This window comes from Afipia sp. GW822-FHT04G07 (assembly GCF_058800765.1).
The window spans coordinates 2,251,726-2,702,634 of sequence record NZ_JBXAMP010000001.1 but is presented as its reverse complement, the minus strand read 5'-3'; the positions used below and the strand labels follow the sequence as shown (position 1 = coordinate 2,702,634).

Sequence of the window (450,909 nt, the reverse complement as noted above, 5' to 3'; positions counted from 1 at the left end):
GGCTTCGATGCGTTTGGCGCGGTCTCCCTTAGGCGTGCCGCGTTCGCCGAACGACATCGCGTGCATCGGCGTGAGTTGATGAATGACGCCCTGCGGATCGAGCATCGCCGCGACCTGACATTGTCCGCCCATCACACGATCGATGCCGAACTTCGAATCGAGCACGTCGAGATGCTTCATGCCATTGAGAAAGGGAATGATCGCGGTGTCGGGCCCGACGGCGGGCGCGAAGGATGCGATCGCGTCGTCGAGGTCGTAAGCCTTGCAGCTCAGAATGATGACATCGAACGGCGTCGTGATCTTGTCGGCCAGAAGAGTCGGCGGATTCTTCAGCGTGACATCGCCGAGAGGGCTCTTGATGACGAGGCCGTTCTTCGCGAGCAGTTCGGCGCGCTTCGGGCGCACCAGAAATGTCACGTCGCGTCCGGCTTGCAGAAGCCGGCCGCCGAAATAGCCGCCGGTGGCGCCGGCCCCGATGACGAGAATGCGCATGGTCGAATCCACTTCTTGGCGAGGGTGAGGGCGCGATTGCGCCCGGGGCAATCGTGAGAGCGCGCGATCCTTGCCTAAACGGCGATGCCGATGCAAGACGAGGCTGGAGACGCGGTACGCCCGGCTGTCATGCGCGGCACGCTTACCATTTCTCGCCGAAGGGGCGAATCTCCAGCTCGAATGTCCATGCGCTACGCGGCTGCTGGTAAAGCAGCCAATAGGACTCCGCGACGGACGACGGCGGCATCAGCAGATCGGGATTATCCAGCGCGTTCGCACCGAGCGCCTCGACGCGGCGCTGACGCACCCACTCGGTATCGACGCCTGAGTCGATAATCAGATGCGCGACATGAATGTTCTGCGGGCCGAGTTCACGCGCGGTCGCCTGCGCCACGGCGCGCAAGCCGAATTTCGCGCTGGCGAAGGCCGCGTAACCCGAGCCGCCGCGCAGACTGGCTGTGGCGCCGGTGAAGAAGATATTGCCCTTGCCGCGCGGCAGCATCAGGCGAGCGGCTTCGCGTCCGGCCAGGAAGCCCGAATAGCAAGCCATTTCCCAGACCTTGCGAAACACGCGCTCGGTGGTGTCGAGGATCGGGAAGTTGACGTTGGCGCCGATGTTGAAAATGCAGACCTCGAGCGGCGCATGCTTGTCGGCGTCGCCGAGAAAGGAAATGATTTCGTCTTCCTTGCGCGCATCCAGCGAGCGCGCGTGAATCTCGCCGCCCGCGGCCTCGATTTCCTTGACCAGCGGCGCGAGCTTGTCGCCGTTGCGGCGTCCGGCAAACACCGTGAAGCCTTCGGAGGCGAATTTCTTGGCGATCTCGCCGCCGATGTAGTCGCCGGCGCCGATCACCGCCACGGTCGCATTTCTTTTGGCCAAGGTCGCCTCCTGATAAAATCGGGGGTCCGGTGCGCGGCGGATTGTTTCCGCCGCGCGAGGGTTGAGTCAATTCACTTCCTGACGCGTCTTACTTCGCGTCGCCTTATTTGGCGTCGTCGTCGATCAGTCCGCCAACCAGATCCCACGCCTTGCCGTTCCAGCGTTGCAGGTTGAGCTGCGTGTACATCTTGTTGTTGGCCGGGCCGGTGTTGACGATGATGCCGGGGAGCGACATCGGGAGCGCGAGGCCCTTGATGTTGCGCGTCTGCTTGAGAATGTTCGCCCGCGACAGGTCGTTGCCTGCCTGCCTGAGCACCGCCTCGAGGATGACGCCCTGGTGGATACCGGTGAAGTAGTTGCTGTCGGCGAGATCGGCGCCCGGCATGTATTTCTCCATGAAGGATCGATACAGCTTCACGCCCTTGTCGTCGGCCCACTTCGGATCGTCGGGATCTTTGCGGTAGGTCGCCGTCATCACGCCGGTGGAAATATCGAGCCCTGCGGGCGCGAGAACCGCCGCGATTGAGCTTGAGATCAGATTGGTGATGAACAGCGGCTTCCAGCCGGATTCATGGGTCTTGCGGATCGCCTGCGCCGCGAATTTCGGCGTGCCGGCAAACAGCATCACGGTCGCGCCGGTGCTCTTCAGGGACACGATCTGCGAATCGATGGTGGGCTGGCTGACCTCGTAGCTGCTGGTCACGACTTTCGAGTCGTAGGCCTCCTTCAGCTCGGACTTGAAGCCGGCGATGAAATCCTTACCCAGATCGTCGTTCTGATAGAGGATCGCGATCTTGGCGGTGGGCATTTCCCTGGCGAGATAGCGTGCATAGGCGCGCGACTCGGTGTCGTAGCTCGGCAACCCGGTGGTGATCATCGGGTATTCCTTGAAATCCGTGAAGCGTGTCGCGCCGGTCACGATGAACGCCTGCGGGACTTTCTTTGCCGCGAGATACTTCGAGATCGCGAGATTGCTCGGCGTGCCGAGCGTCGAGAACATGAAGGACACTTCGTCGGACTCGACCAGCTTGCGCGCGTGTTCGACCGCCTTCGGCGGGCTGTAGGAATCGTCCATCGCGATCAGGTTGATCTTGCGCCCGTTCACGCCGCCCTGTTCGTTGATGTAAGTGACGTAGGCGATCAGCGATTTTCCGACCGCGCCCAGCGCCGAAGCAGGGCCGCTGAACGGGAAGATCGCGCCGACCTTGATTTCGGTTGCGGTGATGCCGGGCATGTCCTCGGCCATCGCGGGCGCGGACAATCCGGCCAGCACCAGAGCTGCCGCCGCTGCGCGGACTGCGGTTCTCCTCAACATCGTTTGTCTCCCTTGGAATTATTGGCGTTGCGGCCACGGGGAACGGGCGTCCCCGGCGGCTCTTGCCGACGACCAATAGGGTTCTAATATAGAACTGTCAATCCAGCCGGGAGGACGATGAGCTTATGCCGCTATGCAGCATGCCGGACTTCACGATGCGGCGCGTTCAAGATATGGTGGATACCAAATCGGAATGTAGATCGTGGCTGCTCCGGCGGGCCGGGCGGCGACGGCACGGAGATGCGATATGAAATGGGATACCCTTGAAGAAGAGGCGTGTTCGGTGGCGCGAACGGTCTCCGTCATCGGCGACCGCTGGACGTTGCTCATTCTGCGCGACTGTTTTCGCCGCATTCGCCGTTTCGATGAATTTCAGTCACGCCTCGGCATCACGCGGCACCTGCTGGCCGAGCGGCTGAAGAAACTTGTGCGTCAGGGCGTGCTTCGCCGCGTCGCCTATCAGGAGCGTCCGAAGCGCTACGAATACATCCTGACCCAGAAGGGCCTCGACCTGCATCCGATCATGATGTCGATCGTGCACTGGGGCGATGTTCACATGGCGGATGCGCGCGGGCGGCCGGTGCTTCATCAGCACAAGACCTGCGGTCACCACTTCGATCCGGTGATGACCTGCTCGGTGTGCAACGAACCGCTGGCCGCGAAGGAGGTTCATGTCCATCCGGGGCCGGGCGCGGACCGCTCGAAAGCCGTGTTGCCGTCGCTCGAACAGCAGGCTCTCGACTGAGAGTTTATGCGGCCTCGAACGCGGACGTCGCCAGACGCGTGACGTGATCGCGCACATCGGCAGGCCATTTTGCAATCGATGCCGTGAAGCGCGGTCGGTCGCCGGCATAAAGCGCGCGCAGCGCGTCCTCGTAATTCGGAGAATCGCCCGCCATCGCCGTCATGAAGCGATGCAGCGATTCCTGCGCCTGCCGCACGCGATCCTTGCCTGAGCCTGCCCGCCGCGCGTCCTCGACAAGTTTGCGAATTGCGACCGATGCGCCGCCCGGCTGTTGCGACAGCCATTCCCAATGCCGCGGCAGCAATGTGATCTCGCGGGCGACCACGCCGAGTTTCGGCCGGCCGGGTCCGCGCGGTGGTGAAACCGCCGCCTCCTGATTCTGTGGCGTGTGAGACGCCAACCGTTTTTGCACGTCGGCTAGCGTTCCGCGCAGATCGATTTCGACGGGCCGGCTGGTGACGGCGTCGAAAATCAGGAGCGTGGCTTCGCTATTTTCATCAAGCGCCGCTCGCGCCTTGGTCGCGACCTCATGGAGATCGCCCAAAGCGACGCGGCGAGCTCCCTCGAAGGCGATGATTTGGGCGGGAAGGCCGGTCATTGAATATCCTTGAGAATTCCAGTTCGCTTGCGGATATTTATCCGGGTAAAATAGGCCTGTCAATATCATCCGGGTAATATCCTCGAGGAGGGTCGTCGCTACGCTGCACCCAACCCCGGGAAACCGGCATCTCGACTTTGGCCCATCGCGCAGGCACGACTGACGTCCCGCAACGTTGCACATGATCGGGCTCACCATGCTCACGGTTCATCACCTCAACAACTCCCGCTCGCAGCGGGTGCTCTGGCTGCTGGAAGAACTCGGCGTGCCATATGAAATCGTGCGCTATCAGCGCCAGCCGTCGATGCTCGCGCCGAAAGAGCTGCGCGCGATTCATCCGCTCGGAAAATCGCCGGTCATCACCGACAACGGCAACACCATCGCGGAGTCCGGCGCCATCGTCGACTACATCGTCGATACCTACGGTAACGGCCGCCTGATCCCGTCGCCGAAAACACCGGAGCGGCTGCGTTACACCTACTGGCTGCATTACGCCGAAGGCTCGGCGATGCCGCTCCTAGTGCAGAAGCTGCTGTTCACCGTGATCCCGAAGCGCGCGCCGTTCCTGATGCGGCCGCTGATGAAAACCGCATTCGGCCAGATGCTGACCAAGCTGATCGATCCGCAGCTGAAGCAGCACATCGCGTTCTGGGAAGGCGAGTTGTCGAAGAGCGAATGGTTCGCGGGCAATGAATTCACCGCCGCCGACATCCAGATGAGTTTTGCGCTGGAGGCGGCGTCAGCGCGCGCCGGCCTCGATGAGAGTTCACCGAAGGCGTGGACCTGGTTGCAGAAGATTCACGCGCGTCCCGCCTACAAACTCGCGCTGGAAAAGGGTGGGCCGTACAAGGTCGGGCGGTAAATCACGCGACCGCCGGAAAGCCGAACAGCCGCTGCGGATTGTCGACCAGAATCCGGTTGCGGAGCTTATCGTCCGGCACCCAGTCGGCCAGCAGATCGAGCAGATCCGCGACGCCCATCATCACGCCCCAGTTGGCCACATGCGGCCAGTCCGATCCCCACACGCAACGATCCGGTGCGGCTTCGACCACCTTGTGCGCGAAGGGGATCGTGTCGCGATAGGGAGGGCCTTCGACGGTGTTGCGATACGCGCCGGACAATCTCACCCACGCGCCGTCGCGCACCAATGAGACGAGCGTCTTGAAGCCTTCATTGTCCACACCGGCAGAGGTCGGAAAGTGTCCGATGTGATCGACCAGAAACGGCACCGGCAGTTTTGCCAGGCGGGGCGCGAGTGCGGGCAGTTCGCGCGCATCGAGCAGAAATTGCAAATGCCAGCCCATGTCGCGGCACAGCGCGCCGTAATTTTCGATCTGCGAGAAATCGACTCCGCCGCCGCCGTAAAGAACATTCATGCGCAGACCGGCGACGCCCGCGTCTTTCAGCGCGATCTTCTCGCGCTCGGAGCAATCCAGCGGGATCACCGCGATGCCGCGCAGGCGCTGACGATGCGCGCGCAGGGTCTCCACCATCAGGCGATTATCGGTGCCGTGAACGCTGACTTGCGTGAGTACGCCGTAGGTCATGCCGGTCGCGTCCAGCATGGCGATGTAATCGCGCGCGCTCGCTGCGGGCGGTGTGTAGCTGCGCCCCGGCATGAACGGGTAATCCGGCGGCAGCCCGATGACATGGCAGTGAGTGTCGACCGCGCCGCGCGGCACTTTGAACCGCGTGGGCAGGCGTTGAGACGGCAGAGGCCCCGGACATGCCGGAGCCTCTGTCTGGTTTGGATGTGACTCAGGCATCAGCGTGAAGAATCCTGCCGCGGGTTTCGGGCAGCGCGAATGCCGCCAGGAAGAACAGCCCATAAGCCAGCACGGCGAAAATGCAGATTGCATTTCCGAGCGACGTCGAGGTCGAGAGCCAGCCGACCAGGAACGGGAACAGCGCACCGATGCCGCGCCCGAAGTTGTAGCAGAAGCCCTGTCCCGATCCGCGCAACCGCGTTGGATAAAGCTCGGTCAGGAACGCGCCCATGCCGGAGAAATATCCCGATGCGAAGAAACCGAGCGGGAAGCCGAGCAGCCACAGCACTTCGTTGGTCAGCGGCACTTGCGTGTAGACCAGGATGAGCGCGATGGCTCCGAGCGAGAAGGTCAGGAACAGGTTGCGCCGCCCGATGCGGTCGGCAAGCCATGCGCCGACCAGATAACCGATGAACGAGCCGATGATGAGCGTGGCGAGATAGCCGGTCGAACCCACGATCGACAACTTGCGTTCGGTGGTGAGAAAACGCGGCACCCAGAAGGTGATCGCGTAGTAGCCGCCCTGACATCCGGTCGCCGCCAGCGAGGCGAGGATCGTGGTCTTGGCGATGGGGCCGGAGAAGATTTCCCAGAGCGCAGGCCTGTCGCCGGAGACTTTCTGTTTCGCCAGCGTTTCTGCGGCGATCTTCGGCTCCTCCACATAGCGGCGGAGGAAGAACACCAGAATGGCCGGCAGCGCGCCGATGGCGAACATCCAGCGCCATGCTTCTTCCGGCGGCAACAGCGTGAACATGATGGCCTGCGACAGCACGGCGAGGCCCCAGCCGATCGCCCATCCGGATTGCACCGAACCCACCGCGCGCCCGCGATATTGCGGCCGGATGACTTCGCCCATCAGCACCGCGCCGGCAGCCCACTCGCCGCCGAACCCGAGACCCAGCAGGGCGCGCGCCACCAGAAGCTGATCGAAATTCTGCACAAAGGCGCAGACCAGCGAGAAAAACGAAAACCAGATGATGGTGATTTGCAGCGTCTTCACGCGGCCGATGCGGTCGCAGAGATAACCGGCGAGCCAGCCGCCGACGGCGGAGGCGAGCAACGTCACCGTGCCGGCAAGGCCCGCGGTCCCGGGATCGACCTTCCACATCGTGATGATGGTGCCGATCACCAGCGGATAGATCATGAAATCCATGCCGTCGAGCGTCCAGCCCGCGGTGCAGGCCCAGAACGTACGCCGTTCGGGCACATTCATGTCGCGATAGAAGGCAAGAAGGCTGGTGTCTTCGATGGGCGCGGCTTCAATCGCCCCGGATCGCTGAACGTTCGTCATGGATGCTCCCAAATCCGCGGCCTTGTTTGACGCTCCGCGCTCGCCGCATCGCACAGAGCTTCAGGCTCTTTATGGCGCGACAAATTGTACGCGGATCATTTTACCTGTCATCAGGCAAATGAGGGAATGCACGGTCGAATGACTCTAATATCCCGCCGCCTCCGCGCCGCGCGTGCGGGGATCGGGCGCGCCGAGCAGGCCATCGGATGTCACCGCGATGGAATTGGCCGAAGTCTGTCCGAGCGGCGCGATGACGCGGTGGCCCTTGGCGCGCAACGCGGCGAGCGTGGCGTCCGGAAAGCCTTGTTCGACGCGCACTTCATCGGGCAGCCATTGATGATGCAGCCGGGGCGCGGACACAGCAGCCGCAACGTTCATGTCGAAGTCGATGGCGTTGACGATGACCTGAAGCACCGCCGAGATGATGCGGCTGCCGCCGGGCGAGCCCGTTACCAGAACCGGCTTGCCGTCCTTGAGGACGATCGTGGGCGACATCGACGACAGCGGGCGCTTGCCGGGGCCGGGCAGGTTCGCTTCAAAGCCCACAAGACCATAGGCGTTCGAAGCGCCAGGCGCCGCGGTGAAATCGTCGAGCTCGTTGTTGAGCAACACACCCGTGCCGTCCGCGACAAGGCCGACGCCGTAACTGAAGTTCAGCGTGTAGGTGTTGCTGACTGCGTTGCCGGATTTGTCGACCACCGAGAAATGCGTGGTGTTGCTGCCTTCACGTGGCGGCACCGCCGACAGCGCGTCGGTCCAGGGCGTGGCCTTCGCCATGTCGATGGAGGCGCGCTGCTTCGCGGCGTAATCCTTCGAGATCAGTTGCAGCATGGGCGCGCTGACGAAAGCGGGGTCGCCGAGATAGCGCGCGCGGTCGGCATAGGCGCGCTTCATCGCTTCAATCGAGGCGTGCAGCGCGTCCACCGAACCTGCGCCCATCTCGCGCAGTTTGTAGCCTTCGAGAATGTTCAGCGTCTCGATCAGCACCGTGCCGCCCGAGGACGGCAACGGCATCGACACAATATCGTAGCCGCGATAGGTGCCGCGCATCGGCGCGCGGATCACCGGCTGGTAGGATTTCAGGTCTTCATGCGTGATGATGCCGCCGGCGCCGCGAATGCCCGCCACCAGTTTCTCGGCCACCGGGCCATCGTAGAATCCGCCTGTGCCATGCGCGGCGATGGCTTCGAGTGTCAAGGCAAGATCGCTCTGCACCAGCCGGTCGCCCGGCTGCAACGACGTGCCGTCGGCGCGCGAGAAAATTTTCGCGCTGGCCGGCCATTTCGCCAGCCGGCGGTGCCAGTCTGGCAGCGTGTCGGCGGTGTCGTCGGCAATCACGAAGCCGTTGCGCGCAAGCTTGATGGCAGGCGCGAGCAGATCGGCAAGCTTGAGCTGGCCGGAGCCGTACTTCTCCAGCGCCAGCGACAATCCCGCGACGGTGCCGGGCACGCCGATGCCGAGCGCCTGATCGCGGGACTTTTTCGTATCGGGCTTGCCGTCCTCGCCGAGAAACATGTCGCGGGTGGCGGCCGCGGGCGCGCTCTCCCGATAATCGATAGCGACGCTCTGATTGCTGTTCGCCAGATGAATCATCATGAAGCCGCCGCCGCCGAGATTTCCGGCGCGTGGATAAGTGACGGCCATCGCGAATCCGGTCGCGACCGCGGCATCCACCGCATTGCCGCCGCGAGCCAGAACGTCGCGGCCGATTTCCGCCGCGATCCGCTCCTGCGCGACCACCATGCCGTTTTTTGCGGCAACCGGGCGCACGGCATCGAGCGCGGGCGGTGTGTAATAGCCGTGCCTTGAATCCTGCGCGATGGCGGGCGCGATCAGAAGGCCGATCGCGACAAAAACAGAGACGCGAGCGCAGTGCTTGGTAAACGAGGTCATAAACTTCTCCGGCAAACCGCACCCTAAGCTAAAACGCCATGGCAATTGGATCGCCGCACTATAAGGTTTTGCAGCGATCACGGGTATCTTCAGGGCTGATTCGGCAGGAATTTCGATCATGGCTCAAGCAATTCCAGCGCATGACAGTCACGCGAACGCGATGCACGCGAACGAGGTGCAGGCGGACGCGCCACCGCAGACCTATCCGCCGCGCTCGGCGATTGTCGGCTGGGTCATGTTCGACTGGGCGGCCCAGCCGTATTTCAGTCTGATCACAACATTCGTGTTCGCGCCTTATTTCGCGACCCATGTCGCGTCGTCGCCCGCCAGCGGACAGTCAATGTGGGGATTCGCAACCGCCGCCGCCGGACTGGTGATTGCGCTGATGTCACCCGTGCTCGGCGCGATTGCCGACGCCGGAGGCCGCCGCAAACCGTGGATCGCCGCGTTCGGCGCGGTGTTCGTCATCGGCGCATCGGTCATGTGGATCGGCAAGCCCGGTGATCAGACGGTAATCCTGCCGCTGCTGATCGCATTCGGCATCGCCACCATCGGAATTGAATTCGCCACCGTGTTCAACAATGCGATGATGCCGACGCTGGTGCCGCCGGATCGCATCGGGCGCTTGTCGGGCACAGGCTGGGCCACCGGATATGTCGGCGGCATTCTAAGCCTTGTGCTGGTGCTCGGATTTCTCGCCGCGAGCGGCGCGACCGGCCGCACGCTGTTCGGCTTCACACCGCTATTCGGACTCGATCCGGCGACGCATGAGGGCGACCGCATCACCGGACCTCTGAGCGGACTATGGTTTATCGTGTTCGTGCTGCCGATGTTTCTGTTCACACCGGATCGCGCGCCGAAAAAGCCCGCACTCGGCGCGGTGCGTGAAGGTCTTCGCGAATTGCGCGAAACGCTCTCGACGCTGCCGCAGCGGCCGGTGATGCTGACATTCCTGATCGCCAACATGGTCTACACAGACGCGCTGGTGGCGCTGTTCGCATTCGGTGGCATCTACGCCGCGGGCACCTTCGGCTGGCAGACATTGCAGATCGGCACGTTCGGAATCCTGCTGGCGTTTTCCGGCACCATCGGCGCGTGGCTCGGCGGCAAGCTCGACGACTGGTTCGGCCCGAAGCGCGTCATCATGGGCAGCATGCTGATTCTGGTGAGCGCGATCATCGCGATCCTGTCGATCGACCGCGACACGCTGTTCTTCGTGTTCAAGGTGGCGCCGCCGGTGCCGGGCGGCAAACTGTTCGCTGCGCCCGCCGAGCAGGCCTATATGGCGCTGGGTTTCCTGATCGGCATGGCGGCTGGCCCGCTGCAGGCCGCGTCGCGCACGCTGCTGATCCGTCTCGCGCCGCCGGATCGCATCACGCAGCACTTCGGGCTGTTCGCACTGTCCGGCAAGGTCACGTCGTTCATGGCGCCGCTCGTGGTCAGCATCGTGACCGCGGTGACCATGAGCCAGAAGGCCGGCATGGCCGTGCTGGTGGTGTTCTTCGCAGCCGGACTTGTGCTGCTGTCGCGCGTGCGGGCTTAGCCAGCAGTCAATCAGTGCTTGAAGTGGCGCACGCCGGTGAGAACCATGGCGATGCCATGTGCGTCGGCGGCCTCGATCACTTCATTGTCGCGCATCGAACCGCCGGGCTGAACCACCGCAGTCGCGCCGGCTTCGATCGCCACCAGCAATCCATCGGCGAACGGGAAGAATGCATCGGACGCCACCACCGAGCCCTTGGTCATCGGTGCGGCCAGTCCCAGTTCCTTCGCGGCGTCCTCGGCCTTGCGTGCGGCGATGCGCGCGGAATCCACGCGGCTCATCTGGCCTGCGCCGATGCCGACGGTTGCGAGGTCTTTCGCGTAGATGATGGTGTTGGACTTCACATGCTTGGCGACGCGGAACGCGAAGCGCAGATCGTTCAGCTCGGCGTCGGTGGGCGCGCGCTTGGTCACGGTCCTGAACGTCATGTCATCGACCACCGCGTTGTCGCGGCTCTGGATCAGGAGACCGCCGGCGACGGTCTTCGCCGTCAATCCAGCGGCGCGCGGATCCGGCAGGCCGCCGGCCAGCAGCAGGCGCAAATTCTTCCGCTTGCCGATGATGGCGATGGCTTCGTCCGTCGCATCCGGTGCGATAATGACCTCGGTGAAGATGCCGGCCACCGCATTGGCGGCTTCCGCATCGAGCGTGCGATTGAACGCGATGATTCCGCCGTAAGCTGACGTTGAATCACAAGCGAGCGCCTTGCGATAGGCGCTGGCGAGATCGGCGCCCTCCGCGACGCCGCAGGGATTGGCGTGCTTGACGATGACGCAGGCTGCGGTTCGTTTCGCATCGAACTCCGCGATGCACTCGTAGGCGGCATCGGTGTCGTTGATGTTGTTGTAGGACAGCTCCTTGCCTTGCAGCTGCCGTGCGGTCGCGACGCCGGGCCGGCGGTCGGGCGTCTTGTAAAATGACGCATGCTGATGCGGATTCTCGCCGTAGCGCAGCGCCTGAATCAATCGCCCGCCGATGGCGCGATAATCCGGCGCATCGGTCTTGAGTTGAACCGCGAACCAGTTCGAGATCGCTGCGTCATAGGCCGCAGTGCGCGCATAGGCCTTGGCCGCCAGCCGCTTGCGCAAGGCGAGCGTGGTCGCGCCGTTATGGGCGGCCAGTTCGTCCAGCACGGTCTGGTAATCCGACGGCTCGACGACGACGGCGACGTCATGATGGTTCTTCGCCGCGGCGCGGATCATTGCCGGCCCGCCGATGTCGATGTTCTCGATGCAATCGTCCTCGGATGCGCCTTTGTCGACGGTCGCCTCGAACGGATAGAGATTGACCACCAGGAGATCGATCGGCGCGATGCCGTGATCCTTCATGCTGCGGGCGTGATCGGCATTGTCCCGAATCGCCAGCAGCCCGCCATGCACGTTCGGATGCAGTGTCTTGACCCGGCCGTCCATCATCTCGGGGAAGCCCGTCAGGTCCGAGACGTCCCGCACCTTCAAACCGGCGTCGGCGATGGCCCGCGCGGTGCCGCCGGTGGAGACGAGTTCGACGCCGCTGCCGGCCAGCGCGCGGGCGAATTCGATCAGCCCGGATTTGTCGGACACGGAAAGCAGGGCGCGCGCGACGCGGCGCGGATGGTCAGCCATAATCAAGTCCTGGTTTGGGTCGGTGTTGACCGCCGGGTAGCATGGTTTGGAGCCCGGCAAAACCTCCAATCCACGGACATTTTGCAACGGACGAGGCAATGCCTACAGCGGCAGTTCCGGCTCGCGGCGGGCGTCGCGGCGGGCATTGGTCACGGTGGCCGACGCCGAGGAGCGGGTGAAGCTCCAGCGGATGCTCGGCGAATCCTTCCGGTTCTGGCGGATCACGATCTGGGCGGTGCGGCGGGGTCCGTCGGATCCGGCCAGAAATACGCTGTCCTCGAGGTCGACCTTGTCGTTCAGCGCCTCGAACGTCCATGCATCGCGATTGGGCAGGACCAGCATCACGCCGCGGGCGTCGCTGAGGCGGCTGGCCTTGACGGACGGATGCAGATGAAACCGCAGCACGTAATCGTCAGGCTTGCTGCGCGTCGAGAAGCCGGACGCATTCAGCAGCGTGTCTTCGCCTTCGAGCCGCCCGCCGTCGGCGGACAGCATCAAGGTGCGCTGATGCACGACGCCGAATTGTTTTGCGTAGGCGTCGTGGGATGTCGTCAGCGTAATGCCGTCATTGGCCGCCTCGCGAAACGCGCCGACGTTCGAGGGGCCGCCGACGATGGGTGAGCCTTGCAGCATTCGTTTCATCGCGGGAAGTTCGATGAACTGGCACGACGAGGTGTCGTGACAGATCAGCGTCGAATGCGCCGCGGTGCTGCGCGCAAACGTGCGCCAGTTATCGCGCCCGGTGGCGGGGATGCCGCAGTTGACGACGATGCGGCTGGTGCCGGACGACAATTCGAAGGACAGACAGCCCGCATGGGCGTCCCGGCTCACCGCTGCCGGTGGCGGCGCGCCGGTGTCGACAATCACGGCGGTGGCGCCGGCATCGAGACGCTGGAAGCCGCTGTGCGGCATGTTCGACATCGGCGTGCCGTGGGTGTCGTCATAGGCAAGCAGTGTCGCCAGCAGTCCCGACGGCGCGCTGCTCATGCCGTTGAACAGCGCGAAGGAGCCGTCGCCGTGCCGGAAGAAGCGCAGCATCGGCATCATGCGGTCGATGGCGTTCAGAAGCGCCGGCGGCGGCGCGATATTTCGCGCGGCATAAGTCTGACGCAACGGCAACAGATCGGGCAGCAGTTCGATCAGTGCGCCCGGATTGCGCGAGATGTGTCCGCCGTCCGGCAGCAGTTGCCGCTGCAATTCCTCGGAGAGTTTGCGCGACGAGGTGCGGATGTGCTTGGCCTGATTGGCGAGGCACAGCGAGGCGTAACACAGCGCGATCAGCACCTGGAGGCGCGGCACGCCGTCCGGAATGTCCACCATCGTGTAGCGCAGATAGCGAATCTCGCGCGTGAGACTGCGCAGGAAGCGCCGGTAGAATTTTCCGTCCGCATCGTTCAGCACCAGAGGCGCCTGCGACAGCAGTGAGATCACGCGCCGCGCCAGCACGTCGGCGCGCCAGCCGACGCCGCGCTTGCGGATCGGGCGAGAAATCCAGTCGTCAATCAGCGAGCGGGCGTTGGCGCGGGTGATGGCGGAATCCGCGGCGCGCAGATGGCGCAGCCAGCCGAAGCCGAGCAGGTTCGCTTCCCAGTCTTCCGATGGCGGATCGAGTTCAAAAATGGATCGCCCGTGCGAGGTGACGATCTTGCCCGCGAAGACGAAACGTCCGGCGTAGATTTCGGAGGCGCGGGTGGCGTCGACGGTGCGCAGGTCGTTCGGTGCGATCAGCAGCCGGTCGGTGCGGCCGGGCCAGAACCGTGACAGCGCAACCGATTTGCCGCTGGCGCGCGCGAGCACGGACCGGGCCGCGCGGCCAAGCAGAAGGGACGAAATACGTCTTCGATAAGCGACCGCCACGAGCGCCCTGTCCTGATCCCGCTGGTCGAATCGGAAATTGCCCGCCGCCGAACGTGATCGTTCCCCATGAACCGGAGGATTCCTTCCCGAAAGCCGTGCATGCGCGTAACGCGCCGCGCCGCAAAGGAATCTCCGCGCTCTCTTGTAATCCGGAAACGCCGATAAAACACCCCATTGACGCAGGGGAAGGTGCTGCAAACCTTTTCACGGCTTGCCGCGAATCACCCGCACGGGTGATGGGGGGCGAAGATCAGGATTCCGGATCAGGATTTGACCAGGCGCGCCGCGTAGAAGCCGTCGAGCCCGCCAAGGCGCGGATCGTCGTGGGCGAGATGGGAGGGCAATGTGCGGATATCGCCCTCTGCCGTCAGAATTTCATCGAGTCCCGCGACTTCATCCCGGCCGACCGGGACGCGGCGCATTCCCGATTCGGCAGCGAGCAGGCTTGCGACCGCCTGTTCGCCTTCCTCCGGCTCCAGCGAACAGGTGCAGTACACCAAGGTCCCGCCGGGTTTCAGCAGCGCGACGGCTTTTTGCAGCAGGCGCTTTTGCAGCGCCGAAAGCGTGCCGATGTCCGCTTCCTGCTTCAGCCAGGCCACATCGGGGTGCCGCCGGATGGTTCCGGTCGCAGCGCAGGGGGCGTCGATCAGAATGCCGTCGAACAATTCGCCCTCAGGTTGCCACTCGGTCGCGTCGGCGACAGCAGTCTCGGCCGTCAGGCCAAGGCGCGACAGATTGTCCTTCAGCCGCGCGACGCGATTGGGCGAACGGTCGACCGCCGTCACCCGCGCGCCGGCGTGAACAAGTTGCGCGGTCTTGCCGCCGGGCGCGGCGCAGAGATCGGCAATGGACTTGTCTTTGATATCACCGAACAGCCGGGCCGGCATGGCGGCGGCGGCATCCTGCACCCACCATTCGCCGTCGCTGAATCCGGGGAGCATGGTGACCGATCCGTGCAGCAGCGTCCGCACCGAGCCCGTCACCAGTGTCTCGCCGTGCAGGCGCGTGGCCCAGCCGCCGGAATCCGATTTCACCGTGAGATCGAGCGCCGGCTCGACGCTGATCGCGGCGGCCATGGCGCGGGTGGCGTCTTCGCCGTAAGCCGCGATCCATCGCGCCACCAGCCACGGCGGCAGGTCGAGCATCTGGGATTTCACTTCGTCGATCAGCGGCTGGCCTTCGCGCGCGCAGCGCCGCAGCACCGCGTTGACGAGGCCTGCATATTTCGCGGCGCGCCGGTCTGCCTGCACGAGGCGCACCGACAGATCGACGGCCGCATGGTCCGGAACATCCATCCACAGGATTTGCGCGGCGCCGATCAGCAATGCGCTCTGCGCGCGCGGCGCGTCGCTGGGAATGCCGCGATCGAGCAGCCGCGACAGGACGTGGCCGAGCGTGCCGAGCCGGCGCAAAATGGTTGCAACCAGCCGACGCATCAGCGCGCGGTCGCGATCGGAGAGTGTTTTCAGACCGGGATGCGCGCCCGCGCCATCGAGCTGGTCGTCGAGCATCCGGTGTTTCTGCAACACGCCGTCGAGAATATCGGCCGCGATCCTGCGCGCTGCGAGGCCGGGCACCTCGGTGGGCGGGACAAATCTCGATGGCTTCATGCGTGAAAAACAATCGCTGGCAGGACAACACGGGCGACAAATACGGCGGCGTCACCGTCAGGGCGAGAGATGGCACGCGAATATGCCAAATGTAAGAATTGTGTCGTCTCTGAATCGCCCTGTCTAAAACATCCCGGAAAATGTAAGCCACTTCACATACAACCCGCTCGCCGCGTGATACGGCGTGTCCACGGGTCTTGATCGAAGGCCCGGTCTATCTAGATTGGAATTTCGGCTCTGACCATCCGGGAGTGTCAGCCATGAATGATAACCCGTCTCATTCCAATTCTGTCGATGCCGACCTGGTCGCCGTGCGCAAGCCGCTGTCGCCACAAGCGCAACGTGCGCTTGCCGAGGCCGAGGAACGGCGAGCCAAAACGCAAGCCAGCCAAAGCCCGGCCGAAGTGCAGGGTCCGAAGGGACTGGAACCGACCCGCTACGGCGATTGGGAAAACAAGGGAATCGCGTCGGATTTCTAGAATTCCGGTTTCGGGATCTACGCAGGAATACGGATCAGCCACATCTCCGCTTGCGGGATCAGGAACATTTGCCTTAATCTAGGCATATGTTCCTAGATCGGCCCCTTCATCGCCCGGCGCGGCATATGGCGTCCGCTTCTCCAGCGTGGCTGTTCGGCGTGGTTTTCGTTCTGGGTCTCGCGGCGGGAACCCTGATCCCGGCACGGGGTCATTTTCCCTGGAATTCGTCCCCGGTCAGGCCTGCCATGACGCCCGTGGACGTCGCAGTCTCGCAATCACCGCCGCCCGTTTTGCCGGCGACATGGAGCCGTGACGGCAATCCCGGCGTGCGCCATTTCGTCGAGGTGGTGCGTGTGGTCGACGGCGACACCTTCGAGGCGCGGGTGCATCTGTGGCCAGGACTGGAGATGGTGACGCGGGTGCGCCTGCGCGGCATCGACGCGCCGGAAATGAAAGGCGCGTGCGCGGAAGAACTGCGGATGGCGGAAACTGCAAGCGAAGCGTTGCGCGCGTTGCTTGCCGACGGCGATGTCGCGATCTTCAATATCGGTCCCGATAAATACAATGGCCGCGTGGTGGCCGATGCTGCGACGCGCCGCACGCCAAGCATATCAGCGGCGCTGCTCGCGTCGGGTCATGCGCGACATTATCAAGGCGGCAAACGCGGCGGCTGGTGTGCGACGGCGGCGCGGTGATAAAACAAAAAAGCCGCGCTCAGGCGCGGCTTTTCGCATTCAGAAAGTTGATTACCGCGAGGTGACGACCACCGGCGTGCCGACATTGACGCGCTCGAACAAGTCAGTGATGTCCTGATTGTACATCCGCACGCAGCCGTAGGAGACATAGCCGCCGACCGAGTTCGGGCGATTGGTGCCGTGAATGGCGTATTCGCCGCCTTCGAGTGTCATCGCAGCGACGCCCATCGGGTTCGACGGCGAGCCGCCGGGGATCACATCGGGAATGCTCGGGTTGTCGCGCTTCACGTCCGCGGGCGGCGACCATGCAGGCTGCCGATACTTGCCGTCGATGCGGGTTGTGCCGGCCCATTGCTTCCCGGCCTTGCCGACGCCGACCGGATAGCGCACGGCGCGACCTTCGCCGAGCACGAGATACAGTTTGCGCTCGTTGGTTTTCACCACGATGGTTCCGGGCGAATAGCCGGCGGGCGACGCTACCAGATCGGGGCGCGCCTGCGCCGCTGTGCCGGAAAAACCAACCGCCATCGTGACTGCGAGAGCCGTCGCCAATTGACGCAACATCACAACCTCCAAACCAAAATGTCTGAGCGCCGCAGGTCTCCGGAGCGTGGAACCTTTGGCCGAATTCGTCACGCCGCCTTGAGGGCAGCGCTTTAGGCGCAGCACCGCGAAGGCAAGACCTTGAAGGAAAGGCCTCAACAGCACCTTTCCGTCTCGTCCAAAGCGCGGATCACGTGCTGATAAAAAGAAAATTCCGGCGGCAAAGTAAATGCCCGGGAAACAACACCCCGGCCCAAACAGGCCGTGGCAGGTGACATTTGCGTGAGCGCCCGGTGCCGGCAAAAGTCCGGAATGAGATCACGGGCATCGTCGGCACACTCGTCATACCGGGCATAGCGGTTCGAAGAACGGCGTCGCTTGCACTTGCCAGTGTCGCGGCTCCCACGTCGCAAAGTCGTCGGAAGGAAAGACGGAGTTGGCCGGAACGGACATGGCCGGGACAAGCCCGGCCATGACGCAGAGTATCAGGGGCCGGCATAGCCTCAGGCAGTGGCCTTCTTGTTCTGCCGGTTATGGACCAGATCATCGACCACGGCGGGATCGGCCAGCGTCGAGGTGTCGCCGAGCGAGCCGGATTCGTCTTCCGCGATCTTGCGCAGGATACGGCGCATGATCTTGCCCGAGCGCGTTTTCGGCAGACCGGGCGCAAACTGAATGAGATCCGGCGAGGCGATCGGACCGATGTCCTTGCGCACCCATGCCACCAGTTCCTTGCGCAGCGTCTCCGTCGGTTCGACGCCTTTCATCAAGGTCACATAGGCGTAAATGCCCTGGCCCTTGATGTCGTGCGGATAGCCGACCACAGCGGCTTCCGACACCGCGTCATGCGCCACCAGCGAGCTTTCGACTTCCGCCGTGCCCATGCGATGACCCGATACGTTGATGACGTCGTCGACTCGGCCGGTGATCCAGTAATAGCCGTCCGCATCGCGGCGGCAGCCGTCGCCGGTAAAGTATTTGTTCTTGTAGGTCGAGAAGTAGGTCTGCTCGAACCGCGCGTGGTCGCCATAGACCGTGCGCATCTGGCCCGGCCACGATTTGGCGATGCAGAGATTGCCGCTGCATTCGCCGTCGAGCACCTTGCCGTCGGCGTCGACGATCTCGGGCGCCACGCCGAAGAACGGCTTGGTCGCCGATCCCGGCTTCTGTGCGATCGCGCCGGGCAGCGGCGTAATCAGAATGCCGCCGGTCTCGGTTTGCCACCAGGTATCGACAATCGGGCAGCGGTCGTCGCCGACCACGCGATGGTACCATTCCCACGCTTCGGGATTGATCGGCTCGCCGACCGAACCCAGCAGGCGCAACGACGCGCGCGAGGTCTTCTTCACCGGCTCATCGCCACCCTGCATCAGCGCGCGGATCGCGGTCGGCGCGGTGTAGAAGATGTTGACCTTGTGCTTGTCGATGACGTTCCAGAACCGCGAGTTGTCCGGGTAATTCGGAACACCTTCGAACATCAGCGTGGTCGCGCCGTTGGCGAGCGGTCCGTAGAGAATGTAGCTGTGGCCGGTGACCCAGCCGACGTCCGCCGTGCACCAGTAGATGTCGCCCTCGTGATAATCGAACACGTATTGGTGTGTCATCGACGCGAACAGCAGATAGCCGCCGGTGGTGTGCAGCACGCCCTTCGGCTGGCCGGTCGAGCCCGAAGTGTAGAGAATGAATAGCGGATCTTCCGCGTTCATGTGCTCCACCGGACATTCGCTCGTCACCATGTCGGCGGCTTCGTGATACCAGACGTCGCGCACCGGGTTCATGTCGATCTTGCCGCCGGTCCGCTTCACGACGATGACGTGATCGACGTTGCCGGTCTTGGCAATGGCCGCATCCACGTTGGCCTTCAGCGGGACCTTCTTGCCGCCGCGCAGGCCTTCGTCGGCGGTGATGATCACCCGCGATTTACAATCGGTGATGCGTTGCGCGAGAGAGTCGGGCGAGAAACCGCCGAACACCACGGAGTGAATCGCGCCGATGCGCGCGCAGGCCAGCATCGCGTAGGCGGCTTCCGGAATCATCGGCATGTAGATGGTGACGCGGTCGCCCTTGGCGACGTTGCGAAGCCGCAGGATGTTCGCCATCTTGCAGACTTCGTCGTGCAATTCGCGATATGTGATCTTTTTCGATTCCGATGGATCGTCGCCTTCCCAGATGATCGCGACCTGATCGCCGCGCTTGTCGAGATGGCGATCGATGCAATTCCAGGCGGCGTTCAGTTCGCCATCCTCGAACCATTTGATCGAAATGTTGCCCGGCGCGAAGGAGACGTTTTCGACCTTGGTGAAAGGCTTGATCCAGCCGAGCCGCTTCCGGGCCTCGTCGCCCCAGAACCCGTTGGGGTCCTTCACTGATCGCGCATACATGTCGCGATACTTGGCCTCATCGATAAAGGCGCGTTTCGCCCACTCAGCGGATACGTTGTAAATCTTGTCGGACATGACTTCTCACTTCCTCCAGCGCCGGCGTTCGCGTCGCGTCATGCGAGCGGGTTTGTTCTTGTTTTTGCTATTATGCGCTTTTGCATACAGCGTGGACAAGCTCAGGTAATTAGGACTTTTGTCGGACTTCGCACTGCAAGATTCCAACCGGCTGAATTTTTGACGTGCGAATCCGGCATGTCTGGATCTTGGTATTCCAGATCACAGCAATTGCCAGACCGCGGTCTGCTTGATTTCAGTATCTTCGAGGTCGCGGGTCACCGGCACGCTGTAGTCGGCGATCCGGCGCAATTTGTCGCGGGGCAAATAGCTGCGGCCGGGGTCGCCGATCAGGACCGCCACGCCGCGTGCCGCATGGGCGGACAAGAAATCGAACGCGCGCTGCGCGGTGTCGCGCTCGTAGAAAATATCGCCCGCCAGAATCACGTCCCATGTTTCGTGGCTCTGGCCTGCGAGCAGGTAGTCCTGGCAGGCCGACAGCGTCACGCCGTTCGCCGCGGCATTGAGCGCCGCCGCCGCACAAGCAAATCCGTCGATGTCGGCGACCGTCACGGATGAAGCGCCCGCCCTCATGGCCGCGATTCCCACAAGACCAGAGCCCGAGGCGAGGTCGAGCACCGATTTGCCGCGCACCAGACTTGCATTGTCGAGCACATAACGCGCCAGCGCCTGGCCGCCGGCCCATGCGAAGGCCCAGAATGGCGGCGGCAACCCGGCCTCGCCGATCTCCTCTTCGGTCTTGTGCCAGAGCGGCACGGCCTCGTCGGCCAGATACAAAACAATGTCCGGCGTCAGCGGCACGGCAAGCAGCCGCGTGTTGGCGCGGATGAAAGCGTCCTTGTCGGGGATCGTGGGCGTGTCGGGTTTCAAACCCCGCCCATCTTGCAGATCAGTTTCCATTCATCCGGCTTCACGCTCTGCACCGACAGCCGCGAGTATTTCACAAGGTCCATCCCGGCCAGCTTCTTGTCGGTCTTGATGGTGTCGAGCGTGACCGGTTTTTTCAGCGGCTTGTCGGCGGCGATGTCGACGCAGACGAATTTTTCCGTCTTGTCGGTCGGGTCGGGATAGTGCTCGCGCACGATCTCGACAATGCCGACGATCTCCTTGCCTTCGTTGGAATGGTAGAAGAAGGCGCGGTCGCCTTTCTTCATCTTCATCATGTTGAGCTTGGCGGTGTGGTTGCGCACGCCGGTCCAGGCTTCGCCCTTGGCGCCTTTGGCGACCTGCTGATCCCAAGACCAGGTGGACGGTTCGGATTTCACGAGCCAGTAATTCATTGTCGCTTCCTGTTTATCCTTCGGACCGGAACGGCCGCGTCAGCAGCATCTCGATCGCTTCATCGACGGTCAGCGCGCCGCCGAGCACGGCCGCCACCGCATTCGCCACCGGCATTTCGATATGCTTCTCGGCTGCAAGTTCAATGAGCACGGGTGCGGTGAATTCGCCTTCGACCAGCTTGCCGCGCGGCGGCGTCTCGCCTCTTCCAAGTGCGATGCCATGGGAAAAGTTGCGCGACTGCGTGCTCGAGCACGATAGCAGCAGGTCACCAAGGCCTGACAATCCGGCGATGGTTTCGGCGCGTGCGCCGCAGGCGAGGCCGAGCCGCATCAATTCGGCAAACCCGCGTGTGGTCAGCGCCGCCAGCGCCGATGCACCGAGCTTCTTGCCCGCAACAATACCCGCTGCGATCGCCAGCACGTTCTTGGCCGCGCCGCCGATCTCGACGCCGCGCACATCGGTCGAGTGATAGGGCCGGAACGTCGCGGACCCAAGCGCCTGCACCAGCGCTTTCGCCAACGCCTCGTTGCCGGTTGCGAGCGTGACCGCGGTCGGCAGTCCGCGCGCGACATCCACGTCGAAACTCGGTCCCGACAGAATCGCGGGCACCGAGCGCAGTGCGACCTCGGCGACGATCTCGGTCATGAATTTGTGGGTGCCGCGCTCGATGCCCTTGGCGCAGACGATAACAGGCGTATCCGGCGCAAGATGCGGCGCGAGCGAAATTGCGGCCTGCCGGAGACTCTGCGCGGGCGTGACCAGCAGCACGGCGCTCGCCTTGCCGGCCTGCGCGAGATCGCTGGTGACGGTGATCGCCTTCGCAAGCTGGATGCCCGGCAGTTTCGGATTTTCGCGCGTCCGCGAAATCGTGTCCGCGATGGCCGGGTCACGCGCGCAGAGAACGACGTCGCGTCCGGCGCGCGCGGCGGCGTTGGCCAAAGCGGTGCCCCATGCGCCCGCGCCGACAATGGAAATGGTTTGATGAGTCATCATATTAGTGTCGCGCCCGTGTGTTGGCGAACTTTGCAGGCGTCGTCGCCGTCTCGTCGAGACGCCAGCGGGCGCGCGGCGCGTACTCCATAGTGTCGGTCATCTTCAGCGCAAGCCGTTCCGCGCCGGCCCATGCGATCATCGCGCCATTGTCCGTGCACAGCGCAGGCGGCGGTATGATCAGCATGGTCTGCGCGCGGGCCGCGATATCATGCAACGCATTGCGGATCGCGAGGTTGGATGCGACTCCGCCCGCGGCGACCAGCGCGCGGGGCGGTCCGAACTGTTCGTGAAACAGCCGCAAGCCGACGCTGATGCGGTCGGCGGTGAGATCCAGCACGGCGGCCTGAAATCCCGCGCACAGGTCGCTGACATCCTGCGGCTCCAGCGGCACCAGCCGCGAGGCTTCGTTGCGCACCGCGGTCTTCAATCCGGACAGCGAGAAATTCGCGTCGGGGCGTCCCATCATCGGGCGCGGAAATGCAAAGCGCGTGGGATCTCCGTGCGCTGCGGCGCGTTCGACCTGCGGCCCGCCGGGATAAGGCAGGTCCAGCATTTTCGCGACCTTGTCGAATGCCTCGCCCATCGCGTCATCGACCGTGGTGCCGAGCCGGACGTATTGTCCGACGCCCAGCACGGCAACGATCTGGGTGTGGCCGCCCGAAGCGAGAAACAGGCAGTAGGGAAATGCCAGCGCCACGGTGAGGCGTGGCGTCAGCGCGTGCGCTTCCAGATGATTGACCGCGATCAGCGGCGTGTTGTGCACCAGCGCGATCGCCTTCGCGGTCGTCAATCCGACAATGACGCCGCCGATCAGGCCAGGGCCCGCTGCTGCGGCGACGCCGCTCAGGTCACTGAAGCCGACGCCGGCTTCCTTCATCGCGGCGCGAATGATGCCGTCCAGCATGTCGACATGGGCGCGCGCGGCAATCTCGGGCACGACGCCGCCGAACGGCGCGTGCTCGTCGATCTGCGAACGCACAATATTGGACAAAATCCGTCCCGATCCGTCGGGCTGCCGTTCGATCACGGCGGCCGCGGTCTCGTCGCAGGTGGTTTCGATTCCCAGCACCAGTGTCGGCTTGCCGATTGCCAATGTCAGTCCTTGCCGTGTTTCAGTTTTCGCCGCGCTTCAGGCCTTGCATTGGCCGCCGATCCGGCGTTTCCCTTTGGGGCGTATTTCCAAAGTTTGCGCGACCAGAACGTCATCTGCCAACCGGGCGTCATTCAAGGGGTTCATAACGTGAAATCGCGAGATGGGCTATGGTTAGCTGACATTTGTGGAGCGCTGTAAATGGCCATTCTTGTGACGCGTCCGGCCCCCGACAACGAGAAGACGGCGGCGGCCCTGCGCGCACGCGGATATGACGCGCTGCTGTCGCCGATGCTGCGCTATGAGGCGATCGCGTTTCACGGAGAGGACGACGCGGCCTATGACGCTGTCGTGATCACCAGCGCCAACGCGATCCGCGCCATCGAAAGCCATCCGTCCCGGATGCGGCTGTTGGGATTGCGGGCCTTCACGGTCGGCGAACATTCGGCGGAGGCTGCGCGGGGCGCGGGCTTTGGCGAGGTGATCAGCGCGAAGGCCGGCGCCCATGCGCTGAGCGCGCTCATCGCAAAGAACGTGACATCCGGAAAACTGAAGAAGGGCGCCACGCTGTGTTATCTCGCGGGCGCGGATCTGGCGCACGATCTTGCCGCCGATCTCGGCGCGCGCGGGTTTACGGTGGTGACGCATACGACCTACCGGATGGTTCCGGTGGCAGGTTTCCCCGCCGGAATCAGCGAGGCCTTCCGCGCAGACGGCGTGGAAGCGGTGCTGCATTATTCCCGGCGCAGTGCACGCGCCTTTCTCGATGCGGCCCGCGCGGACGGCGTCGAGATTTCGGCCTTGGCTTTGCCGCAATGCTGCATCTCCGATGCGGTGGCGGGCATTTTGCGCGAGGCCGGTGCGATGCAGGTGGCGGCGGCGCGCACGCCGGACGAATCAGCCGTTTTCGACGCGCTGGACAGGATCGTGAAAGCGCCGTCCAGAGCGTCGTCGACTTAAGCAGCGTCTGCAGAATCTGCTAGTGTGCCGCGACAGGAAATGAGTTCCGATGGATAGTTTCAATGGATGAAGACAAGCAGGACAAGGCTGGCGCATTGCCGGGGGGCGATAGCGGCAAGCGGAAACCGCCGACCATCGATCTCGCGGCGACGGATGTGACCGAGAGCCCCCGCGCGTCCGATGCGCCCGGGACACCCGGCGCAACCGCGTCGGCTGCGGCGGATTCCGAAAGCGCTGCCGGGACCTCCGGTGAACCGGCGCTCGATCCGGCTTCTGAATCCTCTGCGGAGTCATCGCGCTCCCCATCGCGCGCATCGTCCGTGGTGTTCTCGGCGATCATGTCCGCAATCCTGGGCGGCGTGGTGGCGTTGCTTGTTCTCGGCGGCGCGAAATTCGCAGGCCTGCTCGATCCGCCACCGCCGGCGATGGCGACCGCAACCAAGTCCGATGTCGATGCGCTCGGCACACGGATCGCGAAAATCGAAGCGGATGTGGCGAAGCCTGTGCCCGCGCCCCGGCCGGTTGCAGATCCCGCAATCACCGCGCGTCTCGATTCAGTCGAGAAATCTCTGGCCTCGCTGCGCGGCGAGGTCGCGGCTGTGCGCGGCCAGGGCGAAAAGGTTGCCGCTGCGATCAGCGAGATCAAATCCGCGCCGCCGCAAGGCGTCATGACGGGCGCGCCGCAAGCCGCGCCTGCGATCGACACGTCGGCCATCGAGGAGCGCCTCGGCAAGATCGAACGCGCCACCGCGGCGCTGAGTGCGGCGGCCGCAGCGCCAGTTCCGCAACCGCCTGCTGAAGATCCGAAGGTGCGCAGGCTGGACGCATTGCTGCAACTCGACAAGGCCATGCGTTACGGAGGGCCTTATGCGTCCGAGCTTGCAGCCGCGCGGTCTATCGCCGGCGATTCCGATGCGCTTCGGTCGCTCGCTCCCTTCGCAAATACCGGCATTCCCGATGCGGATACACTGAGCAAGGAATTGCTTGCGCTGCTGCCGCAACTCGCACCGAAGCCCGAAGTGCAGCCCGCGCCGTCCGGCATTATCGAGCGCCTTCAGCAAAGCCTCGCAAAATTGGTGCGCATTCAGCGCACCGATGCGGCGGCCAGCGGCGCTGCGGGTATTATCGCGCGAGCAACAGCCGCGGCGCAACGCAGCGATCCGAACGAGGCGAAGCGGGAGCTCCTGCTGCTGCCGGCGCCCGATCGCGTCGTGGTGCGGCCGTGGATCGCGAAGGTCGAGGGGCGCGACAAGGCGCTGGCGGCATCCGAGCAGTTTACGATGGACACACTGACCGCGATCTCGAAATAGGCGCGATAGGCAGCTTCATGATCCGTATCATTCTGTTTCTGTTTCTGGTCGGCGTTGTCGCGCTCGGCGCTGCCGTGATTGCCGATCAGACCGGCGATGTGACGCTGTCATGGAGCGTATGGCGCGTCGACACGTCGCTGCCGGTGCTGGTGCTGGCGGTGCTGCTGCTGGTGCTGGCGGCGATGCTGGTCTGGGCGATCATCCGCAGCTTTCTCAACGCGCCCGAGCGCGTGCGCCGGTTGCGCCGCGAGCGCCGTCAGGCCAAAGGCCGCAATGCGATTACGCAAGGTCTGATCGCGATCGGCACCGGCGATCATCTCGCCGCGCGCCGCCACGCAGACGTCGCCAAACGTCTCGCGCATCAGGACCCGCTGGCGATGCTGCTGCATGCGCAGACAGCCCAGCTTCACGGTGACCGCGATGGCGCGCAGCGCGCCTTTCACGCGATGGCGGAACGCAAGGACACGCGGCTGCTTGGCCTGCGTGGTTTGTTCGTCGAGGCGCAGCGCCGTGACGATGCATATGCCGCGGTAGCGCTGGCCGAAGAAGCATTGAAGACCGCGCCCGCCGCCGCATGGGCGTCGCAGGCAGTGCTTGGTTTCCGTTGCAGTCAGGGCGACTGGGACGGCGCGCTGGCAATTCTTGAAAACAACCTCGCTGCGGGGCTGATCGATCCCGCGCCGTACAAGCGCCAGCGCGGCGTGCTGCTGACCGCGCGCGCGCTCGATCTTGAGACGAGCGACCGCGACAAGTCTCGCGCCAGCGCGATGGAAGCGCTGAAGTTCGCACCGACGCTGGTGCCCGCCGCGACGCTCGCCGCAAAGTTTCTCAGCGAGAACAACCAGACCCGCCGCGCGATGCAGGCGATCGAGGCTGCGTGGACCGCGCAGCCGCATCCGGATCTGGCGGATGCTTACGCCCATGTGCGCCTCGGCGATTCCGCGCTCAATCGGCTAGGTCGCGTCGAGAAACTCGCGGCGAAAGCACCGGGACATATCGAAGGCGCGCTCGCGGTGGCGCGCGCGGCCATCGACGCAGGTGAATTTGCGCGCGCGCGCGAGGCGCTCGCACCCTTCATCGATGCGCCGACCCAGCGGGTTGCGATTTTGATGGCCGAGCTTGAACGCGCCGAGCATGGCGACGGCGGCAGCGCGCGAAGCTGGATGCTGCGCGCGGTGCGCGCCGCGCTCGATCCGGCATGGACCGCCGATGGTTATGTGTCCGAGCGCTGGCGGCCGGTGTCGCCGGTGACCGGCCGTCTCGATGCGTTCCAGTGGCTGACGCCGGTTGCAGCCTTGCCACCCGAGAAGACGCCGGTGCTCGATGCGCATATTGCGGATGAGCCTGCGCTGCCCGCGCCCATCGAGGCAAATCTGGTTGAAACGCCACCGGCCGAAACACCGCCCGCTGCGGCGCTGCCGCCCGCGCCATCTGCATCGCAGGACAACCAACCTGTGGTGGTATCCACCGTCTCATCGCCCGTTGTCCCGGCTGCGGATGTGCGGCCGGCCGAGGCACCGGCGGCTTCATCCGCCACGAATGATGTGCCGCCGCCGGTGTTCCGTCCGCGGCGCGACATCGAGAAGCCCGATGGGCTGCGGATTCCGGCTGTGATTCCGATTGTGCGGGCGCCGGACGATCCGGGCGTCGCCGACGAGGTTCTGGACCCGGAATTTGACGATCCGGTGAAGCCGGAACAGGCGCAGGCCGGCGGCTGGAAGGGCTTTTTGTCCCGTCTTGTCAGTTGATTAGGAGTTGGCTGGTAGTTTCAATGCAAGGCCTGATTGCAGGCCAGAAAAGCGCCTCGCGGTCGCTGCCGATGTTGCAAAGCGGGGCCGTGGCCAGTATCAGGTGCGGACACCGGTATCTCGCGTTTCGCCGCCTTAGCTCAGCTGGTAGAGCACCTCATTCGTAATGAGGGGGTCGTAGGTTCGAATCCTATAGGCGGCACCACTTGCTCAGCACCTCGAAATAGCCACGGCGGTACGCGACGGAATTCCGGGTCGTCCATCCATGTTCAATGGACGCTGCGAGACAGGACGCTGTCTTGCGCGGAATTTCACCACACGCAGCGCCGGCGACAAGGATTCAAGGACACCACAAATGCAGACCGATCGGGAAAAGATACTGGCCGCCCTTCGCGAAAAACCGCTGAAGATCTTCGATGTCATGAAGCGCGTGAACATCAAGAATCAAGAAGACTGCCAGTCGCTCCTGCTGAAGATGCGCGACGACGGCCTTGTGAAGTTCGATATCCATAAGGGCGTTTGGCGGATCGGCTGATTGCCTTCGTCCATCGCGGATGGAATTTCCCCGCTTTGCCTGCAAGGGGATTTGCGATTTGATCGATGGCCGGTCAAAATTCTTGTCCCCATACCAGCGGGTCCTTTGATGAAGCTCCTTCAAGCATCGGTCTTGGTGGTCGCGCTAAGCGGCGCAACGCAGAGCTTTGCGGCGGTCGAGCAATGTCGCTTCATTAATTCAAAGCCGGATCGGGAAGCCTGCTACGACCGGCAGGCCAAGGCGCTTGCAGCCAGGAAGGCAGCCGCGAAACCAGCGCCTGCTGGGCCGATGGAACGCAGAAGCCCGGAAGACGAGGCGCTGTCACGCCGGCTCAAGAGCATCTGCCGCGGCTGCTAAAGGCTGGCTAGCCGCTTACGAGAAGCTCGTTCGTTCTCTTTTCACTGCATCATGAATTTCGGTCTGCAGCATTTGATATCGGGTCAGCAACCCGGCTGCGTTTTGAAATGACCATCGACCACAGGTGTAAAACCCTCGGCGGGTAGGTTCAAATCAGCTCCAGGCAGCGCGGAACGTGCTGAACTGAAAACTCTGCTGGCTACCCCACGGAGTTGTGTGGAGATGAGAGATCGTCCCGAGGAGCTGGAAGTCCGCGCCAAGCGTGTCAGCCAAAGTCTCTCCGCTGTAGCGAACCACAGCCAGCCCGCTGCAGCGTTCCGGGCCGTCAAGCGCGAATGTCCCGAGGATGACATGCCCGCCGGATCTCATCGCGCGGCGTAGCTTGTCCACGTAAGCGGTGCGGTCGGTATCCTCTGTAAGAAAATGAAAGGCGGCGCGGTCGTGCCAGACGTCGAACGTTTGCGCGGGCTCCCATCGCGTCACATCGGCGGCGATCCATTGCACGGTCTCGGCGCGGGCTCCCAGTCTTGCGCGCGCGATCGACAGGGCCGCCTCCGACAAGTCCAGAACGGTCACGTGCCGAAAACCGCCGTGCACCAAAGTATCGACGAGGCGGGACGCACCGCCTCCGATGTCGACGATGCGGGACTCGGCGCTCGCGCCCGCCGCGCGAAGCAGTTCCATCGACGGCTCCGCGCTCTCCTGAAACCAGCTGACCTCGCGCTCGCCCTTGGTGGTGTAGACCTGCTCCCAATGGGTGTGACGGCTGGTTTCGTTCATCGCGTTGTCTTCCTCAGCAAGGCTGTACAGATGGCATTCGTTCCCGCCGGGGACAACAGCGGAAGAAGAAGCCCGGCTGTTTGAATTGTGGCTTGCCGCGGCTGGTTGCCGGCTAAGGACCGGGTCATGCGGCACCGGCGCCATTGCGCTCTCCCCCGGCCTGTGCCGAAATGGCTGACCTAAAAACAAGCGCGGTCAGGCAGCCGGTGTCGTTCGGCGTCATGAGCGCGCACTCAGGGAGGACGACCATGCGTTCCGTTTTCGCGGCGCTCGCCGCGCTCTGCCTCGTGTTTCAGACTGTCTCGCCCGGCTACGCCCAGGACGCCTGGCCATCGCGCAATGTCACCATCATCGTGCCGTTCACCGCGGGCGGCACCGCCGACCTGTTCGCGCGGCTGCTGGCCAGCCACATGCAGCAGACCTTCGGTCAATCGTTCGTCGTTGAAAATCGCGGCGGCGCGGGTGGCAACATCGGCGCGGCGGCGGTGGCGAAAGCGCCGAACGACGGCTACACGCTGCTGCTCGGCACCGTCAGCACCCACGCCATCAACCCGACGCTCTACTCGAACCTGACCTTCGACGCGGCCAAGGATTTTCAGCCGGTCTCGCTGATCGCGCGGCTGCCGAACATGCTGGTGGTCAAGAATTCGATGCCGGTGAAGAACGTCGCGGAGTTCGTCGCCTATGCGAAGGCCAACCCCGACAAGCTGAACTACGGCTCGTCCGGCGTCGGCACCTCGATCCATCTCGCGGCGGAATTGTTCAAGATCGCAACCGGCACCAAAATGACCCATGTGCCGTATCGTTCGTCCAACGAGATCATGCAGAACCTCACCGGCGGACACATCGATCTCGCCTTCGACAACATCACGCTGGCGTGGCCGCAGGCGAAGGCGGGCACGGTGCGTGCGCTTGGTGTCACCAGTCCGCAGCGTTCGCCGACCGCGCCCGAAGTGCCGCCGATCGCCGACACGCTGAAGGGCTTTGACGCCACCTCGTGGCACGGGCTGTTCGCGCCGGCCGGCACGCCGCGCCCAGCGGTCGACAAGATGGCGGCGGAGGTGAAGCGCATTCTCGAAATGCCGGACACCGTCACCAAGCTCACCGACATTGGCGCCGTGCCGTCCCCGATGACGCCGGACCAGTTCACAACCTTCATCGCAGCGGAACGTGCGAAGTGGGCTGAGGTTGTGAAGGCGTCGGGCGCGACGGCGAACTGATCGCGCGCAGTTGAACAACCGGTCCGCAGGTGGACGCCGGTTGACCATCGGGCTGCCGCAGTTAGATGTTGAATGAGGCGAATGCCTCGGCCGCAAGGTCGCTGAAGAGGTCGCGCATGAGCATCGCCGAAATCATCGACGCGCCGGTCGTGCGCCCCGCGCTGATCCCGCCGCGGCCGCCGTTGGCTCCGGAGCATTTGTCCGCGCTCGGCCGCCTCGCCCTGATCCGCCAGAACGCCATCGCGACCTGGGGCCAGCGCGCCTATGAGGAGGATATCGTCCGGGGCAAGTTCTTCGGGCGTAGCAGCTTCATTCTCAACACGCCGGAGGCGATCCGGCATGTGCTCGTGGAGAACTACGAGAACTACACCCGCACGCCGGCCGGCATCCGCGTGCTGCGGCCGATTCTCGGCGAAGGGCTTTTGCTGGCGGAAGGTAAGGCCTGGAAAAATCAGCGCCGCACGCTCGCGCCCGCCTTCGCGCCGCGCGCGATTCCCCTTCTTGTCCCGCATATGCTGGCGGCGACCGACGATGCGATCGGCGAGTTGCGCAAACTGACCGGTGTGCCGGTCGATCTGCGCGAAGCCATGCAGCGGCTCGCGCTCGATATTGCCGGGCGCACCATGTTCTCGTTTGAGCTTGAAAAGCACGGCGCGGCGTTGCGCGGCTTCGTCAATGACTACGGCGAGCGGCTGGCGCAGCCTCGCTTCTTCGATCTCCTGTTGCCGCTGGGCTGGCCGAGCCCGAGCGATCTGTCCCGCGCCCTGTTCCGGCGGCGCTGGACAAGGTTCATGCGCAATCTGATTGCGGAGCGCCGTGCGAAAGGCGAAGGCGATGCCGCCCCGCACGACCTGTTCGGCCTGATGGTGGCGGCGCGCGATCCTGAAACCAATGAGGCTTTCTCCGACGAGCAGCTCGGCGATCAGGTCTCCACCATGATCCTGGCGGGCCACGAGACCACGGCGACCGCGTTGTTCTGGTCGCTCTATCTGCTGGCGCTCGATCCCGTGACCCAGGACAGGCTGGCCGGGGAGGCGATGGCCGCGCGCGCCTCCGGCGCATTCGACATGGCGAAGCTGACGTTTACCCGCGCGGTGCTCGATGAGACCATGCGCCTCTATCCGCCCGCCTTCCTGATCGTGCGGGCCGCCGCCGGTCCCGATGCGGTGCCCGGCGCGGACATTGCCGCCAAAGACATCGTGCTGATCTCGCCGTGGCTGCTGCACCGGCATGAGAAGCTCTGGGATCAGCCGAACGCCTTCAGGCCGGATCGCTTCCTGCCGGGCCAGCCGCCGCCGGATCGGTTTGCCTATCTCCCCTTCGGGGTCGGGCCGCGGGTCTGTATCGGCGCGCAGTTTGCACTCACCGAGGCCACGCTGGCGCTGGCGAAGCTGATCGCCGCGTTCGAGGTGGAGTTGCTCGACCGGGAGCCGGTGACGCCGGTCGGCGTGGTGACGACCCAGCCGGATCGGTCGCCGGCATTCAGAATCACCGCGCGCGGTCCTTGACCGGGGGCGTCACTGCTGCGCGGCGACGCCTCGCAAACGGTATTGCGACGCGGTGAAAACCGGCGTCGCATAAACACCGGATCGTCAGTCTTATTCCAAAGTCTTATGCGAAGCGGCTTCGTGCCGCGTCGAAGAGTCGCATTCATCGGATCATTCTTGCCAAATCTCGCCGCAGGCCGTTGTGTTGCGCCCAATCAATAATGCCAGGCTCAGCAAGGGCCGGTTCATCAGGGGAGAACGCAATGACGAAACGACACAAAGACAAAATTTCCAGCGAGAAGACCTCCAGCCGCCGCAGCTTTCTGAAAGTCGCCGCCGCTGGAGCCGCCGCGACGGTCGCGGCCCCGGCCCTTGCGCAGAGCGGCCCGGTCAACATGCGCTTCCAGAGCACATGGCCGGCCAAGGACATTTTCCACGAATACGCGCAGGACTACGCCAAGAAGGTCAACGACATGACCGGCGGCGACCTCAAGATCGAAGTGCTGCCGGCGGGCGCCGTGGTGCCGGCCTTCCAGCTGCTCGAAGCCGTGTCGAAGGGCACGCTCGACGGCGGCCACGGCGTGCTGGCCTATCACTACGGCAAGAGCAACGCGCTCGCGCTGTGGGGTTCGGGTCCGGCGTACGCGATGGACGCCAACATGCTGCTCGCCTGGCACAAGTACGGCGGCGGCAAGCAGCTGCTCGAAAAGCTCTACAAGTCGATCGGCGCCAACGTCGTCTCGTTCCCTTACGGACCGATGCCGTCGCAGCCACTCGGCTGGTTCAAGAAGCCGGTGCAGAAGGTCGATGACCTCAAGGGCGTCAAATTCCGCACCGTCGGCATCTCGATCGACGTGTTCACCGGCATGGGCGCCGCCGTCAACGCGCTGCCTGGCGGCGAAATCGTCTCGGCGATGGATCGCGGCCTGCTCGACGCGGCGGAATTCAACAACGCCTCTTCGGACCGCGTGCTCGGCTTCCCGGATGTGTCCAAGGTCTGCATGTTGCAGAGCTACCATCAGAACGCCGAACAGTTCGAAATCATGTTCAACAAGAACAAGTACGATGCATTGCCCGAGAAGATGCGGGCGATCCTCGACAACGCGGCGGAAGCCGCGGGTCAGGACATGGCCTGGAAGGCGATCGACCGCTATTCGCAGGACTACGCGGAGATGCAGTCCAAGGACAAGGTGAAGTTCTACAAGACCCCGGACGCGGTGCTGCAGAAGCAGCTCGATATCTATGACGAGGTCGTCACCAAGAAGTCCTCCGATCCGCTGTTCAAGGAGATCGTGGAGTCCCAGATGGCCTTCGCCAAGCGCGCGACCCAGTGGGAGCAGGACACGATCACCAATCGGCGCATGGCCTACAACCATTACTTCGGGCCGAACGCCAAGAAGAAGACCTGACGCAATAATCAGCACGAACCAGGCATCATCCGGGATGGAAATCCCGGATGATGCTTTGTATCGTTTCGACAATTGCTCTGACGTTTTTTTCAAAAACCAGTGACGGCCCCCATGAAAACTGAGCGTGCTCTGCACACTATCGATGGTATCAGTACCTGGACCGGCAAGGCCTCGGCGTGGCTGATCGTCGGACTGATGCTTCTCGTCTGCGCCGAAGTCTTCAAGCGCTACATCCTGAACATGCCAACGGCGTGGATTTTCGACGCCTCGAACATGCTTTACGGCACGCTGTTCATGATCGCCGGCGCCTATACGCTGGCGCAGAACGGTCATGTGCGCGGCGACTTTCTCTACAGCTCGATGCTCCCGCGCAGGCAGGCGACGCTCGATCTGATCCTTTATCTTGTATTTTTCCTGCCCGGCATCTTGGCGCTGGTTTACGCCGGCTGGGGCTATGCGGTGGACTCCTGGCGTATCAACGAACATTCCAACGTCACGGCCGACGGGCCGCCGGTGTGGCAATTCAAGTTCATGATTCCGCTGGCTGGCGCGCTGCTGCTGCTGCAAGGCGCCGCCGAAATCATGCGTTGCGTCATCTGTTTGCGAACCGGCGAGTGGCCGAGCCGTCTCCAGGACGTGTCCGAAATCGATGTCGTCGGCGAACAGCTTGCGAACAGCGAATACGTCGACGAGGAGTCGCGCAAGATCGCGATCGAGAAGGCGCAGCAAATTGAGGAAAGCGCGCGTCAGCGCGGCATGGGTGGAGACCTGTTGAAATGAGCGATCCCGCACTCGGTCTCCTGATGCTCGGCCTGATTGTGGTCGTCATCATCATGGGCTTTCCCACGGCCTTCACGCTGATGGGCCTTGGCATGTTCTTCGGGCTGTTCGCCTATCACCGCGCGGGCGAATCGTGGGCCGACAATCACATCTTCGACCTGATGGTCCAGCGCACCTACGGCGCGATGACCAACGACGTGCTGATCTCCATCCCGCTGTTCGTTCTCATGGGTTACGTCATGGAACGCGGCGCGCTGGTGGACAAGATGTTCTATTCGATCCAGCTCGCGTTCCGGCGCGTGCCTGCGTCGCTCGCCGTGGCGACGCTGATCGTCTGCACGTTCTGGGGCATCGCTTCGGGTCTGGTCGGCGCCGTCGTCGTGCTGATGGGCGTGATCGCGTTCAACCCGATGCTGAAGGCGGGCTACGACGTCAAGCTTGCAGCCGGCGTCATCACCGCCGGCGGCACGCTCGGCATCCTGATTCCGCCATCGGTCATGATCATCGTCTATGCGGCGGTCGCCGGGCAATCGGTGGTCAAGCTCTACGCTGCGGCGATGTTTCCGGGTTTCTTTCTGGCGTTCCTCTATCTCGTCTACATCATCGGCTGGGCGATCCTGAATCCGAAGATTGCGCCGAAGCTGCCCGAGAGTGCCACGCGCATTCCGGTGCGGCCATGGATTGCGCAATTGCAGCAGGCCTATTCGCAGAAGATGCTGCCGACGCTGCTTGCAGCCACCGTCGCGCCGTCCAAGGCGCTGGCGATTACGGTGGACGACGCGCGCGTCAGCTACAGGATGGTCCTGCAAAGCCTCGGCTATGCGCTGGTGCCGCTCGTTCTCACCGTCGCGACCCTGTGGACAGCGTGGTGGTACGTGGTGATCCACCCGCAGCCCGACGCGCCGTCTCCGGCAGCGATCACCGAGCGCGTCGAGCAGCCGCAGGCACTGGGCAGCGGTTCGGCCGACACGCCCGCTGAAGAAAAACTCGAGGAGCTTGGCGGCGGTGCCGCAAGCTCCGAATCCTCCAGCGCCAGCAAGCCGGAAGTTCTCCAGCAAATGGGGAATGCCGATTTGCAGAACCAGACGTCGTCGGCCCCGGTCGATGCCGGTCCGCCGCAGGCGTTCTACACCTACTTCGCATTCACCTGCGCAATCTTCGGATTGCTGCTGCTCTATTACTACTGGACCATGGGGCCGGAGCAGTTCGAGGTGCTTCGCTTGCTGACGTCCTCGGTGATGCCGCTCGGCATCCTGACGGCGGTGGTGCTGGCGGTCATCCTGCTCGGCATCACGACGGCGACGGAATCCGCGGCGGTTGGTGCGGCGGGCGCGTTCCTGCTGGCGTTCCAGGCGCGCACGCTCGACTGGAAGCGCACCAAGGAAGCGGTGTTCCTGACGGCGAAGACCACCTCGATGGTGTGCTGGCTGTTCGTCGGCTCGGCCCTGTTCTCGGCGGTGTTCGCGATTCTCGGCGGGCAGGCGCTGCTGGAGAGCTGGGTGTTGTCGCTGAACCTGACGCCGGTTCAGTTCATGATCCTGTCGCAGGCGATCATCTTCGTTCTCGGCTGGCCGCTGGAATGGACCGAGATCATCGTGATCTTCGTGCCGATCTTCCTGCCGATGCTGAAACACTTCGGCATCGATCCGATTCTCTGGGGCGTGCTGGTGTTCGTCAATTTGCAGGCGGCGTTCCTGTCGCCGCCGGTGGCGATGTCGGCGTTCTATCTGAAGGGCGTCGCGCCGTCGCATGTCACGCTCAACCAGATTTTCGGCGGCATGATGCCTTACATGCTGATCGTGATCGTATGCATGATCTTCATGTATATCTGGCCGGGCCTGACGCTGTGGCTGCCGAACTATCTTTACGGCGGCTAGCGCCGGAAAACCGCCGGAACTTGAGGCACGGCCCCGCATGAATCATGCGGGGCCGTTCTTGTGAGGCGTGAAGGCGGCTCCTAGATTGGGTGCATGAGCGACGCCCAATCCCTGTTTTCGGTTCTCAGGCAGACCGCCGATCCGCGTGTGTCGGACGCCATCGCGGATCTGGTCGCGCACGGCGAGGACCATGAACTGAACCGCATCAATCTCGTCGATTTCTCCGCCAGACGCGGTCTCGACGAGGAGCGCGTGATCTCGGGCTTCCTCCACGCCTCGCGGCTGGGCATCTTCGATCTCACCTGGAACGTGCTGTGTCCCGGATGCAGCGGCGTGCTCGGCGCGCATGACACGCTCAAGCAGCTTCGTCCCGAGGATTATCATTGCGGCCTGTGCGCGGCCGGCTATCAGGCCTCGGTCGACGATCAGGTCGAGGTCGCCTTCACCGTCAGCCCGCGGGTGCGGCGCATCGCGGCGCACGATCCGCAGACATTGCCGAGCTGGGATTACTGGCGGCAGATTTTCTGGAGCTCGGGCATCGATATTTCCGAAGGCTCGTTCGAGCGGCTGGTGAGCGAAGCCACGCTCGAAGCGATCGAACTGGCCTCCGGCGAGAAAGCCGTCGTGTCCCTGCAACTGCCCGCGCAATTCGTGATCGTGTTCGAGCCGGTGACGCACTCGGCGCTGTTTCTCGACGTCAAGGGCGAGCCGACCAAGGAGAAGCAGAACGCCTCGATGGTGTTCGACGGCGTCCACGCGCCGACCGGCACTATCGAAATGCGCCCCGGCCCGCTGCGCCTCGCGCTGGACAATCAGGCGGGAACGCGCGTACTCCCGTCGGTCTGGATCGCAGGTGACGCGCTCCATGATCTGCTCGGCAAGCGCAAGCCGATCGTCACCGCAAAACGGATCCTGGCGAACCAGACCTTCCGCGATGTCTACAAGGCGGACAATCTCAGCATCGACCAGCGGCTCAAAATCACGTCGCTGACGTTTCTGTTCACCGACCTCAAGGGCTCCACCGCGCTTTACGAGCGGGTCGGCGATCTCGCGGCGTTCGATCTGGTCCGTGCGCATTTTCGGGCGCTGCTGGAGATCATCGCGTCGGAAGCCGGCGCCGTGGTGAAGACCATCGGCGACGCGGTGATGGCGACATTCGTGCGGCCGGAACAGGCGGTCGCGGCGGGTCTTCGGATGCGCGAGGCGATGGATGTGCTGAACAATCAGCGCGGAACCAGGGATCTGCTGGTCAAGATCGGCATCCACGAGGGCGCGTGCCTCGCGGTGATGCTGAACGACCGGCAGGACTACTTCGGCCAGACCGTCAACATCGCGGCGAGGGTGCAGGGGCAGGCCACGGAGCGGGCGATCAGCGCCACCGGGGCGGTGGTCAAATCCCCGGCGGTGGTGGAGCTTTTGAGCAAGGCGGGACTGACGCCGGCGGAAAAGAGCGTCGAATTGCGCGGCATCGCCGATAAGGTCGTGATCTACGAGATTCCGTGACGGCCGTATGAAGGCTCCGGCAGGCGGCTTTTTCGCCCACGGCAAGCGTCCCGGGAACCGGCCCAGATTGCCAGACTTTCATTTTCAGGCCATAGAACCAAATGACTTTGTGCCCTAGAGTCCGGTGCTGGGTTCCGGTTCTGATTGCAGAGATTGATGCTCGATAAATTACGCCACTTCATTACGGACATTGTTTCCCCCGCCGGGACCGAGACTCGCACATTTGCTGATGGTGACTATCGGCTCGCGGCGACGGCTCTTCTGATCCATGTCATTTCGCTCGATGGCGAACCGTCGGAAACCGAAAAAAGCAAGCTGCACGCGCTGCTCGAATACCGCTTTGAACTCGACCCGGGCACGGCCGACAAGCTGATTGCGGACGCAACGCTGGTGGAAGGCGAGGCGGTCGATCTCTACCACTTTACAAGCATCATCATGCGCACCCTCAACGAGGAGGGCCGGCTGCGCATCATCGAGATGATGTGGGAACTCGTTTTTGCCGATGGCCATGTCACGGAGTTCGAGGACAACATCGTCTGGCGCGCCGCGGACCTGCTTGGCATTTCATCGCGCGACCGCATTAATCTCAAACACCGCGTGGCCGATGGCCGGCTTGCGCGCGATACGGCGACATAATTTGCTTGTTTTTTGATGGATTTTTCAGCGTCATTCAATTTCCTGGGCGAAGCGCAAAACAACTGAAATGCAATCATGACTGAACGGGTCACGTTGATCACGGGTGCTTCCTCGGGCATCGGCGCGGAGCTCGCGCGGATTTTCGCGGCGAATGGCTACAAGACTGTTTTGGTCGCGCGCCGCGAAGATCGCCTCAACCAGCTTGCGGACGAGATCGCCGCCACCGGAAAAACGCGCCCCGCCGTCATCGCCTACGATCTGAACGAGGAGGGTGCCTGCGACCGCATCGCGGCGGCGCTCGAGGCGATGGGTGCTGAGGTCGAGATCGTCGTCAACAACGCGGGCTACGGCCTGTTCGGCGATGCCGTCGACCTCAACCGTGCGCAGCAATTGGCCATGGTCAATCTCAACGTCCGGGTGCTCACCGATCTCACGCTGCGGTTCTCCGAAAGCATCATCCGTCATCGCGGAGGCATTCTGAACGTCGCCTCCATCGCGTCGTTCCTGCCGGGTCCGCGCATGGCGGTCTATTACGCCACCAAGGCCTACGTGCTGTCCTTCACTGAGGCGATGCGCGGCGAACTGGGAGCAAAGGGCGTGCGCGTCACGGCCTTGTGTCCGGGGACGGTACCGACCGAGTTTCAGGGCGTCGCTGGCTTCAAGCCGGGCCTCGATTCGGCGGTCCTGAACCTGTCGGCGGCCGCCGTCGCGCGGGCGGGCTATCGCGGGCTGATGTCGAACAAGCGGCTTGTGCTGCCCGGAGTCGGCGTGCGGATGATCCCGTTCATGCTGCGCTTTGCCCCGCGCAGTCTGGTGCTGGCGTCGGTCGCCCGGGTGCAGCAGAAGCGCTAGGGGGCATGGCCCCGAAAAGTGGGCACCGGTTTTCGGACAGGGCCATGCCGTTAAACCAAACCTGGTCCACAGGCGCAGATCACATCCGCGAAATCCCGGCTCGACGCCGCCTTGGCAACACAATATTTTCAATTTCGGCGTCCAATAGAGATGCTTGTCCTCCGCCGGGGATTGAAGACGAAAATCGATGCTGTGGCCTGATGCCGATCGACCCTCAGAGTCCTGCCCGACACCTTTCGGCCCGCCGACTTATGGCCTGACCACCTGCGGTCGGTTCACCGCGCTTCCGGTACTCATCATCCTGCATGGGCCGATGTCCACTCCGGGACGGGTCGGCAATGCGCTGCGCGCCATGGGTCATCCCCTCGACATTCGCCGCCCGGTGTTCGGCGATCCGCTGCCGGAAACGCTCGAAAACCATGCCGGCGCGATCATGTTCGGTGGCCCGATGAGCGCCAACGACAGCGAGGATTTTATTTCGCGCGAGATCGACTGGCTCGCGGTGCCTCTGAAAGAGCAGCGGCCGTTCCTCGGGATTTGTCTTGGTGCGCAGATTTTCGCGAAGCATCTCGGAGCCCGGGTGGGACCTCATCCCGAGGGTCGCGCCGAGGTCGGCTACTATCCGATCCGCCCGACCGAAGCTGGCCGCAGGATCTGCACCGACTGGCCCGATCACGTTTATCACTGGCATCGCGAGGGCTTTGAGCTTCCGGTGGGCACCGAGCTTTTGGCGGAGGGTGACGATTTCCCGGTGCAGGCGTTCCGCAGCGGGCGCTGTTTCGGCATTCAGTTTCATCCCGACGTGACCCACGCGATGCTGCATCGCTGGACCACGCGCGGGCACGAGCGCATGGCGCTGCCGGGCGCCCGCGCGCGCGCCGATCATTTCACCGGACGCATGATTCACGATCTCGCCGAGCGGGCGTGGCTGACCGCGTTTCTCGACGGCTGGCTGCATCGGCCGCCGCCGCCAACCGGTGCGGTCGCATCGCTCGCGGCGGAGTAACGCCCGCTAGCCGGCGGCCTTCGTCACGATGCTGATCTCCGATGTCAGCGTGCGATGGACCGGGCACTTGTCGGCGATTTCCATCAGCTTCTGGCGTTGCTCGGCGTCAAGATTGCCGTCGAGCGCGATCGTGCGTTCGATCCTGGAGATCATGCCTTCCTTGGTTTCGCACTCTTCGCAGTCCTTGGCATAAACGCGGCTGTGCTTCAGCGTCACCGTGGCGCGGTCGAGCGGGATCGTTTTTCTGTCGGCGTACAGCCGCATCGTCATCGACGTGCAGGCGCCAAGCGCCGCCAGCAGAAGATCGTAAGGCCCGGCGCCGGAATCGCGGCCGCCGACATCCACAGGTTCGTCGGCAATGATCCGGTGCTTGCCGGCCGAGATCAGATTCTGAAGTTTGCTCGCGCGCGTCTCGCTGACGACAACGACGCCCGCGGGCGTGTCCGAAGCAGCGCCTGCCTCTGCCGCAGGGGGTGCATCGAGATAGCGCATCGCCCAGGTCGAGATCATGTCGGCGACATAGTGCGCATCGCGCTTCTGCGTCAGCAGATGGTCAGCGCCGGTCAGCGAAATAAAGCTTTTGGGATGTTTCGCCGCGATGAAGATGCGTGTCGCATTGTCGATGCCGACATAATCGTCGGTCGGCGAATGGAAGATCAGCAGCGGCTTGTGAAGTTTCGCGATGGTCTCGGTCAGCTTGTGCTCGGCGATGTCGTCGAGGAATTCGCGCTTGATGCGGAACGGCCGCCCGGCCAGGGAGACCTCAAGCTCGCCCTGTTCGCGGATCGCCGGGATATGATCCTTGAACAGATGCGTGACATGCGCGGGATCGGACGGAGCAGCGATGGTGGCGACGCATTTCGCTTCCGGAATCAGCGAGGCCGCGGCGAGAATCGCCGCGCCGCCGAGACTGTGGCCGATCAAAATGGAAGGTGCGCGCTTCGTCTTGCGCAGGTGATCCGCGGCCAGCACCAGATCGCCGATGTTGGAGGAGAACGTGGTGTTGGCGAACTCGCCCTCGCTGGCGCCGATGCCGGTGAAATCGAACCGCAGCGTGGCGATGCCGTGTTTTGCGAGACCCTCCGCGATCCGCTTCGCTGCCAGCACATCCTTGCCGCAGGTGAAGCAATGCGCCAGCAGCGCGGTGGCCGTGGGCTCGCCGTCCGGCAGGTCCAGCGAGGCAGCCAGCATCAGCCCGTCGGAGCCGGGAAACTGGAATTTTTCGGTCGTCATGATAGGCCCCATTGCTTGATGATCGCGTCGCACATGACGCGCATCCTAGCGCAGGACGCGGAGACTTTGGGGTAACGATGCTTTGGGCAGGATTTTTGCAGCAACTCCGGAGGAGTTGGTGGAGCCAGGCGGGATCGAACCGCCGACCTCGTCATTGCGAACGACGCGCTCTCCCAGCTGAGCTATGGCCCCTTGATCGGCCGGGCCTTTGCAGGCTGCGGCGGACAAGCGGGGCCATTTACAATCCCGATCATGGCCAAGTCAAGAACGCCAAAAAGTGGGATTCCCAGCAGTTTTAGGCCGGGAACCTCCCTTGTTTGCAGCGCCGCGAACCGGTATTGAGGCGGACGTCCACAGAAGCGAGCCAGCAACGCCATGCGCGCCATTCTCGACATCATCAACGTCATCCTCGATCTGTACGTCTGGCTGCTGATCGCCTCGGCGATCCTGTCCTGGCTGATCGCTTTCAACGTGGTGAACACCCGCAACCAGTTCGTCGCGGCGGTGGCCGAGTTTCTCTACAAGATCACCGAGCCGGTGTTGCGGCCGATCCGGAACGTCATGCCGAATTTCGGCGGCCTCGATATTTCGCCGATCATCGTGATCCTGATCATCATGTTCATCCAGCGCGTGATTGCCTATTACATCTATCCGAACGTGATCTGATCGCGCCGGGTACGCTGCTGCCGTGACTCTTCCGTGGCGCTTCTCTACGCAGGGTATCAGCGTCGCGTTGCGCGTCACGCCGCGTGGCGGACGCGATGCGATCGACGGCATTGAAACACTGGCCAATGGCCGCAGTGTCGTCAAAGTCCGCGTTCGCGTCATCGCCGAAGGCGGCGAAGCCAATCGCGCGGTGACCGAACTGCTTGCCAGCGCGCTTCATGTGCCGAAAAGCCATGTGCGCGTGTTGTCCGGCGTGACCTCGCGGCTGAAGCAGGTGGCAGTGGACGGCGATCCGAAAAAACTCGGCGAGGCGCTGGCCGCACTCACGGCAACAACGTCCTGACGTGACGCGCGACCATCGCGCATCCGGAATCCGCCGCGCGATGCGAGGAATATCCTGCTGCGTGCCGCCTGCTGCAAAGAACGTCGCGCGTGTGAAGCACGGTGTCGTCATGTGTTTTATTGCCTGATTTGACAGGGTTTTTCGGGCCAATAGGTTTTCCGTCCCGCACTCAGTTGAAACGGATGGAATCATGTCCACAAAATTCAAAGAGATCTTCGAGGCGACACAAGCGGCGCTCAGGCAAACGCCGGCTCAGTCGGAAGTCTGGTATGAAACGCAAACCAGGTTAGGCGCCGGCGTCGACAGCACTGCATCGGTTCGCCAGTTCTCCGTGCGTGTGGATGAGCCCGACGGGCTGGGCGGATTGGACACCGCGCCCAGTCCGGTCGAATACATTCTCGTGGCGCTGGGATCATGTCAGGAAATCACCTACCGGCTTTATGCGGACGCGCTCGGCATTCCGCTGAATGGTGTATCGGTGAAGCTGAAGGCGTTGCTTGATCTTCGCGGTTTCTTCGCCGTCGATGAAACGGTCAAGCCGGGATTCCAGTATATCGAGGCCACGGTGACGTTCGACAGCCCCGCCTCGGAAGACGATCTGCGCCGGCTGAAGGACACGGTCGATCAGCATTGTCCGGTTCTCGACATTCTCCGCAATCCGCTGCCGGTGTCCATCGTTGTCGGGAAGCATCAGGCCGCCGCACACGCCGCAGCCTGACCCGCAAGGCGCGAGGCGGGTCCCGCCGCGCATCAGGTGCGAGCGCCCTTTTTACGACACAGACCGCTTCCTGACCGGAAACACCGCTGCCAGAACTGGCAGCGGTGTTGCATGGCTGTGGGCCTTTGCTATATCGCAGCGTCAATCCGGGGAGATCGAATGACGGCCCAAATCATCGACGGAAAAATCATTGCGGCGGACCTGCGCGCGCGTGTCGCCGCGGAGGTTGCGCGGGTGAAGCGCGATCACGGCCTCACACCGGGGCTGGCGGTGGTTCTGGTCGGTCACGATCCTGCCTCCGAGGTCTATGTCCGCAACAAGGGCAAGCAGACCGAAGCCGCCGGCATGGCGTCGTTCGAGTACAAACTGCCGGCGGACACATCGCAAAAGGATTTGCTGGCGCTGGTCGCGAAGCTCAACGCCGACGCGAATGTCCACGGCATTCTGGTACAGCTGCCGCTACCCGCCGGGCTCGATACGCAGACCGTCATCAACGCGATCGATCCGGCCAAGGATGTCGATGGCCTGCATCCGGTCAATGCCGGGCGTCTCGCCAACGGTCTGCCCGCGCTGACGCCTTGCACGCCGCTCGGCTGCATTATCCTGGCGAAAACCGTTCACGCCTCGCTGGAAGGCCTGAACGCCGTCATCATCGGCCGCTCCAATCTGGTGGGCCGTCCGCTGGTGCAACTGCTGCTCAACGAGAACGCCACGGTCACCATCGCGCATTCGCGCACGCGCGATCTTTCGGACATCTGCAAGCGCGCCGATCTGCTGCTGGCCGCGGTGGGCAAGCCCGAGATGGTCAAGGCCTCATGGATCAAGCCGGGCGCGACCGTGATCGATATCGGCATCAATCGCATTCCGGGCGCGGACGGGAAAAACAAGCTGGTCGGCGATGTCGCCTATCAGGAGGCGCTTGGCGTCGCCGGCGCGATCACCCCGGTGCCCGGCGGCGTCGGGCAGATGACGGTGGCGTGCTTGCTGGTCAACACGCTGCGCGCGGCATGTGCCATCAAGGGGCTTGCGGTGCCAGCGGTGTAAGAATTGTCATTGCGAGGAGCGCTTGCGACGAAGCAATCCAGCTTTTCCAACGTCATTATGGATTGCTTCGCTTCGCTCGCAATGACGAAGAAGCGGCTCGCGCTTAATTCGCCGTGTTCTGCACCAGCCGCCGGTAAAACCGGATCATGTCCGCGTAGTTCGCGACGCTGAGGCGCTCGTTGGTGCCGTGAAAGCGTGTGAGGTCCTCGGCCGTCGCGCGCACCGGCGAGAAGCGGAAGATGTTGTCGGTGACATCCGCCAGATGCCGCGAGTCGGTGGCGGCGACCATCAGGCCGGGTGCAACCACGACATCGGGAAAGATCTCGCGGATCGTCGTGTTCAGCGCGCGGTAGGAGGAGCTTGCGGTCGAGGTGACCGGCGGCGGGGACGTGTTGCCCGGGCGCGGTTCGATCTCGATCCTGTCGTTGGCGGCGGCGCGCTTGACGTGATCGATCACGCTGGCCTCGGTCTCGCCGGGCAGCAGCCGGAAATTCACCGTGGCATCGACCCGTCCCGGAAGCACGTTGTCCTGATTGCCGGCGTTGAAGATCGTCAGCGCGGTCGTGGTGCGGATCATCGCGTTGGTGGACTGGGCTTTCTCAAGCTCGCGTTGCAGCAGCGGCTTCAGCAGCCACAGGTTGGACAGCACGACGCGGTTGGTCATGTTCATTTCCGGCGCGAGCGTGTCGAACATTTCGCGCGCGGTGCCGCGAATCTCCGCCGGGAATTGCTTGTCTTCGAGCCGCGCCAGCGCTGCGCTCATCATCCCGATGGCCGACTGGCGCGGCGGCATCGATGAATGGCCGGGGGCGGCATTGAGGTTCAGCGTCAGCGTGACGTAGCCTTTTTCGGCGACGCCGATCAGCGCCACCGGCTTGTCGATGCCTTTGAGGATTCCGTCGGTGATCAGCAGGCCTTCGTCGAGAATGAAGTCGAGCCTGATGCCCCGGCTCTTGAACAGCGCCGCGATCTGTTTCGCGCCGCGCTGGCCGCCAACCTCCTCGTCCTGGCCGAACACGAAATACAGCGTGCGCTTCGGCTTGAAGCCTTCTTTCGCCAATTGTTCGGCAGCCTCGAGGATCGAGAACAGGTTTCCCTTGTCGTCCCACGAGCCGCGGCCCCAGATGAAGCCGTCGCGGATCACGCCGTCGAACGGCGGCGCCAGCCAGTTGCCTTCGGTGCCGGGCGCGATCGGAACCACGTCCTGATGCGCCAGCAGCGCCGCGGGCGCGGCTTTCGGATCGGAGCCTTGCCACGTGTAGAGCAGGCCGTAATTGCCGACGACCTCACGCTTCGTGGCCGCGTGGAACGCCGGATAGTTCGCCTGCATGAAGGTGTGCAGCCCGCGAAATGCATCGGCGCCTTGTTCGGGATCGAGAAAACTGGAAACGGTCCGGAACCGGATCGCTTCCGCCAGCCGCTTCGCCACCGCGTCGATATCCACCGCGACTTGCGGTAGCGCTGCGACATGGATCTGGCGGGATTTCGTCAACAGCGCGTTGGCGACGAGCACGCCGGCGAGAATGACAACGGCCGCGATCAACAGCAGCGCGAGTTTGCGGATCAGCCGGATCATGCGGGCATTCCTTGGAGCGCGGTCAGGTTATCGCGCCGCTGCGCATCACATGCGATGTGCATGACGATGTCTGGTGGACTGTGCGGTGACAGCGCCGAAGATGACGGCGCGGAATCGGAGCGGCGGCCGGAGTTGCGAAGGTCGCGGAGACTCACGCCGTCCAGGCGAACGCGACCTTGTCGAGCGACTTGACGCCGAATCGTTCCGAGGAGCGCGCGACCATGCGTCCACCGAGGTTGCGGTAAAACTCGACCGCAGGCTCGTTGTCCGACAGCGCCCAGATCACCATGCTCTTCAGCCCGCTCTGGATCAGGTCGCGCTTGGCGGCGGTGAACAGGCGGCGGCCGAAACCGAGGCCCTGGAATTCCGGACGCAGATAAAGCTCGTAGATCTCGCCTTCGAAATGCAGGCTGCGGGCGCGGTTGCGGCCGTAGTTGGCGTAACCCGCGACCTTGTCGCCGAACGACAGCACGCTGACGCGGCTGCCTTTGCGAATCGCGCTGTCCCACCAGTTGGGGCCGCGGCGGCTGATCAGTTTCTCGAGTTCGGCCCCGGGGATGATTCCCTGATAGGCGGCGCGCCACGCTTCATCATGCGTTGCAGCAACTGCTGACGCATCGGAAGCCTTGGCCGGTCGAACTTCGATAAGGATCGTGCTCATGGTGCAATCAAAGCAACTCGCGGCCCCGCCTTCAAGGTCCATCCTTAATTATCGGTTAATATGTGCGCTTTTTGCATCAGCTGAAGAGGCCCGTTGTGCCGAAAAAGGACACGGCAAGGCCGTAAACGCTTGGCTTGGCGGCCGGCCGCGGGTCATGATCGCCGCATATGACCGGAATGGAATCACTCAAAGCGGCGGCCGTGCTTGTCACGATTGGCCTTTCGTCGATCGCGCCGGCTTCGGGTGAACAGCGGCTGGGCGCGCAGGGCGGCGAAGGGTCGCCGAACCGGCGTCAGGAATGGCTGGTGCCGACCCAGGACCAGATCACACCTTCGCGAGCGGTTCTGTTCCGGCCCGCCGGGAAGGGACCGTTCCGGCTGGCGGTGATCGCCCACGCATCGACCCAGAACCGGTTGCAGCGCGCGCAGATGCCGCAGCCCGAATATCCCGCGCTCGCGGCAGCATTGGTGGCGCGCGGTTTCGCCGTGCTGGTGCCGCAGCGGCTCGGCCACGGCAAGACAGGCGGGCCATACCTGGAAGATCAGGAAGGCTGCGACAACGCCGAGTATGCGATGTCGGCGCGCAGCACCGCGGAGGCGATCACGACGGCGATGACTTTCATGCGCGCGCAGGCTTTCGTGCGGAAAGAGGCCTCCGTGATCGTTGGGCATTCAGCGGGCGGCTGGGGCGCGCTGGCGCTGGCGGATCAAAGTCCGAAAAGCATTTCCGCGATCATCGTGTTTGCGCCGGGGCGCGGCGGGCGCGCCGGCGATCGCGCGGGCAACATCTGCGCGCCGGATAAACTGATCGCGGCGGCGACCGAGTTCGGCGAAGGCGCGCGCATTCCGGTGACATGGTTGGTGGCGGAGAACGATTCGTACTTCCCGCCGGAGTTCTCCAAAAAAATGGCCGACGCCTTCATCGAGGCTGGCGATGACAAGGTGGATTTTCTCGTGCTTCCTCCGTTCGGCAAGGAAGGCCACTGGCTCGCGGAGGCGGGGGAGGGCGCGGAGATGGAGCAGTTGCTGGCGACTGCTTCCGGGCTGACTGTTCAGGCACCGGTGGCGCAGGGAGCGAGCGCTAAGAAAAAATGATTGTTAGATTAAAAATTGGAGGTTGGTGATGGCGCTAATTCGAAGATTTGAGCGGAGTCAGATGGAGCGCAACTCCGTTCACGATGCAATCGATGCAAAGTACGCGATCTTTGAAAAGGATGGTCGAAGCTTTGTTCAGATTGACAGCTTTGGTCGCGACTCTAGGGAAATTCCAGGAAAGAAAAGTCAGACTCTTCAACTAAGTCGAGAATCCGGGCTTCAACTTATAAAGATTCTGAAGGGAGCATTTCACGTCGACTGACGGAGTGCTCCTTCCCCCACCACCTCCCCCGCAGCCCTCACCCCACTCTCCTGCGCGCCATGGGCCGTTGAGAAGAAATTCGGCGATGTCGCCTCGCCCGCGAAGAACAAACGCCCATCGACGGGGGCTGCCAGCACGGCGCGGGCGCCGGCGTGGCCGGGCAGCGCGTGAGAATACGAACCGCGCGCGAGCGGATCGTGCGCCCAGCGCGATTCGCCAAGCGGTTTGAGCTTGCGGCGAAAATCCGAACCGAGCAGCGCCACGATTTCGGAGATAGCTTGCGCGGCCAGCGCGCCGTCACCGGCGTCTTCCAGTTCACGCGCAAAACGGCCGCCGAAAAATCCCTCGATGCAGGATTGGCCGAACGGCCGCAGGTGATAGGTGCCCATCGCCGTGCGCATGGTCGCGGCGCGCAGGCTGCCGTCCTTCGGAAAATCGTTGGGCCCGTCGAGCGCCAGCATCACCTTGTCGGCGAGGCCGAGCGGCAGCCCGGCGGCCGCACTCACCTTCGCCGGCAGCGCGGGATGAAAACGGATTGTTTCATTGGCCAGAAGATTGGTCGGTGCGGTGACGATGACCTTGCCCGCTGTCAGCGTGCCGCGCGATGTCTCGATCCGGATACGCGCGCCGGAATGATCGATCAGCGTCACCTGCGTGCTCAATGAGACAGGACATGGCGCGCCGTAAGCCGCGATCAGCGCGCCATAGCCGCGCCGCACCCGCCAGTTGACCTCGGTGTCCTCGTAGGCGTCCATGTCGTAGATCGACACCTGATCGAGTTCGCAGCCGTTCACATAGGTCGAGATCGCATCGATCATCGGATTCCAGCGGTTGCCGGGCTCCAGATAATCGCTTGCGGCGCTGTCGCTGTCGTTCTCGGAAGCCTGTTCGGCGCGATCATAGAAGGCATCGAGTGCTGCGATGAATTCTGCGCGTTCACGCGCGGGAAAACCCCTGTCGTCGTTCTGCTCGCGCCATGGCGGCCGATTCCGGTCGACCTCGAAGTTCAACTGTTCCGCGATTGCAACGAACGGATTCTTGTCGGCGGAATGCAGCCAGCCGCAGCCGACGTCGAACGGAATGTCGCCCGGCAGGATGATGGTGTGGCCGCGCCCGCCGATGCGGTCGCGCGCTTCAAGCACCAGCACCGAAAGTCCCGAACTCTCGAGCGTGCGCGCGGCGGCAAGGCCGGCGGCGCCCGCGCCAATGATCGCGACATCGATGTTGGAGGGAAGGGACATGGCGGCGCTCGGCTCGTCTCAAAGGTCGCGAGCTTGCCGGAACGGCCTCGCCCTCACGGACCTATAAGACGACGATGCCCGGCACAAGGCCGGGCATGCGCGATTTATGATGCGGACGGTGTCGGCCGGTGACGGCGGAACATCCCGGCCAGCCGCTCCCATTTCGATCCGCGCGCAGGCGTGGCCTCGCCGTCGCGCTCGTTCTTGGTGAAGAACTGCGTGATCGCGACAAAGAACACCGGCACCATCAGCAGCGCCAGCACGACGACGGCGATCATGCCGCCCATCACGCTGGTGCCGAGCGCGTTCTGGCTTCTGCCGCCGGCCCCGGAAGCAATCGCCATCGGCAGCACGCCGCAGACGAATGCCAGGCCCGTCATGAGGATCGGCCGGAAGCGCAGATGGCAGGCCTCCATCGTCGCCTGCAACAATGGCGTGCCCTTGGCGCGCAGATCCTTGGCGAACTCGATGATCAGGATGGCGTCCTTCGCCGCCAGACCGATGATCGTGATCAGCGCGACCGTGAAGTAGACGTCATTGGCGAGGCCGCGTGACATCGCCGCCAGCACCGCGCCGCAGATGCCGAGCGGCACCGTCATCAGCACGGCGAGCGGAATGGTCCAGCTTTCATACAGCGCGGCCAGACACAGGAACACGATCAGCGCCGAGAGGCCGAGCAGGAACGGCGCCTGCGAGCCCGACAGCTTTTCCTGCAACGACTGGCCGGTCCATTCGAAGCCGAAGCCGCGCGGCAGCCGCGCAGTGAGTCGCTCCATCTCGGCGATGGCATCGCCGGAGGTGTAGCCGGGCTTGGCTTCGCCGGAGATACGCACCGATGGATAGTAGTTGAAGCCCACGATCTGCGTCGGGCCGACCGCCCACTTGATGGTCGCGAACGACGACAGCGGCACCAGATGGCCTTGGGCATTCTTGACGTTGTAGGCGAGAATGTCCTGCGCGTTCATGCGGCCGACGCTGTCGGCCTGCACGATCACACGCTGCATCCGGCCGCGGTTCGGGAAGTCGTTGACATAGGCCGAACCGAGATTGGTCGAGATCGTGCTGTTGATGTCGGCGAAGGTGACACCCTGCGCCGCCGCCTGTTCGCGGTCGATGATCAACTGCACCTGCGGCGCTTCGGGCAGGCCTTCGGCGTAGACGTTCTGCAGCACGGCGCTTTGTTTGGCCGCCGCCAGCAGATCGTCCTTGGCCTTCATCAGCGCGACGTAACCCTTCTGGCCGCGATCCTGAAGACGGAAGGAGAAGCCCGACGAGTTGCCGAGGTTATCGATCGGCGGCGGCTGCAAGGCCGAGACCTTGGCGTCCTTGATCGACTTCAGCGAGTTGTTGATGTCCGCGACGATGGCTGCGGCGGAATCGTTCGGCCCGCGCTCCGACCAGTCCTTCAGGGTGACGAAGGCCTGCGCGGTGTTCTGGCCTTGGCCCAAGAAGCTGAAACCGGTGAGGAACGTGACCTCGTCGATTCCCGAGCGGGTCTTGAGGAACTGCTCCACCTTTTCGACGGCGGCCTGGGTGCGGTTGAACGACGAGTCCGACGGCGTCTGCACGTCGACGGTGATGAAGCCCTGATCGTCCACCGGCAGGAAGCCGCCGGGAAGCCGGACGAACGCGAAGCCGAGACCGACCAGCAGCGCCACGTAAACCAGCATCAACCGGCCGGTGCGCTTGACCGACCAGCCGACCACGCGGCCATAGCCGGCCCGCGTGTTGTCAAGCCGGGTGTTGAACCAGCCGAACAGGCCGGTCTTCGCGTGGCCGTGCCCCGCCTTCACCGGCTTGAGCAGCGTCGCGCACAAAGCCGGCGTCAGCGACAGCGCCATCAGCGCGGAGAACGAGATCGCGGCGACCATGGTCACGGAGAACTGGCGATAGATGATGCCGACCGAGCCGGGGAAGAACGCCATCGGCACGAACACCGCGATCAGCACCAGCGTGATACCGACAATGGCGCTGGTGATCTGCGTCATGGCCTTGCGCGTGGCTTCCTTTGGCGAAAGCCCTTCCTCCGACATGATGCGTTCGACGTTTTCCACCACCACGATGGCGTCGTCGACCAGAATGCCGATTGCCAGCACCATGCCGAACATGGTCAGCATGTTGATGGAGTAGCCGAACAGATACAGCGCGGTACATGTGCCGAGCAGCGCGATCGGCACCACGATGGTGGGGATCAGCGTGTAGCGGAAATTCTGCAGGAACAGGAACATCACGATGAAGACGAGGACGATGGCCTCGATCAGCGTCTGCACCACCTTCGTGATCGAGGCTTCGACCACCGGCGTGATGTTGTACGGAATGTCGTAGGTGATGTTGGCCGGGAAATACTTCGCCAGCTCCTTCATCTTGGCTTCGACGGCGCTGGCGGTGGCGAGCGCGTTGCCGGTCGGCGACAGCAGCACGGAAAGGCCCGCGCTCGGCTTGCCGTTCAGCCGCGTGGTGAACTGATAGCCCATGCCGCCGATCTCGATGCGTCCGACGTCGCGCAGGCGAACCGTCGATCCGTCCGGATTGGCTTTCAGCACGATGGCGCCGAACTCGTCGGCGGAGGTGAGCTGGCCCTTCACCAGAATCAGCGCGGAAATCGTCTGGTCTTTCTTGCTCGGCTCCGCGCCGACGCTGCCGGACGCGACCTGTGCGTTCTGCGCGGTAATTGCCTTCGTCACGTCGTCGGCGGTGAGGTTGTAGGAGACGAGCTTGACCGGATCGATCCAGATTCGCAGCGAGCGTTCGGTCGAATACAGCGTGGCACGCCCGACGCCGGGAATGCGGCGGATTTCGCCGAGCACGTTGCGGATCATGAAGTCGCCGAGGCCGACTTCGTCGAGGCTGCCGTCGGTGGAATTCAGCGTGACGATCTGCAGCACCGCGCTGGACGCTTCCTCGACCAGGATGCCCTGCTGGATGACCGGGCGCGGCAACCGCGCCTCGACGCGCTTGATGCGGTTCTGCACTTCGACCGAGGCGAGATTCGAATCGGTGCCGGGCACGAAGTTGGCGATGATCTCGACCTGACCCAGCGAGTCGCTGGTGGATTCGAAATTGAGAATGCCGGAGGCGCCGTTCAGTTCCTCCTCGATCAGCCGCGTCGTGGAGTTGTAAAGCTCCTCCGGCGACGAGCCGGGATAGCTCGTGGAAATCGAGATCGAGGGCGGCGCGATGATCGGATACTGCGCGATCGCCAGATACGGAATCGCGATGATTCCGAGCAAACAAATAAAGAGCGCAACCACCCAAGCGAAAATCGGGCGGTCGATAAAAAAGGCGGGCATGGACGTTGCTTTCTCGAATCTGGCTCTAAGACGCTGCGTCGGACCGGCGCAGACGCGTCAGAGTTTGTTGTTTTCACTTCTCCAAATGGGAGAAGGCAGCGAGCACAGCTCGCGGTGAGGGGGATCCGATCTTCGATCCGGGTCTTCCACGCCCCTCGCACCAACCCTCTCCCGGCAGGGAGAGGGGTCTATTTCTCAAGTCGCGCTCACCGCACCTGCGACTGTTCGGCAGACGTTGCGGCCGCAGATCGCTGCAAGCCGCTGTTCCGGTCGGCGGCCTGCGCTTCGGTCCAGGCGCTGGTCTTGACGGAATCGCCAACGACGAACTTCTGGAAGCCTTCGACGACGACGCGCTGGCCGGGCTTGAGCCCGTCGGTGATGAGCCACTGGCCATCGACAAGGCCGCCGGTGCGGACCGGCTGGGCCACGATGCGGTTGTCGTCCTTCACCAGATAGACTTCGCTGGCGCCGGACGAATTGCGCTGGATCGCCTGCGGCGGCACGGTGATGGCGTCGGGATCGCGGCCCTGTTCGATCAGGACGCGCACGAACATGCCGGGCAGCAATTCGCGCTTCGGATTCTTGAACTCGCCGCGCAGCGTGACTTGTCCGGTGCCGGCGTCGACCCGGGCGTCGGAGAACAGCAGCTTGCCGTCCTGCGGATAGGTTGAGCCATCGTCGACAACCAGACGAACCTTGGCGGCGTCAGCGGAGATCTGATCGAGATCGCCGCGGTCGAAGTCGCGGCGCAGGCGGTTGAGTTCGTTCACCGACTGGGTGAAGTCGGCATAGACCGAATTCAGCTGCTGGATCGTCGCCAGCGCGTGGGTTTCGTTCTGCACCACGAGGACGCCCTCGCTGAGCAGCGCGGCGCCGATGATGCCGCTGATCGGGGCGCGGATCGTGGCATAGCCGAGGTTGAGGCGCGCGCGGGCGACATCCGCAGTGCGCGCGGCGACTTCCGCCTTGGCCTGCGCGAGGGTTGCGATGGCGACCTCGTTGGAGGCCTGCGACGCGGCGTTGCTCTTGGTCAGGGTTTCGATGCGCACGGCGTGCTGGGACGCCTGATGCAGCGCCGCCTCGGCCTTGGCGAGCGCGGCTTCAGACGCCTGCAATTCGACTTCAAACGGTTTCGGATCGATCTGGTACAGCGGATCGCCCGCCTTCACTTCGCTGCCTTGCTCGAACATGCGCTCGACGATGATGCCCGACACGCGCGGACGGACATCGGCGACCCGCAGCGGCGCGATGCGGCCGGGGAGTTCCTTGACGATCGCGCGGGGCGACGCCTTCAAGGTCACGACGCTCACTTCAGGGGGCTCGGGCGGGGCCGACGAGGCGACGCTCTGGTCGTTGCAGCCCGAGAGGAGAACGGCAGCCCCAAAAAGCAGGGCCAGTGAGGTGATCGCGTGGGGACGCGCGTGCATTTCGTATCCTTCTTATTTTCGCATAGCCGAAAATCAGAACGACCGGGACCAGCCCGCTTGCGCGCGACCCGATTCACGATCCTTGCTGATAGGTCACAGCATGAATCGTGCCGGTGTGCATTGCAACAATGCCACAGGGCGACCGGATGTCGCGTGCTTCATAAGGCTTTGTTATTAAAGAAATTAATGAGCGTTAAGATTGCTCACAATTGCGTCAACCGGAATGATGGTACCGGACTGCGGAGCAGAAAAACTGTGCAAATGCAGCAATTGCCTGCTTTCGCGGCAGCGGCCCGGTCTGGCGCGAGTCGGAGGAAAATGGTGCGAGGTCGCCCCATAAGCCCTGCGTCGGCCGCATGGTTCAATGGCCCGGCGAGGGGATTCGCCAGTCCTGTCGCCTGTTTAGCTGCCGCTGAACGAGTTGTAGCCTTGGTCTTCCCAGTAGCCGCCCTTGTAGTCGTTGGTGACCTCCATCGAGATCACGTATTTCGGGTTCTTGAACCCGAGCTTGGTCGGGACCCGGATCTTCATCGGGTAGCCATAGGCGCGCGGCAGGATCTCGTCGCCGAACTTGAAGGTCATCTGGGTCTGCGGATGCAGCGCGGTCGCCATATCCAATGGCGAGTTGTAGCCGTCCATGTCCGCGCACTGGAACCAGCAATACTTCGCCTTGGTGTCCGCGCCGATCAGTTGCAGGAAGTGACTGAGCCGCACGCCGGTCCAGCTTCCGATCGCGCTCCAGCCCTCCACGCAGATGTGGCGCGTGATCTGTTTTTCCTGCGGCAGCTTGTAAAGCTCATCCAGCGTCCAGGATTTCTTGTTCTCGACCAGGCCGCGGACTTCGAGCTTCCACGCCTTGCCGTCGACATCGGGCGCATCCTCGACCGCGTAATAGCCGTTGAACGGAAACGGCCGGGTGATCGCGCTTTCCGGAAACGTCGGCGCCAGTGCGTTGGGATTGAAGATCGCCGCCTGTACCGCATCGTTGAACTTCGAGATCTGCGTCAGCATGGATTCAGCCGAGAAGCTGTCGGTGACGTCGCAGCCGGTCAGCAGCGTCAGCGCGCCGAGGCTGGCGCCGCTCGCGATAAAGCGCCGCCGCGACAGGTCCGGCATCAGCCTGGCCGCGTCCTTGACCAGCAGTTGCTTGTCGACGCCGGGGATCAGCAGTTTGCGGATACGGCCCATAACTATCTCCCAATGATCATGGCGCGCAGGCTCTTCGGAACCAGCAGCGCCAGCGCGACATGGATCACCAGAAATCCGACGATCGCCGCCATGCAGAAGAAGTGAACGTAACGCGCCACGTCGTAGCCGCCGAACAGCGCGGTCAGCCATTGCAACTGAACCGGCTTCCAGATCGACAGTCCCGACAGCACGATCAGGATGCCGACCACGATGATGCCGGCGTACAGCAGTTTCTGAACATAGTTGTAAACGGTGAGATCGGCGTGGGAGAGCTTGCCGGTCAGCGCCGCCCTGGTGTCGTCGATCACGCCGCTTGCGGTGATCGGCAGCAGCTTCTTGCGGAAGCGCCCGGTCACAAGGCCGAGCGTGAGATACACAAGGCCGTTGACCATCAGCAGCCACATCGCCGCGAAATGCCATTGCAGCGCGCCGCCGAGCCAGCCGCCCAGCGTAATCGAACTCGAGAATTTGAAATTGAACAGCGGCGAGGCGTTGTAGATCTGCCAGCCCGACATGATCATCAGGATCGTTGCCACGGCATTGATCCAGTGCACCACACGAACCCAGCCGGGCTGAATGGTCCTGCGGGCTGTAGCGGCCGGCGTGGCCGGGGAGCGATCTGTGACGATGCTGGACATGAGCTGTTCCGTTTCCACGATGTCATCAACACCTTACGTTGGCATATTAGTCCCTGTTACGGCCCGCGCGGCAAATTTCGCTTCCGGAACAAGCGATCAAACGCCGCAAGAGTTCACGAAAAAGCGAGCCGGGTTGCCCCGACTCGCTCATCGCCTGCCACCCGCATTCAGCGGGACACAGAATGCGACTGGATTGCGATTATTTCGCTAGCCAGCTTACGACTTCGGCATCAACACGGTGTCGACAACGTGGATCACGCCGTTCGACTGGTTGACGTCGGCGATGGTGACAGCCGATTTGCCGCCCTTGGCATCGATCAGCCAAACCTTCTTGCCGTCGAGCTTCACGGTAAGAGGCTCGCCTTCGACGGTCGTAAGCTTCTTGCCATCGGTCAGGTCTGAAGCATTCATTTTACCCGCGACGACGTGATAGGTCAGGATCTTGGTCAGCGTCGCCTTGTTCTCAGGCTTCACCAGCGTGTCGACGGTGCCGGCCGGCAGCTTGCCGAACGCAGCATTGGTCGGCGCGAACACGGTGAACGGGCCCTTGCTGGAGAGGGTATCGACCAGACCGGCGGCCTTCACGGCGGCGACCAGCGTGGTGTGATCCTTGGAGTTGACGGCGTTCTCGACGATGTTCTTCGACGGATACATCGGCGCGCCGCCGACCATCACGGTCTTTTCGCCGGACATTTCGCTTTTGCCCATCTTGTCCTGGGCCTGCACAGGCGCAGTGATGGAAGCCGTCAGGGTCAGTGCGCCGAAGGCGGCGGCGGACAGAAATGCAATACGCGTTGAAGAGTGCTTGGACATTGTTCGTCTCCCGATGAATTTGAATCCCGGCAGACATCCGCCGGACATTGGCGGCGGCGCTGCCTTATGGAGGATCGACCGCGCCGCCGTTACCCGAGCTACGGGAGCCGGTTCGGGGCGTTTCAGAATATAAATTTTGAAATTTTTGAAACTTTTTGCCGACATGCGGAATCAGAACGCCGTGCTTATGCGACATCAAAGTGTGACGCGCTCCCTCTCCCCGCTTGCGGGGAGAGGGTTGGGGTGAGGGGCCATTCTGAATTTCGCCCAAAAAGCCCCTCACCCGGATCGCTTCGCAATCCGACCTCTCCCCGTAAACGGGGAGAGGTGAAAGAACGAATATCCCCCCTTACAACATCGTCGGCGTCACGAAGCTGCGGTTGTGCGTCGGTGAAATCAGGATCTCGTTGACGCAGGCGCGCGGCGGCATGTTCGCAACGAACGCGATGGTGCGGCCGAGATCTTCCGGCTGCAGCATCTTCGCCTGTTCCTCGGCGCTCGGCACCACCGGGCGCAGCTTGAGGATCGGTGTTGCGACCTCGCCGGGCGAAAGACAGCAGGCGCGCAACCCGTTCTTGAATTCATCCATGTTGAACGAATGCGTCAGCGCCAGCACCGCGTGCTTGGTGGTGGTGTAGGCCGGTCCCGTCATCTTCGAGACATGACGCCCCGCCCATGACGCGACGTTGATGATGACGCCGTCCTTCTGCGCACGCATCGCCGGCAGCACCGCACGCATGCAATACATCACGCCGCTGAGATTAATGTCGACCAGCTTGTCCCAGCCTTCGGTGGTGATGTCGTCCCAGCTGCGCTTCGGCACGTTGACGCCCGCGCTGTTGACCAGGAGATCGATGCGGCCATGTTTGGCGACGATGGCGTTCGCGACTTTCTCGGCATCCGCCGCGCTGCTGACGTCGAGCACCATGGCTTCGCACGTGCCGCCCGCCTTTGCGATGCTGGCGACGGCTTCGTCGAGCACATCCTTGCGGCGGCCCGAGATCACGACCGTCCATCCCTCCTCTGCGAGCGACTGCGCCCCCGCCAGACCGATGCCGCTTCCGCCGCCCGTGATCCAGGCCACACGTTTCTTGTTATTGCTCATGCCGGTTGTCTCCGTTGCTGCGAGTGTTGGTTTTGGTGTACTCAAAATCGGAAAAATCCGACTTGCCACTGGAATGTTGCATGAACGCCGCCGCCAACGCCAATCTGTTTTCCCGCCTGTTCGACGGGCTCTCCGACACCGGCAGGCTTGCCATCGAGACCGCTGACGGGGCGCGCATCAGCTATGCCGACCTGATCGCGCAGGCGGGCCGTGTCGCGAATGTGATCGTGGCGCGCGGCGTGAAGCCGGGTGATCGTGTTGCAGCGCAAACCGAAAAGTCGGTCGAGGCGCTGGTGCTGTATCTGGCGACGGTGCGCGCGGGCGCGGTGTTCCTGCCGCTCAACACCGCCTATACGCTCAACGAGCTTGATTACTTCATCGGCGACGCCGAGCCGTCATTGATCGTGTGCGATCCGTCGAAGGCCGACGGCATCCGCACGCTGGCCGCAAAAGTCGGCGCGCAGGTCGAGACGCTCGATGCCGACGGCAAGGGATCGCTGACGATGGCAGCGTCAGGCGCAAGCGCGGAGTTCAAAACCGTTGCGCGCGCGGGCGACGATCTCGCCGCCATTCTCTACACGTCGGGCACCACGGGCCGCTCGAAAGGCGCGATGCTGACCCACGACAACCTGGCGTCGAATTCGCTGTCGCTGGTGGAGTACTGGCGCTTCACCAAAGACGACGTGCTGATCCACGCGCTGCCGATCTATCACACGCATGGATTATTCGTGGCGAGCAACGTCACGCTGTTCGCGCGCGCGGCGATGATCTTCCTGCCGAAGCTCGATCCCGAACTGATCATCAAGCTGATGGCGCGCGCCACCGTGCTGATGGGCGTGCCGACCTTCTACACGCGCCTCCTGCAAAGCCCGAACCTCTCCAAAGATTCCACGTCGCACATGCGGCTGTTTATTTCGGGCTCCGCGCCGCTGCTGGCGGAGACCCATCGCGAATGGTCGGCGCGCACGGGTCACGCGGTGCTCGAGCGCTACGGCATGACCGAAACCAACATGAATACATCGAACCCTTACGACGGCGACCGCGTCCCGGGCGCGGTGGGCTTTCCGCTGCCGGGCGTGACGGTGCGTGTCACCGATCCGGAAACCGGCAAGGAGCTTGCGCGCGATTCCATCGGCATGATCGAGGTCAAGGGCCCGAACGTATTCAAGGGCTATTGGCGGATGCCGGAGAAAACCAAGGAGGAGCTGCGCGCCGATGGTTTCTTCATCACCGGCGACCTCGGCAAGATCGACCCGCGCGGCTATGTCCACATCATCGGGCGCGGCAAGGACCTCGTGATCTCCGGCGGCTTCAATGTCTATCCGAAGGAAGTCGAGAACGAGATCGACGCCATTCCCGGCGTCACCGAGTCCGCCGTGATCGGCGTGCCGCATGCGGACTTTGGCGAAGGCGTCACCGCCGTCGTGGTCGGTGACAAGAAAACCCCGCTTGACGAGGCCAAAGTGCTGCACGCGCTCGACGGGCGGCTGGCGAAATTCAAGATGCCGAAGCGCGTGATCTTCGTTGACGATCTGCCGCGCAACACCATGGGCAAGGTGCAGAAGAACGTGCTGCGCGATGCCTATGCGGGGATTTACAAGAAGTAGCGGCGTTGCCGCTCAATACCCCGTCGCGAGACTGACGACGAACCGCGACGACACGATCAGCAGATAAATCCCGAACGCCATTTCGAGTTTGCGCTTGGTCATCAGATGCGCGACGCGCACGCCGAGCGGCGCGACCAGCAGGCTTGTCGGCATTACCAGCAACGCGCCGATGATCGAGATGTATCCGATCGCGAATGGCAGTTGCAGCGCGGTCACTTCCGGAAAGCGCGACGCCGCGGGCCAGCCCGCGTAGATGTAGCCGAGCGCGCCGGGAATCGAGATCAGCACCGCAAGGCCCGCCGAGGTGCCGATCGCCTGATGGATCGGGCGGCCGTAAAACGTCATCAGCAAATTCGAAAACAGCCCGCCGCCGATTCCCATCAGCGTCGAGAGCAGGCCGATGAAGAAGCCATAGGCGCGCATGAAAATGCCTTTCGGCATTTCATCGCCCAGCCGCCAGCTCTCCTTGCCGAGCAGCAGCCGCGCGGCCGCCGTCCAGGCGACGCAGACGAACACCACCTTGAACAGCTTCTCCGGCGCGTAGCGCGCGATCACGCTGCCGAGAATGACGCCGAGCAGCACCGGCAGTGCCCATTTCAGCAGGATGTCCATGTCGACGCTGCCGCGTTTACGGTGGGCCTGCCATGAGTGGATCGACGTCGGGATGATGATGGCGAGCGAAGTGCCGATGCAAAGCGGCATCCGGGCGTCGAGCGGAACGCCGGCGATACGGAAACATTCGTAGAGCACCGGAACCAGCACCGCGCCGCCGCCGATGCCGAAAATGCCGGCAAGAAATCCCGCCAGCGCGCCGGTCGCGATCAACAGGACCGCAAGCTCGAGCAGTTCCGAGACATTCAGGCCGGATATCATCATCGAGCGCCCCCAAATCGACGCAGCCAGTTGGGCTCAAAGCGCCTGCAAGACAAGGTGAAAGACAAGCTGAATCCGGCTTCAGAAACGATGAGCTGCGTCGCGTCCGTGGCATACATAAACTGCGTATACCAGAAGCGCCAGAAGCGAAAAACAAATGAATGATTTATGGTTCATTTGTTGTTCAGTTCTGCGTTGCGCTCATTCCTGCGACTCCGTAAATAGAAAACCTCTAACCAACGATCCCGCATAAAAAGTCGGCAACGCCTGCTTGCCGCAAACCGTTAAAGTCGCCCATGGCTCCCAGGATCGACCGCCCGCTTTCGCCTTTCATGACCTACCGCTGGACGCTGACGATGGCGATGTCCATCGTTCATCGCATCACCGGCATCGCGCTTTACGCCGGCACGTTGCTGATGGCGTGGTGGCTGATCGCAACGGCATCAGGGCCCGGCGCCTACGCCAATATTCAAGGTTTCACGTCGAGTTGGATCGGGCGCGTCATCGTGTTCGGATACACTTGGGCGCTGCTGCATCACATGCTGAGCGGCATCCGTCATTTCGTCTGGGATCTCGGCTACGGCTTCGGCCCGAACGAGCGCGAGTGGCTCACCCGCGCCGCCCTGATCGGATCCATCACCCTGACCATCCTCGTCTGGATCGTGGCCTACATGGTGGGAGGCGGACGATGAGCGCCGACATGTCGAAGTCCTCACCTTCCGTCCGCACGGCGCTCAAGCGCGTCCGCGGTCTCGGCGCGGCCCATCACGGCACCTCGGATTTTTTCCGCCAGCGCGTCACGGCGGTGGCGATGGTGCTGCTGTTCGTGCCGGTGATCGTCGTGATCCTGTCGCTGCTCGGCCGCAACCAGGCGGGTGCTGCGCAGATTCTCGGGTCGCCGCTGGTCGCCATCATCATGATCCTCTTCATCATCGCCAGCGTCTGGCACATGAAGATCGGCATGCAGGTGGTGCTGGAAGATTACGTCACCGACGAGAAGATCAAGCTGGCCGCGATCATCGCCAACAATTTCTTCTCCGCTGCGGTCGGCCTCGCGTCGATCTACGCGATTATCAAACTGTCATCTGGAGTTTAGCCCATGGCGTCGAACGGCCAGAGCGCGCCCGCCACCAACGGCAAGGTCAATGGGTCGGCCTATCCCATCGAAGACCATACCTATGACGTGATCGTCGTCGGCGCCGGCGGCGCAGGGCTGCGCGCGGTGGTTGGTTGCTCGGAAGCGGGCCTGCGCACGGCGTGCATTACCAAGGTTTTCCCGACGCGTTCTCACACCGTCGCCGCACAGGGCGGCATCTCCGCCTCGCTCGGCAACATGCACAAGGACGACTGGCGCTGGCACATGTACGACACCGTGAAGGGGTCGGACTGGCTCGGCGATCAGGACTCCATCGAATACATGGTGCGCAACGCGCCGGAAGCCGTCTACGAACTCGAGCACTGGGGCGTGCCGTTCTCGCGCACCGAAGACGGCAAGATCTATCAGCGCCCGTTCGGCGGCATGACGCTGGACTACGGCAAGGGCCAGGCGCAGCGCACCTGCGCCGCCGCCGACCGCACCGGCCACGCCATGCTGCACACCATGTACGGCCAGGCGCTGCGCCACGCGGCGGAATTCTTCATCGAGTTCTTCGCCATCGATCTCATCATGGACGACCAGGGCGTCTGCCGCGGCGTGATCGCGCTCAAGCTCGACGACGGCACGATCCACCGTTTCCGCGCCCAGACGACTATTTTGGCCACTGGCGGCTATGGCCGCGCCTATGCGTCGTGCACCTCGGCGCACACCTGCACCGGCGACGGCGGCGCGATGGTGCTGCGTTCGGGCCTGCCGTTGCAGGACATGGAGTTCGTGCAATTCCATCCGACCGGCATCTACGGTTCGGGCTGTCTGGTCACCGAAGGCGCGCGCGGCGAGGGCGGCTATCTCGTCAACTCCGAGGGCGAGCGCTTCATGGAGCGCTATGCGCCCTCCGCCAAGGATCTGGCGTCGCGCGACGTCGTCTCGCGGGCGATGACCATTGAAATCCGCGAAGGCCGCGGCGTCGGCAAGAAGAAGGATCACATCTACCTTCATCTCGACCATCTCGATCCGAAGATTTTGCACGAACGCCTGCCCGGCATTTCGGAATCGGCGAAGATCTTCGCGGGCGTCGATGTGACGCGCGAGCCGATCCCGATGATCCCGACCGTGCATTACAACATGGGCGGCATTCCCACGAACTATCACGCCGAAGTCCTGACCAAGAAGGACGGCGACGACAACGCGGTGGTGCCGGGCCTGATGGCGATCGGCGAAGCCGCTTGCGTCTCGGTGCACGGCGCGAATCGTCTCGGCTCCAACTCGCTGATCGATCTCGTGGTGTTCGGCCGCGCCGCGGCCTTGCGCTGCGCCGACAAGCTGACGCCGAACGCCTCGCAGCCGGATCTGCCCGCGAACTCCGCGGACCTCGCGCTCGGCCGGCTTGACCATTATCGCCATGCGTCCGGCGGCACGCCGACCGCGAAGCTGCGCGATAACATGCAGCATGTGATGCAGAACAACTGCGCGGTGTTCCGCACCGGCGACGTGCTGCGCGAAGGCTCCGACCTGATCCACAAGGTGCATGGCGGCATCGGCGACATTTCCGTCGCTGACCGCTCGCTGGTGTGGAATTCGGACCTGATGGAAACGCTCGAGTTCGACAACCTGATCGTGCAGGCCGTGGTGACGATGGATTCCGCCGCCAACCGCACCGAAAGCCGCGGCGCGCACGCCCGCGAGGATTTCGCCGACCGCGACGACGTCAACTGGATGAAGCACACGCTGTCGTGGATCGACGACAAGGGCAATTCCAAGATCGATTATCGCCCGGTGCATGACTACACGATGACCAACGACGTTCAGTACATTCCGCCGAAAGCGCGCGTGTACTGATCGCTGCCGAGAACGAATTAGCGAAGGCTTGAAAGCATGGTTCAGTTCACACTGCCGAAGAATTCCACGATCAGCGGCGGCAAGGAATGGCCGAAGCCGGCCGGCGCCGCGCCCGCGCAGTTGCGCGAGTACAAGATCTATCGCTGGAATCCGGACGACGGCAAGAACCCGAGCACCGACACCTATTACGTCGACACCGCCGATTGCGGGCCGATGGTTCTCGATGGCCTGATCTGGATCAAGAACAACATCGATCCCACGCTGACCTTCCGCCGCTCCTGCCGCGAAGGCGTCTGCGGCTCCTGCGCCATGAACATCGACGGCGCGAACACGCTGGCCTGCACCAAGTCGATGCACGACGTCGATAACGGCTCCGTCAATATCAAGCCGCTGCCGCATCAGCCGGTGGTGAAGGATCTGGTTCCGGATCTCACCAATTTCTATGCGCAGTACGCCTCCATCGAACCGTGGCTGCACACCACATCGCCGACCCCGCAGAAGGAATGGAAGCAGTCGCCGGAAGACCGCGCCAAGCTCGACGGTCTCTACGAGTGCATTCTCTGCGCCTGCTGCTCGACCTCGTGCCCGAGCTACTGGTGGAACAGCGATCGCTTTTTGGGACCGGCAGCGCTGCTGGCCGCCGACCGCTGGGTCAAGGATTCGCGCGACGAAGCCACCGGCGAACGCCTCGACAATCTGGAAGATCCGTTCCGGCTTTATCGCTGCCACACCATCATGAATTGCGCCAAGGCCTGCCCGAAGGGACTGAACCCGTCGGAAGCCATCGCCGATCTCAAGCTGAAGATGGTCGAACGGCAGGTCTGATCAACTTAAAGTCTGATCTGCGGCATGATCGCTATTCAGGAAATGGCCTGTCCGGAAGTCCGGGCGGGCCATTTTCTTATCTGGCGCGCCTCTCACAAGACCTGTGAGATTTTGTAGGCCACGGCACCCTCGACCAGATAGCCGGTGCCGATGCAGACGATGTCGTTCAGCCACGCATATTGTTTTGCGCCGGTCTCGAACAGCGGGTTGGTTCTGAAGTAGTAGCGCGCGGGATCGATCTGCAACCGCTTGACCGGATCGGCCATGTCCGCGCGCAACTCCGGTGGCGTGATCCAGCGTCCGCCATAGGTCATGTGGATTAGCGCATCGTCATGGGTGCGCAGCGTCAGCCGCACATCCAGTGCCATCCCGCCATCGGGACGAAACAATGCCCAGTCGCCGCCGCCTGCGATCACGTCGCCGTGCAGCCTGTCGCCCGAGAACGATCCGCCTGCTGCGCCGTAAAGAATCCGGCGGCCGAACGGGCCTTCGCCGATGTTCAGGCGTGGATTGAGATCGATGACGATGTCGAACAGCGGCGCGGTCTTGATGTCGCCGACGATTTTCACGCGCGGGTCGGAAGCCATGGTCTGCGGTCCTTATGGAATTGAAAACGATGTCGCCCTGACATGACCGGAATCGCTATTTAGTCGTATCCGATCCAATCGGAAGCGCCGTAAAAAGGCGAACATGGCTGCCGCGCGTTTGATCTTCGCGCGGATTCTCGATGGATTGCCGCAGGATGGACGTCACCACACGCATCGACATCATGAACTGGCTCGCGTCCGCCGGCCTCTCGGGTCTGGCGGAGGCGGATCTCGTTCGCGGATTCCATCAGGGCCAAGGGACAGGTCGCCTCCGCCTCCGAGCGGTATCTGCAAAAACCCGTTCCAAAAACACCGCCCAAAAACCCGCCCAAAAACCCGCCCGAGAACTCTTGAATGAGTTCTTGAAACCGGCGGTTACTCGCGCGATGACTGCCGCATGAGCAACACCCAGGACACAGACCAGAAGCCGTTCGGCGCCTACGCCCCCAACGCGATGCAGCGCGCGGTGATCGCCGCCGCGCACGGGTCGGGCCTGAAGCGCGGCGCGTTCCGGCCTTGGCTGTCGCGGCTGGTCAGTCTGCTTGGCGACGGACCGATCGACGCCACCTATCAGGGCGCGTCGTTCCGGCTGCATCATCTGGCCAGCGGCACCGAACGCGGCGCGCTGTTCAATCCCGATTACAATCTGCCAGAGCTGGATTTCCTGCGCGAGTATGCGCCGCCGGGCGGCGTGTTCGTTGATGTCGGCGCCAATGTCGGCACCTATGCGGTGGCGCTGGCGAAGCATGTGGGCGCGAACGGCCGCGTCATTGCCATCGAGCCGCTGCCGAGCGCGAGTGCGCGGCTTGCCTTCAACGCGCAGGCCTCGCAATTGACGAACCTCACGCTGGTGAGAGCGGCGGCGGGCGATACCGAGGGCGTTTTGAAAATCGAGACCGACGGCGGCAATCTCGGCGCGAGCCATGTCTCGATCACCGGCGACGTCGAGGTGCCCGCGCACCGGCTGCTGACGGTTTTGACCGATGCCGGCATCGATCATGTCGATGCGCTCAAGATCGATGTTGAAGGCTATGAGGATCGCGTGCTGACGCCGTTCTTCCGCGACGCGCCGCAATCGCTGTGGCCGCGCGCTGTCGCCATCGAACATCTGGAACGGAAAGACTGGCAGACCGATTGCATTAGAGACATGGAAGCGCGCGGCTATGCCATTGCCGGCAAGACCCGCAGCAACACGCTGCTGGTGCGGAGATAGCACGGACTCCTGCCTCGTCATTGCGAGGAGCACTTGCGACGAAGCAATCCAGCTTTCGTTATTTCCAAACGTGGATTGCTTCGCTTCGCTCGCAATGACGTAACGGGCAGCCGGGTTTCGTTGCCAGGTTACTTGAACGCCGGCAGAACGAAGATCGCGACATTGACCGCCATCGCGGCGGCGAACACCAGCGACCGCGCGGTCGGCTGGTTGAAGATGTACAAGAGCGCGTGCGCGATCCGCAGCAGCACGTAAATCACCGCAAGCACATTCACCGCGTAAATCTGCGCGCCCATGGTGAGTGCGATCACCACCGCGACGGCGAAAAACGGAAAGCTCTCAAGGCCGTTCTGGTGCGCGGCATAGGCGCGCCGGTGTTTCGGCGGAAGGTTGTCGTAGTCCTCGCGCGGATATCGGTTGTCGCTGGGGGCGCCGAGCTTGGCGTATTTGCCCAGCGCATAAGGCAGCAGCGCCGCGATCAGGACGCACCAGTAAGCGAGCGGCATCGGATATTTCCCCAAAGTCGTATTTCGCCACTTTCCGTGGCTTTTCGTCACGCTGTCAATATGCGGCAAACCCGCACCGATCATCCTGCCCGCGACGGAACATAGCTTTCCTTGATCCGTTGTCTCATTCAATCGATGAGAGGTCGCGATGTGATGCAGGTGCCTGAAAACCCAGGCGTGGGCGATCCGCCGGAAATTCAGCCGCCGACGCCGGGTATTCCCGACGAGCCTCCGGTGGAAAATCCGCCCGGCAACCCTCGGCCGGAAATTCCGCCGGTCATCGACGATCCGGCCGATCCCAAGTCACCGCGCGAGCTTCCGCCGAACTCGCCTGACGAAGTACCGGTTCATGGTCCCGACGGTCCGCGCACGCCTTATCCCGCCAACGATCCCGGGATCGTCGATTTACCCGGCTCCGATCCCGACGTGAATCCTGGTGCACCGCAACTGCCGCCGGGACGATGTAGATTTTTCGCGTCTTCGATTAACGTGCATTCATTCTCGCGTGCCGATTCGCGTGCGAAATCAAAATAGTTGGCGCGTTGACGCGCTTCGCCACATTGCTGCCGCCTAATCACTATCGGCTGACTGCGACCACATTCACGCGACGGAGAACAGCCGCACCGGCTGCCCGGTTTCTTCTCATCTCGACTCTCACTCATCTCGACTCTCGCCTATCTCGATTTTCTTCTTACCCCGAAGGTCTCCATGAAGAACATTCGACTCATTCTGCTGACGACGACTGCCATCGCCGCCATTCAGGTTTCGCAGCTTCCGGCTCACGCCGAGACGTCGTCATTCGTCGTCGCGCAAGCCGCCGCTCCGGCGGATCCGAACGCACCGAAGGCACCGCCGAAAGCCGCACCGCCCGCGCCTCCGAAGGCTGCGCCAGCGCCACCGCCTGCTGCTCCGAAAGCAGCTCCGCCGCCGCCGCCACCGCCGAGGGCTGCACCTCCACCTCCGCCGCCGGCTGCACCGCGCGCAGCGCCCCCACCTCCGCCCGCACCGCCGAAGGCAGCACCTCCACCGCCGCCCGCGCCGCCGAGGGCTGCGCCACCGCCGCCGCCTGCTGCGCCAAAGGCCGCACCTCCTCCACCTCCTGCGCCACCGAAGGCTGCTCCGCCTCCGCCGCCGGCTGCACCGAAGGCAGCACCTCCGCCGCCTCCAGCCGCTGCGCCCAAGGCAGCGCCACCGCCGCCGCCACCACCACCTGCGGCCGCTCCGAAAGCAGCACCAGCGCCCACACCTGCGCCGACGCCACCGGCTGCCGCACCCAGGGAAGCTCCGAAGGAAGCGCCTAAGGCTGCGCCGAACGGCGCGCCCGCGCCATCGACTGCGACTCCGCCAGCCGCAACTCCGCCGGCCGGTGCGCCTTCGACAGCACCTGGAGCGCCGCGTCCGCCGAATGCACCTCCGGTCGCGCCGGGCGTGCGTGACGTGACGCCGCCGCGCCCCACCGATGGCGCGCGTCCAGCGGCACCGGGAACGCCTCCTGCTGCGACGACAACACCGCCTGCTACGCCGGGCGCAACACCTGCGCCGGGAACGCCTCCTGCCGCGGCCATACCTCCTGCGACGCCGGGCGCTGCTCCCGCCGCGCCGGGCCAGCCGCCCGCAATGGGAACGGATGGACGCCGCGGCCAGCGTCAGGGACCGCCGCCGGGAATGCCCGCGGGCACACCGGCCGCACCGGCGGTCGCGCCTGTCGCCGCACCGTTGCCCGCCGCGCCTGCGGTTCAGGCGACGCCAATCCCGGTGCAGCAGCCGGGTGCGCGTCCAGCCGGACGCGTGGATGATCTCCGCGGCCAGCGTCAGCAGACCACGGAAGGCGGACGCACGGTCATCCGCGAACCCGGACGTGTGATCATCCAGGATCCGAACGGACAGTCGTTCGTGCGTCACAATGACGTCGATCGTTTCCGTTACGGCGCGCGCGACGTGCGCGTCACTCGCGACGGCAACGACACGCGAACCGTCGTGGTGCGTCCGGACGGTTCGCAGATCATCACCATCAATGACGAGCGTGGTGGTCTGCTCCGGCGTATCCGCCGCGGTCCGGATGGACGCGAGATCATCATCATAGACAACCGTTCCCGCGGACCCGGCTTCGGTGCCGGTCTCGCCGCCGGTGTGGTTGCCGGCGCCATCGGCGGCTACTTCGTCTCGCTGCCGCCGCCGGTGCTGCGCATTCCGCAGAACCGCTACATCGTCGATGCCGACGATGCGCCGCCGGATCTGATCTACGACACGATGATCGCGCCTCCGGTGGAGCGGATCGAACGGCCTTACTCGCTCGACGAAATCCGCTACAGCCCGTCGGTGCGTCAGCGCATGCCGAGTATCGATCTCGACAGCATCAACTTCGAAACCGGGTCGTGGGAGATTCCGCCGGATCAGGCCGCGAAGCTGCAGGTCATCGCCGACGGCATCAACCGCGCCATCCAGCGCAATCCGCAGACGGTGTTCCTGATCGAGGGTCACACCGACGCGGTCGGCAACGACGTCGACAACCTGTCGCTGTCGGATCGCCGCGCCGAGTCGGCCGCAACGCTGCTGACTCAGCAGTTCGGCGTGCCCGCGGAAAACCTCACGTCGCAGGGTTACGGCGAGCAGTACCTGAAGATCCCGACCGACGGACCGGAACGCCGCAACCGCCGCGTCACGGTGCGCAACATCACGCCGCTGCTCAACGGCGGTCAGGCGTCGCTGCCGGCACCGCCTCCGGGCACCGCGCCGCCGCGTCGCTAAGGCGAGGTGTACACATCAATGCAAACGGCCGGGAAATTTCCCGGCCGTTTTTATTTTGCGATGCTTGCTTGTTGTGACTGCGTCTGCACCCACGATGTCGTCCCCGCTTTCGCGGGGACGACGCAGAAGACAGGGCGGCCATCACTCAAAAAATTCAGATGCGCAGAGGTTCAGACGCGCTTGATTTCCGACGGCGCGATCAGATTCACTTTTCCCGCCACATCGCCCTTCATGCGCAGCCAGAAACCGCGTTGCAGATAGCCCTCGATCTGATCCTCGCGGGCCGACAGCTGGTTCTTCGCATGATGCTTCACGTCGCCCAGCGCAGGGTCCGCCACGCGGTAGAGTCCATTGGGATAGCGGTGAGGGGAGAATATCTCCCCGTCCGGCGCGATGTGCTCCCAGCCCATGTTCTACCAGCCTATGTGCAATCCCGTTTCCGCGCGTTTCAGCTTTTGTCGCTGTCGAGCCTGGGGATGTGAGAGCCTTCGCCGGCCGACAGCAAGCCGGTCTTTGTGTAGAGATTCAGTTTGCCGCGCGTATCGGAAATATCGAGGTTGCGCATGGTCAACTGGCCGATGCGGTCGCCCGGCGTGAACGGCGCGTCCTCGACCTTCTCCATGCTCAGCCGCTCCGGCGCATAGGTCAGGTTGGGACTCTCGGTGTTCATGATCGAGTAGTCGTTGCCGCGGCGCAGTTCGAGCGTCACCTCGCCGGTGATCGCGCGCGCCACCCAGCGCTGCGCCGTCTCGCGCAGCATCAGGGCCTGCGAATCGAACCACCGCCCCTGATAGAGCAAGCGGCCAAGCCGCATGCCGCTGATCCGGTATTGCTCGATGGTGTCTTCGTTGTGGATGCCGGTGACGAGACGTTCGTAGGCGATGTGCAGCAACGCCATGCCCGGCGCCTCGTAGATACCGCGGCTCTTCGCTTCGATGATCCGGTTCTCGATCTGGTCGCTCATGCCGAGGCCATGCCGACCGCCGATGGCATTGGCTTCAAGAAACAGATCGACGGAATTTGCGAAAGCCTCACCGTTCAGCGCAACAGGCTGACCTTCCACAAAACTTATGGAGACCTTCTCGGCCTTGACGGCGCAGTCGTCACGCCAGAACGGAACGCCCATGATCGGATTGACGATCTTGATGCCGCTGTCGAGGTGTTCGAGATCCTTGGCCTCATGCGTCGCGCCGAGAAGATTGCTGTCGGTCGAGTACGCTTTTTCGGCGCTCATCTTGTAGGCGAAACCATGCTTGGTCATGAACGCCGACATTTCCGCGCGGCCGCCCAGCTCGTCGATGAATTGATCGTCGAGCCACGGTTTGTAGATCTTCAGGTCCGGATTGGTCAGCAGTCCGTAGCGATAGAACCGCTCGATATCGTTGCCCTTGTAAGTCGAGCCGTCGCCCCAGATGTTGACGCCGTCTTCCTTCATGGCCGAGACCAGCATCGTGCCGGTCACGGCGCGGCCGAGCGGCGTGGTGTTGAAGTAGGCGATGCCGCCGGTCGAGACGTGGAAGGCGCCCGATTGAATCGCGGCAATGCCTTCGTGAACCAGTTGCGTCCGGCAATCCACGAGGCGCGCTTTCTCCGCGCCGAACTCCATGGCCTTGCGTGGAATCTCGTCGTAGTCGGCCTCGTCGGGCTGGCCCAGATTGGCGGTATAGGCAAAGACGCGGGCGCCTTTCTGCTTCATCCAAAGCAGCGCCGCGCTGGTGTCGAGCCCGCCCGAAAAAGCGATGCCGACATTTTCTCCCTTGGGGAGGCTCTTCAGAATCGTACTCATGGAACGTCCATTCAATGGGCCGCGGCCGGGATCGGCTTTCTATAGAAAGATTGGGGGGCGATGGGAAGGCCGCCGATATTGGCTGCTTTCGCTCTGCCGGTTAAGGCCGCAGCACCGAGGGCGCGTCCTGAGCCGGCGTTTCCGCGCCCGGCCGCAATCGCGGCGCGTCGCCCACATCGCGGCCGAGGCGCTTTTGCATCCAGCGGTAGCCCGGCCACGCAAACCGGGTGAGCCACGCATCGACGCCGTAGTCGGACAGCCGCGTCGAGGGCCAGCGATAGATCAGGGCGTAGGCCAGCCAGACCACGAGAAACGCAACGCTGCCTGAGAACAGCACGTCGGTCAGGAAGTGTCCGCCGAACGCCATCCGCAATCCGCCCGTGGCAAGGCCGAATGCGGTCGCCGCGACGTAAGCTGCGGGACGCCAGGCCGGTGGCGTCAGCGCTGCGGGCGCATAGGTCCAGAACGCAGTCACGCCTTCGCCGGAAAAGAACGAGCAGTTTTTCGGACACGCGCCGCGCGGGTCCCACCACGGCACGAAGTCGAGCTTGCCCGCGAACTCCGTCACGGTGACGGGACGCGGACGGCCCCAGTATCCCTTGAACACGATGTTCGACAGCACGATCGCCGACAGCAGCATCGTCACCAGCAGGAACGTCATCGCGCGGCCGGACATCATCAGCGGCTTCACCGGCCGCACCAGCTTGACGACGAGGGCGACAATGGACGGGATGACGAACGCCCATGCGATCCACATCGCGCCGTCGCGCGCGATCATCGCCCACGTCACCGTCTTCAATGGAAAGGTCTTGGCCGTCGCGTCGTAGAAATACGCCGCGGCTTTCAGATCGAGTTCGGGATAGAGCCCGAACAGCAATCCGAAAACGAGCGACAATCCAAGCGCGATAAAGAGGCCGGTACGGTTCATGGCCGGTGTTTAGCCGAGGCGATCAATGATGAAAAGCGGTGCATTCGCCGCAATCGCGCAGACCCTAACGTCAGCGCGGGATCGGCGGCAGGGACGGCGGTGGCGCTGACGGCAGCGAACGGCACGCGCCCGCGTTGCGGCCTGCGATCATCCAGTAGATCACTCCGCCGAGAATGCCCGCGCCGACCATGACTTCGAGATGCCGGCGCACGATGCCGTTGAACGTCATGTTCACGGTGTCGAACGGAATGAAGCCGAGATAGCACAGCAGGCCCGCGATGCCGCCCGCGACCGCGTAGGCGAGGATGTGCCGGATCGAAAACGCCTCGGTGACCAGCGCGATCACGAGCGCCGGCAGCAGCGCGAAACCGCTGACCAGCATGAAGCCGAACCCGAGCACCAGATTGATCGCGCCCTGATCGACATCGAGCGAGACGTCGTTCATCTCCGGAAAGAAGATCGCGTACAGCACGACCGCGCCGGCCACGAAGCAGGCGAGGAGAAAGCCGAAGAAGATTGCGAACAGTCGTCCGATCACGGCCATGGAATTAATCCGTCATCGCCATCGCGCGCAGCGCCTGACGTTCGCGCGCCGAGAGTTTTTCTGTCTCAGACTTCAACTGCCCGCAGGCGGCGAGAATATCGCGTCCGCGCGGCGTGCGCACCGGCGACGAATAGCCGGCGTTGAAAACATACTCGGAGAACTTCTCGATCTGGTCCCAGTCCGAGCACTCATATTTGGTGCCGGGCCACGGATTGAACGGAATGAGATTGATCTTGGCCGGGATGCCCTTGAGCAGCTTCACCAGCAGCTTCGCGTCATCCAGCGAATCGTTGACGCCCTTCAGCATCACATACTCGAAGGTGATGCGGCGCGAATTGGACGAGCCGGGATAGGCACGGCAGGCGTCCAGCAATTCCTTGATGTTGTACTTCTTGTTCAGCGGCACCAGCTCGTCGCGCAATTCGTCGCGCACCGCATGCAGCGAGATCGCGAGCATCACGCCGATCTCATCGCCCGTGCGCGCGATGTTCGGCACCACGCCCGATGTGGAGAGCGTGATGCGGCGGCGGGAAATGCCGATGCCTTCGTTGTCGGAAACAATCAGCAGCGCGTCGCGCACCGCTTCGAAATTGTACAGCGGCTCGCCCATGCCCATCATCACCACGTTGGTGACGAGGCGGTTGCCGTTCGGCGTCTCGCGGTCGATCCAGTCGTTGAGACGATCCCGCGCCACCATCACCTGTCCGGCGATTTCGCCCGCGGTGAGATTGCGCACCAGCCGCTGCGTGCCGGTGTGACAGAACGTGCAGTTCAGCGTGCAGCCGACCTGCGACGACACACAAAGAGTTCCGCGATCGGTTTCGGGAATGTAGACGCACTCGACCTCATGCGGGCGCTCGGAGGCGTGACCGCTCGGCAGCCGCAGCAGCCACTTGCGCGTGCCGTCGTTCGAGATCTGTTCGGCGACGACCTCGGGCCGGTCCACGGTGTAATGCTGTTCGAGTTGCGCGCGCATGTCTTTCGACACGTTGGTCATGTCGGCGAAGGTCTGCGCGCCGCGCACATACATCCAGTGCCAGAGTTGCTGCACGCGCATCTTGCGCTGACCCGGTGCCACGCCGATGTCGCCGAGACGTTCCGCCAGTTCCTCGCGCGACAGCCCGACCAGCGACGGCTTGGCCGGTGGCACGTAGGTTTCAAGGGCGGTCTTTTCGAGGACGCCCAACTCCGGGACGCCTGAGGCTTCGGTGATCGTCATATCGATACGTGTCTCGGGAAAATTGCAGCGGCAAGGCCGGGCGCGACGGAACCCAAAGCCCCGTGACCCGCTATATAGAGCCTCTATCCGGCAATTGCGACCGTCTTTAGCGCTTGCACTCCTGCGCCAGCTTGTCCAGCGCCTGCGACAGGCCCTTCAGCGGGAACGTGTCGGTGGTCTCGGTGCCCTTGGCGGAGGTGCCCTTGACCACCGCGTCGGCACCCTTGCGCAGCGCCTCCACCAGACGGTCTTCCTCGGCGGCGTTCTTGATCCAGAGCCCGTCGCCCTGGGTGTACATCGCATAACGCGCGCCGCCGACCTCAACCGATCCTTCGGAGCCCGGCTTCAGCGTGTAGCCGATCATGATCGAGACTTCGTTCGACACCTTCTCGCCGGGGCGCGTCGAAATGAAAGCATAGGACGGATCGCGCGGCCGGTTCGGCGGATTGGTTTTCGATGACGCGGGCTTGGCGAGCGCGAAGCAGACTTTCTTGCCGTTCGGTGTCGCGGTGTAGGCGCCCCAGGTGCCGAACTGGCCGATCAGCGAAGGCTCGGCATTGCCGGCGGCCGCGGGTGCAGGCTTCGCGGGCGCGCTCTTCGCAGAGGATTTTGCGGGCGCAGGCGCTGCCTTCGGCGCGGGTTTCGCGGACTTGCTCTGCGGGGTTTGTGCGGAGGCGGCAAATGCAAAGCCGAAAACCGGCAGGGCCGCCACGAAAACAATCAACGTTCGCTGCAAGGACATCACCGGAACTGGTTCCTTCAATATTGTGACTGGAAGATGGCTCGCCATTCCGTGGGGATGTGCAATAGACCCCAAACCGCTTGTTGGAAAGTTAACCTTCGCCGCAACGCTTTGTCGCAACCGCGACTTTGCATCCATGCGGACGGAGCGGTCCCGCTCAGGACAACAGCTTTTCAAACATAGTTCGGTGCCGCAAGTGTCCCGTATCCGACGTTCGCTTCACGTTGCAGCGCATTCCGGGCGAACGTCGGATACGAAAGGACACTTGCAAAATATAATTCTAATGATCCTTCGGTTCTGACATTCGTAAAGTGCCCGCAAAGATGCGATACGAATGTCAGAACCGGATCATTAGCGATTGTCCGGTCGTGCCAAATCCGGCAAGAAGACCGCCTGTGTCCGTTTCCTTGAACTCTTCAGGTGTCTCGATGAAAGCCATTCTCTGCTCGCAGTATTGCGGTCCCGACGATCTGGTGTTGAGCGATATTCCCGATCCGATCCCGGGGCCGGGCGAAGTCGTCATCGCGATCAAGGCGGCGGCGCTGAATTTTTTCGACCTGCTGATGATCCAGGGAAAATATCAGGTGAAGCCGCCGTTTCCGTTTTCACCGGCCGCTGAAATCGCGGGCGTGGTCGAAAGCGTCGGCGCGGGCGTGACCGATCTCAAGCCGGGCGATCGGGTCGCTGCGTCCTGCGGGCACAACGGCGCGCGGCAGAAGATCGCGCTGCCCGCGAGTGCGGCTGTGAAGATCCCGGACAATCTCGACTTCGACCGCGCCGCCGGCGTCATCGTGATCTACGGCACCGCACTTCATGCGCTGGAGGATCGCGCCGATCCGAAACCGGGCGAGACGCTCGCGGTGTTCGGCGCGGCGGGCGGCGTCGGCCTTGCCGCCTGCGAACTCGGCAAGGTGCTCGGACTGAAGGTGATCGCCTGCGCGTCGAGCGACGAGAAACTTGAATTCGCCAAGAAGCACGGCGCGGATCTCACCATCAACTACGCCAAGGAAGATCTGAGGGAAGCGCTCAAGAAGGCCGGCGGCGAAAAGGGCATCGACATCGTGTTCGATCCGGTCGGCGGCGCTTATGCTGAAACCGGCGTGCGCTCGCTCGGATGGAAGGGACGCTTCCTGGTGATCGGGTTCGCCGCCGGAGAAATTCCGAAGATCCCGCTCAATCTCGCATTGCTCAAGGGCTGCGACATTCGCGGCGTGTTCTGGGGCGCGCACATGAAGCGCGAGCCGAAGCAGGGCCGCGCCGCGCTCGAAAAGCTGATGAAGTGGGCGGCGGAGGGAAAGATTTCATCCCACGTCGACAGCACTTTCCCGCTGGAGAAAACCACCGACGCCCTCAAGGTGCTTGCCGAGCGCAAGGCCATGGGCAAGGTGATCCTGCATCCGTGAGATGAAGCAAAGTATTGAATTCTCGACGTCATGGCCGGGCTTGTCCCGGCCATCCACGTCTTGCGAAAGTTAAATCAAGGAAGGCGTGGTTGCCGGCACAAGGCCGGGCATGACGAGTTGAGACATCTTACCAAACTCAGCCTTCCGCCTCATCCAGCCCACGCGTCATTGCGGTGTGCGCAGCCGCGCGATGCTCCGGGGTGATATGGCTCGACACCATCCGGATCGCGGTGGCGAGCACCGCCGCGTCATCGGTGAAGCCGAGGATCGGCAGCACGTCGGGAACGAAGTCGAACGGCAGCACGAAATACGCGATGGCGCCGAGCAGCGCCGCCTGCACATGGCGCGGCGTCTCGCGGTCGAACGCGCAATAATACGCGGCGAGCAGATCCTCGGCGAAAGGCAGCCTGGTCGCGACGCGCTTCAGCTTGATCCAGAATCCCTTGCGCACGCGCTCGGGATCTTTCGCAAGCTTCTCGGCCGGACCGAAATGCACCGTGTCGTCGGACGTCATGGTCGGGTTCCCTCAGGCGGTTGCTCGCGGCAACGCGCTTCCATCAGATAAGAACCGCACAACCCGCTACAAGACGGCGATCTCAGCCCGCGATCCTGTTCATGGCCTCGGCCAGCGCGATGTCGCGGCTGGTGACCCCGCCGGCGTCGTGGGTGGAGAGCACCACCTCGACGGTCTTGTAGACGTTGCGCCACTCCGGATGATGGTCGCTTTTCTCGGCGACCAGCGCCGCGCGGGTCATGAACCCGAACGCCTCGTTGAAATCCTTGAACGTGAACGCCCGGGCGATGGCGTCGCGGCCGGGCACATCCGACCAGCCGTTCAGTTTTGCCAGCGCCGCCGCGCGCGCCTCGGCAGAGAGCCGTTCAACCATTGCTGTCTCCTTCGTTCACCTGAACTTTACAGCCAGTGTCCTGAATCCGAAGTTCGCCTCATCTTGCGGCATCTCCATAGCGAACTTCGGATTCAAAAGGACACTGGAAATCATGGATTCTAGTGTGGTTTTGGCTCGCAAGTCCGCAAAAGGCCGTGCTGTAGAAATGATGCGGACTTGCGAGCCACCACACTAGGCCTTGTCATCCCAAACAAATACCGACAGCAATGGGTCCGTTCACCACGGAAAAGCCTTCCGGCTGGCGCTAACCATGACCCATATGGAACCTGCAAGTATCCCATTCCTCTGGTATGATGCGGCCGAACGCCGGACGCGTGGTGAACCATGAGCTTGAGCGACATGTTTTCCAGATCGACGGCAGCCGAGCTTCCGCGACAGCCCGGTGCCCCCCGGCCGCACAAGATGAAGGCCATGCTGGTGGTGGTCGCCGCCGTGCTGGCGACCGTGGCCGCCGTGGTCGGCGCGACCTATTACCTGAACCGTCCGGTCCATTTGCGGATTGCGGTCGGACCTCCCTACAGCGATGACGTCAAGGTCATCCAGTCGATCGCGCAGACCCTGTCGCGCGAGCGCAAGTATGTGCGGCTTCGCCCGATCGTCACCGACGGCACCAGCGCCAGCGCGGCGAGCCTCAACGCCGGCACTGCCGATCTCGCGGTGGTCCGCGGCGACGTCGAACTGCCGAAGGATGCGCAGGCCATCGCCAGCATCCGGAAGAATTTCGCCGTGCTGTGGGCCATTGGCACCGGAAAGAAAAAAGGCGGCATCACCAAGATCGAGCAGCTCGCCGGAAAACGCATCGGCGTGATCGGCCGCACCCAGGCCAACGTCAATCTGCTGAAGGTGATCCTGACGCAATCCGGCGTGAAGCCCGAGAGCGTTCACGTGGTGCAGTTCACCACCACCGGCTTCGCCGAGGCGGTCAAGAATGAAAAGCTCGACGCCTTCCTCGCGGTCGGGCCGCTCAACAGCAAGATCACCGCGGACGCTATCGCGGCCACCACCCGCGACGGGAAGGAAGCCACGTTCCTGACGCTGGATACCGCCGACGCCATCGCGCAAAAATTTCCGGTCTATGAGTCCGGCGAAATTCCCGCCGGCACGTTCGGCGCAAAGCCGGTCCGGCCCGACGACAAGATCGACACCATCGCGTTCGCGCATCACATCGTCGCGCGGAAATCGCTGTCGGAAACCACCGCCGGCGCGCTGACCCGCGAACTGTTCTCGATCCGGCAGGCGGTTCAGAACGAATTCCCGCAGACCGCGAAGCTCGAGACGCCGGACACCGACAAGGACGCCGCGATTCCGGCGCATCCGGGTGCTGCGGCCTATGTCGACGGGGAGGAAAAAAGCTTCCTCGACAAGTACAGCGATTACATCTGGGGCAGCCTGATGGCGCTGTCCGCGCTCGGCTCGGCCGGCGCGTGGTTTGCGAGCTATCTGCGCAAGGACGAGCGCGTCACCAATTCAGGCCTGCGCGAACGCCTGCTGGAAATGCTGACCGCCGCGCGAAAAACCACCTCGATCGACGAACTCGACGCCATGCAGGCGGAGGCCGACGAGATCATGCGCGAGACGCTGCATTGCTTCGAGGACGGCGCCATCGAGGAGGGTTCGCTGACCGCTTTCAGCATCGCGCTGGAGCAGTTCCACAACGCGGTGGCCGACCGGAAGGCGTTTTTGATCGATATGCCCGACAATTCGCCCCGGGTGGCCCGGAGTCAGGTGGCCTGAGGCCTGTTTTGAGGTCTTTTTTGGCGGTTTAAGCAAACCCGCGAAAAGGCCAAAAACAGCCGCTTTGCCGATTGTTTTTGAGCGATTTCTGACTATATTGCGCCGCAACGGTATCGAGTGCCCGGTTCATCATGGACCGGGCAAGCTCTTTTTTGGGCAGACTCTTTTTGAAGAGTTCTCTCCCGTGCAACCGCCACCTTTTGCGGACCGCGCTGACAGCGGCCAGAACGAAACGAACATGAATCTGCGAAACATCGCCATCATCGCCCACGTCGACCATGGCAAGACGACCCTCGTCGACAAGCTGCTCCAGCAATCCGGCACCTACCGCGACAACCAGCGGCAGGTCGAGCGCGCGATGGACTCCAACGACATCGAACGCGAGCGCGGCATCACCATTCTGGCCAAGTGCACCTCGGTCGAGTGGGAAGACACCCGCATCAACATCGTCGACACGCCGGGCCACGCCGATTTCGGCGGCGAGGTCGAGCGCATCCTGTCGATGGTCGACGGCGTGATCGTTCTCGTCGACGCCGCCGAAGGCCCGATGCCGCAGACCAAGTTCGTGGTCGGCAAGGCGCTCAAGCTCGGCCTCAAGCCGATCGTCGCCATCAACAAGGTCGATCGTCCCGACGCGCGCGTCATCGAAGTCGTCAATGAAGTGTTCGACCTGTTCGCGGCGCTCGACGCCACCGACGATCAGCTCGATTTCCCGATTCTCTACGGCTCCGGCAAGAACGGCTGGATGGGCACCACTGCCGAGGACAACGGCAACGGTATGCGGCCGCTGTTTGATCTCGTCATCAAGCATGTCGCGCCGCCGGTGGTCGAAGAAGGTCCGTTCCGTCTCCTCGGCACCATTCTCGAAGCCAACCCCTATCTCGGCCGCATCATCACCGGCCGCATCGCGTCCGGATCGGTGAAGCCGAACCAGGCGGTGAAGGTGCTGTCGCGCGACGGCAAGACGGTCGAAACCGGCCGCATCACCAAGATCCTCGCGTTCCGCGGCCTCGAGCGCCAGCCGGTCGAGCTCGCAGAAGCCGGCGACATCGTCGCCATCGCGGGCCTCACCAAGGGCACCGTCGCCGACACGTTCTGCGATCCCACCGTCGACACGCCGATCCAGGCGCAGCCGATCGATCCGCCGACCGTGTCGATGTCGTTCATCGTCAACAACTCGCCGCTCGCCGGCACCGAAGGCGACAAGGTCACCAGCCGCCTGATCCGCGACCGCCTGCTGCGCGAAGCCGAAGGCAACGTCGCGCTGCGCGTGGTTGAAGCCGCCGACAAGGACTCGATGGAAGTGTCGGGCCGCGGCGAATTGCAGCTCGCGATCCTGATCGAGAACATGCGCCGCGAAGGCTTCGAACTGTCCGTGTCGCGTCCGCGCGTCGTTCTGACCAAGGACGACAACGGCCAGCTGCTTGAGCCGATCGAGGAAGTCGTGGTCGACGTCGACGAGGAATTCTCCGGCGTGGTCGTGCAGAAGATGAGCGAGCGCAAGGCCGAGATGATCGAGATGCGCCCCTCCGGCGGCAACCGTCTGCGTCTGGTGTTCTACGCGCCGACGCGCGGCCTGATCGGCTATCAGGGCGAACTGATGACCGACACCCGCGGCACGGCGATCATGAACCGCCTGTTCCACGACTACCTGCCCTACAAGGGCGACATCCAGGGCCGCCGCAACGGCGTGCTGATTTCCAACGATCAGGGCGAAGCCGTCGCTTACGCCATGTTCAAGCTGGAAGACCGCGGCCCGATGATGATCGAGCCGGGCTGGAAGGTCTACAAGGGCATGATCGTCGGCGAGCACACCCGCGAGAACGATCTCGAGATCAACGTGCTCAAGGGCAAGCAGCTCACCAACATCCGCACGACGTCGAAGGATGAAGCGGTGCGTCTGACGCCGCCGATCCGCATGACGCTGGAAAAGGCGCTGGCCTACATCGAGAACGACGAGCTGGTGGAAATCACCCCGAAGTCGATCCGCCTGCGCAAGCGTCACCTCGACGCCAACGACCGCAAGCGCGCCGAGAAGACCAAGGAAGCGCTGGTCGCGGGCTAACACGCCCTCGGCCGTCTTCCTCTTCGTCGCACGCGCTTTTCGCATATCCCAACATGTCGTCCCGGCGAACGCCGGGGCGACGTTTTTTTGTAGTGACGAGTTCGCGAGGTTACGGCTGCACCGGCCGCTGAAGCGCAACCAGCGCCGCGCTCAGCACCAGCGCTGCCGTCGAGACGGCGAGTGCGGAGGACAGACTGCCCGTGGCGTCGGTGATCGCGCCGGTGACGAACGGGCCGAGCGTCTGCCCGAGGCCGAAGTCGATGGTCAGAATGCTGATGATTTTGGGCCAGGCTGCCGGCGGGTAACTGAGGCGCGCAAAAGCCGTGGTGGCGGCAACCACCGGAAAGAACGCCAGCCCGAACACGAAAGCCGAGGCGATCAGCAGCAACGGCGATGTTCCGAGCAATGCGATGAAGGTGCCCACGCACGTGACGGCGATCATGATCGCGGTGGTGAGGCCGCCATTGTTCCGTCCCATCAGGCCGCGCCATAGCCATGGCCCGACAAACGACATCACGCCGATCAGGCACCAGAAGCCGCTCTGCGCGAGGGCATCGCCGCCGCCGTCGCGCACATAGGCGATCATGAAGGTCATGTAGGCGATGTAGCCCGCGCCGAAAAAGAAATAGCCGATGAGATAAAGGGCGATCGGCCGCAGCTGAATGGACGCCGGCGTTGACGCCTCTTCGTTCGCGGGGATGTCGATGCGATTGAACAGCAGCGGAATCATCATCGCTGCGGAAATGATCGTTAGCGCCGTCCAGACGATCCACCACGAACCGGGACCGAAATATTGCAGCAGGAAGGGTGCTGCCAGTCCCGATGCGATCAGGCCTGTGCCCGGTCCGGTATAGAACAGGCTGAGCAGCAAGGCCGATTGCGCCGGCCGCGATTGCGCGATGGTGGCCGCGAGCGCGCCGCCGCCGACGAAGGCCGCCGCGGCGCCAAGACCCGAGAGCAGACGCCCGAAACTGAAGATGACGACGTTGCCGGACAGCGCGCAAATCATTAGCGATATGACGCAGGCCAGCGCGCCGATCCATGTCGCGCGGAACAGGCCGACGCGGCGGATAAAGGAAGCCGCGCCCAGCGCGCCGGCGAGATAGCCGATGGCGTTGACCGTGTTCATGAAGCCCGCGGTCGAATAGGACCAGCCGAGCGCGTCGCGCATGTCCGGCAGCACCAGCGAATAGGCGAAGCGGCCGATGCCGAGCCCGATGGCGGGCGCCAGCGACAGGATCAGGATCATGCGCAGGGGGCGCGCGAACGGGGTGGAATCGGGGAGTGTCACGGGAAATGCTCCGGCAGGACGGCCACTTTGGCAGCTTCGGCTGGTCTTGACCAATCGTGTAAGGGCAATGGTGTCTTGCCAATTCTGCAAGGGCGCTTTAGCAAGTCCGCGCGAATTGCGGACAATCCTCAATTCCTGAAAATGCAGACAATCCAAGATTCCAAAGGCATATCGATCATGGCGACGCACAAGCTGCTGCTTCTTCCCGGCGACGGTATCGGCACCGAAGTGATGGCGGAGGTGACGCGTGTCATCGACTGGTTCGGCAAGCGCGGCATTGCGAAATTCGAGACCGAGCAGGGTCTGGTCGGCGGATCGAGCTACGATGCCGACAAGGTTGCGATCACCGACGCCACCATGGCGCGCGCGCAGGCGGCGGACGCGGTGATCTTCGGCGCGGTCGGCGGCCCGAAGTGGGCGGACGTTCCTTATGAAGCGCGCCCCGAAGCGGGCCTCTTGCGCCTGCGCAAGGACATGGCGCTGTTCGCCAATCTGCGTCCGGCGATCTGCTATCCGGCGCTGGCGGAATCCTCGAGCCTCAAGAAAGAAGTTGTCGAGGGGCTCGACATCATGATCGTGCGCGAACTCACCGGCGGTGTTTACTTCGGCGAGCCGAAGACCATCACCGATCTTGGCAACGGCCAGAAGCGCGCCGTCGATACGCAGGTCTACGACACCTACGAGATCGAGCGCATCACGCGCGTCGCGTTCGAACTGGCGCGCAAGCGCCGCAACAAGATGACGTCGATGGAAAAGCACAACGTCATGAAGAGCGGCGTGTTGTGGAAGGAAGTCGTGACGCAAGTGCATGCGCGCGAATACAAGGACGTCCAGCTTGAGCATCAGCTCGCCGATTCCGGCGCGATGCAGCTCGTGCGTCAGCCCAAGCAGTTCGACGTCATCGTCACCGACAATCTGTTCGGCGACATTCTCTCGGATATCGCGGCGATGCTGACCGGTTCGCTCGGCATGCTGCCGTCGGCATCATTGGGCGAGGTCGATCCGAAAACCAAAAAGCGCAAGGCGCTGTACGAGCCGGTGCATGGTTCGGCGCCGGACATCGCGGGCAAGGGATTGGCCAATCCGGTCGCGATGCTGACCTCGTTCGGCATGGCGCTGCGTTATTCGTTCGACATGCCGAAGGAAGCGGACCTGATCGATCAAGCCATCGCATCGACGCTGGCGAAGGGGCTGCGCACCGGCGATATCAAGTCCGAGGGCTCGACCGTGGTCAGCACATCGCAGATGGGCGAGGCGATTGTTGCCGAACTGGACGCTCTGACCGCGTGACACCATTTCGCCTTATGGGGCGAAGTTCGTCACCGGATCGCCTTATGAAAAATGCCCGGCTCGCGCCGGGCATTTTTGTTGGGGCATGACCCCAAAACCGGAGATCAGTACAGCGGGAACGGGAACGGCGTGCCGGTGTCCCACTGATCGCCGAGCGGACGGCGGCTGGTGTACAGCCGGTCGATCTGCTGGCCGTAGGAGTAGCCGGGCGGGAAGGCGTAATCGGTGAACTTGCGCTCGCCGGGACGCACTTCGGTGCCGGCGTCGAGCCAGGAGCGGCGCGTCACGTAAACGCGGGTCCGGCCTCTCTGGTAGGACGAGTTGACTGCTTTGCGCGGCGGACCGTCATAGGTCGGGTCGTCCTGAATGACGCGTTTCCGGGTCTGGGCATCGGCGGCGGTAACCCCGAATCCGGCGGTCGCAATCGCGGCCGTTGCCAGCAATATCGCCAGTGTTTTCGCGCCCGGGTACTTCAAAGCCATTGAATCCTCGTCACATTCTCAATTGCGCCGCACCATACCCGTTTCCGGTAGCCTCCCACAAGGACCAATGGGCCACACTTGCCAGAGGATCGTTCCGCCCGTGCTCAAGATAGGGCGGGAAGGTGCGATTCCAGTCTTCAGAGGCGGCGAGGCGGTCGCGGCGGCCGTGTGTCCGTGGTCTGCGACACGGGCTCAGCGCTGCAACGCGCGGAGCGCTTTATTCGTTCCTCGAAGAAGGATTGCGCCGCCGCCGTCGGCAGCACGCCCTTCAGCGTGATGCGGTCGATCATGCAGGCCAGCGTATGGAAGTTCGGGCGCGCGCCGCTGGCTTCGCAATACCAGCCCTTGATGTAGACGGCGGTGGTGTCGAAGCGGCTGAGATACGAGACGCAGAGCTTGGTCTGGCCGTCGGAGTTGATCTGGAAATTCGCGGCGCGGACCGGCCCGAAGCGGGTTTGAAGATCGTAGTAGTTGCTCACCCCTCCCATATAGGCCGTGCGCAGCAGCGGACGCAGGCTGGACATCTCCGACGAATAGTCACGGACGACCGGCGTATCCGGATTGGACGGCATGTTGACCACGAGGGTGAAGTCGGTGTTGCGGTCGTAAACCTGGCCGTATTGCACGGTTTCCTGCCATCCCGCGTTGAATTTCGCCGAGTTGCGCGTGGATGACAGCCGCGCGATGTCAGGCGACGTGATCTCGAAAGAGGCCTTGGTGCTGACGCGGGTCGGCTGATCGAAGAAATTCGAGACACGTATGATCGTCGTGCCGATGAGGGCGAGTACAATCGTTCCTACAGCGTAGAAGGAATAGCGTACCGCCTTGCCGGCGTAATTGCCGGCGGTTTCGATATGGCCTCGCTCGAAAGACATTGTCCGATTCCTGAATTCCAGAATTTCAGTTTGCAGAATTTCAATCTTGTGTGAGTCCGCCGCGAAGCGGCGGCGCGTCGCGGGTGGTGATCCAGTTGGCCGAAGCCCATTTCGCGGAAGCCGTGGTCATGGTGCTGCAAGTGTCGCGTTTCAATTCGGCTCGCGCGAACAGTTCGGCCATCCTGGGATCGTTGCCCGCCGACAGCAGCGTCAGCCGGTTCAGCGTGCAGCCGAGAAATGCCCTCTGGCCGCTCAGCGTGTCGGCCTGACAGGCCCACCCGCTGATCCTGAGGTTGGGCGCGGTGAAGGTTTTGACGAACCCAAGGCAGGCCTGCTTGCCGGGAAGGGCAGCCCCGCTCAAACGCAGCAGCGTGACCCGTCCGAATTTGGTGTCGATGACGCCCGCGGGCTCGATGTCGCCGGTCAGGTCCCTGGTCGGATGACCGGCCATCCGGGCCGCGACGTCGGCGTCGGCGGCGGCAAAGCCGTCGAGTTCGCCGCCGGGACGGTAGATTTCGACCTCGGCGGTCGGCGGCTCACTCGCCGTAAGCGCCCAGCGCAGGGTGTCCTTGCGGCCCCCTTCCGGGTGCCGCAGGATTTCGTAAGCATCTGTTCTGTCGGATAAATCCAGCTTGCTGATCGCGAATGCCGGATGCGGCCGGCTGGCCGGTGTCCAGCCGCGCAGAGCCGGCATCTGGGTGTTGGCGGCAACCGGGGCTGCCGAGAACAGATCAACGGCGAGAACCGCGAGGACCGTGAGGCCGCAGATATAGGCCAGGATGCGCACCGCGACCGCGCCGCATTCGTCGGCGAAGCTGCGCAGCGCCGGATGGATACCGGAGGTGTTCAGGACAGGCTGGTCGAGCGCGGTCGGGTTCATGGGCGACTCTGGGCGGACGTTCTGTTCCGGTCTTTGAAAACGGGAACGAGCCACCGCCGTAGCCACGGATCGCGAACTTCCGCCGCTTGACGCCAGACCTGCCCCCGCAGTTGCTTCTGCGTTGTATTTGGGCGGTTTTTCGCATAGAAGCGCTGCCTCTTCCCTTTCCGCGGACGGTCAGGGCGAGGCTTTTTTCTTCGGAGAGTCAACGATGGGTTACAAGGTTGCGCTAGTTGGAGCGACCGGCAACGTGGGCCGGGAAATGCTCAACATTCTGGACGAACGCAAGTTTCCTGCTGATGAGGTGGTGGCACTCGCCTCGCGCCGCAGCATGGGCGTCGAGGTGTCCTATGGCGACCGCACCCTGAAATGCAAAGCGCTCGAGCATTACGATTTCAGCGATGTCGACATCTGCTTGATGTCGGCGGGCGGAGCCGTGTCCAAGGAGTGGTCGCCGAAGATCGCTGCTGCCGGCGCTGTCGTGATCGACAATTCCTCGACCTGGCGCATGGACCCGGATGTTCCACTGATCGTGCCTGAAGTGAACGCCGATGCTGTCGCGGGCTTCACGAAGAAGGGCATCATCGCCAATCCGAATTGCTCGACCGCGCAACTCGTGGTCGCGCTGAAGCCGCTGCACGACAAGGCGGTGATCAAGCGCGTGGTGGTGTCGACCTATCAGTCGGTGTCCGGCGCGGGCAAGGATGCGATGGACGAGTTGTTCACGCAGACCAAGGCCGTCTATACCAACAGCGAACTCATCAATAAGAAATTCCCGAAGCGGATCGCGTTCAACGTGATTCCGGAAATCGACGTGTTCATGGAGGACGGCTACACCAAGGAAGAGTGGAAGATGATGATGGAGACCAAGAAAATTCTTGATCCCAAAATCAAGATGTCCGCGACCTGCGTGCGCGTCCCGGTGTTTGTCGGCCATTCGGAATCGGTGAACATCGAATTCGAGAATCCGATTTCGGCCGATGAAGCCCGCGACATCCTGCGCAATGCGCCGGGCTGTCTCGTGATCGACAAGCGCGAACCGGGCGGCTACGTCACGCCGTATGAAGCTGCGGGCGAGGACGCCACCTACATCAGCCGTATCCGCGAGGATGCCACGGTGGAGAACGGCCTCGTGCTGTGGTGCGTGTCGGACAACCTGCGCAAGGGCGCCGCGCTGAACGCGGTCCAGATCGCAGAATGTCTCGTCAACCGCAAGCTGATCAGCGCGAAGAAAAAAGCGGCTTAAGCAAACCGGCACGGGTGGGGGGATGTCAGAGAAACCTTCGGAGCATCCCACACCCGCTGCCTACCAGCCGAATCCTTCGCTGAAGCGGGCCGAATACGGTTTCGAAACGGTTTTGTTCAACAGCCGGTGGCTGATGGCGCCGTTCTATCTCGGCCTCGTCGTCAGCCTTGTGGTGCTGCTCTACAAATTCGTGCTGCTGCTGATCGAGTTTGTGCTTCACGCGCCGGCGGCGAAGGAATCCGACATCATTCTCGGCGTGCTGTCGCTGATCGACGTGTCGCTGACGGGCAACCTGATCCTGATCGTGGTGTTCTCGGGCTACGAGAATTTCGTGTCACGGATCGATCCGCGCGGCCATCCGGACTGGCCGGAATGGATGACCAAGGTCGACTTCGCGGGGTTGAAGCAAAAATTGCTGGCGTCGATCGTCGCGATTTCGGCGATCCAGGTGCTCAAGGCTTTCATGAATATCGACGTGGCGTTCGATGCGCAGAAGATGGGCTGGCTGGCCGGCATCCATCTCGTGTTCGTGGTTTCGACGCTGCTGATCGTGTGGTCGGACCGGCTCGGCGGCCACGGCGCGTCCGACAAGGCCGGACATTAAACCACTAGTTGCTCAACACGCTGTGATAGACGCGGCTGAACTCGTTCGTGGTCTGATCGACGATCGACAATGAACCTTCGGCGACGCCGAAATAAGCGCCGTGCAGTCGCAGTTTGCCGCTCTCGACGGGACTTTTCACGAACGGAAATGTCATCAGGTTTTCGAGGCTGCGCAGCACCGCTGCCTTCTCGATTCGCGTGACGAATTGCTGCATCGTTTCGTGGTCGCGCTGCTCGACGATTTCACCCGGCTTGACGAACATCGACATCCATTTGCCGATAAAGTCGCCGGGCGTCAGCGGCGCGCTCTTGTCGACGAACGCGCGGATGCCGCCGCACTGCGCATGGCCAAGTACGACGATATGCTTCACCTGCAGGACCTGAACCGCATATTCCAGCGCCGCCGATACGCCATGCGCATTGCCGTCAGGCTGATAGACCGGGACCAGATTGGCGACGTTGCGCGCCACGAACAGTTCGCCGGGACCAGCATCGAAAATCACTTCCGGAGAGACGCGGGAGTCGCAGCACCCGATCACCATGGATTCAGGTGACTGGCCGCCCTGGGACAGTTCGCGATAACGGGACTGTTCGGTGGGCAGGCGCTCGGTGACGAAGGCCTGATAGCCGGCAAGCAGGCGTTCAGGAAAGGGCGACATGGGAAGCCTCGCAAATTTTCCCCCGTTGGCTAACCTAGCTGGCAGCCCGGGACAAGTCTTTCGGGCCGTGATCCGAAGTGCTAACGCAGGCAATCCGAATTCAGGAACAAAACGATGAACCGTCCGCGCCGCAGTGTCTTGTTCATGCCGGGCTCCAATGCACGGGCGCTCGACAAGGCGCGCAACCTTCCGGCCGACGGCGTGATCCTGGATCTTGAGGATTCCGTCGCGCCCGACGCCAAGCCTGTGGCGCGGGACCAGATCGCGGAAGCAGTCGCGGCCAGGGGTTTCGGCAGGCGCGAAATCATCATTCGCATCAACAATCTGGAATCGCCGTGGTGGCAAGACGATCTGGCCATGGCTGCGGCCGCGCGGCCGGACGGAATTCTGGTGCCGAAAATCTCAAGTCCGGATGACGTGAAAAAGCTTGAGGAGCGTCTGCGCGTGCTCAAGGCCGATCCGGCGATCGGCCTCTGGGCGATGATCGAGACGCCGATCGGCGTTCTGTCTGCGGAACAGATTGCGGCCACGGCGCGCGAAGGCGACAAACGGCTTGTGGGCTTCATCATGGGGCCGAACGACATCGCGCGCGAGACGCGGATGCGGATGCTGCCGGGGCGCACGGCGATGCTGCCGCTGTTCGCGCATTGCATCCTGGCCGCGCGGGCTTACGGCCTCGAAATTCTCGACGGCCCCTATAACGACATCAGCGACGTCGCCGGCTTCGCGAAAGAATGCGCGCAGGGCCGCGATATGGGCTTCGACGGCAAGACGCTGATCCATCCGGGCCAGATTGACGCGGCGAACGCGGCCTATACGCCACCGGCGGATGAGATCGCCCGAGCGCGCAAGATCATGGGTGTGTTCGATCTGCCGGAAAACGCCAGCAAGGGTGTGGTTCAGCTCGACGGACAAATGGTCGAACGGCTGCATGTCGAGATGGCGAAGCGCACTATCGCGATTGCTGACGCGATCACGGCTTTGAAGACGAACTAAATTACAACCACGGCCGCGAGGCTTTTTCCTTCGCCTCGAACACGTCGATGGACTGGCCCTTCTCCATCGTGAGGCCGATGTCGTCGAGGCCGTTGAACAGGCAATGCTTGCGGAACGGATCGATCTCGAACTTGATCGTGCCGCCGTCGGGCCCGCGGATTTCCTGCTTTTCGAGATCGACTGTCAGCGTGGCGTTGGCACCGCGGTCGGCGTCGTCGAACAGCTTGTCGAGTTCGTCCTGCGACACCCGGATCGGCAGGATCCCGTTCTTGAAGCAGTTGTTGTAGAAAATATCGCCGAACGACGTCGAGATGACGCAGCGGATGCCGAAGTCGGCCAGCGCCCAGGGCGCGTGTTCGCGGCTCGATCCGCAACCGAAATTGTCGCCGGCCACAAGAATCTTGGCCTTGCGATAGGAAGGCTTGTTGAGCACGAAATCCGGGTTCTCGCTGCCGTCGTCCTTGTAGCGCTGTTCGGAGAACAGGCCCTTGCCGAGGCCAGTGCGCTTGATGGTCTTGAGGTACTGCTTCGGGATGATCATGTCGGTGTCGACATTGATGATCTTCAAGGGTGCCGCCACGCCTTCGAGTGTCGTAAACTTGTCCATGATGTTCCCGTGAACCGGATGCAATTTGAGCTGTTCTAAATACATCATCGTGGCCGTCAAGGCTATGCGCTGAGGGAGGACACATCATGAACGCCATGCGCAGACGTGCGGCGTGCGCTGCGTGAAGGGGCAGATCTTGTCCGAAAACCGGATCCCGCTTTTCGGGATCACGCCTTAGATCACGCTCGCCTCGATGGCCTCCATGTCGTCGTCCGACAGGCCGAAATGGTGGCCGATCTCGTGCACCAGAACGTGCGTGACGATATGGCCGAGCGTCTCGTCATGCTCGGCCCAGTAATCGAGGATGGGGCGACGATAGAGCCAGATCATGTTCGGCATCGGCGCGATATCGCCGCTCGAGCGGAACGGCAGGCCGACGCCCTGGAAGAGCCCGAGCAGATCGAACTCGCTCTGCGCTTTCATCTCCTCGAGAACCTCATCCGAGGGGAAGTCGTCGGTCTGGATGATCAGTCCTTCGCACAGGTCCCGGAAATGTTTGGGCAGGCGCGCGTAGGCGTCATGCGCGATGGATTCGATGTCCTCAAGGGTGGGGGATTTTGCTGTCGGCCACATCGGCCTTGTTTAGAGGGCTTGGCGGGCGGGGCCAAGAGTGCATCGGACGCTGGATTGCCGCAGCAGGGCTTCGACCGGCGGCTTCTTGATGTTGACGCGCCCGTCTCAATCGGAGACGTTGCCGCTCACGGAACGCGAATTGAAAGCACGGGACGCCACCATGATGCGGACTTCGGCAATTCTTTTTGGTCTTTGCGCGGGCGCGATTGCGCTGGCGATGCCAGGCAGTGCACGGGCAGAGACGCCGGCGGTCGCGGCGACGCCACAGGCGCGGACTTCAGGGCCGATGGTGCAGGACTTTTCCGCGCAGAGCCGCAGGGTCATTCGGCGCGCACCGCGCCGCGTCCCGGTCTATCGCGGTTCAAATTATCCGGGGCCGAATTCGGTGCGGGTCTGCAACGCGTATTACGAGCAGGAATACCGTCCGAGCGGAACGGTGATCGTGCCGCGCATGAACTGCCATTGGCGCGGGTAACCCGCACTCCGCGCGATTGTTTTCATAGTCTCATTTTTTCCTGAACGTGCCGATTGCGCCCGCGGCAATCGCCGCCGCGCATAATCCATAAACAGCGATGGCCATCGCCACCTGCGTGAACGTGCCGGCTGTTCCCGGCGTAGTGCCCGGTCCTTGCGACGCGTGGGCATGACCTGCGAGCAACATCATCAATGCATTGCTTGCGAGCATCAATCGTGAGACGTGCGCCATCACAACTCTCCTCTGGTTCCTTTCAGAGATACGCGCCGGTCTTGTTTCAGGTTCACGAACGGCAACGCTGAAAGTGCGTTCATGAATACGGCGCGGACATTCAGGACGCATTCACCTCGCTCTTTTTAGCCTGCTGCCACGTCGTCCGGCGTGGACATGCATCGGCATCGATGGAACGCGATGCGCCGGGGTTCGTTTCAACTCGCAGACCAAGGGAGAGAATTCATGAAGATGAACGTCAGAACAATTTTCGGGCTTGCGGCCGTTGCCGGCCTGCTGGCGGTCGCAGCGCCAGTTGACCGTGCGCAGGCGGTGTCGCTTCTCAACCCGGCCGCTTCGACTTCTACGAAGCTGGCAACCGAGGATGTCACGACGCAGGTCCATTGGCGCGGCCATCACCGCTGGCACCGGCATCGCGGCTGGCATCGGCACCATGGCTGGCACCACCGCCGCCATTGGCACCACCGTCATCACTGGCATCGCCGCCATCACTGGTACTGATGTCGCGTCGGCCGACAACGGCGCCTTTACCAAAACGGTGAAATGCCCGCGTCATGATCTTGCTGCAAATCCGAAGTCATCCTAATGCCGGACGGGGCAGATTGTTTATTCCGCTTGAAGCGGAAGGCGGTCCCGCCCGGGCCCAAGATTCAACGCTGGCTAGTTGGCGGAGTGGTGAACGGAAATCGGTGGTGCGCGTTATCTTAAACGTGTGGAGCAACGATCTGAGGAGAACTGCAATGAGAAAGTTCGTGGGAGCCGCGGCTGTCGCTGCCGCTCTTTCAATTGCCGGCTGGATGTCACTTGCGCCTGCGAGCGCCGCACAGCCGACGCCTGCGGTGTCGCATGATGCGCGTCTGGCCGATGCCAAGCCGACGGATGTCAGTGCGCGCCGCCGCCACTATCGGCGTTACGGATATTATTATGGCCCGCGTTATTACCGGCCCTATTATCGTCCCTACTACCGGCCTTACTACTATCGTCCGCGGCCTTACTATTATCGGCCGTACGGCTACTACCGCCCTTATGGCTACGGCTATCGTCCATATGGCTACGGCTATCGGCCTTATGGTTACGGTTATGGCTTCGGACCGGCGATCGGTTTCGGCTTTGGCTTCTAAATTCGCCCCGAACCACCAAACAAAAACAGGCGCTCGAAAGAGCGCCTGTTTTTATGTCATCGGCGATGAGACGGGGGTTGGCCTGCTCAGGTTGTATGCCACTCGCGGATATCGACGAAGTGTCCGGCGATCGCTGCGGCTGCGGCCATGGCAGGCGACACCAGGTGGGTGCGGCCTTTGAAGCCCTGACGGCCTTCAAAGTTGCGGTTCGAGGTCGACGCGCAACGCTCTTCTGGCGACAGCTTGTCGGGATTCATCGCGAGGCACATCGAGCAACCCGGCTCGCGCCACTCGAAGCCGGCCTTGATGAAAATCTTGTCGAGCCCTTCGGCCTCGGCCTGCTCCTTCACGAGACCTGAACCCGGCACGATCATCGCATTGAGATTGCCGTTGACGGTGTGGCCGGCGACAACCTTCGCGGCGGCGCGCAAGTCTTCGATGCGGCCATTGGTGCAGGAGCCGATGAAGACGCGATCGAGCTTGATGTCGGTGATCTTCGTCCCGGCGACGAGGCCCATATACTCAAGCGCGCGCTGCTTGGAGAGGCGCTTGGCTTCATCCTCGATTTTCGCCGGGTCCGGCACCATGCCTGAAATCGACACCACGTCTTCCGGCGACGTGCCCCATGTCACGATCGGCGGCAGCTTCGCGGCATCGAGACGAATCTCCGCATCGAAATGCGCGCCGTCGTCGGTGCGCAGCGTTTCCCAGTAGCGCATGGCGGCATCCCAGTCGGCGCCTTTCGGCGACATCGGGCGGCCCTTCAGGAATTCGTAGGCCTTCTCGTCGGGGGCAATCAGGCCTGCGCGCGCGCCGCCTTCGATCGACATGTTGCAGACAGTCATGCGGCCTTCGACCGACAGCGCGCGAATAGCCTCACCGGCGTACTCGAGCACGAAGCCAGTGCCGCCTGCGGTGCCGATCTCGCCGATGATCGCCAGAATGATGTCCTTCGCGGTGACACCGTCGGGCAATGCGCCATCGACGGTCGCGCGCATGTTCTTTGCTTTCTTCTGGATCAACGTTTGCGTGGCGAGCACGTGTTCGACTTCCGACGTGCCGATGCCGTGCGCAAGCGCGCCGAACGCGCCATGCGTCGAGGTGTGGCTGTCGCCGCAGACGATCGTCGTGCCCGGCAGCGTGAAGCCCTGCTCGGGGCCGATGACATGCACGATGCCCTGACGCTTGTCGAACTCGTTGAAGTACTCGACGCCGAACTCGCGCGCATTCTCCGCGAGCGCTGCGATCTGTTCGGCGCTTTCCGGATCGGGATTCGGTTTCGAACGATCGGTGGTCGGGACGTTGTGATCAACCACGGCGAGCGTCTTCTTCGGCGCACGGACCTTGCGGCCGGTCGTGCGCAGTCCTTCGAAGGCCTGCGGCGAGGTCACCTCATGGACAAGATGCCGGTCGATATAGAGCAGGCAGGTGCCGTCCTCGGCCTCGTGGACCAGATGGTCGTTCCAGATCTTGTCGTAGAGTGTGGTCGCTTTGGCCATTGGGTGTCCGATTAACCTGTCCGGATGGGTGTTGCGGCCTCCGGGCCGCGGGTTTTCAGTTCCGCCCCTTTTTACTCGCTTAACGGGAGGGGGGAAAGTATCCTGACGACATAATAGCTTACGCAGGATCGCACAATGACCGCACGCCCGCCGGTTGCGCCCTATTTGACCGTTACCCCTGCTGCGGGCGCGATCGCCTTCTACACCGCCGCTTTCGACGCCAAGCAGAAGGCGCTGATGCCGGCACTCGACGGCCTGCGCATCCTGCATTGCGAACTCGAGATCAACGGCGGTGCGTTGTTCCTGTCGGATGCGTTTCCAGAATTCGGCACGGCGCGGACGCCATTGCCGGGAGAGCCGGTGACCATGTCGGTCAGTCTGGAATTCTCGAGTGCGGAACAGGTGGACGACGTGTTCGCGCGCGCCACGAAGCTTGGTGCTAAAGGCGAGGTGACGCCGACCCATTCGTTCTGGGGTACGCGAACCGCCATTGTGCGCGACCCGTTCGGCCATCGCTGGATCATGAACGGGCCGCTCAAGCAGAAATAGCGCTACGGGCTATGCTAAGCTGGCCAAAGAAAAAAGCGCGGCCATGAGCCGCGCTTTGATTTCAAATCATCAAGCGTTGCTTGATTATGCGCCGGAAGCCGCCTTCGGCGCTTCGCGGTTGTCCTGCTTCTCGACGATACGCGCCGACTTGCCGCGCAGACCGCGCAGATAATACAGCTTGGCGCGACGTACCTTGCCGCGGCGCACGAGCTTGATCGAGTCGATCATCGGCGAATAAACCGGAAACACGCGCTCGACACCTTCGCCGTATGAAATCTTGCGAACGGTGAAGCTCTCATGGATGCCGCCGCCGTGACGGCCGATGCAGACGCCTTCATAGGCCTGCACGCGCGAACGCTCGCCTTCGACAACCTTCACGTTGACGATCACGGTATCGCCCGGTCCGAAATCGGGAATGGTCTTCCCGGCGGAGAGCTTTTCGAGCTGCTCCTTGTCGATTTCTTGAATGAGGTCCATCGCAAAACTCCATCGGCGGCGCGCCCGGAAGGGGCTGCGCGGAAATTCGTATCCAGCACGTGCACGGATTGGCCGGTCGTATACGCCATCACCGGCGGGTTGTCACCCTTTCGTCGTGTTTTTTGGCGGCTTCGGGAAGGTGTTTTGGGCTTTTTTGGCCGCCCAGAGGTCCGGCCGCCGGGCTTTTGTCAGGGCCTCGGCCTCGGCCCGCCGCCAGGCCTCGATCCGGGCGTGGTCGCCGGACACCAGAATATCCGGAATCGGACGGTCCTCGAACATCTGGGGCCGGGTGTATTGGGGGTATTCCAGCAATCCATCCGAGAAACTCTCGTCGGTTCCGGAACTTAGCTTACCCATGACCCCCGGCAGAAGCCGCACGCAGGCGTCTATCAGGGCCAGGGCGGCGATTTCGCCCCCCGACAGGACATAGTCCCCCACGGAGATTTCCTCGAGCCCACGGGCCTCGATGACCCGCTGATCGACCCCCTCGAACCGGCCGCAGACGATCATGGGGCCCGGGCCGGCGGCGAGTTCCGCGACCCTGTTCTGGGTCAGCGGTGCGCCGCGCGGGCTCATCAGCAGGCGCGGGCGGGCGGGATCGGTATTTGCGCTATCGATGGCCGCCGCCAGCACGTCCGCGCGCAGCACCATGCCGGGTCCGCCGCCGGCCGGGGTGTCATCGACGCTGCGGTGCTTGTCAGTGGCGGCATCGCGAATGTCGCGCGCCTCCAGCGCCCACAATCCCGATGCGAGCGCCTTGCCCGCGAGGCTGATGCCGAGCGGGCCGGGAAACATCTCCGGAAACAGCGTGAGCACGGTGGCGCGCCACATGTCGGTGGTCCTGATTTCAGATGTCCGCGGTGTCCGGTGTGTCGCCTTCGATCTCGCCTGGCATGACGATCACCACATGACCGTCCGCGAGATCGACGGTAGGCACCACCGCATCTGTGAACGGCAGCAGCAGTGTCGGCCCCTGCGGCGGAGCGATTTCGATGATGTCGCCGGCGCCGAAATTATGCACCGCGAGAACCTTGCCAATGGCCGCGCCCGCCACATCGACGGCGCGCAGTCCGATCAGGTCGGCATGATAGTATTCGCCCGTCTCGGTCGGCGGCAGCCTGTCGCGCGCGATATAGAGTTCGATACCGTTGACGCGCTCGGCGTCTTCGCGCGTGGCGATGCCCTTCAGCACCGCGACCAGATGATCTTTCGCGATCCGGGCGCGCACCACTTCAAACTGACGCGCGCCGTCTTTGGTCGACAACGGGCCGTAGTCGATGACCGCCATGGGGTCTTCGGTGAAGGGCCACAACTTCACCTCGCCGCGCACACCATGCGCGGCGCCGATTCGTGCAACGCAGATTTGCGCTGCTTTTGTCACGAGATTCCTTACGCCTTGGCGGCGGCTTCAGCGTTGGCCTTGCGCTCCTTGCGCGGCACGGCCTTTTCCGGGTTCTTGCGCGGCTCGCGCTTCTTCACGCCGGCTGCATCAAGGAAGCGCATCACGCGGTCCGACGGCTGCGCGCCCTTGGCGAGCCAGGCCTTGACCTTCTCCATGTCGAGCTTGAGGCGAGTCTCGTTGTCCTTCGGCAGCAGCGGGTTGAAGTGGCCGAGACGCTCGATGAAGCGGCCGTCGCGCGGGAAGCGCGAATCGGCGACGACGACGTGATAAACCGGGCGCTTCTTGGTGCCTGCGCGTGCGAGGCGGATAACGACTGACATTTATTTCTCCGTTGGTGTGTTCGAATGGTGTGAAAACTGTTCGTGTTATTTCTTCTTGCCGATCCCCGGAAATCCGCCGAGGCCCGGCAATGTCGGTTTTCCCAGCCCCGGAAGGCCTGGAAAGTCTTTCGGCAGCGAGGGCGCGCCTTGCGGAATTCCGCCGGGCATCTTCGCCGCCAATTCCTTCATGGCGTCGGCTGACGGCATTCCGCCTCCGCCGAAGCCCATCGCCTGCGCCATGCCCGCCAGCGGGCCGCGCTTGCCCTGACCCATAGCCTTCATCATGTCGGCCATGTTCCGGTGCATCTTGAGCAGTTTGTTGACCTCCTCGACCTTCAAACCAGCGCCTGCGGCGATGCGCTTTTTGCGGCTGGCCTTGAGGATGTCGGGATTCTTGCGCTCCTCGCGCGTCATCGAATCGATCACCGCCATCTGGCGCTTCACGACCTTGTCGTCGAGATTCGCCGCGTTGATCTGGTTCTTCATTTTCGCAATGCCGGGCATCATGCCCATCAGGCCGCCGAGGCCGCCCATGGTCTGCATCTGCGTCAGCTGATCGCGCAGATCGGCAAGATCGAACTTGCCCTTGCGCATCTTCTCGGCGACGCGCGCGGCTTTTTCGGCGTCGATATGCGCGGCAGCCTTTTCGACCAGCGACACCACGTCGCCCATGCCGAGAATGCGGCCCGCGATGCGCGACGGATGAAAATCTTCCAGCGCGTCGGCTTTTTCGCCGGTACCGATCAGCTTGATAGGCTTGCCGGTGACGGCTCGCATCGAGAGCGCAGCGCCGCCGCGGCCATCGCCGTCCACGCGCGTCAGCACGATGCCTGTGAGGCCGACGCGTTCGTCGAACGCACGCGCGAGATTGACCGCGTCCTGACCGGTCAGCGAATCCGCCACCAGCAGCACTTCATGAGGGTGCGCGGCGGTTTTCACCTCCGCCGCTTCCGTCATCATCTCTTCGTCGAGGGTGGTGCGGCCCGCGGTATCGAGCAGCACGATGTCGTAGCCGCCAAGCTTGCCCGCCTGCAGCGCGCGCTGCGCGATCTGTACCGGCTTCTGTCCCGCAACGATGGGCAGAGTCTCAATGGAGAGATCGCGGCCGAGCACAGCAAGTTGCTCCTGCGCGGCCGGGCGATAGACGTCGAGCGACGCCATCAGAACTTTTTTCTTGTCGCGCTGGGTCAGGCGGCGCGCCAGCTTCGCAGTGGTGGTGGTTTTGCCGGAGCCCTGAAGGCCGACCATCATGATCGCGACCGGCGCGGGCGAGTTGAGATCAATCTGCTGGCCGTCGGCACCGAGCATGGCGACAAGCTCGTCGTGGACGATCTTCACCACCATCTGGCCGGGCGTCACCGACTTGACGACAGTGGCGCCGATAGCCTGCTCGCGGACCTTCTCCGTGAAGGAGCGAACCACGTCGAGCGCGACGTCGGCCTCGAGCAGCGCACGGCGCACCTCGCGCATGGCGGCATCGACATCGGCTTCCGACAGCGCACCGCGCCGCGTCAGCCGATCGAGAATGCCTCCAAGCTTTTCCGACAGATTGTCGAACATCGCCGCGTTGTATCCCGTTGCTCATGTCCCGGCAGGGACAGGAAATTCCAAACACCTTTACGCCCGAGGGCGCACAGCGCTGTCGGGCGTTGACCTCCGGTCTCTTGGACCGGGCGGCGGGTCGAAAAGAACGTCTTTTCGAGAAGTGCGGGGGTTAAACCGCCCATAGCCCGAAAAGTCAAGAAAAGACCGAAAAATGCTGATTTTGGGGCGGGTTGCGGTGGGCCTTCGCGGAACCTAACTGTTGCTCCGACAGGCCATTTCCGGCCTCCTGGACCTCATGAACCTCACCCGCCGCCGTGTTTTTGGTCTGCTCGCCGGCGCTGCGGTCGCCGTGGGCCTGCCGTCCTTCTGGATTTTCCGTATGAAAACCTATGCTGGTCCGCCGTCCGATCATTTCGACGGAACCACTTTTTTTGATCCCGACGGCTCGCCGCCCAAGAAACTCTGGGAGGTCCTGCGCTGGCAGGCCACCAAGACGGCGGCCAAATGGCCGGACCGTGCGCCGAGCCCTTATGCCGATACGCCGCCGGCGCAAGTCACCGGCGACAAGGTGCGGCTGTCGTTCGTGGGACACGTGAGTTGGCTGATCCAGACTGCGGGCCTCAACATCCTGGTCGATCCGGTGTGGTCGGAGCGCGCGTCGCCGGTGTCCTTCGCCGGACCGAAGCGCGCCAACGATCCCGGCATCGCCTTGGGTGCCCTGCCGCCGATCGATGTGGTTCTGGTCTCGCACGGACATTACGACCATCTCGATGCCCGGACTCTCTCGCGACTCGCTGCAAAATTTTCACCGCGCGTCATCACGCCGCTCGGCAACGATGTCACCATGGCTGCCAACGATGCCGCGATCCGCGCCGAAGCGTTCGACTGGAACGATCGCGTCGAGATCGGCAACGGCGTCGCGGTCACACTGGTGGCGACGCGCCACTGGACCGCGCGCGGCCTGTTCGATCGCAACAAGGCTTTATGGGCGAGCTTCGTGCTGGAAACACCCGCAGGCAAGATCTACATCGTCTGCGATTCGGGCTACGGCACCGGCACGCATTTCCGCCGCGTGAAGGACGCGCATGGTCCGTTGCGCGCGGCGATCCTCCCGATTGGTGCGTATGAGCCGCGCTGGTTCATGCGCGATCAGCACATGAACCCCGAGGATGCGGTGAAGGCGCTGGCCGACTGCGGAGCCGAGATGGCGCTGGCGCATCATCACGGCACGTTTCAACTGACCGACGAGGCCATTGACGCGCCGGTCAACGATCTGGCGACCGCGCTCGATGCCGCCGGCGTCGCGCGGGAAAAGTTCGTCGCGCTGAAGCCGGGGCAGGTGTTCGAGATCTAGCCGATTTTACTGCGCTTTCGGTTTTATCTCGTAGGACACGCTCACCGTCACCCGCAGCGTTTCCTCGCCTTGTGCAACAGGCGCGGAGGCCGCCATTCCTGCCACCATCTTGCGATAGGGCACCGGACCCGGCGTGGTTTCTTCCGAAATGCTTAGCGGCGCGCCGAGCGAGATGCTCGCGGCCTTTGCGTAGATTTCCGCCTTGCGCCGCGCATCGGCGATCGCCTCGGAACGCGCGTCATCCAGCAGCTTCGATGCCTTTGAGACCGAGAAGCTGATGCCGCTGATCTCGTTGGCGCCGGCGCCGACCAGCACGTCGATGGTGTCGGCGACCTTGGTGATGTCGCGAATGGTGACGGTGACGCGGTTGCTCGCGCGATAGCCCGTGATCTGGAACGGCGCGTTGGGATTGCGCCCCGGCGCGCTCTGCGGCGACAGCGACAACCGCGAGGTCTGGAAATCCTTTTCCGCGATGCCGCCATTTTTCAGCGCGAGCAACACGATGCCCATGGCCTTGTTGTTGGCCTCGGAAGCCTCGCGCGCCGTCTTTGCCTCGGTGGTCACGCCGCTGTCGATCTGCGCGAGATCCGGCGGCACCGAAATCGTCGCCTCGCCGTTCACTGTAATGGTTGGCGGCGTTGTCTGTCCAAACGCCGACGATGCCGTGGCGGCAAGGGCCATCGCAGTAATGAGGGTGCGGACGCGCATTGATAACTCCAAGTTCTATGTGAGCGGCTATTCTGGTTAAACGGCAGTTCTATTTCAGCGGCACGAACACGTTGATGACGAGCTTGTCCTCGGTCGTCGTCAATGGATCGGTGATGTACTCTTCGATGAACGTGTCCTTGGCTTCGAGTTTCTTTTCATCGAGATGGTTGGTGATCGCCTCATACGTGTTGTCCATGTTGTCGTATGAGCCGCGATGGATGAATTTCAACGTCGGTCCTTCGGGTGAATTGCCGACGCTCATGCCTTTGGCGAGATTTTTCGGATCCTGATCGACCGGAATTTCGGCCTGATAGGTAAAGCCCGCATCGTCGGTCGAGGTGTAGACGATCAGTGACGAGCCGGCAGGCTTGATGCCCTGCTTGTCGAGAAATTCCGACAGCGTTTTCAGCGATCCCACCAGTGTCTCGAACGCGGCATCCCAGGACGCGGAGCCCTTCAGGATCACGACTTTTTTCGCGGTCAGGGTCTGCTCCGCGCCGAATGCGTCGCCGGTCTGGATGCTGGGCGCGGCTGGCGCCGCCGACGGGGCTTCGGCGGCGGGGCTTTGAGGTGCCGCAGGTGGGGTTGCGGGCGCATCCGCCGTTGGCGCTGCCGGGGTCGCAGGCGTCGTCGTCGAAGCTGCCGGGGGAGGCGTGGCCGGCGGCGCGTCCTTCGAAGCTGCGGGTGCCGGGGCAGGCGGCGGCGCGGTGGCCGTGGGAACGGCCGGGGGCTGCACCGGCCCCATCGGGATTTTGGTCCAGACCGCCGCGGCGACGACCAGCGCCAGAACGACCAGGACGGCAACACGGGCATTACTCATTCGATGGTCTCCGAAGGCGTCAGCAGGGTCATTTGTCCGGCAGCGAAGCGAATTCAGTTTACCACGAACCGCTTCCGACTGACATGCGGTGCAAACTGGGCGATCGCGAGGCACCCCACTGGCCTGTCAGGCGCACTGGTCAAGTCGGCCTGCATTCGCCATATAGACCGGATCATGAGCACGCTCGCCAACCACAGCTTCGCCAAGATGAACGGTATCGGCAACGAGATCGTCGTTGTTGATCTGCGCGATTCGGCGGCGACCGTCACCCCCGATGAGGCACGTGCGATCGCGGCTCCTGCCGGGGTGCCTTATGACCAGTTGATGGTGCTGCAACCGCCGCGCGTTCAGGGTACGGCCGCCTTCATCCGCATTTTCAACAATGATGGTTCCGAAGCCGCCGCCTGCGGCAACGGGATGCGCTGCGTGGCGCGTCAGGTGTTTGAAGAAACCGGCAAGTCGGCGCTGACCTTCGAGACTCGTGCGGGACTTCTGAACTGCTGGCAAGGACCGTCGCCCGATCTCTATACGGTGGACATGGGCGCGCCGAAGTTCGGCTGGCAGGACATTCCGCTTGCCGAGGAATTTCGCGATACGCGCTCGATCGAATTGCAGATCGGGCCGATCGACGCGCCGGTTCTGCATACGCCGTCGGTCGTGAGCATGGGCAACCCGCACGCGATCTTCTGGGTCGATGACATCGAGGCCTACGATCTCGGCCGCTTCGGGCCGCTGCTGGAAAATCATCCGATTTTTCCGGATCGCGCCAACATCACGCTCGCGCATATCGTGGACCGCGAGCACATCGTCATGCGGACATGGGAGCGCGGCGCGGGGCTGACGAGAGCGTGCGGCTCGGCGGCATGCGCCACGGCAGTGGCATCGGCGCGGCTGCGGCGCACCGAGCGCACGGTCCACATGACGCTGCCGGGCGGCGACCTCACCATCGAGTGGCGCGCGCAGGACGATCATGTTTTGATGACGGGACCCGCAGCGTTCGAATTCGAAGGCCGCTTCGATCCGGCGCTCTTCACCAACGTCGCCTGAGATGACCGTCGATGTCGTCACCTTCGGATGCCGGCTGAACACCTTCGAATCGGAGGTGATCCGGCGCGAGGCGGAAAGCGCCGGCATTCGCAACACCATCGTCGTCAACACCTGCGCCGTCACCAACGAAGCCGTCGCGCAGGCGCGGCAAACCATCCGCAAGCTGAAGCGTGACAAGCCCGATGCGCGCATCGTGGTCACCGGCTGCGCGGCGCAGACCCAGACGCAGATGTTCGCGCAGATGAGCGAAGTCGATCGCGTGCTCGGCAATGACGACAAGATGCACGGCGGCGCGTGGCGTGAAACGCACAGAGCGTTCGAGATAGACCCGGGCGTGTCGCGCGAAAAGATCGCCGTCTCCGACATCATGGCGGTGACCGAGATGGCCCCGCATCTGGCAGCGGGATTCCAGAGCGGGATGCCGCGTGTGTTCGTGCAGGTGCAGAACGGCTGCGATCATCGCTGCACCTTCTGCATCATTCCCTACGGTCGAGGCAATTCGCGCTCGGTGGCGATGGGCGCGGTGGTCGATCAGGTGCGGGCACTCGTTGAGGCCGGGCACGCCGAGATCGTTCTGACCGGCGTCGATCTCACGAGTTACGGCGCGGACCTGCCGGGCGCGCCAAAGCTGGGCGCGCTGACGAAGCAGATATTGAAGCATGTGCCGGACCTGAAGCGATTGCGCATCTCCTCGATCGATTCCATCGAGGCGGATCGCGATCTGCTCGATGTTATCGCCACTGACGAACGGCTGATGCCGCATTTGCATCTGTCGCTGCAGGCCGGCGACGATCTCGTTCTCAAGCGCATGAAGCGGCGGCACACCCGCGCCGATGCGATTGATTTCTGCAAGCAGGTGCGGCGGCTGCGGCCGGACATGGCGTTCGGCGCGGACATCATCGCGGGCTTCCCGACCGAAACCGAAGAGATGTTCGCGCGCTCGCAGGATCTCGTGGACGAGTGCGATCTCACCTTCCTCCATGTGTTTCCGTATTCGCCGCGTCCCGGCACGCCGGCGGCGCGCATGCCGCAGGTCGACGGCCGCATCATCAAGGAGCGCGCCAGGCGATTGCGCGCGATCGGTGAAGCGGCGTTGCGTCGCCGGTTGGCGTCGGAGGTGGGCGCCACGCGCCATGTACTGATCGAAAGCGCGACGCAGGGACGCACCGAGCATTTCGTTCCGGTTGCGATTGCGGGTGGCGAACAGAACACGGTCCGCAGCATTGTGATCGCCGGCCACGACGGTGAGCGATTGCTCACATAAAGACACGTATGTGCCGTGCCTGTCTTGTTGCCTTCAATTTGCGTCGCAATTGATGTAATGAAGTTACCATGTATCAAGGCTGCACCCGCAAAAGCGCGGGATAACTTTCAGAGCGGCGGCCTTCGTGGTCTTTGCAAATTGTCTGAGTCCCGAGGAGAAAATCCATGTCACTCGATTCCGATGTGCTCGTTGATCGCCGCCGGATCCGCCGCAAGCTGACGTTCTGGCGCGTGGTGGCGGCGCTGGGCGTCATCGCCGCCGTCGTCGCTGTCGCCGTACTGGTTTCGCCGGCAGGCCGCAGCGCGATCTCCGGATCGAACGCGATCGCGAGGGTCAAGATCGATGGCCTGATCCGCAGTGACCAGACGCGCGTCGAGGCGCTGGAGCGGCTTGAGAAGTCGTCTGCGGCAGCCGTCATCGTGCACATCAATTCGCCGGGCGGCACCACCGCCGGTTCCGAGCAGCTTTACGATGCTCTGGTGCGCCTGAAGGCGAAGAAGCCGCTGGTCGTGGTGGTGGAAGGTCTCGCCGCGTCGGGCGGATACATCGCTGCGCTCGCGTCGGACCAGATCATCGCCCAGCAAACATCGCTGGTCGGATCGATCGGCGTGTTGTTCCAGATTCCGAATGTGTCGGATCTGCTCAAGACCGTCGGCGTCAAGGTCGAGGAAGTGAAGTCATCGCCGCTGAAGGCCGCGCCCAACGGCTATGAGCCGACCAGTCCCGAGGCGCGCGCCGCGCTCGATTCGCTGGTGAAGGATTCCTACGCATGGTTCCGCGGCCTGGTGAAGGATCGTCGCGGCATGGATGACGCGACGCTGCAAACCGTAGCTGATGGCCGCGTGTTCACCGGCCGTCAGGCGGTCGGTCTTAAGCTGATCGATCAGCTCGGCGACGAGAAAACCGCCGTCGCATGGCTGGTTGCACAAAAAAAGATCGGTTCGGACCTGCCCGTGAAAGACTTCAAGCTTGCTCCGCGCTTTGGCGACATGACTTTCCTGCGCGCGACGGCGGCTGTCGCCCTCGATGCGGTCGGTTTGGGCGCGATCTCACGTCAACTTGAGCAGTCCGGCGTGGTGCAGGCCGTTGACCGCTTCGGTCTCGATGGGATGCTTGCGCTGTGGCAGCCGGCATCGTCGAATTGATTGGAATGGTCGCCCTGAATCGGGTTTCAACCGTTCCTCGCCGCATTGCGGTCGCGGGGGCAACAACGAATCCCGGCGTTTGTCACGCGATTTAGCCGCGTCTCGTTTTGAATTAGCGACTTGACAGTCCACGGCTTTTTCACAGAAATGTCCATCGCACGCTACGGGCCCAACACTCAATGATCAAATCCGAACTCGTTCAACGCATCGCCGAGCATAACCCGCATCTCTATCAGCGGGATGTCGAGAACATCGTGAACGCAATTCTCGACGAAATCGTTGCCGCGCTCGCCCGGGGCGATCGCGTAGAACTGCGTGGTTTTGGGGCTTTCTCGGTCAAGCATCGCCCCGCTCGCGCAGGGCGTAATCCACGCACCGGCGCGCATGTGCCCGTCGAGCAGAAGAGCGTGCCGTTCTTCAAGACCGGCAAGGAAATGCGTGAGCGGCTGAACCGCGACGAGGCGGCGGATCCAGCGGCGGCGACCTGATCCGGCCGGCTAAAATAATTCCAAAGTGCGGCCGCGCGCATTTTTGCGAACCGCCTTCAGAATTGCCAGCTCCAGGAACGCACGATGCTCCGCAAGATTTTCAACGCCTTGGTGATCCTGCCGCTTGCGATCCTGTTTGTCGTGTTCGCGGTCGCCAATCGCCACATCGTCACGCTATCGTTCGATCCCTTCAATTCCAGCGATCCCGCACTCGGCGTCTCGCTGCCGCTGTTCGTTGTCATCATCGCGGTGGCGATCTTTGGCGTGGTCGCCGGTGGCGTGGCCACCTGGTTCGGCCAGCGCCGCTGGCGGCGGGCTGCCCGGCAGCATGAGGCTGACGCGCGGCACGCCCGCGCGGAACTGGCGGATTTTCGGGAGAAGGCGCAGATCGCGTCGCGCACTGGCGAAAATCAGGTTCTGGCCTCGGGATCGGGCCCCGGCCTGACCCCGTCCTATCTGGCCATCGGGCGAGACAAGCACGGCGCGGCGTTGTAGAACCCGCCCTTCTGTTCCACAGCCTGTTTTCGGTTATCGGCCCCCGGCCCAACCACGCCTTGAGACCATGTCACTTGCAGTCAAAATTTGCGGCCTGTCCACGCGCGAGACCCTTGAGGTCGCGCTGGATGCGGGTGCCGACATGGTGGGCTTCGTGTTCTTCGAGGCGTCGCCGCGCCACATCGGTCTCGGTGTTGCGCGCGAACTCGGGCGGCAGGTCAACGGCCGTGCGCTCAAGGTGGCGCTGACCGTTGACGCCGACGATGCCTCCCTTGAGAACTGCATCGAGGCCTTGAAGCCCGGACTGCTCCAGCTTCACGGCGATGAGAGCGTGGCGCGCGTCCGCGACATCAAGCAGAAATTCGGACTGCCGGTGATGAAGGTGCTGTCGGTCGCAACCGCGGCCGATCTCGCAAGCCTTCCGGGTTATGCGGCGGTGGCCGACCGCATCCTGTTCGATGCCCGCGCTCCGAAGGACGCCACCCGTCCCGGCGGGCTTGGCGTGCCGTTCGACTGGCATCTGCTGGAGTACATCCATCTGTCGATTCCCTTCATGGTTGGCGGTGGGCTGAACGCAGCCAACGTCGCCGAAGCCATCACGGTTACCCGCGCGGGCGGCGTCGATGTGTCGTCGGGCGTTGAAAGCGCGCCGGGCGTGAAAGACGCCGACATGATCCGTGCCTTTATCCGCGTCGCGCGCGAAGCCGACCGCGCAACAACATCTTCGAAGATTGCGAGCAGCGTATGAGCGTCCAACGTCCCAATTCCTTCCGCTCCGGTCCTGACGAACGCGGGCATTTCGGCATTTTCGGCGGGCGCTATGTCGCCGAAACGCTGATGCCGTTGATCCTGGATCTGGAAAAGGCCTATGCCGACGCCAAGGCCGATCCGTCGTTTCAGAAGGAAATGAACGGCTACCTCAAGGACTATGTCGGCCGCCCGTCGCCGCTGTATTTCGCCGAGCGTCTCACCGATCATCTCGGCGGCGCGAAAATCTATTTCAAGCGCGAGGAGCTGAACCACACCGGCTCGCACAAGGTCAACAACGTGCTCGGCCAGATCATGGTCGCGCGCCGCATGGGCAAGAAGCGCATCATCGCTGAAACCGGCGCTGGCCAGCACGGTGTCGCCACGGCGACGCTGTGCGCGCGCTTCGGCCTCGAATGCATCGTCTACATGGGCGCGGTGGACGTGGAGCGGCAGCAGCCCAACGTGATCCGCATGGAAATGCTGGGCGCCAAGGTGGTGCCGGTGCAGTCCGGATCGCGCACGCTGAAGGACGCGATGAACGATGCGCTGCGCGACTGGGTCACCAACGTCGCCGACACGTTCTATTGCATCGGCACCGTGGCAGGCCCGCATCCGTATCCCGCGATGGTGCGCGACTTCCAGTCGATCATCGGCACCGAAACTCGCGCGCAGATGCAGGAGACGGAAGGCCGCCTGCCGGATTCGCTGATCGCCTGCATCGGCGGCGGCTCCAATGCGATGGGTCTGTTTCATCCGTTTCTCGACGATTCCGGCATCGAGATCTTCGGGGTCGAGGCGGCGGGGCATGGCTTGACCAACCTGCACGCGGCGTCGATCGCAGGCGGCCGCCCCGGCGTGCTGCACGGCAATCGCACCTATCTGCTGATGGACGACGACGGCCAGATTCAGGACGCACATTCGATTTCAGCAGGCCTCGATTATCCCGGCATCGGTCCCGAGCATTCCTGGCTGCACGAAACCGGCCGCGTGACGTATCTGTCGGCCACCGACGATGAGGCGCTGGCGGCATTCCAATTGCTATCGCGCCTTGAAGGTATCATTCCAGCGCTGGAGCCCGCGCATGCCATTGCGAAAGTGATGGACCTCGCGCCGAAGCGGCCGAAGGATCACCTGATGGTGGTCAATCTGTCCGGTCGCGGCGACAAGGACGTGCCGCAGGTCGGCGACATTCTGAAGGGTAAAAAGAAGTGACCACGCGCATCGACACACGTTTCGCCGAACTCAAGGCAGAAGGCCGCGCGGCGTTCGTCACCTTCGTGATGGCGGGCGACCCGGATCTTGCGACCTCGCTCGAGATTATTAAGGCGCTGCCGAAGGCGGGCGCGGACATCATCGAAATCGGCATGCCGTTCACCGATCCGATGGCCGACGGCCCCGCGATCCAGGCGGCGGGCCTGCGCGCGTTGAAATCTGGCACGACGCTGAAGAAGACGCTTCAGGTGGTGCGCGACTTCCGCAAGGACGACGCGACGACGCCGATCGTTCTGATGGGGTATTACAATCCGATCTACATCTACGGCGTGGACACGTTTCTGGTCGATGCGAAATCCGCCGGCGTCGATGGTTTGATCATTGTCGATCTGCCGCCGGAAGAAGATACCGAACTGTGCATTCCGGCGATGAAGGCCGGATTGAACTTCATCCGGCTCGCAACGCCGACCACGGACGACAAGCGTCTGCCGGCTGTGCTCGCGAATACCTCGGGCTTCGTCTATTATGTGTCGATCACCGGCATCACCGGGTCGGCCAGCGCCGATACCACTCAGGTGTCCGCCGCCGTCGCCCGCATCAAGCGTCACACCCAGTTGCCGGTCTGTGTCGGCTTCGGCATCCGTACGCCGGAAGCCGCCGCCGGTATCGCACAGGCCGCTAACGGTGCCGTGGTGGGTTCGGCGCTGATCGATGCGTTGCGCGCGTCGCTCGATTCTGAAGGCCGCGCGACCGCGAAAACGGTTCCCGCTGTGGCCGATCTGGCGGCAGCACTGGCGCAGGGCGTGCATGGCGCCAAACAGGCCGCAGAATAGCTTTACGCAAGCTTTTTATTGCAATTCCGGAGGGTTGCCCGGGCTCGCCCCGGCGTCCATATATCCATCTCCCAAAGACGGAGCCCGACATGAACTGGTTGACCAACGTTGTCCGGCCGAAGATTCGCAGCATCCTCAAGCGCGAGACGCCGGAGAATTTGTGGATCAAGTGCCCGGATTCCGGGCAGCTCGTGTTCTACAAGGATGTCGAACAGAACCAGTTCGTCATTCCCGGTTCAAACTATCACATGCGCATGGGCGCGGTGGCGCGGCTGAAGTCGATCTTCGACAACGAGACCTGGTATGACGTGGCGCTTCCCGAAGTGACCGCCGATCCGCTGAAGTTTCGTGATGAGCGCAAATATGTCGACCGCATCAAGGACGCGCGCTCCAAGACGGGCCTCCATGACGCTGTAAAGGTCGGCTACGGCAAGCTGGAAGGCAACGCCGTCGTTGTCGCCGTGCAGGACTTCGACTTCATGGGCGGCTCGCTCGGCATGGCGGCGGGTGAAGCCGTAGTCAAAGGCCTCGAACTTGCGATCGAGAAAAAATCACCTTTCATCATTTTCGCGGCGTCCGGCGGCGCGCGGATGCAGGAAGGCATTCTGTCGCTGATGCAGATGCCGCGCACCACGGTAGCGATCCAGATGCTGCGTGAAGTGCATCAGCCCTACATCGTGGTTCTGACCAATCCGACCACCGGCGGCGTGACCGCATCCTACGCAATGCTGGGTGACGTGCAGATCGCCGAGCCGGGCGCACTCATTGGGTTTGCCGGCGCGCGCGTCATCGAGCAGACCATTCGCGAGAAATTGCCGGAAGGTTTCCAGCGCGCCGAGTATCTCAGGGAACACGGCATGGTGGACATGGTGGTGCATCGCCATGAGTTGCGCGGGACATTGGCGCGGCTTTGCCGGCTGCTGACCAAGGCGCCGGCAGCTTCCGAAAGTTTCGCGTCGGTCGCGCCGTTGCCGGTTGATCTGCCTGCGGTCGCGTCGCCGGCGTGACGTCGCCTGCGGCCAAAGATCCATCCAGGAATTCGTCGGCGTCCTACGACGACATCCTCGCGCGCCTCGCCTCGCTGCACCCCAAGCGCATCGACCTCACGCTCGATCGCATGTGGCGCATCCTGGAGCGCCTTGGTCATCCCGAAAAGAAAATTCCGCCCGTCATCCATATCGCCGGCACCAACGGCAAGGGATCGACGGTGGCGTTCCTGCGCGCCATTCTAGAGGCTGCGGGGCTGCGTGTGCACGTCTACACATCGCCGCATCTGGTGCGCTTCAACGAACGCTTTCGTTTGGGGCAGGTCGGCGGCGGTGTGCTCGTCACCGACGATCAGCTGCGCGCGGCGCTGGATCATTGCGAGCAGGTCAATGACGGCGAGCCGATCACGATATTCGAGATTGAGACCGCCGCGGCATTTCAGTTGTTCGCCGAGCACCCGGCGGATGTCGTGTTGCTTGAAGTAGGCCTCGGCGGCAGGCTCGATGCGACCAACGTCATCGATGCGCCGCTGGCCAGCGTCATCACGCCCATCGGCATGGATCACATCGAATTTCTCGGCGATACGCTAATTAAGATCGCCACTGAAAAGGCCGGGATTATCAAGAAGGGCGTTCCGGTGGTTTGCGCCGAACAATCGGCGGAGGCGATTGCTGTGATCGGGCAGGCGGCCAGGCGCGCCCATGCGACGCTTCACGCGGCGACGGAAGGCTGGCATGTCAATGTGGAGCACGGACGGCTGGTTTATTCGGACGAGCGCGGCCTGCTGGACCTGTCCGCGCCGCGGTTGTTCGGGCGGCACCAGTTCGACAATGCAGGATTGGCGATCGCGACCCTGCGCGCCATCGAGACCTTGAAGATCGATCCGGCCGCATTCGAGCAAGGCATCGCGCGCGCGGAGTGGCCGGCACGGATGCAGCGGCTGACGTCGGGCAAGCTGGTTGAGGCTGCGCCTCACGATTCGGAGATATGGCTCGACGGCGGCCACAATCCCGACGGCGGTCGCGTTGTCGCCGATGCGCTGGGCGATCTGGAAGAGCGCGTTTCGCGCCCGTTGGTGGTGATCGTCGGCATGATGGGCAACAAGGATGCCGGCGGCTTCCTCGCGAACTTCGCGGGACAGACACGCCACATCGTCGCGGTGAAAATTCTAGATCAAGACAACGCGATGTCGCCGGACGTACTGGCCGATGCCGCGCGACAGCTGGGGATGCGGGTCGAGACTGCGGTGAGCGTCGAAGCGGCACTGCGCGCGATCGCAAAATTGGCCTACGAAGTGCCGCCGCGCATTCTCATCACCGGCTCGCTCTATCTCGCGGGGCATGTGCTGGCTGAAAACGGCACGCTACCGCAATAACCAACGTCGCAAACGAAAACGGCCAGCTTGCGCCGGCCGTTTGCAAAATCTCAAATCTAAAAACGATCAGACAGCGGCGGTGATCCACTGCTGCAGCTTGGCCTTCGGCGCAGCGCCGACCTGCCGCGAGGCCATCTCGCCCCCCTTGAAGATCATCAGCGTCGGGATCGACATCACGCCGTACTTCGAGGCGGTCTTCGGACTTTCGTCGACATTGAGCTTCACGATCTTGACCTTGTCGCCCATGGCGCCGGCGATCTCGTCGAGCGCGGGGGCGATCATGCGGCACGGACCGCACCATTCCGCCCAGAAATCGACGACCACGGGGCCGTCCGCCTTGAGAACTTCCGCTTCGAAATCGGTGTCCGAAACCTTACCCACACTCATGTGATCTGCCTCGTTGGATGAAAGGCGCGGGAATTTTTGAGAGAATCGCGCGCAAGAAACGTAGGCCCAACCTATGAACGCGCCCCTGCGGGGTCAAGGCTGGTCACCGCGACGTGTTCCGTCGGCCAGGCGGCGCCAGCTTCGGGAATCGGCCTCGATTCAACGGGTTAGGGTTGCGCGGTCGATCCAGTTGGTTGAGGGCGCCTCAGGAGATGATCGATTGCAGCTCTGCGTCCAGCGCGGAGGCCGGAATTTCCATCATGGCCGCGGTCTCGGTCCACAGCAGGATGCAGCGCACCGGCCGGCCGGGGTAAAGCCGCCGCAACACGTCGCGATAGAGCGCCAGCTGATGCACGTAAGCCCGCGGCGCGTCGGCCGCTGCGTGCGGCGGGGCGTGGTTGGTCTTGTAGTCGACGATCAGGACCTCATGCGGCGTCACCACCAGCCGGTCGATCTGGCCAGACACCAGTGCAGGCGGTTTGCCGCGCCGCGCGACCCGTCCGGCAATCGAGACCTCGGCGCGGCTGCCGTCCGCGAACAGCGGCGCGAGCGTTGGTGTGGCGATCAGCGCCACGACTTGTTGCGCCAACGCCTCGCGCTCTTCGGCGGGCCAGCCTTGCGCATTGCGCTGAAGATAGTCGCGCGCGGCGCTGTCGCGGCGTTCGGTCGCCACATCCGGCAGCGACTGCAGAAGACGATGGATCAGTGTTCCGCGCTTCAAGGCGCGCTCGCGGGCGTGTCGCGATTCGTCGCTCAGAACGCGATGATCGTTGTTGTCATCCTCGGCTGCGTCGGAGGGACGCAACACCACATCCACGGGCTCGTCGCGCGGCGCGAGATCGCGCAGCCACGCAGGCAATTCAATATCCGGCGATGCTTGCGCGGCAATAACCGGCACGGGCAGCTCGACATCCCCGGCGCGTGAATAGCGCTTCACCGGGCCCTGCGCGGTCTCAAGTTCTTCCAGTTGCAGCCCCGACGCGACGAGCCCCTTTCCGATCAGATCGTACCAGGACTTGTCGCGCACCGCCTTGACGTTGCCCGGCAGCACGCCGCCGACGATCAGGCGATCCGCTGCGCGCGTCATCGCCACGTAGAGCAGGCGGCGATATTCGTCCTCGGTCTCATCTTTCATGGCGGCGCGGGCGGCCGCCACATTCGGCAGATCGTCCGCCTTCTTGCCGGCCCAAAGCACCACGCCGGGCACGTTGGGTGCGGCGTTGCCCTGTGGCATGTGGATCAGGTTCACGCGCTGCGAATCCGCAGGCGATGTCGTGGTGTCGACGAGAAATACGACGGAGGCTTCGAGGCCTTTCGCGCCGTGCACGGTCATGACGCGGACTTCGTCGCGCTCGATTTCCATGTCGCGTTTGACTTCGGTGTCGGCGGCACGCAGCCACGCCATGAAGCCTTGCAACGACGCCGGTGCTTTCCGCTCATAGGTCAGCGCGAGTTCGAGAAACTCGTCGATCGCGTCATTGGCCTCGAGGCCGAGCCGCGACAGGATGCGCGCGCGGCCCGTTGGGCCGTCACTTTGGCCGCCGAGCAGCCAGGCGTAGAATGTGAAAGGCGTGACGCTGGCGAATTTTTCCTCGCACTCTTCAAGGCGTGCCAGCGCGGATTCCAGCCTGTTATTGCCAGCTGCGTGTTGCGCCAGCGCCGCGCGCAGCGTGCCTTTGCGCTCCGGTGCTATTGCCAAAAGATCGTCGTCGTCGAGTCCGAACAGCGGGCTCTTGAGCGCCACCGCCAGCGCCAGATCGTCGCGCGGCAGCAGCAGCGCGTCGGCGAGATTCATCAGGTCGATGACCGCGATGTGTTCTGTCAGTTTCAGCCGGTCCGCTCCGGCGACGGGAATGCCGGCATGTTTCAGGGCCTGAATAATGGTGTCGAACGCCCTGCCGCGCCGCCGCACCAGAATGAGAACATCGCCGTAGCGCAACGGACGCCTGCGGCCAACGGAGCCTGTCATGATCCCGGCGTCGATCAGCGCCGCGATCTCGTCTCGCACGCGCCGCGCCAGCCGCGCTTCCGGGCTCTTCTCCGGCACAGCGTCGAGTGCCGCGCGCCATCCCGTCACATCGTCGCGTGCGGTCGGGGTTTCAAGGTCCCACAGGTCGACCAGCGCGGGGGCAGCGTCGCCCAGCGCGTTGTGAACCGGATAGCCGTTCGCGACGGCATGAATGCTGCTGAAAATCTCGGTGTCGCGAAAAACATGGTCGACCGAATTGAGGATCGTCCAGCCCGAACGAAACGAATGCTTGAACTCGACGGACTCGAAATGGAGTCTTGCATTTTTGAACCGCGTTTCCATCTCGCGGCGGCGACTGTCGAACTCGCGCGGAGCGGCTCCCTGAAACGAGAAGATCGATTGCTTTTCGTCGCCGACCGCGAAGATCGTGCGTTTGACGCCGTCGCGCGCGCCCGCGCCGGACGTGAATTCCGATGTCAGCTTTTCGATGATGTCCCATTGCCGGGGACTGGTATCCTGCGCCTCGTCGATCAGGACATGATCGATACCGCGGTCGAGCTTGTAATGCACCCAGCCCGCCGAGACGCTATGGAGCAGGTTATGGGTCTTCGCGATCAGGTCATCGTAGTCGAGCAGGCCGCGCTCGCGTTTCTCGCGCTTGTAGTTTTCGGTCACCGCGCTCGCGATGACCAGAAGAGCCTCGGTGCGGTCACGCTGCATGACGGCGCGACGCTTTTCGATCAAGGCGAGGACACGTTCGTTTTCACGTAACAGACGCTGCGCCAATTCGGGGTACAGATCGTTGATCTTCTTGGTGACAAGCGTCTTGCGCGGTTCAAGCTCCTTGGTCAGGAACACCTGAAGATACTTGTCGATTTGCGCGCTACCGGTAGTGCTCAGCGCATCACGGAATCGCGCTGCCTGAGCGGTATCTGTTTTGTTCCCGCCTTCGAGCGCAGCAGCGACGGCCTGCCACTCGCTGCGCGGCACGTTGGGGCCATCGACGATCTCGCGTTCGACATCCTCGATGCGCTCGCTGACGCCGATGCCGAGCGTGAGTGCGACCTGCGCCATGGCACGGTCGATGTTACCTGCGCTGTCGGACCACGCCATGAAACGATCGCGGCTCAGGCAGGCATCGCGCACCACATCCTTGAAGGTCACATCGGCGGCCGTCGCCATCGCGACGTCAAGTCCGCGTCCCATGCGGCTTGCGGGATTGGCTGATGCCTCCAGCAGCACCTTGAGGTTGGCGCGCTCCATCATGTCGGTCTGGTCGCGATCGTCCAGCACCGCGAAGTGCGCGGGCACGTTGGCCTCGAACGGGAATTGTTGCAGCAGCCGCGTGCAGAGCGCGTGAATGGTCTGCACCTTGAGCCCGCCCGGCGTTTCCAGCGCGCCGGCGAACAGTTTCCGGGCGCGCCTCCGGGTTTCGGCGTTCGGCTCCGGCGCGCCGATCAGGCGGATCGCCGCGTCGAGTTCGTCGTCCGGCATCCGGACCCACTTGCCGAGCGTCGCGAATACGCGCTGCGCCATGTTGGCTGCCGCGGCCTTGGTGAAGGTGATGCAAAGAATTTTTTCCGGCTGCACGCCGCTGAGCAGCAGCCGGATCACGCGGCTGACCAGCACGTGAGTTTTGCCGGACCCGGCATTGGCTGCGACGAAGGCCGACGCATCCGGGTCCGACGCGCGGGCCTGCAACGCGGTCACGTCGATAGGGATGTCTTTGCGAGGTGCGCTCATTCGATCTCCTCGCGTCCGTCGCCGATGACCGACCACTCCTTGATGCGCGCTAGATCGTCGTAGGTGCCGTAGCGGTTCTCCCACATCGGCAGCACCACCGAGCGATAGGCCTCGTCCTGATTGGCGTAACGATGGATCAACGCGGTCAGTTCGCGCAGCGCCTCGTCCGCCGCGTCGTCCGGCAGTTGCGGTGGATCGCTCTTGTTGAGCCTCAACTCCAGAACGGTCGCCTTGCCCGGAGGATTGTTGCCGCTGAGCCGGACATAGACCAGTTCGCTGACCGACGCGCCTGCCGGAATGTCTCCGAAGCCGCCGCCGCGCAGGATCGCCGCTTCCAGCGTGAGCTGCGGCGACAGGCCGAGAGTGACCTGCTTGGCGCTGGGCGGCTGGCCAGTCTTGTAGTCGAGCAATGCGAAAGTCTGGTCGGTGCGATGCTCGATGCGATCGGCGCGCGCGGTCAGCGTGAATTTTTGCCCGTTGTCGAGAAGGATCGGAATGCTGCCGGAAATTTCCGCAGCGATGCGCGCGACATTGAGCCGCCGGTCGCGTTCCCACCCGGCGAACCATGACGCGATGCGCAGGAAGCGCGGCCACCACAGCGCGCGCGCTTCAGGCCGTTCCATCAATGGCGCGAAATGTTTTTCGCCGATGACGCGCAGCGCGCCCGCCGGATCGTCCGGCAACGCGGTTGCAAATCTGGTGGTGAATTCGCCGAGCGCTTCGTGGATCGCCGAGCCGCGATCCGCCGCAGTCAGCGGCATATCCACCGGATCGAGCGGAAGCAGCCTGAGAATACGCTTTGCGTAGATGGTGTAGGGGTCGCGCAGCCAGTCCTCGATCTCGGTGACCGACATTCGCGCCGGCCGCAGGGCGACAGCAGGCTTCGGCATCGGCTGCGGCGCAGGCGTGACAATCGCGGGTCGATCGAGCGCGTCGGCCCAGTGCGTGTAGCGCTCGCCCTGGCGCTTCGCGTCAGTCCAGAGTTTCTCGCCGGCGACGGCTTCAAGCCGGTGCAGGAAGCGTGAGGCGACGGCGGGCGCGCCGCCGACTTTCGCGGCGCGCGACAGGATGACGTCTTTCGCCCCTAACAGTTGCGCGAAATCATGCGCCGACAGTCCGATGCGCCGCTCGGGCAGATCGAGGCCGAGTTGGTGCCGCATCGGACGGCTCAGCCACGGATCGACGCGCGCCGCGGGCGGCCACACGCCCTCGACCAGGCCGCCGAGAATGACGCGGTCGCTTTCGGTGAGGCGTGCTTCGAGCGGACCGTAGATGCGAAGGTGCGCGCCTGCGGCTTGCGGCCGCCGAACGATGCGATCGCCGAATGCGGTCTGGAACACATCGGGATAATCGCCGAGGTCGAGCATAAGCCCGCTTGGCGGTGGCGGCTTGCCGGGATCCGTTGCCGCACCGCCGACCTGAAACAGGTCATCGAAGGCCTTCGACAGCGCGTTGCCGTCCGGCGCTTCGAACGCGAGCGTCCTTTGTCTGTCGTCGGCCGCGAGCGCGATGAGAGCATTGCGATGCAGGGCCGCCAGTTCGGAAAAATCGTGCGGCTTGCTGCGCTTGATGTCTTCTAGCGGCTTGAGTGCAAGCGTCAGTTCGCCGATCAGCGTCTGCACGCCGTCGAGCGCTGCATCGCTCAGTTGCGCGCGTGGCTCGGAGTGGTGGATGGCGGAGATCTCCTGCCGTCGGAGCTTGCCGAGTTCGTCGCGGAAACGGGAAAAATCGCGCGCCAGCCCGGCGCTGCCTGCCGCTGGTCGTGTTCCGCGCAGCAACGCCAGTTCGAGATCGGAGATTGCGATCGACCAGAAGCCTTGCCTCCGTCCGAGCCGGAACAGGGGATGCTTCAGGAGCGCCAGCAACGCTGGCGGCGCCAAGTCATCCGCGACGGTTTGCGCGGCTAGCCGCGCAAAAATCCCCGCCGGAGTGTCCATCAGGGAGTCGCCGCCGGAATCGTCGAACACGAGATTCCATCGATCGAGCGACGCCATCACACGGCGCGCCAGCGCACGGTCGGGGGTTACCAGCGCTGCGCTCATGTTTTTTTCGCGCGCCTCGCGCATGGCCACCGCGATGGCCAGCGCTTCCATCTCCGGATTGGCGGCTTCGACCACGGACAGGTTCGCCATGCCGCCGGCGATTTTTGCGGCGATGTCCGGTACCTCAAGCCGCGTATGCCAGTCGGCACTGACGTTAGCGGGGCGCATCGCTTCCGATGCGAGCACTTCGCGGCCATGGGTTGCGGGCCCGGTGAGTGCGGTCACATCGCGGCGTTCGATTTTGAACACGCGCGACAGCAGGTGATGCAGCGCGAATTGCGGATGGCTCCAGGTCGGCGGCGGGGTCGATGGATCAACATCGTTCTCGACGTCGCCGATGGAATTCCAGGCCGCGTCATCGAGAATGGTGTCGAGGCCGGGCAGCACCACCGCGCCTTGCGGCAGCATGGCAATGGCGCGCAGCAGTTTCGCTGTCGTCGGCATCGATCCTGTCGAGCCTGCCGCGATCACCGGGCCTTTGGGATGGGCTTTGAGGCGTGAGACTTCTGCATCGATCAGCCTGTCGCGCCGTGCGGCAGGCTCGATGCGGTCAATCTCCTTGAGATGATCCGGCCATGTCTCTTTCGCGATCTTCAGGAATTTCAGCGTGCGCTGCCAGTAATCGTCGAGTTCGTCCGGTACGATGCCGTCGAGCGCATTCCAGCCGACACCGCGTGTCACCATGTCGTCCATCAGCCGCGCCAGATCGCCGGCCAGCGCCAGTGTCGATGCCGGACCGCCAACCACGAGTGAATCGGGCTGGCTCTTCGCCCATGCGGCGACGAGTTTCGCCAGCGTCAATCGCCGCTCGAGGTCGTCAAGTTTCGGCGGCAGCATGGCCGCTTCAGCGCCACTGATTTGCGCGTCCGAGAATTCCAGTTCGTCCTCGTCGACGCTGCCGAGCGCGACGATACGCGGCAGCACCACCGCATCGGACTTCAGCACATCGAGAAACACCTCGCGCGCCATGCGGCCGGCACGGCGCGTGGGCAGATAAAGCGTGACGTCGGCCAGAAGCTCGGGATTGGCGCGTGCGTCAAACCCTTTGACCAGCCGGCCGTCGACAAGGGCCTCGATCACCGTATGAAGAAATGGTGCCGATGAGGGGACGTTGAAAACGCGCATGAAAATTCCGATTCGCGACCGGCGTCATCATGGCATGTGGAGGGTGGCGGAGGGGAGTCTTGTGCGGGGTTACGCGACGCTGGCCAGCAGCGCTTCTTCCGCGGCGTGGACCGCATCCGGTGTGCCGACATGCATCCACAGACCATCGAGCCGCAGTCCGAACAGCCGTTCCTGCTCATTGGCCACGTCGAACATCTTCGTTAGCGAGAATTCGCCGGCGGGAGCGTTCTTGAAGATCGAGGGCGACATGATGGCGGCGCCGGCATAGACGAACGGCACCACCTGATGTTCCTTGCGCCTGAGCAGCGCGCCGTCGGTCAGCATCGTGTAGTCGCCGGAGCCGGCGTAGCCGATGCTGTGGGCCGTAGGCGCCATCAGCAGCAGAATGTCCATTCGCGCCGGATCGAACGCTTCCGCCAGACGGAGCAGGTTGGGCTGCACGCCGTCGATCCACATCGTGTCGGCGTTGAGATGATAGAATGGCGCATCGCCGAGCAGAGGCAGCGCCTTGACCACGCCGCCACCGGTGCCGAGCACGACATCGCGCTCATCAGAAATGATGACGCGCGGTTTCGTCCGGCCTTTGACGTGCTGCACGATCTGGTCGGGCAGGTAATGCACATTGACCACCGCCGTGGTGACATCCGTTTCCGCAAGGCGGTCGAGCACATGGTCGAGCAGAGGCTTTCCGGCGACCGGAACCAGCGGCTTGGGCATCATGTCGGTCAGCGGTCGCATCCGCGTGCCGAGGCCTGCGGCGAGAATCATGGCTGTGACGGGCTTGGTCGGCATCGTCGGGTGGTTCTCACTTGGTTCGCGGACATATCCGGCGAACGTGAAAGGCCGCCGAGCATAGCATCCGAATCGCTGAAATGCGCCGGTGGCTCAGGCTGTAGTGGGACTTTGTGACAGCGGTGCGACTCAAGACCGGTGGGTCCCGGGGTGTCAGACCTCGACGATCTGCGCGTTGCCCGGGTTGCGGCGAGCAGGCTTCTTCTTGACGTCGGATGGCTTCAGGAAGCCTGCCCCGATCTGCTCGCCGTTGACCCAGGCGAGTTCGCAGCGGCGATAGGCAAGGCCGGTGGAGGAGAGCAGCAGAAAGAATTCCTTGAGGTTCAGGCCTTCAACCGATCCTTCGACAGTCAGTTTCGCGCCGGTCTCGGAAATATCCTCGACCAGGCAGTTGCGCCGCCATGTCCCGTCGATGCCCATCAGGTGGGCTGCAAAACCGCGTTCGAACACTACGCGGTCGCCCCGTTGCCGTTCCGCAGCCATGAATCACTCCGCTCGTTATGCGTCCGGTGTGCGTCACAGCGCCGGGCTGTGCTCCGCACGGTCGTTAAAAATGCAAATTAGGCGCTGGCTGGCTAACAAGCGGTAAAGCGGCTCCCTCAAACTGGCGGATTTGGTCAGGGTCCGGGCGGCGGAACGTGGGCTATGCACCATTCGCGGAACGTCTCGAGGGACGGATGGGCAAGGGCGCGGTTGAGGTACGTCCACACCCGTGGCTGATGCCGCAGATAGTGCGGTTTGCCGTCCCGGCGGTTCAGGCGGGCAAAGGTGCCCAGCAGACGGGTATTCCGCTGCGCCGACATGATGGCGTATTGCTGCACGAAGGCGGCCGGATCGAACGCCGGATCTGCGGTCCGCCGTTCTTTAGCGTACCGCGTGAGCATCGATATCTCGACGCTCTCCGGTACATCGATCCGGGCGTCCTGCAACAGCGACACCAGGTCGTAGGCGGCCGGGCCCATCACCGCGTCCTGAAAGTCCAGCAGGCCGACGCGGCCGGTGTCCCGGCGGTGATCGAGCCAGATCAGGTTGGGCGAATGGAAGTCGCGCAGCATCCAGGTGCGTGGTGCGGCGGCGAGTTTGGCGAACAGATCCTGCCAGATCAGCACGAAGTCCGCCTGCATGTTGCTGGTCAGCGTCACGCCCTTGTCGGCCAGATACCATTCCGGCATCAACACGACCTCGACCATCATCGCGTCGTTGTCGAACAGCGGCACGGTGTAGTCGAGGTGCGGCGCGAGCGGCAGCACATCCGGCAATTCCTCATTGTGAAGCGCCGCCAGCATGTCGACCGCGATCTGGTAGCGGTCCACGATCGGCCGGGGCGGATCGCCCTCGATGAAAAGATCCCGGCCGAAATCCTCGGTGATGAGGAAGCCGTCCTCCAGATCCGCGTGATGGATCGCGGGCGCGGAATAGCCGCGTTCGCGCAGCCCGTTGGCGATGGCGACGAACGGCCTCACGTCCTCGGCGAGATGAACCGCCTCGCTGTAGGACTTGCCGTCATACAGCGACGGGCCGTCGGGACGGCGCGGCGAATTCATCAGGATGGTGGATTGCTCGCCCTTTATCAGCCGGGCGTAGGATCGCGTCGAGGCGTCGCCCGGCATGCGCTGGCGCTTCGCGTCGACGCTGCCCGCGAGTTCGAGGAACCGGCGCAAGGCCGCGAGCCGCTCGACTTTCGCGGCCGCCTTGCCGTATCCGGTGATTTCAGCGGCGCGCGCGCCGCTGCCCAGTGACGGCCGATGGCTGAACGCGATGTCGATGCGGTCGGAGGGCAGCAGACCCGGCGCGCGCTCCGGCCATTCGATCAGTGCGACTGTGCCGTCGGGCAGCGGCACAAGACCGATTTCTTCCAGTTCGTCCGGATCGTTGACGCGATAAAGATCGGCGTGGAGCACCGGGAATGGCGGCAGGTCATAGGTTTGCGCCAGCGTGAAAGTGGGGCTCGGCACTTCAAGGTCGTCATCCTGCGCGAGATAGCGGATCAGCGCGCGGGCGGCGGCGGTCTTTCCCGCACCGAGATCGCCGGTCAATGTGATGACATCACCAGCGCTCAAGAGCAGCGCGAGATCGGCCATCAGATGCGCGGTCGCGGTCTCATTCGCTAGGGCGACCTGGAATGTCGAGAGATCGCTCATTCAGCGGCATTGCGATAGGACTGATCGACGGGAAATTCGCAGGTCACAGTGGTGCCGTGTCCGACCACCGAGTCCACATGGACCTTGCCGCCATGCAGTTCGACGAAAGATCTGACCAGCGACAGGCCGAGCCCCGCGCCGCGATGGCGCGAGCCGTTGGCGTGGCTCTCGAACCAGTCGAACACCTTGTCCTTGACCTCTTCCGGGATGCCGGGGCCGCTGTCGGACACAGAGAACACCACGTTGCTGTCGTTGCGCCGTGCGCGCAACATCACCGTGCTGTTCTGCGGCGAGAAGCCGACAGCGTTGGCGAGCAGATTGTACAGCACCTGAACGATGCGCCGCTCGTCGGCCACGAAATCGCCGATGGCAGGGTCGATGTCGATGTCGAGCCGGATCTGCTCGCGTGCCAAGCGGTCCTGAATGCCGGCGGTGGCGTCATCGACAGTCTTCTGCACATCCACTGGCCCGAGGTTAAGCGTCATGGCGCCGGCGTCGATGGTGGCGAGATCGAGGATGTTGTTGATGATGGCGAGCAGCGCGTTGGTCGATGTCGTGATGTAGCTGAGATATTCGCTCTGTTTCAGCGTCATCGGTCCGGTCGAGGGATCGCTGAGGAAATGCGCGAAGCCGATGATGGTCGTCAGCGGAGAGCGCAGTTCGTAGGAGACGTGATGAACGAAATCGACCTTCATCTGGTCGGCGGCTTCCAGCGCCTCGTTGCGTTCGCGCAGCGCGCGTTCGACGTTGACGGTGTCGGTGACGTCCTGGAAGGTCAGCATGGTCGCGCCGTCGGGCAGCGGCATGGTGGTGCAGTCCAGCACGCTGCCGTCCTTGCGCTCAAGCTTGAGCGGGACGGAAATGCGGTCGTCGATGCCGGTGATTGCGGCGCGCAGCGTCTGCCATGTGGCGTCGTCGTCGAACAACGGCCTGCACCACTGTTCGATGGCTTCGATGTGCGGCCGCTGCGCCAGCGCATCGGGTGACAGTTTCCACATCCGCGCGAACGGCGGATTGAACAATTGCGCGCGGCCGTTGCTGCCGAACACGGCGACGGCTTCCGCCAGATTATCCAGCGTCTCGCGCTGGACGCGAATCAGGCCGTCGTTTTGCCGCGCGAGTTTCAGGCTCTCGGTCACGTCGTCGAACAGGTAGGTGACGCCGCCTTCAGGATTGGGCGTGGTGACGACGCTCAGCGCGCGCCCGTCTGGCAGATACCAGGTGTCCTTCGCGGGTTCGATGGCGCGGTAAGCCTCGAACAGCTTGTTCTTCCAGGCGCGAAAATCCGGCTGTTCGGGGATCTTGCGCGCGACGCGCAGCTTGTCGAGTACGCTGGAATCGTCGGGATTGTCGTCGAGGAACGCGCGATCGAAGTCCCAAAGCCTGCGATAGGAATCGTTGTAGAAGGTCAATCGGCGCGAGGCATCGAACACTGCCACGCCCGACGAGAGCTGATCGAGCATACGCCGGTGCGCCTCGGCCATTCGCTCCAGTGCGGCGCGCAGGTTGGCGGCTTCGGTTGCATCGACGGCGATGCCGGCGCTGCCTCCTGCCACCGTGAGGGCGTGAATGTCGAAGATGCGGCGCTGGCCGCCGGCGACGACGGGGACGCGCGCCTGGAAGGCATTCCCCTCCGCGAGCGCGCGCGCCATGTTGCCGCGATCGTCATGGTCGAGCAGTTCGAGATTGCGTTCGACGGTGTCGGCCACTGAGCCGGCATCGACGGCCTGTGCATAGGCGGCGTTGGCGAAACTGAGCGTGCCGTTGCCGCGCCGGACCCAGACCGGCAGCGGGACGGCGGCGGCGAACGCGCGCAGCGCGCCGGTTTCTTCCAGCATCTGATTGTGCCGGATGCTGAGTTCGGCGAACTCCATCCGGATTCCGGAGAGTTCGCGAATCCGGACGATGGCCTGTCCGCCGATGGCGCGTCCCATCGCCTCGATGGAGCGCCCGGTCGCTGTCGAGAGAGTGAGCAGGAAGCCTTCGCCCGCCTCGCGCAATTTATCCACGGCGTGATCCATGGCGAGCGCCTGTTCGGGCAGCAGCCAGCTTCCGAAGGCCAGTACGCGCTGCGGACTGTACTGGTCCGAGCCGTGCGGCATCAGCAGCGAGACGTCGCCGCTGATATCAGGACGGTCGTCGCCAGCTGCCCATGCAATCAGAACCTGAGGTTCCGCGAACAGCAGCGCGCGAAACCGGTCGGCCTCGAGCTGAAGCGCCTGATTGTCCGACAGAAGGCGCGATTCGATGCGGGCCGCACGCAGCCGTGTTCGCATCAGGAGAATGGCCGCGACCACTGAGAAGCCGAGCACGGCCGCAGCGACGCTCAGCGCCGCAATTTCCTGCCGGTCGATGCTGGCGAAAAACGACAATGCGCCGTTGAGGACATCATCGCGCGCAAAAGCGGGCGCGCTGCCGAACAGGGCCGCCACAAGGCCGATCGCGCCTCCGCGCACAATCGAAGTGCACGACAGCAACGTCCGCCGCATCCCCTCGATCACGCCTGACATGATCTATCCCGACCGCCGCTCACGAATCGAACGACAATATCCTCAACAGGAGTCGCCGGGTAAGAGTCCAGACCGTGAACGTGAATCGTGCTGCAAAATAATGACAGCGTTCGCGATTGTGCGGTGCGATTCGATCCAGAGTCGGGATCGATCTACCGCCCGGTGGAACCAAACCCGCCGCTGCCGCGATCCGTGGACGACAGCGATGCGACAGCCACCAGATTTGCCTGTGTCACGGCGGCGATGACAAGTTGGGCGATGCGCTCGCCGCGCCGGATCGTGAACGGTTCCTCGCCGTGATTGATCAAAAGCACCGAAACTTCGCCGCGATAGTCAGCATCCACCGTGCCCGGCGAGTTGAGGACTGTGACGCCGTGCTTGAGCGCCAGCCCGGAACGTGGCCGCACCTGCGCTTCATGGCCCGGTGGCACCGCGATCATCAACCCGGTGGGCACCAGCGCGCGTTGTCCCGGCTGCATGGTCAGCGGCTTGTCCTCGGGAACCGCCGCCTGCAGATCGAGACCTGCGGCGTGAGCGCTCTGATAAGCCGGCAGCGCGAGGCCGTTGGCGTGGGGCAGGCGCTGAATCTCGACGGTGATGTTCAAGGTCATGCAGGCTGTTGTCCTATCGTGCTGGCGATTTTCGCGACAAGAGCGTCGGCGACTTGCTCTTTGGTCATCACCGGCCAGGAATCGACATGCGTCTGCTTGTCGATGCGCGTGATCAGATGAACGGTGTTGCGGTCGCCGCCCATCACGCCGGTGGCGGGTGACACATCGTTGGCGACGATCCAGTCGCAGCCCTTGCGCGCGAGCTTCAGCGTGGCATTGACGATCAAGTTTTCGGTTTCCGCAGCGAAGCCGATGACCAGTTTAGGCCTGTCCTGCTTGCGTTTCGCGACGGTGGCGAGAATGTCCGGATTCTCCACCAGTGCGAGAGAGGGAATGCCCGAGGCGGTCTTCTTGATCTTCTGCTCGCCCGCATTGGCGACGCGCCAGTCGGCGACGGCAGCGGCGAAGATCGCAATGTCCACCGGCAGCGCCTGTTCGACATGCGCCAGCATGTCGCGTGCAGACTCGACGCGGGTGACGCGGACGCCATGCGGATCGTCGAGGTCCACCGGCCCTGAAATCAGCGTCACCTCGGCGCCGGCCTCCGCCGCGGACGCGGCGATGGCAAAGCCCTGTTTGCCGGATGAGCGGTTGGCGATGTAGCGCACCGGATCGATCAGCTCGTGGGTGGGGCCTGCGGTAATGAGAATTTTTTTGCCCGCGAGCGGCCCCACCTGCGGGGGGCGCAACATGGCGTCGGCGGCGGCGGCGATTTCCAGAGGCTCGGACATGCGGCCGACTCCGGCCTCGTTGGCCTCGGCCATCTCGCCAGAATTCGGACCGATGAAGGCGACGCCGTCGCGTGCAAGCTGCGCGACATTGCGTCTTGTCGCGACGTTCGTCCACATCAGGGGGTTCATGGCGGGTGCGAGCAGCACGGGACGGTTGGTGGCAAGCAGGATCGCGGTGGCAAGATCGTCGGCGTGGCCCTGCGCCATCTTCGCCATCAGGTCGGCGGTGGCGGGCGCAACGACAATGAGGTCGGTGTCGCGCGCAAGGCGGATGTGTCCGGCGTCGAATTCGCTCTGGGGGTCGAACAGGTCGGTGTAGCAACGCTCGTCAGCGAGGGCTCCGGCGGTGAGCGGGGTGACGAATTGCTGCGCGGCGCGTGTCATCACGCAACGGACATGTATGCCGCGGTCCTTGAGGCGGCGGATCAGGTCAAGCGCTTTGTAGGCCGCGATGCCGCCGCCGATGATGAGCGTCACCCGGGGCTGGCCGGTCGCGGCATGACCGTCGGTCCGGTGCGGCCGGGTGGAGGGCTGACGCGCCGGGCTGGATGACATTTTGACCGCTGCCTGCGCCTCGGCGGCCTCGCGCAGGATCACCCGCACCTCGTCCTCGACCGAGCGGCCGTTTTTGGCCGCGCGCAGCCGCAGGCTGGTCTTCAGCGTTTCGTCGAGTTTCCGGACGGTTAGGCTGGCCATGAGGCGCTCCTTGTGGGCGCTTCATAGCAAATGATTACATTGCAATCAAATCATGATGGCAATGCAATCAAATCAGGAGATTTTCCAGAGGATTCCCAAAAAGGTCAGGGCGATCACCCACAGCGCTGCAGTCTGCCAGTGGCTGCGCCGGGCTTCCGCCTTCCCGATGGCGGCCACCGTTTCAGGGGCCAGCACCAGTCCATTACGAGTTATTTCCTCGAACTGGTTCAGTACGGCGACGGAACGCGCGGCGATAGCCGGCAGGCCCGACAGCACCCGGCCGAGTTCGCCTGCACCCGCCATCGCGCCCTCGATCTTGCCGCGCGGGCCGAGGTTGCGTTCGATCCATTCGCGCACGACCGGATCGGCTGTGGTCCAGATATCGAGCTTGGGATCGAATCCGCGCGCGACGCCTTCGACCACCACCATGGTCTTTTGCAGCAGGATGAGTTCGGGACGCGTGCGCATGTCGAACAGGCCGGTCACCTCAAGCAGCAGAGACAGCAATTTCGCCATCGAGATTTCGTCGGCGGCGCGATTATGGATCGGCTCGCCGATGGCGCGGATCGCCTGCGCAAAATTCTCGACCGAGTGATGCGCGGGCACATAGCCCGCCTCGAAGTGCACCTCGGCGACGCGGCGATAGTCGCGGGTGATGAAGCCCAGCAGAATTTCCGCGAGAAAGCGCCGTTCCTTGAGGCCGAGCCGGCCCATGATGCCGAAGTCGACCGCGACCAGCCGCCCCGTTTCGTCGACGAACAGATTGCCGGGATGCATGTCGGCGTGGAAGAAGCCGTCCCTCAAGGCGTGACGCAGGAAATTCTGGATCACCTTGCGGCCGAGATCCGGCAGGTCGATCTGTGCGGCCTCCAACTTCGCGCGGTCGTTCAGCGCGATGCCTTCGATCCATTCCATGGTGAGGACGTGATGGCTGGTGCGATCCCAGTCCACCGCCGGAATGCGGAACTCGTGGTCGTCCTTGGTGTTCTCCGCCATCTCGGAGAGTGCGGCTGCTTCCAGCCGCAGATCCATTTCCATCGCCACCGAACGCGCGAGCGTGTCGACGATCTCGACCGGCCGCAGCCGCCGCGCCTCGGCGGATACGCCCTCCATCTTGCGCGCGACGAACATGAAATCGCTGAGATCGCGGCGAAATCGTCCGCCGACGTGGGGCCGCAGCACTTTCACAGCGACGGTGGTGCGGACGCCGTCCTTGTCGATTTCCGCGCGATGCACCTGCGCGATCGAGGCTGCGGCGACCGATTCGCCGAAGCTGGCAAAGACCTGCGGCAGAGGCTTGTCGAACGCCGCCGCGACAACGGCTTCGGCCTCTGCCTGCGGGAACGGCGGCAGCCGGTCCTGCAGATTTTCCAGATCGCGCGCCATCGCCACGCCGACCACGTCGGGCCGCGTTGCGAGAAACTGGCCGAGCTTCACATAGGTGGGACCAAGCCGCGTCAGCGCGCGGGACAGCCGGCCGCTCGATGCCGCGCCACGCCGCTCGATCAGCCGTGCGATCCGGACCGGCAGCAGCGCCTGCGGCGGCAGGGCGGACGGATCGGCGAAGCCGAACACGCCTTCGCGCGCGAACACGTAAGCGGCGCGCATCAGTCTGGCGGTATGAGTGAATGCTGCGATCACAAACGCCAGCCTGAATGCAGCGCGACAATGCCGCCGGACATGACGTCGTGTTTGACCCGGCTGAAGCCCGCAGCGCGGATCATGTCGGAGAATGCATTGGGTTTCGGAAACTGCCGGATGGATTCGACCAGATAGCGATAGGATTCGGCGTCGCCGGTCACCGCTTTCCCAAGCTGAGGAATCACGTTGAACGAGAACAGGTCGTAGATTTTGTCGAGTCCCGGCACATCGACAAATGAGAATTCCAGGCACAGGAAGCGCGAGCCGGGCTTCAACACGCGGTAGGCTTCGCTGAGCGCCAGCGGAATTCGCGGCACATTGCGAATTCCAAATGCGATGGTGTAGGCGTCGAAACTCTTGTCGGCGAACGCGAGTGCCTCGGCATTGCCTTCGACGAACGACACCTGATGATCGAGGTGCCGCGCCACCGCGCGCTCGCGGCCGCCGGCCAGCATTTCGGTGTTGATGTCGCAGACGGTAGCTTGAAACCCGTGGCCTGCCGCCTTTGCCGCGCGGAAGGAAATGTCGCCGGTGCCGCCGGCCACGTCGAGCAGTGCGAACGGCGCGTCGCCGCGCGGCGGATTAAGCGCGGTAATCATCGCGTCTTTCCAGAGCCGGTGCATCCCGACCGACATCAGGTCATTCATCAGGTCGTAGCGCTTCGCCACGCTGTGAAACACGTCGTTCACCAGCGTCTGCTTCTCGCCAAGCTCCACGTCGCGGAAGCCGAAATGTGTCGTTCCGTCAGGCCGTTCCATACTCTGTCAATCCAAGCGGCTTTTTGCGGCGGGACCATAGCCTGCCGCGCGGCATCGCGCTACATACCCTGTCGCAACACGCGTCAAGGTTAATGCGCATATAGCCTGCGGGATCGCCGATGCCGATCGAATTCAGCCGAGTTATTCCCACCCTGCGGATGTTCGATACCCGCAAGGCGCGGGAGTTCTATATCGGATATCTCGGCTTCAAGGTCGATTTCGAGCATCGTTTCGAGCCGGCGCTGCCGCTGTTTATGGGAATATCGCGCGGCGGAATACAACTTTACCTGAGTGAGCATCATGGCGACGGCTCACCGGGCGTGCACATCACCGTCGATACGGTGGGACTTGCGGAGTACCACGCCGAACTGGCGGCCAAGGGTTACAACTACATGCGCCCGGGTCTCGAGAAGCAGCCCTGGGGCGTCACCACGATGACCGTGTACGATCCGTTCTCCAATCACATCATCTTCAGCGAAACTGACAAGGCCTCGGCATGAGCGTGACAGATGCCTGAACTGCCCGAGGTCGAAACCGTCCGCCGCGGCCTGCAGCCGGTGATGGAAGGCCAGCGCATCGCGCGCCTCGAGGCGCGGCGCGGCGATCTGCGTTTCCCTTTTCAGAAGGATTTCGTGTCGCGGCTTGAAGGCAAGGTGGTAACCGGCCTCGGGCGGCGCGCGAAATATCTGATGGCCGATCTCGATACCGGCGATGTGCTGCTGATGCATCTCGGCATGTCGGGCTCATTTCGTGTCGAACTTCCCGAGGGTCAGAGCACACCCGGCGAGTTTCATTATCCGCGCAGCGAAAATCGCACCCACGATCACGTGGTGTTTCACATGGCGTCGGGCGCGATGATCTCGTTCAACGACCCGCGGCGTTTTGGCTACATGAAGATCGTGCGCCGGTCCGAGATGGATGCCGAGCCGCTGTTGAGCGGACTTGGCCCCGAACCGCTCGGCAATGAATTCGATGCCGCGATGCTGGCGCGCGCATGTGTGGGCAAGAAGACGTCGTTAAAAGCCGCGCTGCTCGATCAGCGCGTGGTGGCGGGGCTGGGCAATATCTATGTCTGCGAGGCGCTGTTTCGCTCGCACCTGTCGCCGAAGCGGCAGGCTTCCACGCTGGCCGACCGCAAAGGTGGACCGGCGGATCGCGCCAAACATCTGGTCGGTTCGATCCACACCGTCTTGAATGCTGCGATCAAGGCCGGCGGATCGTCGTTGCGCGATCATCGCCAGACCGACGGCGAGCTAGGCTATTTCCAGCATTCGTTTCTGGTCTATGACCGCGAAGGGCAGCCCTGCAAGACGCCGAAGTGCAAGGGCACGGTGAAGCGATTCACGCAGAACGGGCGTTCGACGTTCTGGTGCCCGACCTGTCAGAGGTGAAATTCCGAACTCGTCCTCCGGCGCCCAAATCGCCGCGCAAACGAAACGGCAAAATGGTGACGGGCTTCGGCGCATAAGGCGAGACGGTGACGAACCTGTGCGCGCTCTTCCCCTCGCTGAAAATGCGATTGATGGCAGTGCAATCACCGCCCGTCCTGCCGACAATGACCAGCGGGTCGCGATTACTTCCGCACGCACACCAGCCGCAGCACCGATGTCTTCGGGTCGGATGCGCCGGACGCAACCGTGACGCCCTTCGCCTTCAGGAATTCGCGCACCGAATCCGCAGGGACCAGCAACGCCTGCGACGGCAGCGGCGTCCCGGCAGGACCTGCGACGACTGCCGGCTTCAGCCGGGCGAGGCCTGCGAACTTTCCGTCGCCATCGATCGCCGCCGCGCCGGAGAAGCCGACCGGCGGCTCCGGCGTCAAGGTCATGTCGGTGCCCGCGAGCGCCGCAGCGGCGGCCACAGCGGTCACGGTGTTGCGCCCGCCCTGATTCTGCGGATCGGCGACGCCGGTGAGGCTGACACTGGATTTTGTCACGCCGTTGCCAGACATGGCCAGCGGTTTCAATCCGCTCGCGCCGTAGATGCGCAGCAGCGCGAGTTCGCGCGCTTCATCGTCGGCGATGCGGGTGGCGTTGCCATAGCCCGGCACCGCGATGGTCATGCAGCCGTCGGTGGCCTGACGGTCCGCGACAATGGCGCCGTCGGCGCTGGCAATGATGCCCGTGGAGTATTCCACCTTCTTGCGCGGCGGCGGACCGGCCTGTGCCACGCCGCTGCCGGGGAAGGGATTGAAGGCGCTCGACATCGCCACCGTGACCGGGATCATGGTGCCTTCGGTGGCCTGATCGTATAGGATGGTGAGAATGCGGACTTCGTCGTTTCGTGTCTGGCCGCGGATGTAGAATTTCTTCAGGCCCTGAACGCCCGACAGCACGAAGAAATCCGGCTTCACCACGGTGTAGTCGGTCTTGCGGGCGTTCAGTTTCTTTTCGTTGGCGGCGATGCTGGCCGTGGTGGCCCCGGCTTCCTTGCGGCGCGCGAATTCAACCTGGATCGTGCCGGTGGCGGACGACCATTTGGTGCCGGACACGTCGGTGATTACCTGCGGCACCAGCTTCGACGGCAGGCCGATGCGTGCGCCGCTGAAGGTTTCGCTGATGACTTTCCAGCCGACATTGTCCTGAAGTTTTTTCGCTGCGGCGCTGAGCGTGCCACGCTCCTGCGGATTGAGCACGCCGGTTTCCTTGGCCCCGTGGTCTTTCTGGAAGGCCTTGATGGCGGACACCATCCGGTCGCTGACCTCGCCGTTGATCGCGCCGTTGTAGAGGCTGACCCATGCGAGGTCCGACTGGATCGCGAGGCGCTCGGCCTGCTCCATCGCCTTGGCCGTATCGACCGGGGTCTGGGTGGCCGGGCGGACCGGCACGGTCGCAACCGGCTTCGGCTTGATCTGCGGCGCTTGCTTGGCCTGTGGCGCTTGCTTTGCTTGCGGCGCCTGCTTGGCCGGCGGGGTCTGCGCGCCGGCGCAGCCGAGCGTCGCGGCCATCATCAGCGCTGTTGCGAACGGCAATTTCATGATTGGTCTCGTAGCTGGTAATGATGCCATTAGAGCATAGATTTGTCCGAGACAGCGACGCATTGGTTCGATATGCGGGGACAAAATCAGCGAAAAATCGACGAGAGCGCTGTCGCGAAACAGCGTGTGAACGGTGAGTGATGAGAGCCTGATGCTGACCTCCGAAGAACTGGAGCGCTATGCGCGCCATATCGTGCTGCGCGAGGTCGGCGGCCCCGGCCAGGCCGCGCTGAAAGCAGCGTCCGTGCTGGCCATCGGCGCAGGCGGCCTCGGCGCGCCGGCGCTGATGTATCTGGCGGCGGCCGGCATCGGCACGCTGGGCGTGGTCGATGACGACACGGTGTCGCTGTCGAATTTGCAGCGCCAGATCATCCACGCCACCCCGGATGTCGGGCGTCCGAAAGTGGACAGCGCCGCCGACAAAATTCTCGCGCTCAACCCGCATGTCACGATGCGCACCCATGCGGTGCGATTGAATGCGGCGAACGCGCTGGAGATCATCGGCGGCTACGACGTGGTCGTCGACGGCTCGGATAATTTCGTGACGCGCTATCTGGTCTCGGACGCATGTTTTCTCGCGAGGAAAACGCTGATCGCCGGTGCGCTCGGCGTGTTCGATGCCTCCCTGACCACGATCCGCGCCCACGGCATTGATGCGAACGGAAACAGGAATCCGACCTATCGCTGCCTGTTTCCGGAAGCGCCGCCGCCCGGCACCACGCCGACCTGTGAGGAAGCGGGCGTGCTCGGCGCGCTGGCCGGCGTGCTCGGTTCGATGATGGCGCTGGAGGCGATCCGCGACATCGTCGGCTTTGGCGAGAGTCTGGTGGGACGGCTGGTGATGATCGACGCGCGCGCGATGCGCTTCGAGACGTTGCGCTACGCGCGCGACCCGTCAAATCCGCTCAACGGCGATGCGCCGACGATTACGGATCTGTCGGCGCATAAATGAATAAGAACTTTCATAGTTAGGTTTGGCTGTGCCCCAAGGTTTTGTCTATATTTTAGTCTCGCCTAATAGCAATTACGTCAAGATCGGTGGCACAGAGCGACCGATCAGCGAGCGACTTCGTGGTATTAATGGCACGACTTCCTATGGCGATCATGGGCCATGGGAATTGTCGGACTTTCTGCATGTAACAGATTGGCGGCTTGTCGAGGGCGCTCTCCACAGGCACTTCAAAAAAAGACAGGTGCAGGATGTGCGCGGTACGCAGGAGTTGTTCAGTTTGCCGCCGCACGAAGCAAGAGAGCGACTAAGACTTACGGATACCGAGCTTCGAGTTGACTACGAAAAGACCGAGAAGATTTTTAGTAACCGAGACGTTCGGCTCTTTCTTTTCAAATTATTTCAGTTCGCGGGATTGTTCGGAAGTCTCGACATCCAAGGTGCTTGGACTCTGAGCGTGCTGCCAAAAACAAACGGCGGGCGGTGGTTTACGTTGAATATTGGTCCGCACGAGGTTGCATTCAGCACGCAAAAAGCGATCGACGGCAAGTTTACTCATCACATCGTTCTTGATCGTCTAATCCTTGAATATCCCGAGACGATCATATGGATCGGGCGGCATGATGGTGAAGTGCATGAAGCCGGGTATGTCTCCGCTGAGCGGGCTGTACTAATCAGCTTTCGGGGAGATTTTGCAGATGCAGAAAGGTTTTTTGGTCTTCCTGGGGTTCGTCGCGCTCTGATTGCATATTGGTTCGAGGCGCTCGCTGACCTGCGGCAAAGGAATGCAAAGAGTGTTTATGCGCGATATCATTCATATGACGCAGTGTCGCAACTTCTCGAATACAAACGGGTTCACGATAAGAATCTGTATGTGCAAAACGACGCGCTTTGAGACGCTGCGTTACGCGCGCGCCCCCTCAAATCTGCTCAACGGCGACGCGCCGACGATTAAGGATCTGTCGGCGCATAAATAATTGTCTCAGATAATTTGGCTGAACTCTACGCCACGCCCGGCAGCACGCGGTCCGGCGGCCGGTGGCCGTCGAGGAAGGTGCGGATGTTGATCATCACCTTCTCGCCCATCTCGACGCGGCCCTCGATGGTGGCCGATCCCATATGCGGCAGCAGCACGACCTTGCCGGCCTTGGCCAGCCGCACGAGTTTCGGATTCACGGCGGGCTCGTTCTCGAACACGTCGAGGGCAGCGCCCGCGATCTCGCCGTCTTCAAGCAATTTCGTCAGCGTCGTTTCGTCGATGATCTCGCCGCGTGCGGTGTTGATGATGTAGGCGTCCTTGCGGATCAGCTTCAGCCGCCGCGCCGACAGCAGATGGAACGTCGCCGGCGTGTGCGGACAGTTCACCGAGATGAAGTCCATGCGCGCCAGCATCTGGTCGAGGCTGTCCCAGTAGGTTGCGCGCAACTCTTCCTCGATCTGCGGCGCGACCGGACGGCGGTTGTGGTAATGGATCTGCAAGCCGAACGCGTGGGCGCGGCGCGCCAGCGCCTGACCGATGCGGCCCATGCCGATGATGCCGAGGCGCTTGCCGCCGATGCGATGACCCAGCATCCAGGTCGGCGACCAGCCGGGCCAGTCGCGGCCTTCGGTCAGAATGGCGGCGCCCTCGATCAGCCGGCGCGGCACCGCGAGCAGCAGCGCCATGGTCATGTCGGCGGTATCTTCGGTCAGGACCTTCGGCGTGTTGGTGACGGTGATGCCGCGCGCAATCGCCGCAGCGACGTCGATGTTGTCGACACCGTTGCCGAAGTTGGCGATCAGCTTCAGCCTTGTGTCCGGCTGGTTGAGAATATCGGCGGTGATTTCGTCGGAGACCGTCGGCACCAGAATATCGGCGGAGCGGACCGCTTCGGCGAGCTGGTCCGGCGTCATCGGCGTATCGTCGAGATTGAGCCGGGTGTCGAAAAGCTCGCGCATACGCGTCTCGGTGCTGTCGGGCAGCTTGCGCGTGACCACCACCAGAGGCTTTTTCTTGCCCAAAATCATTCTTGCCGAGGCCCTCTTAGAGCGTTTTCGCGCGCTGAAACCGCATCAAAATATACGTCAGCAGGTGACCGTTTCCGGACGCTTTTGCTCTGCCGTTCAGCCCACATTAACCGGCCTGTTCGAAGGTAGAAATTCGTTGCCGGTCGGGTGAGCTTTCCGCAGTTTCTCAGGCGCTTGGCCCTTGGTCCCTCTCTAGCAGAAGGCCGCGCCAAGACAAGAACCCCAAGGTTCTGAAGGTCTGGGTCTGCGAAGGCTCCGGTTCCCGAAAACCTGGTCGGCGGTATCCGGAATGCCGCGGACATTCGGGACGGCAGAGGCGGCGTTGGGGGCCGCACGAAGGACAGTGTGATGGGGTTTGTACGAGTTTTTGCTTCGCTTGCGGCCGGTTGCGCCATCTGGATCGCATCGTGTGCCGGCGGGCTCGCGGCGAAGGATACGGTGGTGACAACGAGCGGCCTGCCGGTGCCGCGTTATGTCAGCCTGAAGTCCGATCACGTCAATGTCCGGGCCGGCCCCACCAAGGACCACGATGTGGCTTGGGTCTACACCCGCTCGGGCCTGCCGGTGGAAATCACCGCCGAGTTCGAGAACTGGCGGCGCGTCCGCGATTCGGAAGGCGCGGAAGGCTGGGTTTATCACTCGCTGCTCTCGGGGCGCCGGACTGCCGTCGTGACCATGAAAAAGAAGGATGAGCTGGCGCCGATCTACGACAGCGCCGATCCCAAGAGCGCGGTCGCGGCCAAGCTTCAGGCCGGCGTCGTCGCCACCGTCAGGCGCTGCAACGAGGGCTGGTGCCGCGTCAGCGGCAACGGCTTCGACGGCTGGATCGAGCAGCAGCGGCTCTGGGGCGTTTATGCCGACGAGAAGGTGAACTGACACCGGTGGCTGCGTTCGCGCGGCCTGCGGTGCAAAATACAAACGGCCGGGACAAGCCCGGCCGTCAAAATCCAGAACTCATAGAACCTGTGGTCTTCAGCGCTTCTTGCGCAGGCGCACGACCATGTCGATGCGGCTGATTTCGTAGCCTTCCGGCACCTCCGGCATCTTTTGCAGCACGAGATTGGGATCTGGAATGTCGACCAGCTCGTGGTTGCCTTCCATGTAGAAGTGATGATGCGCGCTGGTGTTGGTGTCGAAATAGGTCTTGGTGCCGTCGACGCTGACCTGACGCAGCAGGCCCGCTTCGGTGAGCTGGTTGAGCGTGTTGTAAACGGTGGCGAGCGACACCGGCACCTTGGCGTGGGTCGCTTCCTCGTAGAGCATTTCCGCGGTCAGATGGCGGCCGCCCTTGCCGAACAGCAGCCAGCCCAGCGCCATGCGCTGACGGGTCGGGCGCAGGCCGACGGATTGCAGCATTTCATTGACGTCGTGCCACGGACATCCCGTCAGCGTGGGCGCATGGCTGTGGTGGCCGTGCGGCTCATCGCGCTTGGTCTCGTTGGTCACAACATCAGTCATCAGATCACTCATACTCGTGGGGCAGATCGTGTGACAGCACCATAAAACACATATGACGCACACGCAGCCCTCGCAAAGGCTTGTAGGCGGCACTATAGGAAAGGATGCAGTTACATGCAAGTTTTTCGCAACTGGCGCTAAGCGATTTAGGTTAAAAACGGCGTCGAATCGGGGTGTTACGGCCGCTTTGACCCTTGGCCCCCCTATGTTAGAGGTCCCGCAGGGCTGCCGCAGGACCGGCATGTCAAATTGAGGGATCCCGATGAAAGACCGCCAAAACAGCTATACCTACGAGGAGCTGCTGGCCTGTGGCCGGGGCGAGCTGTTTGGGCCGGGTAATGCCCAGCTGCCGCTGCCGCCGATGCTGATGTTCGACCGGATTACCGAAATCACGGAGACCGGCGGCGAATACGGCAAGGGGCTGATTCGCGCGGAGCTTGATGTGAAGCCGGACCTCTGGTTTTTCGGCTGCCATTTCAAGGGCGATCCGGTGATGCCGGGCTGTCTGGGGCTTGATGCGCTGTGGCAGATGGTCGGGTTTTTTCTCGGCTGGTCCGGCGGTCTTGGCCGCGGGCGTGCGCTGGGCTTGAGCGAACTCAAGTTCGCCGGCCAGGTTCTGCCGAATGTCACCAAGGTCGTGTACACTATCGATGTGAAGCGTGTGATGCGCTCGAAGCTCTGGCTCGGCATTGCCGACGGTACGCTTTCGGCCGATGGCGAGATTTTCTATCGCGCCAAGGATTTGAAAGTTGGCTTGCTTCCGCAAGGTGCCGCATTGCAGCCGGGAACGTAATGCAGGATGAAACGAAGCCCGTGCATATCGGGCTTTGAGAAGTGCCGGCCTTGAGGTTCGGCATCGGGCAGTCGAAGGCGCAGACTTCACAGCGCAAAACAAAGGCGAGGGATCATGAGGCGAGTTGTGGTCACGGGGATGGGGATTGTCTCGTCCATCGGAAACAACACTCAGGAAGTGCTTGCGAGTCTCTACGAGGCCAAGCCGGGAATTTCGAGGGCAGAGGATTACGTCAAGCTCGGCTTCCGCTCGCAGGTTCACGGCGCGCCGACGCTCAATCCCGCCGACGTTGTCGATCGCCGCGCGATGCGGTTCCTGGGCGAGGGCGCCGCATGGAATCACGTTGCGATGGAGCAGGCGATCCGCGACTCAGGCCTCGAGCCATCGGATGTCGTCAACGAACGCACCGGCATCATCATGGGCTCGGGCGGTCCCTCCGCGCGCGCCATCGTTGAAGCCGCCGACATCACCCGCACCAAGGGCCCGAAGCGCGTCGGCCCGTTCGCCGTTCCCAAGGCGATGTCCTCGACAGCCTCCGCGACACTGGCGACCTGGTTCAAGATCAAGGGCGTCAACTATTCGATTTCCTCGGCCTGCGCGACGTCGAATCATTGCATCGGCAACGCCTACGAGACCATTCAGGTCGGCAAGCAGGACATCATCTTCGCCGGCGGCTGCGAGGATCTCGACTGGACCATGTCGGTGCTGTTCGACGCGATGGGCGCGATGTCGTCGAAATACAACGATACGCCCACGACCGCGTCGCGGGCCTACGATGTCAGCCGCGACGGCTTTGTCATCGCGGGCGGCGCCGGTGTCATCGTGCTTGAAGAACTTGAACACGCCAAGGCGCGCGGCGCGCGGATTTACGGCGAGATCGTCGGTTACGGTGCGACCTCCGACGGCTATGACATGGTCGCGCCCTCCGGCGAGGGCGCCGAGCGCTGCATGAAGATGGCGATGTCCACGGTGAAAGTGCCCATCGACTACATCAATCCGCACGCGACCTCGACGCCGGCCGGCGATCCGCCGGAAATCAACGCCATCCGCAATGTCTTCGGCTCGGGCGACAAGTGCCCGCCGATCTCGGCGACCAAGTCGCTGACCGGGCACTCGCTGGGCGCGACCGGCGTGCAGGAAGCGATCTATTCGCTGCTGATGATGAACAACGGCTTCATTTGCGAAAGCGCGAACATCACCGAGCTCGATCCGGCATTCGCCGACATGCCGATCACGCGCAAGCGTATCGACGGGGCGAAAATCGGGGCGGTGCTGTCCAACTCCTTCGGTTTCGGCGGCACCAACGCGACACTCGTTTTCAAGCGGTTGGAAGCGTAATTGTTCTTTTAAGCCTCACCGAAAATTTTGAGTGGGCGCAGCAGGATTTGATATGTCTGGAATGATGCAAGGCAAGCGCGGGCTCATCATGGGCGTCGCCAACGATCATTCGATCGCATGGGGCATCGCGAAAGCGCTTCACGCACAGGGCGCGGAGCTTGCATTCACCTATCAGGGTGACGCGCTCGGCAAGCGCGTCAAGCCGCTGGCGGAATCCCTGAACGCCGCGCTGATCCTGCCCTGCGACGTCGAGGACATCGCAAGCGTCGATGCGACCTTCGCGGCGATGAAGGAAAAGTGGGGCTCGATCGATTTTCTGGTCCACGCCATCGGCTTCTCCGACAAGAACGAACTGAAAGGCCGCTACGCCGACACCACCCGCGCGAACTTCTCGCGCACCATGGTGATCTCGTGCTTCTCGTTCACCGAAGTCGCCAAGCGCGCGTCGGAGATGATGCCGAACGGCGGCTCGATCGTGACGCTGACCTTCGGCGGCTCGACCCGCGTGATGCCGAACTACAATGTCATGGGCGTCGCCAAGGCGGCGCTCGAAGCCTCGACGCGCTACCTTGCTGCTGATTTCGGCCGCAACGGCATTCGCGTCAACGCGATTTCCGCAGGCCCCGTGCGCACGCTGGCCGGCGCCGGCATCGGCGACTCGCGCGCCATGTTCGCCTTTCAGCAGAAGCATTCGCCGCTGGGGCGCGGCGTCACGCTCGACGAACTCGGCGGCACCGCGCTTTATTTGCTGTCGGATATGTCCGGCGGCGTGACCGGCGAAATCCACTTCGTCGATTCCGGTTACAACATCATCTCGATGCCGCATCCGGATGCGCTGAAGGCGGACGCCGACAAACCGTCGGATTAATCGCAGTTACCCCGCCGCGATCACCGTCGCGCGCTGGAATGCGGGACGCGCGGAGCAGGCGTCGATATAGCGGTCGAATGACGGCCGCGTCGGCACCATCTTGAACAGCCGGATCGCGAAATTCAGCCCCGAGCCGACCATGATGTCGGCGGCCGAGAACGTATCGCCCAGCAGGAACGGGCCCTTTTCAAGCGCGGCGTCGAGGACATCGAACACCTGCGTGGCGCTGCCCCAGGCTGCGGTCGAGGCCGGCACCTCGATCTTGGTGAAGATCTGGATCAGCGCGGGTTCGATGCAGCTTGGCGCGAAGAACAGCCATTGCAGATATTTTCCGCGGCGCGGATCGCCGAGCGGCGGCGCCAGCTTCGCGTCCGGATAACGCTCCGCGACATAGGCGGCGATCGCTGATGCTTCCGCGATAGAGACATCGCCGTCCTTCAGCGCCGGCACCTTGCCCATCGGATTGACCGCGAGAAACTCCGGCGTCTTCTGCGCGCCGGTGGAAATATCCGTCAGCACACGCTCGTAGGGCTGGCCGGTCTCTTCCATCAGCCAGATCGCGGAAAACGAGCGCGAGCGCGGCGACCAGTAGAGCTTCATCATGCGATCCTCCCTGATTTTTGTGACGTTATAGCCAATTCGTGCCGGAATTGTCTCCCGGTGACGATCAAATAAAAAAGCCCCCGCGATGCGATCGCGGGGGCTTTTCGTTTTGCCGTCAAGCGGGACGGATTATTCCGCGGCTTGCAGCGTGGGCCGGTCCGCGAGGTCGAAGCGGTCGGCGTTCATCACCTTGGTCCACGCCTTGACGAAGTCCTTCACGAACTTCTCTTTTGCATCCGCGCTTCCATAAACTTCAGCGAGGGCGCGAAGCTGGGAGTGCGAGCCGAACACCAGATCGGCACGGGTGCCGGTCCACTTGAGATCGCCGCTCTTGCGATCGCGTCCTTCATAGACCTCGTCGCCCTCGACCGCCTTCCACTTCGTCCTCATGTCGAGCAGATTGACGAAGAAGTCGTTGGTCAACACCTCCGGCCGCTGGGTGAAGACGCCATGCTTGGAATTGCCGGCATTGGCACCAAGGACGCGCAGGCCGCCGACAAGAACCGTCATTTCCGGAGCGGTCAGCGTCAGCAACTGTGCGCGGTCTACCAGAAGCACCTCGGCCGGCGCGGCCGGTTTGCCCTTGATGTAGTTGCGGAAGCCATCCGCGATCGGCTCCATCACGGCAAAAGCGTCCACGTCGGTTTGCTTCTGCGAAGCGTCCGCGCGTCCCGCAGAGAAGGGAACGGTCACATTGACGCCGGCATCCTTCGCGGCCTTTTCGATTGCCGCATCGCCGCCAAGAACGATCAGGTCGGCAAGCGACACTTCCTTGTCATCCGATTGAGCGGCGTTGAACTGCTTTCGGATTCCATCGAGTGTCTGCAACACCTTGGCGAGTTGGGCCGGCTGGTTAACCTCCCAATCCTTCTGTGGCGCGAGGCGGACGCGCGCACCGTTGGCGCCGCCGCGCTTGTCGCCGCCACGGAAGGTGGAGGCCGAAGCCCATGCCGCGCTGACCAGTTCAGACACGGTGAGGCCGGACGCAAGAATCGTCGCCTTCAGGGCCGTGACGTCCTGCTCACCGATCAGTTTGTGATCGACCGCGGGAATCGGGTCCTGCCAGATCAATTCTTCCTTGGGTATTTCGGGGCCCAGATAACGCGAGTGCGGTCCCAGGTCGCGATGGGTCAGCTTGAACCACGCGCGGGCGAAGGCCTCGGCAAACGCCTGCGGATTCTCCAGGAAACGTCGCGAGATTTTCTCGTAGATCGGGTCCAGACGCAGCGACAGGTCGGTGGTCAGCATGGTCGGCTTATGCTTCTTCGACGGATCGTGCGCATCGGGAATGACGTCCTCTGCGTCCTTGGCCTCCCACTGGATGGCACCGCCAGGGCTGCGCGTCTGCACCCATTCGTACTTGAACAGGTTCTCGAAGAAGTGGTTGCTCCACTGTGCGGGCGTCTGCGTCCAGGTGACTTCGATGCCGCTGCCGACAGCGTCCGCGCCGGAGCCGGTGCCGTAGTTGCTCGTCCAGCCCAGGCCTTGCTCTTCCAGGGCGGCTGCTTCGGGATTCGGTCCCTTGTGAGATTCGGGCGCTGCGCCGTGGGTCTTGCCGAAGGTGTGACCGCCGCCGATCAGCGCGACGGTTTCTTCGTCGTTCATCGCCATGCGCTTGAAGGTTTCGCGGATGAACCTTGCGGCGGAGACCGGGTCACCGTTGGCGCCCGGACCTTCCGGATTGACGTAGATGAGGCCCATCTCGGTGGCGCCGAGCGGATTGTCGAATTTCTCAAGGGGCCGGTGGGTCAGCCACTCGGCTTCGGAACCCCAATTCACGTCCTGATCCGGCTCCCAGACATCCGCGCGGCCGGCCGCGAAACCGAAGGTGCGGAAGCCCATGGTTTCCAGCGCCACGTTGCCGGTGAGGATCAGCAGGTCGGCCCAGGAGATTTTCTGGCCGTACTTCTGCTTGATCGGCCACAACAGGCGGCGCGACTTGTCGATGTTGACGTTGTCCGGCCAGGAGTTGAGTGGAGCGAAACGCTGTTGACCGCGACCGGCGCCGCCTCGGCCGTCAGCAAGACGATAGGTACCGGCGGCGTGCCAGGACATGCGGACAAACTGCGGACCGTAATTGCCGAAGTCGGCTGGCCACCAGTCCTGCGAATCGGTCATCAGCTTGCGCAGGTCATTCTTCAGCGCTTCGTAGTCGAGCTTCCCGAATTCCTTGGCGTAGTCGAACGTCTTGTCCAGCGGATCGGAAAGGGCCGAATGCTGGTGGAGAATCGAAAGATCCAACTGGTTCGGCCACCAGTCGCGGTTGGCTCTGGGGGTATGCGCAACGGGGCATTTGCCTGCGCCCTTGTCGTCGGTTTTTGCGTCCATTGTTTTTCTCCGATCGTTCTGTGAATTGTTTCGCCGGTTTGATCCGATGCGCCAGCCCACGCTGGAATGGTGTCTTGCCGAGACCCGGTTGCTCTCAGGTCTCCGAAATGCGCTTGCTGTTGCTGGGCGGCGTTTCGCCGTGGGCGACGGTATCATCGAGAACCGTTCCAGCAGAACTTTGGAAGAATTCCAGCATCAGGTCCAGTCGGTTTTTCTTTGCGATCAGATAAGTTATTCTGATCGTTGCACCAACTCTACCGTCGCCGGATGATTGTTTCGTGATCGAAGAAAAAAGGCGGCTGAAAAGCCGCCTTTGGTCTGAAATCGACGTGTTTTGAAATCTACACCCCGAGCGTGCCGGCCTTTGCCGCAGCGTAACGCTCCGAGACTTTTGCCCAGTTCACGGTGTTCCACCACGCCTTGAGATAATCCGGGCGGCGGTTCTGGTAGTTCAGATAGTAGGCGTGTTCCCAGACGTCGTTGCCCATCAGCACGCGCTTGCCGTCCATGATCGGGGAGTCCTGGTTGGGCCGCGTTTCGATAGCGAGCTTGCCGGCCTTCGTGACGGTGACGAACACCCAGCCGGAGCCGAACTGGCGTCCGCCCGCGGCATTGAAGTCGGTCTGGAATTTTTCCAGGCCGCCGAGATCGCTGGTGATCGCGGCGAGCACTTCTCCTTCGGGCTTGCCGCCGTCCGGGCCCATGATCTCCCAGAACATGGTGTGGTTGGCGTGGCCGCCGAGATTGTTGCGCACCGTGAACTTGATGCTGTCATCGAGCGCGTTGATGTTGCCGAGAATGTTCTCGATCGGCATCGTGCCGAGCTGCGGATTGGTCTTGGCGACATTGTTCATGTTCGCGACATAGGCGGCATGGTGCTTGTCGTGATGGATTTCCATGGTTTTGGCGTCGATGTGCGGCTCAAGCGCGTTCGTTGCGTAGGTCAGGGCCGGAAGCGTGAACGGGCCGGTGGCGGGTGCCGCTGCTGGCGCAGGGGCGGCGGCCTGTGCGAACACGAGGCGGGGCGCTGCGGCGGCGGCTGCGATTCCGGCGGCCGCGGTCATGAGATGGCGTCGGGACATCAAGGGCATGGTGTTCTCCTGATATGGCAGCGTGATGAAATCCGGATGCGGATGCAGCCGAGCAGTGTTCAGGCTACGCGACGGAGCCGGATGGAGTTTCGAATCAGACAAACGAAAAGGGGCGGCAAAATGCCGCCCCTTCCATAGCACAATGTTGTGAAGCTTACTCGGCGGCGGAAACGCCCTCGGCCTTCTGCTTGGCCTCGAGGTCTTCGCCGGTTTCCTGATCGACAACCTTCATCGACAGGCGAACCTTGCCGCGATCGTCCAGACCGAGCAGCTTGACCTTGACCTTGTCGCCTTCCTTGACGACGTCGGAGGTCTTCTGCACGCGGTTGGCGGCGAGCTGGCTGATGTGAACCAGACCGTCCTTCGGTCCGAAGAAGTTCACGAACGCGCCGAACTCCATCACCTTGACGATGGTGCCGTCGTAGATCTGGCCGACTTCCGGATCGGAAGTGATCGACTTGATCCACTTGATGGCGGCGCGGATCGATTCACCGTTGGCGGAGGCCACCTTGACGGTGCCGTCGTCCTCGATGTTGATCTTGGCGCCGGTCTTCTCGACGATTTCGCGGATGATCTTGCCGCCGGTGCCGATCACGTCACGGATCTTGTCGGTCGGAATCTGCAGCACTTCGATGCGCGGTGCATGTTCGCCGAGTTCGGCGCGGGCGTTGGTCAGCGCCTTCGCCATTTCGCCGAGGATATGAATACGACCGTCCTTCGCCTGGGCGAGTGCGATCTTCATGATCTCTTCGGTGATGCCGGCGATCTTGATGTCCATCTGCAGCGACGTGATACCGGTCTCGGTACCAGCCACCTTGAAGTCCATGTCGCCGAGGTGATCCTCGTCGCCGAGAATGTCGGACAGAACCGCGAACTTCGTGCCCTCGAGAATGAGGCCCATCGCGATGCCCGCGGTCGGACGCTTCAACGGCACGCCGGCGTCCATCAGTGCGAGCGATGCACCGCAGACCGAAGCCATTGAGGACGATCCGTTCGACTCGGTGATTTCCGAGACGACGCGCAGCGTGTACGGGAATTCGTGCGCCGCCGGGAGAACCGGATGCAGCGCGCGCCAGGCGAGCTTGCCGTGGCCGATTTCGCGACGCTTGGTGCCGCCGAGACGGCCGGTTTCGCCGACCGAGTAGGGAGGAAAGTTGTAATGGAGCAGGAAGCGCTCCTTGTAGGTTCCTGACAGCGAGTCGATGTACTGCTCGTCTTCGCCGGTGCCGAGCGTGGTGACCACCAGCGCCTGGGTTTCGCCGCGGGTGAACAGCGCCGAGCCGTGCGCGCGCGGCAGGACGCCGACTTCGCAGACGATCGGACGAACCGTTTTCGAATCGCGGCCGTCGATGCGCTTGCCGGTGTCGAGGATGTTGTTGCGAACGACGTTCGCCTCAAGCTCCTTGAACACGCCGCCGACGCGCAGCTTGTCGTACTTCGGCTCCTGACCTTCCGGGAAGAAATGGTCCATGACCTTCTTCTTCACGGCGCCGACCGCGGCATAACGATCCTGCTTGATCGGAATGGCGTAGGCGGTGCGCAATTCGGCTTCGCCGACGCTGCGCATTTCGGTGTCGATTGCGCTGTTGTCTTCGGTCTTGACCTCGCGCGGCTCCTTCGCGGCCTTCTCGGCGAGTTCGATGATCGCCTTGATGACCGGCTGGAAGTGGCGGTGACCGAACATCACGGCGCCGAGCATGATGTCTTCGTTGAGTTCCTTGGCTTCCGACTCGACCATCAGCACGGCGTCAGCGGTGCCGGCGACGACGAGATCGAGATTGGTGTCGGCCATCTCGTCGAGCGTCGGGTTGAGCACGTATTCGTCGTTGATGAAGCCGACGCGGGCAGCGCCGATCGGGCCCTGGAACGGTGCGCCGGAAATGGTCAGCGCGGCGGAGGAAGCAACCAGCGCCAGAATGTCCGGATCGTTTTCCATGTCATGCGACAGCACCGTCACGATGACCTGGGTTTCGTTGCGCCAGCCGTCGACGAACAGCGGACGGATCGGGCGGTCGATCAGGCGGGAAACCAGCGTTTCCTTTTCGGTCGGACGGCCTTCGCGCTTGAAGTAGCCGCCGGGAATGCGGCCGGCTGCGTAGGTCTTTTCCTGATAGTCGACGGTGAGCGGCAGGAAGTCGATGCCGTCACGGGCGGACTTGGCGGCGACGACGGTGGCGAGCACGATGGTCTCGCCGTAGGTCGCGATCACGGCGCCGTCGGCCTGACGGGCGATCTTGCCGGTTTCGAGTTTGAGTGGACGTCCACCCCAGTCGATCTCGACTGAATGAGCTTTAAACATTGGGTAGTTCTTTCATGGGTTCACGAAAGAACGGACGCCTGAAACACAAAAACCATGCGCAAGATTGCGAGACGCTGACTGCAAGGTCATTGCATCAGCGTCCGGCGATCCTGCCATGGTCTTTATGTTTTGAATGGCGTCCATCCTTCCGATGGTACGGGCATCTTACCCGTTTTCGCCCAGCCGCCGGATTGCTGCTGGACACGCCGCACGGACTTTCAAAAAGCCCGCGCGTTGGTCGGCGCATGATCTGACCGGATCATGCAAAAACGCGCGCAGGGATGCGCGCGTGCTTCCGTCAGCGACGGATGTTGTGCTTTTCGAGAAGCGACTTGTAGCGCGCTTCGTCCTTCTTCTTCACGTAATCGAGAAGCGAACGGCGCGTGGAAACCAGCTTCAAAAGACCGCGGCGGGAGTGATTGTCCTTGCCGTGGGTCTTGAAATGGTTCGTGAGGTTGGCGATGCGTTCCGAAAGGATCGCGACCTGGACCTCAGGCGAACCGGTATCGCCGGCCTTGGTTGCATTCGTCTTGATGACTTCCGCTTTGCGTTCTGCGGCAATCGACATCGTCAAACACCTTCTTTGCGACTGGGACTGGCAGTCAGTCCGGTCAGGTTGAACACGCGCTTGGGGATGAGTTCGCCATTGCCAATCTCGGCGAGGGCCAGAAGCCTTCCTCCGACAGTGGCGTAGACTGTGCCGTTTGAAATTGGCGCATCCCGTCCGCGCAACAAAACCGCTTGGCCCCTGTGGAGCCTTGCGGCATCAGCCCGTGTGACGGCCAGTGCCGGGATGTCGTCCAGCGCGGTCTCAACGGGCAAAAGCGCGTCTGCGAGGCTGCCCTCGCCAGACGCGGCTCTATCGCATAAAGCCTCCAATTCTGCCAGCGGAATCATGTCCGCTTCGGTGAAAGGCCCGCAAATCGTGCGCCGAAGCGCGCAAATATGGCCAAAACACCCCAGAATCCGGCCCATATCGCGGGCCAGCGCCCGCACATAGGTGCCTTTTCCGCATTCGGCCTCGAACACCGAGCGGTCGTTATCCAACTGTTCCACAAGGACTAATTCGTGAATCTCGACCGGGCGGGGCTGCAACGGCACGACTTCGCCGTCGCGCGCCATGTCATAGGCCCGCTCGCCCTGAATTTTGATAGCCGAGTACTGCGGCGGGATCTGTTCGATCACCCCGGTGAACTGCGGGAGCAGCGCCCGGATCGCCTCGACCGTCGGCCGCTCGGAGCTGGTCTGGGTGGCGCGGCCCTCGGTGTCGTCGGTGTCGCGCTCCTCGCCCCAGCACACGGTGAAGCGATAGCGCTTGCGGCCGTCCATCACGAAAGGAACGGTCTTGGTGGCTTCGCCCAGTGCAATCGGCAATCCGCCGGAGGCCAGCGGATCGAGCGTGCCGGCGTGGCCTGCGCGCTTGGCATTGAACAGTCGCTTGAGCACGGCCACCGCGTGGGTCGAAGTCATGCCGATCGGCTTGTCGAGACAGACCCAGCCGTGAACGTCGCGGCGGTCGCGCTTCTGCTGACCGCCCTGGCGCTGCGGCCTGTCGCCTTGCTGCTGGCGCGGATCGTTGTGCCGCGCGTGGCTCGCTGTGGGCGCGCCTGAAAATTTATTTTCGGCAGGCGTGTTCGAATCGGCGTTTTGGTCCGCGATCACGCTGTCTGGGGTGGTCACATTCATCAGTCTTGGTCCGAATCTGTCTTGAGGTCTTTTTGAACCGCGGGTGTTCTCAGTAATTTCTCGATCCGTTCCGCTTCGTCGAATCGTTCGTCAACGCGGAAGCGAAGATCAGGCGCAAATTTTAAGTTAACGCGATGCGCAACTTCGCCGCGCAGGAACTTCTTGTTCTGCTCCAGCGCCGCGACAACCTCTTTGAGGCCGCGTCCGCCAAGCGGCATCACATAGATCGTCGCGAGCTTCAGATCGGGCGACATCCGCACTTCCGGCACCGTGATGATGTGGCCTTCCAGCGCGGGATCGTGCACGCCGCCGGCGCTGAGAATATCCGCGATTGCGTGGCGGATGATTTCGCCGACGCGCAACTGCCGCTGCGAAGCGCCGGTCGTGCCGCCGCGAGGGTCGCTGTCCTTTTTACGCGTTGCCATTGTGGTCCCTGCCGAAAAATCAATCCGTCATGGCCGGGGTTTTGCCCCGGCCATCGACATATCTGAAATTAGAAGTTCAGCCGTGAGTGGCCGGGATGTGCCCGGTCACGACGGCTAAGTCTGGAGACGGAAAAGCGAGCCTGTAAGACTTGGACTTACAAGGAGCGCTGAATGGTCTCCACGCGATAGCACTCGATAACGTCGCCGACGCGCATGTCTTGATAGGACTCGAACGCCATGCCGCATTCCTGTCCGGACTGCACTTCCTTCACTTCGTCCTTGAAGCGCTTCAGTGTCGAGAGCTTGCCTTCGTGCACGACGACGTTGTCGCGGATCAGGCGCACGTTGGCGCCGCGTTCCACGGTGCCGTCGGTCACGCGGCAGCCTGCGATCTTGCCGACCTTCGAGATGTTGAACACCTCGAGGATCTGGGCGTTGCCGAGCATGGTTTCGCGCAGCGTCGGCGCGAGCAGGCCGGACATCGCCTTTTTCACGTCATCCACGAGATCGTAGATGATGTTGTAGTAGCGGATCTCGATGCCGTTGCGCTTGGCGAGCGCCGCCGCTTCCTTGTTGGCGCGAACGCTGAAGCCGATGATCGCGGCGTTGAAGCCTTCCGCCAGCGTCACGTCGGATTCCGAGATGCCGCCGACGCCCGCATGAAGAATGCGCGCGGCGACTTCGTCGGTGCCGAGTTTTTCGAGCGAGCCGAGAATGGCTTCCAGCGAGCCCTGCACGTCGGCCTTGATGACCAGCGGGAAGTCCTTGCGGCCGGTGGTCTTGAGCTGCGACATCATCTGCTCGAGCGAGCCGCGCATGCCGGCATTGCTGGCGGCGGCGTTCTCGCGCTTCTGATGGGCGCGGTAGCTGGTGACTTCGCGGGCGCGGGCTTCGTTCTCGACCACGGCGAGGCGGTCGCCGGCTTCCGGCGGGCCGTTGAAGCCGAGCACTTCGACCGGCACCGAGGGCCCTGCTTCCTGCACGGTTCCGCCCTGATCGTTGATCAGCGCGCGGACGCGGCCCATTTCTGCGCCGGCCACGATGATGTCGCCGACCTTGAGGGTGCCGCGCTGCACGAGAACGGTCGCGACCGGACCGCGGCCGCGATCGAGCTTGGCTTCGATCACGGTGCCTTCGGCCGGACGATCCGGATTGGTCTTCAGGTCGAGCAGTTCGGCCTGCAGCGCGATCATTTCCAGCAGCTTGTCGAGATTGGTCTTGTTCTTGGCGGACACTTCCACATCGACGACATCGCCGCCGAAGGACTCGACCTGCACTTCATACTGCAGCAACTCGGTGCGCACGCGCTCCGCCTTGGCGTCGGGCTTGTCCATCTTGTTGATCGCCACGATCATCGGAACCTTGGCGGCTTTGGCGTGATTGATGGCTTCGATGGTCTGCGGCATGACGCCGTCATCCGCCGCGACCACCAGGATCACGATGTCGGTGACCTTGGCGCCGCGCGCGCGCATCGCGGTGAACGCGGCGTGGCCCGGCGTGTCGATGAAGGTGATCTTCTTGCCGCTGTCCGGCGAGGTGACCTGATAGGCGCCGATATGCTGCGTGATGCCGCCGGCTTCGCCGCTGACGACGTTGGCGTGGCGCAGCGCATCGAGCAGCGAGGTCTTGCCGTGATCGACGTGGCCCATGACGGTGACGACCGGCGGGCGCGGTTCGGTGTCGGACGCATGATCGTCGGCAACGTCGAACAGGCCTTCTTCCACGTCGCTGGCCGCGACGCGCTTGACGGTGTGACCGAGTTCTTCGGCGATCAGCTGCGCGGTGTCGGCATCGACCACGTCGGTGATCTTGTGCATCGCGCCCTGCTTCATCAGCATGCGGATGACATCGACGGCGCGCTCGGCCATGCGGTTGGCGAGTTCCTGAATCGTGATCGCTTCCGGAATGACCACTTCGCGGATCAGCTTTTCCTTGGGCTCGTTCGAGGCGTGGCCCTTGAGGCGCTGGGTGCGGCGGCGGAACGAGGCGATCGAACGCTCGCGCACGTCGTCGGCGTTCAGCGCGGTGGACAGCGTGAGGCGGCCGCGCTGCTTGGCGGGCGCGGGCTTCGCGGTCGGTTTCGGTGCGATCACGGGGCGTGCGACGCCGCCGGGACGGCGCACCATGCGCGGCGCTTCGTCGTCATCGGAGCCGTCGGCGGCGACAGCCGCCGGGCGCGCCGGTGTCGTTGCAGCGGTGGTGCGCGCTGCCGGTGTCGCGGACTTGGCTCCGGCTTCGGTGCGCTTGTTGGCTTCACGCTCGGCGCGGGCCTTGGCTTCTTCCTCGGCGCGGTGGCGTTCTTCCTCGGCCTTCTTGCGGGCTTCGGCGGCTTCGCGCTCCTGCTGTTCCTTGAATTCCTTGGTGTTGCGTCGCGCGGCTTCCGCTTCCGCGGCGCGGCGCTCTTCTTCCTCGCGAACGCGCGCGTCGGCGAGCGCGCTGGCGCGTGCGCTCTGCTCGTCTTCGGTCAGGGTGCGCAGCACGACGCCCGATGTGCGACCCGCAGGACGCGCAGGCTCGGCCGGCCGCGGCGCGGCCTTCGCAGGCGCTGCGGCAACGGGAGGCGCCGCCGGTGCGGGCTCTGCGACAGGTGCGGGATCGCCCGCAAGACGGCGCTTGGTTTTCTTCTCGACCAGCACCTGCTTGGTGCGGCCGTGACTGAAACTCTGGCGCACCACGCCGGTCTCTGTGCGCGGTTTCAGCGACAGAGTTTTCGTACCGACGCTCAGCGGCTTATCGCCAGGATTCTTCGTATCAGCCATTCAACAGTCCCAATCTCGTTCGTTGCTCGCATCCCGGCCGTGCCGGGAATGCTCTAATTGTCTTGTTTCGTCTCGCCGCTGTTGCCGCCACCGGTCATCCGAAATCGGGTGAGCGTCTGGCAACGCGCGAGGAAGGTTTTGCCTGCCGAGCCCGCGAGCAGGGCAGCATGTACCACATTTGCCCGCCCGAGTGCCAAATCCAATTCATCGGTGCTCAGGACGCTGACAATGGGCAAATCCGCTGATTCAGGGCTCTTTTCCCGCATCACGGCGGCCAGCCTGGCATTCAGCTTGCGGATTCCGTCCGGCGCGCCGTCGGTGGCGTGGATCAGGGCCACGGCTTGCCGCCCCTCGATTGCGCCTTCGACCTTGGAAAATCCCGACACCACCTGACCGGCTTTCGCGGCCATGGCGAGAGCCTCGGCCACGCCGCGGACCATCAGCCGGTCGACATCGTCGGCCAGCGTTTTCGGCGTCTTGATATCGCGCTTGAAGCTCTTGGCGAACACGTTGCGCCGGGCGGCTTCCGCGACGGCGGCACGGGACAGCGAGACCCATAATCCGCGCCCGGGCAGTTTCCGCTTCAGATCCGCAACCGGCTCGCCCGAAGGCGAAACCACGAAGCGGATCAGATCGTCGATCGCCGCGACCTGCCGCGTGACCGCGCACATCCGCTCGGTCCCGGATTTTGTCCGGGGTCCGTGGTCGAGATCTGCTGGATCAGCGATGGCAAGCATCCGCGGGTCATTTCCTTAACTCTGAACAGGCATGGCGATGTCCGAAAACGGCTTCATCTTTTTCGGGTTCACGCTTTAAGCCGGATTGTCTTCGGAGGCGGGGGCCTCGTCGGACTTCTTGGCGAGATCGGCTTCGGTGATCCAGCCGGCGACGACACGCGCCTGCATGATCAGGGCCTCGGCGTCTTCACGGGAGATTTCGTTCGGGTCGAGAATGCCCGGGAACTTGGTGGTCTCGCCGTCCTTGCGTTCCACCCATCCCACGAGATCGTCGGTGGCGCAGCCGGCCAGATCCTCGACGGTCTTGATGTCGTTCTCGCCGAACTTCACCAGCATCTTCGAGGTCACACCCGGCACGGTTGTCAAAGCGTCTTCCACGCCCAGTTCCTTTCGCTTCGCTTCGAGTTCGGACTCGAGCTGTTCAAGATATTCACGGGCACGGCTTTGCAGCTCGTTGGCGGTTTCTTCGTCGAAACCCTCGATGCTGGTGAGTTCCCGCGGGTCCACCAGCGCCAGATCCTCAACCGAGCCGAACCCTTCGGACGCCAGCAACTGGCCGACGACTTCGTCGACATTGAGGGCTTCCATGAAGACACGGGTGGAATTTTCGAAGTCTGCCTGGCGGCGCTCCGATTCTTCCTGCTCGGTCAGGATGTCGATGTCCCAGCCGGTCAATTGCGAGGCCAGACGCACGTTCTGCCCGCGGCGGCCGATCGCAAGGGATAATTGGGTATCGGGCACCACGACTTCAATGCGCTCGCGGTCTTCGTCGATGACAACTTTCGCGACTTCAGCCGGCGCCAGTGCGTTGACGACGAAGGTCGCGATGTCGGGCGACCACGGAATGATGTCGATCTTCTCGCCCTGCAGTTCGTTCACCACAGCCTGCACGCGCGAGCCGCGCATGCCGACGCAAGCGCCGACCGGATCGACCGAGGAGTCGCGCGAGATCACACCAATTTTTGCGCGCGAGCCCGGATCGCGGGCCACGGCCTTGATCTCGACGATGCCGTCATAGATTTCGGGAACTTCCTGCGCGAACAGCTTCGCCATGAACTGCGGATGGGTGCGCGACAGAAAGATCTGCGGCCCGCGGGTTTCGCGGCGCACGTCGAAGATGTAGGAGCGCACGCGGTCGCCGTTGCGGAACACCTCGCGCGGCAGCATTTCGTCACGCCGCACGATGGCTTCGCCGCGTCCCAGATCGACGATGACGCTGCCGTATTCGACGCGCTTGACAACGCCGTTGACGATCTCGCCGATGCGGTCCTTGAATTCCTGATACTGCCGGTCGCGCTCGGCTTCGCGCACCTTCTGCACGATCACCTGCTTGGCGGACTGCGCGGCGATGCGGCCGTATTCCAGCGGCGGCAGCGTGTCGGCGATGGTGTCGCCGACCTGCGCGCCGGGATTGGCGCGTTGCGCGTCCTTCAGCGAAATCTGGTTGGCCGAATTTTCGACCTGGTCGACCACCAGCATGTGGCGTGACAGCCGCAGCTCGCCCTTCTTGGCGTCGATCTCGGCGTGAACGTCGGTCTCGCTGCCGTAGCGGGCGCGGGCCGCCTTGGCGATGGCATCTTCCATCGCCGCGATCACGATACCGCGGTCGATCGATTTTTCGCGCGCGACGGCGTCGGCGATCTGCAGCAGTTCGAGTTTATTGGCGCTGACAGCGGCCATGGCTCAGTCTCCTTCGTGGTGGTCCGATTTGCCTGCGCGCTTTTTCGCTTCGGCGGCGAGGCGGTGTGCTTTTGTATTCTTCGGCAACGGCTTGGCTGGAGCTTTCGGTTTAGGCTTGTTGGTTTTGGTGAGATCTCGTTTTTCGCGGGCGCGACGGGCATGTTCCGGGGGCTGCGGAAGAGCGCCGGCTTCTTCAAGCTGCTCGCGCTCGACGTCGCGTCCGCGACGCATCGATTCCGCAATCAGCGCGTTTGTCAGAACGAGATTTGCCGCCGAAATATCCTCGATCGGAAGCAGCGCGTCTTCTTCCTGAGCGCCCTTGTGATCCGGCTTGGCGTCCTCGCGCACGATGCGAACAGAATTCCCCTCGACACCATGAAGCAGGCCGCGGAAGCGCTTCCGTCCATCATGCGGAGTGGCCATCTCGATTTTCACGAGATGCCCCGTATAGCGCTCGAAATCCGAGCGCCGCACCAGCGGCCGGTCGATGCCCGGCGACGAAATCTCGAGGCGATAGGCGCGCTGGACCGGATCGGCGATGTCCATTACCGGCGACAGCGCCTTCGAGATCGCTTCGCAGTCCTCGATCTGCATGGTGCCGTCGGGCCGTTCCGCCATGATCTGCACGGTGCAGCCGGCCTCGGCCGACACCTTGATCCGCACCAGCCGGTAGCCCATGCCCTCGAGCACCGGCGATGCGACGCTGGCCACCCGCGCGCCCACGCCCGGCTCGACCACGAGACGCGGTTCGGACAGCAGGTCGGCGTCAAAGGCAACGTCGGTTGGTTCGGTCATGTCGAGGATCAAGAGCGCTCTTAACGGTTGTCGGGGTGACGGCTCGGCCGCCACGGGCGGCGCATGTCATCAGGTAATAAAAAAGAGCGGGTCCCGGGGGGCCCACTCTCCTACGTGTGCGTATGAGAATTTATCAGTTGCGGCGGATATAGACGTTTTTTGCCTGTGCGGCAAGGGCTTCCGCAGACCGGGCAGCGGCCATGGAACCGGCGTCCGAACCGCCACGCCAGCCGCCGGTCGCTCTAATTTGTTGAAACAGCGCATGATCTTGCTGTCGAAACATTGGCCTTTCCGGCCGAAGCGCGGTCTTCCGGGTGGGCTTCGGGCTTTGGCTAACCCTTCATTCATCTGACGGGCCTAATTTCCTCCAAAGCTCCTGGGCGGAGCGTGTCGCGCACGGTAACCGCCGTGCCGGCGACGACCAGAGATACGCATGGCTGCTGCTTTTTCCCTGATTCCGGAACTCGATGAGATCGTCAAGAACGGCACCGCTGAGAGGCGGGCGGAGGCGATCGAGCGGATTTCCGGTCTTTTCCTCCAGGGGGCCGCGCATTTCGAAACCCAGCATGTCGCATTGTTCGACGACATCCTGGTCGGGCTGGTGCCCGCGACAGAGATCGACACCCGCGTGGAGCTCGCGGAACGGCTGTCGAAACTGGACAATGCGCCGCCGACGCTGGTGAAGCAGCTTGCGCGCGAAAACGAGATCAAGATCGCCGGTCCGATTCTCAGCCGCTCGCCGCTGCTCGACGATCCGACCCTGGTCGACATCGCGCGCGGCAAAGGTCAGGACCACCTCGCGGCGATTTCCGGACGTCCCACATTGTCCCCGTCGGTGACCGACGTCATCGTCCGCCGCGGCGACCGCGACGTCGTTCGCAGCGTGGCGGCCAACGCCGGCGCCCAGTTTTCCGATGCCGGATATTCCGGATTGATCAAGCGCGCCACCGACGACGGGATGCTGGCGCTTGCCGTCGGCCAGCGCGAGGACATTTCCGCAACCTCACTGAAACAGTTGCTGGCGAAGTCGGTGGATATCGTGCGCCGCCGCTTGTTCGATGCGGCGAAGCCGAAGCAGAAGGCGGCGATCAATCAGGCGATGACCGAGATTTCGGGCTCGCCGAAAGCGCCGCCGGTGCGCGATTTCGAGCCGGCCCAGCGCGCCATTCTGGCTTTGCATCAGGCGGGTCAACTCGACGAGGCGACGCTGCTCGGCTTTGCGAAGCAGCACAAATACGAAGAGGCGATCGCGGCGTTCGCAGCGTTGACGGGAATGCGGCTCGTGGTGGTCAATCAGCTTGTGATGGGCGACCGTTTCGATCCGGTGCTGTTGCTCGGAAAATCGATTGGACTGGAATGGGCGACGGTGCGCGCGCTTGTGGTGCTGCGGCTTGGACCGGGACGGGTGCCGTCCGGACCGGACATCGAGGAAGCCCGCATCAACTACGAGCGGCTGTCGCCGGCGACCGCACAGCGCGTCCTGGTCTTCTGGCGGATGCGCGACAAGAACCTGCCTGCCTAAACATCCAGTCGTCTAGGAATCCAGCCGCTTGAAGATCAGATAGGCGGCCTTGCGTCCCTCGCGATCGGCCTTTCTGCCGTAACGCGTCATCGTGTAATGCGGCCACGGCAAGCGCCAGTCGTCCGCCCGCTCCGCGGTCCACATGAAGTCTTTCGAGTGCTGCATGTGCATCAATGCCCATGAGCAGTAATCGTCGATGTCGCTGACGAAACGGAATTCGCCGTTTCCGCGCAAGACGCGCGACATTTCGGCGATTGTCGCGTCCTGCACGAAGCGCCGCTTCCAGTGCCGCCGTTTCGGCCACGGGTCGGGATGGATCAGGTCGATGCGCGCGAAGCTCGACGGCTGCGCCCATGCGAGAAGTTCGGCGGCGTCGCCCGCGAACAGGCGGATGTTGCCGATGTTGTGCGCTTCGATCTGCGCCAGGATTTTCGCCATGCCGTTGACGTAAGGCTCGCAGCCGATGAAGCCGGTCTGCGGGAACGCGAGCGCCTCGGCGATCAGATGCTCGCCGCCGCCGAATCCGATTTCGAGACGCATCTCGTTCACCGGCACATTGAACAGCGAAGCGGGATCGGCGGCGTCAGCGCTGGCAAGATCCAGCGCAAGATGCGGCAGCAGATGTCCGATCAGGTCGGCCTGATGATGGCGAAGCTTGTGGCCCTTGCGCCGTCCGAAAAACGAACCGTGACCGGCGGTCTTGTGCGGGGGTGCGTCTTCATTTTCCGACATGTGGACTCACCGGTCTGAACCGCCGTCGTGGCCGTGCGCCAAAATGCCTGTACGAAATTCCACGTCGCGTTGGCGGAATCAGGTGGGGTCGGATTGTTCGCGCGCCGCCATCTGCTCGACGAGTTCGACGATGCTGCGGCGAAGCTTGGCATCGGTGATGCGCGTAAACGCCCGGGTCAGCGCCAGCCCTTCGGAGGTCGCAAGAAAATCCGACACATAGGCCGGAGACTGGGCTTCGCTCAAACCTGCCAGCGCGTTCGGACCGGCAGGGCCGCCTTCGAACAGGAATGAAACCGGCACCTGAAGGATGTCGGAAATCTGTTGCAGGCGGCTTGCGCCGATACGATTGGTTCCCTTCTCGTACTTCTGCACCTGCTGAAATGTCAGGCCGAGCGCTTCGCCAAGTTTTTCCTGACTCATGCCCAGCATAATGCGGCGCATTCGCACACGGCTGCCGACATACTTGTCGACCGGATTGGGGGCCTTGGGTGTCATCTCAGCTCCGCGCCATCGGCTCACAAAGTACTATAATCGTACCGAATGCGATGGGGTACCGGCATACGCTGCTTAGCGTGATATCGTCAAATGCTTGTGGCGGACTTGCTGAAAAAATTAGGTTACCCGGCCCTATCAAGCCTTGGGTTCTGAACGCCGTATATTGAATGCCAATTCCGAAATACGCCGATTCAGAGTTTCGGTTTCACGCGACGGCGAATCATGACGATGATCGACAATGCTACCGCCAATGCTGCGGGAATATCCTGAACCCGCGAGAACAGCGTCGGTGACACGGGCTTTGGCAGCGCTGAATCCAGCACGCCTTCGGTTCCCAGACCGAGATGCGCCACAATCCGGCCGACCGGATCGATCACCGCACTGATACCAGTGTTCGCGGAGCGGACGAGGGGAAGGCCTTCCTCGACCGCCCGCAGCCGCGCCTGTTGCAGATGCTGATAGGGGCCGGTGGAAATGCCGAACCACCCGTCGTTGGTCAGGTTGATCATCCAGCCGGGGCGTTCGTCGCGCGACACGATGTCGCCCGGGAAAATCGCCTCGTAGCAAATCAGCGGCAACATGCGCGGCGTGTTCGGCAACGTCATCGTTCGCCGCCGGTCGCCCGGAATGAAGCCGCCGCGCATCTTGGTGATCTGCACGAAGCCGAGTTTCTCCATCGCCGATTGGAACGGCAGATACTCGCCGAACGGCACGAGATGCAATTTGTCGTACACCGACAGGATGGTGCCGTCGTGATCGATGACATAGATCGAATTATAGGCGCGGGTCACCTGCGCGCCGGCGGGCTGGTCCGGCGGGCGAATGCCGCCGGTGACCAGCACTGTTCCCTGCGGCAACAGATTCGCGATCTGCGCCATCGCGTCGGCTTCGCGGGTCAGGAAAAACGGAAACGCGGACTCCGGCCAGATCAGGATCGTCGCGTCGCGCACGCCGCTCGACTGCGGCCCGGTCGCGCGGTCCGACAGCGACAGATATTTGTCCATCACCTTCTGCCGCATGGCGTAGTTGAACTTCACATCCTGCTGCAGGTTCGGCTGCATCAGCCGCAGTTTCACCTTGTCGACGAATTGCGTCGGATGGTTCGCCAGCCGGATCGTGCCGTAGACGCCCATCGCGAGCAGCACGACGAGGGCGAGCGCGGGCGCAATCCACGGGCGGCGCGTGACGAGCCGGTCGTCGATCAGCACGGCGGGGCTGGCGAACACCGCCACCGCGATGAAGGTCAGACCCCACAGCCCGATCAATGAGGCGGTCTGCGCCAGCGCGAGCGGTTCGGTCAGCGCGTAGCCGAGCGTGTTCCATGGAAAGCCGGTGAGGATATGTCCGCGCAGCCATTCGCTGACGGTGAGCGCGCAGGCAAGGCTGAGAATGCGAAACGCATCCGGCGTCCAGATCAGCCGCGCGAGCGCGAAGCCCATGGCCATGAACAGCGCCAGCCCCGCGGGCAATCCCATCACGGCGAACGGCAGCAGCCACGCGAAGGTTTCGGCGTCGACGAGGAACGCGTATCCCACCCAGTAAAGTCCGGCGACGAAATAACCGAAGCCGAACCACCAGCCGCTGAGGGCTGCGGCCGGAATGCCGCCGAGGCGTCCGGCGCCCGCGCCGTCGATCAGCCAGACCGCCACCGGAATTGTCAGGAACAGGATCGGCCATGCGTTGAACGGCGCCATTGCCAGCGCCGACAGCGCACCCGCAGCCAGCGCGATGAACGCGCGCTTCCACCCCCACGACAGAACGATGCCGGCAATGAGCGCGCGGAGCGATGTCATCGGCTGCCGTCGCCGGATGAAGCGGAGCCGGCGGGATCGTTGGTCTGCGATTGCGCGGCGTCATTCGCCGCCTCGCGCCGCCGCGTCTCGCGATGGCGCAGATTGGAACGGTCTTTATGCGTCCCGATGCGCACGCGCTTGACGCGGCGCGGGTCGGCATCGAGCACCTCGATCTCGAAATCGCCGGGACCGGAAATGATTTCTCCGCGCACCGGAAGTCGGCCGACCTGCGTGACCAGATAGCCGCCGAGCGTATCGACGTCCTCGCCGGCTTCGCCGGTGTCGAATGCCTCGCCTACCACGGACGTGACATCCTCGAGGCTCGCTCGGGCGTCGGCGATGAACGATCCGTCGGCTTGCTTCACCACGGAGGGCGCTTCGTCGCCATCGTGCTCGTCGTCGATCTCGCCGACAACCTGCTCGACGATGTCCTCGATCGAGACAAGACCGTCGGTGCCGCCATATTCATCGACCACCAGCGCCAGATGGATGCGCGTCGCCTGCATCTGCGCCAGAAGATCGATGGCTGGCATCGACGGCGGCACATAGATCAATTTGCGCATGATGTCGGCGTCGGCGAGGCGCATCCGCAGATCGACCGCCTTCAGGTCGAGCCCTGCCGGAAACGGCTTCTTGCGCTTGGCGTTGACCTCGTCGGCGACCTTCGCCTTCGCTGTCACGAACGCCAGCAGGTCGCGGATATGAACGAACCCTTCGGGATCGTCGAGCGTGTCATTATAAACCACGAGGCGCGAATGCGCTGCGCTCTCGAACAGGCTCATCAGTTCGCCGAGTGAAATATCCCGCTTCACCGCGACGATGTCGCCGCGCGGCACCATGACGTCGGCGATCCGGCGCTCGTGCAGCCCCAGGATGTTGCGCAGCATGGTGCGCTCGATCGTGGTGAAGCTGGTCTCGTCGGGTGCGGTGGCGTCGAGCACGACCTGAAGATCGGCGCGCGCGGAGCCTGCCTTCCATCCGAACAGCGTGCGCAGCGCGCGCATCAGCCATAGTTCAGAGGAGGGACGCAGCACCTCGCCGTGTTGCACAGGGACCGGCAGTTTTCCCGATCCTTGCTGGTCGGGATGATCGTCGGGTTTATCGGTGGCTAGGTCGGGCACTTAATTCACCTGATCGTCGTGCGCATAGGGATCGGGGATCCCGAGTTGCGCAAGAATATCACGTTCGAGGTCTTCCATGACCTCGGCGTCGTCGTCGTTCTCATGATCGTAGCCGACCAGATGCAGGAAGCCGTGCACCGCCAGATGGCTGAGATGATGATCGAACGGCTTGTGCTCGGCGTCGGCCTCGCTGCGCGTGGTCTCATAGGCGATCGCGATGTCGCCCAGCATGCGCGGCGCGTCGTCGTCCGCGGGCGCGCCTTCCGGCTGCAACGCGGGGAACGACAGCACGTTGGTCGGCTTGTCGATGCCGCGCCAGTTCTTGTTGAGCGTGCGGATGCCGGCGTCGTCGGTCAGCATGATCGCGAGTTCGGCGTCGCCGGTGTCGGCATCGACCATGGCGGCGGCGGCTTCGATGGCGCGATGGATCGCGCCTTCCGCGCCGCTTTCGCGGTGCCAGCAGTCGGCCGTGACAAGAATCTCGGTCGCGGGAATATCGGCGGTCGTCATATCAAAAGATCTGGGTTCGCAGTTTTCAGTCGTCTCAACGGATTTCATCGATGATCAGGGCTTGCCCGCGCCGGGCTGCTTCGGCACGCCTTCGTAAGCGGCGACGATCCGCGCCACCAGTTCGTGGCGGATCACGTCCTGCGCGGTGAACTTCACCTGTGCGATGCCTTCGACGCCGTCGAGCAGCTTGGCTGCTTCCGCCAGCCCCGACGGCTGCCCGTTCGGCAGATCGACCTGGCTCGGATCGCCGGTGATGATCATGCGGCTGTTCTCGCCCAGACGCGTCAGGAACATCTTCATCTGCATCGACGTGGTGTTCTGCGCCTCGTCGAGAATGATCGCGGCGTTGGTCAGGGTGCGGCCGCGCATGAAGGCCAGCGGAGCGATTTCGATTTCGCCGCTTTGCAGGCCGCGTTCGACGATGCGCGAATCCATCAGGTCGTACAGCGCGTCGTAGATCGGCCTCAAGTAAGGATCGACCTTCTCGCGCAGGTCGCCCGGCAGGAATCCGAGACGTTCGCCGGCTTCAACCGCCGGACGTGACAAGATAATGCGGTCGACTTCCTTGCGCTCGAACAACTGACAGGCCTGCGCCACCGCGAGCCATGTCTTGCCGGTGCCAGCCGGGCCGATGCCGAAGACAAGCTCATGACGCTTCAGCGCGCGGATGTAGGAATCCTGCGCAGCGGTGCGCGCACGCACCGGCCGCTTGCGCAGATTGATTTCCTCGAATTGCGATTTCGCCGTCTTCGGATCGAACTCGAACAGCGAGCCTTGCGCGATCACGGCGCGGATGGCGCCTTCGACGTCGCCCTGCGCGATGTCCTGACCGCGCACTGCCTGCTCATAGAGCATTTCGAGCACGCGCCGCGCGGCGTCGCATGCATCGCGCGTCCCGGCCACCGTGATGTGATTGCCGCGCGAGTCGGCGACGACGCCGAGACGGCGCTCGATCAAGGCGAGGTTCTGTCCGTAAGGACCGACCAGCGCCGACGCAGCGCCGTTGTCGTCGAAGGCGACAACGATCTGGGCTTCGTGCGGGGTTTGGACGTCGTGCTTGCGGCCTGGGGCGAGGGTCGGCGAATCCGATGCGCTTTTTGGCAAGGGTTCAGACTCCGGTGGTCATGGCTGGCAGGGAAGCGTTGGCAGACTGGGAACGCGACGCGACATGAGACTGTTCAGAACCGGCGTGAGCGCCGACAAGTGTGCCGATGAGGCTGTAGCGCTCGAGGCTGTCGATGGCGACAGGCAGCACCTGGCCGATGATGTCGGGCGAGGCCATGACATGGGCGGGTTGCAGGTAAGCCGTGCGGCCGACGATCTGGCCGGGATTGCGTGCGGCGCGTTCGAACAGCACATCGACCGTCTTGCCGATCGCCGCCGCATTGAAAGCGGCCTGCTGGCTGTCGATCAACTCCTGGAGCCGCGCCAATCGCTCGTCCATCGCCTTGGTCGTTACAGATGCGGTCGTGACCGTCTCCTGCATGTCCGCGGCCGGTGTGCCGGGCCGCGGCGAATACTTGAACGAATACGCGCCAGCGTAGCTGATTTGGCGGACCAGTGCGAGGGTTGCCGAAAAATCTTCCTCGGTCTCCCCCGGAAATCCGACGATGAAATCCGATGAAAATGCAACGTCTTCGCGCACCTTGCGGAACCGCTCGATGGTCCGGACATAATCGGCGGCGGTATGTTTGCGGTTCATCGCCTCCAGAATGCGGTCGGAGCCGGACTGCACCGGCAGATGCACGAACGGCATCACGGCGGGAATGTCGCGATGCGCTTCGATCAGCGCGTCGTCGACGTCGCGGGGATGACTGGTCGAGTATCGCAAGCGGACGATGCCGGGAATCTTTGCAAGGCGATGCAGCAGCTGGCCGAGCGACCACGGCTTGCCGCCGCTTCCTTCGCCGTGAAACGCGTTGACGTTCTGGCCGATCAGCGTGATCTCGCGCACGCCGTTGTCCGCGAGGCGCTGCACGTCGTCGACGATGCGCGCGACCGGGCGCGACACTTCCATGCCGCGCGTGTAAGGCACCACGCAGAAGGTGCAGAACTTGTCGCAGCCTTCCTGCACGGTGACGAACGACGAGATGCCGCGCGCGCGGATCATTGCCGGTTTCGGATCGGGCAACGAGGCGAATTTGTCCTCGACCGGAAATTCGGTCTCGACCGCGCGTCCGTCCGTCCGCGCCTTCGCAAGAAGCTGCGGCAAGTGATGATAGCTCTGCGGGCCGACCACGATATCGACCGACGGTTCGCGCCGGATGATTTCCTTGCCCTCGGCCTGCGCGACGCAACCCGCCACCGCGACGCGCATCTCGCGTCCATTGCGCGCGGCTTCGTCCTTGAGCGTGCGCAGCCGTCCGAGTTCCGAATAGACTTTCTCGGAGGCCTTCTCGCGGATGTGACAGGTATTGAGAATGACAAGATCAGCGTCATCGGCGCTGGCCGTCTCGACGAATCCCTCGGGCGCCAGCGTGTCCACCATGCGTTGTGCATCGTAGACATTCATCTGACAGCCGTATGACTTGATATGCAGCTTGCGCGGCGTATTCATCGATATCCCGACGGCGGCGCATGTCGCGCGGCCTGTTGCAGCATCAGATATAGCGTATGGGCGTTGAAATCCAGCGACCGGACCGTTCCCGGAATGCTCAAAATCGCTCTAAATGGCTGTTATTTCATCGCGATTGAGGCTCCGGGCGATCAGATCCGGCAATGCGCGCATGTCATCGATGACAATAACCGCGCCGGCGGCACGCAGCCGGTCGGCGTCGCCGGGGCGGCAATGGCTGCCGCCGGTAAATCCGATCACCGTCATGCCCGCCGCGCTCGCCCCGATGACGCCGGGCACGCTGTCCTCGACCACGACGCACCGCGCCGGCGGCGTGTTCATCTGGGCTGCGGCAAACAGAAACAGATCCGGCGCGGGCTTGCCGCGCTCGACCTGCATCGCGGAGAACAGATGCGGCGCAAAGCGGTCGAGCAGCCCGGTGGTGCCGAGGCTTGAGCGAATCCGCGTCGGCGTTCCCGACGACGCCACGCAGATGCGCTGGGACAACCGGTCCAATGTGTCGGCGATGTGCGGAATGGGTGTGAGCTGTTCGCCGAACACGCGATCGATGGTCGCCTTCAGTTGCACGGTGTAGGCGTCGGGCAGGGCGAAGCCGAGTTCGCTCTCGACTTCGAAGCGCGCCTCGCGTGCGGAGCGGCCGAGGAAACGTTCATGCACTTGGGCTGCGGAGATGGTGTAGCCGTGTTGCGTCAGCACATCGGCGTGGACGACGCAGGCCAGTGCCTCGCTGTCGACGAGCACGCCGTCGCAATCGAAGATGACGAGGTCGTAAGGGGACGAGGTGATCAAGTCTTGTCGTCGTCCCGAGTCTTTTCGTCCATTGGCACGCAATACAATTCGAGCCGGTGATCGACCAGCTTGTAGCCAAGCTTGCGCGCGATTTCGGTCTGGAGCTTTTCGATCTCCTCGGAGGTGAACTCGATCACCTTGCCGTCGCGCAGGTTGATGAGATGATCGTGATGACTCTCCGGCACCTGCTCGTAACGCGCGCGGCCTTCGCGGAAATCATGACGCTCGATGATGCCGGCGTCCTCGAACAGCTTCACGGTGCGATAGACGGTCGAGATCGAGATCTTGTCATCGACCGCGATGCAGCGCCGGTACAGTTCCTCGACGTCGGGATGATCCATGGCTTCCGCGAGCACGCGCGCGATCACGCGGCGCTGCTCGGTCATGCGCATTCCCGCCGCAGCGCAGCGCTTCTCGATGTCCGTATGCTTGCCTGCGGGCATGGATTTCAGGGCCGTCATTGCAAATTCCGGTCAAACGCCAGCGTCAGCGTGTTTTGCCACCAGCAGGAGCTTACGACAAGTCTCGTCGCATCACCACGGCGTTCAATTGTTCGCCGCCGGCGTCCTTGTAGTACCGGTCGCGGCGTCCGACCACGCGAAATCCGGCGCGTTCATACAGCGCGCGGGCCGGACGGTTGTTTTCCTCGACCTCAAGGAACACGGTTTTGAGCCCGTGTCCCGCGAGATGCCCGAGATGCGTGCGCAGTAGATCGCGGGAGAAGCCGCGCCCGCGATATTTCGTTGCAACGGCCACGGAGAGGATTTCCGCTTCGTCGGCGGCAGTTCGCGAGACAATGAATCCGATGGTCGATCCGCCGAGCCGCAGCCGATGCGCGAGCGCGTTGCGCTCGATCAGGATCTGCTCGAATTCGTCGGCGCCCCAGCCGCGATGAAACGAGGCGCGGTGGAGTTGCGACAGGCGCTGTGCGTCACGCAGGCTCGCGGGTTCGACCACCGCGTTGTCGCGCGCAAAGAGTTTTGGAAACAGGGCGGTGAGGAAAGCGGGAAGGCGCGCCATGGTTACGGACGCGATCCCGCAGCCGGCGGCGTGTATCCGGCTTTCGGCTTGGCATCGGGCGGACGCAGGTAAAACGGTTTCGCTGGCGCTGCGCTGGGTTCAGTCGCGGCTCCGATCCAGGCGACCCACGCAATGTCCGGGCCGGGCCGGGCATCGATCAGCGCAGGCGCCGGTGCGTGCTTCGGCCAGCGATCGGCAAGCAACTGCGCCGCATTGCCGACCATGCGCAGGGCGCCGAACCGCGAGGCGACAAAAGTATCCTCGATCGGGGCCACGGCCGGGCGCATCAGCGCGGCGCCGTTGCCCCCGACGACCTGAAAATAAACATGATCGTGCCGCGCATCGATGGCGGCGATGATCGGCTGTTGCTGTTCTTCCGCGACCCAGGGCGCGACGTAAGCCGACAAGGTGGTGAGCCCGACGACCGGCTTGTCGGCGGCAACGCCGATGCCGCGCGCCGCAGAAATGCCGACGCGCAATCCCGTGAAGCTGCCGGGGCCGGTGGTGACGGCGATGCGGTCGAGATCGAGATAGGCGCGGCCCGACGCTGTCATGACGCGGGCGATCAGCGGCATCAGCGCTTCGGCGTGGCCGCGCTTCATCTCCAGCGTTTCCTGCGCGATGACAGCCCGCGCGCCTGCATCCAGCACGGCGGCGGCGCAGTAATCCAGCGCGGTATCGATGGCGAGAACGATCATGGGGATGATCTAGCACCGATGCAGGCGTTCGAGGAATGCCTAAGAATGCCCATGCAAAGACACAGAAACAGATGTCGTCGCCGGGATTGACCCGGCGATCCATCGCTTTGGGAATAACCTGGCTCTAAAAGATGGATGGCCGGGACAAGCCCGGCCATGACGAGAAACTATAGAGAGTAGACGAGGCGGCGCTGCGTCACATCGGGCGGACTTCGACCACGTCCGGAATAAAATGCTTCAGCAGGTTCTGGATGCCGTGCTTCAGCGTCGCGGTCGATGACGGGCAGCCGGCGCAGGAGCCCTTCATGTCGAGAAACACGATGCCGTCCTTGAAGCCGCGGAAGGTGATGTCGCCGCCGTCGCTGGCGACCGCCGGACGAATTCGCGTCTCGAGCAGGTCCTTGATGATCGCGACGGTCTCGGTGTCGGCCTCGCTGAAGAACTCATCTTCATGCGGTGCATCGCCGTCCGCCACCTGACCGTCGGCCAGCAGCGGCGCGCCGGACATGTAGTGTTCCATGATAACGCCGAGGATGGCCGGCTTGAGATGCTGCCAGTCGCTGGCGTCCTTGGTGACGGTCACGAAATCCGAGCCGTAAAACACGCCCGTGACGCCGGGCACGGCGAACAGCCGTTCGGCGAGCGGCGAGCGGGTGGCGGAGTCGCGGTCGGTGAATTCCATGGTGCCGCTGTCGAGAACGGCGCGGCCGGGAATGAATTTCAGGGTGGCGGGATTGGGGGTCGCTTCGGTCTGGATAAACATGTGGTTCTCCGGCGCATCGCCGGTTCAAGGCCGGCGCGAACGGGGTTAAGTGAGCGGTTCCTATAACACAGATAACGCCGGAAAAAGCCCGATCAAGGGTGCATGGCGGGTGTTTCGGGGCTGCCAATTCAATTCCGGGTCGTCCCCGCTTTCGCGGGGACGACACAGTGTTTGTGCTTACGACAGCGCGTCGAGGTCGCTGTCGCTGAGATTGCCGGGTACAACGGTCATGGGGATCGGGAATGTTCCAGCGATTTTCGCAAGCGCCGTGATGATCGGACCCGGCCCTTCGGCGCCGGCGCTCGCCGCCAGCACCAGAACGGCGATGTCGACATCCTTGTCGATGACATCGAGGATCTGCGCGAGGGGCTCGCCCTCGCGGATCACGCGCTCCGGCGTGATGGCGGCGATGCCGTTGGCGCGGCCCGAGGCGCGGTCAAGCGCGGCGTTCGCGGCTTCCTCGGCTTCGGCCTGCATGATGTCGGCGACGCCGAGCCATTGCTGGTTGCGGTCGCCGGTGTCGATGACCCGTAACATCACCACGCCGCCGCCGACGCGCACCGCCCAGCGGCTTGCGTAATAGACCGCGCGATCGCCTTCCGCCGTTTCATCGACGACCACCAGGCACTTCGGCTTGTGGCCTTGCTCGTAACTTCGCCGCTGGTTGCTCATGCATGTCCCGGATCATGAACCGGCGTCATGCTGCCACGCGCAGGGGCGCGCCGACAAGGCGAGAACGGACTTGACGGAACTTGATTCGCGTCGCTCGCGCAGAATTCAGGCAGGCCGTCGTCTTCCCGGAAACCGGCTTTCGCTTTTCGGGAAAGGCCTATCGCTTGCGGATAAATCCGACGATGTCCTTCACCGCGTTCATGGTCTCAGCGGCGATGACGCGCGCGCGATCCGCGCCGTCGGCCAGAACGGAATCCACGTAAGCCGTATCCTGCGACAGCTTCTTCATTTCCGCGCCGATCGGTCCGAGCTTCGCCACTGCAAGATCGACCAGCGTCGACTTGAAGCCCGAGAACTGCCCGCCGCCGAATTCGCGCAGCACGTCGGATTTGGATCGTCCCGAGAGAGCTGCGTAGATGCCGACAAGATTGTCGGCCTCGGGGCGCGCTTTCAGGCCCTCTTCCTCGCTCGGCAACGGCTCCGGATCGGTTTTCGCCTTGCGCACCTTCTGGGCGATGGCGTCCGCGTCGTCGGACAGATTGATGCGCGAATAATCCGACGGATCGGATTTCGACATTTTCTTCGAGCCGTCGCGCAGCGACATCACGCGCGTCGCGGGGCCGGTGATCAGCGGCTCCGGCAGCGGAAAGAATTTTTCATCGAGATTGTGCGCACGGATCGAGTCCGAGAAGTCGTTGTTGAATTTCTGCGCGATGTCGCGCGCAAGTTCCAGATGCTGCTTCTGATCCTCGCCGACCGGCACATGGGTCGCGCGATAGACCAGAATGTCCGCGGCCATCAGGTTCGGATAGGCGAAAAGGCCGACCGAGACGTTCTCGCGGTCCTTGCCGGCCTTCTCCTTGAACTGGGTCATGCGATTGAGCCAGCCCAATCGCGCCACGCAATTGAAGACCCACGCGAGTTCGGCGTGCTCCGCAACCTGGCTTTGGTTGAAGACAATATTCTTTTTCGGATCGACGCCGCTGGCGATGAAGGCCGCCGTGACCTCGCGGATCGTGTGCGTCAGTTCGGCGGGGTTCTGCCACACGGTGATGGCGTGCATGTCGACCACGCAATAGATGCAGTTGTGGGTGTCCTGCAGTTTGACGAAGTTGACGATGGCGCCGAGGTAGTTGCCGAGGTGCAGATTGCCCGTCGGCTGAACGCCCGAAAACACCAGTTCTTTTGCAGCCATTTTGATCGTTCCCGTGCCGGCATATCTGGGCATGATCTGGTCCGAAAACCGGTATCCACTTTTCGGGATCATGCCCGGGCGTCTTTAGCCACGCGGGGCTTACTCGCGCAAGCCGCCATCGCGCAAATTGCTGATGGCTTCGCCCCAGCTCACCACGCCGAACAGGTCCAGCAGCAGCCCGTAGAACGAGACGCCCGCCGCCACCAGTCCGCCGAGAATGGTGAGATTTGCCGCGAAGCCTGCACCGGCCGTCACCGGAGCCACGAAGGATTCGGCGATGAACAGCATGGTCCCCATGATTGCCGCGCAGATCGCAATGCGCGGCAGACGCCGCCGTGCGATGGCGTCGATGGCGAAGCCGAATGTCGCACTTCCGCGCCAGGCCAGAATGCCCGCGCAGGCCCAGGCGCCGAGCGAGACGCTGGCGGCGACGCCGCTCGCGCCATAGCCGCGTCCGAAGAACAATCCGCAGACCACGGCGATGGCGATGCCGGCCAGCGTCGCCACCAGCGGCGTTTTGGTGTCTTCGCGGGCGAAGAACGCCGGCGACAGCACCTTGACCAGAACGTGCGCCGGCAGGCCGAGCGCGAGGATCGACAGCGCCTGCGCGGTCGCCACCGTGTCGGCCGGCGTGAATGCGCCGCGCTCGAACAGCACGCGGATGATCGGCTGGCTAAGGATGAAGAAACCAAGCGTCGCGGGCAGGATGAGGCCGGTGGCGAGTTCGAACCCGCGCGACTCGGCCTTCATCAAGGCGGCCTTGTCGCCGCTGCGGATCGCGCGGGTCAGTTCAGGCACCAGCACGGTACCCATCGCCACGCCGACCATGCCGAGCGGCAATTCGATCAGGCGGTTGGCGAAATACAGCCACGACACAGCGGCGGGCGAACTCGAAGCGATAATCGCGCCGCCGACAATCAGGAATTGCGGTCCGGCATTGGCGATCATGCCGGGAACGCCCTTGCGGAAGAATCCGCGAATCTGCGGGTCGAATGAAATCCGCACCGGCGTGGCCACGCCGTCGCGCCACGGCCTGCGCTGAACGAGGATCAGCATTTGCACGCATCCGGCGACGCCGACCGCGCCTGCGATCACGGTGGCCGAGAACAGCGGATCGTGCCGCCATACCAGCAGCACGACGAGCACCACGATCATGGTCAGGTTGAACAGCACCGGCGAAATCGCGGTGAGCATGAAGCGATGCTCGGCGTTCAGCACGCCCATCATCACGATGGAAGGACCGACGAAGGCGAGATACGGCATCATCAGCCGCGCATCGGTGACGGCGAGTTGCAATGTCTCGCGCCCGATGAAGCCGGGCGCGAGCACGGAGATCACGAGCGGCATCAGAAGCCCGAGCAGCAGCGCGATGACAATAAGAATGAGGCTGACGCTGCCGAGCACCCGTCCCGCGAAGGCGGCGGCGGCGACCGCGCCTTCGGTTTCGCGCACCTTGAGATAGTCCGGCACCAGGGCCGCGTTCAGCGCGCCTTCGGTGAACGAGCGTCGCGTCACGTTGATGAACTGAAACGCGACCAGAAACGCATCCGCGATCGATCCCGCGCCGAGCAGCGCCGCGATCAGCGCATCCCGCGTGAAACCCAGCGTCCGCGACGCCAGCGTTCCGGTCGATACGGTCAGGATATGGCGGATCATCGGGCTATTCTGCGGATCACATGCTTGCTGGCGGACATGGTGTCGTGATAGGTCGCCGGTTGTTGCAAAAGACCTTTCCAGGCTCCTTGGAAACGGCCCTTCACACTCTCCCTGAAATACCAGCTTTTGCCGGTTCCGCCCTCCCTCAACAGGAATATCATTAATGACCGCAGCGACATACGACGTTCTCGGCATCGGCAACGCCATCGTCGATATTCTGGCGAAAACCGAGGACGGCTTCCTTAGCGAGCAGGGCATGACCAAGGGCGCGATGGCGCTGATCGACGAGGCGCGGGCGGCCGCGATCTATCAGGCGATGGGGCCGGCCACCGAAATTTCAGGCGGCTCCGCAGCCAACACCATTGCCGGTCTCGCCAATCTCGGCGCGCGCGCGGCGTTCGTCGGCAAGGTGCGTGACGACCAGCTCGGCAATGTGTTCAGCCACGACATCGGCGCTGCCGGCGTGGCGTTCGAGACCCGCCCGGCCTCGACGGGGCCTGCGACCGCGCGCAGTTACATTCTGGTGTCGCCGGACGGCGAGCGCACCATGAACACCTATCTTGGTGCGGCGCAGGACCTGTCCGCCGCCGACATCGATCCGGCGCAGATCGCGGCATCCTCCATCGTCTATCTCGAAGGCTATCTGTGGGACCCCGCGCAGGCCAAGGAGGCTTTCCTGAAAGCCTCCAAGATCGCTCATGACAACAAGCGCAGCGTGGCGCTGACGCTGTCGGATGCGTTTTGCGTGGGCCGCTACCGCGACGAGTTTCTCGATCTCATCCGCAGCAAGACCGTCGATCTGGTGTTCGCCAATGAAGCCGAACTGACATCGCTCTATCAGATCGATGACTTCGACAAGGCGCTGGCGCAGTTGCGCAGCGACGCGGCGCTCGCCGTGGTTACGCGCAGCGAGAAGGGCTGCGTCGTCGTCTCGAAGGACAAGGTGACGGCGGTGCCGGCCTCGCCGGTGAAGCAGGTGGTGGACACGACCGGCGCGGGCGATCTGTTCGCGGCGGGATTCCTGTTCGGCACGGTGCGCGGTCTGGGCCATGAGCAATGCGGCCGTCTCGGTGCGCTTGCGGCGGCCGAAGTGATCCAGCACATCGGCGCGCGGCCGCAGACCTCGCTGAAGACTCTGGCGCAGGCGGCCGGACTGCCGGTTTAAAACGGGCTTCCTGGCCGCGCCCGATCAATCGTTCACGCTCGGGTGATCGTTCGTTAACCGCGATCCCGCTTGAAGGTCTCCTCGACGGCAACCATATAACGGAATGAGATTTCCGGCTGGAACCAATGCCGGGGATGGATGTTGAAATGTTTGCCGCGATGCGGACAGACCGATGACTTCAAGGAGGCCCGCGCAAGGCGGGACGGAGGGGCGCCATGATTGCGAGCTGGAGCGAGTGGAAACGTTATCCGAGGGCAGCGCGGAATGAAAAGCTCGAGGCGCCGATCGGACCGGGAATTTTCGAGGTGAGGCACGTCTCGTCCGGCGCGTTGTTCGCCTTTGAAGCATCCGAGAACCTCGCCCATGCATTGTCGTCGATCGGCTCCGGGTCGAAATCGTTTGTTTCGTGGTTCGGCAAGCGCGATGCGGCGATGTTGCCCGATCTGGAATACCGCACCTTTGCGACCGCGACACGCGGAGAGGCGAAGGTCGCCGCGGAACGCATGATCGGCCGCCGCGAAGCCTTCATGAGCCACGTCGCCTGATCTAGCGGCGCAACACGCCGATCATGCGGCTGGCGAAGGTCAGCCGCTCGGCCATCACCGACATGAAGTAGGTCAGAAGCTTCTGGCCGAGCGCCGGATTGCCGGCCATCATGGCATCGAAGACGTCGGCTTTCAGCACATAGAGCACGCTGTCGATTTCCGCCTGAATGGTTGCGCTGCGCGGCTGGCGCGCCACAAGGCCCATTTCGCCCACCGTGGTGTGACGTCCGAGGCTGCGCACGCGCGTGGTGCGGCCACCGCCGGCGTCCACCATGATGCCGACCCGGCCGCTCAGAATAAACAGCATGGAGTCCGCCGGTTCACCGGTCTTGGCGATGACGTCCCGTGCTCCGACCTTGATGCGCTGACAGCGCTGCGCCAGTTCAGCGGCATCGGTCTCGCTGCCGAGAATGGTTGCGAACCAGCTTTGCAGATCGCCTTCTTCCTGCTCCAGTCCGCGATGCCGGCCGATGATTTCGTTCTCGCACCATTCCAGCGCATGATCGAGCTCCGGCATCACCAGAATATCGTCCGACAGAAACTCGCCCGACCGCAGCGTCTTTTCGGTGGCCCGCGGCAGGTTGACGAGAACGAGCTTCACGCTGTTTTCGAGCGCCGAGCGCCGGATCTGGGCGAAGCTGTAGGCGGCCGATGAATCGATGCCGGTTACAAGCTTGAAGTCGAACACCAGGTAGCGGCACTCCGGGTGGCGCGACAACAGCGACTTGACGTGCTGATAAAGCCGGTTGGCCGAACCGAAGAACAGATAGCTTTGCAGATTGAGTCCGTGGATCTCCTTGCCGTGGATGGCCAGCAAGGCGAGGTCCTGCCGCGAGCGATCGAGCGAACTGCGATACTCCGCGCCGTTGAAGCCGAACTTGATCGAGCTGATGCGCGAGGCACTTAACGCGAATGTCGCACAGCCGATCACGGTTCCGATCAGGATGCCGGCGATGAAACCCCATTTCACGATGATGAAGATGATCGCGAGCAGCGACAGGTATTCGATGGTCGAGAGCCGCTTTCGTGACTCGACGATCCAGCGGTTGAGTTGATCGATTCCGAGATAGAGCAGCAGGCCGCCGAGAATGAATTTCGGCATGTAGCTGAGCAACGCCGGATCGGCCACCAGCATCAGGACGGCGACAGCAGCCACCATCAACCCGGAGATGCGGCTGGTCGCGCCGCTGTTGGCATTGAGCAGCGAGCGGCTGAGCGAGATGCACCCGGCATAGCCGCCGAAAAGTCCGGAGAGGACGTTGGCGATGCCTGCGACATTCAGCTCACGTTCGAGATTGGCTTCGCGGTTGGTCGCGACCTCAAGGCCCGTGGTGTTGAACAGCGTGCTGATCGCGGTGACAAAAATCACCGCGACGAGATTGCCGAGCAATCCCGGCAGCGCTTGCCATGGATAGTTTTGAATTTCGCCCAGATGCCACGGCGTCATCGTGCTCGCGCGGGGCGGGGACTGGAATGTCCAGCCGAGCGCCTGGGCCTGCTCCGGCGAGATGCCGGCGTAGCTGAAAACGATGTGAGCCACGATGACGCCGGCGATCAGGATTGCCGGCAGCGCCAGCGGATTACGTGATCGATGCCACACCAGGTAGATGATGAACGCCAGCGCGCCGCCTGCGAGCAGTTCGTACACCGTCATGGGATTTGCGAACGAAGCCATGTTGTCGAGACGCAAGGGCTGGTTCGTGATGACCCGGATTCCGCCGAGCACGATCAGCAGGGCTGTCGAGCCGAGGAATCCGCCGATTACAGGATAAGGCACATAGCGGATTGCACGGCCGATCCGGGTGAGACCCATGCTGCACAGCACGAGTCCGGTGATGACGGTCGCTGCGGACAGTGTCAGAAGCACCGGACCGAGCAGCGGCGTGGTAGGGGCCGCCGTGGCGATATGCTCGACCAGTGTCGCTGCCAGAATGCCGGTCACCGCCGCCGTGGATGTTTCGGGCGCCCCGACGGCAAAGGGGAAGGTGCTGCCGAGCGCGATCACCGCCGCGATGATGGCGGTCGCGGTAAATGTCGCCGCAATGCCGTAGGGCAGGTAGACCGCCAGCGGTCCGGAGAAGATCAGCACCGAATAGGAGAGGCCGAAAGACACCGTCAGAACGGCCGGTCCCGCGCTGGCGAACACGTCGATCAGACGCGCGCGCAGTTTCATGTCCAGGCCGGGAGCGGGATTGGCGGAGGGGAAAGCCACGCGGGACATCCAATGAGGGAAGCCGCTTCTCCTAGACGACGGCGATGCGAACGTAAAAGAGATTTTTATGACAGCCGCTTTTATAGGCGGCGCTTGCGCGCAATGAGATAAGGTGTGCGCTCAAGGCAAAGGCCGCGCTGCTTCCAGCGCGGCCTTTCCGCAGCTCAATTCTATCGCTGAATCAGCGGCCTTTGAATTTCGCCGGGCGCTTTTCAAGAAACGCACCGACGCCTTCCTTGAAGTCCTCGGTGCGGCCGGCGGAGCGCTGGAGCTGCTGCTCCAGGTCGAGCTGCTCCTCGAACGAATTGTTCTCGCTTTCCCAGTAGAGGCGACGGATCAGCGACAGCGCCACGGTCGGGCCGTTGGCGAGATCGTGCGCAAGCTTTTTGGTTTCCTCGGCCAGCGCCGCGTCGTCGACCACGCGGTTGATCAAGCCCCATTCCAGTGCCTTTTCGGCCGGAAGCCGTTCGCCCAGCAACGACAACTCGACCGAACGGGCCTTGCCGATCAGGCGCGGCAGGATCCAGGTCGATCCGCAATCCGGCACCAGGCCGATGCGGCGGAACGCCTGAAGGAAATACGATGACCGCGCGCACAAAATGATGTCGCCCATCAGCGCGAAGCTCATGCCGGCGCCGGCGGCGGGTCCGTTGACGGACGTGACGATCGGGCAATGCAGGTTGCGCAGGCGGCGCAGGAAGGGATGGAAGGCGGTTTCCAGCGTGGTGCCGGCGCTGGGCTTCTTGCCGCCTGCGGCGCGGCTCTGAAGATTTGCGCCGGTGCAAAACGCCTTGCCCGCGCCGGTCAGGACGAGGCAGCGGATTTCGTCGCGCTTCTCGTCGATCGCGTCCATCGCCTCGATCAGGCCGTCGAGCATATCGGCGGAGACCGCGTTCATGACTTCGGGATGATCGAGCACAAGCGTGGCGACCGGTCCGTCGAATTCCAGCCGGCAATGTTTGAACTGCATGCGTTCCTCGTTTGGTTTTGATGATGAACCTGACGCCGATCAGGTCGTCGGCTTCGTTTCGCCGCGAACTATTCCGGAAACCCGGCGGAGTGTAAACGGCGAGGGGAAGGACGTGTGCGATGGCGGGTCTGCCATGCGCCGCGAACGTCAATTTCGCATGGCGGAAACGGCGGCACGCGCAGCGTCCGCAGGTTTGATTTCGCAGCTATGATTGGCCAATGTCGCGGCAAGCGCGCAACGGGAGAGGAAACGACATGAGCATTTTCGATCTGAGCGGCCGCGTGGCGGTGGTGACCGGCGGCAATGGCGGCATCGGGCTTGGCATCGCGCAGGCGCTGGCGGCGGAAGGCTGTGCCGTGTCGATCTGGGGCCGCAATGCCGAGAAGAATGCGCGGGCTGCGGCCACGATTTCGGCGAAGGGCGGCAAGGTCGAGGCGCGCGTCTGCGATGTTACGGATACAGCTTCGGTGAAAGCCGCGATGACGGCCACCCTCGATACATTCGGCCGTGTCGACGGCTGCTTCGCTAATGCCGGGATCGGCGGCGGCGGACGGCACGCCTTCATCGACCGCACCGAAGAGGACTGGCGCAACATGTTCTCGACCAATCTCGACGGCGTGTTCCATGTGTTTCAGGCGGCGGCGCGGCACATGACCGAGCGCGCGACGGGCGGTGACGCTTTCGGGCGGCTGGTCGCGACATCGAGCCTCGCGTCGTTGTTCGGCACCGCGCGCAACGAGCACTATGCCGCGACAAAATCCGCCATCAACGCACTGGTGCGGGCGCTCGCGGTTGAACTCGCGCGCCATGGCGTCACCGCGAACGCGATCCTGCCCGGGTGGATCAAGAGCGACATGACGGAAGGACTCATGGCCAACGACAAGTTCGTCGCCAACGTAATGCCGCGCATTCCGGTGCGGCGGTTCGGCGAGCCGTCGGATTTCGGCGGCATCGCGGTTTATCTGATGAGCAAGGCGTCATCGTATCATACCGCGGACACCATCCTGATCGACGGTGGCTATACGGCGTTCTAACTATTCCGGCAGCGGAATGAACTCGTGCTCATTGGGCACATGGGCGAAGCGTCCGGCCTTCCAGTCGGCCTTGGCCTCCTCAATGCGCTCCTTGCTGGACGAGACGAAATTCCACCAGATGTGACGGGGGCCTTCCAGCGCCGCGCCGCCGAGGAACATCATCCGGGTCGGGCGTGTCGCCCTCACGGTGATGCGGTCGCCGGGACGGAAGATCAGCAATTGCGGGCTGACAAATTTCTCGCCCGCAATTTCGATCTCTCCATCCACGATGTAGATTGCGCGCTCCTCATGATCGGCGTCGAGCGGCGCGGTCATGCCGGCGTCGAGCGCGACCTCGACGTAAAACCACTCCGAGACCATGTCGACCGCGGCCTTCGCACCGAATGACGATCCGGCGATGATGCGCGCCTTGAAGCCCTTGTCTTCCACGACGGGCAGCGTTTCCGCCGCGAAGTGCTGGAACGACGGCGCGATTTCCTCGGAGCCGGCGGGAAGCGCGATCCAGCTTTGCAGGCCGAGCATTTTTTGCCCGTTGGCGCGTTGCACGTCGGGCGTGCGTTCGGAATGGGCGATGCCGCGTCCGGCGGTCATCAGGTTCATGGCGCCGGGCTGGATCTCCTGAATGTTGCCCTCGCTGTCGCGGTGCATGATGCTGCCGTCGAACAGATAGGTGACGGTGGCGAGCCCGATATGCGGATGCGGCCGCACATCCATGCCCTTGCCGGCGACGAACTGCACCGGGCCGAAGTGATCGAAAAAGATGAAGGGCCCGACCATCTGCCGCTTTCCGTGCGGCAGTGCGCGGCGGACCGCGAAGCCGTCGCCGAGATCGCGCGTGCGCGGCACGATCATCAGTTCAAGCGCGTCGCAGGTTTTGGGATCGCCGAGAATCGGATCGTTCGATGGCATCCAGCTCATGACGCAACTCCTTTGATAGCAAACTTGATATTATGCGCTGGCCGATATCTCCGCGACCGCGCGCGCCGGCAGCATCTTGCGAACCGCCGATGACGATGCGACCTGTCCCTTTTCGGCATAGGCTTCGTGGTTCGTCTCGATCTTGTCGAGCGCGTAGAGATAATTCACCATCAGCCCGTGCGATTGCTGGAGGCCCTTCTCCGAGCGGTCGCCGAGGAAATTCAGCCGCTCCAGCTGCGCGCCGTTTCCGAGATGGAATCGCGCGACCGGATCGACCGGCAGCCCGCGCGGTGTTTTGGCGTCGAGAAAATAATACGCTGCCAGCGGCAGCAGCGCGGCCTTGACCTGTTCGGCGGTCCCGGCGTCGTCGGCCCAGTCCGGGGTATCCAGCGCTTCAAGCACGGCCCGCGACGAGGCGTCGAGCAGCGTTGAATCCTCCGACGTGCGTTCCCGCTTCAGCCACGCGGCGAAGCCGGGCACCGGGGAGAGCGTCACAAAAGTTTGCACATTCGGCAGTTCGCGCTTGATGTCCTCGACCACCTGCTTGATCAGGAAGTTGCCGAACGAAATGCCGCCGAGGCCCTTCTGGGTGTTCGAGATCGAATAGAACACCGCGGTGGTGGCGTCGGTCGCCGCGATCGGCGCGCGGGTGAGATCGAGCAATGGCGCGATCGCAGCCGGACTTTCCCGGGTCAGCGCCACCTCGACGAAGATCAACGGCTCATCCACCAGCTGCGGATGGAAGAAGCCGTAGCAGCGGCGGTCCGATGGCGCGAGGCGGCTGCGCAGATCGTCCCAGTTGGAGATCGCGTGGACCTGCTCGTAGCGGATGATCTTTTCGAGGATGTTGGCCGGTGTGGTCCAGTCGATCCGTTGCAGCACAAGAAAACCCCTGTTGAACCACGACGCGAACAGATGCACGAAATCGCTGTCGACATGCTTGAGCGCCGGATGATCCTTGATATGCGTCAGCAGCGCCTCGCGCATCCGCACCAGCGAGGCGGTGCCGCCCGGCGCGAGATTCAAGCGCCGGATCAATTCCTGGCGGCGCGGTTCGGCAGCCTTCAATAATTTGCTGATGGTATCGGCAGACGTGCCCTTGTCGCGCACCGCCGCCAGCGCCGCGTCCAGTTCGGTCATGTCCGGCCCGAACAGGTCGGCGAGCGCGTTGAGAAACGCGAGCTGATCGGCCTCGCTCGCGGCGGCATAGCCGGCGAGCAGCGAATTGGCGAGCGCCACGCCGGTGGCTTCGCCGCGCCGGGACAGCAGGGTTTCGCCAAGCCCGATCAGTTCGGCCTGCGACATCGCGCGTGATCCGCTCGACAGGCCGAGCAGGCTGCGGCCGCGTGTGGTCAGCGTGGAGAGCAGATTGCTCAGGGAGGCGCGGTCTAGTCCCAGTGTCGCCATGGGGTCAGCATGCTCCTTCGCGGTCCGGTATCATCCTTGAATGATACGCAGCGAATGCGACCGATTCCAGACGCTTGATGCCGGACTTTGGTTGGGGAATGCCTGATGTGCGGGCAGTTCGGCGGTGGTGCGGCTCAAAGCCGCGCGAGAGATGTGACGCTGCCGATCCGGTCGAATTTCTCCAGCGACAGTACCGCGTCCGCGAAACGGTCCGCGCGCTCGTTGAGCACCGGCCGCGCCAGTTGCAGGAATTTCTGCTGCATCGCTGCCGCATCGGGAAACGACGACGGCTCACCCGACGGATCGGGAATGAGGCGTTCGATCACGCCTTCGCCGGCGTCGATGGAAACGCGCGCGCCGAACGGATGGGTTTTGCCTTCCAGCCGCGCGTCCTGCACCACGTCGAACTTGTCGGCGAGCGCCTCGATGGCCGGGTCGCCGAGCCGCTTGTAATCGTCCCAGCCGAACGAGCCCTGATCGAGCGCGAGCGCCCCGGTGAAGAACATCGAGAATTGTCCGCCGACCACGCTGCGGGCGTGGCGCTTGGTGGCGGCATCGCCGGTCAGCGTGATGCCGTTGCGGTGCAGGCCGATCTCGACGCGCTTGATGTTCTCAGGCGTGAGATTGTGCTCGCGGCGCATGGCGATCAGCGCGTCGATGGCGGCGTGGGTGTAGCGGCAGCTCGGATACGGCTTCACGCCGATCTTCATGGTCTCGTAGATCTTGCCGAGACCGGCAGTGGCCTTGTCGGGGTGCGCGTCGTCGCTGTAGCCGACCAGAAGACCGTGCTTGCCCTCGACCGATTCCGTCGCGCCGATAAAACCTTCACGCGCGAGGGACGCGGCGACGACGCCGTTCATCGCGGCGGCGCCGACCTGATAGCGCTTGTTCCATGCGCCGTTGACCAGAAACTGCAACGAGCCCGCTGCCTGGCTGCCCGAGACACCGAATGCTGCAACGATCTGGTCGGCACTGAGCTTGTAGAGTTTCGCCGCCGCCGCTGCCGCGCCATAGGTGCCCGCGGTGGCGGTGGGGTGGAAGCCTTTGGCGTAATGCGATGTCGGATCGAGCGCATTGCCGAGGCGGCAGCAGACTTCGTAGCCCGCGACGATGGCGGTCAGCACCTCGCGGCCGCTGGCGCCCGTGATCTCGCCGACCGCGAACGCGGCGGGCACGACGGGTGCGCTGGGGTGCAGCGAGGAATCCGCGTGGGTGTCGTCGAAATCGAGCGAATGGCCGAGCGCGCCGTTCAGAAGCGCGGCGATGGCCGGGGTATAGGTTTTGGCGTCGCCGCAGACGGTGGCGTCGCCCTTGCCGTCGAGGCCAAGCGTGGCGAGCATCGCCAGCAGCGACGGCGTGGATTCGGCTTCGCTGCGCGCGCGCACGGCGCTGCCGAGGAAATCCAGCGTCAGCGCCTTGGCGCGCTCCAGCACTTCGGCCGGAATGTCCTCATACTTGAGGTTTGCAACGTAAGCGGCCAGCGTTGCGGTTTCATTCGCCATGGATATCCTGCTCCGAATTCGGGCGAGAAGCTACGCGGCCTGTGCACGGCGTTCAAGCCGGGCTGGCGCAATGCTCGCGTGCGGGATCGGTCAGATCTGCCGCATCATGGCGGGGACGATGATGCGGTGGAACGGCATGATGGTCGCGAGATAAACCCTGCCGAGCAGGTTGTGCGTCATCACCAGCGTGGTTGCGGTCACGTCGCGCCGGGGTGCGGCGCCGGACACCTCCACGATCACGCGGAAGTCGAGGTGTTTGTCGTCGAAGCCCGCCACGATGCGCCCAGGCGTCTCGCTGATAACGGGAAAGACGCCGATCGAATCGGCGGCGAGGGCCTTTCCGTGCGACGGCGTCTTGAGGCCGAGCGGCGCGACCACGAGATTCCGCAGGGTCATCAGGCCGCCGATCCATCGCGGCTGACGCTCGAACATCCGCTCCGCTGCCTGCCGTGCGGTGAGAGCATCGTCACTCACCGCGACACGAAAGGCATCGGCGAATTGCGCGCCGGGAAGCAATGTTCTGGCGGCGGCGTCCGGCGCAACGGCGAGGGCGGTCATGTTGCAAGCTCCAGCCGCTGCGTCAGCGTGCGGAAGCGCAGCACGAGCAGGATGGCATAAAGGCCAGTGCCGATGGAGAGGCCGATCCAGACGCCGATGGCGCCGGAACTTGTCCAGAACGCGAGGCCATAGGCCGCCGTGAATCCGATCAGCCAGTAACTGATGGCTGCGAGCAGCAGCGGCACGCGGGTGTCGCTGAGACCGCGCAGCGCACCGGCTGCCACGGTCTGGATGCCGTCCGCGATGAAGAAGGTCGCGCCGACCATCATCAGGGTCGCGGCAAGCTCGACCGCGGCGACACCTTGTTTGGTCTCGCCGAAGAAAAATCCCGCGACCTCGAACCGCACGAGGATCACCGCCAGTGTCATGATGGTCATGAACGCGATGCCGAGCGCGATGGCGACCAGACCCGCGCGCCGGATTGCGGCGGTGTCGCCGCGACCTAAGGCTTGACCGACGCGCACGGTGGCGGCCATGCCGATGCCGAACGGCACCATGAACAGGATGGCGGCGATTTGCAGCGCGATCTGGTGCGCGGCCAGTGCCGTCGTGCTGATCACGCCCATCAGCAGACCGGCGGCGGAGAACAATCCGTATTCAAGCAGGAACGAGACAGCGATCGGTGCGCCGATTACCACAAGCTGCCGCATCAGCGGCCAGTCGATCCGCCAGAACCGCCCGAGCACATGGAATTTCTTGAACGGCCGCCGGCTGTAGGTAAACCACAGCGCCGCCGCGCACATCCCGAAATTCACCGTCGTGGTGGCGACGCCCGCGCCGAGCAGTTCGAGCTTGGGCATGCCCCAGTGGCCGTGGATCAGCGCGTAACCCAGCAGCGCATTGGCTGGGATCGCGGCCAGCGTGATCCACAGGCCCGGCTCCGGCCGGTTGACCGCGCCCATGAAATTGCGGATCGCCATGAAGCACAGCGCAGGCGCCATTCCGGGCGCGAGTCCCAGCAGATAACGCTGCGCGAGGCGGGCATTGTCCGGCGCCTGACCGAGCAGGATCAGGACCTGTTCACCGAACAGCGGCAGCAGCATCATCGGCACGCACAGCAGAAGTGCTGCCCACAGACCGACCCGCAACGCACGGCGGACAGTGCGCGGCTGGCGCGCGCCCAGCGCCTGCGCCGCCAGCGGCGCTACCGCCGACACCAGTCCCATGCCGATCACGAAGGCGACGAAGAACACCGTATGCGCAAGTGCTGCGGCGGCGACGGCATTGTCGCCGAGCCGGCCGATCAACGCGAGATCGGTGGTCATCATGGCGATCTGGCCCAATTGCGTCAGCGCAATCGGCAGCGCGAGCTTGATGGTCTCGACGAACTCGGTCGCTGTCGGATTGCGGACGGAAATCGCCATGCCCGCCCGGGCAGGTTCTGCCTTGTCGAGGATTGTCATGGGAGGTGTCTTAGCACAGCGGCAGGGCCGAAGCGTGACAAGGCGTCCGCATCGATCCGCCGGGCTGGATGCTATTTCGGGCCGCCCTGTTTTTCGGCTGCCCGCCGCAGCGCGTCGGCGAGCGCGCCGCCGCCGGAAGAGGGCTGGGCCGATCCACGGCGTTGAGGCGGGCTGCTGGATTCCATGCGCTTTGGTGCGCGCGTCTCGCTCCGGGCGGTGCGATCGGACTTCGGCCCAATCTCGTCGTCGAGGCGCAGCGTCAGCGCGATCCGTTTGCGCGGAACGTCAACCTCCAGCACCTTGACCCGGACGATGTCGCCCGGCTTCACCACGTCGCGCGGGTCCTTGATGAAGGTGCGCGACATCGCGGAGATATGGACGAGGCCGTCCTGATGCACGCCGACATCGACGAATGCGCCGAACGCGGCCACGTTGGTCACAGCACCCTCCAGCACCATGCCGGGCTTGAGATCGCTCACCTTCTCGATGCCGTCCATGAACACGGCGGCCTTGAAGGCAGGACGCGGATCGCGGCCGGGCTTTTCAAGCTCGCGCAGGATATCGGTGACGGTGGGCAGACCGAAGGTGTCATCGACGAAGGCCTGCGGCTTGATTTGCCGCAGGATCTCCGCGTTGCCGATCAGCGCCTTGATGTCGCTCTTGGTGGCGGCGAGAATCCGGCGCACCACGGGATACGCTTCCGGGTGCACACCCGATGCGTCGAGCGGGTCTTCGCCGTTGCTGATGCGCAGGAAGCCGGCGCACTGCTCGAACGCCTTGGGGCCAAGCCGCGGCACATCCTTCAGCGCCTTGCGTGAGCGGAACGGGCCGTTGGCGTCGCGGTGCTGCACGATGCTTTGGGCAAGGCCTGCACCGATGCCGGAGACGCGCGCCAGCAGCGGCGCGGATGCGGTATTGGCATCGACGCCGACGCCATTCACGCAGTCTTCCACCACGGCATCGAGCGAGCGCGACAGCCGCGTCTCGCCGAGGTCATGCTGGTATTGTCCGACGCCGATGGATTTCGGATCGATCTTGACCAGTTCGGCGAGCGGGTCCTGCAAGCGGCGCGCGATCGACACCGCGCCGCGCAAGGTCACGTCGAGGTCGGGCAGTTCTTCCGACGCGAACGCGGACGCGGAATAAACCGATGCGCCGGCTTCCGACACCACGATCTTGGTCATTTTCAGTTCGGGCAGAAGCTTGACCAGATCGGTGGCCAGCTTGTCGGTTTCGCGCGACGCCGTGCCGTTGCCGATGGCAATCAGTTCGACGCGATGCTCGCGCGCGAGCTTGCCGAGGATGGCCAGCGATTCATCCCAGCGCCGCTGCGGCTCGTGCGGGAAGATCGCCGTCGTTGCCACGACCTTTCCGGTGGCATCGACCACCGCGACCTTCACGCCGGTCCGGTATCCCGGATCGAGGCCCATGGTGACGCGCGCGCCGGCGGGCGCCGCGAGCAGAAGATCGCGCAGGTTCGACGCGAACACGCGCACCGCTTCCTCTTCGGCTGCCGTCCACAGCCGCATGCGAAGATCGATGTTGATGTGAACGAGGATCTTGGTGCGCCAGGCCCAGCGCACGGTCTCGGCCAGCCACTTGTCGCCGGGCCGCCCCTGATCGGAGATGTTGAAGCGCTCCCTGATGCGCAGTTCGTAAGAGGTGACAGCGGGCGGCGTCGGCGAGGGCGGCTCGGGCAGGAATTGCAGGTCGAGCATTTCTTCCTTCTCGCCGCGGAACATCGCGAGAATGCGATGCGACGGCAGCTTGTGCAGCGGCTCGCTGAACTCGAAATAGTCGCTGAACTTCGCGCCTGCTTCCTTCTTGCCGTCACGCAGTTTCGACACCAGCACGCCGTTCGACCATGCCTGCTCGCGCAGTGCGCCGATCAGATCGGCTTCCTCGGCGAAGCGTTCGACCAGAATGGCGCGCGCGCCGTCGAGCGCGGCTGCGGCATCGGCCACCTGCTTGTCGGCGTCGATGAAAGGCGCCGCGACCGTGAGCGGATCGTTGCCGGGCTCGGTGAGCAGCAGATGCGCCAGAGGCTCAAGTCCCGCTTCCTTCGCGATCTCGGCCTTGGTGCGGCGCTTGGGCTTGAACGGCAGGTAGATATCCTCAAGCCGTCCCTTGTTGTCGGCGGCGAGAATCGCGGCCTCTAACGCGGCATCCAGCTTGCCCTGTTCGCGGATCGAATTGAGGATGGTCGTGCGGCGGGCTTCCATGTCGCGCAAGTAGGTCAGGCGCTCTTCCAGCGTGCGCAACTGGGCGTCGTCGAGTGCGCCGGTCACTTCCTTGCGGTAGCGCGCGATGAACGGCACGGTCGAGCCGTCGTCGAGAAGCTTGATCGTGGCATCGACCTGTTGTTCGCGGACGCCGAGTTCATCGGCAATTGTTTGTGAGATTGTCTTGGCCACGCCGAATCCTTTTGAGGTCGCGAATTCTTTTCGATGACAACGCCGACTTCCGGATTGTCACGGGAAGGAAGCGGCTTATGCCCATAGACTGTGGATGCATCAAGAGACGATCGACGCATTAAATCGGAATGTGGAGAAGTTTCAGGCGCGTCGGTAAATTTGATCGTGCGACATAAACGTCGCGTGCACGCGACGCACCTCGATGCAGCCGCATGCAGTCCGTTGTCACAGAACGCGAAGCCGATGTCGCTTACACGTCCACGTTGGCGTCGAGCGAATTGTCCTGGATGAATTCGCGGCGCGGTTCGACCACATCGCCCATCAGCTTGGTAAAGATGTCGTCGGCGGCGTCGACTTCCTTGACCTTCACTTGCAGCAGCGAGCGGGCGTTGACGTCCAGCGTGGTCTCCCACAATTGTTGCGGGTTCATTTCGCCGAGGCCTTTGTAGCGCTGGTAGGCGACGCCCTTGCGGCCGGCGTCGGTGACGGACTCAAACAGGCTGACCGGGCCGTGGATCGGCGTTTCGGTGTCCTTGCGGCGAAGCACGGCGCTGCGCGGATAGGCTTCCTGCAAGCGCGGCGCGTATTCGTCGAGCTTGCGCGCCTCGGCGGAGCCGAGCAGCGCGTCGTCGATCATGGCGACGTCCTTGACGCCGCGCACGGTGCGCTCGAAGAAATAACCTTCGCCTTCCCTGAAAGTACCGACCCAGCCGCGCTCGACCTCGTCGGCCAGCGCATCAAGGCGCTTGGCGATATAGTCTGCGGCCGCGTTGGCGGTTTCGATGTTGCCGACGACATGCGGGCTCAGCACGCCCGCGATGGCCGCCTGCTCGACGACATTGCGGTTGTAGCGGCTGTGCAGGCTGTTCAGGATGCCGCGAATGACGCGCGCGTCCTCCAGCAGAACCTGAAGGTCGCGGCCCTTGCGGTCCTCGCCCGACGCCAGCTTGAGAACGCAGTCATCGAGGCCTGTCTCGATCAGGTAATCCTCCATCGCGCGCTCGTCCTTGAGGTACTGTTCGGACTTGCCGCGCGTCACCTTGAAGAGCGGCGGCTGTGCGATGTAGAGGAAGCCGCCATCGATCAGCTGCGGCATCTGACGGAAGAAGAACGTCAGCAGCAGCGTGCGGATATGCGCGCCGTCGACGTCGGCGTCGGTCATGACGATGATCTTGTGATAGCGCAGCTTCGAGATGTCGAAGTCGTCGCGGCCGATGCCGGTGCCGAGCGCCGTGATCAGCGTGCCGATCTGCTCCGACGACAGCATCTTGTCGAAGCGCGCGCGTTCGACGTTCAGGATCTTGCCGCGCAAGGGCAAGACCGCCTGGAATTCGCGGTTGCGGCCCTGCTTGGCCGAGCCGCCTGCGGAATCGCCCTCGACGATGAAGAGTTCGGACTTGGCCGGATCGCGCTCCTGACAGTCGGCAAGCTTGCCGGGCAGGGAGGCGATGTCGAGCGCGCCCTTGCGGCGGGTCAGGTCACGCGCCTTGCGTGCGGCCTCGCGCGCGGCGGCGGCCTCGATGACCTTGCCGACAATGGTTTTCGCCTCGGACGGATGTTCCTCGAACCACGCGGAGAGTGCGGCGTTCAGCACGTTCTCGACCACGGGACGCACTTCCGAGGACACCAGCTTGTCCTTGGTTTGCGACGAGAACTTCGGGTCCGGCACCTTCACCGACAGAACAGCCGTGAGGCCTTCGCGGCAATCGTCGCCGGTCAGCGCGATCTTTTCCTTCTTCGCCATGGCGTCGGCATAGCCGGTGACCTGACGCGTCAGCGCACCGCGGAAGCCCGCCAGATGTGTGCCGCCGTCGCGCTGGGGAATGTTGTTGGTAAAGCAGAGCACGTTCTCGTGGTAGCTGTCGTTCCACCACATCGCGACTTCGACGGTGATGCCGTTCTGCTCGGCGCGCATCACGATCGGGATCGCCACCACGGGCTTCTTGTTGCGGTCGAGATATTTGACGAACTCCTCGACGCCGCCTTCGTAGAATAGCTCGACGCGCTGCTCGACCGCGTGACGCATGTCGGACAGCAGGATGTTGACGCCGGAATTCAGGAACGCGAGTTCGCGCAGGCGATGCTCAAGCGTGGCGAAATCGTATTCGACATTGGTGAAGGTGTCGGTGGAGGCGAGAAACGTCACCTCGGTGCCGCGCTTGCCGTTGGCGTCGCCGACGATCTCGAGCGGCGCCACCGCGTCGCCGTGCTTGAACTGGATGTAGTGTTCCTTGCCGTCGCGCCAGACACGCAATTCCAGCTTGCTCGACAGCGCGTTGACCACGGACACGCCGACGCCGTGCAGGCCGCCCGAGACCTTGTAGGAGTTCTGGTCGAATTTTCCGCCGGCATGGAGCTGGGTCATGATGACTTCAGCCGCCGAAATGCCTTCGCCCTTGTGAATGGCAGTCGGAATGCCGCGGCCGTCGTCGCGCACCGTCACCGAGTTGTCGGGATTGAGCAGGACCTCGACGCGCGTGGCGTGACCGGCCAGTGCTTCGTCGATCGCGTTGTCGACGACTTCGTACACCATGTGATGCAGGCCCGAGCCGTCATCGGTGTCGCCGATGTACATGCCTGGCCGCTTGCGAACGGCGTCGAGACCCTTCAGCACCCTGATCGATTCAGCGCCGTACTCCGCATCTGGATTGGAAACGGGTTCGGCGCTGGTTTGCCGGGCTGGTTCGGTCATGAGTTGCCTTCAAAGATGGATCGAATCAGGTCGCAGAAAATGCGCCCATGATTGTCAATTTGTGCCACGAAAACGGTCAAGCGCCTAGGGTAAAGTGACGTTTATCAAGCTGTTGAAAATATGGGGTTTTTGGGCTGTTTTTCAAGGCTCCGAAACGGCATTTTCGAGGCTGCTGAAAAGGCCGATTCGCGACTCTTTCGAAGCGCCGTTCAGGGCTGGTTTTTCGGCTCACGTCCGCCGCGTTACCGTTCCCGCTTCGACATTGAAAACATCCGCGCGCGCGCCGATGTCGGTGAACGCCACCGGGTCCGCGCCGGTCATCCAGACCTGCGCGCCGAGGGTTGCGAGCTCGTCGAACAGCGCCGCGCGGCGGTTCGGATCGAGATGCGCGACGATTTCATCGAGTAACAGTAAGGGCGTGATGCCGGTCATCTCGGCCACGAGCGTGGCGTGGGCCAGCACGAGGCCGATCAGCAGCGCTTTCTGTTCGCCGGTGGAGGCGTCGCGCGCAGGCATGTTTTTCGGCGCGTAAATTACCATCAGATCGGTGAGGTGCGGTCCGTTCGTCGTGCGCCCCGCGGCGGCATCTTTGGCGCGGCTTGTGCGCAGCATCTCGCGATAGCGGTCCTCCACGGCGGTGGCGGTCTCGCTGAGCAACGCATTTTCCATCCAGCCGTCGAGCGCGATCAGCGCGGAGGGAAAGGCGGATTGACTGCCGCGCGCGGCCAGCATGGCCGCGAGCCGTTGCAGTGTCTGGCCGCGCTGCGCGGCCACGGCGACAGCGAGTTCCGCGGTCTCGCGCTCGATGGCGTCGCACCAGTGGGCGTCGAAGTTACGGTCTTCCAGCAGCCGGTTGCGCGAGCGCAAGGAGCGATCCAGCGCCGAGACGCGGCTGGAATGCTCAGAGTCGATGGCGAGCACCAGGCGGTCGAAAAACCGCCGCCGCTCCGACGCCGCGCCCATGAACAGGCCGTCCATCGCGGGCGTCAGCCACACCATGCGCAGATGATCGCCGAACGCCGAGGCCGACGTGACCGGCTCGCGGTCGATGCGCACGCGGCGGCTTGAGGCCGCGCCCTCGGAGGCCGGCGCGTCGATGCCGGTGCCGAGGGTGGCGAGGCCGAGTTCGCCTTCCACTTCCGCCGACACTGCCCACGAGCCGTCACCCTGAATATCGGCAACGTCATCGAGCGTGGCGCGGCGCAACCCGCGTCCCGGTGACAGGAATGAGATGGCCTCGAGGCAGTTGGTTTTTCCGGCGCCGTTGGGGCCGACCAGCACGACGACATCGCCGCGCGTCTCCACGCTCGCCGCGCGGTAGTTGCGGAAATGCGTGAGACTGAGGCGCTGGATGCGGGAGACGGTCATGGTGAGCCGTCTTACAGCAGAATGCGGGTTCCTACACCCGCATCGGCATCAAGACGTAGAGCGCGCCCTTGGAATCCTTGTCCTGCACCAGCGTCGGCGAACCGGGATCGGCCAGACGCAACACCGCGACCTCGCCCTCGATCTGGGCTGCGATGTCGAGCAGGTAGCGCGAGTTGAAGCCGATATCGAGCGGATCGGATGCATACTCGACTTCGAGTTCTTCCGTCGCACTGCCCGAGTCCGGATTGGTCACCGACAGGATCAGTTTGCCGGCGGAGAGCGCGAGTTTCACCGCGCGTCCACGTTCGGATGAGATCGTCGAGACGCGGTCGACGGCGGCCTCGAAATCCTTCTTGTCGACGATCAGTTCCTTGTCGTTGTTCTGCGGAATGACGCGGCCGTAGTCCGGGAATGTGCCGTCGATCAGTTTCGAGGTCAGCACCACGTCGCCGATGGTGAAGCGGATCTTGCCCTGTGACAGTTCGATCTTGATTTCCGCCTCGTTGTCCTCGATCAGGCGCTGCACTTCGCCCACGGTCTTGCGCGGCACGATGACGCCCGGCATTCCCTCCGCGCTTTTCGGCAAGGCTAAGTCGACCTGCGCCAGCCGATGGCCGTCGGTCGCCACCGCGCGCAATGTCGCGGCCTTGGCGGTGCCCGCCGCATGGAGGTAGATGCCGTTGAGGTAATAGCGCGTCTCCTCGGTGGAGATCGCGAACTGCGTGCGGTCGATCAGCCGCTTCATGTCGGCGGCGGCCAGGGTGAAGGAATGCGTCATCTCGCCGGCGGCGAGATCCGGGAAATCGCTTTCCGGCAGGGTTTGCAGCGTGAAGCGCGAACGTCCGGCGCGGATCGCGAGCACCGAGCGGTCGCCGTCGCCTTCCAGCACGATCTGCGAGCCGTCGGGCAGCTTGCGCACGATGTCGTAGAACATGTGCGCAGGAACGGTGGTCGATCCGCCGGTGCCGGTCTCGGCCGCGAGCGTTTCGGTGACTTCGAGATCGAGGTCGGTGGCTTTCAGGCTGAGGCGCGACTTGTCGGCGCGGATCAGCACGTTGCCCAATATCGGTATCGTATTGCGGCGTTCCACCACGCGGTGAACATGGCTCAGCGATTTCAGCAGTTGCGCCCGCTCGACGGTAACCTTCATGACAATTCCGCCCGATCCCAATTCTTGAGTTTCAAAGTCTTGAGTTCTGGAGCAAGTCCGGAGCCGCCCGGACAGGTCCACATCGTTATTGGAGGTGCCGGGGGCAGGAGAGCGCGCCCTGGCGACTGAACCCGTAAACCTGCTGAAACAGATGTTTCACCGGGTCCCCGGGGGACCGTAAGGTGGCGCGGTTGAGCCGGAAGCGCAAGGGTGCGAGCCGCCGGAAGGCGGCTTTCCCCCTTTGTTATTGCGGGTTTTTCCAGACCATTTCGCAGGCCTGGCTAAACGCGGTCATTCCTGAAGCTGGCGCTTCAGCAATTCGACCTCGTCGCACAGCGACACGTCCTTGGCGACCAGCGCCTCGATCTTGCGCACCGCATGGAGCACCGTGGTGTGGTCGCGGCCGCCGAACCGGCGTCCGATCTCGGGCAGCGAGCGCAGCGTCAGGGTCTTGGCCAGATACATCGCGACCTGACGCGGGCGAACCACGTTGGCGGTGCGGCGGGACGACAGCAGGTCGGAGCGGCTCACATTGTACTGCCGGGCGACGACACGCTGGATGTCCTCGATCTTGACCCGCTTCGGCTCCATCGGCCGCACCAGATCGCGCACTTCGCGCTCGGCCATTTCCAGCGTCACGGCGGTGGCGTTGAGCTTGCTGTGCGCCAGCAGGCGGTTGATCGCGCCTTCGAGGTCGCGGCCATTATGGGTGATGGTGCGGGCGAGATATTCCAGCACTGGCATCGGCACGTCGAACGTGGCGTGATGCGCCTTCGCGGCGGAGACGCGCGATTTCAGGATTTCGAGCCGCAGCTCCTCGCCGAGCGAACCCATTTCGACCACGAGGCCACCGGCGAGACGCGAGCGCACCCGGTCGTCGAGGCTTTCCAGATCGGACGGCGGCCGGTCGGCGGCGATCACGACCTGACGGCCAGCATCGATCAGCGCATTCAGCGTGTGGCAGAACTCGGACTGCGTCGATTTGCCTTGCAGGAATTGCAGGTCGTCGATCACCAGCACGTCGATGCCGCGCAGCGCTTCCTTGAAGGCGAGCGCCGTCTGCGATTTCAGCGCGGCGACGAAGCCGTACATGAATTTCTCGGCGGTGAGATAAAGCACCTTGCGCTCGCTGCCGGAGTTTCCGGCCGAATTGCCGGCCCAGGTCACTGCCTGCAGCAGATGGGTTTTGCCCAGGCCCACACCGGCATGGATGTAGAGCGGATTGAACATCACGCTGTCGCCGCGGCGGCCTTCGGCGACCTGACGGGCGGCGGCGTGGGCCAGCGTGTTGGAGCGGCCCATGACGAAGGTCGCAAACGTCAGGCGCGGATCGAGCGGCGAGCCGCCGAGCGCATCGTGGCTGGCGGACACCGGTGCGGTGGCGACCGCGCGCAGTTCGCCCGGCGGACGGCTGGTTCCGGCGCCGACGTCGGCGCGGCGCTGGTCCTGCGGCGCCTTGATGTCTTTCACGGGAGGCGCGCAGCGCATCGCGGTGCGCACCGTCAGCTCGACGCGCTTGACGTCGGGAATTTCCGATTGCCAGCAGCTCAGAACACGGTCGGCATAGTGGGCCTGAATCCAGCTCTTGAGGAATTTGGTCGGCACCGTCATGTGGACGCAGTCGTCGTGGATGCGTTCGAGGTCCATGCGGGCAAACCAGCTCGTGTAGAAGTCCTCGCCGACGTTGGTGCGAAGCCGGTCCTTGAAGCGCGCCCACTGGTTGCGTTCGGTATCCGCCAGTTCGATGCTTGCCGGGATGGTCTGTGCCGAGATTGTCATTTGCGTTGTGATCTTCTGATTGAGTTCCGGTCCGGCGCGCTGCGCGCCATGAATTGATGAGGCCGACGCCGACATGCGCTTCTCCCGTCATCCGCGGACGCTCCGCCATCGGCGCTTTCGCCGCGGGCATCGCTGGATTGTGGAGAGGAAGGCGCGTGTGGCGTTAGCGATGACTATGTGGGTAGGGAGGGCCGCAAGGCGCGACCGGCGCGATCACTGAAATGACTTCGCTGAAAAAGAATACGGTAAGATTGCTCAGCCGACGCTGGTTTTTGGACATGAAGTTCCCCCTCCTGCCGCAGGACCGCCGCGGCAAGTTGTTGTCGTCTTGATCTGTTCAGTCTTTTGTTCCGCCCGACCAGTTGACCGGTCAGGCTCTACCCGCTTCGTCTCGCCCGTCGAACCCCGTCTTTACCCGCTGCCTTCCATGCCGGCGGATTCTTCCGCCTGTCCGTTCTCTCGCTTTGTTACGCCGGGCCTGAAATGGTCTGGCGCCGTGTCGGAGAGATTTTCACACAGAGCACCGCTCCCACAAATCACGTGAGCTCGAACCCTGCCATCGCTTGGAAAGCGCCGCTAACTTGCACACCGAAACTGACTTGCATGTCCGCCCAAGGTTCTCAAACCGCGCTGATCAGAAGAGCCGTGGGCGACGCGACGTAATAAGAAATACACGAGGTACGGCGGCTCGCAACGGAATTGATTTTTCATAGCGCGCGCGATGAGCGACTTGGCGCCGATGTGAAACGAACCGCGCCAGGGAACGAAACTGCAAGGTTTTGAATCTGTGCAGAGATTCGACAAGTCGGATAACTGTCACAAATCGACCGGTTGCTAAAACGTCGTTCATAAATAATTTATGATTCACTGCGCGGCGAACGCGTTTTCCAAGTGCTGCTCATCGCTATGCCGATAAGGTCTTCGTCGCGCGAGTTTTTTCGTGATCGGCTGACAAGGGTAACCCGCACGCGCGGTTCGGCGCGGACGCGTCGGCGGGCTTGCTATTTCAAAACACTTTAGGACGTGCGGCTGACGACGCGCGATCGTTGCGCGACGGTGTTGCGAAGTACCTACTCACCGCCGATCGTCATGCATGACAGCGAACGAACGTCACCGGCTGCAGTGCAACGAAAAGAAAAAGCCCGGCGTTTGCCGGGCTTTTGTCGGTAGGCTTTTTCGCGATCGGCTTGCGCGATGCACAGAAGCAGTTGTGCGATCACCCGAACGGATGAGCCGAGCAGTTGCTCAGCCGATTACTTGGCGAGCTTCGCGATCTGGTGCGTGAGGCGCGACACCTTCCGGCTCGCGTTGTTCTTGTGAATGATGTTGCGCTGCGCAGCCTGCATCAGATCCGGCTCGGCCAGCTTCATCGCTTCGAGCGCCGCGTTACGGTCGCCGTTCTTGATGGCTTCCTCGACGTTACGAACCGAGCCGCGCATCTGGGTGCGGCGCGATTTGTTGACGATGGTGCGGCGGGCAATCTTGCGCGTCGCTTTCTTGGCAGAGGTTGTGTTGGCCATGGTCTCTCGGTTTCTCTCGGTCCGTCAGTCCGCGGCTGTCGTCTTGAGCCGCCAGACTGATCAATCGACCGTTCGGCCGATGCAGGGTGAAAACAGGGTGTTCTGTGAAATGTTCTTCACAAAGAACATGTCGTAAAAGATCACGTTCCTAAAGAACATCGGCGGCAGGATTGCGCCCGCCGCCAGTCGGGGTTCTTATAGGGATACTGGTCTGAACCGTCAACGTTTTCCGGACCCATTTTGGGGCTGCCAGAGGGGTTCGAGGGGGCGGCCGGTCCTGACGAAGTACTTGAAATACATCTGAAATGCATGGGGTGAACGATGATCCGCGGGTTTTTTCGTCTGATCGGGCTGTTTCTGCTGGTCATCGGCTTCCTGTCGCTGGTTTACGACGGAGCCCGGACCATTGCCGACCAGACGCTCCGGATCACGCGGCTCGGCGAGTTGTGGAACGACATCAATCAGGCCAGCCAGCAGTCGTTTCAGGCCCTTGTCGAGGGCGTCTCACCACTGCTCTGGAACAGCGTGATGAAGCTGCTGCTCAACCAGCCGGCCTGGGCCGTATTGGGGATTCTGGGCATCGTGCTGATGCTGGTGTTCCGGCCGAGCAAGCCGCTGATCGGCTATTCGCGGAACTGACGCGCCGGTCTTTCAAGGGCGATGCCGGACATATGATGAGCGGGCCGAGTGTAACGTCCTGATACAGGCTGCGTAGAGACATATATAGAGTGAGCCGATCCATAAGGAGTGCGCCATGTTCTTCTCCCGCAAATCCCTTGAAGTGCCGAGCGCCGCCGATGCCCTGCCGGGCCGCGCGACGGAGCTTGCCACCGCAAAAACCCATTTCGTCAACGGCCATGCGATCAAGGGACCTTATCCCGCAGGCCTTGAGACCGCGATTTTCGGTCTTGGCTGTTTCTGGGGCGCAGAGCGCAAGTTCTGGGAAATGGACGGCGTCTACGTGACGGCGGTGGGTTACGCCGGCGGATCGACGCCGAACCCGACCTATGAGGAAACCTGCTCGGGCCGCACCGGCCACACCGAAGCGGTGCTGGTGGTGTTCGATCCGAAGAAGGTGTCCTACGACGCGCTGCTGAAGACGTTCTGGGAAAGTCACAACCCGACCGAAGGAATGCGTCAGGGCAACGACATCGGCACGCAGTACCGCTCGGCGATCTACACCACGAGCGACGCGCAGTTGAAAGCCGCGCTGGCCTCCAAGGACGCCTACAACAAGGCGCTCGCCGCCAAGCGTTATGGCTCGATCACCACCGAGATCGCGCCGGCCGGTCCGTTCTACTTCGCGGAGGATTATCACCAGCAGTATCTGGCGAAGAATCCCGCGGGCTATTGCGGCCTCGGTGGAACCGGCGTGTCGTGCCCGATCGGAGTGGGTGTGAACGCGTAATGCGAGGCGGCAAAGTCCCGCTTACCCTTTGTTAACCATAACTGCCGCAAACCGGGCCTGTCTCTCACAAGAGGACAGGCCCGGAGCGTTTCATGCGTGCGTCGCGGTTGTCGCTGATCGCTGTCGTTGTTGCTGCGCTGGCCGTGTCCGGCTGCATGCGCACGTCCGCCTATGTCACGACAGGCGCAGCACCCGTGGACGAGCCTTATCGTCTCGATGCCGGCGACAAGCTGCGCGTCGTCGTCTTCGGTCAGGACGGTCTCACCAACACCTACACGGTCGGCGCCGGCGGTTCGATCACCATGCCGCTGATCGGATCGGTCCCCGCGCGCGGTCTGACGCCGGCCGAACTCGCGGCCGCCATCACCGGGCGTTTGAAGAAGGGCTATCTGCGCGAGCCGTACGTGGCGGCGGAAGTCGAGAGCTACCGGCCGTTCTTCATCCTCGGCGAAGTGGCCGCACCCGGCCAGTATCCCTACGTGCCGCGGCTGACGGTGGAGAGCGCGGTGGCGATCGCCGGCGGCTTCACGCCGCGCGCCGAGCGCAGCGGCATCAGGTTGACAAGAGTCGGCGAAGCCGGAGCCGCGCAGGCCATCGTGCCGCCCGGCACGCTTCTCAGGCCCGGCGATACCATCGTTGTCGCCGAGCGGTGGTTCTAGGTCACGCCTTCAGATTTTTCGCGAAGAACGCAAGCGTCCGCTGCCAGGCGAGACCCGCACTCGGCTTGTCGTAGCTGGCGCGTTCGTCGCAGTTGAAGCCGTGTTGCGCGCCCGGATAGACCAGCACCTCGACATCCGGCCGCTTTGTCTTGATGGTCTCGACGTCGGTCAGTGGAATGCCGCTGTCCTTCTCGCCGAAGTGCAATTGCGTCGGCACAGCCGGTTTGTCGCCGGCGAAGCGCACCACGGCGCCGCCGTAATACCCCACTGCTGCGCGGAGGCCGGAGAGCTTGGTCGCCGCCGCATAGGCGACACTGCCGCCGAGACAAAAACCGACGATGCCGACAGGCCCGATATTTTTCACCGCATCGATGGCCGCCTGCGTGTCGCGCAGCATCGCCGGCCAGTCCGGCGCGGCGACGAATTTCCGCGCCACCGCCACCTCATCGGGCGAATACCCGGACTGGAAGTTCGGTTCGATGCGGTCGAAGATTGCGGGCGCAATCGCAACGTAACCCTCGTTCGCCAGACGGTCGCAGATGTTGCGGATGTGCGAGTTGACCCCGAAAATTTCCTGGATCACCACAACCGCGGCTTTCGGCGCGGACGCGGGATCGGCGCGATAGCCGCCGAGCTTGAATCCGTCCGACGCGGTCAATGTCACAGTCTGTCCCATCAGGACGCCCTTCCATGTTGCTCTGGAATTGAGAGGGGATGCGGAGAAGGCCTGTCTACTGCCACATCCAGTTGCGGCTCCAGTCGGCCTTCCAGCCGGTGAGGCGGCCGCCGCGGAATTGCAGATAGAGCGGGTCGTCGCGGAACGACCATCGGGCCCCGACATTGCGGATCACGACGAAGATTTCGTTGCCCGGCCGCCCGCTGACATAGCTCAGCGGTTGCCCGAGCGCGAAGGCTGCATCCTCCGCGCTCATGCCGAACACCAGCGGCGTGTGGTTGGACAGCGTTGTCGTGAACGGCGAGGGCGACAACTGCCCGGCATGCACAGGGCCATGCGCAATGGCGAGGGCGACAAGCGCTGTGAAGGCAAGTAGTTTCATGGTCAAAGTGTTCTTCGATTTGCCGGTCAAGGCAAGCCGAAAGACAAATCAAAAGAGCGGGTGAGGATCAATTTTTTGTCGACATTGCGGATAGGTGCGGGATCGGCGTGGTGGGGCGACCGCATCGAGCCGGCGAAACTCAACGCCGAGCGGGGCGATCTCGATTATCTCTGTTTCGAGACCATGGCGGAGGCGACCGTGTCCGCAGCGCAGGTGCGCAAGCGCCGCGATCCGTCGTTCCCCGGCTACGACACCTATCTCGACGACCGCATGAAGGCCGTGCTGCCGGGATGTCTCGCGCGCGGCACGAAGATCATCAGCAATCAGGGTTGGATCAATCCGGACGGCGCGGCGCAGCGCATCGTCGAACTGCTGCGCGAGCACGGCGCAAAGGGAAAGAAAGTCGCCGCCGTCTCCGGCAGCCTCATCACCGACCGGATCGCCGCGTTCGGCGGCACCATTCTGGAAAACGGCGCGCCCGTTAGCTCCATCGCGGCCGATCTGATTTCGGCGGAAGCCTATCTCGGCGCGGAGCCGATTGTGGAAGCCTTGCGTCAGGGCGCGGACATCGTCGTCACCGGGCGCGTCGCGGACCCGTCACTGTTTCTCGCGCCGATGATGCACGAATTCGGCTGGCGCGCGGATGACTTCGCGAAACTTGGCGCGGGCAGCGGCCTCGGTCATCTGCTGGAATGCGGCGCGCAGGTCACCGGCGGCTATTTCGCCGATCCCGGTTTCAAGGACGTGCCGAACCCGTGGGATCTCGCGTTCCCCATCGCGGAAGTCGAGAGCGATGGCAGCGCGGTGATCGCGAAAGTCGCCGGCACCGGCGGCGCGATCAACGCCATGACCGTGAAGGAGCAGATGCTCTACGAGGTGCACGATCCGGCGAATTACATCACGCCGGATGTGGTGGTGGATTTCACCACCGCGCGCCTGGAGGAGATCGGTCCGGACCGGATGCGCGTGACCCACATCGGCGGCAAGCCGCGCACGCCGACGCTGAAAGTCTCGATGGGCTGCATGGAAGGCTTCATCGGCGAGGACATGTTCTTCTATGCAGGGCCGGGCGCGCTGCGCCGTGCGAAACTTGCGAAACAGATTCTCGAGGAGCGGTTTCGCATCGTGGGCCTCAAGGCCGACGACCTGCGGATCGATTTTCTCGGTCTCAACGCCATTCACGGCGATGCGACGCCGCCCGATGCGCCGGAGCCCTATGAAGTGGCGGTGCGCGTGGCGGCCCGCTGCAGGACGCGCGATGAGGCGCTGAAGGTCGGACGCGAGATCGACGGCATGGCGGTGTCGGGCGTCGCCATGACCGGCAAGCGCGTGCCGCATCAGGATCGTGCCCGCGAAATTATCGGCGTGTGGTCGACGCTGGTGCCGCGCGAAAAAGTGCCGCCCGTCATCACGTGGTATGAGAGCTAGAGCCATGCTGATCAAACTGGAACGCGTGGCGCATGTGCGCTCCGGCGACAAGGGCAACACCTCGAACATCGCGGTGATCGCCTATCGCGACGAATTCTATCCCTTGCTGAAGCAGCAGTTGACCGCCGCGCGTTTCAAGGCGTTCTATCGCGGCGCGATCAAGGGCGAGGTCACGCGCTTTGAGGCCGACAATCTCGCGGCGCTGAATTTCGTGGCGGAGGGCGCGCTCGGCGGCGGCGTGTCGCGCAGCCTCAGTCTCGATAACTACGGCAAGGCGCTGTCGGCGGCGATCCTCGGGTTCGAGATCGAGGTGCCGGAGCAATACGGCAATCTGCTGCGCGGCGCATAAACTTCGACCCGGATCGAAACAATAAACGGCGCCGGCAGGTTAATGTCGCCGCGAAATGAAAGTGGCCTCTCTCCCATGACACTCGCAATCGAGACGCCACGTCCGCGCACCGCGGTCAATCTGGCTTTGCTGCTGGCGCTGGCGACGCTGTGGGGCGCGGCGTTCACCCTGATCAAGGTCGGCGTCGCCACCATTCCGCCGGTGACGTTGATCGCCGGGCGCACGCTGATCGCAGGGATCATCCTGCTGGCGATTATGAATGTGCGCGGCATTCCGATGCCGCGGGATCCGGCGGTGTGGAAGCGCTTCATGATCCAGGCCTGCCTCAACAGCGTAGTCCCCTTCATCCTGATTGCGTGGGCGGTGCGATATGTCGATGCGGGGCTGGCAACGATCCTCGGCTCGAACTCGCCGATCTTCGCCTTCCTGCTGGCGATGCTGTTCGTCCGTCACGAGCGTCCGACGTTACGGCAGTCGCTGGGGGTCGCCGCCGGGCTTGCCGGCATTTGCCTTGTCATCGGTGTCAACGCGCTCGGCGGACTTGGACGGGATGTCGTCGCGCAGCTGGCTCTGGTTCTCGCCTGTGTGCTCTACGGCGCGGCGGCGCTGTTCGGACGCAACTTCACCGGGCTTGATCCGATCGTGCCGGCGGCAGGATCGCTGATCTGCGGCGGAGTCCTCCTGACGCCGCTCAGTCTGGCCATCGATCAGCCGTGGACGCTGTCGCCGTCGGCCGATTCCATCGCGGCGCTGATCGTGCTTGCGGTGTTCTCGACCGCGATGGCGTTCGTGATTTATTTCAAACTGATCCAGGCGCTCGGCGCGGTCGGCGCCACCGCGCAGGCTTACCTGCGCGTGCCGATCGGGGTCGCGCTCGGCGTGGTATTTCTGGGTGAAAAGCTGTCGCCCACGGTCTGGATCGGGCTGGTCTGCGTTGTGGTCGGCATCGCTGCCATGACGATCCCGTCGCGCCGGCCTGATGTCACATGATGCAGGGTCATTGACGCTGCGACGCACCTCCCGCAATCTGCCGGGATGGCGGACAAATCCCCAGACAGCAAACGTTCGCGGACGCGGCCGAATCTGGAGAAGGCGCTGCTGCCGATCCTGATCTTCGCGCCGTCGGTGACCGTGCTGTGCTGGACCGCGGCATGGATCTTCCGCGGCGAGTTCATCTTCAAGGCGACGCTGATCGGGCTCGGCTGCTTTGCCATCGTGATCGGGGCGGTGGCCTGCCTTCTGGTGCTGCTGAGGCGGCTCGACGGCTAAATCATTTCCTTGATGATTTCCTCGGCTGTTTCTTCGGTTGTTTCGCCGACGGCTGTTTCGACGGCTTCGATCTGCGCGCGGCCATCTTCGCGCTTCGGCGCAGGGCGTCCTTGAGGTCTTTCGGCACGCCGTGTTTCTTCAGGAGATCGGCGAAGGATTCATCGGCCAGTTCCTGAAGTGTCGCCATCCGGTCGCGGCCAAGCTGCACCAGCGCCTGCCAGGTCTCGTCGTCGAACTCGATCACCTTGCGCATCTGCCGTGGCCCCCTGTTTCGTAAGCGTTCGTCGCGGTCATCCAAGCCTATCGTACCACGAGGACGGCCACGAACAGCGCGCTTGCAGCGGCGCCGCGGTCTTCGTATCCCTGCCTTGCGCGCGCGTTCACTCATTCGTTGCTTGACGCCCGGGGGCGGCGAAGGTCCGCTTGGGTGCGGATCAAACTGGTCTCCGGACATCGAAAGCAATGAGCACGCGAAACATCGGTTGGGTGGCTGCGGCGGCTGCAATCGTCTGGACGTTCAGCGTGGGGCCGATGGCCGCGCAGCAATATCCATTCTGCCGGAAAACCGAAGCGGGCGCCGGCGATTGCCGATACGATACACTCGAGCAGTGCCAGGCGGCGATCTCCGGCACGGCTGGCTTTTGCCAGCCGAATTACTTTCTTCCGCCGGCCGGTCAGACCGCGCCGCGGCGTCGTGTGCGACAGTCCTGAAGCGATCATAAACTCAATTCGATGCGGCCGCGGCGAGCGTGAATCCGCTGCGTGACATGTGCGCGCATTGCGTTATCCCCGTCATCAACACCGGCACGATGCATTAGGCTGAATTTTTCCTTAACGCGCCCGGATCAGCCATGCGGAATGATGCCATTGTCGGGACTTGCGCGACGCGTCTCCACGCGCGGTGTCACGGCACCGGAGGCTGCGGGTTGCAATCCCGGCTGCGCCATCTTACTCAACCGCAGTTCCTGCATGCGCCAACGGAGGCGAGTGCGCGTTTCGCATTGAAGGAAGTTCAGGAACGATGACCTCGCGGTTCGTCAGTCAAGTCGGAGTTCTCCTGCAATGGGTCAAGCGTCAGGTCGCACGGCATGCGCCGTGTGGCGGTGACCGCAGCCTGCGCCGCAAGCTATCGATCGGCACGGGAATCGTATTCGTCTGCACCGCGATCCTTGCCGTCAGCCTGATTGGCCGCTCGTTCGACGATTATCGCCGCGCCGGGCATAATCTTCGCGGGCTGGAGAGCTATCGGCTCATTCTCGCCGCCGCCAATCTTCTGTCGGCCGAACGCGGCCCGACCAACAGCGTGCTGGGCGATACCGGCGTCACGCATGGGGAACTGCGTGAACGGCTCACCGCATTCCGCGCCCGCTCCGACGCCATTCTCGATCAGTTGTCCGCGCGGTCGGGTGCGGGCGTGCCGCCGGAGTTGCTCGCGCCGGTGCGCGCGCAGCTTCTGGAAGGGCGGCGGGAGGTGGATCGCGTCGCGTCGATTCCGCGTAATCGCCGCGGCGTCGATGACGTGCAGTCGGTGATCGAGAGCATGTTCCGGATCGTCGATCGTTTCCAGTCCGTGGTGGCCTGGAAGGCCGGGGCGTTGACGGCGTCGAATCCCGCGCTGGCGGGTTCGGTGATGACCGGCCGGATCCTGAGCGAACTGCGCGAGTACGGCGGCAGGATTGCATCGCAGGTCATGGCGCCAATCGCCGTCGGCAAGCCGATGCAGCTGAAACACTTCATCGACAGCAACCGGACCCGCGGCCGCATTCTCGAATTGTGGAATCTCGCCGGCGACAACAGCCTCGCGGGAAGCGACGATCCGCGGCTGGCGGCGAACCTGCGCGATGCCGAGCAGATGTTTTTCGGCGAAGGCCTCAGCATCGTTGACAGACTGATCGAGGAAGGCCGTTACTCCGGCGATTATTCGATGTCGGCGGATGAGTTCACGGTCCGCTTCGTCGAGACACTGGCGCCGCTGGAGCGCCTGCGCGGCGCGTTTCTCGACATCGCGATCGAACGCCTGACCGAAACCCGCAACAGCGCGCTCACGACCCTTGCTGTGACCGTGGCGGTGGCGGCGACCATTCTCGGAATCCTGATTGGCCTGATGATCGCGGCGCAGCGCTTCGTGTTCGGTCCGCTGATGCGCGCGCAGGATGCGGTGATCGCACTGGCGGAGGACCGCCCCACGGTGTTCCGTCCGGAGCGTCATCACGCGACCGAGATGCGCCGCCTGTTCGACGCCATCTGGATATTGCGCAACAGTATCGTCGAGCGCGCGTCGCTCACGAAGCAGCTCAAGCAGCAGGCGGAGACCGATGGCCTCACCGGCCTGATGAATCGCCGCGCGCTGGACATGATCGGCGAAAGCCACACCAGTAGCCGGATGATGGCCGATGGCGCATGCCTGATCTTGCTCGACATCGACCATTTCAAGTCCATCAACGACCGGTATGGCCATCTCGAAGGCGACCATGTGCTGAAGGAAAGCGTGCGGCTGCTGCATGCGATGCTCGGCGCGAACGACATCTTCGCGCGCTTCGGCGGCGAGGAGTTCGTGATTCTCACGCCCGGCCGCGATCTCGACGCAGCGATGGCGCTGGCGGAACGAATCCGGCGCGCGCTGGAGGCGAACAAAATCGAGTTGTCCACCGGGACAGGGCTGACGGTCACGGCGAGTTTCGGCGTCGCCAGGGGACGCCTCGGACAGGTCGCATGGCGGCGGCTGGTCGAGGCCGCGGACGCGGCGCTCTACCGCGCCAAATCCGACGGCCGCAATTGCGTGCGCTGCGCGCGAAGCGGGTCCCCGCCGCTCGTGCCGGTATTGCCCGACGGGCTGGACATCGGTGCGCCCGCGCGAAAGTCCGCCGGTTCACGCTGAACGCGCTACAGGCGCCAGCGACCTGTCGCCGCGTCGAGGCGGCAGGCGGTGTTTTTGTGTTGAGCGGGCAGGAACAAGAACCGTGATCGGGGCTTTGGTTTTGCGGAGAAACCACAAGGAGGACCCGATGCGACATTTTGTTCTGGCCGCCGCTCTCGGCGTTGCGTTCATTCTTTCGGCGACCGGGGCCGACGCGCGAAGCTATCGCTACTGCCTGAAGAGCTCGGTGGGTCCGGGTGATTGCAAGTACAACAGCTACAGGCAATGCCAGGCCGCGCTTTCTGGCACCACCGGAACCTGCGTGAGAAACAGCGGACCTCGCCGCTAAACGCAAACGTCGGACGCCGGTCGGATCGAACCTGATCTGCCGTGGCGTGTGACCGTCGCCGCGTGCGGTGTCTGACGCCGCCTTGCGGCAATCTCCCACGGCGTTTTATCCGCCGCGCGTCTCACGTCCAATATCGAGAAGTGGATGCTGAACCGGCTGAATCTCGGTAGCGATTGACGTTGAAAAAAATCGCAGGATTGGCGCACCCGACACGATTCGAACGTGTGACCTTTGCCTTCGGAGGGCAACGCTCTATCCAGCTGAGCTACGGGTGCGGCGTCATCCATTTAGCCGATTGATCCGGTGCGGGCAACGGTCCGTTACGCGGGCACGATGACCTTGCCGATCGGCCAGAGTGCTATTCCGGCCAGTTTCAGATGCGCCCAGGCGAACGGAATGCCGATGATGGTCACCGCCAGCAGGATTGCGGTGACGACATGCCCCAGCGCAAGCCACCAGCCCGCAAGCAGCAGCCAGATCAGGTTGCCGATGAAGCCGAGCGGTCCGGTTCCGATGTCGGAGCGGCCCGAAACCATGTCGCGCGACACGGCTTTCTGGCCGAACGGAAACAGCGTGTAGACCGCGATGTTGAATGCAGCCCGCGCCCACGGCAGGCCGATGATGGTGATGGCCATGATGATGGCCGCGACCACCCAGCCGGCCGCCATCCAGATGCCGCCGAGCAGAACCCAGAGAATGTTCAGGAGCAGGGAGACAGGCGACATGGCAACGTCCGATCCTTGGATGACTTAAAAGATATGGCCGAGGTTTATGTCTCGACTGTGAATTGAAGACCCGCATTGTCGGTGAGGCGCTTGATGAGACGGTCGCCGAGCGCCGCGCCCGGCGTCCAGATTCCGCCGCCGACATCCGCCGCTTCGCGCACAAGGCAGATCGCGCATTCGGCGATCATCTTGGAGGTCGAGCCGTATCCCGGATCGCGATCGCCCGTCACCGCTGCGCGGATCTGCCGGCCATCGGGAGCAATGCCGACAAACAGCAGATCGTAGAAGCCGGTCTCGCGCTCCTCTTTCGATGGACCTTCGCCGGGTTGCGGCCCGCCGGGGCCGCCCATCGCCGCGTTGGCGCCGACAATGGCCTTGGCCATGGCCTCGCCTTTCTCGCCGGGACCGGCCAGCATCATTTCGTCGTAGACGAAGTCCTGGCCATACGGAAATCCCATCAGCAGGTTCGAGCGGTGCACATTGCGCGTGTTGATCGTCGCCATCACAAACGGCGCGACCCACATCGCGAGATCCTCGTCGAACATAGGTTTGTTGCCGGAGGGCTGCTTCGGTCCGTCAAAGCCCGGCGTGAGCGAAAAGGGATTCTTCAGCAGCGCGACCAGGCTGAGGTCTTTCGCGGCGGCAGCGTAAGTTGCCTTGAGACTCGCGGCGGTGCCGCCGGAGAATGTGCCTTTCATCTTGCGCACGCGGCCCTTGACGCGGCTCACCATCGCGCCGAGTTGCTTCTTCGCGGTTTGCTGAAGGAAGAAGACGCCAAGCTCGAACGGAATCGAATCGAAGCCACACGAAAACAGAATCCGCGCGCCGCTCTTCTTTGCCGTGGCGTGATGGGCGTCGATCATCTGGCGCATCCAGGCCGGTTCGCCGCAGAGATCGAGATAGTCGGTCCCCGACGCGGCGCATGCCGCGACAAGATCGGAGCCGTAAAGCTGATAGGGGCCGACGGTGGTGAGAACGCATCTGGTCTGGCGCACCAGCGCTTCAAGCGACTTGGGATCGCTGGCGTCCGCCTCGATCAGCGGCGTGTCTTTGGGTGCGCCGATCTCGTCGCGGACAGCCGCGAGTTTGTCGCGGCTGCGGCCGGCCATCGCCCATTTGAGATTGCCGTCCTTGTAACGTGCGGCGAGATATTCCGCGACCAGCTTTCCCGTAAAGCCGCTTGCACCATACACCACGACATCGAATGTCTTGTCTGTCATCGCCGATCCTCCATGAGACATGCCGGCCTTCGATCCGGTGATGCGTTCGCCTCAGCGACGGCCTTTATGGCAGGGCGGGCAGCCGGGAACAATCCGGCTTCGCGCACGGGCGGACGGTTGCGCGGCCCTGAAAACTGATCTAACCGGCCTTTCGCCGATCGAAGACCGGGCCCATATCAACTCGGGCCATCAAGGAGAAACTGCATGCGGACACTCACTCGCCTGGCGGCCATTCGTCTGGCTGCGTCTGCCGCGGCAGCGGTCACGATCCTCACTCTCGGCGGCGCTGAACCGGCCATGGCTTATCGCGAAAGAGCCTTCTGCCTGGAGAACAACCTGCGCGGCGGCGTGGGCAAGATGTGCGTGTTCGATACGTTTGAGCAGTGCGTCGAGTACCGAAGCGGCATTGCCGGCTCGTGCGCCGCGAATCCGTGGTATCGGCCATATGAGCCCGCGCCGCGCCGGCATCGCGTCCGCAAACACCGCCGCTAGGCCACAGGCCTTCGCTCGCTGTGATATTTGTTTGCGCCGGGATTTGAACCCGTATTGCTCTGCTGCCGTATTTTTGGAACGCTGCCCTGCATGAGTGACAAGGGCGAGAACGGCAGGCGTCGATGGTGAGCGTGGCGGACCAGGCAAGTTCAGAAAGCAATGGCGGCGTGGATTCGTTCTACAGCGCCATGCCGGTGTTCCGCGGTTTCGTCAGCCTGATGGATCCGTCGCTGTATAGGCCGGTGCCGGACGGTTGGCTGATCGGCGTCGCGGACATCGTGCAATCGACCAAGGCGATCGCGGACAATCGCTACAAGGCGGTGAACATGGCGGGCGCGGCGGTGATCGCGTCGGTCACCAACGCGCTGGAGAGCCGCGATTTCCCGTTCGCCTTCGGTGGCGATGGCGCGAGTTTCGCGGTGTCGCAGCAGGACGCCGGACTCGCGCGCGAAGCGCTGGCGGCCACCGCGACATGGGTGAAGGAAGATCTCGATCTCACGCTGCGCGTGGCGCTTGTGCCGATCGAGGCGATCCGCGCGCAGGGTCTTGATGTGCGCGTCGCGCGTTATGCGCCGTCGCCGCATGTCTCCTACGCGATGTTTTCAGGCGGGGGCCTCGCATGGGCCGAGGCGTCGATGAAGCGCGGCGAATTCACCGTGACGCCGGCGCCGTCCGGCGCGCACCCCGATCTCACCGGACTGTCGTGCCGGTTTTCCGAAATGCCGGCGGAACGTGGACTCATCCTGTCGCTGCTGATCGTGCCTGCGGCATCGACCGACAGCACGGCGTTTCGCCGCCTGATCGAGGATGTGGTGACGCTGGTCGAAAAAAGCCCCGGCGCGGGGCGTCCGGTGCCGGAGAACGGGCCGCGAATGCGCTGGCCTTCGCCGGGCGCGAACTTCGAGGCGCTGACGCAGCGCGGCGGGCCGCTGTTTCTCCGCCGCCTCAGTGTTCATGCCTGGACGTTATTCGCGTACGCGTTATTCAAGCTGAACATTTCCGCCGGCGGCTTTGTGCCGAAGGTCTACATGCAGCAGGTGGTCGAGAATTCGGACTTCCGCAAATACGATGACGGGCTGCGCATGGTGCTCGACTGCAAGCCTGAGCTCGCGGACGCATTGGAGAAACGCCTCGCCACGGCGGCGTCCGCAGGTGCTGCGCGTTACGGACTGCACCGGCAGGACGCGGCGATGATGACCTGTTTCACGCTGTCGGCGTCGCGGCCGGATCATTTCCATTTTGTCGATGGCGCACGCGGCGGTTACGCGTCCGCCGCCACGGCCCTGAAGGCGACATTGAACTAGACAATGCTCACGGTGTTGCATCGCGTTGCACAACGGACGGCTTGACGCTTGCGGGCATCCGCATAAGCTGACCTCGCTCAAGTGCCGAATGGATTTGCGTCTTGATCGTGGTCAGGAGAAAATCATGTCAGTTGCACGTGTCACCGAGCTTATTTCCGCATCCCCGAAGAGTTTCGAAGACGCCGTTCAGGCCGGCGTCAAGCGCGCCGTCAAGACATTGAAGAATGTCGAAGGCGTCTGGGTCGCCAACCAGAAATGCGTTATCAAGAATGGCAAGATCGCCGAATACCGCGTTAATCTGAAAGTGACGTTCATTCTCAAGGACTAGTTTCGCCTGAAAACCTGTCGTTGAGCGGCGGAAGCGCCCGATGTCGCGGGCGCTTTTGTCTTGTCTATGCATGTCTTGTCTATGCATGTCTTGTCTATGTTTGTCTTGTCTGTGACTGTGTGGTGGCCATGATCGATGTCGGGGGTGGGGGCAGGCGCGGACGAACCCCGTGTGGATTCGCGATAACGCGCCCGTTTCGCAACGCCATGATCGGTCTGCTTGTGGTGGTCGGCGGTATCGGTATAGGCAGCCTCGGTAGCGCTTATGCCGGCGACGATGACGACGAATCATCCGAGACCAAACCAAAGCGTCCGAACATCTATCTGGATGTTAGCACAGCCTACACATCCGTGCCGCCGAACACGCTCGCGATCGGCTTCCGGAATTTCGTTTCGCCGATCCCGGCCGCGGCCCAGGTTGTGACGCTGAACGCGCCGCTGACGGTGGACATCAGCGAACGGTTTTCGATTTACGGCGGCGTCAGCGCCAGCACGGCGCGCACGGATTTCGCGCCGTGGTCGTCGATGATCGTCGACAGCTGGAATGTCGGATTCAATGCCGACATTATTCAGCAGGACGGATTGGTTCCAACGGTCACCGTCATCTCGACCTTGACGCGTTCGATCAACAGCGCGCCGGGGCTGGCCTCGACATCGAACCAGACCATCGTCGAGCTCGATTATGCGCTCGATGACGATGCGACGCGGGGCCTGCTCGCCGGCACCAGACTGACCGGCGTTTGGGTGGACTCGGGCCTTGCCACGGTCGAGCCGGTGTTCGTCGGCTACCTCGGCGGCTATTACCAGTGGCCGAGCAACTGGAAACTGTCGGGCCGTTTCGGCATCCAGACCTTCGGCGGCGCGCAGTTCGCCGGCGGGCTCATCAGGGCGAAGCCTTTCACCCAGCCGACCTTCAGGATCGACATCGACCGGATGGACGATAACGACAATCGGCTGTTCGGCGCATCGCTGGAGGTTGCCTGGACCCCGCAACCCCTGATCCAGATGACGCTGCGAACGCCCCTCTACGCGGTCCGGAATTGAGCTATAGCGAGCTTGTGGAACCTTTCCGGTTGACCGGTGTTCTACTGGGTTGCAACGGGGACAAGTGATGGCCGACGCGGGTGCTGCTTTAGAGACGGTGGAGCGCTTGGACGCCTCCCTGACCCCTGAGGGGCGCTACCGGCTGCTGGTCGAGGCGGTCACCGATTACGCCATTTACATGCTGGATCCGCACGGGATTGTAACGAGCTGGAACACCGGCGCACAGCGTTTCAAGGGGTATACTGCCTCAGAAATCATCGGCCGCCATTTCTCGCAATTCTATGTCGAGGAGGATCGCGCGTCCGGACTTCCCGCACGCGCGCTTGAGATTTCCGCGCGGGAAGGAAAGTTCGAGAGCGAAGGCTGGCGCATCCGCAAGGACGGTAGCCGGTTCTGGGCGCATGTGGTGATCGATCCGATCCGTTCGCCTGAGGGACGCCTTGTCGGCTTTGCCAAGATCACGCGCGATCTCACCGAGCGCAGGGCGGCGGAAAGACGTCTCAGGCAGAACGAAGAGCTTTTCAAGATGCTGGTGCAGGGCGTCACCGATTACGCGCTCTACATGCTCGATCCGCAAGGGCGTGTGAGTAGCTGGAACCAGGGTGCGGAACGGATCAAGCAGTATCGCGCCGAGGAAATCATCGGCGAGCATTTCTCGAAATTCTACACCGCCGCCGATCTGCAAAAGGGCGAGCCGAAGAATGCGCTGGATAGCGCGCTGCGCGAGGGACGTTATGAGAAGGAAGGCTGGCGTGTGCGCAAGGACGGCACGCAATTCTGGGCCAACATCGTCATCGATCCGATCCGTGACGAGACCGGCGCTCTCATCGGCTTCGCCAAGATTACGCGCGACATCACCGAACGAAAGGAAACGCAGAAGGCGCTCGATCTGGCGCGCGAGGCGCTGGCTCATTCGCAGAAGATGGACGCCATCGGGCAATTGAGCGGCGGCATCGCGCACGATTTCAACAATCTGCTGATGGTCATTCTCAGCAGTCTCGAACTGGCCAGCCGGCGGCTGCCAGACGACGAGCGGGTCAGGACGCTGATATCCAATGCGACACAGGCCGCGCAGCGCGGCGCCGCGCTGACCCAGCGCATGCTGGCATTCGCCCGGCGCCAGGATCTCGATCTCAAGCCCGTCGATGTGCCTGCCCTGGTGCGCGGCATGGCCGATCTGCTGAAAAGCTCGCTGGGGCCCGCTGTGACGATCGAGACGCGCTTTCCGCTAAAGCTCGATCTCGTCCATGCGGACGCCAACCAGCTTGAGATGGCGCTGCTCAATCTTGCTGTGAACGCTCGCGACGCAATGCCGGATGGCGGCAGCATCGTCATTGCGGCACGCGAGGAAACCGTGGCTGCTCACTCGGCGGGCAAGCTGAAGGCCGGGCGTTATCTCTGTCTCTCGGTGAAGGATGCCGGCGAGGGGATGGACAAGGCGACGCTGACGCGCGCCATGGAGCCGTTCTTCACCACAAAAGGCGTGGGTCGCGGCACCGGATTGGGATTGTCGATGGTCCATGGCATGACCGAACAATCGGGAGGCCGCTTCGTCCTGAAAAGCCGGAAAGGCGAAGGCACCACCGCCGAGATATGGCTTCCCGTGGCGAAGGCGGTCATGGACGCCGGCGATGCCGATCGCTCCGTCGCGGGCGATGCCGGGCACGACCGCCATCTGGTGGTGCTGGCCGTCGACGATGACGGTCTTGTGCTGATGAACACCACGGTGATGCTGGAAGAGATGGGCCACACGGTGTTCGAGGCGACTTCCGCGAGCCAGGCGCTCGACATCCTGCGCCGCGAACGGGGCATCGATCTTGTGATTACCGATCATGCCATGCCGAAGATGACCGGCGTTCAACTCGCCGCGGCGATCAAGGCCGAGCGGCCGGGCATTCCGATCATTCTTGCGACAGGTTACGCGGAATTGCCTCCGGGCGTGGACGACAAACTGCCGAAGCTCGCGAAGCCGTTCCGTCAGCAGGATCTGATGCAGGCGGTTTCCGCCGCGATCCAGACGCAAGCGCAAGCATAATCACGATGCGCCGTCAGGCCATCTCGCCGTTCACGAACGGATTGGTCTTGCGTTCGTGGCCGAAGTTCGAGCCCGGACCATGGCCGCAGATGAATCCGATGTCGTCACCGAGCGGCAGCAGTTTGTCCTTGATCGAGCGGATCAGCGTTGCGTGGTCACCGCCGGGCAGATCCGTGCGTCCGACCGAGCCGGCGAACAGCACGTCGCCGACGATGGCGAAGCGCATCCCCTTGTTAAAGAACACCACGCTGCCCGGCGAATGGCCGGGGCAATGGTACACGTCAAAGCTCAACTCGCCGACCTTGACCTGATCGCCTTCGTCGAGCCAGCGGTCGGGAGCGAAGTTGCGCACGCCGGTCATGCCGAAATTCGCGCCGCTCGTGACCACGTTGTCGAGCAGATATTTGTCGGCGAGGTGAGGGCCTTCGATCGGCACTTTCAGCGCGTCGCGCAGTTCCGCCGCGCCGCCGACGTGATCGATGTGGCCATGCGTGATCCAGATCTGGTCGACGGTCACTTTGGCCTGTTCGATCGCGGCGAGGATATTCGGGACGTCCCCGCCGGGATCGATTACCACGGCGCGTTTGGTCGCCTCGCACCACAACAGCGTGCAGTTCTGCTCGAACGGCGAAACAGGGACGATCAGCGCGCCGGCTTTGGGGGCTTCATTCCGGGAAGTATCTGTCATGCGGCCACAATGCTGATTTTTCGCGCCGCGCCAAGCGCTTTTCGTCAATTCTTTTTGAATGCGCGGCCTGCAGTTTTAGCTGCGGTCAGGCAACGCGGAGGCTGGACTTGGGCGGCAGCAAGTCGAACGGTTCCGGCCGGCCGACACCGTAGCCCTGCGCATAATCCACGCCGATCTCGCGCAGCGCTTCGAGGATCGCCTCATTCTCGGCGAACTCGGCGATGGTCTGCTTGCCCATCATCTTGCCGATGCGGCAGATCATTTCGACCATGGCGCGGTCGATCGGATCGTCAAGCATGTCCTTGACGAAGCCGCCGTCGATCTTGAGATAGTTCACCGGCAGGTGTTTCAGATAGCCGAACGACGACATGCCGCTGCCGAAATCGTCCAGCGAGAACCGGCAGCCCATGGCCTGCAGCACGCCGATGAAGCGGCTGGCATTCTCGAGGTTGGCGATGGCGCTGGTCTCGGTGATCTCGAAACAGATCATCGTCGGCGGAATGCCGTGCGCGCTGAGCTCCTCGCGGACGTAGTCGATGAAGCTGTCGTCGCCGAAGGTCGCGCCCGACAGGTTGATGGCGCAGGTCGCAATCGCGGAGGAGGGCACAGCGGCCAGCCGGTTCGCCAGGATCGTGAAGGCATGGCGCACCACCCAACGGTCGATCAGCGGCATCAGTCCGTAACGCTCGGCGGCAGGAATGAAATCGCCGGGCGGCACGAGGCGGCCGTCGCGATCGCGCAGCCGCAGCAGCAATTCGACATGCGCGCCGTTATGGTTCGCGCCTTGCAGCGGGGCGATGGTCTGCGCGTGAAGGCAGAAGCGCTCTTCGTCGAGGGCGTCGTGGATGCGCTGGACCCACGCCATTTCGCCGAACCGGTGCAGCAACTCGGTGTCGCTCGGATTGTGAATCTGAATGCGGTTGCGGCCCTTCTCCTTGGCCAGATAGCAGGCAAGGTCGGCGGTGCGCAGGGTCTCGTCCTTGGTGGCGCGGCCCTGCGTCATTTGGACGACACCGATGCTCGCGGTGACCGTGAATGCGCGTTCGTTCCAGACGAAATTCATATCCTGCACGGCCTGCCGCAGGCGCTCCGCGACGATCGCGGCGTGTTCGATGTCGCCGTCCTCGAGCAGGACGGCGAATTCGTCGCCGCCAAGCCGCGCCAGCAGATCCTCGACCCGGAGATGTTTTTGCAGCGAGGCGGAGACCTCGCACAATAGCTTGTCGCCGGCGGCGTGGCCGCAGGTGTCGTTGATGATCTTGAACTGATCGAGATCGAGATACATCAGCGCGTGGGGACCGCTCTGGCCGTGATCCAGCCGCTGCAGGGCTTTCTCCAGCCGGTGTTCGAACTCACGGCGGTTGGCAAGCTTGGTCAGGCTGTCATGCGAGGCCTGCCACGACAGGCGGGCGATGTATTTTTTCTCGCTGGTCATGTCGTGCAGCACGAGCACGGCGCCTGCGAGAACGCCTTCCTTGGTGACCGGCGCGCCGACCATGGAGATCGCCACCGACGTGGCGTCGGGCCGCTGCAGTAATTGGGGGCGCGTGTTGGCGGCAAGGTTGTAGCCGTTGAGAATCTGTTCGATCTGGCCGGTTTTCTGTTCGCCGGTTTCCTCGTCCAGAATCCTGAACAGCGAGGCGAGCGGCGAACCCTTGGCTTGCAGCGCCGTGCGGCCGACCAGACGTTCGGCCGCCGGGTTCATGTAGTCCACCTGACCGCTGGCGTTGGTGCTGATGACCGCATCGCCGATCGACGCCAGCGTGATCTGCGCGCGCTCCTTCTCGGCGCGCAGGGCGCGTACGAATTTGCGTCGCTGTGCCAGAAAGTAACGCGTCATCAGGAGCAGCGCTGTGACCAGCAGTCCTGCGGTAAACAGGTTGGCGATCGTCAGCACGAGCTTGACCTGCCGCGATCCATTGCCGAGGCTTTGGGAATACGCCTTCGCTTCAGGCGCGACGCGCGCATTGATGTGGTCGATACGGTCGTGCAGCAGGCCGATCTGGTTGAGCGTTGCCGGCCCTTGATGCCGCTCGGCATAGATCGCTCGCGCCAGTCTGGTGAGTTCATCCAATATGGGATCGGTGTTGATCCAGTGGGTTATTGCAGTCTTGAAGGCCGGCAGTTCCCGGAAATAGCGATAGAGCCAGATCATGCCGTCGATGTCGTCGGGATGGTTCCCGCCTTGCAGGAATCCCGATCGCGCTGCGGCGATGTCGGGCGGGTTCTGATCAAGCGCGATGCGCGCCGCGCGGTCGCCCAGCGGCACCGCGATGGCTTGTTCGTATTGCTGCCAGAGCGCTTCGTTGCCGGTCTCGCCATAAAGATGGAGATAATGGACGGCGTCCTTCTGGCCCTTCGACCAGAAGCTTTCGCCGCCGACATAGGCGCGCACCGACGACAGGATATTGAGACTCGTCCCGGCGAGAAAGGCTTGCAACAGAACAATGGCGATGAAGGGCGAGACCAGCCGCAGCAAGCGCATATTCGCAGATCGAAAATTGAGCTTCATTGGACGTAGAGGTCCTTGCCGCTGTTCGACGTGAATTCCCTGTTTGATTCCCATTACCAGTTGCATGACGTGCGGCTTTCCCGTCCGTCAGGCACGATCGAAGTCTGCCGGTATCTGATTAAAAGCGGGCGAACTTTGCGGCCTGCGGTTGCGGAACCCGAAAGATGCGTGAATCGCGAGTAAATTTTACAGGGCGCTTTGTAACTGCGCCGCCGGGAAGCCGGCTTCCGTTTCCCATAAGCCGGGTGGCGGCAGCAAAAAGGTGGCTGGCCCGGATGCCGGCCCAGCCACCGCAGCGCATTCATTCGTGGGAGTTGTCGCGATTAACAAAGTGTTACCGCTTCGTCTGCGCCCTCAGCGCGTCCTCGACCGCGCGGTCGAACGACGATGTCCTGGCGGGCGCGGTGCTGCGCTTCTTCTCGGCGACGAAGGCGTCGCGCTTCTGCACCAGTGCCGCGAGTTTTTCGTTCAGGCTCTTGCGCGTCTGCGTCTGCTTTTCGAGTTCGGTCTTGCGCTGCTCCGGTGAGAGCTTGCGAAGTTCGTCCGGCAGTTCCTCGTCCTTGACGTCACCGAGCGTGGCGCGACCCGAAGCCACAGCGCTGACCAGATCACCATCGCCGGTGACGGCTTCGGATGAAACCTTCGCGCGCTTGTTGAGATAGCTTGCCATGTCGGAGGCCGACGAAGGCGCCGCCGCCGCGACCTGCGACAGTTGCCGGGTTTTTTCCTCGACGCGCTTCTGAACCTTCTGCGGTCCGTAGGGGATCACGGTGCGGTTGATGTCGTTTTGCAGAATGATGATCTCGTCGTCGTAGGGCGTCTCGATCACGACGAGTTCGCCGCCGTCCTGCGGAATCGGAATGAAGCGGCCGTCGCCAAGCTGCGCGACGTCCTTCCAGACCCGCTCGGTGTCGCGCGCGCCGCCGGCGAGCACCGCGTTGACCACGATGTCCCGCTGCCGGGCAACCGCGAGGGTCTTCGGATATTTGGTGTCCTGCGCGTAATCCATGTGCGGCGGCGCGTCGCCGACCAGGAAGACGATGCGATGCGCGTCGTTGCCCTTGGTCCATTGCAGTTTATTGACCGCGACATCGAGCGCCTCGTTGACGCTTTCCGGCCAGTCGCCGCCGCCGCGCGCTTTCAGCTCCAGCAGGTTGGCGTAGATATCCTGAATGTCGGTGGTGAGGTCGAACGTTTTCGTGACGTACTCGTCGCCGACGTCACGATAGGCGACAAGGCCGATCCGGATGTCGGCGTCGGGATTGGCGTCGACGACGCTTGTTGCAATGGACCAGATTTTCCGTTTGGCGCCTTCGAGCAATCCGCCCATCGAGCCGGTGGTGTCGAGAACGAATGCGACTTCGACGGTCGGCTTTGCGATTGCCTGCGAGAGCGCCGCGGTGACCGGCAGCGCGATGACGGCGAGTGCGAACGCGGAGCAGCCGAGTCTGAATTTTGTTGTGATGCGTGATGTCATTTTCCCCTCCAAAAAAATCGCTGATCCCCGAAACGGGTTTCGCTTGCAGCGGAACCGAGGGTTCCGTTGCTTCGCGTCGGCGCGTGGTCTGAATTGTGTCGGGGTGCGTACAGTTTTGGGGCTGAGAGGATTTTGCTTTTCTGCTACTCTCGCGGAATCATGAATTCACCGTTTCGCCATATCGAGCCAAGTCTGCCGCCAGATCGCCGCCAGTCCGACACAGCGCTCGCGATCGCGCGCGGCACGTCCAGGCTTTTGAGATCGCTCGGTTTTTCCTGCGTCAGTGAATTGACCCTGCCGTCGGGCCGGCGCGCCGATCTGGCGGCCATGAACGCGCGCGGCGACATCTGGATCGTCGAAATCAAATCGTCGGTGGAGGATCTGCGCGCCGATCAAAAATGGCAGGACTACCGGATGCATTGCGATCGCCTGTTCTTCGCGTTCACGCAGGAGATGCCGTGCGAGCTGTTTCCGGCCGATACCGGATTGATCGTCGCCGACGCTTACGGCGCACACTTGCATTGCGATGCGCCCGAGCACCGGATGCCGGCCGCGACGCGCAAGTCTATGATCGTGAGTTTCGGATTGCTGGCGGCGCAGCGGATCGGCCGCCTGCTCGATCCCCAGGGTTATCCCGGCATCGACGAATAATTTCGCTCGCCGCCGCGAGCGAAATCAACGACGACATTCGTCATCGGCATCAGGGCTTTCTCGAACATCGCAAACGTGATTGAGGCGCCGTTCACCACGCCCTCCGTATCGGCTTGCGCGTCCGGATGGCTTTCGAGGACGTCGAGAAAGCTCGGCCAGAACCGCTTGCCGAAGCCGTGGCGCAGATAAGCCGTCGCATTCATCGCATCCGAATCCGGATGTTCGGCGAGACGGGCGAGCATCACCCGCGCGCCCATGCGCGATGCTTCAAGCACGTAGACCGCGCCCAGCATTTCAGGAGTGGTGCGGAAGTCAGGCTGCGGTTGCGGATTGCAGGTAATGGCCATCGCCGCAAGATCGTGTTCGAGCGCAGGCGTGCGCACGCGAAGCTGCCAGTCGGGAAGATGCTGTTCGATGCCGCCCGCGGTCAGCGCAGCTTCCACTGGAAACAGCGCCTCGGCCTGGCTACGCAGAAACGCCTCGTAATAGCCGGGTCGCCCGAGATCGAGTGATGAGAGTGCGAGGTCGAGCCTGCGGTGCGAGGTGCAGGTTGCTTCGCTGATGGTCTCCCGGATTGCCATGGCATTCGCCTCCGATGGCCGTCAATTTTGCGCCGCCGTCAGTTCTGCGTCACCACGATGTGGCGCGAGGGGACGAGCGGCTCAAGCAGGGTGGTTACGTAGTTGAGCGTCATCTGCACGGGATAGGTCGACCGGCTGCGCACTGTCACGCGCGGCGCGCGAAGCGGCGACCCGTGCGGCCAGTCGATCCGATAATCTTCAACGAGACCGAACTGCTTCGTGGCTTCGAGCCGGGAGGAAATATCGATATGTCGCGCTTTTCGCATCATTCCTACACCGGCGAAGCCGCTCCCTGCTGACAGTCCTGCGCAGATAACGCAGGTCCGCCGGGAAAGGTTCCGCCGGGGGATGCGGTCAGGCTAGCGCGGTGCGCGCTTCGCCAGGATGCGCTGCAAGGTCCGGCGATGCATGTTCAGACGGCGCGCCGTTTCCGAGACGTTGCGGTTGCACATTTCATAGATGCGCTGAATGTGCTCCCAGCGGACGCGGTCAGCGGACATCGGGTTCTGCGGAAGCTGCGACTTGTCGTTGCCGCTCGCGAGCAGTGCGGCGACCACGTCGTCCGCATCGGCCGGCTTCGAGAGATAATCGACGGCGCCCATCTTCACCGCGGTGACGGCGGTTGCGATATTTCCATAGCCCGTCAACACGATGGCGCGGGCATCGGGCCGCTGCCGCTTCAATGCCGACACGACGTCGAGACCGTTGCCGTCGCCGAGCCGCAAATCGACTACGGCGAAAGCCGGAGGCGTCCGGTCGATGTGATGCAAACCGTCGGACACATTGTCGCAGGTGCTCACAGCGAAACCGCGAGTCTCCATTGCACGCGCCAGCCGGTCGAGAAACGCCTTGTCATCCTCGACAATCAGCAAGGAACGGTCGGCAATTTCGGTCAAATCGGCAGTTGCGGTCACGGTTTTGCGTCTCCTGATGCGGTCCTACTGATATGGCGTGCCAATCGGGCGCTGCCAAGGCCGACAAAGGTCCGGCGTCGATAATCGACGCTCGTGGCCGGCTTTATTGCAGTGCGGCTGACGGCACTTCGGCGGTCTCGAAGCTATCGCGCGGCCACACGATCGTGACCACGGCGCCGTGATCGGGGAACGTCCGGTTGGTGAAAGACACTTTGGCGCCGGTGCGCTCCAGCAAGGTGCGCGCGATGAAGACGCCGAGGCCGAGGCCGCTGTGCTCGCCTTTGTGCTCGCCCTGGGCTTCCCCGGTGCGGCGCCGCGTCAGATACGGTTCGCCGATCCGCTTCAGAATATCCGGCGCGATGCCCGGCCCGTCGTCGGAGACTACGATCTCAACCGTATTTGCATTCCACCACGCGTTCACCTCGACGCGCTCACGCGCGAAATCGACGGCGTTCTCAAGAATGTTTCCGACGCCATAGAGAATGGCCGGGTTGCGCATGCCGACAGGCTCGGCATCGGCGGCCAGTGCAATGCGAATCTTGATCGCGATTCCGAAATCGCGATGCGGTGCGACGGTTTCCTCGATCAGTGTCGACAGCGGCATCTTGTCGAACGGCGCGCCCTGCGACGAGAGTTGTGTGATCTTCGCCAGAATTTCCCGGCAGCGTTGCGCCTGCTCGCGCAGCGTTTTCAAATCGCCGCGGGCATGTTCGTCGAAGCCGTTCTTCTGGATGGCTTCCTCGAGTTCGCGCGAGATGAGGAAGATCGTGGACAACGGCGTTCCAAGTTCATGCGCGGCCGCGGCGGCAAGGCCGTCAATCTGGGTCAGATGCTGTTCGCGCGTCAGCACAAGTTCGGTTGCCGCCAGGGCGTCGGACAGCTTGCGCGCTTCCTCGGTGACCTGAAAGGCATAGAGACTGGTGACGCCGATCGCCAGCATGATCGAAAGCCATACCGCGACCATATAAGTGCTCGGCAGCACCAGAGGCTCGTCGCCATTCCACGGCAGCGGCAGATGGAAGAATCCCAAAGCCGTGGCGCAGGCCGCGGCAAAAACCCCGAGCGTAATGGTGATCCGTGTCGGCAGCGCGGTCGCGGAGATCAGAACCGGCGCAAGGAAAAGAAATGAAAACGGATTCTGCAGCCCGCCGGTGAGGAACAGCAGCGCGGCGAGTTCGGCGATATTGATTGCCAGAAGGCCGGCCGCGTAGCGCGGCTCCAGGCGATGGACCGGATTGAAGGCGGTCTGGAGCGCCAGATTGAGGAGACACGACAGACCGATGATGACGACGCAGGGGATCACCGGGACCTCGAAATCGAGCCCCTCGGAAACGATGAAAATCGTCGCCATCTGCCCCAGCGCAGCGAGCCAGCGCAGCCGCAGGATGGTGTCGAGCCGCACATAGCGCCGTGGCTGGCGGAAGTCGGATGTCGCGATATCGCTCATGCGATACCTTTACCGTCCGGCTGCACCGATCACAAATCGGCATGTACTAAGAGGTTTGCATAGGCGGGTCTTGCGGTCGGCGTCGCCTTGGCTCAATGAACGCATATTATGACCGTCCCGCCCACGCCTTCTCACGTCATGCCGCAGTCCGGCTCGCTGGACGCCGCGATCGACGTCGAGCGGCTGGTGAAGGTCTACAAGACCACGCATGCCGTGGACGATATTTCGTTCACGATTCCGCGTGGTTCGGTCACCGGCCTGCTCGGCGGCAATGGCGCCGGCAAGACCACGACCATCTCCATGATCATGGGGCTGGTGTCGCCGACCTCGGGCCGCGTCAGCGTGCTCGGCCATGCGATGCCGCATGAGAGCGCAGAGGTGCTCGGCCGGATGAATTTCGAGAGCCCTTACGTGGATATGCCGGGACGCCTCACCGTGCGGCAGAATCTCAACGTGTTCGGCCGGCTTTACGGGGTGACGGACCTGAAGGAACGGATCGGCTTGCTCGCTGCGGATCTGGACCTGAACGAATTTCTCGACCGGCCGAGCGGCAAACTGTCGGCCGGCCAGAAGACCCGGGTCGCCTTGGCAAAAGCGCTGATCAACGAGCCCGAATTGCTGCTGCTGGACGAGCCGACCGCATCGCTCGATCCAGACACCGCCGACTGGATCCGCAGTCATCTCGAAAACTATCGCAAGGTTCGCGGCGCGACGATCCTGCTGGCATCTCACAACATGCTGGAAGTCGAGCGGTTGTGCGACCGTGTCATCATCATGAAGCGCGGCCGCATCGAGGACGACGACAGTCCGGCCGCCATTCTCGCGCGCTACAACCGCGCCACGCTCGAAGAGGTTTTTCTCGATGTGGCGCGCGGACGCGTGCAGGTGGCGTCATGAGCGAGATGCCTGTTTCGCAGGGCTCCCGCCTGCCCATGATCGCGCCGCACCGCATCGGCGCGATGATCCTGCGTCACTGGTATCTGCTCACGTCGTCATGGCCGCGATTGCTTGAACTGATCTACTGGCCGGTGTTGCAATTGATTACGTGGGGTTTTTCCCAAGCCTACATTTCGCAGAATGCCGGCTTCTTCGCCAAGGCCGGCGGCACCTTCATCGGTGCGGTGATCCTGTGGGACATTCTGTTCCGTGGCCAACTCGGTTTCTCGATGTCGTTTCTCGAAGAGATGTGGTCGAAAAATCTCGGCAATCTCTTGATGAGCCCGCTCAAGGTCAGCGAGTATCTGATCTCGCTGATGGTCATGAGCGTGGTGCGGCTGGCCGTCGGCGTCATTCCGATGACCGTGCTGGCCATCGCTTTCTTCGGCTTCAACCTGTTCGGGTTCGGCTTCGCGCTGGTCGCGTTCTTCTGCAACCTGATTTTCACAAGCTGGTCGTTCGGCCTGATCTCGTCGGGACTGGTGCTTCGCAACGGCATGGGCGCGGAGGGGCTGGCGTGGACGCTGATGTTCGCGCTGCTGCCGCTGACATGCGTCTATTATCCGGTGTCGGTGCTGCCGGGCTGGCTCCAGGTGGTGGCGTGGATGCTGCCGCCGACCTACGTATTCGAGGGGATGCGAGCACTCCTGATCGATCAGGTCTTCCGCGCCGACCTGATGATCGAGGCGCTGGCCATTAATGCCGCTCTGTTCGCGATCTCGACCGTGGCGTTTCTGCTGCTCTTGAAGAGCGCCCGTAAGCACGGTTCCCTTGTCCAGAGCGGGGAATAGCGCGCTGCGAGGTCACTCCCGTCGCTGCGCCATCCTGATGAAGCACGGAAAACCGGAATGGAAGTATAGTTCCAGCGGCGCGCGAATCCGAAAATAGAGCTTTGTTCCAGAAATATTCAGTTTGAAGCCGTAATTTACTGTGTCGGTTGGAGTTTCGGTGGATTGACGCTTTGTCGCACTCCCGACAGTATGTTGCGCCGCGAAGCCGGGATCGAGGAATCATTATGCCGATTGGTGAATTTGGCAGGCCGCCTGCCTTGCCGTCCGAGGTCAGCCCTGCGCTGACCACGCCCATGTACTGGATGTACGAGATGGGCCAGGCCTCGCTCAATCCGGCGCGGGCGGCAGCCGACATGATGAAGTTGTGGTTCGAGAACCCCTTCAATCCACTGGCCGAGACGCAGTTCGGAAAATCGATGGCTGCCGGTTGCGAATTGTTCGAGCGCACCACGCGCCGCTACGGCAAACCCGAATGGGGTCTGCACGATACCGAAGTGAACGGCATGCGGGTGCCGGTTGAGATCAAGACGGTCTGGGAAAAGCCATTCTGCCGTCTGCTGCATTTCGAACGCAAGATCACCCAGCCCTTGCGTGCGCCGCATCCACGCGTGCTGATTGTGGCGCCGATGTCGGGCCACTATGCGACGCTGCTGCGGGGCACGGTGGAAGCCTTCCTGCCGGCGCACGACGTCTACATCACCGACTGGGCCGACGCCCGCATGGTGCCGGTGGCGCAAGGCCGCTTCGATCTCGACGACTACGTCGACTACGTGATGGACATGATCCGCACGCTCAAGGGCGATGTGCATGTTGTGGCTGTGTGCCAGCCCTCCGTGCCTGTTCTGGCGGCGGTGTCCATCCTGGAAGCCGAAAAGGATCGCTACTTTCCCACGTCCATGACGCTGATGGGCGGCCCGATCGACACCCGTCGCAATCCCACGGCCGTGAACAATCTCGCGGAAGAAAAAGGCATCGACTGGTTCCGCAACAACGTCATCACCAAGGTGCCGTTCCCGCAACCGGGCTTCATGCGCGACGTCTATCCGGGCTTCCTGCAACTCACCGGCTTCGTGAGCATGAATCTCGACCGTCATGTCGACGCGCACAAGCGTCTGTTCAGCAACCTCGTCAAGGGTGACGGCGATCTCGTCGACAAGCATGTCGAGTTCTACGACGAGTATCTCGCTGTCATGGATCTCACCGCCGAATTCTACCTGCAGACCGTGGACGTGGTGTTTGTGAAGCACGCCTTGCCGAAGGGCGAGATGAAACATCGGGGCAAGCTGGTCGATCCGTCGAAGATTCAGCGCGTGGCGCTGATGACGGTGGAGGGCGAGAACGACGACATTTCCGGTATCGGCCAGACCGAGGCGACGCATGGACTGTGCAGTTCGATCCCGGACGCGCGCCGGGTGCATTACATGCAGAAAGGCGTCGGCCATTACGGCGTGTTCAACGGCTCGCGGTTCAAATCGGAAATCGTGCCGCGCATCTCGGATTTCATGCGGTCCTCGGCCCATTCCAAGCTGGCGCTGGTCGCGGCCGAATAGCGGTTTTCCGGTTCCATTTCAGCGAAAAAGCTCATTTTGTGGGGGATTCGGGATTTTCCGCTCCCGAATCCTGGGTCTACCTTCAAGCCATTGAATTCAAAGCTGATTCACGGCTCCGCAATTGAGGCAGAGGAGTGAATTTCACTGACCCTTGTCGGGCCGGGTTCCGGGTTAGAAATGAATCATAATTTCATGTTTCATGACCCCGGATGTGGGAGGCTAAGGCCTTCAAACTACGATATATTGGGCAAATGATTTGTTTTTGCGCCGATGAATTTCACTGGCGGCGGATATGGCAGAATCCCGGCGAATTCCTGCTGTCCGGATCCGCTGACATGGCTTTTCGCGCCCTCCTTTACCGCCGACCGACCGAACCGCGCACGCTCGCGGTCAGAATCGGCTCATCCATCTACACAATTCAGCTGCGGCGTCATCGGCGCGCGCGCCGATACACGCTGCGCATTCATCCGAGCCGACGCGAAGCCATTCTCACCATGCCTCCGCGCGGAAATCTCATCGAAGCCAAGGACTTCGCGCAGCGTCATGGCGCCTGGATCGCCGCGCGTCTCGGCGGATTGCCGAAAGCCGCGCCATTTTCTCACGGCGCATCGGTCCCGTTGCGCGGCATACCGCACCGAATCGTGCATCGCGCCGGCGAACGCGGAACCGTGTGGCCCGAAACGCGCGACAGCGGCGAGAAAATTCTCTGCGTGGCCGGCGGCGTCGAACATGTCGATCGCAGGATTCATGACTTCCTCAAGCGCCAGGCCCGCGCCGCGCTGACCGAAGCCTCGCATCGTTACGCTGAGGTGCTTGGCGTCAAGGTGAAGCGGCTGACGATCCGCGATCAGTCGAGCCGGTGGGGCTCGTGCACCTCGGCGGGCGCGCTGTCGTTTTCATGGCGGCTTATTCTCGCGCCGCCCTATGTGCTTGATTATCTCGCGGCGCATGAAGTCGCGCATCTTGTCGAGATGAATCACTCGGCCCGGTTCTGGAAGGTCGTCGCGCGTATTTGCCCGGCTACCGAACGCGCCAAGCGATGGCTCGACACCCACGGCAACGATCTGCATCGCTACGGGATCGAAGAGTAGCTACTAGGGCTGTCGCTGCTTCAGCGACGGCCGCCGAAAACGCGATCGATCAACCAGCCATCGAGACCCGCTGCGGCTTCAGGTCGGCCCGACGTCTGCGTGACCGGCGGCCGACCTTGCGACGATGGCGCCGCTCCGCCTGACGACTGATAACCCTGATTGCTGGACTGCTGCGGGTAAGGTTGCTGAGCGGGTGCGGCCCCGCGCGAGCTTCCGGGAAACAGGTTCGACAGCAAGCCGCCTTGCGGTTGCATTGAACCGGGCAGGGGAGCTGCCGGCACGTTCTGATGCGCGGCCTTCATGAAGCGGGTCCAGACCTCGACCGGCAGCCCGCCGCCGGTGGCTTTTTTGGTCGGCGAATTGTCGTCGTTGCCGAGCCATACGCCGGTGACGAGATGGGCGGTGTAGCCGATGAACCAGGCGTCGCGGAAATCCTGGCTGGTGCCGGTCTTGCCGGCGGCGGACCAGCCGGGAATGTCGGCCTTCTTCGCGGTGCCGGTGACCAGCGTCTCGTGCATCATGGCATTCATCATGCCGACCGCGTTCGAATCGATGACCTGGGCCGGTGGATCGGCGCGGCGCGCATACAGCACCTTGCCTTCGGGCGTACGGATCTTGTTCACGACATGGGGTGAGGCGGCAAAGCCACCATTGGAGAACGGAGCGTAGGCTCCGACCAGTTCATTGAGCGAGACTTCCGACGTGCCGAGCGAAATCGTTGCATTCGGTTCAAGCTTTGAAGCAATGCCGAGACGGTGCGCGGTGCGGACCACGTTGGCGGGGCCGACTTCGATGCCGAGCCTGACGGCGACGGTATTCAGCGACATCGACAGCGCCTGCGTCAGCGTCACCGGACCAAAATATTCGCGGCTGTAGTTCTCGGGCCGCCAGCCCTTGACGTCGAGCGGCGCATCCTGCCGCACGCTGTCCGGCGTCAGTCCGGCCTCGACGGCGGTGAGATAGACAAACGGCTTGAAGGCCGAGCCCGGCTGGCGCTTCGCGGTCACAGCGCGGTTGAACTGACTTTCCGCATAGTTGCGCCCGCCGACCATGGCGCGCACCGCGCCGTTCGGGGTCATCGCTACCAGCGCGCCTTGGGAGACGTTGAACTTCACACTCTTGGCGGCCAGTTCGTCGATGATCGCGGCCTCGGCGACGCTTTGAAGTTTCGGATCGATCGAGGTTTCCACCACGATGTTCTGGTCGATCTGGCCGACGAGATCGTCGAGCACTTCACCGATCCAGTCGGCGACGTAGTTGATCGTGCCGGCGCCGACCGGCTTCATAGCGTAGGACGGCTTCTCGATCGCCGCCTTGGCCTGTGCGTCAGTGATGAACCTGACGTCCGCCATCGCGCTCAACACGAGTTGCGCGCGTTTCTCCGCGCCTTCCGGATTGCGGTTGGGCGCAAGCCGCGAGGGTGATTTGACGAGGCCGGCCAGCATCGCCGCTTCCGCCAGTGAGACGTTGCGCGCCGGTTTGCCGAAATACTTCTGTGCGGCGGCCTCGACGCCGTAAGCGCCCGAGCCGAAATAGACGCGGTTCAGATACAATTCGAGAATCTGGTCCTTGGTGTATTTTCGCTCCAGCCACAGCGCCAGTTCGACTTCCTGCAATTTGCGCTGGAAGGTGCGCTCCTGCGTCAGGAACAGGTTCTTGGCCAGCTGCTGGCTGAGCGTCGAGCCGCCCTGCGAGACGCCGCGATGCAGAAGATTGGTCACGGCGGCGCGCAGGATTCCGGTGGGATCCACGCCGAAGTGCGAATAGAAGCGCCGGTCCTCGATGGCGATGAACGCCTTCGGCAAGTAGGGCGGCAAATCCTTCAAAGAAACATTTGCGCCCGGCATTTCACCACGCGTGGCGATCACCGTGCCGTCCATGCCGGTAATCTGGATAGTCGGCGGGCGTTTGGGGACCTCCAGCGACTGGATTGCGGGCAGATGCGCGCCGACCCAGACGATCACGCCGGCGCCGGCAATTACCGCCCACAGGCCGAGCACCGCGCCCCAGTAGACGAGACGGCCGAGGCCCGATCGCGAGCGCTGTTTCGATTTTGCCTTGGCGTCCTTGCGGGAGGATGCGCGCGTCTTGCGCGGCCGCGACTGACGCGGCGCGTCGTCCTCGTCATCATCGACCGGCCGGCTCTTCGCCGCACGGCGTTTTGGCTTGATGTCGTCGTCATCCTCCGGGCCGCCGACGCGGTCCCATGGATTGAGGCGGACGCCGTCCAGCGAGGCGGCGCCATCGAATTTCGGCTCCGTGCGCCCGCTCTTCTTTTTCCGCCCCAACGCCATCCAAACCTGTGCCGGCATGCCCATTATGCAAGGCATGCAAGCTAGCGACGGCGGTTTAAAGGCGCGTTAAGCGAAGGTTAACGCGGGTTTAGATGTTCCGCTGCAGCTGGCCGAAAGAACGCCGATTCCATCACCGAACCCGATTGTCTTGACAGGGCTTTCTCGATGCCCGCAGCCTGCAGACGATTTCGCGCGAGAGGACAACATCGATGACCGGCCATATCGACCCGACCAAGGAAATCTTCGCGGCATTCCGCGCCAACGATCGTCCCGGTCCAATCCACATGCTGAACCTGGTGCGGCTACATGCACAGGCGAAATATCCTGATGGCCGCGCGGCGACCGGCGCGGAAGCTTACGCCAGCTACGGGCGCGAAAGCGGGCCGGTGTTTACGCGGCTCGGCGGCCGGATCGTCTGGCAGGGCAAATTCGAACTGATGTTGATCGGCCCGTCGCAAGAACGCTGGGACCACTGCTTCATAGCGGAATACCCGAGCGTGGCGGCGTTCGTGGAGATGATCCGCGACCCAGCCTATCGCGAAGCGGTCAAACACCGTCAGGCTGCCGTGGAGGATTCGCGCTTGATCCGCACCGCACCAATGGAAGTCGGCAAGACCTTCGGCGAAATCCCCCAATAGATTCCAGAACGTGTCGCGGTCTCAGATCGCCGCGCGCGCCAGCCAGAGCAGCAGAAGTGCTACGGCGGCGGGAAGCGCCTGGACCATGATGATCCGCTTGCTGACGGAGTAGCCGCCATACAGTCCGGCGACGATCACGCACAGCAGAAAGAATACCTTGATCTGAAAGCCAAATCCCGGATTGGGATGGAGGAGCCCCCAGATCAGTCCGGCGGCGAGGAAGCCGTTATAGAGCCCTTGATTAGCGGCCAGCACGGCGGAGGCCTGTGCCTTCTCGATCGTGTTGCCGAAGGTCTTCAGGCCCTTGGGCTTGGTCCAGAGAAACATCTCCAGCACCAGGAAATAGACGTGCAGCGCGGCGACCAGCGCAACGAGAATGTTCGCAATCAAGCTCATGACAATCTCCCCCAATAGAAACGGGAACCTAGCAGCAAGAATGACGATTGCCAGACCCCGATGTTGTCGGAAATCGGAAAGACATCCCGGACCGCCGCGGCCATGATGGTTGAAACACACGATCAAGGAAGCTGGATATGTCGACAGAGCAACCTCAGCGTTTTCATCTTGACCGGCTGGAGACGCCCATCGGCACGGCGCTGCTGGTCACCGACGAGCAGGGCTTCCTGCGCGCGCTCGACTGGTCCGATTACGAGACGCGGCTGTATCGCCTGCTGCGACGGCACTACGGTGACTATGTTTTGGAGAAAGCGTCCGCTCCCAAGGACATCACGGCGGCGTTGACCGGCTACTTTGCCGGCGACCTCGGCCAGTTGAAAAAGATCAAGTGGCGGACCAACGGTACGGAATTCCAGCGCAAGGTATGGACGGCGCTGCAAAAGGTCCGGGCGGGGACCACGTCGAGCTACGGTGCTTTTGCGGCGCGGCTGAACGCGCCCAACGCGGCGCGTGCGGTCGGCCTCGCCAATGGCGCCAACCCGGTCAGCGTCGTTGTGCCGTGTCATCGCCTGATCGGCGCCGATGGATCGCTGACCGGCTATGGCGGAGGACTTGAACGCAAGCAATGGCTGCTGGCGCACGAAGGCGCGGCGTTCAAAAGGCTACAAGCGTGATCTCGAAAACTATGCCGCCGGCTTTTCGGCTGCGTCGCCGTTGGCGAGCAGATGGATTAGTGCCCGCTTGATCGCGGCCTGCCGCGTCGGCGCGGTGATCTGCGCGCCGAGCAGGTCGGTGACATAGAACACGTCGCGGGCGCGCTCGCCGAAGGTCGCGACGTGCGCGGATGCAATATTGAGATTGAGCTTCGAGATCGCCGTGGTGAGCTGGAACAGCAGGCCGGGGCGATCGAGGCCCGAGACTTCAATCACGGTATAGCGATCCGACCACTGGTTGTTGATGATGACTTCGGGCTCGACGACGAACGGCTTGAACCGCGCCTTCGCCGCCGTGCGCCGCGCCATCATGTCCGGCAGCCGCAGCTTGCCTTCGAGAACCTGTTCGATGGTGTCGCCGATGCGCGTCGCGCGCCGTCCCTCGTCGTCGTCGCGATCGTATTCGCGCGTGATGGCGATCGTATCGAGCGCGATGCCGTCGGTGGTGGTGTAGATCTGCGCGTCAACGATATTGGCCCCGGCCGATGCGCAAGCGCCTGCGATGATCGACAGCAGCCAGGGATGATCCGGCGCGAGAATCGTCAGCTCGGTGACGCCGCGCCCCTCATCGAAGCCGACATTGACTGCCAGCTTGTGGCCGCCGGCCTCGCTGGCCTTGACGAAGCGCGCATGACGTATTTTGCGCGGCAGTTCGACCTTGAGCCAGTAGGCCGGATATTGCCGCGCGATATAGGCCTCGAGTTCGGCCTCCGGCCATTCGGTGAAGGCCGCGCGGAATTCCGCCTGCGCGACCTGAATGCGCTGCGCGCGATTGACCTCGGAGAAGCCGCCGGTCAGCACCGGTTCGGTTTCGTAATAGAGCGTGCGGATGAGCTGCGCCTTCCAGCCATTCCAGACGCCGGGACCGACGCCGCGGATGTCCGCGGTGGTGAGGATCGTCAGCAGTTTCATCTGCTCGACCGACTGCACCACTGCCGCGAAATTCTCGATGGTCTTGCGATCGGAGAGGTCGCGCGACTGCGCCACCGTGGACATGGTGAGATGCTCTTCGATCAGCCACGCGATAAGTTCGGTGTCGGCGGCGTTGAAGCCGAAACGCGGGCAGAGCCGCCGCGCCACCTTCGCCCCCGCGATGGAGTGATCCTCGGGGCGGCCCTTGGCGATGTCGTGCAGCAGTACGGTCATGTAGATGACGGGGCGATGTTCGGGGCGGATTTTCCGCATCAGGTCGCTGGCGACCACGAACTCGTCGTTGCCGCCACGCTCGATGTCCTGAAGGATGCCGATGCACCGCAGCAGATGCTCGTCGACCGTGTAGTGATGATACATGTTGAACTGCATCATCGACACGATCCGGCCGAACGCGCGAATGAAGCGGCCGAGCACGCCGGCCTCGTTCATCCGCCGCAGCACGGTCTCTGCGTCGTTCGACGTCAGGATCTCCATGAACAGCTTGTTGGCTTCGGGGTTCTCGCGCAGCTTCTGCGTGATCAGATTGAGCGAGCGTGTCGCCGTGCGCATGGCGTCGGGATGGAACGCCAGATTGTTCTTCTGCGCGAGCCGGAAGATGCGGATCAGGTTGACCGGATCGCGCTTGAAGACGTCCGGCGCGGCAAGGTTGATGCGGTTGTTGTCGATGATGAAATCTTCGCCGCCGGGAACGCGGCCGCGTTTCCGGCCGGGCCGCAGCCGCGCCATCATCCGGCTCAGCACCGGCGCGGGCTTGGCTTCCTGATCCTCCAGCTTGGCGCAGAGGATCGCGGTGAGATCGCCCACTTCCTTCGCAATCAGGAAGTAGTGCTTCATGAAGCGCTCGACGTCCTGCATCCCGGGGTGCGACGTGTAACCGAGGCGCTGCGCGATTTCGCGCTGCATTTCGAACGACAGCCGCTCCTCGGGGCGTTCGGTGAAGAAATGCATGTTGCAGCGGACCGACCACAGGAAGTCCTCGCAGCGGCGGAACGTGCGGTATTCCTGCGCGTCGAACACGCCGCGCTGCACGAGGTCGGCAGTGTCGCTGACGCGATAAACGTATTTCGCGATCCAGAACAGCGTGTGCAGATCGCGCAGTCCGCCCTTGCCGTCCTTCACATTGGGTTCGACCAGATAACGCGACTGGCCGGCGCGCCGGTGCCGTTCCTCGCGCTCGGCGAGCTTTGCGGTGACGAATTCGGCGGCGGTGCCTTGCACGACATCCTTGTCGAAGCGCGTGACGAGTTCGTCGTAGAGCGCTTTGTCGCCGGTGAGAAACCTTGTTTCCAGCACCGACGTGCGGATCGTCATGTCGGCGCGGGCCTGACGGATCGACTCGTCGATCGAGCGGGTGGCGTGGCCGACTTTCAGCCCCATATCCCACAGGCAATAGAGGATCGCTTCGGCGACCTGTTCGCCCCAAGCGGTCTGCTTGTAGGGCAGGATAAACAGGAGATCGATGTCGGATTCCGGCGCCATCAGGCCGCGGCCATAACCGCCCGTGGCGATCACCGCCATGCGTTCTGAATCCGACGGCGTCGGCGAATGATAGAGATGTTTGGTGGCGGCACCGAACAGGATGCGGATGATCTCATCCTGCACAAAGCAAAGCCGTTCGGCGCACCGCCGCCCGTGCCGGTCTTTCAGCAGTTGCGCCTGTGCGGCATCGCGGGCCTGCGCCAGTTCGCCCTTCAACAACTGCGCCACCGCCGTGCGGAACACATCGTCCTTGCCGGCATGGTTCTGGGCCAGCGCATCGATCGCCGCCGCGATACGGGCGGTGTCGAAAATCAGCTCGGGATCTGGCGGGAGTTTGGCCGTCACGCTGTCCATAATATCCGGATAACGGACGGCGGCAGCGGTGTCATCAGCGGATTGAGGCAGGTCCAGTCATCCTTTCTGTTTTTTGTGCGCATGGAGGAAGGCCGTTCTCCCGAGAAGCCTATTCACGCAGTTATTTTCTCGTTGACGAAAGCAAATAACTTATTGAAAACATGATAGTTTTTGCGGTCTTGGCATCGCGTGCTCTCCTCGCAGTCGCGCCGGCTCTCACCCGCATTTCGATCACCAGATGGAGACGACGATGTTCAAACTTTCACGACGCGCATTCGCGGTCCTTGTTGCGGGCGCAGCGCTGACGCCCGGCGCGGCATTCGCCGCCGACGCACCGAAACAGATTGTTATCGACTGGGCGACCTACAACCCGGTCTCCATCATTTTGAAGGAGAAGGGCCTGCTCGAAAAGGAATTCGAGAAGGACGGCATCAAGATCGTCTGGGTGCAGTCGGCTGGCTCCAACAAGGCGCTTGAGTTCCTCAACGCGGGCTCGATCGATTTCGGCTCCACCGCCGGTTCGGCCGCGCTGGTTGCAAAGATCAACGGCAATCCGATCAAGTCGATCTACGTCTACTCGCGTCCGGAATGGACCGCACTGGTGACCGGTAAGGATTCCAAGATCGCGAAAGTCGCCGACCTGAAAGGCAAGCGCGTCGCAGTCACCCGCGGCACCGATCCGCACATCTTCCTCGTGCGCGCGCTGCTCGATGCGGGCCTGACCGACAAGGACATCACGCCGGTGCTGCTGCAGCACGCCGACGGCAAGGCCGCGCTGATCCGGGGCGACGTCGATGCGTGGGCGGGTCTCGATCCGATGATGGCGCAGGCGGAAGTCGAGGACGGAGCCAAACTGTTCTTCCGCAAGCCCGAAGCCAACACCTGGGGCATCCTCAACGTGCGGGAAGAATTCCTGAAGGACAACCCGAAGCTCGTCCAGCGGGTGCTCGCGGTCTATGAAGAGGCGCGCAAGTATTCGCTCGCCAACTACGGCGAACTGAAAAAGGGCTTCATCGCCGCTACCAAGCTGCCCGAAACGGTTGTCGACAAGCAGCTCAAGGAACGCACCGAACTGACGCACAACCGGATCGGCGCACCGCAGCGCGAGTCGATTCTTGCGGCAGGCCTTGCACTCCAGCAGGCGGGCGTGATCCAGCCTGGTGTCGATGTGAAGGCGACGGTGGATGCGCTGATCGACGATCAGGTGCCGCTGCCCACGAATTGAGAGCTTGCAACGCATTCAAAGGCCCGCAAGCTTGCGGGCCTTTGTTTTGAAGCGCTCTTGCAATCTCTTGCGATAAGCGGTTTTTGCTATGGCCATGACACTCGACACGCCAGCACTGGAAACCATCGCGGAGCAGACTGTATCGCGCCCTGCCGGCCGCCTGCGTCGGTTTGCGCGGCCTGCGCTCGGTCTGCTGTTGCCGCTCGGGCTTGCGCTCGTGTGGGAATTCGCCGTGCGGTTTGGTTATTCCAACGGGCGGCTGGTGCCGCCGCCGAGCCGCATCTGGCAGACGCTTGTGGAGCTTGCGGCCAGCGGTGAACTCGCCCGGCACATCATCGTGACACTGGGCCGCGTCGGCGCGGGCTTCGGGCTTGGTGTTTTGGCCGGAACGATCTTCGGCGCGATCTGCGGATACTGGCCGCTGGCACGGCGTCTGCTCGATCCGACATTGCAAGCGCTGCGCGCGATCCCGTCCATCGCATGGGTGCCGCTGTTCATCCTGTGGCTCGGTATTTTCGAAACATCGAAAGTGACGCTCATCGCCGTCGGCGTATTCTTTCCGATCTATCTCGGCGTCATTGGCGCGGTCCTGAGCGTCGACCGCAAGATCGTCGAGGTTGGCCGCATATTCCGCCTCGGCGGGTTTGCCATGATCCGGCGCATTCTGCTGCCTGCGGTGTTGCCGGCCTACGTGATCTCGCTGCGCTCCGGGCTCGGGTTGGGCTGGATGTTCGTGGTCGCCGCCGAATTCATGGGCGCATCCGAAGGTCTCGGCTATCTGCTGACCGATGGCCAGCAGCTCGGCAAGCCGGCCCAGATCCTTGCGGCAATTATCGTCTTTGCCATCCTCGGCAAGATCACCGATTGGCTGATCCAGTTGATCGCAGCACCGTTCCTGCGCTGGCAGGATTCCTTCAGCGCCCATGCGGGAGGGGCCTGATGCTCGTCCTCGATCATGTCGGCAAGACTTATCCGAACGGCGTTCACGCGCTGGACAATTTCTCCGCGCGCATCGGGCCCGGCGAGATCGTCGCCATCATTGGCGGATCGGGGTGTGGAAAGTCCACATTGCTGCGCGCAATCTCGGGCCTCGATCGCGCGACAACGGGTTCGGTGACACTCGACACCATCGCGATCACTGCGCCGCACGAAAAGATCGGCGTCATCTTTCAGGAGCCGCGGCTGCTGCCGTGGCTGAGCGTGGCCGACAATATCGGTTTCGGGCTCGGCGATCTGCCGTCCGCTGAGCGGCAGCAGAGAGTCGCCCGCGCGCTGGCCCGGGTCGGCCTCGCGGACAAGGCCGGTGCATGGCCGCGCGAGTTGTCCGGCGGACAGGCGCAGCGCGTGGCAATCGCGCGGGCACTGGTGCCGTCACCGGAAGTGCTGTTGCTGGACGAGCCGTTCTCCGCGCTCGATGCGTTCACACGCGCTGATCTGCAGGATCATCTGCTCGACCTGTGGGCCGATACCAAGCCGACGCTTGTTCTTGTCACCCATGACGTCGATGAGGCGGTGGTGCTGGCGGATCGTGTTATCGTGATGCGCCCGCGGCCCGGACGGTTGTTCGAGGAAATCAGGGTTGACCTGACCCGGCCACGCGACCGGACGTCTTCCGCCTTCGAGGCAGTCAAGCATGAGGTGCTGGCCTCGCTGGATCGCTCGCTCAATCGCAAAGTGCGCCCCGCAGATGATTTGCTCACGGTCGGCGAGGGGATATAAAGCGGAATAATTTGTACGCGGCGCTGTTGGTGCTGACGGAAACGGAGAACGAGAAAATGGATTCCACCGAACTCCGCGCCATGCAGGCGCCGATCAAGGACCGCTACAAGGCCGACCCCAAGGCGGCGTTCATTACCTTGAAGGCCAAAGGGTCGCTCGACAGCGACGGCTTGTCCTGCAAGGTCGAGACCGGCAAGGCGGCTGCCGCCATTGCGGGCCTTCACCCGGCGACCGGCGGCTCCGGACTTGAACTCTGTTCCGGCGACATGCTGCTTGAAGCACTTGTGGCCTGCGCCGGGGTGACGCTGAAATCGGTGGCGACCGCTATCGACGCGCCGCTGAAATCCGGCAACGTCATTGCCGAAGGCGATCTTGATTTTCGCGGCACCCTAGGCGTCGACAAGGAAGCACCGGTTGGCTTCGCCGAAATACGTCTGCGTTTCGATGTCGACACCGATGCGCCGCAGGAGAAGCTCGATCAACTACTGAAACTGACCGAGCGTTATTGTGTGGTCTACCAGACCATCAAGAACGGTCCAAAGACGGTCGTGTCGATCAACCGGATCTGACCATCGCTACTTCGGCAGCTTCGCCTTCAGTGCATACAGTGCGTCCAGGGCTTCGCGCGGCGACATCTCGTCGGGGTGCAGCGCGCCGAGTGCCTCCACAAGTTGATCGGCTGCGCTGGGCGGCGCCGGTTCGGCGGCCGAGCGCGACGGCACCGCGAACAGGGGCAAATCGTCAGCCAGCGCGCGCGCTGTGGTGCCGCGATCCTGCGCTTCGAGTTTCGCCAGCACTGACTTCGCCCGCGCAACCACAGCGGCGGGAAGGCCCGCGAGCTTCGCGACCTGAATGCCGTAAGAGCGATCCGCCGATCCCGGCAGCACCTCGTGCAGGAACACCACGTCGCCCTGCCATTCCTTGACGCGGACGGTGGCGTTGAACAGGCGCGGCAGATTGGCCGAGAGCGCTGTCAGTTCGTGGTAATGCGTCGCGAACAGCGAGCGGCATCTGTTGGACTCATGCAGATGCTCGATCGACGCCCATGCGATTGACAGTCCATCGAACGTGGATGTGCCGCGGCCGATTTCATCGAGGATCACCAGCGCGCGCTCGCCGGCCTGATTGAGGATCGCGGCGGTCTCCACCATCTCGACCATGAAAGTCGAGCGGCCGCGCGCGAGATCGTCCGCTGCGCCGACGCGGGAGAACAGCCGGTCGACGATGCCGATATGCGCGAGCTTCGCAGGCACGAAACTCCCTATTTGAGCCATCAACGCAATGAGCGCGTTCTGACGCAGGAATGTCGATTTACCCGCCATGTTCGGGCCGGTCAGCAGCCAGATTTGTCCTGATGATTGCGACGGCCCCGGCGACAGGTCGCAGGCGTTGGCGATGAATGGCTGGCCGTCGCGCTTCAATGCCTGCTCGACCACGGGATGGCGTCCGCCCTCGATGGAAAACTTCAGCGAATTGTCGACCACGGGCCGCGCATAATTCTCATCGACCGCGAGCTTGGCGAGCGACGCGGTGACGTCGAGCAGCGCGAAAGCGTGCGCAGCGGCGCGCAGATCGTCGCCGATAGCCACAGCCTGCGCGCAAAGCCTGTCGAAGATTTCCAGTTCAAGGCCGAGCGCACGATCGCCCGCATTGGCGATCTTGGCCTCGATCTCGCCAAGCTCGGTGGTGGTGAAGCGCACCTGCCCCGCGAGGGTCTGGCGATGAATGAAGGTCGCGTTCAGCGGTGCGGCCATCAGCTTGTCGCCGTGCTGCGCGGTCACCTCGACAAAATAGCCGAGCACGTTGTTGTGGCGGATCTTGAGACCCTTGACGCCGGTGTCGTCGGCGTAGCGTGCCTGCATCGCGGCCACCACCAGCCGCGAGGCGTCCCGCAGATTGCGGGTTTCATCCAGGGTTGGTTCGTAGCCCGCGCGCACAAAGCCGCCGTCCCGCTTGAACAGCGGGAGTTCGTCGGCGAGGCCGCGCGCGAATTCCCGCGCCAGATCGCGGGAAGGTCGTTGCAGCGCGCTGATAGCATGAGTGATATCGCGCGGAAGTTTCTCGATCCGCGTCATCCGTTCGATGACCTTGTCAGCGGCGAGAATGCCGTCGCGCAGGGCCGCGAGATCGCGCGGGCCGCCGCGCCCGACCGACAACCGCGCCAGCGCACGCGACATGTCCGGGGCGGCACGCAGGATGCCGCGAAGATCTTCCCGCGCAGCACTATCGTTCGCGAACAGCGCGGTGGCGTCGAGCCGGTGGGAAATCGTTGCGCTGTCGGTCAAAGGCGCTGCGAGGCGTTGCGCCAACAGCCGCGATCCGGCGGCAGTCACAGTGCAGTCGATGGCGTCGAGCAGCGAGCCGCGGCGTTCGCCTGCCAGCGTGCGCGTCAGCTCGAGATTGGCGCGGGTGGCGGGATCGATGGCCATGGTGGTGCCGGCGGCTTCGCGGGCCGGTGGCGACAGCGGCAGATGTTTGCCGACCTGCGTGCGGTCGACATAGGTCACGGCAGCAGCGGCGGCGGTCGCCTCCAGCCGCGACATCGCGCCGAAGCCGTCCATGGTGGCCACGGCGAAATAGTCGCACAGACGGCGCTCGGCGGTGGCGGCATCGAAAATGTCGCGCGTCACCGGCGTGACGGCGGCAAGGCTACGGAACAGCGCCGCCAGCTCCGGGTCCGAATACAGCGCATCGGTCACGATGACTTCGGTGGGATTGATCCGCGCCAGTGTCGCGCCGAGCTCGCCCGTGCTGCATTCGGTGACGCTGAACTCCGCCGTCGAAATGTCGATCCACGCCAGGCCGATCCGGTCGCCGGCCGCCGAGGACGCGCGCGTCCGTGCGACGGCGAGCAGATAGTTGTTGGCCTTGGCGTCGAGCAGGTTGTCTTCGGTCAGCGTGCCGGGCGTCACCAGGCGAACAACGTCGCGCCGCACGACACTCTTGTTGCCGCGCTTGCGCGCTTCGGCTGGATTCTCGGTTTGCTCGCAGACCGCGACGCGATGGCCGAGTGCGATCAGCTTGTGCAGATAGTCGTCGGAACGTTCCACCGGCACGCCGCACATCGGGATGTCTTCGCCAGCGTGCTTGCCGCGCTTGGTCAGTGTGATGCCGAGCGCACGCGACGCGGTTTCAGCATCCTCGAAGAACAATTCGTAGAAGTCGCCCATCCGGTAGAACAGCAGCAGCTCCGGATTGGCGGCCTTGATCTCCAGGTATTGTTCCATCATCGGCGTGACACGGCTTGCCGCCTCCGTGGAGGCGGACTCGGTGTTCGGCGGTGCGGGTGGCGTGGAATGGATGGTCATGTGGGCCACACTAGCAAAGTTCTTTCGCCTGGTGGAATTGTGCGGGGCGTTTTCCACGCCTTGCGGCGGGACGTGCATGGCCGCTCTGCCGGCCCATAAGGCGGGTCCGGGCATGGATCATTTGACGCGCCGCGCCGTGCTTCCTAAAACCCGAGCCAGCCGGGAGTGGACGGCGGAAGGTCCGTGCGACAGTCAGGGAGAGCTACCATGCGCGATGTATTCCTTTGCGATGCAGTGCGGACGCCAATCGGCCGTTTCGCCGGATCGCTGGCCAAAGTGCGCGCCGACGATCTGGCCGCGGTGCCGATCAAGGCCCTGATGGCGCGCAACACCAAAGCCGACTGGTCGGCGCTTGAAGAGGTTTCTTACGGCTGCGCCAATCAGGCCGGCGAAGACAACCGCAACGTGGCGCGCATGGCGCTGTTGCTCGCTGGTTTGCCGGAAACCGTCCCGGGCATGACAGTGAACCGGCTCTGTGCGTCGGGCCTCGATGCGGTCGGCGGCATCGCGCGGGCGATCCGCGCCGGTGAAATGGATTTCGCCATCGCGGGCGGCGTCGAATCCATGACGCGTGCGCCGTTCGTGACCGGCAAGGCGACGGAAGCCTATCAGCGCGCGGTCGAAACCTACGACACCACCATCGGCTGGCGTTTCGTCAATCCGCTTATGAAGCAGCAGTATGGCGTCGATGCGATGCCCGAGACCGGCGAGAATGTCGCCGAGGATTATCAGATCTCGCGCGCCGATCAGGACGCCTTCGCGATCCGCTCGCAGCAGCGCGCAGGCAAGGCCATCGAGGCCGGATACTTCGCCGAGGAGATCACGCCGGTCACAGTGCCCGGCGGCAGGGCCGGTCCAACCGTCGTGGACAAGGATGAGCATCCGCGCCCTGAGACCACGCTCGAAGGACTGGCGAAACTCAAGCCCATCGTGCGCAATCCCGGCACGGTGACGGCCGGCAATGCTTCCGGCGTCAATGACGGCGCGGCGGCGATGATCCTTGCATCCGAGGAGGCCGTGAAGAAGCACGGCCTGACTCCGCGCGCGAAGATTCTCGGATTTGCATCCGCGGGCGTCGCGCCGCGCGTCATGGGTATCGGCCCGGTTCCGGCGGTGAAGAAGCTGCTGGAGCGCCTCGGTCTCAAGATCACCGACATCGACCTGATCGAACTCAATGAGGCTTTCGCTTCGCAAGGCATCGCGGTGTTGCGCCAATTGGGCGTCAAGGACGACGCGGATTTCGTCAATCCGCACGGCGGCGCCATCGCGCTCGGCCATCCGCTCGGCATGAGCGGTGCGCGGCTCGCGATGACGGCGGTCCACGGCATGGAAAAGCGTGGCGGTAAGCTCGCCATCGCCACCATGTGCGTCGGCGTCGGGCAGGGTGCTGCGATGGTGATAGAGAAGCTGAACTGAGCTGACGATGTGTAACGGGGGGCGCTCGCCTCCCGTTCAATCTTGAAAATTCAATCCATCACCGCGGGATGATCCGGCCCCTGCGCCTGCTGGCGCAGCGCCGCCTTGCTCGATCCGATCATCATCGCGAGCGGGATCGCGCAAAGAGTCACGATCATCACCATTTGATAATCGCGCGAGAATGCGATGATCTGCGCCTGGAGCTGAATCAGCACGTCCATGATCGCGCGGCCGGAATCCGTATTCATGTTGAGGATGCCGGCGACATCCGGCATCTGCAGCGCCTGATTGAATGGCGTGACGTGCTCGTTGAGAATGGCATAGCTCTGCCGCCCGCCCTCCGTCAGTTTGGCGATCACCACGGAGATGCCGATCGAGCTTGCGACATTGCGCAACAGCGTCAGCATCGATGTGCCGTCGGTGCGCAAATGATTGGGCAGCGTCAGGAACGCGACCGTACTGAGCGGCACGAACACCAGCCCGAGTCCGAAACCTTGCGCGATGCTCACCGCGACGATGGTCGGAACGCCGGTCTGGTCAGTCCATTCGGTCATGAAGAACAGTGACACCGACATCAGCAGCATTCCGGTCGCGATCAGCGTGCGCGCCTCGACATATTTCATGAAGCGTCCCACCAGCATCATGGCGACGAACGTGCCGAGGCCGCGGGTGGCCAGCAACAGGCCTGCCGTCAGGATCGGATAGCCCATGACGTTTTGCAGATAGGGCGAGGCGAGCGCCATGGTGCTGTAGAGCACCAGACCCATCACCGTCATGAAGACGCAGCCGCCGATGAAGTTCCGATCCTTGAAGATCGCGAACTGGATGAACGGCCGCTTGGTCGTGAACGAATGCGCGAAGAAGTAATAGAAGCCGATAATCGCGATGATCGTCTCGGCGACGATCTCCGGCGATTCCAGCCAGCCCAGTTGCTCGCCGCGATCGAGAGCGATCTGCATCGAACCAATGCCGACGGCCAGCGCCCCGAAGCCGAACCAGTCGAACTTCAGCGCATTGTCGGTTTTGGTTTCGTCCATGAAAATGATGAGTCCGGCGACCGTGACGATGCCGAACGGGATGTTGACGAAGAACACCCAGTGCCAGGAATAGGTTTCCGTCAGCCAGGCCCCGAGCGAGGGTCCCATGATCGGTCCCAGCATCACGCCCATGCCCCAGATCGACATCGCCTTGGCGCGCTCGTGCAGTGCGTAGGAGTCGAGCATCACCGCTTGCGACAGCGGAACCAGAGCGGCTCCGAATACGCCCTGCAACAGGCGAAACAGCACCATTTGCGTGATGTCCTGCGCGAGGCCGCACATCACCGAGGCGATGGTGAAGCCCGCCGAGCACACAATGAAAACCTTCTTGCGTCCGAAGCGATTGGCGATCCAGCCGACCGGCGCTGTCATGATCGCGGCTGCCACGATGTAAGACGTCAGCACCCAGTTGATCTGGTCCTGGGACGCGGAGAGCGTGCCCTGCATGTAGGGCAGCGCGACGTTGGCGATTGTGGTGTCGAGCGCCTGCATGATCGTCGCCGTCATGGCGCAGATCGTCACCATGTTGCGGCGAAATCCGGGGACCGCCGCCGTGGAGGCGGAGGCGGCGGCGGTCACCGGGCATCCTCCTGCGCCGAAGCGGAGGAGAAACCGAACAGGCCTGCAAGCGAGCGTTGATGTCCGGTGTCGATCCAGACATAGGTGCTCATGCCGGCCTTGAGTTTTTGAACGGCCTTGTCGTTGCCGTCGAAATAGATGCGCACCGGCACGCGCTGCACGACCTTGACGAAATTGCCGGTCGAGTTCTGCGGCGGCAGGATCGCGAACTGCGCGCCCGTTCCGGGGCTTAACGATCCGACCTTGCCCACGAAGGTATGGTCGGGGAAGGCGTCGATCGACATCGTCACTTTCTGTCCGTTCGCCACGTAGGTCAGATCGGATTCCTTAAGATTGGCATCGACCCATGGATGGAAGTTGTCGATGACGCTGAACACCGGCGATCCCGCAGCGACGAAACGGCCGAGCTGAATGCTGTCCACCTGCGTCGCGGTGCCGTCAATCGGGGCGCGCAACACGGTGTGGTCGAGATTGCGCTGCGCCTGATCGAGCGCCGCCTTCGCCTGGAAGTACGGCGGGAATTGTTCGAGCGGCAGATCGGGATTGCCAAGCAACTGGTTCTTTGCCGTCGAAAGCTGCTGTTGAACGAACTGAACCTGCGCCTGCGCGGTGACGAGCGCGGTTGCGCTGGTATCGAGATCCAGCTGCGAGCCGGCATTGCTGTGGACGAGGGAGTTCTTGCGTTCAACGTCGCGCTGCTTCAACTCGACGCCCTTCTGGGCAAGATCCACCATCTGGCCATAGATTTTGACGTTGGCGCGAAGGTTGTCGTAGTTGGTTTTGGCCTGATCGAGCGTGGCCTGTGCCTGCTGAAGCGCAAACCGGAACGGCACCGGATCGATTTCGAACAATTCGTCGCCGGCCTTCACCCGCTGGCCTTCCTTGACCATGACCTTCTCGATCTTGCCGGAGATGTCCGGTGTGATGAGAACCTTCTGGGCGCCGACATAGGCGTCGTCGGTGGTGGCGTAACGTCCGCCTGACAGATAGAACACGCCGCCGCCGCCAAGCGCGACGAGCGGAAGCACCACCAGCAGCAGCGTGCGCCGCTTCTCGCGAAACGTTTGGCCCCATGTCTTGCGTGGAGCGGTGTTCGAAGGTGGCACCGGTTTCTCTGTCAGCTTTTGTTCGGTGGGAAATTTGACGATCGGCTCAGCCATACTGCTGCTCCTTTGATTTTGCGTCGCTGACCGCCTGGAGGGCGTCGCGGACGTTGTCCTTGATTGATTCGAGTTGACCGACCAGCGCGTCGGCTTCGCGGGACGTGAGATGATTCAGCGCGGTCTGGGTGATTTGGGAGCGCAGCTTGCCGAGTTGTTCCAGCATCGGGCGTGCGGCGGGGCGCAGGTAGAGACGATTGGCGCGCCGGTCCTTGGCGTCTTCGCGGCGTTCGATGAGATCGTTATTGCAAAGCCGGTCGATGAGCCGTGTCAGCGTGATCGGCTGCAACTCCATCATGTCGGCGAGTTCGGATTGCTTCAGTCCTTCGGTGCGTTCGAGTTTCGCCAGCACCGCCCACTGGGCGCGGGTGATGCCATAGCGCACCGCCAGCTTGTCGGCGTAAAGCCGCAGCATCCGCTGGGTCTCGAACAGCGCGAACAGAAAATCAGCGTTGCCCTTGGGCATGGGCATCTCCATCAGTAAGCTCAGTTATAATAAGCTTGCTTACTAATTCAGGAAGCCTCGCTGCGAAATAAGAGCCATGCAATATCGCATGACTTGGAATTAATAAGAGAAATATCAATTACTTAGGAGGTTATGCCCATTCGACGCCGGATTCGGCGGCAAGGTCGATCGTGCTCTTGCGACCGATGTCGTCGAAGTGGCTGTCCAGAAACTTTTTCGCCGCGCGCATTCCCGCACGATGCAGCAGCTCGAAGAATTCGAAGTCGGTTTTCATCTTGCTGGAGGCGGCGAGGCGATTGCCGAGCGCACCCAGATCGATGCGATGGATGTTGAGCCGGCGGTACTGGTCCTTGCCGGTGCCGCGCGGCAGCCGGCCGTCGTCGATCAGTTGATTGACGAAATCCATCGTGCGCAGCTCGGAGATCAGCGCCGAATTGAAAGTGATTTCGTTCAGGCGGTTGATGATCTCGCCGGAGGTCTTCGGCGTGGTGGTGCGCGACACCGGATTGATCTGCACGACCAGAACGTCTTCCGCTTCTGTCGTCTGCAGAAAAGGAAAGATCGCGGGATTGCCCATGTACCCGCCGTCCCAATAGGGTACGCCGTCGATCTCAACAGCCTGAAACATGAATGGCAGCGCGGCCGAAGCCATCACCACGTCCGGCGTAATCCTTTCGTTCGCGAAAATGCGCAGACGCCCGGTGTGTACATTTGTTGCCGAGATATAGAGCGCCAGATCAGTGTTGCTGCGTATCGCATCGAAATCGACAAAGCGCGAGATCAGGTCGCTGAGTGGATTGATATTGAGGGGATTGAGCTCGTACGGCGAGAAGTAATGCGCCATCGCCTCGAACCAGTTCTGTATTGGTGTCGATGCAAACGGCATCAATGAAAACATCCGGTCCGTCATGGCGCGCTGGATCGGCGGCAGATCGCCGCCGGTACTCGTTGCGCGCCAGAATGCCGCCAGCCGCTTACGGGCCTCCTCGGGGCCGCCGCGCGAGAGCCCGTCGGCGACCATCACAGCGTTCAACGCTCCCGCAGATGCGCCGGACAGTCCGGTGATTTCCAATCGTCCGTCGGACAGCAGATGATCCAGCACGCCCCAGGTAAACGCGCCGTGCGATCCGCCGCCTTGAAGCGCCAGATTGATCTTTTTCGCGCTGCTTGCCTTGCGCGTGCCGGAAAAATTCCACGGCGTGAGATTGTCGAGGTAGGTTTTGAGAGTGGTCGCCATCAGCTTCTTCTCTCTGAAATGATGCAGTTTATTGGCTGGCCCGAGGCCCCGCGTTCAGTTGTACGCCCCTGATTTGGGGTTTTTATGATGCATTGCAATAGAAAATGATGCGATGCACAAATAACCCGCAAGTATGCCGCTGAAATGATGAGCGGAATCAGATTAACCGCACTACATATTGATCCAATGAAACAAGCGAAGCCCGTCTTTCCAGCCCCCGATCATGATCACGGCCGCTGCGCCGAGGACGCATTTTCGCATGCTGAAAAAATCTGCGTCGGTCGCGGCCAGAAGTTCACGCCGATCCGGCGGCAGGTGCTGGGCGCGTTGCTGTCGAGCCATCGGCCGCTCGGCGCATATGAGGTGATCGACGAACTCGCCAAGACAATGCCGCGTCCGGCGCCGATCACGGTTTATCGCGCGCTCGATTTTCTGATGGACAATGGTCTGGTCCATCGCATCGAAAGCCGCAACGCGTTTCTGGCGTGCGCGCACAATCACGACGAGACCGCGGTGGTGGCGTTCCTGATCTGCGAGACCTGCGGGTCGGTCGGAGAAATTCCGGCAGCGCCCTTGGCGCAAAGTTTCAACGAGGCAGCACGCGGCACGGGCTTCGCGCCGAAACTGTCGGTGGTGGAAATCACCGGCACCTGCGCGCATTGCCAGCGGGCGGCGTAGGCCAAACAATAACACGGTGCAAAGCCGGACACGGGGTGCGATGTCATCAGACAGCTTGAAAATTGCGCCGGCCGGGCGGTCCCTGAGTGCGGCCGCCGTTGCTCTCATGGTCATGCTGTGCCTGAGCTGGGGCTTCAATCAAATCGCGGTCAAGCTCGCGCTTCCGGACATTCCACCGCTGTTGCAGGCCACGATCCGCTCGACCGGCGGGCTGATCATCATCGTGCTGGTGGCCTGGCTGCGCGGTGTGCCGCTGCTCAGGCGCGACGGCACGCTTGGCGCGGGCCTGCTCGCCGGGCTTTTCTTCGGACTCGAATTCATCCTGGTCTATCGCGGATTGCTCTACACCACGGCAACGCGGGCGGTGGTGTTTCTCTACGTCGCGCCATTCGTGGTGGCGCTCGGCTCGCGGCGATTTCTCGGCGAGCAATTGAGCCGCTTGCAGTGGGGTGGGCTGGCGCTGTCCTTTGCGGGCGTGGCATTGGCGATCGGCGTGCCGCAGCCGTCCGTCGATGCGAGCGTTATCCTGGGGGACATCATGGTGGTGGGCGGCGGCATCCTGTGGGCCGCGACCACGCTGGTGGTGAAGGCGACGCGGCTGCTGCAGGTGCCGGCGGAGAAAACGCTGGCCTATCAGATCGCCGTCTCGATCCCGATCCTGGCGCTCGGAGCCGCGGTGTCGGGCGAGAGCATCACCCATATGCCGGGACCGGCGGCCTGGACGTCCATGGCCTATCAGACGTTCTGGATCGTCGGGACGACGTTCCTGATCTGGTTCTTTCTCATAAAGTCCTATTCGGCCAGCAAACTGTCGTCATTTACCTTTATGACGCCGCTGTTTGGGGTGATTGGTGGCTATTTCGTGATGCATGACCAGCTGACCCCAGCGTTTGCGGGGGCTGCCCTTCTGGTCATGGCGGGCCTATATCTGGTAAACCGCCCGGGCGAAGCAGGCGGCGATCCCCTGCTCCCCGTCACAAAAACCTGATATTTGAGCCCCGAAAGGGATTTCGAAGTGAGCGATCTGAAAGAACGAACCAGAACCATCGAGGCCGGCCCCAAGGGGCGCCACCGCACGGTTCAGGTTGTGGTTGGCAACGTCAAGGTTGGCGGCGGCGCACCGATCGTGGTGCAGTCGATGACCAACACCGACACCGCCGACATCGAAGGCACCGTCACACAGGTCGCAGCGCTTGCGCGCGCCGGCTCCGAAATGGTCCGCATCACGGTGGACCGCGACGAGGCCGCCGCTGCCGTTCCGCATATCCGCGAGAAGCTCGACAAGCTCGGTGTCGACGTGCCGCTGATCGGCGACTTTCACTACATCGGCCACAAGTTGCTCGCCGATCATCCGGCCTGCGCGGCGGCGCTGTCGAAGTATCGCATCAATCCGGGCAACGTCGGTTTCAAGAACAAGCGCGACACGCAATTCACCGACATTGTCGAAATGGCGCTCAAGCACGGCAAGACCATCCGCATCGGCGCGAACTGGGGTTCGCTCGATCAGGAGTTGCTGACCAAGCTGATGGAAGAGAACGCCAAGTCGCCCGATCCGATTGACGCCCGCGCGGTGACGCGCGAGGCCATGGTGCAGTCGGCTCTGTTGTCGGCGGCGCGCGCAGAGGAAATCGGCCTGCCCAAGAACAGGATGATCCTGTCGGCCAAGGTTTCCAACGTGCAGGATCTGATCGCGGTGTATCGCGAATTGGCTGCGCGTTCGGATTACGCCATTCACCTCGGTCTCACCGAAGCCGGCATGGGCTCGAAGGGTATCGTCGCCTCGTCGGCGGCGCTCGGCATCCTGCTTCAGGACGGTATCGGCGACACCATTCGCGTCTCGCTCACGCCTGAACCCGGCGGCGACCGCACCATCGAAGTGAAGGTCGGTCAGGAAATTCTTCAGACCATGGGATTCCGCACGTTCGTGCCGCTGGTCGCGGCATGTCCCGGTTGCGGCCGCACCACCTCGACGGTGTTCCAGGAACTCGCGCGCGATATTCAGGCCTTCATTCGCGATGAGATGCCGAACTGGAAAACACGCTATCCCGGCGTCGAAGAGCTTAACGTCGCGGTGATGGGCTGCATCGTGAACGGCCCCGGCGAATCCAAACACGCGAATATCGGCATTTCGTTGCCGGGCACGGGCGAAACACCGGCCGCGCCGGTGTTCGTCGATGGCCAGAAATTCCGCACGCTGCGCGGTCCGGGTATCGCGGCCGATTTCAAGGCGCTGGTGATCGATTACATCGAACAGCGTTACGGTGGCGCTGGCGCAAAAGCCCCGGCGATCACAGCCGCCGAATAAGTTTTCGGTACATTCCGCGTAAAATAAAACCTGCCTGCGATCAAAGCGGCAGGTTTTTTTCGCGGTTATCGACCACGGCTTCCTCGAGATCGAGATCGCGCTCGATCCGCCGCCGGGTTTCGTCGGTGATTTTTCCGTCACGCAGCAGCTTATGCAGATGCGCACGCTCGACCGAAATGATCTCGCGGACCAGTGACGCGCCCTGCGTCGCTGGCGTGACCTGACCATCCTCCCGGGGTGGATCGGGGAGTGCGCGCATCCGGGTTTCGTGACGGGCCTCGAGAAATCGTGCGAGGCTTTGGGGCAGGTTGCGCTCCCGGATAATCTTGTCGAGCGAGCCGCGCGCGGCTTCCAGAATATGCCGCCTTGCGGCGATTTCGGCTTCGCGCTCGTGAATGGCTTCGAGCTGTCCGTGCTTCGACAGGCCAAGCATCTTCACCACCAGCGGCAGCGTAAGCCCGATCCCGACCAGCGTGACGAAGATCACGCCGAAGGTGACGAACAGGATCAGGTCGCGATGGGGAAATTCTTCGCCGCTGGGCAAGGTCAGCGGCACTGCGAGTGCGACTGCGAGCGAGACCACGCCGCGAATGCCGGTGAAGCCGATGACGACAATGGCGCGCCATGACGGCAGTGGATCGCGAGCGGCCAGTCGTTTGCTGAATACGCGTGTGAGATAGGTGCCGGGGAAAACCCAGATGAATCTCGCGGCGATCACGATCGCGGAGATGATGGCGATGGCCATGAGAATGTTGCCAACGGGCAGGTCTTTGGATTTCTCGACCAGAACCCGTGTCTCGAATCCGATCATCAGGAACAGCACGCCCTCGATCAGCCAGATCACGACATCCCAGAAGAAAATGCCCTGCAGGCGGGTGCTCGCGGGAATCAGCAGCGGGCCGTTCCAGCTCACATAGAGGCCGGCGACGACGGTCGCGATCACGCCCGAGCCGTGGAAGTGCTCCGGAACCCAGAACGCGAGGTATGGCGTCAACAGCGAGAGAGCAATCTCGACGCGCGGATCGTGCGCCCATTGCCGCAGCCGCAGGCTAAGCCAGCCGACAGCCACGCCGAAGGCGATTTCGCTGACGATGATTGCGACAAACGTGCCGGCGGCGGGAGCCAGCGAGAACGTGCCGGTCGATACCGCCAGCACGGCAAAGCGATACAGGATCAGCGCGGTTGCATCGTTCGCCAGTCCTTCGCCTTCGAGAATGACGAGAATGCGGTGTGGCAGCTTGAGGCGCCTTGCGATGGCGAGCGGCGCCACCACGTCCGGCGGCGAGACGATTGCGCCGAGCACGAAGCCAATACCCCAGGGCAGGCCCAGAACCCAGTGCGCGGCGGCGGCGACCGCGCAGGTCGTGAAGATCACGCAGCCGATGGCGAGCAGCGCGATGGGCCGCAGGTTGGCTTTGAACTCCCGCCAGCTCATCGAGACACCCGCCGAATAGATCAGCGGCGGCAACACCAGCAGCAGCACGCCTTCCGGCTTGATCTCGATGCTTGGAAAGCCGGGCGTGAACGCGAGCACGATGCCGACGACCAGGAAGACGATGGCGGGCGCGATTTCCAGCTTCTTCGCCAGCGTGGCGGAGGCTCCGAGCACGGTCAGCACAAGGAGGAAAGTCAGGAATGTTGCGACCATGCTGGTGTCTCGTATCCGACTTATCTTCTCTCGCCGCCCGCCCCGACGATACGTCGGAATCAAATCACGAGAGTCAAATCGCGCTGGCGGCGATGTTGACCATCAGGGCCACCAACGCGGTGTTGAAAATGAATGAGGCGACGCCGTGGGCCGTGGCGGTGCGGCGGATAATCTTGTCGGTGATGCCGACGTCAGAGACCTGTGCCGTCATGCCGATCACAAACGAGAAGTAGACGAAGTCCCAGTAGTCGGGTTCGCCGCCGCCGGGAAACGCGAGCCCGCCGGCCTTGGCGGCGCGGTAATAATCATGCGCGTAATGGAGCGCGAATGTGGTGTGAATGGCGCACCATGACAGGACGATAGTCACCACGGCGAGCACGAGCTGCGGGGTTTGTTGCGGCTTGATTCCGAGCTCCAGGACGATGGCGGCTATGCTGGCGAACGCCGCGACTGCCGTGAGGATCAGGATCAGAAAGCGTCCGTCGTCCTGCGCCGCGGCTTGGCGGCGAATCTGTTCAGTGTTGCAACTGAAGACGGTGACGAAGGCGAGCGACAAGTACAGCGCGATGGAAACGTCCCATGCGACGAGAAGCCGGGTCGCCAGCCGCCACGCGGCGGGCATCACCAGCAAGGAAAGCGTTCCAATTGCAAGCGAGATGAAAAGGCGTGGCCGTGCATAGATAATGCGCAACGGCGCCGGCATGCCCTTGAGACGAAGAAGATACGGATCTCCGCCCTTCTTCCCTGTCATCGCAGCTCCTAGTTCTGCCGCTCGGCGACGAAGCGCGACGCCGCGCGGAGAACATCGCCCTTCGCGCCGAATGGCGCGAGGGCGGCATCGGCATGCTTGAGGAGATCGCGCACGCGAGCCTTGGCGCCGTCGATGCCAAGCAGCGTGACGAACGTGGTCTTGCCGGCCGCGGCATCCTGTCCGGCGGGTTTGCCGAGTGCCGTGGCGTCGCCTTCGACGTCCAACAGGTCGTCGGCGATCTGGAATGCTTCGCCCAGTGCATGACCGTAGGTGTCGAGCGCGTCGTACTGCGCCTTGGGCGCCTGACCGAGAAGCGCACCTGCGATGCAGCCATACTTGAGCAATGCGCCGGTCTTCATCTGCTGCAGCTTGGCGACGTCCGGCGGCTCCGGATCGCCGAAGCGGCCTTCGCCGGCAAGATCCATGATCTGTCCTCCGACCATGCCGCCGATGCCCGACGCGCGCGCCAATGCGCGGGTTAGCAGCAGACGCACCGTCGGGTCTTTGTGGACTTCATCGCGGGTGATGATGTCGAATGCGAAAGTCAGGAGCCCGTCGCCCGCGAGGATCGCGGTGGCATCGTCGAATTTCTTGTGCGACGTCGGACGTCCGCGGCGCAGATCGCTGTTGTCCATCGATGGCAGATCGTCATGGATCAGCGAATAACAGTGGATGCATTCGAGTGCGGCGCCCGCCATCAGCGCGGCATCGCGCGCGACGCCGAATACGGCGGCGCTTTCCACCACCAGAAAAGGACGAAGCCGCTTGCCGCCGTTCAGGCTCGAATAACGCATCGCCTCCATCAGCCGGTGAGGCCGCTCGATTTCGCCTGCCAACGGCTTTTCGGACATAAGGCGCGCCAGCAGCGCCTCGGTGTCCGCTGCCGTGGCGTCGAGACGTTTCATGAAATCCTGTGGTGAAGTGCCGGTGGTCATCAAAAGCTCCAAAGGAACGCAAATTTCGGCGGACAATCCGTCATGCCGCCGCTCGCGTCAATTCCGCAGAACGCAATCCTGACAGGGATTTGGCTAGAGCCGAGCTGCGGGTTTCTGCTAGCAAGGGCGGGGTGCGATGCCCGGCCGATCTCCAGACAGGAATGTCCATGGCTGCTTATGTCATTTTCGATGTCGAGATTCGCGACGCCGAGCGGTATCGCAATTTCATGAGCGAGGTGAAGCCGGCGCTGGAAGAAGCGGGAGGGCGTTATCTTGCCCGCGGCGGCGCGCACAAGGTGCACGAAGGCGATTGGAGCCCACGTCGCATTGTTCTTCTTGAGTTCCCGTCGGTGGCCGCGTTCGAGACTTTCTATCACGGCCCGGTTTATCAGGGCCTCAAGCATATTCGGGATGAGTGCAGTTCGGCCCGGCTCGTCAGCGTTGAAGGGCTATAGGCTGAATGCGACGACTGATCCGTGGAGTGGTGTTGATTGTACTGGGGCTTGTGCTGCTGCCCTACGTGCTGACGCCGATTTACAACGCGGGGCACCCCATCTCGACGCTGATGATCGGGCGTTTCCTCACGGGCGAGCCGGTGACGCGAACGTGGGTCGATATTGACGCCGTTGCTCCGGCATTGCCGCGCTCCATCGTCGCCGCCGAGGACGCCAAATTTTGCTTCCATCGCGGCATCGACTGGAATTCGGTTCAGGACATCATCGAGGACGCGCAGGATGGTGGCGAGGTCACCCGTGGCGGCTCCACCATTACGCAGCAGGTCGCGAAGAACCTGTTTCTGTGGCCGGGGCGTAGCGTGGTCCGCAAGGTCCTGGAATTTCCGCTGGCGCTCTGGATCGATCTGATCCTGCCGAAAAAGCGCATTCTGGAACTGTATCTGAACGTGGCGGAACTGGGTCCCGGCGGCCAGTTCGGCGCCGAGGCTGGCGCGAACTACGCCTTCGGCCGCCCGGCATCGGATCTGTCGCCGCAACAGGCCGCCTTGCTGGCCTCGATCCTCCCCAATCCGGTGATCCGGAGCGCCCGCAAACCGGGTCCCGGCGTCAGGCGGCTGGCCGGAACCTATATGCAACGGGCCCAGTCTGCGGAAATCTCCAACTGCTGGGGCCGGACCCGCTGATTTTTGGGCCATTTTTGGGTATTTTCCGCGCATTCCCGGTCTAGCTTTCGCGCCCGGCTTCATCTATAAGCCCGACCTCAATCCGAATTCTGGAGAGCCCCCGCCCGGCGGGTGAGCCTTGATTTAGAGGACGACGATCCCATGGCCGTTCCACGCAGGAAAACCTCGCCGTCACGCCGCGGCATGCGCCGCTCGGCGGACGCGCTCAAGAAGCCGACATATGTCGAGGACAAGGATTCGGGCGAATTGCGCCGTCCGCACCACCTCGATCTCAAGACCGGCATGTACAAGGGCCGCCAGGTCCTGAAGGTCAAGAAGGACTGACGTCCTTCTTCGTTCGCGCTGCCTCGCGCAGCGCGAACAGCGGTGCTGTTTGGCGGAAGGCATGCGAAGGCCTTCCACAAGAACGCCACACACCCATGTGACGACAAACGCCTTACAGGACGTCGTTCAAGGAAAGCTGCCGGCGATGATCGGTTTCCCGCTGCTTCTGATTCCGTTCGCGATCTACAACATCTTCGTGTTTCTGATGCCCGGCGTGGCTTTCACCGCGCCGATCGCAAGCATGACGCTGATGTCCGGCGTGGCGTGGACGCCGACGTTCGGTGATGCGCTGCTCGCGCTGGGAACGCTGCTGCTGCTGCTCGAGGTCATCAAGGCCGCGCGGCCCGGCGCGCGATATCTGACCGATCATTTGCTGTCGCTGATCGTGTTCGGCGCGGCGGTTGCAGAGTTCGTGATGCTCGCCCCGTTCGGCACCTCGACGTTCTTCCTGCTCACGGTGCTGATGGCCGTGGAGTTCCTTGCGGGCGTGTCGATCGGGTTCCGTAACCGACATCGTCGCGCCCCGGTTGCGATGCCCGCATCTGTAGCGCCCGCCGCCGAGTCGGCGGTTGTACCGACTCCAACTGACGTGACGAGAGACGCTGCGCGGGCCTCGACCCGTCTCGCTCCGTCCGAACCGTCATTCGGTCGGACGGATCCGAAGCCGGTCGAGCCGGTGTTTGATCGCGCGCCAGAGCCGCGATCGGAGCCACAGCTTCGCACCGAGCCGCAGCCTGAGCTTGCACCCAAGCCGAGGCCGTCGCTTGATGTCGTCCGGAGTTCAGAGAGCGCCGCTCCTGCGCCCGAGCGCAAGATCGCGGACTGGAGCGTTGCCGACCTCGTGTCGGATCATGAGCCCGGAACCAAAACCCCACCGAAGCCCTGACCGCGGCTCACGCGGTTTGCGATAGCATCCTGCCGGAGTTGTTCGTGCTCTGCCCGGTTGCGCGGTCGTACACTGTGCGTGCGTCGGACGGTGTTGCCCGCCGCAGGGCTCGCGTCTGCGGCGTCTGCTCGGCCATCGCAATCAGATGTGCGACGAACGATGCGTCCGGCCGCGCCGAGCGCCGCGTTACCGTCGGGGCCACAAGCTCGACAGGAACCACCGCCCGGCTCGCGACAGGCGCGTCCGTGGCTTCTTGCCGAGCCGCAGATTGCGGCGTGTGTGAGCCTCGGCCGGTCGGTGTGATCCTGGAAATAATCATGGCGCTTCAGGGGCCTGCCTCATTTTGAGACGCATTGCGCCTCTCCAGCAAGACATCGCAAGGGCTGTGCCGGATGTGGTTGGCATGGGGTTACCTGCTTCAGGACATTGATAATCAAGCTGTTTGCCAGATTATTCAGGAAGTTGACCTAGACTCCCGGGCACCAGACACTTCAATCCCAGTCACGAATCACCCGTACGCGCGTCCCGGAACGAGGCAGCTTTGACAGTCACGCGGTTCCAATCCTCGCTCCATTCGGGGCCTGCCGTCGCACCTGCGGACAGCCTGTCGGGCCGCCGCATCCATCCTGTGGCCGGTCCGGATCTTCTCGCCATCCTCGGACAGGCGAGCTTCTCGTGGAACATCGTAGGCGACACCCTGCACTGGAGCGACAACGTCGCGGCCGTTCTTCCCGATATTCCACAACCTGCGTTGTTGAAGGCCGGCGAGTTTTCAAAGCTGATCGAGCCGATGCGCGGCATCCGCAACGACGCCGTGCTGAATTCGACCGCGACCGACTGCGGGGAGGGCGTGCCCTATCAGATCGAGTACGGCCTGCGCGCGGGCATATCGGCGCCGGTGCTCTGGATCGATGAATGCGGCCGCTGGTTTGCTGGCCCCGACGGGAAGCCGTCCCATGCCCACGGCATCATTCGCGTCAATAACGAACGCCACGCCCGCGACGAGCAACTCCTGAAGCTTTCACAGAACGATCCGCTGACCGGCGAATTCAATCGCACGCGCCTGGTGGCTGCGCTGGCGGAGGCTATCGAGGAAGCCGGCCGGTTCCGATCGTCCTTCGCCTTCATGCTGGTCGGCATCGATCACCTCGCGCAGATCAACGACGCCTTTGGCTATGAAGTCGCCGACGAGGTCATTCTCGAAGTTGCCAAGCGTATCCGCGCGCGGTTGCGCGGTGGCGATGTGCTCGGCCGTTTCTCCGGCAACAAATTCGGACTAATCCTGAAGAATTGCTCTGTCGATGACATGAATATCGCCGCTGAGCGATTTCTGTCCGGAATTCGCGATGAGGTGGTGCCGACCAGATCGGGTCCGGTGGCATTGACCGCATCGATCGGCGCCATCAATGCGCTGCGGCACGCCAACACCGTTGAAGACGCGATGAGCCGGACTCAGGAGGCGCTGGCTCTCGCCAAGGCGCGGCGCCGGGGCTCCTTGATGGTCTGGCATCCGAACGTGGAGCGCGATGCGCAGCGCCGGGTCAACATCCGCGTCACCGATGAGATCGTCACCGCGCTGAACGAACGCCGTATCGTGATGGCTTACGAGCCGGTCGTCACCACGATCTCACGGCAGCCTGCGTTTCACGAATGTCTGGTGCGGATGCGTCAGGAGGACGGCGCTTACTCGCTGTCGCCCGACATCGTGCCGGTCGCCGAGAAGCTCGGCCTGATCAGGCTTGTCGATCACCGCGTGCTGGAGCTGGTGATCGCGGAGCTCGCAAGCGCACCGCAGGTGCAGCTGAGCCTGAACATTTCCCCCGGTACGGCGATGGACCCTGACTGGTGGGCCAGCATCGAGTCCCTGATGCAGACACATCCCGGGGTCGGCGAACGGCTGATCGTCGAGATCACCGAAACGGTGGCGATCCAGAATCTGGACGATGTCCGCGGATTCGTCACGCGCCTGAAGAACTTCGGCAGCCGGATCGCGATCGACGATTTCGGCGCCGGCTACACGTCATTTCGCAACCTGCGCAAGCTCGGCGTTGATATCGTGAAGATCGACGGTGCGTTCGTGCAGAACATCGCGCGCTCTTCGGATGACCGCGCCTTCGTGCAAACCCTGATCGATCTCGCGCACCGGCTCGGCATCAAGACCGTCGCCGAATGGGTGCAGGACGAGGAATCGGCCAGGCTGTTGCAGGGCTGGGGCTGCGATTACATCCAGGGGCGGCTGACAGGACTGGCTTCGCTGACGAAGCCGTGGGTCATGGATGCGACCCAGCCCCGGTGCGCCAAACCGGCGGCGTCAGCCGCAAGCTGACATCGACAACTTGCGGCGGCAGGTTGCGACAAGCGGATTTGCCGCGTCCTGCAGAAATCCTGCTAATCAGCTCTTGTTTTCTGATTCCCGGGACATGCGCTCGAGACGATCCTGCATTTCTTTCATCTGACGCTTGAGATCGTCGATATCCGCTTCGGGCTCGCTCGCGGTCGGCGGGGATTCGGCTGACGGCGTTTCCTTGCGCAGCGGCGCACCGAAAGGCTTGAACATCGAGAACGTGCGTTCGAACATTTCCATGTTGCGGCGAACATGTTCTTCCAGCGGCGCGAACGGCGTCATGCTGAAGGTATTCGTCATCTGCTTGCGGAATTTTTCCTGTTCGCGCGTCAGCGTATCGATGGACTGCTCCAGATATTTCGGCACGATCATCTGCATGCTGTCGCCGTAAAAGCGGATCAGCTGGCGCAGGAACGTGGTCGGCAGCAGGTTCTGTCCGGCCTTGTTTTCCTGTTCGAAAATGATCTGGGCCAGCACTGAGCGGGTGATGTCGTCGCCGGTTTTCGCGTCGTAGACGAGGAAATCCTCGCCTTCCTTCACCATGGCCGCGAGATCTTCAAGCGTCACGTAAGTGCTGGTGCCGGTGTTGTAGAGGCGCCGATTGGCATACTTTTTAATCGTAATTGGCTGATCGGATTTTGCCATGGACTCACACATACCTACTTAGCGAGGAATGGAACCGGCGAACGTCGCCGAGGGCAGTGCAAACAATGCATCGCAATAAACTAAGCACTTTCAGAATGGTACGGCTACCGTTTTGTGCAGCACGGTTAATGTCCGGGCATGGCGCGGCGGCCGAAACGCCCAGCAAACGGCCAGAATGCCTTTGGCCGATTGACACGAAAAGGCTAGGTTAACAGGATAGAGCGAGAGCTAGCCGGCCCCACCGGCGGCATTCCCCTCGCGGCCCCGAGTCCTTATCGACTTCAAAATCAGGAGATGTCCATGTCCGACGATGTCGTCATCGTCAGCGCTGCCCGCACCCCGGTCGGCACCTTCAACGGCGCATTCGCCAATATCCCCGCCCACGACCTAGGGGCCGTCGCCATCAAGGCCGCGCTCGATCGGGCCGGCATCGAGCCCGCCCGCGTCTCCGAAATCATCATGGGCCAGATCCTGACTGCGGCTCAGGGGCAGAATCCGGCACGTCAGGCTGCCATGAAGGCCGGTATCCCGGTGGAAAGCCCGGCTTGGGGCGTCAACATGCTGTGCGGATCGGGATTGCGCACGGTGGCCTTGGGTTATCAGGCCCTCATGAACGGCGATTCCGAGATCGTGGTCGCCGGCGGTCAGGAATCCATGAGCATGTCGCCGCATGCCCAGCATTTGCGAGGTGGCGTCAAGATGGGCGCACTCGATCTCGTCGATACCATGATCAAGGATGGATTGTGGGATGCCTTCAACGGCTACCACATGGGCAACACCGCGGAGAACGTCGCGCGGCAGTTCCAGATCACTCGCCAGCAGCAGGACGAGTTCGCCGTTGGTTCGCAGAACAAGGCCGAAGCGGCGCAGAAGGCCGGCAAGTTCAAGGATGAAATTGTGCCGTTCACCGTCAAGACCCGCAAGGGCGACATCGTGGTGGAAGCCGATGAAGGCCCGCGCCACGGCGCCTCGGTGGAAGCGATGACCAAGCTCAAGGCCGCCTTCGAAAAGGACGGCACCGTGACCGCCGGCAACGCGTCGGGCATCAATGATGGCGCCGCGGCGCTGGTGCTGATGACTGCGAAGCAGGCCGCCAAGGAAGGCAAGACACCGCTCGCGCGGATCGTGTCGTGGGCGCAGGCCGGCGTCGATCCGTCGATCATGGGCACAGGCCCGATCCCCGCATCGCGCGCTGCGCTTAAGAAAGCCGGCTGGAAACCTGGCGATCTCGATCTGATCGAGGCCAACGAGGCTTTCGCTGCTCAGGCGTCCGCTGTGAACAAGGAAATCGGCTGGGATCCTGCCAAGGTCAACGTCAACGGTGGCGCAATTGCCATCGGTCATCCGATTGGCGCATCGGGCGCGCGCGTGCTGGTGACGCTGCTGCATGAAATGCAGAAGCGCGATGCCAAGAAAGGTCTCGCGACGCTGTGCATCGGCGGCGGCATGGGCATCGCAATGTGCGTTGAGCGGTAACGTTCTTTCGAACGCACTGCACAATACAAAGTCTAAATGCCCGGCATTCTGCCGGGCATTTTTTCTTGCTGTTGTTGCAAATGGCCTGAATACTTGTTTTCCAAAAACACTTCAGTGACGGAGGGGATACTCAACATGGCACGCGTGGCATTGGTAACAGGTGGAACACGCGGCATCGGCGCTGCGATCAGCAAGGCGTTGAAAGCCGCCGGCTACAAGGTTGCGGCAAGTTATGCCGGCAATGACGAGGCCGCCGCGAAATTCAAGGCCGAGACGGGAATCCCGGTCTACAAATGGGATGTCGCCGCGTTCGACGCATGCGCGGACGGGGTCAAGAAAGTTGAAGCCGATCTCGGGCCGATCGATGTGCTGGTCAACAACGCCGGCATCACCCGCGACGTGCCATTCCACAAGATGTCGCTCGACCAGTGGAACGCCGTCATCAACACCAATCTCGGTTCGCTGTTCAACATGACGCGGCAGGTCATCGAGGGGATGCGCACCCGCAAGTTCGGCCGCATCATCAGCATTTCATCGATCAACGGCCAGAAGGGGCAGTTCGGACAGGTCAATTATTCGGCGGCGAAGGCCGGCGACATCGGCTTCACCAAGGCGCTCGCGCTTGAGAATGCGCGCGGCGGCATCACCGTGAACGCGATCTGCCCCGGCTACATCAACACGGAAATGGTGCAAGCGGTGCCGAAGGATGTGCTGGAGAAAAACGTCATTCCGCAGATTCCGGTAAGCCGCCTCGGCGAGCCCGAGGAAATCGCACGCGCCGTGCTGTTTCTTGCGTCCGACGATTCCGGCTTTATCACCGGATCGACGATGACGATCAATGGCGGGCAGTATCTGCACTAACATCTCCCGGCCGAAGGAGTGGCGTTGTCGCGGATTGAATGGCATTGATCCGCGATGACCTCGTCCGCTGCCACTCTGATCGGACTGACCGCCATTCTGATGTGGTCGCTGCTTGCCGCGTTTACCGTGGCGACAGGCCGCGTCCCGCCGTTTCAGCTGCTGGCGATGACGTTCGCCATCGGGGCGTGTGTGGGACCTTTGACATGGCTGTGGCGGCCGTCCGCGATCCGCGCCCTGCGGCAGCCTGTTCTGGTCTGGCTGGTCGGGATCGGCGGACTGTTCGGGTATCACGCGCTGTATTTCCTGGCGCTGCGCCTCGCGCCGCCGGCGGAGGCGGGCCTGTTGAACTATCTCTGGCCGCTGCTGATCGTGTTGTTGTCCTCGCTGCTGCCGGGCGAGCGCCTCGCGCCGCATCACATCGTTGGCGCGGTACTCGGTTTTGCCGGCACGGTCGTGCTGTTTGCCGGCAATAGCGGGTCTCAGTTCGATCCCGCCCATATTCCCGGCTTTGTCGCTGCCTTTGTCGCAGCATTCGTATGGGCCGGCTATTCCGTGATGTCGCGCAAGCTCGCATCGGTGCCGACGGACGCAGTCGCGGGTTTTTGCCTGGCCACGGCGGTTCTGGCGGCGGCGTGTCACTTCGCTTTTGAAGTCACGATCTTGCCGGAAACCGCTTTGCAGTGGCTCGCCATCGTGGCGCTCGGCATCGGTCCGGTGGGCATCGCGTTCTTCGCGTGGGACATCGGCATGAAACGCGGCGACATCCGCGTGCTGGGGGCTGCGTCCTACGCTACACCGCTGCTGTCCACGGCGTTTCTCATTGTTGCAGGGTTCGCCAAACCCACAGCGACATTGGCCATTGCAGCCGCATTGATCGCGGGCGGCGGCCTCATTGCCGCGAAGGATATGATCGCCAAACGATCATCCTAACCCGGTGACCAGCCGGGCGGCGCAAGCTCGAACGTTGCAAAGTCGAAACCGGGCGCGACCGTGCAGCCGACCAGTGTCCAGTCGCCGCTGCTCTCGGCCGCCTGCCACGCATGGGCAGGCACAACGGCTTGCGGCAGTTCGCCTGCTGTCAAATCGCATCCGAGCCGGATCGCGCGCTCGCCGTCGCCGTCGGCGATCCGCAGCGTCAATGCGCTGCCGGCGTAATAGTGCCAGACCTCCGCTGCATCCACGCGATGCCAGTGCGATTTCTCGCCGCGGGCCAGCAGGAAGTAAATCGCGGTGGAGGCCGCGCGGCTCCCTGTGGCGGTTTGCGGATCGCGGAATGTCTCGCGATAATGCCCGCCTTCTGGATGCGGCTTCAGATCGAGACATGCGATGATCTCGCCCGCCGACAGCGCTGTTGACGGCCCGGTCAAGCCTTGTGTCATGCCTTGTTCTTGCGCTCGCGCAGTTCTCCGAACACCTCAGCCGGACTCTTGCCCGCAAGCCCGACGGCGGCGGCAACGGACGGAACGTCGGCGCGCAGGAAGGTGTTGGCTTCCTTCTCGTCGCGGATCAGCGTCGGGATTGTCGGCTGGTTTGCGGCGCGCAGCTTCGCAACTTCCTCGGCGCGCGCCTTCAATGCCGGATTGTTGGGCTCGATGCCGAGTGCGAACTTGACGTTGGAGGCGGTGTATTCATGACCGCAATAGACGCGCATGTCGTTCGGCAGCGCGCGCAGTTTGAGGAGCGATTCCCACATCATCGGATAGGTGCCCTCGAACACGCGGCCGCAGCCGATCGAGAACAGCGTGTCGGCGCAAAACAGCGCGCGGTCGTCATCGAACACGTAGCTGATGTGATCGAGCGTGTGACCCGGCGTTTCCAGCACACGCGCTGTCAGGTTGCCGACCTTGACGCTCGCGCCTTCCTTCACGCGTTCGTCGACCTGTGCGATCGCCGTTCCCTTGTCGTGAGGCGCAACCACGCGACAGTTATATTTTGCCTTGAGTTCGGCAATGCCCCCCACATGGTCATTGTGATGATGGGTGACGAGAATGTCAGTCAGCGTCCAGCCCTCGCGCTGCAATGCCTTGATGATAGGGCCGGCCTCCGGTGCGTCGATCGAGGCGGTGGCCTTGGTGACCGGATCGTGAATGAGATAGCCGAAATTATCGGACAGGCAGGGAAACAGGCGAATCTCGGCAGTCATGACGTCTCCATTCGTCGAGGATAGGCCACGCTAACACGGTCATATTGCAGAGTGAAATACGTTAACGCTGGTCCGTTGATCGTCCGGCGGACGCTGCATCTCGCGATGCGGCGTGTTAGAGTGACGGTATGACAATCGACGTGATCGACCTGCGCAATTTTTATTCGCAGCGCCTCGGAACCGTAGCGCGGCGGCTGATCAGTCGCGGTATCCAGCGGCACTGGCCGCATGCCGATGGCCTGCGTGTCGCTGGGCTCGGCTATCCGACGCCGTATCTGGGATTGTTTCGCGAGGATGCCGAGCGGTGCATCGCACTGATGCCCGCCGCGCAGGGCGTGCTCAAATGGCCCACGGCGCGTCCGACGCTCTCGACGCTGGTGGATGAATTTTCGCTGCCGCTGGCCGATGCCGCCGTCGACCGCATTCTCCTGGTTCACGCGCTGGAAATATCCGACGACCCGGAAGGATTGCTGCGCGAGGTGTGGCGCGTGCTGGCGCCGTCGGGCCGCATGATGGCGATTATTCCCAACCGCCGCGGTGTGTGGACGCGAACCGACAACACGCCGTTCGGCCACGGCCGGCCCTATTCGCGCTCGCAGATCACGCAGTTGTTGCGGCAGACCTGGTTCACGCCGACGGCGTGGGGCGAGGCGCTGTTCGTACCGCCATTCGAGAGCGGCTGGGTTCTGCGGTCAGCGATGGCGTGGGAGCGTATGAGCGCGGCGGTGTCGTCGCCGTTTGCAGGCGTCCACATTGTGGAAGCGTCGAAGCAGGTTTATCGCGCGATTCCTGCGCATCGCGAACGCACGCGGTTGATACCGTCGATGCCGCCTGTGTTGGTGCCGACGACGACACGGTATGACGACGAGCCGTCTGCCGGTTGAACAACATGGGGCTGAACAAAAAGCCCGCCTGAGCGGCGCTCAGACGGGCAATCGAATTGACGCGATGTCAGCCGGACTTACTCGCCAGCCGAGAAATCTTCCGATGAAGGCTGTGCGGCCTGACCTTCAGGACGCGGGCCGGGCGGACGCCGGCGGCGGCGATGGCCGAAGCGCTCGCCGTTCTGATTGCCGTTGGCCTCTGCTCCATTTCCGGCAGGCTGCGGCTGTGCGCCGCCGGTGATGAAGGACGGAAGGCGATCGACCGGCTCGCTCTCGGAAGGTTGCACCGAAGGCTGCGGCTGCGAACGATGATCGCGATCGCGGAAGTTCTGCTCGCGGGGCTGCTGCTGCTCGCGCGGGAATGGCTGCTGCTCGCGCTGCTGAAATTGCGGCTGCGGCTGGGGCTGCGGCTGATGCCCCGGCCCGAATCCCGGCTCCGCGCCGAAGTTGGAATAGCTGTCGCTGTCGTCGCCATTGTCGTCGAGCGAATCGCCATCGATGCGCGGCACGGGCTGCTGCTGCGGCTGGTTCTGGCGGAATTGCTCCTGCGCTGCCGCGATCAGGCGGAAATAGTGTTCAGCGTGCTGGTAGTAATTTTCCGCAGCGACCGGATCGCCGGAGCTGCGCGCATCACGCGCAAGCTGAACGTATTTTTCTGCGACGTGAGATGCGGTGCCGCGAATCTTGATGTCGGGTCCGTTGGACTCGAAAACCCGGGTCATCGGGTTCTGGCCGCGCCGGTTATTATTATTGTTGTTATTATTATTGTTATTGCGGCTGCGCATACGCTTGTTGTTATTCGGGCCGTTTCTCATGTGGTGCCTTCTACCGATTCAGGATCGTGGTGGTTGGTGTGCGGACACGGCGCAGTGCATTCGCGCAAGTGGCGCTGCCGTCCAGTTTCAAATCGTAGTTGCCGTGTTTCGCGTTCAGCAAAGACGCGTTCTCCAAATGCCCGAAGGCAATAAGCCATCAGGGCCGGATCAGCCTGAGCCAGCAGGCGCGATGTTTTGCAGTTGAGTTTTCAAGCGCAATATCAGGCTTTCGTTCGCTTTGCGGTCCCAGGCAGCGCAGCTCTTTCAGCCTTCGCGCCCGTCATGACCCGTCTTTTAGGAACCTTTCATCCGGCGGGTGTCCCTTGCGAGACTTCTGGCTTCAACCCGTATTCCTTAACGGGGGCCACGACCCTGAACCGATGGTGTGTCTGGAACGTAGTCGCTCCGGGTCAATATTCCAAGAGGTTTTTTGTTCCAATCACCCCTTTAAAGCGCCGCTTTTCGCCCCATGACGGCGCGATAAACCCCGCTCAGATCAGCCCGCGGCGGGCCTGGCAGGGTTAATCCCGCCGCGCACATGATTTCACTCACCTGCGCGCTTTGATCATGCCCCATCTCGAATATCAGGGCACCGCCGGGCGCGAGCAGCGTCACCGCCTGGGGCGTGATCGCGCGATAGGCTTCAAGGCCGTCCGCACCGCCGTCGAGCGCCAGATGCGGATCGTGATCGCGCACGTCCCGCTCAAGCGTCTCGATGTCAGCGGTGCGGATATAAGGCGGGTTCGAGACGATAAGATCGAACAAGCCGGAGAGCGCCGTGGCGTAGTCGCATCGAACGAACGCGGCGCGGCTTGCGAGACCAAGATCGCGCGCGTTCAACGCGGCGATCTCCAGTGCCTCCGGGCTGATGTCGGTGCCGACGCCGGTCGCGCTGGGGCATTCCGACAGCAATGCCAGCAGAATGGCGCCAGAGCCGGTGCCGATGTCCGCGATGCGAATGGCGTCGCCGGTGCGGGCCTTGTTGCGGAGAATTTCAAGCGCCGCTTCAATCACCGTTTCGGTATCGGGACGCGGCACCAGGGTCGCCTCCGAGACGCGAAGATCCAGACCCCAGAATTCCTTGCGGCCCAGAATGCGAGCGACCGGCTCGCGCGCGAGCCGGCGTTGCGCGAATTGCGTGATGGCTTTCGCCTCGTCATCGGTGATCCGGCGGGTGGCCCGCGCTGCAAGGCCGGTATGATCGAGATGCAGTGCCGCGCCGACCAGCAGCCGTGCATCGAGGTCGGGGGTTTCGATGTCGCTGTCTTTGAGCCGGGCGGCCAATGCGCGCCGCGCCGCTTCGACGGTGAGGCCTGCGAAGGGTTGAGCCGCGCTCACGTGTTGCCTTGTTCCGCAAGCTGGGCGGCTTGATGCTCAGTGGTCAGCGCGTCCACCAACTCGTTCAAGGCGTCGCCCGCGATCACCTGTGGTAGCTTGTAGAGGGTGAGATTGATGCGGTGGTCGGTGACGCGGCCCTGCGGAAAATTGTAGGTGCGGATGCGCTCGGAGCGGTCGCCCGAGCCGACCTGACCTTTCCGGTCGGCTGAACGTGTCGCATCGATGCGCTGGCGCTCGGCGTCGTAAATACGCGAGCGCAGGATGTTCATCGCGCTGGCGCGGTTTTTGTGCTGCGAGCGGCTGTCCTGCATCATGACGACGATACCCGTCGGGATATGCGTGATGCGGATCGCTGATTCGGTCTTGTTGACGTGCTGCCCGCCCGCGCCCTGCGCGCGCATGGTTTCGATCCGCAGTTCGTCGTTCTTGATGACGACGTCGACTTCCTCGGCTTCCGGCAGCACCGCCACCGTTGCCGCCGAGGTGTGAATACGGCCCTGAGTTTCGGTGTCGGGCACGCGCTGCACGCGATGGACGCCGGATTCGAACTTCAGTTTGGCGAATGCGCCGCGGCCTTGCACCTCGGCGATGATTTCCTTGTAGCCGCCCATGGTGCCCTCGGAGGCAGAGATCAATTCCACCTTCCAGCCCTGCAGCGATGCGAAGCGTTCGTACATCCGGAACAGGTCGCCAGCGAACAATGAAGCTTCGTCGCCACCTGTGCCGGCGCGGATTTCGAGCACCACGTTGCGCTCGTCCATCGCGTCCTTGGGCAGCAATGCGACACGGATGTTCTGCGCCAGTTCGTCGCGGCGTACCTCGAGGTCCGTCCGTTCACTCTCAGCCATGGCGCGCATGTCGGATTCGGTGGCAGGATCGGCGATCAGAGCGTCGATGCCGGCGATCTCCACGACCGCGGCGCGATACGCCTTCACGGCATCGACCACCGGCGCGAGCTCACTCAGTTCGCGGGTGATGCGGACATAGGTTTCCGAATTCACCTGGCCGAGCAGCTCAGCCTCGAGCGAGGCGTGACGCGCCAGCAAGGTATCGAGTTTGGCTTCGGGCAGAGTGGTCATGAGGTCGATCAATCAAGGATGAATTCAACAGCGGCTTCGCAACGGTCCGGAAGCGTCGCTACAACGAAAGCCCTTCGGCTTCGGCGAATTCCATCAGCTTGCCGCGGATCGAGACGCTCCCGGCCGGAGCATCCAGCAGCGGCGTGATCATCGCTTCGGCCTTTTTGGCGTCGAGATCGAGAATCAGCGCCTTCACCGGACCGTGCGCGGTCGCCGAGAGCGACAGCGAGCGGTAGCCGAGCGCAATCAGCGCCAGCGCCCCGAGCGGCTGTGACGCCATCTCGCCGCACAACGAAACGGATTTGCCCGCAGCATTGGCCTTCTTTGCGATGTCGCGCAATGCACGCAGGATCGGCGCTGACAGCGTATCGAACCGGTCGGTGACGCGCGAGTTGCCGCGATCGACAGCAAAGAGAAACTGGAACAGGTCGTTCGATCCCACCGAAATGAAATCGACGCGCTTGAGCAGTTCGTCCATCTGATAGAGCAGGGCGGGCACTTCGACCATGGTGCCGACATCGACGCGCTCGGGCAGGGTGTGGCCGTGCTGGCGCAAATAAGTCAGCTCGCGCTCGATCACGAGCTTGGCCTGATCGAATTCATCGACCTGCGAGATCATCGGAAACATCACGCGCAGATAGCGCCCGGATGCGGCGCGCAGCAGCGCGCGAATCTGTCCGCGCAACAATCCCGGCCGGTCCAGCCCCAGCCTGATCGCGCGCCAGCCGAGCGCCGGATTCTCCTCGACGATCGTGTCCATGTAAGGCAGCGCCTTGTCGCCACCAATGTCGAGGGTGCGGAACGTCACGGGTTTGTCGCCGGCGGCATCCAGCACCGACCGATACAGCGCAAGCTGCTCGCTGGTACGCGGCAGGCTTTGCCCCACCATGAACTGCAATTCGGTGCGGAAAAGCCCGATGCCGGACGAACCGGTGTCGTCGATATGCGGCAAGTCGATCACAAGACCGGCGTTGATCATCAGGTCGATCGATTGACCATCCTTGGTCACGCAAGGCTTGTCGCGCAACTCGCGATATTGCTCCTGCCGGCGGGCGCGGAAACGCACGCGTTCGGCATAGGCCGATTGAATTTCCTGCGACGGCCGGATGTAGATCGAACCCGAGGTGCCGTCGACGATGATGGCGTCGCCGGGATCGGCGATGCCGGCCGCGTTCGGCACTTCGCCAACCGCGGGAATTCCGAGCGCCCGCGCCACGATCGAGACGTGCGAGTTGGCGGTGCCTTCTTCCAGCACGAGGCCACGCAGCCGTTTGCGGTCGTAGTCGAGCAACGCAGCCGGGCCCATCGAGCGCGCGATCAGGATGGCGTTGTCGGGCAACTGCTCCCGCGAGGGCGCGTGATCTTGCCCGACAAGTTGGCGCATCAGCCGGTGGCCGAGGTCCTCGAGGTCGTGCAGGCGGTCGCGCAGATACGGATCGGTCGAGCGCAGCATGCGGGCGCGGGTGTCGGATTGCACGCGCTCGACGGCGGCTTCCGCGGTGAGACCTGTCGCGACGGCCTCATGCAGCTTGTGCTGCCAACCCTGGTCGTTGGCGAACATGCGGTAGGCTTCGAGCACGTCACGATGTTCGCCGCCGTCGGCCACGTCGCCGCGCTCCAGCATCCGGTCGAGATCGGCGCGCAGCTTGAGGATCGCGGTGTCGAGCCGCTTGAGTTCCTTCGGCAGGTCCTCGGCGATGTAGTTGGTGATGACGACGCGCGGCTCATGCAGCACCACGTGACCGAGCGCGATGCCGTCCGACAGCACGGCTCCGGTCTTGTGCAGCGAGTGGCGCGCGGCAGGTTCGGCGCCGGGCTTGGCGATGGACGACAATTCGCCCGACGCGATCATTTCCGCAACGACCATCGCGGTGGTCTGCAGCGCCTCGACTTCTTCCTCGACATAGGTGCGGTGAGCGCGGTTCTGCACCACCAGCACACCGAGGGTATTGCCCGAGCGCAGGATCGGCACGCCGAGGAACGAATGGTAGATTTCTTCGCCGGTTTCCGGGCGATACGAGAACGCTGGATGCGATTGCGCGTTCGATAGGTTCAGCGGCGTCGCCTCGGAAGCGACAAGGCCGACGAGGCCCTCATGCGCGGTCAGAACCGTTTGGTGGACGGCGTCGCGGTTCAGACCTTCGGTGGCGTAAAGCTCAAGGGTGTTGTCGACGCGCAGCACGTAGGTCGAGCAGACCTCCGCCACCATGTTGGCGGCGATCAGCACCACGATCTTGTCGAGGCGTTCCTGAGCGCTGACCTGTTCGGCCATCACTTCGCGGAGCCGTCTCAACAAGACGCGGGGGCCTCCCAGCGCGCTCCGCATCCGTTGACATCCCTACCCTGCAACTCCAGCGCGGCGCGTGTTCAGCCGCGATAGCGTTAACTCCAAGTAAAATAACGACTTTTCTGGTCGCGCCTTTGCTTTTTACTGATTCCGGAACGTATCCGACGGTTCGGAACCAGAGGCGCGGGCGCGCGTGCCTTATCCTGAGGCTATATCGAATTGAGGCGCGTTTTGCCAAGCAAAACACCTGCCAAATATCAGATCTGTTCCAGCAGAACGGCCTCGGCAAAAATCCGCCGAGGGACGAGCAAAGCGCTACGCCTGATCCAGTCCATAGAGCGTGTGAAGCGTCCGGACGGCCAGCTCGGTGTAGGCAGCATCGATCAGCAGCGAGAACTTGATCTCGGAGGTGGTGATGGCGCGGATGTTGATGTTGCGCTCGGACAGGGCCTTGAAGGCCTGCGCGGCGACGCCGGCATGGCTTCGCATCCCGATGCCGATCACCGACACCTTGGCGACATCGGTGGCTGAATCCATCGCCTTGTAGCCGATCTTGTCCTTCGCCTTGGCGATGGTGTCCTTGGCGCGGGTGTATTCGGAAGCCGGCACAGTGAAGGTGAGGTCGGTGGTCTTGCCGTCCTCGGACACGTTCTGGACGATCATGTCGACATTGATGCTGGCATCGGCCAGCGGACCGAAGATGGCCGCGGCAACGCCGGGCTTGTCGTCGATCTGGCGCACGGAAATCTGGGCTTCGTCCTTCGAGAAGGCGATGCCGGTGACGACTTGGCTCTCCATGATTTCCTCCTCACTGCAAATCAGCGTTCCCGGCGGTGTGCCGTGCGGGTCGATGTCTTCCGGCTTGTCGAAGCTCGATCGCACGAACACCGGCACGTTATGAACCATGCCCAGTTCCACGGAACGGACCTGAAGCACCTTGGCGCCCTGAGACGCCATTTCCAGCATTTCTTCGAACGCGACCTTCTCAAGCCGCCGCGCCTTCGGCACCACGCGCGGATCGGTGGTGTAGACGCCGTCGACGTCAGTATAGATGTCGCAGCGATCGGCATGGATCGCGGCCGCGATGGCGACCGCAGAGGTGTCGGAGCCGCCGCGCCCGAGCGTGGTCACACGCCCCGTCGGCTGATGGATCCCCTGGAAGCCGGCGATCACGGCGACTTCCTTGCGATCCTTGAAGCGCTTGATGAGTTCGCCGCCGTCGATCCCGGTGATGCGGGCTGACGCATGTGCATCGTCGGTCAGGATCGGGATTTGCCAGCCCTGCCACGAGCGCGCCTGGATGCCGAGCGACTGCAGGACGATGGCAAGCAGGCCCGCCGTGATGAGTTCGCCGGAGGCCACGATGGCGTCGTATTCGCGCGCGTCATGCAGCGCCGAGGCCTCGGTGGCCCAGCCGACGAGTTCGTTGGTCTTTCCAGACATCGCCGACACCACGACGGCCACGTCATGGCCGGCATCGACCTCGCGCTTCACATGCTGCGCGACGTTGCGGATGCGGTCGATATTGGCGACGGACGTGCCGCCGAATTTCATAACAAGGCGGCCCATTTTCTAAAATCTCGGCGAATGGCGCTGTCTGGTCAGGCTGGTTGTCGGGAAGGGGTCAGTTCCGCGCAAAACGGCAGCGCGGCCCCGAAAAGGCGGCTATACATACCCATGAGGTCGCGGGCAAGCAACACCGGCGGCCTGCCGCAGCCATAGTTGAGGATGGGAATGGGCCGCTATATCGACGATATTTTGCAGCCGGGAGAGAAGATTCTGTATTCCACCACGATTCACGGGATCGTCTACGTGCCCGGATTGTCGTGCCTCGCGGTGGCGGCCATCTGCCTGGTCGGGTCGGGTGGTGGGGTCATCTTTCCACTCCTGGCGGCGAGCGCGTTGTTCGCGCTTCTCGGAGGCGTTCTCCTGTTCCGGGCGTGGTTCCAGCGCTGGACCACCGAAACGGACGTCACCTCGCTCCGGGTGGTTCACAAGGAGGGGTTTATCCAGCGTCAGACCTTTGAGATGAGCCTGGATAAAATCGAAAGCGTCGATGTCACCCAGAGCATCGCGGGACGGATTTTTGGATGGGGAGATGTCAAGGTGAATGGTGTCGGAGAGGGCACCAAGACGATAAAGATGATCGGTGCGCCGATCGAATTCCGCAACCACATCACGGCACGATAATTTCTCGAACGCGACAAGAGTCAGAACGCCCGGCATGAATCAAAATTCTTCACCTGCGTCCACGGTCGATCCCGGCGAAGTCGCGCGGTTCTCGCAGCTGTCCGACGAGTGGTGGGATCCCAAGGGCAAGATGGCGCCGCTGCACAAGATCAATCCGCTGCGGCTGGCCTATATCCGCGATGCAGCATGCCGCAAGTTCGACCGCAGCCCGAAGAGCCTGGGCTGTCTCTCGGGATTGCGCATTCTCGATATCGGCTGCGGCGCCGGGCTGCTCTGCGAACCGCTGGCGCGGCTGGGTGCGCAGGTGATCGGTGTCGATCCGTCGGCGACCAATATCGCGGTTGCGAAATTGCATGCCGACAAGTCCCACCTGCTGATCGACTATCGCTGCACGACCATCGAGGAGATCAACCCGCGCGAACGCTTCGACATCGTGCTGGCGATGGAAGTGGTTGAACATGTCACCAATGTCGGGACGTTTCTGGACCGCTGCGCGGCGCTGCTCAAACCGTCGGGTATGATGGTGGTGTCCACCATCAACAGGAACTGGAAAAGTTTCGCACTGGCCATCGTCGGCGCCGAGTACGTGCTGCGCTGGCTGCCCCGCGGCACCCATCAATGGGACAAGTTCGTTACGCCGGCTGAACTGACGCATCATCTCGAGCGCAACAAGCTCGCCATCAGCGATCAGGCGGGGGTGGTCTACAATCCGCTCGCGGATCGCTGGAGCGTCTCGTCCGACATGGATGTCAATTACATGGTGGTCGCGGAAGCGGCGACGTAATCCGCATTACTGACATGTGGCCGCGCCGGTTGACCGTGTGCGTCAAGTATAGACTTTTCTGAATCCGGCGCTTCCGCTGCACTGGTTTTCCTTTTCCTCATGGCACAACTCATCTGGCTCTGGATTCCCTTCACCCTGCTGGCGGCGGCGGGGCAGGTCGTGCGCAATGCGATGCAGCGCGGGCTGACGGCGCAACTCGGCACGCTCGGCGCGACCCATATCCGGTTTCTGTTCGGATTTCCGTTCTCGCTGGTTTTTCTTGGGTTGATTCTTGCCGCCAATGGCGATCGCTTGTCCTGGCCCGAGGCCGGTTTCTGGGCGTGGCTGGTGGTCGGCGGCATGGCGCAGATTTTCGCCACCGCCCTGATGCTGATGGCCATGAACGAGCGGTCGTTCGTGGTCACGACGGCGTATCTCAAGACCGAGGCGATCCAGGCGGCGATCTTCGGCTTCGTATTTCTGTCGGATCATCTCACGGTGCTGAAGGTCGCGGCCATTTTGATCGCCACTATCGGCGTCGTAATTACCGCGCTGCGGCCCGGCGGCGTGAAGGGGTTCGGCAGCCTGAAGCCGACCGTGCTCGGCCTTGTCGCGGCGTCGTTCTTTGCGCTGTCGGCGGTCGGTTATCGCGGCGCCATTCTTAATGTAACCGGCGTGAGCTTTGTCACGGCGGCCAGCCTGACGCTGGTGGCGACGCTGCTGATGCAAACCATCGTGCTGTCGGGCTGGCTGATCGTGCGCTCGCCAGGAACCATGACCGCGATCTTCCGGCTCTGGAAACCGTCGATGTTCGCAGGCTTCATGGGATCGTTCGCCTCGCTGTTCTGGTTTCTCGCCTTCGCGCTCACCGCGGCGGCGAATGTGCGGACGCTGGCGCTGGTCGAGGTGCTGTTCGCGCAGGGGGTTGCCTACTATTCGATGAAGCAGCCGTTGTCGCTCCGCGAACTCAGCGGCATCGCGCTAATACTGATTGGCGTCGCGATGCTGGTGGCGAGTTGATTATTTCTTGACGGCGAGAAGCACCGCGCCCGCTGCAATCAGGGCGATGCCCAGCCAGCCGGTGGCGGACGGGCGCTCGCCCAGAAAAACGAACGCGAACAGGGCGACCAGCACCACGCTCAGTTTGTCGATGGGCGCGACTAGCGTCGCAGGGCCGAGCTTGAGCGCGCGAAAATAACACAGCCACGACGCGCCGGTGGCGAGCCCCGACAGCACGAGGAATGTCCATGTCCGTCCGCTGATCGCGCCGGGCGCTCTGAACTGGCCGGTGGCGAAAAGAATAATTGCGAAGCTCGCCAGCACGATGACGGTGCGGATGAATGTCGCAAGGTCTGGATTGACGTCCTCGACGCCGATCTTGGCGAAGATGGCGGTGAGCGCGGCGAACACTGCCGAGAGCAGGGCCCACATCTGCCATGAGCCGGACCATGAGATTGAATCGGGACTCATGAGGAGCCTGTCAGAATGATTCTAGTTCCGGTCATCCGGCAAGATCGGCAGCGGTGCAACTTCGACGCCTTCGTCGATCAGCGCGCGTGCTTCTTCCGTGGTGGCCTCACCATAGATCGCGCGGTGTTCGATGTCGCCGTAGTGCATCTTGCGGGCTTCGTCCGGAAACTTCTTCCCGACATTGTCCGCGTTCTTGAGGACATGATCGCGCAGTTCTTTCAGCTTTGAGACAAGCTCGCGTTCCTGCGGCGCCATCACCAGCGATGTCGATGATGTCTCCTCGGCGGGTGCGGTCATCGATCTGGATTTCCCCTTGCGGGCGATGCGCGGCGCCATGATGGCCTTCTCCACCTTGGTGGAGTTGCAGGCCGGGCAGGAGACGAGCCCGCGCTTGTGCTGGCTGTCGTAAGCGGACGAGCTTTGAAACCAGCTTTCGAATTCGTGGCCGCGCTCGCAGCGCAGCGCGTACCGGATCATGCCGATCCCCGGACCAGATGCAGATGCTCCGGCCCGGCTTTCGGATCGATGAGGCCAAAGCGGCGGCCGTGCTGCAATGATGGAATGTTGTTGCGGACCGATTGCACCTTGGCGGGATCGATTTTCGCCAGCACGACGCCAGTTTCGACGCCACCTTCGGCAAGAATTTCGCCCCACGGATCTATGATCAGCGAATGACCGTAGGTCTCTCGTCCGCTCTCGTGTTTTCCGGCCTGCGCGGCTGCGAAAATAAAGCAGCCGTTCTCGATGGCGCGGGCGCGCAGCAGTGTGTGCCAGTGCGCTTCTCCGGTTTTGACGGTGAACGCGGAAGGTACGGTGATGAACGACGCACCCGCTTCCGCAAGCGCGCGGTACAGCGCCGGAAAGCGCACGTCGTAGCAGATGGTCAACCCGATGCGGCCCCACGGCAGATCGGAGATTACCGCCGCTTCGCCAGGCTGATAGTTGGCGGATTCGCGATAGCTCTCGCCGCCTTCAAGGGTGATGTCGAACATGTGGATCTTGTCGTACCGCGCCAGAATATTGCCGGTCGGCGCGATCAGAAACGACCGGTTCACCGCGCGCTCGGGCGTCGCCCGCAGCGCGAGCGATCCGATGTGGAGATAAATCTTCAGTTCGGCGGCCAGTTCGCGATAGGCCTTCAGGGAAAGATCGTCTTCCTCGCTCGCCAGAATTTCAAACAGCGCTTTGCGGTTCTGCTGGATGATGTTGCTGACTTCCGGAGTCTGGACGTAATCCGCGCCCTTGTCCTTCGCCTCGCGGATCAGTTTGATGCCCTCGGCCAGACTGGTTTCCGGCCGCATGGCGGTGCGCATCTGCACCATCGCCGCGGTGAACGGAGCGCCGGTTTCAATGCTGTCTGTCATGACGAGACTTTCTGGCCGGTCAACAAGCCGTCAAGCTTGCCTTCGCGGTCGAGTGCATAGAGATCGTCGCAGCCGCCGACATGCTGCTTGTCGATGAAGATTTGCGGGAACGTCGTGCCGCCATCTGATCGCGCCACCATCTCGGAGCGCCAGTTCGGGTCGATCGCGACATCGTATTCCGTGAAGGCGGCATTCTTGCGCGTCAGCAGCGACTTGGCGGCGCTGCAATAGCCGCATCCGGGCCGCGTGAAGATCTCGATGACTGCGGGCATGTCTCGCCTTTACGAAACGGGGAAGTATCCAAATTATATGGGGGTCTGATGCGTGTCCACAACCCGCGAGAACACCAGCACGTCCACCGATGCAGCCCTGGCCCGCAACAGCGCGCGGGCGCAGGCGTCCACCGTCGCGCCCGAGGTCAAAACGTCGTCAATCAGCACGATCCGGCGGCCCTGCACGGCAGGTTTCTTCTCCGGTGGCACCTTGAACGCGCCCTGGACGTTCAGCGCGCGGTCTGCCCTGGAAAGTCCGACCTGCTGCAATGTGGGCCGGACCCTGCGCAGGACGTCGCCGACCACGGGCAGGTTCGTGGATTTGCCGATCACGCCTGCCAACGCGCCGGACTGGTTGTAGCGGCGGCCCCACGCGCGCCGCCAGTGCAGCGGCACCGGAATAAGGGCGTCCGCGTCATTCAGGAGTTCACGGCCGGCGCGCGTCATCCAGCGGCCCATCGTAGGCGCAAGGTCTGTGCGGTCCTGATACTTCAGCGCATGGACCATCGTTCGCGCCACGTCGTCATACCGGACAGCGGCGCGGGCGCGGTGATAGGCGGGTGGATCGGCGATGGCTTGCATCGACAGTAGGCCCGGCCCCGGATCGTAGACGAAAGGGATGCCGAGCCGCGCACAGAATGGCGGCGCGATGAACGACAGTTTCGCCCAGCAGGACGCGCAAACGCCTTCGCCCGCGACGGGCTCGCGACAGGAGATGCACAACGTCGGCAGGGCGATATCGAGGGACAGGCGGGGGATGGAAGCGAGCGTTCCGCGAACGGCCCTGAACGCGCCAAAAACCCGGCTTTGGAGCCGGACGCTCAAAGGACGCGGTGATGCGTGCTCAAGCTCTGACATGATCTCCCTGCCCCGGGGAGGCTAGTTCCGGTGCCCGCCGCTGACAAGCGCGCCTCCGGGCAATTGCCAGATGAGTCCCGGAAAGCGTACGAACGGCTCATGACTGTCTCCCGGAACGATGCCCCGCCACGCCTGTTCGACCTTGCATTGCTGCGCGTCCGGCAGGGCCGCGCGGCCCGTCTTGGCCCGGCGACGTTCCTTGCCGACCGCGTGGCCGACGACATGGCCGAACGGCTGAGCGTCGTGAAACGCGACTTCGCTGCCGTGGCTGATATCGGATCGCCGGGAGCGGCTTCCCGGAATCCGTCGAGCGAGACATTCAACGGAACGAGGGCATATTACGATCTGCCGGCGTCAGACGATGAGACCCTTCCGATTGATCCGGGCTCGCTCGATCTCGCGGTCTCATCGCTCGCGCTGCAATTCGTCAACGACCTGCCGGGCGTGATGGCGCAAATCCGCCGCGCGCTGAAGCCGGACGGACTATTTCTCGCGGCCATGATCGGTGGTGAGACGCTTACGGAGTTGCGGCAATCGTTCGCGGCAGCCGAGGCCGAAGTGGAAGGCGGCGTGTCGCCGCGTGTCGCGCCGTTCGTTGATCTGCGCGATCTGGGCGCGCTGTTGCAGCGCGCGGGCTTCGCATTGCCGGTGACGGATGTGGATCGCATCGTCGTGCGTTACGACAACGCGTTCGCGCTGATGCAAGATTTGCGGCGGATGGGCGCGACCAACATTCTTGTTGAACGCCGCCGCACGCCGTCGCGCCGCGCGACCTTCGTGAAGATGGTGCAGGTCTATGCCGAGCGTTTTTCCGATCCAGACGGACGTATCCGCGCCACCTTCGATGTCGTCTGGCTTTCGGGTTGGGCGCCGCACGAGAATCAGCAGAAGCCGCTGAAGCCAGGATCGGCGAAGATGTCGCTGGCGGACGCGGTCAACAAGGTGCGGGATTTGAAGTCATAGTTATCAGAGATGCGGCCGGCATGCTTCCAGTTCCGATTCAGTTTTCAAACAGCCACGCGTGATTATTCTCGCGCCATGCGCGAGGTGAGTTTTTGGTTTCGCCCGCTCTAAACAACGAGGGGCATGGAGCGCCGCGAGGCGCACCTTGTGTTTGTTTCGCTTCCGGCACCGCGTGCGAAGCGGTGTGTCTCCGGAAGCGCATCGCCTCACGGCGCTCCACTGCGGCGATTTTGGGCGAGAGGACCGTACTTCCGGGACAGGACGGACGCGGTGCGTCTTTATCCAGCGGGATTTCCCCGCCTTCATCCTGTCCGCGTCCAGCCGCGAACGGCAGAGCCACGTAGTTGGCCCGGACGGTGACCCCAGCCTCCCGAGCGCGTGTTTGCGAAACACACGTGCAGGCGCCGTATCCTGCTCCGCTCTCAAGACGCCTCTAGAAAGCGCCCCTCACGAACAGGACACGCCGAACATAAGCGAGGTCCGGAGCGCGGGGATTCGTGTCCCCATCACGAAATGTTTCGTCGTAGCCCACATGGCCGGGCCTGCGCCAAGCGGCGCATCCCGGAATAACGAGCACTGAATGTGCAATCTGGATTGCTTCGCTTCGCCGTGACAATTTACAACAGCAAATCCGTCAAATGCGCGATCAGCGGAATGTCCGCGGGCGGCATCGGATAATCGCGCAATTTGTTCGCGCGCACCCACGCGAGTTGCTGACCCTCTCGCGCGGTGACCACGCCCTGCCATTTTCTGCAAACGTACAGCGGCATCAGCAGATGAAAGCTGTCATAACCGTGGCTGGCGAAAGTCAGCGGCGCGAGGCAAGGCTCCTCCACCGTGATGCCGAGTTCTTCTGCAAGCTCGCGGATCAGCGCGGGTTCGGGACGTTCGCCGGGTTCGAGTTTGCCGCCGGGAAATTCCCACAGGCCCGCGAGCGTCTTGCCCTCGGGGCGCTGCGCGATCAGGACGCGGTTGTCTGCATCGATCAGCGCGCAGGCGACAACGAGGGTGAGCTTGATCACGAGCGATAGTCGCCGTTGATCGCGACATATTCCTTGGTGAGGTCACAGGTCAGCACGCGGTCGCGGCCCTTGCCGAGACCAAGTCCGACCTTGATCTGGATTTTCGGCTGCTTCATCAGCGCGGACACTTCCGCCTCGTCGTAGGACGGATCGCGCGCGCCCTTGCTGGCGACGCGGATGCCATTGAACGCGATCGACAGCTTGTCGCGGTTGGCCGGTTCGCCCGCCTTGCCGACCGCCATGACCACGCGGCCCCAGTTGGCGTCCTCGCCTGCGATTGCAGTTTTCACCAGCGGCGAATTGGCGATCGACATGGCGATCTTGCGCGCCGACGGCTTTGACGTCGCGCCTTCCACGATAATCTCGACCAGCTTGCGCGCGCCTTCGCCGTCACGCGCGACTTGTTCCGCCAAATCGGCCAGCACGCCGTGGAACGCCTTGGTGAAGGCCTTTAACTGCGGATCGCTTGCGCGCCTGATGGTCGGCGCGCCACGTGCCGCGGCAGCTCCCGTGGCGAATGCCAGCAGGGTGTCCGAAGTCGAGGTGTCGCCGTCGATGGTCACGGCGTTGAATGTATCTTCCACGCCGGCCTTGAGCAGCGATTGCAGGACGGCGGCGGACAGCGGCGCGTCGGTGAAGACGAAGGAAAGCATGGTCGCCATGTCCGGCGCGATCATGCCCGCGCCCTTGGCCATGCCGTTGATGGTGACCTTGGTCTTGCCGAGTTTCACGGTGGCGGTGGCGACCTTCGGAAAGGTGTCCGTCGTCATGATCGCGCGCGCGGCGTTCATCCAGCCATCCGGCTCGGCGCTTTTGGCGAGATCGCCGAGCACGCCGTTGAATTTGGTCGCGTCGAGCGGCTCCCCGATCACTCCGGTGGAGGCGAGGAATATCTTGGCCGGGGTGGTTTCGGCAGCTTTGGCGGCGATCGAAGCGGTCAGTGTTGTCGCCTGCTTTCCGGTTTTACCGGTGAAGGCGTTGGCATTGCCGGAATTGACCACCAGAACGCGGGCTTCACCGCCCTTGAGTTTGGCGCGGCACCAGTCCACCGCAGCGCTCGGGCATTTCGACTTGGTGAAAACACCCGCCACCGTGGTGCCCTTGTCGAACAGCGCCATCAGCACGTCGGTGCGGTTCTTGTAGCGGATGCCGGCCGCCGCTGTTGCAAGGCGCACGCCGTCGATCTGCGGCATCTCGGGGACATTTGTAGGGGCGAGTGGTGAAATCGCGGTGGACATGGGAGTGCTCGATTCCTTGATGAGGAGGAGCGCTCTGTATCACCTCTCCCCGCTCGCGGGGAGAGGTCGGCTTTCGAGCGAAGCGAGAAAGTCGGGTGAGGGGCAAATCGGTAACATCTGGCCCCTCATCCGGCTCGCAAAAAGCTCGCCACCTTCTCCCCGCACGCGGGGAGAAGGAAACAGGTCGATTTACTTTTTCTTGGCGGGCGCGTCCGGAGCCTTGGCTTCAGGAGCCTTGGCCGCCGGCGCGGCTGGCGTTGCCGCAGCGGGTTCGTCCTTCTTGTCCAGCCGCTCGACCTTTGCGGCCGTCCGCAAGTTGGTGACGTAGTCGGCCTGCGCCTTGCGCACCACGAAGGTTTCGATCTGGCCCTTGACCTGATCGAAGGCCGGGGGCTTGCGGTCGCGGGCTTCCTCGACCTTGATGACATGCCAGCCGAACTGCGATTTTACCGGATCCGAGATCTTGCCGGGCTCGAGCGCGAAGGCGACCGCCGAAAATTCCGGCACCATCTGCTCCTTGGTGAAGAAACCAAGATCGCCGCCGTCAGCAGCGCCCGGGTCCTTCGACTTCTCCTTGGCGAGCTTCGCGAAGTCGGCGCCCTTCTCGAGTTCGGCCTTGATGGCCTTCGCTTCTTCCTCGGTGGGGACGAGGATATGGCGAGCGCGCACTTCCTTCTCGCCGGAGACCTGCTTGGTCGCGTCCTCATAGACCTTCTTCATGGCGTCGTCGGTGACGGCGGTCTTGCCTTCCGTCGCAAGAAGGCTGTCCATCAGAAGGCGGTCACGCGCAAACGCGAGCTTCTGCTTGAAATCCGCCGTATCGCCGACCTTCTTGGCGTCGGCGGCCTTGGCGACGATCTTCATGTCGATCAGGAACGAGATCAGGTTCTCGCGACGGGTCGACGGATCCATCTGCTGGAGGCTTGGCCCCAGCTCTTCCTCGGCCACGGCCAAATCGCTCTGGCGAATCTCCGCGCCGTTAACTTTTGCGATCACGGCGTTGGCGTCCTGCGCGCGAAGCGGCTGGCCGGCCATCAGGATGACAGCGAGACACACTGCCGCAGTCGATGTGAGTAGTCCGAGTCTCAGTCCAGGTCGCGCGCCCAGTCTGCTGAGAGGGGCTGTGCGGTTTGGAGAAACGGTCATGGAAAATCCTTTTAGGTCAAAGTCGGACGGTTCGGGAGGCGGGACACTCGCCCAACCTCTGCGCGGAAGCAACGCGTAAAAGCCGTCAAAATCATGAAATCCTTGAGAGGTTCGCGCGTTGACAAGGCTTTGGACGGCCCATATCTCTCCCGCAGGCGCTCCTGGCTGCCGCGGGGCTTTGCCGCGGCCGAGCGGGTGAACCTCGGAATTCGCATTCCGCACTCATTTCCAAGGATTGTTGCCCTCGGATTCGCCCAGAATTTGCGCAAGGCTTTGCCCTGCAAGCAATTTTTGGGATAGGCCTCTTACGGATTAAAGGGCTGCCAGGTTAAGGGCTGCTGCCGCAAGACCAAACGACAAGACAGGAATTTTTCATGCTTGGCGCGCTCGCCCGCAAGTTTTTCGGTTCCGCCAACGACCGGCGGATCAAGGGGTATCAATCTCGCGTCGATGCCATCAACGCGCTCGAACCCGAGATCGCCGCGCTGTCCGACGAGGCGCTGAGGGCCCGGACAGACGAGTTCCGCAAGCAGCTCGCGGAAGGCAAGACTCTCGACGATCTGCTGGTTCCCGCATTCGCGACCGTTCGCGAAGCCGCGAAGCGCACTCTCGGTCAGCGCCATTTCGATGTGCAGCTGATCGGCGGCATGGTGCTGCACGAGGGCGATATCGCGGAGATGAAAACCGGCGAAGGCAAGACGCTGGTCGCCACCCTCCCGGTCTATCTCAACGCGCTGGCCGGAAATGGCGTTCACGTCGTGACCGTCAACGATTACCTCGCCAAGCGCGACTCCGAGTGGATGGGCCAGGTCTACGGCTTCCTCGGCATGACAACCGGCGTCATCGTTCACGGCCTCGACGACCTCGAGCGCAAGGAAGCCTACGCGAAAGACATCACCTACGGCACCAACAACGAATACGGCTTCGACTATCTGCGCGACAACATGAAGTACCGGCTGGAGGACATGGTCCAGCGCGGTCACTTCTTTGCCATCGTCGACGAAGTCGACTCGATCCTGATTGACGAAGCGCGCACCCCGCTGATTATTTCGGGTCCGCTCGACGACCGCTCCGAATTCTACAACACCATCGACACTTACTTGCCGAAGCTCGACAAGGCGACCGACTTCGAGGTCGACGAGAAGCAGCGGACCGTGACGCTGACCGAAGCGGGCATGGAGAAGATCGAAACGCTGCTGCGCGATGCCGGTCAGCTTAAGGGCGATTCCCTCTACGACGTCGAGAACGTCTCCGTCGTTCATCACATCAATCAGGCGCTGCGTGCGCATTCGCTGTTCCAGCGCGACAAGGATTACATTGTCCGCGACGGTGAGGTGATCATCATCGACGAGTTTACCGGCCGCATGATGCCGGGCCGCCGTTATTCGGAAGGTCTGCATCAGGCGCTGGAAGCCAAGGAACATCAGCCGGTCCAGCCGGAAAACCAGACGCTGGCCTCGATCACGTTCCAGAACTATTTCCGCATGTACGAAAAGCTTGCCGGCATGACCGGCACGGCGGCGACCGAAGCGGACGAACTGTTCGACATCTACAAACTCGAAGTCATCGAGGTCCCGACCAACGTGCCAATCGCGCGCCTCGACGAGGACGACGAGGTTTACCGCACCGCAGAGGAAAAGCATCGCGCCATCCTGGCCGAGATCGAGCGCGCCAATTCGCGAATGCAGCCGGTGCTGGTCGGCACCGCGTCGATCGAGAAGTCGGAAGTGCTCGGCGAGTATCTCGCCAAGAACGGCTACAAGCAGATCGACTTCAACAGCCCGAAGTCGATGGAGAAGCTTTACGCCGCTGCGCGCGCAGGAAAGCCGGCGAAGCTGTTCGCGGTGCTCAACGCACGTTTCCATGAACAGGAAGCCTACATCGTTGCCGAAGCCGGCGTGCCGGGCGCAATCACCATCGCCACCAACATGGCGGGCCGCGGCACCGACATCAAACTCGGCGGATCGCTGGAAATGCGCGCCGCCGCCGCCACCGCCGGTATCGAGGACGAAGCTGAAAAGCAGAAGATCGTCGACCAGATCAAGGCCGACATCGAACGCTTCCGCGAGATGGTGCTGAAGTCCGAAGAGGTGATCGAGATCGAGCCCGCCAAGGGCAGCAAGCCGGCCAAGACCATCACCAAGCCCGGCGGCTTGTACATCATCGGTTCGGAACGCCATGAGTCACGCCGCATCGATAACCAGTTGCGCGGCCGCGCGGGCCGCCAGGGCGATCCGGGCCGCACCAAATTCTTCCTGTCGCTGGAAGACGATCTGATGCGCATCTTCGGGTCGGACCGGCTCGATACGATGCTGACGCGGCTCGGCCTCAAGGAAGGCGAGGCGATCATCCACCCGTGGATCAACAAGGCGCTCGAGAAGGCGCAGCAGAAGGTCGAGGCGCGCAACTTCGACATCCGCAAGAACCTGCTCAAATTTGACGACGTGCAGAACGATCAGCGCAAGGCGATCTTCGATCAGCGCGTCGATCTGATGCGCGACCAGAATGTCGCCGAGACCGTCGCCGACATGCGTCACACCCTGGTTGACGATCTGGTCACCAAGCACGTGCCTGCGCAGGCTTACGCCGAGCAGTGGGACGTTGCAGGCCTTCGCGAGGAGTTGAAGCGCGTGCTCGATCTCGACCTGCCGGTCGAGGAGTGGGCCAAGGAAGAAGGCATCGCCGACGAGGAGATGCTGGCCCGTATCGAAAAGCGGGTCGATGAGGTGATGGCGGCGAAATCCGCCCAGTTCGGCCCGGACGTCATGCGCTATGTCGAGAAATCGATCCTGCTTCAGACACTGGATCATCTGTGGCGCGAGCATCTCGTGATGCTGGATCACCTGCGTCAGGTGATCGGCCTGCGCGGTTACGGCCAGCGCGATCCATTGCAGGAATACAAGTCGGAAGCGTTCACGCTCTTCGAGGGGCTGATCAGCCATCTGCGCGAGGCGGTGACTGCGCAATTGGTGCGGGTCGAAATCGTGCCGCCGGATGAGCAGCCGGAACTGCCGCAGATGGAAGCGCACAAGCTCAACCCGAACACCGGGGAAGACGAAATGGCGTTCGCGCAGGCGTCGCTTGCTCCGGTGCCGGCCGCCCAGCGCGATCCGCAGAATCAGGCGACGTGGGGCAAGGTGGGCCGCAACGAGGACTGTCCCTGCGGCTCCGGCAAGAAGTTCAAGCACTGCCACGGCAAGTATGCCTGATGCCGACGTCGGATCCGTTGATCGTCATCTTCGGATCGTCGTCGGATATAGGACAGCGCGTCGCCCGTCGCTTAACGAGCGGCGGCCACCGCGTGACGCGGGTGTCCCGTCAGCGCGACGGTCAGGCCGCTGACGGCCCAGGGATGCATCGCTTCGGCGACCTGTCATCGACCGCCGATGGCGACTCGCTACGTGCGCTGGTCGCCGACGCCGATGTTGTGGTGTCCTGCGCCCATGCCCGGTTCACCAGCCGCATTCTGGATATTTTGCCTCAGCGCGACATTCCGCTCGTTCTGGTCGGCTCCGCATGGCGTTACTCGCGGGTCTCGGAGCCCGCCGCAGAACTGGTGCGGTCTGCGGAGGCGGCATTTCTGGCCAGCGGACGGCGCGGCGTGATGCTGCATCCGACGATGATCTATGGCGGGTTTCAGGAAAACAACCTGCGCCGCCTGATCAAGTTGCTTCGAAGGACGAGAGTGCTGCCGCTGCCTGGCGGCGGACGTCATCTCGTTCAGCCGGTCCATGTCGATGATGTCGCCGATGCAATCGTTGCGGCGACATTGCGCGAATGGCCGGGACCGAATGTTATTCCGATCGCGGGTCCGAAGGCGATGCCATGGCATGAAATGACCCGGGCCTGCGCACGAGCGATGGGGCAGAATGTTACGATTGTGCCCATTCCCCTGTCCCCGGTCATCACGACGCTTGAACTGATGCGGCGGATGAAAATTTCGTTGCCGCTCGACCCGAACATCCTCCACCGTTTCCGGGAGAACACGTCGATCTCCATCGACGAGATGGTTTCGGTTCTGGGGGTGAATCCGCGGCCATTCCAGGACGGACTGGCGGAGCTTGTCGCAGCGGTCGATTAGTCCGCTGCTATTGCAGCGGCAACCGGTAGGTGCCGTCCGCCGACGGGCGGCCTTCGCGAATGGCAAGGCTCATGTCGCGGGCGAGGCGTTGCGCGACGGGGATGCGATAATGGAGCGGATCCCAGTAATTCGAATCCTGCCGCGTGAGCGGCGAAGGATAGCGCCAATCGATCACCTTGGCGCCATGTCGTGCGGCGATTCCGACAATGCGCGCCTTGCACTGCGCCTCGACAGCCGCCGCTTCGCTCGCGGGCAGAGGCTGTGCTGCGACATGAACCGGCATGAAGGCAACGATCTTTATACCGTCGCCGGCTTTGCCGAGCAGATCGTCCAGCCATTGAAGCGCTGGAAAACTGAGCTTGTCGCGCTGCATTTGTGAAAGCTGGAACGGCGGCGCATCGGTATCGTACGTTCGCGGCGGAGACCCTCCCCACAGGTTACGGCGTGCCTTCTCGGCGTCGTAAGTTGCATCGGGCGGCACGAAAACCTGAAATCCGTCGTAGCGGCTGCGCGCCGGATAAAATCCCAGGCGGTTGCCGAGCAGTCTTCCTGCGATCTCGATGGTTTCAAGATTCAGAAGGTAGAGATAGTCATTCCACTTGCTGCCGTCGTACAGGAAATCCGGAAAGCCCCGGAACGTAATGCGATTGCTGTCGGCGTCCGGCGTGCACCAGACCTGATCGATGCCCACGATCATGACGCGCGGCTTTCCGGCACGGTCGATAAAGTAATCGGCCATGGTCTTCTGTTCCCATGCCGTCGCCGAATCCATCGCGAGGTTGGCAAATTTTGCACCAAACTCCGCATTGAGGATTTCCGGATCGAGCAGACGGGACGTCGATGTTCCGACAACCAGGGAATCGAACCGTCCGCTCCGCACAATCTGCGGATACATGTATCGCTGATTGATGCTCACCAGAGGCCGTTCGATCGGCAGCGAGAACGGGACGACATTGTAGGGGTCGATCAGCAGCACGAAGGCATACAGTCCGGCGATGCCCGCCGCGAAGGTAACCATCAGCCGGATCGCAAAGCTGCGCCATGAGACCTGGCTGTTCTTTCCGGCTATCGAGGTTCGCAGGCGCTGCAACATCGCGGTTCCTGTCAGAACTGGAAGTAGATGAAGTTGACCGGCGCGCCCTTGCCGACTTCCAGCACGCAGAAGACTGCGAGCACCGCACTCACAAATGCCAATGCAGGATACGGCCGCAGCAGCCGGTCCCGGAGTTCGTGGGCCGACGGGATGAGAACCGACGCGAGCGCGGCAATGAGAATCAGTTTGGGACTCATGAGCGTGCCGCTGAAACCATTGGCGCCGAGCAGCGATCCGAAAACCGAAACTGCGCTCGTGAAGCTATCGGTGCGGAAAATCACCCAGCCCAAAGTCACGAAAGTAATCGTGATCAGCCAGCCTGCCGCCGCAGGCATCGGCTTGCGCAGCGATTGCCACGCCCGGCAGACGATCAACCCGACTCCGTGCCAGAGCCCCCACACGATGAACGGCCATCCCGCGCCGTGCCACAAGCCGCAAATCCCCATGCTGAGAAGCGTGGCGACCACATAGCGCGCCCAGCCGTGACGGCTGCCGCCCAGCGGGATGTAGAGATAGTCGCGAATGAATTTCGACAGCGAAATATGCCAGCGTTGCCAGAAGTCGCGGAGGTTGCAGGCCAGATACGGGCGCAGGAAGTTTTCGGGCAGCACTAGGCCGAACAGGAGCGCCGTTCCGATCGCCATTTCGGTATAGGCCGAGAAATCCAGAAACAGTTGCAGTGAGAACCCGAGAGTCGCGGTCCACGCGTCGCCGAAGCTCAGCACGTGATCGCCGACGCGCCTGAACAGCGGGTCGGCAATCTTGGCGAGCGGGTCCGCCAGCAGCACTTTTTTTGCGAAACCGACAATGAATATGACGAGGCCCGAGCCGATATTGGTCCACATGGCATCGCCACGAGGATCCTGTGCGAACTGCGGGATCAACTCGTTGTGCCGCACGATCGGGCCGGCAATGAGATGGGGAAACAACAGAACGAAAAGCGCGAAAGGACGGAACGAATAGATCGGCGCATCGCCGCGCATGCGGTCGATGAGGTAGGAAATCAACTGGAACGAGAAAAAGCTGATGCCGATCGGCAAAACCAGATGAGAGCGCGGCAGATCGATACCCGTCGCGGATTCGAGCAGGCCGATCAGAAAGTCCAGATACTTGAATGTCGCAAGCGACAGGATGTTGAGCACGACGCCGACGGCAAGAACCGCATTTTTTCCGGTTCGCTCGTGAACGATGGCGAGCAGCCATGTGATGGCGATCTGGCCGACAAGCAGCGGTATGAAACGAATATCCCACCATCCGTAGAAGAACAGCGAGATTCCGATCAACACCCATTGCCGGAGCGCGATATGTCGCGCGCACGCATAATACAATGTGACGGCGACCGGCAAGAAAACGAGAATGTAAAACTGGGACTGAAACAGCATTTAGCAACGATCGATCATGCGGGGCGGACGCCAGCGGAGAGGCATCGCTTGGCCCGCAATGCCAAATTGATCTGCATTGATTGGGATAACGCGGACTGAAAGTAAAGCAGGTCTGCCGCGGTCGGCGTCTAGCGGACCGTCGACCAGCGGCTGTCGAAGGAATTTGCCGGCACGGCCGGCTGGGCTCCGGCCAGCGATTGCTGCGACGCCGGGGCGGTTACGGCGGGAGCGGGGGCAGCAACGACAGGCTTGGCCGGCGGGGTCTGTGCCTGCTGCGAGCGCTCGAGCGGAATCACCCGCGGCGGCGTGCTGGCGGCCTTGGTCTGGCTGGTGGATTTTGCCTTCGGTGCTGCGGTGACGGCGGGCTTTGCCGGAGCGGGCTCAGGGTCGGACCCACGCAGGCCGACGCTGCGCGACAGCCGGCTGAGGAAGCTGCCCTCGTTGGCGCTGGCATTCGCATTGGCTGGCGTGCTGCGCGACGCGGGCACCGCGACCATCGGCTCGCTGTTCGATGAGGTGAAGCTGAAGGATGGCGCGGCTTCCGGTGCCTTCGGAATGGTCGCATGCGAAGGAACTGTTCCCGGCGCGGGCAGATAGGATGCGACCGCATAATCGGTGACGTCCTTGTCGATCGCGGCTTCACCTTCGGGCAGCTTGGATGCGAACACCGGATGCATACCGCCGTCGATGCCGGCGCGCGAACGGGCCGTCGTGGTGCCTCGGGAAATCAGCTGCGCGATTTTCTGGTCGTCCTGACGCTGCTTGTCCTGAACGGCGTCGGCAATATCGGCCGGGATCTGATAGGCCGGACACTGCGCGGATGCGTTGAACGCCAGCGGACGGGTCGCGCCGGCAGGCTTCTCTGCATCGAAGACATATTTCTTCTCGCAGAAATCGACCTTCGGCTCCTGCTTGGTGACCTCGAAGTGATCGTTGCCTTCCTTGATCATCTTCCAGAACGGCATGTTCGGATTGTTGCGGTGACGGGCCATGTTCTGCGCCGTCATGCGGAACGGATAGGCCTGCACCTGAAATGCGTTCTGGCCGCCGAAAAACGACTCGCGGCCGAGCGCATAAATTTCCGAAATCTGCTCGTCGGTCATCGCGTAGCAGCCGCGCGACGAGCAGTCGCCGTGAACCATCAACTGCGAGCCGGTACGTCCCCACGCCTTATCGTAGGCATTGGGATAGCCCATGTTGAACGACAGGTAATACGCCGAGGTCGGATTCATCTGCGCCGGCGTGATCGAGTAGAAGCCTTCGGGAGCCTGCCGGTCGCCTTCCTTGATCTTCGGGCCGAGATCGCCCGACCAGCGGCAGATCGGATAGGTCTTGAGCAGCGCGAACTTGCCGCTGCGATCCTGCTTCCAGACCTCGAGTTCGGCTTCCTGCTTGAACAGGCGGACCAGCATCGGCGATGCCTTGTCCATGTTCTTGGCTTCGATTTCGGCGACCAGCTTTTCGGGGATCGGGCGGTTGGCCTTGGCGCCGGTCGAAAGACTGTCGCCGTTACATGCGGACAGCAAAACGCCAGCCGCGAGCACAGCCGACGTCATCAGCGCGCGGACATGCGTGCGGCCGATCAATGCAAAGCTCCGCGGCAGATTGGCAATCCCCAAACTCCAGCTAACCCGGCGACCTTCAGGGCAAACAATGTTCCGGCAAAGTGGCGCACAGTTGGCCGCCGGAAATCGCTGCCGCTCTAACAGGCCGCACGTGTTTTCGTCGTAAAAGCGGCGTTCGCTTTTTGGCTAAAAACGTACGTGAGCAATTGAGCAATTATTATCCTTAAGGGGCCCCGGTCGCAAGCTGAACAGGCCGCGGCCGAGGGCCCGGACCGCTTTATGGTCAACGCTAAGTAAATCAAAATGCAGCCGAAATTGGCGTGGTGCCGGGCTGCGTGTGTCCAGAAAAAGCCACGATGTGGCGGGCCATCACGTAAGCCGGCCGCGATCCCCCGGCCGCACTACCCGAGCCGGCGGCCGATCTCGAGAAACTTCTGACGGCGCTGGTCGCGGACCGCCTTGGAATCGAGGCTTCGCAGATCGTTGAAGGCCTGGGCGATGGCGTCGCCCGTTCGCGCGACCATGGCGCCTGGATCGCGGTGCGCGCCGCCCGAAGGTTCTTTGAGAATGGTGTCGATCACGCCAAAGCGGGCGAGATCCTGCGCGGTAATCTTGAGGTTGGTGGCGGCTTCCTGAGCCTTCGCCGGGTCGCGCCACAGAATCGAGGCAGCACCCTCCGGCGAGATGACGCTGTAGACCGCGTGTTCCAGCATCAGCACGCGATTTGCAGTTGCGATTGCGATCGCGCCGCCGGACCCGCCCTCGCCGATGACGACGGCAACGTTGGGGACGCCGAGATTGAGGCACGCATCGGTGGATCGCGCGATGGCTTCCGCCTGACCGCGCTCCTCCGCGCCGATGCCGGGATAGGCGCCAGCGGTGTCCACCAGCGACAGCACCGGAATGCTGAAACGATCCGCCATTTCCATCAGCCGCACGGCTTTTCGATAGCCTTCAGGCTTGGCCATGCCGAAATTGTGCTTGAGCCGGGTTTCGGTGGTCGACCCCTTTTCCTGGCCGATGACGCAAATGCTTTCGCCCCTGAAACGTCCAAAGCCACCGACCAGCGCATCGTCGTCGCCGAACTTGCGGTCGCCCGCGAGTGGCGTGAACTCGGTGATCAGCGTCTTGATATAGTCGACGCAGTGCGGCCGCAGCGGATGACGCGCGACCTGGGTCTTCTGCCAGGGTGTCAGATTGGCATAGAGGTCGTCGAGCGCCTGCAACGCCTTGTCCTCGATGCGTGATACTTCCTCGCTGATGTCGCTGCCGCTGGCGGCAAGCGCGCGCAGCTCGTCCACTTTGGCATCGAGCTCGGCAACAGGTTTTTCAAAATCCAGATAGCTACGCATCAGGTCCGGCATGTGACAAATATAGGGGACGGCGCGCTTGAGGCGAAGAGGCGCGCAAATGGATTCGGTCGATCGCGGTGGAGTGTCGATGAAGTCTTGGGAGGCCTTTCAAGTCAAGAAGCGGTCCCAAGTCAAGCGCCGCGATGAAAAGCACTGATTTTGCTGGTTCTTTTAATGTTCATTTGTCCGCCAGCGGATGCAGATCGCGGACCAGGCTCTTCAGCCGCTCCTCGACGATATGGGTATAGATCTGGGTTGTTGAAATATCCGTGTGGCCGAGCAGCGTCTGGACGATTCTCAGGTCGGCTCCATTGTGCAGCAGGTGCGATGCGAATGCGTGGCGCAGCACGTGCGGGCTGACCAGCCGCTGTGCAATGCCGGCGGCTCCCGCAAGTTCCTTGAGGTCGCGCGCGAAATGTTGCCGCGTCAGGTGTCCGCTTTCGCCCGATGACGGAAACAGCCATTTCGAGGCGGCGGAGTTTTTCTTCTGTTCGCGATGAACGTCCTCCAGCGCCGCGAGATAAACCGCCATGGCCTGCTTCGAGGTTTCGTTGAGCGGAACCAGCCGCTCCTTGTTGCCTTTGCCGCGCACGACGATCATGCGTGCATCGCGCCGCGCCGCCGACAGCGGCAGCGCCACCAGTTCGGAGACGCGAAGTCCCGTCGCATAGAGGATTTCGAGCAGGCAGGAGAGCCGCAACGCGCGCAGTTTTTGCAGCGGCGACTGCTCCGGCATGTCCGATGCGGTCTTCGCGTGCGTCAGAAGACGATCGACATCGGCGATCGACAGCACTTTCGGCAGCGCGCGGCCGCGCTTTGGGCCGGAAAGAATCGCAGCCGGATCGTCCGTGCGCACGCGCTCGCTCAAAAGAAAACGGAACAAGTGCCGTGTCGACGACAGCTTGCGCGCCACGCTCGACGATTTGAATCCGCGGGTGTCGAGGTCGGCCAGATAATCGCGCAGCAATTGAGTGTCCGCGTCGCGGAACGTCGAATTACGCCGCGCGAGGAATTCGGACAGGTCTTCGAGATCGCCGCGATAGGCGTCGAGCGTATTGCCGCCGGCGCCCTGTTCCGCGGCGAGCATGTCGAGGAACAGGCTGGCCAGCCGGGCATCGGAGGATTTGTCCGTCGGCATGATCCCCCACCGATCTATTTCTTGAGAAATTTATCGGGAGGAACGCTGACTGTCATTTCACGGGGCTTTGGATTAACGAAATTGGCGAGCGCGAAAATACCGCCATAGATCAGCCCGCCGATCACCGCGACGACAGTCAGGAAGCGAAACAGGCTGGGCATCGAGATGGCCTCGGAATTAACCTTTGAAGTACGGGCTCCAAAGCTCGTTAACCGGCAGAACGCGGCGGTTCAACGGTTCAAAGTACCAACATGTTCGCGCCGTTTCGGCAAGAGTCTCTGGCAACGGGATCGGCAGGAGTAGTATAGGTGGCCAATCAGCCGCACCAGCGGCAAATCGAGCCCTTAAAGATGACCGAGACTGCGGCCAGACATCAGGACGGCGCGACCCAGGAGACCGACATTGTAGCGGCTCTGGGCGGCCGGTCGGTTGTGCTTGTCGGCATGATGGGATCGGGCAAATCGACCATCGGACGCAGGCTCGGCGCGCGGCTGCACGTCCCGTTTCTGGATGCCGATCATGAAATCGAGATCGCACACGCGGGCCTGACTGTCTCCGAGATATTCGCCCAGCACGGTGAGCCGTATTTTCGCGACGGTGAGGCGCGGGTGATCGCGCGCCTGCTGGAGGGCGGCTCTTGCGTGATCGCGACCGGCGGCGGTGCGTTCATGCGCGAGGAGACGCGCAACCGGATTCGCGACAAGGCCGTCTCGGTCTGGCTGCAGGCGGACGGCGATGTCATCCTGAAGCGGGTCAAGCGCCGCGCCGACAGGCCGCTGCTGCAAACGGCCGATCCTGCTGCGACCATCGAGCGGCTGATCGGCGAGCGCAGTCCGTTTTATCAGTTAGCCGATCTCACCATTGCGTCGCGCGATGTGCCGCACGAGAAAATCGTCGATGAAGCCATCAGCGCGCTTCATGCCTATCTTCTGTCCGGTGGCGCGTCTTCACATTCCGCAAGCGAAACGAAATGACCGTTCCCATCAAGACTGCAAATCCGGTGACCGTCGACGTCGCCCTCGGCGACCGCGCCTATGACATTGTCATCGGCCGCGATGTGCTGCCGTCGCTCGGCCATCGCATCGCCGCGCTGCGGCCCGGCGCTCGCACGGCCATCGTGACCGATCGCACCGTCGCAAAGCACTGGCTTGCCAAAACCGAAGCCGCACTCGCGGATGCTGGCATCGCATCGTCGCGCATCGTGGTGGGCGAAGGCGAAGCATCCAAGAGCTACGCGGTGTTGCAGGAGGTGTCCGAGGCGCTGATCGCGGCGAAGATCGAGCGCAACGATCTGGTGATTGCGCTTGGCGGTGGCGTGATCGGCGATCTGGCCGGGTTCGCGGCATCAATCGTCCGGCGCGGCGTGGATTTCGTGCAGGTGCCGACGTCCCTGCTGGCGCAGGTCGATTCGTCGGTGGGCGGAAAAACCGGAATCAATTCACCGCACGGCAAGAATCTGGTCGGAGCGTTTCATCAGCCGGTGCTGGTGGTTGCGGATACGGCAGTGCTCGATACGCTTTCGCCGCGCCAGTTTCGCGCCGGCTACGCGGAAGTCGCCAAATATGGCGTGCTGGGCGATCTGGAATTTTTCGATTGGCTGGAAGCCAATCATTCGGGCATCTTCACGGGCGGAACTGCGCGCGAACATGCCATCGCGGCCAGTTGTCGCGCCAAGGCGGAGATCGTGGCGCGCGACGAGCGTGAAACCGGCGACCGCGCCTTGCTCAATCTCGGACACACCTTCGGCCATGCGCTGGAGGCCGCGACGGGTTTCTCCGACCGGCTGTTCCACGGCGAGGGCGTCTCGGTTGGCATGGTACTCGCCGCCGAGTTTTCGGCGCACCTGAATATGCTTCCCATATCGGATGCCGCGCGTGTGCAGCGTCATCTTGCGTCGGTCGGCCTGCCGACCCGTTTGCAGGACATCGCGGGCTTTCAGCAGGAAGGCCTCGCGGATGCCGACGCGCTGCTGGCGCTGATGGCGCAGGACAAGAAGGTGAAGCGCGGACGTCTCACGTTCATCCTGCTGGAAAAGATCGGCAAGGCGGTGATCGCCAACGATGTCGATCCGTCCGCGGTTCGTGATTTCCTTCAAGAAAAATTATCGGGATAACGACGACGCAGTCGCGGGACAAACATGAACTCAGCTGTCGTCAACCTGCTCATCGCCATTCTTCTGCTCGCGGCCAACGCATTTTATGTGGCGGCGGAATTTGCGCTGGTGAAAAGCCGCGGGTTTCGCGTCAAGGCCATGGCCGAGCAGAACCGTTTCGGCGCGCGCCTGCTGATGAAAATGATGGGCAACATGGAGGCCTATCTCGCGTGCTGCCAGCTCGGCATCACCATGGCCTCACTCGGTCTGGGCTGGGTTGGCGAGCCGACTGTCGCGGCGTTGCTTCGGCCTGTTCTCGAACCGCTCGGGATGCCGGAATCCGCTTTGCATTTTACGGCATTCCTGACCGGCTTTCTGGTGTTCTCCTCGTTGCATATCGTCATCGGCGAGCAGGTGCCGAAAACGCTTGCGATTCGACAGCCTGTGCCGGTCTCGCAATGGATCGCGTATCCGCTGTATGCATCTTATCTTGTTCTTTATCCGCTGAACTGGCTGCTGAACGGTGCGTCGCGCGCAATTTTGCGGATGCTTGGCGTGAAGGAATCGTCGCAGAACGAAATCCTCACCGACTCCGAAATCGAAGGGCTCGTGGAGGAATCAGCCGAGCACGGCAAAATGGAGATTGGCGAGGCCGAATACATCCAGAACGTCTTCCGCTTTGGCGACCTCGCGGTATCCGACGTGATGGTTCATCGCACCAAGATGGTCAGCGTCAACGCGGACGGGCCGCCCGATGCGGTCATCCGTGGAATTCTCGAATCGGAATACACCCGTATCCCGCTGTGGCGCGAGAAGCCGGAGAACATCATCGGCGTCCTTCACGCAAAGGATCTGCTTCGCGCTATCCGGACGACGGACGGGGATCTCTCCAAGATCGATGTCGCAGCCATCGCGTTGACGCCGTGGTTCGTGCCCGAGATGCGGCCGTTGTCGGAACAGCTCAAGGCGTTCCGCCGCCGCAAGACGCATTTCGCCCTCGTGGTGGACGAGTACGGCGAGGTCGAAGGCATGGTGACGCTGGAAGACATTCTGGAAGAAATCGTCGGCGATATTTCCGATGAGCACGATGTCGTGGTCGCAGGTGTCCGTGCACAGCCGGATGGTTCTGTCGTCGTCGACGGTTCGGTGCCGATCCGCGATCTCAATCGCGCAATGGACTGGCATCTGCCGGACGAGGAAGCCACCACCATCGCGGGTCTCGTGATTCATGAGGCGCGCTCGATCCCGGATCGCGGCCAGAGTTTCACGTTTCACGGTTTCCGGTTCAGGGTGCTCAGGCGCGAGCGAAACCGCATCACGGCGCTGCGAATCGTGCCGTTGCCGCGCGAAAGCGACGTGCCGGAGAAAAAGCCGAAGGCGGGAACGTCGTTCTAGTGTCCCGTATCCGACGTTCGATTCACTCCGCAGCGCCTTCCGAACGAACGTCGGATACGAAAGGACACTAGCAAATTATAATTCTAGTGATCCTTTGGTTCTGACATTCGTAAAAGGGCCTACGAAGGATATGATACGAATGTCAGAACCGGATCACTAGCGGCTCGGCAATCTCTCAGTGCTTGCAGGCTTCCGCAGGGGCAGGACGCCGGGCATTTTCTCCTGGCGCATGTGCGTGGATCGCCAGCGCGTGGACGGAACCGGACAGTTCGGCCGTCAGTACCGAATTTATCATCCGATGGCGGTCGATCCGGCTCTTCCCTTCGAACGCTTTCGACACAATATAAACCCGAAAGTGCGTCTCGCCGCCCGGCCTGTGGCCTGCGTGGCCTTCGTGTAGATGGGATTCATCTGCGACATCGAGGCTTTCCGGCGCGAAAGCTTCGCTCAACTTCTTTGTGATGTGATCTTTTGCGGTCATGATCTGCGCAATATCGCGCGTTATTCGTTCAGGTCAATGACCGTTTCAATTGCGATTCACCGTCACGGCGATGTATAGTCCGCGACCGAGAAAATTCGCGTCAAAACCTGAAGCTCCCAACAAGGCGTCGTGATATTCCATGGCTATCGACTCATCCAAATTCTTCGACAGCATCCGCATCAAGCCCAACAAGCTGAGCGCGAAGCAGCAGGCTGCTGCGCGCGAGGAAGCTGTGATGTGCGAGGCGCCAGGCTGCAAGAACAAGGGCGGGCATCGCGCGCCCAAGGGCCGTGGCCACGAGAAAGAGTACTGGCATTTCTGTCTCAATCACGTTCGCGAATACAATCAGGGCTACAATTTCTTTCAGGGCATGGCGCCTGACGCGGTTGCCAGCTACCAGAAGGATGCGCTGACCGGCCATCGTCCGACGTGGAAGATGGGCGCGAACGGCGGCAAGAAAAGCAAAGCCAATCCCGATCTCGACACTGCGTCCGATCCTTTCCATGTGTTCAGCGAACTGAACGGGCGCGGCAAATGGCGGCCGGGTCCGGGCTCGAATACCGAGGAGCCGAAGGCCGAGACTCGCAAGATTTTCAACGCCGAGAAGAAGGCGTTGATTGTGATGGGGCTCGGCCCCGATGCGACGCTTGAGACGGTGAAAGCGAAGTACAAGATGCTGGTGAAGCAGCATCATCCCGATGCCAATGGCGGCGACCGCTCCACCGAGGATCGCCTGATCGAGATCATCAAGGCCTACAACTATCTCAAGACGGTCGTGCGCGGCGCGTCCTGACCTCAGGCTTTTTAGCGTTTTTTGACGCCCGCGTTTTCCCCGCCGCTTTGCGCGCGTGATAGGTCAGCGCCAGCCCGATGCAGTGGCGCAGCGCCTTTTCGGGAATTTTCGCTGCGGCGTCGAACAGGATGCTGCGGTTGCCGCCATACACCATTTGCGTCGGGTAAAGTTCGCGGAATGTCGCGACCAGATCGGTCTGGCAATGGAAATACATTGCCACGCGCGCATCTTCCGATTTCACGCTGTCGATCCTGATGGTGCTGCCGCTGCCGGACGCGGTGGTGAGATAGCTGGGCTGGCCCCATTTCAGCGTCTCTTCGAGCGGACCCACGCCGTCGAGATGTGCAGCGGTCTCGAAGATGATCGTGCGCAGGGCCATCAGTCTGGCGCGGATTTGATCGGGATAGGCGGCAAACACCTTCGCGACATTTTTGTCGTGGAAAGGCTCGCCGCGGTCCGTGCTTCGCTTCACGAAAGTCCTCCGCTATCGGACCTGGGAATCCGTCGGCGGCTGCGCCAGACCTGCACGGCGAGGACGATGCATCCGATGGCGATGATGCCGCTGGCCAGTGGCAATCCATAATGCTCGATCCTCGCGCCCCATTTCTCGGCGGCGGAGCCGGCCAGCACGCCCGGCAGCACATGCGCGGGCGCCCAGAAAAGAATGGCGATGATGTTCAAGGGGAAAAATCGCCACGGTGGCATGCCCAGCACACCGGCGATCATGGGGACCACGGCACGTATGGGGGCAATGAACCGCGCGAAGATGACAGCGAAAGCCCCATAGCGTTCGAAGAGCATTTCGCTTTGCTGAGTGACGGCGGGATATTTCGACATTGGCCATGCCGACAACACGTCGCGCTGTTTCTTGTGACCGATCCAGTAGCCCAGCCCGTCGCCGATGATCGCGCCGAGAATGGCCGCCGTCAGGATCGGCGCAAGCTTGAGGCCGCCGCCGGGCACCAGCGCGCTGAGGGCTACAATGACGGTCGATCCGGGGATGAGCGAGCCGAGAATCGGGATGGCTTCCAGAAGCGCCGCCAGGAAGATCACGCCGTAGGCGATTTCGCTGTGAAGCGATACGAAGCCGATCAGTTCACTGAGATACGAACTCACACGACCCCCGCGCTGGCGCGATTCCTGAGGTTTCAACATACACCGGGCAACCCGGCATCAAAGCGACCGAAGGGCCGCAAGCCGGCGAATTCCGCCCTGCGCGAATCCGGTCTGCCTCGCGGCAATCGCAGGGCAGACCTACCAAAGGCGCGGAAAAGGCTTATCTCAATGAAAAGACAATGGAACTTTCGTTGCCCGGCGGGCTTCTGCCATCCGCATCTGTCTGCTAGGTTGAAACACGCACCCCACCCGCAGCAAGCACGTCTGGCCCCGGGAGAATCCGGGACCACGGAGGATTGATGACCGCCGCCATGACCAAGTCGCAGGAACCCGCAGGCCTCCCTGACATGAAGGTGTCTGTTCGTCAGGTCTTCGGGATCGACAGTGACCTCGAAGTCCCCGCTTATTCCAATGGCGATCCGCATGTACCGGATATCGATTCGGACTATCGTTTCGACCGCGCCACCACGCTTGCCATTCTCGCCGGATTCTCGAAGAACCGCCGCGTCATGGTCACCGGTTTTCACGGCACCGGTAAATCGACCCACATCGAGCAGGTCGCGGCGCGGCTGAACTGGCCCTGCGTGCGCGTCAATCTCGACAGCCACATCAGCCGTATCGATCTCGTCGGCAAGGATTCAATCGTCGTTCGCGACGGCAAGCAGGTCACCGAATTCCGTGACGGCATTTTGCCGTGGGCGCTTCAGCACAACATCGCGCTGGTGTTCGACGAATACGACGCCGGCCGTCCGGACGTGATGTTCGTGATTCAGCGCGTGCTGGAAGTGTCCGGCCGCCTCACGCTGCTCGACCAGAACAAGGTCATCAAGCCGCATCCGGCGTTCCGGCTGTTTTCGACCGCGAACACGATCGGTCTGGGCGACACCTCGGGCCTCTATCACGGCACCCAGCAGATCAACCAGGGTCAGATGGACCGCTGGTCGATCGTCACCACGCTGAACTATCTGCCGCACGATGAAGAAGTCGAAATCGTTCTTGCCAAGGCGAAGCACTATCGCACGGACGCAGGCCGCGACATCGTCAACAAGATGGTTCGCCTTGCGGATCTGACGCGTAACGCCTTCGCCAACGGCGATCTCTCCACCGTCATGTCGCCGCGTACCGTGATCACGTGGGCGGAGAACGCGGAGATTTTCGGCGATCTCGGTTTTGCCTTCCGCGTCACCTTCCTGAACAAATGCGACGAGCTTGAGCGCCCGCTGGTGGCTGAGTTCTATCAGCGCTGCTTCAATGCGGAGCTGCCGGAGAGCGCAGTCAACGTGGCCTTGAGCTAGGATTTGCCTCTCCCCGTGATCGGGGAGGAAAGGTTTTATGAGCACGTCCAATACCAAGTTCAGGACCGGGTCGAAGGAATCGCCAACGGAGCCGTTCAAGCGGGCGGTGACGTCGGCATTGCGGGCCATCGCCAAGCAGCCTGAACTTGAAGTCACGTTCGCCGCGGAGCGTCCGGGCCTGTCGCCGGGCAAGGCGCGGCTGCCCGAACCGGCACGCAAGCTGACCCGCAAGGACGCTGCCATCGTGCGTGGTCATGCGGATTCGATTGCGCTGCGCGTGGCCTGTCACGATCCCAAGGTTCATCGCAAGCTGGCGCCGGGCAATCCGCAGGCACGAGGCGTGTTCGACGCGGTCGAACAGGCCCGCGTCGAGGCCATCGGCGCGAAACGCATGAGCGGCGTCGCCAAGAACCTGACCGCGATGCTCGACGATCATTTTCATCGCGGCAAGTACGACGAGATCACCGACCGCGCCGACGCGCCGCTGGCCGACGCGCTGGCGATGCTGGTGCGCGAGCGCCTGACTGGCCTCACGCCGCCGGTTGCCGCGCGCAAGATGGTCGATCTGTGGCGGCCTGTTCTTGAAGACAAGATCGGGCCGCGCCTCGACGTGCTCAAGAATTTTACCGAGGACCAGTCGCGGTTTGGTGACGCGATCCATGACTTGCTGCAGGCGCTGGAGCTTGGCGACGACAGAAACGCGGATCAGGACGAGGACGACAATCAGGACGAGAATCGCGACGGCGAGAAAGACCAGTCCGGCGCGGACGGTTCTCCCGAAGGCGATTCCGGCGAGGAAATGAGCGCAGATCAGGCCCAGTCCTCCACCGAGGAAATGTCGGAAAACGCCATGGAAAGCGCGCAGGCGTCCGCCAGCGACGCCTTCGATGACGACGAGATGAGCGACGACGAAACGCCCGGCGAGGCTCAGCGTCCGCCCAGTCGCGGCGCGAACGAACATCGCGGGCCGGAGTATCATGCCTTCGCGCCGAAATTCGACGAGGTCGTTTCGGCGGAAGACCTTTGCGAGCACGACGAACTGGAGCGGCTGCGCAGCTATCTCGACAAGCAGCTCGCGCATTTGCAGCATATCGTCGCGCGGCTGGCCAACCGTCTTCAGCGCAAATTGATGGCGCAGCAGAATCGCGCCTGGGAGTTCGATCTCGAGGAAGGCATCCTCGATCCGGCGCGGCTGTCGCGCGTCGTCACCGATCCGTATCATCCGCTCTCGTTCATGCACGAGAAGGAAGCGACATTCCGCGACACGGTGGTGACCTTGCTGCTCGATAATTCCGGCTCGATGCGCGGACGTCCGATCACTGTGGCGGCGACATGTGCCGACATCCTGGCGCGGACGCTGGAGCGCTGCGGCGTCAAGGTCGAGATTCTCGGCTTCACCACGCGGGCGTGGAAGGGCGGTCAGTCGCGCGAGGCGTGGCTGGCGGCAGGCAAGCCCGCCAATCCGGGCCGCCTCAACGACCTGCGGCACATCATCTACAAGTCCGCCGATGCGCCATGGCGTCGCGCGCGGAAAAATCTTGGGCTGATGATGCGCGAGGGTCTGCTCAAGGAAAATATCGACGGCGAGGCGCTCGACTGGGCGCATAAGCGGCTGCTCGGGCGCTCCGAGCAGCGCAAGATCCTGATGATGATTTCTGACGGCGCGCCGGTCGATGACTCCACGCTGTCGGTCAATCCGGGCAATTACCTCGAGCGGCATCTTCGCCATATCATCGAAGAGATCGAGACCCGCTCGCCGGTCGAATTGATCGCAATCGGCATCGGCCACGACGTCACGCGCTATTACCGGCGTGCGGTGACCATCGTGGACGCCGAAGAACTCGGCGGTGCGATCACCGAGAAGCTGGCCGAACTGTTCAGCGAAACCCAGGTGGAATCGTCGTCGCCATCGCGCCGGCGCAGACTTCATTCCTGAAACATGACCCGCAAACTTAGTCGACGGCGTTTTCTAAGGAATGCCGCGACGGTGCTTCCGGCCGGCATGATGGCGCTCACAGCCGAATCTGCCACGGCGCAATCGGCCTCCGTCGAGGTGAATGCGCGTCCGATCCAGTCTTTCGATCCCCGTGACCCGTCTCATGTCCGTTATGGCTCGCTGGAGTTTCGCAGCGGACTTATTCTCACGTCCCCGTTTCGGCGCTTCGGTGGTCTGTCGGGGTTGCGGCTTGATAAAAAAGGCGAGCGGTTCATCACCATCAGTGACAAGGGCCACTGGTTTACAGGGCTGATTGTCTATCGGGGCAAACGCCTGGCCGGATTGGCCGATGTGAAATCCGCGCCGATGCTCGACAGCGACGGCAAGAGAATTACCACACGCGGCTGGTTCGACAGCGAGTCGCTCGCGCTCGACGGGTCGACGGTTTATGTGGGCCTTGAACGCGTCAACCAGATCCTGCGGTTCGATTTCAGCAAGGGCGGTATTCTTTCGCGCGGTCAGGTTGTGCCGGTGCCGCCCGATGTCGGCAAGCTGCCGTTCAACAGAGGCCTTGAGGCACTGGTGTTCGTGCCGAAGGGGCAGCCGCTCGGCGGCACGCTGATTGCGATTTCAGAGGCGGGGCTGGATGCGGCGGGAAACATTCAGGGCTTTCTGATCGGCGGCCCGACGCCGGGCCAGTTCACGGTGGCGCGGACAAAAAAATTCGACATCAGCGACGCTGTTTTGCTGCCGTCCGGCGATCTGTTGCTGCTGGAGCGAAAGTTCTCGCTGCTCGAAGGTGTCGGCATTCGCATCCGTCGCGTGCCGATAAAGTCCATTGTTCCGGACGCGGTAATTGACGGACCGGTGATCTTCGATGTCGATCTTGGATACGAGATCGACAACATGGAAGGCATCGACGCGCATGTCACTGAAGACGGCGAAACTGTCCTGACCATGGTCTCGGACGATAATTTCTCGATGATCCAGCGCACGCTGTTGCTTCAATTCACGCTGGTCGATCCGTAAAACAGAAAAAGCCGGGCGTGAGCCCGGCTTTTCAAAATCGGATTGTCGGTCGAAAGATCAGCTCGCCGCGGCGAGCTTCTTCTTTTCGATCTGACGCTTCAGCTCCAGCGCCTTCGGCGACAGGTCGTCGGCGCTTGCCTTGGTCAGGAACGCATCGAGGCCGCCGCGATGATCGACAGTCTTCAGCGCGTTGGTCGACACGCGCAGGCGCACCGAGCGGCCCAGCGAGTCCGAGATCAGCGTGACGTTGCACAGGTTCGGCAAAAACCGGCGCTTGGTCTTATGGTTCGAGTGGCTGACCTTGTGGCCAACCTGAGGGCCCTTGGCCGTCAATTCGCAGCGCCGAGACATAGTGTAATCCTTTGGCGAAATCTTGTGTCGCCCCGGACCACCCGAAGGGGTCGCGTGGGGTTTTGGAACCGTCCATTTCAGGAACGCCGGACCTATAAGGGTCCAGCCGCCCAGCGTCAAGGTTGGGAGGCGATTTCGGCGGTTTATCCGGCCATCGCGGACGCCATCGGCCACCGGGCAGGAATGGCGATTTTCCCCGTCAAACCAGTGATTTCCTAACATATAATCGACGTAATCCCTGACCAGACAGGGTATCAGCGGGCCTTCGGCAATTCCTTTTGCGGCCTCTGCGCCGCACCGATGGTTCCGGCTGAAATTGCTTGCTTAGAGATATATTGGCCCAACAGGACTTTTGTCAGTGGATATGCCCTGGTTCCCAAGGTTCGCCCGGTCAGTCTCCTGGATAGCCCGGTCTGAACTTCTCCTGCTGGGCGCGCTGCTCGCTTGCGCCGGGTCGGCGATGCCGGCCGGGTCCGCCAGTGCCCAGGGCCGGCTGGATGCCAAGTACGAAGCCTCGCTTGCCGGACTGCCGATCGGCAAGGGTGCCTGGGTAGTGGATGTTTCCGAAGACCAGTATTCGGCAGCCGTCAGCGGAGCCACCACAGGGCTGATGAAGTCCATCGGCGGAGGCAACGGCACCGGTACGGCGCAAGGCCGCATCACCGCCGGCCAGTTCGCGCCGCTGAACTACATCTCGACGATCAATTACGGGAAGAAGGCCGAGATCATTCGCATCGCGCTCTCGGGCGGCAATGTGAAAGAGTCCGCCATCGAGCCGGAGCCGCCGGAAAATTCGGAACGAATTCCGCTGACCGACGCGCATCGCCGCAATGTCCTCGATCCGATGACGGGTTCGCTGCTGCGCGTAGCGGGAACGGGCGATCCGGTCAGTCCCGAGGCATGCCGCAACAAGACGATGTCGGTCTTCGACGGCAGGATGCGCTACGATCTGCGTCTCGACTACAAGCGCATGGAAACGGTCAAGGCCGAGAAGGGCTACCATGGCCCTGTGGTGGTCTGTGCGGTCTACTTCACGCCGATCGCGGGCTACGTTCCCGATCGCGCCTCGATCAAGTACGTCACCGCTCAGCGCGACATGGAGATATGGTTTGCGCCGATCGCCGGAACGCGCGTGCTCGTTCCTTACCGGATTGCGATTCCAACCCCGCTCGGCACCGGCATGATCGAAGCGACGGAGTTCATCTCGGTGCAGAAGACGGCCAAAACAAACTGAAGCCGGCTGGCGGCCTACGGCCATGCCCGGCGCAAGGATCCGGTGGCAAATCGCGCCCGTGACGAATCTTGTTTGTGAATCGGGTTGACTCTTCAGCCAATCCGATTCGACTCCGGTTTTAACGAATTCAGCTCATTTGCTGCTGGCGCGGAGTATCCTCAAACCTCATCTAGTATTGCTGGTCAGCAGATTGTGCGACATGTGGAGGTAATAAAGCCGAACACACCGCGAGTCAGCGATTCGGGCTTCTTTCGTTCCTTACTCGTTCCAAACCTTAAGTTGCGGCGTGAAAAACGTCGCATTGTGAGACACTTCCTTCAAACTGGCTGCGGCGTCCGCGTCGTGTGCGTCATGCGGACCTGTTGATTATGCCTCTGTCGTCTTCCGCTCCGCTGTTTCCGAATGATCGTGCTCCCGGCGCTGGCGTGACCGCAGTGCTGGGCCCGACCAACACCGGCAAGACCCACCTCGCGATCGAGCGGATGCTCGCCCACTCGTCGGGAATCATCGGTCTGCCGCTGCGCCTGCTGGCGCGCGAGGTCTACAACAAGATCGCCGCACGGGCAGGCGCCGACTCCGTCGCGCTGATTACCGGCGAAGAGAAGATCAAGCCGCCGAAGGCGCGGTACTGGGTCTCCACCGTCGAGGCGATGCCGCGCGATCTCGACGTGTCGTTTCTGGCGGTGGACGAAATCCAAATCGCGGCGGACCTCGAACGCGGTCACGTCTTCACCGACAAGATCCTGAACCGGCGCGGCCGTGATGAGACGCTGCTGCTGGGTGCTGCCACCATGCGCCCGATCATCGAGCGGCTGCTGCCCGGCGCCAATATCGTGACGCGGCCGAGGCTCTCGCATCTCGAATTTGTCGGCGACCGCAAGATCACACGGCAACCAAGGCGCACCGCGATCGTCGCGTTCTCTGCGGACGAGGTTTACGCCATCGCCGAACTGATCCGGCGTCAACACGGCGGCGCTGCCGTCGTTCTGGGATCGCTGTCGCCACGCACCCGCAACGCGCAGGTGGACATGTTCCAGTCCGGCGACGTCGATTATCTGGTTGCGACAGACGCCGTCGGCATGGGCCTCAATCTCGATGTCGATCATGTCGCTTTTGCTTCCGACCGCAAATACGACGGCTATCAGTTCCGCCGATTAACGCCCGCAGAGTTCGCGCAAATTGCGGGCCGCGCGGGCCGCGCCACCCGCGACGGCACTTTCGGGACCACGGGCCGATGCGCGCCGTTCGAGCCGGAACTGGTCAACGCGTTGCAGAACCATACCTTCGACAGCGTGAAGATGCTGCAATGGCGGAATACGCGGCTGGATTTCGCGTCGCTGGCCGCACTTCAGGTCTCGCTGGCGCTCACGCCCAACCATGAAGTCCTGACCCGCGCGCCGGTCGCCGAGGACATTCGCGTGCTCGATCATGCCGCGCGCGACGAAGACGTCCGTGACATGGCCAAGGGCGCGGCCGCCGTCGAGCGGCTCTGGGAAGCCTGCCAGATTCCCGATTATCGCAAGCTGTCTCCGGCAGCCCACGCCGAACTCGTCACCACGCTGTTCGGATTTCTGATGCGCAAGGGCCGGCTTCCGGACGACTGGTTCGCCGCCCAGATAGCGCAAACCGACCGGACCGATGGCGATATCGACACATTATCGGCCCGGATCGCCCAGATTCGGACCTGGACGTTTGCGGCAAATCGCCCCGATTGGCTGGCGGATCCCGAGCACTGGCAGGGAATTGCCCGTGCGGTGGAGGATAAATTGTCGGATGCGCTCCATGAAAGGCTAACTGAGCGTTTCGTTGACCGCCGGACCAGTGTATTGATGCGCCGCTTGCGGGAAAACACGATGCTGAATACTGAAATTGGGAAGACCGGCGAAGTGATCGTAGAGGGCCATGTGATTGGCCGTCTCGACGGATTCATGTTCGCGCCGGAATCTGCTGAAGCGGGCTCGGATGCCAAGGCCTTGCAGGCAGCGGCGCTGAAAGCGCTGGCCGGCGAGATCGACGCGCGCGCCGAGAAATTGTCGAAGGCGCCGGACGATCAGTTCGTGCTGGCTTCCGATGGTACGCTGCGCTGGACCGGCGACGCCGTCGCCAAGCTCGTTGCGGCCGACAATGTTCTCAGTCCACGCATCCGCATCATCGCCGACGAGCGGCTGACCGGCGCATCGCGCGATGCCGTGCAGACGCGGCTCGATCTGTGGCTGAAGACGCATATCGAAAAGATTCTGGGGCCGCTGTTCGATCTGTCGAAGGCCGAGGACGTCACGGGCATCGCCCGCGGCATCGCCTTCCAGTTGATCGAGGCGCTCGGCGTACTGGAGCGCGCGAAGATTGCCGCCGAGATGAAGGATCTCGATCAGCCGTCGCGTGCTTCGTTGCGCAAATACGGGGTGCGCTTCGGCGCCTATCATATTTTTCTCCCCGCACTGCTGAAGCCCGCGGCGCGCGGACTGGCGTCGCTCTTGATGGCGCTGAAGAACGACAACACCGACTGGTCGGCGCTGACCGGCGCGCAGCATCTGGCGGCGAGCGGACGCACGTCGTTTCCGGCGGACAAGGCACTCAATCAGGACGCCTATCGCACGCTCGGCTACAAGCTCGCCGGCGACCGCGCCGTACGTGTCGATATTCTGGAGCGCCTCGCGGATTTGATCCGCCCCGCGCTGTCGTGGCGTCCGGGTTCGTCTGGCGACAAGCCTGCCGGCGCGTTCGATGGCCGCTCGTTCACCGCAACGCAGGCCATGACTTCGCTGACCGGTTCGGCCGGTGAGGATTTTGCGTCGATTCTGAAGGCGCTCGGCTATCGCATGGAGAAGCGGCCGCCGCTTCCGGTCGTCGCCGCTCCGCCTGCCGATGTGAGCACTGAGGCTGTAACCGAGACGACGACAGAGGCGGCGATTGAATCCGATCCAGCCGGAGCTGGCGCCGTTGCGTCGTCCGAGGCGGTCGCTGTCGCCCCGGAGGCTGCCGAAGCAACCGAGTCGATCGCCGACATCACGGCTGTTCCTGCCGAGACGACCGCTGCGGATACATCCGCGGCGCGCTTGCCCGAAGTGGAGTTCGTTCCGGCATCAGCCGTTGTGGACCCTGTGGCCGAAGCGGTCACTGAGCAAGCATCGGCCGAGCCGGTCGCAGCCACGGAGGCCGCCGCGGCCGATGTAGCTGGGACCGTTAGCGCCGAAGCCGCTCCAGCGGAACAGGCCGTTGCCGACGCAGCACCGGAACTGGTTGAAGTCTGGCGGCCCGGTGGTCGTTCGGATGAGCGCCGTCCGCGCCATGATCGCAGCCGCTACAAGGGCCCTGATAAATCCGCGATGCCTGCAACCGAAGGCGAGACGCCTGCCGGTGGCGAAGAGAAGCGCGAACGTCACGGCCGTCATCGCCGCGACCGGAACAATGAGAACCGCCGGCCACGTGGTGATGCTCCGGCGGTTGCCGCCGAAGGCGCGTCCGCAGAACAGGCGCGTCCTCAGCGTCAGGATCAGCGCGACGACAGAGGCAGCCGTCCTCCGCGTGAGGGTTTCAAAGGCAAGGACCGCAATCAGGAACGCGGCAAGGGTAAGTTCGACAAACGTCCACGCGACGGGCGGAAGGATGATCGCGACCGCGGCGGCGGTTCGCACCGGACCTATGCGACAAGCGCCACGCCGCGCGAGCGCGACCGCCCCGCGGATCCGAACTCGCCTTTTGCCAAGCTGGCGGCGCTCAAGGAGCAGCTCGCGGGTACTCGCAAGGAATAATCGGTGCGGCGATTCGCAAGTCCGCCTATTCTCTGGTTGGCTCTCGTAGCGGACTTGCGAACCAAAGCCGCCCCGAAGTTATAGCTGCCGGTGTCCTTTCGAATCCGAAGTTCGCGACGGAAGGCGCTGCAAACACCAAGCGAACTTCGGATTCGGGACACCGGATTTGGATCGTCAGCGTCTCGACAAATGGCTGTGGCACGCGCGGGTCGTCAGGACCCGGACCGACGCCGCAGCCCTGGTCGCCAAGGGCCGCGTCCGTATCAATGGTGTGAGGCAGACGTCGCCAGGACACGCAGTGAAAGCAGGCGAGGTTCTGACTATTGCGCTCGACGGCCGGGTGCGCGTCCTGAAGATCACCGGATTTTCTGACCGGAGAGGGGACGCCGCTGCGGCGCAGGCGAGTTATGCTGATTTGCAATCGCTCCGGAAGTGATTATTTGCCAATAATCCCAAGCACAACCTCCCTTGCGGCGATGCACGTCCTGCGCTACGCCAAACCTCGAATTTAGACCTTCCGGAGCCTTGGATGACCTACGTCGTCACTGAAAACTGCATCAAGTGCAAGTACATGGACTGCGTGGAAGTTTGCCCCGTGGATTGCTTCTACGAGGGTGAGAACATGCTGGTGATCCACCCGGACGAATGCATCGACTGCGGCGTGTGCGAGCCTGAGTGCCCAGCGGATGCGATCAAGCCTGATACCGAACCAAGTCTCGAAAAGTGGCTTGAGGTGAATGCGGAATACGCCAAGTCGTGGCCGAACATCACCCAGAAAAAGGATGCGCCTGACGACGCGAAGGAATTCGACGGCGTCGAAGGCAAGTTCGACAAATATTTTTCTGCCAATCCCGGCTCTGGCGACTGAACTGGCCTGTTCGGTGTCTCGGCCAGCGAGCCTGTGGCGCCCGCCATCGCGGATAACTTTTAACCCTACCGGCGATCAGAGCGGCGGACGCCGCTGCACGGCATGCGCGGAAGGGCATAAATCATTGATTTTTGCGGGAAATGTGCTATTTTAGGCACATTCGTAGAGCCGAACCCCTTTTGTCCCCGTTTAGGGCCCCGACGGGTTCCCGATAAACCATTTTGAAACAGGGGCGTGGCGGTTCCACGCAGAGGCGCTGTGTCAGACAAATCGCGTCATAAAAAGAACTCCAAAATAAACGACAAGGGTTCCAAGGATAAGGGCACCAAGAAGACGTCAGCTGCGAGCCGCAGCGCGTCGAAGAAGGATGCTCGCGCGTCCGCTACACCCTCAAAAAACAAAAGAAGCACAATGCCGAACAAAAAGCCTGCAAAACCTGTCGCGAAGGCGCCCGCCAAGTCCGCTGCGAAGCCCTCGAAGACGGTTTCCAAAACGCCTGCCAAGACCGCCGTCGCCAAGACGCCCGCTCCGAAAGCCCCTGTGAAGACCGTCGCCGGCAAGCCTGCCGCGAAGCCGGTTGCCGCCGCACCGCGTGTGGAGGAGCCGAAGAAGCCTTTGACCCAGCGTCAGGGATTCAAGACCAACGAGTTCGTGGTGTATCCGGCGCATGGCGTCGGCCAGATTCTTGCGATCGAAGAGCAGGAAATCGCAGGCGCGCGGCTTGAGTTGTTCGTCATTACTTTCGTCAAGGACAAGATGACCTTGCGAGTGCCGACGGCGAAGGTCGCCAATGTCGGTATGCGCAAGTTGTCGGACCCGTCGCTGGTCAAGCGTGCGCTGGAGACCCTCAAGGGCCGCGCGCGCATCAAGCGCACGATGTGGTCGCGCCGCGCGCAGGAATACGAAGCGAAGATCAATTCGGGCGACATCGTCGCCATCGCGGAAGTGGTGCGCGATCTGTTCCGTTCGGAATCACAGCCCGAGCAGTCCTACAGCGAACGGCAGCTTTATGAAGCGGCGCTCGATCGTCTGTCGCGCGAAATCGCCGTCGTTCAGCACGTCACTGAAACCGAAGCGGTCAAGGAGATCGAGGCGAACCTTGCCAAGAGCCCGCGCCGCGGCGCCAAGACCGACGCCGATGCCGGTGCGGAAGCGGCGGCGGACGACTCGGATGACAGCGACGGCGACGACTCTGTATCCGCGGACGAAGCGGCCTGATAAAGTTTTTTGACAATCAAGATTGAAAAAGCCCGGCTGCAGAGCCGGGCTTTTTGTTTAGTCCTGATTGATCGACGGTGCCGCAGGGTCAATCCACGACCAGTTTCACGCGTTCTCGCGGCTTCAGGGTGGAGCGCGCGTCGAGGCCGTTCAGCACGCGAAACCGGTCGACCGGACGATCTACGCCCTGCATCCGCTGCGCCATCGACTCCACCGTGTCTCCGGGCTGCACGGTCACGACCTTGATCCGCAACGGCCGCGCGGCCTGGATTTCGGCCAGCGTCAGCCGCCGGAATGAATTCACGGTGTCGCGGAAGCTGCGATCGCCCTCTGGCGTCTTTTTCTTCGCCGCGAAAATAAAGCGATAGACGTCGCTGCCGAAACGCAAGGCATAGATCTTGAACTGCCACTGATCGCCGCTTGCTGTCGCGGTCGCGGACGGAAACCCGTTGATGGTCAGATCCTCGGTTGAGGCCTTGTCGACGTTCTCCATCCAGCCGGAGTTCAGGTAATCGCCGAGCGTCTGTTCCGCCGGAACGCGCACCACATCGAAACGCATGGCCTGCGTGCCGCCTTCGCGAACGCCGACGACGGCCTGCGCCGTGTTCTCAAGCACGAAGCCGTCGGGTACCTGGAATGTGAAGCCGAGCTTGGGATGCAGAAAGCGCCGGCCGCGCACAAAGCCTTCGCTGGGGTCTTCGCCATACACGAGATTGTCGATGGCCGAGAGATAAGTGTCGCGGTCGCGTTCGTTGCTGTCGGGCGACGAATACTGACGCGCATTGGCCTGCGCGTTCTGCACCCGCTCCGGCGTGGCCGGATGCGACGACAGGAAGTCGAGCGAACGCGGATCGGCGGGAGCGCGGTTCGCCTTGAGGGCGGCGTTGCGCTCCATTGCCGTCAGAAAACGGGATGCGCCGAACGGATCGAACTTGGCGCGCGACGCGATGCTGACGCCGATGCCGTCGGCCTCGAATTCCTGCGTACGCGAGAAGCTCGCCATCGTCAGCTTGGTCTTGGCCAGCGCCAGCGCGCTCATGTCCGGGTCGTTGCCCATGTCGGCGACAACGCGCGTCACGACGGCAGCCTGCCGCGCCTGATCCTCGCGGATCGCGGCATGCTTGGCGAGCACATGCGCCATCTCGTGGGCGAGGACCGACGACAATTCCGACGTGTCGCTGGCGAGCGCGATCAGTCCGCGGGTGACATAAAGCTGTCCGGTGGGAAGCGCGAAGGCGTTGACTGCGCCCGAATTCAGGATCGTCACCTTGTAGGCGAGATCGGGACGGTCGGACGCAGCGACAAGGCGGTCGACCGTCTTGGTAATCAGGGCCTCGAGCCGCGGGTCGTCGTAGGAGCCGCCGTATGACGAGAGAATGCGCTCATGCTCGCGCTCGGTGGCCGGCGTCTGGGCAGCAGGCTTGTTGGGCTTGATCGGAGCAAGATTAGGGTTCGTCGCCGTTTGGAAGCGGCCCATGTCTCCGCAAGCGCCGAGCGTCAATGCGACGCACAGCGCGACCGCCGCATAAATGCGGCTCGGCCCTTTCTCGTTTTGCTGGCTCGCCGGTTCCGACACGCCGTTATTTGCCCTCATCCCTCGGCACGATGGATTTCGCGGTTAGATTATCCCGCAAGCCCGCATCTGCCGCCGTCATCAACTCAATCTGTCCCGGATACAATACCTCAATCCGGGGGCCGCCACGTCTCTCAATCCAGCCACGAACCATAATTCTCTTGTTTTTCAGAGACTTAAGATCGATTCCGGCGGCTTCGATGGACGGTATGATGCGCCTTGAAATGGTCACGGCAAAGTCCCGCGTCCATCGGCGGCCGAAATTGACGTAAAACGTCGCGCCAGCCAACCGGGCCGACGAAACAGTTCCTTCCACCACGGCAAACCGTCCCACTTGGGTCAAAATATCGTCGGGCCTTTCCGCGTTTTTTAAGGCGGCGGAACCGGCCCAAATGCCGCGCCTCGCGATGCGTGCGGTTGCCTCAGCAGCCCGCAATGTATCGGAACAGGCTTTGTCGGTCGCCTCCGCCCACACCAGCGCGTCGCCGCGCGCCAACAGTTCCGATTGGATCGAGACGGCATCTTTCAGGAAAACAAACGCACCCTGGCGCCCGTAACGATCCGGCGTGTCGGTAGCGCCGTGCAGCGTGACCTCGCGGCCGTCGATCAGCGATGTTAAAACGTCTTTGCCGGATACTGCGGCCTCGTTCGGCAGTTCGATTGCGGCGAGGCGCACCTCGCGCCCGTCGTCGAGGCGAAACGTTCGCGCGTCGAGAACGGCGCTCACCCGGCCTTCGCCTTGCAATGCGAGCGCGCACGATGCGCGAAGTTCGCCGCAACTGAACATCGTCAGCAGCGCCGCGCACCAGACCATCATTGGAATGCGTCGGGCAATCACAGACTGTCAGCCTTGCAGGCGCGGAAGCGGGCGTGGCGCGAAATCAATTTCGATCTGCGAAATGTGTTGCCCGTCGTCGCCGCGAGTCAAGCGTACCCGCATGCAAATCGGCGGGCGCATGACCGGTTGCTTGCTGCGAAGGCATCGTTGCGCCATGATGAAAACAACGAATGATGACGCCAATCAAGGCGTATGATCGACAAGGGAGACGACATTGAAGAAAGTCCTCGCAGGGATCATTTCATCTGTCCTCGTGTTCGGCTCTGGCGCTGCAACAGCGCAAGGCAATCCGCCCCTGAAACTCGGTGCGATTCTCGACATGTCAGGTCTCTACGCCGACATCACCGGCGTGGGCAGTGAGACCGCGGCAAAAATGGCGGCGGAGGATTTTGGCGGCGAAGTTCTCGGCCGCAAGATTGAAATCATCGCGGCGGATCATCTCAACAAGGCCGACCTGTCATCGAGCATCGCCCGCGACATGTTCGACAATCAGGGCGTTGAGGCGATCGTCGATGTCGCGGCATCGGCGACCGCGCTCGCCGCCAACGAAATCGCCAAGGCGCGCAACAAGATCATCATGTTCAACGGGCCCGGATCGGTTCGGCTGACGAACGAGGCCTGTGGTCCTTACACCGTGCACTATGTGTTCGACACGTTCGGGCAGGCGAATTCGACCGGCCTCGCCACGGTGAAGACCGGACTCGACACCTGGTTCTTCCTCCAGGCGGATTATGCGTTCGGGCAGGATCTGGAGAAGGACACCACCAACGTCGTGACCAAGATGGGCGGCAAGGTGCTGGGGACGGTGAAGCACCCGCTCAACACCTCGGACTTCTCGTCGTTCCTGCTGCAGGCTCAGGGATCGAAAGCGAAAGTGGTAGGCCTCGCCAATGCTGGCGGCGATACCATCAACGCCATCAAGCAAGCCGCTGAGTTCGGCTTGATGAAGGGCGGCCAGAAACTGTCACCGCTGCTGGCCTTCATTACCGACATCGACAGCATCGGTCTCGAGACAGCGCAAGGACTCGTGCTGGCGGAGGCTTTTTACTGGGACCTGAACGACGATACGCGCGCCTTCACCAAGCGCTTCATGGACAAAGTCAAGCGCGTGCCGACCTCCGCGCAGGCTGGCGTTTATTCGTCCGTGACTCATTATCTCAAGGCCGTGAAAGCCGCAGGCACGACCGACTCCGCAGCCGTCATGAAAGTGATGAAGTCGACGCCGATTAACGACATGTTCGCCAAGAACGGCAGGATCCGCGAGGACGGCCGCATGATCCACGACATGTATCTCTTCGAGGTGAAGAAGCCGTCGGAATCGAAGGGCCGGTGGGATGACTACAAGCTGCTGGCGACCATCCCGGGCGATCAGGCGTTTCAGTCGCTCGATGCCTCGCGCTGTCCGCTGATCAAGAAATAAAAGCACCGTATTCAACGCGCTTTCGATTCAGGGAATCTTCGTCATGACCGACACTGTTCTGCAGAGTCTCGATCGCGGTCTTCTGACCATCACCATGAACCGGCCCGATCGGCGCAATGCCATCAATGCGGAAATGTCGGCGGGCCTGATCGAGGCCGCACGGCGGGCGGCGGACGATTCCGATGTTCGCGCGGTTCTGTTGCGAGGCGCCAATGGCACGTTCTGCGTCGGCGGCGACGTCAAGTCGATGGCGGAAAACAAGTCGACGCTGTCTTACGAGCAAAAGCGCGGAAACCTCCGTCGCGGCATGGAAATCTCACGCATCCTTCACGAAATGACAAAACCGGTGGTGGCGCAGATCGACGGGGCTGCGGCGGGAGCCGGTCTTTCGATTGCGCTGTCCTGCGATCTGCGCGTCGCCTCAGCATCCGCCAAGATCACCACGGCCTTTGCCAAGGTCGGCTTCTCCGGCGACTACGGCGGAACATATTTCCTGACCCAGATGCTGGGCAGCGCCAAGGCGCGCGAGCTTTATCTCCTGTCGCCAGTCTTGACGGCTCAGGAGGCGCTCGCGCTCGGGATGGTCACGAAAGTGGTTCCCGACGCCGAGGTCGGCAACGCGGCAACTGAACTTGCCATGTCGCTCGCGCAGGGGCCGACCGTGACGCTCGGCTACATCAAGCGCAACATCAACAACGCCGAGCAGTTGTCGCTCGAAGCCTGCTTCGACGCCGAAGCCGCGCACCACACGCGCTGCTCGGAAACCGCCGACCATCTGGAAGCCGCCAAGGCCTTCATGGAAAAGCGTGCCGCGGTGTTCAAGGGACATTAGCGAGCGCGGTAAACAGGAACACACGAGTGGCGGAATTCATGAGGCTGCGCCAAATCTGTCTCGTTGCGCCGCGTCTTGAGCCCACGGTCGGCGAGATCGCCGCGATCATGGGCCTCAACATCTGCCATCGCGATCCGAACGTTGCGCGTTACGGCCTCGAAAACGCGCTGCTTCCGGTCGATACCATTTTGCTCGAGGTGGTCGCGCCGTTTCGCGACGGCACCGCCGCCGGGCGCTTCGTGGAGAAGACCGGGGGACGCGGCGGCTATATGGCGATCTTCTCATGCGACGATCCGCGCGAACGTCAGACAAACGCCGAGAGCATCGGCGTGCGGACGTCTCATGTCATCGACCGGCCGCCGTATCTCGGCGTTCAGCTTCATCCCCGCGACTGCCGCGCCGCCTTTATCGAGTTCAACCACACGGCCGACAGCGACAATATCCGCGGCGCTTACCCGCCCGCCGGTCCCGACTGGCACGAGGCGATCCGCGACGATGTCACGACTGCGCTGACAGAGGTTGAACTGACCAGTCCGGATCCGCAGGGACTTGCCGATCACTGGGGCCGCATCATCGGCATTCCTGTGGGCCATTCGGCAGACGTGCCGGAGATCGTGCTGTCCAATAGCAGAATCCGCTTTGCGAAAGGCGACAACGAGATCATGAGCGCGCTGACGTTCCGTGTCCGCGATCCCGCCGCGATCCTAGCTGCCGCGAAAGCCCGGGGGCATACCGTCACCGGGAGCTCTTTCTTTCTCTGCGGCGTCGACTTTCATCTCGCTGCGTGAGCGTTGCGCGTGACTTTGCGCACCTGATATTCGCGCACCGGATCCGGCGTGAAAGCGCTGTTCCCGACCGGATTTGATCGCTAGATTTCGCCCGCAATAGCAGCTCGCAACAAGGACACCAGATGGCCAAGGATGGATTGACAGTTATCGTGACAGGTTCGGCGTCGGGTCTTGGCGCGGCGTCCGCCGCCATTCTGGCCAAGCAGGGCGCGCGCGTCGTCGTCAACTATTCTTCCAGCCAAAAGGAAGCCGAGCAGACCGCGGATGTCTGCCGAAGCGCGGGCGCCGAGGTCGTGGTGGTGCAGGGTGACGTTTCGCGCGACGAGGACTGCAAGAAAATCGTTGCCGCAGCTGCGCCGTGGGGCCGGCTTGATGCGCTTATCAACAACGCCGGTATCACCAAGCATATGGACCATGGAAACCTCGACGGCCTTTCCGCCGAGGACTTCCAGCGCATCTACGCGGTCAACACCATCGGCCCGTATCAGATGATCCGCGCCGCGCGCGCTCTTCTCGAAGCGGGCGCAAATCAATCGGGCCGCGCCTCGTCCGTGGTGAATGTCTCGTCGATAGCAGGCATCGCCGGAATCGGATCGTCGGTCGCGTATGCGGCGAGCAAGGGGGCGCTGAATACCATCACGCTTTCGCTGTCGCGCGCGCTGGCGCCGCTCATTCGCGTGAACGCCGTCTGCCCAGGTTATATCGATACGCCGTGGTTCACGAAGGGACGTGGCGAAGAAGCCGCCAACAAGGTTCGTGAGATGGTGACGGCCAAATCGCCACTCAAGATCGCGTCGGCAGCCGAGGATATTGCGGAACTGGTCTGTTTTCTCGCCCGTCCGGAATCACGCAGCATGACCGGCGAGATCGTCCGCATCGACGCCGGTTCGCATCTGGTGTGGTAGGGCTTTGAGCCCGTTCAATCGCCACTGAACGGGCGTCGGTTCCCTGCTCAGGGGCGATGCTGCTCAGACCTTGTTGCCGGGATCGGACACGACGCCGCGGGCAACCAGCCTGTTCCAGATGAACAGCACAACCAGCGCGCCGATGGTTGCGGTGATATACCCCGCACCCTGGTTGGGACCGTAGTGGCCGATGGCCTGACCGATAAAGGTTGCGACAAAAGCACCGACAATCCCGAGCACCATCGTCAGGATGAAGCCTGTCGGATTATTCGGACCAGGCGACAAAAGCCGCGCAACAAAACCTGCGACCAATCCGACGATGAGAATATGAAGCATTGCTGGGTATCCTTGATGAACAAAATTCTGACGGGATCAGGTGCCGGATCGGCGTGGAGCGAAGACTTCGCTCCACGCTAGTCGATGAGGCCGATCAAATCCAGCGCGAGGCTTCGTGCTCGGTCGGCAGCCGGCCGTTTGGTGTCAGCTGGTTGATCACGTCGGGCAGTTGCTTGGCGAGACCCGCAAGCAATTCGTCACGTGACAAGCCAGTCTGCGACGTCAGCGTGTTGATCTGGTCAGCGCCCAGCGCAGCGCCGAGGTCGGTCGGCGAAATCGGCTTGTTGTTGCCGGTGCCGACCCATGAATTCGCGGTCTCGGTGTGGCCCTTTTCCTGAAACTGCTTGAGCAGATCGTTCAATCCGCCGCTCAAGGCGCCGCCGGCCGCGCCGCCTGCCAGCAATCCGCCGAGTGCGCCACCCAGCGGACCCTTCATCAGATCGCCGAGGCCGCCACCAAGCAGGCCGCCAAGCCCGCTTCCACCGTCAGCGCTGGCCGTGGTCGTTCCGGGCAGCTGCGGGGGAACGGAGGGTGCGCTGTCTGCCGGGCTGGTGCCGGGCTGGCTTCCGCCGATGTGCTTGACCGCCTTGTAGGCAAGGAGGGCAAGGATCGCCATGGTGATCGGCGACATCCCGCCGCTGCTTTCCCCCGGCTGGCTTGGCTCGCTCGGTCCGCGCGGGCCGTTTTGCATACCATTGAGAATGTCGAGCAAACCCATTGTCGTCTCCTGTCGGTCACTTTGGCCCCGGAGGCGAGAGTAGTGTTTGGTCATGACGGTTACAAGGCGGGGTGGCGGTGGCGCGCGCCGTCTGGTAAGGAATTGCGAAACTTTTAGGCGTTCTTGCAGGATATTCGCTGCCAAGAATGCGACCGGTCCCGTAGCTCAGCCGGATAGAGCGGCGGTTTCCTAAACCGCAGGTCGGAAGTTCGAGTCTTCCCGGGATCGCCAATAGCTTTGATGCGTTTAAGGCAACACATGCAATCGCAGTGGTTGGCCCATTCGCGACCTAGCCCGTAAAATACGAGGGAAACCGAATTCGCAATTCATTGCTGAAAGCAAGGGATCGCGAAAGATGATCGCGCAACGCAGTCTGCGCCAGAGCAGGATCTTGTTGCGCAATTGAGCGGACGATTTTCGAATGGTCGCGAATGATCTGATTGGCCTTGTTTCCGATAGGAAGATGAAGCCTTCGAATGCGGTCAACATGGCCGCTTTGTTCCCGCACCAGTGACCAGAGGTGAGATACGCCGGCCGCATCGTAAAGGGTCTTGTGAAAAGCCAGATCCGATTGATTGAACTCATCGAGCTTGTCATCATGGGCCTGGTTGCGCTGGTTCGCGATGATCGAACGAAGTTCGGCGATCAGCGCTGGGTCTCCTGAGATTGCGAGGACGCGCACAACCTCCTGCTCAATCGAACGGCGAAGAAATTGCGCTTGCCGCGCGAGCGCCACGTCGATCAAGCTCACACGCGTTCCGCTCTGCGGGAAGATGTCGACGAGCCCGGCTGACTCAAGCCGAATAAGCGCGTCACGGATCGGCGTCGAACTCAGTCGAAATTGTTGCTGCAGTGCGACTCGCGACAGGGGTGTCCCCGGCGGAAGGCGCAAGGAGATGATGTCGGCGAGCAATTGCTCGAAAACCGAAGGCCCCTCGGGCAGCGCAGTGTCATGATTGGAGGCAGCTGAAGCTCTCATATGTGCACTCTTTCACTAATGCATTAGCTTGACAACTGATGCATTAGTTTGTCTGGTTGCCGTGGTTATCTCGCGGAGCACTCAAAAAACGCGGAAACCGCATACAGGGAGGTTCAAATGAAGAGTCTGGCATACGCCGTCGCGGGTATCCTGGCTGCCGTGTTACCAACAATGGCCGTACAGGCTGCGGACTATCCGGACCGCACGATTACCGCTGTGGTCCCGTTTCCCGCCGGCGGCGCGAGCGACATTACCGCGCGGCTGGTCACTGGAAAACTGGCTGAGCGCTTAAAGCAGAATGTCCTGGTAGAGAATCGAGCAGGGGCCAGTGGCACACTTGGAGCACTGGCGATCAAGCAGGCCGCGCCTGATGGTTACTCGTTACTGGTCGCGTCGATCGGCGTGTACGGCATAAATCCCGCCCTGTTTAAAGATCTGAAGTACGATCCTCTCGCAGACTTCGATCTGCTCTCTGTCGCTGTCCGCACGCCCAATGTTCTGGTCGCGAGCCCGCAGTTTCCAGCCAACAATGTCGCCGAACTGATCGCTTATCTGAAGAAGAATCCGGGAAAAGTAACATTCGCATCTTCGGGTGTAGGTTCATCGGATCATCTCACAGCCGAGCTGTTCTGGCAGAAGAGCGGTACGTCGGGCGCTCATATCCCTTACAAGGGCGGTGCTCCGGCGATCAACGATTTGCTGGGCGGACACGTCAACGTCTCGTTCCAGAATCTGGGCGCAATCGCGCAGAATGTTAAGGAGGGCAAGCTCAAGGCTTTGGGCGTGACCAGCGCGAAGCGAAATCCCACACTTCCTGACGTGCCGACGATGACTGAACAGGGTGTCGGAGGTCTTGAAGTGTACTCCTGGCAAGCGATCGCCGCGCCCAAGGGGCTGCCGCCAGCGGTAAAGGCCAAACTGGAATCCGAACTTTCAGCCTCGGCCAAGGCCCCGGATGTTCAAACAAAATTCGAGGCGATTGGATTTGAGGTCGTCGCGAGCAACGGCGACCAGTTCAAGAAATTCCTGACCGAGGAAATCGCGCGCTGGAAGGTGGTTGTCGATACGGGAAAAATAACGCCGCAATAGGTCCGCAGTAGATTTCAAATAATTAGGGAATTCCAGTTTGTCAGCGGATGCAGAAGTCAACATGCGTGGACTCGGCGCACCAGTCGTCACGGAGATGCTCGTCATCCCCGTGGCCGGCGAGGATAGCATGCTGCTCAATTTGAGCGGCGCTCACGGTCCGCTCTTTACCCGCAACCTTGTTATCCTGAAGGATAACGCCGGTCGCACAGGGGCAGGCGAGGTTCCGGGGGGCGAGCGCATCAGACAAACGCTCGAGGATGCGCGATCGCTCGTGATCGGCCAGTCCGTCGCCAACTATAACGCTGTGCTGAATGCCATGAGGGCGCGATTTTCAAATCGCGATGATGCAGGGCGTGGCCAGCAAACGTTCGATCTGCGCGTTGCGATCCACGCCGTAACGGCAGTCGAGTCGGCGTTGCTCGATCTGCTGGGGCAGTTCTTGAATCTGCCGGTTGCCGCGTTGCTGGGAGAGGGGCAGCAGCGCAAAGCGGTTCAGGTGCTGGGTTATCTCTTTTATGTTGGGGACCGAACAAAAACGAACCTCAAGTATCGAAGCACCCGCGATGAGAAGGATGACTGGATACGGCTGCGTGATGAAGTAGCGGTCTCCCCGGAAGCTGTCGTTCGCCTCGCCGAAGCGGCACACGGCCGCTATGGATTTCTCGACTTCAAGCTCAAGGGCGGCGTTTTTCGGGGTGAAGAAGAGATGGCGGCGGTGGCCGCGCTGGCTCATCGTTTTCCCAAGGCGCGAGTTACCCTCGATCCGAATGGAGCCTGGTCGCTGGAAGAAGCTGTCCGTCTGTGCGGACAAAACCCCGGCGTTCTTGCCTACGCGGAAGATCCCTGCGGGGCTGAGAACGGCCTTTCCGGTCGCGAAATCATGTCTGAGTTCAAGCGTGCGACAGGACTTCCAACGGCAACCAATATGGTCGCGACAGACTGGCGGCAAATGGGACATGCGATACAGCTGCAATCGGTCGACATTCCGCTGGCTGATCCGCATTTCTGGACAATGCAGGGGGCTGTCCGTGTGGCGCAGACCTGCCGCGATTTCGGCCTGACCTGGGGCGCCCATTCCAATTCGCATTTCGATATTTCACTGGCGATGGTGACCCACACCGCGGCCGCCGCACCCGGCCGTGTGACAGCCATCGATACCCATTGGATTTGGCAGGACGGTCAAAGACTGACTCGAGAGCCATTCAGGATTGTCGATGGGTTCATTGCAGTCCCCGAGCGGCCGGGTCTCGGGATCGACGTCGACATGGAGCAGGTTGCCTCAGCTCACGAACGTTACAAGAGCATCGGCGACGGCTCCCGCGATGATGCCGCGGCCATGCAATTTCTCATTCCTGGTTGGCGGTTCGACAACAAGCGGCCAGCAATGGTCCGCTGAGATCGGAGCGCGCGACCGCTCAACGGATGATGCGACGCTTTCCTAATCCGGAAGTCGGAAGTTCGTGTCTTCCCGGGATCGTGATTCAACTTCGGTCACAAGATGTCGACGCGGAACTAGTCGGAGATGATCATGGCCCAGAACACGCGATAGGGCGATGCGGGATTTGCCACGGAGGCAACGCCCACCTTTCTTGCGCCGGGCATCAGCAGATTTTCGCGGTGACCGGGACTGTCCTTCCACTGCTGAAACGTCTCTGCGAATGTCCTGAAGCCTGCCGCGATGTTTTCGGCGGCGCGTGATTTCCGCAATCCGGCAACGCGGGTGGTGAAGCTGCCCCCAACGGTATGGCTTACGGTTCCACCGGACGCCATCGCGCGCGCCTGATGAAGCGCGACGGCAGTCAGGCGACTGTCTGTCTGAACTGACGAGAGTCCATTGGCGCGCCGATAGGCGCTGATCTGGCTTGCATAGTCGGCTGCGTTCGCAGGAGCGAGAAGCGCCAGTCCGAGGACAAACACGATAAGAAAAGTTTTCATCTGCATCGCCCCCCGATTAAGCCGTTGGCGATCGCGTATGGCACGAGGTCGGCGGTTTCAAGGCGAACTGCAATCAGGTTCGCATTTGCTGCGGTAAGCGATGTCGCGGCGAGTTCTCACCGCGACATCGATTGGTCTCGCCGGTTGCGTGCGCTCTAGTCCAGCTTCACGCCTGCTTCGCTCACGACCTTCTGCCAGCGCACGGTTTCCGCGGACACCATGGTTGCGAATGCGGGGCCGGTCACATCGGGAACGTCAGAGCCATTGCGTTCCCAGGCGTCCTTGATCGTCGGGTTTTGCAAGGCCTTCTGCAATTCCTTGGTCATGCGCTCCACGATCGCGGGCGGCGTGTTCTTCGGCGCGAAAACGCCGTACCACGTCGAGACCTCGTAGCCTTGGACGCCTGCTTCCGCAGCGGTCGGCACATCGGGGAATGCCGGCACACGTTTTGGAGCCGCAACCGCGAGCGCCCGCAACTGTCCGCTCCGGATTTGCGGTGCCGACGAGCCAAGCCCGTCGAATACCAGCGGCACATGGCCGGCGACGAGGTCCTGCATCGCAGGCCCCGCGCCGCGATAAGGCACATGGAGGATGCGTGTCTTGGTCTGGATCTTGAACAGTTCACCGGCGAGATGATGCGTGGTGCCGGCCCCGGCAGAGCCGTAGTTGAGCTTGTCCGGGTTGGCCTTCAGGTAAGCCACGAAGTCGGCGAGGGTCTTGGCGGCAACCTTGTCGGGATTGACGACGATGACCTGCGGCGGCCGCGCTATCAGCGCGACGGGGATGAAATCCTTCTCAAGGTTGTAGTCGAGATTGGGGTACAGCGCTGGCGCAATGGCGTGATGAGCCGCGCCGACGAAAAAAGTATAGCCGTCGGGCGAAGCCTTCGACGCCTGCGATGCGCCCACCGTGCCACCCGCGCCTGCGCGGTTTTCGATGATTACGCGCTGGCCCAGTTGCTGGTCGAGCTGGGCCGCGAGCGGGCGGGCAAAAGCGTCGGTGCCGCCACCGGCTGCGAACGGCACAACGAAAGTGACCGGTTTGGTCGGCCATGATTGAGCCTGGGCCGGGCTGGTCATGACAGACCCAGCCAGCAGCGTGAATAAAGCGTAACAACCGAATTTGACGTTCACGGTCTTTCCTCCCTGAATTTGCGCACAGCTTGTGCCGCCGCGTTTTTGCCGGATCGCTCCGGAGTGATGGATAAACAGATAGGCAGCGATGTCGTAAGCGCTGCGAAAAGCCGCGCATAATCCAGCAAGCCAGCCATCCGGACAACGGGTCTTATCGTCGCTGCGCCACCCCGCGTCGAAGATTTGAAGCCGGTGCCCTGCTGCCAGGATGTCGACCGCCCCGCGCTGGCGCGCTCAAGCTCTCCTTAGTATGATGAATTATTGACGATGTCATACATCACATGCAAGCGTTCGCTGGGGTGACCTTTCAAGCGAGATCGTAGCGCGGATGTTCGGAATTCTGGGTTTTGGCTTCCTTCTCGGAATGCAGCACGCGCTCGAAGCCGATCATATCGCGGCGGTATCCAGCATCGCCGCCCGGCGCGCCAATCTCGGCGACATCGTCAAGCATGGACTGACCTGGGGGCTGGGCCACACCGTCACGCTGTTCGTCTTCGCCGGTGCGGCCATTCTGCTCGGTCATGCCATTCCCGAACACGTCTCGGGTCCGTTGGAAACCGCAGTCGGTATCATGCTGGTCGGGCTTGGCGCGCATGTGCTGTGGCGGCTGTGGCGCGACCGCGTGCATTTCCACCAGCATCGTCACGGCGACGGCACCGAGCACTTTCATCTGCATAGCCATGCCGCGGATGCGGTTCCGCATCAGCGCAGCAGTCACGCGCACTCGCACGGCTTTCGATGGCGAACGCTGCTGGTCGGGCTGATGCACGGCATGGCCGGCTCGGCTGCATTGCTTGTGCTTGCGGTGACGCAGGCCGCGAGCCCGGCGGATGGGTTGCTGTACGTACTGCTGTTCGGAGTAGGGTCGATGGTGGGCATGGGCGCGCTGTCAGCAGTGATCGCGGTGCCGCTTGTCGTCTCCGCGCGCTGGCTGACCTGGGCCAATCGCACGCTGCAAGGCGTCGTCGGCGTCGTGACGATCGGAATCGGAGCCATGACGGTCTACGCGACGGCGTTTGCTTAAGAGCACGCATTCCCTCGCGCAGCTTGTCGCCGTGGCTGCCGGTGTGCAGACTGGCGCAAAAGCGAAAAACAGCCGACGAGGACGCCTTGACCCATCACCGCGAGATTTACGCCATCCGTTATGCGACGATGACGGGACGGCCGCCGCATATGAATTTCATGATGCCGGATCCGCATAACGAAGGCGCCGATCTCGATTATTACGTCTGGCTGATCCGCGGCGGCGACATCCTGGTCGATACCGGTTTCAACGAGGTCGCCGCGCGCGAGCGGTCGCGAACGCTGACGATCAATCCCGCCGATGCGCTCAAACAGTTCGGCGTTCATCCCGATACGATTCGCGATGTGGTCATCACGCATCTGCACTACGATCACGCCGGAAACCTCGACCGCTTTCCCAATGCGCGGTTTCATCTGCAGGATCGCGAAATGAGCTTCGCCACCGGCCGCTGCATGTGCCATGGCCTGCTGCGTCATCCGTTCTCGGTGGAAGACGTGACGCTGATGGTGCGTCATGTGTTCGGCGAGCGCGTCGTGTTTCATGACGGCGATGATGAGATTGCGCCCGGCGTGACGTTGCATCGCGTCGGCGGCCATTCTGATGGTTTGCAGGTGGTGCGCGTCGAAACCGAACGCGGGCCCGTGGTGCTGGCATCCGATGCGGCGCACTATTACGCCAACATGCACCGCGGCAACCCGTTCCCGATCATCTACAACCTCGGCTCCATGATGGAAGGCTGGAAAACCGTGGAGCGGCTTGCAGGCCATCGCGATCGCGTCATTCCCGGCCACGATCCGCTGGTACGCGAACTTTATCCCCGCGCAAGCGACACAGCCGATGCGGTTGCGCTGCATAAAAACCCGAAGCGTTCATTCGCCGGCTAGCGCCGAATATCGTCGCGAGCCGAACAAGCAATCTTGATTGCGATGCTTGAGCGCCCGTTGATATAGGTTCAACCAGTCCGCTGCGAACCGGCCGGGGATCAATAAGGTAGAGACGAGTTTGCACGCAATGCACGGCAGAGACGGTCAATCGGGAACAAAGACAGCCTTCGTGTTCGCAGGTGGCGGAAGTTTCGGTGCGATTCAGGTCGGGATGATGCAGGCGCTGGCGGCTCATGGGGTCACGGCCGACCTTGTGGTGGGGTCGAGCGTCGGCGCCATGAATGGCGCCTATTATGCCGGCGCGCCGACGCTGGATGGCGTCAAGAAACTGGCGGACATCTGGCGAGGGCTGACGCGGCGTGATGTCTTTCCGGTGACACTCCATGCGTTCTTCGGGTTTTTGTGGCGCCGTGATTTCCTCATTTCGCATGATGGCATCCGCAAGCTGATCGAGGACCATCTCCCGTACAAGAATCTGGAAGAGGCGGTCGTGCCGGTTCATATCGTGACCACCGACATCGTTTCCGGCGAGACGGTGGTGCTATCGGAAGGCTCCGCTGCCGAAGCCATCGTGGCCAGCACGGCGATTCCCGGAGCGTTCGCGCCGGTGAGGCATCAAGGCCGGTTTCTTGCTGACGGCGCCATATCGAGCAACACGCCAATCCGCGTCGCCATCGCGAAAGGCGCGCGCCGGCTGATAATTATGCCGACCGGGTTTGCCTGCGCGGGGACCGATCCCCCGGTCGGCGCGGTCGCAACCGCGCTGCACGCGCTGACGCTGCTGATTTCCCGTCAGATGACTACCGAACTGGAGTATCTTGAGCCGAGCATCGATTACTACGTCGTGCCGCCACTCTGTCCGCTGGTAGGCTCGCCGTATGATTTCACCCGGACAGACGACCACATCACGCGCGCGATCAAAAACACGGATGCGTGGCTCGCCGATGGTGGGCTCGAGAAGGGCGGTATCCCAGGCGAGATGCGTCCGCACCGGCATTGATCGTCGAATAACGGCCGGCCGCGGCGAAATATTGCTCTGCAACAAGCCTCGGACTGCAAGCCCTACGCGCGCGATATGACAGGATGACGTCAGGGCGTCTCTCATCTCCGCCTCACTGTTGATGTCGATGCTCGCCGGTTTCGTGTATGATTTTCACCGATGCCCGGCGTTTTGCCGAACCCGCTATCGAGGTTTTTATGCAAACTCTCATGCTTCCGTTTTCGCCGCGGTTCATTGTCCTGACGCTCTGCATTTTGATCACCGTCTTGCTGGTTTGCGGCGCGATTTACGATTTCGACGACATCGTCTTGTTTGCAATTCCGATTACAATTTTCGGATCGCTGTCGATACTCGGCATCAACGATATTCTTCAGAAGAGCCACGCCGTTCTGCGCAACTATCCGATCTCCGCGCATATCCGGTTTCTGCTGGAAGAAATCCGGCCGGAGATGCGGCAGTATTTCTTCGAGAGCGAGAAAGACGGCAAGCCGTTCAGCCGCGACACCCGCGCCGTGGTCTATCAGCGCGCGAAGATGGTGCTCGACAAGCGCCCGTTCGGCACGCAGGAAGATGTTTACGCCGAAGGTTATGAGTGGATGAACCACTCGGTCTCGCCGAAGCCGCTGGCCGACGAACACTTCCGCGTCACGATCGGCGGACCGGATTGCACCAAGCCGTATTCTGCGTCGGTCTTCAATATCTCCGCCATGAGTTTCGGCGCGCTCAGCCCGAACGCTGTGCGCGCGCTCAATGCCGGCGCGAAGAAGGGAAATTTCGCGCACGACACCGGCGAGGGTGGCGTCAGCCCTTACCATCGCGAGAACGGCGGCGACCTGATCTGGGAAATCGGATCGGGATACTTCGGCTGCCGCAATCCGGATGGAACGTTCAACCCCGAATTGTTCGCGAAGGTCGCGAGCGATGACCAGATCAAGATGGTCGAATTGAAAGTCAGTCAGGGCGCGAAGCCCGGTCATGGCGGTGTGCTTCCGGCCGCGAAAGTGTCCGAGGAAATTTCGCGCATTCGCGGCGTCGCGATGGGCGAGGATTGCATTTCGCCCGCCTATCATCGCGCGTTCTCGACGCCCATCGAGATGATGCAGTTCATCGGCGAGATGCGGCGGCTGTCGGGCGGCAAGCCGGTGGGCTTCAAACTTTGCATCGGCCATCGCTGGGAGTTTCTCGCGATCTGCAAGGCGATGGTCAAGACCGGAATCTATCCCGACTTCATTGTGGTCGACGGCAAGGAAGGCGGCACCGGCGCTGCACCCGCCGAATTCATGGACCATCTCGGCATGCCGATGCGCGAAGGCGTCAGCTTCGTTCATAACGCCTTGATCGGCATCAATGCGCGGGATCGCGTGCGGATCGGTGCGGCGGGCAAGATTGCGACGGGGTTCGATCTCGCGCGTGCCATGGCGCTGGGCGCGGACTGGTGCAACTCCGCGCGCGGATTCATGTTCGCGCTGGGGTGCATCCAGTCGTTGAGCTGCCACACGGATCGCTGCCCGACCGGCGTGACGACGCAGGATCCGACGCGAAATCGCGCGCTCGTGGTGCCGGACAAGACGACACGGGTTTACAACTATCATCACGCAACGCTTCATGCGCTGGCCGAGTTGATCGCAGCCGCGGGCCTCAGCCATCCGCAGGAAATCCGTCCGATCCATTTCTCGCATCGTATATCGGGAACGGACGTTCTGTCGTTCGCGCGGCTTTATCCGCAGCTTCGTCCCGGCGAACTGCTGGAAGGCAAGGTCGATAACCCGCGCTTCCATGCCTGGGCGTTCGCACAAGCTGAATCGTTTGCGCCACTTCCGGCGATGCCTGCAACGGTATCCGCGCCGGTTGCCGTGCGTGGCTAGAACTCGCCGTGCAGGCGGGCCGAGAAAATCGAGACGGGTCCGCGGTCTGTGTTGTAGGCGGGGTTTACGATCAGTTGGTAATCCGCCGTGAGCGTGAACGTTTTATCGAGGGCCAGCGCATAATAGGTTTCGAGAATGCGCTCGTTGCTGTAGTTCAACCGGCCGTCGCCGATCAGAAGACCCTTGCCGCCTGCGGCGAGGAAATCGCGGTGCGCGCCCGAGAGCCCGTTGATGGCGCCGCCCAGCCCGATCGTGTCGGTGGGCCGGCCCCAGTAGCTGCCCTTGATCGAAACGCCGCCCGACACGCTGCGATCGATGTCCGTGAATGACAGGATTTCATTCTGACCGTCGTTCCAGCTGGCGCGTGCAAAGACGCCGACGTCGGTTGCGACCTGCTGCTCGGCGTTGACATAGAATCCATACTTCGATCGCTCGCGCCGCTCGCCGGTGACGATGTCATTGATGTCGAGGCCTGGATTCGCCGCGCTGATCCCGAGAACATCGCGATAGCTGGCGGTGTTGCCCCGGTTGGCAAAGACGCCGAACCGCAATTTGCCGGGCTGGCTGAAAATCGTATGACGCTCTTCAAACTCCACCACCGCGCCGCCGGTCTTGAAGGTCAGGACGTCGCTGTTCGGTCGGGACGGCACCTGGAACAGGCCGGCCCTGATTGCCCAGGTCTTGCGGTTGAGTTCGACGACTGCGCCGCGCGTAAGGCCGGGCAGGTCGGCCGGAAAATCATACGCCGCGGACGCCCACATCGCCCAGTTCATGAAATCGATGCGCGGGTCTTTCGCATAGGAATTGCCATCGAAGAAATCGCCGATTGCAAAGCGTCCGACCGTGACCGTGACGCGGTCGATGTCGCGCTTGCCGGGCAACTGATTGGCGGCGTCGGCCACGTCTTCCTGTTCGCCGCCAAGACCGAATGTCTGGCGCAGGAAGTAACGCTGGGCACGAAACCTCGGATATTCCGCGCCGCCCTTCTGCGCTTCGCCATTGGAGAACCCGGCAAGGCCCAGCGTGCCGCCGATGCCGAACCCCTGCGCCAGTTCGGGATTGAAGTAGAATTCTCCGCCCTCCCACAACCGCCAGCCGAGAAATGCGCCGACCGTCCACGTCTCGCGGGTGCGCCCGGCACCGGGCAAGCTGTTCACGCCCTGATACGGCGCGCGGAAGGCGGGATAGCCCTGCGTGATCACCGTGGTCTGGCCGTGGACGTTCCAGTCGTTCGATTCCGGAAGCGAAGGCCGCTTGATCGTGTCGCCCGCAATCCAGGGCGGCGTGTCCCACAGCCGGTAGTTCATGCCGACCTTGATCGCGTGAACCTGAGGAGTTGCGGTGACATTCGGCAACGGTACATCGCCGAGTCCGTAAGTCCGCGCGCCGAGATCGAGGTAGTTGTATTCGACCTTGCCGCTCCAGTTGCCGCCCATGGCAAACTCAACGCCGGCACCCGCGACCCAGCCGAGGTGCATGCGGGCTTTCATGTCGACAATTTCGCCGGCTGCATTGTTGAGATCCACGTGGGTTCGTCCCCACGCCATGCCGCCGGTGACATAGGGCAGCACGGTTCCAAATGCGTATCCGACGCGGCCGCGCACCGTGCCGAAATAATCGAACGTTGTGTTGAACGGCGCTGGCACCAATTTCGGCTGATCCGGCGGACTTGGAAACGACACGTCCGCTTCGACGCCGAGCACCCACTTGTTTGCAAGCTGACGATTGTAGCCCGCCTGATAGCCGCCGATCAGACCCGTGATGCTGTGCGGAAAAAAGATGCCCTGCTGCGGAAGCGGATGGGTACCGGGACCGAAACTGCCGCCGCCATAACCGGCGTGCCCGCCGACATAGAGGCCGGTCCAGTCGTAAGCGGGCATGGCGCGCGGTGCCTTGACCGGCCAGGCAAGTGGCTTGTCGGCGGCCAGAGCGTTCTCAAGTGGCGTCGCGCCAAGTAGAAGCCCGGCGATAGCTCCTCTCAGAATTCGTGGATGATGTGATCGCCGTGTCATGAAGCGCCGATTCGCGGAATGATGTCGTTGCGTCGCAGGGCATCAGAAACGCCCCCAATTTCCAAGCATTTGGATGTATTTGCGAATAGTTCGCAAGTATCTATTCTGGGTTTGTAGCAACGGATTTGGTGGTCGGGTAGCCGGTGTCGGCCTGCCGGAGCCATGACATCGCTGTGTGACAAGCGCACGACGCAGCGGTTTGGCTAAAAATTGAGGAGCGGATTGCGGGTGTGAACAAGCAAAAAAATGACCCGCCCGGGGGGACAACCGGGCGGGTCCTTGGGTCGACGCGGCGTGGATGAGGCGTCGCGCCGAACTCAACCTTGAATTCGATCAGTAGCAGCTGCGAACGCGGCCGATGTAGTTGCCGTAAGCGTCGAACTGGCGGACCCAGCCGCAGCGGCGATAGCCGTAACCATCGTAGCCGTAAGCGTTGCTGGCAGCAGCGGCGGCAAACAGCGCGCCTGCGGCGAGGCCGATACCGATGCCGTGATGATGATGAAATTTGCCGGCCTGGGCTTCCTGGGTGGTGGCAGCGATACCGCCGGTCAGGGTCAGAGCGGCAACTGCGAGGGCGGCAATCTTGGTCTTGATCGACATGGAACTCTCCATCCTTGTTTGGGGCGGACCGTCTGGACCGCATGCCAATTGGTGGCGAGCTTTCGGAATTCGGTTCGAATGCCGGTGCGAAAAATCGATCAGGAAATAAAATATAATATTATCAATATGTTATAGGTTTATCGAAGAATCTCTGGCCGATTTGAGAGGCGCACGAGATCGAATTTATCGACGTCGGCCAGCAGTTCGACGAAAGCGCGCGCGCCATGCTCGATCAGCGCTTGGCCTTTCTCGGCGGTAGCCGCCGTTGCATCGCCGACAGCGCCCTTGGGGTTGAGGTCCTGCATCGCCCACGCGAACGGCGCGGGACGGCCCGCGGAGAGCCAGCGGAATTCCGTCGTCATTTTCTTTTCAGCGGATTCAAAATTAGCGATCCGGTCTTTGCGGACACGATCCGGAAACGCCGCGAGCATGATCGAGGTCTCCACTGCGCCGCCGTGAATGCCGAAACGGATTTCATCGGTGCTGAACAGGCCTTCCGGCGCGCCGAACCGGCTCCAGCTTGTGGTGACAGCCAGCATCTCATGCTTCGCGCGCAAATCCTGCGCGATCAGCGCCATAGCGGCGCTGTTGCCGCCGTGGCTTGTGACGATAATGAGTTTTCTCAATCCCGCATTTGCCACCGCATCGCCGAGCGCCATCCATTTGTTCAGCGCGGCGTCCGTCGCCAGCGTCAGGGTACCCGGATAGGCGGTGTGTTCGGTCGAAATGCCGACCGGTTCGATCGGCAAGAAAGTGACCGGCAAATCATCCGGCAGGATCTGGCGAACGCGCGTGAGATAAGCCTGCGCGATCAGTGTATCGGTCTCGAACGGCAGATGCGGACCATGCTGTTCCGTCGCGGCGAGCGGCAGCACCGCGATCCAGCGCGAAGCATCGGCCTTGTCGACATCGGACAGGCGCATCTCGGTCCAGTCGTGCGGGGGTCTTGTGGTCATCGCGCGTACGTTTCTTCGAACAGACGTTTATCTGGAGCAATTTGCAGGGTAGTTTCGCGGGGCGCGTCGCGCCGCAAGGATGCCAGCCACCCAGACGAGCCAATCGCCTTCATTGCCCATCATGGGGCAAAACGATCCACGGAGTCCAATGATGCCATCCGGCCTTTTGCTGCGAGCGTTAATCATCGGAATGGCGCTCTGGACCGCGGGGATGCCCGCTAGCGCGCAAACGGCGACCGATCTCGACAAGGTGTCGTTCGGCACCAACTGGGTGGCGCAGGCCGAGCACGGCGGCTTCTATCAGGCCGTCGCGGACGGCACCTACAAGAGCTACGGCCTCGATGTCACGATCGTGCCCGGCGGCCCCAATGTCAACAATCGCATCCAGCTGATCGCCGGCAAGCTCGATTTCTTCATGAGCGCGAACACGCTGCAATCGTTCGATGCGGTCGCCAACAACGTGCCCGTGGTCGCCATTGCGGCGATCTTCCAGAAAGATCCGCAGGTGTTCCTCGCGCATCCCGAATCCAAGGTCACGAAGCTTGAAGATCTCAAGCCGCTCACGCTGTTCGTGTCCAAGGAGGGAATGCCAACCTATTTCCAGTGGCTGAAATCCGAGTACGGTTTCAGCGAGGATAACGTGAAGCCCTACACCTTCAATGCGCAGCCGTTTCTGGCCGACAAGGCCAGCGCGATGCAGGGCTATGTGACGTCCGAGCCCTATGCCGTCGAGAAACGGGCGAAGTTCAAGCCGACCGTGATCCTGCTTGCTGACTACGGCTTCACCGCCTATTCGACGCTGATCGAGACGCGAACCGCGTATGCCGAGAAGAAGGCTGATCTGGTGCAGCGCTTTGTCGATGCCTCGGTGACCGGATGGTACAATTACCTTTACCGCGATAACCGTCCCGGCAACGCCCTAATCAAGAAGGCCAATCCCGACATGACGGACGACCTGCTCGCCTATTCGGTCGACAAGATGAAGCAGTACGGCATCGTGGATTCAGGAGACGCGCTGAAGGATGGGATCGGAGCGATGAATGACGCGCGTATGGCTGATTTTTACAGCAAGATGGCCAAGGCGGGGGTAACGCGGCGCGACATCGATTACCGCAAGGCTTACACCCTGCGCTTCGTCAACAAGGCGATCGGCCTCGATCTGCGGCCGAAAAACTGACGGCGCGCATATGTCCCTCCTCGAAGCTGACGATGTGGGCGATATGCCGCCGGGCGGCGCGGCGGTATCGCTGCGCGACGTCACCAAGATCTATGGCAACGGCGTCTCAGCCCTTGGGCCGTTCGACCTGACTGTTCGCAGCGGCGAGTTCGTTTCATTGCTTGGACCGTCAGGCTGCGGCAAGTCCACGGCGCTGCGCATCATTGCCGGCCTGAGCGAGCCGACCACAGGCCGCGTGCATGTTGCGGGGACACGGGACCGTTCGAAAGACAATCACAACATCGGGTTTGTGTTTCAGGAGCCGACGCTGATGCCGTGGGCGAGGGTGCGCGACAACGTGCAGCTTCCGCTCACGCTCGCGCACATTTCGCAGGCGGCCGCAACGTCACGCGTTGATCAGGCGCTGGCGCAAGTCGGGCTGACGGAGTTCGCGGAGGTCTATCCGCGCGAACTGTCCGGCGGCATGAAGATGCGGGTCTCACTGGCGCGGGCGCTGGTGACCGACCCGGATATTCTTTTGATGGACGAACCGTTCGCCGCCCTTGACGAAATCACGCGCTTTCGGCTGAACAACGATCTGCTCGTGCTGTGGCGCAAGCTGGGAAAGACCATCGTCTTCGTGACGCATTCAGTGTTCGAGTCGGTCTACCTGTCGCAGCGCGTGCTGATCATGACATCGCGTCCCGGCCGGATCGCGCAGGAATTTCGCATCGATGCCGCCGAGCCGCGCGGCGAGGATTTCCGCACGTCGTCTGAATATGCAGGTCACTGTCGCGACGTGTCTGCGGGGCTCGCCACAGCCAGTATGACCGGACCCATCAACGCCGGGATTGTCCGATGACGGCGCGCGACACATCGCCGTCACGGCTTCTGAAGATCGTGCTGCCACTGCTCGCACTCGCCGCTGGCGTTGCCATCTGGGAGGCGGTCGTCCGTGTCAACAATCTTCCCGCCTATGTGCTGCCCGCGCCGAGCGTGGTGTTTACGACGCTGGTTCAGGATTGGCCGATCCTGTTTGGGTCGCTGCTGACGACTCTGTCTACCACTGTTCAGGGCTTCATCGCGGCTGCCGTCGGCGGCATTGCGCTCGCGGTGCTGTTCAGCCGCTCGAAATGGCTGGAATATTCGTTGCTGCCCTACGCGGTGATCCTTCAGGTCACGCCGGTGATCGCCATCGCGCCGCTGCTGCTGATTTATCTTCCACAGCACGCGGCGGTCGTGGTCTGCGCCTGGATCGTCGCGTTTTTTCCGGTGCTGTCCAACACGACACTCGGACTCAATTCGGTCGACCGCAATTTGCTCGGGCTGTTTGAATTGTACGGCGCGTCGCGGACGCAGACGCTGCGTTATCTGAAACTGCCTTCGGCACTGCCGCATATTCTCGGCGGTCTACGTATCGCAGGCGGGCTGTCGCTGATCGGTGCGGTGGTCGCCGAAATCGCGGCGGGCTCCGCCGGGGCGGGTTCCGGGCTGGCGTATCGGATCGCGGAGGCCGGCTACCGGCTCAATATTCCGCGGATGTTCGCGGCGCTGTTGTTGCTCTCGATTGCTGGAATTGTCATTTATTTGGGCCTCTCGCTGGCCTCCTATCTTGTGCTACGACGCTGGCACGAAAGTGCGCTTGGAAAGGAAAACTAATGGCTGCCAATGGTTCTCAGGAAAAGGTCGATGTGCTGGTTTACGGGCCGTCGAAGCCGGTGATCGATGGAGGTTTTCCCGCAAATTTTGTTCTGCACAAATTCGAGAACCAGCACGATCTCAGCCGGCTGACGCCCGACGTGGCCGCCCGTATCCGCGGTATCGCCGTCACCGGCCTGGTGCAGGCTGACGCCGCGATGCTGGCGAAGTTTCCCAAGACCGAGATCGTCTCCAGCTTCGGTGTCGGCTATGACCATATCGATTCCAAGTACGCTGCCGAACACAACATCATCGTCTGCAATACGCCCGACGTTCTGACCGAAGAAGTCGCGGACACCGCGCTCGGCCTTTTGATCGCAACGGTGCGCGAATTCATCAAGGCGGACCGCTATCTGCGCGCGGGACACTGGACTACGCGGAGTTTTCCGCTCAGTCCCGGCTCGCTGCGTGACCGCAAGGTCGGCATGGTCGGCATGGGCCGCATCGGTCAGGCCATCGCGCGCCGTCTGGACGCGTCGCTGGTGCCGGTGGTCTATCATTCGCGCAACCCGGCAAAGGGCGTCACGCATAAGCACTATCCCAACCTGATCGAGATGGCGAAGGAGGTCGATACGCTGATCGCGATCACGCCCGGCGGCCCGTCGACGTTGAAGATGATCAACGCCGATGTGCTCAAGGCGCTCGGGCCGCGCGGCGTTCTCATCAATGTCGCGCGTGGCTCGGTGGTGGATGAGGAGGCGCTGATCGCGGCGCTCAAGGATGGCACCATCATGGCAGCAGGCCTCGATGTGTTCGCGAACGAGCCGCAGGTGCCTGACGCGCTGAAGACAATGCAGAACGTGGTGCTGCTGCCGCATATCGCCTCCGCTTCCATCACCACGCGCAACGCGATGGACCAACTCGTCGTCGATAATCTCAAGGACTGGTTCGCCGGCAAGCCGCCGATCACGCCGATCGCCGAGACGCCGGTGAAAGGCCGCTGATCGTGACCGGCGTCGGGCGCTTCGGATTCATGAGATCGTGGTTGAGCAAGCAGGCTTGCCTGCTTGCCTTCGCCGCGTTCGTTATGAGTGCGTTGAACGCCGCGGCGCAGGATACGCGATCGCTCACCGGCGACATGATCGGGCAGTGGGAGTTGTCGACGGCGGGCCGCGACAAAACCTGCGTCATCACGCTCAAGAGCGATTCGACACCGCAAGGATTGAAACTCGAACTTGATAAAGGTTGCGGCGATGCGATGCCTTTCACCAAGGCCATTGTAGCCTGGAGTGTGAAGGGTCTCGACATCGTCCGTCTGCAAGACGCCAAGGGACAGTCAGTCATCGATGTGACCGAGGTCGAAAGCGGCATTTTCGAGGGACTGCGGCAGGGAGAAGGGGTTTATCTGTTGCAGAATCTCGCTGCCGCCCGTGCCCTGTCGAAATCCGCTGACCAGTTGATCGGCGACTGGGCGATGGTGCGGGGCAGCGGCAAGTCGATCTGCGGACTGACGCTCACCAACACCGAAACGACGCCGGAGAATTTCGCGGTCTACCTGAAGCCGCGCTGCGATCCACTTGTGGCGGCTTTTGCGCCGACGGTATGGCGCATCGAGCGCGGCGAACTGCTTCTGTCATCGGCCAAGGGCGAAATCTGGCGCTTCGAGGCCGACGATAATGCACAATGGCGGCGCGTTCCCGACAGTGCCGATCCGCTGCTGCTGACGCGGCAGTAGCGTTTATTTGAGACATGATCTTTTCCGAAGCCGGATTCCACTTTTCGGGATCATGCCCTACATCAGCCGCAGGCCCTTCAGGCTGGCGTGGCCGTTCTTCCCGACGATGATGTGATCGTGCACCGAGATCCCGAGCGGGCTCGAGATAGCCATGATCGATTTGGTCATCTGGATGTCGGCGGTCGATGGCGTGGGATCGCCGGACGGATGATTGTGCACCAGAATGATAGCGGTCGCGGATAATTCCAGCGCGCGTTTGACCACCTCACGCGGATAAACCGGGGTGTGGTCGACGGTGCCGACCTGCTGCAATTCATCCGCGATCAATTGATTGCGCTTGTCCAGAAACAGAATCCGGAATTGCTCCTTGTCGGCGAAGGCCATGGCGGCGCGGCAGTAGTCGATCACCGACGACCATGACGACAGCACGGTCTTCTGCTTGAGTTGCCCCTTTGCGACCCGGCTCGCGGTCGCCGCGATCAGCTTGATCTCGGTGATCGCTGAATCTCCGAGACCGCTGACTTCCTTCAGACGCAACTCCGGCGCGTGAACCGTCTCGGCGAACGATCCGAATTTCACGATCAGCGCCTTGGCCAATGGCTTGACGTCGCGCCGCGGCAGCGCGCGAAACAGCACCATCTCAAGCAGTTCATAGTCGCTCAACGCATCCGCACCTGCCTCGCGGAAGCGGTCGCGCAGCCGTTCGCGATGGCCGTGATAGTGCGGCGCTTCGGAAAATCCGGACGGAGCTGCTGGATCGTCGGGGTCGATAGGCATGGCGCGAATACGTGCTCAAATATACTGCGAGCATCGCCGCGCCCGGCCGCATTTGCAACCGGCATTATAGCGTATCAAGAAACAAGAGCCCACACTGAAATGTTGGAGACGGACATTGCGGCCCGCGCGCCAGACATCAGGCCTTGTAAGGCGGCTTGTCCAGTTTGCCGGGAGAGAGCGTGAAAATTTCCACGCCATCCTGGGTCACGCCGACCGAATGCTCGAACTGCGCCGACAGCGAACGGTCGCGAGTCACCGCGGTCCAGCCGTCGGCGAGGACTTTCACGTGCGGCTTGCCGAGGTTGATCATCGGCTCGATGGTGAAGAACATGCCCGGCCGCAGGACGACGCCTTCGCCGGGGCGGCCGATATGAATGATGTTCGGCTCGTCATGGAACATCCGACCGAGACCATGTCCGCAGAAGTCGCGCACCACGCTCATCTGTTGCGGCTCGACGAAGCTCTGGATCGCGTGACCGATGTCGCCGGTGGTGGCGCCGGGCTTCACGGCGGCAATGCCGCGCATCATGGCTTCATAGGTGACGTCGATCAGCCGTTCCGCGCGCCGCGAAATCTCGCCGACGGCGTACATCCGGCTCGAGTCGCCATACCAGCCATCGACGATATAGGTGACGTCCACATTGACGATGTCGCCGTCCTTGAGCTGGCGGTCGCCGGGCATCCCGTGGCAGACGACGTGGTTGATGGAGGTGCAGGTCGAATAGCGGTAGCCGCGATACATCAGCGTTGCCGGATACGACTTGTGATCGAAGGCGAACTTCCGGACGAAATCGTCGATCTGCGACGTGAAGATGCCAGGCCGGACGATGGCCGACAATTCGTCGAGACAACGCGCAACCAGCGCTCCCGCCTTGCGCATGCCTGCGAAGGCACCGGGGCCGTGCAGCTTGATCTGGCCGGTTTTGCGCAGTGAGGTTTCGGTGGCTTCGACGTAGTTCATGAGGAATCTGGCTTCAAATCGAGGAATTGCTGAATTCCTCCCCAATTTAGTGGATGCAGCCTCCAACGCAAGCGGCGCCAACCGCCGGGCTGCCAAGCCTTGCTTTCAGGGCTTATTTCGGGCGTTTTTCAAGGATCGATCGGAATGGAACGCGCCAGCCTGACTTCGTCGCGGCTCAGGCTGCAGGTCCATGCCAGGGCCTCGACGCCGGCAGCGCGTGCCTTGTCGAAAGCGCGTGCATAGGCAGGGTCGATGTCGCGGGCCAGCGCGAAGGAGCGTGCCGAGCCGATCTGGATCACGAACAGCATGACCGCGCGGGCGCCCGAGGCGACCATCTCCGCAAGTTCATCGAGATGCTTCGCGCCACGCGCCGTCACCGAGTCAGGGAATTCCGCGATGCCGGTCCGGCGCATGAGATGCACGTTCTTGACCTCGACATAGCAAGGCGCGCGCGCGGGATCCTCCAGCAGAAAGTCGACACGAGAGCCCTTGCCGTTAATGACACGGCCGTATTTCACCTCGCGGCGAGTACTCGAATAGCCTGCCAATTCGGGGATTGTGCCGGCGGCCAGCGCTTCGGCCACGATCGGGTTCGGATGCATGGTGTTGACGCCGACGAGTTCCTGCGCGTCGCCAAAGTCGACCTCAATCAGTTCCCACGAGTAGGGCAGCTTGCGCGCAAGGCTCGGAGACTTCGACAGCCAGACCCGTGCGCCTTCGGCTTGCAACCCGGTCATGGCGCCGGGATTGGCGACATGCGCGGTGAGGATCGTGCCGTCCGCCATTTCCACGTCGGCAAGAAAGCGTTTGTAGCGGCGGATCAGGGTCGCCGGGACAAGCTCGCTGGTAAAGCGCATGTGGTGTCAGCTTTGTACGTCGACGACGGTTTCGACCGGCAGCGCGCCGCCGCGCACACGGATTTCCCGCACCGGATAGGGCACGCGGATGTTTTCGCTCTTGAAGGCATTCCACAGCTTCAGCATGACGTCGCTGCGGACATTGTCGGCGCCGACATCGAGATCGGCCACCCAGAATGTCAGTGAGAATTTCATACCTGTTTCCGCGAATTCCGTGAGCAGGCAATTTGGCGCCTTGAAGGTCGCAACGTTCGCAGTCTTGGATGCGATATCAATGGCAAGCTTGCAGACGATGTTCGGATCGGCGTCGTAATTGGTCGCGAAATTGACCTTCACCAGCATGTTCTTGTTGGTGTAGGTCCAGTTGACCACGCGCTGGGTCACCAGATCTTCATTCGGGATCAGGATTTCGCGGCCGTCGCCTGCCGCGACGGAAATATAGCGCGTGTTCATCGCGCTGATCTTCCCCGAACTATCGCCGATGGTGATGAGATCACCGGGCTTCACCGACTTGTCCGCCAGCAGAATCACGCCACTGATGAAATTGGCGACGATCTTCTGCAAGCCGAAGCCGAGGCCGACGCCGATGGCGCCGGAAAATAGCGCAAAGGCGGAGAGATCGATGCCCGCGGCGCTCATCACGACCGCAAAAGCGGCCACCATCAGCAGCAGGCGGACCATCTTGATCAGGAGAACCTGAACCGACGGGGTCAGATCGCGCGAGCGCGAAATCCGCGATTCGAGAAAATTGCCGATCATGCCGACCAGCCACATCGCGATGCCCAGAGAAACCGCGACTTTCAGGATCAGCAGGGGCGTGACGCGCAGCGCGCCGAGCGGGATCGATACCGAATCCAGCGCCGCCGTCACCTCGTCGAGCTTGCCGATAATGCTGAGTGCCGCGACGATCCAGGCCGCCACCGCGACCGCGCGAACCACGAATTCGTTGCGGATCAGTCCGGTCGCCAGCCGGATGATGACCCAGGCTGTGGCGAGGCTGGTCGCAATCGAGAGCAGGTAGCCGCGGCTCAGCAGATCGGTCTGCACCAGCACAACCCGGGTGATGCTGGTGAGCAGCGCGAAGATGATCGTCCCGGCGCGGCTCATCAGCACCCGGATCAGGACCCGCAGCGGGGCCGGCAGGCCCATCGACAGCGATGTCGGGTCGACCCGTGCGCGCAGGAAACTCGCCGCCGCGAGCGATAGGCCGGCGGCGGCAAGGATGGCGCCGGCCTGGAAATAGAACCAGGGCGAAAGGAGATAGGCCTCGGCGGAGCGGATTGTCGCCTGCAGCGCCCGCTGGATGTCGTCCAAATCCATCGTCAGTTTGACCTTGCAAAGAGGGAGCGCGGCATGGGCATCCCGGATCGATTCGAGTGCATGCCAGATTCCCACATTCGAGGGGCGCAAGCGCGTGGAAATCGTGTGTGCCGGGGACTTAACACCAGTAAATCCGGCACAATCGTGATCACTGCGACAAAACGGTTGGCGCTGGGCCGATGCGACGATATTGATGCAAGTGCAGGTATTTTCGGGAAAGCGGCGCGCGGACACACATGAACTAATGGCATCCCTCGACTCGGTCAGCATTGCCATTCTTCTCGGCGCGGTTCTCGTGATGGCGGGCATCCTGTCGAGCCTGCTGGCGTTGCGCTTCGGTGCGCCTTTGCTGCTGGTCTTCCTGTTCGTCGGCATGGCGGCCGGCGAAAGCGGGCCGGGGCAACTTCATTTCGACGATGTGCGCACCACCTATCTGGTCGGTTCGCTGGCGCTGGCGCTGATCCTGTTCGACGGCGGTTTGAAAACCAGGTTCCAGACCATCCGGACCGTTCTGGCACCCTCGGTGGTGCTGGCCACGGTCGGCGTCCTGGTGACCGCGCTGATCACGGCTCCGGTCGCGAAATACGGTCTGAACATCGGCTGGCCCGAAGCACTCTTGCTTGGCGCGGTGGTGGCGTCCACCGACGCGGCCGCCGTTTTCCTGCTGGTCCATGCGCAAGGTCTGCGGCTGCGTCCGCGCGTCGGCGCGACGCTTGAGGTCGAATCCGGAACCAACGATCCGTTCGCGATCTTCCTGACGCTGGTGCTGGTGGAACTGCTGTCGATCGGCCAAAGCAGTTCGCTTCATGTCGCCCTGCAATTCGGGCGCGAGGTTTTTCTCGGCGGCCTGATCGGCGTTGTCGGCGGATGGCTGGTGGTGCTGGCGCTGAACCGCGTTTCTTTGCCACAGGGATTGCACGCGCCATTCGTCACCACCGCGGCGCTGGTGATCTTCGGTGTCGCTCAGATTTGCCACTCCTCGGGATTTCTGGCGGTCTATCTCGCAGGCATGTTGATCGGCAACCGGCCGACGCGCGCGCATAATTCCGTTGTCGCCTTCCTCGACGCCGCCACCTGGCTCGCGCAGATCGTCATGTTCGTGATGCTGGGTCTGCTGGTGTCGCCCGAACGGACGCTCGGGACGTTGCTTCCGGCGGTCGGCGTCGCGCTGGTGCTGATGCTGGTGGCGCGGCCGGTCGCGGTGTTCCTTTGCCTTGCGCCGTTCCGGTTTAACTGGCGGGAGAAGATATTCATCTCGTGGGTCGGCCTGCGTGGCGCGGTCGCGATCTTTCTGGCGTCGATTCCGATGCTGGTCGGGCTGCCCAATGCGCAGGTCTATTTCGATGTCGCCTTCGTCATCGTCATCATTTCACTGCTCTGTCAGGGGTGGACGCTGGGTCCGGCCGCGAGGTGGCTTCACGTGGCGCTTCCGCGCGCAGATCGCGGCCCACGGCGTATCGAACTGGATCTGCCGGGGCAACTCGAGCAGCAGCTCGTCGGATATTCCGTCCGCGCCAACAGCCTGTTTCTGAAACGCGGTCTGATTCCATCGTGGTCGAAGCCGACGCTGGTGATCCGCGACGAGAAAATTCTGTCACCAATCGAAGCCGAGCCGGTGGTCAAGGGCGACTACATTTATCTTCTTGCGCCGCCGGAGAAGGCCGAGTCGCTGGACCGGTTCTTCGTCGACATGCATGTCGTGCCCGCGCCCGACCCGCATCTGCTCGGCGACTTCACGATGCCGGGTGACGTCACCCTGAAGGATGTGGCCGACATCTACGGCGTCACCATCGCGGCGAGCGACGCGCATCTGACGCTCGCGGACTATTTCGATATTCACCTCGATCAGGCGCCACGTATCGGCGCAACCTTGCCGCTCGATTCCATCGTGCTGGTGGCGCGTCATATCGGCGGCGCGCGGGTAAGCGTGGTCGGTCTGCGCCTGCCGGAGGACGAAGCGCCGCCGGCCGCTCCCGTGACCCGCATCAGCATTGCGAAACGCAAGCTGTCGCGCATCTGGACCTGGCTGCTCGGAGCCTGAAAGCTACAGCGCCCGGGACGGCAGCAGCAGCGGGCCGTCCGGCGTCTCGACGCGATTGACCGAGATGCCGAAAATCTCGGCGATGCGTTCCGGCGTCAGCGCAAGCGCGGGCGTATCGTTGGCGACGATGCGGCCTTCATTCATCACAACGACACGGTCCGCGAAGCGCATCGCCAGCGCGAGATCGTGGATGATGGCCAGCACCGCCGTCCCCTGATGCGCGATGCGCTGAAGCAGGTCCATGACGATAAGCTGATGGCGTTCATCGAGAGACGCGGTCGGCTCGTCTGCGATCAGCACCGACGCTTCGGTGGCTAGCGCCCGGGCGATAGCGACGCGGGCGCGCTCGCCCCCCGACAGCGTCGTGATCAGCCGCGCGGAAAACTCGCCAGTGGCAGTTGCCTCCATGGCGCGCTCGATCGCGATGCGGTCTCTTGCGGACGTTTGTGAAAACGGATCGGCATGCGGTTCGCGGCCCAGCGCCACGATGCTGTCCACCCGCATCGGCCAGTGAAATTCATGTCCCTGCGGCAGATAGGAAATGGCGCGTGCCCTGACGCGCGGCGCGAGATCGCGCAGACTACCGCCGTCGAACATCACCGTGCCTTCCGCTGCGATCACATTGGCCATGACGCGCGCCAGCGTGGTTTTGCCGGCGCCGTTGGGTCCGGCCAGAATCGTGAACTCGCCGGCGTTCAGCGTGAGATTGGCGCTGTCCACGATCCGGCGCGAACCGCGGACGACCGTGACGGCGTTGGCGACGAGGCGCGGGGCAGCATTCTGTTTCATTGGGTACTATCCTCCAGCGCGCGGCGCTCGTGGAAGATCATCGCCAGGAAGAACGGTACGCCGATCAGCGCGGTCACCACGCCGATCTTGATCTCGATGACGGCAGGGATCAGGCGCACCGCGATGTCGGCTGCCATCAGAAGCACTGCGCCCGCGAGCGACGCCGGCAGCAGCACGCGCGCGGGATCGGACCCGTAGAACCTGCGTACCAGATGCGGCGCGACCAGTCCGACGAACGAGATCGCGCCGGCCACGGAAACCGCAGCGCCGACGCCGAGCGCGACGCCGATCACCACCAGCACGCGCGTGCGCTCGACATTGACGCCGAGCGAGGCTGCCGCGTCTTCGCCAAGAGTCAGCGCACGGAACGCGCCGGCGTTCAGCGCCAGCACGAACCAGCTCACGATCATGAACGGTGCCGCGAGCCAGACATGCTCCATGCTGCGATCCCGCAGCGAACCGAGCAGCCAGAACGCGATCTCGAGCGCGATATAGGGATTCGGTGCAAGATTGAGGATCAGCGCGATAGCCGCACCGGCGAGGCTCGCAAGCGCGAGACCCGCCAGCAGCGTGACCGTCAGCGACGCGCGGCGTCCGGCGATGGCGACCAGCGCGCCGACCGACAGCAATGCGCCGGCAATGCCGCCGAGCGGCACAGCCAGCGACAGCGCGCCTGCGAAGCCGAATGCCATGATCGCGGCGGCAGCAGCCGCCGCTGCCTGTGGCGCGCCGAACAGTGAGGGTTCGGCGAGCGGATTGCGCAGCAGTCCTTGCAGCGATGCGCCGGCCAATCCGAACGTGGCGCCGATCAGCGCGGCAAGAATCGTTCGCGGCAGGCGAATGTCGCGCACGATGATCGAGACGACGCCCTGATCCGAAAACAGCGCAGCCGCGACCGCCCGAGGTGAAAAATCCGCAGGCCCGGTCATCAACGACAATGCGAATAGCGCAGCCACCAGAATGGCGAGCGTCACTGTCAGCAGATTGCCTTGTTCACGAGCCTGGCGATCGATGGTCATCTTGATCCGAAGAGGTCCTGGCGGCTGAAGGCCGCTGACGCAACACAATTGGCGTGGCATAACAGGCCGGCATGATCAAGAAAACCATCATCAGCGGCTTGCTTGTTTTGGCCATGGTTACCGCGTTTGGCGCCGCCGCGGGGATGGCGCGCGCGGACGGTGCGCCCCGGCGCGTCGTGTCCTTCAATCTCTGCGCCGACCAGTTGTTGCTTGCGCTGGCCGATCCCGGCCAGATCGCGGGACTGTCGCCCTATGCGGTCAATCCCGTCCTGTCCGTCATGACGGACAAGGCCGGGTCCTTCAGGCTGCTGGACTGGGACGCGGAGTCGGTCGTGAACCTTGCACCCGATCTGGTGCTCGGCGGCCCCAGTCATCGTCCCATTCATGCCATGCTGAGCGCGATGGGCATCCGGGTCGTGGATGTCGATCTCATCCGCAATCTTGCCGACGCGCGCCGGCAGGCGATCGAAATCGGAAAACTGCTCGGCCATCCGGAGCGCGGCGAAGCGCTCGCTCGCCAGCTTGAACAGGCCGAGGCGAGGCTGGCCGCGGTTGCCGTGAAGCCGCCGCTGACGGCGCTGGTGATCCAGCGCGAGGGTTACAGGGAAGGTCCTGCAAGTCTTGTCTCCGGCATGTTGTCCATCGCCGGATTGCTGCCGCCCGCGCAGATGCCGTCGGGAGCCGGTGGCTTCAAGGCAGCGGAGCAGGGCGGATTCACGTCGCTGGAACATCTGCTGACCGATGGTCCGGACGTGCTGGTGTTGCAGGATCCTCCGCGCGAAGCGCAGGATCAGGGCGCGCTGTTCATCACGCACCCGGCGCTGCTGGCGCGTTACGGAGCGAACCGGCGGATCGATCTTCCCGAGCGTTATACGCTGTGTGGCGGACCGCCGTTGCTGCAGGGGCTGGATTATCTCGCGACAGCGATCAAGGCGCTGAAGTAGATATTTTTGTTTAAACAGCCGCGGGCAAGACGTCGATGCCACCGCTGGCGATAACCTTGCCGCGCTTCAGCATCACCACATGGGTCGCCAGTTGCCGCATTTCGCCGGCGTCGTGGCTCACGAGCACCATCGGCACGCTGGCTTCGTCGCGCAGCCGGATAAAGTAGGGAAGAATCTCCGCCTTGCGCTCGTCATCGAGCGCGCCGAGCGGCTCGTCGAGCAGCAGCAGTTTCGGCTTTGCGAGCAGGGCACGGCCGAGCGCCACGCGCTGGCGCTCACCGCCGGACAATTGCGCGGATCGGCGATCCAGCAAATCGCCGATGTCGAGCAGTTCGATGGTGCGTGTCTCGGCGGCCAAATCCGGGGCGAAGCCGTTCATGCGTCGTCCGTAATCGAGATTCTGCCGGACGCTGAGATGCGGAAACAGCCGCGCGTCCTGGAACACGTAGCCGATCCGCCGCCGGTGCGGCGGGACATGAACACCGGACGACGTGTCGTCAAGAGTTTCGCCGTCGAGTGCGATCCGTCCGCGGTCCGGCGCGATCAGTCCTGCGATCAGGTTGATGATCGATGTCTTGCCCGCGCCGGAATTGCCGAACAGGCCGGTCACCTGTCCGTCGCTTGTGAAGGACGCGCTGAGCCGGAAATTGCCGAGCTGCTTTTCGACATCGACCAACAGCATATCAGTAGCCGTGCAGACGCAGCGTCGCCCGCCGCGCGAGTATTTCTGATGCGATCAATGCAGCCATGGCAATCGCGATGGACACGATCACGAGGCGGAGCGCGGCGGTGTCGCCGTCCGGCGTCTGGGTCAGCGAATAGATCGCCGCCGAAATCGTCTGGGTCTCGCCGGGAATGTTGGACACGAATGTAATCGTCGCGCCGAATTCGCCGATCGCCTTGGCGAAGCCGAGCACCATGCCGGCGACGATGCCCGGCGCTGCGAGCGGCAGCGTCACGGTGAGGAACACGCGCCATGGCGCCGCGCCGAGCGTGCTGGCGGCCTGTTCGAGCTTGCGGTCTACCGCTTCGATGGACAGCCGTATCGGCCGCACCAGCAACGGAAACGACATCACGCCGCAGGCCAGCGCGGCGCCAGTCCAGCGGAACGCGAACACGATGCCGAGGTGATCGGCGAGCCATCCGCCGACCAGTCCCTTGCGCCCGAATGTCAGCAGCAGCAGATAGCCGGTCACGACCGGCGGCAACACCAGCGGCAGATAAATCAGCGCGTCGAGAGCGCCTTTGCCCCAAAAGTTGCGCCGCGCGAGCAGCCACGCCACCGCGATGCCGAGCGGCGTGGCAACCAGCGTGGCAATGGCCGCGACCCTCAGCGAGAGCAGGATCGCGGTCCAGTCCGCGTCGGAGAGTTCGAACATGCGCCTCAGGATGTCGGCTTGATGAGGAATGTGAAGCCGTACTTCTCGAAGACGGCCTTTGCCGCTGAAGACCGCAGGAATGCGAGATAGCCGGTGGAATCCGCTTTCGCGCTGACGGTCGCCGCGACCGGATAGATGATCGCCGGATGCGAGTCCGCCGGGAAGGCGCCGATGATCCTCACGCCGGGATCGACCTTGGCGTCGGTCTCGTAAACGATGCCGAGATTGGCCTCGCCGCGCGACACCAGCGCGAGTGCCGCGCGGACGCTCTCCGCCATGGCGAACTTCGATTCAGCTGCCTGCCATGCGCCGAGTTTTTCCAGCGCGGCCTTGGCGTACTTTCCGACCGGCACGGCCTTCACGTCGCCGGTTGCGATCTTGCCATCGCCTGCGAGGTTGGCGAGATCGAAGCCCTGTCCGATCGTGACGTTCGTGATCTTGGAATCTTTCGGCGCGATCAGCACGATCTTGTTGCCGAGCAGATTGACGCGGGTGGGATCGCTGATGGTCTTTTTACCGGCGGAGTAATCCATCCAGTCGGTGTCGGCCGAAATGAAGATATCGGCTGGCGCGCCTTGTTCGAGTTGCTTGGCGAGCGCCGAGCTCGCGGCATAGCTTGAGACCACCTTGATGCCGGACTTGGCGGTGTAGGCGGCATTGGCTTCGTCGAGCGCGTTCTTCATGGACGCGGCTGCGAATACGGTGAGGGTCTTGTCCTGCACGGCGGCGGTCGGCTTCGCGTCCTGCGCATATGAAAGCGAGAACAGCGGCGCGCAGACAAGCGCGGTCACAACGAGAAAACGGGACATCAAAGTCATCTGGCGCTCCATAGCGGGTCGCGCGCCAAAGGCGCGCGGAAACCGGCTTTGATCATTTCATCTGACGACAAGCGGAAGCGCCGTTCCGGCAACCCCGGCAGCGCGCAGCATGCAGGAGCATCGTTCGTGGCGACCATATCAGGCGTGGCCGCCGGGTAAAGCCCGGATTGTTACGCGGCGACGGGCAGGATTGTCATTTTGTGTGCGATTTCGCCCGCACTCACGCCTCACGGCGCGAGCAGAACCTGCCGGCATTCCGAGGGCAAATCCGCCAGCGTCATCGGCGGCTTCGGCTTCGGCGGTGTCACCGGCGGCTTGGGATGCAGCACGCGGTCGCTGAACCAGTAAGCGAGATCGCCCGCGCTGCAACCCTCGCTCTCCGTGGGCGGTGTCTGTGCCTCGCAGTTCGTGCTGCCCGCCGGACACTTCATGCGGACGTGAAAATGATAATCGTGACCGTACATCGGGCGCACCTTGGACAGCCAGCTTCGGTCGCCTTTCGCTTCCCGGCACAGCGCCTTCTTGATTGCGGCGTTGACGAAAATGCGTTCCACCTGCGGCTCCTGCGCAGCGGCGCGAATCACGGGAAGGTGCGACGGCGTCCACGTGTTGGGATCGATATCGAGCCGGTCCTTTCGCACCATCATGACCGCGGATGTTTCCTCGCGTTCCTCGCGGGAGAGTTGCCGGTTCGGCATCGGCGTCAGCCAGATGTCGGCGTCGAGACCGATCTGATGACTGGCGTGGCCGGTCAGCATCGGGCCACCGCGTGGCTGCGACATGTCGCCGACAAGAAGTCCCGGCCAGCCGGCGGTTTTCTGCGCCTTCACCGCCAGCCTCTCGAGCAGCGCGATGAGATCCGGATGACCCCAGTTGCGGTTGCGCGACAGCCGCATTACCTGCCACGCCGATCCGTTGATCGGCAGCGGCACGGCGCCTGCGATGCATCCCTTGGCGTAAAAGCCGATCGGTTTTGCTGGAAGCGATGCAGGCAGCGGCTTGCGGCCAAACAACTCCTTGGCCGGCACGGCCGGATCGTTCGGATTGGCGAGCGGCGGAAGCGGCCTGGGATTGACGCTGCCCCTGTCCTGCGCCTGTGCCTGATCTGCCGCGATGATCACGGCTGACATGGCGGCGACAGAGATCAGGATGATCGTGGGAATCAGTCGGAATCGGATCATGGCGCGTCTTATAGCCCAAGGCCGCTTCAGCGACGAGACGGTGCAGCCTGTTTTAACCATCCGTTAGCCACGCCGCAGACTGACGCGAATTGATGCGAAGTGCCGCGCTCCGGTATATTTGGTGCGCATCTGCGTATCACGACGCGCGCGAATGCGGTCACCGACCATCATAAACGGCCGCGCGGGCCGCATCTGGCGTCGCAAACGCCCGTTTCAGCCTCCGCAAAGCCTCGCAATTGGGCATCGTCGCTTTCGCGGCGAGCACGTGACTTCAATCAAAAGTCGTAGGCGACGCAGAGAGATACCTTTTTTTCAGACACTTGCTCCAAAACTACCCGCGCAGAATGCGGGGAACTGGCGGGCAATGCCGATAGAACGGCCAAAAGCAAAAAGCAGGACTGGAAAAGCGAAGCTGACGCGGGCAAGGCTGTCGGTGCGACGGCCGAAGGCCGCGCCGAAACTGCTGAGCGGGGGCCGCAAGGTGTCCGAGATCGGCGAAATCGTGCGCAAGCGCGCCGAAGCCGAGGCGGCCATCGCGGACGCCCAGAAATCCGACGCGCGGCTGCGCGAAGCCATCGACATTCTTCCGCAGGGCATCGTGTTTCTCGATGCGGACGGCCGCTACATTCTCTGGAACAAGAAATACGCGGAGATCTATGCCAAGAGCGCGGACCTGTTCGCGCACGGGGCGAAGCTGCGCGACACGCTGAAGGTCGGCGTTGCGCGCGGCGATTATCCGGAAGCGGTCGGCCGCGAGGACGAATGGATCAACGAACGTCTCGAGAAGCTTTACCATCCCGGCGATGCCCATGAGCAGACGCTGGCCGACGGCCGCTGTATCCTGATCGAGGAACGCCTGACCGGCGACGGCGGCGTGATCGGACTGCGCGTCGACATCACCGAATTGAAGCAACGCGAAGCCTCGTTCCGTCTGCTGTTCGACGGCAATCCGGTTCCGATGATCGTCTGCACCCAGGACGACGAGCGCATCATCAGCGTCAATGACGCGGCCATCGCGCATTATGGCTATGCGCGCGGCGATTTCGAGAAGCTGAAAATCTCGGACGTTCAGGCGTTCGACCAGGCGGCGCCGTGGACCGGCGACCAGACCACCGAGGAACGCGCCGCGAGAACCTGGAAGCACGTCAAGGCCGACGGCTCGCTGATCGATGTCGCGATCTATTCGCGCCTGCTGGTGTTCGAGGATCAGCCCGCGGTGCTGCTTGCGCTGATGGACATCACCGAGCGCAAGCGCGCCGAGGCGCGGCTCACGTTCATGGCGCAGCATGACAGCCTGACCGGCCTTCCGAACCGCATCCTGCTGCGGCAGCGGCTCGACGAGTTGCTGGCGCACACGCGCCGCAACGGCGACAAGGCCGCGGTGCTGTTTCTCGACCTCGACAACTTCAAGGCCATCAACGATACGCTGGGTCATGCGATCGGGGACAAGCTTCTGAAGGGCGTGACCAAGCGCCTTCGCTCGTCGCTGCGCGAGGAGGACGCCATCGCGCGCCTCGGCTCCGACGAATTCGCCGTGGTGCAGGCAGGCATCACGCGGCCGGAGGAAGTCGCGATGCTGGCAAGGCGCCTGATCGCGGCGATCAGCGAGCCCTATTTGTTCGACGGCCATACCATCGTCAGCGGCGCCAGCATCGGCATCGCCATCGCGCCCGGCGACGGCGACGACGCCGAGAAGCTGCTCAAGAACGCCGACATGGCGCTGTCGCGCGCCAAGAGCGAAGGCCTCGGCAGCTTCAGCTTCTTCGAGGCGGAAATGGACGCCCGCGCGCAGTCCCGCCGGCGTATTGAAATTGACCTGCGCGCCGCCATCGAAAACGGTGTGCTTCAGCCGCACTACCAGCCGCTGGTCGAACTCAAGAGCGGGCGCATCACGGGCTTCGAGGCGCTGGTGCGCTGGCCGCACGGCGAGCGCGGCATGATCTCGCCCGCCGAGTTCATTCCGGTTGCGGAAGAAACCGGCCTCATCAACGCGGTCGGCGGGCTGATGCTGCGGCGCGCCTGCATGGACGCGGCGCATTGGCCCGACGACGTGCGCGTCGCGGTCAATCTGTCGCCACTGCAATTCCGGGTCGGCAATCTGTTGTCCGTGGTGATGGACGCGCTGAAAGTCTCAGGCCTCTCGCCCAAACGGCTGGAGCTGGAAATCACCGAGACGCTGCTGCTCGACAAGAGCGATCAGGTGCTGGCGACGCTGCACGCGCTGCGCGCGCTCGGCGTGCGGATTTCGATGGACGACTTCGGCACCGGATATTCGTCGCTGAGCTATCTGCGAAGCTTTCCGTTCGACAAGATCAAGATCGACCAGTCGTTTGTGCGCGACCTCGGCTCCAATCACGACGGGCAGGCGATTGTCCGTTCGATCATCAGCCTTGGCCGCGGTCTCGGCGTCACGATCACGGCGGAAGGCGTTGAAACCGAAGCCGAGCTCAGTTGCCTGCGCGCCGAAGGCTGTCATGAGGGTCAAGGTTTCCTGTTCAGCCGCGCGCGGCCGAACGCGGAGATCACCGCGCTGCTGCGGGCCCAGCGTAACGCGCTCGGATTGCCGCAACAAATGTCGGCCGGCCGCATTCTGGTGGCGTGACGACCGCATTCCGTTCTTGAAAGCGCAACCTTCCAGTTTCGATCAAGAAAAAAGCCCCGGCGTGAGCCGGAGCTTTGCTGTCTGTGAAGCGCGTTCAGCGCCGAGCCTGCGCGGCTCGCGCCAGCGCTGAAATCACTTCTTGGATTTCGCCTTCTTGGACTTCTTCGCCTTCGGCGCGGCCTTCACGGCTTTCGAGACGTCGTCGATCTCGGCCTTGCCGACATGCTTCACGATCGATTTGATCGTGCTCTTGGCGGACGCTTTATTGGAATAGCCTTCCGAGGCGAACATCTTCTCGCCGTTCGGCGCGCGGAAGCGAAAACGGAATTCGCCGGACTTGTCTTTGTAGATTTCAAATTTGTAGGAAGCTGCCATCACTGTCTCCGATGGTTGGAAATGTCGATCACGCGGCACCGTCGATGGATGAGCGCGAAGAGTCAAGCGTGGCTCGTGCTTTTCCCTCGCTGAAGCAGCCAACAGATTCGGCTTGAACGCGCGATGAACGGGCTTGTCACAAAGCGCGATGGTATTGATTCTGAAATAAAAGTGCGCGGCGCAGCGCCATCACGTGGAGCTGCCGCGCAGAAACTTTCATCGCGCATGAGATTGCATCCGCTTGCATGAGGGCGCGGAATGCCCCGTCCCGTTTTCATTTCCTCTTGAGAAGAAATGGAGCGCCGGGAGGCGCCAGAGTGCTTGCGAGGCACCCTTGTGACGAACCTTTGCGAGAGGTTCGTCCGCGTGCCGTGACGAGAGCGGATTGCGAGTCCGTCTCGCGAGGCGCGCGCGTCACGACAGCGATGGGGTTGCGAGGCCCACCGCGCGGACGCTGCGCCTCCCGGCGCTCCACCAGCCGCGCCCCGAAGCGAGGGTGGCGGCTGCGGGATCATCTCTCCGCGTCATGAGCGCGGGGATGTGAAGGAAATAGGAATATAGTCCATTTCACAATCAGTCAAGCGGGCATTATCGTCCCAAGCCCTATTGCTTCGAATGATACCGCGGCACTGTTATATGGGATCGAAATGACAACACACATCCAGGTTTGGAAGATTCCGATTAATTCACAACGTCGTCCCGATTTTGTTCTTTCACCCGATACACCTGCGAAGTTTGAACCGTCAAAAGCAGAGCGCGCAAAACAGTTTTGCTTCGAAAAAGGATGGGTGGGAATCGGATGGGGCATTGATGGGTTGTTCTGCGATTTCGAAGATCATGCAGAGTACGTAGCAGCGCTACGCAATCCCCCAGGAAATGTTACCTTCTCTACGGACGCTGCATTGAACCCGAGTACGAGGTTTGCCAATGCCGTGCAATCGGGCGACTTCGTTTGGTGTCGCGCTTTCGGCGACGTATATTGGCTCGGAAGAGTAGAGGGTCCATGGCAATATCGTCACGCTAGCGATTTTGAACGGTTTGATCTGTTCCAAGTCAGAAAGTGTAATTGGATTCGCGTGGGCGCAGGCGACTGCGTTCCCGGACCTGTGAAAAATGCTTATGCGGGTCGAGGAAGCACTGTTTCGCGAATTTTAACGGAAGGTGAAGCGGCTTTGCTCGGGAGCGTGCTTATATGGGAGAAAGAAGTCGCTACTGTTGTTGGATTTGAAAGAAGCCAGTCTCAAGATTTTCCACTAGGTGCAATTGGTCACGATGATTTGGAAGATATTGTCTCGCTTTACCTTCAAAGCGAGATGGGATGGTACGTTGTCCCGAGCACCGTAAAGAAGTCGACACCGGTTACGGAGTTTGTCTTGCGAAACGCAGCAGGGCAACGTGCCTATATCCAGATCAAAAGCGGGCAATCGAGCATCGACAGCTCAGGAGTGATTGTGCCCGATGACGTCGACACATTCTATATTTTTTTTCCGACCATTGACCAAGTTGAGCGCGGAATTGAAATGAACTCAAGGGTACGTCACGTCAGCGCAAAAGAGATAGTAAGATTTGTCAGAGCCAATCGCGGGCTCATGCCGAGCTTTGTCAATCAGCTCATCGACTAAAGTAATGTAAGCCTCAACTATCCACCTTCAGCGCGGCGATGAACGCTTCCTGCGGGATGTCGACCTTGCCGAACTGCCGCATCTTCTTCTTGCCTTCCTTCTGCTTCTCCAGAAGTTTGCGCTTGCGCGAGATGTCGCCGCCATAGCACTTCGCGGTGACGTCCTTGCGCAGCGCGCGCACGGTTTCGCGTGCGATGATCTTGCCGCCGATCGCCGCCTGGATCGGAATCACGAACATATGCGGCGGGATCAGCTCCTTCATCTTTTCGACCATGGCGCGGCCGCGGCCTTCGGCGCGCGTCCTGTGCACCAGCATCGAGAGCGCATCCACCGGCTCGGCGTTGACGAGGATCTGCATCTTGACGAGATCGGCCGGCTTGTAGTCGGTGAGGTGATAGTCGAACGAGGCGTAACCCTTCGAGACCGACTTCAGGCGGTCATAGAAGTCGAACACCACTTCGTTGAGTGGCAATTCGTATTTCACCATGGCGCGCGCGCCGACGTAGGTGAGTTCCTTCTGGTTGCCGCGCCGCTCCTGACACAGCTTCAGCACGCTGCCGAGATATTCGTCCGGCGTCAGAATCGTGGCTTCGATCCACGGCTCCTGGATTTCCTTGATCTGCGTCACCTCGGGCATATCGATCGGATTGTGAATCTCGATCTCGCTGCCGTTGTTGAGGTGCATCTTGTAGATGACGCTTGGCGCCGTCGCGATCAGGTTCAGATTGAACTCGCGCGACAGGCGCTCCTGAATGATTTCCAGATGCAGCAGGCCGAGGAAGCCGCAGCGGAAGCCGAAGCCCAGCGCGGCGGAGGTTTCCATCTCGAACGAGAAGCTCGCGTCATTCAGCCGCAGCTTGCCCATCGCCGCGCGCAGTGTTTCGAAGTCGTCGGCGTCCACCGGAAACAGTCCGCAGAACACGACGGGGACGGCCGGCTTGAAGCCCGGCAGCATTTCGGTGACGGGCTTGCGGTCGTCGGTGATGGTGTCGCCGACGCGGGTATCGGCGACTTCCTTGATCGCGGCGGTGATGAAGCCGATCTCGCCGGGGCCGAGTTCGTCCACCTGCGTCATCTTCGGTGTGAAGAAGCCGACGCGCTCGACGTCATAGGCGGCACCCGTGCCCATCATGCGGACGCGCTGGCCCTTCTTCATCACGCCGTCGACGACGCGGATCAGAACCACGACGCCGAGATAGACGTCGTACCAGCTATCCACCAGCAGCGCCTTCAGCGTCGCGTCGCGGTCGCCCTTCGGTGGCGGCAGGCGCGTCACGACGGCTTCCAGCACGTCGGGAATGCCGAGCCCCGTTTTCGCGGAGATCATCACCGCGTCGGATGCGTCGATGCCGATCACGTCCTCGATCTGCTTCCTGACCTGTTCGGGCTCGGCGGCGGGCAAATCGATCTTGTTCAGCACCGGTACGATTTCGAGATTGGCGTCGAGCGCGTGATAGACGTTGGCGAGCGTCTGCGCTTCCACGCCCTGGGACGCGTCCACCACCAGCAGCGCGCCTTCGCACGCCGCCAGCGAGCGCGAGACTTCGTAGGCGAAGTCGACGTGGCCGGGCGTGTCCATCAGGTTGAAGATGTAGGTCTTGCCGTCCTTCGCCTTGTAGTTGAGGCGGACGGTCTGCGCCTTGATGGTGATGCCGCGCTCGCGCTCGATGTCCATCGAATCGAGCACCTGCTCCTTCATCTCGCGCAGCTCCAGCCCGCCGGTGGTCTGGATCAGCCGGTCGGCGAGCGTGGATTTGCCATGGTCGATATGGGCGACGATGGAGAAGTTGCGGATGTTGTCGATAGGGCTCGTTGTCATGGGCGCGGGATAGCATCCGCGCTGCAAAGCGGCAACAGAATAGGGCGCGCGAAGCGTGGACTTCGGGCCATTTGGCGCGGTTTTCCTGTTGTCCGCCACTCCCGCGGCCATCCTTGCCGCCACCCTTGGGCGCTGCTAGCAAATGGCTTCAGCGAAAGCGCCAGTTCCGACACAGGTTGACCGCAATGTCCGATCTTTCATCGACCGAGACCGGGCGCAGAACGGGTAAGAATCCCGGCCCGCGCACCGGACTGCGATCCCGGCAGAAAGCGCGCCTGCGCCATGTCCCCGTCACCCGCCGCGTGGCGGCGTGGATCGCAGCGGTCGCCCACGATCCGAGCACCAGCTTCCGGTTCGTCATCGGCTTCGCAGTGGTTCATGCGTTGCTCTGGACTGTCATCCTCACCGCGCTGAAAGGCGCGCAGGACGTCCACATGGATGTCGCGGAGGCCTATGCGTGGGGCCAGAAGTTCCTGCTTGGCTACGGCAAGCATCCGCCGCTGGCCGGCTGGGTCGCGGGCGTCTGGTTCAGGATTTTTCCCGTCACCGACTGGGCGACCTACGCACTGGCGATGACGACGGTCGGCATCGGCCTCGTGATCTGCTGGCTGATCGCGGTGCGCGTGGTCGATCATCGCCGCGCGATGTTCACGGTGGCGATGCTCGCGCTTTATCCGATCTTCAGCTTCAAGGGGTTCAAGTACAATCCCGACCTGCTGCAACTGGTGACCTTGCCGCTGGTGGTGCTGGCGTATCTCAACGCCTTCGAGAAACGCACCGCGCGCGCCGGCCTCTGGCTCGGCCTTGCGGCGGCGCTAGCGCTGATGACGAAATACTGGGTGCTGACCATGATCGGCGCCATCGGCCTCGCGGCGCTGATTCATCCGGACCGGATGCGGTTTCTGCGTTCGCCCGCGCCGTGGGTGGCGTTTGCCGCAGGCTTCATCGCGATGCTGCCGCATCTGTGGTGGCTGAAGCAGGCGGATTTCCTGCCGCTGATCTACGCCGACGACGTCTATGGCGGACGCACTTTCGCGGAAACGTCGCGGCTGGTGCTGATCTATGCCGCGCACAATATCGGGCTGCTGCTGATTCCGATTGCCTTCGCAGCCGTCGCGCTGGCGTGGCGTCTGCAATGGTGGAAGTCGGTGCGCGCGAAGGGCATCTTCCGTGAACTGGCTGACTCAGCGCAGCGGCCGTGGATGCGCGGTCCCAATCCCGGCGTCTATCTTTCGCAGGCGCGCCACATCTGGATCATCCAGATCATTGTCGGCGTCGTGCCGCCGCTCGCGGCGCTGGCGTTCGGCATCTACATGAAGACCGACTGGGGCATTTCGCTGTTCTTCCTGGTGCCGCTGGCGCTGATTGCGCTTCCGGCGCTGCGCGTGACGCAGATGGCGCTGATCCGGCTGATGCTGATGTGGCTGGCGTTCACGCTGATCATGCTGGCGCTTTCGCCGATCATCGCGGAGCAGACGGTGCGGCGCGACGGCACAGCGGGCGCGCCGTTTTTACCGAAGTCGGAATTCGCCATGCAACTGACGGAGGCGTGGCGCGCGCGGTTCAACACGCGCCTCGCAGTGGTTGCGGGCACCACCGAAGTCGGCGAGCCGGTCACGTTCTACAGCCCCGATCATCCGGCGCCGTTCACGCCGGGCGAGATCTGGGCCTCTGGCCTGACCAGTCTGGAGGAGGCGCTGCGACTGGGATTCATCGGCGCGTGCGACACGTCGGATGCGCGGTTGCCGGTTTGCGAGAAGTGGATGAACGACACCGCGCCGAACGCGGAGCGCATCGATCTCACGTCGCGGCGCTATTTCCACGGCAAGGCGGGACCGGCGGTGAAATGGAAAATCTGGATCGTCGGGCCGTCAAAGACGGAGGATGAGAAGTAGGGCGTTATAGCTCGTCATTGCGAGGAGCACTTGCGACGAGGCAATCCGGTTCTTGCTCTGATTCAAAGCATGGATTGCTTCGCTTCGCTCGCAATGACGGTGCGCGCTAGCCCGCTTCTTCCTCGCCGAACTTGTTGGCGAGCAGTTCGCTGATGGCGTCCATCGCGGCCTGCGCTTCGCGGCCGCTGGCCGCCACGGTAATCGATGTGCCGATGCCCGCAGAGAGCATCATCAATCCCATGATCGAGGTGCCGCCGACGCTTTCGCCGTTGCGGGTGACGGTCAGCTCGGCGTCGAACTTTTCCGCCGTCTGCACGAATTTCGCGGACGCGCGCGCGTGAAGGCCGCGTTTATTGATGATGGGAAGTTCACGGACAATGACGCCGGGCTGCGCGCTCTGCTTGTCCGGCGCGCCGCTCATTTTCCGGCAAGGACCCGGCTGGCGATCGTCACATACTTGCGGCCGGCTTCTTGAGCGGCGGCGATGGCGTCGGGCAGCGGCTTGTCGTCGCGCACCTTGGCGAGCTTGACCAGCATCGGCAGGTTGATGCCGGCGAGCACCTCGACCTTGGGACGGCTCATGCAGGAGATTGCGAGGTTCGAGGGCGTGCCGCCGAACATGTCGGTGAGAATCGCAACGCCGTCGCCGCTGTCGACGCGCTTGACGGCTTCAATGATATCGCTTCGACACAGATCGGCGTCATCTTCCGCGCCGATCGTGATCGATTCGATTTGTTTTTGTGGACCCATCACATGCTCGAGCGCTGCCTTGAACTCGTCGGCAAGACGCCCGTGGGTCACCAGTACTAGACCAATCATCCAAAACTCCTCGCGGGCGCTTTTTGATGCACCGCACGAAAGGGCCACATGTTGACCATCCAGAGCCCCGGCGCAAGGGGGGATCTTGCCGCGTACCCCCTTAAAAAAGGTGTCCGCGCTGGCCGTCTTCAGTGGCGAGGGTAGGGGTTATATGGCGACCGGATGGTCGCTATCAATCAGTACAAGGTCGCGGGTTCGGTTTTGAAACCTTAAGTTGTCGTAAGGAATGCCAGAACCAGCGGCAAAGGGCCATAGCCAGCTGCAACCGGAATTCGGGGGATTTCCAGCCCTGAAACGCTTGTCCGGAGGGATTGTGGTGGTGGCAGCCGCTCGGCGTCGGCGGCGGAGAGGTCAACCACGAGGCCCACGGGGCCTTCTGCGGCAAAAGCGACGGTCCTGATTCCAAGGCCCCGAATTTCGATTCTGCCGGCCAGTTCCTCGACACCTTGCACGATCAGCCTGTCGCTGCGCACCGTCAGGCGAACACGGTCATCCCCGATCAGGGTGGCGGAGGGCAATTGCCCGGTACGTCCGGCCTGTATCAGCGCAAATGCCAGCGCGGACTTGCCCGACCCCGAGGGTCCGCGAATCAGGATGGCGCGGTCTCCGACCAGCACCGCTGAAGCATGAACGCTCGCGACGTCGTTGGACATTATATGGCCGGAAGCCGGACCACGAAGCGCGCGCCGGCTATGCGGGCGTCACCTTCGGCGTTGATCGGGCCGGCGCGGTTCTCGGCCCAGATGCGCCCGCCATGGGCTTCGACGATCTGCTTGGAGATCGACAACCCCAGTCCTGAATTTTGTCCGAAGCCCTGCGCCGGGCGATCCGTGTAAAACCGCTCGAAGATCTTTTCGAGTGCGCCGGGCCGGATTCCGGCGCCGTCGTCATCGACCGTGATCTCGATTTCGGATTTGAGGCGGCGGCAGATGACGCGGACCTTGCTGCCGGGACGCGAGAACGACTGCGCATTGCTGAGCAGATTCGAAATCACCTGGCCGAGGCGCAGGTCATGTCCCGGCACCGAGAAGGTATCGCGGGGGCGGCCCTCGAAACGGGCCTCGACCGTAACTTCGGTGCCGTGCTGGGTTTCGTTGGCGACCGACGTCAGCGTGTCGAGCAGGCGGCGAATGTCCACGGGCTCCACATCCTGCCGCTGCAACTCGGCGTCGAGGCGGCTGGCATCGGAAATGTCGGAGATCAGCCGGTCGAGCCTGCGCACGTCGTGTTCGATCACGGCGAGCAGCCGCGAGCGGCTTTCGTCGGACCTTGCCAGCGGCAGTGTTTCGACCGCCGAGCGCATCGACGTCAGCGGATTTTTCAGCTCGTGCGCGACGTCGGCGGCGAACCGCTCGATGCCCTCGATACGATTGTAGAGCGCGTCGGTCATTGCGCGCAGCGCGTGCGACAGATGGCCGATCTCGTCGCCGCGCGAGGAGAAGTCGGGAATTTCCACGCGGGTCTGGATGCGGCGGCGGACGCGCTCCGCGCTGTCGGCGAGGCGGCGCACCGGGCCGGCGATGGTCGAGGCCAGCAGCAGCGACAGCACGATCATGACGCCGGCGGCGATGCCGAACACTTTCAGGATCGCGAGCCGCTCGGTGTTGACCATCTGGTCGATGTCGTCGCCCTGCGTGGACAGCATCAGCGCGCCGTGAACCGCGCGGAAGCGCTGCACCGGCACCGATACCGAGACGATCACCTCGCCGCGGTCGTTGATCCGCACCATGCTGCCTTTGCGGCCGCCGAGCGCCTGCTGCACTTCCTGATAGCCGTTGCCGTTCTCCGGCCCGAGTTCGCGGTAGCGCGGAAGGTCGCCGCGATTGAGCCATGTGCGGATCGCGATCATGGTTTTCTCGGCGAAGCCGGGCTTTTCGGCGGTCGGCGGCGGCAGTTCAAAACGCAGCACGTCGCCGCGGCCATAGAGATTGCGGCTGTCGAGCACCAGCACGCCGTCGCGGTCGTAGATGCGCGCGCGGGTCTTGGTCGGCGAGATCAGCCGGCGCAGCACCGGCGCCACGCGCTCGGGATTGATGGGAAATTCGATGCTGGTCAGCGCCTCGTCGTTCGCGCCGTAGCTTTCGCCGGGCTTGAGATCGAGCAGCCGTTCCGGATCGACGGTGATGGCGTTGGTTTCCACCGTGGCCGAGGCGGCAATCGCGCCCGAGATGATTTCGGCCTGCACCAGCAGACTCTGCGCGCGCGCATCGATCAGTCCGGCGCGGAACTGCGACAGGTAGAGGATGCCGGCCAGCATCGCGAACAGGCCGATCAGGTTGAGCGAAACGATGCGGCGGGTGAGGCTGGAGAATGTCAGCGCGACGAAGTAGCGGCCTGCGCGCTTGATGAGGTCGAGCGGACTGCGCCAGCCACGGCCGGTCTGCTCGATCTCCGCGGACTGCTCGTCCGACACCGGAGCGAGCGGCGGCGCACCGGATTCGGCATCGTCGTCGCGATCATTCTGCGTTCGATCGAGCAATGGCTGAACCGTTCGTTGTTTCCAACACGGCCACTATAACGCGGCTAATGTAATAAACGTAGCCCGGATGAGGCGAAGCGAAATCCGGAACAATCGTTTTGCTTACCCCGGATTGCGCTTCGCCTCATCCGGGCTACGGCCCATGACAGATGCGGATCCCTGCTTGACCGATCAGGTTTCCTTGAAACGATACCCGACGCCGTACAGCGTTTCGATCATCTCGAAGTCGTCGTCGGCCGCCTTGAACTTCTTGCGCAGGCGCTTGATGTGGCTGTCGATGGTGCGGTCGTCGACATACACCTGGTCGTCATAGGCCGCGTCCATCAGCGCGTTGCGGCTTTTCACCACGCCGGGGCGTGTCGCCAGCGCCTGAAGGATCAGGAATTCGGTGACGGTGAGCGTCACAGGCTCGTTCTTCCAGGTGCAGGTGTGCCGCTCCGGGTCCATGCGCAGCAGGCCGCGTTCCAGCGCCTTGGCGTCCATTTCCTTCTGCGTCACGGTGGGATCTTTCGGCACCGCGCGGCGCAGCACCGCCTTGACGCGCTCCACCAGCAGACGCTGCGAGAACGGTTTGCGGATGAAATCGTCGGCGCCCATCTTGAGGCCGAACAGTTCGTCGATCTCCTCATCCTTCGACGTCAGGAAGATCACCGGCAGGTCGGACTTCTGGCGCAGACGGCGCAGCGTCTCCATGCCGTCCATGCGCGGCATCTTGATGTCCAGGATCGCAAGGTCCGGCGGCGATGTCTTGAAACCGTCGAGGGCCGATGCGCCATCCGTATAGGTCATGATGCGGTAGCCTTCGGCTTCCAGCGCGATCGAGACCGATGTGAGAATGTTGCGGTCGTCATCGACCAAGGCGATTGTGGGCATGAGCCTGCTTTCCAAATCGGTGTTGTGGGCGTGGCGACTGTGTACTGACCGGCCGAACCGGGGTGCCGTGAAATAAGGCGTTCAGGCACCGACCAACGAGCAATGCAAGCTGGGCTGAAATGTGACCAAGTTCCTGAACTGCGCGATTACTGGAACTTGACGGTTATATAAGGCGATTGTTCCGCGATATAACCCCTTTTGGCCCGAAAAAAGCCCGTTAACCAATGAAATCAAGCCCATAAAATGGACCCTTCCGCTCCCGTCAAACCCGCCCGCCTCACCCGCTCGCTGCTGGGCCGCAGCCGCCATGGCGCGCTGGCCACGCTGATGGCGGGTAGCGGCGATCCGTATTGCTCGCTGGTCAATGTCGCATCAATGCCCGACGGGACGCCGATCCTGCTGATCTCGCGGCTGGCGTTGCACACCAAAAATGTTCTCGGCGACCCGCGCGCGTCGCTGATGCTGGACGAGCGGGCGCCGGGCGACCCGCTGGAAGGCGCGCGCATCATGCTGGCGGGCACGGCGGAAGAAGCGCAGGGCGACGATGTCGCAAGACTCCGGCGGCGCTATCTCGCGGCCCATCCGTCGGCCGAGGAGTTCGTGGACTTCAAGGATTTCTCGTTCTTCCGGATCAAGCCGGGCAGCGTTCATCTGGTTGCGGGGTTTGGCCGCATCGTCGATCTCGCGCCGAAAGATTTCCTGACCGATCTCGCCGGCGCGGACGCGCTGATCGAGGCCGAGCCTGACATTGTCGCGCATATGAACGCCGATCATGCCGACACCATGAACCTTTATGCCGTGAAGCTGCTCGGTGCGTCGCCGGGAGCATGGCGTTGTACCGGCTGCGATCCCGAGGGGCTCGACATGCAGGATGGATCGCGCACGCTCCGGCTCGACTTTCCGCAGCGTATCGCCGCACCCGCCGCACTGCGGCATGTTTTGAAGGGACTGGCGGACCGGGCGCGGGCTCTGCCAAGCCCGTGAAATTCAACCCGTTTTAGCCGATTCCGGTCTGCGTTAGCCGAATATGACGGATCGACTTGGCAAGCCGCGCGTTGGCTACTAATAAGTCGCCGGATTGAGGCCCGGGAGCTATGATCCCCGGCATCCGCGACAGGGGCGTTTGGCGACAGGCGCGCGAAACGATACGCGGTCTTTGTGGGAGATTCTAAAAGTGCAAGAGACGGGTGTACGCAACGGTGCCTTCGGCGCCGACAAATTCGGTTTTAAAAACCTCAAACAGGTCAACTGGAATCTCGGCACAGCGCCGCTCTATGAGCATTCGCTGCGCAACAATGAAGCCGAACTGTCGGCCGGCGGCGCGCTTGTCGCAGAGACCGGCGTGTTCACCGGGCGATCCCCGAAGGACAAGTTCACGGTGCGCGACGCGCTCACCGACAAGACCATGTGGTGGGGCGGCAACCAGTCGATCACGCCCGAGCAGTTCGAAGCGCTGTATCAGGATTTCCTCAAGCATTGCGAAGGCAAGTCACTCTTCGCGCAGGATCTCTACGGCGGCGCCGATCCGAAATTCCAGATCAAGACGCGCGTGTTCACCGAAATGGCGTGGCACTCGCTGTTCATCCGCACGCTGCTGCGCCGTCCCGAGATGGCCGAGCTTGCGAGCTTTGCGCCGGAACTGACCATCGTCGATCTGCCGAGCTTCCGCGCCGATCCGAAGCGTCACGGCTGCAAGTCCGAGAACGTCGTCGCGATCGATTTCACCCGCAAGATCGTTTTGATTGCAGGCAGCCAGTACGCCGGCGAAATGAAGAAGTCGGTGTTCACCACGCTGAACTACTTCCTGCCCGCGCAGGGCGTGATGCCGATGCACTGCTCGGCCAACGTCGGCCCGAACGGCGACAGCGCAATTTTCTTCGGCCTGTCCGGCACCGGCAAGACCACGCTGTCCGCCGATCCGAACCGCACGCTGATCGGCGACGACGAGACCGGCTGGGGTCCGGATGGCATCTTCAATTTCGAAGGCGGCTGCTACGCCAAGACCATCAAGCTGTCGCGCGAGGCAGAGCCCGCAATCTATGACGCCAGCATCTGCTTCGGCGCCGTGCTCGAGAACGTCGTGCTCGATCCGATCACGCGCGAGCCCGATTTCGACGACGGCTCCAAGACCGAGAACACACGTTCGGCGTATCCGCTTGAGGCAATCCCGAACGCATCGCGGACCGGCCGCGCCGGTCATCCGAAGAATCTGGTGATGCTCGCCGCCGACGCGTTCGGCGTGATGCCGCCGATCGCCAAGCTGACGCCGGCGCAGGCTATGTATCACTTCCTGTCGGGCTATACCGCGAAGGTCGCGGGCACCGAACGCGGTCTCGGCAACGAGCCGGTGCCGGAATTCTCGGCCTGCTTCGGCTCGCCGTTCCTGCCGCGCGATCCGACCGAATACGGCCAATTGCTGAAGGAATTCATCGCCAAGCACAACGTCGACTGCTGGGTGGTCAACACCGGCTGGACCGGCGGCAAGTACGGCACCGGCAGCCGCATGCCGATCAAGGTGACGCGTGCGCTGCTGACCGCGGCGCTGAACGGTTCGCTGCGCAACGCCACGTTCCGCACCGACAAGTATTTCGGCTTCGCAGTGCCGACCGCGCTGGATGGCGTGCCGAGCGACATCCTCGATCCGGTCAACACCTGGAAGGACAAGGCGGAGTTCGACAAGACCGCGCGCGGTCTGGTGGCGATGTTCCAGAAGAACTTCGAGAAGTTCGAAAAGCAGGTCGATGCCGACGTCCGCGCCGCTGCCCCCGAGGTTAAGCTCGCGGCGGAGTGATCGCTTTTGCAGTAATAAAAAGGGCGGCTCATTGAGCCGCCCTTTCGTTTGTCTGAAGCGTGGCGTTGGCGTCTGAATTCAGCGCGCCGTCGCCGTCGTCGTCCCCGTGGTCTTGCCTGTCGCGACGTTCAGGATCGATCCGTTCTGAAGGTCGATCCGGTAGGCTTCGCGCAGCACGTTTCCGGCGAAGCCCAGTTCGACGATCGAAATGGTCTTGAACGAGACCGGAATGCCGTCGGGAAGAATCTGGTTGAACTCGACCGCCGCCTGATCGAAGTCCTTCTTCAATTCCGGCGTGAACTTCACGTTGCTGTAGACCAGCGTGTTGTGCGGATTGTGCGAACGCAGCTCCTTGCCGTCCTTTACCACGTTGACGCCGCTGACGCCGACGGTCTTCACCAGATCCTTCGCGGCATCGCTCATGACGGCGTAGACCGGCCCCGTGCAGCGCGGCAGCGGGCCGTCGCGCAGCGGTGCGAGCGCGGCGGTGGCGGCGGTGTTGAGCGCCATCATGGCCTCGAAGTCCGCACCTTCCTTGACGATGCCGAGGTCGACCCACCATGGCTGTCCCGCGCCCTTGGCGGCTTCGGTGGTGTAGAAATTTTTCAGGGTGACGTTGAGAACGCCCGGCAACTTCGGCAACGCCTTCAGCATCTTCTCGGGCGTCGTCGGGTCCGCGCTATGAATGTGGACGACGGTTACGTGCGGAATGTTGAAGCGGGCGGCCTCGTCTTCAAGCTTCGCGTTCAGGAGTTTCTCGCGCAGCAGGCCCGTGACGGTCACGTTGAGGATGTCGTTGGTTTCCTTCGGCAGCGTGTAGACGAGGCCGAATGTGCGGGCGTGCGGGCGGAAGCCCGGCGACGACAGCGAGCTGTTATCGACTTCGGCATGGGCTGCGAATGCAAACACGGATGCCGCTGCGGCGACGGCAACGGTTGCGAGGCGATGAGACAATTTCTGGATCATGGAAAAACTCCGGTTGGGATCTTGGACACGCCCGCAACAACCGGAAATGGCGGTGAGAGGACCGCAGTCACAGGAGCCGGATCGCGAGCAGGTGGCCGGACCATGGCCTGCGAATATGACAGGCGGATTGGGGCGCCGTCACAGCGCGCTGCGGCAATTAGCCCCTCTGTGGACGGCGCGCCGTCGTCTCAAGCCTTGAAATACACCACCTGCGAGGTGGTCGCGAGCAGGCGTCCGCCGGGTGACCACAACTGGCCGGTCTGGTCCGAAAAACTTTTGTGAAAGATATTTGCGTCGGCGACGCCAAGCACCGCCGTGGTGTCCTCGGCGGCGAGGTCCGCGGCATCGGCATGGAAAACCGTTGTCATCGACACCGTTCCGATCGGCACGATGGTGCCGCGGGCATGGAAGATGCGTGCGAAGAACGTATCCGACATCGATAGCAGCGACAGGAAATCGATGGGCCGGGGCGTGGCGTCGCTGAGCCACATCCTGGAATAAGCACTCGCCGGAGTATCGAGAGGGGTGGCGTTGTAGCCCGGCGCGCCTTCCACGAAGCGGAATTGATATTGCCGCACCCAGTTCGCGATGCCGCTATCAGGCAGCGGCCTGACCTGATCGAACGGCGGCGCCGGCGGCATGGTTGCCGGCTGATGCGACCATGACGGACGCCGGATCGCGAACACGGCGGTGGCGAATGCCGCAACACCGTCGTCCTGCGTGAGTTCAACGAACCAGTGCTGCGTCGAACGGGTCGCCTTGATCAGGCGCACGCCAAGATCGAAGCCACCGCTTGCGACCGGCGCGCAGAGGTTGACCGTGACCGACAGCGGATCGCCGATCCGTTCCGGATGCTGCATGATTGCGCGCAGCATGGTCGCCGCGGTGACGCCGCCGAACGGGCCGACGAAGGCGAAATAGTCTTCGCTGGCTGCCCCGCGCAACCGGCCGTCCACCGTCGTGACCTGCGTGGCGCGGTCGAACGGATGGGTGGTCTCGCTCGACGTTTGATTGGCGGCTTTCCGGGATGTTTTTTCCAGCATTGTCGGGCCAACTCCGTTTATCTGCCGCAGTCTTCGCAGGATCGCCGCAGGATTCAATGACGCGCGAGGTAATGGCCGTCATGCGCGGCGAAGTCAGGAAAGGGCGCACGCTTTCCGATCGTTCCACAGGAACACGCTGCTCGCTGGCAGGTTGACTGCTCGCCCGCCGGAATCGTTATATTCCAGTATGGGCGCGCTATTCCAAACGTAACATCGGGAGGCTCTGATGGCGGATAACGACGGCATCAAGATCGCCAGTCTCACGCACGACTTCGTAGCGAAGAAGTCATTCGTCGGCCTGATATGGGAAAGCGACTCCAGCAAGAAACTGGGGCTCGAGGTGCCGTTTTGCTGCACCCCTGAGCAGCTTCCGGCCGAGGCTGAAAAAGCTGTGCGCAAGCTCTCTTCCGAACTCGCATCGATCCCTATCACGGTCGTGCCCTGAGGCTTGCGCGGCGGCCTGTACCAAATAAAAGGAACAAATTAAGAACACTTTAGCAAGTCATTGATATATCATTGTGATTCGGCGCATCACGCCACCACATCTAGGGTCTGTCATCGGTCTTGAGGACTACATGTCCAATATTGCGTTCGACAACACGGCGCTGACGCGCATCGCGGACTTCGCCCGCACGCTCTCCCGTCTCCACACCGCCTCCCGCACACGGGTCGTGGACGACGACCAGATCGACCGCGAGTTCAACGCGGTCTGCATGTCGGTGTGGGGCTACACCACCGACGACTTCAGCGACGACCTGTTCTCGCTGAAGGACCATGCGTTTCTCGATGCGCTGGACGAGGCGCGGGCGCGCATCTTCGCCGCCGAGCATGGCTACGATCTGGTCGACGACACCGGCGTCCTCGCCGACTGGTGGGGCTATTGCTGGATGATCCTCGCGGAACATCGCGGGCTGCTGACGCCGGAGATCCGGGCCAAGGCGCGCATGGCGATGGAAGAGAAATATCTCGCGGCACCCAACGTGATCGGCGTCATCGTCGGGCGGTAAGCGGCCTTAGCGCGCTTCAGCCCGCTTGGCTTTCGGGGCCGCGATCTTTGGCGCGGGCGCCGCAGGCTGCGACAGCTTGGGCTGCGCCAGCGATCCGGTTATTTCCGGCGGCGTGAAACTGTCCTCGGAAATTTCCGCGGCTACCGGCGTCACCTTCATTTCGCCGAGACGCGCGCGCAACTCCTGCGTCAGGCCGGGGTAGCTGTTCACCGGCGTGAATTCCGTGGTCTGACCGTTCGCGGTCTTGACGCCGGAATAGGCGACCAGCCCGTTCGCGGTGGCGACAATGTCGCCGGGGCGCAGCGTGGTATCGAGCGTCAGATCGACAGGCGCGAGGCCCGCGGGATCGCGGCCGTTACAGGTGCAGTCCGCTTTCAGCGCCTTGCGATAGGCGAATGCATTCGGCGAATCGACATAGCGCTCGCCCATGTTACCGACCGCGTAATCGATGCTGTTGCCGGAATAAACCCTGGTCGGGCTCGCCGGGCAGAACGCCTGGCACATCTGCGCCGGCGTGCTGCCGCCGCGCGAGGTCAGAGGGAAATAGCGGCCGTCGCAGCTTCGCACGCAATAGCTGGTGAAACGTCCGCCGGGGGATGCAGCCGGGGCGGGCGCGGGATTCGGATTGGAGAAAAGACCCAGCGGATCGGCGAAGGAATTGCTTTGCGATTGCGGCGATGGCCGCTCAGGCTTTTCGTTGCCGAACAGGAAATCGAAAATGCCGGCGGACGCCGCGCCGGGCGCTATCGCGAATGCCATGGCGGCAGCGAGAACAAGCGCCATGCGGCGCGGCGCGCGCGAACTACGCAACTGTTTACGCAACTTTGGCCCCACTCACGCAACGCTGACGCCCGCGGCATCGATTGCCGCAGCGTCAATGACCTTAATGCGAGATGGTAAACGCGAGGTTAGGAGCGCGGATGGGAGCGCCGGGCTTCGCGCAATTTGACCATGACCTGAAGCGCGAGATTGGTCGGCGTCGGAATGGCAAGCTCCGCGCCCTTTCGGACGACGTAGCCGTTCAGATAATCGATTTCGGTGGGCTTGCCGCGCACGAGATCCTGCGCGGTCGATGAGTATTGCTCCGGCATCGTTCCGGCCAGCGCGAACACGGTGTCGCCGATGTTGGCCGGAATCGGAATGTTCAGCGCCCGAGCCACCGCGACGCATTCGCCGATCGCGCTCTCCATGACGTCGGTGACGCCCTGGACTTTGAGCATGGGTCCATAGGGAAGTTCGGCCACCGCCGACAGCGCATTGTAGGCGCAGTTCAGGATGAGCTTGACCCACAACTCGCCGATGACGTTTTTCGAAACCGTCGTGGGAATAGCGGCGTCGCTGAATTGCCTGGCAATGCTCTCGCTCACCGGCGAAGGGCCGATGATGAGATCGCCCCGCCCCTTGTGTCTGACATGCCCCGGGCCTGCCATCTCGGTGGCGACATAGACGGCGGCGGGAACGGCAATTTGCCGGATGGTTGCTTGCAGGCGTTCCGCATTGTCCACGCCATTCTGAAGGCACAGCACAGTGGCATCCGGCTTGAGGTGCGGGGCGATCGCGCGGCCCGCGGCTTCGGTGTCGGCCGATTTCACGCACAGCAGCACCACGTCCGCGCCTGCGACGCCGGATGCGTCCGCCGTCGCCTGCACCGGAATGCTGCCGTGGAAGCTGCGGCTTTCAAGCACAAGACCGTGCGCCTTGATGGCTTCGACATGATGAGGCCGCGCGATCAGGGTCACGTCATGACCCGCGCGCGCCAGCATCGCGCCGATATAGCTCCCGACGGCGCCGGCGCCCATGACGGCTGCTTTCATGATGCCGCTTTCATGACCGTAGAAGAATCTCCGTTCAGAAGAACAGGAACGTCGCCAGGATAAAGGTGGGGATCAGCACCAGCACGGACCAAACCATGTAGCCGAAGAAGCTCGGCATCTTCACGCCGGCCTGCCGCGCGATGGCGTAGACCATGAAATTCGGCGCGTTGCCGATATAGGTGTTGGCGCCCATGTAGACCGCGCCCGACGAAATCGCCGCCAGCGTCGCGGATTTCGCCGTCATCAGCACCTGCGGATCGCCACCTGCCAGCTGGAAGAACACCAGATAGGTCGGCGCGTTGTCGAGGAACGACGACAGGATGCCGGTTAGCCAGAAGTAGGCGGCGGCGTTGTTGCTGCCGTCGGCATTGGTGACGAGGCCGAGCAGGGCGGCGAACGGCCCTTGCGCGCCCGCCTGCAACATCGCCATCACCGGCACGATGCAGATGAAGATGCCCGCGAAGAGTATTGCGACTTCCTGGATCGGCCCCCACGAGAAGCCGTTGGCCTCCCGATCCGCCTTGCGAGTCATGGCGATCGACCAGATCGTCACGAGAACGAAGATCACGTCGCGCGCGAGATCCTGTATCTGCAATTCGACGCCGGCGACGTGGAACGACACGCCGGGCTTCCATTGCGCGCTCATCAGGATGGCGGCGATGATAACGGCGATCAGCAGGAGGTTGATCTTGCCGTGAAGTTTCAGCGGCGAGTCGGGCGTCGGGTCCTTCTTTTGCGAGAAACGGCCTTCGCGATGATGCAGATAAAGGTCGATCACAAAAAAGATCGCAAGCACGATTCCGCCCACCACCAGCGTCTCTTGCCAAAGATGTTTCGTCGTCCAGAAGAAGTCGACGCCTTTCAGGAATCCGATGAACAGCGGCGGATCGCCGAGCGGCGACAACGCGCCGCCGATATTGGCGACCAGAAAAATAAAGAACACCACCACATGGGCGTTGTACCGCCGGCTGTCGTTGGCGCGGATCAGCGGGCGGATCAGGATCATCGCCGCGCCCGTGGTGCCGACGATGCTGGCCATGACGGCGCCGACGGCAAGCAGCACGGTGTTGGTGAACACGCTGTCGTGCAGATTGCCTTCGAGATAGATGCCGCCGGCGACCGTGAACAGCGCCAGCAGCAGCAGGATGAACGGCATGTATTCCAGCAGCGCCGTGTGTGCGAGCGTCGTCGTGACGGTGGAAATGTCAACGGTCAGGAACAACGGAACGACAATGAGCGCCGCCCAGAGCGTGGTGAACTTGCCGAAGTGATGTTCCCAGACATGCGGATAGAACACCGGTCCGGTGGCGATGCACAGCAGGATACCGATGAACGGCAGCGCCCACAGGATCGAGAGCTTCGCGCCGTTCAGGCCTTCGGCGGCGAAGGCGACGTCCGGGCACAACAGGAGAAAAAGCGAGAGCGCGGCGAGCCGCCGCGAATGAAATCGATCAAACAAATCTCAGCCTTTCAAAAACTCGCCCGCCTTGTAGAGCGCGCGGAAGGGAATGCCGGCTTTCTCGAACGCTTCGGTCGCGCCTTCGTCGCGATCGACCATGGTGAACACCAGCACGACCTCGCCGCCGGAGTCCTTCACGGCGTCCACGGCCTTGACGGCCGAGCCGCCGGTGGTGGTGACATCCTCGACGATGACGATGCGCTTGCCGGCGAGGCTCTCGCCCTTGGCGAGGCCTTCGACCGCGAGCCGTGCGCCGTGTTCCTTCGGCTTCTTGCGCACGAAGAAGGCGGCAATGGGGTGTCCCTTGAGCCACGACAGTTGCGCTATCGCGCCGGCGATCGGCACCGCGCCCATTTCCAGCCCGCCGATGTAATCGATCGCATCGTCCTTCAGCGCGTCGAATGACAGTTCGGCGAGCAGCGCCGCGCCCTCAGGGTCGAGCATGGTCGGCTTGAGGTTGAAATAGAAATCGCTCTTGCGGCCGGAGGCGAGGGTGATTTCGCCACGCCCGAACGAACGCTTGTGGATGATGTCTTTGAGGCGGGCGCGGGACGCTGATTTGGACAAGGCGATCTCTTCGAGTTATGGGATTTGCGGGAATTTACGGCATGATCCCGAAAAGTGGAAACCGGTTTTCGGAAAAGATCATGCCCAAACCGAAGCTGGCGTGGACATTCCACAGCGGATCGCACACCGTCAACAGCGCAAGATCAATAAAGGCAGGCCCATGACCATCGATCTCTACACCTGGAATACGCCCAACGGCCGCAAGATCAGCATCGCGCTGGAAGAAATGGGTCTTCCCTACAAAGTGCATCCCATCAATATCTCCAAGGACGAGCAGCTTGCGCCGGATTTCCTGAAGATCAGCCCGAACAACAAGATTCCCGCCATCGTCGATCCGGACGGTCCGGGCGGTAAGCCGGTCAGCGTCTTCGAGTCCGGGGCGATCCTTTTGTACCTCGGGGAAAAAACGGGAAAATTCCTGCCGAAGGACCTGGGCGAGCGGATTCCGGTGCTGGAATGGCTGATGTGGCAGATGGGTGGTTTCGGGCCGATGCCTGGGCAGGTGCATCATTTCATCGCGCTGGAGAACGAGCACGACCGCCGCTACGGCCTCGAGCGATTTTCAAAGGAGACGCGCAGGCTTTATGGCGTGCTCGACCGCCGCCTCAGGGGCCGCGAATTCGTCGCGGACAAACTGTCGGTGGCCGACTTTGCCATTCTCGGCTGGGCGTGGCGGCACGAGCGCCACAAGGTGCCGCTCGCCGAGTTTCCGGAGGTCGAGCGCTGGTACAATGCGATGATGGCGCGGCCCGGCGTGAAGCGCGGGTTTGAGGTGAAGCTGGGTTAATTTGGCAGCGTGGGGGAAGCTGGTTATTCATGTTGAGATTTGAAGAGGTAGTAGGGTCTGTCGATAAGCTAATGGGGGTAAAGGCCGTATTTGGTCGCTCTGCAGCACCCGTTATGTGTTTTGGGTCGCACGGCGATGACAGAGTAAAAGACAGAGGGCATTTCTCACTAGCGAGGCGAACAGCGGAGAAGGCAATCACGCAACCCTATTTGGTATCCATTGGTGGAGGAGACGATGTTCCGCCAGAGTTGCGTGGACGTGCACTAGAGCTCATTCGCGTGACTGGCGTATACGGAGAAACAAAGGCTTTCGTTTTAGATCAAGAGTATTTGCGCAAGCTCGCCCGTTGGCCCGTCGCGGTAGTAACCTTTGAGGTTTACCGAATAGAGGGGGAACCGCGGTTGATTGAAGACTTACAGTTTCCACACAAGCAAATTCTTGCAAACGCATATGACGGTGTGCGTCGCGATGAAGCCGAAATCCGCCGCTTGTGGGAGACGATAAAAAACAGAGCGGTCAGCCGCCGGGTCGACATTGCTTTACCGACGGGATTCCGCGATCCGGGAAAAGTAATGCAGTTTTGGACGGCATACCCAAAAGTGCTTGCCACCTCGGCTGAGGGTAAAAAGATATGGAAAGCTCAAAGCATTGCGGAACGAGATAAAAATCTCGTCTTAGCAGTGAAGGAGGCCAATCGTGATGCTAACGAAGGAAAATTATTGTGTCAGGCCTGCGATTTCTCACACGAGAATCGATCGCTATTTGACGCTCACCATCTTTTTCCATTGGCTCTTGGCATCCGCGAAAGTCGCTTGGATGACTTTGCTGTCCTGTGCCCGAGTTGCCATCGGTGGGCACACGTATTTGGTCCGGATAAACTACAGCCGGTGCCAATAGCGGAGCTAAAATTGTTGCGGACGAAGCCCTAGTGCGCCTCGTCCCAGTTGTTGGCGGCGCGGGCATCGACCTGCAACGGCACCGACAGCGCCACCGCCGGGAGCGGCGCGTCCTGCATCACCTGCTGCACCACCGGCAGCGTCTTCGCGACCTCGTCGTCCGGCACCTCGAAGATCAGTTCGTCGTGGACCTGCAACAGCATCTGCGCCGATAGTTTCTTCTCGGCGAGTGCGTCTTCCATCCGGATCATGGCGCGGCGGATGATGTCGGCGGCGGAGCCCTGCAGCCGCGCATTGATGGCGGCGCGCTCGTTGAACGAGCGGATCGACGGATTGCTCGCCTTGATGTCCGGGTAGTGACACTTGCGGCCGAAGATCGTCTCGACATAGCCATGCTCGCGGCAGAAGTCGCGCGTCGCGTCCATGTAGGCGCGGATGCCGGGGAAGCGTTCGAAATATTTCTTGATGTACGCACCCGCTTCCTCGCGCGGGATGCCGAGCTGATTGGCAAGCCCGAACGCCGAGATGCCGTAGATGATGCCGAAGTTGATCGCCTTGGCGCGGCGGCGCACTTCGGCCGGCATGTCCTTGATCGGCACGCCGAACATTTCCGACGCCGTCATGGCGTGAATGTCGAGCTTGTCCTGGAACGCCTGCTTCAGCGACGGGATGTCCGCGATCTCGGCCAGCAGCCGCAACTCGATCTGCGAATAATCCGCCGACACCAGCTTGTAGCCCTTGGCGGCGATAAAGGCCTTGCGGATCTTGCGGCCATCCTCGGTGCGCACCGGGATGTTCTGCAGGTTCGGCTCGTTGGATGAGAGTCTTCCCGTGGTCGTCGCCGCGAGCGCGTAAGTCGTGTGCACGCGATGGGTCTGCGGGTTGACGTATTCCGGCAGCGAGTCGGTATAGGTCGACTTCAGTTTGGTGACCTGCCGCCATTCCAGAACATGTTTAGGGAATTCGTGTCCGGCTTCGGCCAGTTCGTCGAGAATCTGCGCCGACGTGGACCACGCGCCGGTCTTGGTCTTCGCGCCGCCGGGCAGGCCCATCTTGCCGAACATGATGTCGCCGAGTTGCTTCGGGCTTCCCGGATTGATCGGCTCGCCCGCCATCCTCTGAATCTCGGCTTCGACCCGTGCGGCGGTCTGCGCAAACTCGCCCGACAGGCGCGACAGCACCTGACGGTCGATGGAAATGCCGCGCCGTTCCATGCGCGCGAGCACCGGCACCAGCGGCCGCTCCAGTGTTTCGTAGACCGTGTTGACGCGATACGACAGCAGACGCGGCTTCAGCACGCGCCACAGCCGCAGCGCGATGTCGGCGCGCTCGGCGGCGTATGCGGTCGCCTTGTCGATTGGCACCTGATCGTAGGCGATGCGGTTCTTGCCGGTGCCGGTCAGGTCCGTGAAGCCGATGGTCTTGTGGCCGAACCAGCTCTCTGCCAGCGATTCCTGATCGTGTTTCGCGCGGCCCGCGTCGAGCACGTAGGAAATCAGGATCGTGTCGTCGATGGGGGCCATGGCAATGCCGTGCTGCGCCAGCACGACGGAATCGAATTTCAGATCGTGGCCGATCTTGATGACGCCGACATCCGTGAGCAGCGGCTTCAGCGCGGCCAGCGCATTGGCGGCCTTGATCTGATCGGGCGCGAGGCCTCCGGCAAACAGGCCGGAGCCGTCGCCGGGCTTGGTATGCGCCAGCGGAAGATAAGCGGCCTGGTTCGCACCGAGCGCAAGCGAGATGCCGCAAATCTCGGCCTGCATCGGATCGGCGGTGCTGGTCTCGATGGTCAGCGCGACATGGCCGATGTCGTAAGCGCGCGCGATCCAGCGCTGCAACTCGTCGAGCGAACTGATTGTCGCGTATTTGGCGCGGTCGAATTTCGCGCTGCGCGCTTCGGCGGCACGGGCATCGGCAAGCGCTTTCGGCGTCTGCGGTCCACCATTGTCCGTGGCCTGCTTTGGCTTTGCAGATCCGGACCACTGGCCGGCATTGGACGTTGCGTTTGAAGTACCCTGGGCCAGCAGATCAGGCTCGCCGCCCAGCGCCGGCGTGGCGGGCGATCCTGCGGCGACATCGGCGGGTGCGAACGCGCTTTTCATGCCGGCGTCGGCTTCGACATCCGCCGGATCGATCTGCGAATACTCCGCCACGCGCCGCGTCAGCGTCGAGAATTCCATCGCTTTCAGAAACGAGATCAGCTTGCGCGAATCCGGCTCATGCACGGCGAGGTCGTCGAGTGGGACGTCGAGCTTAACTCTATCGTCGAGCTGCACGAGTTGGCGCGAGATGCGCGCCTTCTCGGCATTCTCGATCAGCGCTTCGCGGCGTTTCGGCTGCTTGATCTCGGGCGCGCGCTTGAGCAGTGTTTCGAGATCGCCGTATTCGATGATCAGTTGCGCCGCGGTCTTGATGCCGATGCCCGGCACGCCCGGCACGTTGTCCACCGAGTCGCCCGCGAGCGCCTGCACCTCGACCACCTTCTCGGGCGGCACGCCGAACTTCTCGATCACCTCGGGAATGCCGATGCGGCGATCCTTCATGGTGTCGTACATGGTGACGCAGTCGGTCACGAGCTGCATCAGGTCCTTGTCGGAGGAGACGATGGTCGCGGTCGCGCCGCGCTCGCAGGCTTCGCGGACGTAAGTTGCGATCAGGTCGTCGGCCTCGAAGCCGGCCTGCTCGAGACAGGGCAGGTCGAACGCGCGCACCGCTTCGCGAATCAGCGCGAATTGCGGAATGAGATCGTCCGGTGCGGGCGGGCGCTGCGCCTTGTATTCGGGATAGAGCTTATTGCGGAAGGTAACTTCGGACTTGTCGAAGATGATCGCCAGATGCGTCGGCCGATTATCGGGCGGCATATCGCGCATCAGCTTCCACAGCATGTTGCAGAAGCCGAGCACGGCGTTGACCTGCAAGCCGTCGGACTTGCGGTTCAGCGGCGGCAGCGCGTGATAGGCGCGGAAGATGTAGCCGGAACCGTCCACCAGAAAGACGTGGTCGCCTTTTGAGGGCGCACTGGAGGCAGGGGCCTTTGTTGCGGCTGGCGGCTTGGCGGCGGCAGGCGATTTCGCGGGGGATGCAGGCTTTTTCGGCATGGCGGCAACTTAAGGATTTTGGCCGCGATTAACACCCCTTTGGGAGGTAGATGCGCACTGGAATCTTGGGTGCCGTTCCCGGAAAATCAGTGTCGTCCCCGCGAAAGCGGGGACGACACTGCGGATGGATGGATTTACTCCGCCGCCTGCAAGGCCGGGCGCGGCTGTTTCGGCGTAAGCCAGAACATGGCCGGCCGCTCGAACAGGAAGTTGAGCCCGGCGCGTTTCGCGCCCCACCACATCGCCAGCGCACCAAGGACGCCCGCGGCGGTGTCGATCAGCGAGACCAGCCCGATGTCGGGGATGATGCCGGTCTTGAGCAGCACCACGCGCACGATGGCCATCGGCAGGAAGAAGGCGAGATAGATGACGATGGAGTGCTCGCCGCAATAGCGCAGGGCTCCGAGCCAGTTGGCGCGGGCGAGCAGCGTGCCCATGATGATGATGGCGCAGGCGCCGGCAAAGCCGAGCGCGAGCGAAATGCCCGGCCGTTCGCTGAAGCCGGAGAACACCACCACGGCGTTGGCGACCGCCCATGCGGCGAGGCCGAGCAGGGCGACGCCCGGCTGGGCGCGCGCGCGATTGGCCAGCACGAACACGTAGTTCGCGAACAGGTAGCCGGAATAGAAATACACAAAGCGCGAGGCGAACTCGTCGATCACGGTCCAGCCAGTCGTGATATGCGCCATCTCGAGCGCCGCTGCGGCGAGCCAGATCACCGGCGCCGGAATCCGCAACGTCGCTTTCGTCACGACAAAGAAGACCGGCAGCAGGTAGATGAACCACAATGTGCCGAACGGCTCGATGAAAGCTTGCAGGTACATGACACCGACATGAACCCAGCCCTGCTCGGCGGCGAAGCCCGGCGCCTTGAAGGCGAACTGGATCGTCACCCACAGCACGTAGAAATAGGCGAAGTGGACCACCTTGCGGTCGAGATAGGTGCGCCAGTCGCGATCGATCACCCGCGCCAGGAACAGCCCCGAGATCAGGAAGAAATCCGGCATCCGGAACGGCCGTGCGAACTCCACCAGCAGGTGCATGAAGCCCTGCTTGCCGGCGGCCGCCTCGACGCCCAGCGTCGAGTGCATCATCACCACCATGACGATGCAGATGCCCTTGGCGTAATCGACCCAGTCAAGCCGCCCCGAGGCTGGCGACGGGTGTATGCCGGATGTGCTGATATTGCTCATGGGTGTCTCGTTTCGGTCCAATCCGGCGCCACTTTGGGGCGCAGGGGTTTCATTCTCCTTTATTCATACAAATGTTGTGCCCAATTCACGTGGATTTGCGTTAAAAGGCCCGCGAAAACAACGTCGTTAATTTTGCTTTGGGGATAGGCTTCATGCGGATTGCCATGATCGGCACGGGCTATGTTGGGCTGGTTTCCGGGGCCTGCTTCGCGGATTTCGGCCATCGCGTCACCTGCGTGGACACCGACGCCGGCAAGATCGCCGCGCTGAACCGGGGCGAAATTCCGATTTTCGAGCCCGATCTGGACCGGCTGGTGGCGGCGTCCGTGCAGGCGGGGCGGCTCGATTTCACCACCGATCTCGCCGGACCTGTCGGCAAGGCGGATGCGGTGTTCATCGCGGTCGGAACGCCGTCGCGGCGCGGCGACGGCTATGCCGACCTCACCTATGTTCATGCCGCAGCGCGCGACATCGCCAAGGCCCTGCAAGGCTTCACGGTGATCGTCACCAAATCCACCGTGCCGGTCGGCACAGGCGACGAGGTTGAGCGCATCATCCGCGAGACCAATCCGCAGGCGGATGTCGCGGTCGCGTCCAACCCGGAATTTCTGCGCGAGGGTGCGGCGATCCGTGACTTCAAGCATCCCGACCGCATCGTGGTTGGTACCGATGACGAACGTGCGCGCAAGGTCCTCGGCGAGGTCTACCGGCCGCTGTATCTCAATCAGGCGCCGATCATGTACACCGAGCGGCGCACGGCGGAGTTGATCAAGTACGCCGCCAACGCTTTTCTCGCGACCAAGATCACCTTCATCAACGAGATGGCGGACCTTGCCGAAAAGGTCGGCGCCGATGTGCAGGAGGTCGCGCGCGGCATCGGGCTCGACAACCGCATCGGCCCGAAGTTTCTCAACGCCGGTCCCGGCTTCGGCGGCTCGTGTTTTCCGAAGGACACCCGCGCGCTGGTGAAGACCGCGCTGGATCATGATGTGCCGCTGCGCATCGTCGAGGCGGTGCTGGCGGTCAACGACAACCGCAAGCGCGCGATGGCGCGCAAGGTCTCGACCGCGCTCGGCGGCAACCTGCGCGGCAAGACCGTCGGTCTGCTCGGCCTGACCTTCAAGCCCGACACCGACGACATGCGTGAGGCGCCGTCGATTCCGCTCGTGACGGGACTGCTTGATCTCGGAGCGAAAGTGCGCGCCTACGATCCGGCGGGCATGGAGCAGGCGAAAACCGAACTGCCGGACATCACCTATTGCGAAGATGCCTATGCTGTCGCCAAGGATGCCGACGCGCTGGTGATCGTCACCGAGTGGCGGCAATTCCGCGCGCTCGATCTCAAGCGGCTGAAGCGCGAGATGGCGACGCCGGTGATCGTCGATCTGCGCAACATCTATCGCCGCGAGGACATGGAAGCGCTCGGCTTCATCTATGAGAGCGTCGGGCGCGGGGCGATTTGAGTCTGCTCCAGGACGCGCTTGTGTTCCAAATACGATGTCGTCCCCGCGAAAGCGGGGACCATACTTCCCGAGCAAGCTGATATAGACATGGCGCCAACGACCTTCAGTGGTTATGGGTCCCCGCTTTCGCGGGGACGACGATGATGATGCAATGAACTTCTCCACGCCCCTTCCCATCGACGCAGTTCTCGGCGAGTTGTCCGATACGATGGCGCGCAGCAGCACCGCCGTGCTGGTCGCGCCGCCGGGCGCGGGCAAGACCACGCGCGTGCCGCTGGCGCTGCTCGATGCCGCATGGGCGAAAGGCAAGAAGATCATCGTGCTGGAGCCGCGCCGCATCGCCGCGCGCGCTGCCGCCGAGCGCATGGCGCAGACGCTGGGCGAGAAGGTCGGCGAGACCGTCGGCTATCGCGTTCGGTTCGGCTCGAAGATTTCGCGCAGCACCCGGATCGAGGTCGTCACCGAAGGAATCTTCACGCGGCAGATTCTGGACGATCCGGAATTGTCCGGTGTCGCTGCCGTGCTGTTCGACGAATTCCATGAGCGATCGCTGGATGCCGATCTGGGTCTGGCGCTGGCGCGCGATGCGCAGCAGGGCTTGCGCGAGGATTTGCGAATCCTGGTGATGTCCGCGACGCTCGATGGCGCGCGGGTCGCAAAACTGCTGGGCGATGCGCCTGTCATTGCCAGCGAAGGCCGCGCATTTCCGGTGGACACGCGCTATCTCGGCCGCAAGCCGGACGTGCAGATCGAACGGCAGATGGCCGACGCCATCGCCACGGCGTTGCGCGCCGATGCCGGTTCGGTGCTGGCGTTCCTGCCGGGTGCCGCTGAAATCCGCCGCACGCAGACGTTTCTCAGCGAGCGCGTCAGCGATCCGAACACCGAGATCGTGCCGCTGTTCGGTGCGCTCGATGCTGCCGTGCAGGACCGCGCGATCTCGCCGCCGCCGAAAGGCCAGCGCAAGGTGGTGCTGGCGACGTCGATTGCCGAGACGTCGCTGACCATCGAGGGTGTGCGCATCGTGGTCGATTCGGGCATGGCGCGGGTGCCGCGTTATGAACCGGACATCGGTCTCACGCGGCTGGAAACCATTCGTGCCTCGCGTGCGGCTGTCGATCAGCGCCGCGGCCGCGCGGGACGCACCGAGCCCGGCATCTGCTACCGGCTGTGGGACGAGCCGCAGACAGCGTCGCTGGAGGCCTATACACGCCCGGAAATTCTCTCCGCCGATTTGTCCTCGCTGGTGCTTGACCTCGCGCATTGGGGCGCGAGCGATCCGTCTACGCTGGCGTTTCTCGATTCCCCGCCGCTGCCTGCGTTGACCGAAGCGCGTGCGTTGCTCCGTGAACTGAATGCGCTCGACGACTCGGGCCGCATCACGCCGGAAGGCAACAGCCTGCGAGCGCTGGCGCTGCCGCCAAGGCTCGCGCGCATGATCGTGGATTCGCATCGGCTGGGTGCAGGCGAGGAGGCGGCGCACATTGCGGCGATTCTCACCGAGCGCGGACTCGGCGGTGACAGCGCCGATCTCGACGCGCGGCTGGATAACTTCCGCCGCGACCGCTCCCAGCGCGCGCAAAGCGCGCGGCAGTTGGCGGAGCGGTGGGCGAGGCAGGTGGCAGCGAGCGAACCGTTTGACGCTGACGATCATTCGCTCTCGACGGGCATCATGCTTGCGCTCGCCTTTCCCGATCGCGTGGCGCGCAATCGCGGCAACGGATCGTTCGTGCTCGCCAACGGACGTGGCGCGTCCATCGAGCAGGCCTCCGCGCTGGCGAAGTCGCCGTACATCGCGGTGGCCGAACTGACCGGCACGGCGGCTAACGGGCGCATCCTTCTGGCTGCGCCGATCACGCAAGCAGAAATCGAACAGCAGTTTGCCGATCATATCCAGATCGACGACGAGGTGACGTTCGACAGATCCGCGATGGCGCTGCGCGCCCGGCGCAGGAAGAAGCTGCACGCAATCACGCTGTCGGAACAAACCCTGCCGGTCTCACCCTCGGCGGAGACCGCGCGGGTGCTGGCCGATGGTCTTGTCGCGGCCGGCATGGACCGCCTGCCATGGTCGAAGCCGCTCAAGCAATGGCGTGACCGCATCATGTTTCTACGCGCGGCGTCGCCGGACGAATGGCCGGACCTGTCTGACAGCGCACTGGCGGAGACACGCGGCGAGTGGCTGGTGCCCGCATTGTTCGACAAGACCTCGCTGGCAGGTTTCTCGGCGGGCGATCTGTCGGAGGCACTGATGGCGCTGCTGCCTTGGGAGAGCCGCGCGCGGCTCGACCGCGATGCGCCGACGCATTTCGAAGCGCCGACCGGCACATCGCTGCCGATCGATTATGAAGCCGAGCAGGGACCGACCATCGCCGTGCGGTTGCAGGAACTGTTCGGGCTCACGGTTCATCCGTCGATTGCGAGGGGCAAGATTCCGCTGGTGCTGGAATTGCTGTCGCCCGCGCATCGTCCCGTGCAGGTGACGCGCGATCTGCCGGGTTTCTGGCGCGGCTCCTATGCCGCCGTGCGCACGGACCTGCGCGGGCGCTATCCGCGGCATCCCTGGCCGGAAGACCCCGCCTCCGCGCCGCCGACCCGCCGCGTCAAACCGCGCGGGACATAAACACCGCCCGCCGCCGCCCGGATGGCGCTGAAATTAACGCTTCGCTCACCCTTATCGCGGAAAACGCTCTCTTGCCGGGGCCATTGGGTTCAAGTTCCGTCCGGCATGGTCAGGTCCAGGTCGAGTTCAAGGCGGATTCACGCCGGACCGGTTGAGTACAGGTGTGTGCGTTATGCGTAGCATCATGATTCTGGCGGCCATTCTCATCGTGCTGGGCACGTCCATGGCGACGGTCGCCGACAAGATCAGCAGCGAAAAGGCGCAGGCCAAGGCTGTCGACAAGACGAGGGCGATGAATGCTTTCGCGTCGGTGCAGCCGCAGACAACCGGACATGCCGGCGTCCGCAGCGTGACGATTCCGCGGGACGGCCGCGGTCATTTCCAGACCGAAGGCCGCGTGGATGGCCGGCGTCTCGGGTTCATGGTCGATACCGGCGCGTCGGTGATTGCGCTGAACGAAAAATCCGCGGCGCAGATCGGCGTTCGGCCGCGGCCCAGCGATTACACCGCGAACGTCTCCACCGCCAACGGCTCGATCAAGGCCGCGCGCACGCGCCTTGCGATGGTGGAGATCGGCGGGCTTGTGGTGCGTGACGTGGACGCACTGGTGCTGCCCGACGAAGCGTTGTCGGAGAACCTGCTCGGCCTGTCGTTTTTATCGAAGCTCAAGCGCTTTGAAATGGCCGGCGGCAAGCTGGTGATGGAACAATAAGTTCGCGTCTTACGCCACCCGCCGAAACACCACGCTGAGATTGTTGGCCGGCATCTCGGTCACGGCCGGCGCGGAAAATCCCGTATCCCGCGCCAGTGCCGCGACGGCTTCCAGGTCGCGCAATCCCCATTCCGGATTCCGCGCTTTTAGGCTTTGGTCGAATGTGTCGTTGCTCGGAGCGGTGACCACGCCTGCGCGCCGATACGGCCCATACAGATAAAGCGGAGCGCCTTCGTCCAACAGTTTCGATGCTCCGCGCAGGAGTCCTTCCGTCGCGCGCCATGGCGCAATGTGGATCATGTTGATGCAGAGCACGGCGTCGGCCGACGCCAGCGGCCAGCTGTCCGATGCGGCGTCCAGCATCATCGGCGGCAACACGTTGGCTGTACCGGTGTGTCGCGTCCATGCCGCGATGCTTTGCAGCGCCGCGTCTTCAGGGTCGGACGGCTGGAAGGTCAGGCCCGGACAAGCCCGCGCGAAATGCACGATGTGTTCGCCCGATCCGCTGGCGATTTCGAGGACTAGGCCCGTCGCGGGAAGTACGCCGCGCAGGACGCCGAGAATGGCATCGCGGTTGCGTTCGGTTGCGGGATATTGAAGGCGGCTGTCGGTCATGGCGCTCGATCTGAATGAAGCCTGTACGAGGATGCTGCCAATATGCCGCATTTCGATCCTAAATACTCCGCTCCCGCCTTTCCTCCAGTCGCGGCATTCGCTAAGGCTGCAGGATATCTTTCGTTTTTTCCCGCGAGGCCATTGATGTTTCCGAAGCCGAAGCCCGAACTCGTCCCCAATACCTATGCCTATGAATCCGAGCCGATGGTGAAGGCGACCGGTTTCCGCGAATACGACGCGCGGTGGCTGTTCGGCAAGGAAATCAACCTGATGGGTATTCAGGCGCTGGGCATGGGCCTCGGCACCTTGATCGGCGAGATGGGACAGAAGCAGGAGATCGTCACCGCGCACGATTTCCGCAGCTATTCGGCCTCTATCAAGTATGCGCTGATCTCGGGCCTTTTGGCCTCGGGCTGCAAGGTGCATGACATCGGGCTTGCGGTGACGCCGATGGCGTATTTCGCGCAGTTCGAGCTCGACGTGCCGTGCGTCGCCATGGTGACGGCCTCGCATAACGACAACGGCTGGACCGGTGTGAAGATGGGCGCGAATCGTCCGCTCACCTTTGGACCCGACGAGATGACGCGGCTGAAGGAGATCGTGCTCAATTCCGCGTTCAAGCTGAAGCCGGCAGGCGGCTACCAGTTTCACGAGAATTTCCCGGCGCGCTATATCGCCGATCTCACCAAGCGCCCGAAGCTGAAGCGCAAGCTGAAGGTTGTGGTCGCGTGCGGCAACGGTACAGCGGGCGCATTCTCGCCGCAGGTGATGGAAGCCATCGGCTGCGAGGTGATCCGGCTGGATACCGAACTGGATCACACCTTCCCGAAGTACAATCCGAATCCCGAAGACATGGAAATGCTGCACGCGATCCGCGATGCGGTGCTTGAACACAAGGCCGATGTGGGCCTCGGCTTCGACGGTGACGGCGACCGCTGCGGCGTGGTCGACAACACCGGCGAGGAAATTTTTGCCGACAAGGTCGGCGTCATGCTGGCGCGCGACATGTCCGCGATCCACAAGAACGCGCAGTTCGTGGTCGACGTGAAATCGACCGGATTGTTCGTCACGGACCCCGTGCTGCAAAAGCAGGGCGCGCAGGCCACCTACTGGAAGACCGGCCATTCCTACATGAAGCGCCGCACCCATGAATTGAAGGCGCTGGCGGGCTTCGAGAAGTCCGGCCACTTCTTCTTCAACGCGCCGGTCGGACGCGGCTATGACGACGGCCTCGTCTCGGCCATCGCGATCTGCGAGATGCTGGATCGCGCAACCGGCAAGACGATGGCGGACCTGAAGGACGCGCTGCCGAAGACATGGTCGTCGCCGACCATGTCGCCGCATTGCTCGGACGAAACCAAATATGGAATCGTCACGCAGGTCGTGAAGTACTTCGAGGATCTGAAGGCGAAAGGCGCGAAGGTGGCCGGTCAGCCGATCCGCGATCTGGTCACGGTCAACGGCGTGCGCGTCACCTGCGAGGACGGCAGCTGGGGTCTGGTGCGCGCTTCAAGCAACAAGCCTGAGCTTGTGGTGGTGGTCGAGAGCCCGGTGTCGGAGCAGCGCATGCGCGACATGTTCGAGGCGATCGATTCGGTGCTGCGCACCCATCCGGAAGTCGGCGAGTACAATCAGAAGATCTGAACGACGTCCTATGCCGCGCGGATCGACCGGACGAAGTTGTTGATTTCGGTCTTCAGCCGCCCGGATTGCGCCGACAGTCCGGTCGCTGCCTCAAGCAGCTTCGCCGAAGCCGCATCGACGTCGCCCGAAGACCGGGTGACGCCGGCGATGTTTGAATTCACATCACGCGTGCCGCGCGCCGCCTGATCCACATTGCCCGCGATCTCGCGCGCCGCTGCGTCCTGCTGCTGCACGGAGGCGGAGATCGCGCCGGATATTTCGTTGATCTCGCGGATTGTTCCGCCGATCTCCTGTATCGCGTTCACAGCCTCGCGCGTGGTGGCCTGGATGCCTTGTATCTGCGCGGATATTTCCTCGGTCGCCTTCGCTGTCTGGCTGGCGAGGGCTTTGACCTCGCTGGCGACCACGGCGAAGCCGCGGCCATGCTCGCCGGCGCGCGCCGCTTCGATGGTCGCATTCAGGGCCAGCAGGTTGGTCTGGTTCGCGATACCCTGGATGAATGTCACCACCTCGCCGATCTTCTGCGTTCCGAGCGACAGGCCTTCGACCATCGTGTTGGTGCGTTTGGCCTCTTCGGTGGCCTTGCCGGCGACCTGGGTCGAGCGCGTGACCTGTTGGCCGATTTCGCCGATTGAGCCGGTCAATTCTTCCGCCGCGGCGGCGACGGTTTCCACATTGGATGTTGCCTGTGCCGACGCTGCGGCGACCGCGGTCGCCAGACGTGTCGCCTCTTCGGAGGTGCCGCTCATCGATTCGGACATGGCCTGCAACTCGGTCGCCGCCGTTGCGACGGCATCGACGATATGGCCGATCTTCTGCTCGAAGCTCGCGGCGAGTGCATGCATCGCCGCTTCCCTTTCTTCCTTCGCTCTTTGCTGTGCCTTGGCGCGGTCTTCCCCGGCGTGCGCCGACTGAACTTCGGCGAGCGCCATTTCTGCCTCGGCGGTCTTTTGCGCTGTGGTTTCGAACAGTTCGGAAAGTTTGGCGGCGAGCCAGATCAGTGCGCCGGCTTCGAGGATGAGGATAACGGCATGGAGAACGACGCGGCCGAAATCGGAGCCGCCGGGATAGACGGCCGCCGGAAGAAGAAAATTCAACGCAAGATGATGCAGCGCCACCGCGGCGGCGCCGATGATGATCACGCGATAGTCGCAGTAGACGGCGAGGCCGGCGAGCGCCGCGAAGAAGTACATGTGGCCGTCGGTTTGCCAGGGGTGCCCTGACAATTGATAGACGAAGAGCGACACGCCGCCCATCAGCGCAACCGCTACGGTAAGGCGGGTCGCAGGCGAACTTCCGGACGCGCGCCACGACAGCGTCGCCGTCATGGCCATGGCCGCCATGACGAATGCCGGTACCAGCCAGTCGGTATCCCGCATCAGGCCGATCGCGGCCGACAGGGGCACGTGCACCCAGAGCAGGATGAGGAGCGCCTTGCTTGCCGTCTCGCGCAAGGCATCCATGTCTGTGGGGGCGGCATCTGAATTGTCGGCCTGCATGTCGTGCTCTTTCCGCGTCATATCTTGAAGCAGCTGGCGAGGGCTTGTGGATCAATGGCGAACCATGCGCCGGCCTTGCGCAAGCGGACGAGGCCGTCCTGTCTGGCCAACTGGACGACGATGATTGCCGGAATGGCTGTGGTTCTGATGATGGCGTTGTCGGTCGAGGCGATCGCGGCCATGCTTTGCTGCGTCGTCCACCACGGCGGGAATATGATCGCCGCGGCTTCGGCACCGACGGGAAGCCGCAACGACAACGAGGCGATTGCGAGCCAGCTCGCCAACAGCAAGCCAGCCGGAAGGAGCCATGTCAGCAAACGACGTTGCACGATGGTTTTCCCGTTCAACCGGACAGGATGATCGCGCAAAAGCAATAAGTTCCGGTAAATTTCGGATTTCGGTAAGCAGCTGCGGAAACGCCGGACCATCGATGGGCCCGGCGCCTGGTGGATAATATCGGCTTGGAAGAGCGGGCCTTACGCCGCGCTGAGCGCCGGCACCGGCAGCGCCGTCACCGACTTGATCTTTTCCATCGCGAAGCGGGACGTGACGTTCTTCAGCGCCACCGCGCTGATGAGCTTCTTGTAGAAAATATCGTAGCTCTGCATGTCGGCCACGACCACGCGCAGCATATAGTCGACGTCGCCGGCCATGCGATAGAATTCCATCACTTCGGGCATGGCGCTGACGGCGTCGGCGAATTTCTTCAGCCAGGCGTCCGAGTGGTCGCCGCTTTCGACCGAGACGAACACCGAAATTCCGAGGCCGATCTTGTTCTGATCCACCAGCGCAACGCGGCGCAGGATGATGCCTTCGGCCTCCATGCGCTGGATGCGCTTCCAGCACGGCGTCGAGGACAGGCCGACCCGGTCGCCGATTTCGGCCACCGACAGGGAGGCATCGTCCTGCAGAACGGTCAGAATCTTGCGGTCGATGGCGTCGAGGCGGCGCGGGGCATCAAGAATTGCTACAGCAGCGTCAGACATGAGAAGAACTTTCTTCCATAAAAAAGGGTTCTTTCCCTCATATATAGAAAAACATTCTCTGACAAGCTCGGATTTGCGGCTTTAGAGAGCCTCTATGCGGGAAGGGCGGCCGTGCTGGAGGCCAAAAGAGCGTCAACTTCAATACGTTGGGGGGAACCGAAGGCCCCGCCGAAGCGGGTGCATTTCAACGCGGCCGTCGCGGAGGCGAATCGCATCGCCTGTTCCAGCGGCTGTCCTTCCGCCACGGCCAGCGTGAATGCGCCGTGGAAGGCGTCGCCCGCGCCCAGCGTATCGACCGTATGAACCGGGAAAGCCGGCATGTGTTTCGGCTCGCCCTGTCGGTCGAGCCAGATCACGCCCTTGGCACCCGACGTGACGCCGAGCAATGCGTGGGTCACCTGTGCGAGCTTGCGCAGCGCGGTCACGTCATCGTTCTCGCCTGCGGTGGCATGCAGCGCCTCCGCGGAAAAGACGACATGCGACGCGACTTGCAGCAGCCCTTCGCGCATCGACATCATCCGGTCGCCGTCGATGACGACGGGAATGCCGCGGCGGTGCGCCTCTGCGCATACATCGGTGCCGAATTCAGCGCAGCGGCTTTCGATCAGAATGGCGTCGCAGTCCGCGAGCAGGATGTCCGATGACGGCAGCGCGACGGTCCATAGTTTCGGATCGCGAAAAGTGGCGATGGTGCGCTCACCGCTCGGATCGATCAGGACGCTGGAGATCGGCGTGACCACATCATTGACGACAACAAGACCGCTGGTGTCGATGCCTTCGCTCCTGAACTGGTCGTTGATGGTGACATTGCTCGCGGCGAGCGCGCCGCCGATCGGGCCTGTGAGCAGAACGCGTCCGCCGAGCCGTGAAATCGAAATGGCGGCGTTGGGCGAATTACCGCCGGCGACCTCGACGAACTCGCTGGCATATTCTTTTTGTCCGCGAGCAGGAACTTCCGGCACGCGGAAAATGAGATCGCGTACCGGCATGCCGATGCAGACAATGCGTGGTGATGTCTTGCGTGCTTGATCGTGGATATTCACTGACACTGCGCCTCGCCCGAAATGGCCGGTGACCAAGACAATCAATGACCCGCGATGCGGTTCCCATTCAAGGGAACCCTCAAGCTGTTTCCGCGAGCCAGTTCGCCAGAAGGTGGTGCGCGATTGCGACCGGATGAGGGCCCGTCAGGCCCTCGGGATGAGTCCTGGCGAGCATCGCCACCGCTTCATCGCGCGTGAACCAGCGCGCGTCTTCGAGTTCGGTCCTGTCGACGACAATGTCGGTGGTGGTGGCGCGCGCGGTGCATCCGATCATCAGCGACGACGGATAGGGCCACGGCTGCGTCATGTAGTAACGCACGTCGGTGCAGTGGATGCCGGCCTCTTCGAGGATTTCGCGCTGAACGGCGTTTTCAATGGTCTCGGCGGCTTCAACGAATCCGGCGAGACACGACCACATGGTCGGTGGAAACTGCGACTGGCGCCCCATCAGGCATTTGTCGCCGGATGTCACCAGCATGATGACCACCGGATCGGTGCGCGGAAAATGCTCGGCCTTGCAGCTCGGGCAATCGCGTTTCCAGCCGCCTTGCGTCATCGCGGTGCGCGTGCCGCAATTGGCGCAGTAGCCGTGGCGCTGATGCCAGCTCACCAGCGACTTCGCCATCGCAATGGTGGACAGTTCGCGCGCCGGTATAGCTCCGCTCGCGGCGACGGCGCGCAGGTTTTCCACGCCGACATCCTGGCGGCCCATCAGGTCTTCGGCGGCGGCGGCGCTGATGCCCATGCCGAAAATCGCCGCGCCCTCGAGCAGGCCGAGAAAGATGGTGCCGGGATTGGCGCCGAACTTCCGTGCCTCATCCAGCGTCAGCAGCGCGCGCGGGCCGTCCGCACCCTGCGTCACCACGATGGAATCGCGATGCACCACATAGGCGCGCGCCTTGCGGTCGCCCTCCAGCGCGAACAGTTTCTCGGCGTCGGTGCGCACATGCGCCGCACGGTCGATGGGATGGGACACGAAGCCCGGTTGTCCGAGCGGAAAGGGATCGCTTGTTTTTGTTGTCATTGATTTTCAGCTCTGTGGGAAATTAGCTTAGCCATATTTTTCGGCGAAGGGCTGCGATGAATGTCTCGACTTCCTGCGGGTCGTGAGCCAGCGCGGGCACCACGCCCCACACCGGCCGCGGCCATGCGGCGTCAGTGGTCCGGCGCGCGATGAGATGGACATGCAGCTGCGGCACGACATTGCCCAGCGCCGCGATGTTCAGCTTGTCGGGCTTCGTGATCTCTTTCAGCGCGCGGGCGACGCGGTTGATTTCGGTCATGAGCTGCGCCTGCTCGATTTCACTAAGGTCGGTGATCTCGGTGGCGTCGGGGCGGCGCGGCACCAGCAGCAGCCATGGATAATTCGCGTCCTTGATCACAAGCACCCGCGACAGCGGCAGGTCGCCGATGTTGATCGTGTCTTTTTCGAGTTGTGAATTGAGCGACCAGGCGGGGGAGGCGGACATGAACGATTCTCGGAAGGGTTCCGCAATTTTGCAGAGTGCGGTGCTGCGAACAACACCTGTCATGCCCGGCTTTGCGCGGGGCTTCCATGCCTTTGTTCGGCCGGGGCGGGACCCGTGGCGGGAGGGTCGGAATGCAGGCCATTTCGCAAGCTGAAACAACGTGGTGCGAAGGTCCGCCGCACGCTTGCTTTCCGGCGCTTTTGGCCCCAAATAGGGACCGGGAGATTGGCGGTGGACGAGCCACTCGCCAACCGGGTCAGGTCCGGAAGGAAGCAGCCCTAACGAGGTCCGGATCGGGTCGCTCGTCAGTCTCCTACCTCTCTTTTTCGTGCGTCCGCAGCGGCGCAACGCGCGCCTGGTGCCTAGCGTGCTCAATCGCGGATCGATTGATGACCGATGCTGACATGACCGGCGCGACTGTGGACGATCAGCCGGGTTTTCAACTCGGCGGAAGCCCAACCCCCTCGACAGGTTCCGGTCCCGGCTATCGCGTGCTGGCGCGCAAATATCGTCCCGGCACGTTCGAGGATCTGATTGGCCAGGAAGCGATGGTCCGCACCATCTCGAATTCGTTCGAGGCGGGACGCGTTCCGCAGGCCTGGATTCTCACGGGCGTGCGCGGCGTCGGCAAGACCACCACCGCGCGCATTCTCGCCCGCGCGCTGAATTACGAATTGCCGGACGGTTCGGTGAAGGGTCCGACCATCCACATGCCGGCCATGGGCGTGCATTGCCAGGCCATCATGGAAAGCCGCCACATCGATATTCTGGAGATGGACGCGGCGTCCCACACCGGCATCGACGACGTGCGCCAGATCACCGACGGCGTGCGCTACGCGCCGTCAAGCGCGCGCTATAAAGTCTACATCATCGACGAGGTTCACATGCTTTCGGAGAAGGCGTTCAACGCCTTCCTGAAGACGCTGGAAGAACCGCCCGAGCACGCCAAGTTCGTGTTCGCCACCACTGAAATCCGCAAGGTGCCGGTCACGGTGCTGTCGCGCTGCCAGCGCTTCGATCTCAAGCGCGTCGATGCCGATGTGCTGATGGCGCATCTGGCCGCCATCTCCGACAAGGAAGGCGTCAAGGCCGAACCCGAAGCGCTGGGATTGATCGCGCGCGCCGCCGAAGGCTCGGTGCGCGATTCGCTGTCGTTGCTCGATCAGGCGATTGCTCACGCGGCGGGCACGGTCCGCGCCGAGGACGTGCGGCAGATGCTCGGTCTTGCCGATCGCACACGGATCATCGATCTGTTCGCGTCGCTCGCGAGCGGCGACATTGCGGCGGCCTTCAAGGAATTCCGCGACCAGTACGACACCGGCGCCGATCCGGTGGTGGTGCTGAGCGATCTCGCCGAGTTCGTGAACTTTGTGACGCGCGTGAAGGTCGTGCCGGCAACGGCGGACAATCTGGCGCTCGGCGAAACCGAGCGCACGCGCGGCCGCGATTTCGCCGCCAAGCTGTCGATGCGCGTGCTGTCGCGGATGTGGCAGATGCTGCTCAAGGGTATCGCCGAAGTTCAGGCCGCGACCCGGCCGCAGGCCGCCGCTGAAATGGTGCTGGTGCGGATCGCCTATGTCGCCGATCTGCCGACGCCCGACGAAGCCATCAAGATGATCGATCAGGGTGACGGTTCGTCGCCGGCGCTGGGCGGCAACGGTGCAGTCAGTCACTCAAGCAATGCTTCGCCGCGCGGCTCGTCCGGGATGCAGTCTTCAAGTGGAGATGAGGGCTCGCAGCTGCGCGCGGTGGCGTCCAGCACGCGGCCGGCACTCGACACGTCGCCGCGCCCGCAAATGAGCGTGCCTGCGCCCGCGCCTGTTGAAGCAGCACCCGCGCGGCGTTTGACGACATTCGCCGAGCTGGTGGCGCTGGCCGGTGAAAAACGCGATTTGCAGATCAAGGCCGCGCTGGAAGCCGACGTCCGGCTGGTGCGGATGGAAGACGGCAAGCTCGAAGTGTCGCTGGAGCGCAGCGCTGCGCGCTCGATGATCCAGGATCTGTCGCGCAAGCTTGAACAATGGACCGGGCGGCGGTGGACGGTCGCCGTTTCCAATGAGGCAGGCCAGCCGACGCTGCGCGCGCAAGCGCAGGTGGCGAAAGACAAGCTCACCGACGGCGTGCAGGCGGATCCGCGCGTGCAGGCCGTGATGTCACGTTTCCCCGGCACGCAACTGGTGGAGGTGCGGCGCATCGCGCCGGATAATGCGTCCGGCGACGACGATACCGGTCCAGTCGCCGCCGCTGAAGAAGACGACGATCTCTAGAGGCATGATCCCGAAAAGTGGGAACCGGTTTTCGGAAAAGATCATGCCCGAACATAAGTATAAGAGGACACGCGTTCATGGCTGACTTTCTCGGCATGATGAAACAGGCGGCGCAGCTTCAATCCAAGATGAAGGCGTTGCAGGATGAACTCGATACCGTCGAGGTCGAAGGCCTGTCCGGCGGCGGTCTCGTCAATGTGCGCATGACCGCCAAGGGCGAAGTGAAGGCCGTGAAGATCGATCCGTCGCTGGTGAAGGCTGACGAGCGCGAGATACTCGAAGACCTGCTGGTGACCGCGCTCAACGATGCGCGCCGCAAGGCCGAAGCCGCCATGCAGGAGAAGATGCAGGCGCTGACCGGCGGCCTCGGCCTGCCTCCGGGGCTGGGTCTCGGTTAGTTATGGCCACTGCCGTTGCAGGTCCGGAGATCGAACGTCTGATCCAGTTGCTGGCGCGGTTGCCGGGGCTTGGCCCGCGCTCGGCGCGGCGCGCGGCGCTGCATCTGATCAAGAAGCGCGAAGCGCTGATGACGCCGCTGGCGTCGGCATTGCAGGTGGCGATCGACACGATTCAGGTCTGCAATACCTGCGGCAACATCGACACGAAAAATCCATGCACGGTCTGCACCGACACGCGGCGCGATCCGTCCATCATTGTCGTGGTCGCGGATGTTGCCGATCTCTGGGCGCTGGAACGCGCGCACGCCACCAACGGATTCTATCATGTGCTCGGCGCGACGCTGTCGCCGCTCGACGGCGTCGGCCCGCAGGATCTGACCATCGACGCGCTGGTTGCGCGCGCGCTCGACCCGCGCGTCACGGAAATCATTCTTGCCTTGAACGCCACTGTCGATGGCCAAACCACCGCGCACTACATCACCGATTTGTTACAGGACGCCAACGTCAAGGTTACACGGCTGGCACACGGCGTGCCTGTTGGCGGGGAGCTTGACTACCTCGACGAAGGGACGCTATCCGCTGCCATGCGACAGCGAACGCTGTTCTGAAATCACTCCGGGCTCGATTTGAAATTCACGGAATTGGAAGCGGTATGATTCTACGTCTGTTCGTAAACCGGTTTGCAACATGCACGGCCGGTCTCCTCGCTGCATGTTGTTTTGCCGTGGTTATGCCGTCCGGCGCGCTTGCGCAGCAGAAGGCGAAGCCGATCAACACCGGCGAAGTGCTGTCGGGCAATCTGACGGCGATGCGATCCGGCCCGAAGAAAAAGCGCGTCATCACCTATCAGCTCACCAGCGAACCGCGACGTCTGCCGGCGCCGTCCGGCATGTGCAATCTCGAAACCGGCCCGGAAACGTTTCAGATCGTGACCAGCAGCGACGCGGAAGCGGCGGCGCTCAAGCCCTTCATCGGAAAGAGCATCGCGCTGAAGGCGAATGAATTGTCCTGCGCCCAGGCGGCCGGTCAGTTGAGCGACGCCATCGTCACCAAGTGGAGTGTTGTCACCAAGCATTGATGCGCTTGACGGTGTTCAGGCGCCCGCCCTAGTCTGCTGGTTTAGGCATCAGTTGTGGGGCAGGTCATGTCATTGCAGCGAAATCTGTTTGTTTCCTTTGTTCTTGCCGCCTTTGTCTTTTTGTCTCCGGCGGCCATTCATTCGGCGCTCGCGCAGGTTCAGGTCGCGGTGATCGGCGACAGCAATGTCTACGGCAAGGGCGTTTCAACCTCCGAGAATTATCCGAGCCAGCTTCAGGTCGCGCTTAACGCCCGGGGCCTCAACGTGAGTGTCAGCAACGGCGGCATCAACGGCGACACCAGCGCCGGGCTGGCGGGGCGCCTGGACTCGGCTGTCCCTTCCGGCACGCGGGTCGTGGTGATCTGGGTTGGCATCAACGATATCCGCCGCGGCGCAAGCATGGCGGAGGTTCAGGCGCATGTCGCGGGCATTGTAAGTCGGTTGAGGGCAAGAGGAATTGAGAGCTATGTAATCCGGCCGCCGGTTTACAATGTCGCGGATCATCAGAATCCCGCACTCGTTGTCGGCGGCGGCGACAAGCATTTCAACGCGGCGGGCTATAGAAAGATGGTCGGCAAGACGATTGGACCGATTGGTTCGCTGGTCAGCAAGGCCGCAAAGAAGAAGGCGGCTTGATCCGCATCAGAATGGGGCCGCCTCAGGCGGTGGCTCGCAACGCCGCGAAATGACCGCGGCGTTGCAGCCACGCCAGCAGGATCAGGCTTGGCACCGCGACCAGCACGCTCAGCACGAAGAACATCGGCCAGCCGGTGGCTTGTGCGACGTAGCCCGCACCTGCCGATAGATAAGTCCGGCCAATCGCCGCAAAGGCTGTAAGCAGCGCATACTGGGTCGCGGTGTGCAACGGGCTGCGGCAGAGCGACGACAGATAGGCGACGAAGATCACCGTGCCGATGGCGCCGGTGAAATTCTCCACCGTGATCGCCAGCGCCAGCGCCCATTGGTTGGTCCCGACGAACGCGAGCCAGGCGAACGCCAGATTCGACACGGCCTGAAGAACGCCGCCGGTCCACAGGCAGGCTTCGAGCGACCATACGCGCGCGAGAAAGCCGCCGGCGAAACCGCCGATCAATGTTGCGGCGAGGCCTACGCCCTTGACGATGGCGGCGTAGTCGTTGCGGGTGAAGCCGAGATCGATCACGAACGGCGCGGTCATGGTGCCGGAAAACGAATCGGTGAACTTGTAGAGAATGACGAAAGCCAGCACCGCCCAGACATCCTTGCGGGTCAGGAACTCGGTGAACGCACCGACGGCGGCGGTCATGACGCGCGTGATGGCGCTGTCGCCGCTGGTGGCCTGCTCGGCCTTGCGGGATTGCTCTGGTTCGGTGGCAATGAGCGCCGCGATCATGCCGATTACGACCATGCCGGCCATTGCGATATAGCCCCACATCCATGCGTGGGATTTGGTTTGCCCGGTTGCCTCGAACCCGCTGACCAGAAACAGCGCGCCCGCGGTCGAGATCAGCATGCCGACGCGATAGGCCGCGACATACGACGCCATGCCGGCGGCCTGCTCGCTTTCAGGCAGGCTTTCGACGCGGAAGGCATCGACCACGATGTCCTGCGTCGCGGAGGCCGCCGCCACCAGCAGCGCGCCGAGCGCCACATAGAACGGCGACCGCGCGGGATCGGTCAGCGCCAGCAGCAGGATCGCCGCGATCAGCAGCAGTTGCGCGAACACCAGCCAGCCGCGCCGCCGGCCGAGAAGCCGTGTCAGGACCGGCACATGCAGCGCGTCCACCAGCGGCGCCCAGAGGAATTTCAGCGTGTAAGGCGTGCCGACAAGGGCGAACAGGCCGATGGTGCCGAGATCGACGCCGGACTCGCGCATCCAGACCAGCAGTGTCGAGCCGGAGAGCGCGAGCGGCAGCCCCGACGAGAACCCGAGAAACAGCACGATCAGCACGCGCGGTTGCAGATAGACCGCCATCGCCTCGCGCCACGCGGCGCGGGGAGGCGGGGTCGTGCGGGCTGTGTCAGGCGTTGTCATGAGGGGGTGTTAGCAGATTCGGATGACTATGGGCCGCCGTGCCTGCGACATTCACGGAGCGTCACCCCCTGGACTTGATCCGGGGGTCTATCTTCAAGACCGATGAAAAGATGGATTGCCGGGTCAAGCCCGGCAATGACAAGCCTTATTCCCCCGCCTGCAATTTGCGCAGCGGGTGGGGCGGAAACAGATCGCTGCCGGTGGGCGCGACGAGACGCGGCGTTTCGGCCGGGTCGCTGGATTTGCTGAAATCCAGTTCCTCGATGCGCCCGGCGCGTTTTTCAATCTTGTCGGCGGAAATCAGGATCTGGCGAACGTCCTCATTCACGTTGCCGAAATCCTTCTGCAGCTTGACGACGCGCTCGCGCAGGCGCGCGAGATCGTCCGACATGTGCATCACTTCAGTGCGGATCAGATCGGCGGCGTCGCGCATCCGCGCGTCCTTCAGGATCTGCTGCATCACCTGGATCGCCAGCATCAGCAGTGACGGCGACACCAGCACGATCCGTGCGCGATAGGCCTTCTGGATCACGTCGTCGAAGCCGTCGTGGATTTCCGCGTAGACCGATTCCGACGGGACGAACATCAGCGCGGTGTCCTGCGTCTCGCCGGGGATCAGATATTTGTCCGCGATGTCGGTGACGTGCTTCATCACGTCCTGCCGCAGCCGCTGCGTGGCGACTTTTTTCTCCTCGTCGCTGCGCGCGTCGCGCAGCGCGGTCACGGCCTCAAGCGGAAACTTCGCGTCGACGCACAGCGGCCGCTGGTCCGGGAGGAATATCACGCAGTCCGGCCGCTTGTTGTTGGAGAGCGTGTGCTGGAATGCGTAGGAGCCCTTCGGCATCCCGTCCTGCACGATGGCTTCCATCCGAGCCTGGCCGAATGCGCCGCGCGACTGCTTGTTGGCGAGCACGTCGCGCAGCGTCGTCACCTGCGAGGTGAGATCGGTGAGGTTTTTGTGCGCGTTGTCGATGATGCCGAGGCGCTCGTGCAGCACGCGGAGCGAATCCATCGTATTGCGCGTGGTCTGCTCCATCGACTGGCCGACCTTGTGGGTCACCGAATCCAGCCGTTCGTTGACGGCGCGCGACATCTCCGCCTGCCGCCCCACCAGCGCCTGTCCCATCTCATGGACGCGGCCGGTGGATTCGCTCTGCATCCGCAGCACTTCGGACAGCCGCTCTTCAAGCTCGTCGGCGCGCACGGCCTGCGCCATGGCGGCCTCGGCCCCTTTGCGGCCGGAGCGCGCGATCACGATGGCGATGGTCAAAAGCAGCAGCAGCGCCAGCACGCCGAAGGCGATGAGGGCGGCGCTCATGCGAACCGGCACATCGCCGACACTGAAAAGGATCTCGTTCATGCCGCCCTTGTAGCGCGATTCGGCGGCAAATGCGAACGAATAGGGAACATTTTCGGTTAACAAGTCCCTGATTTTTATGGTTAATCGCCGGTTAACAGCCCATCGCCGCCGCTCAAGCGCTTGGCCCAACAAGAGGTTTGACCCCGGCGGGCGCTCCCATTACATCGCGCAGCATGGCACTTCGCGACATCATCATCCTGCCGGATACGCAGCTTCGGCTCGTCTCCAAGCCCATTGAGAAAATCACGCCGCAAATCCGCGCGCTCGCCGACGACATGTTCGAGACCATGTACGAGGCGCCGGGCATCGGCCTTGCCGCGATCCAGGTCGCGCAGCCGCTGCGGATGATCACGATGGATCTGTCCAAGAAGGAAGGCGAGACCAACCCGCGCATCTTCATCAATCCGGAGATTCTGTCGGCGTCGGAAGAACTCTCGGTCTATGAAGAAGGCTGTCTGTCGATCCCGGAATATTACGAGGAGGTCGAGCGGCCCGCGCAAGTGCGCGTGCGGTTCATGGATCTCGACGGCAAGATTCACGAGGAAAATGCCGACGGGCTTTATGCCACCTGCATCCAGCATGAGATCGATCATCTCAACGGCGTGCTGTTCGTGGATTACCTGTCGAAGCTCAAGCGCGACCGCGTGATGAAGAAGTTCACCAAGGCCGCCAAGCTCGCGGCGAAATAAATCCAGTCGCCGAAAGCGATTTGTAAATGCCGCTTCGTTTGATCTTCATGGGCACGCCGGATTTCGCGGTGCCGACGCTGCTCGCGCTCGCGGCCCATGGCCATGAGATCGCGGCGGTGTATACGCGCGAGGCCAAACCGGCGGGGCGCGGCATGAAGTTGCAGCCGACGCCGGTGGAGCAGGCTGCGCGGCAGCTCGGCGTTCCGGTGCTGACGCCGAAATCTTTCAAGACACCGGAAGCCGAAGCGGAGTTTCGTTCGCACAACGCCGACGCCGCCGTGGTCGTCGCTTACGGCATGATCCTGCCGAAAACCATTCTGGAAGCAGCGCCGCTTGGCTGCTTCAATCTTCATGCATCCTTGCTGCCGCGCTGGCGCGGCGCCGCGCCGATCAACCGCGCCATTATGGCGGACGACGCTGAGTCCGGCGTCATGGTCATGAAGATGGATGTCGGCCTCGACACCGGGGATGTGGCGATGGCCGAGCGCCTTGCGATCACCGACGCGATGACTGCCAGCGATCTGCACGATGCGCTGTCGCCGCTCGGTGCGGACCTGATGGTGCGGGCGATCGGCGCGCTGGAGCGCGGGCGGCTGCAACTGACCAAGCAAAGCGAGCAGGGCGTCACCTACGCAGCAAAAATCGACAAGGTCGAGGCGCGGATCGACTGGACGAAGCCCGCGCGCGCGGTGCTGCGGCATATTCACGGCCTGTCGCCGTTCCCCGGCGCGTGGTTCGAGATTGCGCTCGAGGGCGAGCCCGTGCGGATCAAGGTTCTGCGCTGTGAACTGGCGAAAGGCTCCGGCGCGCCGGGCGATCTGCTTGACGACAAGCTCACCGTTGCCTGCGGCGACGGGGCGATCCGGATTCTGGAGTTGCAGCGCGCCGGCAAGCCGCCGATGAGGGCCGAGGCGTTTCTGAACGGCACGCCGCTCAAGCCGCCGCTGCGTGTGAGCTGATGCCCCGCTACAAACTCCTCATCGAATATGACGGATCGCCGTTCTGCGGCTGGCAGTATCAGGACAACGGTCCATCGGTGCAGGGTGCACTCGAAATCGCCGTGAAGGCGATGACCGGCAGCGACGTGCGCGTCAACGGCGCCGGGCGCACCGACGCCGGCGTGCACGCGCTGGGGCAGGTCGCACATATCGATCTTGCGAAGGACTACAAAGCCGACCGCGTGCGCGACGCGCTGAATGCGCATCTGCGGCCGCATCCCATCGGCGTGCTGTCGGCTGAGATCGTGCCGGAGACATTCGATGCGCGCTTCTCCGCGACCAAGCGACACTACATCTACCGGATCGCCAACCGCCGGGCCAATCTCGCGCTGAACGCCGGTCATGCGTGGCGCGTGGCGCGGCCGCTCGATGCGAGCGCGATGCAGGAGGCGGCGCAGGTGCTGATCGGCAAGCACGATTTCACGACGTTCCGCGATACCGAATGTCAAGCGAAGTCGCCGGAGAAGACGCTCGATGCGCTCGACGTGACACGTGACGGCGACAATGTGAATATCACCACCTCTGCACGCTCGTTTCTGCACAGTCAGGTGCGCTCGATGGTCGGCTCTCTGGTGTGGGTCGGGCACGGCAAATGGACGGCGAAGGATATGCGCAGCGCGCTGGACGCGCGCGACCGCGCCGCGTGCGGCCCCGTCGCGCCGCCGGATGGGCTCTATCTGGTAAAGGTTGAATATTAGGGCGGCTGCGCGCTGCGCTCTCGGTGTCATGGCCGGGCTTGTCCCGGCTATCCACGTCCTTCATCATTAGAAGTATGGCTGAAGGTTACGTCTACATACTCGCCAGCGCGCCGAACGGCATACTGTATGTCGGCGTTACGAACGACCTCGTTCGCCGTGTTTATGAGCACCGGTCCGGATTGGTTGCTGGCTTTACAAAACAGTATGGAATTAAGCGGCTCGTTTATTTCGAGCAGTATGAAAATATCCAGACAGCTATTCAGCGCGAGCACAACATGAAGCATTGGTCGAGAAAATGGAAAGTCAGACTCGTTCTCGCTGAAAATCCAGAGTGGAATGATCTATATGATTTTATAACTTGAGAACGTGGATGGCCGGGACAAGCCCGGCCATGACGAACTTAAGCTATCCCCTTCAACGCGTCCCAGAACAGCTCTTCGCCGCCCGCGACATTCTCGTTCCAGTGATCGGCGGCGTTGTCGTCGGCGGCGTCGGTGATGAACTTGAAGGCGCGCCACGGCACGCCATGACGCTGGCAGACATGCGCGATGGCAAACAGCTCCATGTCCACGATGTCGATGTTGTTTTCCACCAGCCAGGGATCGACCGCGGTGACGAAACTGTCGCCGGTGCCGCAAACCACGTTGCCGAAGCCGGATGACAGCCGGTCCATCTCTGGCGAGAACGGCGTTCGTCCGCGCGGCGCCAGCGGCATCGCCGCCATGTCGCGCTGAACGGTGTGCGCGACCTCCACGAGGCCGTTGTGGATATGCGCGATCTTGCCGGCGGTGCCGTAGTTGACGATGAGCTTCGGCTGCAGCGCCATCACCGCCAGCGTCGCGATGCTTGCCGCGTTGACCTTGCCGACGCCGGTGTAGATCACCTCGACGCCTTCAGGCGCACGCGCCTTGTTGAGTTCGGTGTCGATCGCCGTGAGAATAACGACGTGGCCGCTCATGTTCGGGCTGCTCATGCGAAGTAACGCTCCAGCACGCCGCGATAGATTTTTGTGAGCTTCTCTATGTCGGTGACCGGCGTGCGTTCGTCGATCTGGTGCATGGTCTGGCCGACAAGGCCGAATTCCAGCACCGGGCAATAATTGGCGATGAAGCGCGCGTCCGACGTGCCGCCGCCGGTATTCAATTCAGGCCTGCGGCCCGTCACGTCTTCGATGGCGGCGACAACGAGATCGGTGAATGGCCCCGGCCTGGTCCGGAACACGTCGGCGTTCGATGGCTCCCACGCGATATGCGCCTTGATGCGGTTGCCGCTCGCCTTGGTCACGCGGTCCTCGATCAGCGCGCGCAGGGATTCGCGGGTGTGGCAGTCGTTGTAGCGGATGTTGAAACGCGCGCGCGCCTGCGCGGGGATCACGTTCCACGCCGGATTTCCGACATCCACCGACGTGAATTCTAGATTCGAGGGCTGGAAGTGCTCGGTGCCCTTGTCCAGCGGATCGCCGCTCAACGCCGCGATCAGCGCGGCAATGTCCGGCACCGGATTGGATGCGCGGTGCGGATAAGCAACATGGCCCTGCACGCCATCCACAATGATCGTTCCTGATTGCGAGCCGCGCCGCCCCGTTTTGATGGTGTCGCCGATCTCGTTGACGTTGCTCGGTTCGCCCAGCACGCAGTGATCGAATTTTTCGCCGCGCTCCGCCGCCCACTTCAGGAGTTTGACGGTGCCGTTGACCGCGACGTCTTCCTCATCGCCGGTGATCAGAAATGAAATGGAGCCCTTGGGGGGCTTGCCGCCATTCACCGCGAGATATTCCAGCGTGGCCGCGACGGAGCAGGCGATGCCGCCCTTCATGTCGACCGCGCCGCGTCCGTAAAGCATGCCGTCCTTGACGTCGCCAGCGAATGCGCCATGGGTCCACGCGGTCTCATCGCCCGGCGGCACAACATCGGTGTGTCCCGCAAAGGTGATGTGGGGCGCGCCGGTGCCGATGCGGGCATAGAGATTGTCGATGTCGGCTGCGCCCGGCTCGGAGAAGGTGACGCGATGCACGTCGAAGCCGGCATCGCCCAGCAGCTTCTCCAGCACGCCGAGCGCGCCGGCATCTGCTGGCGTCACCGACGGGCAACGCAGCAGATCACGGGCGATGGTCAGCGCATCGGTCATCGGTGTGTATCAGTCCCGCAGCAGTTCGTTGATGCTGGTCTTGGCGCGGGTGCGCTCGTCGACGCGCTTGACGATGACGGCGCAGGACAGCGACGGACCGGGCTGGCCGTTCTTGAGCGGCTTGCCGGGCAGCGATCCCGGCACCACCACCGCATATTCCGGAACTTCGCCGATGAACGTCTCGCCGGTTTCGCGGTCGACGATCTTGGTCGATGCGCCGAGAAACACGCCCATCGACAGCACCGCGCCCTTGCGCACGATGACGCCTTCGGCGACTTCCGAGCGCGCGCCGACAAAGCAGTCGTCCTCGATGATCACGGGGCCGGCCTGCAACGGCTCCAGCACGCCGCCGATGCCGACGCCGCCGGAGATGTGCACGTTCTTGCCGATCTGGGCGCAGGAGCCGACGGTGGACCATGTGTCGATCATGGTCGATTCATCGACATAGGCACCGAGATTGACGAAGGACGGCATCAGCACGACGTTTTTTGCGATGAAGGCCGAGCGGCGCACGATCGCGCCGGGCACCGCGCGGAAGCCGGCTTCGCGGAAACGGTTCTCGCCCCAGTCTTCGAATTTCGACGGCACCTTGTCCCACCATGCAGCACCACCGGGGCCGCCGGTGATCGGCGACATGTCGTTGAGGCGGAACGACAGCAGCACGGCCTTCTTCAGCCACTGATGCACTTTCCACACTCCGTCCGCCTGCCGTTCGGCCACGCGCGCCTCGCCCTTGTCGAGCAGGTTGAGCGCCAGCTCCACGGCGTCGCGCACTTCGCCTTTGGTATTGGCGTTGATGGTGTCGCGGGCGTCGAAGGCGGCATTCAGCGTGGTTTCGAGAGCGGTCAGTGACATCGGGATTCCTTGGGAAAAAGCAGTCGCGGGATGCGCTTTTGTCGGGATTTGGCGGCTGCGAGTCAAGCTGACGTGGTCAGTTTGAGGGCTTTATCGCCGCCAAAAACCCGGTCAGGTCGTCCGTGATGTGATCCACATAGGCGGCGTCGCGGCCTTCCAGCTCCCAATCCTCACGCACCACATTCCTGGTGCCGTCGGGCACCACCAGAACGGTGGTCATGCCGAGATCGTGCGGCGTCACCAGGTTGCGCGCCAGATCCTCAAACATCGCGGCCTTCGCCGGATCGACGCCGTGCAGCTTGAGGAATTTCATGTAGGTCTGCCGTGCGGGCTTCGGCTCCAGTTCGGCAGCGACGATGTCGAACACGTCCTCGAAGTTTTTCGCGATGCCAAGGCGCTCCAGCACCTTGCCGGCATGGGCGCGCGAGCCGTTGGTCAGGATCAGCTTGCGGCCGGGCAGTTTCTCGATGGCAGCGCCCATCACCGGATTGGGCTCCAGCGGCGAATGGTCGATCTCATGCACATAGGCGAGAAAGTCGTCGGCCTTGAGGCCGTGCTCGGTCATCATGCCGCGCATGGTGGTGCCGTAGCGCTTGTAGTAATCCTTCTGGATCTTGAAGGCTTGGTCCTTCGGCACCTTTAGATATTGCGCGACGAAATCGCGGATGCGCACGTCGACCTGTTGCCAGAGATTGACGTGATGCGGATAGAGCGTGTTGTCGAGATCGAACACCCATGTCTCGATATGGGCGAAGCCGCGTTTTTCTTTTTTTGTCATGGCATTCCAAATCGTAAGGTCTTGCCCGTGCCCGCGGCCATGTCGATGCGTTCATAGCCGCTGGCGTTGAGGCCGCGCGCGCCGCAGTCGCCTTGCTCGGTGAACTCGAATTGCGTCTCGCGGGTGCAGAGCGTCGTGCTGCCGCCCCAGTTCAGCGGGCGGCTGTTGATCTTGATGGTGCGGCCATCGGTATCGACTGCCTCGGCGAAGCTGAAAATCCTGCGCGGCTGGCCGGTCACATCCGGGTGCAGGCATTTGCCGGGCTCGATGCGATACCAGCCGCGGCTGGTGACGGCCTTGCCGTCGTCGGTGGCGATGGAGGCCATCACGCGATACCGCGTGTCGTTGCACCAGGTGAGGCCGGTGCCGGAGGGAGATTCCACCGCGGCGATCATGGTCTCGAAGAAGTTCGGGGCCTGCGTAGCATCCGCGTTGAGCCCGCGCGCTTTCAGGAACGCGGCAAGCGCATTCTGTGTCTTTCGCCCGTCCACGCCGTCGATGGGCGCGGCGTCGTAGCCCGCGATCACCAGCAGCCGCTGGATCGCCGCAAGCCGCGCCTGTTCGTCGTCATATTCCGCGCCTTCCGCCAGATACGCGACCTGGTGGCCGTCCTCGCCGGTGGTTGGCTTGATCTCGGTGAAGGCGGCTGCGCTCTGGCCGCCGCGACACTGGCTCCGCGCGGCCGCGATGACGAAATCCTTCGGCGCAATGCAGAGATTGTCGGTGCCGTTCTGCGGCGCAGGCGATGCGCCATAAACGGGAAGCGAGCGCGCATGAAGCAGAATGCGATCCGCGGCAATGGTCCCGGTCGCCACCACACGGCAGGTCGCCGGATCGATGCGGAACCAGCCGCGCGTCGCGGTCGCAGTCTTGTCGTCGATGCCGATGGCGGCTTCGACCACGTAACTCATGCGGTTGCAGATTTTCAGGTCGGCGCGGGCGGGGGTGGCAACAGCCAGAATCGTCATTGCGAGAAGCGCGACGAAGCAATCCATTTTTAGTCGCGTGGATTGCTTCGCTTCGCTCGCAATGACGGTCTGAATTGTCATCACTTGTGGATCAGCGTTCCCGTGCCCTGATTGGTGAACAGTTCGAGCAGCACCGCGTGCGGTGTCTTGCCGTCGATGATGACCACGCCCTCGACCCCGGCTTCCAGCGAGTAGATGCAGGTTTCGACCTTCGGGATCATGCCGCCGGAAATCGTGCCGTCGGCGATCAGCTTGCGCGCGTCCTTGATCGACAGTTCGGGAATGAGCTTCTTCGACTTGTCGAGCACGCCCGGCACGTCCGTCAGGAGCAAAAGGCGCTTGGCCTTCAATGCACCGGCGACCGCACCGGCGAAGGTGTCGGCGTTGACGTTGAAGGTCTGGCCGGTGGCGGATGACGCCAGCGGCGCCAGCACCGGGATCAGTTCGTAACCGATCAACTGATTGAGCAGCGTAAGATCGACCTTGTCGGGTTCGCCGACGAAGCCGAGATCGATCACCTTCTCGATGTTCGAGCCGGGATCGACCATGGTGCGCGTCGCCTTGGTGGCGGTCACCATGTTGCCGTCCTTGCCGCAAAGGCCCACTGCCTTGCCGCCGGCCTCGTTGATGTGGCTGACGATCTGCTTGTTGATCGACCCGGCCAGCACCATTTCGACGATCTCGATGGTCGCTGCGTCGGTGATGCGCAGTCCGGAGGCGAATTCCGACTTGATGCCGAGGCGCGTCAGCATCGCGGCGATCTGCGGTCCTCCGCCATGCACGACCACGGGATTGATCGCGGTCTGTTCGAGCAGAACGATGTCGCGGGCGAACTGCCTGGCGAGATTTTCCTCGCCCATGGCGTGGCCGCCGTATTTGATGACGATGGTTTCCTCGTCGTACCGCTGCATATGCGGCAGCGCTTCGGACAGGATGCGGGCCTGATCCTGCGGGCTGATGTCGTGCAAATCGATCATGAGGGGATCTCGTTCACGCGGGGGTGGCAGGGGTTTAGCCGATTGCGGCAGCGGCGCAAAGCGCCCGCATAGCGGATCAGGCAGCCCGTCGCGGCCAGGCGGCGGCGATCGCCAGCACAAGCCAGCTTAAGATCAGCAGCGTGCCGCCGGTCGGGGCAGCCATTGTGAACAATCCGTGACCGGCATACTGGCGCATCACCAGATCGCCCGCGAACAGCGCAGCGCCGACGATGAAGCCAAAGGTCGCGGTGAGGCCCAGGTGACGCTGGGCGATGCCGTGTCCGGTCAGCAGCGCAGCGCCGACCACGGCGCTGGCGTGGAACAGCAGCATTGAAGACCCGGAGCCAAGCCGTGTTGCGTCAGGCTGATGGGCTGCGGCGGCAGCCAGCGCGACACCCGCGGCGCCCATCAATCCGGCCAGCGCGACCGCGAGGCGTAACGCGCCATTCTGGGTCATCCACTAATCTTTCTGTTTGGGCATGATCTGAACCGAAAACCGGTTCCCACTTTTCGTGATCATGCCCTTTCCCTCAAAAGACGGATCATGGCGGCGCGCAGTTCGGGCATGCCGTCGCCGGTGCGCGAGGATGTGACCAGCAATTCCGGAAACGCCGCCGGATGTTTCGATAGCGTCGCGAGGGTGGCGGCCATGGTCGCTTCGAGTTCGGACTTTTTTACCTGATCGGCCTTGGTCAGCACCACCTGATAGCTCATGGCGGACTTGTCGAGGGTTCTCAGAATTTCGGCATCAACGTCCTTGAAGCCGTGCCGCGAGTCGATCAGCACATAGACGCGGGCGAGGTTGGCGCGGCCTTGCAGGAATTTGTGGATCAGCGTGGTCCACGACGCGACCTTGGTTTTCGGCGCGGACGCATAGCCGTAGCCCGGCATGTCCACCAGCCGCAGCCCGGCATCCTTGCCGTCCGCAGGCGTCGGGCCTTCGAAGAAGATCAGTTCCTGGGTGCGGCCCGGCGTGTGCGAGGTGCGCGCCAATGCGTTGCGGCCGGTCAGGGCGTTGATGAGGCTCGACTTGCCGACATTGGAACGGCCGGCGAATGCGACCTCGACGCCGGCCATCGGCGGCAGCGTCTCGATCGACGGCGAGGCCCAGAAGAATTGCCAGTCGCCCGCGAAGATCTTTCGTCCGGCCTCGATCAGCTCCGCATCGGTTTTATCGTTCATGCGAAGGTATCCAGTCATGCGTCGATGAAATCACGACGTCTCCAATAATATCATGCCCGGCACGAAGCCGGGCATGACGAAAGCGCAGGCAATAGCGGGCGCCGGGCTACGTCGTTTTCTTGCTGCCGGCGAACACCGCCTTCAGATTATCGAACAGTTCCACCTTCGCGCCGTTCTTGCGCATGATGTAGCTCTGCTGCAGCACCGACAGCAGGTTGTTCCAGGCCCAGTAGATCACGAGACCGGCCGGGAAACCTGCGAGCATGAAGGTGAAGATCAGCGGCATCCAGTCGAAGATCATCTTCTGCGTCGGATCCGGCGGGGTCGGGTTCAGCTTCATCTGGAACCACATCGTGATGCCCATGATGATGGGCCAGATGCCGAGGTGCAGGTAATAGCCGAGCACCGGAAGCTGGGTCGGGTCGAACGCCAGCAAGCCGAACAGGTTGAACAGGTTAGTCGGATCCGGCGCGGAGAGGTCCTTGATCCATCCGAAGAACGGCGCGTGCCGCATTTCGATGGTGACGAACAGAACCTTGTAGAGCGAGAAGAACACCGGGATCTGGATCAGAATCGGAAGACAGCCCGCGATCGGGTTGATCTTCTCCTTCTTGTAGATCTCCATCATCTCCTGCTGCTGCTTCATCTTGTCGTCAGGATACTTGTCCTTCAACGCGGCGAGCTGCGGCTGCACGGCCTTCATCTTGGCCATCGACGCGTAGGACTTGCTGGCGAGCGGGAAGAAGATCAGCTTGACCAGCACCGTCACCGCCAGGATGGCGACGCCGAAGTTGCCGAAGATGTGGAAGAACCAGTCGATGGCCCAGAACATCGGCTTGGTGATGAAGTAGAACCAGCCCCAGTCGATCAGACGGTCGAACTTGTTGAGGCCGAGCTGTTTGTCATAGGTGTCGACGGTGGCGCTTTCCTTGGCGCCTGCGAACAGGCTGGTCGTCGTCGTCGCGGTGCCGCCGATTGCGACCGTCATCGGGTCGAGCAGGTAATCGGTCTGGTAGGTCCGCAGGGTGCCTACGAGGTTCGACGAGTAGCGCGCCTGCAACGAGGCCTTCGGGCTCGGCAGCAGCGTCGCGGCCCAGTACTTGTCGGTGATGCCCATCCACGCGTTGGTGACCTTGAATTCCACCGCCTTGGCGTCGTCGATTTTCTTGTAGCCGTATTCCTGAAGGCCCTGGTCGCCGAGAACGCCGATCAGGCCTTCGTGCAGGATGTAGTAGCCCGAGACGTGCGGCGCGCCGTGGCGGGAGATCAAGCCGAATGGATACAGCGTCACCGGAGCGTCGCCGACATTCGCGACGTCATCCTTGATGGTGAAGAGATACTTGTCGTCGATGGAAATGGTGCGCTTGAAGGTCAGGCCCTGACCGTTATTCCAGGTCAGCGTGACCGGCGTCGCCGGCGTCAGCGAGCCCGCGCCTTCCTGTTTCCAGACGGTGTCCTTGTCCGGCATTTTCGTCGTCGCGCCTGCGGCCGGCACGAAGCCGAATTCGGCGTAGAACGGCTCCTTGGTGCCCGATGGCGAGAACAGCTCAATCGCGGGCGATTTCGGATCGACGGTTTCGCGATACTTCACCAGCGCGACGTCGTCGATGCGGCCGCCGGTCAGCGCGATGCTGCCGCTGATGCTCGGCGTTTCGATCTTCACGCGCGGGCCGGCGGCGATCACGGTGGACCGGCTCTGCACAGGTACGTTCGCGGCCGGCGTGACGGTTGGACCGCCCGGAACGGGGGCCTGCGAGGTCGCTCCCGGCTGCGGCGATGCAGGATTGGCCGGCGTCGGCGCGGGGTTAGCCGCCTGCTTCTGCGCAAGCTCGGCCTGCTGCGCGGCGCGCTGCTTTTCCATCGTGGGAATGTTGTAGAAATACTGCCATGCGATCAGCACGAGGCCCGACAGAATGACGGCGAGGATGGTGTTGCGATTTTCAATCATTCTCTAGGGCTCGCATCGTTCAGGTCGCGTCATTCGACCGGGCGGGTTTGGGAATTCGCAGTGTTTAAGGCGCTGGACTGTCTCGACGTCTGGCGCTCGAGGCGGCTGAGCGCCGAGCGCAGATCGTTGAACATGGTTTCAAAGCCGCGGTCCAGCGCGGCACGACGGCCCACTATCACATAATCATGGTGAGGTCGCATGGATATGACGTCGAGTCGCTTCACCAATTCGCGAAGCCTGCGCCGGACGCGGTTGCGTTCCGTGGCGGTGCCGACCTTTTTGGTCACAGTGAAACCGACGCGTACCGGGCCACCGTCGTCGCGCGCGCGGGTCTGCACCACAAAGGCGGGGCCGGCCATGCGTGGTCCACTGGCCGCTGCGACGAAATCCGCGCGCTGCTTCAACCGGTCCATGATCTCAACCGGCGCATGGGAAAGTGTCTCGGATAAGGTCCGGTCAGGCGCTCAAACGCTTGCGGCCACGCGCACGGCGGGCGGCGAGAACCTTGCGGCCGCCGACAGTCGCGAGACGGGCACGGAAGCCGTGACGGCGCTTGCGCACCAGTTTGCTGGGTTGATAAGTCCGCTTCACGGTCGTTCTCCGCTGCCAAATGCTCGTCCGACCAACGTGTCGGAGGCAATTCGCCGATATTGAGATGAAATCCTGCGATGTTGGCCCTGAAGAGGACCAATTTCGATCCAAAATGAACCGGCCCGGTCAAGTCGGGCCATCGAGGACAGTTGGCGCGGCTTATACGGGAGGCTCCCGTTTTCGTCAATCGAGAGAGCTATTAACATGAACTGGAGCCGGTTGGGCAGCCGGGGGCATGCTATGGCCTAAACCATAGATATTTCCGGGGTTTGACCCGGCTCCCGGCCGGGCGCATCCTGCGCGGGGAAATCACGGCAAAAGACAGGCTTTTTATTCCATGGCGGTATCCGGCCCAGAGCCCAATCGGAGCACGGCCCGGCCCCCAACCGGGCTGCGGTTCGGGCTGTCCGGCAAGCTGCTGCTGCTGACCATTCCGCTGATTCTGATCGCCGAAGTCCTGATCTACGTTCCTTCCATCGCCAATTTCCGGATGAACCGGCTCAACGACCGGCTGGCTGCGGCCAGCACGGCGGCGCTGGTGCTGGACGCCGCTCCGAGCGGCATGGTGCCCGACGCGCTGGCCCGGCAGATTCTGGCGAGCATCGGTGCCCGCGCCGTCGCCATCAAGACCGGCCAGCAGCGCAGGCTTCTGGCGGCAGCGGACATGCCGGCGAAGATCGACCACGATGTCGACATGCGCGACATGAATGCGTGGTCGGCCATCGTCGATGCATTCCAGGTGATGCTCGACAGCGGCGACGAAGTGATGCGCATCCTCGGCCCCGCCCCCGGCAGCGGGCAGTTCATCGAGGTGGTGGTCGACGAGAAGCCGCTGCGCGCCGCGATGTTCCGCTTTTCGCGCAACGTGCTGCTGCTGTCGCTGGTGATGGCGATCATCACCGCGGGGCTGATTTATTACGCCCTGCACCATCTGTTCGTGCGGCCGATGCGGCGCGTCACGGCCAACCTCGTCGCCTTCCATGAGAATCCGGAAAGCACGGCGCGGATCATCGAACCCTCGAAACGCAGCGATGAAATAGGCCTCGCGGAGCGGGAGCTTTCCGACATGCAGCGCGACCTCGTGTCGATGCTGCATCAGAAAAGCCATCTCGCGGCGCTCGGCCTTGCGGTGTCGAAGATCAACCACGACCTGCGCAATCTGCTGGCGTCGTCGCAATTGCTGTCCGATCAGCTGGCGAGCGTGCCCGATCCGCGCGTGCAGCGGTTCGCGCCGAAGCTGATGCGCTCGCTGGAGCGCGCCATCGCGTTTTGTCAGTCGACACTCTCTTATGGCAAGGCGCAGGAAGCGCCGCCCGACCGCCGCATGATCCTGATCGAGCCGATCATCAATGAGGTCCGCGAATCGGCGGGGATCGCCTCTGACACGTCGATTGAGTGGATCAGCGCCATCGAGCGCGGGCTCACCGTCGATGCCGACCCCGATCAGATGTTCCGGGTGCTGCTGAATCTCGTACGGAACGCAGCACAGGCGCTGGGGAGCGACAGATCGAACGCGGCGCGGCAGATCCGCGTCACCGGCCGCCGCGAGGGCAGCGTGACCATCGTGGAAATTTCGGACACCGGCCCCGGCATCCCGGAGAAGGCGCGCGCGCATTTGTTCGAGGCCTTTCAGGGCTCGTCACGCGACGGCGGGACCGGATTGGGGCTCGCGATTGCAGCGGAACTGGTCCGCGCGCATGGCGGCGAGCTTCATCTGGTAGAAGGGACCATCGGAGCCGCGTTCCGAATCACGATTCCGGATCGTGCCGTGGAGCTGCTCAGCCACCGGGAGGCGCGGGCCCGGGCTTGAAAAACCTGCGTTTTGGCCCGAAATCCCTTGCCTATCGATCTTGCAAAGCCATCCCGGAGCCGGTAGCTATGGCGCTCTTTCGCGGAGCGGCCTCCGGCCCTCAAATCCGCGAAATGCGCGCCCGTAGCTCAGCTGGATAGAGCACTAGACTACGAATCTAGGGGTCAGGAGTTCGAATCTCTTCGGGCGCGCCATTTTCCCACCATTCGGAATAAAACTGCGAACTATGTCGGCTCGTGGGCGCGGTGGTATTCTTCCGTGTTCTTCAGATAGCTGACGTTGCAGACAGGTCGAGGGTTTTCGCGTTCTGCCCCATAGGCGACCTTGGCGACGTCCGCTTGCGGGTGGCGCTTATCGTAGCCGCGATTGCTCGCGAAACTGTCGCGGCGTAACACCGGCAATTCGGCGGAAGGCGCGGCTGAAGTGTGCCGGATCCGTGTAGCCGGAAGAAAATGCGATTTCGATAATCTTGGAATCAGTGTCACGCAAAAGCTTACTCGCGTTCTCATATCTGACGGTGTCGAGTAAGTCTGAATACGTAAGGCCGATGTGCGAGAGCTTGCGTTGAAAGCTTCGTGTGCTAACGCCCGCCATCTCCGCGACTTCAGCAAGATATGGAGTTCTTTCGTCCAGATAGGACGGCAGCATCAGTTTAAGTAAGTCAACGATGTCATAGCCAGAAGGGCCATCTTCGTCATCGCGCGGCGACGGACTTATTTCGATCGGGCAGTTAGAGAGACTCAGATGCGAGCTCGGCACATCGATCCAAGCGGCGTGCTGGCCCGACAGAAAACGTACATTTGGCCAGGAGGATTGCGTCGCCGGACTCGGCGTGTAGCGAGCTTCAAAGGCGATCGTCGCCGGCATCCAGTCCGGCCCTGTAAACTGCCGGACGATGTGTATGGAGCAAATGTTCTGGATCCATTGCGCGTGTTCCAGATGCAAGAGCCCGGTTGTCCCGGCGAGCCTGCTGCAAATCCGCACGTGATCGTCGTCGTGCTCGATCCACATATTCAGAATTGTATCCTCCCGCGACGCCCATCTGCAGGAATGCTGTAGCGCAACAAGCAATGTCGGGGAGTGAGCGATCAAGGCCCGAGTTTTTTCTCGCAGATGGGAAAAGTGCAGCCGCTGACTGGCCAGGAATCCGAATTCTTCAATACCCTGGCTTTTCTGGGCGGTTTCCATGAAGCGGATTGCCGGCAGTAGCGGGATGTAGAGATCGCTCTTTGCCTCGAGAGACGACGGAAGCCGAAACTTTTCCAGAAGCGAATTCGTCGGCGCGCCGATATCGTCAAGAATCCCGGCGAAAGGAAGAAGAAACTGGCAGCGCGTCAAAGGGATGTTAACCATCGGATCTCGTCGCGATCATAGAGTTGAAGCTTTCCACCAACCAGAATTTGGCCGGATTCGCTACCGGCGAGCATCGAGATTTCGCCGTTCTGTTGCCGGCACATGCCGGTCTTGAAGCGTAGCGGTTCGCGTCAAAGTAGCCGCAGCGTGCGCAGTGGTAATAATTCACCTGCAGATGGCCCGGTCGCTAGCGATTGGCGCGAAATGGCAAGACTAGCGATCTGTCTATTCTCAAAATGATCCGAACAGAGTTCGGATGCCGATCAGACAGTGATCGGTTAGATGGCATTTGACTTGTCCCGCGCCGCGCCGTGCGGAATGGTCCCGCGCCGTTACTCAGCACGGCTTTGAATGAAGAGGTATGTCCATGTTCCACTCGGTTGGAATCAGTCTCGCATTTGCTTCAGTTGCACTGACCGGTGCAGCATTTGCCCAGACGCCAGACAGCAAAATGCCGGTCACCGTTGACAATTTCGCCCGCGCCGAGACCGACCATTACCTTGCGGCGAATGCAAAGGCCGTAGGCGGGCTGGGCAAATTTCAGCATTCCCGGGAGCCCGTATCGATCGATAAGCAAACGGTCATCCGCATGAATCGGGATACGCTCTATTCGTTTGCGGTGTTCGATCTTGCCGGCGGATCGGTCACGCTCTCGCTGCCCGACACGGGCAAGCGCTACATGTCGATGATGGTCGTCGATCAGGATCATTACCTGCCAATCGTCGCCTACGGCACAAAGCCGGTTACGTTGACGCAGAAATCTGTTGGCACCCGGTATGCCTTCGTCGCTATCCGGACGCTGGTTAATCCCAATGATCCGAAGGACCTTGGTGAGGTCCACAAGCTTCAGGACGCCATCAAGGTCAGCCAGAAGGCGACAGGCAAGCTCGAGCTTCCAAACTGGGATGAAGGAAGCCTGACGGACGTCCGCAATGCGCTGCTCGGACTGGCAAAGTTCCAGACGTCGTTTCGCGGTTCCTTTGGCGCCCGTGGCCAGGTCGATCCGATCCAACACCTGATCGGCACCGCTGCCGGATGGGGCGGCATTCCGGACAAGGACGCCATCTACGTAAGCTTCACGCCTGCGAAGAACGACGGCAAGACGGTCTACACCTTCAATATGCCGAAGACTGTGCCGGTGAAGGAGTTCTGGTCGGTCAGCGTGTACAACGCGAAGGGCTTCTTCGAGAAAAACGAATACAATGCCTATTCGATCAACGACATCACCGCGAAAAAGAATGCCGACGGCTCTGTGACCGTGCAGTTCGGCGGCTGTGACGGCAAGATCCCGAACTGTCTGCCGATCGTTGAAGGCTGGAACTACACCGTCCGGCTTTATCGGCCAGAGCAACCCCTTGCCAGCGGCAAGTGGAAACTCCCGGAGGCGAAGCCCTCAATCTAAGTCTCAAAGGATTGGCTTTCGAGGAGGAGACATCGGTTTCGTCGCCCCTCACTGTCACACCTCAATCGCCCGCATCCCGAATTGCCGCTGATGTCATAGCGAAGCAAAAAAGCGATCGCAGTTCGCGTCTTTGTCTCTAGATGGGGAATGCGGTCGCCGCATAGCGATTGGCACGAAATGGCAAGACTGGCGATCTGCGTGCGCACAAAATGATCCGCAAGTGGATCGGCGCCAGCTCGGCTGTCTATTCCGCCTCCCTGATGCTTCCGAAAGTGGAATTGGTACCATTATGTTCAGAACACTGATCATCGCAGCAGTCGTCGGCGTCACATCGATGCAAGCGGCGCGCGCGCAGACCGACCTCAGCACCTACGCCGACGCCAACGGGTATTTGGACGTTCAAAAACTGACGTGCGCTCAACTCGCCGGCACGTGGCAGCAGGATGCGGACATGCTCACCAGCTGGTACAGCGGCTGGTACAATGGCCTTGCTCGCAAGCACCTGTTGAACATCAAGCGAGGAAAAGAGCTCGAGCACGAGGTGATCGTGTATTGCAAAGCCAATCCGAGCAAAAAGATGATCGAGGCGATCGCCGTTGTCTTCAAAGACGCGCGAGCCGCGGCGGGAATCAAGATGAAGTAAACACGAACGCAGCGCGCGCGATCGGGTGCCGCCCGATCGTGCGCCGGTTCACCTCCTCGCGTGTCCTGTGGCTGCGTGTGGCGGCGGTGACGCTGTGGAAGCGCCAAGGTCAAGACATCAATGTCAGGGGAAGTTGTGCGCTATCTCGTCATCGGGTTGACGTCGGCATCATTGCACATGCCAGCTTGGGCCTCCGATCTTCCACAGCCCGGCTCGCCGCGCACTCCTGTCATCGCATCAGCACCAAGCTTCTCCGTCACAAGCTATCTCTGGGCAACCGCGATTGACGGAAAGAGCGCGACGTTCCCGCCACTGCCGGCAGCAGACATCAGCCTCCGTTTCCGAGATGTCCTCAAGGAATTGGACGGCGGGATGATGATTGCCGCAGAAATGCGCGCTGATCGGTGGAGCTTTCTGGTCGACGGGCAATTTGGTCAGGTTACGGCCGGAGGCAACCTGCCTGGTCCGTTCTTCTCATCGCTGAAGGTGCGCTCCCAAAGCACGACCATTCAAGTCTCGGCCCTCTACCGGACTTACGAGGACGCGGCTCTTTCGCTGGATGTCGGAGCAGGCATCCGGTTCTGGAACCTGAACAACAAGCTGGAGATCCAGCCTGGTCTGGCGAATCTTCACGTTGATCATCGCCAATCCGAGACGTGGGCGGATCCCACGTTCGGTGCCCGGCTCGGACTGAATCTCGGCGGCCCATGGACCTTGACGGTCGCAGGCGACGTTGGCGGCTTTGGTGTCGGCTCGCGCTCGACGTGGCAGGCATTGGGTACGGTCAACTACGCATGGAATGAAAACTGGACGTTGAAAGCCGGCTATCGCGCATTGCACGTCGACTATCGCAACGGCGGATTTTCGTACGACGTAACCCTGCACGGTCCCGCCGTTGCAGCAACCTACCGTTTCTAACCGGCAACTCTCACTCACCTTGTGGCGCGCCTCGGCCAGACGGTCGGGACCCGTATTTCAAGGAATTCCAGTCGCTTGATCATCTCGGCGATATTGAAATGAACGGAGACGATCCATGACTGCGAACCTGGCTCGACCCGCAGGTGCATCCATCTTCTTGCTGCTCGCGATTTGCGGGCAGGCCCTCGCGCAATCGAGCGAAGCTCGACCGAACGTCACTGATCCACATTTCAAGATTGCACCCGGCTATCTGAAGCCGTCCGAATTGCCGAACAGCTTGGTGCTGCTGGGTCCGCCCCCTGAGGCGGGTTCGGCGGCTCTGGCCAGGGACGAAGAGGCGCGCAAGGCGACGATCCCGCTGCGAGGCACCGACCGCTGGAAGCTTGCTATCACAGACGCCGATCTCGCCTTCCCGCAGGCGGCCGACAATTTTTCCTGCGCGATGGGTATCAAGATCACCGAAACGCAGACCCCTCGGCTCTATGCCATGATGCAAAAGGTGTTGTCCGACTTCGGACTCTCCACCTACGGTGTAAAGAACAAGTACAATCGTGTTCGGCCCTTCGTCGTCCATGAGGAGGCGACATGCAGAGCGGATCAGGAAGCGATCTTGCGGGGGGACGGCTCCTACCCCTCCGGCCACACCGCTGCCGGATGGGGATGGGCGCTGGTTTTCTCACAGATCAATCCCGAACGCTCGAATGAGCTGTTCCGGCGTGGTCTGGCCTTCGGCCAGAGTCGGGTGATCTGCAACGCTCACTGGCAGAGCGACGTCGATGCGGGGCGCATCATGGGAGCGGCGACCGTTGCGCGGTTGCAGACCGATCCGGCCTTTCTTGCCGATCTCAAGGCGGCAGAAGCGGAGGTGAACGCAGCCAAGGCGACGCCATCAGCTTTGATGCCGGATTGCGCTGCCGAAGCCGCAGTCTTGTCGGCGCAATAAGCGGGCGCTGAAGGGCCTTCAATCGAAACAATCGCGCTAATCCGGGTTTCCGGACCATCCGCTTGAAACGCGAACTCGCGACCTGAAGCGTTCGACGTTGGTAGGATTAAGTAACAATTTCAATAGTATAAGAGTTCGCAGTTTTATTCTGAATGGCGCGCCATTTTGCCATCACTTAAATAAAATCTCGAACCTGGTGCTGACCTCCGTTGAGGTAGGCACTCGTATTTATCCCTGCGGATAAGTACCGTCGGGTTCAGCCCTCCGGCAGCCCGGCCGCAACCATGGACCGGATCAGGCGCTCGGACCCTTCCACGAATGACGGGCTGGCATTCTTCGTCGGAGGGGAGACGTTCAGCGCCGTGGTGCCGGGCCGTAACTCCAGCCCTTTTTTCATGGCCGCCCTTGCGTCGTCGATACGGCCCAGCTTCTGATAGACTGCTGCCAGCAGCATGTGCGAGCGCCCCGACGCCGGCGTAATGTCGATTGATCGCTGCACCCATGGCAGCGCATCGTCGTATCGATCCAGCAGAGCATTCGCCCAACCCGCGCCGAGCAGCCACGTCCAGCGCGACACGCGCGGCGTATCGAAACGGTCGGCTTGCTGGAATGTTGCGAGCGCATCTTCAAAACGGCCGAGGTGAATCTGGCCGAGGCCGACAAGATAAAGAGCAAGCCCATTCCACGGATCGTAATTCAGCGCCTTTGCGCAGGTTACAAGACTGTCGGCAAAACGATTGGTTGCGCTCAGGAAGCGGCAATAGGTCTCCAGCACCGGGATCGAGTCGGGTTTCGCTCGCAGCGCGCGCTCCAGCGTCGCGCCGGCTTGCGCTTCCGCCGCGATCGCATCGGTCGGGGTGTACCAGACCATCTGGATGCCGCGCATCTGGAGTGCAGCGAGCGCGACAGCGATGTCGATGTTATCGGGCTCGGCGAGAAGCTCCTTCTGCAACATCGTCTGGGCGACGCCAAAGCGCTCGCGTGATGTTTGATTGATCGAGGCGGTCGCCTGTTCGATCGTGACTCTGGCCTTGCCGGTGGGCGAGACTCCGGTCGCGGATTTCTTGTTCTCCAGCAGCCGGTTCAATTGCTGCGCAAGCTGATGACCGGCTCCCGCCGCAAGCCGCGATTGCTGGAGTTGCAGATCGAGGTCGTTGAGGTCGACCGAAACCGTGGCGACGGAATGGATATCACCAGTCGCCGTTTCGATCATGCGCGCCTGAAGGGTCCAGGCTTGCGAACCGCGCTGCAATTCGCCGCGCACGACGAAGTCCGCTTGTGCGGTGGTTATGGACGCCTGCTCGGGTTGATGTGCGTCGGCTGCCGATTGCGGCGCGATCACCCGGATATAGTCTATTCTGGCAAGGCCATCGATCAGGCGGTTGGTGACAGCGCCTGCCATCCCTGCGTCCGGAGAATCGCCAGACTCGGCAATGGGCATCACCGCAACGGTCGGCGGCGTGCGCTTGAAGATGAGGCCGGACCTGAAGGCCGGCGCCGCGACCGCAAGCCCGATGATCATGCAAAGCGCAGCCACGGTCGCGATGGCGACCGGCCCGCGCAGGCTGAACATCCGCTGCGATCTTGCAGCGTCAGGAATAATCGTCGGCGCGACGGCCTGCTCGGGCAGCGCAATCTGGGCGGGAGTGGCGATGTCGGCCGGTCCGGTCGAGACCTCGGCGGCAAACAGGTAGCCGCGGCCGGAGACAAGCCTGACCATCTGCCGCTGGTCGTCGCCAAGCGCCGAGCGAATCTCGCGGATACACTGGAACAGGCTGTCTTCACCGACATGGACGTCAGGCCAGACCGCCTCCATCAGTTCCTCCTTGCTGAGGACCCGGCCGGCATTGCTGGCGAAGTGTTGAAGCATGTCGAACGACTTGGGACGGAGCTTGATCAACGCGCCATCGTTGCCGCGCAACTCGGCCCGCTTCTCATCCAGCGCAAAACCCGCAAAGCGAAACACCCGGTCCTCGCATTCCTGAAGGAAGGAAATATCCAAGCAGCTTAACCCGCGCGGCTTGAAAAAGGAATTTCAGAAAAATTTCAGAACAAATTCCTGCCGATTCAGGACACTTGTTGCGTCGCCATGAGATGTAGATGCCCTGCTTCGCTGGCCGGGGGCTGCAAGCGCGGGGCTGTTAGCTGCGGGGGGGAGGGCAAGCGTTGCGGAATCAGGGGGGACGATTTGGGATGGTCCGTCGGTTGCGGGCCACCGTCCTCGGCTGCGTCTGTCTGGTCGCGTCGGTCATTCCGGCGGCCGCCGTTTGCGACGGTGTCGTCAACTGCTCGGGGGATATCTCGGGCGGCGTCAGCTATGACGGCAACTCGGTCACGACCCTCAACGTCAACTCCCTGACCAACAATGTCACGCCTTCCAGCGGCGTATCGGGATTAAGTCTTACGGCCCGCGCCGATGATGGAGACAACGGCCGCGATGGCGGCGTAGGAATCGGCGTTCAGCCTGGCGACAACGGCAACGGCGCCAACACTCTCAATCTCACCTATTCGCAGCCCGGCGCAAATCCTTCGGCAGGAAGCTCCGGTGCGATCGTTACGACGAATGCATCCGGCATCGTCGTCACAGCGCGAGGCGGCAACGGCGGTAGCGGTGGCGACGCCTATGTCGCGGGCAATGGACGCGGCGGCGGCGACGGTGGGGCCGGCGGCACCGTAACCGTTTCAGCCACAGGCGCCATCTCGACATCCGGTAACGGCGCGGCGGGCATTGTCGCGGCCAGCGTTGGCGGCGACGGCGGTAACGGCGGCGATTCTGCCGGCCTCGGCGGAAGCGGAGGCAACGGCGGCGAAGGTGGTCATGCCAACGCGGTATCGGTAACTCTCAACGGATCTGTCAGAACCAGCGGCTCCGATGCAAACGGCATCAGCGCCGTGAGCCGCGGCGGCGCTGGAGGCTCCGCAGGCGACTGCACCGGAATTTATTGCGGATCGAACAGCGGCGGCGGCGCGGCTTATGGTTCGACTGTCGATGTCTCGACCACGTCGACATCGGCCATCGAAACATTCGGCACCTATTCCAACGGCATCTATGCAGCAAGTATCGGCGGGTTCGCCGGCGGCGGTGGAGGTTCCTACGGCGTCGTCGCGTTCGGCAGCAGCGGCGCAAGCGCTGGTGATGGCGGGACCGTTACCGTTACGAATGCCGGTTCGATCACGACACATGCGGCAAACTCCTACGGCATTTTCGCGCAGAGCATCGGTGGCGGTGGCGGCGGTGGCGGCAGTTCGGGCGGTCTGGTGTCGCTTGGCGGCAGCGGATCGAGCGGCGGCAACGGCGGCAATGTGTCGGTCACCAATAGCGGAGCCATCTCCACCAGCGCGGCAAAGTCCATCGCGATCTTCGCACAAAGCGTCGGCGGCAGCGGTGGCGACGGCGGAAATTCCGGCGGGCTCGTTTCGTTAGGCGGCAACGGATCTTCGACGACGCCCGGCGGCACCGTCAGCGTCAGCAACACGGGCACGCTGAACACTCAGGGCGCGGACTCTCAGGGCATTCTCGCGCAGAGCATTGGCGGCGGTGGCGGCAACGGCGGCACAGCCGGTGGCACGTTTTCCTTCGGCGGCAGCGGAGGCGGCGGCGGCGTTGGCGGCAACGTGACCGTCAGCAATGGCGGCTCGATCACCACACAAGGCGTCAATTCAATCGGCATTCAGGCTCAGAGTGTCGGCGGCGGCGGCGGCAATGGCGGCAACTCGGTTGCGTTCACTACAAGCATTTTAAGTCTGGCGATGGGCGGCAGCGGCGGTGCCGGTGGCGCGGGGGGCGCGGTGATCGTGCAGGGCACGAGCGGCACTCCGGCCTACAACATCAACACATCCGGCAATAGCGCCTCGGGTATCCTTGCGCAAAGCGTCGGCGGTGGTGGCGGCAACGGGGGATTCGCAGTCAGCGCATCCGGCCCGACCGACTTCTCGGCTGCGGTCGCCCTTGGCGGCACCGGCGGCAGTGGCGGCGCGGGTTCGTCGGTCACGGTGACGACCGCCGCGACCATATCCACCAGCGGCAGTCAATCGAATGGCATCTCCGCGCAGAGCATCGGCGGTGGCGGCGGCAATGGCGGATTTGCTGTCGCGGCCGGATTGTCAGGCGTCAGCGTCTCCGTCGGGCTGGGCGGAAAGGGCGGCAGCGGCGGCGCTGCGAACAACGTGACGGTGAGCAACACCGGTGCGATCACCACGTCGGGACGGGATTCCAACGGCATCATCGCGCAGAGCATCGGCGGTGGTGGCGGCGACGGCGGGTTCGCGGTTGCGGCCAGCGGTGGCGGCATCGCCGCGGCGATTGGTCTTGGCGGCAGCGGCGGTGGCGGCGGCACCGGAAGCACCGTGTCGGTGACAAGCAATGGCGCGATCACTGCGTTCGGTTCGCAATCGCGCGGCATCGTTGCGCAAAGCATCGGCGGCGGTGGCGGCAACGGCGGCTTCGCGGTGAGCGGCGCATTCAGTTTTACGCCGCCCCTCGTTCCGGGAGCGGCGTCCGTCGGCATCAGTCTTGGCGGCAGCGGCGGTGCCGGACAAACAAGCTCGTCAGTCTCGGTGTCGAGTACAGGTAACATCACGACCCACGGTGAGAATGCGCAGGCGATCATCGCGCAAAGTATCGGCGGCGGTGGCGGCAATGGCGGGTTCAGCGTCGCGGGGGCGTTCTCCGCAGGCGGCGGCGTGACTGGCGCGGCGGCCGTCAGTGTTGGCGGCAGCGGATCGGGCGGCGGCAATGCCGCCAGTGTCAGCGTATCGAGCAATGGCAATGTATCGACCAGCGGAAGCGGATCGACTGCGATCCTGGCGCAGAGTGTCGGCGGCGGCGGCGGTAACGGCGGATTCAGTCTCTCGGCGGCTGGCGCGCAAACCGGAGCGGTGGGTGTCAGTGTCGGTGGAGCAGGTGGCCTCGGTGGCATTGCGGGCTCGGTCACCGTCACCAATACCGGAACGGTTTCGACCGATGGTGATCGCGCACGCGGCATTCAGGCTCAAAGCATCGGCGGCGGCGGCGGCGACGGTGGCTTCAGCGTCGCCGGGACGTTGACGACCGGACCGGGCGCCGGAAGCGTGAGTGTCGGCGGCAGCGGAAGCGGCGGTCAGGATGCGAGCAGCGTCGTGGTCAACAGCAATGTCGGATCGACGCCGGGCTCGACCCTGACAATGCGAACATCCGGCGACGACGCCTCCGCGATCTATGCACAGAGCGTCGGCGGTGGTGGCGGCAGCGGCGGCTTCAGCGGCGCGCTGTCGGCGGGCACGGCCGGGACGTTTGTCAATGTCGGCGTCAGCGTTGGCGGCAATGCCGGCACCGCCGGACAAGCCGGCACGGTCAATGTCACGAGCGTCGACAACATCTTCACCAGCGGCAAGGGCTCGAATGCGATCCTGGCCCAAAGCATCGGTGGCGGCGGCGGCGACGGTGGCCAGAGCATGTCGCTCGCTTTCAATTCCGCGGCGATGTCGGGAGCATTGACGGCGTCCGTCGGCGGAAAAGGCGGCGGTGGCGGCAACGGCAACACTGTGACCGTCAACAGCACCGGCTCACTCACGACGGTTGGCGATACATCGGCGGCGGTCTTTGCGCAGAGTATCGGCGGCGGCGGCGGCACCGGTGGTTTCGCAGGCGCTGTCTCCCTGACAGCGGCGCCCGACTGCGGCTGCAATACCAATCTCAGCCTTGCACTGAGCATCGGCGGCTCCGGCGGTGCAGGTGGTGATGGTGGCATTGTGAACGTCACCCGTAACGGCAGCATCTCGACGTCGGGCTCGCAATCTTTCGGAATTCTGGCGCAGAGCATCGGCGCCGGCGGCGGCAGCGGCGGCTTTTCATTCGCGGGCGGTTTCGCGCAGCGCAACTCTTACAACGTGAACTTTGCGCTTGGTGGTTCGGGCGCTGTCGGTGGCACGGGCGGAGCCGTCACCGTCAACAATACAGGCGCGATTTCTACCGGCGGAACGGATTCCACGGCGATCCTTGCGCAAAGCATCGGCGGCGGTGGCGGCAACGGCGGGTTCTCCGTCGCCAGCGCCATCGGCGTCGGCGGCACGGCCACCAGCGTCAACATGGGCGTGTCGATCGGCGGATCAGGCGGCGCGGGCGGAACAGGCGGGACAGTCAACGTCACCAACAACGGTCTGCTCAGCACGCAGGGCGATGGCGCTTACGGCATTCAGGCGCAAAGCATCGGCGGCGGCGGCGGCAATGGCGGCGGATCGATCAGCGCTGTTGTTGGCTTTGCTGCGGGCAGTCCCGGCAATACCGTCAACGCGTCGGTTGCCGTCGGCGGCGACGGTGGAACGGGTAACATTGGCGGCAATGTCACCATCGATCAGACCGGTGGAATTTCAACCACCGGCGATGGCGCGCATGGCATTCTTGCACAGAGCATCGGCGGCGGCGGTGGCGTCGGCGGAAGAGCCAACTCGCTTGCCTTCGCGCTCGGCGCGGCTTGCGGTTTGCCGGTTTGCCCGTCGCCGGGCGGAGGCACCAACATCAACATTGCGATTGCGGTGGGCGGCAATGGCGGATCTGGCAACGATGCCGGCACTGTGAACGTCAACAACCACAGTGCCATTACCACCACGGGCGACGACTCTGTCGGCATTCTTGCGCAGAGCATCGGCGGCGGTGGTGGCGAAGGCGGCAACGGCTCGGTCGGCCTCGGCGGTGGATTGACGCCTTTGCCGGTTGACCCCAGCACGATTCTCATCCCGATCAGCAACGCGACGCCCCTCAGTCCGAAGATCGCGATCGGTGGCACCGGTGCCAACTCCGGAGCCGGCAATACCGTGACCGTTACGAGTTCGGGCGCGATCACGACAAGCGGCGTCAATTCCGATGCGATCATGGCGCAGAGCATCGGCGGCGGCGGCGGCAGCGGCGGCAACGCCTCGCCCGGTATCGTTGGTCTGCTCGGCATTGGCGGTTCGGGTGGCTCGAGCGGCAATGGCGGTGACGTGACTGTCACCATCGCGAGCGGCGGCAACATCGTCACGAACGGACGTAATTCGCGCGGTGTTTATGCGTCTAGCATCGGCGGCGGCGGCGGAAGCGGCGGCGGTGATCTGCTAGGCATCATCACGATCGGCGGTGACGGCGGCGGCAGCGGTGACGGCGGTATCGTCAGCGTCACCAACAATGCATCGATCACGACCCATGGCGCTCAGTCGCACGCCATCATGGCGGAAAGCATCGGCGGCGGCGGCGGTTCGGCACGCGCCTCATCGGGTGTGCTTGCCATCGGTGGCACCGGCGGAAATTCCGGTTCGGGCGGCCTCGTCACCGTTTCCAACACCGGGGCCATTGTAACGAGCGGCGCGAGCGCGAACGGCATCATGGCCATGAGCGTCGGCGGTGGCGGCGGCAGCGGTGCTGCGGCCAACGGCTTGATGGCATTTGGCGGCTCAGGCGGTTCGAGCGGCGATGGCGGTGCGGTCTCCATCACCAACTCCGCGACCGGATCGATCACGACATCGGGCGACATGGCTTACGGCATCTACGCACAGAGTGTCGGCGGTGGCGGTGGTGGAGGTGGCAATGTTGTGTCGGGAGGAATCGGGCTTTCGATTTCGGTTGGCGGCAACGGCGCATCTTCCGGCAATGGTGGTGCCATCACCATTGATAACTACGGCGCGATCCGCACGAATGGTGCTATCGCCCTCGGCATTTTTGCGCAAAGCATCGGCGGTGGCGGTGGTAATGGCGGCACGTCAGGAAGTTACGGCGCCGCCGCGCCGGTGGGAATCGGCGTGGGTGGTGGCGGCGGTTCAAGCGGCAACGGCGGCGACATCACGATCACAAACCGCCAGACCGGAGCGATCACAACAACGGGCGCCGGTTCGACGGCGATCTTCGCGCAGAGCGTTGGCGGGGGCGGCGGCAATGGCGGTGCCGCGCTGACCGTTTCGGCGACGGCAGGCGGCGGCACCGTAGCCGTGGGCGGCGCAGGTGGTAATGGTGGCAACGGCGGCACGATCAGCGTCACCAATGACGGCGCGATCACCACGACAGGGATCAACTCTGTTGCGATCTTTGCGCAGAGCGTCGGCGGGGGCGGCGGTTCGGGAGGCTCGGCCATCGCGGCGACCATCGGCGCCGTTGTTCCGATCGGCGGCGGCTCCGGCTCGGTCGGATTGGGCGGCGATGTCTCGATCACGAACTCCGCCACCGGCACGATTGTGATGACGGGCGCGGGCTCTGTCGGTCTTTTCGCGCAGAGCGTTGGCGGCGGCGGCGGTATCGCAACGGCTGACGGAGCGGCGACGTTCGCGCTCCAGGCCCAGGGCAACGGCAATGGCGGCACCGTGAGCGTCGTCAACCACGGCTCCATTATCATGACCGGCGACAACGCTGCCGGCGTCTTCGTGCAGAGCGTGGGTGGCGGCGGTGGCGTTGTCGGCAAGTCTGGGGACTTGCTCGGCCTCGATCCCATGTTTCAAGGCACGTCTGGCGGTATCGGCACCGGCGCGAGCGTATCGCTGACGCAGGACCGCGACGTCGCGGCGATCGGCCTCAACTCGGTTGCGTTGCTGGTTCAGAGCGCGGGCGGCACCGGCAATGGAAATATGGACGTCACTGTCACCGCCGGCACGACGATCACCGGCGGCAGCGGGACCGGCGCGGGCGTCGGCTTCCTCGACGGCGCGACCAACCTGCTGACCAACCACGGCCGGATTACATCGATCAACCGGATCGCCGGTTATGCGATGACCGCCACCAGTGGCGACGACACGGTCGACAACTACGGCACCATGATCGGTTCGGTTAATCTTGGTACGGGCCTCAACGCCTTCAACAACAAAGCCGCAGCCTTGTTCGACATGGGTGCGAGCGTCATGCTCGGCACCGGGAATTTCTTCACCAACAACGGGACGATGTCGCCCGGCGCGATCAACAATGTTTTCACGAGCGCGGTGACCGGCAATGTCGTGCAGTCAACGGGCGGCACTTATCAACTCGACCTCGATTTCGGGCCGAGCACGGCGGATCGTATCAATGCGACAGGCACCGGATCCATGGCCGGAAAGGTTTCGGTCAACTTCCTGAACAAGGCGCAGGTTTTGCCCGGCGATCATCAGATGACGATTGTCTCGGCAGCGGGTGGCTTTACCAACGCCGGATTGACGCTCGATGCGGCATCTTCCGCGATCGTCACCTACAAACTCCTGTATCCAAATCCCAATGACGTGGTGCTCGGTTATAATGTCACGTTCAATCCGGTCGGCCTGCCGACGCAGTTCGCATCGATCGGCAACGCGATCAACGCCATCCAGACCGCCCGCAGTTCGCCCGCATTTGCGCCGATTGCATCGGCACTGTTCGACCTGCCCGACCAGCCTGCGCTGTCAAAGTTTTATAATGCCGTCGGCGGCGGCGGTACCGCTGCCACGCAGCAAGCCAGTTTCGGCGCCGGCACCGGTTTCGCGTCCATGATGTTCGATCAGATGACTTCCTGGGTTGCCGGCGCGCCGGGCAACAACAACGGGGTCGTGTTCGACGATAACGCGCGGGCCTATGCTGCTGTATCTCCTGCCGATGTGATCGCGGAGACCGCGTTCCGGAATGTCCGGAATGCTCCTCCGCCGAGTTTCTCGGATCGCTGGCGCGCCTGGGCCGCTCCGTTCGGATCGAGACAGACCATCGGCAGCAACGCCGCGTCGGGAGCCCCGGGGTCGGCAACGACAAGCGCCGGCGGCGGATTTGGCGTCGAGCGACAGTTCGGCGACAATGCCGTCTTCGGATTTAGCGCCGGTGGAAGCAGTTCGACATACTCCGTGGCCGACCGCTCGACCAATGGCCGCATCGAAGGCGGACATCTGGGTGTCTATGGCGCGGTCCGCGATGGTCCGCTTTATCTAAGCGGCAGTCTTGGCTATGGCCGCTTCGACAATCGCATGACCCGCGAAATCGCGGTCGCCGGTCTTCCGAGCGAATTCGTGTCGGGCCAGTTCGCAAGCGATCAGTTTTCCGGACGCGTCGAACTGGGATGGCGGCACATGGCCGGCAACATCGCGGTGACGCCTTTCGGCGCCCTGCAATTCGCGAACACATGGCAGCGCGGCTACATCGAAACACCTGCGTCCGGCGGGCCCGCTGGGATTCTCGGACTGACGTATCAATCGCAGTCGACGATGTCCCTGCCGGCGTCCCTCGGTCTCCAGCTGGATAGCAGGTTGGCGCTAACAGATGGCGTGACCTTGGCTCCTTACCTGCGAGCGGTATGGGTTCATGAATTCTTTCCGGATCGGCGTATCACGGCATCGTTCAACACCGCGCCGGGGTTTCTGTTCAGCACCGTAGGCACGCCTGCGTCGGCGGATTCAGCCCAGATCGTGATCGGCAGCGAACTCACTTTGTCGAAGCAGGTGGCGCTGTTCAGCTCACTCGCGACTCAGATTGCGTCGCAAAGTCTGGCTTACGCCGGCACAGGTGGTATCAAGATTGCGTGGTAGGCTCGATTTCAGCTGCGCGCGAAGCGATGTGATGGATGGAACGATGAGACAGATAACGCGGACACTTCTTTTGGTTGCGGGCGCTTCTTGTATCGCTCTCGCCAATCCGGCCATCGCGCAGCAACCTCAACAGAAGACGACGAAGTCAGCAACTGCCGCGCCGAAATCGCCAGGACCCTCGACCGCGACCGGCGCTGCGGCGGCCCCCGCTCCGGCGGACGGCAGTGCGCCGCCTCAGCCTGTCTGGACGTCGCGTTGCGCGAGCGATGGCAGAAAGGCGGTGCTTCTTTGCGAGGTCGAGCAAAGTCTTTACATGACCAAGACGGGGCAGCTGGTGGCTTCTGTCAATGTGAAGCTGCCTCCCGATACGCGTCAGCCCGTGTTGATGGTTCAACTTCCAGTGGGATTGTTCCTCCCGGCTGGAGTCAGTTTGCAGATCGATGAAAGCAAGCCGCAGGTGCTGCCGATTCAAACCTGCGATCTGAAAGGATGCTATGCCGCGACGACAGTTTCGTTGGACATGCTGGGATCGATGAAGTCCGGAAAACGCCTCTCGGTTATCTTTCAGAATCTCAACAAAGAGAATGTGAACCTGGCCTTTGTGCTTTCAGGCTTTGCCGAAGGTTATGACAAAATCAACTGATCGATAGCCGGCCAATAAGGAACGAACCGCGGTTTCGTATCTCATGAAGCCCTTCATCGACCAGATGAGCCGCGCCTTCCGCGAACGATGAGCCCGGCAGACGATGCGCAGTGACAGTGGCGAGATGTCTATAACCTCGGTTGCGCAATGTTAGTCGGGATCGGCCGCGCTTTGGCTGTCGCGATCAGCCAGTCGCGAAACGCGCCGATCGCCGGCGTCACGACCTTGTCCTCGGGCATGACGAAATAGTACCCCGCCGACGGCATGGTGATATCGAACGGCACCACGAGGCGCCCCTTGGCGACGTCGTCCGCGACATAGGCCGTGTGTCCCATCGCGACACCGAGGCCGTCGATCGCCGCCTGAATTGTCATGAACGCCAGATCGAATGTCAGTCCCGGACTTTCCGCGATCCGGACCGGAAGGCCGGCCGCCGTCAGCCACAGGCGCCAGTCCTCCCGCGTGACAGACGTGTGCAGCAGTGTGGTGCGCGCGAGATCTTCGGGCTGCCGCAGCGCGCGCTCGCCTTTCAGCAGTTCCGGGCTGCAGACTGGAAACAGATCTTCCGCCATCAGCCAGTCGGAGCGCAGGCCGGGCCATTGCCCGCGCCCGTAACGGATCGCCGCGTCCACGTTGCTGTTGCGGAAATCGACCAGCTCGGTCGAGGTGGTGATGCGGACGTCGATGTCCGGATGCTGTTCCTGAAACGGCGCCAGCCGCGGCAGCAGCCATTTCACTGCGAGCGATGTCAGCGTGCTGACGGTCAGTACGCGGTCGCTGCCTGTGCGCAGCAGGCGGTCGGTGGCGGCGCGCAGATCCTGAAATGCGGCGCGGATGCCCGGCAGATACTCGGCGGCCTGTGGTGTCAGCGCCAGCGACCGGTTTTGCCGGATGAAAAGCCGGATGCCGAGTTCCTCCTCAAGCCGCCGGATCTGGTGGCTGATGGCCGTCTGGGTGACGTTCAACTCCTGCGCCGCATTGGTGAAGCTGAGATGCCGGGCGGCGGCCTCAAAGGCGCGCAATCCGTTCAAAGAAGGGAGCCGGGCGATCATGAAGATCCCTCATGCATGAGATATTCTCATATTACAGAGGACAAGCTGTCGTTTGTCAACGGGGTAATGCGGGCAGATATTAGTGCCATCAAGTTGATTTCAGGAGGCCGCTATGTCTGTTTATTCAAACGATCTGATGACAAATCATCATCATGATTTCATCGCCCACCCGCTCACCTCAGTTGCAGATGTGCTGCACATCTGGCGTCAGCGTTACAAGCGGCGGGCCGAACTGGCTCGGCTCACCGATAAAGATTTCCACGACGTCGGCGCCAGCTGGAGCGATTTCGCCTACGAGGCGAACAAGCCGTTCTGGCGTGCCTAGGCGACGCGCGCGAGCCCGATCCGATCTCCCCGGATCGGGCTCGCTTTTTGTCTCACTGTTTGTCGCAACGACTCGCACCGATTTTCGATGGAGCGCCGCCATGCTTGCCGCCGCCGATCATCGTTTCATCCCGAGCAATCTTGACCGCTATACCGACGTGCTTCGCCTGAAAGGCGGCAGGCCGTTGACGGTGCGTTTTCTCACGCCGCGCGACGCCGACGCGCTGCTGACTTACTTCAGGTCGTTATCGCAGCGTTCGCGTTACAGCCGCTTGATGGGGGCTGCGAGCGAGTTGCCGCCGTCGGAGCTCGACAAGGCGCTGCACATTGGAGAAGGCAATCGTTTTGCGGTGATCGCGGAAATGAAAGTCGATGGCCTCGACACCATCGTCGGCGAGGCGCGCTACAGTTTCGACGCCGCGACACAGGACAGCGAGTTCGGGCTGTCGATCGGCGATGCGTGGCAGGGGCAGGGCATCGGCCGCGCGATGCTGGCGAATCTCGAATGCCGTTCAGCGGCGCTGGGTGCGCTGCGTCTGTTCGGCGAAACACTCCGCAATAACGAGCAGATGATCGGTCTCGCCCGCAAATCGGGCTTCATCTTCATGCCGCGAGCGAGCGACTGGCGGCAGGTGCGGTTTGAAAAACTGCTACATCATGTTGCGGATATCCCGTGCGAAAGCTGGAAGCAGGTCGCGATGACGGGCTGGTTCTCGCAGGATGCCGGGCCGGTGCACTGATCGTATTGATATTGCTGCCCTCATCTCCGCGCGGCGCTGGCTTGTAACCGACCGACTGGATCGCATAGTCTTTTCGCAGCGCTCGCGTGTGCGCGATCCAGGAGTTCCGCATGGCCGAGTCCGCATCGAAACAAACCGACATCTGGCTGGGGGCGGGCGTCCGCACGCCGTTCGCCAAGGTCGATGGCCCGTTGAGCGGCGTCGACGCGATCGCATTGTCGGTGCCCGTCGTCCAGAGCATGATCGGGCGCCTCAATGGCGGCAAGCCGGACTTCGCGGTCTGGGGCAATGTCGTGCCCAACCTGACCTGGAGCAATATCGCCCGCGAAATTCTCATGGATGCCGGTGTCGACCCGACGGTCCCCGCCTTCTCAACGGTCATGGCGTGCTCGACCAGCATGGCGGGCGTGTTCGAAGCCGCCGGAATGATGGACGGCGATGCGCGCAATCTTGCGCTGGTCGGCGGCGTCGACAGCCTCAGCCAGATTCAGCTCGGGCTCGGCATGTCGCTGTCGAACTGGGTGCGCCAGTTTCAGGTCGCTCGATCCCTCGGGCAAAAACTCACCCACGCCATCGATCTCAAGCTGAGTGACGTGCGGCTCTACATTCCGGCGGTCAGCAACCGCACCACCGGCATGAGCATGGGCGAGCATACCGAGATCACCGCCAAGGTCTGGAATATTTCCCGCGAGGCGCAGGACCAGATCGCGCTGGAAAGCCATCAGCGCGCTGTCGCCGCATGGGATCGCGGTTTCTTCGACGACCTCGTGATGCCGTTCGGCGGCGTGAAGCGCGACACCATTCCGCGCAAGGACACGTCGCTTGAAAAGCTGGCGCGGCTGTCGCCCGCGTTCGATCGCACCAGCGGCAAGGGCACATTGACCGCCGGCAATTCGTCGCCGTTGACGGACGGCGCGTCGAGCATCTGGGTCGCCTCGACGAAGGGTCTTGCGCGGCTTCCCGCGAACACGCCGCGGGTGAAACTGATCGACTGGGAAATGGCTTCGGTGGATTTTCGCACCGAGGGTCTGCTGATGGCGCCGCCTTATGCCATTCCGCGCCTGCTCAAGCGTCACGGGCTGACTTATGCGGACATCCATCTCTGGGAAATCCACGAAGCGTTCGCCGCACAGGTGCTCGCGCATATCAAGGCGCTGGAAAGCCCCGAATTCATCCGCGACAAGGCCGGCGTGACGGCGGAGTTCGGAAAATTCCCGCGCGAGCGCATGAATCCGAACGGCGGCTCGACCGCGCTCGGGCATCCGTTCGGCGCGACCGGCGCGCGCATCTTGAGTCAGGCCGTGAAGGCGCTGGCGGCGATGCCGAAAGGCAGCCGCGCCATTGTCAGCATCTGCGCCGATGGCGGGCAGGGCACGGTTGCGCTGCTGGAAGCGGCTTAGGGCATGATCCCGAAAAGTGGAAACCGGTTTCGGAAAAGATCATGCCTTGTTGAAAAAAAAGCGGCCTAGCTTGCCCCGAATACCGGCTTGCGCTTTTCGATGAAGGCTTTCACTGCTTCCTTGTGATCCGCCGTTCCGGCTGATCGCACCATGCGCTCGGCCTCGTGATCGAGCGAGGTCAGGAAATCGTTCATCAGCGCTTCGTCGAGGTTGTCCTTGAGAAAGCGTAACGCCGTCGCGGGACCGGCGGCGAGAGTCTTCGCCCAAGCGAAGGCTTCGTCGCGCAGCTTGTCGTCTGCAACCACGCGGTTGACGATGCCGAGCGTCTCACATCGTCTGGCGTCGATCTTCTCGCCGAAGAACATCAGTTCGCGCGCCCGCGACGTTCCGACGAGGCGCGTCAGCAGCCATGCCATCCCGTAGTCGCCGCTGAGCCCAATTTTTACATAGGCCGTGGTGACGAACGCGGATTCCGCGGCGATCCGCAGGTCGCATGCCAGAGCGAGCGAAAGACCCGCGCCTGCGGCCGGGCCGGGGAGTGCCGCGATGGTAGGTTTGCGGACATTGACGAGAGCGCCGGTCAGCGTGCGCTGGCGTTCCTGCAACCGCGAGACCTTCTGGTCGAAGGTCAGTTCGGGCGCATTGCTGCTGCCGCTTTTGCCGCCCATGCCCTTGACGTCGCCGCCAGCGCAGAAGGCTTGACCCGCGCCAGTAATAAGGAGTGCGCCGACACTGGGGTCTTCGCCGCAGAGCTTGATCATTTTGCGCAATGCCGGCGTGAGATTGTCCGACAGCGAATTGCGCGCGTGCGGACGGTTGAGCGTGATGACGGCGACGCGCTCGCGCACTTCGCAGAGCAGTTCGTCCGTGCCGGTGTCGATGATCGTTGCGGCGGATGTGACGGTCATGGCGCTGCTCCGTAGATAGTTTTGAAACAGAACTTTGAACGGAACCGAGGCGTGACGCCAGACAAACCTGACGCAACGCTGTCATGTTGCGTGGCCAGTGTCCGGTCCGGTCAGATTCTGCGCTGTCATCCTCGTGCGGTTGCGCGCATTCATCGATTTTGCGAGATCAAAGTAGCTAAAAAGAGAACAACCAAGACAATGACCCGGACGATCCGGATGTATATGATCCCGGCGCGGGTGTGCCGCGCCCGCCGTGTTCCGTTGCGGCATCCGGCATCTTACTGGAGATCATTCATGCGCAAGTTTTTCACCATCCTCGCAGCACTCGCCTCGCTGAGCCTCACGAACTGCGGATACAACGCAATTCAACAGAACGACGAATCGGTGAAGTCGAGCTGGTCGGAGGTGGTGAACCAGTATCAGCGCCGCGCCGATCTGGTGCCGAACCTTGTCAATTCGGTGAAGGGCTTTGCGCAACAGGAAAAAGACGTGCTGCTCGGCGTGACCAATGCGCGCGCCAAGGTCGGCGGCGTCAACGTCTCGCCCGAGGTGCTGAACGATCCGGCCGCCCTACAGAAATTCCAGGCGGCGCAAGGCGAATTGACCGGCGCGCTGGCGCGCCTGCTGGTCGTGACGGAAAATTATCCGACACTGAAGTCCGATCAGTTGTTCCGCGATCTGGTGGCTCAGCTTGAGGGCACCGAGAATCGTATAGCCGTGGCGCGCAATCGCTACATCAAATCCGTGCAGGACTATAATGTCGGCATCCGGACCTTCCCGAACAACCTGACCGCCATGGTGTTCGGCTATAAGGAAAAGGCCAACTTCACGGTCGAGAATGAGAAGTCGATTTCCACCGCGCCGAAGGTCGATTTCAACGCACCTCCGCCGGCCGCGCCTGCTGTCCCCGCGCCAGCGCCTGCACCGGCGCCCGCGAAGTAGGGCGCCTGACAGCTAGTGATCCGGTTCTGACATTCGTGTCACACTTCCAGCGAGTGCTACGAATGTCAGAACCAAAGGATCACTAGAATTATGGTTTGCTAGTGTCCTTTCGTATCCGACGTTCGTTCGGGAGATGCGGTAGAATGAAGCGAACGTCGAATACGGGATACTAGCGTGATGAAAGCGGCAAGAAGGGCTAGTCTCGCGGTCGTTCTCGCGTCCATGCTGTGCTGGGCGTTTGCCGGCTCGACCTTTGTCGTGCGGGCGGACGTCGCGGTGCCGCTCTTGACCGGACGCGTCGTCGATCAGACGGCGACGCTGTCGGCCGATCAGGCCGCCACCCTCGAACAGACCCTTAAGAGTTTCGAGGATCGCAAGGGCAGCCAGCTTGCGGTGTTGATCGTGCCGACGACGCAGCCCGAAACTATCGAACAGTATGCGCTGCGCGTGGTCGAACAATGGAAGCTCGGGCGCAAGAAAGTCGATGACGGCGCGTTGCTGCTGATCGCCAAGAACGACCGCAAGCTGCGGATCGAGGTTGGCTACGGTCTCGAGGGCGCGCTCAATGACGCCACATCGAAGCGCATCATCGACGAGATCATCACGCCGAAGTTCAAGAGCGGCGATTTTGCCGGCGGCATTTCCGACGGTGTCGATCGCATCCTGAGGGTGATCGACGGCGAACCACTTCCTGCGCCGAAGCCCGAGGGCGAACTGCCCGACTTGAGCGCGATCGGCGAGTATTTCCCGTTTCTCCTTATTCTCACGCTGGTCGGTGGCGGAATTTTCAGAGCGATCTTCGGAAGGTTGCTCGGCTCGCTCGTCGCGGGCGGCGGCGTCGCAGCGTTCATCTGGTTCTTTCTCGGCGTGTTGCCGATCGCGGCCATCGGGGGAATGATCGCCTTCGTTGTCACGCTGGTCGGCGACAGCGTCATGTCTTCCGGCGGCGGTGGCAGGGGCGGCTACGGCGGCGGATTCAGTTCAGGCGGATCGAGCAGTTCAAGCGGCGGGTTCAGCGGAGGCGGCGGCAGCTTCGGCGGCGGCGGCGCATCGGGCAGTTGGTAGCCGAGAGATAGCAATGGGCATCAAGCGCATCGGCAAGCATCTTCTTCTCAATCGCTGGCGGGTCCGGCGCGCGTTTCCGCGTCAGGCGCTGGCCAACATCGAGAAGGCAATCAAGACCAGCGAAGCGGCTCACTCCGGGCAGATCCGCTTTGCGGTGGAAGGCGCGCTCGACGGCGCGCCGCTGTTTCGAGATCAGTCCGCGCGCGACCGCGCCATCGACGTCTTCGGAGAGCTACGGCTCTGGGACACGACCCATAATAACGGCATCCTGATCTACCTGCTGCTCGCCGACCGCGACGTCGAGATCGTCGCCGATCGCGGCATCAATGCGAAGGTCACGCAAGCGGATTGGGAAACCATCTGCCGGGCGATGGAAGCGGAATTCCGCGCTGGGAATTTCGAGGGCGGGGTGCTGAAAGGCATTGGGGCAGCGACGCAACTGCTCGCGAAGCATTTCCCGGCGACGGGCGCGCACCGCAATGAACTGCCGGACAAGCCGGTGGTGTTGTAACCCTAATCCCCCGTCATCAGTCCGACATTGCCGCCAGCGGCTGCGGTGTTGATCGTCACCGTCTGCTCGACCGCAAGGCGCGGCAGATAGTGCGGCCCGCCGGCCTTGGGCCCGGTGCCCGACAGTCCGTGGCCGCCGAACGGCTGTACGCCGACCACCGCGCCGATCATGTTGCGGTTGACGTAAACATTCCCAACCGCGAGCCGCTCGATCACCGCTGCGACCGTGTCGTCGATGCGCGAATGAACTCCGAGTGTCAGGCCATAGCCGCTGTCCGCGATGGATTGCAGCACGCGCTCGAAATCCGCCGCCTTGTAACGCACCACATGCAGGATCGGGCCAAAGACCTCCTCGGTCAGTTGGTCCGCGCTCGCCAGCTCGAAGATGTGCGGCGCGACGAAATGACCGGATAAGGGCGCGTCACCTGCGAAATGCAGTCGCGCTGAGTTTTTCATGCGCGCGATATGCGCATCGAGCCGCGCTTTCGCCTCGGCGTCGATCACCGGGCCGATTTGCGTCGCCGGATCGCGCGGATCGCCAACGTGAAGTTCACGCGCCGCGCCCACGATCATCTCGATCATGCGATCCGCCACGTCCTCCTGCACCAGCAGCAACCGCAGGGCGGAACAGCGTTGTCCGGCGGACCGGAACGCCGAGGTCACGACATCGTCGGCAACCTGTTCGGGTAATGCAGTCGCATCCACGATCATGGCGTTGATCCCGCCGGTTTCCGCGATCAGCGGTACGATGGGCCCGTCCTTCGCGGCCAACGCGCGATTAATGGAGCGCGCCACCTCGGTGGAGCCGGTGAACACCACGCCGGCGATCTCGTTGCCTTCGACCAGTGCGGCGCCGATGCGCCCGTCGCCTTGCACGAGCTGAAGCGCGGAAGCCGGGACGCCTGCTTCATGCAGCAGCGCCACGGCCTCCTCCGCGATACGCGGCGTCTGCTCGGCAGGCTTGGCGACGACGGCGTTGCCGGCCATCAGGCACGCCGCGATCTGGCCCGTGAAAATCGCCAGCGGAAAATTCCATGGCGAGATCGCGACCATCACGCCCCGCCCGCGCAACCGCAACGTGTTGCTCTCGCCGGTGGGACCGGGAAGCGGCAGTCCGTCGCCGAATAGTTTCCGGCCCTCCATTGCATAGTAGCGGCAGAAGTCCGCCGCCTCGCGAATCTCCGACACCGCATCGTCGATGGTCTTGCCGCCTTCGGTTTGCAGCAGCGCGACAAAACGCGACATTCGCTGTTCGATGAGATCGGCGGCGCGCTCCAGCGCCGTGGCGTGCGCGTCGGTGGAGGTCCGGCCCCAGAATGCGAAGCCGGTGCGCGCCAGCGCCACCGCAATCGCGACATCTTTCTCCGTGGCGTTGGTCACGGCATCCGTGGGGAGAGTTTCGGCGGCGACCGATGTCAACAGATTGTCGAGCGATGTGCGGTCGCCGAATTCGATGCCGCGCGAATTGATCCGCGGCAGGTAGAGATCGTGCGGCAGCGGCAGGCGGGCATGACGCGCCTGATCCGGCGATGTGACGATGTGCTCGGGCCTCTGTAATAACGATGCGACGGGAATATTCGGGTCCGCCGCCTGTGCTACGAACGACGAGTTCGCGCCGTTCTCCAGCAATCGCCGCACCAGATAGGCCAGCAGGTCGCGATGGCTGCCGACTGGCGCATAGATGCGGCAGCCAAGCGCGGGTTTGTCGGCGTGGATTTGCGCATAGAGTGCGTCGCCCATGCCGTGCAGCCGCTGAAACTCGAAGCCTTCGTCGTCGCCGGCCAGTTCGGCAATCGTCGCCACCGAGAGCGCGTTGTGGGTGGCGAGTTGCGGGAAGATGCGCGGGCGCAGGCCGAGCAGCTTGCGGGCACAGGCGATGTAGTTGAGGTCCGTCATCGCCTTGCGCGTGAACACGGGATAGCCGTCGAGACCGCGCTCCTGCGCGCGCTTTACCTCAGTGTCCCAATAAGCGCCTTTCACCAGACGCACGACCATGCGCCGGTCATGCGTCTGGGCGAGATCGTGGACGTAATCAATCACGGCCTCGGCGCGCTTTTGATAGGCCTGCACGGCCAGCCCGAAACCGTCCCAGCCATCGAGAGACGGATCCGCGAAAACCGCGCCGATCACATCGAGCGACAGTTCGAGCCGGTCAGCTTCCTCGGCGTCGATGGTGAAATTCATGTCGTGCGCCTTCGCGCGTTGCGCGAGCTCAAGCGTGATCGGCACGAGTTCGGCCATGACGCGCGCGCGGCTCAGCGCCTCATAGCGTGGATGCAGCGCCGACAGTTTCACGGAAATGCCCGGCCGGTCGGGAAATGGCGCGTTGCCTGCGGCGCGGCCGATGGCTTCGATCGCCGACGCATAGGATTCGAAATAGCGTGTGGCGTCATCTGACGTGCGCGCGCCTTCGCCGAGCATGTCGAACGAATAGCGACGGTGATGATACGGGCCGTCGTCATCGGATGCGCGCGCGAGCGCCGAGTCGATGGTTTCGCCCAGCACGAAATGATTTCCCATCAGGCGCATCGCCTGCCGGGTCGCGGCGCGCACCGCCGGAAGGCCGAGCCTTTTCGCGATGAGGCCGACGGTGCCGTGCGGAGTTTCGCCGGGCTGGATCACGCGTGCAGAAAGGCCGAGCGCCCAGGCCGACGCATTGACCAGCAGTGCGCTGGATTTGGTCTGGTGATGGGCGAAATCGCCCTGGCCGAGCTTGTCCTCGATGAAGCGGTCGGCGGTCGCAGCGTCCGGCACGCGCAGCAGCGCCTCCGCCATCACCATGAGTGCGAGGCCCTCCCTGGTGGAGAGCGCGAACTCGCGCAGCATGTCCTCGACACCGCCAAAGCCGCCGTCCCCCGTGCGTACCGCCTCGATCAGCCGCGTGGCGGTGCGGTCGATGCGGGCTTCTTGTCCGGCGTCCAGCGGCGGCATGGCGAGCAGCCGCGCGGCGATCTCGCTGTCGTCGGGCGCGTAGGGTGCTGCAAAGAATGGAACAGGGCTGGATGGGTTGAGCATGACGTCCCTCGTGGATCACCCGAATACTAACTCCAGTCCTCGCCGTGGTTCGATAGACAAATCAAGGAAAATTCATTATAAAATACGGAATTATGGGAGAGTTACCGCATAAATGATCGACATCGACAAAATTGACCGGAAAATCCTCGGCATCCTTCAGGCGGATGGTCGCATCGCCAATGTCGAGCTCGCCGAGCGTATAGGGCTGTCGCCAACTTCGATCGGCGAGCGGCTCAAGCGGTTGCAGCGTGACGGCTTCATCGAGGGCTATGGTGCACGGCTGAACCCGCACAAGCTCGGACTGGGGCTGCTCGTGTTTGTCGAAGTGCTGCTCGACAAGACCACGCCCGATGTATTCGAACGGTTCGCCGAGGCGGTGCGTCGCGCGCCTGAAGTGCTGGAGTGTCACATGGTCGCCGGCGGATTCGATTATCTTGTGAAGTCGCGCGTTGCCGACATGACGGCGTACCGGCGGTTTCTCGGCGAGACACTGCTGGCGCTGCCTGGCGTGCGCGAGACGCGGACGTATGCGGTGATGGAAGAAGTGAAGCGCGACGCGCCGCTGCCGGTGTGATCGCGCGTTCACGGGAACGTTGGGCGATAAGGCCGATGAACTGTTGATTGTGTAGAAAATCGGCCATAGTCCTGCAACGCAGCTTGTTCAGGAAATCGCCGTGTTCCACGTCATGTCCCGATCTATCTCAATTGTCGCGTCTCTGGCTTGTCTTGTGCTCGGCGCCGGAGCCGCGCCCGCCATACAACTCAGTCCGGAGCAGGCGGATCTCTATTCGTCCGTATCGATCAATCCGCCGTCGCCGAACGGAATAACGGTGTGTTACGGTTTCGTCTGCCGCCGCCGGGCGTCGCTCGACTTCACCGCGTCGGATCAGAAGCAGCTTTCGCAGATCATGGCCGCCGGCAAGGCGTCCGCCGCCGCCGAACGCGTGGCAGTTCAGAAGGCCATCGTCTGGTTCGACAAGCGGATGGGCCCGATCATCGGCACGACGACGCGCGTGGCGCGAGCGGACATCCGCAATCGCGCCGACGCCAACAACTACGATTGCTGGGACACCACGCGAAACACGTCCAGCATGCTGCTGGTGCTGCAGGAGTGGGGCTTGCTGAAGCACCACACGGTCGGCAATCCGCGCTACCGCGGCAATGTGCTGGCGATGCAGACGCCGCATAACACGGCGGTGTTGGTGGAAAAAGTCAGTCGCGTGGAATGGGTGGTCGACATGTGGACCACGCGCTACGCGCAGCCGCCCGACGTCAAGCTCGCGGAGCAGTGGCTGAAGGAGGAGTGAGCACGCGCTCGCTCACGCCTTGGCGGGAGACTTGTTCACCTTCGTCCAATATTTGTCCCGCAGATGCCGCTTCAACAGTTTGCCGGTTGGAGTGCGCGGCAATTCAGCTTCAAAGTCGACACTCTTCGGGCATTTGATCGGCGACAGGTGCTTGCGGCAAAATAAAATCAGCTCGTCCGCGAGTTCCTTGCCTGCGCGCGCCATGTCATGCGGCTGCACCACCGCCTTGACCTCTTCGCCCATTTCCTCGTTGGGCACGCCGAACACTGCGACATCGGCCACCGCCGGATGCGAGATCAGAATATCCTCGGTTTCCTGCGGATAGATATTCACGCCGCCGGAAATGATCATGTAGGCCTTGCGGTCGGTGAGATAGAGAAAACCGTCGTTGTCCAGATAACCAACATCGCCCAGTGTCGACCAGCCGCGATCGTTAAAGGCGCGCTGCGTCTTGTCGGGATCGTTGTGATAGGCGAACTTCGGGCCATCGGCGAAATACACCGTGCCGGTTTCGCCAATAGGCAATTCCTTGCCGTCGTCATCGAGAATTTTGATCGTGCCGACCACGGCCCGGCCCACGGTGCCGCGATGCGCGAGCCAGTCTTTCGACGTCGACACCGTGACGCCGTTGCCTTCGGATCCGGCGTAGTATTCGATCAGCACCGGACCCCACCAGTCGATCATCCGCGCCTTGATGTCGCTCGGGCAGGGCGCCGCGGCGTGCACCGCGCCCCTGAGCGACGAAACGTCGTATTTCGCGCGAACTTCGTCCGGCAGTTTCAGCATCCGGACAAACATCGTCGGCACAAGCTGGGATTGCGTCACCCTGTGCTTTTCAATCAGTCGCAGAAATTCTTCCGCGTCGAACGATTCCATGATGATTGAGGTGCCGCCGAGTGCGGCCGACATCATGTTGAAGCGCAGCGGAGCCGCATGATAGAGCGGCGCGGGCGATAGATAGATGCTGTCCTCCGTCATGCCGCACATGCCGGAACACAGCAGTTTCAGCAGCGGATTCGGCACCAGGATAGAAGGTTCAAGCAGCGGGCGCTTGATGCCCTTTGGACGGCCCGTCGTGCCCGACGAATACAGCATGTCGTAGCCGGCGGATTCGTCGGCAATCGGAGTCGCCGGTTGGGTGGCGAGCGCGTCGTCCCACGAGCGAAATCCCGCATGCGATCCTCCGGCGATATAGAACGCCGGCGCGTCCGCAGCGTTGGTCACCAGCGGCGCGATGGCCTCCACGCATTTCGGCGTCGTGATGACGGCCTTGGCGCCGCAGTCCTTGACGATATAGGCGATCTCGTCGGGGGTGAGATAGCGGCTGATCGCGGTGTAATAGAGCCCGCTGCGTTGCGCGGCCCAGCAGATTTCCATGAAAGTCGGCGTGTTCTCCATCAACAGCGCGATGTGATCGCCGGTGCGCAGGCCGAGCGATCGAAACAGTTGCGCGCCCTGATTGGAGCGGTGGTCCAGCTCGCGATAGGTAATGGCGTCGCCCGACTTCGCCATCTGGTAGGCGATCTTGTCGGGATTCTTCTGCGCGTGAACAGATGGATGAGACATGAAGCTCCCTTGGCGTTTCCCGTAGACCTCGGCGGCTTTTGCCGCTCGTTGATTGATTGGGGATGGGATGTGGGCCCGTCATCAGGCCACAAAAAAAAGGGCGGGTGAAGCACCCGCCCTTTTGAATTCCGTTACAGCCGCTCGACGATAGTGACGTTGGCCATGCCGCCGCCTTCGCACATGGTTTGCAGGCCGTAGCGCTTGTTGCGCTGCTTCAGCGCGTTGACCAGCGTGGTCATCAGCTTGGTGCCGGAGCCGCCGAGCGGATGGCCGAGCGCAATCGCGCCGCCGTTGACATTGAGCCGCGCCGGGTCCGCGCCGGTGTCCTTGAGCCACGCGGTCGGCACCGACGCGAAAGCTTCGTTGACCTCGAACAGGTCGATGTCATTGATGGACATGCCGGCCTTTTTCAGCGCGCGATGGGTCGCGGGCAACGGCGCTTCCAGCATGATGACCGGATCGCCGCCGATCATGGTCATGTGATGGATGCGCGCCAGCGGCGCGATGCCGAGCGCCTTCAGGCCCTTTTCGTTCACGATCATGACGCCGGACGCGCCGTCGCAAATCTGGCTGGCGCTGGCGGCAGTAAGCTTGCCGTTCTCGGCAATCGTCTTGACGCCGCGAATGCCTTCGATGGTGGCATCGAAGCGAATGCCTTCGTCGATGTTGTGGGTATCGGTCGAGCCGTCGGCGCGGGTGATGGTGAGCGGAACGATCTCATTCTTGAAGGCGCCGGCCTGCGTCGCCGCAATCGCCTTCTGATGGCTCTGGTAGGAATAGGCGTCGAGATCGTCTTTCGCGAGGCCGTATTTCTCCGCCATCATTTCCGCGCCGGTGAACTGGCTGAACTGGATGTTGGGATACTGCTTCTGGATGTTCGGGCTCATATAGGTGCCGAAGCCGTTCTTGGCGGCGAGCGTGGCCGGAAGTCCCATCGGCACGCGGGTCATGCCCTCGACGCCGGCGGCGATCACGATGTCCATGGAGCCGGCCATCACGGCCTGCGCCGCGAAGTGCAGCGCCTGCTGCGAGGAACCGCACTGGCGGTCGACGGAAGTGCCGGGCACGCTTTCCGGCAGCTTCGAGGCCATCACCGCGTTGCGCGCCACATTGTTGGATTGCTCGCCGGCCTGCATCACGCACCCCATGATGACGTCTTCGATCTGGGCGGGATCGACGCCGGTGCGGTCCACCAGCGAGTCCAGCACGGAAGCGGCGAGATCGACCGGATGCCAGCCAGCGAGGCGGCCTCCCTTGCGTCCACCTGCGGTGCGGGCGGCGGCAACAATATAGGCTTCGGCCATGGTGGTGCTCCCTGATGACTTGTTGGCGCGGATTAAAAAGGCCGACGGCAATTTAGTCAATCGCTCAATTAACTCTTGAGCGCGGCCCGATCATCGGCTTAGTTATCGGTTCCTATAAAGAGAGATGCATGTCGTCGACCCTCACCACAAAAGCCCCGCGCAGGGCCGCGCCGAAGCCCGCTCCTGAAAAGGAAGCCGCGCCGATGAACGCGACCGCCGCCAAGCTTCTGGTGGCGGCGGGCGATTTGATGATCGAGCGAAACACGACTGAAGTGTCGCTGAGCGAGATCGCGCAGAAATCCGGCGTCAATGCCGCGCTGGTAAAATACCATTTCGGCAACAAGGATGGTTTGCTGCTGGCGCTGCTGGCGCGGGACGCCGGCGCGGAAATGGCGAATCTGGCCTTCGTGCTCGACCAGCCGATTTCACCAACCGAAAAAATGCGGCGGCACATCGCCGGCATCGTCAATGCCTATTACCGCGTTCCCTATCTCAACCGGCTGATCCATCTGCTGCTGCATCAGGGCAGCCCAGCCACGGCGAAAGAAGTTCATCGCTTCTTCGTGGGCCCGCTGTTCGAATTCGTGAAGCGGCTGCTTGAGCAGGGCATGGCGAGCGGTGAATTCCGGAAAGTCGATCCGGCGCTGTTCTACATCAGCCTCAACGGCGCATGCGATCATCTGTTTTATGGCCGGCAGATGAACTCGCATTTTGTCGGATCGGGCGGCGTGACCGACGAGGTCCGGCGGCAATATATCGATCACATGACGAAAATGGTGCTGGGCGGGTTGCTGACCGACAAGGCGCGCATGTCGTCCAGCGCGCAGGACCAGCCCGCCACCAAGGCGTGATACGGCATGATCCGAAAAGTGGGAACCGTTTTCGGAAAAGATCATGCCGAAATGGAAAAACGACGAGTTTGATTTCTGCGAAGCTGATCAGGCTCTAAACCAAACCAAGAAGACGTTCGTTCGGGAGAGGCGTATGAAGGAGCAATCGGCGGCAACGGGACCATTGCGCGGCGTGCGTGTGGTCGAGTTCGCCGGCATCGGACCGGGACCATTCGCATCGATGCTGTTGTCCGACATGGGCGCGGATGTGGTGTCGATTGCGCGGCCCGGACAGGGCAAGCGCGACGTGCGGGACTTCGTCAACCGCGGCCGCCGCGTGATCGAGCTGGATCTGAAAAACCCGGATCACATCCGCCAAGTGCTCGACCTAATTGCTGCGGCCGACGTTCTGATCGAAGGCTTCCGTCCGCAGGTCATGGAACGTCTCGGCCTCGGTCCCGACGTCGTGCTCAAGCGTAATCCGCGCGTGGTCTATGGCCGCATGACCGGCTGGGGCCAGGAAGGTCCGCTGTCGCAGGCGGCGGGCCATGACATCAACTACATCGCGATCACCGGCGCGCTGGATTCATTCCGCGCCGGCAACGGCGAAGCGGTTTCGCCACTGAATCTCGTCGGCGATTATGGCGGCGGCGCGCTCTATCTTGTTGTTGGCGTGCTGGCGGCCGTGATCGAGGCGCGCACCTCCGGCAAGGGTCAGGTCGTCGATGCTGCGATGTGCGACGGCGTGTCGAGCATGCTGACCATGTTCCACAGCATGAAGGCGATCGGGCGCTGGACGGACCAGCCGCGCACCAACCTGCTCGACGGCGGCGCGCATTTCTACCGCACCTATGAATGCAAGGACGGAGGCTTCATGGCGATCGGCGCGCTCGAGCCGCAATTCTACGCGGAACTGCGCCAGCTCGCCGGCCTCACCGAGGATTGCTACGACGCGCAGATGAATCGCGGCGAATGGCCGAACATGCAGGACAAGATGGCCGCTTTGTTCAAGACCAAGACGCGCGACGAATGGGCCAATATTCTCGAGGGATCCGATGCCTGCGCGGCGCCCGTGATGGGAATGTTCGATGCGCCGAAACATCCTCATCTCGCCGCGCGCAAGACCTTCGTGACCGCGGATGGCCACGTTCAGCCCGCGCCCGCGCCACGGTTCTCGCGCACGCCGTCGGCGATTCAAGGTTCGCCTGCTGTTCCTCCGACGCAGGCGTCCGACATTCTCGCGCAGTGGTCGCAAGCGGCCGCTGCTCGCGCGTCTTAAGATTTCACTCCCTAAAACCAGAACAGGAAACCAGATCATGCAGCTCAAGGATATTTCAGTACTCGTGACGGGTGGCGGCTCGGGCCTCGGCGCGGCGACCGCGCGCGCCATGGCCGCAAAGGGCGCGAAGGTCGCCGTCATCGACATGAACAAGGACGGCGCGGAAGCCGTCGCCAAGGAGATCAAGGGCCTCGCGCTGGTCGGCGACGTGTCGGAGGAAGCGCCGGTCAAGGAAGCGATTGCAAAGGCCGAGGCCGCGCACGGGGTCGTTCGGGTGCTGGTGAACTGCGCCGGTATCGGCAACGCCGGAAAAACCGTCGGCAAGAATGGCGCTTACTCGCTCGCGGACTACACGCGCGTCATCAAGGTCAACCTGATCGGTTCGTTCAACTGCATCCGGCTCGTCGCCGAGCGGATGCAGACGGCGCCTCCGATCGGCGAGGAGCGCGGCGTGTTCATCAGCACGGCCAGCGTCGCGGCCTATGACGGCCAGATTGGCCAGGCGGCCTATTCATCGTCGAAGGGCGGCATCGTTGGCATGACGCTGCCGGTGGCCCGCGATCTTGCGTCGCTCAACATCCGCGTCATGACCATCGCGCCCGGCCTGTTCCTGACGCCGCTGCTGAAAGGATTGCCGCAAGAAGCGCAGGACAGCCTCGGCAAGCAGGTGCCGCATCCGGCGCGGCTCGGCGACCCGAGCGAGTACGCCAATCTCGCCGTGCATATCGTGGAGAATCCGATGCTCAACGGCGAAGTGATCCGCCTCGACGGCGCGATCCGCATGGCGCCGCGGTAGCAGGAAACTTCGAGGCGCGTGATACGTCACGCACCTGTTGCGCGTAATCGGCCGGCGAGGGGCGCCATAATAAAAAAGCCCCCGCCGGTTTTCCTCGGGAGGAAGCTGCGATGAGTGCGAGTTTTGCCGGTTCGGGTCTTGCTGAAAAGCAAACGGCGCAGGCGCCGCAAAAGCCGCCGTTCCGCAAGATCGAATGGCTTGCGCGGGACATCGGCGTCGAGCGCCGTCCCGATGGCGTCATCGTCCTGAAATCGCGCACGCCGCTGGATCCGTTCGAGCCGCATATTCCGGCGTCATTGGCGAAGTGGGCCGCGGCGCGGCCTGGTCATACCTGGCTCGCGCAGCGCAAGGGTCCGGAGCGGCAATGGCGCAAGGTATCCTACGGCGAGGCCAAGCGCACGGCCGATGCGCTGACGCAGGCGCTGCTGGACATGAAACTTCCCGCCGGTCGTCCGGTGGCGATCCTGAGCGGCAATTCCATCGAACACGCCTTGATGACGCAGGCGGCAATGCAGGCGCGGATTCCCGCAGCTCCGGTGTCGCCGGCCTATTCGCTGATGAGCCAGGATCACGCCAAGCTGAAATATCTGTTCGGCCTCGTGAAGCCCGCCGTGGTGATGGTGCAGGACGGACCCACCTTTGAGAAAGCACTGGCCGCGCTCGACCTCGACGGCATCAGGGTCGTGCATGTCGATCGCGCGCCCGCCAGCATCACGAGTGTCTCCTACGCCGATCTCGCCGCGACGCCGGTGACGTCGGCTGTCGAAGCATCGATTGCGCAAATCACGCCGGACACGGTGGGCAAGCTGCTGTTCACGTCGGGCTCGACGGGAATGCCGAAGGCCGTCATCAATACCCAGCAGATGATGTGCGCCAATGCCCGCATGATGATGCAGGTGCGCCCGCGCGCGCCCGGTGATTCCGAGGCGATCTATCTCGACTGGATGCCGTGGAATCACACTATGGGCGGCAACGCGCTGTTCAACCCGGTTCTGACGGAGGGCGGCACGCTCTACATCGACGACGGCAAGCCGATCCCCGGCATGATCGACGAGACACTGCGCAACTTGCGCGAGATTTCGCCGACCTACTACGCCAACGTGCCAGCGGGTTACGCCGCGCTGGCGGCAGCGATGGAGAAGGACGACGCGCTGTGCCGCAACTTCTTCAAAGACCTCGGTCTCATTGCGTATGGCGGAGCGCGGTTGCCGGACGATCTCTATGAGCGGATGCAGGCGCTGGCGGTGCGTGCCACCGGCGAACGCATCGTGTTCTATACCGGCTGGGGCTCCACCGAGACCGCGCCGACCTCCACCGGCACTTACTGGGACACCGAGCGTGTCGGCCTGATCGGTCTGCCGTTCCCCGGCGTCGAATTGAAGATGGTTCCCGCCGGGCCGCAATACGAATTGCGTTTGCGCGGCGTCAACGTCACGCCCGGTTATTTGGGCCAGCCGGAGCTGACGCAAAAGGCCTTCGACGACGAAGGCTTCTACTGCATCGGCGATGCCGGCGTGTTCGTCGATCCGGAAGATCCTGCGAAGGGATTGATTTTCTCGGGCCGCGTGGTCGAGGACTTCAAACTCACCACAGGAACCTTTGTTCTGGTCAGCTCTGTGCGCACCGATGCGATTGCAGCCGCATCGCCTGTGATTCAGGACGCGCTGGTCGCGGGGCCGGACCGCCCCTTCATCGGACTGCTGGCATGGCCGAACCTCGATGCGTGCCGCCGGCTGATCGACGACATGGGTGCGTCGATGGAGACGGTGGTGAACCATCCCAGGATTCGCACACATCTGCGCGAGGGATTGCTGGCGCACAACAAGGCCTGCGGCGGCGCCAGCAGCATGAAGATTGTTCGCGCCATGCTGATGGCCGAGCCGCCATCCATCGACGGCAACGAACTTACCGACAAGGGCTACATCAATCAGCGCGCGGGGCTTGAGCGCCGCGCCGCGCTGGTGGGGCAACTCTACGCGGACAAGCCGGGACCCGACGTCATCGTCCTCACATAATTTCATGTTCACAACACGAGTCGCAAACCCATGAATTTTGAATTCTCCGACGACCAGAAACAGTTGCGCGATCAGGCGCGGCGCTATCTTGCCGAGCATTCGCCGCCGAAAGCCGTGCGCTTCGTGCTGGAAGGCAACGCGCCGTATGACAAGGCGCTATGGAAGGGCCTTGCCGAGATGGGTTTTCTCGGCGTCGCGATCCCTGAAGAATTCGGCGGTGCGGGCGCGGGTCATCTCGAACTCTGCGTGATAGCCGAGGAGATGGGCCGCGCGCTGGCGCCGGTGCCGTTCTCGTCCACGATCTACCTTGCGGCCGAAGCCATCATGCTCGCAGGCAGCGATGAGCAGAAAGCCAAATGGCTGCCGAAGATCGCGTCGGGCGAAGCCATCGGAACGCTGGCGCTGTTCGAGGGCGCAGGCAATCCGTCGCCGAAGGCGATCAATGTTTCGGGTTCGCAGGGGACAGTCAGTGGCACCAAGAAGCCGGTGCCGGACGGCGCCATCGCCGATTTCGCCGTCGTGGCGGCGCGCACCGGATCGACCGGCCGCGAAACCGATATCGGTCTGTTTATCGTCGATCTCAATGGCGCAGGCGTCACGCGCAGGCCGTTGTCGAATATCGATCAGGCGCACGGTCAGGCCGAGATCGTTTTCGACAAGTGCAAGGCAGAGCCGTTGGGGGCTGCCACCGAAGGCTGGAGCATTCTCACCCGCGTGCTCGATCGTGCAGCGGTGCTGGTCGCGTTCGAGCAGGTCGGCGGCGCGGATCGCGCGCTGGAAATGGGGCGCGACTATGCGCTGGATCGCATTGCTTTCGGGCGTCAGATCGGATCGTTCCAGGCGGTGAAGCATCTTCTGGCCGATATGTATGTGTCCGCAACGCTGGCGCGCTCGAATTGTTACTACGGCGCGTGGGCGCTTTCGACGGATGCGGGAGAATTGCCGGAAGCTGCCGCCACTGCGCGCGTCAGCGCAACGCAGGCGTTCCTGCACTGCGCGAAGAACAACAATCAGGTCCATGGCGGCATGGGCTTCACCTGGGAGTTCGACTGCCACCTGTATTACCGCCGCGCCAATGCACTGGCGCTGATGCTTGGAAGCCAGACCTACTGGGAAAACCGGCTGATTGACCGGATGCGCTTCCGAAACGCTTCTTGAGAGGATCACGTCCATGAATTTCGATGACACTCCACAGGAGGCCGCGTTTCGCGCCGAGGCCCGTGCGTGGATTAAGGCCAACGCGCCGAAGCGCCTTGAGAGCGAGCTTTCCGAACCGTCGGTCGGCCGCATCAAGTTGCGCAGCGGCGATATTCTCTCCGAGTCGAAGAACTGGCAGAAGAAGAAAGCCGAGGCCGGCTGGGCTTGTCTGCACTGGCCGAAGGAATATGGCGGGCGCGGCGCGTCTCCCATCGAGCGCGTCATCTGGCAGCAGGAAGAAGGCGTTTTCATCAAGCTGGAAAGCGTGTTCCTGATCGGGCAGGGCATGTGCGGCCCAACCATGATGGCCTATGCCGGCGAAGAGGACAAAAAGAAGTATCTGCCGAAGCTCGCGTCCGGCGAGAACATCTGGTGTCAGTTGTTCTCTGAACCAGCGGCGGGGTCCGACGTTGCCGGTTTGCGCACGCGTGCGGAGAAACAGGGCGACGACTGGATCATCAACGGCCAGAAGGTCTGGACCACGGGGGCGCATTTCTCCGACTACGGCATCGTCATCACCCGGACAGATCCGACGCAGCCGAAGCACAAGGGCCTCACGATGTTCTTCCTGGACATGAAGAGCCCAGGCGTTGTGGTGAAGCCGATCAAGCAGGCCAACGGTCAGGCCGAATTCAACGAGGTTTTCTTCAACGACGTGCGGATCCCGGACTCGCAGCGTCTCGGCAAGGTCAATGACGGGTGGAACGTATCGCTCACCACACTGATGAACGAGCGCATGTCGATCGGCGCGCGCATCGTCACCGGCGTGCCGGAGATGTTCGATTTTTGCAGCAAGCTGATGCTCGATGACGGACCGGCGATCGATGACAAAAACGTTCGCTCGAAGCTCGCGAATTGGGCGGTGAAGGCGAGCGGCCTGAAATATACCAGCTATCGCTCGATTTCGGCGCTTTCGCGCGGCGAGCGTCCGGGCCCCGAGAACTCCATCGGCAAGCTGGTGTCGGGCTCGATGCTTCAGGACATCGCGATGTTCGCGCTCGATCTTCAGGGCGCTGCCGGCGTTCTCAACGATGCGGACTCTGTCGCGGCCGCCGGGCAGTTCCAGTCGATGCTGCTGCGCTCGCCCGCGACGCGGGTCGAGGGCGGCACCGACGAGATCCTGCGCAACATCATCGCCGAGCGCGTGCTCGGATTGCCGGGCGACATCCGCGTCGACAAGGATGTCCCCTTCAATGCCATTCCGACCAAGGGACGCTGAACGCCATGCTTGCACAACCCGACAACCGCGACATCGAGGTCGTGGAGAAGCTTCTGGCCGCGCGGTACTCCTGTCGTGCGTTCAAGTCTGACCCCGTGCCGCGCGCGACCATCGAACGTGTGCTGACTGCCGCGCAAAAGACTGCGTCATGGTGCAACAGCCAGCCGTGGCAGGTTGCGATTTTCTCCGGCCATGCGGTCAAGACATTCGGCGAGGCAATGTACAAGGCGGCGAGCGAACGCGCGCCGCCCGTCACCGATTTCGAGTTTCCGCGCGAGTATCAGGGCGTCTACCTGGACCGCCGGCGCGAAAGCGGCTTCCAGCTCTATAACGCGCTCGGTATCCCGCGCGGCGACAAGGCCGCATACAACAAGCAGATGTTGGAAAATTTCCGCTTCTTCGGTGCGCCGCATGTGGCCATCATCACCAGCGACGAAGCGCTCGGCGTCTATGGCGCGATCGACTGCGGCGGCTATGTCAGCAACTTCATGCTCGCCGCGCAGGCCGCAGGTCTCGCGACCGTTCCGCAGGCAGCGCTGGCAGGTCATGCGGACGTGGTGCGCAAGCATCTCGGCGTCGGTGAGGATCGCCGCGTGGTGTGCGGCATCTCATTCGGTTATGCGGACGCGACGCATCTCGCCAACAGCTACCGCACCAACCGCGCGACGATCCCGGAAGCTGTGACGTTCATCGGCTAGGGCATGATCTCGAAAGTGGAAGCCGGTTTCGGAAGCGCGCCGCGCCGAATCACACAGCCGAATCACGTCAGGGAACCCGTTTCGGTAACCCTCTACATAATATGAACGCGGGCTCGTAACGGAGAGGGTGGTTAACTCTGCGTTAGGAAATTGCACTGCATCTTCCCTTTCAGCGCAATCGGCAAAAGTGAATTCCGTTTTTGGCAGATCGCGCTCGGGAGATTACCAATGTGGTCCAGCCGCGAAGCCTTTGAGAACGATGTCTGCCCCGTGGGCGACGAAATGCTCGGAAGCCTGTACCGTGCCAGCGAACATGGCCTTCCTCAACTTGTAGAATCGGTGTCTTCGGATGTCCGGGCGATGCTGGCGCTGTTCTGTTACAAGCGCGCGCATCTGCACGGCATGAGCCTCGCCATTGCCGCGACCTGCACGGAACGCGATCTGGTCGAGCAGGGCGGCATCGTCGGATCGACATTGTTCGCGATGTCGCGGGAAGCGCCGTCGTCACAGCCGGTCGCATCGTCCTACGGCAACCGGCGCGGTATCACGCTGTCGACCAAGCCGCTCAGCACCTTCGTTCCTGCGATGGACGAGATGGACGACGACAGCGACTTCGCGGCAATGCCGGCCTGAGCCGACGACGACCGCGCCTGTTCAACTCTGGCGCGGCCCGCGCATGATCTTCAATGCGTCCTCAACGTGCCGCCATGTCCTGGCCTGCTCGGCCTCGCCCTGCGCTTCGCACTCGACCGCCCGTTGTGCGGCCTTTGCAATTGCCTGCGGCCCGTGGATTTCCATCAACTGCCGGGCATAGGTGTGAATTTCGGTTTCCTGCATGGCGTCGTGCTCCTCCACTTGAGGCAATTCTGTCGGTGGAATGGTTGACGCCCAAAGAGGTGGTTTCGTTCCGCGATTAATGGCCATCCGGCAGGAAACCTGCCGTGAGTTCCACCGAAAGTTCCCCAGGGAGTTCTTCAAGTCCGAACCTGCGCCGCGCCATCGCGCATTCCGGATCGCCGGGCATGCAGGTCCGGCACACCTCGGGCCGCACGGCATAGATCCCGCACGCCGTGGAAATTCCGACCTTGCCGGTCAGCGCCGTGCACCGGTCGCCGTCGCAGCGCATCCCCGACAGCCGGTCATTGACGAATTTCTCGGGGATAAGATCGAGCGCTGCGTCGTCCTCCACCGTGAAGCGCGGCCAGTTGCTCGAATAGGAACAGCAGGCGCCGCAGCTTTGGCAGGGATTGTCGCTCGCGGTCATGATGTGCACTCGCGCATGCGGGCATCATGCATGCTCTTCATCCATTTGACTCGCAACGCCGTGCGGCGTTCAGGATATTTCTCCTCCAGAAACACGGCCTGAGCGATCCGGTCGATCCGGAAGCTGCGAAAGTCCTTGCGCAACTCGCACCATCCGGCGAGATGCCGTACCGTTTCAAGATAGCCGACGGCAATCGGCCACACCGTGCGCTGGCTGTCGCGGCCCTGCTCGTCGCAATAGTGCAGCAGGACTTTTTTGCTGGCATGGATATGGGCACGCAATCGCGTCATATCGATGCTGTCCTGCGTATCGCTCCGTTTCAGCGGCGTCCGGCTCGCGGGTTCGAGCGCAAGCGGCTGCAGCCGTTCCGGGATGGTCTCGACGATCTTGGTGATCAGATCCAGCGCCGCCTTCGCCAGCACCGGATCGGCTCGCCCGGCGACCCACTGCGCGCCCAGCACCGCCGCCTCGATCTCGTCCGGGGTCAGCATCAGCGGCGGCATGTCGAACCCTTTTTCCAGCACATAGCCGGTGCCGGCCTCGCCCCGGATCGGTACGCGCTGGCTGATCAGGGTGGCGATGTCGCGGTAGATCGTGCGTTTCGAGGTTTCCAGTTCGTTGGCAATGGCCTCCGCGGTCAGCGGCTTGCCGGTGCGCCGGAGCACCTGAATGATCTGAAATAGCCGGTCGGCGCGCCGCATTCTGTTGGTCCTGCAGGTCCGCTACTGACACCACGTTGGCAGCAGGGGGTAGCTACAAATGGGCATCTTTTCAACGCTCAAAGGATGCCCCGATGATCACGCTTTACGGTTTTGGTCCCTATTTCGGCCTTCCGGAGGCCAGCCCTTATGTCATGAAGGCCGAGGTTCAGCTAAAAATGGCGAAGCTGGCCTATGTCAAGGCGGTGGGTTCGCGCGAGGATTCGCCCAAGGGGCAGCTGCCCTACATCGACGATGGCGATGAGCGCATCTCGGACACCACCTTTATCAGGCTGCATCTGGAAAAAACCCGTGGCATCGATCTCGATGCCGCGCTCGACGAGCGCCAACGCGCCGAAGCCTGGACCACCGAACGCATGGTGGAAAACCATCTGTACTGGATGCTGGTCCATATGCGCTGGATGATCCCCGAGAATTTTGCCAAGGGGCCATCGCATTTCTTCGATGCCGCGCCGGATGCCATTCGTGAGCAGCTGAGGGATGATGCCCGTGCGCGTGTGGCGGACGTTGTCCGCATGGCGGGGCCTGCGCGCCATTCGTTGCCGGAAATCGTCGAGTTCGGGACGCTGTCACTGTCCGCGCTGTCAATGCAGCTTGGCTGGAAGGACTATCTGATGGGGGATCGTCCGTGCGGCGCTGACGCCATCGTTTTTGGCGTGCTGGCCGGCCTGTTGACGCCGTTCTTCGATTCGCCGTTGCGCGACCGGGTGCTGGAGTTCTCCAATCTCGTCGCCTATGTCGAGCGGATGATGGGGCGGTACTATCCGGAACATCCATGGCAGCGGTTGTCGGAAGCGGCGTGACGCACCCTGCTTCCCCCGCAGCCGGGGAGAGCGGGCATCTCCCCGCTGCCACTATCTCGTGTCGCTATGTCGATGAGTGCCGCTGCTTCAGCTGCGCGACTTCGGCCTCGAGTTCGGCAATGCGCTCATCGCGGGCTGCGATCGCGGTTGCAACATCGGCGGCGTCGAATTTCATCGGGATATGCTGCGGGCAATTGGTGTCCCAGGCGGCGATCTTGAACAGGATTGCCTGCTCAGGCTTCGCCTTGTAATCACGGGGCATCAACGAGGCGATCAGCGCGGGATCGTCCTCGATCACACGCGCCTCACCCCAGAGCTTGACGCGGCGGCGGTTGACGTAATCGATCAGGAAAATATAGGCCTTCGGATTTTCGGTGAGGTTGCCCTGCGTGATGTACTGCCGGTTGCCTTTGTAATCCGCGAAGGCGAGCGTTTGCTTGTCGAGGATCTTGATGAAGCCCGCCGGGCCGCCGCGATGCTGGATATAGGGTTGCCCGTCGGCGGTGGCCGTCGCCAGAAAGAAACTGGTCTGTTCGCCGATGAAGGCCGCAAGCGACTCGTCGATCTCGGTGCGCCAGCCGCCGTTCTCCTCGACGCGGGCATAGGCATCGCGTGAGCCCTTGCGGGCCTGGATCTCCTTCACCGCAGGCGTAAACGCGACATCGCTTGAAAAAGCATGGGCAACGGTCATCACTGGCCCTCCTGATCGCTCGCTAACATAGCTCGAATCTAGGCAATCTCCGGCCGAGCATAATCGCCGGCATTGACAGTTCATCGTTGCAGATTATGAAATAATGCCATGGACCGTCTCGATGCCATGCGCGCTTTTGTGTCCGTTGCCGACCTTGAGGGATTTGCCCCGGCGGCGCGCAAGCTCGGGCTGTCGGCTTCAGCCGTCACACGGCTGATTGCCGGGCTTGAAGCGCAACTCGGGGCGCGGCTGCTCCAGCGCACCACGCGTTCGGTAACGCTGACCGATGTCGGCGCGCGCTATCTGGAACGCGCACGGCGGATCGTGGCCGATGTCGAAGAGGCGGACGGCTCGGTTCAAGCCGAGCGCGCGCGGCCGTCCGGCAAGATCATCGTTTCCGCGCCGCTGATGTTCGGCCGGCTGTATGTCGGGCCGCTAATGTCGGCCTACCTGAAAAAATATCCGGATGTCAGCGCCGAACTCAGGCTGTCGGATCGCATGGTCAACCTGGTGGACGAGGGCATCGATCTCGCGGTGCGCATCGGCCACCTGACGGATTCCAGCGTGGTGGCCCGCATGGTCGGAGACATGCGCCGCGTGGTGGCGGCCTCGCCGCGTTATCTCAAGACACGCGGCACTCCATTGAAGCCGTCCGATCTCGCCGGGCACGAGATCATTCAGTTCGCGGGAGGCAATTCGCAGTCCGAGTGGCGTCTCGTCGAGAACGGCCGCGAGATGCGCGTTCCGACCGCATCGCGCTTCACCACCAACAGCACCGATGCGGCATTGCTGTATGCGGAGCAGGGTGGCGGCCTGGTCAGCATTCTGGCCTATCAGGCTGCGGAATCGATCAAGGCGGGCCGGCTGAAAATCGTGCTGGCCGATTTCGAGCCGCCGCCATTGCCGATCCACATCGTCTATCCGACCTCGCGCCTGTTGTCGGCGAAAGTCAGGGCGTTTATCGATCTGGTGGTTGCGCAAACAAATTGGCGCTTCGGCACGGCGTGATGCCTAGTCCTTCTTCCGCAAAATCTTGAAGGTCGCGTTGCCACGCGCGCAGGGCTCGCCGTCCGCCGTGATGAGGCTTTGCGCGAAGCAGATCGAACCGCCGACCTTGACGAAGTTCGTGTCGACCTGAAGCCACTGGCCGACATTCGCCGATCCGAGATAGTCGACCGCGAGGTTGATGGTCACCAGCCGCTGCGGATCGGCCATGTTGACGCTGCAACTCAATCCCATGGCGTTATCGGCCAGCGTCGCGATCAGCCCGCCGTGGACCAGCCCGCGCGAATTGGTGTGCGCCTTGGCAAGCCGAAGCCCGAGGATGTAGGCCTTCGCCGTCTTTCTGAAGTAGATTGGCTCCCACGGCTCGGTGATCGGACTGCGGCGCGGATGCGGCTCGAAGCCGTCCGGAACATCGGTTATGGTCTCTGTTGTATCCATGGCTCTCTTCCAAATGCTGCGCATTGCATGTCGCTTGGTCCGCAGCATAAAGCGGACCGCGGGTGCGGGCATTCGGAATCAAGTTTGAAACAGCACGACGCCGCATGTTTGAAACAGCGGCAGTGTCATTGTTGTTTCACGTAAGAGCAGGACGAGGAAGCAGCCGCTCGTCAGTACGGCAGCCCGACGTAGTTTTCCGACAGCGATGTTTTTGCAGCGTCGGAATCGACGAGGTAGTTCAATTCGGTGATCTGGATGCGCGAACTGAATTCATCGGTGTCGGGAAACCGGTGGAGCATCGACGTCATCCACCACGAGAAGCGTTCGGCCTTCCACACCCGGCTGAGTGCGCGGCGCGAATAATCTTCGATGCCGGCTGCCGATTTGTCGGAATAGAATTCGCGCAGCGCCTGCGACAGGTAATGAACATCGCTAGCCGCGAGATTCAGGCCCTTCGCGCCGGTCGGCGGCACGATGTGTGCCGCGTCGCCCGCCAGAAACAGGCGGCCGAACCGCATCGGCTCGGCGACGAAACTGCGCAGCGGCGCGATGCTTTTTTCGATCGAGGGCCCCGTGACCAGATGATCCACCGCTTCCGGATCGAGCCGGCGTTTCAGCTCGTCCCAGAATTTGTCGTCGGACCAGTTGTCGACGTGATCATCGAGCGGGCATTGCAAGTAATATCGGCTGCGGGTGTTCGAGCGCATCGAGCAGAGCGCGAAGCCGCGTTCGTGATTGTTGTAGATCAGTTCGGGCGAGACCGGCGGGGTTTCGGACAGGATCCCGAGCCAGCCGAACGGATAAACACGCTCGTAGGTCTTGAGGGCATCCGGCTTGACGCTTTGCCGGCTGACACCGTGGAAACCGTCGCAGCCAGCAATGAAGTCGCAGGCGATTTCGTGGGTCGTTCCGTCCTTGACGTAGCGCACGCGCGGATGCTCGCCCTCGAAATCATGCAGGCTGACGTCGCCGGCGTCATAGATGGTTTTCTGTCCGGTTTTGGCGCGCGCATCCATCAGGTCGCGTGTTACCTCGGTCTGGCCGTAAACCGTCACCACCTTGCCGGTGGCTTTTGTCATGTCGATGCGATGGCGCTTGCCGCCGAACGCCAGTTCGATGCCGTGGTGGATCAGGCCGTCGTGGTGCAGCCGCTCGGCGATGCCCACCTCGTCCAGCAGGTCGACGGTGCCCTGTTCGAGAACACCGGCCCGGATTCGCCCGAGAATGTAGTCGCGGTCCTTGCGCTCCACGATGATGTTGTCGACGCCGTAATGGTGCAGCAACTGCCCGAGCAGATGGCCCGCCGGGCCTCCGCCGATGATGGCGACCTGTGTTCGCAACGACTTCACTCCCGCCTGCGGCATCGTTTCCCAACCCCCGAATAGGGTTTTGCGGCCTCGGGAAAATTGATTATACTAGATAACAATATAGGAAAAGGTTGTCGACGTGGTCAGAGCCGGACTGTCTTACCGATTGACTGTCATACCAATGGCAGAGGCGCCGGGCATTGCAAATGACCGATAACTTCTATCTGAATGGCGGAAATTCCGGACGCGATGGTGCACCGCAAATAACGTGTCGTCGCGCTTTCGGCCGCTGAACGAAACTTGAGAAACTTGAAAAGAGTACTTTAGGGAGGACTTGATGAAGAACCTAACCTGGACGGCCGTGGTACTGGCGGCGTCCGTGACACTGCCGGGCGCCGTGACCCTGGCTTCGGCGCAGGATATCACTATCGGCGTCAGCGTCAGCACCACCGGCCCCGCTGCCGCGCTCGGCATTCCCGAGAAGAATGCGCTCGAGTTCGTGCCGACCGAAATCGGTGGCGCGAAGATCAAGACCATCGTGCTGGACGACGCCGGCGATCCGACCGCCGCCACCACCAATGCGCGCCGGTTCGTGACTGAATCCAACGCGGATATCATCGTCGGCTCTTCGACCACGCCGCCGTCGATCGCGATGTCCACAGTGGCCAATGAAGTCGGCGTGCCGCATTTCAGCCTCGCGCCGATGCCGATCACGCCGGCACGCGAAAAGTGGACCGCGGTGATGCCGCAGCCGGTGCCGATCATGGGCAAGGTGCTCTACGAGCACATGAAGAAGAACAACATCAAGACCGTCGGCTATATCGGCTTCTCGGATTCCTATGGCGACCTGTGGCTGAACGACATCAAGACCCAGACTGGCGCCATGGGCGGCATCAGCATTGTCGCTGAGGAACGGTATGCGCGTCCCGACACGTCGGTGACGGGTCAGGCGCTGAAACTGGTCGCGGCCAATCCCGACGCCATCCTGATCGGCGCATCGGGCACCGGAGCCGCGCTGCCGCAGGCGGCGCTGCGCGAACGTGGCTACAAGGGACTGATCTATCAGACCCACGGTGCTGCGAGCATGGACTTCATCCGCATCGGCGGTCCGGCGGCGGAAGGTGTCATCATGGCCGCAGGCCCGGTGATGGCTCCCGAAGGGCAGGCCGACAGCGCGCTGACCAAGAAGCCTGGACTGGCCTTGAACGAAGCGTATGAGAAGAAGTACGGCGCCAACACCCGCAGCCAGTTCGCGGGCCACATGTACGACACGTTCGAAGTGCTCAAGCGCATCGTTCCCGTGGCGCTGAAGAAGGGCAAGCCCGGCACGCCGGAATTCCGCGAAGGCCTTCGTCAGGCGCTGCTCTCCGAGAAGGAGATCGCAGCGAGCCAGGGTGTCTACAACTTCACCGAGAAGGATCGCTTCGGCACCGACGATCGTTCGCGCATCATCCTGACCGTTAAGAACGGCAAGTATGAAGTCGTGAAGTAAGCGCTGCTGTTTGAGACCGATCTACAAATGCCCGGCCTTGTGCCGGGCATTTTCGTTTGTGCGACGCGCCTGCGTCATGCAAGTCCCATGACGGCGATGCCATCGGACTTGCCGCGGATGTCCCGCACGCCGAGATCAAGCATCGGCACTGGCGGCGCGGATTTGAAGCGCTCGATGGCGGCGCGGGAGGCCAGAAAGCCGCCGTCGACATTGCGGCTTTGTTCTTCAAGGCGCGCGGCCGTGTTCATGACGTCGCCGTTGAAGACGATGGCGCGCTTGATATCTCCGATCTCGCCGATAATCACGTTTCCAAAATGCAGGCTTCCGCGAATTCGCGGGGCGACGCCGAACTCCTTCTCAAACCGCTCTTGAAGCTGCTGCAGGGTGGCCCGCATCGCAAGAAAGCAGCGCAGCGGCCGGCAATCCACCGCCCCCGACGCCTCCGTCCAGGTGACGATGATTTCGTCACCGACGTAATCCAGAACCTCGCCGCGATAATCGATCACCGGCCCGGTCAAGGTGCGGAACGTCTTGTCGAGAAAGCGATGAATGCCGAGGCCGCCCAAGCGCTCGGCCAGGGCCGTCGATCCCGCGATATCGACGAAGAGGACGAACCGGTTTTCCTCAACAGGGGTGTGATAGCGCCCGGTCACGAGATTCAGCAGCGTGTTACGGCCGATGATGTTGGTGATTGCAAAGACGAGATTAAGCACCACCGACAGGATCGCCGAAAAGATAACGGCGTCCCAGAATCCTTGTTTGGCCGGATCAGGCGTCATCCCGACGATGCGGACGCCAAGTTCGAAGTACTGGATGAGAACAATGACGGCGGCGTAGAATGCACTGCGAACCGCAAGGCTGGCGCTGAACGGCAGTGCTCCGAGCCAGTCGCGCATCGGTCCCGCCGCAGTAAATTCGAAAGCCCCGATGGCGGCGCTGATGAGAAGGCCGTAAATCATGCCGATCAGCAACTGTAATGGTGAGAACCCGACATTGACGAAGATAAAAACAGTCCCTCCGGCCATGCCGGCGAGCAGGATCGTCATGAACATGCGCAGTTTGCGCTCGGACCTTGCATCCATAATCGACATGCCCCCGCAACAAGACGTTGCGGGAACGAGTATCAGCCAGAACGGGACATATTGTTAGATGATTTCGGCTGCTGAAACCGAACGATCCTGGGACCGTAAACGGCCAACCTCGCGGGCCGGAGCTGAACTCAGAGCTTGCTCTCTTCGGCGTGCTGGAATCCGAGATAGCTCGCCACCACACGCTGATCGCCGCTGATGTCCTTCGCCGATCCGCTCATGACGAATTCGCCAAGCTCCATCACATAGGCGCGATCCGCGATTTCCAGCGCCGCGCGGGCATTCTGCTCGACCAGCAGCACCGACACCCCGGCCTGCCTCAGTTCGCCGATGGTGCGGAAAATATCCGCGACGATCAGCGGCGCGAGCCCGAGTGACGGCTCGTCCAGCATCAAGAGGCGCGGCTGGCTCATCAGCGCGCGGCCCATCGCCAGCATCTGCTGCTCGCCGCCGGACAGCGTGCCCGCAAGCTGCGTGCGCCGTTCTTTCAATCGTGGGAATAATGCGTAAACGCGCTCCTGCTCGCGCGCGGCCTCGGCGCGGGGCACGCGGAAGCCGCCGAGCTGCACATTCTCCTCAACCGTCATGGTTCCGAACAGTTCGCGATGCTCGGGCACGATGCACAGGCCCAAAGCCACCCGATCCTCGATCTCGAGCCTGGCGATCTGCTGGCCCGCGAAGGTGACGCTGCCGGTCAGCGGAAGAATGCCCATGATGGCGTTGAGCAGCGTGGTCTTGCCCGCGCCGTTGGCGCCGATGATGGTGACGATCTCATTGGCGCCGACGTCGAGCGTGGCGTTGCGCACGGCTTCGACCTTGCCGTAGGAGACATGAACGTCATCAACGGCGAGCAGCTTTGTCGTCATGACGCTGCTCCAAGGTAAGCCTTGATGACGTCGGGATTGGCACGAACTTCCGCCGGGGTGCCTTGCGCGATCTTGGTACCGAACTCCAGCACCACGATGCGGTCGGCAATATCCATTACGAAGCCCATGTCGTGTTCGACCAGCAGCACCGACATGCCCTCGGAGCGCAGTTGCCGAAGCAATGCCGCGAGCTTTTGTTTTTCCATGTGGCGCAGACCGGCGGCGGGTTCGTCGAGCAGCAGCAGGATCGGATCGACGCAGAGCGCGCGGGCGATTTCCACGATGCGCTGCTGGCCGAGCGAGAGACTGCCGGCGAGCTGGTGCATCTGGTCGCCGAGGCCGACGCGCGCGATTTGCTTCGCGGCTTCCGCCAGCAATCCAGCTTCGTCCTTGCGGTCGAGCCGCAACATGCTGGCGATCGCGCCGGCATGACCGCGCAGATGCGCGCCGATGGCGACGTTCTCCAGCACGCTCATGTCGGGCACCAGCTTGACGTGCTGGAAGGTGCGGGCGACGCCGAGTTTCGCGATATCCTGCGGCGGCGCGTTGTCCACGTTCCGGCCCAGAATGGAAATCGTGCCGCCGGAGGCCCGGAGCACGCCGGTGATCAGGTTGAATGTGGTGCTCTTGCCGGCGCCGTTCGGGCCGATCAGCGCGACGATCTCGCGCGCCTGCACGTTGAACGACACGTCATTGACGGCGATGACACCGCCGAACTGCTTGCGGGCGTCCTTGATGTCGAGCAGCGTGTCCGACGTGGCGACGGCCTTGGCGCGTGGGGGCAGGGCGTCGGCTGCACGCGGCTTCGGCAACCGGACGCTGAACGGCAGCAGCGCGGCGAGCTTCGGCCACATGCCGCCGGGCGCGATCTGCAACAGAACCACCAGCAGGATTCCGAAAATCACAGTTTCAAGTTGCGCGTTGCCGTGAAACACCAGCGGCAGGTAGCTCTGCAAGATCTCCTTGAGCACTACGACGATGCTCGCGCCGAGCACAGCGCCCCAGACGTAACCTGCGCCGCCGACCACGGCGATGAACAGGTATTCGATGCTGGCGTTGAGGCCGAACGGCGTCGGGTTCGCGGCGCGCTGGAAATGCGCGTAGAGCCAGCCGGACAATCCCGCGAGCACCGCCGCATAGATGAAAACCAGAAGCTTGGCACGCGCGGTCTGCACGCCGAACGCTTCGGCAGCGATGTGGCCGCGCCTTAAAGCACGAATGGCGCGGCCGGTGCGCGAGTCCAGAAGGTTGACCGTCAGCAGCGCGCAGACGATCACCGCGAACCAGATCGCGAAATAGATCTTGCCGGGATCGGTCAGTTGCAGCGATCCGATCGCCAACGGCGGAATGCCGGAGATGCCGTCATTGCGGCCGACGAATTCCAGCTTGCTGAACAGGTAAAAGAGGCTGATGCCCCAGGCGATGGTGCCGAGCGGAAGGTAGTGGCCGGACAGGCGTACCGTCACCAGACCGAGGATGACGGCCGCGCCGCCGCTGACGATCAGCGACAGCGGCAGCGTCACCCACGGAGAAAATCCATAAGATGTGGTCAGCACTGCCGTGGTGTAGGCGCCGAAGCCGCAGAACGCCGCCTGGCCGAACGAGGTGAGGCCGCCGACGCCGGTCAGCAGCACGAGGCCCATCGCCACCAGCGCCGCGAGGCCGATATTGTCGAGCAGCACGATCCAGAATGGCGGCATACCCGGAATGAACGGAATCACCGCCATCACCAGCGCAAACACGATCATGGCCCACCGCTGCGTCATTAATCCTCTTCCTCTTCGACTTCGGGCGAAGCCAGCGAGCGCAGGACGAGAACCGGAAGCAGCAGCGTGAAGACGATGACCTCCTTGAAGTTGCTGGCGTAGAACGACGAGAACGCCTCGACGATCCCGACCACCAACGCCGCGGCGGCGGTGAGGGGATAGCTCACGAGCCCGCCGATGATCGCGGCGACGAAGCCTTTCAGCCCGATCAGGAAGCCCGTGTCGTAGTAGATGGTTGTGATGGGCACGATCAGGATGCCCGAGATCGTGCCGATGATGGCGGCGAGCAGGAACGCGAACTGGCCCGAGATCGTGGTGCGGATGCCGACAAGGCGCGCGCCGAGGCGGTTGACGGCGGTGGCGCGCAGCGCCTTGCCGTACAGCGTGTAGCCGAACAGCAGCCACAGTCCGACGATCAGGACGATCGTGATCGCGTAGATGCCGAGGCTCTGGCCGGTGAATCTCAATGGCCCGATGGTGAGCGCGGCGGCGGAAATCGCGGGTCCGCGCAATCCTTCGGGGCCGAAGAACGCGAGGCCCAGTCCCTGCAACGCGAGGTGAATGCCGACCGACGCGATCAGCAGCACCAGCACCGAGGCATGGGCGATCGGCTGATAGGCGATGCGATAGAGATAGAGACCAATAGGCGCCACAATGACGATCGACAGCACGAAGTTGACCGCGACGCCGTTCTGTCGCCCGGCCATCGTCATCGCAACGCCCCAGATCGCCAGCGGCAACACGATGTTCACCGCAAGCGAACGGGCTGCCCGCTTTGCCGACATGGCGTTGCGGCCTGCGACCATATCGAAACAGAAAGCGATGACGCCCATCCCGAGCGCAAGCAGTGCTGTACCCGGCATTTTTCCGGCGGCCAGCGTCGCGTAGGTCAGCGCGCCGAACGTGATGAACTCGCCCTGCGGAATGAGGATGACACGCGTGACCGCGAACACCAGAACAAGCGCGAGACCGAGCAGCGCATAGATCGCGCCGCTGGTGATTCCGTCCTGCAACAAAAACAGAAGGATCGTGCTGTCCAAGTCGTCCCCTTAAAGCGGCGCTTCCTCAAGCGTCGAACGCGGGTTTTGAAGGCCCGGCGCTCCAATCAGCGGTTGAAACCCGCCGTCGCTATTTGATATGTTTCATAACGATTATCGATTATAATCTCAAGGCCGGAGCGCCCGGCTTTATAGCAGAATGATCGCGCCTTGCTACCGAGGCCGCGCGTCCGAGACAGCCCACCCGAGACGGTACACCCGAGACAGCGCAATGGTTGCTTCCAGAACTGCCGGTCCATCGAAAGCCAAGCGCCCGGCGCGGGGGGTGGCGCAGCCAGCGGCGGCCACCGGCCCGATCAAGCTCGGTGCACTGTCGGAGTTCCTCGGCTATTCGCTCAAGCGCGCCCAGTTAAGGATTTTCGACGACTTCATCGGGTGCGTCGCACCGCTGCAACTGACACCGGCGCAGTTTTCCGTCCTGATGCTGGTGGATGCCAATCCGGGACGCAACCAGACCGAGATCGCCAGCACGCTCGGAATTCTGCGTCCGAATTTCGTGGCCATGCTCGACGAACTGGAGAGCCGCGATCTTTGCGTGCGGGTCCGCTCGAGCAACGATCGCCGCTCGCATATCCTGAAATTGACGGAGAAAGGCCGCGCCGTTCTGGCGCGCGCCAAAAAATTGATCGAGACCCGGCACGAAGCGCGGTTGGAGGAATTGCTCGGCAAAGACAACCGCGATCTCTTGCTGGCGATGCTGGGCAAGATCGCCGGAGAATTTTAGGACGTTACGTCATTGCGAGGAGCGCTTGCGACGATGCAATCCAGTCCTTGCTTGATGCTGTCCAGACTGGATTGCTTCGCTCCGCTCGCTATGACGAAGCGCGTTACACATCCACCAGAATGATGCGGATGTCGTTGACGTTGGTCAGTGTCGGGCCGACGTTCAGCAGATCGCCGGTCGCTGCGAAGAACGCCGTCGCGTCGTTGTTGGTAAGGTAAGCCGCAGGATCGAGTTTCAACTCGCGCATCTTTGCAAACGTGCGCTGGTCGGCCAACGCGCCGGCCGGATCGTCCGCGGAGCCCGCGCCGCCGTCCGCGCCGTCGGTGTCGCCGGCCAGCACGGAGATGCCCCTGGTGTCCGCGAACAGCGCCGCAAGCGCCAGCACGTATTCCTGATTGGGGCCGCCGCGCCCGTTGCCGCGCACGGTCACCGTCAATTCGCCGCCGGACAGGATCGCGAGTTTCTTGCCGTCGGCTTGTGCCTTCAGTGCGATCCGCGCATGAGCGGCTGCGACATCACGCGCTTCGCCTTCAAGGTCCGCGCCGAGATCGAGAATCTCGTAGCCGGCCTCTCGCGCAATCGCGACAGCGGCATTGAGCGATTCCTGCGGCCGCGCGATGATCCGGAATTCCGCACGTGCGAAGGCCGCGTCACCGGGCTTGCAGCTTTCGTTGCGCGGATCGTTCAGCGCCTCGGTCACGGCATCATCGGCCTTGATGCCGTAGCGCGCGACGATCTCGCGGGCATCCGCGAGCGTTGTGGTGTCCGGCACGGTCGGTCCCGATGCGATGGTCGCGGGATCGTCGTGCGGCACGTCCGAAATCGCGAGCGTCAGGATATGCGCGGGCGAGGCGGCGCGGGCGAGCCGGCCGCCCTTGATGCGCGACAGATGTTTCCGCACGGTGTTCATCTCGCCGATCGGCGCGCCCGACCGCAACAGGCTCTTGTTCATCGCCTGCTTCTGCACGAACGACACGCCGTCGGTAGGCGCGATCCAGTTGGCCGAACCGCCGCCGGACAGCAGCACCAGAACCAGATCGTCGGCGGTGGCGCTCGCGGCAAGATCGAGCGTGCGGGCGGTGGCTTTCAGTCCCGCTTCATCGGGCACCGGATGACCGGCTTCGACGATCTCGATGCGGCTGGTCGGCATGCCGTGTCCGTGACGTGTGGTGGCGAGCCCCGAGAGCCGCGCCGGATCGATCCGCCCTTCGCCGAGATAATGCCGCTCCGCGGCATGGGCCAAAGCGCCGGCGGCCTTGCCGGCGGCGAGACAGATGATCCGGCCCTTCGGCGGCGAAGGCAGGTGCTTGCCGAGAATCCGGTCGGGATGGGCGGCGGAGACCGCGGCGTCGAACATCGCGCGCAGCAGGGGACGTTTATCGGTCATCGTGTCATCGCGTGCATTGTGGGATGACAGAGATCG

419 protein-coding genes, 5 tRNA genes, 1 other RNA gene and 2 pseudogenes (1 of these 427 only partly in view) are annotated in these 450,909 nt (G+C 62.7%); 195 read left to right on the top strand and 232 right to left on the bottom strand.

Going from position 1 to position 450,909, the window contains the following annotated elements:
- The 3 genes from panE to AC1RKJ_RS13180 form a co-directional block, all read right to left on the bottom strand.
- Window positions 1-492: the 5' portion of a 2-dehydropantoate 2-reductase gene (panE, locus tag AC1RKJ_RS13190; RefSeq protein ID WP_492791403.1), read on the bottom strand. It extends 438 nt beyond the left edge of the window; the window shows 492 of its 930 coding nt (coding positions 1-492); the start codon lies at window positions 490-492; its stop codon lies off the left edge, out of view.
- A 142-nt stretch (window positions 493-634) separates the two neighbouring features.
- Entirely contained in the window at window positions 635-1,372 is a 738-nt protein-coding gene (locus tag AC1RKJ_RS13185) for an SDR family oxidoreductase (RefSeq protein ID WP_492791402.1), read from the bottom strand.
- Between the two features lie 103 nt (window positions 1,373-1,475).
- On the bottom strand, window positions 1,476-2,687 hold the full coding sequence (locus tag AC1RKJ_RS13180; RefSeq protein WP_492791401.1) for an ABC transporter substrate-binding protein: 1,212 nt from the start codon (window positions 2,685-2,687) through the stop codon (window positions 1,476-1,478).
- A 247-nt stretch (window positions 2,688-2,934) separates the two neighbouring features.
- On the opposite strand from AC1RKJ_RS13180, the gene AC1RKJ_RS13175 reads away from it, so the two are divergent.
- Window positions 2,935-3,432, top strand: a complete 498-nt coding sequence (locus AC1RKJ_RS13175) for a winged helix-turn-helix transcriptional regulator (protein ID WP_492791400.1) — start codon at window positions 2,935-2,937, stop codon at window positions 3,430-3,432.
- A gap of 4 nt (window positions 3,433-3,436) precedes the next feature.
- On the opposite strand, the gene AC1RKJ_RS13170 is transcribed toward AC1RKJ_RS13175, so the two are convergent.
- Window positions 3,437-4,030: a DUF2239 family protein gene (locus AC1RKJ_RS13170; RefSeq protein WP_492791399.1), complete on the bottom strand. Its 594-nt coding sequence runs from the start codon at window positions 4,028-4,030 to the stop codon at window positions 3,437-3,439.
- A gap of 196 nt (window positions 4,031-4,226) precedes the next feature.
- On the opposite strand from AC1RKJ_RS13170, the gene AC1RKJ_RS13165 reads away from it, so the two are divergent.
- Complete coding sequence (locus AC1RKJ_RS13165) at window positions 4,227-4,892, top strand: glutathione S-transferase family protein (RefSeq protein ID WP_492792733.1); 666 nt, start codon at window positions 4,227-4,229, stop codon at window positions 4,890-4,892.
- A gap of 1 nt (window position 4,893) precedes the next feature.
- Here AC1RKJ_RS13165 and AC1RKJ_RS13160 read toward each other — a convergent pair whose 3' ends face one another.
- The 3 genes from AC1RKJ_RS13160 to ggt all read right to left on the bottom strand — a co-directional run bounded on the left by AC1RKJ_RS13160 (window position 4,894) and on the right by ggt (window position 8,980).
- Complete coding sequence (locus tag AC1RKJ_RS13160) at window positions 4,894-5,796, bottom strand: amidohydrolase family protein (protein WP_492791398.1); 903 nt, start codon at window positions 5,794-5,796, stop codon at window positions 4,894-4,896.
- On the bottom strand, window positions 5,789-7,087 hold the full coding sequence (locus AC1RKJ_RS13155) for an MFS transporter (RefSeq protein ID WP_492791397.1): 1,299 nt from the start codon (window positions 7,085-7,087) through the stop codon (window positions 5,789-5,791). The genes AC1RKJ_RS13160 and AC1RKJ_RS13155 overlap by 8 nt, the downstream gene beginning before the upstream one ends.
- Window positions 7,088-7,231: 144 nt before the next feature.
- Complete coding sequence (ggt, locus tag AC1RKJ_RS13150) at window positions 7,232-8,980, bottom strand: gamma-glutamyltransferase (RefSeq protein ID WP_492791396.1); 1,749 nt, start codon at window positions 8,978-8,980, stop codon at window positions 7,232-7,234.
- 160 nt (window positions 8,981-9,140) lie between these two features.
- Between ggt and AC1RKJ_RS13145 the strand changes: the two genes are divergently transcribed.
- On the top strand, window positions 9,141-10,523 hold the full coding sequence (locus tag AC1RKJ_RS13145) for an MFS transporter (RefSeq protein WP_492792732.1): 1,383 nt from the start codon (window positions 9,141-9,143) through the stop codon (window positions 10,521-10,523).
- Window positions 10,524-10,534: 11 nt separating this feature from the next.
- Here AC1RKJ_RS13145 and purH read toward each other — a convergent pair whose 3' ends face one another.
- The 3 genes from purH to AC1RKJ_RS13130 form a co-directional block, all read right to left on the bottom strand.
- A complete protein-coding gene (purH, locus tag AC1RKJ_RS13140) occupies window positions 10,535-12,127 on the bottom strand; it encodes a bifunctional phosphoribosylaminoimidazolecarboxamide formyltransferase/IMP cyclohydrolase (RefSeq protein WP_492791395.1) in 1,593 nt (530 codons plus the stop codon).
- A 102-nt stretch (window positions 12,128-12,229) separates the two neighbouring features.
- Window positions 12,230-13,984 (bottom strand): heparinase II/III family protein, encoded by a 1,755-nt coding sequence (locus AC1RKJ_RS13135; protein WP_492791394.1) that lies wholly within the window; start codon window positions 13,982-13,984, stop codon window positions 12,230-12,232.
- Between the two features lie 263 nt (window positions 13,985-14,247).
- Window positions 14,248-15,594 (bottom strand): RsmB/NOP family class I SAM-dependent RNA methyltransferase, encoded by a 1,347-nt coding sequence (locus AC1RKJ_RS13130; RefSeq protein ID WP_492791393.1) that lies wholly within the window; start codon window positions 15,592-15,594, stop codon window positions 14,248-14,250.
- A gap of 260 nt (window positions 15,595-15,854) precedes the next feature.
- Here AC1RKJ_RS13130 and AC1RKJ_RS13125 point away from each other — a divergent pair, with 260 nt between their 5' ends.
- A complete protein-coding gene (locus AC1RKJ_RS13125) occupies window positions 15,855-16,073 on the top strand; it encodes a DUF1674 domain-containing protein (protein ID WP_492792731.1) in 219 nt (72 codons plus the stop codon).
- Window positions 16,074-16,198: 125 nt separating this feature from the next.
- Entirely contained in the window at window positions 16,199-16,768 is a 570-nt protein-coding gene (locus tag AC1RKJ_RS13120) for a thermonuclease family protein (protein WP_492791392.1), read from the top strand.
- Window positions 16,769-16,819: 51 nt separating this feature from the next.
- Here AC1RKJ_RS13120 and AC1RKJ_RS13115 read toward each other — a convergent pair whose 3' ends face one another.
- The 6 genes from AC1RKJ_RS13115 to tsaD form a co-directional block, all read right to left on the bottom strand.
- Window positions 16,820-17,332 carry a L,D-transpeptidase gene (locus tag AC1RKJ_RS13115; protein ID WP_492791391.1) on the bottom strand — a complete coding sequence of 171 codons (513 nt, stop codon included), beginning with the start codon at window positions 17,330-17,332 and terminating at the stop codon, window positions 16,820-16,822.
- Window positions 17,333-17,814: 482 nt separating this feature from the next.
- Complete coding sequence (acs, locus tag AC1RKJ_RS13110) at window positions 17,815-19,767, bottom strand: acetate--CoA ligase (protein ID WP_492791390.1); 1,953 nt, start codon at window positions 19,765-19,767, stop codon at window positions 17,815-17,817.
- Window positions 19,768-19,968: 201 nt separating this feature from the next.
- On the bottom strand, window positions 19,969-20,667 hold the full coding sequence (locus tag AC1RKJ_RS13105; RefSeq protein ID WP_492791389.1) for a class I SAM-dependent methyltransferase: 699 nt from the start codon (window positions 20,665-20,667) through the stop codon (window positions 19,969-19,971).
- Entirely contained in the window at window positions 20,634-21,047 is a 414-nt protein-coding gene (locus tag AC1RKJ_RS13100; RefSeq protein WP_492791388.1) for an EVE domain-containing protein, read from the bottom strand. The genes AC1RKJ_RS13105 and AC1RKJ_RS13100 overlap by 34 nt, the downstream gene beginning before the upstream one ends.
- A 13-nt stretch (window positions 21,048-21,060) precedes the next feature.
- Window positions 21,061-22,041: an NAD(P)H-dependent glycerol-3-phosphate dehydrogenase gene (locus AC1RKJ_RS13095; RefSeq protein ID WP_492791387.1), complete on the bottom strand. Its 981-nt coding sequence runs from the start codon at window positions 22,039-22,041 to the stop codon at window positions 21,061-21,063.
- Between the two features lies 1 nt (window position 22,042).
- Entirely contained in the window at window positions 22,043-23,128 is a 1,086-nt protein-coding gene (tsaD, locus tag AC1RKJ_RS13090) for a tRNA (adenosine(37)-N6)-threonylcarbamoyltransferase complex transferase subunit TsaD (RefSeq protein WP_492792730.1), read from the bottom strand.
- 204 nt (window positions 23,129-23,332) lie between these two features.
- On the opposite strand from tsaD, the gene AC1RKJ_RS13085 reads away from it, so the two are divergent.
- The 6 genes from AC1RKJ_RS13085 to AC1RKJ_RS13060 all read left to right on the top strand — a co-directional run bounded on the left by AC1RKJ_RS13085 (window position 23,333) and on the right by AC1RKJ_RS13060 (window position 28,041).
- Window positions 23,333-24,091: a uroporphyrinogen-III synthase gene (locus tag AC1RKJ_RS13085; protein ID WP_492791386.1), complete on the top strand. Its 759-nt coding sequence runs from the start codon at window positions 23,333-23,335 to the stop codon at window positions 24,089-24,091.
- Window positions 24,092-24,153: 62 nt separating this feature from the next.
- Window positions 24,154-25,401, top strand: a complete 1,248-nt coding sequence (locus AC1RKJ_RS13080) for a COG4223 family protein (RefSeq protein ID WP_492791385.1) — start codon at window positions 24,154-24,156, stop codon at window positions 25,399-25,401.
- Window positions 25,402-25,418: 17 nt separating this feature from the next.
- Entirely contained in the window at window positions 25,419-27,149 is a 1,731-nt protein-coding gene (locus AC1RKJ_RS13075) for a heme biosynthesis protein HemY (protein WP_492791384.1), read from the top strand.
- 129 nt (window positions 27,150-27,278) lie between these two features.
- A tRNA-Thr gene (locus tag AC1RKJ_RS13070) sits at window positions 27,279-27,354 on the top strand.
- A 150-nt stretch (window positions 27,355-27,504) separates the two neighbouring features.
- Window positions 27,505-27,684 (top strand): hypothetical protein, encoded by a 180-nt coding sequence (locus AC1RKJ_RS13065; protein ID WP_492791383.1) that lies wholly within the window; start codon window positions 27,505-27,507, stop codon window positions 27,682-27,684.
- A gap of 108 nt (window positions 27,685-27,792) precedes the next feature.
- On the top strand, window positions 27,793-28,041 hold the full coding sequence (locus AC1RKJ_RS13060; protein WP_492791382.1) for a hypothetical protein: 249 nt from the start codon (window positions 27,793-27,795) through the stop codon (window positions 28,039-28,041).
- Between the two features lie 153 nt (window positions 28,042-28,194).
- Here AC1RKJ_RS13060 and AC1RKJ_RS13055 read toward each other — a convergent pair whose 3' ends face one another.
- On the bottom strand, window positions 28,195-28,821 hold the full coding sequence (locus AC1RKJ_RS13055) for a class I SAM-dependent methyltransferase (RefSeq protein WP_492792729.1): 627 nt from the start codon (window positions 28,819-28,821) through the stop codon (window positions 28,195-28,197).
- A gap of 248 nt (window positions 28,822-29,069) precedes the next feature.
- Here AC1RKJ_RS13055 and AC1RKJ_RS13050 point away from each other — a divergent pair, with 248 nt between their 5' ends.
- The 9 genes from AC1RKJ_RS13050 (at window position 29,070) to AC1RKJ_RS13010 (ending at window position 39,591) form a co-directional block, all read left to right on the top strand.
- Window positions 29,070-30,041 carry a Bug family tripartite tricarboxylate transporter substrate binding protein gene (locus AC1RKJ_RS13050; protein WP_492791381.1) on the top strand — a complete coding sequence of 324 codons (972 nt, stop codon included), beginning with the start codon at window positions 29,070-29,072 and terminating at the stop codon, window positions 30,039-30,041.
- A 116-nt stretch (window positions 30,042-30,157) separates the two neighbouring features.
- Complete coding sequence (locus tag AC1RKJ_RS13045) at window positions 30,158-31,549, top strand: cytochrome P450 (protein WP_492791380.1); 1,392 nt, start codon at window positions 30,158-30,160, stop codon at window positions 31,547-31,549.
- Between the two features lie 242 nt (window positions 31,550-31,791).
- Window positions 31,792-32,937 carry a TRAP transporter substrate-binding protein gene (locus AC1RKJ_RS13040; RefSeq protein ID WP_492791379.1) on the top strand — a complete coding sequence of 382 codons (1,146 nt, stop codon included), beginning with the start codon at window positions 31,792-31,794 and terminating at the stop codon, window positions 32,935-32,937.
- 111 nt (window positions 32,938-33,048) lie between these two features.
- A complete protein-coding gene (locus AC1RKJ_RS13035) occupies window positions 33,049-33,717 on the top strand; it encodes a TRAP transporter small permease subunit (RefSeq protein WP_492791378.1) in 669 nt (222 codons plus the stop codon).
- Window positions 33,714-35,594 (top strand): TRAP transporter large permease, encoded by a 1,881-nt coding sequence (locus tag AC1RKJ_RS13030; RefSeq protein ID WP_492791377.1) that lies wholly within the window; start codon window positions 33,714-33,716, stop codon window positions 35,592-35,594. The genes AC1RKJ_RS13035 and AC1RKJ_RS13030 overlap by 4 nt, the downstream gene beginning before the upstream one ends.
- Before the next feature lie 93 nt (window positions 35,595-35,687).
- Window positions 35,688-37,097 (top strand): adenylate/guanylate cyclase domain-containing protein, encoded by a 1,410-nt coding sequence (locus tag AC1RKJ_RS13025; protein ID WP_492791376.1) that lies wholly within the window; start codon window positions 35,688-35,690, stop codon window positions 37,095-37,097.
- 156 nt (window positions 37,098-37,253) lie between these two features.
- Entirely contained in the window at window positions 37,254-37,733 is a 480-nt protein-coding gene (locus AC1RKJ_RS13020; protein ID WP_492791375.1) for a tellurite resistance TerB family protein, read from the top strand.
- A 75-nt stretch (window positions 37,734-37,808) separates the two neighbouring features.
- Entirely contained in the window at window positions 37,809-38,585 is a 777-nt protein-coding gene (locus AC1RKJ_RS13015) for an SDR family NAD(P)-dependent oxidoreductase (protein WP_492791374.1), read from the top strand.
- Between the two features lie 187 nt (window positions 38,586-38,772).
- The gene (locus AC1RKJ_RS13010) at window positions 38,773-39,591 is read left to right on the top strand and encodes a glutamine amidotransferase (protein WP_492791373.1); all 819 of its coding nucleotides are present in this window, start codon (window positions 38,773-38,775) and stop codon (window positions 39,589-39,591) included.
- Window positions 39,592-39,597: 6 nt separating this feature from the next.
- On the opposite strand, the gene AC1RKJ_RS13005 is transcribed toward AC1RKJ_RS13010, so the two are convergent.
- Both AC1RKJ_RS13005 and AC1RKJ_RS13000 read right to left on the bottom strand, forming a co-directional pair.
- Window positions 39,598-40,824 carry a bifunctional alpha/beta hydrolase/OsmC family protein gene (locus tag AC1RKJ_RS13005; RefSeq protein WP_492791372.1) on the bottom strand — a complete coding sequence of 409 codons (1,227 nt, stop codon included), beginning with the start codon at window positions 40,822-40,824 and terminating at the stop codon, window positions 39,598-39,600.
- Window positions 40,825-40,940: 116 nt separating this feature from the next.
- A tRNA-Ala gene (locus AC1RKJ_RS13000) sits at window positions 40,941-41,016 on the bottom strand.
- A gap of 183 nt (window positions 41,017-41,199) precedes the next feature.
- On the opposite strand from AC1RKJ_RS13000, the gene AC1RKJ_RS12995 reads away from it, so the two are divergent.
- The 4 genes from AC1RKJ_RS12995 (at window position 41,200) to folD (ending at window position 43,595) form a co-directional block, all read left to right on the top strand.
- Window positions 41,200-41,490, top strand: a complete 291-nt coding sequence (locus AC1RKJ_RS12995; protein ID WP_492791371.1) for a YggT family protein — start codon at window positions 41,200-41,202, stop codon at window positions 41,488-41,490.
- Window positions 41,491-41,512: 22 nt separating this feature from the next.
- A complete protein-coding gene (locus AC1RKJ_RS12990) occupies window positions 41,513-41,833 on the top strand; it encodes a DUF167 domain-containing protein (RefSeq protein WP_492791370.1) in 321 nt (106 codons plus the stop codon).
- 190 nt (window positions 41,834-42,023) lie between these two features.
- A complete protein-coding gene (locus tag AC1RKJ_RS12985; RefSeq protein ID WP_492791369.1) occupies window positions 42,024-42,551 on the top strand; it encodes an OsmC family protein in 528 nt (175 codons plus the stop codon).
- Between the two features lie 159 nt (window positions 42,552-42,710).
- Window positions 42,711-43,595, top strand: a complete 885-nt coding sequence (gene folD, locus AC1RKJ_RS12980; protein WP_492791368.1) for a bifunctional methylenetetrahydrofolate dehydrogenase/methenyltetrahydrofolate cyclohydrolase FolD — start codon at window positions 42,711-42,713, stop codon at window positions 43,593-43,595.
- 103 nt (window positions 43,596-43,698) lie between these two features.
- On the opposite strand, the gene AC1RKJ_RS12975 is transcribed toward folD, so the two are convergent.
- Window positions 43,699-45,171: a M20 family peptidase gene (locus tag AC1RKJ_RS12975; RefSeq protein WP_492791367.1), complete on the bottom strand. Its 1,473-nt coding sequence runs from the start codon at window positions 45,169-45,171 to the stop codon at window positions 43,699-43,701.
- 151 nt (window positions 45,172-45,322) lie between these two features.
- Complete coding sequence (locus tag AC1RKJ_RS12970; RefSeq protein ID WP_492791366.1) at window positions 45,323-45,832, bottom strand: GNAT family N-acetyltransferase; 510 nt, start codon at window positions 45,830-45,832, stop codon at window positions 45,323-45,325.
- 167 nt (window positions 45,833-45,999) lie between these two features.
- Between AC1RKJ_RS12970 and AC1RKJ_RS12965 the strand changes: the two genes are divergently transcribed.
- Window positions 46,000-46,926 (top strand): alpha/beta hydrolase family protein, encoded by a 927-nt coding sequence (locus AC1RKJ_RS12965; protein WP_492791365.1) that lies wholly within the window; start codon window positions 46,000-46,002, stop codon window positions 46,924-46,926.
- A gap of 249 nt (window positions 46,927-47,175) precedes the next feature.
- On the opposite strand, the gene AC1RKJ_RS12960 is transcribed toward AC1RKJ_RS12965, so the two are convergent.
- From AC1RKJ_RS12960 to AC1RKJ_RS12930, 7 genes are all read right to left on the bottom strand, one after another.
- On the bottom strand, window positions 47,176-48,429 hold the full coding sequence (locus AC1RKJ_RS12960; RefSeq protein ID WP_492791364.1) for a flavin monoamine oxidase family protein: 1,254 nt from the start codon (window positions 48,427-48,429) through the stop codon (window positions 47,176-47,178).
- Window positions 48,430-48,533: 104 nt separating this feature from the next.
- Window positions 48,534-51,719: a multidrug efflux RND transporter permease subunit gene (locus AC1RKJ_RS12955; RefSeq protein ID WP_492791363.1), complete on the bottom strand. Its 3,186-nt coding sequence runs from the start codon at window positions 51,717-51,719 to the stop codon at window positions 48,534-48,536.
- Between the two features lie 206 nt (window positions 51,720-51,925).
- Window positions 51,926-53,146, bottom strand: coding sequence for an efflux RND transporter periplasmic adaptor subunit (locus AC1RKJ_RS12950; RefSeq protein ID WP_492791362.1), 1,221 nt, complete (start codon window positions 53,144-53,146; stop codon window positions 51,926-51,928).
- Between the two features lie 402 nt (window positions 53,147-53,548).
- Window positions 53,549-54,334 (bottom strand): molybdopterin-dependent oxidoreductase, encoded by a 786-nt coding sequence (locus tag AC1RKJ_RS12945; protein WP_492791361.1) that lies wholly within the window; start codon window positions 54,332-54,334, stop codon window positions 53,549-53,551.
- Between the two features lie 2 nt (window positions 54,335-54,336).
- Window positions 54,337-54,972 (bottom strand): cytochrome b/b6 domain-containing protein, encoded by a 636-nt coding sequence (locus tag AC1RKJ_RS12940; RefSeq protein ID WP_492791360.1) that lies wholly within the window; start codon window positions 54,970-54,972, stop codon window positions 54,337-54,339.
- A 216-nt stretch (window positions 54,973-55,188) separates the two neighbouring features.
- Window positions 55,189-55,785, bottom strand: a complete 597-nt coding sequence (locus AC1RKJ_RS12935; protein ID WP_492791359.1) for a fasciclin domain-containing protein — start codon at window positions 55,783-55,785, stop codon at window positions 55,189-55,191.
- A gap of 349 nt (window positions 55,786-56,134) precedes the next feature.
- A complete protein-coding gene (locus AC1RKJ_RS12930) occupies window positions 56,135-56,890 on the bottom strand; it encodes an SDR family oxidoreductase (protein ID WP_492791358.1) in 756 nt (251 codons plus the stop codon).
- A gap of 80 nt (window positions 56,891-56,970) precedes the next feature.
- On the opposite strand from AC1RKJ_RS12930, the gene AC1RKJ_RS12925 reads away from it, so the two are divergent.
- Window positions 56,971-58,497, top strand: coding sequence for a malonate--CoA ligase (locus AC1RKJ_RS12925; protein WP_492791357.1), 1,527 nt, complete (start codon window positions 56,971-56,973; stop codon window positions 58,495-58,497).
- A gap of 12 nt (window positions 58,498-58,509) precedes the next feature.
- Here AC1RKJ_RS12925 and AC1RKJ_RS12920 read toward each other — a convergent pair whose 3' ends face one another.
- Window positions 58,510-59,370 carry a sulfite exporter TauE/SafE family protein gene (locus tag AC1RKJ_RS12920; protein WP_492792728.1) on the bottom strand — a complete coding sequence of 287 codons (861 nt, stop codon included), beginning with the start codon at window positions 59,368-59,370 and terminating at the stop codon, window positions 58,510-58,512.
- 296 nt (window positions 59,371-59,666) lie between these two features.
- Here AC1RKJ_RS12920 and sdhC point away from each other — a divergent pair, with 296 nt between their 5' ends.
- From sdhC to AC1RKJ_RS12900, 4 genes are read left to right on the top strand one after another with little or no spacing between them, the layout of a single operon-like run.
- Window positions 59,667-60,062 carry a succinate dehydrogenase, cytochrome b556 subunit gene (gene sdhC / locus AC1RKJ_RS12915; protein ID WP_492791356.1) on the top strand — a complete coding sequence of 132 codons (396 nt, stop codon included), beginning with the start codon at window positions 59,667-59,669 and terminating at the stop codon, window positions 60,060-60,062.
- Window positions 60,059-60,466: a succinate dehydrogenase, hydrophobic membrane anchor protein gene (gene sdhD, locus AC1RKJ_RS12910; protein WP_492791355.1), complete on the top strand. Its 408-nt coding sequence runs from the start codon at window positions 60,059-60,061 to the stop codon at window positions 60,464-60,466. The genes sdhC and sdhD overlap by 4 nt, the downstream gene beginning before the upstream one ends.
- Window positions 60,467-60,469: 3 nt before the next feature.
- A complete protein-coding gene (gene sdhA / locus AC1RKJ_RS12905; RefSeq protein WP_492791354.1) occupies window positions 60,470-62,305 on the top strand; it encodes a succinate dehydrogenase flavoprotein subunit in 1,836 nt (611 codons plus the stop codon).
- Between the two features lie 36 nt (window positions 62,306-62,341).
- Window positions 62,342-63,130, top strand: coding sequence for a succinate dehydrogenase iron-sulfur subunit (locus tag AC1RKJ_RS12900; protein WP_492791353.1), 789 nt, complete (start codon window positions 62,342-62,344; stop codon window positions 63,128-63,130).
- Between the two features lie 92 nt (window positions 63,131-63,222).
- Here AC1RKJ_RS12900 and AC1RKJ_RS12895 read toward each other — a convergent pair whose 3' ends face one another.
- Window positions 63,223-63,717 carry a DUF3237 domain-containing protein gene (locus AC1RKJ_RS12895; RefSeq protein WP_492791352.1) on the bottom strand — a complete coding sequence of 165 codons (495 nt, stop codon included), beginning with the start codon at window positions 63,715-63,717 and terminating at the stop codon, window positions 63,223-63,225.
- A 155-nt stretch (window positions 63,718-63,872) separates the two neighbouring features.
- On the opposite strand from AC1RKJ_RS12895, the gene AC1RKJ_RS12890 reads away from it, so the two are divergent.
- Window positions 63,873-64,118: a hypothetical protein gene (locus AC1RKJ_RS12890; RefSeq protein ID WP_492791351.1), complete on the top strand. Its 246-nt coding sequence runs from the start codon at window positions 63,873-63,875 to the stop codon at window positions 64,116-64,118.
- Window positions 64,115-64,930, top strand: coding sequence for an FkbM family methyltransferase (locus tag AC1RKJ_RS12885; protein ID WP_492791350.1), 816 nt, complete (start codon window positions 64,115-64,117; stop codon window positions 64,928-64,930). The genes AC1RKJ_RS12890 and AC1RKJ_RS12885 overlap by 4 nt, the downstream gene beginning before the upstream one ends.
- A 128-nt stretch (window positions 64,931-65,058) precedes the next feature.
- Here the strand turns inward: AC1RKJ_RS12885 and AC1RKJ_RS12880 are convergent, their stop codons facing one another.
- Window positions 65,059-65,436, bottom strand: coding sequence for an MAPEG family protein (locus tag AC1RKJ_RS12880; protein WP_492791349.1), 378 nt, complete (start codon window positions 65,434-65,436; stop codon window positions 65,059-65,061).
- A gap of 159 nt (window positions 65,437-65,595) precedes the next feature.
- Between AC1RKJ_RS12880 and AC1RKJ_RS12875 the strand changes: the two genes are divergently transcribed.
- Entirely contained in the window at window positions 65,596-65,970 is a 375-nt protein-coding gene (locus AC1RKJ_RS12875) for a hypothetical protein (protein WP_492791348.1), read from the top strand.
- Window positions 65,971-66,160: 190 nt separating this feature from the next.
- Here the strand turns inward: AC1RKJ_RS12875 and AC1RKJ_RS12870 are convergent, their stop codons facing one another.
- Window positions 66,161-66,709 carry a hypothetical protein gene (locus tag AC1RKJ_RS12870; protein WP_492791347.1) on the bottom strand — a complete coding sequence of 183 codons (549 nt, stop codon included), beginning with the start codon at window positions 66,707-66,709 and terminating at the stop codon, window positions 66,161-66,163.
- A 164-nt stretch (window positions 66,710-66,873) separates the two neighbouring features.
- Here AC1RKJ_RS12870 and AC1RKJ_RS12865 point away from each other — a divergent pair, with 164 nt between their 5' ends.
- Window positions 66,874-68,184, top strand: a complete 1,311-nt coding sequence (locus AC1RKJ_RS12865) for an OmpA family protein (RefSeq protein ID WP_492791346.1) — start codon at window positions 66,874-66,876, stop codon at window positions 68,182-68,184.
- A 170-nt stretch (window positions 68,185-68,354) separates the two neighbouring features.
- On the opposite strand, the gene AC1RKJ_RS12860 is transcribed toward AC1RKJ_RS12865, so the two are convergent.
- The 6 genes from AC1RKJ_RS12860 to AC1RKJ_RS12835 form a co-directional block, all read right to left on the bottom strand.
- Window positions 68,355-68,594 (bottom strand): hypothetical protein, encoded by a 240-nt coding sequence (locus AC1RKJ_RS12860; protein WP_492791345.1) that lies wholly within the window; start codon window positions 68,592-68,594, stop codon window positions 68,355-68,357.
- A gap of 38 nt (window positions 68,595-68,632) precedes the next feature.
- Window positions 68,633-69,970, bottom strand: coding sequence for an argininosuccinate synthase (gene argG, locus AC1RKJ_RS12855; RefSeq protein ID WP_492791344.1), 1,338 nt, complete (start codon window positions 69,968-69,970; stop codon window positions 68,633-68,635).
- 100 nt (window positions 69,971-70,070) lie between these two features.
- Complete coding sequence (locus tag AC1RKJ_RS12850; RefSeq protein ID WP_492791343.1) at window positions 70,071-70,898, bottom strand: phosphatase PAP2 family protein; 828 nt, start codon at window positions 70,896-70,898, stop codon at window positions 70,071-70,073.
- A 70-nt stretch (window positions 70,899-70,968) separates the two neighbouring features.
- Window positions 70,969-71,442 (bottom strand): hypothetical protein, encoded by a 474-nt coding sequence (locus tag AC1RKJ_RS12845; protein ID WP_492791342.1) that lies wholly within the window; start codon window positions 71,440-71,442, stop codon window positions 70,969-70,971.
- Between the two features lie 4 nt (window positions 71,443-71,446).
- Window positions 71,447-72,661: a dual-specificity RNA methyltransferase RlmN gene (gene rlmN, locus AC1RKJ_RS12840; RefSeq protein WP_492791341.1), complete on the bottom strand. Its 1,215-nt coding sequence runs from the start codon at window positions 72,659-72,661 to the stop codon at window positions 71,447-71,449.
- Window positions 72,662-72,767: 106 nt separating this feature from the next.
- Window positions 72,768-73,403 (bottom strand): invasion associated locus B family protein, encoded by a 636-nt coding sequence (locus AC1RKJ_RS12835; RefSeq protein ID WP_492791340.1) that lies wholly within the window; start codon window positions 73,401-73,403, stop codon window positions 72,768-72,770.
- Window positions 73,404-73,831: 428 nt separating this feature from the next.
- Here AC1RKJ_RS12835 and AC1RKJ_RS12830 point away from each other — a divergent pair, with 428 nt between their 5' ends.
- Window positions 73,832-74,806: an NADPH:quinone oxidoreductase family protein gene (locus tag AC1RKJ_RS12830; protein ID WP_492791339.1), complete on the top strand. Its 975-nt coding sequence runs from the start codon at window positions 73,832-73,834 to the stop codon at window positions 74,804-74,806.
- 136 nt (window positions 74,807-74,942) lie between these two features.
- Here AC1RKJ_RS12830 and AC1RKJ_RS12825 read toward each other — a convergent pair whose 3' ends face one another.
- On the bottom strand, window positions 74,943-75,320 hold the full coding sequence (locus tag AC1RKJ_RS12825) for a YkvA family protein (protein WP_492791338.1): 378 nt from the start codon (window positions 75,318-75,320) through the stop codon (window positions 74,943-74,945).
- An 82-nt stretch (window positions 75,321-75,402) separates the two neighbouring features.
- Window positions 75,403-75,693 (bottom strand): 4a-hydroxytetrahydrobiopterin dehydratase, encoded by a 291-nt coding sequence (locus tag AC1RKJ_RS12820; RefSeq protein WP_492791337.1) that lies wholly within the window; start codon window positions 75,691-75,693, stop codon window positions 75,403-75,405.
- A 345-nt stretch (window positions 75,694-76,038) separates the two neighbouring features.
- On the opposite strand from AC1RKJ_RS12820, the gene AC1RKJ_RS12815 reads away from it, so the two are divergent.
- Window positions 76,039-77,448 carry a TAXI family TRAP transporter solute-binding subunit gene (locus AC1RKJ_RS12815; protein ID WP_492791336.1) on the top strand — a complete coding sequence of 470 codons (1,410 nt, stop codon included), beginning with the start codon at window positions 76,039-76,041 and terminating at the stop codon, window positions 77,446-77,448.
- A 238-nt stretch (window positions 77,449-77,686) separates the two neighbouring features.
- On the top strand, window positions 77,687-79,513 hold the full coding sequence (gene typA / locus AC1RKJ_RS12810; RefSeq protein WP_492791335.1) for a translational GTPase TypA: 1,827 nt from the start codon (window positions 77,687-77,689) through the stop codon (window positions 79,511-79,513).
- A 109-nt stretch (window positions 79,514-79,622) separates the two neighbouring features.
- Here typA and AC1RKJ_RS12805 read toward each other — a convergent pair whose 3' ends face one another.
- Window positions 79,623-80,804: a YbfB/YjiJ family MFS transporter gene (locus tag AC1RKJ_RS12805; RefSeq protein ID WP_492791334.1), complete on the bottom strand. Its 1,182-nt coding sequence runs from the start codon at window positions 80,802-80,804 to the stop codon at window positions 79,623-79,625.
- Between the two features lie 177 nt (window positions 80,805-80,981).
- Between AC1RKJ_RS12805 and leuB the strand changes: the two genes are divergently transcribed.
- Window positions 80,982-82,094, top strand: a complete 1,113-nt coding sequence (leuB, locus tag AC1RKJ_RS12800) for a 3-isopropylmalate dehydrogenase (RefSeq protein ID WP_492791333.1) — start codon at window positions 80,982-80,984, stop codon at window positions 82,092-82,094.
- Window positions 82,095-82,198: 104 nt separating this feature from the next.
- Here leuB and AC1RKJ_RS12795 read toward each other — a convergent pair whose 3' ends face one another.
- The 3 genes from AC1RKJ_RS12795 to AC1RKJ_RS12785 all read right to left on the bottom strand — a co-directional run bounded on the left by AC1RKJ_RS12795 (window position 82,199) and on the right by AC1RKJ_RS12785 (window position 84,331).
- On the bottom strand, window positions 82,199-82,576 hold the full coding sequence (locus tag AC1RKJ_RS12795; RefSeq protein WP_492791332.1) for a hypothetical protein: 378 nt from the start codon (window positions 82,574-82,576) through the stop codon (window positions 82,199-82,201).
- Window positions 82,577-82,713: 137 nt separating this feature from the next.
- On the bottom strand, window positions 82,714-83,451 hold the full coding sequence (locus AC1RKJ_RS12790) for a hypothetical protein (protein WP_492791331.1): 738 nt from the start codon (window positions 83,449-83,451) through the stop codon (window positions 82,714-82,716).
- 40 nt (window positions 83,452-83,491) lie between these two features.
- Window positions 83,492-84,331, bottom strand: coding sequence for a hypothetical protein (locus AC1RKJ_RS12785; RefSeq protein WP_492791330.1), 840 nt, complete (start codon window positions 84,329-84,331; stop codon window positions 83,492-83,494).
- Window positions 84,332-84,542: 211 nt separating this feature from the next.
- Between AC1RKJ_RS12785 and AC1RKJ_RS12780 the strand changes: the two genes are divergently transcribed.
- Both AC1RKJ_RS12780 and AC1RKJ_RS12775 read left to right on the top strand, forming a co-directional pair.
- A complete protein-coding gene (locus AC1RKJ_RS12780; RefSeq protein WP_492791329.1) occupies window positions 84,543-85,577 on the top strand; it encodes an aspartate-semialdehyde dehydrogenase in 1,035 nt (344 codons plus the stop codon).
- A gap of 22 nt (window positions 85,578-85,599) precedes the next feature.
- Window positions 85,600-86,181 (top strand): TIGR00645 family protein, encoded by a 582-nt coding sequence (locus AC1RKJ_RS12775; protein WP_492791328.1) that lies wholly within the window; start codon window positions 85,600-85,602, stop codon window positions 86,179-86,181.
- Between the two features lie 4 nt (window positions 86,182-86,185).
- On the opposite strand, the gene AC1RKJ_RS12770 is transcribed toward AC1RKJ_RS12775, so the two are convergent.
- Complete coding sequence (locus AC1RKJ_RS12770; RefSeq protein WP_492791327.1) at window positions 86,186-86,839, bottom strand: carbonic anhydrase; 654 nt, start codon at window positions 86,837-86,839, stop codon at window positions 86,186-86,188.
- A gap of 114 nt (window positions 86,840-86,953) precedes the next feature.
- On the opposite strand from AC1RKJ_RS12770, the gene AC1RKJ_RS12765 reads away from it, so the two are divergent.
- The gene (locus tag AC1RKJ_RS12765) at window positions 86,954-87,835 is read left to right on the top strand and encodes an HpcH/HpaI aldolase/citrate lyase family protein (RefSeq protein ID WP_492791326.1); all 882 of its coding nucleotides are present in this window, start codon (window positions 86,954-86,956) and stop codon (window positions 87,833-87,835) included.
- 1 nt (window position 87,836) lies between these two features.
- Here AC1RKJ_RS12765 and leuD read toward each other — a convergent pair whose 3' ends face one another.
- Window positions 87,837-88,442 carry a 3-isopropylmalate dehydratase small subunit gene (leuD, locus tag AC1RKJ_RS12760; RefSeq protein WP_492791325.1) on the bottom strand — a complete coding sequence of 202 codons (606 nt, stop codon included), beginning with the start codon at window positions 88,440-88,442 and terminating at the stop codon, window positions 87,837-87,839.
- Window positions 88,443-88,616: 174 nt separating this feature from the next.
- Window positions 88,617-89,015: a metallopeptidase family protein gene (locus AC1RKJ_RS12755; protein WP_492791324.1), complete on the bottom strand. Its 399-nt coding sequence runs from the start codon at window positions 89,013-89,015 to the stop codon at window positions 88,617-88,619.
- 160 nt (window positions 89,016-89,175) lie between these two features.
- Here AC1RKJ_RS12755 and AC1RKJ_RS12750 point away from each other — a divergent pair, with 160 nt between their 5' ends.
- Window positions 89,176-89,490: a hypothetical protein gene (locus AC1RKJ_RS12750; protein WP_492791323.1), complete on the top strand. Its 315-nt coding sequence runs from the start codon at window positions 89,176-89,178 to the stop codon at window positions 89,488-89,490.
- Window positions 89,491-89,520: 30 nt separating this feature from the next.
- Here the strand turns inward: AC1RKJ_RS12750 and AC1RKJ_RS12745 are convergent, their stop codons facing one another.
- Complete coding sequence (locus AC1RKJ_RS12745) at window positions 89,521-89,832, bottom strand: hypothetical protein (RefSeq protein WP_492791322.1); 312 nt, start codon at window positions 89,830-89,832, stop codon at window positions 89,521-89,523.
- Window positions 89,833-90,085: 253 nt separating this feature from the next.
- Between AC1RKJ_RS12745 and AC1RKJ_RS12740 the strand changes: the two genes are divergently transcribed.
- Together AC1RKJ_RS12740 and AC1RKJ_RS12735 are read left to right on the top strand one after the other, a co-directional pair.
- On the top strand, window positions 90,086-90,307 hold the full coding sequence (locus AC1RKJ_RS12740; RefSeq protein ID WP_492791321.1) for a hypothetical protein: 222 nt from the start codon (window positions 90,086-90,088) through the stop codon (window positions 90,305-90,307).
- Between the two features lie 154 nt (window positions 90,308-90,461).
- Entirely contained in the window at window positions 90,462-90,842 is a 381-nt protein-coding gene (locus tag AC1RKJ_RS12735) for a hypothetical protein (RefSeq protein WP_492791320.1), read from the top strand.
- 86 nt (window positions 90,843-90,928) lie between these two features.
- Here AC1RKJ_RS12735 and leuC read toward each other — a convergent pair whose 3' ends face one another.
- Window positions 90,929-92,341 carry a 3-isopropylmalate dehydratase large subunit gene (gene leuC, locus AC1RKJ_RS12730; protein WP_492791319.1) on the bottom strand — a complete coding sequence of 471 codons (1,413 nt, stop codon included), beginning with the start codon at window positions 92,339-92,341 and terminating at the stop codon, window positions 90,929-90,931.
- Between the two features lie 135 nt (window positions 92,342-92,476).
- Here leuC and AC1RKJ_RS12725 point away from each other — a divergent pair, with 135 nt between their 5' ends.
- On the top strand, window positions 92,477-92,890 hold the full coding sequence (locus AC1RKJ_RS12725; protein ID WP_492791318.1) for a VOC family protein: 414 nt from the start codon (window positions 92,477-92,479) through the stop codon (window positions 92,888-92,890).
- An 84-nt stretch (window positions 92,891-92,974) separates the two neighbouring features.
- On the opposite strand, the gene rplS is transcribed toward AC1RKJ_RS12725, so the two are convergent.
- The 5 genes from rplS to ffh all read right to left on the bottom strand — a co-directional run bounded on the left by rplS (window position 92,975) and on the right by ffh (window position 96,649).
- Window positions 92,975-93,367: a 50S ribosomal protein L19 gene (rplS, locus tag AC1RKJ_RS12720; protein WP_492791317.1), complete on the bottom strand. Its 393-nt coding sequence runs from the start codon at window positions 93,365-93,367 to the stop codon at window positions 92,975-92,977.
- Between the two features lie 102 nt (window positions 93,368-93,469).
- On the bottom strand, window positions 93,470-94,198 hold the full coding sequence (gene trmD, locus AC1RKJ_RS12715) for a tRNA (guanosine(37)-N1)-methyltransferase TrmD (protein WP_492791316.1): 729 nt from the start codon (window positions 94,196-94,198) through the stop codon (window positions 93,470-93,472).
- A gap of 16 nt (window positions 94,199-94,214) precedes the next feature.
- Window positions 94,215-94,748, bottom strand: coding sequence for a ribosome maturation factor RimM (gene rimM, locus AC1RKJ_RS12710; RefSeq protein ID WP_492791315.1), 534 nt, complete (start codon window positions 94,746-94,748; stop codon window positions 94,215-94,217).
- An 8-nt stretch (window positions 94,749-94,756) separates the two neighbouring features.
- Window positions 94,757-95,089 carry a 30S ribosomal protein S16 gene (rpsP, locus tag AC1RKJ_RS12705; protein ID WP_492791314.1) on the bottom strand — a complete coding sequence of 111 codons (333 nt, stop codon included), beginning with the start codon at window positions 95,087-95,089 and terminating at the stop codon, window positions 94,757-94,759.
- A 45-nt stretch (window positions 95,090-95,134) separates the two neighbouring features.
- Window positions 95,135-96,649 carry a signal recognition particle protein gene (ffh, locus tag AC1RKJ_RS12700; protein WP_492791313.1) on the bottom strand — a complete coding sequence of 505 codons (1,515 nt, stop codon included), beginning with the start codon at window positions 96,647-96,649 and terminating at the stop codon, window positions 95,135-95,137.
- Window positions 96,650-96,929: 280 nt separating this feature from the next.
- Here ffh and AC1RKJ_RS12695 point away from each other — a divergent pair, with 280 nt between their 5' ends.
- Window positions 96,930-97,988, top strand: coding sequence for an MBL fold metallo-hydrolase (locus AC1RKJ_RS12695; RefSeq protein WP_492791312.1), 1,059 nt, complete (start codon window positions 96,930-96,932; stop codon window positions 97,986-97,988).
- 6 nt (window positions 97,989-97,994) lie between these two features.
- On the opposite strand, the gene AC1RKJ_RS12690 is transcribed toward AC1RKJ_RS12695, so the two are convergent.
- Together AC1RKJ_RS12690 and AC1RKJ_RS12685 are read right to left on the bottom strand one after the other, a co-directional pair.
- A complete protein-coding gene (locus AC1RKJ_RS12690; protein WP_492791311.1) occupies window positions 97,995-98,696 on the bottom strand; it encodes an SIMPL domain-containing protein in 702 nt (233 codons plus the stop codon).
- A gap of 49 nt (window positions 98,697-98,745) precedes the next feature.
- On the bottom strand, window positions 98,746-99,516 hold the full coding sequence (locus AC1RKJ_RS12685) for a GyrI-like domain-containing protein (RefSeq protein WP_492791310.1): 771 nt from the start codon (window positions 99,514-99,516) through the stop codon (window positions 98,746-98,748).
- Window positions 99,517-99,690: 174 nt separating this feature from the next.
- Here AC1RKJ_RS12685 and dapF point away from each other — a divergent pair, with 174 nt between their 5' ends.
- The 10 genes and pseudogenes from dapF to AC1RKJ_RS12635 all read left to right on the top strand — a co-directional run bounded on the left by dapF (window position 99,691) and on the right by AC1RKJ_RS12635 (window position 109,112).
- Complete coding sequence (gene dapF, locus AC1RKJ_RS12680) at window positions 99,691-100,563, top strand: diaminopimelate epimerase (RefSeq protein WP_492791309.1); 873 nt, start codon at window positions 99,691-99,693, stop codon at window positions 100,561-100,563.
- Window position 100,564: 1 nt separating this feature from the next.
- Window positions 100,565-101,827, top strand: coding sequence for a tRNA (N(6)-L-threonylcarbamoyladenosine(37)-C(2))-methylthiotransferase MtaB (gene mtaB, locus AC1RKJ_RS12675; RefSeq protein ID WP_492791308.1), 1,263 nt, complete (start codon window positions 100,565-100,567; stop codon window positions 101,825-101,827).
- Window positions 101,828-101,991: 164 nt separating this feature from the next.
- Window positions 101,992-102,972: a signal peptide peptidase SppA gene (gene sppA, locus AC1RKJ_RS12670; RefSeq protein ID WP_492791307.1), complete on the top strand. Its 981-nt coding sequence runs from the start codon at window positions 101,992-101,994 to the stop codon at window positions 102,970-102,972.
- A 164-nt stretch (window positions 102,973-103,136) separates the two neighbouring features.
- A pseudogene (locus tag AC1RKJ_RS12665) lies at window positions 103,137-103,460 on the top strand (integration host factor subunit beta); the annotation flags it as partial.
- 84 nt (window positions 103,461-103,544) lie between these two features.
- On the top strand, window positions 103,545-103,955 hold the full coding sequence (locus AC1RKJ_RS12660; RefSeq protein ID WP_492791306.1) for a lipopolysaccharide assembly protein LapA domain-containing protein: 411 nt from the start codon (window positions 103,545-103,547) through the stop codon (window positions 103,953-103,955).
- A gap of 67 nt (window positions 103,956-104,022) precedes the next feature.
- The gene (locus AC1RKJ_RS12655) at window positions 104,023-104,703 is read left to right on the top strand and encodes a phosphoribosylanthranilate isomerase (protein ID WP_492791305.1); all 681 of its coding nucleotides are present in this window, start codon (window positions 104,023-104,025) and stop codon (window positions 104,701-104,703) included.
- Window positions 104,700-105,917: a tryptophan synthase subunit beta gene (gene trpB / locus AC1RKJ_RS12650; protein ID WP_492791304.1), complete on the top strand. Its 1,218-nt coding sequence runs from the start codon at window positions 104,700-104,702 to the stop codon at window positions 105,915-105,917. The genes AC1RKJ_RS12655 and trpB overlap by 4 nt, the downstream gene beginning before the upstream one ends.
- Window positions 105,914-106,750, top strand: coding sequence for a tryptophan synthase subunit alpha (gene trpA, locus AC1RKJ_RS12645; protein WP_492791303.1), 837 nt, complete (start codon window positions 105,914-105,916; stop codon window positions 106,748-106,750). The genes trpB and trpA overlap by 4 nt, the downstream gene beginning before the upstream one ends.
- 89 nt (window positions 106,751-106,839) lie before the next feature.
- Window positions 106,840-107,757 carry an acetyl-CoA carboxylase, carboxyltransferase subunit beta gene (accD, locus tag AC1RKJ_RS12640; protein ID WP_492791302.1) on the top strand — a complete coding sequence of 306 codons (918 nt, stop codon included), beginning with the start codon at window positions 106,840-106,842 and terminating at the stop codon, window positions 107,755-107,757.
- A 110-nt stretch (window positions 107,758-107,867) separates the two neighbouring features.
- Window positions 107,868-109,112, top strand: a complete 1,245-nt coding sequence (locus AC1RKJ_RS12635) for a bifunctional folylpolyglutamate synthase/dihydrofolate synthase (RefSeq protein WP_492792727.1) — start codon at window positions 107,868-107,870, stop codon at window positions 109,110-109,112.
- Window positions 109,113-109,178: 66 nt separating this feature from the next.
- On the opposite strand, the gene trxA is transcribed toward AC1RKJ_RS12635, so the two are convergent.
- From trxA to ubiE, 11 genes are all read right to left on the bottom strand, one after another.
- Complete coding sequence (gene trxA / locus AC1RKJ_RS12630) at window positions 109,179-109,499, bottom strand: thioredoxin (RefSeq protein WP_492791301.1); 321 nt, start codon at window positions 109,497-109,499, stop codon at window positions 109,179-109,181.
- Between the two features lie 205 nt (window positions 109,500-109,704).
- Window positions 109,705-113,211 carry a double-strand break repair helicase AddA gene (gene addA / locus AC1RKJ_RS12625; protein WP_492791300.1) on the bottom strand — a complete coding sequence of 1,169 codons (3,507 nt, stop codon included), beginning with the start codon at window positions 113,209-113,211 and terminating at the stop codon, window positions 109,705-109,707.
- On the bottom strand, window positions 113,208-116,378 hold the full coding sequence (gene addB, locus AC1RKJ_RS12620; protein WP_492791299.1) for a double-strand break repair protein AddB: 3,171 nt from the start codon (window positions 116,376-116,378) through the stop codon (window positions 113,208-113,210). Before addB ends, addA begins: the two co-directional genes overlap by 4 nt.
- A gap of 69 nt (window positions 116,379-116,447) precedes the next feature.
- Window positions 116,448-117,170, bottom strand: a complete 723-nt coding sequence (locus tag AC1RKJ_RS12615; protein ID WP_492791298.1) for a nucleotidyltransferase family protein — start codon at window positions 117,168-117,170, stop codon at window positions 116,448-116,450.
- A 153-nt stretch (window positions 117,171-117,323) separates the two neighbouring features.
- Window positions 117,324-117,653 carry a PilZ domain-containing protein gene (locus tag AC1RKJ_RS12610; protein ID WP_492791297.1) on the bottom strand — a complete coding sequence of 110 codons (330 nt, stop codon included), beginning with the start codon at window positions 117,651-117,653 and terminating at the stop codon, window positions 117,324-117,326.
- 134 nt (window positions 117,654-117,787) lie between these two features.
- Window positions 117,788-119,311: a tRNA (adenosine(37)-N6)-threonylcarbamoyltransferase complex ATPase subunit type 1 TsaE gene (tsaE, locus tag AC1RKJ_RS12605; protein ID WP_492791296.1), complete on the bottom strand. Its 1,524-nt coding sequence runs from the start codon at window positions 119,309-119,311 to the stop codon at window positions 117,788-117,790.
- Window positions 119,308-121,821, bottom strand: a complete 2,514-nt coding sequence (locus AC1RKJ_RS12600; RefSeq protein WP_492791295.1) for a PAS domain-containing sensor histidine kinase — start codon at window positions 121,819-121,821, stop codon at window positions 119,308-119,310. Before AC1RKJ_RS12600 ends, tsaE begins: the two co-directional genes overlap by 4 nt.
- A gap of 152 nt (window positions 121,822-121,973) precedes the next feature.
- Window positions 121,974-122,432 (bottom strand): dUTP diphosphatase, encoded by a 459-nt coding sequence (dut, locus tag AC1RKJ_RS12595; RefSeq protein WP_492791294.1) that lies wholly within the window; start codon window positions 122,430-122,432, stop codon window positions 121,974-121,976.
- On the bottom strand, window positions 122,429-123,859 hold the full coding sequence (gene coaBC / locus AC1RKJ_RS12590) for a bifunctional phosphopantothenoylcysteine decarboxylase/phosphopantothenate--cysteine ligase CoaBC (protein WP_492791293.1): 1,431 nt from the start codon (window positions 123,857-123,859) through the stop codon (window positions 122,429-122,431). Before coaBC ends, dut begins: the two co-directional genes overlap by 4 nt.
- Before the next feature lie 72 nt (window positions 123,860-123,931).
- Complete coding sequence (gene ubiB, locus AC1RKJ_RS12585; RefSeq protein ID WP_492791292.1) at window positions 123,932-125,500, bottom strand: 2-polyprenylphenol 6-hydroxylase; 1,569 nt, start codon at window positions 125,498-125,500, stop codon at window positions 123,932-123,934.
- Window positions 125,497-126,258 carry a bifunctional demethylmenaquinone methyltransferase/2-methoxy-6-polyprenyl-1,4-benzoquinol methylase UbiE gene (ubiE, locus tag AC1RKJ_RS12580; RefSeq protein ID WP_492791291.1) on the bottom strand — a complete coding sequence of 254 codons (762 nt, stop codon included), beginning with the start codon at window positions 126,256-126,258 and terminating at the stop codon, window positions 125,497-125,499. The genes ubiB and ubiE overlap by 4 nt, the downstream gene beginning before the upstream one ends.
- A 119-nt stretch (window positions 126,259-126,377) precedes the next feature.
- Here ubiE and AC1RKJ_RS12575 point away from each other — a divergent pair, with 119 nt between their 5' ends.
- Together AC1RKJ_RS12575 and mutM are read left to right on the top strand one after the other, a co-directional pair.
- On the top strand, window positions 126,378-126,758 hold the full coding sequence (locus AC1RKJ_RS12575) for a glyoxalase superfamily protein (protein WP_492791290.1): 381 nt from the start codon (window positions 126,378-126,380) through the stop codon (window positions 126,756-126,758).
- A 9-nt stretch (window positions 126,759-126,767) separates the two neighbouring features.
- Window positions 126,768-127,649, top strand: coding sequence for a bifunctional DNA-formamidopyrimidine glycosylase/DNA-(apurinic or apyrimidinic site) lyase (gene mutM / locus AC1RKJ_RS12570; RefSeq protein WP_492791289.1), 882 nt, complete (start codon window positions 126,768-126,770; stop codon window positions 127,647-127,649).
- 182 nt (window positions 127,650-127,831) lie between these two features.
- Here mutM and AC1RKJ_RS12565 read toward each other — a convergent pair whose 3' ends face one another.
- A complete protein-coding gene (locus tag AC1RKJ_RS12565; RefSeq protein WP_492791288.1) occupies window positions 127,832-129,235 on the bottom strand; it encodes a peptidoglycan-binding domain-containing protein in 1,404 nt (467 codons plus the stop codon).
- A gap of 151 nt (window positions 129,236-129,386) precedes the next feature.
- Here AC1RKJ_RS12565 and AC1RKJ_RS12560 point away from each other — a divergent pair, with 151 nt between their 5' ends.
- The 3 genes and pseudogenes from AC1RKJ_RS12560 to AC1RKJ_RS12550 all read left to right on the top strand — a co-directional run.
- Entirely contained in the window at window positions 129,387-130,187 is an 801-nt protein-coding gene (locus tag AC1RKJ_RS12560; RefSeq protein ID WP_492791287.1) for a HesA/MoeB/ThiF family protein, read from the top strand.
- 28 nt (window positions 130,188-130,215) lie between these two features.
- Window positions 130,216-131,079, top strand: coding sequence for a GIY-YIG nuclease family protein (locus AC1RKJ_RS12555; RefSeq protein WP_492791286.1), 864 nt, complete (start codon window positions 130,216-130,218; stop codon window positions 131,077-131,079).
- Window positions 131,069-131,161 (top strand): annotated as a pseudogene (locus tag AC1RKJ_RS12550) (adenylyltransferase); the annotation flags it as partial. The gene AC1RKJ_RS12555 and the pseudogene AC1RKJ_RS12550, both read left to right, overlap by 11 nt.
- Before the next feature lie 25 nt (window positions 131,162-131,186).
- Here the strand turns inward: AC1RKJ_RS12550 and AC1RKJ_RS12545 are convergent.
- The gene (locus AC1RKJ_RS12545) at window positions 131,187-132,191 is read right to left on the bottom strand and encodes a 2-hydroxyacid dehydrogenase (protein ID WP_492791285.1); all 1,005 of its coding nucleotides are present in this window, start codon (window positions 132,189-132,191) and stop codon (window positions 131,187-131,189) included.
- 348 nt (window positions 132,192-132,539) lie between these two features.
- Between AC1RKJ_RS12545 and AC1RKJ_RS12540 the strand changes: the two genes are divergently transcribed.
- Entirely contained in the window at window positions 132,540-133,067 is a 528-nt protein-coding gene (locus AC1RKJ_RS12540; RefSeq protein WP_492791284.1) for an SH3 domain-containing protein, read from the top strand.
- A 96-nt stretch (window positions 133,068-133,163) separates the two neighbouring features.
- Here the strand turns inward: AC1RKJ_RS12540 and irrA are convergent, their stop codons facing one another.
- Entirely contained in the window at window positions 133,164-133,649 is a 486-nt protein-coding gene (irrA, locus tag AC1RKJ_RS12535; protein WP_492791283.1) for an iron response transcriptional regulator IrrA, read from the bottom strand.
- Window positions 133,650-133,911: 262 nt separating this feature from the next.
- Between irrA and fabA the strand changes: the two genes are divergently transcribed.
- The 3 genes from fabA (at window position 133,912) to fabI (ending at window position 136,648) form a co-directional block, all read left to right on the top strand.
- A complete protein-coding gene (fabA, locus tag AC1RKJ_RS12530) occupies window positions 133,912-134,442 on the top strand; it encodes a 3-hydroxyacyl-[acyl-carrier-protein] dehydratase FabA (RefSeq protein ID WP_492791282.1) in 531 nt (176 codons plus the stop codon).
- A 114-nt stretch (window positions 134,443-134,556) separates the two neighbouring features.
- Window positions 134,557-135,780 carry a beta-ketoacyl-ACP synthase I gene (fabB, locus tag AC1RKJ_RS12525; protein ID WP_492791281.1) on the top strand — a complete coding sequence of 408 codons (1,224 nt, stop codon included), beginning with the start codon at window positions 134,557-134,559 and terminating at the stop codon, window positions 135,778-135,780.
- A gap of 52 nt (window positions 135,781-135,832) precedes the next feature.
- Window positions 135,833-136,648: an enoyl-ACP reductase FabI gene (gene fabI / locus AC1RKJ_RS12520; protein ID WP_492791280.1), complete on the top strand. Its 816-nt coding sequence runs from the start codon at window positions 135,833-135,835 to the stop codon at window positions 136,646-136,648.
- 6 nt (window positions 136,649-136,654) lie between these two features.
- Here fabI and AC1RKJ_RS12515 read toward each other — a convergent pair whose 3' ends face one another.
- The 11 genes from AC1RKJ_RS12515 to rimP all read right to left on the bottom strand — a co-directional run bounded on the left by AC1RKJ_RS12515 (window position 136,655) and on the right by rimP (window position 151,051).
- Entirely contained in the window at window positions 136,655-137,251 is a 597-nt protein-coding gene (locus AC1RKJ_RS12515) for a glutathione S-transferase family protein (RefSeq protein ID WP_492791279.1), read from the bottom strand.
- A 129-nt stretch (window positions 137,252-137,380) separates the two neighbouring features.
- A complete protein-coding gene (gene katG, locus AC1RKJ_RS12510) occupies window positions 137,381-139,579 on the bottom strand; it encodes a catalase/peroxidase HPI (protein WP_492791278.1) in 2,199 nt (732 codons plus the stop codon).
- A 341-nt stretch (window positions 139,580-139,920) separates the two neighbouring features.
- On the bottom strand, window positions 139,921-140,670 hold the full coding sequence (locus AC1RKJ_RS12505; protein ID WP_492791277.1) for a superoxide dismutase: 750 nt from the start codon (window positions 140,668-140,670) through the stop codon (window positions 139,921-139,923).
- Window positions 140,671-140,824: 154 nt separating this feature from the next.
- Window positions 140,825-142,969, bottom strand: coding sequence for a polyribonucleotide nucleotidyltransferase (gene pnp, locus AC1RKJ_RS12500; protein WP_492791276.1), 2,145 nt, complete (start codon window positions 142,967-142,969; stop codon window positions 140,825-140,827).
- A gap of 298 nt (window positions 142,970-143,267) precedes the next feature.
- Window positions 143,268-143,537, bottom strand: a complete 270-nt coding sequence (rpsO, locus tag AC1RKJ_RS12495; protein WP_492791275.1) for a 30S ribosomal protein S15 — start codon at window positions 143,535-143,537, stop codon at window positions 143,268-143,270.
- 2 nt (window positions 143,538-143,539) lie between these two features.
- Window positions 143,540-144,655, bottom strand: a complete 1,116-nt coding sequence (truB, locus tag AC1RKJ_RS12490; RefSeq protein ID WP_492791274.1) for a tRNA pseudouridine(55) synthase TruB — start codon at window positions 144,653-144,655, stop codon at window positions 143,540-143,542.
- Window positions 144,655-145,080, bottom strand: coding sequence for a 30S ribosome-binding factor RbfA (rbfA, locus tag AC1RKJ_RS12485; protein ID WP_492791273.1), 426 nt, complete (start codon window positions 145,078-145,080; stop codon window positions 144,655-144,657). Before rbfA ends, truB begins: the two co-directional genes overlap by 1 nt.
- Window positions 145,081-145,235: 155 nt before the next feature.
- Complete coding sequence (gene infB, locus AC1RKJ_RS12480; RefSeq protein ID WP_492791272.1) at window positions 145,236-147,839, bottom strand: translation initiation factor IF-2; 2,604 nt, start codon at window positions 147,837-147,839, stop codon at window positions 145,236-145,238.
- A 53-nt stretch (window positions 147,840-147,892) separates the two neighbouring features.
- The gene (locus AC1RKJ_RS12475) at window positions 147,893-148,576 is read right to left on the bottom strand and encodes an RNA-binding protein (protein ID WP_492791271.1); all 684 of its coding nucleotides are present in this window, start codon (window positions 148,574-148,576) and stop codon (window positions 147,893-147,895) included.
- A 75-nt stretch (window positions 148,577-148,651) separates the two neighbouring features.
- On the bottom strand, window positions 148,652-150,256 hold the full coding sequence (nusA, locus tag AC1RKJ_RS12470) for a transcription termination factor NusA (protein ID WP_492791270.1): 1,605 nt from the start codon (window positions 150,254-150,256) through the stop codon (window positions 148,652-148,654).
- A gap of 3 nt (window positions 150,257-150,259) precedes the next feature.
- Complete coding sequence (gene rimP / locus AC1RKJ_RS12465) at window positions 150,260-151,051, bottom strand: ribosome maturation factor RimP (protein WP_492791269.1); 792 nt, start codon at window positions 151,049-151,051, stop codon at window positions 150,260-150,262.
- 433 nt (window positions 151,052-151,484) lie between these two features.
- Here rimP and AC1RKJ_RS12460 point away from each other — a divergent pair, with 433 nt between their 5' ends.
- Window positions 151,485-152,573, top strand: coding sequence for a DUF2336 domain-containing protein (locus tag AC1RKJ_RS12460; protein ID WP_492791268.1), 1,089 nt, complete (start codon window positions 151,485-151,487; stop codon window positions 152,571-152,573).
- A gap of 12 nt (window positions 152,574-152,585) precedes the next feature.
- Here AC1RKJ_RS12460 and AC1RKJ_RS12455 read toward each other — a convergent pair whose 3' ends face one another.
- From AC1RKJ_RS12455 to murJ, 15 genes are all read right to left on the bottom strand, one after another.
- Window positions 152,586-153,305, bottom strand: coding sequence for a tRNA (guanine(46)-N(7))-methyltransferase TrmB (locus tag AC1RKJ_RS12455; RefSeq protein ID WP_492791267.1), 720 nt, complete (start codon window positions 153,303-153,305; stop codon window positions 152,586-152,588).
- A gap of 78 nt (window positions 153,306-153,383) precedes the next feature.
- Window positions 153,384-153,800 (bottom strand): helix-turn-helix domain-containing protein, encoded by a 417-nt coding sequence (locus AC1RKJ_RS12450; protein ID WP_492791266.1) that lies wholly within the window; start codon window positions 153,798-153,800, stop codon window positions 153,384-153,386.
- A 191-nt stretch (window positions 153,801-153,991) separates the two neighbouring features.
- On the bottom strand, window positions 153,992-155,593 hold the full coding sequence (gene lnt / locus AC1RKJ_RS12445) for an apolipoprotein N-acyltransferase (RefSeq protein ID WP_492791265.1): 1,602 nt from the start codon (window positions 155,591-155,593) through the stop codon (window positions 153,992-153,994).
- Window positions 155,590-156,714, bottom strand: a complete 1,125-nt coding sequence (locus AC1RKJ_RS12440; protein WP_492791264.1) for a hemolysin family protein — start codon at window positions 156,712-156,714, stop codon at window positions 155,590-155,592. The genes lnt and AC1RKJ_RS12440 overlap by 4 nt, the downstream gene beginning before the upstream one ends.
- Window positions 156,715-157,224 carry an rRNA maturation RNase YbeY gene (gene ybeY / locus AC1RKJ_RS12435; protein ID WP_492791263.1) on the bottom strand — a complete coding sequence of 170 codons (510 nt, stop codon included), beginning with the start codon at window positions 157,222-157,224 and terminating at the stop codon, window positions 156,715-156,717.
- A 54-nt stretch (window positions 157,225-157,278) separates the two neighbouring features.
- Window positions 157,279-158,328: a PhoH family protein gene (locus AC1RKJ_RS12430; RefSeq protein ID WP_492791262.1), complete on the bottom strand. Its 1,050-nt coding sequence runs from the start codon at window positions 158,326-158,328 to the stop codon at window positions 157,279-157,281.
- Window positions 158,329-158,332: 4 nt separating this feature from the next.
- Window positions 158,333-159,781, bottom strand: a complete 1,449-nt coding sequence (gene miaB, locus AC1RKJ_RS12425) for a tRNA (N6-isopentenyl adenosine(37)-C2)-methylthiotransferase MiaB (protein ID WP_492791261.1) — start codon at window positions 159,779-159,781, stop codon at window positions 158,333-158,335.
- Window positions 159,782-159,889: 108 nt separating this feature from the next.
- On the bottom strand, window positions 159,890-160,588 hold the full coding sequence (locus AC1RKJ_RS12420) for an HAD family hydrolase (RefSeq protein ID WP_492791260.1): 699 nt from the start codon (window positions 160,586-160,588) through the stop codon (window positions 159,890-159,892).
- Window positions 160,585-161,049, bottom strand: a complete 465-nt coding sequence (locus tag AC1RKJ_RS12415; RefSeq protein ID WP_492791259.1) for a Fur family transcriptional regulator — start codon at window positions 161,047-161,049, stop codon at window positions 160,585-160,587. Before AC1RKJ_RS12415 ends, AC1RKJ_RS12420 begins: the two co-directional genes overlap by 4 nt.
- Window positions 161,050-161,101: 52 nt before the next feature.
- The gene (rimI, locus tag AC1RKJ_RS12410) at window positions 161,102-161,608 is read right to left on the bottom strand and encodes a ribosomal protein S18-alanine N-acetyltransferase (RefSeq protein WP_492791258.1); all 507 of its coding nucleotides are present in this window, start codon (window positions 161,606-161,608) and stop codon (window positions 161,102-161,104) included.
- 2 nt (window positions 161,609-161,610) lie between these two features.
- Window positions 161,611-162,306 carry a tRNA (adenosine(37)-N6)-threonylcarbamoyltransferase complex dimerization subunit type 1 TsaB gene (tsaB, locus tag AC1RKJ_RS12405; protein ID WP_492791257.1) on the bottom strand — a complete coding sequence of 232 codons (696 nt, stop codon included), beginning with the start codon at window positions 162,304-162,306 and terminating at the stop codon, window positions 161,611-161,613.
- A gap of 196 nt (window positions 162,307-162,502) precedes the next feature.
- Window positions 162,503-163,069 carry a NifU family protein gene (locus AC1RKJ_RS12400; protein ID WP_492791256.1) on the bottom strand — a complete coding sequence of 189 codons (567 nt, stop codon included), beginning with the start codon at window positions 163,067-163,069 and terminating at the stop codon, window positions 162,503-162,505.
- Window positions 163,070-163,246: 177 nt separating this feature from the next.
- The gene (locus tag AC1RKJ_RS12395; protein ID WP_492791255.1) at window positions 163,247-163,741 is read right to left on the bottom strand and encodes a universal stress protein; all 495 of its coding nucleotides are present in this window, start codon (window positions 163,739-163,741) and stop codon (window positions 163,247-163,249) included.
- Window positions 163,742-163,898: 157 nt separating this feature from the next.
- On the bottom strand, window positions 163,899-164,936 hold the full coding sequence (gene trpS, locus AC1RKJ_RS12390; protein WP_492791254.1) for a tryptophan--tRNA ligase: 1,038 nt from the start codon (window positions 164,934-164,936) through the stop codon (window positions 163,899-163,901).
- A gap of 99 nt (window positions 164,937-165,035) precedes the next feature.
- Window positions 165,036-166,592 carry a murein biosynthesis integral membrane protein MurJ gene (gene murJ, locus AC1RKJ_RS12385; RefSeq protein ID WP_492791253.1) on the bottom strand — a complete coding sequence of 519 codons (1,557 nt, stop codon included), beginning with the start codon at window positions 166,590-166,592 and terminating at the stop codon, window positions 165,036-165,038.
- Window positions 166,593-166,755: 163 nt separating this feature from the next.
- On the opposite strand from murJ, the gene AC1RKJ_RS12380 reads away from it, so the two are divergent.
- Window positions 166,756-167,757: an adenosine kinase gene (locus AC1RKJ_RS12380; RefSeq protein WP_492791252.1), complete on the top strand. Its 1,002-nt coding sequence runs from the start codon at window positions 166,756-166,758 to the stop codon at window positions 167,755-167,757.
- Between the two features lie 215 nt (window positions 167,758-167,972).
- Complete coding sequence (locus AC1RKJ_RS12375; RefSeq protein ID WP_492791251.1) at window positions 167,973-168,302, top strand: hypothetical protein; 330 nt, start codon at window positions 167,973-167,975, stop codon at window positions 168,300-168,302.
- A gap of 1 nt (window position 168,303) precedes the next feature.
- Here the strand turns inward: AC1RKJ_RS12375 and AC1RKJ_RS12370 are convergent, their stop codons facing one another.
- Window positions 168,304-170,523 carry an SLC26A/SulP transporter family protein gene (locus AC1RKJ_RS12370; RefSeq protein ID WP_492791250.1) on the bottom strand — a complete coding sequence of 740 codons (2,220 nt, stop codon included), beginning with the start codon at window positions 170,521-170,523 and terminating at the stop codon, window positions 168,304-168,306.
- Between the two features lie 172 nt (window positions 170,524-170,695).
- Window positions 170,696-171,484, bottom strand: a complete 789-nt coding sequence (locus tag AC1RKJ_RS12365) for an enoyl-CoA hydratase/isomerase (RefSeq protein WP_492791249.1) — start codon at window positions 171,482-171,484, stop codon at window positions 170,696-170,698.
- Window positions 171,485-171,738: 254 nt separating this feature from the next.
- Between AC1RKJ_RS12365 and AC1RKJ_RS12360 the strand changes: the two genes are divergently transcribed.
- Entirely contained in the window at window positions 171,739-172,518 is a 780-nt protein-coding gene (locus tag AC1RKJ_RS12360) for an SDR family NAD(P)-dependent oxidoreductase (protein ID WP_492791248.1), read from the top strand.
- Here the strand turns inward: AC1RKJ_RS12360 and AC1RKJ_RS12355 are convergent, their stop codons facing one another.
- The 11 genes from AC1RKJ_RS12355 to rpsT form a co-directional block, all read right to left on the bottom strand.
- The gene (locus AC1RKJ_RS12355; protein WP_492791247.1) at window positions 172,519-173,436 is read right to left on the bottom strand and encodes a pirin family protein; all 918 of its coding nucleotides are present in this window, start codon (window positions 173,434-173,436) and stop codon (window positions 172,519-172,521) included.
- A 30-nt stretch (window positions 173,437-173,466) separates the two neighbouring features.
- Entirely contained in the window at window positions 173,467-174,843 is a 1,377-nt protein-coding gene (locus AC1RKJ_RS12350) for a malonyl-CoA decarboxylase (protein ID WP_492791246.1), read from the bottom strand.
- A 134-nt stretch (window positions 174,844-174,977) separates the two neighbouring features.
- Window positions 174,978-176,345 carry an MmgE/PrpD family protein gene (locus AC1RKJ_RS12345; RefSeq protein ID WP_492791245.1) on the bottom strand — a complete coding sequence of 456 codons (1,368 nt, stop codon included), beginning with the start codon at window positions 176,343-176,345 and terminating at the stop codon, window positions 174,978-174,980.
- Between the two features lie 90 nt (window positions 176,346-176,435).
- Complete coding sequence (locus tag AC1RKJ_RS12340) at window positions 176,436-176,903, bottom strand: DUF2867 domain-containing protein (RefSeq protein ID WP_492791244.1); 468 nt, start codon at window positions 176,901-176,903, stop codon at window positions 176,436-176,438.
- A complete protein-coding gene (locus AC1RKJ_RS12335) occupies window positions 176,900-178,306 on the bottom strand; it encodes an MATE family efflux transporter (RefSeq protein ID WP_492791243.1) in 1,407 nt (468 codons plus the stop codon). The genes AC1RKJ_RS12340 and AC1RKJ_RS12335 overlap by 4 nt, the downstream gene beginning before the upstream one ends.
- A gap of 71 nt (window positions 178,307-178,377) precedes the next feature.
- On the bottom strand, window positions 178,378-180,720 hold the full coding sequence (locus tag AC1RKJ_RS12330) for a Tex family protein (protein WP_492791242.1): 2,343 nt from the start codon (window positions 180,718-180,720) through the stop codon (window positions 178,378-178,380).
- A 250-nt stretch (window positions 180,721-180,970) separates the two neighbouring features.
- A complete protein-coding gene (gyrB, locus tag AC1RKJ_RS12325; RefSeq protein WP_492791241.1) occupies window positions 180,971-183,412 on the bottom strand; it encodes a DNA topoisomerase (ATP-hydrolyzing) subunit B in 2,442 nt (813 codons plus the stop codon).
- A 228-nt stretch (window positions 183,413-183,640) separates the two neighbouring features.
- Window positions 183,641-184,780: a DNA replication/repair protein RecF gene (gene recF, locus AC1RKJ_RS12320; RefSeq protein ID WP_492791240.1), complete on the bottom strand. Its 1,140-nt coding sequence runs from the start codon at window positions 184,778-184,780 to the stop codon at window positions 183,641-183,643.
- A gap of 31 nt (window positions 184,781-184,811) precedes the next feature.
- Window positions 184,812-185,930 carry a DNA polymerase III subunit beta gene (gene dnaN, locus AC1RKJ_RS12315; protein WP_492791239.1) on the bottom strand — a complete coding sequence of 373 codons (1,119 nt, stop codon included), beginning with the start codon at window positions 185,928-185,930 and terminating at the stop codon, window positions 184,812-184,814.
- A gap of 291 nt (window positions 185,931-186,221) precedes the next feature.
- Window positions 186,222-187,709, bottom strand: a complete 1,488-nt coding sequence (gene dnaA, locus AC1RKJ_RS12310; RefSeq protein WP_492792726.1) for a chromosomal replication initiator protein DnaA — start codon at window positions 187,707-187,709, stop codon at window positions 186,222-186,224.
- A gap of 1,253 nt (window positions 187,710-188,962) precedes the next feature.
- The gene (gene rpsT, locus AC1RKJ_RS12305) at window positions 188,963-189,229 is read right to left on the bottom strand and encodes a 30S ribosomal protein S20 (protein WP_492791238.1); all 267 of its coding nucleotides are present in this window, start codon (window positions 189,227-189,229) and stop codon (window positions 188,963-188,965) included.
- A 321-nt stretch (window positions 189,230-189,550) separates the two neighbouring features.
- On the opposite strand from rpsT, the gene AC1RKJ_RS12300 reads away from it, so the two are divergent.
- The 3 genes from AC1RKJ_RS12300 to AC1RKJ_RS12290 all read left to right on the top strand — a co-directional run bounded on the left by AC1RKJ_RS12300 (window position 189,551) and on the right by AC1RKJ_RS12290 (window position 191,296).
- Window positions 189,551-189,868: a hypothetical protein gene (locus AC1RKJ_RS12300; protein ID WP_492791237.1), complete on the top strand. Its 318-nt coding sequence runs from the start codon at window positions 189,551-189,553 to the stop codon at window positions 189,866-189,868.
- Window positions 189,869-189,983: 115 nt separating this feature from the next.
- Window positions 189,984-190,637 (top strand): peptide-methionine (S)-S-oxide reductase MsrA, encoded by a 654-nt coding sequence (gene msrA / locus AC1RKJ_RS12295; protein ID WP_492791236.1) that lies wholly within the window; start codon window positions 189,984-189,986, stop codon window positions 190,635-190,637.
- 92 nt (window positions 190,638-190,729) lie between these two features.
- Window positions 190,730-191,296 (top strand): polysaccharide biosynthesis/export family protein, encoded by a 567-nt coding sequence (locus AC1RKJ_RS12290; RefSeq protein ID WP_492791235.1) that lies wholly within the window; start codon window positions 190,730-190,732, stop codon window positions 191,294-191,296.
- Between the two features lies 1 nt (window position 191,297).
- Here the strand turns inward: AC1RKJ_RS12290 and AC1RKJ_RS12285 are convergent, their stop codons facing one another.
- Together AC1RKJ_RS12285 and AC1RKJ_RS12280 are read right to left on the bottom strand one after the other, a co-directional pair.
- On the bottom strand, window positions 191,298-191,972 hold the full coding sequence (locus AC1RKJ_RS12285; protein ID WP_492791234.1) for a dienelactone hydrolase family protein: 675 nt from the start codon (window positions 191,970-191,972) through the stop codon (window positions 191,298-191,300).
- Between the two features lie 55 nt (window positions 191,973-192,027).
- Entirely contained in the window at window positions 192,028-192,354 is a 327-nt protein-coding gene (locus AC1RKJ_RS12280; protein WP_492791233.1) for a hypothetical protein, read from the bottom strand.
- A 75-nt stretch (window positions 192,355-192,429) separates the two neighbouring features.
- Here AC1RKJ_RS12280 and AC1RKJ_RS12275 point away from each other — a divergent pair, with 75 nt between their 5' ends.
- The 4 genes from AC1RKJ_RS12275 (at window position 192,430) to AC1RKJ_RS12260 (ending at window position 195,400) form a co-directional block, all read left to right on the top strand.
- Window positions 192,430-193,782 carry an acyclic terpene utilization AtuA family protein gene (locus tag AC1RKJ_RS12275; protein WP_492791232.1) on the top strand — a complete coding sequence of 451 codons (1,353 nt, stop codon included), beginning with the start codon at window positions 192,430-192,432 and terminating at the stop codon, window positions 193,780-193,782.
- 4 nt (window positions 193,783-193,786) lie between these two features.
- Window positions 193,787-194,131, top strand: coding sequence for an AtuA-related protein (locus AC1RKJ_RS12270; protein WP_492791231.1), 345 nt, complete (start codon window positions 193,787-193,789; stop codon window positions 194,129-194,131).
- 75 nt (window positions 194,132-194,206) lie between these two features.
- Window positions 194,207-195,121 (top strand): DMT family transporter, encoded by a 915-nt coding sequence (locus AC1RKJ_RS12265; protein WP_492791230.1) that lies wholly within the window; start codon window positions 194,207-194,209, stop codon window positions 195,119-195,121.
- A 45-nt stretch (window positions 195,122-195,166) separates the two neighbouring features.
- Window positions 195,167-195,400 carry a hypothetical protein gene (locus AC1RKJ_RS12260; protein ID WP_492791229.1) on the top strand — a complete coding sequence of 78 codons (234 nt, stop codon included), beginning with the start codon at window positions 195,167-195,169 and terminating at the stop codon, window positions 195,398-195,400.
- A 1-nt stretch (window position 195,401) separates the two neighbouring features.
- Here the strand turns inward: AC1RKJ_RS12260 and AC1RKJ_RS12255 are convergent, their stop codons facing one another.
- The gene (locus tag AC1RKJ_RS12255; protein ID WP_492791228.1) at window positions 195,402-195,653 is read right to left on the bottom strand and encodes a hypothetical protein; all 252 of its coding nucleotides are present in this window, start codon (window positions 195,651-195,653) and stop codon (window positions 195,402-195,404) included.
- A 209-nt stretch (window positions 195,654-195,862) separates the two neighbouring features.
- On the opposite strand from AC1RKJ_RS12255, the gene AC1RKJ_RS12250 reads away from it, so the two are divergent.
- The 3 genes from AC1RKJ_RS12250 (at window position 195,863) to AC1RKJ_RS12240 (ending at window position 198,606) form a co-directional block, all read left to right on the top strand.
- A complete protein-coding gene (locus AC1RKJ_RS12250; protein ID WP_492791227.1) occupies window positions 195,863-196,111 on the top strand; it encodes a DUF3551 domain-containing protein in 249 nt (82 codons plus the stop codon).
- Between the two features lie 310 nt (window positions 196,112-196,421).
- The gene (locus AC1RKJ_RS12245) at window positions 196,422-198,278 is read left to right on the top strand and encodes a GGDEF domain-containing protein (protein ID WP_492791226.1); all 1,857 of its coding nucleotides are present in this window, start codon (window positions 196,422-196,424) and stop codon (window positions 198,276-198,278) included.
- A gap of 127 nt (window positions 198,279-198,405) precedes the next feature.
- A complete protein-coding gene (locus AC1RKJ_RS12240) occupies window positions 198,406-198,606 on the top strand; it encodes a DUF3551 domain-containing protein (protein ID WP_492791225.1) in 201 nt (66 codons plus the stop codon).
- A 198-nt stretch (window positions 198,607-198,804) separates the two neighbouring features.
- Here the strand turns inward: AC1RKJ_RS12240 and AC1RKJ_RS12235 are convergent.
- The 3 genes from AC1RKJ_RS12235 to AC1RKJ_RS12225 form a co-directional block, all read right to left on the bottom strand.
- A tRNA-Arg gene (locus AC1RKJ_RS12235) sits at window positions 198,805-198,881 on the bottom strand.
- 45 nt (window positions 198,882-198,926) lie between these two features.
- The gene (locus AC1RKJ_RS12230; protein ID WP_492791224.1) at window positions 198,927-199,331 is read right to left on the bottom strand and encodes a YccF domain-containing protein; all 405 of its coding nucleotides are present in this window, start codon (window positions 199,329-199,331) and stop codon (window positions 198,927-198,929) included.
- Window positions 199,332-199,375: 44 nt separating this feature from the next.
- Complete coding sequence (locus AC1RKJ_RS12225; RefSeq protein WP_492791223.1) at window positions 199,376-200,551, bottom strand: saccharopine dehydrogenase family protein; 1,176 nt, start codon at window positions 200,549-200,551, stop codon at window positions 199,376-199,378.
- Between the two features lie 204 nt (window positions 200,552-200,755).
- Here AC1RKJ_RS12225 and AC1RKJ_RS12220 point away from each other — a divergent pair, with 204 nt between their 5' ends.
- The 5 genes from AC1RKJ_RS12220 to AC1RKJ_RS12200 all read left to right on the top strand — a co-directional run bounded on the left by AC1RKJ_RS12220 (window position 200,756) and on the right by AC1RKJ_RS12200 (window position 205,753).
- Entirely contained in the window at window positions 200,756-201,043 is a 288-nt protein-coding gene (locus AC1RKJ_RS12220; protein ID WP_492791222.1) for a DUF3551 domain-containing protein, read from the top strand.
- A gap of 188 nt (window positions 201,044-201,231) precedes the next feature.
- Window positions 201,232-202,347 (top strand): DUF3095 domain-containing protein, encoded by a 1,116-nt coding sequence (locus AC1RKJ_RS12215; RefSeq protein WP_492792725.1) that lies wholly within the window; start codon window positions 201,232-201,234, stop codon window positions 202,345-202,347.
- Window positions 202,348-202,471: 124 nt separating this feature from the next.
- Window positions 202,472-202,675 carry a dodecin family protein gene (locus AC1RKJ_RS12210; RefSeq protein WP_492791221.1) on the top strand — a complete coding sequence of 68 codons (204 nt, stop codon included), beginning with the start codon at window positions 202,472-202,474 and terminating at the stop codon, window positions 202,673-202,675.
- 206 nt (window positions 202,676-202,881) lie between these two features.
- Window positions 202,882-203,718, top strand: coding sequence for a hypothetical protein (locus tag AC1RKJ_RS12205; RefSeq protein ID WP_492791220.1), 837 nt, complete (start codon window positions 202,882-202,884; stop codon window positions 203,716-203,718).
- Window positions 203,719-203,785: 67 nt separating this feature from the next.
- Entirely contained in the window at window positions 203,786-205,753 is a 1,968-nt protein-coding gene (locus tag AC1RKJ_RS12200; protein ID WP_492791219.1) for a hybrid sensor histidine kinase/response regulator, read from the top strand.
- A 13-nt stretch (window positions 205,754-205,766) separates the two neighbouring features.
- Here the strand turns inward: AC1RKJ_RS12200 and AC1RKJ_RS12195 are convergent, their stop codons facing one another.
- The 3 genes from AC1RKJ_RS12195 to AC1RKJ_RS12185 form a co-directional block, all read right to left on the bottom strand.
- Window positions 205,767-206,441: an MBL fold metallo-hydrolase gene (locus AC1RKJ_RS12195; RefSeq protein ID WP_492791218.1), complete on the bottom strand. Its 675-nt coding sequence runs from the start codon at window positions 206,439-206,441 to the stop codon at window positions 205,767-205,769.
- An 85-nt stretch (window positions 206,442-206,526) separates the two neighbouring features.
- Window positions 206,527-208,953: an EAL domain-containing protein gene (locus tag AC1RKJ_RS12190; RefSeq protein ID WP_492791217.1), complete on the bottom strand. Its 2,427-nt coding sequence runs from the start codon at window positions 208,951-208,953 to the stop codon at window positions 206,527-206,529.
- Window positions 208,954-209,287: 334 nt separating this feature from the next.
- On the bottom strand, window positions 209,288-210,430 hold the full coding sequence (locus AC1RKJ_RS12185) for a vWA domain-containing protein (RefSeq protein ID WP_492791216.1): 1,143 nt from the start codon (window positions 210,428-210,430) through the stop codon (window positions 209,288-209,290).
- A gap of 159 nt (window positions 210,431-210,589) precedes the next feature.
- Between AC1RKJ_RS12185 and AC1RKJ_RS12180 the strand changes: the two genes are divergently transcribed.
- Window positions 210,590-211,081: an MmcB family DNA repair protein gene (locus AC1RKJ_RS12180; protein ID WP_492791215.1), complete on the top strand. Its 492-nt coding sequence runs from the start codon at window positions 210,590-210,592 to the stop codon at window positions 211,079-211,081.
- On the opposite strand, the gene AC1RKJ_RS12175 is transcribed toward AC1RKJ_RS12180, so the two are convergent.
- The 4 genes from AC1RKJ_RS12175 to AC1RKJ_RS12160 all read right to left on the bottom strand — a co-directional run bounded on the left by AC1RKJ_RS12175 (window position 211,060) and on the right by AC1RKJ_RS12160 (window position 214,023).
- Complete coding sequence (locus AC1RKJ_RS12175; protein WP_492791214.1) at window positions 211,060-211,662, bottom strand: biliverdin-producing heme oxygenase; 603 nt, start codon at window positions 211,660-211,662, stop codon at window positions 211,060-211,062. The two genes, AC1RKJ_RS12180 and AC1RKJ_RS12175, sit on opposite strands and share 22 nt — an antisense overlap.
- A 38-nt stretch (window positions 211,663-211,700) precedes the next feature.
- Window positions 211,701-211,931: a hypothetical protein gene (locus tag AC1RKJ_RS12170; protein ID WP_492791213.1), complete on the bottom strand. Its 231-nt coding sequence runs from the start codon at window positions 211,929-211,931 to the stop codon at window positions 211,701-211,703.
- 90 nt (window positions 211,932-212,021) lie between these two features.
- Window positions 212,022-212,576, bottom strand: coding sequence for an ActR/PrrA/RegA family redox response regulator transcription factor (locus AC1RKJ_RS12165; protein ID WP_492791212.1), 555 nt, complete (start codon window positions 212,574-212,576; stop codon window positions 212,022-212,024).
- Between the two features lie 103 nt (window positions 212,577-212,679).
- Complete coding sequence (locus tag AC1RKJ_RS12160; protein ID WP_492791211.1) at window positions 212,680-214,023, bottom strand: ActS/PrrB/RegB family redox-sensitive histidine kinase; 1,344 nt, start codon at window positions 214,021-214,023, stop codon at window positions 212,680-212,682.
- 108 nt (window positions 214,024-214,131) lie between these two features.
- On the opposite strand from AC1RKJ_RS12160, the gene AC1RKJ_RS12155 reads away from it, so the two are divergent.
- The 4 genes from AC1RKJ_RS12155 to AC1RKJ_RS12140 all read left to right on the top strand — a co-directional run bounded on the left by AC1RKJ_RS12155 (window position 214,132) and on the right by AC1RKJ_RS12140 (window position 218,391).
- On the top strand, window positions 214,132-214,920 hold the full coding sequence (locus AC1RKJ_RS12155; RefSeq protein WP_492791210.1) for an ABC transporter ATP-binding protein: 789 nt from the start codon (window positions 214,132-214,134) through the stop codon (window positions 214,918-214,920).
- 5 nt (window positions 214,921-214,925) lie between these two features.
- On the top strand, window positions 214,926-215,750 hold the full coding sequence (locus AC1RKJ_RS12150; protein WP_492792724.1) for an ABC transporter permease: 825 nt from the start codon (window positions 214,926-214,928) through the stop codon (window positions 215,748-215,750).
- A 224-nt stretch (window positions 215,751-215,974) separates the two neighbouring features.
- The gene (locus AC1RKJ_RS12145) at window positions 215,975-217,300 is read left to right on the top strand and encodes a polyhydroxyalkanoate depolymerase (protein ID WP_492791209.1); all 1,326 of its coding nucleotides are present in this window, start codon (window positions 215,975-215,977) and stop codon (window positions 217,298-217,300) included.
- A 251-nt stretch (window positions 217,301-217,551) separates the two neighbouring features.
- Entirely contained in the window at window positions 217,552-218,391 is an 840-nt protein-coding gene (locus AC1RKJ_RS12140; protein WP_492791207.1) for a M48 family metallopeptidase, read from the top strand.
- Between the two features lie 20 nt (window positions 218,392-218,411).
- Here AC1RKJ_RS12140 and AC1RKJ_RS12135 read toward each other — a convergent pair whose 3' ends face one another.
- Window positions 218,412-220,685 carry a transglycosylase domain-containing protein gene (locus AC1RKJ_RS12135; protein WP_492792723.1) on the bottom strand — a complete coding sequence of 758 codons (2,274 nt, stop codon included), beginning with the start codon at window positions 220,683-220,685 and terminating at the stop codon, window positions 218,412-218,414.
- Between the two features lie 209 nt (window positions 220,686-220,894).
- On the opposite strand from AC1RKJ_RS12135, the gene AC1RKJ_RS12130 reads away from it, so the two are divergent.
- Entirely contained in the window at window positions 220,895-221,323 is a 429-nt protein-coding gene (locus AC1RKJ_RS12130; RefSeq protein ID WP_492791206.1) for a DUF1330 domain-containing protein, read from the top strand.
- A 21-nt stretch (window positions 221,324-221,344) separates the two neighbouring features.
- Here AC1RKJ_RS12130 and AC1RKJ_RS12125 read toward each other — a convergent pair whose 3' ends face one another.
- Complete coding sequence (locus tag AC1RKJ_RS12125; protein ID WP_492791205.1) at window positions 221,345-221,719, bottom strand: DUF1304 domain-containing protein; 375 nt, start codon at window positions 221,717-221,719, stop codon at window positions 221,345-221,347.
- Window positions 221,720-221,856: 137 nt separating this feature from the next.
- On the opposite strand from AC1RKJ_RS12125, the gene AC1RKJ_RS12120 reads away from it, so the two are divergent.
- Window positions 221,857-222,393, top strand: coding sequence for a methylated-DNA--[protein]-cysteine S-methyltransferase (locus AC1RKJ_RS12120; RefSeq protein WP_492791204.1), 537 nt, complete (start codon window positions 221,857-221,859; stop codon window positions 222,391-222,393).
- A 9-nt stretch (window positions 222,394-222,402) separates the two neighbouring features.
- Here the strand turns inward: AC1RKJ_RS12120 and AC1RKJ_RS12115 are convergent, their stop codons facing one another.
- Window positions 222,403-225,198: a [protein-PII] uridylyltransferase gene (locus tag AC1RKJ_RS12115; RefSeq protein ID WP_492791203.1), complete on the bottom strand. Its 2,796-nt coding sequence runs from the start codon at window positions 225,196-225,198 to the stop codon at window positions 222,403-222,405.
- A gap of 250 nt (window positions 225,199-225,448) precedes the next feature.
- Here AC1RKJ_RS12115 and AC1RKJ_RS12110 point away from each other — a divergent pair, with 250 nt between their 5' ends.
- From AC1RKJ_RS12110 to AC1RKJ_RS12095, 4 genes are all read left to right on the top strand, one after another.
- A complete protein-coding gene (locus AC1RKJ_RS12110) occupies window positions 225,449-226,423 on the top strand; it encodes an aliphatic sulfonate ABC transporter substrate-binding protein (RefSeq protein WP_492791202.1) in 975 nt (324 codons plus the stop codon).
- Between the two features lie 88 nt (window positions 226,424-226,511).
- Complete coding sequence (locus tag AC1RKJ_RS12105; protein WP_492791201.1) at window positions 226,512-227,363, top strand: ABC transporter permease; 852 nt, start codon at window positions 226,512-226,514, stop codon at window positions 227,361-227,363.
- Window positions 227,363-228,142, top strand: coding sequence for an ABC transporter ATP-binding protein (locus AC1RKJ_RS12100; protein WP_492791200.1), 780 nt, complete (start codon window positions 227,363-227,365; stop codon window positions 228,140-228,142). Before AC1RKJ_RS12105 ends, AC1RKJ_RS12100 begins: the two co-directional genes overlap by 1 nt.
- A 56-nt stretch (window positions 228,143-228,198) precedes the next feature.
- Window positions 228,199-228,711: an OsmC family protein gene (locus AC1RKJ_RS12095; protein ID WP_492791199.1), complete on the top strand. Its 513-nt coding sequence runs from the start codon at window positions 228,199-228,201 to the stop codon at window positions 228,709-228,711.
- 6 nt (window positions 228,712-228,717) lie between these two features.
- On the opposite strand, the gene mutS is transcribed toward AC1RKJ_RS12095, so the two are convergent.
- Entirely contained in the window at window positions 228,718-231,450 is a 2,733-nt protein-coding gene (gene mutS, locus AC1RKJ_RS12090) for a DNA mismatch repair protein MutS (RefSeq protein WP_492791198.1), read from the bottom strand.
- Between the two features lie 207 nt (window positions 231,451-231,657).
- Between mutS and pcaF the strand changes: the two genes are divergently transcribed.
- Window positions 231,658-232,866 carry a 3-oxoadipyl-CoA thiolase gene (gene pcaF / locus AC1RKJ_RS12085; RefSeq protein ID WP_492791197.1) on the top strand — a complete coding sequence of 403 codons (1,209 nt, stop codon included), beginning with the start codon at window positions 231,658-231,660 and terminating at the stop codon, window positions 232,864-232,866.
- A 50-nt stretch (window positions 232,867-232,916) separates the two neighbouring features.
- On the opposite strand, the gene AC1RKJ_RS12080 is transcribed toward pcaF, so the two are convergent.
- From AC1RKJ_RS12080 to AC1RKJ_RS12065, 4 genes are all read right to left on the bottom strand, one after another.
- Entirely contained in the window at window positions 232,917-234,428 is a 1,512-nt protein-coding gene (locus tag AC1RKJ_RS12080) for an MDR family MFS transporter (RefSeq protein ID WP_492792722.1), read from the bottom strand.
- A gap of 50 nt (window positions 234,429-234,478) precedes the next feature.
- Entirely contained in the window at window positions 234,479-235,642 is a 1,164-nt protein-coding gene (locus AC1RKJ_RS12075) for an HlyD family secretion protein (protein ID WP_492791196.1), read from the bottom strand.
- A complete protein-coding gene (locus AC1RKJ_RS12070) occupies window positions 235,635-236,108 on the bottom strand; it encodes a MarR family winged helix-turn-helix transcriptional regulator (RefSeq protein WP_492791195.1) in 474 nt (157 codons plus the stop codon). Before AC1RKJ_RS12070 ends, AC1RKJ_RS12075 begins: the two co-directional genes overlap by 8 nt.
- Before the next feature lie 130 nt (window positions 236,109-236,238).
- Entirely contained in the window at window positions 236,239-237,345 is a 1,107-nt protein-coding gene (locus AC1RKJ_RS12065) for a patatin-like phospholipase family protein (RefSeq protein ID WP_492791194.1), read from the bottom strand.
- A 186-nt stretch (window positions 237,346-237,531) separates the two neighbouring features.
- On the opposite strand from AC1RKJ_RS12065, the gene AC1RKJ_RS12060 reads away from it, so the two are divergent.
- From AC1RKJ_RS12060 to ispG, 3 genes are read left to right on the top strand one after another with little or no spacing between them, the layout of a single operon-like run.
- The gene (locus AC1RKJ_RS12060; protein WP_492791193.1) at window positions 237,532-238,023 is read left to right on the top strand and encodes a Fur family transcriptional regulator; all 492 of its coding nucleotides are present in this window, start codon (window positions 237,532-237,534) and stop codon (window positions 238,021-238,023) included.
- A gap of 40 nt (window positions 238,024-238,063) precedes the next feature.
- Window positions 238,064-239,011: a DMT family transporter gene (locus AC1RKJ_RS12055; protein WP_492791192.1), complete on the top strand. Its 948-nt coding sequence runs from the start codon at window positions 238,064-238,066 to the stop codon at window positions 239,009-239,011.
- 27 nt (window positions 239,012-239,038) lie between these two features.
- Entirely contained in the window at window positions 239,039-240,328 is a 1,290-nt protein-coding gene (gene ispG / locus AC1RKJ_RS12050; protein WP_492791190.1) for a flavodoxin-dependent (E)-4-hydroxy-3-methylbut-2-enyl-diphosphate synthase, read from the top strand.
- Window positions 240,329-240,368: 40 nt separating this feature from the next.
- Here the strand turns inward: ispG and AC1RKJ_RS12045 are convergent, their stop codons facing one another.
- From AC1RKJ_RS12045 to AC1RKJ_RS12035, 3 genes are all read right to left on the bottom strand, one after another.
- Window positions 240,369-241,976 carry a Na+/H+ antiporter gene (locus tag AC1RKJ_RS12045; RefSeq protein WP_492791189.1) on the bottom strand — a complete coding sequence of 536 codons (1,608 nt, stop codon included), beginning with the start codon at window positions 241,974-241,976 and terminating at the stop codon, window positions 240,369-240,371.
- A gap of 73 nt (window positions 241,977-242,049) precedes the next feature.
- On the bottom strand, window positions 242,050-242,727 hold the full coding sequence (locus AC1RKJ_RS12040; RefSeq protein WP_492791188.1) for a DUF1345 domain-containing protein: 678 nt from the start codon (window positions 242,725-242,727) through the stop codon (window positions 242,050-242,052).
- An 8-nt stretch (window positions 242,728-242,735) separates the two neighbouring features.
- On the bottom strand, window positions 242,736-243,662 hold the full coding sequence (locus tag AC1RKJ_RS12035) for a polyprenyl synthetase family protein (protein ID WP_492791187.1): 927 nt from the start codon (window positions 243,660-243,662) through the stop codon (window positions 242,736-242,738).
- A gap of 167 nt (window positions 243,663-243,829) precedes the next feature.
- Here AC1RKJ_RS12035 and AC1RKJ_RS12030 point away from each other — a divergent pair, with 167 nt between their 5' ends.
- The 5 genes from AC1RKJ_RS12030 to AC1RKJ_RS12010 all read left to right on the top strand — a co-directional run bounded on the left by AC1RKJ_RS12030 (window position 243,830) and on the right by AC1RKJ_RS12010 (window position 248,336).
- The gene (locus AC1RKJ_RS12030; RefSeq protein ID WP_492791186.1) at window positions 243,830-244,117 is read left to right on the top strand and encodes a DUF1330 domain-containing protein; all 288 of its coding nucleotides are present in this window, start codon (window positions 243,830-243,832) and stop codon (window positions 244,115-244,117) included.
- 5 nt (window positions 244,118-244,122) lie between these two features.
- Window positions 244,123-244,800, top strand: a complete 678-nt coding sequence (gene mtgA, locus AC1RKJ_RS12025) for a monofunctional biosynthetic peptidoglycan transglycosylase (protein WP_492791185.1) — start codon at window positions 244,123-244,125, stop codon at window positions 244,798-244,800.
- Window positions 244,801-244,941: 141 nt separating this feature from the next.
- Entirely contained in the window at window positions 244,942-245,124 is a 183-nt protein-coding gene (gene rpmF / locus AC1RKJ_RS12020) for a 50S ribosomal protein L32 (RefSeq protein WP_002713690.1), read from the top strand.
- Window positions 245,125-245,269: 145 nt separating this feature from the next.
- Window positions 245,270-246,010 carry a hypothetical protein gene (locus AC1RKJ_RS12015; protein WP_492791184.1) on the top strand — a complete coding sequence of 247 codons (741 nt, stop codon included), beginning with the start codon at window positions 245,270-245,272 and terminating at the stop codon, window positions 246,008-246,010.
- Window positions 246,011-246,629: 619 nt separating this feature from the next.
- Window positions 246,630-248,336 carry an EAL domain-containing protein gene (locus AC1RKJ_RS12010; protein WP_492792721.1) on the top strand — a complete coding sequence of 569 codons (1,707 nt, stop codon included), beginning with the start codon at window positions 246,630-246,632 and terminating at the stop codon, window positions 248,334-248,336.
- 66 nt (window positions 248,337-248,402) lie between these two features.
- Here the strand turns inward: AC1RKJ_RS12010 and phaR are convergent, their stop codons facing one another.
- A complete protein-coding gene (gene phaR / locus AC1RKJ_RS12005) occupies window positions 248,403-248,999 on the bottom strand; it encodes a polyhydroxyalkanoate synthesis repressor PhaR (RefSeq protein WP_492791183.1) in 597 nt (198 codons plus the stop codon).
- A 300-nt stretch (window positions 249,000-249,299) separates the two neighbouring features.
- On the opposite strand from phaR, the gene AC1RKJ_RS12000 reads away from it, so the two are divergent.
- The 3 genes from AC1RKJ_RS12000 to yddG all read left to right on the top strand — a co-directional run bounded on the left by AC1RKJ_RS12000 (window position 249,300) and on the right by yddG (window position 252,266).
- Window positions 249,300-250,475 (top strand): acetyl-CoA C-acetyltransferase, encoded by a 1,176-nt coding sequence (locus tag AC1RKJ_RS12000; RefSeq protein ID WP_492791182.1) that lies wholly within the window; start codon window positions 249,300-249,302, stop codon window positions 250,473-250,475.
- A gap of 135 nt (window positions 250,476-250,610) precedes the next feature.
- Window positions 250,611-251,336, top strand: coding sequence for an acetoacetyl-CoA reductase (gene phbB, locus AC1RKJ_RS11995; RefSeq protein WP_492791180.1), 726 nt, complete (start codon window positions 250,611-250,613; stop codon window positions 251,334-251,336).
- Between the two features lie 54 nt (window positions 251,337-251,390).
- The gene (gene yddG / locus AC1RKJ_RS11990; protein ID WP_492791179.1) at window positions 251,391-252,266 is read left to right on the top strand and encodes an aromatic amino acid exporter YddG; all 876 of its coding nucleotides are present in this window, start codon (window positions 251,391-251,393) and stop codon (window positions 252,264-252,266) included.
- On the opposite strand, the gene AC1RKJ_RS11985 is transcribed toward yddG, so the two are convergent.
- Together AC1RKJ_RS11985 and gloB are read right to left on the bottom strand one after the other, a co-directional pair.
- Window positions 252,263-252,715: a cupin domain-containing protein gene (locus tag AC1RKJ_RS11985; protein WP_492791178.1), complete on the bottom strand. Its 453-nt coding sequence runs from the start codon at window positions 252,713-252,715 to the stop codon at window positions 252,263-252,265. The two genes, yddG and AC1RKJ_RS11985, sit on opposite strands and share 4 nt — an antisense overlap.
- Complete coding sequence (gene gloB, locus AC1RKJ_RS11980; protein ID WP_492791177.1) at window positions 252,712-253,479, bottom strand: hydroxyacylglutathione hydrolase; 768 nt, start codon at window positions 253,477-253,479, stop codon at window positions 252,712-252,714. The genes AC1RKJ_RS11985 and gloB overlap by 4 nt, the downstream gene beginning before the upstream one ends.
- A gap of 128 nt (window positions 253,480-253,607) precedes the next feature.
- Here gloB and AC1RKJ_RS11975 point away from each other — a divergent pair, with 128 nt between their 5' ends.
- Window positions 253,608-254,363 carry a methyltransferase domain-containing protein gene (locus AC1RKJ_RS11975; protein ID WP_492791176.1) on the top strand — a complete coding sequence of 252 codons (756 nt, stop codon included), beginning with the start codon at window positions 253,608-253,610 and terminating at the stop codon, window positions 254,361-254,363.
- Between the two features lie 77 nt (window positions 254,364-254,440).
- Here the strand turns inward: AC1RKJ_RS11975 and AC1RKJ_RS11970 are convergent, their stop codons facing one another.
- From AC1RKJ_RS11970 to AC1RKJ_RS11950, 5 genes are all read right to left on the bottom strand, one after another.
- Complete coding sequence (locus AC1RKJ_RS11970) at window positions 254,441-255,178, bottom strand: DUF4167 domain-containing protein (protein WP_492791175.1); 738 nt, start codon at window positions 255,176-255,178, stop codon at window positions 254,441-254,443.
- Between the two features lie 447 nt (window positions 255,179-255,625).
- Window positions 255,626-256,516, bottom strand: a complete 891-nt coding sequence (gene prmC, locus AC1RKJ_RS11965) for a peptide chain release factor N(5)-glutamine methyltransferase (RefSeq protein ID WP_492791174.1) — start codon at window positions 256,514-256,516, stop codon at window positions 255,626-255,628.
- On the bottom strand, window positions 256,513-257,595 hold the full coding sequence (prfA, locus tag AC1RKJ_RS11960) for a peptide chain release factor 1 (RefSeq protein ID WP_492791173.1): 1,083 nt from the start codon (window positions 257,593-257,595) through the stop codon (window positions 256,513-256,515). The genes prmC and prfA overlap by 4 nt, the downstream gene beginning before the upstream one ends.
- A gap of 58 nt (window positions 257,596-257,653) precedes the next feature.
- Window positions 257,654-259,921 carry a phosphoenolpyruvate--protein phosphotransferase gene (gene ptsP / locus AC1RKJ_RS11955; RefSeq protein ID WP_492791172.1) on the bottom strand — a complete coding sequence of 756 codons (2,268 nt, stop codon included), beginning with the start codon at window positions 259,919-259,921 and terminating at the stop codon, window positions 257,654-257,656.
- A 276-nt stretch (window positions 259,922-260,197) separates the two neighbouring features.
- Window positions 260,198-261,451 carry an aspartate kinase gene (locus tag AC1RKJ_RS11950; RefSeq protein WP_492791171.1) on the bottom strand — a complete coding sequence of 418 codons (1,254 nt, stop codon included), beginning with the start codon at window positions 261,449-261,451 and terminating at the stop codon, window positions 260,198-260,200.
- 165 nt (window positions 261,452-261,616) lie between these two features.
- Between AC1RKJ_RS11950 and AC1RKJ_RS11945 the strand changes: the two genes are divergently transcribed.
- The 3 genes from AC1RKJ_RS11945 (at window position 261,617) to AC1RKJ_RS11935 (ending at window position 263,855) form a co-directional block, all read left to right on the top strand.
- A complete protein-coding gene (locus AC1RKJ_RS11945; protein ID WP_492791170.1) occupies window positions 261,617-262,072 on the top strand; it encodes a PH domain-containing protein in 456 nt (151 codons plus the stop codon).
- 34 nt (window positions 262,073-262,106) lie between these two features.
- Window positions 262,107-262,856: a bifunctional 2-polyprenyl-6-hydroxyphenol methylase/3-demethylubiquinol 3-O-methyltransferase UbiG gene (gene ubiG / locus AC1RKJ_RS11940; protein WP_492791169.1), complete on the top strand. Its 750-nt coding sequence runs from the start codon at window positions 262,107-262,109 to the stop codon at window positions 262,854-262,856.
- Between the two features lie 99 nt (window positions 262,857-262,955).
- Complete coding sequence (locus AC1RKJ_RS11935; RefSeq protein ID WP_492791168.1) at window positions 262,956-263,855, top strand: EamA family transporter; 900 nt, start codon at window positions 262,956-262,958, stop codon at window positions 263,853-263,855.
- Here AC1RKJ_RS11935 and AC1RKJ_RS11930 read toward each other — a convergent pair whose 3' ends face one another.
- From AC1RKJ_RS11930 to AC1RKJ_RS11910, 5 genes are read right to left on the bottom strand one after another with little or no spacing between them, the layout of a single operon-like run.
- On the bottom strand, window positions 263,856-264,305 hold the full coding sequence (locus AC1RKJ_RS11930) for an EamA family transporter (RefSeq protein WP_492791167.1): 450 nt from the start codon (window positions 264,303-264,305) through the stop codon (window positions 263,856-263,858).
- A gap of 21 nt (window positions 264,306-264,326) precedes the next feature.
- Complete coding sequence (locus AC1RKJ_RS11925) at window positions 264,327-264,782, bottom strand: DUF1178 family protein (RefSeq protein WP_492791166.1); 456 nt, start codon at window positions 264,780-264,782, stop codon at window positions 264,327-264,329.
- A complete protein-coding gene (locus AC1RKJ_RS11920) occupies window positions 264,779-265,669 on the bottom strand; it encodes a carbon-nitrogen hydrolase family protein (RefSeq protein ID WP_492791165.1) in 891 nt (296 codons plus the stop codon). Before AC1RKJ_RS11920 ends, AC1RKJ_RS11925 begins: the two co-directional genes overlap by 4 nt.
- Entirely contained in the window at window positions 265,666-265,941 is a 276-nt protein-coding gene (gene grxC, locus AC1RKJ_RS11915) for a glutaredoxin 3 (protein ID WP_492791164.1), read from the bottom strand. The genes AC1RKJ_RS11920 and grxC overlap by 4 nt, the downstream gene beginning before the upstream one ends.
- Window positions 265,942-265,974: 33 nt before the next feature.
- Entirely contained in the window at window positions 265,975-266,799 is an 825-nt protein-coding gene (locus AC1RKJ_RS11910) for a ComF family protein (RefSeq protein ID WP_492791163.1), read from the bottom strand.
- 99 nt (window positions 266,800-266,898) lie between these two features.
- Between AC1RKJ_RS11910 and AC1RKJ_RS11905 the strand changes: the two genes are divergently transcribed.
- Window positions 266,899-267,762, top strand: coding sequence for a methyltransferase domain-containing protein (locus AC1RKJ_RS11905; protein WP_492791162.1), 864 nt, complete (start codon window positions 266,899-266,901; stop codon window positions 267,760-267,762).
- A 617-nt stretch (window positions 267,763-268,379) separates the two neighbouring features.
- Here AC1RKJ_RS11905 and AC1RKJ_RS11900 read toward each other — a convergent pair.
- The 3 genes from AC1RKJ_RS11900 to AC1RKJ_RS11890 all read right to left on the bottom strand — a co-directional run bounded on the left by AC1RKJ_RS11900 (window position 268,380) and on the right by AC1RKJ_RS11890 (window position 271,168).
- Window positions 268,380-268,784 (bottom strand): (deoxy)nucleoside triphosphate pyrophosphohydrolase, encoded by a 405-nt coding sequence (locus AC1RKJ_RS11900; protein ID WP_492791160.1) that lies wholly within the window; start codon window positions 268,782-268,784, stop codon window positions 268,380-268,382.
- Window positions 268,781-270,022 (bottom strand): bifunctional glutamate N-acetyltransferase/amino-acid acetyltransferase ArgJ, encoded by a 1,242-nt coding sequence (gene argJ, locus AC1RKJ_RS11895; protein ID WP_492791159.1) that lies wholly within the window; start codon window positions 270,020-270,022, stop codon window positions 268,781-268,783. The genes AC1RKJ_RS11900 and argJ overlap by 4 nt, the downstream gene beginning before the upstream one ends.
- Window positions 270,023-270,211: 189 nt before the next feature.
- Complete coding sequence (locus AC1RKJ_RS11890) at window positions 270,212-271,168, bottom strand: peptidylprolyl isomerase (RefSeq protein WP_492791158.1); 957 nt, start codon at window positions 271,166-271,168, stop codon at window positions 270,212-270,214.
- A 374-nt stretch (window positions 271,169-271,542) separates the two neighbouring features.
- On the opposite strand from AC1RKJ_RS11890, the gene secA reads away from it, so the two are divergent.
- Together secA and AC1RKJ_RS11880 are read left to right on the top strand one after the other, a co-directional pair.
- Window positions 271,543-274,377, top strand: a complete 2,835-nt coding sequence (gene secA, locus AC1RKJ_RS11885) for a preprotein translocase subunit SecA (RefSeq protein ID WP_492791157.1) — start codon at window positions 271,543-271,545, stop codon at window positions 274,375-274,377.
- The gene (locus tag AC1RKJ_RS11880; protein WP_492791156.1) at window positions 274,377-275,249 is read left to right on the top strand and encodes an SDR family oxidoreductase; all 873 of its coding nucleotides are present in this window, start codon (window positions 274,377-274,379) and stop codon (window positions 275,247-275,249) included. Before secA ends, AC1RKJ_RS11880 begins: the two co-directional genes overlap by 1 nt.
- Before the next feature lie 7 nt (window positions 275,250-275,256).
- Here AC1RKJ_RS11880 and AC1RKJ_RS11875 read toward each other — a convergent pair whose 3' ends face one another.
- From AC1RKJ_RS11875 to AC1RKJ_RS11850, 6 genes are all read right to left on the bottom strand, one after another.
- Entirely contained in the window at window positions 275,257-276,342 is a 1,086-nt protein-coding gene (locus AC1RKJ_RS11875; RefSeq protein WP_492791155.1) for a hypothetical protein, read from the bottom strand.
- Between the two features lie 11 nt (window positions 276,343-276,353).
- Window positions 276,354-277,724: an MBOAT family O-acyltransferase gene (locus AC1RKJ_RS11870; protein ID WP_492791154.1), complete on the bottom strand. Its 1,371-nt coding sequence runs from the start codon at window positions 277,722-277,724 to the stop codon at window positions 276,354-276,356.
- Between the two features lie 128 nt (window positions 277,725-277,852).
- Window positions 277,853-279,310, bottom strand: a complete 1,458-nt coding sequence (locus tag AC1RKJ_RS11865; RefSeq protein WP_492791153.1) for a L,D-transpeptidase family protein — start codon at window positions 279,308-279,310, stop codon at window positions 277,853-277,855.
- A 380-nt stretch (window positions 279,311-279,690) separates the two neighbouring features.
- Window positions 279,691-280,653, bottom strand: coding sequence for an acetyl-CoA carboxylase carboxyltransferase subunit alpha (locus AC1RKJ_RS11860; protein ID WP_492791152.1), 963 nt, complete (start codon window positions 280,651-280,653; stop codon window positions 279,691-279,693).
- 166 nt (window positions 280,654-280,819) lie between these two features.
- Window positions 280,820-281,779 carry a site-specific tyrosine recombinase XerD gene (xerD, locus tag AC1RKJ_RS11855; protein ID WP_492791151.1) on the bottom strand — a complete coding sequence of 320 codons (960 nt, stop codon included), beginning with the start codon at window positions 281,777-281,779 and terminating at the stop codon, window positions 280,820-280,822.
- 14 nt (window positions 281,780-281,793) lie between these two features.
- The gene (locus AC1RKJ_RS11850) at window positions 281,794-281,940 is read right to left on the bottom strand and encodes a histidine kinase (RefSeq protein WP_492791150.1); all 147 of its coding nucleotides are present in this window, start codon (window positions 281,938-281,940) and stop codon (window positions 281,794-281,796) included.
- A gap of 189 nt (window positions 281,941-282,129) precedes the next feature.
- Here AC1RKJ_RS11850 and AC1RKJ_RS11845 point away from each other — a divergent pair, with 189 nt between their 5' ends.
- The 3 genes from AC1RKJ_RS11845 to AC1RKJ_RS11835 are packed head-to-tail and all read left to right on the top strand — an operon-like array spanning window position 282,130 to window position 285,266.
- Entirely contained in the window at window positions 282,130-282,753 is a 624-nt protein-coding gene (locus AC1RKJ_RS11845; protein ID WP_492791149.1) for a shikimate kinase, read from the top strand.
- Window positions 282,750-283,892 carry a 3-dehydroquinate synthase gene (gene aroB / locus AC1RKJ_RS11840; protein ID WP_492791148.1) on the top strand — a complete coding sequence of 381 codons (1,143 nt, stop codon included), beginning with the start codon at window positions 282,750-282,752 and terminating at the stop codon, window positions 283,890-283,892. Before AC1RKJ_RS11845 ends, aroB begins: the two co-directional genes overlap by 4 nt.
- 24 nt (window positions 283,893-283,916) lie before the next feature.
- Window positions 283,917-285,266 (top strand): HlyC/CorC family transporter, encoded by a 1,350-nt coding sequence (locus tag AC1RKJ_RS11835; protein ID WP_492791147.1) that lies wholly within the window; start codon window positions 283,917-283,919, stop codon window positions 285,264-285,266.
- A 175-nt stretch (window positions 285,267-285,441) separates the two neighbouring features.
- Here the strand turns inward: AC1RKJ_RS11835 and AC1RKJ_RS11830 are convergent, their stop codons facing one another.
- A complete protein-coding gene (locus AC1RKJ_RS11830) occupies window positions 285,442-285,747 on the bottom strand; it encodes a BolA family protein (protein WP_492791146.1) in 306 nt (101 codons plus the stop codon).
- A gap of 139 nt (window positions 285,748-285,886) precedes the next feature.
- Between AC1RKJ_RS11830 and AC1RKJ_RS11825 the strand changes: the two genes are divergently transcribed.
- Window positions 285,887-286,540 carry a J domain-containing protein gene (locus AC1RKJ_RS11825; RefSeq protein ID WP_492791145.1) on the top strand — a complete coding sequence of 218 codons (654 nt, stop codon included), beginning with the start codon at window positions 285,887-285,889 and terminating at the stop codon, window positions 286,538-286,540.
- Here the strand turns inward: AC1RKJ_RS11825 and AC1RKJ_RS11820 are convergent.
- Both AC1RKJ_RS11820 and AC1RKJ_RS11815 read right to left on the bottom strand, forming a co-directional pair.
- On the bottom strand, window positions 286,512-287,012 hold the full coding sequence (locus AC1RKJ_RS11820) for a DUF1801 domain-containing protein (RefSeq protein ID WP_492791144.1): 501 nt from the start codon (window positions 287,010-287,012) through the stop codon (window positions 286,512-286,514). The two genes, AC1RKJ_RS11825 and AC1RKJ_RS11820, sit on opposite strands and share 29 nt — an antisense overlap.
- Complete coding sequence (locus AC1RKJ_RS11815; protein ID WP_492791143.1) at window positions 287,009-287,656, bottom strand: DedA family protein; 648 nt, start codon at window positions 287,654-287,656, stop codon at window positions 287,009-287,011. Before AC1RKJ_RS11815 ends, AC1RKJ_RS11820 begins: the two co-directional genes overlap by 4 nt.
- A 299-nt stretch (window positions 287,657-287,955) precedes the next feature.
- Here AC1RKJ_RS11815 and cobS point away from each other — a divergent pair, with 299 nt between their 5' ends.
- From cobS to AC1RKJ_RS11800, 3 genes are read left to right on the top strand one after another with little or no spacing between them, the layout of a single operon-like run.
- Window positions 287,956-288,951, top strand: coding sequence for a cobaltochelatase subunit CobS (gene cobS, locus AC1RKJ_RS11810; protein WP_492791142.1), 996 nt, complete (start codon window positions 287,956-287,958; stop codon window positions 288,949-288,951).
- Window positions 288,952-288,988: 37 nt separating this feature from the next.
- Window positions 288,989-290,887, top strand: a complete 1,899-nt coding sequence (gene cobT / locus AC1RKJ_RS11805) for a cobaltochelatase subunit CobT (protein WP_492791141.1) — start codon at window positions 288,989-288,991, stop codon at window positions 290,885-290,887.
- Between the two features lie 3 nt (window positions 290,888-290,890).
- Complete coding sequence (locus AC1RKJ_RS11800) at window positions 290,891-291,916, top strand: esterase-like activity of phytase family protein (RefSeq protein WP_492791140.1); 1,026 nt, start codon at window positions 290,891-290,893, stop codon at window positions 291,914-291,916.
- A 57-nt stretch (window positions 291,917-291,973) separates the two neighbouring features.
- Here AC1RKJ_RS11800 and rpmB read toward each other — a convergent pair whose 3' ends face one another.
- A complete protein-coding gene (gene rpmB / locus AC1RKJ_RS11795; RefSeq protein ID WP_492791139.1) occupies window positions 291,974-292,267 on the bottom strand; it encodes a 50S ribosomal protein L28 in 294 nt (97 codons plus the stop codon).
- Between the two features lie 364 nt (window positions 292,268-292,631).
- Between rpmB and AC1RKJ_RS11790 the strand changes: the two genes are divergently transcribed.
- From AC1RKJ_RS11790 to AC1RKJ_RS11770, 5 genes are all read left to right on the top strand, one after another.
- Window positions 292,632-293,501 (top strand): DUF3108 domain-containing protein, encoded by an 870-nt coding sequence (locus AC1RKJ_RS11790; protein ID WP_492792720.1) that lies wholly within the window; start codon window positions 292,632-292,634, stop codon window positions 293,499-293,501.
- 368 nt (window positions 293,502-293,869) lie between these two features.
- Window positions 293,870-297,253: a helicase-related protein gene (locus AC1RKJ_RS11785; RefSeq protein ID WP_492791138.1), complete on the top strand. Its 3,384-nt coding sequence runs from the start codon at window positions 293,870-293,872 to the stop codon at window positions 297,251-297,253.
- A gap of 166 nt (window positions 297,254-297,419) precedes the next feature.
- Window positions 297,420-297,689, top strand: coding sequence for an RNA-binding S4 domain-containing protein (locus AC1RKJ_RS11780; protein WP_492791137.1), 270 nt, complete (start codon window positions 297,420-297,422; stop codon window positions 297,687-297,689).
- A gap of 93 nt (window positions 297,690-297,782) precedes the next feature.
- Window positions 297,783-298,121, top strand: coding sequence for a ferredoxin FdxA (gene fdxA / locus AC1RKJ_RS11775; protein ID WP_006022415.1), 339 nt, complete (start codon window positions 297,783-297,785; stop codon window positions 298,119-298,121).
- A gap of 258 nt (window positions 298,122-298,379) precedes the next feature.
- A complete protein-coding gene (locus AC1RKJ_RS11770; RefSeq protein ID WP_492791136.1) occupies window positions 298,380-299,339 on the top strand; it encodes a CarD family transcriptional regulator in 960 nt (319 codons plus the stop codon).
- An 88-nt stretch (window positions 299,340-299,427) separates the two neighbouring features.
- Here AC1RKJ_RS11770 and AC1RKJ_RS11765 read toward each other — a convergent pair whose 3' ends face one another.
- Window positions 299,428-300,933: a M48 family metalloprotease gene (locus AC1RKJ_RS11765; protein WP_492791135.1), complete on the bottom strand. Its 1,506-nt coding sequence runs from the start codon at window positions 300,931-300,933 to the stop codon at window positions 299,428-299,430.
- Window positions 300,920-301,726, bottom strand: coding sequence for a thermonuclease family protein (locus AC1RKJ_RS11760; RefSeq protein ID WP_492792719.1), 807 nt, complete (start codon window positions 301,724-301,726; stop codon window positions 300,920-300,922). Before AC1RKJ_RS11760 ends, AC1RKJ_RS11765 begins: the two co-directional genes overlap by 14 nt.
- A 238-nt stretch (window positions 301,727-301,964) precedes the next feature.
- On the opposite strand from AC1RKJ_RS11760, the gene AC1RKJ_RS11755 reads away from it, so the two are divergent.
- From AC1RKJ_RS11755 to AC1RKJ_RS11740, 4 genes are all read left to right on the top strand, one after another.
- Window positions 301,965-303,170 (top strand): ABC transporter substrate-binding protein, encoded by a 1,206-nt coding sequence (locus tag AC1RKJ_RS11755; RefSeq protein ID WP_492791134.1) that lies wholly within the window; start codon window positions 301,965-301,967, stop codon window positions 303,168-303,170.
- A 43-nt stretch (window positions 303,171-303,213) separates the two neighbouring features.
- The gene (locus AC1RKJ_RS11750; protein WP_492791133.1) at window positions 303,214-304,002 is read left to right on the top strand and encodes an enoyl-CoA hydratase; all 789 of its coding nucleotides are present in this window, start codon (window positions 303,214-303,216) and stop codon (window positions 304,000-304,002) included.
- 38 nt (window positions 304,003-304,040) lie between these two features.
- Window positions 304,041-304,790, top strand: coding sequence for a VOC family protein (locus tag AC1RKJ_RS11745; protein ID WP_492791132.1), 750 nt, complete (start codon window positions 304,041-304,043; stop codon window positions 304,788-304,790).
- Between the two features lie 122 nt (window positions 304,791-304,912).
- Entirely contained in the window at window positions 304,913-305,695 is a 783-nt protein-coding gene (locus AC1RKJ_RS11740; RefSeq protein WP_492791131.1) for an SDR family NAD(P)-dependent oxidoreductase, read from the top strand.
- A 63-nt stretch (window positions 305,696-305,758) separates the two neighbouring features.
- On the opposite strand, the gene AC1RKJ_RS11735 is transcribed toward AC1RKJ_RS11740, so the two are convergent.
- Together AC1RKJ_RS11735 and AC1RKJ_RS11730 are read right to left on the bottom strand one after the other, a co-directional pair.
- Window positions 305,759-306,031: a GlsB/YeaQ/YmgE family stress response membrane protein gene (locus AC1RKJ_RS11735; RefSeq protein WP_492791130.1), complete on the bottom strand. Its 273-nt coding sequence runs from the start codon at window positions 306,029-306,031 to the stop codon at window positions 305,759-305,761.
- Between the two features lie 94 nt (window positions 306,032-306,125).
- Window positions 306,126-306,749, bottom strand: a complete 624-nt coding sequence (locus AC1RKJ_RS11730; protein WP_492791129.1) for a YidB family protein — start codon at window positions 306,747-306,749, stop codon at window positions 306,126-306,128.
- 154 nt (window positions 306,750-306,903) lie between these two features.
- On the opposite strand from AC1RKJ_RS11730, the gene AC1RKJ_RS11725 reads away from it, so the two are divergent.
- Window positions 306,904-306,980 (top strand) — tRNA-Arg (locus tag AC1RKJ_RS11725).
- Between the two features lie 58 nt (window positions 306,981-307,038).
- Here the strand turns inward: AC1RKJ_RS11725 and AC1RKJ_RS11720 are convergent.
- Window positions 307,039-307,728 (bottom strand): GntR family transcriptional regulator, encoded by a 690-nt coding sequence (locus tag AC1RKJ_RS11720; RefSeq protein WP_492791128.1) that lies wholly within the window; start codon window positions 307,726-307,728, stop codon window positions 307,039-307,041.
- A gap of 117 nt (window positions 307,729-307,845) precedes the next feature.
- Here AC1RKJ_RS11720 and AC1RKJ_RS11715 point away from each other — a divergent pair, with 117 nt between their 5' ends.
- Complete coding sequence (locus tag AC1RKJ_RS11715) at window positions 307,846-308,817, top strand: Bug family tripartite tricarboxylate transporter substrate binding protein (RefSeq protein WP_492791127.1); 972 nt, start codon at window positions 307,846-307,848, stop codon at window positions 308,815-308,817.
- A 61-nt stretch (window positions 308,818-308,878) separates the two neighbouring features.
- Window positions 308,879-310,213, top strand: coding sequence for an enolase C-terminal domain-like protein (locus AC1RKJ_RS11710; RefSeq protein WP_492792718.1), 1,335 nt, complete (start codon window positions 308,879-308,881; stop codon window positions 310,211-310,213).
- A 116-nt stretch (window positions 310,214-310,329) separates the two neighbouring features.
- Here the strand turns inward: AC1RKJ_RS11710 and AC1RKJ_RS11705 are convergent, their stop codons facing one another.
- Window positions 310,330-310,752, bottom strand: coding sequence for a CAP domain-containing protein (locus tag AC1RKJ_RS11705; RefSeq protein WP_492791126.1), 423 nt, complete (start codon window positions 310,750-310,752; stop codon window positions 310,330-310,332).
- Between the two features lie 155 nt (window positions 310,753-310,907).
- The gene (locus AC1RKJ_RS11700; RefSeq protein WP_492791125.1) at window positions 310,908-311,885 is read right to left on the bottom strand and encodes a Bug family tripartite tricarboxylate transporter substrate binding protein; all 978 of its coding nucleotides are present in this window, start codon (window positions 311,883-311,885) and stop codon (window positions 310,908-310,910) included.
- Window positions 311,886-312,213: 328 nt separating this feature from the next.
- On the opposite strand from AC1RKJ_RS11700, the gene AC1RKJ_RS11695 reads away from it, so the two are divergent.
- The 4 genes from AC1RKJ_RS11695 (at window position 312,214) to AC1RKJ_RS11680 (ending at window position 316,658) form a co-directional block, all read left to right on the top strand.
- On the top strand, window positions 312,214-312,909 hold the full coding sequence (locus tag AC1RKJ_RS11695; protein ID WP_492791124.1) for a HoxN/HupN/NixA family nickel/cobalt transporter: 696 nt from the start codon (window positions 312,214-312,216) through the stop codon (window positions 312,907-312,909).
- 128 nt (window positions 312,910-313,037) lie between these two features.
- Window positions 313,038-313,793 (top strand): N-acyl homoserine lactonase family protein, encoded by a 756-nt coding sequence (locus tag AC1RKJ_RS11690; RefSeq protein ID WP_492792717.1) that lies wholly within the window; start codon window positions 313,038-313,040, stop codon window positions 313,791-313,793.
- Between the two features lie 169 nt (window positions 313,794-313,962).
- Complete coding sequence (locus AC1RKJ_RS11685) at window positions 313,963-314,793, top strand: patatin-like phospholipase family protein (protein WP_492791123.1); 831 nt, start codon at window positions 313,963-313,965, stop codon at window positions 314,791-314,793.
- Between the two features lie 197 nt (window positions 314,794-314,990).
- Window positions 314,991-316,658 (top strand): FMN-binding glutamate synthase family protein, encoded by a 1,668-nt coding sequence (locus AC1RKJ_RS11680; RefSeq protein ID WP_492791122.1) that lies wholly within the window; start codon window positions 314,991-314,993, stop codon window positions 316,656-316,658.
- On the opposite strand, the gene AC1RKJ_RS11675 is transcribed toward AC1RKJ_RS11680, so the two are convergent.
- From AC1RKJ_RS11675 to AC1RKJ_RS11665, 3 genes are all read right to left on the bottom strand, one after another.
- Window positions 316,655-318,670 carry a carbohydrate porin gene (locus AC1RKJ_RS11675; RefSeq protein ID WP_492791121.1) on the bottom strand — a complete coding sequence of 672 codons (2,016 nt, stop codon included), beginning with the start codon at window positions 318,668-318,670 and terminating at the stop codon, window positions 316,655-316,657. The genes AC1RKJ_RS11680 and AC1RKJ_RS11675 overlap by 4 nt on opposite strands.
- A 333-nt stretch (window positions 318,671-319,003) precedes the next feature.
- Window positions 319,004-319,270, bottom strand: coding sequence for a hypothetical protein (locus AC1RKJ_RS11670; RefSeq protein ID WP_492791120.1), 267 nt, complete (start codon window positions 319,268-319,270; stop codon window positions 319,004-319,006).
- 137 nt (window positions 319,271-319,407) lie between these two features.
- Window positions 319,408-320,226 (bottom strand): creatininase family protein, encoded by an 819-nt coding sequence (locus tag AC1RKJ_RS11665; protein WP_492791119.1) that lies wholly within the window; start codon window positions 320,224-320,226, stop codon window positions 319,408-319,410.
- A gap of 151 nt (window positions 320,227-320,377) precedes the next feature.
- On the opposite strand from AC1RKJ_RS11665, the gene AC1RKJ_RS11660 reads away from it, so the two are divergent.
- The 5 genes from AC1RKJ_RS11660 to AC1RKJ_RS11640 all read left to right on the top strand — a co-directional run bounded on the left by AC1RKJ_RS11660 (window position 320,378) and on the right by AC1RKJ_RS11640 (window position 324,755).
- The gene (locus AC1RKJ_RS11660; protein WP_492792716.1) at window positions 320,378-321,403 is read left to right on the top strand and encodes an ABC transporter substrate-binding protein; all 1,026 of its coding nucleotides are present in this window, start codon (window positions 320,378-320,380) and stop codon (window positions 321,401-321,403) included.
- Between the two features lie 10 nt (window positions 321,404-321,413).
- Window positions 321,414-322,244 carry an ABC transporter ATP-binding protein gene (locus tag AC1RKJ_RS11655; protein WP_492791118.1) on the top strand — a complete coding sequence of 277 codons (831 nt, stop codon included), beginning with the start codon at window positions 321,414-321,416 and terminating at the stop codon, window positions 322,242-322,244.
- On the top strand, window positions 322,241-323,041 hold the full coding sequence (locus tag AC1RKJ_RS11650) for an ABC transporter permease (protein ID WP_492791117.1): 801 nt from the start codon (window positions 322,241-322,243) through the stop codon (window positions 323,039-323,041). The genes AC1RKJ_RS11655 and AC1RKJ_RS11650 overlap by 4 nt, the downstream gene beginning before the upstream one ends.
- Window positions 323,041-324,024, top strand: a complete 984-nt coding sequence (locus tag AC1RKJ_RS11645; RefSeq protein WP_492791116.1) for a 2-hydroxyacid dehydrogenase — start codon at window positions 323,041-323,043, stop codon at window positions 324,022-324,024. The genes AC1RKJ_RS11650 and AC1RKJ_RS11645 overlap by 1 nt, the downstream gene beginning before the upstream one ends.
- An 83-nt stretch (window positions 324,025-324,107) precedes the next feature.
- A complete protein-coding gene (locus AC1RKJ_RS11640; RefSeq protein ID WP_492792715.1) occupies window positions 324,108-324,755 on the top strand; it encodes an AprI/Inh family metalloprotease inhibitor in 648 nt (215 codons plus the stop codon).
- 57 nt (window positions 324,756-324,812) lie between these two features.
- On the opposite strand, the gene radC is transcribed toward AC1RKJ_RS11640, so the two are convergent.
- From radC to AC1RKJ_RS11620, 4 genes are all read right to left on the bottom strand, one after another.
- Window positions 324,813-325,532, bottom strand: a complete 720-nt coding sequence (gene radC, locus AC1RKJ_RS11635; RefSeq protein WP_492791115.1) for a RadC family protein — start codon at window positions 325,530-325,532, stop codon at window positions 324,813-324,815.
- Between the two features lie 136 nt (window positions 325,533-325,668).
- A complete protein-coding gene (gene map, locus AC1RKJ_RS11630; RefSeq protein WP_492791114.1) occupies window positions 325,669-326,493 on the bottom strand; it encodes a type I methionyl aminopeptidase in 825 nt (274 codons plus the stop codon).
- 128 nt (window positions 326,494-326,621) lie between these two features.
- The gene (gene sfsA / locus AC1RKJ_RS11625) at window positions 326,622-327,350 is read right to left on the bottom strand and encodes a DNA/RNA nuclease SfsA (protein WP_492791113.1); all 729 of its coding nucleotides are present in this window, start codon (window positions 327,348-327,350) and stop codon (window positions 326,622-326,624) included.
- A gap of 6 nt (window positions 327,351-327,356) precedes the next feature.
- Complete coding sequence (locus AC1RKJ_RS11620; RefSeq protein ID WP_492791112.1) at window positions 327,357-328,670, bottom strand: mechanosensitive ion channel family protein; 1,314 nt, start codon at window positions 328,668-328,670, stop codon at window positions 327,357-327,359.
- Between the two features lie 244 nt (window positions 328,671-328,914).
- Between AC1RKJ_RS11620 and AC1RKJ_RS11615 the strand changes: the two genes are divergently transcribed.
- Window positions 328,915-330,711 carry a potassium/proton antiporter gene (locus tag AC1RKJ_RS11615; RefSeq protein ID WP_492791111.1) on the top strand — a complete coding sequence of 599 codons (1,797 nt, stop codon included), beginning with the start codon at window positions 328,915-328,917 and terminating at the stop codon, window positions 330,709-330,711.
- Between the two features lie 3 nt (window positions 330,712-330,714).
- Here the strand turns inward: AC1RKJ_RS11615 and AC1RKJ_RS11610 are convergent, their stop codons facing one another.
- Entirely contained in the window at window positions 330,715-331,500 is a 786-nt protein-coding gene (locus tag AC1RKJ_RS11610) for an ABC transporter ATP-binding protein (RefSeq protein ID WP_492791110.1), read from the bottom strand.
- Window positions 331,497-332,519 carry a FecCD family ABC transporter permease gene (locus AC1RKJ_RS11605; RefSeq protein WP_492791109.1) on the bottom strand — a complete coding sequence of 341 codons (1,023 nt, stop codon included), beginning with the start codon at window positions 332,517-332,519 and terminating at the stop codon, window positions 331,497-331,499. Before AC1RKJ_RS11605 ends, AC1RKJ_RS11610 begins: the two co-directional genes overlap by 4 nt.
- A 71-nt stretch (window positions 332,520-332,590) precedes the next feature.
- On the opposite strand from AC1RKJ_RS11605, the gene AC1RKJ_RS11600 reads away from it, so the two are divergent.
- Entirely contained in the window at window positions 332,591-333,463 is an 873-nt protein-coding gene (locus tag AC1RKJ_RS11600; RefSeq protein ID WP_492791108.1) for an ABC transporter substrate-binding protein, read from the top strand.
- A 10-nt stretch (window positions 333,464-333,473) separates the two neighbouring features.
- On the opposite strand, the gene modC is transcribed toward AC1RKJ_RS11600, so the two are convergent.
- The 4 genes from modC to mepA form a co-directional block, all read right to left on the bottom strand.
- Entirely contained in the window at window positions 333,474-334,145 is a 672-nt protein-coding gene (gene modC / locus AC1RKJ_RS11595) for a molybdenum ABC transporter ATP-binding protein (RefSeq protein ID WP_492791107.1), read from the bottom strand.
- Between the two features lies 1 nt (window position 334,146).
- Window positions 334,147-334,842, bottom strand: a complete 696-nt coding sequence (gene modB / locus AC1RKJ_RS11590) for a molybdate ABC transporter permease subunit (RefSeq protein WP_492791106.1) — start codon at window positions 334,840-334,842, stop codon at window positions 334,147-334,149.
- A 5-nt stretch (window positions 334,843-334,847) separates the two neighbouring features.
- Entirely contained in the window at window positions 334,848-335,660 is an 813-nt protein-coding gene (modA, locus tag AC1RKJ_RS11585) for a molybdate ABC transporter substrate-binding protein (RefSeq protein WP_492791105.1), read from the bottom strand.
- Window positions 335,661-335,887: 227 nt separating this feature from the next.
- The gene (gene mepA / locus AC1RKJ_RS11580; RefSeq protein WP_492791104.1) at window positions 335,888-336,841 is read right to left on the bottom strand and encodes a penicillin-insensitive murein endopeptidase; all 954 of its coding nucleotides are present in this window, start codon (window positions 336,839-336,841) and stop codon (window positions 335,888-335,890) included.
- A gap of 364 nt (window positions 336,842-337,205) precedes the next feature.
- On the opposite strand from mepA, the gene AC1RKJ_RS11575 reads away from it, so the two are divergent.
- The gene (locus AC1RKJ_RS11575; RefSeq protein WP_492791103.1) at window positions 337,206-339,443 is read left to right on the top strand and encodes a putative bifunctional diguanylate cyclase/phosphodiesterase; all 2,238 of its coding nucleotides are present in this window, start codon (window positions 337,206-337,208) and stop codon (window positions 339,441-339,443) included.
- A 132-nt stretch (window positions 339,444-339,575) separates the two neighbouring features.
- On the opposite strand, the gene AC1RKJ_RS11570 is transcribed toward AC1RKJ_RS11575, so the two are convergent.
- On the bottom strand, window positions 339,576-339,818 hold the full coding sequence (locus tag AC1RKJ_RS11570) for a YegP family protein (RefSeq protein WP_492791102.1): 243 nt from the start codon (window positions 339,816-339,818) through the stop codon (window positions 339,576-339,578).
- A 647-nt stretch (window positions 339,819-340,465) separates the two neighbouring features.
- Here AC1RKJ_RS11570 and AC1RKJ_RS11565 point away from each other — a divergent pair.
- Entirely contained in the window at window positions 340,466-341,440 is a 975-nt protein-coding gene (locus AC1RKJ_RS11565) for a DUF8426 domain-containing protein (protein ID WP_492791101.1), read from the top strand.
- 13 nt (window positions 341,441-341,453) lie between these two features.
- On the opposite strand, the gene lepA is transcribed toward AC1RKJ_RS11565, so the two are convergent.
- Entirely contained in the window at window positions 341,454-343,259 is a 1,806-nt protein-coding gene (gene lepA / locus AC1RKJ_RS11560) for a translation elongation factor 4 (RefSeq protein WP_492791100.1), read from the bottom strand.
- Between the two features lie 185 nt (window positions 343,260-343,444).
- On the opposite strand from lepA, the gene AC1RKJ_RS11555 reads away from it, so the two are divergent.
- Window positions 343,445-345,154, top strand: a complete 1,710-nt coding sequence (locus AC1RKJ_RS11555; protein WP_492791099.1) for a glycosyltransferase family 39 protein — start codon at window positions 343,445-343,447, stop codon at window positions 345,152-345,154.
- A gap of 106 nt (window positions 345,155-345,260) precedes the next feature.
- Here AC1RKJ_RS11555 and AC1RKJ_RS11550 read toward each other — a convergent pair whose 3' ends face one another.
- The 5 genes from AC1RKJ_RS11550 to AC1RKJ_RS11530 all read right to left on the bottom strand — a co-directional run bounded on the left by AC1RKJ_RS11550 (window position 345,261) and on the right by AC1RKJ_RS11530 (window position 349,325).
- On the bottom strand, window positions 345,261-345,575 hold the full coding sequence (locus tag AC1RKJ_RS11550; protein ID WP_492791098.1) for an HPr family phosphocarrier protein: 315 nt from the start codon (window positions 345,573-345,575) through the stop codon (window positions 345,261-345,263).
- Window positions 345,572-345,973, bottom strand: coding sequence for a PTS sugar transporter subunit IIA (locus AC1RKJ_RS11545; protein ID WP_006022367.1), 402 nt, complete (start codon window positions 345,971-345,973; stop codon window positions 345,572-345,574). The genes AC1RKJ_RS11550 and AC1RKJ_RS11545 overlap by 4 nt, the downstream gene beginning before the upstream one ends.
- 209 nt (window positions 345,974-346,182) lie before the next feature.
- Entirely contained in the window at window positions 346,183-346,626 is a 444-nt protein-coding gene (locus AC1RKJ_RS11540; RefSeq protein WP_492791097.1) for an HPr kinase/phosphorylase, read from the bottom strand.
- The gene (locus AC1RKJ_RS11535) at window positions 346,626-348,452 is read right to left on the bottom strand and encodes a stimulus-sensing domain-containing protein (protein ID WP_492791096.1); all 1,827 of its coding nucleotides are present in this window, start codon (window positions 348,450-348,452) and stop codon (window positions 346,626-346,628) included. Before AC1RKJ_RS11535 ends, AC1RKJ_RS11540 begins: the two co-directional genes overlap by 1 nt.
- A 171-nt stretch (window positions 348,453-348,623) precedes the next feature.
- Window positions 348,624-349,325 (bottom strand): response regulator transcription factor, encoded by a 702-nt coding sequence (locus AC1RKJ_RS11530; RefSeq protein ID WP_492791095.1) that lies wholly within the window; start codon window positions 349,323-349,325, stop codon window positions 348,624-348,626.
- 243 nt (window positions 349,326-349,568) lie between these two features.
- Between AC1RKJ_RS11530 and AC1RKJ_RS11525 the strand changes: the two genes are divergently transcribed.
- Together AC1RKJ_RS11525 and AC1RKJ_RS11520 are read left to right on the top strand one after the other, a co-directional pair.
- On the top strand, window positions 349,569-350,309 hold the full coding sequence (locus AC1RKJ_RS11525; protein ID WP_492791094.1) for a HugZ family pyridoxamine 5'-phosphate oxidase: 741 nt from the start codon (window positions 349,569-349,571) through the stop codon (window positions 350,307-350,309).
- Between the two features lie 190 nt (window positions 350,310-350,499).
- Window positions 350,500-352,116, top strand: coding sequence for a phosphoenolpyruvate carboxykinase (locus tag AC1RKJ_RS11520; protein WP_492791093.1), 1,617 nt, complete (start codon window positions 350,500-350,502; stop codon window positions 352,114-352,116).
- A 78-nt stretch (window positions 352,117-352,194) separates the two neighbouring features.
- Here the strand turns inward: AC1RKJ_RS11520 and AC1RKJ_RS11515 are convergent, their stop codons facing one another.
- Together AC1RKJ_RS11515 and AC1RKJ_RS11510 are read right to left on the bottom strand one after the other, a co-directional pair.
- Window positions 352,195-353,082, bottom strand: a complete 888-nt coding sequence (locus AC1RKJ_RS11515; protein WP_492791092.1) for a hypothetical protein — start codon at window positions 353,080-353,082, stop codon at window positions 352,195-352,197.
- 188 nt (window positions 353,083-353,270) lie between these two features.
- On the bottom strand, window positions 353,271-354,125 hold the full coding sequence (locus tag AC1RKJ_RS11510) for an acyl-CoA thioesterase (RefSeq protein WP_492791091.1): 855 nt from the start codon (window positions 354,123-354,125) through the stop codon (window positions 353,271-353,273).
- A gap of 226 nt (window positions 354,126-354,351) precedes the next feature.
- Between AC1RKJ_RS11510 and AC1RKJ_RS11505 the strand changes: the two genes are divergently transcribed.
- Window positions 354,352-354,570 (top strand): hypothetical protein, encoded by a 219-nt coding sequence (locus AC1RKJ_RS11505; protein WP_492791090.1) that lies wholly within the window; start codon window positions 354,352-354,354, stop codon window positions 354,568-354,570.
- 130 nt (window positions 354,571-354,700) lie between these two features.
- The gene (locus AC1RKJ_RS11500) at window positions 354,701-355,132 is read left to right on the top strand and encodes a hypothetical protein (RefSeq protein ID WP_492791089.1); all 432 of its coding nucleotides are present in this window, start codon (window positions 354,701-354,703) and stop codon (window positions 355,130-355,132) included.
- Between the two features lie 6 nt (window positions 355,133-355,138).
- Here the strand turns inward: AC1RKJ_RS11500 and AC1RKJ_RS11495 are convergent, their stop codons facing one another.
- The 4 genes from AC1RKJ_RS11495 to pyrE form a co-directional block, all read right to left on the bottom strand.
- Window positions 355,139-355,915 carry a DUF2865 domain-containing protein gene (locus AC1RKJ_RS11495; RefSeq protein WP_492792714.1) on the bottom strand — a complete coding sequence of 259 codons (777 nt, stop codon included), beginning with the start codon at window positions 355,913-355,915 and terminating at the stop codon, window positions 355,139-355,141.
- 125 nt (window positions 355,916-356,040) lie between these two features.
- Complete coding sequence (locus AC1RKJ_RS11490) at window positions 356,041-356,946, bottom strand: ketopantoate reductase family protein (protein WP_492791088.1); 906 nt, start codon at window positions 356,944-356,946, stop codon at window positions 356,041-356,043.
- A 34-nt stretch (window positions 356,947-356,980) separates the two neighbouring features.
- Window positions 356,981-358,405 carry a sodium:proton antiporter gene (locus tag AC1RKJ_RS11485; protein ID WP_492791087.1) on the bottom strand — a complete coding sequence of 475 codons (1,425 nt, stop codon included), beginning with the start codon at window positions 358,403-358,405 and terminating at the stop codon, window positions 356,981-356,983.
- Window positions 358,406-358,408: 3 nt separating this feature from the next.
- Complete coding sequence (gene pyrE, locus AC1RKJ_RS11480) at window positions 358,409-358,972, bottom strand: orotate phosphoribosyltransferase (RefSeq protein WP_492791086.1); 564 nt, start codon at window positions 358,970-358,972, stop codon at window positions 358,409-358,411.
- 160 nt (window positions 358,973-359,132) lie between these two features.
- Here pyrE and AC1RKJ_RS11475 point away from each other — a divergent pair, with 160 nt between their 5' ends.
- Both AC1RKJ_RS11475 and AC1RKJ_RS11470 read left to right on the top strand, forming a co-directional pair.
- Window positions 359,133-359,759: a glutathione S-transferase family protein gene (locus AC1RKJ_RS11475; RefSeq protein WP_492791085.1), complete on the top strand. Its 627-nt coding sequence runs from the start codon at window positions 359,133-359,135 to the stop codon at window positions 359,757-359,759.
- A gap of 29 nt (window positions 359,760-359,788) precedes the next feature.
- Entirely contained in the window at window positions 359,789-360,688 is a 900-nt protein-coding gene (locus AC1RKJ_RS11470) for an HNH endonuclease (protein WP_492791084.1), read from the top strand.
- On the opposite strand, the gene polA is transcribed toward AC1RKJ_RS11470, so the two are convergent.
- Both polA and AC1RKJ_RS11460 read right to left on the bottom strand, forming a co-directional pair.
- Complete coding sequence (gene polA, locus AC1RKJ_RS11465) at window positions 360,685-363,756, bottom strand: DNA polymerase I (RefSeq protein ID WP_492791083.1); 3,072 nt, start codon at window positions 363,754-363,756, stop codon at window positions 360,685-360,687. The two genes, AC1RKJ_RS11470 and polA, sit on opposite strands and share 4 nt — an antisense overlap.
- A 134-nt stretch (window positions 363,757-363,890) precedes the next feature.
- A complete protein-coding gene (locus AC1RKJ_RS11460) occupies window positions 363,891-364,949 on the bottom strand; it encodes an acyltransferase family protein (RefSeq protein WP_492791082.1) in 1,059 nt (352 codons plus the stop codon).
- A gap of 152 nt (window positions 364,950-365,101) precedes the next feature.
- Between AC1RKJ_RS11460 and AC1RKJ_RS11455 the strand changes: the two genes are divergently transcribed.
- From AC1RKJ_RS11455 to AC1RKJ_RS11445, 3 genes are all read left to right on the top strand, one after another.
- Window positions 365,102-366,412, top strand: coding sequence for a UDP-glucose dehydrogenase family protein (locus AC1RKJ_RS11455; protein ID WP_492791081.1), 1,311 nt, complete (start codon window positions 365,102-365,104; stop codon window positions 366,410-366,412).
- A 151-nt stretch (window positions 366,413-366,563) separates the two neighbouring features.
- Window positions 366,564-369,035 (top strand): ATP-dependent helicase HrpB, encoded by a 2,472-nt coding sequence (gene hrpB / locus AC1RKJ_RS11450; RefSeq protein WP_492791080.1) that lies wholly within the window; start codon window positions 366,564-366,566, stop codon window positions 369,033-369,035.
- Window positions 369,036-369,207: 172 nt separating this feature from the next.
- On the top strand, window positions 369,208-369,747 hold the full coding sequence (locus AC1RKJ_RS11445; RefSeq protein WP_492791079.1) for a TIGR02281 family clan AA aspartic protease: 540 nt from the start codon (window positions 369,208-369,210) through the stop codon (window positions 369,745-369,747).
- Window positions 369,748-369,756: 9 nt separating this feature from the next.
- Here AC1RKJ_RS11445 and AC1RKJ_RS11440 read toward each other — a convergent pair whose 3' ends face one another.
- Window positions 369,757-370,362: a DUF938 domain-containing protein gene (locus AC1RKJ_RS11440; protein WP_492791078.1), complete on the bottom strand. Its 606-nt coding sequence runs from the start codon at window positions 370,360-370,362 to the stop codon at window positions 369,757-369,759.
- 144 nt (window positions 370,363-370,506) lie between these two features.
- Here AC1RKJ_RS11440 and AC1RKJ_RS11435 point away from each other — a divergent pair, with 144 nt between their 5' ends.
- Window positions 370,507-372,006 (top strand): phosphomannomutase/phosphoglucomutase, encoded by a 1,500-nt coding sequence (locus AC1RKJ_RS11435; protein ID WP_492791077.1) that lies wholly within the window; start codon window positions 370,507-370,509, stop codon window positions 372,004-372,006.
- Between the two features lie 8 nt (window positions 372,007-372,014).
- Here AC1RKJ_RS11435 and AC1RKJ_RS11430 read toward each other — a convergent pair whose 3' ends face one another.
- From AC1RKJ_RS11430 to AC1RKJ_RS11405, 6 genes are all read right to left on the bottom strand, one after another.
- Window positions 372,015-373,505 carry a methyl-accepting chemotaxis protein gene (locus AC1RKJ_RS11430; protein ID WP_492791076.1) on the bottom strand — a complete coding sequence of 497 codons (1,491 nt, stop codon included), beginning with the start codon at window positions 373,503-373,505 and terminating at the stop codon, window positions 372,015-372,017.
- Between the two features lie 17 nt (window positions 373,506-373,522).
- On the bottom strand, window positions 373,523-373,834 hold the full coding sequence (locus AC1RKJ_RS11425; RefSeq protein WP_492791075.1) for a hypothetical protein: 312 nt from the start codon (window positions 373,832-373,834) through the stop codon (window positions 373,523-373,525).
- A 147-nt stretch (window positions 373,835-373,981) separates the two neighbouring features.
- Window positions 373,982-374,491 (bottom strand): Lrp/AsnC family transcriptional regulator, encoded by a 510-nt coding sequence (locus AC1RKJ_RS11420; protein WP_492791074.1) that lies wholly within the window; start codon window positions 374,489-374,491, stop codon window positions 373,982-373,984.
- A 92-nt stretch (window positions 374,492-374,583) separates the two neighbouring features.
- Complete coding sequence (locus tag AC1RKJ_RS11415; protein WP_492792713.1) at window positions 374,584-375,534, bottom strand: sugar kinase; 951 nt, start codon at window positions 375,532-375,534, stop codon at window positions 374,584-374,586.
- A gap of 79 nt (window positions 375,535-375,613) precedes the next feature.
- Window positions 375,614-376,558, bottom strand: a complete 945-nt coding sequence (gene nudC / locus AC1RKJ_RS11410; RefSeq protein WP_492791073.1) for an NAD(+) diphosphatase — start codon at window positions 376,556-376,558, stop codon at window positions 375,614-375,616.
- Between the two features lie 22 nt (window positions 376,559-376,580).
- Window positions 376,581-377,003: an HIT domain-containing protein gene (locus tag AC1RKJ_RS11405; protein WP_492791071.1), complete on the bottom strand. Its 423-nt coding sequence runs from the start codon at window positions 377,001-377,003 to the stop codon at window positions 376,581-376,583.
- Window positions 377,004-377,223: 220 nt separating this feature from the next.
- Here AC1RKJ_RS11405 and ffs point away from each other — a divergent pair.
- From ffs to AC1RKJ_RS11375, 6 genes are all read left to right on the top strand, one after another.
- Window positions 377,224-377,320: signal recognition particle sRNA small type (ffs, locus tag AC1RKJ_RS11400), an RNA gene on the top strand.
- Between the two features lie 72 nt (window positions 377,321-377,392).
- Window positions 377,393-379,270, top strand: coding sequence for a DNA polymerase III subunit gamma/tau (locus AC1RKJ_RS11395; RefSeq protein WP_492791070.1), 1,878 nt, complete (start codon window positions 377,393-377,395; stop codon window positions 379,268-379,270).
- Window positions 379,271-379,347: 77 nt separating this feature from the next.
- Window positions 379,348-379,668: a YbaB/EbfC family nucleoid-associated protein gene (locus tag AC1RKJ_RS11390; protein ID WP_492791069.1), complete on the top strand. Its 321-nt coding sequence runs from the start codon at window positions 379,348-379,350 to the stop codon at window positions 379,666-379,668.
- 2 nt (window positions 379,669-379,670) lie between these two features.
- Entirely contained in the window at window positions 379,671-380,276 is a 606-nt protein-coding gene (gene recR / locus AC1RKJ_RS11385) for a recombination mediator RecR (protein ID WP_492791068.1), read from the top strand.
- 44 nt (window positions 380,277-380,320) lie between these two features.
- The gene (locus AC1RKJ_RS11380; RefSeq protein ID WP_492791067.1) at window positions 380,321-380,746 is read left to right on the top strand and encodes a hypothetical protein; all 426 of its coding nucleotides are present in this window, start codon (window positions 380,321-380,323) and stop codon (window positions 380,744-380,746) included.
- A 66-nt stretch (window positions 380,747-380,812) separates the two neighbouring features.
- Window positions 380,813-381,382 (top strand): GDSL-type esterase/lipase family protein, encoded by a 570-nt coding sequence (locus AC1RKJ_RS11375; RefSeq protein WP_492791066.1) that lies wholly within the window; start codon window positions 380,813-380,815, stop codon window positions 381,380-381,382.
- A 22-nt stretch (window positions 381,383-381,404) separates the two neighbouring features.
- Here AC1RKJ_RS11375 and AC1RKJ_RS11370 read toward each other — a convergent pair whose 3' ends face one another.
- Both AC1RKJ_RS11370 and AC1RKJ_RS11365 read right to left on the bottom strand, forming a co-directional pair.
- Entirely contained in the window at window positions 381,405-382,760 is a 1,356-nt protein-coding gene (locus tag AC1RKJ_RS11370; RefSeq protein ID WP_492791065.1) for an AmpG family muropeptide MFS transporter, read from the bottom strand.
- 145 nt (window positions 382,761-382,905) lie between these two features.
- A complete protein-coding gene (locus AC1RKJ_RS11365; protein ID WP_492792712.1) occupies window positions 382,906-384,120 on the bottom strand; it encodes a DNA recombination protein RmuC in 1,215 nt (404 codons plus the stop codon).
- 173 nt (window positions 384,121-384,293) lie between these two features.
- On the opposite strand from AC1RKJ_RS11365, the gene def reads away from it, so the two are divergent.
- The 4 genes from def to AC1RKJ_RS11345 all read left to right on the top strand — a co-directional run bounded on the left by def (window position 384,294) and on the right by AC1RKJ_RS11345 (window position 386,867).
- The gene (gene def, locus AC1RKJ_RS11360; protein WP_492791064.1) at window positions 384,294-384,809 is read left to right on the top strand and encodes a peptide deformylase; all 516 of its coding nucleotides are present in this window, start codon (window positions 384,294-384,296) and stop codon (window positions 384,807-384,809) included.
- 26 nt (window positions 384,810-384,835) lie between these two features.
- On the top strand, window positions 384,836-385,768 hold the full coding sequence (gene fmt, locus AC1RKJ_RS11355) for a methionyl-tRNA formyltransferase (protein ID WP_492791063.1): 933 nt from the start codon (window positions 384,836-384,838) through the stop codon (window positions 385,766-385,768).
- On the top strand, window positions 385,768-386,505 hold the full coding sequence (gene truA, locus AC1RKJ_RS11350) for a tRNA pseudouridine(38-40) synthase TruA (protein ID WP_492791062.1): 738 nt from the start codon (window positions 385,768-385,770) through the stop codon (window positions 386,503-386,505). Before fmt ends, truA begins: the two co-directional genes overlap by 1 nt.
- A 74-nt stretch (window positions 386,506-386,579) precedes the next feature.
- The gene (locus AC1RKJ_RS11345; RefSeq protein ID WP_492791061.1) at window positions 386,580-386,867 is read left to right on the top strand and encodes a GIY-YIG nuclease family protein; all 288 of its coding nucleotides are present in this window, start codon (window positions 386,580-386,582) and stop codon (window positions 386,865-386,867) included.
- 38 nt (window positions 386,868-386,905) lie between these two features.
- On the opposite strand, the gene AC1RKJ_RS11340 is transcribed toward AC1RKJ_RS11345, so the two are convergent.
- The 11 genes from AC1RKJ_RS11340 to rpmH form a co-directional block, all read right to left on the bottom strand.
- Window positions 386,906-387,478 carry a phosphorylase family protein gene (locus tag AC1RKJ_RS11340; protein WP_492791060.1) on the bottom strand — a complete coding sequence of 191 codons (573 nt, stop codon included), beginning with the start codon at window positions 387,476-387,478 and terminating at the stop codon, window positions 386,906-386,908.
- The gene (dapE, locus tag AC1RKJ_RS11335; protein ID WP_492791059.1) at window positions 387,475-388,632 is read right to left on the bottom strand and encodes a succinyl-diaminopimelate desuccinylase; all 1,158 of its coding nucleotides are present in this window, start codon (window positions 388,630-388,632) and stop codon (window positions 387,475-387,477) included. Before dapE ends, AC1RKJ_RS11340 begins: the two co-directional genes overlap by 4 nt.
- A gap of 9 nt (window positions 388,633-388,641) precedes the next feature.
- Window positions 388,642-389,487 carry a 2,3,4,5-tetrahydropyridine-2,6-dicarboxylate N-succinyltransferase gene (gene dapD / locus AC1RKJ_RS11330; protein ID WP_492791058.1) on the bottom strand — a complete coding sequence of 282 codons (846 nt, stop codon included), beginning with the start codon at window positions 389,485-389,487 and terminating at the stop codon, window positions 388,642-388,644.
- 76 nt (window positions 389,488-389,563) lie between these two features.
- Complete coding sequence (locus AC1RKJ_RS11325; protein WP_492791057.1) at window positions 389,564-390,265, bottom strand: pyrimidine 5'-nucleotidase; 702 nt, start codon at window positions 390,263-390,265, stop codon at window positions 389,564-389,566.
- On the bottom strand, window positions 390,262-391,260 hold the full coding sequence (locus tag AC1RKJ_RS11320; RefSeq protein WP_492792711.1) for a DUF1036 domain-containing protein: 999 nt from the start codon (window positions 391,258-391,260) through the stop codon (window positions 390,262-390,264). Before AC1RKJ_RS11320 ends, AC1RKJ_RS11325 begins: the two co-directional genes overlap by 4 nt.
- Window positions 391,261-391,313: 53 nt before the next feature.
- Window positions 391,314-392,210, bottom strand: coding sequence for an acetylglutamate kinase (gene argB / locus AC1RKJ_RS11315; protein WP_492791056.1), 897 nt, complete (start codon window positions 392,208-392,210; stop codon window positions 391,314-391,316).
- Between the two features lie 76 nt (window positions 392,211-392,286).
- The gene (locus tag AC1RKJ_RS11310) at window positions 392,287-392,667 is read right to left on the bottom strand and encodes a DUF423 domain-containing protein (protein WP_492791055.1); all 381 of its coding nucleotides are present in this window, start codon (window positions 392,665-392,667) and stop codon (window positions 392,287-392,289) included.
- A gap of 59 nt (window positions 392,668-392,726) precedes the next feature.
- The gene (gene yihA / locus AC1RKJ_RS11305) at window positions 392,727-393,392 is read right to left on the bottom strand and encodes a ribosome biogenesis GTP-binding protein YihA/YsxC (RefSeq protein WP_492791054.1); all 666 of its coding nucleotides are present in this window, start codon (window positions 393,390-393,392) and stop codon (window positions 392,727-392,729) included.
- Between the two features lie 106 nt (window positions 393,393-393,498).
- Window positions 393,499-395,340 carry a membrane protein insertase YidC gene (gene yidC, locus AC1RKJ_RS11300; RefSeq protein ID WP_492791053.1) on the bottom strand — a complete coding sequence of 614 codons (1,842 nt, stop codon included), beginning with the start codon at window positions 395,338-395,340 and terminating at the stop codon, window positions 393,499-393,501.
- Between the two features lie 29 nt (window positions 395,341-395,369).
- Entirely contained in the window at window positions 395,370-395,753 is a 384-nt protein-coding gene (gene rnpA, locus AC1RKJ_RS11295; RefSeq protein WP_492791052.1) for a ribonuclease P protein component, read from the bottom strand.
- Window positions 395,754-395,796: 43 nt separating this feature from the next.
- Entirely contained in the window at window positions 395,797-395,931 is a 135-nt protein-coding gene (gene rpmH / locus AC1RKJ_RS11290) for a 50S ribosomal protein L34 (protein ID WP_011471298.1), read from the bottom strand.
- Between the two features lie 337 nt (window positions 395,932-396,268).
- Between rpmH and AC1RKJ_RS11285 the strand changes: the two genes are divergently transcribed.
- Window positions 396,269-397,741 (top strand): ATP-binding protein, encoded by a 1,473-nt coding sequence (locus AC1RKJ_RS11285; protein ID WP_492791051.1) that lies wholly within the window; start codon window positions 396,269-396,271, stop codon window positions 397,739-397,741.
- A 117-nt stretch (window positions 397,742-397,858) separates the two neighbouring features.
- Window positions 397,859-397,935 (top strand) — tRNA-Arg (locus AC1RKJ_RS11280).
- Between the two features lie 157 nt (window positions 397,936-398,092).
- On the opposite strand, the gene AC1RKJ_RS11275 is transcribed toward AC1RKJ_RS11280, so the two are convergent.
- On the bottom strand, window positions 398,093-399,094 hold the full coding sequence (locus AC1RKJ_RS11275) for a helix-turn-helix transcriptional regulator (RefSeq protein WP_492791050.1): 1,002 nt from the start codon (window positions 399,092-399,094) through the stop codon (window positions 398,093-398,095).
- Between the two features lie 451 nt (window positions 399,095-399,545).
- On the opposite strand from AC1RKJ_RS11275, the gene AC1RKJ_RS11270 reads away from it, so the two are divergent.
- The 4 genes from AC1RKJ_RS11270 (at window position 399,546) to AC1RKJ_RS11255 (ending at window position 403,000) form a co-directional block, all read left to right on the top strand.
- On the top strand, window positions 399,546-400,496 hold the full coding sequence (locus AC1RKJ_RS11270) for a DUF1254 domain-containing protein (RefSeq protein WP_492791049.1): 951 nt from the start codon (window positions 399,546-399,548) through the stop codon (window positions 400,494-400,496).
- Window positions 400,497-400,785: 289 nt separating this feature from the next.
- Window positions 400,786-401,139, top strand: coding sequence for an HdeA/HdeB family chaperone (locus tag AC1RKJ_RS11265; protein WP_492792710.1), 354 nt, complete (start codon window positions 400,786-400,788; stop codon window positions 401,137-401,139).
- A gap of 135 nt (window positions 401,140-401,274) precedes the next feature.
- The gene (locus AC1RKJ_RS11260; RefSeq protein WP_492791048.1) at window positions 401,275-402,057 is read left to right on the top strand and encodes an outer membrane protein; all 783 of its coding nucleotides are present in this window, start codon (window positions 401,275-401,277) and stop codon (window positions 402,055-402,057) included.
- A gap of 115 nt (window positions 402,058-402,172) precedes the next feature.
- Window positions 402,173-403,000 carry an acid phosphatase gene (locus AC1RKJ_RS11255; RefSeq protein WP_492791047.1) on the top strand — a complete coding sequence of 276 codons (828 nt, stop codon included), beginning with the start codon at window positions 402,173-402,175 and terminating at the stop codon, window positions 402,998-403,000.
- 256 nt (window positions 403,001-403,256) lie between these two features.
- Here the strand turns inward: AC1RKJ_RS11255 and AC1RKJ_RS11250 are convergent, their stop codons facing one another.
- Entirely contained in the window at window positions 403,257-405,002 is a 1,746-nt protein-coding gene (locus AC1RKJ_RS11250; protein ID WP_492791046.1) for a winged helix-turn-helix domain-containing tetratricopeptide repeat protein, read from the bottom strand.
- A gap of 191 nt (window positions 405,003-405,193) precedes the next feature.
- Here AC1RKJ_RS11250 and AC1RKJ_RS11245 point away from each other — a divergent pair, with 191 nt between their 5' ends.
- The gene (locus AC1RKJ_RS11245) at window positions 405,194-413,455 is read left to right on the top strand and encodes a hypothetical protein (RefSeq protein ID WP_492791045.1); all 8,262 of its coding nucleotides are present in this window, start codon (window positions 405,194-405,196) and stop codon (window positions 413,453-413,455) included.
- A gap of 43 nt (window positions 413,456-413,498) precedes the next feature.
- Window positions 413,499-414,098 (top strand): invasion associated locus B family protein, encoded by a 600-nt coding sequence (locus AC1RKJ_RS11240; protein WP_492791044.1) that lies wholly within the window; start codon window positions 413,499-413,501, stop codon window positions 414,096-414,098.
- Between the two features lie 128 nt (window positions 414,099-414,226).
- On the opposite strand, the gene AC1RKJ_RS11235 is transcribed toward AC1RKJ_RS11240, so the two are convergent.
- Window positions 414,227-415,150, bottom strand: coding sequence for a transcriptional regulator GcvA (locus tag AC1RKJ_RS11235; RefSeq protein ID WP_492791043.1), 924 nt, complete (start codon window positions 415,148-415,150; stop codon window positions 414,227-414,229).
- A gap of 112 nt (window positions 415,151-415,262) precedes the next feature.
- On the opposite strand from AC1RKJ_RS11235, the gene AC1RKJ_RS11230 reads away from it, so the two are divergent.
- The 3 genes from AC1RKJ_RS11230 (at window position 415,263) to AC1RKJ_RS11220 (ending at window position 417,614) form a co-directional block, all read left to right on the top strand.
- Window positions 415,263-415,475 carry a DUF1127 domain-containing protein gene (locus AC1RKJ_RS11230; protein ID WP_492791042.1) on the top strand — a complete coding sequence of 71 codons (213 nt, stop codon included), beginning with the start codon at window positions 415,263-415,265 and terminating at the stop codon, window positions 415,473-415,475.
- Between the two features lie 100 nt (window positions 415,476-415,575).
- Window positions 415,576-416,214, top strand: coding sequence for a GNAT family N-acetyltransferase (locus AC1RKJ_RS11225; RefSeq protein ID WP_492791041.1), 639 nt, complete (start codon window positions 415,576-415,578; stop codon window positions 416,212-416,214).
- 110 nt (window positions 416,215-416,324) lie between these two features.
- Entirely contained in the window at window positions 416,325-417,614 is a 1,290-nt protein-coding gene (locus AC1RKJ_RS11220; protein WP_492791040.1) for an acetyl-CoA C-acyltransferase, read from the top strand.
- 65 nt (window positions 417,615-417,679) lie between these two features.
- On the opposite strand, the gene AC1RKJ_RS11215 is transcribed toward AC1RKJ_RS11220, so the two are convergent.
- Window positions 417,680-418,522 carry an enoyl-CoA hydratase gene (locus tag AC1RKJ_RS11215; protein WP_492791039.1) on the bottom strand — a complete coding sequence of 281 codons (843 nt, stop codon included), beginning with the start codon at window positions 418,520-418,522 and terminating at the stop codon, window positions 417,680-417,682.
- Between the two features lie 294 nt (window positions 418,523-418,816).
- Between AC1RKJ_RS11215 and AC1RKJ_RS11210 the strand changes: the two genes are divergently transcribed.
- From AC1RKJ_RS11210 to AC1RKJ_RS11200, 3 genes are all read left to right on the top strand, one after another.
- Complete coding sequence (locus AC1RKJ_RS11210; RefSeq protein ID WP_492791037.1) at window positions 418,817-419,464, top strand: LemA family protein; 648 nt, start codon at window positions 418,817-418,819, stop codon at window positions 419,462-419,464.
- A 177-nt stretch (window positions 419,465-419,641) separates the two neighbouring features.
- Window positions 419,642-420,529 (top strand): TPM domain-containing protein, encoded by an 888-nt coding sequence (locus tag AC1RKJ_RS11205; RefSeq protein ID WP_492791036.1) that lies wholly within the window; start codon window positions 419,642-419,644, stop codon window positions 420,527-420,529.
- A 13-nt stretch (window positions 420,530-420,542) separates the two neighbouring features.
- Window positions 420,543-421,040 carry a TPM domain-containing protein gene (locus AC1RKJ_RS11200; RefSeq protein ID WP_492791035.1) on the top strand — a complete coding sequence of 166 codons (498 nt, stop codon included), beginning with the start codon at window positions 420,543-420,545 and terminating at the stop codon, window positions 421,038-421,040.
- 2 nt (window positions 421,041-421,042) lie between these two features.
- Here the strand turns inward: AC1RKJ_RS11200 and putA are convergent, their stop codons facing one another.
- Window positions 421,043-424,054 (bottom strand): bifunctional proline dehydrogenase/L-glutamate gamma-semialdehyde dehydrogenase PutA, encoded by a 3,012-nt coding sequence (gene putA / locus AC1RKJ_RS11195; RefSeq protein WP_492791034.1) that lies wholly within the window; start codon window positions 424,052-424,054, stop codon window positions 421,043-421,045.
- Window positions 424,055-424,166: 112 nt separating this feature from the next.
- Between putA and AC1RKJ_RS11190 the strand changes: the two genes are divergently transcribed.
- Complete coding sequence (locus AC1RKJ_RS11190) at window positions 424,167-424,628, top strand: Lrp/AsnC ligand binding domain-containing protein (RefSeq protein ID WP_492791033.1); 462 nt, start codon at window positions 424,167-424,169, stop codon at window positions 424,626-424,628.
- Window positions 424,629-424,740: 112 nt separating this feature from the next.
- Window positions 424,741-425,361, top strand: a complete 621-nt coding sequence (locus AC1RKJ_RS11185; RefSeq protein WP_492792709.1) for a hypothetical protein — start codon at window positions 424,741-424,743, stop codon at window positions 425,359-425,361.
- 12 nt (window positions 425,362-425,373) lie between these two features.
- Here AC1RKJ_RS11185 and AC1RKJ_RS11180 read toward each other — a convergent pair whose 3' ends face one another.
- Together AC1RKJ_RS11180 and AC1RKJ_RS11175 are read right to left on the bottom strand one after the other, a co-directional pair.
- Window positions 425,374-426,927 carry an acyl-CoA synthetase gene (locus tag AC1RKJ_RS11180; protein ID WP_492791032.1) on the bottom strand — a complete coding sequence of 518 codons (1,554 nt, stop codon included), beginning with the start codon at window positions 426,925-426,927 and terminating at the stop codon, window positions 425,374-425,376.
- A 131-nt stretch (window positions 426,928-427,058) separates the two neighbouring features.
- On the bottom strand, window positions 427,059-428,231 hold the full coding sequence (locus tag AC1RKJ_RS11175; RefSeq protein ID WP_492791031.1) for an acetyl-CoA C-acetyltransferase: 1,173 nt from the start codon (window positions 428,229-428,231) through the stop codon (window positions 427,059-427,061).
- A gap of 128 nt (window positions 428,232-428,359) precedes the next feature.
- On the opposite strand from AC1RKJ_RS11175, the gene AC1RKJ_RS11170 reads away from it, so the two are divergent.
- The 8 genes from AC1RKJ_RS11170 (at window position 428,360) to AC1RKJ_RS11135 (ending at window position 436,898) form a co-directional block, all read left to right on the top strand.
- Entirely contained in the window at window positions 428,360-429,082 is a 723-nt protein-coding gene (locus tag AC1RKJ_RS11170) for a TetR family transcriptional regulator (protein ID WP_492791030.1), read from the top strand.
- A gap of 133 nt (window positions 429,083-429,215) precedes the next feature.
- Window positions 429,216-430,340 (top strand): CaiB/BaiF CoA transferase family protein, encoded by a 1,125-nt coding sequence (locus tag AC1RKJ_RS11165; protein ID WP_492791029.1) that lies wholly within the window; start codon window positions 429,216-429,218, stop codon window positions 430,338-430,340.
- 37 nt (window positions 430,341-430,377) lie between these two features.
- Window positions 430,378-431,136 (top strand): SDR family NAD(P)-dependent oxidoreductase, encoded by a 759-nt coding sequence (locus AC1RKJ_RS11160; protein WP_492791028.1) that lies wholly within the window; start codon window positions 430,378-430,380, stop codon window positions 431,134-431,136.
- 110 nt (window positions 431,137-431,246) lie between these two features.
- On the top strand, window positions 431,247-433,151 hold the full coding sequence (locus tag AC1RKJ_RS11155) for an AMP-binding protein (RefSeq protein ID WP_492791027.1): 1,905 nt from the start codon (window positions 431,247-431,249) through the stop codon (window positions 433,149-433,151).
- A gap of 30 nt (window positions 433,152-433,181) precedes the next feature.
- Window positions 433,182-434,309 (top strand): acyl-CoA dehydrogenase family protein, encoded by a 1,128-nt coding sequence (locus AC1RKJ_RS11150; protein WP_492791026.1) that lies wholly within the window; start codon window positions 433,182-433,184, stop codon window positions 434,307-434,309.
- Window positions 434,310-434,322: 13 nt separating this feature from the next.
- Window positions 434,323-435,567 carry an acyl-CoA dehydrogenase gene (locus tag AC1RKJ_RS11145; protein WP_492791025.1) on the top strand — a complete coding sequence of 415 codons (1,245 nt, stop codon included), beginning with the start codon at window positions 434,323-434,325 and terminating at the stop codon, window positions 435,565-435,567.
- Between the two features lie 5 nt (window positions 435,568-435,572).
- Window positions 435,573-436,265, top strand: a complete 693-nt coding sequence (locus AC1RKJ_RS11140) for a nitroreductase (RefSeq protein WP_492791024.1) — start codon at window positions 435,573-435,575, stop codon at window positions 436,263-436,265.
- Between the two features lie 228 nt (window positions 436,266-436,493).
- Window positions 436,494-436,898, top strand: coding sequence for a hypothetical protein (locus tag AC1RKJ_RS11135; RefSeq protein ID WP_492791023.1), 405 nt, complete (start codon window positions 436,494-436,496; stop codon window positions 436,896-436,898).
- Between the two features lie 21 nt (window positions 436,899-436,919).
- Here the strand turns inward: AC1RKJ_RS11135 and AC1RKJ_RS11130 are convergent, their stop codons facing one another.
- From AC1RKJ_RS11130 to AC1RKJ_RS11120, 3 genes are all read right to left on the bottom strand, one after another.
- Entirely contained in the window at window positions 436,920-437,102 is a 183-nt protein-coding gene (locus AC1RKJ_RS11130) for a hypothetical protein (protein WP_492792708.1), read from the bottom strand.
- A 76-nt stretch (window positions 437,103-437,178) separates the two neighbouring features.
- Window positions 437,179-437,529 (bottom strand): YkgJ family cysteine cluster protein, encoded by a 351-nt coding sequence (locus AC1RKJ_RS11125; protein ID WP_492791022.1) that lies wholly within the window; start codon window positions 437,527-437,529, stop codon window positions 437,179-437,181.
- Window positions 437,526-438,230 (bottom strand): helix-turn-helix transcriptional regulator, encoded by a 705-nt coding sequence (locus tag AC1RKJ_RS11120; RefSeq protein ID WP_492791021.1) that lies wholly within the window; start codon window positions 438,228-438,230, stop codon window positions 437,526-437,528. The genes AC1RKJ_RS11125 and AC1RKJ_RS11120 overlap by 4 nt, the downstream gene beginning before the upstream one ends.
- Before the next feature lie 92 nt (window positions 438,231-438,322).
- Here AC1RKJ_RS11120 and AC1RKJ_RS11115 point away from each other — a divergent pair, with 92 nt between their 5' ends.
- A complete protein-coding gene (locus AC1RKJ_RS11115; RefSeq protein ID WP_492791020.1) occupies window positions 438,323-439,051 on the top strand; it encodes a glutathione S-transferase family protein in 729 nt (242 codons plus the stop codon).
- A 64-nt stretch (window positions 439,052-439,115) separates the two neighbouring features.
- On the opposite strand, the gene AC1RKJ_RS11110 is transcribed toward AC1RKJ_RS11115, so the two are convergent.
- The gene (locus AC1RKJ_RS11110) at window positions 439,116-439,742 is read right to left on the bottom strand and encodes a pyridoxamine 5'-phosphate oxidase family protein (protein WP_492791019.1); all 627 of its coding nucleotides are present in this window, start codon (window positions 439,740-439,742) and stop codon (window positions 439,116-439,118) included.
- A gap of 108 nt (window positions 439,743-439,850) precedes the next feature.
- Between AC1RKJ_RS11110 and AC1RKJ_RS11105 the strand changes: the two genes are divergently transcribed.
- Window positions 439,851-440,750 carry a LysR family transcriptional regulator gene (locus tag AC1RKJ_RS11105; protein WP_492791018.1) on the top strand — a complete coding sequence of 300 codons (900 nt, stop codon included), beginning with the start codon at window positions 439,851-439,853 and terminating at the stop codon, window positions 440,748-440,750.
- Between the two features lie 3 nt (window positions 440,751-440,753).
- Here AC1RKJ_RS11105 and AC1RKJ_RS11100 read toward each other — a convergent pair whose 3' ends face one another.
- Together AC1RKJ_RS11100 and pobA are read right to left on the bottom strand one after the other, a co-directional pair.
- Window positions 440,754-441,185 (bottom strand): PaaI family thioesterase, encoded by a 432-nt coding sequence (locus AC1RKJ_RS11100; RefSeq protein ID WP_492791017.1) that lies wholly within the window; start codon window positions 441,183-441,185, stop codon window positions 440,754-440,756.
- A gap of 170 nt (window positions 441,186-441,355) precedes the next feature.
- Complete coding sequence (pobA, locus tag AC1RKJ_RS11095) at window positions 441,356-442,525, bottom strand: 4-hydroxybenzoate 3-monooxygenase (protein WP_492792707.1); 1,170 nt, start codon at window positions 442,523-442,525, stop codon at window positions 441,356-441,358.
- A 304-nt stretch (window positions 442,526-442,829) separates the two neighbouring features.
- On the opposite strand from pobA, the gene AC1RKJ_RS11090 reads away from it, so the two are divergent.
- Window positions 442,830-443,984, top strand: a complete 1,155-nt coding sequence (locus AC1RKJ_RS11090; protein ID WP_492791016.1) for an ABC transporter substrate-binding protein — start codon at window positions 442,830-442,832, stop codon at window positions 443,982-443,984.
- Between the two features lie 74 nt (window positions 443,985-444,058).
- Here the strand turns inward: AC1RKJ_RS11090 and AC1RKJ_RS11085 are convergent, their stop codons facing one another.
- From AC1RKJ_RS11085 to AC1RKJ_RS11070, 4 genes are all read right to left on the bottom strand, one after another.
- Window positions 444,059-445,066: an adenylate/guanylate cyclase domain-containing protein gene (locus AC1RKJ_RS11085; RefSeq protein WP_492791015.1), complete on the bottom strand. Its 1,008-nt coding sequence runs from the start codon at window positions 445,064-445,066 to the stop codon at window positions 444,059-444,061.
- Window positions 445,067-445,203: 137 nt separating this feature from the next.
- Entirely contained in the window at window positions 445,204-445,938 is a 735-nt protein-coding gene (locus AC1RKJ_RS11080) for an ABC transporter ATP-binding protein (RefSeq protein WP_492791014.1), read from the bottom strand.
- Window positions 445,935-447,704 (bottom strand): branched-chain amino acid ABC transporter ATP-binding protein/permease, encoded by a 1,770-nt coding sequence (locus AC1RKJ_RS11075; protein WP_492791013.1) that lies wholly within the window; start codon window positions 447,702-447,704, stop codon window positions 445,935-445,937. The genes AC1RKJ_RS11080 and AC1RKJ_RS11075 overlap by 4 nt, the downstream gene beginning before the upstream one ends.
- Window positions 447,704-448,744: a branched-chain amino acid ABC transporter permease gene (locus AC1RKJ_RS11070; protein WP_492791012.1), complete on the bottom strand. Its 1,041-nt coding sequence runs from the start codon at window positions 448,742-448,744 to the stop codon at window positions 447,704-447,706. Before AC1RKJ_RS11070 ends, AC1RKJ_RS11075 begins: the two co-directional genes overlap by 1 nt.
- 229 nt (window positions 448,745-448,973) lie before the next feature.
- Here AC1RKJ_RS11070 and AC1RKJ_RS11065 point away from each other — a divergent pair, with 229 nt between their 5' ends.
- Entirely contained in the window at window positions 448,974-449,486 is a 513-nt protein-coding gene (locus AC1RKJ_RS11065; RefSeq protein WP_492791011.1) for a MarR family winged helix-turn-helix transcriptional regulator, read from the top strand.
- Between the two features lie 103 nt (window positions 449,487-449,589).
- On the opposite strand, the gene AC1RKJ_RS11060 is transcribed toward AC1RKJ_RS11065, so the two are convergent.
- Window positions 449,590-450,873, bottom strand: coding sequence for a glycerate kinase type-2 family protein (locus AC1RKJ_RS11060; protein ID WP_492791010.1), 1,284 nt, complete (start codon window positions 450,871-450,873; stop codon window positions 449,590-449,592).
- Window positions 450,874-450,909 lie beyond the last annotated feature (36 nt).

Bases quoted from the DNA above. Each gene is read 5' to 3' on its own strand.
- AC1RKJ_RS13180 (WP_492791401.1), bottom strand. From the start codon at position 2,687: ATGTTGAGGAGAACCGCAGTCCGCGCAGCGGCGGCAGCTCTGGTGCTG.
- AC1RKJ_RS13175 (WP_492791400.1), top strand. From the start codon at position 2,935: ATGAAATGGGATACCCTTGAAGAAGAGGCGTGTTCGGTGGCGCGAACG.
- AC1RKJ_RS13170 (WP_492791399.1), bottom strand. From the start codon at position 4,030: ATGACCGGCCTTCCCGCCCAAATCATCGCCTTCGAGGGAGCTCGCCGC.
- AC1RKJ_RS13165 (WP_492792733.1), top strand. From the start codon at position 4,227: ATGCTCACGGTTCATCACCTCAACAACTCCCGCTCGCAGCGGGTGCTC.
- AC1RKJ_RS13160 (WP_492791398.1), bottom strand. From the start codon at position 5,796: ATGCCTGAGTCACATCCAAACCAGACAGAGGCTCCGGCATGTCCGGGG.
- AC1RKJ_RS13155 (WP_492791397.1), bottom strand. From the start codon at position 7,087: ATGACGAACGTTCAGCGATCCGGGGCGATTGAAGCCGCGCCCATCGAA.
- ggt (WP_492791396.1), bottom strand. From the start codon at position 8,980: ATGACCTCGTTTACCAAGCACTGCGCTCGCGTCTCTGTTTTTGTCGCG.
- AC1RKJ_RS13145 (WP_492792732.1), top strand. From the start codon at position 9,141: ATGCACGCGAACGAGGTGCAGGCGGACGCGCCACCGCAGACCTATCCG.
- purH (WP_492791395.1), bottom strand. From the start codon at position 12,127: ATGGCTGACCATCCGCGCCGCGTCGCGCGCGCCCTGCTTTCCGTGTCC.
- AC1RKJ_RS13130 (WP_492791393.1), bottom strand. From the start codon at position 15,594: ATGAAGCCATCGAGATTTGTCCCGCCCACCGAGGTGCCCGGCCTCGCA.
- AC1RKJ_RS13125 (WP_492792731.1), top strand. From the start codon at position 15,855: ATGAATGATAACCCGTCTCATTCCAATTCTGTCGATGCCGACCTGGTC.
- AC1RKJ_RS13120 (WP_492791392.1), top strand. From the start codon at position 16,199: ATGGCGTCCGCTTCTCCAGCGTGGCTGTTCGGCGTGGTTTTCGTTCTG.
- AC1RKJ_RS13115 (WP_492791391.1), bottom strand. From the start codon at position 17,332: ATGTTGCGTCAATTGGCGACGGCTCTCGCAGTCACGATGGCGGTTGGT.
- acs (WP_492791390.1), bottom strand. From the start codon at position 19,767: ATGTCCGACAAGATTTACAACGTATCCGCTGAGTGGGCGAAACGCGCC.
- AC1RKJ_RS13105 (WP_492791389.1), bottom strand. From the start codon at position 20,667: ATGGAAACTGATCTGCAAGATGGGCGGGGTTTGAAACCCGACACGCCC.
- AC1RKJ_RS13100 (WP_492791388.1), bottom strand. From the start codon at position 21,047: ATGAATTACTGGCTCGTGAAATCCGAACCGTCCACCTGGTCTTGGGAT.
- AC1RKJ_RS13095 (WP_492791387.1), bottom strand. From the start codon at position 22,041: ATGATGACTCATCAAACCATTTCCATTGTCGGCGCGGGCGCATGGGGC.
- AC1RKJ_RS13085 (WP_492791386.1), top strand. From the start codon at position 23,333: ATGGCCATTCTTGTGACGCGTCCGGCCCCCGACAACGAGAAGACGGCG.
- AC1RKJ_RS13080 (WP_492791385.1), top strand. From the start codon at position 24,154: ATGGATGAAGACAAGCAGGACAAGGCTGGCGCATTGCCGGGGGGCGAT.
- AC1RKJ_RS13075 (WP_492791384.1), top strand. From the start codon at position 25,419: ATGATCCGTATCATTCTGTTTCTGTTTCTGGTCGGCGTTGTCGCGCTC.
- AC1RKJ_RS13065 (WP_492791383.1), top strand. From the start codon at position 27,505: ATGCAGACCGATCGGGAAAAGATACTGGCCGCCCTTCGCGAAAAACCG.
- AC1RKJ_RS13060 (WP_492791382.1), top strand. From the start codon at position 27,793: ATGAAGCTCCTTCAAGCATCGGTCTTGGTGGTCGCGCTAAGCGGCGCA.
- AC1RKJ_RS13055 (WP_492792729.1), bottom strand. From the start codon at position 28,821: ATGAACGAAACCAGCCGTCACACCCATTGGGAGCAGGTCTACACCACC.
- AC1RKJ_RS13050 (WP_492791381.1), top strand. From the start codon at position 29,070: ATGCGTTCCGTTTTCGCGGCGCTCGCCGCGCTCTGCCTCGTGTTTCAG.
- AC1RKJ_RS13045 (WP_492791380.1), top strand. From the start codon at position 30,158: ATGAGCATCGCCGAAATCATCGACGCGCCGGTCGTGCGCCCCGCGCTG.
- AC1RKJ_RS13040 (WP_492791379.1), top strand. From the start codon at position 31,792: ATGACGAAACGACACAAAGACAAAATTTCCAGCGAGAAGACCTCCAGC.
- AC1RKJ_RS13035 (WP_492791378.1), top strand. From the start codon at position 33,049: ATGAAAACTGAGCGTGCTCTGCACACTATCGATGGTATCAGTACCTGG.
- AC1RKJ_RS13030 (WP_492791377.1), top strand. From the start codon at position 33,714: ATGAGCGATCCCGCACTCGGTCTCCTGATGCTCGGCCTGATTGTGGTC.
- AC1RKJ_RS13025 (WP_492791376.1), top strand. From the start codon at position 35,688: ATGAGCGACGCCCAATCCCTGTTTTCGGTTCTCAGGCAGACCGCCGAT.
- AC1RKJ_RS13020 (WP_492791375.1), top strand. From the start codon at position 37,254: ATGCTCGATAAATTACGCCACTTCATTACGGACATTGTTTCCCCCGCC.
- AC1RKJ_RS13015 (WP_492791374.1), top strand. From the start codon at position 37,809: ATGACTGAACGGGTCACGTTGATCACGGGTGCTTCCTCGGGCATCGGC.
- AC1RKJ_RS13010 (WP_492791373.1), top strand. From the start codon at position 38,773: ATGCTGTGGCCTGATGCCGATCGACCCTCAGAGTCCTGCCCGACACCT.
- AC1RKJ_RS13005 (WP_492791372.1), bottom strand. From the start codon at position 40,824: ATGACGACCGAAAAATTCCAGTTTCCCGGCTCCGACGGGCTGATGCTG.
- AC1RKJ_RS12995 (WP_492791371.1), top strand. From the start codon at position 41,200: ATGCGCGCCATTCTCGACATCATCAACGTCATCCTCGATCTGTACGTC.
- AC1RKJ_RS12985 (WP_492791369.1), top strand. From the start codon at position 42,024: ATGTCCACAAAATTCAAAGAGATCTTCGAGGCGACACAAGCGGCGCTC.
- folD (WP_492791368.1), top strand. From the start codon at position 42,711: ATGACGGCCCAAATCATCGACGGAAAAATCATTGCGGCGGACCTGCGC.
- AC1RKJ_RS12975 (WP_492791367.1), bottom strand. From the start codon at position 45,171: ATGATCCGGCTGATCCGCAAACTCGCGCTGCTGTTGATCGCGGCCGTT.
- AC1RKJ_RS12970 (WP_492791366.1), bottom strand. From the start codon at position 45,832: ATGAGCACGATCCTTATCGAAGTTCGACCGGCCAAGGCTTCCGATGCG.
- AC1RKJ_RS12965 (WP_492791365.1), top strand. From the start codon at position 46,000: ATGACCGGAATGGAATCACTCAAAGCGGCGGCCGTGCTTGTCACGATT.
- AC1RKJ_RS12960 (WP_492791364.1), bottom strand. From the start codon at position 48,429: ATGTCCCTTCCCTCCAACATCGATGTCGCGATCATTGGCGCGGGCGCC.
- AC1RKJ_RS12955 (WP_492791363.1), bottom strand. From the start codon at position 51,719: ATGCCCGCCTTTTTTATCGACCGCCCGATTTTCGCTTGGGTGGTTGCG.
- AC1RKJ_RS12950 (WP_492791362.1), bottom strand. From the start codon at position 53,146: ATGCACGCGCGTCCCCACGCGATCACCTCACTGGCCCTGCTTTTTGGG.
- AC1RKJ_RS12945 (WP_492791361.1), bottom strand. From the start codon at position 54,334: ATGGGCCGTATCCGCAAACTGCTGATCCCCGGCGTCGACAAGCAACTG.
- AC1RKJ_RS12940 (WP_492791360.1), bottom strand. From the start codon at position 54,972: ATGTCCAGCATCGTCACAGATCGCTCCCCGGCCACGCCGGCCGCTACA.
- AC1RKJ_RS12935 (WP_492791359.1), bottom strand. From the start codon at position 55,785: ATGTCCAAGCACTCTTCAACGCGTATTGCATTTCTGTCCGCCGCCGCC.
- AC1RKJ_RS12930 (WP_492791358.1), bottom strand. From the start codon at position 56,890: ATGAGCAATAACAAGAAACGTGTGGCCTGGATCACGGGCGGCGGAAGC.
- AC1RKJ_RS12925 (WP_492791357.1), top strand. From the start codon at position 56,971: ATGAACGCCGCCGCCAACGCCAATCTGTTTTCCCGCCTGTTCGACGGG.
- AC1RKJ_RS12920 (WP_492792728.1), bottom strand. From the start codon at position 59,370: ATGATATCCGGCCTGAATGTCTCGGAACTGCTCGAGCTTGCGGTCCTG.
- sdhC (WP_492791356.1), top strand. From the start codon at position 59,667: ATGGCTCCCAGGATCGACCGCCCGCTTTCGCCTTTCATGACCTACCGC.
- sdhD (WP_492791355.1), top strand. From the start codon at position 60,059: ATGAGCGCCGACATGTCGAAGTCCTCACCTTCCGTCCGCACGGCGCTC.
- sdhA (WP_492791354.1), top strand. From the start codon at position 60,470: ATGGCGTCGAACGGCCAGAGCGCGCCCGCCACCAACGGCAAGGTCAAT.
- AC1RKJ_RS12900 (WP_492791353.1), top strand. From the start codon at position 62,342: ATGGTTCAGTTCACACTGCCGAAGAATTCCACGATCAGCGGCGGCAAG.
- AC1RKJ_RS12895 (WP_492791352.1), bottom strand. From the start codon at position 63,717: ATGGCTTCCGACCCGCGCGTGAAAATCGTCGGCGACATCAAGACCGCG.
- AC1RKJ_RS12890 (WP_492791351.1), top strand. From the start codon at position 63,873: ATGGACGTCACCACACGCATCGACATCATGAACTGGCTCGCGTCCGCC.
- AC1RKJ_RS12885 (WP_492791350.1), top strand. From the start codon at position 64,115: ATGAGCAACACCCAGGACACAGACCAGAAGCCGTTCGGCGCCTACGCC.
- AC1RKJ_RS12880 (WP_492791349.1), bottom strand. From the start codon at position 65,436: ATGCCGCTCGCTTACTGGTGCGTCCTGATCGCGGCGCTGCTGCCTTAT.
- AC1RKJ_RS12860 (WP_492791345.1), bottom strand. From the start codon at position 68,594: ATGGGCTGGGAGCACATCGCGCCGGACGGGGAGATATTCTCCCCTCAC.
- argG (WP_492791344.1), bottom strand. From the start codon at position 69,970: ATGAGTACGATTCTGAAGAGCCTCCCCAAGGGAGAAAATGTCGGCATC.
- AC1RKJ_RS12850 (WP_492791343.1), bottom strand. From the start codon at position 70,898: ATGAACCGTACCGGCCTCTTTATCGCGCTTGGATTGTCGCTCGTTTTC.
- AC1RKJ_RS12845 (WP_492791342.1), bottom strand. From the start codon at position 71,442: ATGGCCGTGATCGGACGACTGTTCGCAATCTTCTTCGGCTTTCTCCTC.
- rlmN (WP_492791341.1), bottom strand. From the start codon at position 72,661: ATGACGATCACCGAAGCCTCAGGCGTCCCGGAGTTGGGCGTCCTCGAA.
- AC1RKJ_RS12835 (WP_492791340.1), bottom strand. From the start codon at position 73,403: ATGTCCTTGCAGCGAACGTTGATTGTTTTCGTGGCGGCCCTGCCGGTT.
- AC1RKJ_RS12830 (WP_492791339.1), top strand. From the start codon at position 73,832: ATGAAAGCCATTCTCTGCTCGCAGTATTGCGGTCCCGACGATCTGGTG.
- AC1RKJ_RS12825 (WP_492791338.1), bottom strand. From the start codon at position 75,320: ATGACGTCCGACGACACGGTGCATTTCGGTCCGGCCGAGAAGCTTGCG.
- AC1RKJ_RS12820 (WP_492791337.1), bottom strand. From the start codon at position 75,693: ATGGTTGAACGGCTCTCTGCCGAGGCGCGCGCGGCGGCGCTGGCAAAA.
- AC1RKJ_RS12815 (WP_492791336.1), top strand. From the start codon at position 76,039: ATGAGCTTGAGCGACATGTTTTCCAGATCGACGGCAGCCGAGCTTCCG.
- typA (WP_492791335.1), top strand. From the start codon at position 77,687: ATGAATCTGCGAAACATCGCCATCATCGCCCACGTCGACCATGGCAAG.
- leuB (WP_492791333.1), top strand. From the start codon at position 80,982: ATGGCGACGCACAAGCTGCTGCTTCTTCCCGGCGACGGTATCGGCACC.
- AC1RKJ_RS12795 (WP_492791332.1), bottom strand. From the start codon at position 82,576: ATGGCTTTGAAGTACCCGGGCGCGAAAACACTGGCGATATTGCTGGCA.
- AC1RKJ_RS12790 (WP_492791331.1), bottom strand. From the start codon at position 83,451: ATGTCTTTCGAGCGAGGCCATATCGAAACCGCCGGCAATTACGCCGGC.
- AC1RKJ_RS12785 (WP_492791330.1), bottom strand. From the start codon at position 84,331: ATGAACCCGACCGCGCTCGACCAGCCTGTCCTGAACACCTCCGGTATC.
- AC1RKJ_RS12780 (WP_492791329.1), top strand. From the start codon at position 84,543: ATGGGTTACAAGGTTGCGCTAGTTGGAGCGACCGGCAACGTGGGCCGG.
- AC1RKJ_RS12775 (WP_492791328.1), top strand. From the start codon at position 85,600: ATGTCAGAGAAACCTTCGGAGCATCCCACACCCGCTGCCTACCAGCCG.
- AC1RKJ_RS12770 (WP_492791327.1), bottom strand. From the start codon at position 86,839: ATGTCGCCCTTTCCTGAACGCCTGCTTGCCGGCTATCAGGCCTTCGTC.
- AC1RKJ_RS12765 (WP_492791326.1), top strand. From the start codon at position 86,954: ATGAACCGTCCGCGCCGCAGTGTCTTGTTCATGCCGGGCTCCAATGCA.
- leuD (WP_492791325.1), bottom strand. From the start codon at position 88,442: ATGGACAAGTTTACGACACTCGAAGGCGTGGCGGCACCCTTGAAGATC.
- AC1RKJ_RS12755 (WP_492791324.1), bottom strand. From the start codon at position 89,015: ATGTGGCCGACAGCAAAATCCCCCACCCTTGAGGACATCGAATCCATC.
- AC1RKJ_RS12750 (WP_492791323.1), top strand. From the start codon at position 89,176: ATGATGCGGACTTCGGCAATTCTTTTTGGTCTTTGCGCGGGCGCGATT.
- AC1RKJ_RS12745 (WP_492791322.1), bottom strand. From the start codon at position 89,832: ATGCGTCCTGAATGTCCGCGCCGTATTCATGAACGCACTTTCAGCGTT.
- AC1RKJ_RS12740 (WP_492791321.1), top strand. From the start codon at position 90,086: ATGTCACGACGCAGGTCCATTGGCGCGGCCATCACCGCTGGCACCGGC.
- AC1RKJ_RS12735 (WP_492791320.1), top strand. From the start codon at position 90,462: ATGAGAAAGTTCGTGGGAGCCGCGGCTGTCGCTGCCGCTCTTTCAATT.
- leuC (WP_492791319.1), bottom strand. From the start codon at position 92,341: ATGGCCAAAGCGACCACACTCTACGACAAGATCTGGAACGACCATCTG.
- AC1RKJ_RS12725 (WP_492791318.1), top strand. From the start codon at position 92,477: ATGACCGCACGCCCGCCGGTTGCGCCCTATTTGACCGTTACCCCTGCT.
- rplS (WP_492791317.1), bottom strand. From the start codon at position 93,367: ATGGACCTCATTCAAGAAATCGACAAGGAGCAGCTCGAAAAGCTCTCC.
- trmD (WP_492791316.1), bottom strand. From the start codon at position 94,198: ATGTGGCGCGCCACCGTGCTCACGCTGTTTCCGGAGATGTTTCCCGGC.
- rpsP (WP_492791314.1), bottom strand. From the start codon at position 95,089: ATGTCAGTCGTTATCCGCCTCGCACGCGCAGGCACCAAGAAGCGCCCG.
- ffh (WP_492791313.1), bottom strand. From the start codon at position 96,649: ATGTTCGACAATCTGTCGGAAAAGCTTGGAGGCATTCTCGATCGGCTG.
- AC1RKJ_RS12695 (WP_492791312.1), top strand. From the start codon at position 96,930: ATGAACCTCACCCGCCGCCGTGTTTTTGGTCTGCTCGCCGGCGCTGCG.
- AC1RKJ_RS12690 (WP_492791311.1), bottom strand. From the start codon at position 98,696: ATGCGCGTCCGCACCCTCATTACTGCGATGGCCCTTGCCGCCACGGCA.
- AC1RKJ_RS12685 (WP_492791310.1), bottom strand. From the start codon at position 99,516: ATGAGTAATGCCCGTGTTGCCGTCCTGGTCGTTCTGGCGCTGGTCGTC.
- dapF (WP_492791309.1), top strand. From the start codon at position 99,691: ATGAGCACGCTCGCCAACCACAGCTTCGCCAAGATGAACGGTATCGGC.
- mtaB (WP_492791308.1), top strand. From the start codon at position 100,565: ATGACCGTCGATGTCGTCACCTTCGGATGCCGGCTGAACACCTTCGAA.
- sppA (WP_492791307.1), top strand. From the start codon at position 101,992: ATGTCACTCGATTCCGATGTGCTCGTTGATCGCCGCCGGATCCGCCGC.
- AC1RKJ_RS12660 (WP_492791306.1), top strand. From the start codon at position 103,545: ATGCTCCGCAAGATTTTCAACGCCTTGGTGATCCTGCCGCTTGCGATC.
- AC1RKJ_RS12655 (WP_492791305.1), top strand. From the start codon at position 104,023: ATGTCACTTGCAGTCAAAATTTGCGGCCTGTCCACGCGCGAGACCCTT.
- trpB (WP_492791304.1), top strand. From the start codon at position 104,700: ATGAGCGTCCAACGTCCCAATTCCTTCCGCTCCGGTCCTGACGAACGC.
- accD (WP_492791302.1), top strand. From the start codon at position 106,840: ATGAACTGGTTGACCAACGTTGTCCGGCCGAAGATTCGCAGCATCCTC.
- AC1RKJ_RS12635 (WP_492792727.1), top strand. From the start codon at position 107,868: ATGTGGCGCATCCTGGAGCGCCTTGGTCATCCCGAAAAGAAAATTCCG.
- trxA (WP_492791301.1), bottom strand. From the start codon at position 109,499: ATGAGTGTGGGTAAGGTTTCGGACACCGATTTCGAAGCGGAAGTTCTC.
- addA (WP_492791300.1), bottom strand. From the start codon at position 113,211: ATGAGCGCACCTCGCAAAGACATCCCTATCGACGTGACCGCGTTGCAG.
- addB (WP_492791299.1), bottom strand. From the start codon at position 116,378: ATGCGCGTTTTCAACGTCCCCTCATCGGCACCATTTCTTCATACGGTG.
- AC1RKJ_RS12615 (WP_492791298.1), bottom strand. From the start codon at position 117,170: ATGCCGACCAAGCCCGTCACAGCCATGATTCTCGCCGCAGGCCTCGGC.
- AC1RKJ_RS12610 (WP_492791297.1), bottom strand. From the start codon at position 117,653: ATGGCTGCGGAACGGCAACGGGGCGACCGCGTAGTGTTCGAACGCGGT.
- tsaE (WP_492791296.1), bottom strand. From the start codon at position 119,311: ATGAGCGATCTCTCGACATTCCAGGTCGCCCTAGCGAATGAGACCGCG.
- AC1RKJ_RS12600 (WP_492791295.1), bottom strand. From the start codon at position 121,821: ATGTCAGGCGTGATCGAGGGGATGCGGCGGACGTTGCTGTCGTGCACT.
- dut (WP_492791294.1), bottom strand. From the start codon at position 122,432: ATGACCTTGAACATCACCGTCGAGATTCAGCGCCTGCCCCACGCCAAC.
- coaBC (WP_492791293.1), bottom strand. From the start codon at position 123,859: ATGGCCAGCCTAACCGTCCGGAAACTCGACGAAACGCTGAAGACCAGC.
- ubiE (WP_492791291.1), bottom strand. From the start codon at position 126,258: ATGGAACGGCCTGACGGAACGACACATTTCGGCTTCCGCGACGTGGAG.
- AC1RKJ_RS12575 (WP_492791290.1), top strand. From the start codon at position 126,378: ATGCCGATCGAATTCAGCCGAGTTATTCCCACCCTGCGGATGTTCGAT.
- mutM (WP_492791289.1), top strand. From the start codon at position 126,768: ATGCCTGAACTGCCCGAGGTCGAAACCGTCCGCCGCGGCCTGCAGCCG.
- AC1RKJ_RS12565 (WP_492791288.1), bottom strand. From the start codon at position 129,235: ATGAAATTGCCGTTCGCAACAGCGCTGATGATGGCCGCGACGCTCGGC.
- AC1RKJ_RS12560 (WP_492791287.1), top strand. From the start codon at position 129,387: ATGCTGACCTCCGAAGAACTGGAGCGCTATGCGCGCCATATCGTGCTG.
- AC1RKJ_RS12545 (WP_492791285.1), bottom strand. From the start codon at position 132,191: ATGATTTTGGGCAAGAAAAAGCCTCTGGTGGTGGTCACGCGCAAGCTG.
- AC1RKJ_RS12540 (WP_492791284.1), top strand. From the start codon at position 132,540: ATGGGGTTTGTACGAGTTTTTGCTTCGCTTGCGGCCGGTTGCGCCATC.
- irrA (WP_492791283.1), bottom strand. From the start codon at position 133,649: ATGACTGATGTTGTGACCAACGAGACCAAGCGCGATGAGCCGCACGGC.
- fabA (WP_492791282.1), top strand. From the start codon at position 133,912: ATGAAAGACCGCCAAAACAGCTATACCTACGAGGAGCTGCTGGCCTGT.
- fabB (WP_492791281.1), top strand. From the start codon at position 134,557: ATGAGGCGAGTTGTGGTCACGGGGATGGGGATTGTCTCGTCCATCGGA.
- fabI (WP_492791280.1), top strand. From the start codon at position 135,833: ATGTCTGGAATGATGCAAGGCAAGCGCGGGCTCATCATGGGCGTCGCC.
- AC1RKJ_RS12515 (WP_492791279.1), bottom strand. From the start codon at position 137,251: ATGATGAAGCTCTACTGGTCGCCGCGCTCGCGCTCGTTTTCCGCGATC.
- katG (WP_492791278.1), bottom strand. From the start codon at position 139,579: ATGGACGCAAAAACCGACGACAAGGGCGCAGGCAAATGCCCCGTTGCG.
- AC1RKJ_RS12505 (WP_492791277.1), bottom strand. From the start codon at position 140,670: ATGCCCTTGATGTCCCGACGCCATCTCATGACCGCGGCCGCCGGAATC.
- pnp (WP_492791276.1), bottom strand. From the start codon at position 142,969: ATGTTTAAAGCTCATTCAGTCGAGATCGACTGGGGTGGACGTCCACTC.
- rpsO (WP_492791275.1), bottom strand. From the start codon at position 143,537: ATGTCGATTGCCGCAGAACGCAAAGCGGAAGTCATCAAGACGAATGCA.
- truB (WP_492791274.1), bottom strand. From the start codon at position 144,655: ATGAATGTGACCACCCCAGACAGCGTGATCGCGGACCAAAACGCCGAT.
- rbfA (WP_492791273.1), bottom strand. From the start codon at position 145,080: ATGGCAACGCGTAAAAAGGACAGCGACCCTCGCGGCGGCACGACCGGC.
- infB (WP_492791272.1), bottom strand. From the start codon at position 147,839: ATGGCTGATACGAAGAATCCTGGCGATAAGCCGCTGAGCGTCGGTACG.
- AC1RKJ_RS12475 (WP_492791271.1), bottom strand. From the start codon at position 148,576: ATGCTTGCCATCGCTGATCCAGCAGATCTCGACCACGGACCCCGGACA.
- nusA (WP_492791270.1), bottom strand. From the start codon at position 150,256: ATGGCCGCTGTCAGCGCCAATAAACTCGAACTGCTGCAGATCGCCGAC.
- rimP (WP_492791269.1), bottom strand. From the start codon at position 151,051: ATGACCGAACCAACCGACGTTGCCTTTGACGCCGACCTGCTGTCCGAA.
- AC1RKJ_RS12460 (WP_492791268.1), top strand. From the start codon at position 151,485: ATGGCTGCTGCTTTTTCCCTGATTCCGGAACTCGATGAGATCGTCAAG.
- AC1RKJ_RS12455 (WP_492791267.1), bottom strand. From the start codon at position 153,305: ATGTCGGAAAATGAAGACGCACCCCCGCACAAGACCGCCGGTCACGGT.
- AC1RKJ_RS12450 (WP_492791266.1), bottom strand. From the start codon at position 153,800: ATGACACCCAAGGCCCCCAATCCGGTCGACAAGTATGTCGGCAGCCGT.
- lnt (WP_492791265.1), bottom strand. From the start codon at position 155,593: ATGACATCGCTCCGCGCGCTCATTGCCGGCATCGTTCTGTCGTGGGGG.
- ybeY (WP_492791263.1), bottom strand. From the start codon at position 157,224: ATGACGACCGCCGATATTCCCGCGACCGAGATTCTTGTCACGGCCGAC.
- miaB (WP_492791261.1), bottom strand. From the start codon at position 159,781: ATGAATACGCCGCGCAAGCTGCATATCAAGTCATACGGCTGTCAGATG.
- AC1RKJ_RS12415 (WP_492791259.1), bottom strand. From the start codon at position 161,049: ATGACGGCCCTGAAATCCATGCCCGCAGGCAAGCATACGGACATCGAG.
- rimI (WP_492791258.1), bottom strand. From the start codon at position 161,608: ATGGCGCGCCTTCCCGCTTTCCTCACCGCCCTGTTTCCAAAACTCTTT.
- tsaB (WP_492791257.1), bottom strand. From the start codon at position 162,306: ATGATCGTTCTCGCCATCGATACCGCGCTGGATTACTGCGCCGCCGCC.
- AC1RKJ_RS12400 (WP_492791256.1), bottom strand. From the start codon at position 163,069: ATGTTTATCCAGACCGAAGCGACCCCCAATCCCGCCACCCTGAAATTC.
- AC1RKJ_RS12395 (WP_492791255.1), bottom strand. From the start codon at position 163,741: ATGAGCAACCAGCGGCGAAGTTACGAGCAAGGCCACAAGCCGAAGTGC.
- trpS (WP_492791254.1), bottom strand. From the start codon at position 164,936: ATGGCTGCAAAAGAACTGGTGTTTTCGGGCGTTCAGCCGACGGGCAAT.
- murJ (WP_492791253.1), bottom strand. From the start codon at position 166,592: ATGATCCGCCATATCCTGACCGTATCGACCGGAACGCTGGCGTCGCGG.
- AC1RKJ_RS12380 (WP_492791252.1), top strand. From the start codon at position 166,756: ATGACCGCAGCGACATACGACGTTCTCGGCATCGGCAACGCCATCGTC.
- AC1RKJ_RS12375 (WP_492791251.1), top strand. From the start codon at position 167,973: ATGATTGCGAGCTGGAGCGAGTGGAAACGTTATCCGAGGGCAGCGCGG.
- AC1RKJ_RS12370 (WP_492791250.1), bottom strand. From the start codon at position 170,523: ATGTCCCGCGTGGCTTTCCCCTCCGCCAATCCCGCTCCCGGCCTGGAC.
- AC1RKJ_RS12365 (WP_492791249.1), bottom strand. From the start codon at position 171,484: ATGCAGTTCAAACATTGCCGGCTGGAATTCGACGGACCGGTCGCCACG.
- AC1RKJ_RS12360 (WP_492791248.1), top strand. From the start codon at position 171,739: ATGAGCATTTTCGATCTGAGCGGCCGCGTGGCGGTGGTGACCGGCGGC.
- AC1RKJ_RS12355 (WP_492791247.1), bottom strand. From the start codon at position 173,436: ATGAGCTGGATGCCATCGAACGATCCGATTCTCGGCGATCCCAAAACC.
- AC1RKJ_RS12350 (WP_492791246.1), bottom strand. From the start codon at position 174,843: ATGGCGACACTGGGACTAGACCGCGCCTCCCTGAGCAATCTGCTCTCC.
- AC1RKJ_RS12345 (WP_492791245.1), bottom strand. From the start codon at position 176,345: ATGGCGAATGAAACCGCAACGCTGGCCGCTTACGTTGCAAACCTCAAG.
- AC1RKJ_RS12340 (WP_492791244.1), bottom strand. From the start codon at position 176,903: ATGACCGCCCTCGCCGTTGCGCCGGACGCCGCCGCCAGAACATTGCTT.
- AC1RKJ_RS12335 (WP_492791243.1), bottom strand. From the start codon at position 178,306: ATGACAATCCTCGACAAGGCAGAACCTGCCCGGGCGGGCATGGCGATT.
- gyrB (WP_492791241.1), bottom strand. From the start codon at position 183,412: ATGACCGAACCAGCCCGGCAAACCAGCGCCGAACCCGTTTCCAATCCA.
- recF (WP_492791240.1), bottom strand. From the start codon at position 184,780: ATGACCGTCTCCCGCATCCAGCGCCTCAGTCTCACGCATTTCCGCAAC.
- dnaN (WP_492791239.1), bottom strand. From the start codon at position 185,930: ATGAAGGTTACCGTCGAGCGGGCGCAACTGCTGAAATCGCTGAGCCAT.
- dnaA (WP_492792726.1), bottom strand. From the start codon at position 187,709: ATGACAATCTCGGCACAGACCATCCCGGCAAGCATCGAACTGGCGGAT.
- rpsT (WP_492791238.1), bottom strand. From the start codon at position 189,229: ATGGCCAACACAACCTCTGCCAAGAAAGCGACGCGCAAGATTGCCCGC.
- AC1RKJ_RS12300 (WP_492791237.1), top strand. From the start codon at position 189,551: ATGATCCGCGGGTTTTTTCGTCTGATCGGGCTGTTTCTGCTGGTCATC.
- msrA (WP_492791236.1), top strand. From the start codon at position 189,984: ATGTTCTTCTCCCGCAAATCCCTTGAAGTGCCGAGCGCCGCCGATGCC.
- AC1RKJ_RS12290 (WP_492791235.1), top strand. From the start codon at position 190,730: ATGCGTGCGTCGCGGTTGTCGCTGATCGCTGTCGTTGTTGCTGCGCTG.
- AC1RKJ_RS12285 (WP_492791234.1), bottom strand. From the start codon at position 191,972: ATGGGACAGACTGTGACATTGACCGCGTCGGACGGATTCAAGCTCGGC.
- AC1RKJ_RS12280 (WP_492791233.1), bottom strand. From the start codon at position 192,354: ATGAAACTACTTGCCTTCACAGCGCTTGTCGCCCTCGCCATTGCGCAT.
- AC1RKJ_RS12270 (WP_492791231.1), top strand. From the start codon at position 193,787: ATGCTGATCAAACTGGAACGCGTGGCGCATGTGCGCTCCGGCGACAAG.
- AC1RKJ_RS12265 (WP_492791230.1), top strand. From the start codon at position 194,207: ATGACACTCGCAATCGAGACGCCACGTCCGCGCACCGCGGTCAATCTG.
- AC1RKJ_RS12260 (WP_492791229.1), top strand. From the start codon at position 195,167: ATGGCGGACAAATCCCCAGACAGCAAACGTTCGCGGACGCGGCCGAAT.
- AC1RKJ_RS12255 (WP_492791228.1), bottom strand. From the start codon at position 195,653: ATGCGCAAGGTGATCGAGTTCGACGACGAGACCTGGCAGGCGCTGGTG.
- AC1RKJ_RS12250 (WP_492791227.1), top strand. From the start codon at position 195,863: ATGAGCACGCGAAACATCGGTTGGGTGGCTGCGGCGGCTGCAATCGTC.
- AC1RKJ_RS12245 (WP_492791226.1), top strand. From the start codon at position 196,422: ATGACCTCGCGGTTCGTCAGTCAAGTCGGAGTTCTCCTGCAATGGGTC.
- AC1RKJ_RS12240 (WP_492791225.1), top strand. From the start codon at position 198,406: ATGCGACATTTTGTTCTGGCCGCCGCTCTCGGCGTTGCGTTCATTCTT.
- AC1RKJ_RS12230 (WP_492791224.1), bottom strand. From the start codon at position 199,331: ATGTCGCCTGTCTCCCTGCTCCTGAACATTCTCTGGGTTCTGCTCGGC.
- AC1RKJ_RS12225 (WP_492791223.1), bottom strand. From the start codon at position 200,551: ATGACAGACAAGACATTCGATGTCGTGGTGTATGGTGCAAGCGGCTTT.
- AC1RKJ_RS12220 (WP_492791222.1), top strand. From the start codon at position 200,756: ATGCGGACACTCACTCGCCTGGCGGCCATTCGTCTGGCTGCGTCTGCC.
- AC1RKJ_RS12215 (WP_492792725.1), top strand. From the start codon at position 201,232: ATGCCGGTGTTCCGCGGTTTCGTCAGCCTGATGGATCCGTCGCTGTAT.
- AC1RKJ_RS12210 (WP_492791221.1), top strand. From the start codon at position 202,472: ATGTCAGTTGCACGTGTCACCGAGCTTATTTCCGCATCCCCGAAGAGT.
- AC1RKJ_RS12205 (WP_492791220.1), top strand. From the start codon at position 202,882: ATGATCGGTCTGCTTGTGGTGGTCGGCGGTATCGGTATAGGCAGCCTC.
- AC1RKJ_RS12200 (WP_492791219.1), top strand. From the start codon at position 203,786: ATGGCCGACGCGGGTGCTGCTTTAGAGACGGTGGAGCGCTTGGACGCC.
- AC1RKJ_RS12195 (WP_492791218.1), bottom strand. From the start codon at position 206,441: ATGACAGATACTTCCCGGAATGAAGCCCCCAAAGCCGGCGCGCTGATC.
- AC1RKJ_RS12190 (WP_492791217.1), bottom strand. From the start codon at position 208,953: ATGAAGCTCAATTTTCGATCTGCGAATATGCGCTTGCTGCGGCTGGTC.
- AC1RKJ_RS12185 (WP_492791216.1), bottom strand. From the start codon at position 210,430: ATGACATCACGCATCACAACAAAATTCAGACTCGGCTGCTCCGCGTTC.
- AC1RKJ_RS12180 (WP_492791215.1), top strand. From the start codon at position 210,590: ATGAATTCACCGTTTCGCCATATCGAGCCAAGTCTGCCGCCAGATCGC.
- AC1RKJ_RS12175 (WP_492791214.1), bottom strand. From the start codon at position 211,662: ATGGCAATCCGGGAGACCATCAGCGAAGCAACCTGCACCTCGCACCGC.
- AC1RKJ_RS12170 (WP_492791213.1), bottom strand. From the start codon at position 211,931: ATGATGCGAAAAGCGCGACATATCGATATTTCCTCCCGGCTCGAAGCC.
- AC1RKJ_RS12160 (WP_492791211.1), bottom strand. From the start codon at position 214,023: ATGAGCGATATCGCGACATCCGACTTCCGCCAGCCACGGCGCTATGTG.
- AC1RKJ_RS12155 (WP_492791210.1), top strand. From the start codon at position 214,132: ATGACCGTCCCGCCCACGCCTTCTCACGTCATGCCGCAGTCCGGCTCG.
- AC1RKJ_RS12150 (WP_492792724.1), top strand. From the start codon at position 214,926: ATGCCTGTTTCGCAGGGCTCCCGCCTGCCCATGATCGCGCCGCACCGC.
- AC1RKJ_RS12145 (WP_492791209.1), top strand. From the start codon at position 215,975: ATGCCGATTGGTGAATTTGGCAGGCCGCCTGCCTTGCCGTCCGAGGTC.
- AC1RKJ_RS12140 (WP_492791207.1), top strand. From the start codon at position 217,552: ATGATTTGTTTTTGCGCCGATGAATTTCACTGGCGGCGGATATGGCAG.
- AC1RKJ_RS12135 (WP_492792723.1), bottom strand. From the start codon at position 220,685: ATGGCGTTGGGGCGGAAAAAGAAGAGCGGGCGCACGGAGCCGAAATTC.
- AC1RKJ_RS12130 (WP_492791206.1), top strand. From the start codon at position 220,895: ATGACCGGCCATATCGACCCGACCAAGGAAATCTTCGCGGCATTCCGC.
- AC1RKJ_RS12125 (WP_492791205.1), bottom strand. From the start codon at position 221,719: ATGAGCTTGATTGCGAACATTCTCGTTGCGCTGGTCGCCGCGCTGCAC.
- AC1RKJ_RS12120 (WP_492791204.1), top strand. From the start codon at position 221,857: ATGTCGACAGAGCAACCTCAGCGTTTTCATCTTGACCGGCTGGAGACG.
- AC1RKJ_RS12115 (WP_492791203.1), bottom strand. From the start codon at position 225,198: ATGGACAGCGTGACGGCCAAACTCCCGCCAGATCCCGAGCTGATTTTC.
- AC1RKJ_RS12110 (WP_492791202.1), top strand. From the start codon at position 225,449: ATGTTCAAACTTTCACGACGCGCATTCGCGGTCCTTGTTGCGGGCGCA.
- AC1RKJ_RS12105 (WP_492791201.1), top strand. From the start codon at position 226,512: ATGGCCATGACACTCGACACGCCAGCACTGGAAACCATCGCGGAGCAG.
- AC1RKJ_RS12100 (WP_492791200.1), top strand. From the start codon at position 227,363: ATGCTCGTCCTCGATCATGTCGGCAAGACTTATCCGAACGGCGTTCAC.
- AC1RKJ_RS12095 (WP_492791199.1), top strand. From the start codon at position 228,199: ATGGATTCCACCGAACTCCGCGCCATGCAGGCGCCGATCAAGGACCGC.
- mutS (WP_492791198.1), bottom strand. From the start codon at position 231,450: ATGACCATCCATTCCACGCCACCCGCACCGCCGAACACCGAGTCCGCC.
- pcaF (WP_492791197.1), top strand. From the start codon at position 231,658: ATGCGCGATGTATTCCTTTGCGATGCAGTGCGGACGCCAATCGGCCGT.
- AC1RKJ_RS12080 (WP_492792722.1), bottom strand. From the start codon at position 234,428: ATGGTGACGATCTGCGCCATGACGGCGACGATCATGCAGGCGCTCGAC.
- AC1RKJ_RS12075 (WP_492791196.1), bottom strand. From the start codon at position 235,642: ATGGCTGAGCCGATCGTCAAATTTCCCACCGAACAAAAGCTGACAGAG.
- AC1RKJ_RS12070 (WP_492791195.1), bottom strand. From the start codon at position 236,108: ATGCCCAAGGGCAACGCTGATTTTCTGTTCGCGCTGTTCGAGACCCAG.
- AC1RKJ_RS12065 (WP_492791194.1), bottom strand. From the start codon at position 237,345: ATGGCGACCACTCTCAAAACCTACCTCGACAATCTCACGCCGTGGAAT.
- AC1RKJ_RS12060 (WP_492791193.1), top strand. From the start codon at position 237,532: ATGAAACAAGCGAAGCCCGTCTTTCCAGCCCCCGATCATGATCACGGC.
- AC1RKJ_RS12055 (WP_492791192.1), top strand. From the start codon at position 238,064: ATGTCATCAGACAGCTTGAAAATTGCGCCGGCCGGGCGGTCCCTGAGT.
- AC1RKJ_RS12045 (WP_492791189.1), bottom strand. From the start codon at position 241,976: ATGGTCGCAACATTCCTGACTTTCCTCCTTGTGCTGACCGTGCTCGGA.
- AC1RKJ_RS12040 (WP_492791188.1), bottom strand. From the start codon at position 242,727: ATGACAGGGAAGAAGGGCGGAGATCCGTATCTTCTTCGTCTCAAGGGC.
- AC1RKJ_RS12035 (WP_492791187.1), bottom strand. From the start codon at position 243,662: ATGACCACCGGCACTTCACCACAGGATTTCATGAAACGTCTCGACGCC.
- AC1RKJ_RS12030 (WP_492791186.1), top strand. From the start codon at position 243,830: ATGGCTGCTTATGTCATTTTCGATGTCGAGATTCGCGACGCCGAGCGG.
- mtgA (WP_492791185.1), top strand. From the start codon at position 244,123: ATGCGACGACTGATCCGTGGAGTGGTGTTGATTGTACTGGGGCTTGTG.
- rpmF (WP_002713690.1), top strand. From the start codon at position 244,942: ATGGCCGTTCCACGCAGGAAAACCTCGCCGTCACGCCGCGGCATGCGC.
- AC1RKJ_RS12015 (WP_492791184.1), top strand. From the start codon at position 245,270: ATGATCGGTTTCCCGCTGCTTCTGATTCCGTTCGCGATCTACAACATC.
- phaR (WP_492791183.1), bottom strand. From the start codon at position 248,999: ATGGCAAAATCCGATCAGCCAATTACGATTAAAAAGTATGCCAATCGG.
- AC1RKJ_RS12000 (WP_492791182.1), top strand. From the start codon at position 249,300: ATGTCCGACGATGTCGTCATCGTCAGCGCTGCCCGCACCCCGGTCGGC.
- phbB (WP_492791180.1), top strand. From the start codon at position 250,611: ATGGCACGCGTGGCATTGGTAACAGGTGGAACACGCGGCATCGGCGCT.
- yddG (WP_492791179.1), top strand. From the start codon at position 251,391: ATGACCTCGTCCGCTGCCACTCTGATCGGACTGACCGCCATTCTGATG.
- AC1RKJ_RS11985 (WP_492791178.1), bottom strand. From the start codon at position 252,715: ATGACACAAGGCTTGACCGGGCCGTCAACAGCGCTGTCGGCGGGCGAG.
- gloB (WP_492791177.1), bottom strand. From the start codon at position 253,479: ATGACTGCCGAGATTCGCCTGTTTCCCTGCCTGTCCGATAATTTCGGC.
- AC1RKJ_RS11975 (WP_492791176.1), top strand. From the start codon at position 253,608: ATGACAATCGACGTGATCGACCTGCGCAATTTTTATTCGCAGCGCCTC.
- AC1RKJ_RS11970 (WP_492791175.1), bottom strand. From the start codon at position 255,178: ATGAGAAACGGCCCGAATAACAACAAGCGTATGCGCAGCCGCAATAAC.
- prfA (WP_492791173.1), bottom strand. From the start codon at position 257,595: ATGACCACTCTGCCCGAAGCCAAACTCGATACCTTGCTGGCGCGTCAC.
- ptsP (WP_492791172.1), bottom strand. From the start codon at position 259,921: ATGCGGAGCGCGCTGGGAGGCCCCCGCGTCTTGTTGAGACGGCTCCGC.
- AC1RKJ_RS11950 (WP_492791171.1), bottom strand. From the start codon at position 261,451: ATGGGCCGCCTTGTTATGAAATTCGGCGGCACGTCCGTCGCCAATATC.
- AC1RKJ_RS11945 (WP_492791170.1), top strand. From the start codon at position 261,617: ATGGGCCGCTATATCGACGATATTTTGCAGCCGGGAGAGAAGATTCTG.
- ubiG (WP_492791169.1), top strand. From the start codon at position 262,107: ATGAATCAAAATTCTTCACCTGCGTCCACGGTCGATCCCGGCGAAGTC.
- AC1RKJ_RS11935 (WP_492791168.1), top strand. From the start codon at position 262,956: ATGGCACAACTCATCTGGCTCTGGATTCCCTTCACCCTGCTGGCGGCG.
- AC1RKJ_RS11930 (WP_492791167.1), bottom strand. From the start codon at position 264,305: ATGAGTCCCGATTCAATCTCATGGTCCGGCTCATGGCAGATGTGGGCC.
- AC1RKJ_RS11925 (WP_492791166.1), bottom strand. From the start codon at position 264,782: ATGATCCGGTACGCGCTGCGCTGCGAGCGCGGCCACGAATTCGAAAGC.
- AC1RKJ_RS11920 (WP_492791165.1), bottom strand. From the start codon at position 265,669: ATGACAGACAGCATTGAAACCGGCGCTCCGTTCACCGCGGCGATGGTG.
- grxC (WP_492791164.1), bottom strand. From the start codon at position 265,941: ATGCCCGCAGTCATCGAGATCTTCACGCGGCCCGGATGCGGCTATTGC.
- AC1RKJ_RS11910 (WP_492791163.1), bottom strand. From the start codon at position 266,799: ATGTCAGAGCTTGAGCACGCATCACCGCGTCCTTTGAGCGTCCGGCTC.
- AC1RKJ_RS11905 (WP_492791162.1), top strand. From the start codon at position 266,899: ATGACTGTCTCCCGGAACGATGCCCCGCCACGCCTGTTCGACCTTGCA.
- argJ (WP_492791159.1), bottom strand. From the start codon at position 270,022: ATGTCCACCGCGATTTCACCACTCGCCCCTACAAATGTCCCCGAGATG.
- AC1RKJ_RS11890 (WP_492791158.1), bottom strand. From the start codon at position 271,168: ATGACCGTTTCTCCAAACCGCACAGCCCCTCTCAGCAGACTGGGCGCG.
- secA (WP_492791157.1), top strand. From the start codon at position 271,543: ATGCTTGGCGCGCTCGCCCGCAAGTTTTTCGGTTCCGCCAACGACCGG.
- AC1RKJ_RS11880 (WP_492791156.1), top strand. From the start codon at position 274,377: ATGCCGACGTCGGATCCGTTGATCGTCATCTTCGGATCGTCGTCGGAT.
- AC1RKJ_RS11875 (WP_492791155.1), bottom strand. From the start codon at position 276,342: ATGTTGCAGCGCCTGCGAACCTCGATAGCCGGAAAGAACAGCCAGGTC.
- AC1RKJ_RS11870 (WP_492791154.1), bottom strand. From the start codon at position 277,724: ATGCTGTTTCAGTCCCAGTTTTACATTCTCGTTTTCTTGCCGGTCGCC.
- AC1RKJ_RS11860 (WP_492791152.1), bottom strand. From the start codon at position 280,653: ATGCCGGACCTGATGCGTAGCTATCTGGATTTTGAAAAACCTGTTGCC.
- xerD (WP_492791151.1), bottom strand. From the start codon at position 281,779: ATGCCGACGGACAAATCCTCCGATGCCCGGCTGGCCAGCCTGTTCCTC.
- AC1RKJ_RS11850 (WP_492791150.1), bottom strand. From the start codon at position 281,940: ATGCCCAGCCTGTTTCGCTTCCTGACTGTCGTCGCGGTGATCGGCGGG.
- AC1RKJ_RS11845 (WP_492791149.1), top strand. From the start codon at position 282,130: ATGACCGAGACTGCGGCCAGACATCAGGACGGCGCGACCCAGGAGACC.
- aroB (WP_492791148.1), top strand. From the start codon at position 282,750: ATGACCGTTCCCATCAAGACTGCAAATCCGGTGACCGTCGACGTCGCC.
- AC1RKJ_RS11835 (WP_492791147.1), top strand. From the start codon at position 283,917: ATGAACTCAGCTGTCGTCAACCTGCTCATCGCCATTCTTCTGCTCGCG.
- AC1RKJ_RS11830 (WP_492791146.1), bottom strand. From the start codon at position 285,747: ATGACCGCAAAAGATCACATCACAAAGAAGTTGAGCGAAGCTTTCGCG.
- AC1RKJ_RS11825 (WP_492791145.1), top strand. From the start codon at position 285,887: ATGGCTATCGACTCATCCAAATTCTTCGACAGCATCCGCATCAAGCCC.
- cobS (WP_492791142.1), top strand. From the start codon at position 287,956: ATGACCGCCGCCATGACCAAGTCGCAGGAACCCGCAGGCCTCCCTGAC.
- cobT (WP_492791141.1), top strand. From the start codon at position 288,989: ATGAGCACGTCCAATACCAAGTTCAGGACCGGGTCGAAGGAATCGCCA.
- AC1RKJ_RS11800 (WP_492791140.1), top strand. From the start codon at position 290,891: ATGACCCGCAAACTTAGTCGACGGCGTTTTCTAAGGAATGCCGCGACG.
- rpmB (WP_492791139.1), bottom strand. From the start codon at position 292,267: ATGTCTCGGCGCTGCGAATTGACGGCCAAGGGCCCTCAGGTTGGCCAC.
- AC1RKJ_RS11790 (WP_492792720.1), top strand. From the start codon at position 292,632: ATGCCCTGGTTCCCAAGGTTCGCCCGGTCAGTCTCCTGGATAGCCCGG.
- AC1RKJ_RS11785 (WP_492791138.1), top strand. From the start codon at position 293,870: ATGCCTCTGTCGTCTTCCGCTCCGCTGTTTCCGAATGATCGTGCTCCC.
- fdxA (WP_006022415.1), top strand. From the start codon at position 297,783: ATGACCTACGTCGTCACTGAAAACTGCATCAAGTGCAAGTACATGGAC.
- AC1RKJ_RS11765 (WP_492791135.1), bottom strand. From the start codon at position 300,933: ATGAGGGCAAATAACGGCGTGTCGGAACCGGCGAGCCAGCAAAACGAG.
- AC1RKJ_RS11760 (WP_492792719.1), bottom strand. From the start codon at position 301,726: ATGGTCTGGTGCGCGGCGCTGCTGACGATGTTCAGTTGCGGCGAACTT.
- AC1RKJ_RS11750 (WP_492791133.1), top strand. From the start codon at position 303,214: ATGACCGACACTGTTCTGCAGAGTCTCGATCGCGGTCTTCTGACCATC.
- AC1RKJ_RS11745 (WP_492791132.1), top strand. From the start codon at position 304,041: ATGAGGCTGCGCCAAATCTGTCTCGTTGCGCCGCGTCTTGAGCCCACG.
- AC1RKJ_RS11740 (WP_492791131.1), top strand. From the start codon at position 304,913: ATGGCCAAGGATGGATTGACAGTTATCGTGACAGGTTCGGCGTCGGGT.
- AC1RKJ_RS11735 (WP_492791130.1), bottom strand. From the start codon at position 306,031: ATGCTTCATATTCTCATCGTCGGATTGGTCGCAGGTTTTGTTGCGCGG.
- AC1RKJ_RS11730 (WP_492791129.1), bottom strand. From the start codon at position 306,749: ATGGGTTTGCTCGACATTCTCAATGGTATGCAAAACGGCCCGCGCGGA.
- AC1RKJ_RS11720 (WP_492791128.1), bottom strand. From the start codon at position 307,728: ATGAGAGCTTCAGCTGCCTCCAATCATGACACTGCGCTGCCCGAGGGG.
- AC1RKJ_RS11715 (WP_492791127.1), top strand. From the start codon at position 307,846: ATGAAGAGTCTGGCATACGCCGTCGCGGGTATCCTGGCTGCCGTGTTA.
- AC1RKJ_RS11710 (WP_492792718.1), top strand. From the start codon at position 308,879: ATGCGTGGACTCGGCGCACCAGTCGTCACGGAGATGCTCGTCATCCCC.
- AC1RKJ_RS11705 (WP_492791126.1), bottom strand. From the start codon at position 310,752: ATGAAAACTTTTCTTATCGTGTTTGTCCTCGGACTGGCGCTTCTCGCT.
- AC1RKJ_RS11695 (WP_492791124.1), top strand. From the start codon at position 312,214: ATGTTCGGAATTCTGGGTTTTGGCTTCCTTCTCGGAATGCAGCACGCG.
- AC1RKJ_RS11690 (WP_492792717.1), top strand. From the start codon at position 313,038: ATGACGGGACGGCCGCCGCATATGAATTTCATGATGCCGGATCCGCAT.
- AC1RKJ_RS11680 (WP_492791122.1), top strand. From the start codon at position 314,991: ATGCAAACTCTCATGCTTCCGTTTTCGCCGCGGTTCATTGTCCTGACG.
- AC1RKJ_RS11675 (WP_492791121.1), bottom strand. From the start codon at position 318,670: ATGACACGGCGATCACATCATCCACGAATTCTGAGAGGAGCTATCGCC.
- AC1RKJ_RS11670 (WP_492791120.1), bottom strand. From the start codon at position 319,270: ATGTCGATCAAGACCAAGATTGCCGCCCTCGCAGTTGCCGCTCTGACC.
- AC1RKJ_RS11665 (WP_492791119.1), bottom strand. From the start codon at position 320,226: ATGACCACAAGACCCCCGCACGACTGGACCGAGATGCGCCTGTCCGAT.
- AC1RKJ_RS11660 (WP_492792716.1), top strand. From the start codon at position 320,378: ATGCCATCCGGCCTTTTGCTGCGAGCGTTAATCATCGGAATGGCGCTC.
- AC1RKJ_RS11655 (WP_492791118.1), top strand. From the start codon at position 321,414: ATGTCCCTCCTCGAAGCTGACGATGTGGGCGATATGCCGCCGGGCGGC.
- AC1RKJ_RS11650 (WP_492791117.1), top strand. From the start codon at position 322,241: ATGACGGCGCGCGACACATCGCCGTCACGGCTTCTGAAGATCGTGCTG.
- AC1RKJ_RS11645 (WP_492791116.1), top strand. From the start codon at position 323,041: ATGGCTGCCAATGGTTCTCAGGAAAAGGTCGATGTGCTGGTTTACGGG.
- AC1RKJ_RS11640 (WP_492792715.1), top strand. From the start codon at position 324,108: ATGAGTGCGTTGAACGCCGCGGCGCAGGATACGCGATCGCTCACCGGC.
- radC (WP_492791115.1), bottom strand. From the start codon at position 325,532: ATGCCTATCGACCCCGACGATCCAGCAGCTCCGTCCGGATTTTCCGAA.
- map (WP_492791114.1), bottom strand. From the start codon at position 326,493: ATGAACTACGTCGAAGCCACCGAAACCTCACTGCGCAAAACCGGCCAG.
- sfsA (WP_492791113.1), bottom strand. From the start codon at position 327,350: ATGCGCTTTACCAGCGAGCTTGTCCCGGCGACCCTGATCCGCCGCTAC.
- AC1RKJ_RS11620 (WP_492791112.1), bottom strand. From the start codon at position 328,670: ATGGATTTGGACGACATCCAGCGGGCGCTGCAGGCGACAATCCGCTCC.
- AC1RKJ_RS11615 (WP_492791111.1), top strand. From the start codon at position 328,915: ATGGCATCCCTCGACTCGGTCAGCATTGCCATTCTTCTCGGCGCGGTT.
- AC1RKJ_RS11610 (WP_492791110.1), bottom strand. From the start codon at position 331,500: ATGAAACAGAATGCTGCCCCGCGCCTCGTCGCCAACGCCGTCACGGTC.
- AC1RKJ_RS11605 (WP_492791109.1), bottom strand. From the start codon at position 332,519: ATGACCATCGATCGCCAGGCTCGTGAACAAGGCAATCTGCTGACAGTG.
- AC1RKJ_RS11600 (WP_492791108.1), top strand. From the start codon at position 332,591: ATGATCAAGAAAACCATCATCAGCGGCTTGCTTGTTTTGGCCATGGTT.
- modC (WP_492791107.1), bottom strand. From the start codon at position 334,145: ATGCTGTTGGTCGATGTCGAAAAGCAGCTCGGCAATTTCCGGCTCAGC.
- modB (WP_492791106.1), bottom strand. From the start codon at position 334,842: ATGTTCGAACTCTCCGACGCGGACTGGACCGCGATCCTGCTCTCGCTG.
- modA (WP_492791105.1), bottom strand. From the start codon at position 335,660: ATGACTTTGATGTCCCGTTTTCTCGTTGTGACCGCGCTTGTCTGCGCG.
- mepA (WP_492791104.1), bottom strand. From the start codon at position 336,841: ATGATCCGATTCCGACTGATTCCCACGATCATCCTGATCTCTGTCGCC.
- AC1RKJ_RS11575 (WP_492791103.1), top strand. From the start codon at position 337,206: ATGCCGATAGAACGGCCAAAAGCAAAAAGCAGGACTGGAAAAGCGAAG.
- AC1RKJ_RS11570 (WP_492791102.1), bottom strand. From the start codon at position 339,818: ATGGCAGCTTCCTACAAATTTGAAATCTACAAAGACAAGTCCGGCGAA.
- AC1RKJ_RS11565 (WP_492791101.1), top strand. From the start codon at position 340,466: ATGACAACACACATCCAGGTTTGGAAGATTCCGATTAATTCACAACGT.
- lepA (WP_492791100.1), bottom strand. From the start codon at position 343,259: ATGACAACGAGCCCTATCGACAACATCCGCAACTTCTCCATCGTCGCC.
- AC1RKJ_RS11555 (WP_492791099.1), top strand. From the start codon at position 343,445: ATGTCCGATCTTTCATCGACCGAGACCGGGCGCAGAACGGGTAAGAAT.
- AC1RKJ_RS11550 (WP_492791098.1), bottom strand. From the start codon at position 345,575: ATGAGCGGCGCGCCGGACAAGCAGAGCGCGCAGCCCGGCGTCATTGTC.
- AC1RKJ_RS11545 (WP_006022367.1), bottom strand. From the start codon at position 345,973: ATGATTGGTCTAGTACTGGTGACCCACGGGCGTCTTGCCGACGAGTTC.
- AC1RKJ_RS11540 (WP_492791097.1), bottom strand. From the start codon at position 346,626: ATGTCCAACGACGTCGCGAGCGTTCATGCTTCAGCGGTGCTGGTCGGA.
- AC1RKJ_RS11530 (WP_492791095.1), bottom strand. From the start codon at position 349,325: ATGCCCACAATCGCCTTGGTCGATGACGACCGCAACATTCTCACATCG.
- AC1RKJ_RS11525 (WP_492791094.1), top strand. From the start codon at position 349,569: ATGGACCCTTCCGCTCCCGTCAAACCCGCCCGCCTCACCCGCTCGCTG.
- AC1RKJ_RS11515 (WP_492791092.1), bottom strand. From the start codon at position 353,082: ATGATCCAGAAATTGTCTCATCGCCTCGCAACCGTTGCCGTCGCCGCA.
- AC1RKJ_RS11510 (WP_492791091.1), bottom strand. From the start codon at position 354,125: ATGCTGGAAAAAACATCCCGGAAAGCCGCCAATCAAACGTCGAGCGAG.
- AC1RKJ_RS11505 (WP_492791090.1), top strand. From the start codon at position 354,352: ATGGCGGATAACGACGGCATCAAGATCGCCAGTCTCACGCACGACTTC.
- AC1RKJ_RS11500 (WP_492791089.1), top strand. From the start codon at position 354,701: ATGTCCAATATTGCGTTCGACAACACGGCGCTGACGCGCATCGCGGAC.
- AC1RKJ_RS11495 (WP_492792714.1), bottom strand. From the start codon at position 355,915: ATGGCGCTTGTTCTCGCTGCCGCCATGGCATTCGCGATAGCGCCCGGC.
- AC1RKJ_RS11490 (WP_492791088.1), bottom strand. From the start codon at position 356,946: ATGAAAGCAGCCGTCATGGGCGCCGGCGCCGTCGGGAGCTATATCGGC.
- AC1RKJ_RS11475 (WP_492791085.1), top strand. From the start codon at position 359,133: ATGACCATCGATCTCTACACCTGGAATACGCCCAACGGCCGCAAGATC.
- AC1RKJ_RS11470 (WP_492791084.1), top strand. From the start codon at position 359,789: ATGTTGAGATTTGAAGAGGTAGTAGGGTCTGTCGATAAGCTAATGGGG.
- polA (WP_492791083.1), bottom strand. From the start codon at position 363,756: ATGCCGAAAAAGCCTGCATCCCCCGCGAAATCGCCTGCCGCCGCCAAG.
- AC1RKJ_RS11460 (WP_492791082.1), bottom strand. From the start codon at position 364,949: ATGAGCAATATCAGCACATCCGGCATACACCCGTCGCCAGCCTCGGGG.
- AC1RKJ_RS11455 (WP_492791081.1), top strand. From the start codon at position 365,102: ATGCGGATTGCCATGATCGGCACGGGCTATGTTGGGCTGGTTTCCGGG.
- hrpB (WP_492791080.1), top strand. From the start codon at position 366,564: ATGAACTTCTCCACGCCCCTTCCCATCGACGCAGTTCTCGGCGAGTTG.
- AC1RKJ_RS11445 (WP_492791079.1), top strand. From the start codon at position 369,208: ATGCGTAGCATCATGATTCTGGCGGCCATTCTCATCGTGCTGGGCACG.
- AC1RKJ_RS11440 (WP_492791078.1), bottom strand. From the start codon at position 370,362: ATGACCGACAGCCGCCTTCAATATCCCGCAACCGAACGCAACCGCGAT.
- AC1RKJ_RS11435 (WP_492791077.1), top strand. From the start codon at position 370,507: ATGTTTCCGAAGCCGAAGCCCGAACTCGTCCCCAATACCTATGCCTAT.
- AC1RKJ_RS11430 (WP_492791076.1), bottom strand. From the start codon at position 373,505: ATGCAGGCCGACAATTCAGATGCCGCCCCCACAGACATGGATGCCTTG.
- AC1RKJ_RS11420 (WP_492791074.1), bottom strand. From the start codon at position 374,491: ATGTCTGACGCTGCTGTAGCAATTCTTGATGCCCCGCGCCGCCTCGAC.
- nudC (WP_492791073.1), bottom strand. From the start codon at position 376,558: ATGACAACAAAAACAAGCGATCCCTTTCCGCTCGGACAACCGGGCTTC.
- AC1RKJ_RS11405 (WP_492791071.1), bottom strand. From the start codon at position 377,003: ATGTCCGCCTCCCCCGCCTGGTCGCTCAATTCACAACTCGAAAAAGAC.
- AC1RKJ_RS11395 (WP_492791070.1), top strand. From the start codon at position 377,393: ATGACCGATGCTGACATGACCGGCGCGACTGTGGACGATCAGCCGGGT.
- AC1RKJ_RS11390 (WP_492791069.1), top strand. From the start codon at position 379,348: ATGGCTGACTTTCTCGGCATGATGAAACAGGCGGCGCAGCTTCAATCC.
- recR (WP_492791068.1), top strand. From the start codon at position 379,671: ATGGCCACTGCCGTTGCAGGTCCGGAGATCGAACGTCTGATCCAGTTG.
- AC1RKJ_RS11380 (WP_492791067.1), top strand. From the start codon at position 380,321: ATGATTCTACGTCTGTTCGTAAACCGGTTTGCAACATGCACGGCCGGT.
- AC1RKJ_RS11375 (WP_492791066.1), top strand. From the start codon at position 380,813: ATGTCATTGCAGCGAAATCTGTTTGTTTCCTTTGTTCTTGCCGCCTTT.
- AC1RKJ_RS11370 (WP_492791065.1), bottom strand. From the start codon at position 382,760: ATGACAACGCCTGACACAGCCCGCACGACCCCGCCTCCCCGCGCCGCG.
- AC1RKJ_RS11365 (WP_492792712.1), bottom strand. From the start codon at position 384,120: ATGAACGAGATCCTTTTCAGTGTCGGCGATGTGCCGGTTCGCATGAGC.
- def (WP_492791064.1), top strand. From the start codon at position 384,294: ATGGCACTTCGCGACATCATCATCCTGCCGGATACGCAGCTTCGGCTC.
- fmt (WP_492791063.1), top strand. From the start codon at position 384,836: ATGCCGCTTCGTTTGATCTTCATGGGCACGCCGGATTTCGCGGTGCCG.
- truA (WP_492791062.1), top strand. From the start codon at position 385,768: ATGCCCCGCTACAAACTCCTCATCGAATATGACGGATCGCCGTTCTGC.
- AC1RKJ_RS11345 (WP_492791061.1), top strand. From the start codon at position 386,580: ATGGCTGAAGGTTACGTCTACATACTCGCCAGCGCGCCGAACGGCATA.
- AC1RKJ_RS11340 (WP_492791060.1), bottom strand. From the start codon at position 387,478: ATGAGCAGCCCGAACATGAGCGGCCACGTCGTTATTCTCACGGCGATC.
- dapE (WP_492791059.1), bottom strand. From the start codon at position 388,632: ATGACCGATGCGCTGACCATCGCCCGTGATCTGCTGCGTTGCCCGTCG.
- dapD (WP_492791058.1), bottom strand. From the start codon at position 389,487: ATGTCACTGACCGCTCTCGAAACCACGCTGAATGCCGCCTTCGACGCC.
- AC1RKJ_RS11325 (WP_492791057.1), bottom strand. From the start codon at position 390,265: ATGACAAAAAAAGAAAAACGCGGCTTCGCCCATATCGAGACATGGGTG.
- AC1RKJ_RS11320 (WP_492792711.1), bottom strand. From the start codon at position 391,260: ATGGATTGCTTCGTCGCGCTTCTCGCAATGACGATTCTGGCTGTTGCC.
- argB (WP_492791056.1), bottom strand. From the start codon at position 392,210: ATGATCGATTTGCACGACATCAGCCCGCAGGATCAGGCCCGCATCCTG.
- AC1RKJ_RS11310 (WP_492791055.1), bottom strand. From the start codon at position 392,667: ATGACCCAGAATGGCGCGTTACGCCTCGCGGTCGCGCTGGCCGGATTG.
- yihA (WP_492791054.1), bottom strand. From the start codon at position 393,392: ATGAACGATAAAACCGATGCGGAGCTGATCGAGGCCGGACGAAAGATC.
- yidC (WP_492791053.1), bottom strand. From the start codon at position 395,340: ATGATTGAAAATCGCAACACCATCCTCGCCGTCATTCTGTCGGGCCTC.
- rnpA (WP_492791052.1), bottom strand. From the start codon at position 395,753: ATGGACCGGTTGAAGCAGCGCGCGGATTTCGTCGCAGCGGCCAGTGGA.
- AC1RKJ_RS11285 (WP_492791051.1), top strand. From the start codon at position 396,269: ATGGCGGTATCCGGCCCAGAGCCCAATCGGAGCACGGCCCGGCCCCCA.
- AC1RKJ_RS11275 (WP_492791050.1), bottom strand. From the start codon at position 399,094: ATGGTTAACATCCCTTTGACGCGCTGCCAGTTTCTTCTTCCTTTCGCC.
- AC1RKJ_RS11270 (WP_492791049.1), top strand. From the start codon at position 399,546: ATGCCGGTCACCGTTGACAATTTCGCCCGCGCCGAGACCGACCATTAC.
- AC1RKJ_RS11265 (WP_492792710.1), top strand. From the start codon at position 400,786: ATGTTCAGAACACTGATCATCGCAGCAGTCGTCGGCGTCACATCGATG.
- AC1RKJ_RS11255 (WP_492791047.1), top strand. From the start codon at position 402,173: ATGACTGCGAACCTGGCTCGACCCGCAGGTGCATCCATCTTCTTGCTG.
- AC1RKJ_RS11245 (WP_492791045.1), top strand. From the start codon at position 405,194: ATGGTCCGTCGGTTGCGGGCCACCGTCCTCGGCTGCGTCTGTCTGGTC.
- AC1RKJ_RS11240 (WP_492791044.1), top strand. From the start codon at position 413,499: ATGAGACAGATAACGCGGACACTTCTTTTGGTTGCGGGCGCTTCTTGT.
- AC1RKJ_RS11235 (WP_492791043.1), bottom strand. From the start codon at position 415,150: ATGATCGCCCGGCTCCCTTCTTTGAACGGATTGCGCGCCTTTGAGGCC.
- AC1RKJ_RS11230 (WP_492791042.1), top strand. From the start codon at position 415,263: ATGTCTGTTTATTCAAACGATCTGATGACAAATCATCATCATGATTTC.
- AC1RKJ_RS11225 (WP_492791041.1), top strand. From the start codon at position 415,576: ATGCTTGCCGCCGCCGATCATCGTTTCATCCCGAGCAATCTTGACCGC.
- AC1RKJ_RS11220 (WP_492791040.1), top strand. From the start codon at position 416,325: ATGGCCGAGTCCGCATCGAAACAAACCGACATCTGGCTGGGGGCGGGC.
- AC1RKJ_RS11215 (WP_492791039.1), bottom strand. From the start codon at position 418,522: ATGACCGTCACATCCGCCGCAACGATCATCGACACCGGCACGGACGAA.
- AC1RKJ_RS11210 (WP_492791037.1), top strand. From the start codon at position 418,817: ATGCGCAAGTTTTTCACCATCCTCGCAGCACTCGCCTCGCTGAGCCTC.
- AC1RKJ_RS11205 (WP_492791036.1), top strand. From the start codon at position 419,642: ATGAAAGCGGCAAGAAGGGCTAGTCTCGCGGTCGTTCTCGCGTCCATG.
- AC1RKJ_RS11200 (WP_492791035.1), top strand. From the start codon at position 420,543: ATGGGCATCAAGCGCATCGGCAAGCATCTTCTTCTCAATCGCTGGCGG.
- putA (WP_492791034.1), bottom strand. From the start codon at position 424,054: ATGCTCAACCCATCCAGCCCTGTTCCATTCTTTGCAGCACCCTACGCG.
- AC1RKJ_RS11190 (WP_492791033.1), top strand. From the start codon at position 424,167: ATGATCGACATCGACAAAATTGACCGGAAAATCCTCGGCATCCTTCAG.
- AC1RKJ_RS11185 (WP_492792709.1), top strand. From the start codon at position 424,741: ATGTCCCGATCTATCTCAATTGTCGCGTCTCTGGCTTGTCTTGTGCTC.
- AC1RKJ_RS11180 (WP_492791032.1), bottom strand. From the start codon at position 426,927: ATGTCTCATCCATCTGTTCACGCGCAGAAGAATCCCGACAAGATCGCC.
- AC1RKJ_RS11175 (WP_492791031.1), bottom strand. From the start codon at position 428,231: ATGGCCGAAGCCTATATTGTTGCCGCCGCCCGCACCGCAGGTGGACGC.
- AC1RKJ_RS11170 (WP_492791030.1), top strand. From the start codon at position 428,360: ATGTCGTCGACCCTCACCACAAAAGCCCCGCGCAGGGCCGCGCCGAAG.
- AC1RKJ_RS11165 (WP_492791029.1), top strand. From the start codon at position 429,216: ATGAAGGAGCAATCGGCGGCAACGGGACCATTGCGCGGCGTGCGTGTG.
- AC1RKJ_RS11160 (WP_492791028.1), top strand. From the start codon at position 430,378: ATGCAGCTCAAGGATATTTCAGTACTCGTGACGGGTGGCGGCTCGGGC.
- AC1RKJ_RS11155 (WP_492791027.1), top strand. From the start codon at position 431,247: ATGAGTGCGAGTTTTGCCGGTTCGGGTCTTGCTGAAAAGCAAACGGCG.
- AC1RKJ_RS11150 (WP_492791026.1), top strand. From the start codon at position 433,182: ATGAATTTTGAATTCTCCGACGACCAGAAACAGTTGCGCGATCAGGCG.
- AC1RKJ_RS11145 (WP_492791025.1), top strand. From the start codon at position 434,323: ATGAATTTCGATGACACTCCACAGGAGGCCGCGTTTCGCGCCGAGGCC.
- AC1RKJ_RS11140 (WP_492791024.1), top strand. From the start codon at position 435,573: ATGCTTGCACAACCCGACAACCGCGACATCGAGGTCGTGGAGAAGCTT.
- AC1RKJ_RS11135 (WP_492791023.1), top strand. From the start codon at position 436,494: ATGTGGTCCAGCCGCGAAGCCTTTGAGAACGATGTCTGCCCCGTGGGC.
- AC1RKJ_RS11130 (WP_492792708.1), bottom strand. From the start codon at position 437,102: ATGCAGGAAACCGAAATTCACACCTATGCCCGGCAGTTGATGGAAATC.
- AC1RKJ_RS11125 (WP_492791022.1), bottom strand. From the start codon at position 437,529: ATGACCGCGAGCGACAATCCCTGCCAAAGCTGCGGCGCCTGCTGTTCC.
- AC1RKJ_RS11120 (WP_492791021.1), bottom strand. From the start codon at position 438,230: ATGCGGCGCGCCGACCGGCTATTTCAGATCATTCAGGTGCTCCGGCGC.
- AC1RKJ_RS11115 (WP_492791020.1), top strand. From the start codon at position 438,323: ATGATCACGCTTTACGGTTTTGGTCCCTATTTCGGCCTTCCGGAGGCC.
- AC1RKJ_RS11110 (WP_492791019.1), bottom strand. From the start codon at position 439,742: ATGACCGTTGCCCATGCTTTTTCAAGCGATGTCGCGTTTACGCCTGCG.
- AC1RKJ_RS11105 (WP_492791018.1), top strand. From the start codon at position 439,851: ATGGACCGTCTCGATGCCATGCGCGCTTTTGTGTCCGTTGCCGACCTT.
- AC1RKJ_RS11100 (WP_492791017.1), bottom strand. From the start codon at position 441,185: ATGGATACAACAGAGACCATAACCGATGTTCCGGACGGCTTCGAGCCG.
- AC1RKJ_RS11090 (WP_492791016.1), top strand. From the start codon at position 442,830: ATGAAGAACCTAACCTGGACGGCCGTGGTACTGGCGGCGTCCGTGACA.
- AC1RKJ_RS11085 (WP_492791015.1), bottom strand. From the start codon at position 445,066: ATGGATGCAAGGTCCGAGCGCAAACTGCGCATGTTCATGACGATCCTG.
- AC1RKJ_RS11080 (WP_492791014.1), bottom strand. From the start codon at position 445,938: ATGACGACAAAGCTGCTCGCCGTTGATGACGTTCATGTCTCCTACGGC.
- AC1RKJ_RS11075 (WP_492791013.1), bottom strand. From the start codon at position 447,704: ATGACGCAGCGGTGGGCCATGATCGTGTTTGCGCTGGTGATGGCGGTG.
- AC1RKJ_RS11065 (WP_492791011.1), top strand. From the start codon at position 448,974: ATGGTTGCTTCCAGAACTGCCGGTCCATCGAAAGCCAAGCGCCCGGCG.
- AC1RKJ_RS11060 (WP_492791010.1), bottom strand. From the start codon at position 450,873: ATGACCGATAAACGTCCCCTGCTGCGCGCGATGTTCGACGCCGCGGTC.